Source organism: Streptomyces violaceusniger Tu 4113 (genome assembly GCF_000147815.2).
Lineage (GTDB): Bacteria > Actinomycetota > Actinomycetes > Streptomycetales > Streptomycetaceae > Streptomyces > Streptomyces violaceusniger_A.
The window spans coordinates 7,444,173-7,905,545 of record NC_015957.1 but is presented as its reverse complement, the minus strand read 5'-3'; the positions used below and the strand labels follow the sequence as shown (position 1 = coordinate 7,905,545).

319 protein-coding genes, 2 tRNA genes, 3 rRNA genes and 21 pseudogenes (1 of these 345 cut by a window edge) are annotated in these 461,373 nt (G+C 71.0%); 200 read left to right on the top strand and 145 right to left on the bottom strand.

The window, feature by feature from the left end:
* Positions 1-26: 26 nt before the first annotated feature.
* Positions 27-701, bottom strand: a complete 675-nt coding sequence (locus STRVI_RS32190) for a FadR/GntR family transcriptional regulator (protein WP_014059748.1) — start codon at positions 699-701, stop codon at positions 27-29.
* A 140-nt stretch (positions 702-841) separates the two neighbouring features.
* Between STRVI_RS32190 and STRVI_RS32185 the strand changes: the two genes are divergently transcribed.
* The 4 genes from STRVI_RS32185 to STRVI_RS32175 all read left to right on the top strand — a co-directional run bounded on the left by STRVI_RS32185 (position 842) and on the right by STRVI_RS32175 (position 3,464).
* Complete coding sequence (locus STRVI_RS32185; RefSeq protein WP_043240522.1) at positions 842-2,215, top strand: CynX/NimT family MFS transporter; 1,374 nt, start codon at positions 842-844, stop codon at positions 2,213-2,215.
* 127 nt (positions 2,216-2,342) lie between these two features.
* Positions 2,343-2,459: an SGM_5486 family transporter-associated protein gene (locus STRVI_RS55085; protein WP_014059746.1), complete on the top strand. Its 117-nt coding sequence runs from the start codon at positions 2,343-2,345 to the stop codon at positions 2,457-2,459.
* Between the two features lie 151 nt (positions 2,460-2,610).
* Positions 2,611-2,829: a hypothetical protein gene (locus STRVI_RS32180; RefSeq protein ID WP_014059745.1), complete on the top strand. Its 219-nt coding sequence runs from the start codon at positions 2,611-2,613 to the stop codon at positions 2,827-2,829.
* Positions 2,830-2,945: 116 nt separating this feature from the next.
* Positions 2,946-3,464: a SixA phosphatase family protein gene (locus STRVI_RS32175; protein ID WP_014059744.1), complete on the top strand. Its 519-nt coding sequence runs from the start codon at positions 2,946-2,948 to the stop codon at positions 3,462-3,464.
* A gap of 123 nt (positions 3,465-3,587) precedes the next feature.
* Here STRVI_RS32175 and serB read toward each other — a convergent pair whose 3' ends face one another.
* Together serB and STRVI_RS32165 are read right to left on the bottom strand one after the other, a co-directional pair.
* Positions 3,588-4,823, bottom strand: coding sequence for a phosphoserine phosphatase SerB (serB, locus tag STRVI_RS32170; RefSeq protein WP_014059743.1), 1,236 nt, complete (start codon positions 4,821-4,823; stop codon positions 3,588-3,590).
* Positions 4,824-4,947: 124 nt separating this feature from the next.
* Positions 4,948-6,423, bottom strand: a complete 1,476-nt coding sequence (locus STRVI_RS32165; protein WP_014059742.1) for a streptophobe family protein — start codon at positions 6,421-6,423, stop codon at positions 4,948-4,950.
* 222 nt (positions 6,424-6,645) lie between these two features.
* Between STRVI_RS32165 and STRVI_RS32160 the strand changes: the two genes are divergently transcribed.
* Positions 6,646-9,294 carry an FHA domain-containing protein gene (locus STRVI_RS32160; protein WP_078505483.1) on the top strand — a complete coding sequence of 883 codons (2,649 nt, stop codon included), beginning with the start codon at positions 6,646-6,648 and terminating at the stop codon, positions 9,292-9,294.
* Between the two features lie 133 nt (positions 9,295-9,427).
* Here the strand turns inward: STRVI_RS32160 and STRVI_RS32155 are convergent, their stop codons facing one another.
* Positions 9,428-10,171, bottom strand: coding sequence for a transglycosylase SLT domain-containing protein (locus tag STRVI_RS32155; protein WP_014059740.1), 744 nt, complete (start codon positions 10,169-10,171; stop codon positions 9,428-9,430).
* Positions 10,172-10,612: 441 nt separating this feature from the next.
* On the opposite strand from STRVI_RS32155, the gene STRVI_RS32150 reads away from it, so the two are divergent.
* The 3 genes from STRVI_RS32150 (at position 10,613) to STRVI_RS32140 (ending at position 12,791) form a co-directional block, all read left to right on the top strand.
* Complete coding sequence (locus tag STRVI_RS32150; protein ID WP_014059739.1) at positions 10,613-11,776, top strand: GAF domain-containing sensor histidine kinase; 1,164 nt, start codon at positions 10,613-10,615, stop codon at positions 11,774-11,776.
* Positions 11,769-12,413, top strand: coding sequence for a response regulator (locus STRVI_RS32145; protein WP_014059738.1), 645 nt, complete (start codon positions 11,769-11,771; stop codon positions 12,411-12,413). The genes STRVI_RS32150 and STRVI_RS32145 overlap by 8 nt, the downstream gene beginning before the upstream one ends.
* Positions 12,414-12,551: 138 nt before the next feature.
* Positions 12,552-12,791, top strand: coding sequence for a chaplin (locus STRVI_RS32140; RefSeq protein WP_014059737.1), 240 nt, complete (start codon positions 12,552-12,554; stop codon positions 12,789-12,791).
* Between the two features lie 187 nt (positions 12,792-12,978).
* Here the strand turns inward: STRVI_RS32140 and STRVI_RS32135 are convergent, their stop codons facing one another.
* Positions 12,979-13,782, bottom strand: a complete 804-nt coding sequence (locus STRVI_RS32135; RefSeq protein ID WP_014059736.1) for a hypothetical protein — start codon at positions 13,780-13,782, stop codon at positions 12,979-12,981.
* A 92-nt stretch (positions 13,783-13,874) separates the two neighbouring features.
* Here STRVI_RS32135 and STRVI_RS32130 point away from each other — a divergent pair, with 92 nt between their 5' ends.
* From STRVI_RS32130 to STRVI_RS32120, 3 genes are all read left to right on the top strand, one after another.
* Positions 13,875-14,684: an ABC transporter ATP-binding protein gene (locus STRVI_RS32130; protein ID WP_014059735.1), complete on the top strand. Its 810-nt coding sequence runs from the start codon at positions 13,875-13,877 to the stop codon at positions 14,682-14,684.
* Positions 14,685-14,766: 82 nt separating this feature from the next.
* A complete protein-coding gene (locus STRVI_RS32125) occupies positions 14,767-15,192 on the top strand; it encodes an NfeD family protein (protein ID WP_043240508.1) in 426 nt (141 codons plus the stop codon).
* A gap of 152 nt (positions 15,193-15,344) precedes the next feature.
* A complete protein-coding gene (locus STRVI_RS32120) occupies positions 15,345-16,304 on the top strand; it encodes an SPFH domain-containing protein (RefSeq protein ID WP_014059733.1) in 960 nt (319 codons plus the stop codon).
* An 84-nt stretch (positions 16,305-16,388) separates the two neighbouring features.
* Here the strand turns inward: STRVI_RS32120 and STRVI_RS32115 are convergent, their stop codons facing one another.
* Together STRVI_RS32115 and STRVI_RS32110 are read right to left on the bottom strand one after the other, a co-directional pair.
* Entirely contained in the window at positions 16,389-16,892 is a 504-nt protein-coding gene (locus tag STRVI_RS32115; RefSeq protein ID WP_014059732.1) for an HNH endonuclease, read from the bottom strand.
* A gap of 106 nt (positions 16,893-16,998) precedes the next feature.
* The gene (locus STRVI_RS32110) at positions 16,999-17,538 is read right to left on the bottom strand and encodes a YbhB/YbcL family Raf kinase inhibitor-like protein (protein WP_014059731.1); all 540 of its coding nucleotides are present in this window, start codon (positions 17,536-17,538) and stop codon (positions 16,999-17,001) included.
* A gap of 86 nt (positions 17,539-17,624) precedes the next feature.
* Here STRVI_RS32110 and STRVI_RS32105 point away from each other — a divergent pair, with 86 nt between their 5' ends.
* Positions 17,625-17,951, top strand: coding sequence for a barstar family protein (locus tag STRVI_RS32105; RefSeq protein WP_106685760.1), 327 nt, complete (start codon positions 17,625-17,627; stop codon positions 17,949-17,951).
* A gap of 108 nt (positions 17,952-18,059) precedes the next feature.
* Here the strand turns inward: STRVI_RS32105 and STRVI_RS32100 are convergent, their stop codons facing one another.
* Positions 18,060-18,842 carry a sporulation protein gene (locus tag STRVI_RS32100; RefSeq protein ID WP_014059729.1) on the bottom strand — a complete coding sequence of 261 codons (783 nt, stop codon included), beginning with the start codon at positions 18,840-18,842 and terminating at the stop codon, positions 18,060-18,062.
* A gap of 168 nt (positions 18,843-19,010) precedes the next feature.
* On the opposite strand from STRVI_RS32100, the gene STRVI_RS32095 reads away from it, so the two are divergent.
* From STRVI_RS32095 to STRVI_RS55705, 6 genes and pseudogenes are all read left to right on the top strand, one after another.
* A complete protein-coding gene (locus STRVI_RS32095) occupies positions 19,011-19,673 on the top strand; it encodes a DNA-3-methyladenine glycosylase (protein WP_014059728.1) in 663 nt (220 codons plus the stop codon).
* Positions 19,674-20,201: 528 nt separating this feature from the next.
* Positions 20,202-21,728 (top strand): 16S ribosomal RNA (locus tag STRVI_RS32090).
* 259 nt (positions 21,729-21,987) lie between these two features.
* A 23S ribosomal RNA gene (locus tag STRVI_RS32085) occupies positions 21,988-25,107 on the top strand.
* Between the two features lie 110 nt (positions 25,108-25,217).
* Positions 25,218-25,334: ribosomal RNA gene (gene rrf, locus STRVI_RS32080) — 5S ribosomal RNA — on the top strand.
* Together the 16S, 23S and 5S rRNA genes form the textbook arrangement of a ribosomal RNA operon.
* A gap of 520 nt (positions 25,335-25,854) precedes the next feature.
* A pseudogene (locus STRVI_RS55710) lies at positions 25,855-26,709 on the top strand (hypothetical protein); the annotation flags it as partial.
* Between the two features lie 108 nt (positions 26,710-26,817).
* Entirely contained in the window at positions 26,818-27,792 is a 975-nt protein-coding gene (locus STRVI_RS55705; protein WP_078505482.1) for a tetratricopeptide repeat protein, read from the top strand.
* Positions 27,793-27,870: 78 nt separating this feature from the next.
* Here STRVI_RS55705 and STRVI_RS32065 read toward each other — a convergent pair whose 3' ends face one another.
* Complete coding sequence (locus STRVI_RS32065; RefSeq protein WP_014059726.1) at positions 27,871-29,235, bottom strand: DUF1015 family protein; 1,365 nt, start codon at positions 29,233-29,235, stop codon at positions 27,871-27,873.
* A 76-nt stretch (positions 29,236-29,311) separates the two neighbouring features.
* Here STRVI_RS32065 and STRVI_RS32060 point away from each other — a divergent pair, with 76 nt between their 5' ends.
* From STRVI_RS32060 to STRVI_RS32045, 4 genes are all read left to right on the top strand, one after another.
* Positions 29,312-30,349 (top strand): HAD hydrolase-like protein, encoded by a 1,038-nt coding sequence (locus STRVI_RS32060; RefSeq protein ID WP_014059725.1) that lies wholly within the window; start codon positions 29,312-29,314, stop codon positions 30,347-30,349.
* A 101-nt stretch (positions 30,350-30,450) separates the two neighbouring features.
* A complete protein-coding gene (locus tag STRVI_RS32055) occupies positions 30,451-31,500 on the top strand; it encodes a FecCD family ABC transporter permease (protein ID WP_014059724.1) in 1,050 nt (349 codons plus the stop codon).
* Positions 31,497-32,561 (top strand): FecCD family ABC transporter permease, encoded by a 1,065-nt coding sequence (locus tag STRVI_RS32050; RefSeq protein ID WP_014059723.1) that lies wholly within the window; start codon positions 31,497-31,499, stop codon positions 32,559-32,561. The genes STRVI_RS32055 and STRVI_RS32050 overlap by 4 nt, the downstream gene beginning before the upstream one ends.
* A gap of 189 nt (positions 32,562-32,750) precedes the next feature.
* Positions 32,751-33,578: an ABC transporter ATP-binding protein gene (locus tag STRVI_RS32045; protein ID WP_043240493.1), complete on the top strand. Its 828-nt coding sequence runs from the start codon at positions 32,751-32,753 to the stop codon at positions 33,576-33,578.
* A gap of 108 nt (positions 33,579-33,686) precedes the next feature.
* On the opposite strand, the gene STRVI_RS32040 is transcribed toward STRVI_RS32045, so the two are convergent.
* Entirely contained in the window at positions 33,687-34,034 is a 348-nt protein-coding gene (locus STRVI_RS32040; RefSeq protein WP_014059721.1) for a hypothetical protein, read from the bottom strand.
* A gap of 299 nt (positions 34,035-34,333) precedes the next feature.
* On the opposite strand from STRVI_RS32040, the gene STRVI_RS32035 reads away from it, so the two are divergent.
* The 6 genes from STRVI_RS32035 (at position 34,334) to STRVI_RS32010 (ending at position 41,589) form a co-directional block, all read left to right on the top strand.
* On the top strand, positions 34,334-34,594 hold the full coding sequence (locus STRVI_RS32035) for a hypothetical protein (RefSeq protein ID WP_050994033.1): 261 nt from the start codon (positions 34,334-34,336) through the stop codon (positions 34,592-34,594).
* A 113-nt stretch (positions 34,595-34,707) separates the two neighbouring features.
* Positions 34,708-35,613 carry a TlyA family RNA methyltransferase gene (locus tag STRVI_RS32030; protein ID WP_043236885.1) on the top strand — a complete coding sequence of 302 codons (906 nt, stop codon included), beginning with the start codon at positions 34,708-34,710 and terminating at the stop codon, positions 35,611-35,613.
* Between the two features lie 83 nt (positions 35,614-35,696).
* Positions 35,697-36,635, top strand: coding sequence for an NAD kinase (locus STRVI_RS32025; RefSeq protein WP_050994031.1), 939 nt, complete (start codon positions 35,697-35,699; stop codon positions 36,633-36,635).
* A gap of 615 nt (positions 36,636-37,250) precedes the next feature.
* Positions 37,251-38,996, top strand: coding sequence for a DNA repair protein RecN (recN, locus tag STRVI_RS32020; protein WP_014059717.1), 1,746 nt, complete (start codon positions 37,251-37,253; stop codon positions 38,994-38,996).
* Between the two features lie 149 nt (positions 38,997-39,145).
* On the top strand, positions 39,146-40,306 hold the full coding sequence (locus STRVI_RS32015) for a glycosyltransferase family 4 protein (protein ID WP_014059716.1): 1,161 nt from the start codon (positions 39,146-39,148) through the stop codon (positions 40,304-40,306).
* 110 nt (positions 40,307-40,416) lie between these two features.
* Positions 40,417-41,589, top strand: a complete 1,173-nt coding sequence (locus tag STRVI_RS32010; protein WP_014059715.1) for a glycoside hydrolase family 64 protein — start codon at positions 40,417-40,419, stop codon at positions 41,587-41,589.
* A gap of 347 nt (positions 41,590-41,936) precedes the next feature.
* On the opposite strand, the gene STRVI_RS32005 is transcribed toward STRVI_RS32010, so the two are convergent.
* Positions 41,937-43,676 (bottom strand): PucR family transcriptional regulator, encoded by a 1,740-nt coding sequence (locus STRVI_RS32005; RefSeq protein WP_014059714.1) that lies wholly within the window; start codon positions 43,674-43,676, stop codon positions 41,937-41,939.
* 45 nt (positions 43,677-43,721) lie between these two features.
* A complete protein-coding gene (locus tag STRVI_RS32000; protein ID WP_043236883.1) occupies positions 43,722-45,530 on the bottom strand; it encodes a glycoside hydrolase family 15 protein in 1,809 nt (602 codons plus the stop codon).
* A gap of 420 nt (positions 45,531-45,950) precedes the next feature.
* Here STRVI_RS32000 and STRVI_RS31995 point away from each other — a divergent pair, with 420 nt between their 5' ends.
* From STRVI_RS31995 to der, 14 genes are all read left to right on the top strand, one after another.
* On the top strand, positions 45,951-47,606 hold the full coding sequence (locus STRVI_RS31995; RefSeq protein ID WP_043236881.1) for a CTP synthase: 1,656 nt from the start codon (positions 45,951-45,953) through the stop codon (positions 47,604-47,606).
* Between the two features lie 77 nt (positions 47,607-47,683).
* Positions 47,684-48,310 (top strand): NUDIX domain-containing protein, encoded by a 627-nt coding sequence (locus STRVI_RS31990; RefSeq protein WP_014059711.1) that lies wholly within the window; start codon positions 47,684-47,686, stop codon positions 48,308-48,310.
* A gap of 239 nt (positions 48,311-48,549) precedes the next feature.
* Positions 48,550-50,850 (top strand): tetratricopeptide repeat protein, encoded by a 2,301-nt coding sequence (locus tag STRVI_RS31985; protein ID WP_014059710.1) that lies wholly within the window; start codon positions 48,550-48,552, stop codon positions 50,848-50,850.
* A 198-nt stretch (positions 50,851-51,048) separates the two neighbouring features.
* Positions 51,049-52,164: an alanine dehydrogenase gene (gene ald / locus STRVI_RS31980; protein WP_043240477.1), complete on the top strand. Its 1,116-nt coding sequence runs from the start codon at positions 51,049-51,051 to the stop codon at positions 52,162-52,164.
* 559 nt (positions 52,165-52,723) lie between these two features.
* Positions 52,724-53,740, top strand: a complete 1,017-nt coding sequence (locus tag STRVI_RS31975) for an AAA family ATPase (RefSeq protein ID WP_043236879.1) — start codon at positions 52,724-52,726, stop codon at positions 53,738-53,740.
* Positions 53,725-54,303 carry a hypothetical protein gene (locus STRVI_RS31970; RefSeq protein WP_014059707.1) on the top strand — a complete coding sequence of 193 codons (579 nt, stop codon included), beginning with the start codon at positions 53,725-53,727 and terminating at the stop codon, positions 54,301-54,303. The genes STRVI_RS31975 and STRVI_RS31970 overlap by 16 nt, the downstream gene beginning before the upstream one ends.
* A 68-nt stretch (positions 54,304-54,371) precedes the next feature.
* Positions 54,372-55,916: a segregation and condensation protein A gene (locus STRVI_RS46665; protein WP_014059706.1), complete on the top strand. Its 1,545-nt coding sequence runs from the start codon at positions 54,372-54,374 to the stop codon at positions 55,914-55,916.
* Complete coding sequence (gene scpB, locus STRVI_RS31960) at positions 55,913-56,593, top strand: SMC-Scp complex subunit ScpB (protein WP_014059705.1); 681 nt, start codon at positions 55,913-55,915, stop codon at positions 56,591-56,593. The genes STRVI_RS46665 and scpB overlap by 4 nt, the downstream gene beginning before the upstream one ends.
* On the top strand, positions 56,593-57,693 hold the full coding sequence (locus STRVI_RS31955) for a pseudouridine synthase (protein WP_014059704.1): 1,101 nt from the start codon (positions 56,593-56,595) through the stop codon (positions 57,691-57,693). The genes scpB and STRVI_RS31955 overlap by 1 nt, the downstream gene beginning before the upstream one ends.
* 191 nt (positions 57,694-57,884) lie before the next feature.
* Positions 57,885-58,247 (top strand): chorismate mutase, encoded by a 363-nt coding sequence (aroH, locus tag STRVI_RS31950; RefSeq protein WP_014059703.1) that lies wholly within the window; start codon positions 57,885-57,887, stop codon positions 58,245-58,247.
* Positions 58,244-59,329 carry a prephenate dehydrogenase gene (locus STRVI_RS31945; RefSeq protein WP_014059702.1) on the top strand — a complete coding sequence of 362 codons (1,086 nt, stop codon included), beginning with the start codon at positions 58,244-58,246 and terminating at the stop codon, positions 59,327-59,329. The genes aroH and STRVI_RS31945 overlap by 4 nt, the downstream gene beginning before the upstream one ends.
* 143 nt (positions 59,330-59,472) lie before the next feature.
* Positions 59,473-60,177: a (d)CMP kinase gene (cmk, locus tag STRVI_RS31940; RefSeq protein WP_014059701.1), complete on the top strand. Its 705-nt coding sequence runs from the start codon at positions 59,473-59,475 to the stop codon at positions 60,175-60,177.
* A complete protein-coding gene (locus STRVI_RS31935) occupies positions 60,174-60,851 on the top strand; it encodes a lysophospholipid acyltransferase family protein (protein WP_014059700.1) in 678 nt (225 codons plus the stop codon). Before cmk ends, STRVI_RS31935 begins: the two co-directional genes overlap by 4 nt.
* Before the next feature lie 55 nt (positions 60,852-60,906).
* Positions 60,907-62,370 (top strand): ribosome biogenesis GTPase Der, encoded by a 1,464-nt coding sequence (der, locus tag STRVI_RS31930; RefSeq protein WP_014059699.1) that lies wholly within the window; start codon positions 60,907-60,909, stop codon positions 62,368-62,370.
* 161 nt (positions 62,371-62,531) lie between these two features.
* Here der and STRVI_RS31925 read toward each other — a convergent pair whose 3' ends face one another.
* Positions 62,532-62,831 carry a hypothetical protein gene (locus tag STRVI_RS31925; protein WP_251982782.1) on the bottom strand — a complete coding sequence of 100 codons (300 nt, stop codon included), beginning with the start codon at positions 62,829-62,831 and terminating at the stop codon, positions 62,532-62,534.
* Positions 62,832-62,989: 158 nt separating this feature from the next.
* The gene (locus STRVI_RS31920) at positions 62,990-63,937 is read right to left on the bottom strand and encodes a hypothetical protein (protein ID WP_014059697.1); all 948 of its coding nucleotides are present in this window, start codon (positions 63,935-63,937) and stop codon (positions 62,990-62,992) included.
* A gap of 271 nt (positions 63,938-64,208) precedes the next feature.
* On the opposite strand from STRVI_RS31920, the gene STRVI_RS31915 reads away from it, so the two are divergent.
* The 3 genes from STRVI_RS31915 to STRVI_RS31905 all read left to right on the top strand — a co-directional run bounded on the left by STRVI_RS31915 (position 64,209) and on the right by STRVI_RS31905 (position 67,448).
* Entirely contained in the window at positions 64,209-65,447 is a 1,239-nt protein-coding gene (locus STRVI_RS31915) for a glycosyltransferase family 4 protein (protein ID WP_014059696.1), read from the top strand.
* Between the two features lie 104 nt (positions 65,448-65,551).
* The gene (locus tag STRVI_RS31910; protein WP_014059695.1) at positions 65,552-66,412 is read left to right on the top strand and encodes a hypothetical protein; all 861 of its coding nucleotides are present in this window, start codon (positions 65,552-65,554) and stop codon (positions 66,410-66,412) included.
* A gap of 76 nt (positions 66,413-66,488) precedes the next feature.
* Complete coding sequence (locus STRVI_RS31905; protein ID WP_014059694.1) at positions 66,489-67,448, top strand: helix-turn-helix transcriptional regulator; 960 nt, start codon at positions 66,489-66,491, stop codon at positions 67,446-67,448.
* On the opposite strand, the gene ctaD is transcribed toward STRVI_RS31905, so the two are convergent.
* From ctaD to gvpO, 9 genes are all read right to left on the bottom strand, one after another.
* Positions 67,417-69,120 (bottom strand): aa3-type cytochrome oxidase subunit I, encoded by a 1,704-nt coding sequence (gene ctaD / locus STRVI_RS31900; RefSeq protein WP_014059693.1) that lies wholly within the window; start codon positions 69,118-69,120, stop codon positions 67,417-67,419. The genes STRVI_RS31905 and ctaD overlap by 32 nt on opposite strands.
* An 88-nt stretch (positions 69,121-69,208) precedes the next feature.
* Entirely contained in the window at positions 69,209-69,487 is a 279-nt protein-coding gene (locus tag STRVI_RS31895; protein WP_014059692.1) for a gas vesicle protein K, read from the bottom strand.
* Complete coding sequence (locus STRVI_RS31890; protein WP_014059691.1) at positions 69,484-69,684, bottom strand: gas vesicle protein; 201 nt, start codon at positions 69,682-69,684, stop codon at positions 69,484-69,486. The genes STRVI_RS31895 and STRVI_RS31890 overlap by 4 nt, the downstream gene beginning before the upstream one ends.
* Positions 69,681-70,535 (bottom strand): GvpL/GvpF family gas vesicle protein, encoded by an 855-nt coding sequence (locus tag STRVI_RS31885; RefSeq protein WP_014059690.1) that lies wholly within the window; start codon positions 70,533-70,535, stop codon positions 69,681-69,683. The genes STRVI_RS31890 and STRVI_RS31885 overlap by 4 nt, the downstream gene beginning before the upstream one ends.
* Positions 70,532-70,837, bottom strand: a complete 306-nt coding sequence (locus tag STRVI_RS31880) for a gas vesicle protein (protein WP_050994029.1) — start codon at positions 70,835-70,837, stop codon at positions 70,532-70,534. The genes STRVI_RS31885 and STRVI_RS31880 overlap by 4 nt, the downstream gene beginning before the upstream one ends.
* 80 nt (positions 70,838-70,917) lie before the next feature.
* Positions 70,918-71,106 carry a gas vesicle protein GvpG gene (locus STRVI_RS31875; protein ID WP_353477057.1) on the bottom strand — a complete coding sequence of 63 codons (189 nt, stop codon included), beginning with the start codon at positions 71,104-71,106 and terminating at the stop codon, positions 70,918-70,920.
* A gap of 17 nt (positions 71,107-71,123) precedes the next feature.
* A complete protein-coding gene (locus tag STRVI_RS31870) occupies positions 71,124-71,843 on the bottom strand; it encodes a GvpL/GvpF family gas vesicle protein (protein ID WP_014059687.1) in 720 nt (239 codons plus the stop codon).
* Positions 71,840-72,292 carry a gas vesicle structural protein GvpA gene (locus STRVI_RS31865; RefSeq protein WP_014059686.1) on the bottom strand — a complete coding sequence of 151 codons (453 nt, stop codon included), beginning with the start codon at positions 72,290-72,292 and terminating at the stop codon, positions 71,840-71,842. Before STRVI_RS31865 ends, STRVI_RS31870 begins: the two co-directional genes overlap by 4 nt.
* Positions 72,293-72,337: 45 nt before the next feature.
* Positions 72,338-72,640, bottom strand: coding sequence for a gas vesicle protein GvpO (gvpO, locus tag STRVI_RS31860; protein WP_014059685.1), 303 nt, complete (start codon positions 72,638-72,640; stop codon positions 72,338-72,340).
* A gap of 390 nt (positions 72,641-73,030) precedes the next feature.
* On the opposite strand from gvpO, the gene STRVI_RS31855 reads away from it, so the two are divergent.
* Positions 73,031-73,246: an I78 family peptidase inhibitor gene (locus STRVI_RS31855; RefSeq protein ID WP_014059684.1), complete on the top strand. Its 216-nt coding sequence runs from the start codon at positions 73,031-73,033 to the stop codon at positions 73,244-73,246.
* 155 nt (positions 73,247-73,401) lie between these two features.
* Here the strand turns inward: STRVI_RS31855 and STRVI_RS31850 are convergent, their stop codons facing one another.
* Positions 73,402-74,436, bottom strand: a complete 1,035-nt coding sequence (locus STRVI_RS31850; protein WP_043236871.1) for a phosphatase PAP2 family protein — start codon at positions 74,434-74,436, stop codon at positions 73,402-73,404.
* A gap of 304 nt (positions 74,437-74,740) precedes the next feature.
* Positions 74,741-75,979 (bottom strand): glycosyltransferase family 39 protein, encoded by a 1,239-nt coding sequence (locus tag STRVI_RS31845; protein WP_014059682.1) that lies wholly within the window; start codon positions 75,977-75,979, stop codon positions 74,741-74,743.
* Between the two features lie 354 nt (positions 75,980-76,333).
* Between STRVI_RS31845 and STRVI_RS31840 the strand changes: the two genes are divergently transcribed.
* Both STRVI_RS31840 and STRVI_RS31835 read left to right on the top strand, forming a co-directional pair.
* Positions 76,334-78,001, top strand: a complete 1,668-nt coding sequence (locus tag STRVI_RS31840; RefSeq protein WP_014059681.1) for an MFS transporter — start codon at positions 76,334-76,336, stop codon at positions 77,999-78,001.
* 404 nt (positions 78,002-78,405) lie between these two features.
* Entirely contained in the window at positions 78,406-79,593 is a 1,188-nt protein-coding gene (locus STRVI_RS31835; protein WP_014059680.1) for an acyl-CoA dehydrogenase family protein, read from the top strand.
* Positions 79,594-79,623: 30 nt separating this feature from the next.
* Here the strand turns inward: STRVI_RS31835 and STRVI_RS31830 are convergent, their stop codons facing one another.
* A complete protein-coding gene (locus tag STRVI_RS31830) occupies positions 79,624-80,055 on the bottom strand; it encodes a cell division protein SepF (protein WP_014059679.1) in 432 nt (143 codons plus the stop codon).
* A 233-nt stretch (positions 80,056-80,288) separates the two neighbouring features.
* Here STRVI_RS31830 and STRVI_RS31825 point away from each other — a divergent pair, with 233 nt between their 5' ends.
* The 10 genes from STRVI_RS31825 to STRVI_RS31780 all read left to right on the top strand — a co-directional run bounded on the left by STRVI_RS31825 (position 80,289) and on the right by STRVI_RS31780 (position 93,077).
* Positions 80,289-81,491: a DUF5685 family protein gene (locus STRVI_RS31825; RefSeq protein ID WP_014059678.1), complete on the top strand. Its 1,203-nt coding sequence runs from the start codon at positions 80,289-80,291 to the stop codon at positions 81,489-81,491.
* A 617-nt stretch (positions 81,492-82,108) separates the two neighbouring features.
* Positions 82,109-83,998, top strand: a complete 1,890-nt coding sequence (locus STRVI_RS31820; protein WP_014059677.1) for an FAD/NAD(P)-binding protein — start codon at positions 82,109-82,111, stop codon at positions 83,996-83,998.
* Positions 83,999-84,065: 67 nt separating this feature from the next.
* Positions 84,066-84,959: an amino acid ABC transporter permease gene (locus tag STRVI_RS31815; RefSeq protein ID WP_014059676.1), complete on the top strand. Its 894-nt coding sequence runs from the start codon at positions 84,066-84,068 to the stop codon at positions 84,957-84,959.
* A 5-nt stretch (positions 84,960-84,964) separates the two neighbouring features.
* Positions 84,965-85,717, top strand: a complete 753-nt coding sequence (locus STRVI_RS31810) for an amino acid ABC transporter ATP-binding protein (RefSeq protein ID WP_167543298.1) — start codon at positions 84,965-84,967, stop codon at positions 85,715-85,717.
* 107 nt (positions 85,718-85,824) lie between these two features.
* Positions 85,825-86,787, top strand: coding sequence for an ABC transporter substrate-binding protein (locus tag STRVI_RS31805; protein ID WP_014059674.1), 963 nt, complete (start codon positions 85,825-85,827; stop codon positions 86,785-86,787).
* 36 nt (positions 86,788-86,823) lie between these two features.
* Positions 86,824-87,915 carry an LLM class flavin-dependent oxidoreductase gene (locus STRVI_RS31800; RefSeq protein WP_014059673.1) on the top strand — a complete coding sequence of 364 codons (1,092 nt, stop codon included), beginning with the start codon at positions 86,824-86,826 and terminating at the stop codon, positions 87,913-87,915.
* Complete coding sequence (locus STRVI_RS31795) at positions 87,912-89,261, top strand: NtaA/DmoA family FMN-dependent monooxygenase (RefSeq protein ID WP_014059672.1); 1,350 nt, start codon at positions 87,912-87,914, stop codon at positions 89,259-89,261. The genes STRVI_RS31800 and STRVI_RS31795 overlap by 4 nt, the downstream gene beginning before the upstream one ends.
* Before the next feature lie 320 nt (positions 89,262-89,581).
* Positions 89,582-90,487 (top strand): S1 family peptidase, encoded by a 906-nt coding sequence (locus tag STRVI_RS31790; RefSeq protein ID WP_014059671.1) that lies wholly within the window; start codon positions 89,582-89,584, stop codon positions 90,485-90,487.
* A gap of 229 nt (positions 90,488-90,716) precedes the next feature.
* Positions 90,717-91,649: a slipin family protein gene (locus STRVI_RS31785; RefSeq protein ID WP_014059670.1), complete on the top strand. Its 933-nt coding sequence runs from the start codon at positions 90,717-90,719 to the stop codon at positions 91,647-91,649.
* A 351-nt stretch (positions 91,650-92,000) separates the two neighbouring features.
* A complete protein-coding gene (locus tag STRVI_RS31780; RefSeq protein WP_043236868.1) occupies positions 92,001-93,077 on the top strand; it encodes a S1 family peptidase in 1,077 nt (358 codons plus the stop codon).
* Positions 93,078-93,270: 193 nt separating this feature from the next.
* On the opposite strand, the gene STRVI_RS31775 is transcribed toward STRVI_RS31780, so the two are convergent.
* Together STRVI_RS31775 and STRVI_RS31770 are read right to left on the bottom strand one after the other, a co-directional pair.
* Positions 93,271-93,714, bottom strand: coding sequence for a subtilase-type protease inhibitor (locus tag STRVI_RS31775; protein ID WP_014059668.1), 444 nt, complete (start codon positions 93,712-93,714; stop codon positions 93,271-93,273).
* Positions 93,715-94,100: 386 nt separating this feature from the next.
* Positions 94,101-94,553, bottom strand: a complete 453-nt coding sequence (locus STRVI_RS31770) for a PPOX class F420-dependent oxidoreductase (protein WP_106685981.1) — start codon at positions 94,551-94,553, stop codon at positions 94,101-94,103.
* Between the two features lie 227 nt (positions 94,554-94,780).
* On the opposite strand from STRVI_RS31770, the gene STRVI_RS31765 reads away from it, so the two are divergent.
* Both STRVI_RS31765 and STRVI_RS31760 read left to right on the top strand, forming a co-directional pair.
* Complete coding sequence (locus STRVI_RS31765; protein ID WP_014059666.1) at positions 94,781-98,365, top strand: DNA polymerase III subunit alpha; 3,585 nt, start codon at positions 94,781-94,783, stop codon at positions 98,363-98,365.
* A gap of 710 nt (positions 98,366-99,075) precedes the next feature.
* Complete coding sequence (locus tag STRVI_RS31760; RefSeq protein WP_043240461.1) at positions 99,076-100,122, top strand: DNA polymerase Y family protein; 1,047 nt, start codon at positions 99,076-99,078, stop codon at positions 100,120-100,122.
* A gap of 95 nt (positions 100,123-100,217) precedes the next feature.
* On the opposite strand, the gene STRVI_RS31755 is transcribed toward STRVI_RS31760, so the two are convergent.
* The gene (locus STRVI_RS31755) at positions 100,218-101,336 is read right to left on the bottom strand and encodes an FAD-dependent oxidoreductase (protein ID WP_014059664.1); all 1,119 of its coding nucleotides are present in this window, start codon (positions 101,334-101,336) and stop codon (positions 100,218-100,220) included.
* Between the two features lie 355 nt (positions 101,337-101,691).
* Here STRVI_RS31755 and STRVI_RS31750 point away from each other — a divergent pair, with 355 nt between their 5' ends.
* Entirely contained in the window at positions 101,692-102,594 is a 903-nt protein-coding gene (locus tag STRVI_RS31750) for an esterase/lipase family protein (protein ID WP_014059663.1), read from the top strand.
* Between the two features lie 129 nt (positions 102,595-102,723).
* Here STRVI_RS31750 and STRVI_RS31745 read toward each other — a convergent pair whose 3' ends face one another.
* Positions 102,724-103,140, bottom strand: coding sequence for an organic hydroperoxide resistance protein (locus STRVI_RS31745; protein WP_014059662.1), 417 nt, complete (start codon positions 103,138-103,140; stop codon positions 102,724-102,726).
* Between the two features lie 116 nt (positions 103,141-103,256).
* Here STRVI_RS31745 and STRVI_RS31740 point away from each other — a divergent pair, with 116 nt between their 5' ends.
* Positions 103,257-103,772 (top strand): MarR family winged helix-turn-helix transcriptional regulator, encoded by a 516-nt coding sequence (locus STRVI_RS31740; RefSeq protein WP_014059661.1) that lies wholly within the window; start codon positions 103,257-103,259, stop codon positions 103,770-103,772.
* Positions 103,773-104,024: 252 nt separating this feature from the next.
* Here STRVI_RS31740 and STRVI_RS31735 read toward each other — a convergent pair whose 3' ends face one another.
* Positions 104,025-105,095, bottom strand: a complete 1,071-nt coding sequence (locus STRVI_RS31735; protein WP_014059660.1) for a lytic polysaccharide monooxygenase auxiliary activity family 9 protein — start codon at positions 105,093-105,095, stop codon at positions 104,025-104,027.
* A gap of 359 nt (positions 105,096-105,454) precedes the next feature.
* Between STRVI_RS31735 and STRVI_RS31730 the strand changes: the two genes are divergently transcribed.
* The 6 genes from STRVI_RS31730 (at position 105,455) to STRVI_RS31700 (ending at position 116,220) form a co-directional block, all read left to right on the top strand.
* On the top strand, positions 105,455-107,083 hold the full coding sequence (locus tag STRVI_RS31730; RefSeq protein WP_014059659.1) for an IS200/IS605 family accessory protein TnpB-related protein: 1,629 nt from the start codon (positions 105,455-105,457) through the stop codon (positions 107,081-107,083).
* Positions 107,084-107,097: 14 nt separating this feature from the next.
* Complete coding sequence (locus STRVI_RS55075; RefSeq protein ID WP_014059658.1) at positions 107,098-109,332, top strand: carboxyl transferase domain-containing protein; 2,235 nt, start codon at positions 107,098-107,100, stop codon at positions 109,330-109,332.
* Between the two features lie 209 nt (positions 109,333-109,541).
* Positions 109,542-110,798 carry an ATP-grasp domain-containing protein gene (locus tag STRVI_RS31715; RefSeq protein WP_043240448.1) on the top strand — a complete coding sequence of 419 codons (1,257 nt, stop codon included), beginning with the start codon at positions 109,542-109,544 and terminating at the stop codon, positions 110,796-110,798.
* Entirely contained in the window at positions 110,795-112,936 is a 2,142-nt protein-coding gene (locus STRVI_RS31710) for an IucA/IucC family protein (RefSeq protein WP_014059656.1), read from the top strand. Before STRVI_RS31715 ends, STRVI_RS31710 begins: the two co-directional genes overlap by 4 nt.
* 90 nt (positions 112,937-113,026) lie before the next feature.
* Entirely contained in the window at positions 113,027-114,949 is a 1,923-nt protein-coding gene (locus tag STRVI_RS47140) for an IucA/IucC family protein (RefSeq protein ID WP_014059655.1), read from the top strand.
* Positions 114,946-116,220: a type III PLP-dependent enzyme gene (locus tag STRVI_RS31700; protein ID WP_014059654.1), complete on the top strand. Its 1,275-nt coding sequence runs from the start codon at positions 114,946-114,948 to the stop codon at positions 116,218-116,220. The genes STRVI_RS47140 and STRVI_RS31700 overlap by 4 nt, the downstream gene beginning before the upstream one ends.
* A gap of 13 nt (positions 116,221-116,233) precedes the next feature.
* Here STRVI_RS31700 and STRVI_RS31695 read toward each other — a convergent pair whose 3' ends face one another.
* Both STRVI_RS31695 and STRVI_RS31690 read right to left on the bottom strand, forming a co-directional pair.
* Positions 116,234-116,683 carry a VOC family protein gene (locus tag STRVI_RS31695; protein ID WP_014059653.1) on the bottom strand — a complete coding sequence of 150 codons (450 nt, stop codon included), beginning with the start codon at positions 116,681-116,683 and terminating at the stop codon, positions 116,234-116,236.
* Positions 116,684-116,688: 5 nt separating this feature from the next.
* Positions 116,689-117,561: an AraC family transcriptional regulator gene (locus STRVI_RS31690; RefSeq protein ID WP_014059652.1), complete on the bottom strand. Its 873-nt coding sequence runs from the start codon at positions 117,559-117,561 to the stop codon at positions 116,689-116,691.
* Positions 117,562-117,722: 161 nt separating this feature from the next.
* Between STRVI_RS31690 and STRVI_RS31685 the strand changes: the two genes are divergently transcribed.
* Complete coding sequence (locus tag STRVI_RS31685) at positions 117,723-118,931, top strand: RNA-guided endonuclease InsQ/TnpB family protein (RefSeq protein WP_014059651.1); 1,209 nt, start codon at positions 117,723-117,725, stop codon at positions 118,929-118,931.
* 105 nt (positions 118,932-119,036) lie between these two features.
* On the opposite strand, the gene STRVI_RS31680 is transcribed toward STRVI_RS31685, so the two are convergent.
* Positions 119,037-119,765, bottom strand: a complete 729-nt coding sequence (locus tag STRVI_RS31680; RefSeq protein ID WP_014059650.1) for a TetR/AcrR family transcriptional regulator — start codon at positions 119,763-119,765, stop codon at positions 119,037-119,039.
* Positions 119,766-120,007: 242 nt separating this feature from the next.
* On the opposite strand from STRVI_RS31680, the gene STRVI_RS31675 reads away from it, so the two are divergent.
* The 4 genes from STRVI_RS31675 to STRVI_RS31660 all read left to right on the top strand — a co-directional run bounded on the left by STRVI_RS31675 (position 120,008) and on the right by STRVI_RS31660 (position 123,477).
* The gene (locus STRVI_RS31675) at positions 120,008-120,595 is read left to right on the top strand and encodes a flavodoxin family protein (RefSeq protein WP_014059649.1); all 588 of its coding nucleotides are present in this window, start codon (positions 120,008-120,010) and stop codon (positions 120,593-120,595) included.
* Positions 120,596-120,662: 67 nt separating this feature from the next.
* Positions 120,663-121,652: an aldo/keto reductase gene (locus tag STRVI_RS31670; protein ID WP_014059648.1), complete on the top strand. Its 990-nt coding sequence runs from the start codon at positions 120,663-120,665 to the stop codon at positions 121,650-121,652.
* A 174-nt stretch (positions 121,653-121,826) separates the two neighbouring features.
* Positions 121,827-122,426: a Uma2 family endonuclease gene (locus tag STRVI_RS31665; protein WP_014059647.1), complete on the top strand. Its 600-nt coding sequence runs from the start codon at positions 121,827-121,829 to the stop codon at positions 122,424-122,426.
* A gap of 283 nt (positions 122,427-122,709) precedes the next feature.
* A complete protein-coding gene (locus tag STRVI_RS31660; protein ID WP_014059646.1) occupies positions 122,710-123,477 on the top strand; it encodes a sulfite exporter TauE/SafE family protein in 768 nt (255 codons plus the stop codon).
* On the opposite strand, the gene STRVI_RS49070 is transcribed toward STRVI_RS31660, so the two are convergent.
* The 3 genes from STRVI_RS49070 to STRVI_RS31650 are packed head-to-tail and all read right to left on the bottom strand — an operon-like array spanning position 123,440 to position 124,704.
* Positions 123,440-123,664 carry a DUF397 domain-containing protein gene (locus STRVI_RS49070; RefSeq protein ID WP_014059645.1) on the bottom strand — a complete coding sequence of 75 codons (225 nt, stop codon included), beginning with the start codon at positions 123,662-123,664 and terminating at the stop codon, positions 123,440-123,442. The two genes, STRVI_RS31660 and STRVI_RS49070, sit on opposite strands and share 38 nt — an antisense overlap.
* Before the next feature lie 12 nt (positions 123,665-123,676).
* Positions 123,677-123,877: a DUF397 domain-containing protein gene (locus STRVI_RS31655; RefSeq protein ID WP_014059644.1), complete on the bottom strand. Its 201-nt coding sequence runs from the start codon at positions 123,875-123,877 to the stop codon at positions 123,677-123,679.
* Positions 123,856-124,704, bottom strand: coding sequence for a helix-turn-helix domain-containing protein (locus STRVI_RS31650; RefSeq protein WP_014059643.1), 849 nt, complete (start codon positions 124,702-124,704; stop codon positions 123,856-123,858). The genes STRVI_RS31655 and STRVI_RS31650 overlap by 22 nt, the downstream gene beginning before the upstream one ends.
* Before the next feature lie 154 nt (positions 124,705-124,858).
* On the opposite strand from STRVI_RS31650, the gene STRVI_RS49065 reads away from it, so the two are divergent.
* Positions 124,859-125,017, top strand: a complete 159-nt coding sequence (locus STRVI_RS49065; RefSeq protein ID WP_167543243.1) for a hypothetical protein — start codon at positions 124,859-124,861, stop codon at positions 125,015-125,017.
* A gap of 233 nt (positions 125,018-125,250) precedes the next feature.
* Here STRVI_RS49065 and STRVI_RS31645 read toward each other — a convergent pair whose 3' ends face one another.
* A complete protein-coding gene (locus STRVI_RS31645) occupies positions 125,251-126,237 on the bottom strand; it encodes a helix-turn-helix domain-containing protein (RefSeq protein WP_014059642.1) in 987 nt (328 codons plus the stop codon).
* 368 nt (positions 126,238-126,605) lie between these two features.
* Here STRVI_RS31645 and STRVI_RS31640 point away from each other — a divergent pair, with 368 nt between their 5' ends.
* Positions 126,606-127,025: a hypothetical protein gene (locus STRVI_RS31640; protein WP_150112939.1), complete on the top strand. Its 420-nt coding sequence runs from the start codon at positions 126,606-126,608 to the stop codon at positions 127,023-127,025.
* Here the strand turns inward: STRVI_RS31640 and STRVI_RS55070 are convergent.
* Entirely contained in the window at positions 127,010-127,339 is a 330-nt protein-coding gene (locus STRVI_RS55070) for a substrate-binding domain-containing protein (protein ID WP_251982780.1), read from the bottom strand. The genes STRVI_RS31640 and STRVI_RS55070 overlap by 16 nt on opposite strands.
* Between STRVI_RS55070 and STRVI_RS31635 the strand changes: the two are divergent.
* Positions 127,220-127,522 (top strand): annotated as a pseudogene (locus STRVI_RS31635) (IS1380 family transposase); the annotation flags it as partial. The gene STRVI_RS55070 and the pseudogene STRVI_RS31635 overlap by 120 nt on opposite strands.
* Before the next feature lie 12 nt (positions 127,523-127,534).
* On the opposite strand, the gene STRVI_RS31630 reads toward STRVI_RS31635, so the two are convergent.
* Positions 127,535-128,458, bottom strand: a complete 924-nt coding sequence (locus STRVI_RS31630; protein ID WP_014059640.1) for an SDR family NAD(P)-dependent oxidoreductase — start codon at positions 128,456-128,458, stop codon at positions 127,535-127,537.
* A 99-nt stretch (positions 128,459-128,557) separates the two neighbouring features.
* Here STRVI_RS31630 and STRVI_RS31625 point away from each other — a divergent pair, with 99 nt between their 5' ends.
* The 7 genes from STRVI_RS31625 (at position 128,558) to STRVI_RS31595 (ending at position 133,844) form a co-directional block, all read left to right on the top strand.
* Positions 128,558-129,223, top strand: a complete 666-nt coding sequence (locus tag STRVI_RS31625) for a TetR/AcrR family transcriptional regulator (protein WP_014059639.1) — start codon at positions 128,558-128,560, stop codon at positions 129,221-129,223.
* A gap of 33 nt (positions 129,224-129,256) precedes the next feature.
* Entirely contained in the window at positions 129,257-129,529 is a 273-nt protein-coding gene (locus tag STRVI_RS31620) for a hypothetical protein (protein ID WP_043236864.1), read from the top strand.
* A 221-nt stretch (positions 129,530-129,750) separates the two neighbouring features.
* Positions 129,751-130,614, top strand: a complete 864-nt coding sequence (locus STRVI_RS31615) for a 3-hydroxyacyl-CoA dehydrogenase family protein (RefSeq protein WP_014059638.1) — start codon at positions 129,751-129,753, stop codon at positions 130,612-130,614.
* A gap of 2 nt (positions 130,615-130,616) precedes the next feature.
* Positions 130,617-130,889, top strand: coding sequence for an acyl carrier protein (locus tag STRVI_RS31610; protein ID WP_043236862.1), 273 nt, complete (start codon positions 130,617-130,619; stop codon positions 130,887-130,889).
* Positions 130,882-131,991, top strand: a complete 1,110-nt coding sequence (locus STRVI_RS31605) for an acyl-CoA dehydrogenase family protein (protein WP_014059636.1) — start codon at positions 130,882-130,884, stop codon at positions 131,989-131,991. The genes STRVI_RS31610 and STRVI_RS31605 overlap by 8 nt, the downstream gene beginning before the upstream one ends.
* Before the next feature lie 27 nt (positions 131,992-132,018).
* Positions 132,019-133,095, top strand: a complete 1,077-nt coding sequence (locus tag STRVI_RS31600) for an HAD-IIIC family phosphatase (RefSeq protein WP_014059635.1) — start codon at positions 132,019-132,021, stop codon at positions 133,093-133,095.
* 71 nt (positions 133,096-133,166) lie between these two features.
* Complete coding sequence (locus STRVI_RS31595; protein WP_014059634.1) at positions 133,167-133,844, top strand: O-methyltransferase; 678 nt, start codon at positions 133,167-133,169, stop codon at positions 133,842-133,844.
* 72 nt (positions 133,845-133,916) lie between these two features.
* On the opposite strand, the gene STRVI_RS46655 is transcribed toward STRVI_RS31595, so the two are convergent.
* Complete coding sequence (locus tag STRVI_RS46655) at positions 133,917-135,209, bottom strand: carboxymuconolactone decarboxylase family protein (protein WP_014059633.1); 1,293 nt, start codon at positions 135,207-135,209, stop codon at positions 133,917-133,919.
* A 430-nt stretch (positions 135,210-135,639) separates the two neighbouring features.
* On the opposite strand from STRVI_RS46655, the gene STRVI_RS31585 reads away from it, so the two are divergent.
* The 4 genes from STRVI_RS31585 to STRVI_RS31570 all read left to right on the top strand — a co-directional run bounded on the left by STRVI_RS31585 (position 135,640) and on the right by STRVI_RS31570 (position 153,900).
* Entirely contained in the window at positions 135,640-149,367 is a 13,728-nt protein-coding gene (locus tag STRVI_RS31585; protein ID WP_014059632.1) for a type I polyketide synthase, read from the top strand.
* Between the two features lie 204 nt (positions 149,368-149,571).
* On the top strand, positions 149,572-151,860 hold the full coding sequence (locus STRVI_RS31580; protein WP_014059631.1) for an MMPL family transporter: 2,289 nt from the start codon (positions 149,572-149,574) through the stop codon (positions 151,858-151,860).
* A 7-nt stretch (positions 151,861-151,867) separates the two neighbouring features.
* The gene (locus STRVI_RS31575) at positions 151,868-153,208 is read left to right on the top strand and encodes a sensor histidine kinase (RefSeq protein WP_014059630.1); all 1,341 of its coding nucleotides are present in this window, start codon (positions 151,868-151,870) and stop codon (positions 153,206-153,208) included.
* Positions 153,205-153,900, top strand: a complete 696-nt coding sequence (locus tag STRVI_RS31570; RefSeq protein ID WP_014059629.1) for a response regulator transcription factor — start codon at positions 153,205-153,207, stop codon at positions 153,898-153,900. The genes STRVI_RS31575 and STRVI_RS31570 overlap by 4 nt, the downstream gene beginning before the upstream one ends.
* Positions 153,901-153,907: 7 nt before the next feature.
* On the opposite strand, the gene STRVI_RS31565 is transcribed toward STRVI_RS31570, so the two are convergent.
* Both STRVI_RS31565 and STRVI_RS31560 read right to left on the bottom strand, forming a co-directional pair.
* Entirely contained in the window at positions 153,908-155,131 is a 1,224-nt protein-coding gene (locus STRVI_RS31565; RefSeq protein WP_014059628.1) for an FAD-dependent monooxygenase, read from the bottom strand.
* The gene (locus tag STRVI_RS31560; protein WP_014059627.1) at positions 155,128-156,552 is read right to left on the bottom strand and encodes an MFS transporter; all 1,425 of its coding nucleotides are present in this window, start codon (positions 156,550-156,552) and stop codon (positions 155,128-155,130) included. The genes STRVI_RS31565 and STRVI_RS31560 overlap by 4 nt, the downstream gene beginning before the upstream one ends.
* A 301-nt stretch (positions 156,553-156,853) precedes the next feature.
* Here STRVI_RS31560 and STRVI_RS31555 point away from each other — a divergent pair, with 301 nt between their 5' ends.
* The 5 genes from STRVI_RS31555 to ddaH all read left to right on the top strand — a co-directional run bounded on the left by STRVI_RS31555 (position 156,854) and on the right by ddaH (position 160,719).
* Positions 156,854-157,600 (top strand): SAM-dependent methyltransferase, encoded by a 747-nt coding sequence (locus tag STRVI_RS31555; RefSeq protein ID WP_043236859.1) that lies wholly within the window; start codon positions 156,854-156,856, stop codon positions 157,598-157,600.
* A gap of 66 nt (positions 157,601-157,666) precedes the next feature.
* Complete coding sequence (locus tag STRVI_RS31550; protein WP_014059625.1) at positions 157,667-158,785, top strand: methyltransferase domain-containing protein; 1,119 nt, start codon at positions 157,667-157,669, stop codon at positions 158,783-158,785.
* Positions 158,786-158,847: 62 nt separating this feature from the next.
* Positions 158,848-159,438, top strand: a complete 591-nt coding sequence (locus STRVI_RS31545) for a TetR/AcrR family transcriptional regulator (RefSeq protein WP_014059624.1) — start codon at positions 158,848-158,850, stop codon at positions 159,436-159,438.
* Positions 159,439-159,513: 75 nt separating this feature from the next.
* The gene (locus STRVI_RS31540; RefSeq protein WP_014059623.1) at positions 159,514-159,894 is read left to right on the top strand and encodes a GntR family transcriptional regulator; all 381 of its coding nucleotides are present in this window, start codon (positions 159,514-159,516) and stop codon (positions 159,892-159,894) included.
* A 48-nt stretch (positions 159,895-159,942) separates the two neighbouring features.
* Positions 159,943-160,719 (top strand): dimethylargininase, encoded by a 777-nt coding sequence (gene ddaH, locus STRVI_RS31535; RefSeq protein ID WP_014059622.1) that lies wholly within the window; start codon positions 159,943-159,945, stop codon positions 160,717-160,719.
* A 155-nt stretch (positions 160,720-160,874) separates the two neighbouring features.
* Here ddaH and STRVI_RS31530 read toward each other — a convergent pair whose 3' ends face one another.
* The gene (locus STRVI_RS31530) at positions 160,875-161,987 is read right to left on the bottom strand and encodes a DUF5925 domain-containing protein (RefSeq protein WP_014059621.1); all 1,113 of its coding nucleotides are present in this window, start codon (positions 161,985-161,987) and stop codon (positions 160,875-160,877) included.
* Between the two features lie 247 nt (positions 161,988-162,234).
* Here STRVI_RS31530 and STRVI_RS31525 point away from each other — a divergent pair, with 247 nt between their 5' ends.
* Positions 162,235-163,548 (top strand): xylan 1,4-beta-xylosidase, encoded by a 1,314-nt coding sequence (locus STRVI_RS31525; protein WP_050993802.1) that lies wholly within the window; start codon positions 162,235-162,237, stop codon positions 163,546-163,548.
* Positions 163,549-163,607: 59 nt separating this feature from the next.
* On the opposite strand, the gene STRVI_RS55060 is transcribed toward STRVI_RS31525, so the two are convergent.
* From STRVI_RS55060 to STRVI_RS31495, 6 genes and pseudogenes are all read right to left on the bottom strand, one after another.
* Positions 163,608-168,122: a lipopolysaccharide biosynthesis protein gene (locus tag STRVI_RS55060; RefSeq protein WP_435532597.1), complete on the bottom strand. Its 4,515-nt coding sequence runs from the start codon at positions 168,120-168,122 to the stop codon at positions 163,608-163,610.
* 5 nt (positions 168,123-168,127) lie between these two features.
* On the bottom strand, positions 168,128-168,901 hold the full coding sequence (locus STRVI_RS31515) for a polysaccharide deacetylase family protein (protein WP_251982968.1): 774 nt from the start codon (positions 168,899-168,901) through the stop codon (positions 168,128-168,130).
* Between the two features lie 686 nt (positions 168,902-169,587).
* Positions 169,588-170,677, bottom strand: a pseudogene (locus STRVI_RS31510) (glycosyltransferase family 2 protein); the annotation flags it as partial.
* Positions 170,674-171,486 (bottom strand): glycosyltransferase family 2 protein, encoded by an 813-nt coding sequence (locus tag STRVI_RS31505; RefSeq protein ID WP_014059617.1) that lies wholly within the window; start codon positions 171,484-171,486, stop codon positions 170,674-170,676. The pseudogene STRVI_RS31510 and the gene STRVI_RS31505, both read right to left, overlap by 4 nt.
* Positions 171,487-171,853: 367 nt before the next feature.
* A complete protein-coding gene (locus tag STRVI_RS31500) occupies positions 171,854-172,957 on the bottom strand; it encodes a GNAT family N-acetyltransferase (protein WP_014059616.1) in 1,104 nt (367 codons plus the stop codon).
* Positions 172,958-172,961: 4 nt separating this feature from the next.
* Positions 172,962-173,357 (bottom strand): hypothetical protein, encoded by a 396-nt coding sequence (locus STRVI_RS31495; protein ID WP_014059615.1) that lies wholly within the window; start codon positions 173,355-173,357, stop codon positions 172,962-172,964.
* Positions 173,358-173,762: 405 nt separating this feature from the next.
* Between STRVI_RS31495 and STRVI_RS31490 the strand changes: the two genes are divergently transcribed.
* Positions 173,763-174,569 (top strand): SGNH/GDSL hydrolase family protein, encoded by an 807-nt coding sequence (locus STRVI_RS31490; RefSeq protein ID WP_014059614.1) that lies wholly within the window; start codon positions 173,763-173,765, stop codon positions 174,567-174,569.
* Between the two features lie 93 nt (positions 174,570-174,662).
* Here STRVI_RS31490 and STRVI_RS31485 read toward each other — a convergent pair whose 3' ends face one another.
* The 3 genes from STRVI_RS31485 to STRVI_RS31475 all read right to left on the bottom strand — a co-directional run bounded on the left by STRVI_RS31485 (position 174,663) and on the right by STRVI_RS31475 (position 179,402).
* A complete protein-coding gene (locus STRVI_RS31485) occupies positions 174,663-176,321 on the bottom strand; it encodes a nickel transporter (RefSeq protein ID WP_014059613.1) in 1,659 nt (552 codons plus the stop codon).
* Positions 176,318-177,688: a tetratricopeptide repeat protein gene (locus STRVI_RS31480; RefSeq protein ID WP_050993801.1), complete on the bottom strand. Its 1,371-nt coding sequence runs from the start codon at positions 177,686-177,688 to the stop codon at positions 176,318-176,320. The genes STRVI_RS31485 and STRVI_RS31480 overlap by 4 nt, the downstream gene beginning before the upstream one ends.
* Before the next feature lie 199 nt (positions 177,689-177,887).
* Positions 177,888-179,402 carry a DUF4331 domain-containing protein gene (locus tag STRVI_RS31475; protein WP_014059611.1) on the bottom strand — a complete coding sequence of 505 codons (1,515 nt, stop codon included), beginning with the start codon at positions 179,400-179,402 and terminating at the stop codon, positions 177,888-177,890.
* 222 nt (positions 179,403-179,624) lie between these two features.
* Here STRVI_RS31475 and STRVI_RS31470 point away from each other — a divergent pair, with 222 nt between their 5' ends.
* Entirely contained in the window at positions 179,625-179,888 is a 264-nt protein-coding gene (locus STRVI_RS31470; RefSeq protein ID WP_043236853.1) for a hypothetical protein, read from the top strand.
* Between the two features lie 276 nt (positions 179,889-180,164).
* Here STRVI_RS31470 and STRVI_RS31465 read toward each other — a convergent pair whose 3' ends face one another.
* The 3 genes from STRVI_RS31465 to hmgA form a co-directional block, all read right to left on the bottom strand.
* Entirely contained in the window at positions 180,165-181,373 is a 1,209-nt protein-coding gene (locus STRVI_RS31465) for a type ISP restriction/modification enzyme (RefSeq protein WP_014059609.1), read from the bottom strand.
* A gap of 331 nt (positions 181,374-181,704) precedes the next feature.
* The gene (locus tag STRVI_RS31460; protein ID WP_014059608.1) at positions 181,705-182,454 is read right to left on the bottom strand and encodes a GntR family transcriptional regulator; all 750 of its coding nucleotides are present in this window, start codon (positions 182,452-182,454) and stop codon (positions 181,705-181,707) included.
* 102 nt (positions 182,455-182,556) lie between these two features.
* Positions 182,557-183,906, bottom strand: a complete 1,350-nt coding sequence (gene hmgA, locus STRVI_RS31455; protein ID WP_014059607.1) for a homogentisate 1,2-dioxygenase — start codon at positions 183,904-183,906, stop codon at positions 182,557-182,559.
* 74 nt (positions 183,907-183,980) lie between these two features.
* Here hmgA and STRVI_RS31450 point away from each other — a divergent pair, with 74 nt between their 5' ends.
* The 4 genes from STRVI_RS31450 to STRVI_RS31435 all read left to right on the top strand — a co-directional run bounded on the left by STRVI_RS31450 (position 183,981) and on the right by STRVI_RS31435 (position 189,908).
* Positions 183,981-184,673: a TetR/AcrR family transcriptional regulator gene (locus STRVI_RS31450; RefSeq protein ID WP_043236850.1), complete on the top strand. Its 693-nt coding sequence runs from the start codon at positions 183,981-183,983 to the stop codon at positions 184,671-184,673.
* Positions 184,674-184,824: 151 nt separating this feature from the next.
* Complete coding sequence (locus STRVI_RS31445; protein ID WP_014059605.1) at positions 184,825-187,053, top strand: molybdopterin oxidoreductase family protein; 2,229 nt, start codon at positions 184,825-184,827, stop codon at positions 187,051-187,053.
* Between the two features lie 122 nt (positions 187,054-187,175).
* Positions 187,176-188,621, top strand: a complete 1,446-nt coding sequence (locus tag STRVI_RS31440) for a CitMHS family transporter (protein ID WP_014059604.1) — start codon at positions 187,176-187,178, stop codon at positions 188,619-188,621.
* Between the two features lie 3 nt (positions 188,622-188,624).
* Positions 188,625-189,908, top strand: a complete 1,284-nt coding sequence (locus STRVI_RS31435; RefSeq protein WP_043236848.1) for an MFS transporter — start codon at positions 188,625-188,627, stop codon at positions 189,906-189,908.
* 28 nt (positions 189,909-189,936) lie between these two features.
* On the opposite strand, the gene STRVI_RS31430 is transcribed toward STRVI_RS31435, so the two are convergent.
* Positions 189,937-190,452 carry a DUF402 domain-containing protein gene (locus STRVI_RS31430; RefSeq protein ID WP_014059602.1) on the bottom strand — a complete coding sequence of 172 codons (516 nt, stop codon included), beginning with the start codon at positions 190,450-190,452 and terminating at the stop codon, positions 189,937-189,939.
* A 58-nt stretch (positions 190,453-190,510) separates the two neighbouring features.
* On the opposite strand from STRVI_RS31430, the gene STRVI_RS31425 reads away from it, so the two are divergent.
* Both STRVI_RS31425 and STRVI_RS31420 read left to right on the top strand, forming a co-directional pair.
* Entirely contained in the window at positions 190,511-191,293 is a 783-nt protein-coding gene (locus STRVI_RS31425) for an aminotransferase class IV (protein ID WP_014059601.1), read from the top strand.
* A gap of 134 nt (positions 191,294-191,427) precedes the next feature.
* Positions 191,428-192,072, top strand: a complete 645-nt coding sequence (locus STRVI_RS31420; protein WP_014059600.1) for a TetR/AcrR family transcriptional regulator — start codon at positions 191,428-191,430, stop codon at positions 192,070-192,072.
* Positions 192,073-192,116: 44 nt separating this feature from the next.
* Here the strand turns inward: STRVI_RS31420 and STRVI_RS31415 are convergent, their stop codons facing one another.
* Both STRVI_RS31415 and STRVI_RS31410 read right to left on the bottom strand, forming a co-directional pair.
* A complete protein-coding gene (locus STRVI_RS31415; RefSeq protein ID WP_014059599.1) occupies positions 192,117-192,578 on the bottom strand; it encodes a MaoC family dehydratase in 462 nt (153 codons plus the stop codon).
* 237 nt (positions 192,579-192,815) lie between these two features.
* On the bottom strand, positions 192,816-193,427 hold the full coding sequence (locus STRVI_RS31410; RefSeq protein ID WP_014059598.1) for a hypothetical protein: 612 nt from the start codon (positions 193,425-193,427) through the stop codon (positions 192,816-192,818).
* A gap of 211 nt (positions 193,428-193,638) precedes the next feature.
* Between STRVI_RS31410 and STRVI_RS31405 the strand changes: the two genes are divergently transcribed.
* Positions 193,639-196,479, top strand: coding sequence for a penicillin acylase family protein (locus STRVI_RS31405; protein ID WP_014059597.1), 2,841 nt, complete (start codon positions 193,639-193,641; stop codon positions 196,477-196,479).
* Between the two features lie 45 nt (positions 196,480-196,524).
* On the opposite strand, the gene STRVI_RS31400 is transcribed toward STRVI_RS31405, so the two are convergent.
* Positions 196,525-197,877 (bottom strand): hypothetical protein, encoded by a 1,353-nt coding sequence (locus STRVI_RS31400; RefSeq protein ID WP_014059596.1) that lies wholly within the window; start codon positions 197,875-197,877, stop codon positions 196,525-196,527.
* Between the two features lie 300 nt (positions 197,878-198,177).
* On the opposite strand from STRVI_RS31400, the gene STRVI_RS31395 reads away from it, so the two are divergent.
* From STRVI_RS31395 to STRVI_RS31380, 4 genes are all read left to right on the top strand, one after another.
* On the top strand, positions 198,178-199,218 hold the full coding sequence (locus tag STRVI_RS31395) for a LysR family transcriptional regulator (protein ID WP_043236845.1): 1,041 nt from the start codon (positions 198,178-198,180) through the stop codon (positions 199,216-199,218).
* 113 nt (positions 199,219-199,331) lie between these two features.
* Positions 199,332-200,114, top strand: coding sequence for an SDR family oxidoreductase (locus tag STRVI_RS31390; RefSeq protein ID WP_014059594.1), 783 nt, complete (start codon positions 199,332-199,334; stop codon positions 200,112-200,114).
* 69 nt (positions 200,115-200,183) lie between these two features.
* Entirely contained in the window at positions 200,184-201,827 is a 1,644-nt protein-coding gene (locus STRVI_RS31385) for an AMP-binding protein (protein WP_014059593.1), read from the top strand.
* Positions 201,828-201,857: 30 nt separating this feature from the next.
* Entirely contained in the window at positions 201,858-202,451 is a 594-nt protein-coding gene (locus tag STRVI_RS31380; protein ID WP_014059592.1) for a TetR/AcrR family transcriptional regulator, read from the top strand.
* A gap of 165 nt (positions 202,452-202,616) precedes the next feature.
* On the opposite strand, the gene STRVI_RS31375 is transcribed toward STRVI_RS31380, so the two are convergent.
* The 3 genes from STRVI_RS31375 to STRVI_RS31365 form a co-directional block, all read right to left on the bottom strand.
* Positions 202,617-203,831 (bottom strand): acyl-CoA dehydrogenase family protein, encoded by a 1,215-nt coding sequence (locus tag STRVI_RS31375; protein ID WP_014059591.1) that lies wholly within the window; start codon positions 203,829-203,831, stop codon positions 202,617-202,619.
* A 7-nt stretch (positions 203,832-203,838) separates the two neighbouring features.
* Positions 203,839-204,861, bottom strand: coding sequence for a phosphotransferase family protein (locus STRVI_RS31370; RefSeq protein WP_014059590.1), 1,023 nt, complete (start codon positions 204,859-204,861; stop codon positions 203,839-203,841).
* A gap of 163 nt (positions 204,862-205,024) precedes the next feature.
* Positions 205,025-205,429, bottom strand: coding sequence for a winged helix-turn-helix transcriptional regulator (locus STRVI_RS31365; protein ID WP_014059589.1), 405 nt, complete (start codon positions 205,427-205,429; stop codon positions 205,025-205,027).
* A gap of 118 nt (positions 205,430-205,547) precedes the next feature.
* On the opposite strand from STRVI_RS31365, the gene STRVI_RS31360 reads away from it, so the two are divergent.
* Both STRVI_RS31360 and STRVI_RS31355 read left to right on the top strand, forming a co-directional pair.
* Positions 205,548-206,201, top strand: coding sequence for an NADPH-dependent F420 reductase (locus STRVI_RS31360; protein WP_014059588.1), 654 nt, complete (start codon positions 205,548-205,550; stop codon positions 206,199-206,201).
* Between the two features lie 187 nt (positions 206,202-206,388).
* The gene (locus tag STRVI_RS31355) at positions 206,389-207,315 is read left to right on the top strand and encodes an NADP-dependent oxidoreductase (RefSeq protein WP_014059587.1); all 927 of its coding nucleotides are present in this window, start codon (positions 206,389-206,391) and stop codon (positions 207,313-207,315) included.
* A gap of 509 nt (positions 207,316-207,824) precedes the next feature.
* Here STRVI_RS31355 and STRVI_RS31350 read toward each other — a convergent pair.
* The 4 genes from STRVI_RS31350 to STRVI_RS51190 are packed head-to-tail and all read right to left on the bottom strand — an operon-like array spanning position 207,825 to position 209,955.
* Entirely contained in the window at positions 207,825-208,163 is a 339-nt protein-coding gene (locus tag STRVI_RS31350; RefSeq protein ID WP_014059586.1) for a DUF202 domain-containing protein, read from the bottom strand.
* A gap of 18 nt (positions 208,164-208,181) precedes the next feature.
* Entirely contained in the window at positions 208,182-208,658 is a 477-nt protein-coding gene (locus STRVI_RS31345; RefSeq protein ID WP_014059585.1) for a YidH family protein, read from the bottom strand.
* Positions 208,655-209,191 carry an NUDIX domain-containing protein gene (locus STRVI_RS31340; RefSeq protein ID WP_014059584.1) on the bottom strand — a complete coding sequence of 179 codons (537 nt, stop codon included), beginning with the start codon at positions 209,189-209,191 and terminating at the stop codon, positions 208,655-208,657. Before STRVI_RS31340 ends, STRVI_RS31345 begins: the two co-directional genes overlap by 4 nt.
* A gap of 29 nt (positions 209,192-209,220) precedes the next feature.
* Positions 209,221-209,955: a hypothetical protein gene (locus STRVI_RS51190; protein WP_014059583.1), complete on the bottom strand. Its 735-nt coding sequence runs from the start codon at positions 209,953-209,955 to the stop codon at positions 209,221-209,223.
* 275 nt (positions 209,956-210,230) lie between these two features.
* On the opposite strand from STRVI_RS51190, the gene STRVI_RS31330 reads away from it, so the two are divergent.
* The 4 genes from STRVI_RS31330 (at position 210,231) to STRVI_RS31315 (ending at position 214,765) form a co-directional block, all read left to right on the top strand.
* Positions 210,231-211,886: an FAD-binding dehydrogenase gene (locus STRVI_RS31330; RefSeq protein ID WP_014059582.1), complete on the top strand. Its 1,656-nt coding sequence runs from the start codon at positions 210,231-210,233 to the stop codon at positions 211,884-211,886.
* Positions 211,887-212,027: 141 nt separating this feature from the next.
* Positions 212,028-212,762, top strand: coding sequence for a molybdopterin-dependent oxidoreductase (locus STRVI_RS31325; protein WP_014059581.1), 735 nt, complete (start codon positions 212,028-212,030; stop codon positions 212,760-212,762).
* Positions 212,746-213,504 carry a cytochrome b/b6 domain-containing protein gene (locus STRVI_RS31320; RefSeq protein ID WP_435532596.1) on the top strand — a complete coding sequence of 253 codons (759 nt, stop codon included), beginning with the start codon at positions 212,746-212,748 and terminating at the stop codon, positions 213,502-213,504. Before STRVI_RS31325 ends, STRVI_RS31320 begins: the two co-directional genes overlap by 17 nt.
* Before the next feature lie 238 nt (positions 213,505-213,742).
* The gene (locus STRVI_RS31315) at positions 213,743-214,765 is read left to right on the top strand and encodes a glycoside hydrolase family 6 protein (RefSeq protein WP_014059579.1); all 1,023 of its coding nucleotides are present in this window, start codon (positions 213,743-213,745) and stop codon (positions 214,763-214,765) included.
* Between the two features lie 31 nt (positions 214,766-214,796).
* Here STRVI_RS31315 and STRVI_RS31310 read toward each other — a convergent pair whose 3' ends face one another.
* On the bottom strand, positions 214,797-216,722 hold the full coding sequence (locus tag STRVI_RS31310; protein WP_014059578.1) for a glycosyltransferase family 2 protein: 1,926 nt from the start codon (positions 216,720-216,722) through the stop codon (positions 214,797-214,799).
* A gap of 277 nt (positions 216,723-216,999) precedes the next feature.
* On the opposite strand from STRVI_RS31310, the gene STRVI_RS31305 reads away from it, so the two are divergent.
* Entirely contained in the window at positions 217,000-218,193 is a 1,194-nt protein-coding gene (locus STRVI_RS31305; RefSeq protein ID WP_043236842.1) for a glycosyltransferase, read from the top strand.
* Positions 218,194-218,412: 219 nt separating this feature from the next.
* Complete coding sequence (locus STRVI_RS31300) at positions 218,413-218,682, top strand: hypothetical protein (RefSeq protein WP_043236840.1); 270 nt, start codon at positions 218,413-218,415, stop codon at positions 218,680-218,682.
* A 34-nt stretch (positions 218,683-218,716) separates the two neighbouring features.
* On the opposite strand, the gene STRVI_RS31295 is transcribed toward STRVI_RS31300, so the two are convergent.
* From STRVI_RS31295 to ribA, 7 genes are all read right to left on the bottom strand, one after another.
* Positions 218,717-221,242, bottom strand: a complete 2,526-nt coding sequence (locus tag STRVI_RS31295) for a SpoIIE family protein phosphatase (RefSeq protein ID WP_014059576.1) — start codon at positions 221,240-221,242, stop codon at positions 218,717-218,719.
* 42 nt (positions 221,243-221,284) lie between these two features.
* Positions 221,285-222,370, bottom strand: coding sequence for a hypothetical protein (locus tag STRVI_RS31290; RefSeq protein ID WP_014059575.1), 1,086 nt, complete (start codon positions 222,368-222,370; stop codon positions 221,285-221,287).
* Between the two features lie 44 nt (positions 222,371-222,414).
* A complete protein-coding gene (locus STRVI_RS31285; protein ID WP_014059574.1) occupies positions 222,415-223,329 on the bottom strand; it encodes an NmrA family NAD(P)-binding protein in 915 nt (304 codons plus the stop codon).
* A gap of 2 nt (positions 223,330-223,331) precedes the next feature.
* Positions 223,332-225,464: a xanthine dehydrogenase family protein molybdopterin-binding subunit gene (locus tag STRVI_RS31280; protein ID WP_014059573.1), complete on the bottom strand. Its 2,133-nt coding sequence runs from the start codon at positions 225,462-225,464 to the stop codon at positions 223,332-223,334.
* Positions 225,461-226,450 (bottom strand): FAD binding domain-containing protein, encoded by a 990-nt coding sequence (locus STRVI_RS31275; RefSeq protein ID WP_014059572.1) that lies wholly within the window; start codon positions 226,448-226,450, stop codon positions 225,461-225,463. Before STRVI_RS31275 ends, STRVI_RS31280 begins: the two co-directional genes overlap by 4 nt.
* The gene (locus tag STRVI_RS31270) at positions 226,447-226,953 is read right to left on the bottom strand and encodes a (2Fe-2S)-binding protein (RefSeq protein ID WP_014059571.1); all 507 of its coding nucleotides are present in this window, start codon (positions 226,951-226,953) and stop codon (positions 226,447-226,449) included. The genes STRVI_RS31275 and STRVI_RS31270 overlap by 4 nt, the downstream gene beginning before the upstream one ends.
* Positions 226,954-227,136: 183 nt before the next feature.
* Positions 227,137-227,793: a GTP cyclohydrolase II gene (gene ribA, locus STRVI_RS31265; protein ID WP_014059570.1), complete on the bottom strand. Its 657-nt coding sequence runs from the start codon at positions 227,791-227,793 to the stop codon at positions 227,137-227,139.
* A gap of 97 nt (positions 227,794-227,890) precedes the next feature.
* Between ribA and STRVI_RS31260 the strand changes: the two genes are divergently transcribed.
* Both STRVI_RS31260 and STRVI_RS55050 read left to right on the top strand, forming a co-directional pair.
* The gene (locus STRVI_RS31260; RefSeq protein WP_014059569.1) at positions 227,891-228,640 is read left to right on the top strand and encodes a creatininase family protein; all 750 of its coding nucleotides are present in this window, start codon (positions 227,891-227,893) and stop codon (positions 228,638-228,640) included.
* Positions 228,640-229,278: pseudogene (locus STRVI_RS55050) on the top strand (RibD family protein); the annotation flags it as partial. The gene STRVI_RS31260 and the pseudogene STRVI_RS55050, both read left to right, overlap by 1 nt.
* 273 nt (positions 229,279-229,551) lie before the next feature.
* Here the strand turns inward: STRVI_RS55050 and STRVI_RS55045 are convergent.
* The 5 genes and pseudogenes from STRVI_RS55045 to STRVI_RS31235 form a co-directional block, all read right to left on the bottom strand.
* Positions 229,552-230,307 (bottom strand): annotated as a pseudogene (locus STRVI_RS55045) (lysylphosphatidylglycerol synthase transmembrane domain-containing protein); the annotation flags it as partial.
* Positions 230,308-230,393: 86 nt separating this feature from the next.
* On the bottom strand, positions 230,394-231,230 hold the full coding sequence (locus STRVI_RS31250) for a trans-aconitate methyltransferase (RefSeq protein ID WP_014059567.1): 837 nt from the start codon (positions 231,228-231,230) through the stop codon (positions 230,394-230,396).
* Complete coding sequence (locus STRVI_RS31245) at positions 231,227-232,333, bottom strand: glycosyltransferase family 4 protein (protein WP_014059566.1); 1,107 nt, start codon at positions 232,331-232,333, stop codon at positions 231,227-231,229. Before STRVI_RS31245 ends, STRVI_RS31250 begins: the two co-directional genes overlap by 4 nt.
* Positions 232,330-232,728, bottom strand: coding sequence for a 6-pyruvoyl trahydropterin synthase family protein (locus STRVI_RS31240; RefSeq protein WP_014059565.1), 399 nt, complete (start codon positions 232,726-232,728; stop codon positions 232,330-232,332). The genes STRVI_RS31245 and STRVI_RS31240 overlap by 4 nt, the downstream gene beginning before the upstream one ends.
* Before the next feature lie 78 nt (positions 232,729-232,806).
* Positions 232,807-233,805: a zinc-dependent alcohol dehydrogenase gene (locus tag STRVI_RS31235; protein WP_014059564.1), complete on the bottom strand. Its 999-nt coding sequence runs from the start codon at positions 233,803-233,805 to the stop codon at positions 232,807-232,809.
* 119 nt (positions 233,806-233,924) lie between these two features.
* Between STRVI_RS31235 and STRVI_RS31230 the strand changes: the two genes are divergently transcribed.
* Entirely contained in the window at positions 233,925-234,668 is a 744-nt protein-coding gene (locus STRVI_RS31230; protein WP_014059563.1) for a CDP-alcohol phosphatidyltransferase family protein, read from the top strand.
* 28 nt (positions 234,669-234,696) lie between these two features.
* Here the strand turns inward: STRVI_RS31230 and STRVI_RS31225 are convergent, their stop codons facing one another.
* Positions 234,697-235,404 carry an SDR family NAD(P)-dependent oxidoreductase gene (locus STRVI_RS31225; protein WP_014059562.1) on the bottom strand — a complete coding sequence of 236 codons (708 nt, stop codon included), beginning with the start codon at positions 235,402-235,404 and terminating at the stop codon, positions 234,697-234,699.
* Positions 235,405-235,562: 158 nt separating this feature from the next.
* Between STRVI_RS31225 and STRVI_RS31220 the strand changes: the two genes are divergently transcribed.
* The 5 genes from STRVI_RS31220 to STRVI_RS31205 all read left to right on the top strand — a co-directional run bounded on the left by STRVI_RS31220 (position 235,563) and on the right by STRVI_RS31205 (position 239,454).
* Positions 235,563-236,771, top strand: a complete 1,209-nt coding sequence (locus STRVI_RS31220) for an RNA-guided endonuclease InsQ/TnpB family protein (protein ID WP_014059561.1) — start codon at positions 235,563-235,565, stop codon at positions 236,769-236,771.
* 120 nt (positions 236,772-236,891) lie between these two features.
* A complete protein-coding gene (locus STRVI_RS31215; protein WP_014059560.1) occupies positions 236,892-237,731 on the top strand; it encodes a helix-turn-helix transcriptional regulator in 840 nt (279 codons plus the stop codon).
* Positions 237,732-237,956: 225 nt separating this feature from the next.
* A complete protein-coding gene (locus tag STRVI_RS53030; RefSeq protein WP_014059559.1) occupies positions 237,957-238,115 on the top strand; it encodes a hypothetical protein in 159 nt (52 codons plus the stop codon).
* Positions 238,112-238,660, top strand: a complete 549-nt coding sequence (locus tag STRVI_RS31210) for a sigma-70 family RNA polymerase sigma factor (RefSeq protein WP_014059558.1) — start codon at positions 238,112-238,114, stop codon at positions 238,658-238,660. The genes STRVI_RS53030 and STRVI_RS31210 overlap by 4 nt, the downstream gene beginning before the upstream one ends.
* The gene (locus STRVI_RS31205; RefSeq protein WP_014059557.1) at positions 238,657-239,454 is read left to right on the top strand and encodes a hypothetical protein; all 798 of its coding nucleotides are present in this window, start codon (positions 238,657-238,659) and stop codon (positions 239,452-239,454) included. Before STRVI_RS31210 ends, STRVI_RS31205 begins: the two co-directional genes overlap by 4 nt.
* Positions 239,455-239,485: 31 nt before the next feature.
* Here the strand turns inward: STRVI_RS31205 and STRVI_RS31200 are convergent, their stop codons facing one another.
* From STRVI_RS31200 to STRVI_RS31165, 9 genes are all read right to left on the bottom strand, one after another.
* Positions 239,486-239,935, bottom strand: a complete 450-nt coding sequence (locus STRVI_RS31200; RefSeq protein WP_435532632.1) for a hypothetical protein — start codon at positions 239,933-239,935, stop codon at positions 239,486-239,488.
* Positions 239,936-240,061: 126 nt separating this feature from the next.
* Positions 240,062-240,730, bottom strand: coding sequence for a potassium-transporting ATPase subunit C (locus STRVI_RS31195; RefSeq protein WP_014059556.1), 669 nt, complete (start codon positions 240,728-240,730; stop codon positions 240,062-240,064).
* 5 nt (positions 240,731-240,735) lie between these two features.
* A complete protein-coding gene (gene kdpB, locus STRVI_RS31190) occupies positions 240,736-242,874 on the bottom strand; it encodes a potassium-transporting ATPase subunit KdpB (RefSeq protein WP_014059555.1) in 2,139 nt (712 codons plus the stop codon).
* Positions 242,874-244,535: a potassium-transporting ATPase subunit KdpA gene (kdpA, locus tag STRVI_RS31185; RefSeq protein WP_014059554.1), complete on the bottom strand. Its 1,662-nt coding sequence runs from the start codon at positions 244,533-244,535 to the stop codon at positions 242,874-242,876. The genes kdpB and kdpA overlap by 1 nt, the downstream gene beginning before the upstream one ends.
* Before the next feature lie 32 nt (positions 244,536-244,567).
* Complete coding sequence (gene kdpF, locus STRVI_RS47135) at positions 244,568-244,657, bottom strand: K(+)-transporting ATPase subunit F (protein ID WP_043236837.1); 90 nt, start codon at positions 244,655-244,657, stop codon at positions 244,568-244,570.
* Positions 244,654-244,863, bottom strand: coding sequence for a hypothetical protein (locus STRVI_RS52220; RefSeq protein ID WP_150112938.1), 210 nt, complete (start codon positions 244,861-244,863; stop codon positions 244,654-244,656). Before STRVI_RS52220 ends, kdpF begins: the two co-directional genes overlap by 4 nt.
* A 99-nt stretch (positions 244,864-244,962) precedes the next feature.
* On the bottom strand, positions 244,963-245,556 hold the full coding sequence (locus STRVI_RS31175) for a TetR/AcrR family transcriptional regulator (protein WP_014059553.1): 594 nt from the start codon (positions 245,554-245,556) through the stop codon (positions 244,963-244,965).
* 129 nt (positions 245,557-245,685) lie between these two features.
* Positions 245,686-246,534: an oxidoreductase gene (locus tag STRVI_RS31170; RefSeq protein WP_014059552.1), complete on the bottom strand. Its 849-nt coding sequence runs from the start codon at positions 246,532-246,534 to the stop codon at positions 245,686-245,688.
* Between the two features lie 168 nt (positions 246,535-246,702).
* Positions 246,703-247,551, bottom strand: coding sequence for a helix-turn-helix transcriptional regulator (locus tag STRVI_RS31165; protein ID WP_014059551.1), 849 nt, complete (start codon positions 247,549-247,551; stop codon positions 246,703-246,705).
* Between the two features lie 86 nt (positions 247,552-247,637).
* On the opposite strand from STRVI_RS31165, the gene STRVI_RS31160 reads away from it, so the two are divergent.
* Positions 247,638-248,420 (top strand): SDR family NAD(P)-dependent oxidoreductase, encoded by a 783-nt coding sequence (locus STRVI_RS31160; protein WP_014059550.1) that lies wholly within the window; start codon positions 247,638-247,640, stop codon positions 248,418-248,420.
* 89 nt (positions 248,421-248,509) lie between these two features.
* Here the strand turns inward: STRVI_RS31160 and STRVI_RS31155 are convergent.
* A tRNA-Leu gene (locus STRVI_RS31155) sits at positions 248,510-248,597 on the bottom strand.
* Positions 248,598-248,830: 233 nt separating this feature from the next.
* On the opposite strand from STRVI_RS31155, the gene STRVI_RS31150 reads away from it, so the two are divergent.
* Complete coding sequence (locus STRVI_RS31150; RefSeq protein WP_014059549.1) at positions 248,831-250,168, top strand: M20/M25/M40 family metallo-hydrolase; 1,338 nt, start codon at positions 248,831-248,833, stop codon at positions 250,166-250,168.
* A gap of 327 nt (positions 250,169-250,495) precedes the next feature.
* Positions 250,496-251,473, top strand: coding sequence for a chaplin (locus tag STRVI_RS53790; protein WP_014059548.1), 978 nt, complete (start codon positions 250,496-250,498; stop codon positions 251,471-251,473).
* A gap of 224 nt (positions 251,474-251,697) precedes the next feature.
* Here STRVI_RS53790 and STRVI_RS49045 read toward each other — a convergent pair whose 3' ends face one another.
* A complete protein-coding gene (locus STRVI_RS49045) occupies positions 251,698-251,886 on the bottom strand; it encodes a DUF5703 family protein (protein WP_014059547.1) in 189 nt (62 codons plus the stop codon).
* 47 nt (positions 251,887-251,933) lie between these two features.
* Between STRVI_RS49045 and STRVI_RS31140 the strand changes: the two genes are divergently transcribed.
* Positions 251,934-252,617, top strand: coding sequence for a hypothetical protein (locus STRVI_RS31140; protein ID WP_014059546.1), 684 nt, complete (start codon positions 251,934-251,936; stop codon positions 252,615-252,617).
* Positions 252,618-252,729: 112 nt separating this feature from the next.
* On the opposite strand, the gene STRVI_RS31135 is transcribed toward STRVI_RS31140, so the two are convergent.
* Together STRVI_RS31135 and STRVI_RS31130 are read right to left on the bottom strand one after the other, a co-directional pair.
* Positions 252,730-255,141 carry a helix-hairpin-helix domain-containing protein gene (locus STRVI_RS31135; protein ID WP_014059545.1) on the bottom strand — a complete coding sequence of 804 codons (2,412 nt, stop codon included), beginning with the start codon at positions 255,139-255,141 and terminating at the stop codon, positions 252,730-252,732.
* Positions 255,138-256,118 (bottom strand): aldo/keto reductase, encoded by a 981-nt coding sequence (locus STRVI_RS31130; protein WP_043236834.1) that lies wholly within the window; start codon positions 256,116-256,118, stop codon positions 255,138-255,140. The genes STRVI_RS31135 and STRVI_RS31130 overlap by 4 nt, the downstream gene beginning before the upstream one ends.
* 127 nt (positions 256,119-256,245) lie before the next feature.
* Between STRVI_RS31130 and STRVI_RS31125 the strand changes: the two genes are divergently transcribed.
* The 3 genes from STRVI_RS31125 (at position 256,246) to STRVI_RS31120 (ending at position 258,562) form a co-directional block, all read left to right on the top strand.
* Positions 256,246-257,295: an LLM class F420-dependent oxidoreductase gene (locus tag STRVI_RS31125; protein ID WP_014059543.1), complete on the top strand. Its 1,050-nt coding sequence runs from the start codon at positions 256,246-256,248 to the stop codon at positions 257,293-257,295.
* Between the two features lie 137 nt (positions 257,296-257,432).
* Positions 257,433-257,639, top strand: coding sequence for a hypothetical protein (locus tag STRVI_RS52215; protein WP_150112937.1), 207 nt, complete (start codon positions 257,433-257,435; stop codon positions 257,637-257,639).
* Between the two features lie 116 nt (positions 257,640-257,755).
* On the top strand, positions 257,756-258,562 hold the full coding sequence (locus tag STRVI_RS31120) for a hypothetical protein (RefSeq protein ID WP_014059542.1): 807 nt from the start codon (positions 257,756-257,758) through the stop codon (positions 258,560-258,562).
* A gap of 31 nt (positions 258,563-258,593) precedes the next feature.
* Here the strand turns inward: STRVI_RS31120 and corA are convergent, their stop codons facing one another.
* Positions 258,594-259,586, bottom strand: a complete 993-nt coding sequence (corA, locus tag STRVI_RS31115) for a magnesium/cobalt transporter CorA (protein WP_014059541.1) — start codon at positions 259,584-259,586, stop codon at positions 258,594-258,596.
* Positions 259,587-259,683: 97 nt separating this feature from the next.
* Between corA and STRVI_RS31110 the strand changes: the two genes are divergently transcribed.
* The 4 genes from STRVI_RS31110 to mshC all read left to right on the top strand — a co-directional run bounded on the left by STRVI_RS31110 (position 259,684) and on the right by mshC (position 263,432).
* Positions 259,684-260,379: a histidine phosphatase family protein gene (locus STRVI_RS31110; protein ID WP_043236832.1), complete on the top strand. Its 696-nt coding sequence runs from the start codon at positions 259,684-259,686 to the stop codon at positions 260,377-260,379.
* A gap of 124 nt (positions 260,380-260,503) precedes the next feature.
* Positions 260,504-261,094: a DUF3090 domain-containing protein gene (locus STRVI_RS31105; protein WP_014059539.1), complete on the top strand. Its 591-nt coding sequence runs from the start codon at positions 260,504-260,506 to the stop codon at positions 261,092-261,094.
* Complete coding sequence (locus tag STRVI_RS31100; RefSeq protein ID WP_014059538.1) at positions 261,058-261,957, top strand: SCO1664 family protein; 900 nt, start codon at positions 261,058-261,060, stop codon at positions 261,955-261,957. Before STRVI_RS31105 ends, STRVI_RS31100 begins: the two co-directional genes overlap by 37 nt.
* Before the next feature lie 245 nt (positions 261,958-262,202).
* Positions 262,203-263,432 (top strand): cysteine--1-D-myo-inosityl 2-amino-2-deoxy-alpha-D-glucopyranoside ligase, encoded by a 1,230-nt coding sequence (gene mshC, locus STRVI_RS31095; RefSeq protein ID WP_014059537.1) that lies wholly within the window; start codon positions 262,203-262,205, stop codon positions 263,430-263,432.
* A gap of 197 nt (positions 263,433-263,629) precedes the next feature.
* On the opposite strand, the gene STRVI_RS31090 is transcribed toward mshC, so the two are convergent.
* Positions 263,630-264,781 (bottom strand): PAC2 family protein, encoded by a 1,152-nt coding sequence (locus STRVI_RS31090; protein WP_014059536.1) that lies wholly within the window; start codon positions 264,779-264,781, stop codon positions 263,630-263,632.
* A 218-nt stretch (positions 264,782-264,999) separates the two neighbouring features.
* Between STRVI_RS31090 and STRVI_RS31085 the strand changes: the two genes are divergently transcribed.
* The 7 genes from STRVI_RS31085 (at position 265,000) to STRVI_RS31055 (ending at position 272,932) form a co-directional block, all read left to right on the top strand.
* Complete coding sequence (locus STRVI_RS31085; protein WP_014059535.1) at positions 265,000-266,487, top strand: enolase C-terminal domain-like protein; 1,488 nt, start codon at positions 265,000-265,002, stop codon at positions 266,485-266,487.
* Complete coding sequence (locus tag STRVI_RS31080; RefSeq protein ID WP_014059534.1) at positions 266,484-267,260, top strand: SDR family NAD(P)-dependent oxidoreductase; 777 nt, start codon at positions 266,484-266,486, stop codon at positions 267,258-267,260. The genes STRVI_RS31085 and STRVI_RS31080 overlap by 4 nt, the downstream gene beginning before the upstream one ends.
* Before the next feature lie 117 nt (positions 267,261-267,377).
* Complete coding sequence (locus STRVI_RS31075) at positions 267,378-268,412, top strand: sugar ABC transporter substrate-binding protein (RefSeq protein WP_014059533.1); 1,035 nt, start codon at positions 267,378-267,380, stop codon at positions 268,410-268,412.
* A gap of 2 nt (positions 268,413-268,414) precedes the next feature.
* Positions 268,415-270,001 (top strand): sugar ABC transporter ATP-binding protein, encoded by a 1,587-nt coding sequence (locus STRVI_RS31070; protein ID WP_014059532.1) that lies wholly within the window; start codon positions 268,415-268,417, stop codon positions 269,999-270,001.
* A complete protein-coding gene (locus STRVI_RS31065) occupies positions 269,998-271,035 on the top strand; it encodes an ABC transporter permease (protein WP_014059531.1) in 1,038 nt (345 codons plus the stop codon). The genes STRVI_RS31070 and STRVI_RS31065 overlap by 4 nt, the downstream gene beginning before the upstream one ends.
* Before the next feature lie 20 nt (positions 271,036-271,055).
* Complete coding sequence (locus tag STRVI_RS31060) at positions 271,056-272,078, top strand: aldo/keto reductase (RefSeq protein WP_014059530.1); 1,023 nt, start codon at positions 271,056-271,058, stop codon at positions 272,076-272,078.
* A 2-nt stretch (positions 272,079-272,080) separates the two neighbouring features.
* Positions 272,081-272,932, top strand: a complete 852-nt coding sequence (locus STRVI_RS31055) for an amidohydrolase family protein (protein ID WP_014059529.1) — start codon at positions 272,081-272,083, stop codon at positions 272,930-272,932.
* Between the two features lie 22 nt (positions 272,933-272,954).
* Here the strand turns inward: STRVI_RS31055 and STRVI_RS31050 are convergent, their stop codons facing one another.
* The 6 genes from STRVI_RS31050 to STRVI_RS31025 form a co-directional block, all read right to left on the bottom strand.
* Positions 272,955-273,626: a FadR/GntR family transcriptional regulator gene (locus STRVI_RS31050; protein WP_014059528.1), complete on the bottom strand. Its 672-nt coding sequence runs from the start codon at positions 273,624-273,626 to the stop codon at positions 272,955-272,957.
* Positions 273,627-273,788: 162 nt separating this feature from the next.
* Positions 273,789-274,259: a hypothetical protein gene (locus STRVI_RS31045; RefSeq protein WP_014059527.1), complete on the bottom strand. Its 471-nt coding sequence runs from the start codon at positions 274,257-274,259 to the stop codon at positions 273,789-273,791.
* A gap of 343 nt (positions 274,260-274,602) precedes the next feature.
* Positions 274,603-276,213, bottom strand: coding sequence for a glycerol-3-phosphate dehydrogenase/oxidase (locus STRVI_RS31040; protein WP_014059526.1), 1,611 nt, complete (start codon positions 276,211-276,213; stop codon positions 274,603-274,605).
* A gap of 3 nt (positions 276,214-276,216) precedes the next feature.
* Positions 276,217-277,764 (bottom strand): glycerol kinase GlpK, encoded by a 1,548-nt coding sequence (gene glpK / locus STRVI_RS31035; protein ID WP_014059525.1) that lies wholly within the window; start codon positions 277,762-277,764, stop codon positions 276,217-276,219.
* Between the two features lie 33 nt (positions 277,765-277,797).
* A complete protein-coding gene (locus tag STRVI_RS31030) occupies positions 277,798-278,592 on the bottom strand; it encodes an MIP/aquaporin family protein (protein WP_014059524.1) in 795 nt (264 codons plus the stop codon).
* A gap of 276 nt (positions 278,593-278,868) precedes the next feature.
* Positions 278,869-279,633 carry an IclR family transcriptional regulator gene (locus STRVI_RS31025; protein WP_014059523.1) on the bottom strand — a complete coding sequence of 255 codons (765 nt, stop codon included), beginning with the start codon at positions 279,631-279,633 and terminating at the stop codon, positions 278,869-278,871.
* Between the two features lie 237 nt (positions 279,634-279,870).
* Here STRVI_RS31025 and metH point away from each other — a divergent pair, with 237 nt between their 5' ends.
* The 4 genes from metH to STRVI_RS31005 all read left to right on the top strand — a co-directional run bounded on the left by metH (position 279,871) and on the right by STRVI_RS31005 (position 287,812).
* On the top strand, positions 279,871-283,377 hold the full coding sequence (metH, locus tag STRVI_RS31020; RefSeq protein ID WP_014059522.1) for a methionine synthase: 3,507 nt from the start codon (positions 279,871-279,873) through the stop codon (positions 283,375-283,377).
* 149 nt (positions 283,378-283,526) lie between these two features.
* A complete protein-coding gene (locus STRVI_RS31015; protein ID WP_014059521.1) occupies positions 283,527-284,228 on the top strand; it encodes an HAD family hydrolase in 702 nt (233 codons plus the stop codon).
* 338 nt (positions 284,229-284,566) lie between these two features.
* The gene (locus STRVI_RS31010) at positions 284,567-286,165 is read left to right on the top strand and encodes an ABC transporter substrate-binding protein (protein WP_014059520.1); all 1,599 of its coding nucleotides are present in this window, start codon (positions 284,567-284,569) and stop codon (positions 286,163-286,165) included.
* Positions 286,166-286,216: 51 nt separating this feature from the next.
* On the top strand, positions 286,217-287,812 hold the full coding sequence (locus STRVI_RS31005) for an ABC transporter substrate-binding protein (RefSeq protein ID WP_014059519.1): 1,596 nt from the start codon (positions 286,217-286,219) through the stop codon (positions 287,810-287,812).
* A gap of 111 nt (positions 287,813-287,923) precedes the next feature.
* Here STRVI_RS31005 and STRVI_RS31000 read toward each other — a convergent pair whose 3' ends face one another.
* A complete protein-coding gene (locus STRVI_RS31000) occupies positions 287,924-288,595 on the bottom strand; it encodes a response regulator (protein ID WP_009719179.1) in 672 nt (223 codons plus the stop codon).
* Between the two features lie 13 nt (positions 288,596-288,608).
* Positions 288,609-289,559 (bottom strand): RecB family exonuclease, encoded by a 951-nt coding sequence (locus STRVI_RS30995; protein WP_014059518.1) that lies wholly within the window; start codon positions 289,557-289,559, stop codon positions 288,609-288,611.
* A gap of 83 nt (positions 289,560-289,642) precedes the next feature.
* Between STRVI_RS30995 and STRVI_RS30990 the strand changes: the two genes are divergently transcribed.
* The 3 genes from STRVI_RS30990 (at position 289,643) to STRVI_RS30980 (ending at position 292,634) form a co-directional block, all read left to right on the top strand.
* Positions 289,643-290,893 carry a site-2 protease family protein gene (locus tag STRVI_RS30990; RefSeq protein WP_014059517.1) on the top strand — a complete coding sequence of 417 codons (1,251 nt, stop codon included), beginning with the start codon at positions 289,643-289,645 and terminating at the stop codon, positions 290,891-290,893.
* A 49-nt stretch (positions 290,894-290,942) separates the two neighbouring features.
* On the top strand, positions 290,943-291,908 hold the full coding sequence (locus STRVI_RS30985; protein WP_014059516.1) for a tRNA (adenine-N1)-methyltransferase: 966 nt from the start codon (positions 290,943-290,945) through the stop codon (positions 291,906-291,908).
* Between the two features lie 96 nt (positions 291,909-292,004).
* A complete protein-coding gene (locus tag STRVI_RS30980) occupies positions 292,005-292,634 on the top strand; it encodes a hypothetical protein (protein ID WP_014059515.1) in 630 nt (209 codons plus the stop codon).
* An 18-nt stretch (positions 292,635-292,652) separates the two neighbouring features.
* Here the strand turns inward: STRVI_RS30980 and STRVI_RS30975 are convergent, their stop codons facing one another.
* Positions 292,653-292,976 (bottom strand): ferredoxin, encoded by a 324-nt coding sequence (locus STRVI_RS30975; RefSeq protein ID WP_043236825.1) that lies wholly within the window; start codon positions 292,974-292,976, stop codon positions 292,653-292,655.
* Between the two features lie 224 nt (positions 292,977-293,200).
* Between STRVI_RS30975 and arc the strand changes: the two genes are divergently transcribed.
* The 5 genes from arc (at position 293,201) to prcA (ending at position 298,874) form a co-directional block, all read left to right on the top strand.
* A complete protein-coding gene (arc, locus tag STRVI_RS30970; RefSeq protein ID WP_014059513.1) occupies positions 293,201-294,967 on the top strand; it encodes a proteasome ATPase in 1,767 nt (588 codons plus the stop codon).
* Positions 294,968-295,226: 259 nt separating this feature from the next.
* Positions 295,227-296,738 carry a depupylase/deamidase Dop gene (gene dop / locus STRVI_RS30965; protein ID WP_014059512.1) on the top strand — a complete coding sequence of 504 codons (1,512 nt, stop codon included), beginning with the start codon at positions 295,227-295,229 and terminating at the stop codon, positions 296,736-296,738.
* Positions 296,739-296,873: 135 nt separating this feature from the next.
* Positions 296,874-297,092, top strand: a complete 219-nt coding sequence (locus STRVI_RS30960) for a ubiquitin-like protein Pup (protein ID WP_014059511.1) — start codon at positions 296,874-296,876, stop codon at positions 297,090-297,092.
* Between the two features lie 109 nt (positions 297,093-297,201).
* Positions 297,202-298,047 (top strand): proteasome subunit beta, encoded by an 846-nt coding sequence (gene prcB, locus STRVI_RS30955; RefSeq protein ID WP_014059510.1) that lies wholly within the window; start codon positions 297,202-297,204, stop codon positions 298,045-298,047.
* A 53-nt stretch (positions 298,048-298,100) separates the two neighbouring features.
* Positions 298,101-298,874 carry a proteasome subunit alpha gene (gene prcA, locus STRVI_RS30950; protein WP_014059509.1) on the top strand — a complete coding sequence of 258 codons (774 nt, stop codon included), beginning with the start codon at positions 298,101-298,103 and terminating at the stop codon, positions 298,872-298,874.
* Between the two features lie 158 nt (positions 298,875-299,032).
* Here prcA and STRVI_RS30945 read toward each other — a convergent pair whose 3' ends face one another.
* Complete coding sequence (locus STRVI_RS30945; RefSeq protein ID WP_014059508.1) at positions 299,033-300,013, bottom strand: LacI family DNA-binding transcriptional regulator; 981 nt, start codon at positions 300,011-300,013, stop codon at positions 299,033-299,035.
* A 1,004-nt stretch (positions 300,014-301,017) separates the two neighbouring features.
* Between STRVI_RS30945 and STRVI_RS30940 the strand changes: the two genes are divergently transcribed.
* The 11 genes from STRVI_RS30940 (at position 301,018) to STRVI_RS30890 (ending at position 312,264) form a co-directional block, all read left to right on the top strand.
* A complete protein-coding gene (locus STRVI_RS30940) occupies positions 301,018-302,301 on the top strand; it encodes an MFS transporter (protein WP_014059507.1) in 1,284 nt (427 codons plus the stop codon).
* A gap of 9 nt (positions 302,302-302,310) precedes the next feature.
* The gene (gene pafA / locus STRVI_RS30935; protein WP_014059506.1) at positions 302,311-303,672 is read left to right on the top strand and encodes a Pup--protein ligase; all 1,362 of its coding nucleotides are present in this window, start codon (positions 302,311-302,313) and stop codon (positions 303,670-303,672) included.
* A 113-nt stretch (positions 303,673-303,785) separates the two neighbouring features.
* On the top strand, positions 303,786-304,781 hold the full coding sequence (locus STRVI_RS30930) for an FKBP-type peptidyl-prolyl cis-trans isomerase (protein ID WP_014059505.1): 996 nt from the start codon (positions 303,786-303,788) through the stop codon (positions 304,779-304,781).
* Between the two features lie 39 nt (positions 304,782-304,820).
* A complete protein-coding gene (locus STRVI_RS30925) occupies positions 304,821-305,195 on the top strand; it encodes an FKBP-type peptidyl-prolyl cis-trans isomerase (protein ID WP_014059504.1) in 375 nt (124 codons plus the stop codon).
* Between the two features lie 114 nt (positions 305,196-305,309).
* On the top strand, positions 305,310-306,275 hold the full coding sequence (locus tag STRVI_RS30920; protein WP_014059503.1) for a helix-turn-helix transcriptional regulator: 966 nt from the start codon (positions 305,310-305,312) through the stop codon (positions 306,273-306,275).
* Positions 306,276-306,294: 19 nt separating this feature from the next.
* Entirely contained in the window at positions 306,295-307,254 is a 960-nt protein-coding gene (locus tag STRVI_RS30915; protein ID WP_014059502.1) for a helix-turn-helix transcriptional regulator, read from the top strand.
* Between the two features lie 13 nt (positions 307,255-307,267).
* On the top strand, positions 307,268-307,510 hold the full coding sequence (locus STRVI_RS30910; RefSeq protein ID WP_014059501.1) for a hypothetical protein: 243 nt from the start codon (positions 307,268-307,270) through the stop codon (positions 307,508-307,510).
* A 10-nt stretch (positions 307,511-307,520) separates the two neighbouring features.
* Entirely contained in the window at positions 307,521-307,724 is a 204-nt protein-coding gene (locus STRVI_RS30905; RefSeq protein ID WP_014059500.1) for a hypothetical protein, read from the top strand.
* Between the two features lie 250 nt (positions 307,725-307,974).
* The gene (gene tatA / locus STRVI_RS30900) at positions 307,975-308,265 is read left to right on the top strand and encodes a Sec-independent protein translocase subunit TatA (protein WP_043240378.1); all 291 of its coding nucleotides are present in this window, start codon (positions 307,975-307,977) and stop codon (positions 308,263-308,265) included.
* A gap of 63 nt (positions 308,266-308,328) precedes the next feature.
* A complete protein-coding gene (tatC, locus tag STRVI_RS30895; RefSeq protein ID WP_014059498.1) occupies positions 308,329-309,294 on the top strand; it encodes a twin-arginine translocase subunit TatC in 966 nt (321 codons plus the stop codon).
* Between the two features lie 147 nt (positions 309,295-309,441).
* The gene (locus STRVI_RS30890) at positions 309,442-312,264 is read left to right on the top strand and encodes a DEAD/DEAH box helicase (protein WP_014059497.1); all 2,823 of its coding nucleotides are present in this window, start codon (positions 309,442-309,444) and stop codon (positions 312,262-312,264) included.
* 23 nt (positions 312,265-312,287) lie between these two features.
* On the opposite strand, the gene STRVI_RS30885 is transcribed toward STRVI_RS30890, so the two are convergent.
* From STRVI_RS30885 to STRVI_RS30870, 4 genes are all read right to left on the bottom strand, one after another.
* On the bottom strand, positions 312,288-313,550 hold the full coding sequence (locus STRVI_RS30885) for an IPT/TIG domain-containing protein (RefSeq protein ID WP_014059496.1): 1,263 nt from the start codon (positions 313,548-313,550) through the stop codon (positions 312,288-312,290).
* 157 nt (positions 313,551-313,707) lie between these two features.
* A complete protein-coding gene (locus STRVI_RS30880) occupies positions 313,708-314,490 on the bottom strand; it encodes an IPT/TIG domain-containing protein (RefSeq protein ID WP_043236817.1) in 783 nt (260 codons plus the stop codon).
* A 507-nt stretch (positions 314,491-314,997) separates the two neighbouring features.
* The gene (locus STRVI_RS30875; protein WP_014059495.1) at positions 314,998-315,879 is read right to left on the bottom strand and encodes a siderophore-interacting protein; all 882 of its coding nucleotides are present in this window, start codon (positions 315,877-315,879) and stop codon (positions 314,998-315,000) included.
* Between the two features lie 46 nt (positions 315,880-315,925).
* Complete coding sequence (locus tag STRVI_RS30870) at positions 315,926-316,873, bottom strand: 5'-3' exonuclease (RefSeq protein ID WP_043236814.1); 948 nt, start codon at positions 316,871-316,873, stop codon at positions 315,926-315,928.
* Positions 316,874-317,090: 217 nt separating this feature from the next.
* Here STRVI_RS30870 and STRVI_RS30865 point away from each other — a divergent pair, with 217 nt between their 5' ends.
* The 6 genes and pseudogenes from STRVI_RS30865 to STRVI_RS55035 all read left to right on the top strand — a co-directional run bounded on the left by STRVI_RS30865 (position 317,091) and on the right by STRVI_RS55035 (position 325,834).
* Positions 317,091-318,239 carry a quaternary amine ABC transporter ATP-binding protein gene (locus STRVI_RS30865; RefSeq protein WP_014059493.1) on the top strand — a complete coding sequence of 383 codons (1,149 nt, stop codon included), beginning with the start codon at positions 317,091-317,093 and terminating at the stop codon, positions 318,237-318,239.
* The gene (locus tag STRVI_RS30860) at positions 318,232-320,850 is read left to right on the top strand and encodes an ABC transporter permease/substrate binding protein (RefSeq protein ID WP_014059492.1); all 2,619 of its coding nucleotides are present in this window, start codon (positions 318,232-318,234) and stop codon (positions 320,848-320,850) included. Before STRVI_RS30865 ends, STRVI_RS30860 begins: the two co-directional genes overlap by 8 nt.
* Positions 320,851-321,270: 420 nt before the next feature.
* The gene (locus tag STRVI_RS30855) at positions 321,271-322,947 is read left to right on the top strand and encodes a TROVE domain-containing protein (RefSeq protein ID WP_014059491.1); all 1,677 of its coding nucleotides are present in this window, start codon (positions 321,271-321,273) and stop codon (positions 322,945-322,947) included.
* A 339-nt stretch (positions 322,948-323,286) separates the two neighbouring features.
* On the top strand, positions 323,287-324,024 hold the full coding sequence (locus STRVI_RS30850; RefSeq protein WP_014059490.1) for a helical backbone metal receptor: 738 nt from the start codon (positions 323,287-323,289) through the stop codon (positions 324,022-324,024).
* Between the two features lie 244 nt (positions 324,025-324,268).
* Positions 324,269-324,904: pseudogene (locus STRVI_RS55040) on the top strand (alpha/beta hydrolase); the annotation flags it as partial.
* Positions 324,899-325,834 carry a Vgb family protein gene (locus STRVI_RS55035; RefSeq protein WP_435532631.1) on the top strand — a complete coding sequence of 312 codons (936 nt, stop codon included), beginning with the start codon at positions 324,899-324,901 and terminating at the stop codon, positions 325,832-325,834. The pseudogene STRVI_RS55040 and the gene STRVI_RS55035, both read left to right, overlap by 6 nt.
* Positions 325,835-325,951: 117 nt before the next feature.
* On the opposite strand, the gene STRVI_RS30840 is transcribed toward STRVI_RS55035, so the two are convergent.
* On the bottom strand, positions 325,952-329,251 hold the full coding sequence (locus STRVI_RS30840) for an amidohydrolase family protein (RefSeq protein ID WP_014059488.1): 3,300 nt from the start codon (positions 329,249-329,251) through the stop codon (positions 325,952-325,954).
* Positions 329,252-329,527: 276 nt separating this feature from the next.
* Here STRVI_RS30840 and STRVI_RS30835 point away from each other — a divergent pair, with 276 nt between their 5' ends.
* Positions 329,528-330,478 (top strand): alpha/beta fold hydrolase, encoded by a 951-nt coding sequence (locus STRVI_RS30835; RefSeq protein ID WP_014059487.1) that lies wholly within the window; start codon positions 329,528-329,530, stop codon positions 330,476-330,478.
* Positions 330,479-330,513: 35 nt separating this feature from the next.
* Here the strand turns inward: STRVI_RS30835 and STRVI_RS30830 are convergent, their stop codons facing one another.
* Positions 330,514-331,413, bottom strand: a complete 900-nt coding sequence (locus STRVI_RS30830) for a transketolase family protein (protein ID WP_014059486.1) — start codon at positions 331,411-331,413, stop codon at positions 330,514-330,516.
* 31 nt (positions 331,414-331,444) lie between these two features.
* A pseudogene (locus STRVI_RS30825) lies at positions 331,445-332,145 on the bottom strand (transketolase).
* A 238-nt stretch (positions 332,146-332,383) separates the two neighbouring features.
* Between STRVI_RS30825 and STRVI_RS30820 the strand changes: the two are divergent.
* Positions 332,384-332,460: transfer RNA gene (locus STRVI_RS30820), tRNA-Pro, on the top strand.
* A gap of 575 nt (positions 332,461-333,035) precedes the next feature.
* Here STRVI_RS30820 and STRVI_RS30815 read toward each other — a convergent pair.
* On the bottom strand, positions 333,036-333,311 hold the full coding sequence (locus tag STRVI_RS30815) for a hypothetical protein (RefSeq protein WP_043236812.1): 276 nt from the start codon (positions 333,309-333,311) through the stop codon (positions 333,036-333,038).
* Between the two features lie 49 nt (positions 333,312-333,360).
* Here STRVI_RS30815 and STRVI_RS30810 point away from each other — a divergent pair, with 49 nt between their 5' ends.
* Both STRVI_RS30810 and STRVI_RS30805 read left to right on the top strand, forming a co-directional pair.
* Entirely contained in the window at positions 333,361-334,449 is a 1,089-nt protein-coding gene (locus tag STRVI_RS30810; RefSeq protein ID WP_014059485.1) for an integrase core domain-containing protein, read from the top strand.
* A gap of 203 nt (positions 334,450-334,652) precedes the next feature.
* On the top strand, positions 334,653-335,924 hold the full coding sequence (locus STRVI_RS30805) for an IS256 family transposase (protein ID WP_014054022.1): 1,272 nt from the start codon (positions 334,653-334,655) through the stop codon (positions 335,922-335,924).
* Between the two features lie 161 nt (positions 335,925-336,085).
* Here STRVI_RS30805 and STRVI_RS30800 read toward each other — a convergent pair whose 3' ends face one another.
* Complete coding sequence (locus tag STRVI_RS30800) at positions 336,086-336,958, bottom strand: helix-turn-helix transcriptional regulator (RefSeq protein ID WP_014059484.1); 873 nt, start codon at positions 336,956-336,958, stop codon at positions 336,086-336,088.
* A 190-nt stretch (positions 336,959-337,148) separates the two neighbouring features.
* Between STRVI_RS30800 and STRVI_RS30795 the strand changes: the two genes are divergently transcribed.
* Entirely contained in the window at positions 337,149-337,910 is a 762-nt protein-coding gene (locus STRVI_RS30795) for an SDR family oxidoreductase (protein WP_014059483.1), read from the top strand.
* Positions 337,911-337,959: 49 nt separating this feature from the next.
* Here STRVI_RS30795 and STRVI_RS30790 read toward each other — a convergent pair.
* Positions 337,960-338,935: pseudogene (locus STRVI_RS30790) on the bottom strand (tyrosine-type recombinase/integrase).
* A gap of 1,188 nt (positions 338,936-340,123) precedes the next feature.
* Positions 340,124-341,101, bottom strand: coding sequence for an alpha/beta hydrolase (locus tag STRVI_RS30785; RefSeq protein WP_251982778.1), 978 nt, complete (start codon positions 341,099-341,101; stop codon positions 340,124-340,126).
* 255 nt (positions 341,102-341,356) lie between these two features.
* Between STRVI_RS30785 and STRVI_RS30780 the strand changes: the two genes are divergently transcribed.
* Both STRVI_RS30780 and STRVI_RS30775 read left to right on the top strand, forming a co-directional pair.
* Positions 341,357-342,763: an IS1380 family transposase gene (locus tag STRVI_RS30780; protein WP_014059481.1), complete on the top strand. Its 1,407-nt coding sequence runs from the start codon at positions 341,357-341,359 to the stop codon at positions 342,761-342,763.
* 237 nt (positions 342,764-343,000) lie between these two features.
* Positions 343,001-343,545: pseudogene (locus STRVI_RS30775) on the top strand (DUF5994 family protein).
* A 7-nt stretch (positions 343,546-343,552) separates the two neighbouring features.
* Here STRVI_RS30775 and STRVI_RS30770 read toward each other — a convergent pair.
* Together STRVI_RS30770 and STRVI_RS30765 are read right to left on the bottom strand one after the other, a co-directional pair.
* A complete protein-coding gene (locus STRVI_RS30770) occupies positions 343,553-344,455 on the bottom strand; it encodes an NADP-dependent oxidoreductase (protein ID WP_014059479.1) in 903 nt (300 codons plus the stop codon).
* Between the two features lie 55 nt (positions 344,456-344,510).
* Positions 344,511-345,389, bottom strand: a complete 879-nt coding sequence (locus STRVI_RS30765) for an NmrA/HSCARG family protein (protein WP_014059478.1) — start codon at positions 345,387-345,389, stop codon at positions 344,511-344,513.
* Positions 345,390-345,596: 207 nt separating this feature from the next.
* On the opposite strand from STRVI_RS30765, the gene STRVI_RS30760 reads away from it, so the two are divergent.
* Positions 345,597-346,382 (top strand): AraC family transcriptional regulator, encoded by a 786-nt coding sequence (locus STRVI_RS30760; RefSeq protein ID WP_014059477.1) that lies wholly within the window; start codon positions 345,597-345,599, stop codon positions 346,380-346,382.
* Positions 346,383-346,534: 152 nt separating this feature from the next.
* A complete protein-coding gene (locus tag STRVI_RS55030; protein WP_353477088.1) occupies positions 346,535-346,894 on the top strand; it encodes a LuxR C-terminal-related transcriptional regulator in 360 nt (119 codons plus the stop codon).
* A gap of 84 nt (positions 346,895-346,978) precedes the next feature.
* Here the strand turns inward: STRVI_RS55030 and STRVI_RS49020 are convergent.
* Both STRVI_RS49020 and STRVI_RS30750 read right to left on the bottom strand, forming a co-directional pair.
* Positions 346,979-347,224, bottom strand: a pseudogene (locus STRVI_RS49020) (transposase); the annotation flags it as partial.
* A 688-nt stretch (positions 347,225-347,912) separates the two neighbouring features.
* The gene (locus tag STRVI_RS30750) at positions 347,913-349,151 is read right to left on the bottom strand and encodes a PP2C family protein-serine/threonine phosphatase (RefSeq protein WP_014059475.1); all 1,239 of its coding nucleotides are present in this window, start codon (positions 349,149-349,151) and stop codon (positions 347,913-347,915) included.
* Between the two features lie 1,125 nt (positions 349,152-350,276).
* On the opposite strand from STRVI_RS30750, the pseudogene STRVI_RS55025 reads away from it, so the two are divergent.
* Positions 350,277-351,205: pseudogene (locus STRVI_RS55025) on the top strand (integrase core domain-containing protein); the annotation flags it as partial.
* Between the two features lie 30 nt (positions 351,206-351,235).
* On the opposite strand, the gene STRVI_RS30740 reads toward STRVI_RS55025, so the two are convergent.
* Positions 351,236-352,321, bottom strand: a complete 1,086-nt coding sequence (locus tag STRVI_RS30740; RefSeq protein WP_014059474.1) for an integrase core domain-containing protein — start codon at positions 352,319-352,321, stop codon at positions 351,236-351,238.
* A 151-nt stretch (positions 352,322-352,472) separates the two neighbouring features.
* Between STRVI_RS30740 and STRVI_RS53785 the strand changes: the two genes are divergently transcribed.
* Positions 352,473-352,709 (top strand): hypothetical protein, encoded by a 237-nt coding sequence (locus STRVI_RS53785; RefSeq protein ID WP_208949188.1) that lies wholly within the window; start codon positions 352,473-352,475, stop codon positions 352,707-352,709.
* A 357-nt stretch (positions 352,710-353,066) separates the two neighbouring features.
* Here STRVI_RS53785 and STRVI_RS30735 read toward each other — a convergent pair whose 3' ends face one another.
* The 6 genes from STRVI_RS30735 to STRVI_RS30710 form a co-directional block, all read right to left on the bottom strand.
* On the bottom strand, positions 353,067-353,918 hold the full coding sequence (locus tag STRVI_RS30735) for a class II fructose-bisphosphate aldolase (protein ID WP_014059473.1): 852 nt from the start codon (positions 353,916-353,918) through the stop codon (positions 353,067-353,069).
* A gap of 95 nt (positions 353,919-354,013) precedes the next feature.
* Positions 354,014-354,964, bottom strand: coding sequence for a DMT family transporter (locus STRVI_RS30730; protein ID WP_014059472.1), 951 nt, complete (start codon positions 354,962-354,964; stop codon positions 354,014-354,016).
* Positions 354,961-355,953: a BadF/BadG/BcrA/BcrD ATPase family protein gene (locus STRVI_RS30725; RefSeq protein ID WP_014059471.1), complete on the bottom strand. Its 993-nt coding sequence runs from the start codon at positions 355,951-355,953 to the stop codon at positions 354,961-354,963. Before STRVI_RS30725 ends, STRVI_RS30730 begins: the two co-directional genes overlap by 4 nt.
* A 49-nt stretch (positions 355,954-356,002) precedes the next feature.
* Complete coding sequence (locus STRVI_RS30720; RefSeq protein ID WP_014059470.1) at positions 356,003-357,166, bottom strand: SIS domain-containing protein; 1,164 nt, start codon at positions 357,164-357,166, stop codon at positions 356,003-356,005.
* Positions 357,163-358,458 carry a D-tagatose-bisphosphate aldolase, class II, non-catalytic subunit gene (locus STRVI_RS30715; protein WP_014059469.1) on the bottom strand — a complete coding sequence of 432 codons (1,296 nt, stop codon included), beginning with the start codon at positions 358,456-358,458 and terminating at the stop codon, positions 357,163-357,165. The genes STRVI_RS30720 and STRVI_RS30715 overlap by 4 nt, the downstream gene beginning before the upstream one ends.
* A 199-nt stretch (positions 358,459-358,657) precedes the next feature.
* Positions 358,658-359,446: a GntR family transcriptional regulator gene (locus STRVI_RS30710; protein ID WP_043236804.1), complete on the bottom strand. Its 789-nt coding sequence runs from the start codon at positions 359,444-359,446 to the stop codon at positions 358,658-358,660.
* Positions 359,447-359,876: 430 nt separating this feature from the next.
* Here STRVI_RS30710 and STRVI_RS30705 point away from each other — a divergent pair, with 430 nt between their 5' ends.
* A complete protein-coding gene (locus tag STRVI_RS30705; protein ID WP_014059466.1) occupies positions 359,877-361,952 on the top strand; it encodes a glycoside hydrolase family 36 protein in 2,076 nt (691 codons plus the stop codon).
* Between the two features lie 292 nt (positions 361,953-362,244).
* Here STRVI_RS30705 and STRVI_RS30700 read toward each other — a convergent pair whose 3' ends face one another.
* The 7 genes and pseudogenes from STRVI_RS30700 to STRVI_RS30670 form a co-directional block, all read right to left on the bottom strand.
* Entirely contained in the window at positions 362,245-362,595 is a 351-nt protein-coding gene (locus STRVI_RS30700; protein WP_014059464.1) for a hypothetical protein, read from the bottom strand.
* Between the two features lie 452 nt (positions 362,596-363,047).
* Complete coding sequence (locus STRVI_RS30695) at positions 363,048-363,260, bottom strand: hypothetical protein (protein WP_014059463.1); 213 nt, start codon at positions 363,258-363,260, stop codon at positions 363,048-363,050.
* A gap of 408 nt (positions 363,261-363,668) precedes the next feature.
* The gene (locus STRVI_RS30690; protein ID WP_078505472.1) at positions 363,669-364,241 is read right to left on the bottom strand and encodes an integrase core domain-containing protein; all 573 of its coding nucleotides are present in this window, start codon (positions 364,239-364,241) and stop codon (positions 363,669-363,671) included.
* A 170-nt stretch (positions 364,242-364,411) separates the two neighbouring features.
* Entirely contained in the window at positions 364,412-365,587 is a 1,176-nt protein-coding gene (locus STRVI_RS30685) for a DUF6236 family protein (RefSeq protein WP_014059462.1), read from the bottom strand.
* A gap of 186 nt (positions 365,588-365,773) precedes the next feature.
* Positions 365,774-366,289 (bottom strand): annotated as a pseudogene (locus STRVI_RS56185) (IS3 family transposase); the annotation flags it as partial.
* Positions 366,290-366,356: 67 nt separating this feature from the next.
* Entirely contained in the window at positions 366,357-367,754 is a 1,398-nt protein-coding gene (locus STRVI_RS30675) for a carboxylesterase/lipase family protein (protein ID WP_150112935.1), read from the bottom strand.
* Positions 367,755-367,813: 59 nt separating this feature from the next.
* On the bottom strand, positions 367,814-368,662 hold the full coding sequence (locus STRVI_RS30670; protein ID WP_043236799.1) for an SDR family oxidoreductase: 849 nt from the start codon (positions 368,660-368,662) through the stop codon (positions 367,814-367,816).
* Positions 368,663-368,764: 102 nt separating this feature from the next.
* Between STRVI_RS30670 and STRVI_RS30665 the strand changes: the two genes are divergently transcribed.
* Both STRVI_RS30665 and STRVI_RS30660 read left to right on the top strand, forming a co-directional pair.
* Positions 368,765-369,580, top strand: a complete 816-nt coding sequence (locus STRVI_RS30665; RefSeq protein ID WP_014059459.1) for a helix-turn-helix domain-containing protein — start codon at positions 368,765-368,767, stop codon at positions 369,578-369,580.
* Positions 369,581-369,756: 176 nt separating this feature from the next.
* Positions 369,757-371,460 (top strand): IS1182 family transposase, encoded by a 1,704-nt coding sequence (locus STRVI_RS30660; RefSeq protein ID WP_014059458.1) that lies wholly within the window; start codon positions 369,757-369,759, stop codon positions 371,458-371,460.
* Positions 371,461-371,478: 18 nt separating this feature from the next.
* Here STRVI_RS30660 and STRVI_RS56515 read toward each other — a convergent pair.
* Positions 371,479-371,801, bottom strand: a pseudogene (locus tag STRVI_RS56515) (IS701 family transposase); the annotation flags it as partial.
* A gap of 785 nt (positions 371,802-372,586) precedes the next feature.
* On the opposite strand from STRVI_RS56515, the pseudogene STRVI_RS55700 reads away from it, so the two are divergent.
* The 6 genes and pseudogenes from STRVI_RS55700 to STRVI_RS30630 form a co-directional block, all read left to right on the top strand.
* Positions 372,587-388,099: pseudogene (locus STRVI_RS55700) on the top strand (type I polyketide synthase); the annotation flags it as partial.
* Between the two features lie 28 nt (positions 388,100-388,127).
* On the top strand, positions 388,128-399,173 hold the full coding sequence (locus STRVI_RS30650; protein ID WP_014059456.1) for a type I polyketide synthase: 11,046 nt from the start codon (positions 388,128-388,130) through the stop codon (positions 399,171-399,173).
* The gene (locus STRVI_RS30645) at positions 399,170-400,273 is read left to right on the top strand and encodes an NAD(P)-dependent alcohol dehydrogenase (protein WP_014059455.1); all 1,104 of its coding nucleotides are present in this window, start codon (positions 399,170-399,172) and stop codon (positions 400,271-400,273) included. The genes STRVI_RS30650 and STRVI_RS30645 overlap by 4 nt, the downstream gene beginning before the upstream one ends.
* A 70-nt stretch (positions 400,274-400,343) precedes the next feature.
* A complete protein-coding gene (locus STRVI_RS30640) occupies positions 400,344-401,795 on the top strand; it encodes an aldehyde dehydrogenase (protein WP_014059454.1) in 1,452 nt (483 codons plus the stop codon).
* A 71-nt stretch (positions 401,796-401,866) separates the two neighbouring features.
* Complete coding sequence (locus STRVI_RS30635; RefSeq protein WP_014059453.1) at positions 401,867-402,688, top strand: mycofactocin-coupled SDR family oxidoreductase; 822 nt, start codon at positions 401,867-401,869, stop codon at positions 402,686-402,688.
* A gap of 184 nt (positions 402,689-402,872) precedes the next feature.
* Positions 402,873-404,096 (top strand): annotated as a pseudogene (locus STRVI_RS30630) (IS30 family transposase); the annotation flags it as partial.
* 95 nt (positions 404,097-404,191) lie between these two features.
* On the opposite strand, the gene STRVI_RS30625 reads toward STRVI_RS30630, so the two are convergent.
* On the bottom strand, positions 404,192-405,712 hold the full coding sequence (locus STRVI_RS30625) for a flavin-containing monooxygenase (RefSeq protein WP_014059452.1): 1,521 nt from the start codon (positions 405,710-405,712) through the stop codon (positions 404,192-404,194).
* Between the two features lie 80 nt (positions 405,713-405,792).
* Complete coding sequence (locus STRVI_RS30620) at positions 405,793-406,803, bottom strand: hypothetical protein (RefSeq protein WP_014059451.1); 1,011 nt, start codon at positions 406,801-406,803, stop codon at positions 405,793-405,795.
* Positions 406,804-407,618: 815 nt separating this feature from the next.
* On the opposite strand from STRVI_RS30620, the gene STRVI_RS30615 reads away from it, so the two are divergent.
* The 7 genes and pseudogenes from STRVI_RS30615 to STRVI_RS49000 all read left to right on the top strand — a co-directional run.
* A complete protein-coding gene (locus tag STRVI_RS30615) occupies positions 407,619-408,527 on the top strand; it encodes an alpha/beta hydrolase (RefSeq protein WP_014059450.1) in 909 nt (302 codons plus the stop codon).
* 588 nt (positions 408,528-409,115) lie between these two features.
* Positions 409,116-427,622, top strand: coding sequence for a type I polyketide synthase (locus STRVI_RS55695; RefSeq protein ID WP_014059449.1), 18,507 nt, complete (start codon positions 409,116-409,118; stop codon positions 427,620-427,622).
* A 76-nt stretch (positions 427,623-427,698) separates the two neighbouring features.
* Positions 427,699-427,752, top strand: a pseudogene (locus tag STRVI_RS56510) (polyketide synthase docking domain-containing protein); the annotation flags it as partial.
* Between the two features lie 69 nt (positions 427,753-427,821).
* Positions 427,822-429,096: pseudogene (locus STRVI_RS56180) on the top strand (beta-ketoacyl synthase N-terminal-like domain-containing protein); the annotation flags it as partial.
* A 305-nt stretch (positions 429,097-429,401) separates the two neighbouring features.
* Positions 429,402-448,367 (top strand): type I polyketide synthase, encoded by an 18,966-nt coding sequence (locus STRVI_RS56175; RefSeq protein WP_435532630.1) that lies wholly within the window; start codon positions 429,402-429,404, stop codon positions 448,365-448,367.
* Positions 448,368-449,507: 1,140 nt separating this feature from the next.
* On the top strand, positions 449,508-452,273 hold the full coding sequence (locus STRVI_RS30595) for a helix-turn-helix transcriptional regulator (RefSeq protein ID WP_014059446.1): 2,766 nt from the start codon (positions 449,508-449,510) through the stop codon (positions 452,271-452,273).
* Between the two features lie 292 nt (positions 452,274-452,565).
* Positions 452,566-452,952: pseudogene (locus tag STRVI_RS49000) on the top strand (IS6 family transposase); the annotation flags it as partial.
* Positions 452,953-452,998: 46 nt separating this feature from the next.
* On the opposite strand, the gene STRVI_RS30590 reads toward STRVI_RS49000, so the two are convergent.
* Positions 452,999-453,427, bottom strand: a complete 429-nt coding sequence (locus STRVI_RS30590) for an integrase core domain-containing protein (RefSeq protein ID WP_167543240.1) — start codon at positions 453,425-453,427, stop codon at positions 452,999-453,001.
* 13 nt (positions 453,428-453,440) lie between these two features.
* On the opposite strand from STRVI_RS30590, the pseudogene STRVI_RS30585 reads away from it, so the two are divergent.
* Positions 453,441-454,451: pseudogene (locus STRVI_RS30585) on the top strand (reverse transcriptase domain-containing protein); the annotation flags it as partial.
* Between the two features lie 5 nt (positions 454,452-454,456).
* On the opposite strand, the gene STRVI_RS51145 reads toward STRVI_RS30585, so the two are convergent.
* From STRVI_RS51145 to STRVI_RS30575, 3 genes and pseudogenes are all read right to left on the bottom strand, one after another.
* The gene (locus tag STRVI_RS51145; RefSeq protein ID WP_286012083.1) at positions 454,457-454,741 is read right to left on the bottom strand and encodes an IS3 family transposase; all 285 of its coding nucleotides are present in this window, start codon (positions 454,739-454,741) and stop codon (positions 454,457-454,459) included.
* 353 nt (positions 454,742-455,094) lie between these two features.
* A pseudogene (locus STRVI_RS56170) lies at positions 455,095-455,379 on the bottom strand (IS3 family transposase); the annotation flags it as partial.
* Positions 455,376-455,684 carry a transposase gene (locus STRVI_RS30575; RefSeq protein ID WP_014043695.1) on the bottom strand — a complete coding sequence of 103 codons (309 nt, stop codon included), beginning with the start codon at positions 455,682-455,684 and terminating at the stop codon, positions 455,376-455,378. The pseudogene STRVI_RS56170 and the gene STRVI_RS30575, both read right to left, overlap by 4 nt.
* Positions 455,685-455,763: 79 nt before the next feature.
* Here STRVI_RS30575 and STRVI_RS53920 point away from each other — a divergent pair, with 79 nt between their 5' ends.
* From STRVI_RS53920 to STRVI_RS30560, 3 genes are all read left to right on the top strand, one after another.
* A complete protein-coding gene (locus STRVI_RS53920) occupies positions 455,764-455,913 on the top strand; it encodes an SDR family oxidoreductase (RefSeq protein WP_435532595.1) in 150 nt (49 codons plus the stop codon).
* 161 nt (positions 455,914-456,074) lie between these two features.
* Complete coding sequence (locus tag STRVI_RS30565; RefSeq protein ID WP_014059445.1) at positions 456,075-456,941, top strand: IS630 family transposase; 867 nt, start codon at positions 456,075-456,077, stop codon at positions 456,939-456,941.
* A gap of 523 nt (positions 456,942-457,464) precedes the next feature.
* A complete protein-coding gene (locus STRVI_RS30560) occupies positions 457,465-458,295 on the top strand; it encodes an AfsR/SARP family transcriptional regulator (protein ID WP_014059443.1) in 831 nt (276 codons plus the stop codon).
* A gap of 386 nt (positions 458,296-458,681) precedes the next feature.
* On the opposite strand, the gene STRVI_RS30550 is transcribed toward STRVI_RS30560, so the two are convergent.
* From STRVI_RS30550 to STRVI_RS30540, 3 genes and pseudogenes are all read right to left on the bottom strand, one after another.
* Positions 458,682-459,770, bottom strand: a complete 1,089-nt coding sequence (locus tag STRVI_RS30550) for an integrase core domain-containing protein (RefSeq protein WP_043240320.1) — start codon at positions 459,768-459,770, stop codon at positions 458,682-458,684.
* A 78-nt stretch (positions 459,771-459,848) separates the two neighbouring features.
* Positions 459,849-460,802: pseudogene (locus tag STRVI_RS30545) on the bottom strand (IS701 family transposase); the annotation flags it as partial.
* A 65-nt stretch (positions 460,803-460,867) separates the two neighbouring features.
* Positions 460,868-461,373: the 3' portion of a hypothetical protein gene (locus tag STRVI_RS30540; protein ID WP_251982775.1), read on the bottom strand. It continues 160 nt past the right edge of the window; only the last 506 of its 666 coding nucleotides appear in the window; the start codon falls outside the window, past its right edge — the gene reads right to left on this strand; it ends in the stop codon at positions 460,868-460,870.

The window sequence follows — 461,373 nt, the reverse complement described above, 5'->3', positions numbered from 1 at the left end:
CCGGTCGTTCAGCGCGCGCCGGTCGCTCAGCGCGCGCGGAAACGGCAGCCGAACGGGTGGGTGCTGGCCTCGGTCGCCGCTCGCTCCCCGTCGCCCTCCCGGATCGCCTCCACCAGCCGTCCGTGGTCCACATACGTGTCCGGGCCCATCCCGCTGTCCACGTCCGCGCGCAGGAAGTCCCGTACGACCGCGCCCAGATCCGCGTACAGCTCCGCCAGCACATCGTTGTGCGACGCGGCGACGACCGCCATGTGCAAGGTGGCGTCCGCCTCGACGAACGCGTCCGGGTCGCCCGCCTCCCAGGCCCGCTCGCGCCGGTCGAGCTGTGCGTCCAGTTGCTTGAGGTCCTGTTCGGTGCGGCGCTCCGCGGCGAGCTGGGCGGCCTTGGTCTCCAGGGCGCTGCGCAGCTCGGCCACATGACGGGGGTCGGCGGCGGCGAAGCGGCGGTGCATCACCCCGGCCAGTTCGCTGGTCGCCAGCACATAGGTGCCCGAGCCCTGGCGGATGTCCAGCAGCCCGTTGTGCGCGAGGGCGCGTACGGCCTCCCGCACGGTGTTGCGCGCGACCCCCAGTTGCTCGACCAGCTCGGGCTCGGTGGGGATCCGCGAGCCCACCGGCCATTCGCCCGAGGTGATCTGGGCGCGCAGCTGGGCGATCACCTGGTCGGCGAGGGCGGAACGCCGGGGCGAGGTCAGCGGCATGACTCTCCTGTGCATGAGGCGGATGTGGCCCGAGGCGAGCGAACGGGTCGAACGGGCCCTTCCATGATGCCGTCAGGCCGTTACCGGGCGGTCGCTCACCACTGGACGGGCATTCATCCCATCATTCTATGATGGTCGGCATGCACACGCCCCCGTCTGACGATCTCGCGACGCTCGACACCGCCGACTCCGCGCCCCGCCCGGCGGAACCGGGAGGACCGCGCCGCGCCGCCTCACCCTGGCGAGGCCGCGTCATGGCGGCAGGGCTCATTCTCGCCGCGCTCAATCTCCGCCCCGCCGTCACCAGCCTCGGTCCGCTGCTCGAAGAGGTCCGCGCCGACCTCGGGATGAGCGGCACCGTCGCCGGAGTGCTCACCTCCGTGCCCGCGGCGTGTTTCGCGCTCTTCGGGTTCACCGCACCCCGGCTGGCCCGGCGCTGGGGGCCGGTGGCCATCGTCTGCGCCGGGCTCGCCGCCATCGCCGCCGGTCTGCTGCTGCGCCCCCTGGCCGGCGGGACCGTGGCGTTCCTGGCGGCCAGCGCGCTCGCCCTGGCCGGGATCGCGGTGAGCAACGTCCTGATGCCGGTGATCGTCAAGCGCTGGTTCCCGGACCGGGTCGGTTCGATGACCGGGCTGTACTCGATGGGCCTGTCGCTGGGCACGGCCGCCTCCGCGGCGGTCACCGTGCCGATGACCGCTGCACTGGGCGGCTCCTGGCGGACCGGGCTCGGGGTGTGGGCGCTGCTCGCCGCGGTGGCGCTGGTGGCGTGGCTGTTCCTCGCCCGCGACCGTACGAGCGGTTCGCGGGCGGACGGCGCCGAGGCGACTCGTACCGAGGCGACCGGCAGCGAGGCGGGCCGTACGGACGTGGACGCACCGGCCACGGCCGAGAGCGTCGCCGCGGCCGAGACCGCCGCCCCGGCCGACGGGCCCGCGTTCCGCATCACCCGCAGCCCCCTCGCCTGGGCGATGGCCGTCTTCTTCGGCTTCCAGGCCACCGCCGCGTACATCTCCATGGGCTGGATGCCGCAGATCTTCCGGGACGCGGGGGTCTCCGCCTCCACCTCCGGATTGCTGCTGGCCGTGATGATGGCGATGGGTGTGCCGCTCGCCTTCGTCCTGCCACGGATCGCCGCCCGGCTGCGGCACCAGGGCGTCCTGGTCGTCATCCTCGGCGTCTTCGGCCTCACCGGTTACGCCGGGCTGTGGCTGGCCCCGGCCGGTGGCGCCTGGGCCTGGGCCCTGCTGCTCGGCATCGCCAACTGCGCCTTCCCGCTCGCCCTCACCATGATCGGCATGCGGACGAGGACCCACGCGGGCGTGGTCCGGCTGTCGGCCTTCGCGCAGTCCGTCGGCTATCTGCTGTCCATCCCGGGCCCGCTGCTGGTCGGCGTGCTCTACCAGCACAGCGGCGGCTGGGGACAGCCCATCGCGCTGATGGCCGGGTTCATGGTGCCGCAGATCATCGCGGGCGTGCTGGCCGGACGCGACCGCACTCTTGAGGACGAGGGCTGATCGAGGTCGAGGACGAGGGCTGATCCGTGTCGCGTACGGGGGCTGATCGGGGTCGCGTACGAGGGCTGATCCGTGTCGCGTACGGGGGCTGATCGGGGTCGCGTTCGCCGGATGGGAGACTGGTGCCATGCCAGTGCTCGATGAGAACCCCCCGGACGGCCAGAAGAAGCTCCTCATCATCCTCGGCGTGATGCTGGGCATCACCGTGGTCGTCGGCGTGATCGCCACCCTCGCCTCGCCCTGACCCCGGGCGGGGGACCGGATGGTGGGGCAGGCCCCACCATCCCCTAGGGGGCTGGGCTCAGGGGTAAGTGGGTGGCTCACCGGATGGGAGCCGCCCCGCCCGCTCCGTACCGTCGAACCATCGACACGTTCGGCGACCCGGAGGCGATCCCATGTCCGCCCGCACACGTACCCGGCCCGCACACCCGGTGGACAGCGGCATGGACGTCCGGCTGCCGTGGTGGGCCGTCGTTCTCCCGACCGTGGCCTTCGCGGCGCTGCTGCTCCTGCTCACCGGGCCCACCGACGCCCATGCCGAGAGCGGCGTCTCCGGACCGGTCTCGCAGGTCGTGGAGTTGCTGCACCGGACCTTCGGGGACGCGGCACCGTGACCACCGATAGGCGGTGGTGATCACCCGTGTCCGCCATATCGCGTGTGTGCTCACGTTTGACGAGGTCGTTCCAACACCCTGCGCCTCGTGCACCGATTCATGCGAAGCTGGGACGCATGAGCGTCGATGTGCCCCGCAGGATTGTCCTCCTTCGACACGCCAAGGCCGACTGGCCCCAGGTGGCCGACCATGAGCGCCCGCTCGCGGAGCGTGGCCGCAATGACGCCCCGCTCGCCGGGCGCCGGATCGCGGAGGCCGGTCTCACCCCCGAACTCACCCTCTGCTCCACCGCGCTGCGCACCCGTGAGACCTGGAAGCTAGTGGTCCACGAGCTGCCGCACCGCCCCAAGACCGTCTATGAGGAGCGGCTGTACGACGCCCCGGTCGGTCAGCTCATCGAGGTGATCAATGAGACCGCGGACGACGTCACCGATCTGCTGGTCGTCGGCCACAACCCCGGGATGCACGGCCTCGCCGACGCGCTGGCGGGCGAGGCCGACGAGGGCGCCAGGGAGCGTATGGAGCGTGGTGCCTTCCCCACCTCCGCGTTCGCCGTCGTGACCTTCAGCGGCTCGTGGAAGTCGGTCGAGATCGGCTGCGGGCGCCTCGCCGGCTTCTGGGCGCCCCACGAGTGATGCCCGATTCCCGGGTGATCCCCCGGGCGTGATCTCAGCGCACCGGCCCCCGCTCCGCCGTCGTCGTACGGGGAGTGGGGGCCGGTGCGCGTTCCGGGCCGGGGCCCGTCAGCCCTGGGGCCGTCAGTCCACGTGCGCGTCCGCCGCCTCGACCTCTTCGCGGGTCACGCCCAGCAGATACAGCACCGTGTCGAGGAACGGCACGTTCACGGCGGTGTGCGCGGCCTCCCGGACCACCGGCTTGGCGTTGAAGGCGACGCCCAGCCCGGCCGCGTTCAGCATGTCCAGGTCGTTGGCCCCGTCGCCGATCGCGACGGTCTGCACCAACGGCACCCCCGCCTCCGCCGCGAAGCGCCGCAGCAGCCGGGCCTTGCCCGCCCGGTCCACCACCTCGCCGACCACCCGGCCGGTCAGCTTGCCGTCCACGACCTCCAGGGTGTTGGCGGAGGCGAAGTCCAGCCCCAGCCGCTCCTTGAGATCGTCGGTGACCTGCGTAAAGCCACCGGAGACCACGCCCACCTGATAGCCGAGACGCTTCAGGGTGCGGATCAGCGTACGGGCGCCCGGCGTGAGCCGGACCTCGGCGCGGACCTTCTCCACCACGGACTCGTCGATCCCCGCCAGCAGCGCGACCCGCGCGTGCAGCGACTGCTCGAAGTCCAGCTCACCGCGCATCGCCCGCGCCGTGACCTCGGCGACCTCGTCCTCACAGCCCGCATGCGCGGCGAAGAGCTCGATCACCTCGTCCTGGATCAGAGTGGAGTCCACGTCCATGACCACCAGGCGCTGGGCCCGGCGCTGCAGCCCCGACGCCACCACGGCCACATCGACGCCGATATCGGCGGCCTCGATGGCCAGCGCGGTGCGCAGCGGCTCCGTCTCGGCGCCGGACACCTCGAACTCCACGGCCGTCACCGGATACTTCGCCAGCCGGAAGATCCGGTCGATGTTGCCGCCGGTGCCGGTGATCCGGGAGGCGATGGCGGCGGTCGACTCGGCGGTCAGCGGATTGCCCAGCATGGTGACATGCGACCGGCCGGTGCCACGCGGCCGGTTGTCGCCCCGGCCGGAGATGATCTCGGCCTGGAGCCGCATCGACTCCGCCCAGCTATGCACGGTGGCCCGCAGATCACCTTCAGCGCCGTCGGCCGTCGGAGCCGTGACCAGGACGCACAGCACGATGCGGCCCCGGGTGACGACCTGCTCTATGTCCACTATGTGCACGCCGTAGGCGGCGAGAGTGTCGCAGAGCCCGGCGGTGATACCGGGGCGGTCCTTGCCGAAGATCTTGACAAGGAGGGTGGGGGCATCGTCGTCGTCCGGGACGACGGTGACAGGGGGGATCCGCGATGTGCTCATGGTCTTCCCACCGTATCCGGCCCTTCCCGCAGTGCGCGCGGCAGCCCGCACCGTGGACGGCCGCCTGAGGCGGAACGTTCATGTCCCGGTCGCCGCGGCGTCACCCCTCGCGTGATCGGCGGCTTCATGCGCCACGTCCGCCCTCGTACCCTTCGGGCCTCCCGTCCCCGTCGCCCCCGCCCCCGTCGTCCCGCCGCGTCCCGGCCGCCCCCTCGTCCCGCCGTGCGAGCGCCGCGGCCCGGCGGCCCGCCGCGCCCGTGGCCCATGCCGCGAGCGCCCCGGCGGCCCCCGCCGCCGCGCCCCACCCCGCACCCAGCGCACACGCGAGCGGCGCGTTTCCGTACAGCTCGAGCCCCGCCCCGAAGGTGTCGAAGCCGAGCACGGACAGGCTCGCGCCCGCCGAGACCCGGGTCAGCCACACCAGCAGTGGCAGCGCGAGCGCGGTCACCACGCCCAGCCGCAGCGCACACCACCCCGCGAAGGCGAACGGCCGGGAGCTCCCCACGGGCGTACGGGCCGCGGTGAGCACCCCGGCGGCGAGCATCAGCAGCACACTGGCGACCACCAGCAGCCAGACCCGGCCGTCGAGCTCGGCCAGCCGCCCCACCGTGAGCGGCTCCCCGCCCGGCCCGGCGAGCAGATCGTCCACGGGGTCGGGCAGCACCTCCCTCAGCGCGCCGCTCGCCCTGCCGTACCAGGGAATGAACAGCCCGAGCGGTACGCCGATCCACACCCCGTTGGGCGCGCCGAGCAGCGCCGACCCGAGCACCAGCCCCGGATGGTCATCCCCGACCGCCGCGTAGATCCCGGCCACCAGACCCGCGCCGACCGCGAGCACCAGCACCCCGCACAGCGCGGACACCGCCGGCCGGACGGTGCGGTGCAGCGCCTGCCCGCCGGGCGGCAGCGGGGTACGGCGCGTGGCCGGCAGCGCGATCAGCAGGACGGCGACGACCCACACCGCGCCGCCGAGCACCGAGCGGCCGGCCGCCACGGTGAAGCCGACGGACGCCTTGGCGTCGACGAGCTCGGCCAGCCGGTCCGGCAGCAGCCCGGCGCCGATGTCCGCGATATCGCCGAGCTGCTCGGGGAGCCGGCTCAGCAGATCGTGCTCGGTGCGCTGTCTGCCGAGGCCGGGCAGGACGAGCGTGGCGCCGTCGATCGTGACCGTATCGTTGCCCACCCAGGTCAGCCCGGCGAGCAGCAGCAGGAAGAGCGCGGCCACGAGGCCCGCGCGCACGGCGAGTTCGGCCCGGCCGATCACCGCCCCCGCGGCCCGCAGTGACCGTACGAACAGCCACCCCAGCAGCAGCGCACCGGCCAGGCTCACCCCGAGTGGCGCGATATCGATGGCGGCGTGGGCCTGGGCACCCTCCAGCCCGAAGACGCCCACATCGCCGGACGGGATGACGGAACCGCCGACCGCCAGCACCGTCACCGCGGCGGTCATCGGCCCGAGCGCGCCCGCACGGTCGGCGCCGATCAGATGCAGACCGAGCGCGGCGATCCCCACCATGGCCAGAAACGCCCAGCTCACGGTCGCGATAGCGGCGAGCAGCGCGGCCCCCCAGGGCACTCGTCCGCCACCGCTCGCGCTCATATCGCCGACTCCCGATCGTCGCGAGTTGCCCGGATTAACCATGATCCGCACTATCCGTCAGTGCTTACCACTTTCCGAGGGCCTTTCGGATGAGTCAATGACGCCCGGGTTGTGGTCTTGTCAAAGCCCGACTTCCGGTGAAGGGACTGAGCCTGAAATAGTTCCTCAGGATGTTCGCCATCCCTAGACTCCCTGTCAGGGGGGTAACTCGGGGGACAATTAGTGGGGCATGGAGTGCCGGAACTCGTACTGGAATTGAACGGACAGACCTGGACACTTGATCCGTCCAGGTCGTACAGCCTGGGGCGTGACCCACAGGGCGACATGGTGCTGGACGACGCCAGGGTCTCCTGGCGGCATGCCACGGTGCGCTGGGGTGGGCGCAGTTGGGTCATCGAGGATCAGGGCTCCACCAACGGCACCTATGTGCAGGGCCGGAGAATCCAACAGGTGGAAATCGGCCCTGGTTCGGCCGTCCATCTCGGCAATGCCACCGACGGCCCTCGGCTCAGCGTCTCCGGCGGTGGCGCCTCGATGGGCGCCGCGGGCGCGTACGGCCAGCAGGCGGCGATGGGCATGCCCCAGCAGGGCCAGCAGGCTCCCGCCCAGCAGCCGCAGCAGCAGCCCGGCCCCGGCTGGCCGCAGCAGGGCGGACCGCAGCAGGGCGGACCGCAGCAGGGCGGGCCCCAGCAGGGCGCGCCGCAGCCCCAAGGCTGGCCGCAGCCCCAGCAGCAGCCCCAGGCCCCGCACCAGCAGCAGCCGTTCATCCCGCAGCAGCAGCCCCAGGCCCCGCAGAACAACCTCGCGCAGAACGGCCCCGGCACCGGCTCCTCCGGCCCGGCCGGCGGCGCGCCCGCCCAGGGCGACCGCAGCCCGACCACCTTCCATCAGTTGGCCGCCGGCCGGGTGATGCGCATCGGTCGTGCGCTGGAGAACGAGCTGGTCGTCTCCGACCTGCAGGTCTCGCGCCACCACGCCGAGTTCCGGGCGCTGCCCGACGGCCGTTTCGAGATACGCGACCTCGGCAGCCACAACGGCACCTATGTCAACGGTCAGCCGGTGCGGCAGCAGATCATCGGCCCCACCGACACCGTTGGCGTCGGTCACTCCACCTTCCGGCTGGTCGGCGACCGCCTCGAGGAGTTCGTCGACACCGGTGAGGTCTCCTTCTCGGCCCGCCATCTGACGGTGACGGTCGACGGTGGCAAGCAGATCCTCAAGGACGTTTCCTTCGGCGTCCCGGAGAAGTCCCTGGTCGCGGTCATCGGCCCGTCCGGCTCCGGTAAGTCCACGCTGCTGAAGGCGCTCACCGGCTACCGCCCGGCCAACCAGGGCGATGTCCTCTACGACAACCGGAACCTCTACAAGCACTTCGCCGAGCTGCGCCAGCGCATCGGTCTGGTGCCCCAGGACGACATCCTGCACAAGGAGCTGACCGTCCAGAAGGCCCTGCGCTACGCCGCCAAGCTCCGCTTCCCCGGTGACACCGCCGAGGCCGAGCGCGAGGCCCGGATCGACGAGGTGCTGCGCGAGCTCAAGCTGGACATCCACCGGGAGAAGAAGGTCACCGCCCTCTCCGGCGGTCAGCGCAAGCGGGTCTCCGTAGCGCTGGAGCTGCTCACCAAGCCGTCGCTGATCTTCCTGGACGAGCCGACCTCCGGTCTCGACCCGGGCATGGACCGCGATGTCATGCAGTTGCTGCGCGGTCTCGCCGACGACGGCCGCACCGTGCTGGTGGTCACCCACTCGGTCGCCGAACTGGCGCTGTGCGACAAGCTCCTGGTGATGGCCCCGGGTGGCTCGGTGGCCTACTTCGGCCCGCCGGACGAGGCGCTCAACTTCTTCGGCTACGACAGCTGGGCGGATGTCTTCTCGTCGTTCGAGAACTACCGCGACTACGACTGGGCGGGCCGCTGGCGCGGTTCGCAGCACTACCAGATGTACGCGGCGGACCTCGACTCCGTCGCCCCGCAGTCCGTCCATGTCCAGGCCCCGCCGACCCGGATGCAGAAGCCGCAGAGCTGGGGATCGCAACTGTGGACGCTGATCCGTCGCTATCTGTCGGTGATCGGCTCCGACAAGGGCTTCATGGGGCTGATGGTGATCCTGCCCGCCGTGCTGGGCTCGGTGAGCGTTGTCATCCCGGCGAAGTTCGGCCTTCAGCTTGCCCCGAAGGGCAGTTTCAACCAGGCTGCCGGGACGGTTCTGCTGATCCTCGTAGTCGGCATGTGCTTCACCGGCGCGGCCAACTCCGTACGAGAATTGATCAAGGAACGGGTCATCTACGAACGGGAACGGGCGGTCGGCCTGTCCCGCTCCGCGTATCTGATGTCCAAGGTGATCGTGCTCGGTGTGATCACCGCCTGCCAGGGCGTCATCATCTCCGCCATCGGTCTCTCGACGCGCAAGATGCCCGCGGAGGGCCTGCTGATGCCGCCGGCCGCCGAGCTCTGCCTGGCCGTCATCGCGATCGGCTTCACCTCGATGATGGTCGGCCTGGTCATCTCGTCTCTGGTGAAGACCGCCGAGAAGACCATGCCGCTGCTGGTCATGTTCGCGATCATCCAGGTCGTCTTCACCGGCGTGCTGTTCAAGATCTACGGATCGCTCGGTGTGGAGCAGTTCGCCTGGCTGATGCCGTCCCGCTGGGCGGTCGGCGCGGCCGGTGCCACGCTGGACCTGGGCCCGGGCGTCGGCCACATGATGGCGCCGTGGGACAGCAAGAAGCCCCTGGACACCGACCCGCTGTGGGAGCACACCACGACTCAGTGGGGCATCGACATGATCGCGCTGATCGTCCTCGGCATCGCGTGCGGCTTCGTGGTCGCGCGGCTGCTGCGCCGCCATGAGCCGGAGGTCATGCGCAAGTAGCCGCAGCCCCCGGAGGTCATGCGCAAGCGGCCGTCATCACCGTCACGCACAAGGGCGGCGGCACCCCTCGCACACAGGGGGTGCCGTCGCCCTTCGGCGTCGGAACGCCGGGTTCTGGACGGTCCGTTCAGGCTCAGTACGCGCCGTTCACATTGTCCATCGAGCCGTACCGCGCGGCCGCGTAGTTGCAGGCGGCGGTGATGTTCGCGACCGGGTCGTAGGCGTCCCAGGAGGTGCCGTCGACGTGGTACGTCTTGAAGGTCGGGGCTATCACCTGGAGCAGGCCCTTGGAGGGCACGCCGTTCTGGGCGTTGATGTCGTACAGGTTGATGGCGCGCGGGTTGCCGCCGGACTCCCGGATGATGTTGCGGCGAATGCCCTCGTAGGAGCCGGGGATGCCCTTCTGCTTCATGATGTCGAGGGATTCCCGGATCCAGCCGTCGAGGTTGTCCGGGTAGGTCTTCGTGGTGGCGGCGACCGTCTCGATACGCGTGGCGGAGCGGCTCGCGGCCTGCTTGACGGCGTGCTCCTTGGCGGCCCTGGCCTCGGCGGCCTTCTTCTGGGCGGCCTCTTCCGCCGCCTTCTTCTTCGCGGCCTCCGCCGCGGCCTTCTTCTCGGCGGCCTCTTGCTTGGCCTGCTTGTCGGCGAGCGCGGACTGCTTGACCAGGGCCTCGTGGTGGGCCCGGGCGTCGGCCTTCTGGGACGTGAGGGCGACCGGCTTGTTCGGCAGGTCCTGGGCCGTCGTCTTGGCGTCGGCGTGGCCACCGGGGACGACCGCGAAGGCTATGGCGGCCGCACTGGCGGCAGCGATACCGGCGGCGGAGTACTTGTGCGTCTTGTTGAGACGGGCGTAGCCGGGGATGTTGGGCAGGGGCATGGCGGAGTAGACCTCTTCCAATCGCTTGAGTCGCAGGCCATATCGGCGCTCAGAGCGCCGTTCCTGGATCTACGGCGCCGTGCGACTGGGGGAAATTCTTAGCTGCCGCAAAAAGCTGCCGCAAAGGCGTGACATACGATGCTGCTTAGTGGATAAGTAGGCCGCTCATGCCCACGCGAACGGCTGTCATCCCCGCTCAGTCGCCTATGAAACGTCCACTAAGCACGTTCGTAAGTGATTTAGGTCGTGTGTCCGGGCTCACATCGCGGAGCTTCTCATATTGCGCGCTGTGCCCACGCAAATGCTCAGGGTGTTTGTTTTTTCCACCCCTGCAGCAGCCCCTTTGGGGGTCATGTGTGCGCCGTTCGACCTAGGGCTCAGGTCTTATCAGGTGGCCGCCGACCGGCCGATATACCCGCCGGATGGCGGGTCGGTACGGTAATGGCCATGACGACAGGACGGGGCGGTGGACCCGGGGCCGGGCTGAGCCGGGTGAGTGGTGCGCTGCTCGCCATGAGCCGACATCTGGAAGTCCGTGATGTCCTAAAGACCATCGTTGTGTCCGCCCGTGAGCTGCTCGATGCGGAGTATGCCGCTCTGGGGGTCTCCGATGATCACGGAGGTTTCGCCCAGTTCGTAGTAGATGGGGTGAGTGACGAGCAGTGGAAGGCCATCGGGCCGCTGCCCCGGCAGCACGGCATTCTCGCCGCCATGCTCAAGGACGCCACCCCACAGCGACTCGCCGATGTGCGACGAGATGTCCGTTTTGAGGGATGGCCGTCAGCTCATCCGGAAATGTCGGATTTCTTGGGTCTTCCCATTGCCGATGGCGATGAAGTTCTCGGCGCGGTATTCCTCGCCAACAAACGATGCCCCAAGCCCGAGGGCGGCTGCGGTTTCACCGCCGAGGACGAGGAGCTGCTGTCCATCCTGGCCCAGCACGCCGCCATCGCCCTGACCAACGCCCGGCTCTACGAGCGCAGCCGCGAGCTCACCATCGCCGGGGAGCGGGCCAGGCTCGCCCATGAGCTGCACGACGCCGTCTCCCAGAAGCTCTTCTCGCTGCGGCTGACCGCCCAGGCGGCCACGGCCCTGGTGGACCGCGACCCCGGCCGCGCCAAGGAGGAGCTTCAGCAGATCGCCCTTCTCGCCGCCGAGGCCACCGACGAGCTGCGCTCCGCCGTCGTGGAGCTGCGCCCCGCCGCGCTCGACGAGGACGGCCTCGTGGCGACCCTGAGGACGCAGGTGCAGGTACTCGACCGGGCCCACTCCGCCCAGGTCACCTTCGCCTGCCACGGCGTGCGGGCGCTGCCCGCCGCCCAGGAGGGGGCGGTGCTGCGGGTGGCCCAGGAGGCCCTGCACAACGCGCTGCGCCACGCAGACGCGCGACAGGTCGACGTCACCCTCACCCGGCACGGCCAGGGCGCCCGGCTCCGCGTCGCCGACGACGGCAGGGGATTCGACCCCTCGGCCGTACGGCGCGCCGGGCGTCACCTCGGGCTGGTGTCGATGCGGGACCGGGCCGGCGGCGTCGGCGGCGCTCTGACCGTGGAGTCGGCGCCCGGCAAGGGCGCCGTGATCGAGATGGAGGTGCCCGGTGGCTGACCCCGGACGGATTCGGGTGCTGCTCGTCGACGACCACCAGGTGGTGCGGCGCGGGCTGCGGACCTTTCTCCAGGTCCAGGACGACATCGAGGTGGTCGGCGAGGCGTCGGACGGCGAGGAGGGCGTCGCCCGCGCCGAGGAGCTGCGCCCCGACGTCGTCCTCATGGACGTGAAGATGCCCGGCCTCGACGGCATCGAGGCGCTGCGCACCCTGCGCGGCCTCGACAACCCCGCCCGGGTGCTGATCGTGACCAGCTTCACCGAGAAGCGCACCGTGGTCCCCGCCCTGCGCGCGGGCGCCGCGGGCTATGTCTACAAGGACGTGGACCCCGAGGCGCTCGCCCGCGCCATCCGGTCCGTCCACTCCGGGCATGTACTGCTCCAGCCCGAGGTGGCCCTCGCGCTGCTCTCCCAGGATGAGGGCGGCGGTCAGGGACGCGGCGGCTCACTCACCGAGCGGGAGCGCGAGGTGCTCGCGCTGATCGCGGACGGCCGGTCCAACCGGGAGATCGCCCGTGCGCTGGTGCTGTCCGAAAAGACCGTGAAGACCCATGTGTCCAACATTCTTATGAAATTGGACCTCGCCGACCGCACCCAGGCCGCACTTTGGGCCGTACGGCATGGGATTGGAGCATGAACAGCGTTTCTCCGTGAAATCACACCAACGGGTGGCTATCACTCGAACAGCGCAACTCGCCATCAGTCGGGCCGTTCTTCACGGCGTACCGCGGCGGACCGCCGCGGTGACGCGCTGATGAATGAAGGGTCTTGCCAAGTGAAGAACATCAAGAGGTTCGCTGCCATCACCATCACGGCCGGCGGACTCGCCGTCGCCGGTGCCGGTGTCGCCACCGCCCAGGGCCCCTGGGCCGACGGTGGGGCCACGATGTCCCCGGGTGTCGTCTCCGGCAACAACATTCAGGCGCCCATCCACGTGCCCGTGAACTTCTGTGGCAACACCGTCTCGGTCATCGGGTCCATGAACCCGGCGCTCGGTACCCCCTGCGGCGGCTGACCGCCCTCGCCGGATACACGACGCACCACCGACCGGCCCCGGAGGCACCCGCCTCCGGGGCCGGCCCCATGACATCCCCCGGGAAAGCCAGAGACCGCCAGGGAAGCTCAGGGACCTCCGGGGATGGTCAGACCCCCGGGGTGGTCAAAGTCCCCCGGGAGGAAGGCCGGAGACCCTCCGGGGAAGCTCAGGGGCCGCCCCGCTCCCGCTCCTCCACATACGCGTTGTACGCCGCCACCTGTGCCCGCCGTGAGGTGCGCTCCACCGGCCGCAGCGCCTCGGCCCGCGCTGTGATCTCCGACGCACTCACCGCACCGCCGTGCTCCCGGCCGTCCCCGCCCGCCATATAGGCGATGTCCACCAGCGCACCCACCCGCTGCGCCAGCTCCAGCACCCGGATGGCCCGCGGCGGATAGCCCGGGGCCAGCACCTCGCGCCCCCGCTCGGCCCGCGCCCGATACGCCTCCAGGGCCGCCTCGGCCACCGGGCCCGCTCCGGCCACATTCAGCCGTGAGAGCACCTCCGTGGCCTCCCGCAGCGCCTCGGCAAGCTCCCGCTCGGCCTCGCTCAGCGACGGCACATCGGCCGGCGGCGCCTCCCGCACGCTCTGGCACCGCCACACCACCTCGATGTGCTGATCGCCCTCGGGCCCGGCCGCCGACACCTCGGGCACCAGGCCGAGCGCCGCGCCCGTCGCGATCACCGCCTCACCCGCGTCGAGCGCCTGGGCGTTGAACTCCGGCGGACCGCTCAGCCCCAGGGGATGCCCCGCTATGGGCAGCGCCACTCGCAACCCCTTGGCCCCGAGCGCCCGCAGCCGCCCCAGCGCCAGCGTGAGCCCCACCGGCCCGGACTCCCCCGGAAGCCCGGCCACCCGGTGCGACGCGTCCTCGTCCGCGATGCGATGCGCCGCCTCGTCCGGGGAGACAAGTCCGGCGATAAGGGCATTTCCCCAAGCTGCGAGGCGCCCTGAACGTGGTTCATCGAGCATGGCACCAGCCTAAGGACTGGCACCGACAACGTGTGGCGTAGGTTTTCCTCAGGGGGCTGCGCCCACAGGCGCACGCACGACTCGAGACTGCAATGGGAGACAACGCGCTCATGAGCGAGGTTCTGGAGCTGCTGGACGTATCGGTGGTCCGCGATGGGCGGGCTCTGGTGGACGAGGTCTCCTGGTCGATCAAAGAGGGCGAGCGCTGGGTCATCCTCGGCCCCAACGGTGCCGGCAAGACCACCCTCCTCAACCTCGCCTCGAGCTACCTCTTCCCGAGCGCCGGGAACGCCTGGATCCTCGGCGAGCAACTCGGCCGCGTCGACGTCTTCGACCTGCGCCCGCGCATCGGCGTGGCGGGCATCGCCATGGCCGAGAAGCTGCCGCGCCGCCAGACCGTCCTGCAGACCGTCCTCACCGCCGCGTACGGTATGACGGCGCACTGGCAGGAGGACTACGACGCGGTCGACGAGACCCGCGCCCGCGCCTTCCTCGACCGCCTCGGCATGACCGAGTACCTCGGCCGGAAGTTCGGTACCCTCTCCGAGGGCGAGCGCAAGCGCACGCTCATCGCCCGCGCCATGATGACCGACCCCGAGCTGCTGCTCCTCGACGAGCCCGCGGCCGGACTCGACCTAGGCGGCCGCGAGGACCTCGTCCGCCGCCTCGGACGGCTCGCCCGCGACCCGCTCGCCCCGTCGATGATCATGGTGACACATCATGTAGAGGAAATCCCCCCCGGCTTCACCCATGTTCTGATGATCCGCCAGGGCAAGGTGCTCACCGCGGGCCCGGTCGAGACCGAACTGACCTCCCGTAACCTCTCCCGCTGCTTCGGACTCCCGCTGGTCGTCGACCGCCACGGCGACCGCTGGACCGCCCAGGGCCTTCCGCTGGCCTGATGTCCGCCCCCTGCGCCCACCGTGCCACCGGCAGGTGATCCGCGCACTGTCCCCGGGGACCGGCGACAACTACCATGACCATGTGGATCCATGGGTGTGGTGGCTGATCGCCGCCGTAGGACTGGGTATCCCGCTCGTACTGACCGCGATGCCCGAATTCGGGATGGTCGCCGTCGGTGCCGTGGCCGGTGCCATCACCGACGCGCTCGGCGGCGGCATCGTGCTCCAGGTCGTCGTCTTCTGCGCCGTCTCGGTCGCGCTGGTCGCGGTCGTCCGCCCGATGGCGGTGCGCAGCCGCCGTCAGCAACCCGAGCTGCGCAGCGGCATCGAGGCGCTGAAGGGACGTCAGGCCGTCGTCCTCGCACGCGTCGACGACAGTGGCGACGGCCGCATCAAACTCGCGGGCGAAGTGTGGTCCGCGCGCTCGCTCGACCCCGACCAGGCCTACGAACCCGGGCAGCAGGTCGACGTGGTGGAGATCGACGGTGCGACGGCCGTCGTCATGTAGACGCCGTACCGGGAGTGTCCTACCAAGAGTTGAGGGCGCCCGCGTTGAGCTGCGGAGTCGACCATGGATCTGACAGACTCCACCCTCGGGAACCGACAGACTTGATCATCCCGACCATCCGAATCACCGCATGAAGGGCACGGGGAGCCGCTGTGGAACCGATCATCATCGTCCTGATCATCCTCGTGGTGCTGGTCTTCATCGCACTGATCAAGACGATCCAGGTCATCCCACAGGCCAGCGCCGCCATCGTGGAGCGCTTCGGGCGCTACACCCGCACCCTCAACGCGGGCCTCAACATCGTCGTCCCGTTCATCGACTCGATCCGCAACCGCGTCGACCTCCGTGAACAGGTCGTGCCTTTCCCTCCGCAGCCGGTGATCACCCAGGACAACCTGGTCGTGAACATCGACACCGTCATCTACTACCAGGTGACCGACGCCCGCGCCGCCACCTACGAAGTCGCCAGCTACATCCAGGCGATCGAGCAACTCACCGTCACCACCCTGCGGAACATCATCGGTGGCATGGACCTCGAGCGCACCCTGACCTCCCGCGAGGAGATCAACGCGGCGCTGCGCGGCGTCCTCGACGAGGCCACCGGCAAGTGGGGCATCCGCGTCAACCGCGTCGAGCTCAAGGCCATCGAGCCGCCCACCTCCATCCAGGACTCGATGGAGAAGCAGATGCGCGCCGACCGCGACAAGCGCGCCGCGATCCTCCAGGCCGAAGGTGTCCGGCAGTCCGAGATCCTGCGGGCCGAGGGTGAGAAGCAGTCCGCGATCCTGCGGGCCGAGGGTGAGTCCAAGGCCGCCGCGCTGCGCGCCGAGGGCGAGGCCCAGGCGATCCGTACGGTCTTCGAGTCCATCCACGCCGGAGACCCCGACCAGAAGCTGCTCTCCTACCAGTACCTCCAGATGCTGCCGAAGATCGCCGAGGGCGACGCCAACAAGCTCTGGATCGTGCCCAGCGAGATCGGCGACGCCCTCAAGGGCCTCGGCGGGGCCATGGGCAACTTCGGCCCGCTGAGCGGCGGCGGAAATGGCGGCGGCACCCCCGCCGCCACCGGTAAGGACCCCGCCCCGCGCCGCGAACAGCCCACGATCGACTGAACGGACGGCGGCGGGACGGGCCCTCCAGCGCCTGGGGCGGCCCGCCGGCGCTCCCTGCCGGGCCCCTGCGGGACGAACCCGGGGCTAGGCCGGCACCGCCAGCCACTCCGGCAGAGCGTCCCGCTCCGCCGCCCCCAGGGCCAGCAGCAGCGCATCCGAAGGCGTCGGCTCGAACGGCGCCTTGAGGAGCCGCATCCCCGCCTGCTCCGGAGTCCGGTCCGCCTTACGGTGGTTGTCCTCCGCACAGGAGGCCACCGTATTCAGCCAGGTGTCCCCGCCCCCGCGCGACCGCGGCACCACATGGTCCACGGTCGTCGCCCGGCGGCCGCAGTACCCGCACCGGTGCTGGTCCCGGACCAGCACCCCGCGCCGCGACCACGGGGCACGTCTTCGGAACGGCACCCGCACATAGCGGCACAGCCGGATCACCCGTGGCAGCGGCAGATCGATGTCCGCGGCCCGCACCCGCAGCCCCGGGTGGGCGTGTTCGACGACGGCCTTGTCCTGGAGGACCAGCACCACGGCGCGCCGCAGCGTCACCGTCGCCAGCGGCTCGAAGCTCGCGTTCAGAACCAGCGTCTCGCGCATCCCGACCACCCCCGCGTCCCGGTATCCCGGCCCCGCGCCTGGAATGGGCGGGACCGGGATCAACTCTGGCCGGGAGGCCGGCCGAGAACAACGCAATTTCGCCGCGTCAGCCCGCGGCCGGCACCTCGTACTCCCCGATCAACTGGGCACGCCCCAGCGTGTGGAACCGAAGATTGAAGCCGACCACCGCGGGCGAGGCGTCCGCGTCCGGGCCCAGCTTCTCCGCGTCCACCGCGTAGACGGTGAACACATAGCGGTGCGGACCGTCCCCGGGGGGCGGCGCGGCCCCGCCGAAGTCACGGGTCCCGTAGTCGTTGCGCGCCTGTACGGCACCCGCGGGCAGGCCCGTGAAACCGCCGCTGCCCGCACCCACCGGAAGCTCGGTGACCGTGGCCGGGATGTCGAACAACACCCAGTGCCAGAAACCGCTGCCGGTCGGCGCGTCCGGGTCGAAGCAGGTGACGGCGAAGCTCTTCGTACCCTCCGGGAATCCCTCCCAACGGAGCTGCGGAGAGGTGTTCCCCTCCGCCTGCACCTGGGCGGACTTGAGCGTGCCGCCCGATTGCACATCGTCGCTCACCACCGTGAACGACGGCACCGGCGGATGGAAGTCATGGGGGAGCGGCGGCCGGTTCTGCTCGGACACGTCGAGAACCTCCTGAGGTTGCGGTGGATCATCTGCGCGGCCAGCCTAACGAGACCGCCAGACGGCGGGCTGGCACCATGGCGCCCATGACCGGCCCCACCCTCGCCCTCCACCTGCGCCTCGACGGCGTGACGGACAAGGACGGCTTCCTCGACCGCTGTGCCCGGGACCTGCGCTTTCCCGACTGGTACGGGCGCAACTGGGACGCCCTTGCCGACTCCCTCACGGATCTGTCCTGGTGGGCCGAGGGCCGCGAGCCCAGCGGCTGTCTGCTGGACATCCAGGGCTGGCTCGCCTTCCGCGACGCGGACCCCGACGCCGCCGCGATCGCGGCGGACATCCTGGCCGACGCGGAGGCGTACTGGGCGACGCAGGGACGGCCCCTGGTGGTGCGCTACGACGACGGCCCCTGACGCACGACGCACGACGCACCACACGCCGACACACGACGCGGGGCGTGCACCGACCTGCCGTCGATGCACGCCCCGCGCGGAAAGTCCGGCCCCGGGGAGGGGAGAACCTCAGAACCAGTTGCGCTTGCCGCCGACCTGCGCGAGCCACTGGTTCAGATACGCGGCCCAGTCGGTGTCCTGGAAGGTCGCCAGGTTCATCGTGAACGACCGGTAGGTGTCACTGCCCTCGGTGAACAGCCCCGGCTTCTTGTCCATCTCCAGCACCACGTCCATCTCGCGGTCGTCCGCGACGAAGGACAACTCCACCTGGTTCAGCCCCCGGTACTGCTCCGGGGCGTAGAACTCGATCTCCTGGTAGAAGGGCAGCCGCTGCCGGGTCCCACGGATGTGCCCCTGCTCCAGGTCGGCGCCCTTGAACCGGAAGCCGAGCGAGCCGAAGGCGTCCAGGATCGCCTGCTGGGCGGGGAGCGGATGCACATTGACCGGGTCCAGATCGCCCGAGTCCACCGCGCGCGCGATCGCCAGCTCCGTGGTCACCCCCACGTTCATACCGGTCAGGTGCCGGCCCAGGAACATGGTGATCGGGGTCTCCCACGGGATCTCCAGGCCGAACTGCACCGCGTGCACCGCACCCGGCTGCACCTCAAACGCACCGCCCAGCTGCTGCCGGGTGAACTCCACGTTCTGCTTGTACTCCTGGTCGTCCCGCTCCACCTCGACCCGCGCCTGCAGGCCGACCGAGAGCGCCTCGATCTGCTGCGCGACCGAGCCGCCCTGGATCCGGACCTCGCCCTGCACAATGCCGCCCGGGACGACGTTCTCCTCGGTCAGTACCGTCTCCACCGAAGCGCCACCGGCACCCAGACTCGCGAGCAGCTTCTTGAAGCCCATGTTCTCCCTCTCAAGGACGCGACTGCGTCTTGACTTGATCGCACTCGATCACTGTTGACACCTAGGAACGCGAAACAGCCGTGGACGGTTCCGCAGCTCATACCCTTCCAGCGGACCGGGGCCGCCTCCAACCACCGGTTCATATCTGTTCCACTACGCTCGGGCCGCGTGACAGCAGGACCTGACCGCGAGCCCCTCGACCGCGCCTTCTTCGACCGACCCGTTCTCGAGGTCGCGCCCGACCTCCTGGGCCGCGTCCTGGTGCGGCGCACCCCGGACGGACCGATCGAATTGCGCCTGACCGAGGTCGAGGCGTACGCGGGCCCGGCCGACCCCGGCTCGCATGCCTACCGTGGCCGCACCGAGCGCAACGCCGTGATGTTCGGCCCCCCGGGTCATGCGTATGTCTACTTCACCTACGGCATGTGGCACTGCCTCAACATGGTCTGCGGACCGGAGGGCCACCCCAGCGGCGTGCTGCTGCGCGCGGGCGAGGTACGGCACGGCCATGAGTGGGCCCATCAGCGCAGGCCGAAGGCGCGCAACGACCATGAGCTGGCCAAGGGCCCGGCCCGGCTGGCCACGGCCCTGGGCGTGGACCGCCGGCTGGACGGCAGCGATGTCTGCGCGGGCGCCGATGGCCCGCTCTCCATACTCAGCGGCCACCCCGCCCGGCCCGACCAGATCCTCAGCGGCCCGCGCACCGGTGTGGGCGGCGAGGGCGCAACTCACCCCTGGCGCTTCTGGATCGACGGCGAGCGCTCGGTCAGCCCCTACCGGGCGCACACCCCGCGTCGCCGGAATGCGACGCGCCGTCAGGTCGGAACTTGACTCTGCTGGACGGGACGCCTAACGTAGCCCGAGCCGCTTGAGACGGGCAGCGCTGTCGACACGATCGCAAGGTCGAGTCACAGCAGCCCCGGAGCGACCAACCACTAACGACAACTCCCGAACAGGGTCCTATTTCGCTGCGCGAAATTAAGACCCGGGGCTCCGATTAGGAGCTGAGCGGGAAATTGGCTAAAGTAGCGGACACGCCGGAAGGCGCGAAAGACCCCGCTCCAGCAGGGGGCCGGAAACGGAATTCGAACCGGAAACGGAACGGAAAACGGATCTGGTAAGGTTGGAAACACCGAAGGGAAGCGCCCGGAGAGACCGGTGAAACGGTTTCAAAGGAAGCGTCCGTTCCTTGAGAACTCAACAGCGTGCCAAAAGTCAACGCCAGATATGTTGATACCCCGTCCATCTCGGACGAGGTTCCTTTGGAAAAATACACAGCGAGGACGCTGTGGGCGGACTGGATTATTCCTCCGGTCTGCTCCGCTCTCGTGACTGTGTGACCGGGATATCCCGGAAGCATTCACGGAGAGTTTGATCCTGGCTCAGGACGAACGCTGGCGGCGTGCTTAACACATGCAAGTCGAACGATGAACCGGTTTCGGCCGGGGATTAGTGGCGAACGGGTGAGTAACACGTGGGCAATCTGCCCTGCACTCTGGGACAAGCCCTGGAAACGGGGTCTAATACCGGATATGACACGCTCCCGCATGGGATGCGTGTGGAAAGCTCCGGCGGTGCAGGATGAGCCCGCGGCCTATCAGCTTGTTGGTGGGGTGATGGCCTACCAAGGCGACGACGGGTAGCCGGCCTGAGAGGGCGACCGGCCACACTGGGACTGAGACACGGCCCAGACTCCTACGGGAGGCAGCAGTGGGGAATATTGCACAATGGGCGAAAGCCTGATGCAGCGACGCCGCGTGAGGGATGACGGCCTTCGGGTTGTAAACCTCTTTCAGCAGGGAAGAAGCGAGAGTGACGGTACCTGCAGAAGAAGCGCCGGCTAACTACGTGCCAGCAGCCGCGGTAATACGTAGGGCGCAAGCGTTGTCCGGAATTATTGGGCGTAAAGAGCTCGTAGGCGGCTTGTCACGTCGGATGTGAAAGCCCGGGGCTTAACTCCGGGTCTGCATTCGATACGGGCAGGCTAGAGTTCGGTAGGGGAGATCGGAATTCCTGGTGTAGCGGTGAAATGCGCAGATATCAGGAGGAACACCGGTGGCGAAGGCGGATCTCTGGGCCGATACTGACGCTGAGGAGCGAAAGCGTGGGGAGCGAACAGGATTAGATACCCTGGTAGTCCACGCCGTAAACGTTGGGAACTAGGTGTGGGCGACATTCCACGTCGTCCGCGCCGCAGCTAACGCATTAAGTTCCCCGCCTGGGGAGTACGGCCGCAAGGCTAAAACTCAAAGGAATTGACGGGGGCCCGCACAAGCGGCGGAGCATGTGGCTTAATTCGACGCAACGCGAAGAACCTTACCAAGGCTTGACATACACCGGAAACCTCTGGAGACAGGGGCCCCCTTGTGGTCGGTGTACAGGTGGTGCATGGCTGTCGTCAGCTCGTGTCGTGAGATGTTGGGTTAAGTCCCGCAACGAGCGCAACCCTTGTTCTGTGTTGCCAGCATGCCTTTCGGGGTGATGGGGACTCACAGGAGACTGCCGGGGTCAACTCGGAGGAAGGTGGGGACGACGTCAAGTCATCATGCCCCTTATGTCTTGGGCTGCACACGTGCTACAATGGCCGGTACAATGAGCTGCGAAGCCGTGAGGTGGAGCGAATCTCAAAAAGCCGGTCTCAGTTCGGATTGGGGTCTGCAACTCGACCCCATGAAGTCGGAGTCGCTAGTAATCGCAGATCAGCATTGCTGCGGTGAATACGTTCCCGGGCCTTGTACACACCGCCCGTCACGTCACGAAAGTCGGTAACACCCGAAGCCGGTGGCCCAACCCTTGTGGGGGGAGCCGTCGAAGGTGGGACTGGCGATTGGGACGAAGTCGTAACAAGGTAGCCGTACCGGAAGGTGCGGCTGGATCACCTCCTTTCTAAGGAGCACATAGCCGACTGCGAGCGCATGTCTCGCACGGTTTGCTCATGGGTGGAACGTTGACTATTCGGCACGGTCCTTCATGTGAAGACCGCTAGTACTGCCCTCCGGGGCGTGGAACGCGGATCGGATCAGAGGACGGTGCCGGGCACGCTGTTGGGTGTCTGAGGGAATGAACCCTCGACAGGCCGGAGTCCATGCAGGTAGTGGATGACTGGTCGTTGCTTGAGAACTGCACAGTGGACGCGAGCATCTGTGGCCAAGTTTTTAAGGGCGCACGGTGGATGCCTTGGTACCAGGAACCGATGAAGGACGTGGGAGGCCGCGATAGGCCCCGGGGAGCTGTCAACCGAGCTTTGATCCGGGGGTGTCCGAATGGGGAAACCCGGCAGTCGTCATGGGCTGTCACCCATACCTGAACACATAGGGTATGTGGAGGGAACGCGGGGAAGTGAAACATCTCAGTACCCGCAGGAAGAGAAAACAACCGTGATTCCGGGAGTAGTGGCGAGCGAAACCGGATGAGGCTAAACCGTATGTGTGTGATACCCGGCAGGGGTTGCGCATGCGGGGTTGTGGGAATGAGCTTCAGTCGTCTGCCGGCGACTGGGCGAGTTAGAAACCATTGCGATAGGCGAAGGACATGCGAAAGGTCCGGCTTAGAGGGTAAGACCCCCGTAGCTGAAATTGTGATGGCTTGCTTGCTCATCTCCCAAGTAGCACGGGGCCCGAGAAATCCCGTGTGAATCTGGCGGGACCACCCGCTAAGCCTAAATATTCCCTGGTGACCGATAGCGGATAGTACCGTGAGGGAATGGTGAAAAGTACCGCGGGAGCGGAGTGAAATAGTACCTGAAACCGTGTGCCTACAAGCCGTGGGAGCGTCGCGCAGGGATTCGTCTCTGCGTCGTGACTGCGTGCCTTTTGAAGAATGAGCCTGCGAGTTTGCGGTGTGTTGCGAGGTTAACCCGTGTGGGGAAGCCGTAGCGAAAGCGAGTCCGAATAGGGCGGTATAGTAGCGCGCTCAAGACCCGAAGCGGAGTGATCTAGCCATGGGCAGGTTGAAGCGGAGGTAAGACTTCGTGGAGGACCGAACCCACCAGGGTTGAAAACCTGGGGGATGACCTGTGGTTAGGGGTGAAAGGCCAATCAAACTCCGTGATAGCTGGTTCTCCCCGAAATGCATTTAGGTGCAGCGTCGTGTGTTTCTTGCCGGAGGTAGAGCACTGGATAGGCGATGGGCCCTACCGGGTTACTGACCTTAGCCAAACTCCGAATGCCGGTAGGTGAGAGCGCGGCAGTGAGACTGTGGGGGATAAGCTCCATGGTCGAGAGGGAAACAGCCCAGAGCATCGACTAAGGCCCCTAAGCGTACGCTAAGTGGGAAAGGATGTGGAGTCGCAGAGACAACCAGGAGGTTGGCTTAGAAGCAGCCATCCTTGAAAGAGTGCGTAATAGCTCACTGGTCAAGTGATTCCGCGCCGACAATGTAGCGGGGCTCAAGCGTACCGCCGAAGTCGTGTCATTGCAGCATTACCCCCAACGGGGGCTGTGATGGGTAGGGGAGCGTCGTGTGCCGGGTGAAGCAGCCGTGTAAGCGAGTTGTGGATGGTTCACGAGTGAGAATGCAGGCATGAGTAGCGATACACACGTGGGAAACGTGTGCGCCGATTGACTAAGGGTTCCTGGGTCAAGCTGATCTGCCCAGGGTAAGTCGGGACCTAAGGCGAGGCCGACAGGCGTAGTCGATGGACAACCGGTTGATATTCCGGTACCCGCTTTGAAGCGTCAACGTCGAACCAGGCGATGCTAAGTCCGTGAAGCCGCCCTGGAGCCTTCGGGCAAAGGGGAGTGGTGGAGCCGACGGTCCAGACCTGTACGTAGGTGAGTGATGGGGTGACGCAGGAAGGTAGTCCAGCCCGGGCGGTGGTTGTCCCGGGGTAAGGGTGTAGCCCGAGGGGTAGGTAAATCCGTCCCTCATGTGGGTGAGACCTGATGCCGAGCCGATTGTGGTGAAGTGGATGATCCTATGCTGTCGAGAAAAGCCTCTAGCGAGTTTCATGGCGGCCCGTACCCTAAACCGACTCAGGTGGTCAGGTAGAGAATACCGAGGCGTTCGGGTGAACTATGGTTAAGGAACTCGGCAAAATGCCCCCGTAACTTCGGGAGAAGGGGGGCCATTGTTGGTGATCACCCTTGCGGTGTGAGCCGGTGGTGGCCGCAGAGACCAGCGAGAAGCGACTGTTTACTAAAAACACAGGTCCGTGCGAAGCCGTAAGGCGATGTATACGGACTGACGCCTGCCCGGTGCTGGAACGTTAAGGGGACCGGTTAGTCACATTTCGGTGTGGCGAAGCTGAGAACTTAAGCGCCAGTAAACGGCGGTGGTAACTATAACCATCCTAAGGTAGCGAAATTCCTTGTCGGGTAAGTTCCGACCTGCACGAATGGCGTAACGACTTCTCGACTGTCTCAACCATAGGCCCGGTGAAATTGCACTACGAGTAAAGATGCTCGTTTCGCGCAGCAGGACGGAAAGACCCCGGGACCTTTACTATAGCTTGATATTGGTGTTCGGTTCGGCTTGTGTAGGATAGGTGGGAGACTGTGAACTCTGGACGCCAGTTCAGGGGGAGTCATTGTTGAAATACCACTCTGGTCGTGCTGGATGTCTAACCTGGGTCCGTGATCCGGATCAGGGACAGTGTCTGGTGGGTAGTTTAACTGGGGCGGTTGCCTCCTAAAGGGTAACGGAGGCGCCCAAAGGTTCCCTCAGCCTGGTTGGCAATCAGGTGTTGAGTGTAAGTGCACAAGGGAGCTTGACTGTGAGACCGACGGGTCGAGCAGGGACGAAAGTCGGGACTAGTGATCCGGCGGTGGCTTGTGGAAGCGCCGTCGCTCAACGGATAAAAGGTACCCCGGGGATAACAGGCTGATCTTCCCCAAGAGTCCATATCGACGGGATGGTTTGGCACCTCGATGTCGGCTCGTCGCATCCTGGGGCTGGAGTCGGTCCCAAGGGTTGGGCTGTTCGCCCATTAAAGCGGTACGCGAGCTGGGTTTAGAACGTCGTGAGACAGTTCGGTCCCTATCCGCTGTGCGCGTAGGAGTCTTGAGAAGGGCTGTCCCTAGTACGAGAGGACCGGGACGGACGAACCTCTGGTGTGCCAGTTGTCCTGCCAAGGGCATGGCTGGTTGGCTACGTTCGGGAGGGATAACCGCTGAAAGCATCTAAGCGGGAAGCCTGCTTCGAGATGAGGACTCCCACCCACTTGATGGGTTAAGGCTCCCAGTAGACGACTGGGTTGATAGGCCAGATATGGAAGCCGGGTAACCGGTGGAGTTGACTGGTACTAATAGGCCGAGGGCTTGTCCTCAGATGCTCGCGTCCACTGTGTGGTTCCCGGGTTGCGAACAGTCGCACCGGTGAATCAGTTCCACTTGACTTAATTGAAGAGTGTGCTTGTTCGCTAGAACCCGATAGGGTTTCGGTGGTCATAGCGTTAGGGAAACGCCCGGTTACATTTCGAACCCGGAAGCTAAGCCTTTCAGCGCCGATGGTACTGCAGGGGGGACCCTGTGGGAGAGTAGGACGCCGCCGAACAATCTTTGAAGGACCCTTGGTCCCAGCGTGCATGCTGGGACCAAGGGTCCTTTTTGTTTTTGCTGGGCCCCGCATCGGTGTGACTGATGCGGGAGAATGGCTGCAGTACATGAAGACAGGAGTCACGCCGATGTCCACCAACTCTCCCGACGACCGGTCGGGCCGCGAGCCGCATCGCCGGGACGCCGGCGACCGGCGGGACGCCCGCGGCTCGGGACCGCGCCGCGATGGCGATCGTGGTGGTTTCCGGCGTGATGACCGCCGGGATGAGCGGCCGCGTGGGCCGCGCCGCGATGATGACCGTGGTGGGTTCCGTCGCGATGACCGCCGGGACGATCGCCGGGATGATCGCGGGGACGACCGGCCGCGTGGGCCGCGTCGGGACGATGACCGCGGAGCCCGCCCGGGCGGCTTTGGGCGCCGCGACGACCGGGGCGGGGGCGGCCGTCCCACCGGCCGTTATGAGCGTCGTGACGACCGGCGTGATGACCGCAGGGACGAGCGGCCGGGCGGCCCGCGCAGGGACGACGACCGCGGCGGGTTCCGTCGTGACGATCGGCGTGATGACCGGCCGCGTGGGCCGCGCCGCGATGACGACCGTGGTGGGTCCCGTCAGGGGCAGGGCGGTTTCCGCCGGGACCGTGACGATCGTCCGGGCTTCCGCCGGGACGACGACCGCGGTGGTTTCCGGCGCGATGACCGCCGGGACGACCGTCGCGACGAGCGGCCGGGCGGCCCGCGCCGTGACAACGATCGTGGTGGGTTCCGCCGTGATGACCGCCGGGATGAGCGGCCGGGCGGGCCGCGCCGCGATGACGACCGTGGTGGGTTCCGCCGTGATGACCGGGACCGTGGCGGCCGGGGCGGCGGCCACGAGCGCCGGGACGACCGGCCTTCGTACCGACGTGAGGACGACCGTGGTGGGTTCCGCCGTGACGAGCGTCGGGACGACCGGCCTTCGTACCGTCGGGACGACGACCGTGGTGGGTTCCGCGGTGGAGACCGTCGTGCGGACGATCGTGGTGGGTTCCGCCGTGATGACCGTCGCGATGAGCGGCCGGGCGGGCCGCGCCGCGATGACAATCGTGGTGGGTTCCATCGGGATGAGCGCCGTGACGACCGTAGGGACGAGCGGCCGGGCGGGCCGCGCCGGGACGACGACCGTGGTGGGTTCCGCCGTGACGACCGGCGTGATGAACGGCCGCGTGGGCCGCGCCGCGACGACCGGGACGGGGGCTCCCGGGGTGGTCGGGACGACCGTGGGCCGCGTCGTCCGTACGGTCAGGGCGGGGGTCGCGACGACCGTCGCTCCGGCGGCGGTGGTTTCCATCGCCGTGACGACCGTGCCGGGGGCTACGGACGCCGTGACGACCGTTCGGGAGGCTACGGGCGCCGCGATGAGCGCGGCAGGGACCGCGACCGCGAGCCGATCAAGCGGCTGCCGATCCCCGATGACGTCACCGGCGAGGAGATCGACAAGGGCGTGCGGCAGGAGCTGATGAGCCTGCCGAAGACCCTCGCCGAGGACGTCGCCAAGAACCTCGTCATGGTCGCCAAGCTGCTGGACGACGAGCCCGAGCAGGCGTACCAGTACGCGCGCGTCGCCCTGCGGCTCGCCTCCCGGGTGGCCGCCGTGCGCGAGGCCGCGGGCTTCGCCTCATACGGCGTCGGGAAGTACTCCGAGGCGCTCGCGGAGTTCCGCGCCGCGCGCCGGATGACCGGCAACTCCGACCTGTGGCCGGTGATGGCCGACTGCGAGCGCGGCATGGGCCGTCCCGAGCGGGCGCTGGCCATGGCCGGTGAGCCGGAAGTGCAGAAGCTGGACCGGGCCGGTCAGGTCGAGATGCGGATGGTGGCCGCCGGTGCCCGGCGGGATATGGGACAGGCCGACGCCGCCGTGGTCACCCTGCAGAGCCCGGAGTTGGCCTCGCATTCCATCCAGCCGTGGACCGCCCGGCTGCGTTATGCGTACGCCGACGCGCTGCTGGCGGTCGGCCGTGAGGACGAGGCCCGCGAGTGGTTCGCCAAGGCGCTCGAGGCGGATCAGGGCGGGACCACGGACGCGTCGGATCGGCTCGCCGAGCTGGACGGGGTCGAGTTCGTGGACGCCCTCGACCCCGAGCAGGAGGCGGACGACGCCCTCAAGCCGGTCGCGGAGCCCAAGGCCGATGAGCGCAAGGTCGAGGAGGCCAAGGTCGAGGAGGCCAAGGCCGAAGAGCGCAAGGTCGAAGAGGCCAAGGCCGAAGAGGAGCCCGAGGCCGTCGAGTCCGAGGTCGAGGAGCTCCAGTCCGATGAGGAGCCCGAGGCCGTCGAGACCGTGACCGTCGAGCCCGAGGACGCCGAGGACGAGGGCCAGGACGACGACGCCGAAGACTCGGCCGAGGACGTCGAGCCGACGGCGGAGGCGAGGTCCGAGGGCCAGGCCGGGCGGACGGAGAAGGACGGCGACGAGAGCTGATGCCATGAGTGGGGCGGGATCCCGGTTCGGGGTTCCGCCCCACTCGTATGTCTGCCCGCCCGTCCGCGGTCGAAGGGCTCAGCCCAGCGTCAGGCTCCGCAGCACCAGCCCCGTCGCCGGCTTCGGCCCGAAGGACGTCGACTTGTGCGGCATCGCGATGCCCTGCCGCGCCAGCTCGTGCACGATGTCCTCGCCCACCGCATGCATCAGCACCGCCGTACCGCCCAGCCGCTCCGCCTGTTCGACGGCCGCCGCCGAGTCGTGGATGTAGCCGATGTGCTCGGGCGTGTCCGGGAGGTTCCACAGATGGTCCAGCAGGGCGTGGTGGAGCACCGTCGCGTCCAGCGTCCGCCATGCTTCCGGTCGTCCCTCGGGGACCGTACGGGCCAGCAGTTCCGGATCCGGCCGGTCCAGGAGGTGGAAGCGGCCGCCCCCGGCCAGCAGGAAGGCGTTCGGCGCGCCCGGCTCGGCGCGTGCCGCCTCGGCCGCCTCGTCGAGTGTCTCCAGTGCGCGCGGGAGCGGGCCGTCGATCGTCCGTACCCGGAAGCCACCTCGCGCCGCCGTGAGCGCGTCGGCCGGTGACAGTTGGCGGAGCAGCCGGTGGATGGCCCGGACGCGGAGGGGATAGCGGGCGGTGTCGACGAGCAGGACGAGCCCGAAGTCCCATGGGCCGGGCTCCCGGCGCTCCTCGCGCAGCCGCAGATAGGTGGCCCAGCGGTGGTGGCCGTCGGCGATGAGGGCCTGGTGGTGGCGGAGGTCGGCGGAGACCGCCACGAGGTCGGCGGGGTCCGTGACCCGCCACAGATGGTGGTCGACGCCGTCCTCGGTGGTCGTGGAGAGCAACGGCTCGCGCTGGATGGCGCTTTCGATGACCTCCGCGGCCCCTCCGGTGCCCGGCCCTCCGGTGCCCGGCCCGGCGGCTCCGTTCCCCGAAGTCCCGTTGCCGTCGCCGTTGCCGTTCCCGTTGCCGCGGTAGGCGAGGAGCAGCGGCTCCAGATGGGCGGCGGTGGCGCGCATCAGATCGGCTCGGTCCTCGACGACATGCGGCATGACCTCCTCGTGGGGGAGGACGATGCCCTCCTCACGGGGGCTCAGCCGCAGTGCGCCGATCAGCCCGCGCTGGAGGGTGGGGCCGTCGCGCTGTTCGTAGACGTAGAGCGCGGGTTCGGGGTCCGGGGCGAGTACGCCGTCCGCCTGCCAGCGGCGCAGCGTCTCGGCGGCCTGGCGGTGGCGGGCCTCCGGGGAGTCGGCCTGCGGCAGGATCAGCCGGACGATGTTGTAGGGGTCCGCCGTCTCCAGCTCGCGCAGGCCTTCGGGCCGTACGACCACGTCGTAGGGGGGTGAGGTGACGGCGGCGAGACTGCCGACCCGCTCCGCGACATAGCGCAGCCCCCGGAAAGGGGTGAGCTGCAGACCTTGTCCGCCAGGCCCTGGAATGCTCATCAGTGAATGTTATGCCCCGCGCGGGGATACGCGATGATCGGGGGAGAAGCGCACAGATCAGCGAGGAGTTGCCGCCATGAACCACCCCGTCCGCACCCGGCCCGAGTCCAGCCGGCAGGCGCTGAACGAGGCGTACGACACGGCCCTGCTGGACCTCGACGGGGTGGTGTACGCGGGCGGCGAGGCCATTGACCATGCCGTGGAGTCGCTGGTCACCGCGCGGGACGCCGGGATGCGGCTGGCGTATGTGACCAATAACGCGCTCCGGACGCCGGAGGCGGTGGCCGAGCATCTGACGCGGCTCGGGATGCCCGCCGCCCCCGACGATGTGATCACCTCCGCGCAGGCGGTCGCCCGGCTGATCTCCGAGCAGTTGCCGAAGGGGGCGCGGGTGCTGGTGATCGGCGGGGAGGGGCTGCGGGTGGCGCTGCGCGAGCGCGGGCTGACCCCGGTGGATTCGGCGGACGACGACCCGGCGGCGGTGGCGCAGGGCTACGGGGGGCCGGACATGCCGTGGGCGCGGCTCGCGGAGGCGGGGTACGCGGTGGCGCGCGGGGTGCCGTGGTTCGCCTCCAACCTGGATCTGACGATTCCCAGCGGGCGGGGCATCGCCCCGGGCAACGGCGCGGCGGTGGAGGTCGTGCGCATCGTCACGGGCAAGACCCCGCAGGCCGCGGGGAAGCCGCTGCCGCCGATGCACCGGGAGACGGTTCTGCGGACCGGCGCCGAGCGGCCGCTGGTGGTCGGGGACCGGCTGGACACCGACATCGAGGGCGCGTACGCGGGAGGGGTGGACTCGCTGCTGGTGCTGACCGGGGTGACCACGCCCGCACAGTTGCTGGCCGCCGAGCCCCGGCACCGGCCGGCGTATGTGGACCGCGACCTGCGGGGGCTGCTCACCCCGCAGCCGGAGGTGGCGCACGACGAGGCGTCCGGCGGTTTCCGGTGCGGGGGTTGGACCGCGCGGGTCGCCCAGCGCGAGCTGGTGCTGGAGGGCGAGGCCGAGGAGCCGCTGGACGGTCTGCGGGCGCTGTGCGCGGCGGCGTGGTCCGAGGCGGGGGACGGTGTGAGCGAGGCGGATGCGGGGAAGGCGCTGGCACGGCTGGGGTGGTGAGCCGGACTCGCGCCCCGGGGAACCCGTACGGATGCGACCAGCGGGACTTAGGGTAACCTAACCTGAGTCCTGATCGGCCGTGCTGTGAGGTGGAGTTCCGCGTGACCCTGGTCAGTCCGGCGAAAGCCGGGACCGAGACAGCGAGCGCGCCGCCCCGGCGGCGCACCGCGGGCCGTGCGACAGGCCTGGTCGCCTCCCTGGGCGTGCTGCTGGCGATCGCCGCGGCGTCCATCGCGATCGGCGCCAAGCCGATTCCGCTGGACCAGGTGTGGCACGGGCTGTTCCACTACACCGGCAGCGACACCGATGTGGTGATCCGGGACGTACGGCTGCCGCGCACCATCCTCGGGCTGCTCGTCGGGGTCGGCCTCGGCCTCGCGGGCGCGGTCATCCAGGCCCTCACCCGCAACCCGCTCGCCGACCCCGGGCTGCTGGGGCTGAACGCGGGCGCGTCCGCCGCCGTCGTCTCGGCCATCAGCTTTCTCGGCGTCACCTCCCTGACCGGCTATGTGTGGTTCGCGTTCCTCGGCACCGCCGTCGTCTCCGTGCTGGTGTACGCGCTCGGCGGCAGCCGGAGCGCCACCCCGGTGCGGCTCGCGCTCGCCGGTACGGCGGTGTACGCGGCGCTCTACGGCTACGTCAACGCCGTGCAGCTACTGGACAGCGCGGCGCTCGACAAGATGCGCTTCTGGACGGTCGGTTCGCTCGCCTCCGCCAATATGACCGTGGTCCGGCAGGTGACCCCGTTCCTCCTGATCGGCGCGGTGCTCGCGCTCGCGCTCGGCCGTTCGCTCAATGCCGTGGCGCTCGGCGACGACACGGCGCGCGCGCTCGGCACCAACCTCAACCGCACCCGGGCGCTCTCGATGGCCGCCGTCACCCTGCTGTGCGGGGCCGCGACCGCCGCCTGCGGGCCGATCGCGTTCGTCGGGCTGATCGTGCCGCATCTGGTCCGCGCGATCACCGGGCCCGACATGCGCTGGATCCTGCCGTACGCCGCCGTGCTCTCGCCCGTTCTCCTGCTGGGCTCCGATGTGCTGGGGCGGCTGGTCACCCGGCCCGCGGAACTGCAGGTCGGCATCGTCACCACGTTCATCGGCGGGCCCCTGTTCATCTATCTCGTACGCCGCCGAAGGATGGCCCAACTGTGAACGCCAGCAAGCGCACCAGCAAGCGCGGGACGCGCGGGGTCACACTGCGCACCGCCGGCCTCTCGCTGCGCCTGGACGTGCGTGGCGCGGTCGTGGGGCTGCTGCTGCTCGTCGTGGCGCTGGCGATGAGCGTGGTCCTGATCGGCACCGGCGACTTCCCCCTCGCCCCCGCCGATGTCCTGCGCACCCTGGCCGGAAACGGCACCGTGGCCCAGGACTTCATCGTCAACGAACTGCGGCTGCCGCGGATCCTGGTGGGGCTGCTGGTCGGTGCGGCCCTCGGGGTGGCCGGGGCGATCTTCCAGTCCATCTCCCGCAACCCGCTGGGCAGTCCGGACGTGATCGGCCTCGGCCAGGGGTCTGCGGCCGGGGCGCTCACCGTGATCGTCCTCCTCCAGGGCGATCCGACCGAGGTCGCCATCGGCGCGCTCGGCGGCGGCCTGCTGACCGGGTTCGCGGTCTACACGCTGGCCTGGCGGCGCGGCGTGCACGGATACCGGCTGGTGCTGGTGGGCATCGGCACGTCCGCGATGCTCACCGCCGTCAACGGCTATCTGCTCACCAGGGCCGACATCCTGGACGCGACCCGCGCGGTGGTGTGGATCGCCGGATCGCTCAACGGGCGGGACTGGGCCCAGGTGTGGCCGCTGGCGTGCGGCTGCGCGGTGCTCCTGCCCGTCGTCCTCGGGCAGGCGCGGAACCTGCGGATGCTGGAGATGGGTGACGACAGCGCGTACGCCCTCGGGGTGCGGGTCGAGCGCACCCGGCTGGTGCTCATGTTCACGGCCGTCGTGTTCACCGCCGCCGCCACGGCCGCCGCCGGGCCCGTCGCCTTCGTGGCGCTCGTCGCCCCGCAGCTCGCCCGCAGGCTCACCCGCTCGTCCGGGCCCAACCTGCTCCCCGCGGCCTGGATGGGCGCGGCCCTGCTGGTCACCGCCGACTGGGCGGCCCAGCGGGCCTTCGGTGCCGACCAGCTTCCGGTCGGAGTGCTGACGGGGATGCTGGGCGGGGCCTATCTGCTGTGGCTGCTGGTGACTGAGCGCAGGGAGGGGCGGATATGAGGGCGCTTGGATGGACAGGGCGATGCTGGGGCCCGGTATGACGCTGGGGCGGATATGACGACTGTGGGCACGACCCGGACGGAAGGCGACATGGACAAGGACACCCGGCAGGCCGTGGCCGACGGCGGCAGCGGGAGTGACGGCGGGAGCGACAGCGGGCGCGGCAGCGCTGAGGGGCGGCAGCGGCTCATGGCGGAGGGGCTGACCCTCGCCTACGACCGGCGCACCGTCGCCGAGAAGCTGTCCGTGACCATCCCCGACCACTCCTTCACGGTGATCGTCGGGCCGAACGCCTGCGGCAAGTCGACCCTGCTGCGCGCCCTGTCCCGGATGCTCAAGCCGGTGGCCGGATCGGTGCTGCTGGACGGGCAGGCGATCGGCACGATGCCCGCCAAGAAGGTCGCCCGCACGCTCGGGCTGCTGCCCCAGTCCTCGATCGCCCCGGACGGGATCACCGTCGCCGATCTGGTCGCCCGCGGCCGCTATCCCCACCAGGGGCTGCTGCGGCAGTGGTCGGAGGCGGACGAGCGGATCGTCGACGAATCGATGGCGGCGACCGGGGTGGCGGAGCTCGCGGATCGTTATGTCGACGAATTGTCCGGCGGTCAGCGTCAGCGGGTATGGATCGCGATGGCCATCGCCCAGCAGACCCCGCTGCTGCTCCTCGACGAGCCCACGACCTATCTGGACATCCAGCACCAGATCGATGTGCTGGACCTGTGCGCCCAGCTCCACGAGGAGCAGGGCCGTACCCTCGTCGCCGTTCTGCACGACCTGAACCACGCCGCCCGCTACGCCACCCATCTGATCGCGATGCGGGGCGGCGAGATCGTCGCCGAGGGGGCGCCGGGGGACGTGGTCACGGCGGAGCAGGTGGAGCGGGTCTTCGGGTTGCCGTGCCAGGTGATCGACGACCCGGAGACGGGGACGCCGCTGGTCATCCCGGCCGCCCGCCGGTCCCGTACGGCACGGGTCGAGGCGCCTACGCCGCTGGCGGGTTTCGTGAGCGAGTCCTGAGGGGCTTGCCGGGGGCTCGTGGGGGGGCGCGGTCGGGTGGGCGTCCGCGCCCCTGACCTGGGGCGCGCCGGCTGCGGTGCCCCGCCGGCGGCATAGCCGATGTGGCGGCTAGAGCAGCTTCCGCAGTCGCAGCAGGTCGCGCAGCCCGGCCTCGAGCTTGATCCGTCCGCTGCCCCACGCCCGTGCGAAGTGCAGCTCACCGTCGACCAGGGCCACGAGGTCGTCGCCGGTCATCGCCAGCCGGATCTGCGCACGCTCGGCGGGCGGGCCAGGCTCGGTCGTCACATTCTCGATCCGGCTGTCCGCGAGACGGCCGGCGAAGGTGGTGTCCAGGTCGGTGATCCAGCAGCTCACGGAGCGATCGAGCGCGGCAGCGCTGCGCAGGTCCCCGTTCGCGCTCACGAGGTTCTCCGCCAGTTTGTCGAGTGCGCTGCGGCACTGTTCCAAGGTCGCCATCGCGGATGACGTTACCCCAGGTCTCGTACGTCGGAGAATGAGGGATTCGCGGTAGCGTCGGGGCCATGAGCGAGCCGATGTCGGCCGGATGGCCCGGCCCACAGCCCGATACGGCGGCCGAGCGGGCCGAGGAGGCCGCGCCCGAGCCGCACCCGGGGGCTGGTGTGGCGCCCGGTGCGGACGCGGTCCCGTACACAGTTACGGGCGGGGGCGTGGAGACGGATCCCGGGCCCGGGACGGGGCGGGAAGAGGCGCCGGAGCCGGTGTCGGAGGCCGTATCGGGCGCGGCGCCGGAGGGGGTGCCGGAGGCGGTGCCCGAGCCCGTGCCGGAGCCGCCCGGCCCCGCTGAACCGGCCCCGCTCGGCGTGGACCGTACGCCCACCGGCGTCCCCGAGGTGGATGCCCGGCTCGACCGGCTGGCCGACGCCGACCACCTCGAGACGAGCGGACATCTGGCGGTGTACGAGGATGTCCACGGGGGTCTTCGCGACACGCTGACAGCACTCGACCGGCGGCCCGGACCCCCTGCGCCCGGCCCCCGGCCCCCGTCCGCTGCGTAGACGACTCCGTCGGCTGGGTGAGCGACCCCGTCCGTTACGCAAACGACTTCGTCCGCTACGCAATGACCTCATCCGCTACATGAACGACCTCAGGAGCTGAACCACCCGTGGCAGTGACCCGCCCACGACGCGTACGACTCGACGCGGAGCTGGTGCGCCGCAAGCTGGCGCGTTCGCGTGAGCATGCGAGCCAGTTGATCGCCGCGGGCCGGGTCACCGTCGGCGGGGCGGTGGCGACCAAACCGGCCACGCAGGTGGAGACCAGCGCCGCCGTCGTCGTGATCGAGGACGACAGCGATCCGGACTACGTCTCGCGCGGTGGCCACAAGCTCGCGGGGGCGCTGTACGCGTTCAGCGAGGAGTACCGGGAGGGTGCGGGCGCGGGGCAGGAATCCGGGGTCCGACCGGCGGCGGTGGGGGCGGGGGCGGGAGCCGGCGCTGGTGCCGGAGCCGGGTTGAAGGTCGCCGGGCGGCGGGCGCTGGACGCGGGCGCGTCGACCGGAGGCTTCACGGACGTCCTGCTGCGCGCGGGCGCCGCGCAGGTGCTCGCCGTCGATGTCGGCTACGGCCAGCTCGCCTGGTCGCTGCAGAGCGATGAACGCGTCAGCGTTTACGACCGTACAAACGTACGCGAGCTGACACTTGAGGGGATTGGTGGGGAACCGGTGGACCTGGTGGTCGGTGACCTCTCCTTCATCCCGCTCGGTCTGGTACTGCCCGCCCTCGTGCGGTGCGCGGCGCCCGACGCCGATCTGGTGCTGATGGTCAAACCACAGTTCGAGGTCGGTAAGGAGCGGCTGGGTAGCGGGGGAGTGGTCCGCAGCGCCGACCTGCGCGCCGAGGCGGTGCGTACGGTGGCCGGTCGGGCGGCGGAACTCGGACTGGGCGTCCTGGGCGTGACCGCCAGCCCGCTCCCGGGGCCGTCGGGCAATGTCGAGTATTTTTTGTGGATGCGCGCCGGGGCGCCGGCACTGGACCCGGCGGATGTTGACCGTGCAGTGGCGGAGGGGCCCAGTTGACCACTTCAGAAGCAGCGCAGGAGAAGGAAGCAGCGTCCGTGTCCGAGACGGCCGCGGCCGGGGCGGGCGTGGCCGAGGGGGCTATGCCCGAAACGGCGCACGTGCCGTTCACGCCGACGGCCGAGCCGACGGCGGACCGCACTGTCTTCCTGCTTGCGCACACCGGCCGCCCGGCGGCCATCCGCAGCGCCGAACTGGTCGTTCAGGGGCTGCTGCGCAGCGGTATCGGGGTGCGGGTGCTCGCTGCCGAGGCCGCGGACCTGCCGCTGCCACCCGCTGTCGAACGCGTCGACGCGGGCCGTGACGTGCTGAACGGCTGTGAGCTGCTGATCGTGCTCGGCGGGGACGGGACGCTGCTGCGCGGAGCGGAGTTCGCCCGGGTCTCGGGTGTGCCGATGCTCGGGGTGAACCTCGGGCGGGTGGGCTTCCTGGCCGAGGCCGAGCGGGACGATCTCGACAAGGTCGTGGACCGGGTGGTGACCCGGCAGTACGAGGTCGAGGAGCGGATGACGATCGATGTGCTCGTCCGCAACGACGGGCACATCGTGCACACGGACTGGGCGCTGAACGAGGCGTCGGTCGAGAAGGCGGCGCGTGAGCGGCTGCTCGAGGTCGTCACGGAGGTCGACAACCGGCCGGTCTCGCGCTTCGGCGGCGACGGCGTGGTCTGCGCGACCCCGACCGGCTCGACGGCCTACGCGTTCTCGGCGGGCGGCCCGGTGGTGTGGCCCGAGGTGGAGGCGCTGCTGATGGTGCCGATCAGCGCTCACGCGCTGTTCGCCAAGCCGCTGGTGACGTCGCCGAAGTCGGTGCTCGCGGTGGAGGTGCAGCCGCAGACTCCGCATGGGGTGCTGTGGTGCGACGGCCGCCGCACGGTGGAGCTGCCGGCGGGGGCGCGGGTGGAGGTGCGGCGGGGCGCGGTACCGGTGCGGCTGGCCCGACTCCACCATGCGTCGTTCACGGACCGCTTGGTCGCCAAGTTCGCCTTGCCGGTGGCGGGGTGGCGGGGGGCGCCGCACTAGTTTTGTGGCTGGTGGGGCGTGGTGGCCCTGTGTGGTGGTGGGTACCGGGTGCGCCCTTGGGTGCGCGGTCGGTTGCGTGCCGGGTGCCGGGTGCGGGGCCTCCGAGGCGGGGCCCTGGACCGTATATTTACGGCGCCATTGACCGGGGGCGTCGGGCGGGCCGGAGATCGGCGCCACACATACACGTAAGCGTCCAGGACCCCACCCCTGCGACCCCGCCGCCTCCCGTCTCGTCGGCGACCGCGCCCCGGTGGCACGGTGGCACGGGCCGCCTGTACGTCCCGCGTCCAGCCCGGGGGCCGGGGGCCGGGGGCAGGGTGTTGGGTGGGGGTGGGTGCGGCCCCGCCCCCTTCTCGCGGTCTTGCGGGTGCCCGTCGGTGGCACGGGTGGTGTGCGGTTCCCGATCGTCCGGGGCGGAAAATTCAGCCCCTCCGGCGTTTGAGGAGCGGGGTCCGGGGCGGAGCCCCGGCGGGGTGCGGGGGCGGAGCCGCGTGCTTCGGGAAGGGGCGGGGTGGGGGCTTTCCGCCGGAGGCGCCCGCCGTCCGCACCGGGCATCTGTGCGGGTCGACCCCATAAGTGGCGCCCCTTCGTCGCATCGCACCGGCCAAACCTCGTATGGTCGTGCACGTGCTGGAGGAGATGCGGATACGTGCGCTGGGCGTCATCGACGACGCGGTCGTCGAGCTGTCGCCCGGCTTCACCGCGGTGACCGGTGAGACCGGCGCGGGCAAGACCATGGTCGTCACCAGCCTCGGGCTGCTGCTGGGCGGCCGGGCCGATGCCGCCCTGGTGCGGATCGGGGCCAAGGCGGCGGTCGTCGAGGGGCGCATTACGGTCGACGCCCGTTCGGCGGCGGCCGTAAGGGCCGAGGAAGCGGGGGCCGAGCTCGAGGACGGCGTGCTGCTGATCAGCCGTACGCTCTCCGCCGAGGGGCGGTCGCGCGCGCATGTGGGCGGCCGGTCGGTGCCCGTGGGGCTGCTGGGCGAGTTGGCCGACGATCTGGTGGCCGTGCACGGCCAGACCGATCAGCAGGGGCTGCTGCGGCCCGCCCGGCAGCGGCAGGCGCTGGACCGGTACGCGGGAGACGCGGTGGCCGGGCCCCTGGAGAAGTACGCGGGGGCCTATCGCCGGCTGCGTGCCGTCTCGGCCGAGTGGGAGGAGTTGACCACGCGGGCCCGCGAGCGGGCGCAGGAGGCGGATCTGCTGCGGTTCGGGCTCGAAGAGGTCGCGGACGCCGAGCCCCGGCCCGGTGAGGACGTCGAGCTGGCGGCCGAGGCCGAACGGCTGGGGCACGCCGAGGCCCTGGCGTCCGCCGCCGCGCTCGCGCACGCCGCCCTCGCCGGGATCCCGGAGGACCCGGAGGGCGTGGACGCGGCCACCCTGGTCGCGGGCGCCCATCGCGCCGTTGAGGCCGTGCGTTCCCATGACTCGGCGCTGGCCGGGCTCGCCGACCGGATCGGTGAGATCGGCATCCTGGTGTCCGATGTGGCCGGGGATCTCGCGGGGTACGCCGACAACCTCGACGCCGACCCGATCCGCCTGGGTGTCGTCGAGGAGCGCCGCGCCGCGCTGGCGCAGCTGACCCGTAAGTACGGCGAGACCATCGCGGACGTGCTGGCCTGGGCGGAGCAGGGCGCCGCCCGGCTGGCCGAGCTCGACGGCGACGACGACCGGATCGGCGAGCTGGCCGCCGAGCGCGACGCGCTCCGCGCCGAGCTGGGCGAGCTGGCGCAGACGCTCACCGACGCCCGTACGGAGGCGGCGGGGCGTTTCGCGGAGGCGGTCACGGCCGAGCTGGCCTCGCTGGCGATGCCGCATGCCCGGGTCACGTTCGCGATTCACCAGACCGAGACGGAGGCGGACGGCGTCGAGGTGGGCGGCCGCGCGGTCGTTTTCGGGCCGCATGGCGCCGACGAGGTCGAGCTGCTGCTCGCCCCGCATCCGGGCGCCCCGCCCCGGCCGATCGCCAAGGGCGCCTCCGGAGGTGAGCTGTCGCGGGTGATGCTCGCGGTCGAGGTCGTGTTCGCGGGCTCGGACCCCGTACCGACATATCTCTTCGACGAGGTGGACGCGGGCGTCGGCGGTAAGGCGGCGGTCGAGGTGGGCCGTCGGCTGGCCCGGCTCGCGCGCTCCGCGCAGGTCGTGGTGGTCACCCATCTGCCGCAGGTCGCGGCGTTCGCCGACCGGCATCTGGTGGTCGAGAAGACCAACGACGGGGCGGTGACACGCAGCGGGGTCAAGGCCATGGAGGGCGAGGACCGCGTACGGGAGCTGTCGCGGATGCTCGCGGGCCAGGAGGACTCCGAACTCGCGCGGGCGCATGCGGAAGAGCTCCTGGAGGCGGCACGCGCGGGACGCTGACCTTCACCCGAAAGGGTGGTGTCGCGGACATGCGGGCGAGTTCGGGGTAGACGTCGCCGGGGAGCGTTGCGACGAGGGTTCGGCGAGTGCTGGCATCCTTGGGCGGTCCCTCCGTTTCGCCCCGACACCGTCTCAGGAGCTCCGCCCGCGTGAGCAGTACCGCGAGTAGCACCCCGGTCCCGCCGCCCGGGCAGTCGTCGCTGCACGCCGTTCAGGTGCTGGGCGGCGGGAGTTCGGGCAGCGGGGTGCATGTGCGGTCGCTGTCGGCCGGGCTGGTGGCGCGCGGACTGCGGGTGACCGTCTGCGGGCCCTGGAGCGCCGAGCGGGGCTACGGCTTCACCCGGACGGGAGCGCGGTTCACCGGGCTCGACGCGCTGACGGGCGCCGGAAGCATGGCGTCGCTGCGCAGGGCCACCCTCGGAGCGGCCCTGGTGCACGCCCACGGGCTGCGTTCGGGGCTGCTGGCCGCGGTGGCGCTGCGTGGCCGGAATGTGCCGCTGATCGTCACCTGGCACACCCGTGTGGACGCCGAGGGGGCGCGGGCCCGTCTCGTCGGGCTGATGGAGCGCCGGGTGGCGCGGGCCGCCGCGATCGTGCTGGGGGCCTCCTCGGATCTGGTGGAGCGGGCCCGGGCCCGCGGTGCTCGCGATGCGCGGCTGGCGCCGGTCGCGGTGCCCGCCCCGCGCCCGGCACCGGAGCCCGGTGACGGCCGCCGCCAGAAGGCGCGGGCCGAACTGGGTGTGGTGGAGCGGCCATTGCTGGTCACGGCGGGTCGGCTGGAGGCGGTGGCCGGCCACGGCCCGCTGCTGGACGCGGCGCGGCGCTGGCGGGTGCTGGACCCGCAGCCGCTGCTGGTGGTGGCGGGGGAGGGGCCGGACCGTGCGGTGCTGCAGCGCCGGATCGACCTGGAGGGGCTGCCGGTGCGGCTGCTCGGCCGGCGTGAGGATGTGCCGGGGCTGCTCTCCGCGGCCGATGTGGCGGTGCTTTCCAGCCGCTGGGAGGCACGCTCGCTGCTGGCCCAGGAGGCGCTGCACGCGGGGGTGCCGCTGGTGGCCACGGCGGTGGGCGGGGTGCCGGAGCTGGTCGGGGACGCGGCCGAACTCGTCCCGTACGGCGATCCCAAGGCCCTGGCCGACGCCGTGACCGGGCTGCTCGCCGATCCGGTGCGCCGGGTGGAGCTCGCCGCGGCGGGGCGGGCGCGGACGGCCGGCTGGCCGACAGAGGACGACACCGTCGCCCATGTCCTCAGCGTCTACGATGAGTTGGTGCAGACCTTTCTGCGTGAAGGGGTTGACGGGCCCGGCCGTTGATCGGCAGGGTGCTGGGCAGAGGAACGAGAGAGCGCTCTCAATTCGTGCTTCTCGTTACCCCCCACGCCATTTTCCCGGCAACCCCCACTACGCCGAGGAGCACCATCATCATGATCAGTCGCAGGAAGCTGCTGGGTGGCATAGCCGCCTCCGCCGCTGCCGCAGGAACCGGCCTGGCCTTCGCCGGCGGCCGTGCCAGCGGTGCGCCGAGCGCGAAGGCCGCCGCCTCCCTGCCCCTGACCGTCGTCAACAAGACGGGGCAGTACGACAACGCATCGGTCTGGCTCTACATCGTCGGCAACGAGGGCGACCGGCAGGTCCACGTCACCCCCGACGGCACCATCGCCCCCGTCGCGATGTCCGACAACGGCTCGGACGGCTTCACCGACTACGCGATCCCGCTGGCCGGAGGCGGCGACACCAAGCTGAACCTGCCGCAGATGTCGGGCCGGATCTATGTCGCGCTCGGCTCGAAGCTCAAGCTCAAGGTGGTCGAGGACGGGGCGGGCAAGGCCGCGCTGCAGTACCCGGCCGGCTGGGTGTCCGGCGACCCGAACTTCGACATCATGCACGACTGCGCGGAGTTCACATACAACGACTCCGGGATGTTCTGCAACACCACGATGGTGGACATGTTCAGCGTCCCGCTGTCGATCCACCTCACCGGTGCCCAGGACCAGACGACCGGCACCCTCAAGGACGGCGCCCGCGCCAAGGTCTTCTCCGACCTCGCCGGTGTCGACGCCTACAAGAAGCTGATCGTCGGCGACAATCTGCGGGTGATCGCTCCGGGCCATGGCATGGGCGCGGGGCTGTTCGCGGAGGACTACTTCGCGTCGTACATCGACCAGGTCTGGGACGCCTACGGCTCGAAGGACCTCAAGGTCACCACCAACGCGGGCACCTTCACCGGCCGGGTGAGCGGCGGGAAGTTCGCCTTCACCGGCCCGGCGTCGGTCTCCTTCGACAAGCCCTCCACCAAGGACGTGCTGTTCTGCGACGGCGCCCTGGCCGCCCCCAACGACGGGACGACGGGCCCGGTCGCGGCGATCCTCGGCGCGGGCTTCAACCGCACCACGCTGCACAACACCGACGCCCAGCCGACCACCGACCCGGCCGCCTTCTACGGTGGGGAGGTCACCAACCACTACGCCAAGGCCATGCACGCGGCGACCGTGGACGGCAAGGCGTACGGCTTCGCCTTCGATGACGTGGCCGAGTTCGCGTCCTACATCCAGGACACCGCCCCCAAGGGGATCACGCTCACGCTGACGCCGTTCTAGGGGGTGTCCGGCGGGGTGTGACGCCTGCGGCGTGCTGTTCCCCTCCTCGCCCCTTCCCACAACTGGGGCTCGCCCCAGACCCCGGGGCCCAGGGGCGAAGCCCCTGACGCGCGGCGGAGCCGCATATCGATGCCGCGGGGAGGGAACAGCCCGCCGGGCCGGGCGGGGTCCGGCCGCGGTTCGGCACACAGCGGCCGGGCGGGGAGGTGTCCGCGGCGCACGGCGGGGCGGCGCGGCGGACGGTGAGGGAGCCTCTCCCCGCCCGGCTACACGCGTGGCGACCCGCCCGGCGGCGCGGGGGACGCCGGGCGGGTCGCCCGGGCACGGCGGAGCGGACGCGAGACGCGTCACCGCACATGGCGGCGGGCCTGGAGGGCCACCCCCAGGGCGAGAACGGTCTGCGGGTCCTCCAGATCGCTGCCCAGCAGCCGGGAGATCCGGGCCAGCCGGTCGTACAGCGTCTGGCGGTTGAGGTGCAGCGCACGGGCCGTCTCCGCCTTACGGCCCGCATGGCGCAGATATGTCTCCAGCGTCGGCACCAGTGGCGGGCGGGCGGTGCGGTCATGAGCGAGCAGCGGACCGATCACCCGGTCGACAAAGGCGGCCAGATCGCCGTGCTCCCGCAGTCGCCACAGCAACAGGTCGACATCCAGGCTCCGTACGTCGTACCAGTCCCGGTCGGTCAGCCCGCGTGCCGCGTTCGCCGCCTCCGCCGCATGCCGCAGCTCGGTGCCGGCCGCGTCCCAGCCGACCGCGAGCCCGGCGATCACCACCGGCGGCCGGGCGCCGGCCCGGTCCGGCCAGGCCCGCTCCACTCCGGCCCGCAGCGCCGCCGCGATCCGCTCGGCCACCGCGCCGCGCTCGGTCGCGCCGCGCAGCCCCGCCAGCAGCGGAACCCGGCCCTCCGGAAGTCGTACGCCGAGCAGCACCGGCACGCCCACCGCCGCCAGCTCCTCCTGCAGGGCGTGGGCCAGCGCCGCCCAGCTCTCCCCGCCCCCGGCCAGCGGGCGCGGATCCTCCACCAGCCGCATCACCACCGGCAGCAACGGTCCGTCCGCGCCCGGCCGGAAGCCCAGCACCCGGGCCTGGGCGGGGGCGCCCGACGCCTCGATGCGGCCCTCCGCGAGATCGGTGAGGAAGTCCCCGCGGCCACGCGCCGCCAGCTCCTCCTCCTGACGCGTCCGCAGCAGCACCACCGCCAGCAGATCCGCCGTCCGCTCGGCGGCGATCCGGTGCACCGGCCCCAGCGGCCCGGCCACCGGAAGGACGGTCAGCCGCGCCCGTACGGAGCCGGGTCCCGGCCCGCCGCCCGGGATGTCCGCCATCACGCTGCCCGCCGGCGGTTCGGGCCGCTCGGCCGCGCGCCGCGCCCGCAGCCCCTCCCACACCTGCAGCGGATCGGCCGCGCCCGCCGGGGGCGTACCGCCCGGCCCCGCCGCGTACAGCAACTGCCCGTCGGGGGTCTCCAGGAAGACCGGATTGGCCGCGAAGGCGGCGAAGTGGCACAGGATCTCCGGCACCCCGCCGCCGCGCAGCAGTACCTCGGTGGCCTGCCGGTGCACCACATCGGCCTGCCGCAGCAGGGCGTAGTGCGCATTGACGATCTCGGTGTGGATCTCCTCGGTGACCGTCACGAACGGCACCTCGCGATGGAGTTGCACCAGCGGCAGCCCGCACGAGCGCGCCGTGTCCACGACCGGTCCCGGCAGCGTGCGGAACCGGGCCCCCAGCTCCACCACCAGCGCCGCGATGCCCCGCTCGGCGAGGCGGCGGACGAAGGCGCGCTGCTCGGCGGGGCGCGACCCGACCCCGAGGCCGGTGGTCAGCAGCAGTTCACCGCCCTTGAGCAGCGCGGCGATGTTGGGCACCTCGCCCGCGTGCACCCAGCGCACCGGGCGGTCCAGCAGCTCCTCGCCGGAGACCACATCGGGGAGCCCGCGGCGCAGGGCGGGAAGGCCGAGGGCCCGCGCCACGGTGATCGTCCCATGGGGCTCCCGAGGCACCCGCGGCTCGTGCGGTTCGCCAGGCACCCGCGACTCGTGCGGTTCCCGCGACTCCTGCGGCTTGTGCGGTTCCTGCGGTTCCATGGTCAGGACGTTCCCCGGACGGGGCCCTCTTCGCCGGTCAGCGCGCTAGCCTCCGTACGCGCCGGACGCTGTCAGCCGCAGCGCGGTGTCGATCAGCGGCACATGGCTGAACGCCTGCGGGAAGTTGCCCACCTGGCGCTGGTTCTTCGGGTCCCACTCCTCGGCCAGCAGCCCGAGGTCGTTGCGGAGCCCGAGCAGCTTCTCGAAGAGCTTTCGGGCCTCGTCCACCCGGCCGATCATCGCCAGATCGTCGGCGAGCCAGAACGAGCAGGCCAGGAAGGCCCCTTCGTCGCCCTCGAGACCGTCCACCCCGGCGTCCTCGCCCGCCGTGGGGTAGCGCATGACGAAGCCGTCCTCGGTCGACAGCTCCCGCTGGATCGCCTCGATGGTGCCGATGACCCGCTTGTCGTCCGGCGGCAGAAAGCCCATCTGCGGGATGAGCAGCAGCGAGGCGTCCAGCTCCTTGGAGCCGTAGGACTGCGTGAAGGTGTTGCGCTCGGCGTCGTAACCCCGCTCGCAGACGTCCCGGTGGATCTCGTCGCGCAGCTCCCGCCAGCGCTCCAACGGCCCGTCCACATCGCCGGATTCGATCAGCTTGACGGTGCGGTCGACCGCGACCCAGGCCATCACCTTGGAGTGCACGAAGTGGCGGCGCGGCCCGCGCACCTCCCAGATGCCCTCGTCCGGCTCGTCCCAGTGCTCTTCCAGGTAGCGGATCAGCTTGAGCTGCAGCACGCTCGCGTAGTCATTGCGCGCCAGGCCCGTCATATGGGCCAGGTGCAGCGCCTCGATGACCTCGCCGTAGACGTCGAGCTGGAGCTGGCCGGCCGCGCCGTTGCCGATCCGGACCGGCTGGGAGTTCTCATAGCCGGGCAGCCAGGTCAGCTCGGCCTCGGCCAACTCCCGCTCGCCCGCGATACCGTACATGATCTGCAGGTTCTCCGGGTCGCCCGCGACCGCGCGCAGCAGCCATTCGCGCCAGGCGCGCGCTTCCTCGCGGTAGCCGGTGCGCAGCAGCGAGGAGAGGGTGATCGCCGCGTCCCGCAGCCAGGTGAAGCGGTAGTCCCAGTTCCGGACGCCGCCGATGTCCTCGGGGAGCGAGGTGGTGGGCGCCGCGACGATGCCGCCGGTGGGGGCGTAGGTCAGCGCCTTGAGCGTGATCAGCGAGCGGACCACCGCGTCCCGGTAGGGGCCGTGGTACGTGCAGTGCTCGACCCACTCCCGCCAGAACGCCTCGGTGGCCTCCAGCGCGACCTCCGGCTCGGGCAGCGCGGGCGGCTCGTTGTGCGAGGGCTGCCAACTGATGGTGAAGGCGATCCGGTCGCCGGGGCCCACCGTGAAGTCGGAGTAGGTGGTGAGGTCCTTGCCGTAGGTGTCGGCCTCGGTGTCCAGCCAGACGGAGTCCGGGCCGGCGACGGCGACGGTGCGGGTGTCCACCCGGTGCACCCACGGCACGACCCAGCCGTAGGAGAACCGCATCCGCAGCATGGAGCGCATCGGCACCCGGCCGCTGACTCCCTCGACGATCCGCACCAGTTGCGGGGCGCCGTCACGGGGCGGCATGAAGTCGATCACACGGACCGTGCCGCGCGGAGTGTCCCACTCCGATTCCAGCACCAGGGAGTCGCCGCGGTAGCGGCGGCGGTCGGCGGCGGGCGGCCCGCTCCCCGAGGGGAAGGCGGGCCCGAGGCGCCAGAAACCATGTTCCTCAGTGCCCAGCAGACCGGCGAAGACGGCATGGGAGTCGAACCGCGGCAGGCACAGCCAGTCGACCGTGCCGTCTCTGCAGACGAGGGCGGCGGTCTGCATATCACCAATCAGTGCGTAATCCTCGATACGCCCGGCCACGTGCATTCCCCATTCGAACGGCCGTACCACCCCGGAGGGCGCTTCTTACGGTCTCGGAAATTCTGACGAGCTCTGGTTCCGGGGGCGTGCTGGTGGTGCCGTGCCGGGTGGCTCGCATGCGTGCGTCCGATGAGGATACGACGGACAACGATGATCCGCTTGAGCTCGTCCACATCGTGGCTGGTATCTCGCGGCCGATCGGGTGGCCAGGTCACGCATGGTGTTCGGGCGATTGCGCAGACCGACCGCGGGAACCAGGTCATCAGCGACCGCTCCGGGGCGCTGATACCCTGGTAGCCCGTGGAGCGGCGGGCACAAAACCCCCGAACCATCAGCGACGGCACCCCCCGAATCCGGAGCGGCTGCCGTACGCAACCCTCACGACGCGACCACGGGAGCCCCCTCTTGGCCATTGCCGCTAAGCCCATGACGACCAAGCACCTCTTCGTCACCGGGGGTGTCGCCTCCTCACTCGGCAAGGGTCTTACCGCCTCCAGTCTGGGGGCCCTGCTGAAGGCGCGCGGTCTGCGCGTCACCATGCAGAAGCTCGATCCGTATCTGAACGTCGACCCGGGCACGATGAACCCCTTCCAGCACGGTGAGGTGTTCGTCACCAACGACGGCGCCGAGACCGATCTGGACATCGGCCACTACGAGCGCTTCCTCGACGTCGACCTCGACGGCTCGGCCAATGTGACCACCGGACAGGTCTACTCCACGGTAATCGCCAAGGAGCGGCGCGGTGAGTACCTCGGTGACACCGTGCAGGTCATCCCGCACATCACCAACGAGATCAAGCACCGCATCCGGCGCATGGCCACCGACGACGTGGACGTCGTCATCACCGAGGTCGGCGGCACCGTCGGCGACATCGAGTCGCTGCCCTTCCTGGAGGCCGTCCGCCAGGTCCGGCACGAGGTCGGCCGGGACAACGTCTTCGTGGTGCACATCTCGCTGCTGCCCTACATCGGCCCGTCCGGTGAGCTGAAGACCAAGCCCACCCAGCACTCGGTGGCCGCGCTGCGCAACATCGGTATCCAGCCGGACGCGATCGTGCTGCGAGCCGACCGCGAGGTCCCGACCTCCATCAAGCGCAAGGTCTCGCTGATGTGTGACGTTGATGACGCGGCCGTGGTCGCCGCCATCGACGCCAAGTCGATCTACGACATCCCCAAGGTGCTGCACTCCGAGGGCCTGGACGCCTATGTCGTCCGCAAGCTGGATCTGCCCTTCCGCGACGTGGACTGGACCCAGTGGGACGATCTGCTGCGGCGGGTCCACCAGCCCGACCACGAGGTCACCGTGGCGCTCGTCGGCAAGTACATCGACCTGCCCGACGCCTACCTCTCGGTCACCGAGGCGCTGCGCGCCGGCGGCTTCGCCAACAACGCCCGCGTCAAGATCAAGTGGGTCACCTCCGACGACTGTAAGACGGCCGCCGGCGCCCGGGACCAGCTCGACGGCGTGGACGCGGTCTGCATCCCCGGCGGCTTCGGCGACCGCGGAGTGATCGGTAAGGTCGGCGCGATCACCTACGCCCGGGAGAACAAGCTCCCGGTGCTGGGCCTCTGCCTCGGACTGCAGTGCATCGTCATCGAGGCCGCGCGCAACCTCGCGGGCATCGAGGGCGCCAACTCCACCGAGTTCGAGCCCGCCACCACCGACCCGGTGATCTCCACCATGGCCGAGCAGCTCGACATCGTCGCGGGCGAGGGCGACATGGGCGGCACCATGCGGCTGGGCATGTACCCGGCCAAGCTGGCCGAGGGCTCGATCGTCCGCGAGGTCTACGACAACCAGCCGTACGTCGAGGAGCGCCACCGCCACCGCTACGAGGTCAACAACTCCTACCGCGGTGAGCTGGAGAAGAAGGCCGGGATCGTCTTCTCCGGCACCTCTCCGGACAACAAGCTCGTCGAGTACGTGGAGTACCCGCGCGAGGTCCACCCCTACCTGGTCGGCACCCAGGCGCACCCCGAGCTGCGCTCCCGCCCGACCCGGCCGCACCCGCTTTTCGCGGGCCTGGTGAAGGCGGCGGTCGAGCGACAGACCGCTGGTCAGACGCGTAGCGCCGGGGCCTGACCGATACGGTTGACGGGGCGGGCGGCCGGTGCGGCCCGCCCCCGTCAACCGCACGCGGAAAGGACGCTGAGGCAAGCATGCGTATCCAGGACACCCCCGAGGAATGGCCGGTCACCGCCACCGCCACGCCGTTCACCGGCAACAAGACGAGCGTGCGCACCGACGAGGTCGAGATGCCCGACGGCAGTCGGGTCAACCGCGACTACCAGGTCCACCCCGGCTCCGTCGCCATCCTCGCCCTGGACGAGGACGGCCGCGTGATCGTGCTGCGGCAGTACCGGCACCCGGTCCGCCAGCGACTGTGGGAGATCCCGGCCGGTCTCCTGGACATCCCCGGTGAGAACCCGCTGCACGCCGCCCAGCGGGAGTTGTACGAGGAGGCGCACGTCAAGGCCGAGGACTGGCGTGTCCTCGTCGACGTCTACACCTCGCCCGGCGGCTCCGACGAGGCCGTACGGATCTTCCTGGCCCGGGAGATCTCCGCGGCCGAGGGCGAGCGGTTCGAGGTCTCCGAGGAGGAGGCCGACATGGAGCTGGCCCGGGTGTCCCTGGAGGAGCTGGTGCGCGGCGTGCTCGCGGGCGAGCTGCACAACACCTGCCTCGCGCTCGGAGTGCTGGCGCTGCACGCCGCGCTCTCCGGCGACGGTATCGACGCCCTCCGTCCGGCCGACGCCTCCTGGCCGGCCCGCCCCTTCGCGGCGTAGGCCCGCTGAGGGGCGCGGGCCCAGTGAACGGCGCGGGCCCGTTGACGGCGACGCATACACGCCCACTGATGCGACGCATACGCCCCGCCCGGTCCTGGTGAAGATCCGATGGAGTGATTTTCGGTACGTGCCATGGGCCTGGAGTGCCGGGTACCTGACGCGGAGTGAACTACGCTCATAGTGGCCCCGGCCGCAGCGGCGCGGCGGGGGCGTAAGCGCAGGTGGACGGGAGTGGGCCCGTGGCGGAGCAGGCGGTCGACACCGAGGGGGAGCCGGCGGCCCCAAGGAAGCGGCAACCGCCGTCCGCCACGCCCGCTTCGTCCACTTCCGGCCGTCCGCCGGAGGCCCGTTCTGAATGTTCACCGGAGGACCGCCCCCACCGGTCGCCGGAGGACCCGGCGACCCCGCCCGACACCCCGTCCGACACCCCGCCGCGGCAGCGCTCCGCGGCCGGGCGCGCGGACGCCCAGGACGGCGGGGTGTGGGGCGGGGCGACCCGGGCCGTGCTGTTCGCGGCGGCGGCCACCGTGGGGCGGGGGTTCGCCGGGCGGCGGCGGGAGCTGCTCTCGCTGCGGGCCGATATCGAGCGTGCGGGCCTGGACACCCTCGCCGGCCGTAAGGCCGCCCGCAGCCGGGTGCTGCTGATCGCGGGCCGCCCCGGCTGGGGCCGTACGGCGCTGGCCGAGGAGCTGGCCCGGCGGCTCGCCGACGACTACCCCGACGGAGTGCTGAGCGCCCGGCTGACGACCTCCGCCGGTGACCACGTACCCACCGAGCGCACCGCCCGTGAGCTGCTCGGACGGCTCGGCGTGACCGCCCCGCCGGGCGCGGACGAGGACGACCTGAGCGAGGCGCTGCGCACGGCGCTGGACGGCAAGCGGGTGCTGTTGCTCCTCGACGACGTGGCCGGGGCCGAGCAGGTGGACGCGCTGCTGCCCGACGAGCCCGACTGCCTGGTGGTCGCCGTCTCGCGCGGCCCGCTGACCGGGGTGCCGGACGTGCGGCCGTGCACGGTGGGCGGGCTGGATGTGAGTGCGGCGGTCGGGCTGCTGGCGCAGTACACCGGCCCCACCCGGATCACCTGCGATCCGGTGGCCGCGCAGTCTCTCGTCGAGGAGTGCGCGGGCCAGCCCGCCGCGCTCGTCCTGGTCGGCGGCTGGCTCGCCGCGCGCCCCCAGGCGTCGGTCGACGACGCGCTGGCCCGGCTGCGCGAACTGCCGCCGGACGGGGGTGATCTCGACCACGGCGCCCGCCCGCTGATCCGCGCCTTCCGGCTGGCCTACGCCGCGCTGCCGTCCGCCGCCGCCCGGATGCTGCGGCTGCTGGTGCTGGCGCCCGGCGGATCGGCCGACGCCCAGACCGCCTCCGCGCTGGCCGGATGCTCGGTGGCGGACGGCGAGGCGGCGCTGGAGGGCTTCGCCGCGTACGGGATGCTGCGCCCGCGCGGGCCGGGCGACTACCAGGTGCCCGGCTGTCTCGATCCGCTGCTGCGGGAGCGGCTGGCGGCCGAGGAGCGCCCGGCGGAGGTGGAGCTGGCGCGGGCGCGGATGCTGGAGCGGGCCGTACGGCAGTTGCACGCGTGCCGGCTGGCCGCCGAGCCCGCCGGTTCGCCGGGCCGCAAGAAGCTGGCCGGGATGCCGAAGCCGCTGCGCTTTTCGTCGTCGGCCCAGGCGGCGGAGTGGCTGGAGGCCCGGCTGCCCACGCTGATCGAGGCCGCCCGGCTGGCCGTGGAGACCGGTGAACTCGACACGCTGGCACGGCGGTTGGTGGCGGCGCTCACCCATGCCCTCACCGCTCACCGGGGTGCCGAGGGCGCCGCCGTGGAGCTGTACGGGCTGCATGAGCTGGTGCTGGACGTGGCCCGGCGCCGCGACCTGCCGGTGGAGCGGGCGGCCGCGCTGCTGAACCTCGGCGATCTGGACGGCGGGGCGGGCCGGGTGGACCAGGCCCTCGCGCGGTACAAGAGCGCTCTGGAGGCCGCCCGCGCGTCGGGCGATCCGTATACGACCGGGCGGGCGCTGGAGTCGATCGGCGGCATGTACCAGGAGCTGGAGGACTGGCACCGGGCGGCCGACTGGTACGGACGCGCCCTGGAGCTGCGGCTGAGCCGCCGCGAGCTGGCCGCGGCCGCCCGGATGTACGCACGGCTCGGCACCGTCCACGGCTACGCCGGGCAGTGGGGCGAGGCGCTGCGCGACTGGCGTGCCGCCGCGGCCGCCTGCCGCCGGGCGGGGGACCGGCCGGGGTACGCGCGGGCGCTCAGCGGTGCCGCGGGAGCCCAGGAGCGCACCGGGCGGCCGAGGGAGGCGCTGCGCACCTGGGCGGAGGCCGCCGCGGCCGCCCGGACCTGCGGTGACACCGGGCTGCACGCCGATCTGGCGGGCCATGCGGCGGACGCGATGGACCGGCTCGGCGGGGACCCGGCGGTGGCGCGGTCGCTGCGGCGCACCGCCCGTAAGAGCGCCACGGCGGGGGCGGAGGACACGGGTCCGTCACCGGAGAGTGGCGAAGGAAACCCAGCCGACCTACGAAATCAGTAGTGGTCTTCCAAAAGACTGATGCATTGCAAGGCTAGACAGCGCGACGTCCTTCATTAGACTGGCCGTACCGCGATTGTTGCGGTCGTCTCCGGCATGCGGACGCGTTCCGGTTTGCCTGTCTATGGTCGGTGCTGTAGCGACCCGTGACCGGCTATGGCGATATGTTCCTTTCCCCCCCATTCAAGGACCGTGATCGACGTGAAGGTCGGTATCCCCCGCGAGGTCAAGAACAACGAGTTCCGTGTGGCCATCACCCCCGCCGGTGTGCACGAGCTGGTCCGAGGCGGCCATGAGGTCGTCGTGGAGCAGAGTGCGGGCCTCGGCTCCTCCATCACGGACGAGGAGTACACCGCCGCCGGTGCGCGCATCCTCGGCACCGCCGACGAGGTCTGGGCCACCGCCGACCTGCTGCTGAAGGTCAAGGAGCCCGTCGCGGAGGAATACCACCGGATGCGCAAGGGCCAGACGCTCTTCACCTACCTGCATCTGGCCGCCTCCCGGGCCTGCACCGACGCGCTGCTGGAGTCCGGCACCACCGCCATCGCCTACGAGACCGTCGAGACCGCGAACCGCGCCCTGCCGCTGCTCGCGCCGATGTCCGAGGTCGCGGGCCGGATCGCGCCGCAGGTCGGCGCGTACCACCTGATGCGCTCGGCCGGCGGCCGCGGTGTGCTGCCCGCCGGGGTGCCGGGTGTGGCCGCCGCGCGGGCCGTGGTCATCGGCGGTGGCGTCTCCGGGTGGAACGCCGCCCAGATCGCCATCGGCATGGGCTTCCACGTCACCCTGCTCGACAAGGACATCAACAAGCTGCGCGAGGCCGACCGGATCTTCGGCACCCGGGTGCAGACCATCGCCTCCAACGCCTTTGAGCTGGAGAAGGCCGTCCTCGAGGCCGACCTGGTCATCGGCGCGGTGCTCATCCCGGGCGCCAAGGCGCCCAAGCTGGTCACCAACGAGCTGGTGTCCCGGATGAAGCCGGGAAGTGTCCTTGTCGACATCGCGATCGACCAGGGCGGCTGCTTCGAGGACTCCCGCCCCACCACCCACGCCGAGCCGACCTTCGAGGTCCACGACTCGGTCTTCTACTGCGTCGCGAACATGCCCGGCGCGGTGCCGAACACCTCCACCCACGCGCTCACCAACGCGACGCTCCCGTACATCGTGGAGCTGGCCAACCGCGGCTGGCGGGACGCGCTGCGCCGGGACGCCGCGCTGGCCAAGGGGCTCAACACCCATGAGGGACAGGTCGTCTACGGCCCGGTCGCCGAGGCGCATGACCTGCCCGCGGTCGAACTGAGCTCGCTGATCGGCTGAATGACGCTCGGAGTTCACCGGCCCGGCCGCCGGAGCGGGTGAACTCCGGTTGCCGGACGGTCAACCCGGACCGTCAACCACATGTCAACAATGGGCATCCGGCCGGGTCTTGTCGAAGGATGAGGCCCGGCCGAAGGTGTGTCCGCTGTGCCCCGTATCGGGGGCGGCCCATGGCTCGGCCAACTCGCCCTAAATGCAACTATTCAGACGCTTTATGCGGCGGTGAAATCCCCGCGGCGCCGTTCACACGCCCTTGACATCGGGGTGTTCGATTGCCGACACATCGTGCCGTGTCCGGTGGATTGTGTTGCTGAGGACCGCCGACACGCCATAGAGTCGCCAACCGTCGGCATGGTGTCACGCTGACCTATAGAGAAATTTCCTGGTCACCAAGGAGGTAGGACGACTTGTGAATGAGTCGACATTTTCTCCCGGGGGTGGTCAACCAGGACCGGCTGCGCGGGGCCAGGGCCCCTCGGGGCTCGAGGCTGTCGGCTCCGTCGCTGTCCGTACCTTCGCAACCCGCCAGAGCCCGACGACAGCCCACCAGAGCCACAGCATGGACGGCCATCACGTGAACGCCATGGCCGGCGACCAGGGGGGCACGGATCCCGCCCGCTTCGCCGACTACGACGACCTCCCCGACGGGCACTTCTACGACCCGGACGCGGAGTACGAGCCAGACCCCGAATACGCGGCCACGCTCGCACCCGACGCTGCCCGCCAGCGCCGCGAGCGGATCGGCCCCACCGGGCGCCCGCTGCCGTACTTCCCGATCCCGGGGCCGCTGACCGATCACGGTCCAGCGAAGATCATCGCGATGTGCAACCAGAAGGGCGGGGTCGGTAAGACCACCTCCACCATCAACCTGGGCGCGGCCCTGGCCGAATACGGCCGCCGGGTGCTGCTCGTCGACTTCGACCCGCAGGGCGCCCTGTCGGTCGGCCTCGGGGTCAACCCGATGGAGCTCGACCTCACGGTCTACAACCTGCTCATGGAGCGGGGCATGTCGGCCGACGAGGTGCTGCTGAAGACGGCCGTGCCCAACATGGATCTGCTCCCCAGCAATATCGACTTGTCGGCCGCCGAGGTGCAGCTGGTGAGCGAGGTCGCCCGGGAGTCGACCCTGCAGCGCGCGCTCAAGCCGCTGATGGCCGACTACGACTACATCGTCATCGACTGCCAGCCCTCGCTCGGTCTGCTCACCGTCAACGCGCTGACCGCGGCGCACAAGGTGATCGTGCCGCTGGAGTGCGAGTTCTTCGCGCTGCGCGGTGTGGCGTTGCTCACGGAGACGATCGAGAAGGTCCAGGAGCGGCTCAACCCCGACCTGGAGCTGGACGGCATCCTCGCCACGATGTACGACTCGCGCACCGTGCACAGCCGTGAGGTCCTCGCCCGCGTGGTCGAGGCGTTCGACGATCACGTCTACCACACGGTCATCGGCCGCACGGTCCGCTTCCCCGAGACCACGGTCGCGGGTGAGCCGATCACCACGTACGCGTCCAACTCCGTCGGTGCCGCCGCCTATCGCCAGCTCGCCAGGGAGGTGCTCGCCCGGTGTCCCGCCGAGTGAGTCTGCCGGGAGCCGACGAACTGTTCCGCACCACGGGAGGGATGGGGCTCCAGTCCTCCGCTCCCGCCGCCGGGCGCCGCCAGGCGAACGGCGAGGGCCCCCGGGTGCCCCCGCCCGCCGCCGACCCCGACGCCGAGCGTCGGGAAGGGCAGGAGCAGCGCCCGGACGGTGAGCAGTCCGGCTCGGGCGAACACACGGGACGCGAGACGGCGGCCTCCCAGGACGCGGTGGGCGAGCGGCGCCCCGGGGCCGGGGACCGGCCCAAGGGCCGCCAGCCCCAGGGCGGTTCGGCCGCGGCCGAGCAGAGCGGCCAGGCCCGCCGCCGCGCCCGTGCGGCGAACCGTCGGCCCAGCGGGCGCGAGCGCCACGACGAGAAGATCACGGTCTATGTCTCCGCCGAGGAGCTGATGGACCTCGAGCACGCGCGGCTGGTGCTCCGCGGTGAGCACGGGCTCGCCGTCGACCGCGGCCGGATCGTCCGCGAGGCGGTCGCGGTCGTCCTCGCCGACCTCGAGTCGCGCGGCGACGCGAGCATCCTGGTGCGCCGCCTCCGCGGCCGTTGACCGGGCCGGGCGATAGCCTGCCCGGTCGTACGGGCTGCCCCGCCCGGCCCTGAGCACCCTGGACCGCGATGCCGACGAACGACGACTCCGCCCCGCCGCCCCGCCCCTCTCGCCGCACCCTCGGCCGAGGCCCCGGCGCGGCGCCCACGGACGCGGGCTCGGACCGTCCCACCGCGCCCCCGTCCCCACAGACGGCCTCCCAGCGCCCCGCGGCGCCGCCGCCCGAGCCCACGTCGCCCCTGGTGCCCGGAGAGCCGCAGAAGGGCGCTCAGGCGGCGCACGAGGCCACTGCTGGGCCGTTCGCCGTGTCGGAGGCAGGCGAGGCGGCACCGGGTACCGTTGCGCCGGAGGCCGAGCCTGAGGCAGGAGAGGCGGCCCCGGAGGGACGCGCCGCGGCGGACGCCGAGCCCGAGGCAGACGAGGCGGCACCGGAGCGAAGCACTGCGCCGGACGTCGAGCCCGAGCCGCCGTCGGGGGTCGATGAGCCCACTGCCCCGGTCCCAGCGGCCACTGAGCCCGCCGCCCCGGAGGAGCAGGCCGTGCCGAGGGGCGAGCCGGAGCCGGTGCATGCGCGGGCCGACCTCGATGTGGCGCCCTCCGGGGGCGGGCACGGTGGCGACGCGGCCGGGGCCGGGAGCGACGCGAGTGACGGGACCGAGGCGAGCGGCGGGAGCGGCCGGGGCGAGGCGCGCGGCGGCGAGGTCCAGGCCGACGACGGCGGCAATCGGTTCACCGTGCGGCTGGACAACTTCGAGGGACCCTTCGACCTCCTCCTCCAGTTGATTTCCAAGCACAAGCTGGACGTCACCGAGGTCGCGCTCTCCAAGGTCACCGACGAGTTCATGGTCTACATCCGCGCCATGGGGCCGGACTGGGACCTCGACCAGACCACCGAGTTCCTCGTCGTCGCGGCGACCCTGCTGGACCTCAAGGCGGCCCGGCTGCTGCCCGCCGCCGAGGTCGAGGACGAGGCGGACCTGGCGCTGCTGGAGGCGCGCGACCTGCTCTTCGCGCGGCTGCTCCAGTACCGCGCGTACAAGCAGATCGCGGACATCTTCAACGACCGGCTGATCGCCGAGAGCGCCCGCTACCCCCGTACGGTCGGCCTGGAGCCGCACCACGCCGCGCTGCTCCCCGACGTCGTCATCAGCATCGGCCCCGAGGGCTTCGCCAAGCTGGCCGTCAAGGCGATGCAGGCCAAGCCCAAGCCGCAGGTCTACATCGACCACATCCACGCCCCACTGGTCAGCGTCCGGGAGCAGGCCGAGGTGGTGGTCGCGCGGCTGCGGGAGCTGGGGGAGGCCACCTTCAGCATGCTCACCGAGGACGCTCCCGACGTCCTTACGGTCGTCGCGCGCTTCCTGGCGCTCCTGGAGCTCTACCGCGAACGCGCGGTCCTGCTCGATCAGCCGGAAGCGCTCGGGTCGCTCATGGTCCGCTGGACGGGCGGGGCGGGGCGGGAGCCGCTGGTCACCGACGAGTTCGACCAGGAGGCTCAGGCCAAGCCCCAGCCCAAGCCCCAGGACGAGCCCCAGGCGGAGCCGCAGGACGAGCCCCGTAAGGAGACGGCCACGCCGGAGCCGGAGAAGGAGAAGGAGGAGGTACCGAGTTGAGCGAGCAGCGGACACCCGCCGGGCTCTCCGAGGTCGCCGAGCTGGACCTCAAGCCCGCCCTGGAGGCCGTCCTCATGGTCGTCGACGAGCCCGCCACCGAGGAGCACCTCGCCAAGGTGCTGGCACGGCCGCACCGCGCCGTCGCGGACGCGCTGCGCGAGCTGGCCGACGAGTACGCGACGCAGGGCCGGGGCTTCGAGCTGCGGCTGGTCGCGGGCGGCTGGCGCTACTACACGCGCCCGGCCTACGCCGCCGCCGTCGAGGGCTTCGTCCTGGACGGCCAGCAGGCCCGGCTCACGCAGGCCGCTTTGGAAACTCTCGCGGTGGTCGCGTACCGTCAGCCGGTCAGCCGTTCCCGTGTCTCGGCCGTCCGCGGTGTCAACTGTGACGGCGTGATGCGGACCCTCCTGCAGCGGGGACTGGTCGAGGAGGCGGGCACGGAACCCGAAACAGGTGCGATCCTGTACAGGACGACGAACTACTTTCTGGAGCGGATGGGCCTGCGAGGGCTGGACGAGCTTCCGGAGCTCGCACCGTTCCTCCCCGAGGCGGACGCGGTCGAGGGCGAGTCCCTGGAGGGCGTGCCGTCGTTCGATCCGGACGCCATCGACAGCGATGACGCGCACGACGACGTAGAACACCGAGCCCGTAGCGGCCACTCTCAGACGGAAACTTGATGCGAAGCAGCGGCAGGAACAGCAGGGGCAGCGGCAGCGGTAGCGGCGGCAACAACTACCGGGGCGCGGGGAACCGACGCGACGAGCAGCAGCAGCGCGCCGGCCGCCCCCGCCCCGAGGAGCGCCGCTACGACGTGGGCGGCGGCCCCCAGGCGGGCCCCGGCCCCAAGGCGGGTCCCAAGGGAGGCTCCCAGGGCGGCCCCAAGGGCGGTCCCAAGGGCGGCACGGCCAAGAGCGGTGCCCCCAAGGGCGTCGGCGGCCGCGGCCGCAAGCCGAACGCCCCGGCCCGTCCGCGCGAGTACGAGGCGCAGATGGAGGAGCGCAACCGCGCCCGCCACGACAAGCCGCGGGTCGCGCTGCCCAAGACCTTCGGCGAGGTGGAGGGCGAGCGGCTGCAGAAGGTCCTCGCCCGCGCCGGGATGGGCTCGCGCCGCGCCTGTGAGGAGCTGATCGACCAGGCCCGGGTCGAGGTCAACGGCAAGATCGTGACCGAGCAGGGGCTGCGCGTCGACCCCGAGAAGGACGAGATCAAGGTCGACGGGCTGACCGTGGCCACCCAGTCGTACCTCTTCTTCGCGCTGAACAAGCCCGCCGGTGTCGTCTCCACCATGGAGGACCCCGACGGCCGCCAGTGCCTCGGCGACTATGTGACCAACCGCGAGACCCGGCTCTTCCACGTCGGCCGGCTCGACACCGAGACCGAGGGCATCATCCTGCTCACCAACCACGGTGAGCTGGCCCACCGCCTCACCCACCCCCGCTACGGCGTGAAGAAGACCTATCTCGCCGCCATCCAGGGCCCGCTCCCGCGCGACCTCGGCAAGCGGCTCAAGAGCGGCATCGAGCTGGAGGACGGCTACGCCCGCGCCGACCACTTCCGTGTGGTGCAGAACACCGGCAAGAACTATCTGGTCGAGGTGACCCTGCACGAGGGCCGCAAGCACATCGTGCGGCGGATGCTCGCCGAGGCCGGCTTCCCGGTCGACAAGCTGGTGCGGACGGCCTTCGGGCCGATCGCGCTCGGCGACCAGAAGTCCGGCTGGCTGCGCCGGATGACCAACACCGAGGTCGGCATGCTGATGCGCGAGGTCGAGCTCTGAGAGCCGGGGGACCTCTGAGGCCGGGGGGCCGGGACCGCTGACGGCCCCGGCCGTCGTGGCGGCCCGCCGCGTCTCGCCCAGCGGTCGCCCCGGGACCCTGTCGGACCCGCTCGTTACGCTGATCGGGAGGGCGGCCGGCGACGCGGCCGCGCCCGACGCACGACAGGCACAGCGCGCACAGGGAGCGAGACGTGGCGGTACGAGCGGTCCGCGGGGCAGTCCAGCTTGAGCGGGACGAGCCGGAGCACATGCATGAGCAGGTCTCCGCGCTGCTGACGGCCATCCTGGGGCGCAATGCCCTCGACCCCGACGATCTGATCAGCGTGTGGTTCACCGCCACCCCCGATCTGCACAGCGACTTCCCCGCGGCCGCCGCCCGCAAGCTCGGCATCACCGACGTGCCGCTGATCTGCGCCCAGGAGCTGGACATCGAGGGGGCCATGCCCCGCGTCGTCCGCATCCTGGCGCATGTCGAGACCTCCCTGCCCAAGTCCGAGATCGCCCATGTCTACCTCGGCGCCGCCGCCGCACTCCGCAAGGACATCGCCCAATGAGAACCGCGCTCGTCATCGGCACCGGCCTGATCGGCACGTCCGCCGCGCTGGCCCTGGCCGGCCGCGGGGTCCAGGTGCACCTCGCCGACCATGACGCGGACCAGGCCCGCACCGCCGAGGCGCTCGGCGCCGGGACGCAGGGCGAGCCCGACGGGCCCGTGGACCTGGCGATCGTCGCCGTGCCCCCGGCGTACGTGGCCGGGACGGTGGCCGATGTGCTGCGCCGCGGCCTGGCCCGCGGCGTGCTGGACGTCGCGAGCGTCAAGGGCGGCCCGCGCCGCGAGCTGGAGGCCCTCGGCTGCGATCTGACCCGCTACATCGGCACGCATCCGATGGCGGGCCGGGAGCGCTCCGGGCCGCTGGCCGCCACCGCCGACCTCTTCGAGGGGCGGCCCTGGGTGCTCACACCCACCGGCGGCACCGACACCGAGGTGCTCAACCTCGCGCTCGAGCTCGTCGCGCTGTGCCGGGCCGTGCCCGTGGTGATGGAGGACGAGGCCCACGACCGGGCGGTGGCGCTCGTCTCGCACACCCCGCACCTGCTGTCCAGCATGGTCGCCGCACGGCTCCAGGACGCCGATGAGACGGCGGTGAGGCTGTGCGGGCAGGGCATCCGCGACGTGACCCGGATCGCGGCCTCCGACCCCGCCATGTGGATCGACATCCTCTCGGCCAACCCCGGCCCGGTCGCCGATGTGCTCGCCGCCGTCGCCTCCGACCTCGACGAGACGGTGCGGGCGTTGCGCGCGCTCCAGTCCGCCGACGAGGCCAAGCGCGGCGACGGCACGGCCGGTATCGAGGACGTGCTGCGCCGGGGCAACGCCGGGCGCGAGCGGGTGCCGGGCAAGCACGGCGCCGCCTCGGCCGTCTATGAGACCGTGACGGTGCTCATCGGCGACCAGCCGGGCGAGCTGGCCCGGATCTTCGCCGACGCGGGCCGGGCGGGGGTCAACATCGAGGACGTCCGGATCGAGCACGCCACCGGGCAGCAGTCCGGTCTGATCCAGTTGATGGTCGAGCCCTCGGCGGCCCCGGGGCTCACCAAGGCCCTGCGCGAGCGGGGCTGGTCCATCCGGCAGTAGCGGCGGAGCGGACCGATGGGCGCCCCGGGCGGACCGGGGCCGTCCACAGGGTGCGAAGCCGCCCGTGGGAAGCCAGTAACCTTGTCCGAGGCTCACCTGGCCCGTTCAACTCAGCCCCGTGCACACGAAAGGTGTCTGTCACCGTGGAAACCGCCGCCCGGACCGCCCCGGCAGCAGTGATTGTCGCGATCGACGGCCCCGCAGGCACGGGTAAGTCCAGTACTTCGAAGGCCGTCGCCGCCAAGCTGGGCCTGGGCTACCTGGACACCGGCGCCCAGTACCGGGCGATCACCTGGTGGATGGTGACCAACGGCATCGACGTCGACGACGCCGTGGCCGTGGCCGACGCCGCCGCCAAGCCCCACATCGTCTCCGGTATCGACCCGGCCGCCCCGACGATCAGCGTCGACGGCACCGATGTCTCCGGGCCGATCCGCACCCAGGAGGTCACCTCGCGGGTCAGCGCGGTCAGCGCGGTGCCCGAGGTGCGGGCCGTGATCACCGAGCTGCAGCGGACCATCGCCGCCGAGGCGCCGCGCGGCATCGTGGTCGAGGGCCGGGACATCGGCACCACGGTCCTCCCGGACGCCGACCTCAAGATCTTCCTGACCGCCTCCCCGGAGGTCCGGGCGGCCCGCCGCAGCGGTGAGCTGAAGGGTAAGGAGGCCGCCGACCTGGCCGCCACCCAGGCCGCGCTGGCCAAGCGGGACGCCCTGGACTCCGGCCGTAAGACCTCGCCGCTCGCCAAGGCGGACGACGCGGTCGAGGTGGACACCTCCGAACTCACCCTCGACCAGGTCATCGAGTGCGTCGTCACTCTCGTCGAGGAGAAGCGGACGGTCGCATGAGCGCCACCGACGCGACGCTTCCCAGCGCGGCCGGAGCCGTCGTGGCGCGGCGGATCGGCATCGGCCTGATGTACGGGCTGTGGCGGCCCCGGGTGCTGGGCGCGTGGCGGATCCCGTCCGCCGGGCCCGTCATCCTCGCGGGGAACCACTCCCACAACATCGACGGCCCGATGCTGATCGGCACCTCGCCGCGGCCGGTGCACTTCCTGGTCAAGAAGGAGGCGTTCGTCGGCCCGCTGGACCCGTTCCTGCGCGGTGTCGGGCAGCTCAAGGTGGACCGTGCGAGCGCCGACCGCGCCGCGATCGGCCAGGCACTTGGGGTGCTGGAGCGCGGCGGGGTCCTCGGGATCTTCCCTGAGGGCAGCCGGGGCGAGGGCGACTTCGCGTCGCTGCGCTCGGGCCTCGCGTACTTCGCCGTGCGCTCCGGCGCGCCGATCGTGCCGGTGGCGGTGCTCGGCACCGCCGCCCCGCGCTGCGGCGACGAGCGGGCCAGGGCGCTGCCCCGGCTGCGCAGCAGGGTCGACGTGGTGTTCGGCGACCCTTTCGAGGCGGGAGACGGAAGCGGCAGGCGGACGCGGGCGGCCCTGGACCAGGCCACCGAGCGCATCCAGAAGCGGCTGGGCGCGCATCTGGGCACCGCCAGGCGGCTGACCGGCCGCCCAGACCAGACATGAGATCCGCGAGCCCTCAGGGGCGGCCGCGGTATTGAGGGACGACGAGGAAATCTTCATGAACGACCAGATCCACAGCGGCGGCGACGAGCACGGGGAGCTTGGCGACGCCGAGTACGCGGAGTTCATGGAGCTCGCCGTGCAAGAGGGCTTCGACCTGGAGGAGGTCGAGGGCGACCTCGCCGCGGCGGGACACGGCCCGCTGCCGGTGCTGGCCGTCGTCGGCCGCCCCAACGTCGGCAAGTCCACCCTGGTGAACCGGATCCTCGGCCGCCGCGAGGCGGTCGTCGAGGACCGCCCCGGGGTCACCCGCGACCGGGTGACCTACGAGGCCGAGTGGTCCGGCCGCCGCTTCAAGGTGGTCGACACCGGCGGCTGGGAGCAGGACGTGCTCGGTCTCGACGCGTCCGTGGCGGCCCAGGCCGAGTTCGCGATCGAGGCCGCCGACGCGGTGGTCTTCGTGGTGGACGCGACGGTGGGCGCCACCGACACCGACGAGGCCGTGGTCAAGCTGCTGCGCCGGGCCGGAAAGCCCGTGGTGCTGTGCGCCAACAAGGTCGACGGGCCCAGCGGCGAGGCGGACGCCGCGATGCTGTGGTCGCTCGGCCTCGGCGAGCCGCACCCGGTCTCCGCGCTGCACGGCCGTGGCACCGGCGACATGCTCGACGCGGTCCTGGATGCGCTGCCCGAGGCCCCGGCCCAGACCTTCGGGGCGACGCTCGGCGGACCGCGCCGGATCGCCCTGGTCGGCCGCCCGAACGTGGGCAAGTCCTCGCTGCTCAACAAGGTCGCGAACGAGGAGCGGGTGGTCGTCAACGAGTTGGCGGGCACCACCCGCGACCCGGTCGACGAGATCATCGAACTCGGCGGCACCACCTGGAAGTTCGTCGACACCGCCGGTATCCGCCGCCGGGTCCACCTCCAGGAGGGCGCCGACTACTACGCCTCGCTGCGCACCGCGGCCGCCGTGGAGAAGGCGGAGGTCGCGGTCGTGCTGATCGACGCCAGTGAGTCCATCAGCGTCCAGGACCAGCGGATCATCACGATGGCCGTCGAGGCCGGGCGCGCGCTCGTCATCGCGTACAACAAGTGGGACACCCTCGACGAGGAGCGCCGCTACTACCTCGAGCGCGAGATCGAGACGGAGCTGGGGCAGATCCAGTGGGCGCCGCGGGTCAATGTCTCGGCGCGCACCGGCCGCCATATGGAGAAGCTGGTCCCGGCGATCGAGACGGCGCTGGCCGGCTGGGAGACCCGGGTCCCGACCGGGCGGCTCAACGCCTTCCTCGGCGAGATCGTCGCCTCCCATCCGCATCCGATCCGCGGTGGCAAGCAGCCGCGGATCCTCTTCGGGACGCAGGCCGGCACCCGGCCGCCGCGGTTCGTGCTCTTCGCCTCGGGCTTCCTGGAGGCGGGCTACCGCCGCTTCATCGAGCGGCGGCTGCGCGAGGAGTTCGGCTTCGAGGGGACGCCCCTGCAGATCTCGGTGCGGGTGCGCGAAAAGCGCGGCCGCAAGAGGTAACGGCGGCGGCGTGCGGTTGACGCCATCCCGGCCCCGGACTTCACCGTCCGGCGGCGGGGCGGCCGTCCGGCGGCGGGGCGGCGGCGCCGGACGCGCTCAGCGGCGGGTCGGTTCCGGCCCGCCGGGCGCGCATGACGGCACCACGTCAGTAGGTGCCCACGTCAGTAGGTGTGACCCCGCTCCTCGCCCCGGCCGGGTGGCAGGGCGGGGAGATGGCCGCGGTAGTACAGCTCGTCGGTGTGCCAGGCCCCGCTGTGGCTGTCCGGGTGGCCGTGACCACCGCTGATGAGGCCCCGGGGCTGGCCGATGGCGGCGAACGCCACGAACTCCATGTTCTCCTCGTCCGAGCGGTCGCCGGGCAGCGCCCGGAACAGCCTGCGGTACTCCGCGTACAACGCGTCGTAGATCGGCGTGGCGGAGTGGCGCCAGGGATCGTGCGCTGCCTCCAGAGCGGGGCGCATGGCCGGAATGCAGCCGTATGACGGGGATCGGTAGGAGAGGTCGTATGCGTGCACGTATGTGCCAACGACCCGGCCGCCCGTCGGATGCGGCATCGGTGGCGAATGGGCTGCCCACCATGGGTCGCCGAGGTCCGGTGGGAGGTCCGGGACGGCGGCGGTCATGTGCCCGCGAGCGGCATCGACGCGCCGACCAGCGCCCCGCGCGCCGCGGCCCGGTCCAGCGCCGCGCGTAGCTGGTCCTCGCGCGGCTGGGTGCCGATCGTGCCCGCGGCCGCCGCGTAGATCAGCACCTTCTGGGAACGGCCGACGGCGCTCCGCCAGCCCTCGCTGAGCGGCATCGGGCTGTGCGCCTGCCACCAGGCCACCGGTCGGCCGCCGCCCGGGGACGGCATCAGCACCGCGTGCAGCCGCCCCATGGCCAGCAGTACCGACCAGCCGGGGTTGGGCGCGGGCGGCCGGCCCAGGTCGACCACCGGGGCGAACCCCTGCTCGCTGAGAAGCTGCAGGAACTCGTCGCCGTGCCCGGCCGAACCGGGACGGATGATCGGCGCGGTCGGCTCCACCACCAGCGCCGGACACGCCTCCTGACCCACCAGCACCACCCCGCTGGTCACGCCGAGCACCGCCTGCTGGGCCACCGGTGCCTGACCGGACGGCGCGTGACCGGACGGCGCGTGACCGGACGGCGCGGAGATATGGGAGGCGGTGGCGGGAGACGCGGGCGACGGGGCCGGGGCGGGGTACGCGGGCGGGGCGGCCGGGGCGGGGAAGTGCGGCGCCGAAGCATGCGCCGCGGCCGGTACGGGCGGCGCGTACGACGGCGCGGTGTCCTCACCCGTGATGGACCGCACCGCACCGCGCAACTGGTCCTCGGAGACCGGGACGACCTGGGAGGGGACGCAGGTGGCGTGCGCGAAGGCCAGCACCGCCGTCTCCTGCCCCACGAAGAGCACGGTGCTGGTCCGCTCCTGCTCGGTGTTGCCGGGGGTGCGGCAGGACGTGCAGTCGTAAGCGCCCGGGGCGTTGTCCCCGGCGAGCAGCCGGTCGGCTTCTTCGTCACCGATCTCGGCGCGTACGTCATTGCTGACGTCGAGCATGCGCGGCACGGGTGGCTCCTCGGTCTCGGTGGGTGCGCGGGGCGGGTCCCCGGCTCATACGTAGACAACGGGCCATGCGGGGCGGGGGTCACGCGGCCCGGCCGCTCCGGGGTCTGATGCGCCGTCGGGCCGGAAAGTTCCCCCGGCTTCCTATCGATTGCACATCTGTTGGGGCACAAGAAGGTGATGAAACCCAACCCTGTGCCACTTTTCTCGGTCTTACACCGTGGTAGGCGGACGAGACTCCCGTCCGCGGGAAAGCCATGGGATACGGGGCCGGATGCACATCTCTTTTCTTATTCACAACGCGTACGGGATCGGCGGGACGATCCGGACCACGTACAACCTCGCCCGTTCCCTGGGAGAGCAGCACGATGTGGAGATCGTGTCGGTGTTCCGCCACCGCGACCAGCCGATCTTCGACCCTGGTCCGCGGGTGCGGCTCAGCCATCTCGTGGACATCCGGAAGAACAGCCCGTCCTACGACGGCGCCGACCCGGACCACGGCCGCCCGGCGGAGGTCTTCCCCGCGTCCGAGGGCCGCTACAAGCAGTACAGCGCCCTCACCGACCGCCGTATCGGGGACCATCTCCGCCGCCTGGAGGCCGATATCGTTGTCGGAACCCGGCCCGGGCTCAATGTCCACGTCGCCCGCGAGGCCCGCCGCGGTCCGGTACGGGTCGGCCAGGAGCACCTGACGCTCGGCACCCACTCCACAGGGCTGAAGCGGGCCCTGCGCGCCGTCTATCCCCGGCTGGACGCGGTGACCACCGTGACCGAGGCCGACGCGCGGACCTACCGCGACCAGATGCGGCTGCCCGGCGTACGGGTCGAGGCGGTCCCCAACAGCGTGCCCGAGCCCGGTCTCGAGCCCGCCGACGGCACCGGCAAATGGGTTGTCGCGGCCGGCCGGCTGGCCCCGGTGAAACGCTACGACCTGCTGATACGCGCCTTCGCGAAGGTCAGTGCGGCCCGCCCCGACTGGCGGCTGCGGATCTACGGTGGCGGCGCCCAGCACGCCAAGCTGCGCGCCCTCATCGACCAGCTCGGCCTCTACAACAACGTCTTCCTGATGGGCCCGGCCAATCCGCTCGACCCCGAGTGGGCCAAGGGCTCCATAGCCGCCGTCACCTCCAGCCTGGAGTCGTTCGGCATGACCATCGTGGAGGCGATGCGCTGCGGCCTTCCCGTGGTGTCCACCGACTGCCCGCACGGGCCCGCGGAGATCATCGACGACGGGGTGGACGGCCGTCTCGTGCCCACCGGCGACACCGACGCCATTGCCGCCGCGCTGCTCGACCTCATCAACAACGACGAGCTGCGCCAGCAGATGGGACAGGCGGCGCTGAAGGACTCGGCCCGCTTCGACCCCTCCCGGGTGGCCGGGCGCTACGAGACGCTGTTCTCCGGTCTGGTCGCGCGCAGCGGGCTGCGTGGCTCGCTGCACCGCGCCCGCGGCTCCATACTCAGTGGCGCGTTCGCCACCAAGGACTCCCTGCGGAAGGTGCGTGTCGCATGAGTGCAACGGCACAGGCAGCGCAGCACGTCGAGCAGGCAGCGCAGCACGTCGAGCAGGCAGCGCAGCACGTCGAGCAGGCAGCGCAGCACGTAGAGGAGGACAGGATGAGTGAGGCCCCCGAGGCCGCCCCCGCCCGCGCCGACTGCGTGGCGGACTCCGCCGGAGGGCTCACCTTCCACATCGCCGACCGGGCCCGGCCCGGCCCGGGCGGCCACGACGACTGGAGCGGTGCGCTGGTGCTGGTCCGCCGGGGCGCGGCGGACACCCCCGACGGGGAGGTGCGGCTGCCGCTGGGCCCCACCGCGGACGGCCGGCTGCAGGCCGCCCTGCCCAGCACCGTCGCCCTGCCCGAGGGCCGCTGGGACGTCCATGTGGCCCACCGGGACACCGAGCCGCGGCGGCTCGCCCCGGGCCTGAACGATCTGCGCTCGCTCGTCGACCGCCGGCCGGGGCCGAGCACCAACCCGCTGTCCGTGCGCATCCCCTACGCCACCAAGCACGGCAATCTCTCGCTGCGCAGTTGGCGGCGGGCGCCCCACGCCGAGGCCGGGGAGATACGGCTGGAGGACGGCACGATGGCCGTACGGGGACGGCTCTACCGCGTCGCGTACCCGTCCGAGTGGCTGGCCGAGGCGGTCGTCGAGGCCCGCTGCCGCCGGAGCGCCGCCCCCGTACGGACGGCACCGCTGGTGGTGGACGGCCCGGACTTCTCCTTCACGCTCTCCTACGCCGAGCTCGCGCGGAGCTGGGACGGCGGCGCGCAGGTCTGGGACCTGTGGCTGCGCCCGGCGGACGAGTCCATGGCTCCGGCCCGGCTCGCCCGGATCCTGGACGATGTCGCGGACAAGAAGGAGATCTTCACCTACCCGCCGCGCACGGTGTCAGGTCCGCACGGGGAGGCGCAGGCCCAGCCGTACTACACCCGGGACAACGATCTGGCGGTGCGGATCGAGGCGCCCGCCTGACCCAAGGAGAGCAGCCGGGTGAGCAGGAGAGCCTTGAGGACGGGGGTTGTCCTCAAACGGTGGCAGACTCGGCCGCATGCTGGAGACCTCGGCCCGACTGCTCCGCCTGCTCTCCCTGCTGCAGGCCCACCGCGAATGGTCCGGCGCGGATCTCGCCGACCGGCTCGGCGTCACCCCGCGCACCGTGCGCCGCGATGTGGACCGGCTGCGCGAGCTCGGCTACCCCGTGCACTCCGCGCCGGGCACCGGCGGCGGCTATCAGCTCGGCGCGGGCGCCCAGTTGCCGCCGCTGCTGCTGGACGACGAGGAGGCGGTGGCGGTCGCGGTGCGGCTGCGCCAGGCCGCGGGCGGCGGGGTCGAGGGCATCGAGGAGACCTCGGTACGGGCCCTGGCCAAGCTGGAGCAGGTGCTGCCGGACCGGCTGCGCCGCCGGGTGGGCGCGCTGAGCGCCTTCACCGTGCCGCTGTCCGGCTGGAGCCCCGGCCCCGGGGTGGACCCCGGGGTGCTGACCGAGCTGGCCGCCGCCTGCCGGGACTGCCATCAACTGCGCTTCGAGTACCGCGACCACGGCGGTGCCCTCACCCGCCGCACCGCGGAACCGCACCGGCTGGTCGCCGCGCAGCGCCGCTGGTACCTGGTGGCGTGGGACGTCGACCGCGCCGACTGGCGTACGTACCGGGTCGACCGGATCACCCCGACCCCGCCGCACGGCCCCCGGTTCACCCCGCGCCGTCCGCCCGCCGAGGACATCGCCGCCTATGTGGCCCGGGGCATCACCACCTCGGTCTACTCCCAGCGGGCCACTGTGCTGCTGCGGGTGCCCGCCGAGCGGGCGGCCGAGCGGTTCTCGCCCTTGGTGGGGGTGCTGGAGGCCGTCGACGAGCAGAGCTGTCTGCTGCACACCGGCGCCCACGGCCCCGATGTGCTGGTGCTCCATATCGCGCTGAGCGGCTTCGACTTCGAGGTGCGCGAGCCGGTGGAGCTGAACGACCACATCCGGGAGATCAGGGACCGTCTGGATCGGGCCCTGGGCTGATCGAGCCCCGCGCCTTGAGCCGCCGGTCCTGCTCCAGGCTCGCCACCTCGGGATGGTGCAGATCGAAGGCCGGCGATTCGGAGCGGATCCGGGGCAGCGTGGTGAAGTTGTGCCGGGGCGGGGGACAGGAGGTCACCCACTCCAGGGAGCGGCCGAACCCCCAGGGGTCGTCGACCTCCACCTTTTTTCCGTACTTGGCCGTCCGCCAGACGTTGTAGAGGAACGGCAGGGTCGACAGGCCCAGCAGGAAGGCGCCGATCGTGGAGACGGTGTTGAGCGCGGTGAAGCCGTCCGCCGCCAGATAGTCGGCGTAGCGGCGCGGCATCCCCTCCACCCCCAGCCAGTGCTGCACCAGGAAGGTGGTGTGGAAGCCGGTGAACAGGGTCCAGAAGTGGATCCGGGCCAGCCGCTCGTCCAGCAGCTTGCCGGTGAACTTGGGCCACCAGAAGTAGAACCCCGCGAACATCGCGAAGACGACCGTGCCGAAGACCACGTAGTGGAAGTGGCCCACGACGAAGTAGGTGTCCGTGACATGGAAGTCCATGGGCGGTGAGGCCAGGATGACGCCGGTGAGCCCCCCGAAGAGAAAGCTCACCAGGAACCCGAGCGCCCACAGCATCGGCGCCTCCAGGGACACCGAGCCGCCCAGCATGGTGCCGATCCAGTTGAAGAACTTCACCCCGGTCGGCACCGCGATCAGAAACGACGTCAGGGAGAAGAAAGGCAGCAGCACCGATCCCGTGGCGAACATATGGTGGGCCCAGACGACCATCGACAGTCCGGTGATGGCCATGGTCGCGCCGATCAGCGTCACATAGCCGAAGATCGGCTTGCGCGAGAAGACCGGGATGATCTCGGTGATGATGCCGAAGAACGGCAGCGCGATGATGTAGACCTCGGGATGGCCGAAGAACCAGAAGAGGTGCTGCCACAGCAGCGGCCCGCCGTACTGGGCGTCGAAGACCACCGCCCCGAACCGCCGGTCCGTCTCCAGCGCCAGCAGCGCCGCCGCCAGCACCGGGAACGCCATCAGGATCATGATCGAGGTGAAGAGGGTGTTCCAGGTGAAGATCGGCATCCGGAACATCGTCATGCCCGGCGCGCGCATCGCCATGATGGTGGTCAGGAAGTTCACCGCGCCCAGGATCGTCCCGAAGCCCGACAGCGCCAGCCCCATGATCCACAGATCGGCGCCGACACCGGGGGAGCGGATCGCGCTGTTGAGCGGGGCATAGGCGGTCCAGCCGAAGGCCGCGGCGCCCTGCGGCACCACCAGACCGGTCAGCACCATCAGCCCACCGAACAGATACAGCCAGTACGACAGCATGTTGAGGCGCGGGAAGGCCACATCGGGCGCGCCGATCTGCAGCGGCATGATCTCGTTGGCGAACCCGGCGAAGGCCGGGGTCGCGAACAGCAGCAGCATGATCGTGCCATGCAGGGTGAACGCCTGGTTGAACTGCTCCTGCGAGGCGATCTGCAGGCCCGGGCGGGCCAGCTCGGCGCGCATCACCAGCGCCAGCACGCCGCCTACCAGGAAGAAGCCGAACGACGAGACCAGATACAGATGCCCGATCTTCTTGTGGTCGGTGGTGGTGACCCAGTCCACGAGCACGCTGCCCTGCCGCGTCACCCCTGCCGGACCGGCGGCCCGCGCGGTGTCTGTCGCCATCGGGGCTCCTCTGCGTCCTGGGCGGGTCCCGCCATGATCGCGCGGAGGCTCCCGCGATCCGCGGAGCAGCCCGGAGCTGTCCGGAGCGTCACTCCCTCGGGGACAGCAGCGGACCGAGTGGCCCAAGGTCCAGATTGAGATCGGAGGGCGCGATGCCGTAGCGCTCGCAGAGCGTGCCCATCCGGTCCTCCAGCAGCATCAGCGTGACCCCGATCCGCTCTTCCTGGTCCTCGGTCAGATCGCCCTCGTCCACCCGGCGCAGCGCCTGCCGCTCCATGAGCTGGCGCAGCAGCTCCACGACGGTCAGCACCAGCTTCATCAGGTCGCGTTCGACGGTGTCCTGATCCAGCTCCACCTTGCGGCTCACGGTTCCTCCCAGGGGGACGGGACATTGGCGTTGACCGAGCTGATGAGGGCGCGCAGATCGATGCGGACCAGATCGACGTCGGCGATCCGCAGGGTCAGATCACCGGTGATCACCACGCCGCCGGCGAGCAGCCGGTCCAGCACGTCCACCAGGGCGATCTGCTGATGGGCCAACGGGCCCTCCGGGGCCATCGTCATCCGTCCGCCCCCGCGCTCTCGGCTCCGTCCCGGGCGTCGGTCTCGTCCGGGGCGGTGAAGGAGTACGGCGCCCAGGGGCCGGTCAGCTCCACCCGCAGCGCGGCTGTCCGCCCGGCCAGCTCACCGACCCGTTCGGCGAAGGCGGCGCTGTCCTCGCGCCGCACCAGATACGCGGCGTTCAGTACATTCCGGTCGGACACCCCCGACAGCCGGGGGTCCTGCGGCGGATGCAGCCGGGCCCGCTCGGCCAGCCCGCTGAGGGTGTCGTGCACCAGCCGCGCGCCCTCCTCCGTATCACCCCAGCGCCGCTCGGCCGCCTGCCGCTGTGCCTTGCGGCGGCGCAGATAGTCGCGGCCGGACATGCCGCCCGGGGCGTTCGGGGTCCCGGCGGGCGGCCCCTCGGGCGCGGGCCGCTCCTCGGGCGCGGGCGTCGCGGCGTACGCCTTGACGCCCCATTCGACTCGGCCCTCCAGCCGGTCCAGCGCCGAGGCGAACCGCTCCCGCCCGGTGGCGAGCATCCGCCGCAGCCCCTCCTCGCCCTGGCAGACGGTGGCCAGCCGGACCGGTATGACACAGGATTCGGCGCCGACGGTGTCGACCACCCGCTGATGGGTCCGGGCCACCTGCTCCAGCCACGCCATGTCCTCCAGCCGCTGCCGCAGCGGGCCCTCGTCGAAATCCTCGGCCGGTACGGCGCCCGCCAGCACGGCGAGCCCCAGATGGCGCACGGCCACCACCGGTTCGCCCGCGACACCGGGCACCTCCTCGAGGGCGGTGAGGACGTCCAGGGCGGCCTCCGGCGCGTCGGTGTCGCGCACGACCGCGTAGGCGTACCGCAGTCCTTCGGTCATTCGGCGCTCTCCCGGTTCTCCCCGCTGGTCACCTCGGTCTTCTCCGGGCCGTTCACCTCGGTCTTCTCCGGGCCGTTCACCTCGGCCCGGGCGCGTGACGAGAGCGACGGGTCGTGCTCCCACCAGTCGATGCCCATCTCCTTCGCCTTGTCGACCGAGGCCACGATCAGCCGCAGCTTGATCGTGAGAAGTTCGATATCGAGCAGATTGATGCGGATATCGCCCGCGATCACGACACCCTTGTCGAGCACCCGCTCCAGGATGTCGGCGAGGTTGGCCCCGCCCTCGCCGCGGCCGGCCAGCCCGTACGACCCCGAGGAGCCGAACGACGAGGCCGGTGAGCCATACGCGCCGGCTGTCGGGGCCACACCGCCCCGGGTGGTCACAGAGTCCCGTTCGCCCACTGGCGTGCCTCCTCCAACCGGTCGAGCAGCGCATCCTCCTGCCGCTCGAACTCTTGTCCGTCTATCACGCCCTGGTCGAGCTGGGACTCCAGCTCGGCCAGGGCGCGCTGGATGTTGGCCGGGTCGTAGTACTCCCGCTCCGCGGCGGCGACGACCTGCCTCAGCACCCAGCCGATCATCAGCATCAGGAGTCGACGAAGCTGTACGGCGGCAGCGGACCGTTGATCCGCAGCTTCAGCCAGGGGTGGGCCCGCTCCACGTCGGCGGCGGCCGTCAGCAGCGGATCGGCGCCGTCCTTGGCGAGCAGCAGGGACAGGCTGAGGAACCAGCCGCCGCTCTCCGGGCCGGGGCGCACGTCCTCGGCGGCCGGGGCCAGCGCCTCCTCCACCAGCTTGGCGTCCCGCACCTCGCGGGCCCGCACCGCGCTCGCCATCAGCTCGCCGAAGCGCACCCGTTCCTCGTAGGTGCCGCCGCCGGCCGCCCGGTTGGCCTCCGCCATCACCCGCAACTCCGGCTCCTCGGCGAGCACTTGGTGGAGCACCGCGTCCTCGTCGTGCACGACCTTGACGTTGTACTCCACCCGGTCGGCCAGCCGGCTGAGCTGGTCCTGGTAGCGGTCGGCGTGCTCGGCCAGCACGCTGCGGACGTCGTCGTCGCTGGAGGAGACGCTGCCGAAGCGCATCGGCAGCACCGGGCGGGAGTCGCTCACCTCGGCCAGCACATGCTGATGGGCCAGCAGATCGCGGCGCCGGGGCTTGAGCTCCGGCGGGCAGTCGCTGACGATCGCGGCCAGCTCGCCCTGGTTCAGCGCCCGGACCGGCAGCGGAGGGTCGCCGATGCCCAGCAGCCGATCGCCCAGGTCCCGGACCTCGCCGCGCGCGATGCCGTAGACATACGTGGTCATGCGGACTCCTCGGACTTCCTCGGCGCCGCCTTACGGGCCGGACGCCGACGGCGATGCTCCTCCTCCTCGTCCTCGTCCGACGGCCGGATCGCGTCGGCCACGGACTGGGCGGCCTTGGAGACGGTGTCGCCGGCGCCGGACAGGGCGCCCTTGGTCTTGCTCCGCGCGCCGTTCTCGGTGATGCCCTCGACGACCTCGGGCAGGCCGGGGGACTTGCTCGGGCCCGACTCCAGGTCGAGCCGGTTGCAGGCCTCGGCGAACCGCAGATAGGTGTCGACGCTCGCCACCACGATCCGGATGTCGATCTTGAGTATCTCGATGCCGACGAGGGAGACGCGGATGAACGCGTCGATCACCAGCCCTCGGTCGAGGATGAGCTCCAGGACGTCGTACAGGCCGCTGGTGCCGCCCCCGCCCCTGGATTGCTGTGCCGGGACAACAGTGGTCATGTCGGGTGTTTCCTCTCGTATCGGTGGGCGTCCGGTTCGCCGCCGTCAGCGGCGGTCGCTCCGGCCGCGCTCATAGCGGCGGAGGCGGCGGTATCCGGTGAGCAGGCCGTCCGGGTCGAGGATCACCTCGTACAGGGCCATCAGGCTCATCGTCTCCGGTACCCGCTCCAGCTCCACCACCTCGGCCTCCAGCAGCCACCCCTCGTCGGTCCGCTCCAGACGGGGGAGGGACTCGGGGTACAGGCCCGTCAGCTCGACGAGCTGTTCACGGGCGGCACGCAGGAGTGCCAGCGGGCTCGGACCGCCGGCCGCCGTCTTCTCGGGGGTTTCATCTGATCTGTCAGTCATGTTGGCTCCGGTGGCGGCGGGTACCGCGTCCCGGTGGGCGTAAACCTCGACGTTCGGCCCCGAGGCCCCGGCGATTTGTGGTGGAATTGTGTGCTCCGGAGGGGTCCGGGCAGCGCTTTTCCGGCCGCCGTGTGAATTGCTCGAAAGATCTCGGCGGTGCTCCGCCGCCCATACCGGAGCCGGTCGTTTGACGCGGGATATCGACGAAAACTCGCAATCATCTTCGAGGGGTCAACACAAGCCCCGGAAGAGTGATGAAGTCGCCCACAAACCCGGGCGTGTTTTCTGTGACACAAGTGTGACGAATGGCGGCCGTGAGAGGCATGAGGCAGTAGCAGTCCTTCGCCACTCTGGGTTTGCCCCGCGTAGGGAGCCACCTACGGTGGCGTCATGGGACCTGTACCGAACCTTCCGGCCGAACCCGACGACGACCTCGACAGCTATGTGGGCCTCGATGCCCGGACCGCCGAGGAGAGGGCGCGCGCACGCGGCTGGAGCACCGTACGGACGCTTCCGCCGGGCGCGATCATCACGATGGAGTATCTGCGCGGGCGGATCGACTTCGAGGTGGACGACGGCACCGTGAAGCGCTGCTGGCGCGGCTGACCGGCCCGGATCCGCGCCGGTGGGCCGGTGGGCCGGTGGGCCCGGCCCGGACACGACCACGGCCCCGGACGCTCCGGCGGGAGCGTTCGGGGCCGTGGTGTGACCGGTCGGCGCGGGGAAGGAGGTGCGTACCGCCCCGCGGCCCGGTGGGTGGCTCAGCCTCCGGTGGCGGTCCGGCCGCGGGAGGCGCCGGACGGGCCGAAGGGCGTCGTGGCGCGCGGCACCCGGTCGGCGTGCGGCGGCCGGCGGCTGCCGACCGGGGTGACCGGGGTGCGCTCGGAGCGCACCGTGTGCTGGCGGACCGGGTGGTGGGGCCGCCCGTCGGGGCCACGGCCGGTGGCACCGCCGGACCGGACCACGGCCACGGGCTCGCGGGCGGGCAGCTCGTCGTCGCGGGCGGCGCGCGGGGTGGCCAGCGGGGTCCCGGCGACCGGCCGCCTGGACGGCAGCGGCGCGGGCGCCCAGCCCTCGCGCATCCGGCGCCACAGGGTCAGCAGCAGCACCTCGGCGCGGGCCATGGCGGGCTCCAGCCACGGCAGCGCCAGCAGCACCAGCACCCCGGCGGCCCAGCCCAGCACCACATCGCTCAGCCAGTGGGTGCCGAGGTAGACGGTGGTCATGCCGACCCCGAAGGCGAAGCCCGCGGCGATCAGCGAGGCGACCCGGCGCGCGACGGGGGTGGTCGCCAGATAGGCCAGAATCCCCCAGGTGACCACGGCGTTCGCGGTGTGACCCGAAGGAAATATATCGCCGGTGCCCCACATCTCATTGGAGCCGACGGTGGTCGCGTAGTGCGGACCGAGCCGGCCGAAGCCGATCTTCACGGCGCCCACGGTGGCGTTCAGCAGCAGCAGGGAAGTGCCCAGCGCCAGCAGCGGGCGCAGGGTCCGCTGCCGGTAGCAGCACCACCCCAGCCAGGCGGCGACGGCCACCGCGGTGGGTCCGCGCTGGCCCATGACCACGAAGTAGTCCAGGAAGGTGTGGAACTCGGGCCACTGCTTGTAGGGCCGGAAGAGCATGATCTGCCAGTCGAGCTTCACCAGCCATGAGGTGGTGAGCACGCCGATCACGGTCGCCGCGTAGACCGCCAGCGTGGTCCCGAGCAGCCAGAAGCGTGTTCGGGTCATGCGCGGTCGCGCGAGATCGGGCCTTCGCTCCTCGGACGCGGGGAGCTTGTCTTCGGTACGCACCTAATCGACGTTACATTGCGTGACAGGCGAGTTCGGTCGATCAGGTCGCTTTGTGATGACGATGTGATGTGGAGTGCGTCTCGTCCACGGCTTTTGGCCGTGCCCTTTCCAAGGAATGCAGGAGGCCCGGGAACTTTTCTGCTCCCGTCCTTCCAATGGGCGTGTCTCAGGGACTTTATGGAATTCTTACAGGGCGAGTTTATCGCTTATTGGCCGTACCGTTCCCGGAAGTTTCCCCAGGTGTCGCCGGGCGGCCGGGGGTGATCGTCCGCGGGGCCCGGCCCGGCCGGACGGGGTGGCCGGATCATGGCGGTCCGGAGCCATGCAGCCAGAAGGCGCCGTACACCGCCGAGGCGAGCCCGGCCGACCCCAGGACCAGCGCGGCGCGCACCGGGCGCAGCCGGGCCAGGGCGACCGCGATCGGCAGCAGCAGCGGGAAGGCCGGTATCAGCAGTCGGGGCTTCGAGCCGAAGTAGCCCTTCGCGGCCAGCGCCAGGACCAGCACCGCCCCGCCGTAGGCCAGCAGCGGCAGCGGCTGGCGCTGCCGCACACAGCGGATCGCGAGCCAGATCAGCGCCCCGACACCGAGCAGCAGCCCGAGCCCGCCCACGAAGGGCGGCTTGATCAGCAGCCCCCCGATGAAGCCCGCGAAGGCCAGCCCGCCGTCGAAGCCGTTCCCCCAGCCGTTCTGGATGTCGAAGTAGCCGGTGACGCTGCCGGTCCGGACGGCGACCCACGCCACATAGCCCAGCCACCCCAGCGGCGCGAGCACGACGCCCGCGAGCAGGCGGAGAGGTGGCGGCGCGAAGCGCCTCCCTTGAGGGTGGTGGCGGGCGACGGGCGGGCGTGTCCGCCACGCCTGGCGCCACCGCCCTTCGGGCAGGAGCTCCACCGCGGCCGCCGCCCAGAGCGCCGCGACCACCGCCGCCCCCACCGGCCGGGTCAGCCCCGCCAGCGCCGCGAACAGCCCCGCCCACAGCCACCGCCGGGTGAGCGCCGCATAGACCCCCCAGGCGGCCAGCGCCGTGAAGAGCGACTCCGAGTACGCCATCGACTGGACGATCCCGACCGGCAGCACGCCCCACAGCACGGCCAGCGTGAGGCCCACCCGTCGTCCGTACAGCAGATCGCCGATCGCGAAGATCCCCCAGGCGGCGAACAGGGACGTGACCCAGCTCACCAGCAGACCGGCGTCGGCCGCGTCCAGCGGGGCTATGGCCGATATCACTCGCTCCAGGCCGGGGAGCAGGGGGAAGAACGCCAGGTTGGAGTGGACCGCCCCGCCGGGCAGATGGATCGTGTAGCCGTATCCCTCCTCGGCGATGCGGGTGTACCACAGCGAATCCCAGCGCGCCGAGAGGAGCTGGTGCGGGCTCTTGTCCGCGAAGGCCCCCCAGATCGCGAGAACCACGAGCCCGAGCAGGCGCGTCCCCGCGTAGGCGAGCAATGCTGGGGCGGCCCGGCGCAGCGCGGCCCGAGCGGCGCGGCCCGGTCGGCCGTCGTCGCTGAGCGGCGCGGTGCCGGCCTGGGCGAAATCAGTCACGGCGACGATTATCAAGGATGGCCAGGACCGCCCGCCGGGGGCTGTGGACAACCCCCGGCGGAGCGGCCGCGGGGGCTGTGGACAACGGCGGACGAACGCGAGACGGCCGCCGAGCGGCCACAGGAGGGACGGCGGAGAGACGGGGGACAAAAGGGGAAGTCCGGAACGTACGCCTCCGTAATCCTCCGCGGTGTGCGCCCAACATGACCTGCGGCACACGTCCCGCGCGGGGACTCGCGTACCCTGACCTCTCACTCGCGCCTTCGCCACCGGGGTCACCCGGACGTCCCTACGACGTGACGTACCGCCCCTCCGGCGGCGGACCGCGAGCGCAAGACCCAGGGAGGTGCGTACATGTCCGGGACGACCACGGCCCGCACTCGGCGGACGGCGGGCGTTCCCCGGCAATGGCGCGGCACCGAGGCGGGCGGCGGGGCGCACCGCTGGGTCGTGCTCCTTGTGCTCTGCGTCAGCCTGCTGCTCGTCGCCGTGGACGCGACCGTGCTGCATGTCGCGGTCCCGGCCGTGACCGAGGATCTGCGCCCCGGCGCGATGGAACTGCTGTGGATCGTGGACATCTACCCACTGGTCTGCGCCTCGCTGCTGATCCTCTTCGGCACCCTCGGCGACCGTGTCGGCAGACGGCGCGTCCTGCTGCTCGGCTACGGGCTCTTCGGCGCCGCCTCCGCGCTCGCCGCCTTCGCCCCCAGCCCCCAGATCCTCATCGTGGCCCGTGCCCTGCTGGGTGTCGGCGGCGCGATGATCATGCCCGCGACGCTGTCGATCCTGCGCCAGGTCTTCCCGGACCGCCGGGAGCGGGCGCTGGCCATCGGCGTCTGGAGCGCGGTCGCCGCCGTCGGCGCGGCCGTGGGCCCGCTGCTCGGCGGCTTCCTGGTGGAGAACTTCTGGTGGGGCTCGGTCTTCCTGGTCAACCTGCCCCTGATGATCGTGGCGCTGCCCGTCGGCCGCTGGCTGCTGCCGGAGTCCACCGGCGACCGGAACGGGCCCTGGGACGTGCTGGGCGCGGTCATGGCCGCGTGCGGGCTGTTCTGTGTCGTCTTCGGCGTCAAGCGGATGGGCAGCGGCGCGGACCCGCTGGACGCCGTGACCACCGCCCCGCTGCTGTTCGGGGTGGTGCTGCTGGTGCTCTTCGTGCGCCGCCAGCGCCGCCGTACGCATCCGCTGGTGGACCTCAAGCTGTTCGCCCGGCCCGCGTTCTCGATCTCCGTCGGCTGTATCGTGCTCGCCCTGCTGGCGCTCGTCGGCCTGGAGCTCATAGCCGCCCAGTACCTCCAGCTCGTGCTCGGGCTCACCCCGCTCGAGACGGGTCTGCGGCTGCTGCCGCTCACCTTCGCCGCCATGGCCGCCGGGCTCGTGGGGTCCCGGATGCTCCAGTGGCTCGGCCCGCGACTCATGGTCGTCATCGGCTTCGCGCTCACCGCGCTCGCCGTTCTCTCGCTCACCGCCATGGGCCAGGCCGACCGGCCCGCCGTGCTCGTCGGCGGCTTCATCGTCCTGGGCTTCGGCCTGGAGACCACGCTCTTCAGCGCGTACGAGTCGATGCTCAACGAGGCGTCGGCCGGTTCGGCGGGCGGCGCGGCCGCCATCGGCGAGACCTCGTACCAGCTCGGCGCCGGTATCGGCATAGCCCTCCTGGGCAGCGTGATGAACGCCGCCTACAAGCCCGGCGTCTCCTCGGTGCCCGGCGTCCCCGCCTCGGCCAGCTCCGACGCGAGCCAGTCGCTGGGCGCCGCGTACAAGGTCTCCGACCGGATCGGCGGCCACACCGGAGAGGCCCTGCGCTCGGCCGCCCGCGGCGCCTTCGTCCACGGTCTGCATGTCACGCTCGCGGTCAGCGCCGTTCTGCTGCTGATGGGGGCGCTCGCCGCGCTGCGGCTGCCCAAGGTCATGGAGTGCGCCGCTGACGACGAGGAGCCCGCCCAGGGCCCCGACCAGCGGGCACCGGGCGGTACGGACACCCCGGCCCGGCGCGACCGCGCCGCCGTCGCCGCCGAGTCCTGACCGACCCCGCCCGAGTCCCGCGCGCATCCCCCGCCCCGCGAGGTGTCCGGCGGACCTTGCCGCCCGCGGCGGACTGCTCCCGGCCCCTTTCCCAACCGGGCTCTGCCCCGGACTCCGGGGTCCAGGGGGCGAAGCCCCTGCTCCGCCGCGTAGTCCGCCGGACACCCCATGGCCCTGCCCGCGTCCCGCCCCGGGCTTGCCCGCCTCCCGCCCCGGGCCTGCCCGCCTGCTGCCCGTGTCCTGGTGGCGCGGCGTGAGCGGGTCTGGACGTCAGGGGTTACCCGGCCGTAGCGTCGGATCGACCGGGCTGATCACCTCGGCCGCCGGGCGAGAAGGACGCGCCCCGGCGACCGGTAGGCACCCGCCCGGCGACCCGGACCCGCATCTACCGGAGGCCGCCACCCATGTCCGCTGGCACCCTGCCGTCGTTCGATCCGCGTGACCCGCTGGGGCTCGACGATCTCCTCGACCCCGAGGACCTCGCGGTCCGCGACACCATGCGGCAGTGGGCCGCCGACCGTGTGCTGCCGCATGTCGCCGACTGGTTCGAGCGCGGCGAGGTGCCCGGCATCCGGGAGCTGGCCCGGGAGCTCGGCTCCCTCGGCGCGCTCGGGATGTCCCTCACCGGCTACGGGTGTGCGGGTGCCAGTCCGATCCAGTACGGCCTGGCCTGTCTGGAGCTGGAGGCCGCCGACTCCGGGATCCGCTCCCTGATGTCGGTGCAGGGTTCCCTGTCCATGTACGCCATCCACCGCTTCGGCTCCGAGGAGCAGAAGCAGCAGTGGCTGCCCCGGATGGCCTCCGGCGAGGTCATCGGCTGCTTCGGGCTGACCGAACCGGACCACGGCTCCGACCCGGCGGGCATGCGGACGTACGCCAAGCGGGACGGCTCGGACTGGGTGCTCACCGGCCGCAAGATGTGGATCACCAATGGCTCGGTGGCCGGGGTCGCGGTGGTGTGGGCCCACACCGACGAGGGCATCCGCGGCTTTGTCGTCCCCACCGACGCGCCCGGCTTCTCGGCCCCCGACATCAAGCACAAGTGGTCGCTGCGCGCCTCGGTCACCAGCGAGCTGGTCCTGGACGAGGTGCGGCTGCCGGCCGACGCGGTCCTGCCCGAGGTCACCGGGTTGCGGGGCCCGCTGAGCTGCCTGGGCCACGCCCGCTACGGCATCATCTGGGGCTCGATGGGGGCCGCCCGCTCCGCCTTCGAGTCGGCGCTGGACTACGCGCGCGAGCGCGAGCAGTTCGGCCGGCCGATCGGGGGCTTCCAGCTCACCCAGGCCAAGCTGGCCGATATGGCGCTGGAACTCCACAAGGGGATCCTGCTCGCCCACCATCTGGGGCGGCGCATGGAGGCGGGGCGGCTCCGCCCCGAGCAGGTCAGCTTCGGCAAGCTGAACAATGTGCGCGAGGCGATCGAGATCTGCCGCACGTCCCGGACGATTCTGGGCGCCAACGGGATCTCGCTGGAGTATCCGGTGATGCGGCACGCCACGAATCTGGAGTCCGTGCTCACCTATGAGGGCACCGTCGAAATGCACCAACTGGTGCTGGGCAAGGCGCTCACCGGAATCGACGCATTCCGGTGAGCGGCCCCGGGCGCCAAGCCCTGTCCGGGCCTAGCTCTGGTTGAAAAAGCCCGTGGGGTGACCGGCCGGGCCGCTGACGATCTGGTAGTCCGCGGGGGTGAGGAGGAAGACGCGGTTGGCCACGCGGTCGATCGAGCCGCGCAGCCCGAAGATCAGCCCGGCCATGAAGTCCACCACGCGCTTGGCGTCGGCCGACTCCATCGTCGTGAGATTGACGATGACCGGAACACCCTCCCGGAACATCTCCCCGATGCCGCGGGCATCCCGGAACCCGTCCGGGGTGACCGTGGCGATCCGGGTGCCGTGGTCCCGCGCGGTCTCGTCGGCCACCTGCGCTCGCGGGTCGGTCATCCAGGAGTCGCCGGGCTCGGACCCCTCGGCGTAGTCGTCGTCGTAGTAGCGCTCGTCATCGCTGTCGTCGACGAGGCCAAGCCAGGCACTTGCCTTGCGTACCGATCCCATAGACGCCTCCTCTCCCTGATGGTGTGTACCGTCCGCCCCTCTATGGTCGTCCATGATGCGGATGGTCTGCCACGTGGATTGCGGCCGCACAGGGGATTCGTGACGTTACTGGTGCACAACGGCTGGCGCCATATCAGAGTTCCACCTGCTTATGGGGGCTGACGGAGTGATGGGTAGACTCCGCCGCGGCCGGACGGGTGACGTCGGGGACATATGGGTGAACGGGGTTCGTGGTGTTTGGCATTATCCGGCCTTGTCGGCATCGGCTGTCGGAAAACTTGCGCACCGAGTGGATGGCGCATTTGTGCGGGCTGTGCCTCGCGTTGCGGGGTGACCACGGGCAGTTCGCCCGCGTCGCCACCAATTACGACGGCCTGGTGATATCGGTGCTGGTGGAGGCCCAGGCCGGGCGGTCGGACGGCTGGCGGCGCACCGCCGGGCCCTGTCCGCTGCGCGGGATGCGGACGGCGTCGGTCGCCCAGGGCGAGGGGGCGCGTCTTGCGGCCACCGTCTCGCTGGTGCTGGCCTCGGCGAAGGTACGGGACCATGTCGCGGACGGCGACGGGGCGTTGGCCCGGCGGCCGGTGGCCGCGGCCGCCCGCCGGGTGGCCGGGCGGTGGGGCCGGGCGGGGGAGCGCAGCGGCGCCGCGCTCGGCTTCGACACCGCCCTGCTGCTCGACGCGGTCGGCCGGCAGGCGGAGCTCGAGTCCCACGCGGGCCCCGGCACCTCGCTGCTGACCATCACCGAGCCCACCGAGACCGCGACCTCCGCGGCCTTCGGGCACACCGCCGTCCTGGCCGGACGGCCCGGCAACCGGGCCCCGCTGGAGGAGGCGGGCCGGCTCTTCGGGCGGCTCGCGCATCTGCTGGACGCGGTGGAGGACCTGGCCGAGGACGCCGAGACCGGTGCCTGGAACCCGATCGCGGCCACCGGTGCCGACCTCGCCGAGGTCCGCAGGCTGTGCGACGACGCGGTGCACGGGGTGCGGCTGGCGCTCAAGGACACCGAATTCGCGGGCAAGGGTTCCGGCCGGCTCGCCCATGTGCTGCTGGTCCATGAGCTGGAGCGGGCGGTCGACCGCACCTTCGGCACCACCGGCTGTGCGCACCCCGGCCATGGCTCCGGCACCCCGGAGTCCTCCTTCGGGCCGCCGCAGTCGCCGTGGATCACCCCGGGAGGCCCCGGCGGCGCCCCGCCGGCGCCGCCGGGGCGCCGCCGGGGGCTGCTCGCCGGCTGCCTGGTGTGGACCGGGCTCTGCTGTACCTGTCAGGTGTGCTGCCGGGATCCGTACCACGACCCGTGGACCGGGCAGCCGCGCGAGGGCCTGTGCCATAAGTGCGATGACTGCTGCGAGTGTTGTGACTGCTGTGGCAACTGCGGCGACTGCTGTAGCTGCGACTGCTGTGATGGTTGTGACTGCGGCTGCGACTGCTGAGCGCTCCACTGGAGGTGCCCTGAAATGCCGTCGATTGTCTACGGCGGCGTCGTGGCTGATCGCGCGGTTCCCCGCGCCCCTTCGGGGCACCGGAATATGAGGGACGGGGGAACGGAGCAGGTGGTGCCGGGGCGCCTGAGGGGAGGGGCGCCCGAGGGGGGCCTGAGGGGAGGGTGGAAAACGCGGAAGCGTGTGTGCGTGTGGGAAGGCCGAAGGCGCGTGACGACGCGGATATGCGGCGGCCACACCGGAGAAGGGGACCGGCGGGCGGGCGGAGCCTCGAAGCGCTGGGGGCAGGGAATCCCTTGCGTCCCCCACGGCAGCGGAGGCGGGCGGTCAGCCCGAACAGGACGACGACCACACTCGACCGAAGTCGATGTGGTCGCGCGTGACCAGTCGCTGCCTTGAGTCCATGGGCCAAGTGGAGCAGCCATCCGCTTCCGCGTCAACCGCGGTGAGACGCGCTGTTCACAGTTCGGACAGTCTTGACAGCGCACCGTGGGGACGCCTTAACCTCGGCCCCATGTCGAGCTGAGGGGCTCGCCTGCCGAGCTGAGGGGCTCGGCCGTGTGTGAAGGCCATGCGTGTGTTCACTTCAGAACTCACGGAGCCTTTGCATGTCCGCGAACCCGGACCAGCCTCCCCGATCACCCGCCACGATCGTCATCGTCGGCGCGGGCCCGCGTGCCACCGGTCTGATCGAGCGCCTCGCCGCCAACGCCCCCGAACTCCACGGCGACAGCGCCCCGTTCGAGCTGCACCTGGTCGATCCGCATCCGCCCGGCGGCGGCCGCATCTGGCGCCCGGACCAGTCCCCGCTGCTGTGGATGAACTCCATGGCCGAGGACGTCACCATGTTCACCGACGAGTCGGTGGAGCGCGAAGGACCGATACGCCCCGGCCCCTCCCTCGCCGAATGGGCAGCCAAGGTCCGCGAGGGCGAGCCGCCCGGCGCCCGCGCCCTGCCGCCCGAACTCGCCGCCGAGGCCGCCGCCCTGACCGGGCAGAGCTTCGCCACCCGACGGCTCCAGAGCGCCTATCTGCGCTGGGTGTACGAGCGGTCGGTGGCCGGCCTGCCGCCCGGGACCACCGTCCATGAGCACCGGGACCGGGCCGTACGCGTCACGGGACCGCGCGACGGACGTCAGCAGGTGTGGCTGGAGGGGTGGACCGCCCCGCTCACCGCCGACGCCGTGGTCCTCGCCCTCGGCCACCTCGACGCCGAACCCGACGCCGAGCAGCGGGCGCTCACCGCGTTCGCCGCCGAGCACGGACTCGTCCACCTCCCGCCGGAGTTCACCGCCGACAGCGAGCTGAGCGCGCTGCGCCCCGGCGAGCCGGTGCTCGTGCGCGGCCTCGGTCTCGCCTTCGTCGATCTGACGGTGCTGCTCACCGAGGGGCGCGGCGGACGCTATGAGCGCGGCCCGGAGGGGGAGTTGGCCTACCGGCCGTCGGGCCGCGAGCCCGTGCTGTACGCGGGTTCGCGGCGCGGCGTCCCGTACCACGCCAAGATCGGCTACTCGCTGAGCGGTGAGCGGCCCCCGGTGCCGCGCTTCTTCGGCCCCGCCCAGGTCGACGCGTTGCGCTCGCTTCCCGGGCGTCCGGACTTCCGGCGCGACATCTGGCCGCTGATCGCCAAGGAGCTGGGATTCGCCCACTACCACCGGCTGTTCACCGCCCATCCGGAGCGGACGGCCGGGGAGTGGCCCGCGTTCGAGGAGAAGTACGCCGCCTGCCCGCCCGGCAGCCCCGAACTGGACGCCCTGGTCGCCGCGGCCGTCCCCGACCCGGCCGACCGGCTCGATCCCGACGCCCTCGACCACCCCCTGGCCGGGCTGCGGTTCCCCGACCACGAGGCCCTGCAACAGGGGCTGCGCACCCATATCGAGGCCGACCTCGCCCGCCGTCACAACCCCGCGCACAGCCCTGACCTCGCCGTCTTCCTCGCCCTGCTCTCCGTCTACGGCCAACTGATCCGGCTCGGCGACATCGGCGGCTGGTGGCACGGCTTCTTCAGCTACCTCGCCTCCGGCCCGCCCGGCCCACGGCTCGAGCAGTTGCTCGCGCTCTCCCGCGCCGGAGTGGTCCGCTTCCTCGGCGCCGAGACCACCGTGACCGCCGATCCGCTGCGCGGGGTGTTCCGGGCGAGCTCCGCCAGCGTGCCCGGCCATGCCGTCGAGGCCCGTGCGCTGGTCGAGGCCCGGCTGCCGGAGCCCACCGTGGACCGCTCCCGCGACACCCTGCTGCGCTCCCTGCACCGCGACGGCGCCGCCGCCACCCCGGCCGGACTGCTCGCCGTCAGCCCCGCCGACGGCCGGATCCTGGACCGGGCCGGGAGTCCGCATCCGCGCCGCTTCGCGCTCGGGCCGCATACCGACGCCCGCGCGTCGGGCGCCTTCGCCCGGCCCCGTACCAACGCCCCCGCGTTCCGGCAGAACGACGCCACCGCGCGGGCCCTGCTGCGCTGTCTGCGCGACCTGTCCTGTCGCGCCTCGCTCACCGCCTGAGCATCCCCCCGGAAGACCGTTCCCGGGAAAGCCTCCGCTCTCCTCCGAAGGACCCCAAGGACCCTCCATGTCGCTGACGTCCGATCCACCTGTCGACAAAGCCGCCGAAAGCGGCGGCGCCGAACGCGAGGACTACTCCGCCCTCAAGGTCGTCCCGGTACGCCACCCCTGGCGCTGGGCCGCCGTTGCCGTCACCGCCGTCCTGGTGGCCCAGTTCGCCAACGGCCTGATCACCAACCCCGGCTGGGAGTGGGACGTCTTCGCCGACTTCTTCACCACCCGGACCATCCTCAAGGCGGTCTGGATCACCATCCAGCTCACCTGCTACGGCACCGCGCTCGGCTTCGCCCTCGGGATCGTCCTCGCCTTCATGCGGCTGTCCCGGAGCCCCTTCCTGAAGTCGGTCGCCTTCACCTACATCTGGGCGTTCCGCTCCATCCCGCTCATCGTCCAGCTCCTCTTCTGGTTCAACCTCACCTATCTCTACAAGCGGCTCGACTTCGGCATCCCCTTCGGCCCCGGCTTCTTCTCCTTCGACACCGCGGGACTGGTCGGCGCGATGAGCGCTGCGGTGCTCGGACTCGCCCTCCACCAGGCGGCCTACGCGGCGGAGATCGTGCGCGGCGGAGTCCTCGCGGTCGACGGCGGACAGCTGGAGGCGGCGGCCGCGCTCGGTATCCCCCGGCTGCGGCAGTTGCGCCGGATCGTGCTCCCGCAGGCGATGCGGTCGATCCTGCCGAACGCCGCCAACGAGGTCATCTCGCTCTTCAAGGGCACCTCGATCGTCTCCGTCATGGCGATCGGCGAGCTCTTCTACCAGGTGCAGGTCATCTACGGACGCAACGGCCGGGTCGTGCCGCTGCTGATGGTCGCGACCGTCTGGTACATCATCCTGACCACCGTGCTCTCGATCGCGCAGTACTACGTCGAGCGCCGCTTCTCGCGGGGAGCCACCCGATGACCGCCATGGTCGACATCCGTTCCGTCCACAAGAGCTTCGGGTCGCTGGAGGTGCTGCGCGGCATCGACCTGGAGGTGCGCTCCGGGGAGGTGGCCGTCGTCCTCGGGCCGTCGGGCTCCGGCAAGTCCACGCTGCTGCGCGCCATCAACCACCTGGAGAAGGTGGACAGCGGCTGGATCAGCGTCGGCGGCTCGCTGGTCGGCTACCGCCGCCAGGGCGGCCGCCTCTACGAGCTGCGCGAACGCGAGATCCTCAAGCAGCGCACCCGGATCGGCTTCGTCTTCCAGAACTTCAACCTCTTCCCGCATCTGACGGTGCTGGAGAACATCGTCGAGGCGCCGGTCTCGGCCCTGCGCCGCCCCAGGAAAGAGGCGGTTCACAGCGCCGAGACGCTGCTCGCCCGGGTCGGTCTGGCCGACAAGGCGGCCGCGTACCCCCGGCAGCTCTCCGGCGGACAGCAGCAGCGGGTGGCGATTGCCCGCGCCCTCGCCCTGGAACCCGAGCTGCTGCTCTTCGACGAGCCGACCTCCGCCCTCGACCCCGAACTGGTCGGCGAGGTCCTCGACGTCATCAAGGACCTGGCCCATCAGGGCACCACGATGATCGTCGTCACCCATGAGATCGGCTTCGCGCGGGAGGTCGCCGACACCGTCGTCTTCATGGACGGCGGCCGGATCGTCGAGCAGGGCCCACCGGCCGAGGTGCTGGACGCCCCACGCGAGGAACGCACGAAGGCGTTTCTCTCCAAGGTCCTCTGAGGCCACCGATGTTCACGAGATCACCGAGGCCCGCGAGACGGCCGATGTCCACGAGATCACCGATGTCCACGAGATCACCGATGTCCACCCACGCAAGGAGCACTCCCGTGAAGACCCGCCGCACCCTCGTCACCGCCGTCGCCGCCCTCACCGTCGCCGCCCTGCTCGGCGGCTGCGGCGACGGCGATGTCCGGGAGACTGTGGGCTCCAAGGGCGCGAAGGGCGCCATCAACATCAGCCCCGACCAGCACCGCGTCAGAGGGAAGAAGGTCGACTCGATCGCGGCGAAGGTGCCGGCCGCGATCCGTGCGCGCGGCACCCTGCGCATCGGCGGCAGCGCCGACGCCTCCCCGCCGCTCGGCTTCTACGCGACCGACGACAAGACCCGGATCGGCTCCGAGATCGACCTCGCCACGCTGGTCGCCGACACGCTCGGGCTCAAGACCGACTTCCAGGCGGTCTCCTGGGAGAACCTCTTCGTCGGCCTCGACAGCTCCAAGTTCGACGGCGTCTTCTCCAATGTGACGGTCACCGAGGACCGCAAGGAGAAGTACGACTTCGCCACCTACCGGCTGGACGATCTCGCCTTCGAGGCCAAGAAGGGCACCTCCTGGCGGGTCAAAAGCCCCAAGGACGTGGCGGGCAAAACCGTTTCGGTCGCCTCCGGCACCAACCAGGAGAAGATCCTGGTCGACTGGAGCAAGCAGAACCAGAAGGCCGGCCGCAAGCCCGTGGACATCAAGTACTTCCAGAAGGACACCGACTACTACCTCGCCCTTCAATCGGGCCGTATCGACGCCTACTTCGGCCCCCACCCCACCTCCGCCTACCACGTCGCCTCGGCCGGCCAGACCCAGGTGATCGGCCGCTTCTCGGGCGGTGGCGACCAGGTGCAGGGCAAGATCGCGGCCACCACCAGGAAGGGCAGCGGGCTGGTCGACGCCTATGCCGCGGCCCTGGACCACGTGATCGAGGACGGCTCGTACGCCAAGGTCCTCAAGCGCTGGGGGCTCTCCAGCGAGGCGGTGAAGAAGTCCGAGATCAACCCGCCCGGCCTGCCCACGCCGTGACCGTGCCCCCACTCCCGACCGAGGAAGGCCCTGACCATGGCCGTACCGACCGGCACCCTGCACCTGGCCGCCGCCATCGACGGCGACGGGCAGTACCAGGCGCCGTACTACGTGGAGCTCGCCCGCCTCGCCGAGGACGGCATGCTCGACTTCATCACCCTGGACGACACCTTCGGCCCTCCGGGGCCGGGCCGGGGCAGGCTCGACGCGCTCGCCGTCCTCGCGCGTGTCGCGCCCGCCACCGGGCGGATCGGCCTGGTGCCGACCGTCACCACCACCCACACCGAGCCGTTCCATGTCTCCTCCGCCGTCGCCACCTTGGACTGGGTCAGCCGCGGCCGGGCGGGCTGGCGGGTCGAGGTGTCGGCGACGGAGGCGGAGGCCCGGCTGGTGGGCCGCCGCCCCGCGGCCCCGGCCGGGGAGCTGTGGGCCGAGGCGGGGGAGGTCGCCGATGTGGTGGCCCGGCTGTGGGATAGCTGGGAGGACGACGCCGAGATCCGTGACACCGCCACCGGCCGTTTCATCGACCGCGACAAGCTGCACTACGTGGACTTCGAGGGCGCGCACTTCTCGGTGCGCGGCCCGGCCATCGTGCCCCGGCCGCCGCAGGGCCGCCCGGTGGTGGCCGTCGCCGCCACCGACCCGGTGACCTGGCAGACCGCGGCCCGACACGCCGATGTGGTGTACCTCCGTGCCACCTCTCCGGAGGAGGCGGGCCGTATCCGCGACGAGCTGAAGCGCCGCGCGGTGGCGCACGGCCGGGAGCCCGGCGCGCTCACCGTGCTCGCCGCCGTCGCCGTGGACCTGGCCGACGGGGAGGGCGCGCCCGGGAACGCCCCGCCGGTCGCGCTGGCCGACACGCCCGGCGGACCGCCGCTGTACCGCGGGGGACCGGCCGGGCTCGCCGAGCTGATCACCGGCTGGCACACCGCCGACGCGGTGGACGGCTTCCACATCACCCCCGTCGCCCCACGCCATGACCTGGAACGTTTCGTCAACGGCACCGTGGCGCTGCTCCAGCACCGAGGGCTGTTCCGCACCTTCTATCCCGGTGCGACACTCCGCGACCACCTGGGGCTTTCCCGCCCGGCCAGCCGCTACGCCCTGGAGCGGGAGGCCACCCGATGAGCAGGCAGCACAAGCAGATCCATCTCGCGGCCCACTTCCCCGGGGTCAACAACACCACCGTCTGGACGGTCCCGCCCGCCGGCCCGACCACCACCCCTGGTCGATGCGCTTCGCGCAGCCCCGCTCTCGGAAGCCAGATCGACTTCGACTCCTTCGAACATCTCGCGCGCACCGCCGAGCGCGGGCTGTTCGACTTCTTCTTCCTGGCCGAGGGGTTGCGGCTGCGCGAGCACAACGGCCGGATCCACGACCTCGACGTGGTCGGCAGGCCCGAGTCGATCACCGTGCTGAACGCGCTCGCCGCCGTCACCGAACGGCTGGGGCTGGCCGCCACCGTCAACGCCACGTTCAACGAACCGTACGAACTGGCCCGCCGACTGGCCTCCCTGGACCATCTCAGCGGGGGCCGCGCCGCCTGGAACGTGGTCACCTCCTCCGACGCCTTCACCGGCGAGAACTTCCGGCGCGGCGGCTTCCTGGACCGGGCCGACCGCTACACCCGGGCCGCCGAGTTCGTCGCCACCGCCCGTGAGCTGTGGGACTCCTGGACGCCGGACGGCACGCCCCGCCCGTTCGCCCACACCGGCCGGCACTTCACCATCGACGGCGAGTTCGGCGTGCCACGCTCACCGCAGGGCCATCCGGTGGTGATCCAGGCCGGGGACTCCGACGAGGGCCGGGAGTTCGCCGCCTCCGCCGCCGACATCATCTTCACCCGGCACGGCTCCCTGGAGGCCGGGCGCGCCTTCTACGCCGACGTCAAGCGGCGGCTGGCGCGGTACGGGCGCGCCCCGGAGGAGCTGAAGATCATGCCCGGGGTGACCCTGGTCCTCGGCGACACCGCGGCCGACGCCCAGGAGAAGGCCGCCGAGATCCGGCTCCAGCAGGTCTCACCGCAGACCGCGCTTCTCACCCTGGAACAGATCTGGGGTGTGGACCTGTCCGGCTACGACCCGGACGGGCCCCTTCCGGACATCGACCCCGACCCCGACTCCCAGTTGACCCAGGGCCGGGTGCGGCATGGCGATCCGCTGGCCGTCGCCGCCAAGTGGCGGGCGCTGTCGGAGGAGAAAGGGCTGTCCATCCGGCAGACCGTCATCGAGGCGAACGGGCGTCAGTCGTTCATCGGCACCCCGGAGGCGGTCGCCGCGCAGATGACGGAATTCGTCGCCGCCGACGCCGCCGACGGCTTCATCCTCGTCCCGCATCTGACCCCCGGCGGGCTCGATGACTTCGTGGACCGGGTGGTGCCCCTGCTCCAGGAGCGCGGGGTGTTCCGCACCGCGTACAGCGGTACGACACTCCGTGACCACCTGGGACTTCCCTATCCGGGGGAGCGGGGCTGAGCGGCTTCGCACCGGCCCGGCCGCGGGGATGTGAGCGGCCGGAGCGATAGCGGAACCCGATCGCCCGCGCGTCCGTCTCAGGGGTTACCCAGGGGATGGGAGCACAAGCCCCGGCGGCCTGAACCCGCCGGGGCTATGTGGCGTGTGCCCGACGACCGTTCCGAATTGTCCTCTTGCGCGGTGCGCCCACGGCACGAATACTTCCGGAAGCGCTTGTCAGGGGCACGCTGAATCGGACGTATCGGTCGTCGGCGTGCTCATTGACTGCGCCTCACGGGCCTGCCCACCCAGGCGGACCCCCGATTCCCCCGGAGGAAGAGTTGAGGATCAAGCGCAACGCCCCCCACAACAAGCAGGCGAGACGTATCGCCCTGATCGCCGCGACCTCCGCCCTGGTGGCCGGAGCGGCGCTCGCCGCCCCCGCCGCCTACGCCGGAAGCGACGGCGCCCGCACCTTCAGCGCGGCTGAGGCCAAGTCGGCGAGCGACGCCGTCCTCAAGGCCGATGTCGCGGGCACCGCCTGGTACGTCGACAAGGCGACCAACAAGCTCCACGTCACCGCCGACAGCACGGTGTCCCAGAGCGAGATAGCCAAGATCAAGAACACCGCCGGTGCGAGCGCCCACGCGATCGAGGTCAAGCGGACCTCGGGCAAGATTCAGAAGCTGATCTCGGGCGGCGACGCGATCTACGCGGATAGCTGGCGCTGCTCCCTCGGCTTCAACGTGCGCAACAGCAGCGGGGCCAACTACTTCGTCACCGCCGGTCACTGCACCGACGGTGCCGGCACCTGGTGGTCGAACTCCGGCCACTCCACCACCATCGGCCCGACGGCCGGCTCCAGCTTCCCGACCAACGACTACGGTCTGGTCCGGTACAGCGGCTCGGCCACCCCCCAGGGCACCGTCGGCAGCCAGGACATCACCTCGGCCGCCAACCCGACCGTGGGCCAGACGGTCACCCGGCGCGGCTCCACCACCGGCATCCACAGCGGCCAGGTCACCGCGCTGAACGCCACGGTCAACTACGGCAATGGCGACATCGTCTACGGCATGATCCAGACCACGGTCTGCGCCGAGCCCGGCGACAGCGGCGGCCCGCTCTACGCCGGCTCCACCGCTCTCGGCCTCACCTCCGGCGGCAGCGGTAACTGCACCTCCGGTGGCACCACGTTCTTCCAGCCGGTCGTCGAGGCGCTGAACGCGTACGGCGTGAGCGTCTACTGATCGGCGCCGTCCCTTCGCTGATCGTCTCCGCGCCAGGCTGATCGAGAGCCCCCGTCCGGGCCACCGGACGGGGGCTCTCCGCGCCTCCGGGCAAGGCCCCTGGGCGGGGCCTTTCCGGGCCGCCGGAAGGGGCCGTTCCGCGGCCCTCCCCACTGTCCGACGGGCGGACTATCGTGGATATATACCCCATAAGGGGCATTGTTCACGATACGGACGGTAGGTGGCCGTGATGGTCGGTGCGCTCGTGACATTGATAGTGGTACTGGCTTGCCTCGGCGCCCTTGGCGCACTGGCCGCGGCCCGGGTGGTCAAGCAGTACGAGCGGGGTGTGGTCTTCCGGCTCGGGAGGCTGCGCTCGGATATCCGGGGGCCGGGGTTCACCATGATCACCCCGATGGTCGACCGGCTCCAGAAGGTCAATATGCAGATCGTGACGATGCCCGTGCCCGCCCAGGAGGGCATCACCCGGGACAACGTGACCGTGCGGGTCGACGCCGTCGTCTACTTCAAGGTCGTGGACCCGGCCGAGGCGCTCGTCGCGGTCGAGGATTACCGCTTCGCCGTCTCCCAGATGGCCCAGACCTCGCTGCGGTCGATCATCGGAAAGAGCGATCTGGACGATCTGCTCTCCAACCGGGAGAAGCTCAACCAGGGCCTCGAGCTCATGATCGACAGCCCGGCCATCGGCTGGGGCGTCCATATCGACCGGGTGGAGATCAAGGACGTGTCGCTGCCGGAGACCATGAAGCGGTCGATGGCCCGCCAGGCCGAGGCCGACCGGGAGCGCCGCGCCCGGGTCATCAACGCGGACGCGGAGCTGCAGGCGTCGCGGAAGCTGGCCGAGGCCGCCGCCCAGATGGCCGACACCCCCTCGGCCCTCCAGTTGCGGCTGCTGCAGACGGTGATGGCGGTCGCCGCCGAGAAGAACTCCACACTGGTGCTGCCCATCCCGGTCGAGCTGCTGCGCTTCCTGGAGCGGGGCGCACAGGAGATCCCGGCCGCGGCCCGGACGGAGGGCGATGCGGAGGGCGGCGCCCCGGCCGCCGGTCCGGCCACCGCCCCGGAGTGGGAGGCCGCGCCCGCGCAGCCGGCCCAGCCCGCCCGGCAGGCGATGCCGACGCTCACCGAGCGCGAGCCGGAGCCGCACGCCGTGGACCGATGAGCCGCCGGAGGTGACCTGATCCGCCAAGAGGGCTCTCGCCAGAGGGTCTTCGCCAGAGGATCCCGCGCGGTCGATTCGCCCGGTTTGACGGCTCGTCCGGATATCTGATTCGGTGCCCGTACACCCAGAAGGTGTACGGGCACCGCCATGTCCGGACATGAGGTCGCCGGGTAAATTTCACGGCGATGACGCGAACGCACCCTTGTGCGGGGCCGGTGGTGATGGGAATACTCGGCGGCGCAATTTGGCATGGACGCGCCCCTGAGTGGGGAGAAGCGCCATGTCGCTACGCCCTCCGGGCCCTGGCACCCCACTGCCGTCGGGCCCAACCCCCCACTGGAAGGCAGAGACTTGAAGCACCGCCGCATACCCAAGCGTCGTGTCGCCATAGCCGGAGCCGGCATCGCGGCCCTGGTCGCCACGGGCATCACCCTGCAGAGCGCCAACGCCGCCCCGGGTGAGACCCAGCCCGACACCCTCTCGGTCGGCGCCGCCGGAAAGCTGGCCAGCACCCTCACCTCCTCGCTCAAGAGCGACACGGCGGGTGCGTACTACGACGCCAAGGCCAAGAAGCTCGTCGTCAATGTGGTCAACAAGGGCGTCGTGGACAAGGTCCGGGACGCCGGGGCCGAGGTCAAGGTCGTCAAGCACACCCTGGCCGAGCTGAGCAAGGCGCGTCAGACGCTCAAGGAGAAGGCCACCATCCCCGGCACCTCGTGGTCGGTGGACCCCAGAAGCAACAAGGTCGTCGTCACCGCGGACAGCTCCGTCAAGGGCGCCGGGATGGCCACCCTCGACAAGGTCGCCGGCGCGCTCGGCGACAAGGTCGAGGTGAAGCACTCGGCCGGTAAGTTCTCCACCTTCATCGCCGGTGGCGACGCCATCTGGGGCAACGGCGGGCGCTGCTCGCTGGGCTTCAACGTGGTCAAGGGCGGCCAGCCGTACTTCCTGACCGCCGGTCACTGCACCGAGGCCATCAGCAGTTGGTCGGACTCGCAGGGCGGCGAGGAGATCGGCACCAACGAGGGCAGCGACTTCCCCGGTAACGACTACGGGCTGGTCAAGTACACCAAGGACACCGACCACCCGAGCGCGGTCGACCTCTACAACGGCAGCACCCAGGCCATCTCCAAGGCCGGTGACGCCACGGTCGGCCAGAAGGTGACGCGCAGCGGCTCCACCACCCAGGTGCACGACGGCGAGGTCACCGGCCTCAATGCGACCGTCAACTACCAGGAAGGCTCGGTCGAAGGGCTGATCCAGACCAACGTCTGCGCCGAGCCCGGCGACAGCGGCGGCGCGCTCTTCGCGGGCGACACGGCGCTGGGTCTGACCTCCGGCGGCAGCGGTGACTGCTCCTCGGGCGGCGAGACCTTCTTCCAGCCGGTGCCGGAGGCGCTGCAGGCGTTCGGCGCCCAGATCGGCTGACCTGGGACGCGTTTCGCTCCCGCGGTCCGCTCCCGTGTGAACAAGAGCAGGCCCCCGGACACCCGTGGACGGTGTCCGGGGGCTTTCCCTTTGCCGTGCTCAGCCCGTTGTACTCAGGCTGTTGTGCTCAGCCTGCTGCGCTCATTGCCGTGCTCGGCGGTCGTTCAGCCGGTCAGGGCCCAAGGCAGGACGGTCAGAACTCGAAGACCATCGTCGGCGCCGCGCTCTTGAAGCAGTTGTTCGCGAAGGTGTGCTCGTACGACACCCGGCGGCCGTCCCAGATCCCCTCGGCGGTGACCGTGATGGGGTGCCACTCCTTGGTGCACACCCGGCCGGGCTCCGCGCCGGTGCGTAGCTGGCCGAACGTGCCGCCCACGGAGCGGAGTTCGGCGCATGCCTTGGCGGGGGCCGGGTGGGTGCCGGTGGCGGTGGGGCGACAGCTCAGTGTCACCGCTCGCTGGACCTCGGTCGTGGCCGCGTCGGCCCCCCAGCCGACGGTGAGGACCAGCGCGGAGGGCGGGTACAGGCTCTGCGGCTTGGCGGGCTGGGCGCTTGCCGTGCCGCTCGTGCCGATCCCCAGCACGGCGCTCACGGCCAGAGCCGCTCCGAGCCCGATCGCCCCAGTAGTCTTCCGCATTTCGAACACTCCCTTGCTCGTCGTTGCAGATACCGGACGGAGTCTTACGCGGTGCGCGTCAGGAACGCACGTCGATCGAGCACTTCCGGTCGCTACAAGTAGTCGTTCGGTGGCTTATTGTCGCGTGCGGGGGATGGCCGAGCACGGAACGCCGCGTGGCGACCGGGTGCGTGACAGCGCGCGGATTGCGCCCCTCGGGGCCCCCGGCGCCGTTTCGCGCCCCCGGTGAATGGCGTGCTCAGCGAGGTGCCGAGGCGCTCAAATCGATTCAAGGGTGCTCAGGTGAGCACGGCCGAGTGATGTCCATGATGCCTCTGGGGCGAGGGCTGCCGCGCACCCCGCGAGAGCGAGAACCTGCCAGGGCAAGCTGACCGGTGGTGGCCGCTCTAGCCCAGCTCTCCGCTCAGGGCCCCGGCCTGCCGGCCCCAGCCGTAGCCGCGCCCCACGCGCAACCGCAGCACCAGCCGCCGCTCGGCCACCATCGCGGTGCGGAACTCCTCCCAGTCCGGATGGTCGCCCTGGATCGCGCGGTAGACCTCCACCAGCTCATCGGCGGTGGCGTCATGGGGGTCGGCGGCGACCGGCGTCAGCTCGGCATCGCCCTCGGCCACCAGATAGGAGGAGTGGTCCCCGCTGGTGACGTAGAAGCTCGCGCGCGGATCGCGGCGCAGATTGCGGGTCTTGGCGCGGTCATCGGTGACCGAGATCCGGATGAGGCGCGTCGCGGGGTCATAGGTGAAGGCGACATTGGAGAGCTGCGGCCGTCCATCGCGCTTGAGGGTGACGAGCGCGCCGGTGCGCTGCTCCCGTAGCAGATCGAGCAGGGATCCCTCCGTCATGGTGATCAGCATACGCGCGGGCCGGTGGCCGACCCATGGATGCGACCGACCGGCTTCCGCGCGTCGCGTTCGCAAGGCGACACGCGGGATTAAAGGGGGTTTTGGGTGCTTATGGTGGAGAGGGGGGACGCGATCGAATCGACTCGCACGCTTGTTCGAGAATGGGGTTATGGTGGGGCGTGGGACAAGCAGGGTCGGTCAGGGGGTGTGAGCAGCGGGAGGTGCGGATGCCAGGCTTCACGCATCTGCACACCGCGTCCGGGTTCTCCATGCGGTACGGGGCCGCGCATCCGGAGCGGCTGGCGCAGCGGGCCGCCGAGCGCGGCATGGACGCGATCGCGCTGACCGACCGCGACAGCCTCGCCGGAGCGGTGCGGTTCGCCCGGGCGTGTGAGCGCGCGGGGGTGCGGCCGCTCTTCGGGGTGGACCTCGCCGTACGGAGGGAGGATCCGGAGCCGGGGCGCACCGTTCGGCGCCGTACGCCGGTGCGCGGCGGGGCGTTCATCGACGAGTCCACGCCCCGGGCGGTCTTCCTCGCCCGGGACGGCGCGGCCGGCTGGGCCGCGCTGTGCGGGCTGGTCTCCGCCGCCCACGCGGGGCTCACCCACTCCGGATCCGCCCGGACGAACGGCGACGGGCCGCCCCTGCTGCACTGGCGCGACCTGGTGAGCGACCCCGGCGCGCTCGCCCCGCTGACCGTGCTGCTCGGCCCGGACTCCGACGTCGGCCGGGCCCTGGCCGCCGGGCGCCCCGACCGGGCCGCGCGGCTGATCGCCCCCTGGCATGAACTCTTCGGCGACGCGCTGCGGCTGGAAGCCGTATGGCACGGCCGCACCGGCACCGGGCCGGGCTCGCTGCGGCTCGCCGCCCGTACCCTCGGCTTCGCCGCCGACCAGGGCATCCCGGCCGTGCTGAGCAACGCCGCCCGTTACGCCGACCCGGGGGAGGGGCCGGTCGCCGATGTCCTGGACGCGGCCCGCCGGCTCGTCCCCATCGACCCGCGCACCCCCGGGGCGCTCGACAGCGGCGAGCGCTGGCTCAAGGGGCCCCTGGACATGGCGAAGGCGGCCGAGCGGATCGTGGAGGCGGCCGGGATGCGGCGGGACGCCGCGCACCGCCTGCTGGAGGAGACCCGGCGCACCGCCGCCGCGTGTCTGGTCGACCCCGAGGACCACATCGGCCTGGGCAGCGTCCACTTCCCCGAGCCCCGGCTGGTCGGGGCCGGTCGGCGGAGCGCCGAGCGGGTGCTGCGGTCGCGCTGCGCCGCCGCCATGGTGCTGCGGGGGTACGACCGGGACCGGGTGCGCTGGGAGCGGCTCGAGGACGAGCTGCGCACCATCGAACGGCTCGGCTTCGCCTCGTACTTCCTCACCGTCGCGCAGGTCGTCGACGACACCCGGGAGCTCGGCATCCGGGTGGCCGCCCGTGGTTCCGGCGCCGGATCGTTCGTCAACCATCTGCTCGGCATCGCCCACGCCGACCCGGTGGCCAACGGCCTGCTGATGGAGCGCTTCCTGTCGGTGCGGCGCGCCGCGCTGCCCGATATCGACATCGATGTGGAGTCCGCGCGCCGGCTCGACGTCTATCGCACGATCTTCGAGCGGTTCGGGGCGGAGCGGGTCGCGACCGTCTCGATGCCCGAGACCTACCGGGTGCGCCATGCCGTACGGGACGTGGGCGCGGCGCTCGGCATGGACCCGGCCGAGGTGGACCGGCTCGCCAAGTCCTTCCCGCATATCCGCGCCCGCGATGCCCGCGCGGCGCTCGCGGAACTGCCCGAGCTGCGAGCGGTCGCCGCCGAGCAGGAACGTTTCGGCAAGCTCTGGGACCTGGTCGAGGCGCTCGACGGGCTGCCCCGTGGCATCGCCATGCACCCCTGCGGCGTGCTGCTCTCGGACGCCGGGCTGCTGGCCCGTACGCCCATCGTGCCGACCAGCGGTGAGGGCTTTCCCATGTCGCAGTTCGACAAGGACGACGTGGAGGAGCTCGGACTGCTCAAGCTCGATGTCCTCGGAGTGCGGATGCAGTCCGCGATGGCGCACGCGGTCACGGAGATCCGGCGGACCACCGGGCGGGTCGTGGACATCGACGACCCCGGGCAGGTCCGGCCCGGCGATCCGGCCACCTACGACCTGATCCGCTCCACCGAGACACTCGGCTGCTTCCAGATCGAATCGCCCGGTCAGCGCGATCTCCTCGGCCGACTGCAGCCCACCACCTTCCACGATCTCGTGGTCGACATATCGCTCTTCCGGCCGGGCCCGGTCGCCGCCGACATGGTCCGGCCCTTCATCGACGCCCGGCACGGCCGCAAGCCCGCGCGCTATCCGCATCCGGACCTGGAGGACGCGCTGCGCGAGACCCACGGGGTCGTGGTCTTCCATGAGCAGATCATCAAGATCGTGTCGATCATGACCGGATGTGAACGGGACCTCGCCGACGAGGCGCGGCGCGCGCTGTCCAACCCCGAGCGGCAGGGGCGGGTGCGCGCCTGGTTCCACGCGGAGGCGGAGAAACGGGGCTACGCGCCGGAGGTACGGCTGCGCACCTGGGAGATCGTCGAGGCGTTCGGCTCATACGGCTTCTGCAAGGCGCATGCCGTCGCCTTCGCGGTCCCGACGTATCAGTCCGCCTGGCTCAAGGCGCACCATCCGGCCGCCTTCTACGCCGGGCTGCTCACCCATGACCCCGGGATGTACCCGAAGCGGCTGCTGCTGGCGGACGCGCGGCGGCGCGGGGTGCCGATCCTGCCGCTGGATGTGAACCGGTCGGGGGCCGCTTATCGAATCGAACTGACGTCTGGTGATTCTCGTGGCATCAGTAACAAGGAGGACAGGCGCAGCAAGGGGAACGAAGACAGCATCGGCGTACGGCTGGCGCTGAGCGACGTCCACGGCATCAGCGAGGCCGAGACCGAGCGGATCGCGGCCGGACAGCCCTACTCCTCGCTCCAGGACCTGTGGCTGCGCGCCCATCCCGGGCGGCCGGTCGCCGAACGGCTGGCCCAGGTCGGCGCGTTGGACGCGTTCGGCACCAGCCGCCGCGATCTGCTGCTGCAGATCGCCGAACTGCACCGGCAGCAGCGGGGCGCCGCCCGGCGCGACGCCGAGGGCCAGCTTCCGCTGGCCGAAACCGGCCCCGCCGCCCCCGCCGGGCTCCCCGACCTCGACGCGGACGAACGCCTCGGCGCCGAACTCGGCATCCTCGGCATGGACGTCTCCCGCCATCTGATGGGCGACCACCGGGACTTCCTGGAGGAACTGGGCGCGATCCCCGCGAAGCGGCTGCGCGACGCGCCGCACGGGGAGGTCGTGCTCGTCGCCGGCGCCAAGGCCGCCACCCAGACCCCGCCGATCCGCTCGGGGCGCCGGGTCATCTTCACCACGCTCGACGACGGTACGGGGCTGGTCGACTGCGCCTTCTTCGACGACAGCCACGCGGCGTGCGCACACACCGTCTTCCACTCCTGGCTGCTGCTCGTACGCGGCGTGGTCCAGCGGCGCGGCCCGCGCAGCCTCAGCGTCGTCGGCTCGGCCGTGTGGAACCTCGCGGAGCTGGCCCAGCTCAGGAAGGAGGGCGGCCTCGAAGCGGTCGCCGCCGAACTGGCGGGGGCGGGCCCGGAGACGGCCGAAGCGGACTCCGACTCCGGCCGCGGAGTGGACTCCGACTCCGGCCGCGACTCCGACTCCGGTCGCCGCATCGAGATGCCCACCGGTTACGCCATGCACCCCTGGGCCGACCTCCAGCCCGCGGGCGACCAGGCCGCCACCGGCCGCAAGCTGTGGCATGCGAGCCCGGGGAGCGCGGGGTGAACACCGCACAGCCGCCTGCGCAGGCGGCACCCGCGCGCGGGGCCCCTTCGGCTGTCTCTGCCGAGCGCCTGGTGTACGTCGTTCCGTGCCCGGTTGCGGCGGTGTCGTCCGAGTCGCCCGTGCCGGAGGAGCCGTCCGCCATGCCCCTGGTCGGGGTCGTCCTGCTCGGCACCCGGGCCGCCACGCCCCCACCGGCGTCGGCCGGACCGCCCGCACCCGAGGCGCGGGGCGATACCCGCCCGCTCGCGCCGGGCGAGTCGTCGGCCGCGGCGGGGGAGGGCACCCCCGGTGGCCCGGGTGCGGTCTCCTCGGCCGCTCCCGCCGAGGCCCCGGCCGATGCCGCCGCGTCCGGCGGACCTGCCGGAATGCTTCCGCTCGCGCCCGGTGGTCGGGCCGACGCGCGTTGGGGTGCGGTCGTGGCGGGCGGGGCGGCTGCGGCTCCGGTGCGGGGGGAGGGCGGCCATGGCCGGGAGGCGGGCTCGGCGGCCGGTGAACTCCCCTGTGGCGCTGCGGGGTTGGGCGACGAGGCGGCCGAGGGGCCGTCGGCTGAGGGCCGGGACCGGGCCTCGGGTGGCGTCGGCAGCGGCGGCGAAGTGGCCGAGGGTTCGTCTGCCGGGTCCCGGGCCGGAGACCCGGGCGGCGGGGGTTCGGCTGAAGCGGGTGGGGGCGGCGGGGGCCGGTCCCCGGGCGAGCCGGGCCAAGAGGGCGAGGTGCCGCATGTGTTGTACGTGCGGTTCCATCCCGCGCCCGGGGAGGACGTCTACCAGGGACTGCTCACCCTGCTCGGCGAGCTGACGCCCGTCGTCGAGGCGCTGCCGCCCGATGCCGCGTTCGCGGATGTGCGGGGTGCGCTGCGGTACTTCGGGCGGGACGCGGCGGGGCTGGCCGAGATCGTCCGGGTCCGGGCGCTGGCCCGGTACGGCGTGGACTGCACCGTCGGCGTCGCCGCCAACCCCCTGCTCGCCCGCATGGCCGCCCAGGAAGCCCAGGAGGCCCAGGGGTCCGGCGCCCCCGTCTCCAGAGGAGGTCGGTCCGGAGGCAGGTCCGGCCAAGCGGCCGGGTCCGTCCGTACGGTTCCCGGCGATCCGGACGCCGTCGCCGCGTTCCTGGCGCGTAAGCCGCCCATCGCCCTGCCCGGGGTGGGGCCCGCGACCGCGCGCACCCTGAGCGCGTACGGGCTGGACAGCGCCGCGCGGATCGCCGCCGCGCCGCTGTCCACCCTGCAACGGATCCTCGGCGCGGCGACCGCGCGCCGCGTCCACGCGTGGGCGTGCGGTATCGACCCGGCGCCGGTCACCCCGAACGCCCCCGCCCGTGCGATGGGCGCGGAACACCGCTTCCGCCACGACGAGTTGGACCCCGTCCGCAGGCGCCGCGCGCTGCTCACCCTCGCCGACGGGCTCGGTGTCCGGCTGCGGACGAGCGGGCAGGTCGCGGCCGCGATCAGCCTCACCGTGCGCTACGCCGACCGCTCCACGACCACCCGCTCCCGCACCCTGACCGAGCCGACCGCGCACACCCCGGCGCTGACCGCCGCCGCGTACGCGCTGCATGACGCGCTCGGGCTGCAGCGGGCCCGGGTGCGGTCCGTGGCGCTGCGCTTCGAGGGGCTGATGGACGCCGAACTCGCCTCCCATCAGCTCACGTTCGACCCCGCGGACGAGAAGTCACGGCGCCTGGAGGCCGCCGCCGACCGGGCCCGGGCCCGCTTCGGCATCTCCGCGGTCCGGCCCGCCGGATTCCTCGACGTCGCATAGCCGCGCCGGGTTCCTTGAGGTCGCGTAGCCCCGCCGGATTTCTGACCGAGGCCGGTGGCTGACGGCGGGGTTCCTGCCGGCCCGGGGCGCGGAGGTTAGCTCCCGGCGAACTTGTTGATCAGGTTGTGGGGTGCGTCGTCGCCCAAGACCTCGTGGAGACCGGGGGTGTCGGCCGCGGACGCGGCGCTGCGGGGGAACATGGCCTGCTCGTATGCGGCGAGCGCGGTCTCGATGTCGTCGGGGTGTGCGGCGATGGCCTTGCCGAGTTCGGCTCCGTCGTACATGGCCAGGTTGGCGCCTTCGCCGTTCGGGCCCGTGAGGTGCGCGGCGTCGCCGATCAGGGTCACCCCCGGTGTTCGGTCCCACCGGTGCTCGAAGGGCAGGGTGTGGAGGGTGCGCAGGACCGGCGCGGTCTCACCGTCGGTGATCAGCGCGGTGAGCTCCGGTGCCCAGCCGTCGAACTCCCGCACGATCCGCGCGGTGGCCGCGGCGGGATCGGTGAAATCGACACCGGCGAACCAGTCCTGCGGCCTGGAGAGCATCACCCAACTGTGGAAGTTCCCGTCGCGCTCCCGGTGAGCCATGATCCCCTTTCCCGGCTCAAGCGCCATCGTCGCTCCGGTGCCAAGGGTCTTCGCGCTGGTCGGGTGCTGGGTGTCGCCGTCGAACAGGTAGGTCTCGATGAACGAGATGCCGATGTACTCGGGTGTCGCGTCGGACAGCAGTCGCCGGACCCGCGACCACGCGCCGTCCGCGCCGACCAGCAGGTCCGTGAGGAGGGTGGTGCCGTCGGCGAAGGCCACCTCATGGCGATCCTCGCCGAGGGCACGGACACCGCTGACCTTGTGTCCCCATCGGACAGTGCCGGCCGGGAGCGAGTCGAGCAGCATCTGCCGCAGTTCGCCGCGCAGCACCTCGGGGCTGCCGCCCGTACCGTCGTCCGGCTGGTCGAAGAGGATCTTCCCGTACCGGTCCAGGACCCGCATCGCCTGACGTCCCTCCAGGACGAGGCCGCGGAATTCGTCCATCAGGCCGGCCGTCCGCAATGCCAGTTGACCGTTGTAGTCGCGGATGTCGAGCAGCCCGCCCTGGGTGCGCGCCGTCGGGGAGGACTCCGCCTCGTAGACCGTGGACGGGATTCCATGGATGTGCAGGACGCGGGCGAGCATGAGACCGCCGAGTCCCGCGCCGATGATCGTGACGTGAGTGCTCATGGTGGTTCCTCGGGTGTTCACGCCTGCCGGATGACTTCCGGCAGGATCTCCCTGAAACGTTCCAGGCCCCACCGACAAGGCGCCGACGCCTCAGTGACACCCGTCGCCGACAACCGTCACCCACAACCGACAACGCACCGACAGCACAGTCACCCAACCCACCGGATTCCTGGACGTCGCGTGAAAAGGGTGTAGACGTTCCTTCACCGGCAAATGGCTGGATGCCTTTGCTACTCGCGCGTAATTTCGGTTGAGCGCACCACTTCTTGTGATCCGGATCGCAGGGCGCAGCGCAAGCGCACCGTCAGCGCACCCTCAGCGCGACTCTCTCCCCCACCAGCGAGGAGTTCATGTGATGCTGCCCCGGAGGCGTATCCGGCGATTCCGGAAGACCACGAAGACCAAGCCCCGTACGTTACTGCCCGCCCTGGCCCTCGCGGTCGCGGCGACCGCGGCGACCCCCACCGCCGCGCTCGCCACGGACACCGCGTCGCAGGGGGTGAGCAGCGGCTGGAACGACTACTCCTGTAAGCCCTCGGCCCAACACCCCCGCCCCGTCGTCCTGGTGCACGGCACCCTTGGCAACTCCGTCGACAACTGGCTCGGCTTCGCGCCCTACCTGGTCAAGCGCGGTTACTGCGTCTTCTCCCTCGACTACGGCCAACTGCCCGCCGTGCCGTTCTTCCACGGTCTCGGGGCGGTCGACCAGTCCGCCAAGCAACTGTCCACCCATGTGGACCGGGTGCTCGCCGCCACCGGCGCCGCCAAGGTCGACATGGTCGGGCATTCGCAGGGCGGGATGATGCCCCGCTACTACCTCAAGTTCCTCGGCGGCGCGCCGAAGGTGAACGCCCTGGTCGGCGTCGCCCCCACCAACCACGGCACCACCCTGTCCGGGCTGACGAAGCTGCTGGACTACTTCCCCGGGGCCGGCGATCTCATCGCCAAGGGTGCCCCGGGGCTGATGGACCAGGTGGTCGGCTCGGACTTCCTGCGGCGCCTCAACGAGGGCGGCGACACCGTCCCCGGAGTGCGCTACACCGTCATCGCGACCAAGTACGACGAGGTCGCGACCCCCTACCAGGCGCAGTTCCTCTCCGGTCCGAACGTCAAGAACGTGGTGATCCAGGATCTGTGCGCAACCGACATCTCGGAGCATCTGGCCATCGGCCTGACCGACGGACTGGCCTTCCATGAGGCCGTCAATGCCCTCGATCCGGATCACGCCACCCCGACCACCTGTGCGTCGGACGACTGACGCCTGCCCGTGATGGCGCGCCCTGCCTCGGTCCGTACGAGCAGGGCGCGTCGCCCGTCGGGCTGGTCCGCCTCGCGCCGGGACCAGCCCGCCCTCGACCGCCCCGGCGACGAGCGGCCGTCGTCCGAATTACTCGGCGACGAGCTCGACCTCGAGATTGCCCCTCGTCGCCTTGGAGTACGGGCACACCTGGTGCGCCTGCTCGACCAGCTTGCGGCCGGTCTCGTTCTCCAGGTCGCTCGGCAGCTCGACGCGCAGCGTCACCTTGAGCCCGAAGCCGCCGTCCGCCTCGTCCTTGCCGATGCCGACCTCGGCGGTGACGGAGATGTCCTTGGTGTCGACCTTGGCCTGGCGGCCGACGAGGCCGAGCGCGGACGCGAAACAGGCGGCGTAGCCCGCGGCGAAGAGCTGCTCGGGGTTGGTGCCCTGGCCGTTGCCGCCGAGGGCGGGCGGCATGGCGAGCGGCAGGTCGAGCTGTCCGTCGGAGCTCACGGCCCGGCCGTCGCGTCCGTTGGCAGTGGCCACCGCGGTGTAGATCGCGTCCATGAAGACCATCCCTTTCGTGTCAGGCAGTCGGGAGGTGGGCGCCCGGTGCGCCCTGCCTCCGGATGGAAGTACAGCACACAATTAAGTTGCACACAACTAAAGGGTACGCTGGACACATGTCACACCAGTCCGATCCCACCGCCGACCCCACGACCGGGGGCACCGAACCCGAGCCGCATCCCGCCGATGAACTGCTCCGACTCGATCGGCAGCTCTGCTTCTCCCTGCACGCCGCCTCCCGCGCCTTCGACGGCCTCTACCGCCGGGTGCTGAGCGACACGGGGCTGACCTATCCGCAGTACCTGGCCATGCTGGTGCTCTGGGAGCACGGGGAGATGCCGGTCAAGCGGCTGGGGGAGTTCCTGCGGCTGGACTCGGGTACCCTCTCGCCGCTGCTCAAGCGGATGCAGACGGCCGGACTCGTCCAGCGCGAGCGCAGCGCACACGACGAGCGCTCGGTGACGGTCCGGCTGACGGCGGAGGGCGCGGCGCTGAAGGAGCGCGCCCAGGGCGTACCCCTGAAGGCGATCGAGGCCAGCGGCCTCGGCCTGGCGGAGGCGGTGGACCTGCAGGCGCGGGTGCAGCGGCTGACGGCGGCCCTCGACGCGGCGCTGGCCGACGAGGAAGCGTAGGCGGAGGAGAACGAGGCGGGGGAAAAGGGGAAGAGCCGGTCCCGGGGGTGCCGTCAACCTCCCCGGAACCGGCTCGCTTCGATCGGCCGCGATGACGTTACGGCCTCAGCGGCGATGTACGGCCTCAGCGGCGATGTACGGCCTCAGCGGCGATGTACGGCCTCAGCGGCGATGTACGGCCTCAGCTGTGACGTACGGCCTCGGCGGCGACGTACGGCCTTGGTCGCCGTTGCGGCAGTCGCCGTTACGGCCTCAGCCGCGGCCGCGGCGTACGGCCTTGCGGCGGTTGGCGGCGGCGAACAGCACGGCCGCGCCGGCGGCGAGTACCGCGGCGCCGCCGATGGCCATGGGGGCGGTGGATCCGTCGCCCCCGGTCTCGGCGAGACGCTGCCCGTCGGCGGCGCTGCCGTCCTGCGGTTCGGCGTCCGCGGCCATGACCTTGGCGCTCTTGGCCTCCGGCTGGTTCGCCTCCGTGCTCTTCTCGTCCGCCGCCTTCGGCTGGTGGTTGGCCTCGGCGCCGTCGTCCCCGCCGTGGCCGTGGTGATCGACGGTCGACTTCTCGGCGCCCTCCGCTATCTGTGCGTCATCGGGCGCGGCGGCGGTGGGCGCGGAACTCGCGCTCGTCCCGGCCCCCTTGGCCGCCGCGGCCCCGGCTCCGCCTCCGCCTCCGCCTCCGCCTCCGCCGAACGTCACGTCCGAGCAGGTGTAGAACGCTTCCGGGCTGTCCGAGCGCTGCCAGACGCTGTAGATCAGATGGCGGCCCGACTTGTTGGGGACGTTCCCCGTGAAGACGTAACTCCCGTCCTTCAGCGTGGGATCGGTGACCTTGGCGAACGGCTCCGACTCCAGGTCCGCCCAGGTCAGCGGCTTCGTCGGGTCGTAGCCGTCCTTGGTGACGTACAGCTCGAAGCTGCCCCGGTGGGGCGCGGTGGCCCGGTAGGTGAAGGTGTGCTCACCGGCCGTCATGGCGGTGGCGGGCCAGTCGGCGCGCGGCAGGTCCAGGCCCTTGTACTTGTCGCGGCCCGCGCTGCACAGCTTTCCGTCCGGGATGATCTCCTTGTGGCGCCCGGCGGCGTCCGGGATGTTGACCTCGTTCCAGTCGTAGAGCGCCTGGGTGCCGCCCGCCTGGACGGCCGCCTTGCAGGCCGCCGAGTCCGGGCTCTCCGGCCCCTCCGCGAAACACGCCGACACCCGGCTGACGGGGTCCTGCATCGAACCGTGCGCGGTGGCCGGGTCCGCGTTCAGCGCCGTGAGGGCGAGCGGCACCACGCCGAGCACGGCGAGCCGGGCGGTTCTGCGGTGAGCGGTCGCACGAGCGGTCATCGTCGGGGGCTCCTTCGGTGGGGGACGCGCTGGGAGGCCAGCGGTGGGGGTGTCGAGGTTGGGGGTGATGCGGTTGGGGGGGGGTGACGCGCAGCACGCTAGCCCCGCCCAACGGCCCTGCCGCCGGTCTTATGGCGCCGTTAAGGAGCAGCTCAGGCAGAGCTGAGGATGGGCCCGTCCCGGGGGTTGGGAACTGCTGCCGGTTGACCGCGCTGGGCGCGTTCTGGTGTGCACGACCGCGTGTCGACGACTTGCGACCTCGGAAGGGAACGGGGGTTCTTGCGTCGAATGCGTGACCTGTGCGGGAGGTGCTCGTTAGATGCCGTGACGGGATCTTCGAGCCGTGCAGGGGGCAGGGAATGGGTGGGCTGCGTAGGGTGGCGGCGCCGTTCGTGGCGCCCGGTCCGACCGGGGTGGCCATCCGCGACAGCCTCAAGGGCCTGACCGGGCAGGACGAGGAAGTCCTGCGCCTGGTCGGTGGCCTGCTGGGCTCCCTGGCCTCCCGGGACCTGAGAGCCCGCTGCGCGGCCGGGCTGGATCACGATGCGGACCAGTGGGCGCGGCGCAAGCGGGCTTTGACCGGCCAGTCCTCCTCACGCTGGGCGGGCAGCATCACCAAGGCCACGCATGACCAGTGGGCGCTGGCCCGACGCGGTCAGCTCGCCTGCATCCAGCACCTCCAGGTGAGCATCGACATGATTGCTCGTCGGCTGTCGCTGCCGGTCGGGGCGAAGGGTTCCAAGGGCTCGCCGGGTGGTTACCGTTCCCGGCAGGAGTGGTTCGCCAAGTCCCGGCGCCTGCATCTGCTCCAAGACCGGCTTGAGCGGGAGCGGGCCGACTGTGAAGCAGGACGCGTGCGTGTGGTGCGCGGCGGAAGAAGGCTGCTGTGCAACCGGCACAACCTCCAAGCCACCCGGCTGACCGAGGCCCGGTGGCGTGTGCGGTGGGAGGCTGAGCGCTGGTTCCTCCAAGCAGATGGCGAGTCGGGGAAGCGGTACGGGAACGAGACGATCCGTGTCAGCCCCGACGGTGAGGTGAGCATCAAGCTTCCGGCGCCGCTGGCCAGGCTGGCGAACGCACCGCATGGCCGGTACGTGCTGAGCTGCCGGGTCGGCTTCCGGCACCGGGGCCAGCAGTGGGCCGACCACGTCCAGGCGAACCGTGCCGTGGCGTACCGCATCCACCTCGACGTGGAACGTGGCCGCTGGTACCTGACCGCCTCCTGGCAGATCCCGCCCGTGAGGACTGCGCCATTGGAAGCGGTGCGGTCCGGCGGACTGATCGGTGTGGACACCAACGCCGACCACCTGGCCGCCTGGCGCCTGGATGCCCACGGCAACCCTGTCGGCGAGCCCCGCAGGTTCGACTACCACCTCACCGGCAGCGCACCGCACCGGGACGCGCAGGTGCGCCATGCCCTCATCCGCCTTCTGCACTGGGCCAAACGCCATGGGCTGGCCATCGCGATCGAGGACCTGGACTTCCAGGCGGAGAAGACCCGGGAGAAGCACGGGCGGCGCAAGCGGTTCCGCCGGCTGATCTCCGGCATGCCAACCGCGAAGCTGCGCAGCAGGCTGGTGTCCATGGCGGCCGAGCTCGGTATCACCGTCGTGGCTGTCGATCCCGCCTACACGAGTCGCTGGGGCGCCCAGCACTGGCAGCGGCCCCTGACCACGAAGACCCGCAAGACCACGCGCCACGACGCTGCCGCCGTGGCGATCGGACGGCGCGCCCTGGGACGCCCGATCCGGCGACGGACGCAACCGCCCCCACCGCACCGGAGCGATGCGGTGGGGCATCGGAGCGTCCAGGCCGCATCGGATGTCCCGGGGCGTGAGGAAACCCGCCCCCGCGTTCCCGGACCACGGACACGATCCGTCGGCGCCGGACGCGGAGTGAAAGCGGGGGACCAGCGTGTCCACAACCGTTCGGGGCACACGGCTGAGCACAAGTCCTGGCACCAGGACTCACTCCCGCTCAGTCCCTAGAGACGGTGACAGATATGACCGCAACGAACTCTCCCCGCGGCTCCGGCGACTCCGGCGACGCGGGCGCCTCCCGTGGCGCCCCTCGTGGCGCCGCCCGTGCATCGGCCCGTGAGCTGATCGAGGCCATCGTCGACCCCGGTAGCTGGCACGGCTGGGACGAGCCGGTGGAGATCACCACGGACGACCCCGACTACCGGGCCGACCTGGAGCGGGCACGGGAGCGCACCGGGCTGGACGAGTCGGTCATCACCGGTGAGGGACGTATCGAGGGGCGCAGGGTGGCGCTGGTCGCCTGCGAGTTCCGCTTCCTGGCCGGCTCGATAGGGGTCGCCGCGGGGGAGCGGCTGGTACGGGCCGTGGAGCGGGCCACGGCGGAACGGCTGCCCCTGCTCGCGGCCCCGGCGTCGGGCGGCACCCGGATGCAGGAGGGCACGGTCGCGTTTCTGCAGATGGTGAAGGTGGCCGCGGCGATCACGGACCACAAGGCGGCGGGCCTGCCGTATCTCGTCCACCTCCGCCACCCCACGACCGGCGGCGTCCTCGCCTCCTGGGGCTCCCTCGGCCATGTCACCGCCGCCGAGCCGGGCGCCCTGATCGGCTTCATGGGCCCGCGGGTGCACGAGGCCCTGTACGGGGAGGAGTTTCCGCCGGGCGTGCAGAACGCCGAGAATTTGATGAACCACGGCCTGATCGACGCGGTGCTGCCGATGAGTCGCCTGTCGGGCGTGGCGGCACGGGTGCTGCGGGTTCTCTGCGCGGGCGAGCCCGCCCCGGCCTCCGGCCGCGGGACGGCCCCGGCTTCCGGCGCCGCCCCAGCGGCGGAGGGGCCCGGGCGGCGTGGGGCTGGAGGCGGGGCCTCCACCGAGCCCGAGCCCGAGCCCGAGCCCGAGCCCGAGCCCGCGCCCGCGCCCGGTGCGCCGGGCGCAGCACGGGCGGCGGGCGATGGGGCCGCCCCGCGCGCATCGGTGGCCGCCTGCGGCGCGGCCGAGCCCGCCGCCGAGGCGAAGCCCGGCAAGCCGGGTGACGCGCCCGGCGCCGACGCCGGGGAGTCGAAGGGAACTGCCGCACGCGGCGAGGCGACCGAGGGTGGGGGTGCCGAGGGTCGGCGGGACGCGGAGGCCGGGCCCTCGTCCGCCGTCCATGGGTACGTGGCGCCTGGCGGGCGCAGTGCCGAGCAGGGCGCGGGTGGCGTCGCCACGCCGGAGGCGGCCGGGGGCGTGGGGTCCGCCCACGATCAGGCCGGGGTCGCCGAGCTCGGCGGGGCCCCCGACGGCGCGGGGCCGGGGGCCGTTGTGCCGTCGGCGGAGGTGTCGATTCGGGCTTCGCGGCGGGCTGAGCGGCCCGGGGTGCGGGATCTGTTGCGGGTTGCCGCCGAGGATGTGAGTCCGCTCAGTGGTACGGGGGCCGGGGAGCACGATCCCGGGTTGTTGCTCGCGCTCGCCCGGGTCGGCGGGACGCCCTGCGTCGTCCTCGGCCACAACCGGCGCAGCGCCCGCGAAGGCGATACGGCCGAGGGGCCGGGGGAGGGGCAGGCGCTGGGCCCGGCGGGGTTGCGGACCGCGCGGCGCGGGATGCACATCGCCGCCGAACTCGGGCTGCCGCTGCTCACCGTCATCGACACCGCGGGCGCCGCGCTCAGCCGTGAGGCCGAGGAGGGCGGGCTCGCGGCGGAGATAGCGCGCTGCCTCGCCGATATGGTGACCCTGCCCGCGCCCACCCTCTGCCTGCTGCTCGGCCAGGGCGCCGGCGGCGCCGCGCTCGCGCTGCTGCCCGCCGACCGGGTCGTGGCCGCACGCCACGCCTGGCTGTCGCCGCTGCCGCCGGAGGGCGCGTCCGCGATCCTCCACCGCACGACGGAGCGGGCGTACGAGGTCGCCGCCCGCCAGGGCGTACGCTCCGCCGATCTCCTCGCCCAGGGCATCGTCGACCGTATTGTGGAGGAGGATGCCTCCGACTCCGGGGACGCTTCCCGCGTCGGGGATGCCTACCAGGCTGGGGACGGCTCCTGGGCTGGGGATGCCTCCCAGGCTGGGGACCGCTCCCGGGCCGGGGACGCTTCCCAGGTCGAGGGTGCCTCCGGGGCCCCGGAGACCTCCCGTGCCGGGGACGCCTCCCGCGCCCCCGATGCGTTCCTCAGCCGCCTCGGCCATCTCCTCGGTGCCGAACTCGCCGCCCTGCGCGCCCAGGACCCGGGCGAGCGGCTCGCCGCGCGTCGCGTTCGTCATCGCCGCATTGGGCTGGGCCGTTGACGCCGACCGTTGTGGATCGTTGACGCCGACCGTTGACCGTTGTTGACGGCTAATCAGGGCCAAACGGGCGGACCGGCACGTCGAATTAGCGGTCTTAGGCATGCCTAACCTAATCTCGGGCCGTGAACGAGAATGATCTCGACGCGGCGTCACGGCCGTCCTCTTCCCCTGCCCTCGGGGGCTCCTCGGCCGCCCCGCCGCCGCCTCGGCTGCACCTCCTGGCCCTCAACCCCACCGACTCCGTCACCGAGGGCTTCCTCCCCGCGGCGGCCCGGCTCGGTCTGGCGGTCACCCTGCTCACCGACCAGCCCGAGGCCCATGAACGCGCCTACGGCTACGCACGGCAGGACCACGCGTTCCCCGCGCTCGACATCGTCCCCTGCGATGTACGGGACTTCGCCGAGGTCATCAGCCGGATCGCCGCCGACGGCCGCCCCGACGCCGTCTTCACCAACAGCGACCACCTCCAGACCCAGGCCGCCCTCGCCGCCGAGTACTTCGGCCTCCCGGGCAAGGACTGGCGCGCCGCGCTGCGCACCAAGAACAAGGCCGAGCTGCGCCGCGCCCTCGCCGCCACGGGCCCGCACGCCGCCGACCCCGTCTGGTCCGCCGACCCCGTCTGGCCCGCCGCCCCCGTCTGGTCCGCCGAACTCGCCACCGGACAGGAACCCACCACCCTCGCCGGACTCGACGCGCCCTACCCCTGCGTGGTCAAACCGCGCGAGGGCGTGGCCAGCGAAGACGTCGTTCTCGTCGCCGACGCCGACGAACTCGTCCGGCGCTGCGTCGAGATACGGGCCCGGCGCCCCGGAGCGGCCCTGGTGGTCGAGGAGTTCCTGGACGGTGAGCTGCGCACCCTCGAAACCCTCGGCGACGGCCGCACCCTCCACGTCCTCGGCGGCTTCCGCACCGAGCTCTCGCCGCCCCCGCACTTCATCGAGGAACGGCTGCACCTGCTGCCCGCCCCACCCCCGCAGCCGCACACCGATCAGGTGCTGGCGCAACTGCGCGCGCTGGGCGTCGGCTTCGGTGTGTGCCACACCGAGTACGTCGTCCAGGATGACCGGGCCCGCCTCATCGAGGTCAACTACCGTGCCATAGGCGACCAGTGCGACCTCGTCCTCGCCGAACTCCTCGGCATCCCCCTTTTCGAGTACATCCTCCGTACGCACCTGGGCGAGCCGCTGCCGGACGACCTCGGCGCGCGCACCGACGGCAGGGTTCGCATGGAGTACGTCCTGGCCGACCGCGCCGGGCGGCTCGCCTCCGCCCCTCCGGCGAGCGTGACCGAGCGCGACGGCGTACGACTGGACTACCGGCCGCTGCGCGGGGTCGGCGAGGAACACCCGCTCCACCGCACCAATCGGGACTTCCTCGGCGTGCTCCGGGCCACCGGCACCGATCAGGGGCGGATCGACGCGGCGGTGGCGCAGTTCCTCGCGGCCCACCGATGGGAGATCGTGTGACAGAGGAAGAGGAGCTTCTCGGACGGGTGCTCGATACGTTCCTCCGAGAGGACGCCTACAGGCTGCGCAGCCGCGCCACCCCGGAACGGCGCGCCGACGGCGACTGGCTGCGCATCGCGCTCGAGGGGGGCGAAAGCGTGCTGCTGCCGGTGGAACCCGAGGGCTTCCAGTGCGATATCCGCGCCCGTCGTCGGCCCCTGCTATGCGCTCCCGCGACTGCCGAATGGACCCCGGCTGATCGGGCCGATGCCGAGCCGGCCGACGCCGAACGGACCCGCCCTGAACGGGCCGACGCCGGTCGGGCCCCCGGCGAACGGGCCGACGCCGAACGGACCCCCGGCGATCGGACCCGCCCTGAACGGGTTGACGCCGATCGGGCCGCCGAACGGGCCGACGCCGAACGGACCCACCCTGAACGGGCCGACGCCGGGCCGCCGTCCGCCGAACGGGCCGACGCCGATCCGACGTCCGCGCCCGACCCGGCCGACGGGTCCGGGAACCGCACCCCCGGAGCGCCCAGCACTGCGCAAGAAGCAGACGAGCCCAGGGCCCCAGGCGTCCCGGGCGCCCAAGCTGGTTGTCCACCCCACACCCTGCTCACCGGCCTCGCCCCCGTCCTAGGGCGGCTGCGGGCCGCCGTGCCGGAGGAGGATCGGCCGCTGTACGACGTCTTCGTGACCGAGTGCCGACAGGCGCTCGACGCCATGCGGCTGCATACCCGCATCCGGCCCGGCGTCGTCGCCGAGCTGGCCGCACGCCACGGCGAGGGGCGGCCGTGGACGGGGATGTCCGGAGCGGTCGCGTACGACACGCTCGCCGCGTTCCGGGACCACCCGGTCTACCCGACCAGCCGGGGCCGGGCTGTCTTCACCGAGGACCAATTGCGCGCTCACGCACCCGAGTTCCACCCCACCTTCCCGCTGCGCTGGCTCGTCCTCCCCCGCGAAGCGCTCGGCGGCGACCCGGCGCGGCTGCCCGACTGGTGGCCGACGCCCGCTCAACTCGGCCTCGGAAGCGGGCGGCCCTCCGACGAACGGCGGCGGCTGGCCTTCCCCGTGCATCCGCTCACCGTCGGCCGCCCGCTGGAGGCCGCGCTCCGCGCGGCCGGGCTCGAGGGCGAGGCCCGGCTCGCCGACCGCCCTCTGCTGGACGTACGGCCCACCCTCTCCATGCGGACCGTGGCCGTCGCCGACGACCCCCTCGTCCATCTCAAACTGCCGCTCACCACCTCCACGCTGGGGATGCGCAACCGGCGCTCGGTCAAACCCGGCACGCTGATCGACGGCGAGGTGGCGCAGCGCCTGGTGGAGGCGGTGATCGCGCGGGAGCCGCGATTCGGCGCCACCGTGCTGCTCGCCGACGAGACCACCCACCTCCACGCCGGACACGAGCTGCTGGCCACGCTCGTGCGCCGCTACCCGCCCGGCCTGGAGAACGCCACGATCGTGCCGCTGGCCGGGCTGCTCGCCCCCGCCCCGGACGGCACGCTCGTCATCGACGGGCTCGCCGAGCGCCACTACGGCGGGGATGTCCTCGCCCTGCTCGACGACTACCTCACCCTGCTGTTCGACTTCCACACCACCCTCTTCGCGTACGGCATCGCGCTGGAGTCCCATCAGCAGAACATCTCCCTGGTCTTCGAGAGCGGGGGTGACAACGGTGGTGCCGTGCCCCGGCTGCGGCTGCTCATCAAGGACCACGACGGCCCCCGCGTCCACGCGATACGGCTCGCCGCCATGGTCGGCGGAGGTCCGGCCGCCGACCTGTGCGGATTCGACGACCGCAGAATCCTGACGTCCGGCGACGGGCCGGTGGCCGATGTGTTCACCACCATCACCGTCCATCTCTGCGCCGCCGCCCCCGTCTTCGAGCTCGCCCGCCTCGGCCGGGCCCCGCTCGACACCCTGCTGCGGCGGCTGCGCGACCGGCTCACCGACGCCGTCGACCGGCTCGCCGTCACCCGGCCCGGCGCGGCCGCCGCGCTGCTGCGGCGGCGGGTGCTGGACGCGGATCGGCTGCCGGTCAAGGCGATGGTCACCGCCGGCACCTTGTTCACCAAGGAGCGTTCGGGCGCCGTGGACATCAACAAGCACTACGTCACCGGGCCCAACTATCTGCTGCGGGGAAGCGGCAGATGACCGCCGCGCCCCTCTTGCCGTTACCGCCAAGCCCCTCCTGCCCCTCCTGCCCTCCCGGCCCTCTCTCCTCCGCCCCGCTGGAGCCGCCCCATGCCCATGACCTCCTCGCCCGCCGCGACCGTGGCCTCCGCCGACCACGCCACCGCCCACACCCTGCTCAACTGTCTGCTCCGCGAGGTGTCGGGGCCGGAGCATCAGACCGTCGTGGCCGATGGGTGGCTACGGCTGAGGCTGCCGCGCTGCGGGGTGCTGTTGCGCGTCGGGCTGCGGCGCACCTCCCTCATCGGGGCGCACCGCTTCACCGGGCCGGTCAGCGAGCAGCGCGAGGGCGGCTGGACCGAGGTGTCCTGGCGTGAGCTGGCCGAGCGCATCCGCCGGGAGCTGCAACTGCGCACGGGGGTGCACAACGATGAGTTCCTGGACCAGGTCGCCTCCAGCCACGCGGGCATGACGGCGGCCCTGGCGGCACTGGAGGGCCGGGAAGCTCTGGAGGACCGGGACACACCACCCGTGAGCGGCGGCGTCGAGGATCCCTATCTCGCCTCCGAGCAGTCCCTGCTCTTCGGCCATCGCTTCCACCCCACCCCCAAGGCCCGCACCGGCAGCGCCGACTCCTGGGCGCGGTTCGCCCCCGAGGCCGGGGCGCGCTTCCCGCTGCACCACCTCGCCGTCCGCGAGGAGTACGTCCGCGAGGAGTACGTCCGCGAGGAGTACGTCCGCGAGGAGTACCTCCGCGAGGAGTACCTCCGCGAGGAGTGCGTCCGCGAGGAGTACGCCGGCCAGGAGTACGTCCGTGACGAGTCCGCGCGTCCCGGACCCCTCGCCGCGCTCGACCGGCAAGGCGCCGTCCCCGACGGCTACCGGCTGCTGCCCGCCCACCCCTGGCAGTACGCGATGTTGCGCGAGCACCGTCTCCTGCGGGCGGCCATCGCCCGGGGCGACGTGCTGGACCTCGGGCCCGGCGGCGCGGAGTTCGCGCCGACCGCGTCGGTCCGTACGCTCTACGACGGCCGGGACTTCCTCAAGTTCAGCCTCAACGTGCGGATCACCAACTGCCTGCGCAAGAACGCCGACTACGAGCTGTCCGGCGCCGTCGCCCTGACCCGTCTCCTGGAGCCGGTCGCCGCCGATCTCGCCGCCCGCTTCCCCGGCTGTGAGCTGCTGCGCGAACCCGCCTACCGGACGCTTGACCTCGGCGGCGACCAGCAGCTCATCGAGAGCTTCGGGGTGATCGTCCGCGAGGGGCTGGCCGCCCGGCTGCGGCCGGGGCTGACCGCGCTGCTCGCGGCGGCCGTCGCCGATGAGTACCCCACCAGCGGCGCCCAGATCTCCCGCCTCCTCCCCGAGGTCGGCCCCGACCGGCTCGCCGCGTGGTGGCAGGCGTATCTCAACCTTCTCGTACCGCCCGTGCTGGCCGCCTACTTCGACCACGGCGTGGTCCTGGAACCCCACCTCCAGAACGTCGTCATCGGCGTCGACCCCGCCGACGGCACCCCCCGGCAGGTGCTCTTCCGCGATCTGGAGGGCACCAAGCTGGTGCCCGAGCGCCACGCCGCCGCGCTCGCCGCGCTGCCCGAGGCGGTGGCCCGCCCGCTGACGTACGAGCGCGAGCGCGGCTGGGACCGGGTGGTGTACTGCCTGCTGGTCAACCACATCGCCGAGATGGTGGCCGCCCTCGCCGACCGCTGTCCGCGTCTGGAGCCCGCGCTGTGGTCGGCCGTCCGCCGGGTGCTGTGCGAGCGTTCGGCGGCCCATGACCACCCGCCCGCCCTGCGCGCCCTCGTGGCGGGCGTGCCGCTGCCCGCCAAGGCCAACCTCCTGACCCGCTGGGCTCGTCGGGCCGACCGCCACGCGGGCTATGTCCGTATCGCCAGCCCGCTCGCCTCCGCCCTGCTGTCCGAGGCGGCGCATGTGTCCGAGGCAGCGCACGTGTCCGAGGCGGCGCATGTGTTGGCAGCGGCCCATGTGTCCGAAGAAGCCCACGTCATCCACCAGCCCGGGAGCAGCCGTTGATCACCCCTGCCGTCCGTACCCTCGCCACGGAGCTGACCGGCGACGACCTTCCCGCCTACGTCTACGACCTGACCGCGCTCCGCGCGCACGCGCGGGCTGTGCGGGACGCGCTGCCGCCGGGCCTCGAGCTGTACTACGCCGCGAAGGCCAACCCGGCGCCCGCCGTCCTCCAGGCCCTCGCGTCCCACATCACCGGCTACGAGGTGGCCTCCGGCGGTGAGGTGGAGCACGTCCGGGCGGCCGTGCCCGGGGCGCCGCTGGCCTTCGGCGGGCCGGGCAAGACCGAGGGGGAGCTGCGGCGGGCGCTGACGCTGGGCGTGGAGCGGTTCCATGTGGAGAGCGAGCAGGAACTGCGGCTGCTGGCCGGGGCGGCGGAGGACGCGGGCATCCCGGACGTGGACGTCCTCCTGCGCGTCAATCTCCCGGTGGCCGGTGACGAGCTGGGCGGCGCGGCGCTCGCCATGGGCGGCCGCCCCAGCCCCTTCGGCCTCGACCCCGAGGCCGTGGAGCGTTGCCTTCCGCTGTTCGCCGAAGCGAGCCCGGGCGGCGGCCCGCTCCGGCTGTCGGGCGGCGGCGGCCCCCTCCGGCTGCGTGGCATCCATGCCCATCTCGCCAGCGGCCTCGACGCCCCCGCCCAGGTCGCCGTGGCCGCCGCGATCGCCGACTGGGCGGCGAAGCTGTCCGAACGCCACGGCCTGGGCCTCACCGAGGTGAACGTCGGCGGCGGGATGGGCGTGGACTACGCCCATCCCGACCGCCGCTTCGACTGGGCCGCCTACGGCCAGGGCATGGCGGACCTCGCCCTCCGCCACCCCGGCCTGACCCTGCGGATCGAGCCCGGCCGGGCGCTGACCGTCTACTGCGGCTGGTACGTCACCGAGGTGCTGGACATCAAGCACAGCGGTGGCGAGGCGTTCGCGGTGGTGCGCGGCGGCACCCACCACCTCCGCACCCCCGCCACCAAACAGCACGACCAGCCCTTCCAGGTGCTCCCCATGGACGCCGGGGACGCCGGGGACGCCGGGGACACCGGGGACACCGGGGACACCTGGACCCGGCCCTGGGCGCGCCCGGCCGTACGGGCGGAGCCGGTCACGCTGGTCGGCCAGCTCTGCACCCCCAAGGACGTCCTGGCCAGCCGGGTCCCGGTCGCGGAGGTACGGGTGGGGGACCGCGTGGCCTTCGCGATGGCGGGTGCGTACGCGTGGAACATCTCGCACCACGACTTCCTGATGCACCCCCGTCCGGGCTTCCACTACCTGGAGGAATGAGGGTGGAAAACGATCACTCGGCGGGCCGGGGCTCGCCCCGGTAGGTGCCGAAGGACCACTTGTTGCCCTCCGGGTCGGCGATGGCGAACTCACGGCTGCCGTACGGCTGGTCCTCGATCGGCCGGAGCACCCGCACACCGGCCGCCGTGAGCCGTTCGTACAGCGCGTCGACGTGCTCGGTGACGACGTACGCCCCGAAGGTGCCCGGCTCCAGGCACCAGCTCTTGGTGGCCGGGTCGTACGAGCCGAGCATGATGCCGCCGCCCTCGGGCCAGTCGAGCTGGGCATGGGCGACGCGGTCTTCGTCCTGGTAGACGGCCGTGCGCAGGAAGCCGACCGTGTCGACCAGGAAGTCGATCAGGGCGATGGCGTCATGGGCCTGGAGCGTGGGCCAGACGGCCGGATCACGCGGCTGCTTCGGCTGCTTCTGCTGCTCTTGCTGCTGGTTCGGCGCGGTGTTCATGGCACCTACTCTTCGCCGTAGAGCTGCCCACCGGCTTGGATATTCCGGCACTCTTCGGCCAACCAGGCGGTCGGGCTCACCCCGGTGTACTGACGGAAGTCGCGCACCAGGTGGGAGTGGTCGAAGTAGCCGCACTCGGCGGCCGCCCGGGCCAGATCCGGCGCCCGGCCCACCGCCACGGACCGCACCACCGTGTTTCTGGCGTGCTGGAAGCGCATCAGCCGCGCCGCCTGCTTGGGGCTCAGCCCCGTCTCGGCCCGGAACACGCTGGTCAGCCGGCGCGGGCTGAGCGCCACATGCTCGGCCAGGCCCGTCAGCGTCCCGGCCCCCCGATGCCGGGCCAGCCACGCCCACGCCTCGGCGACCTCGCTGCGCACCGGCGCCCCGTCCTCGCCCGCCGCCGCGCGCTCCCGCAGATACGTGCCCAGCGTGGCGAACCGGTCCTCCCACGACCGCTGCTCGCAGAGCCGCTCCCGCACCTCGGCGGCCCGCTTGCCCAGCACCTCCGCCCCGGAGGTGACCAGCTCGGAGGTGAGCGCCCCGGCCGGGAGCCCCAGCAGCGTGCGCGCCGCCAGCGGATGCACCGCGAGCTGCACTCCGGCCTCGCTTCCGCCCTGGGCGATATACGCGGGCCGCTGGTGCAGACCGCCGACGACGATCTCGGTCCGCGAGGCGCCGGGCCCCCGCGCCTGCTCGGGCGTGACGCCGCCGACGACGGGGCTCTCCAGGGAGAAGATCAGCGTCAGGTAGGGGGAGGGCAGCCCCCGGTGCAGCGTCGGCGGTATCCCCTCGGACCGATAGCCGACGGCGGTCACCACCATCCCCCCGAGCCCATGCCCGAGCCCGGCCCCGGCCCGCACGAACTCGTGGCTGCTCATCGGGGTTCTCTTTCGTGGATACCCCCGGCTTCAGCCGGGGGAGGAAACGAAGCTCCTGCGGAGCAGGGCAGGGAAAGCCGGATCGCCGCCAGGGCGATCCGGCGTTCACCGAATTCCGGCCGACACCTGCCCCTCACACGGGAGCTGATAGAGTGTGAGGCATGGCGCAGCAGGTCAAGCGGGCGTTCAAGTACCGCTTTTACCCGACGGACGAGCAGGCGGCTGAGCTGTCGCGCACGTTCGGCTGTGTCCGCCTCGTGTACAACAAGGCGTTGGAGGAGCGCACGCGGGCCTGGTACGGCGAGCAGCGCCGCATCTCCTACGTGCAGTCCTCCGCCGCGCTGACGGAGTGGAAGAAGACCGGGGAACTGGCCTTCCTGGCGGAGGTGTCCTCGGTCCCGCTCCAGCAGGCTCTGCGCCATCTTCAGACGGCGTTCGGGAACTTCTTCGCCCAGCGGGCCAAGTACCCGCGGTACACGTCGCGGAAGACGTCGCGGGCGTCGGCCGAGTACACCCGCAGTGCCTTCACGTGGCGCGAGGGGCGCCTGACGCTGGCGAAGACGGCCGGGCCGCTGGACATCCGCTGGTCGCGTCCCCTCCCGGAGGGTGCCGAGCCCACGACGGTGACGGTGTCCCGCGACGCCGCCGGGCGCTGGTTCGTCTCCCTGCTCGTCGAGGACACCATCACCCCGGCCCCCGCCACCAGTGCGGCGGTGGGTATCGACGCCGGGGTCACCTCCCTGGTGACCCTGTCCACCGGGGAGAAGATCGCCAACCCCCGGCACGAACGGCGCGACCGTAAGCGGCTCGCGAAGGCGCAGCGGGAGCTGTCCCGCAAGGCGAAGGGCTCGGCGAACCGGGAGAAGGCCCGCCGCCGCGTCGCCAAGGTGCACGCGCGCATCGCTGACCGGCGCCGGGACTTCCTGCACAAGCTGACCACTCGGCTCGTCCGTGAGAACCAAACGGTCGTGATCGAGGACCTCACCGTCCGTAACCTGCTGAAGAACGGCCGCCTCGCGCGCGCCATCTCGGACGCGGCCTGGACGGACCTGCGCATGATGCTGGAGTACAAGTGCGCCTGGTACGGGCGCGAACTCGTCACGGTCGACCGCTGGTTCCCGTCCAGCAAGCTGTGTGGTAACTGTGGCACGGTCCGCGAGAAGCTGCCGCTGAACGTCCGTGAGTGGACGTGCGAGTGCGGCACTGTGCATGACCGCGATGTGAACGCGGCGCGCAATATCCTGGCCGCCGGGCTGGCGGTGTCTGCCTGTGGAGACGGTGTGAGACCTCAACGGGAGTCCTCCCGGACGGGGCGGTCCTCGGTGAAGCAGGAACCCCAGCGGGCAACCGCTGGAATCCCCCGCCTTTAGGCGGGGGAGGAAGTCAAGCGGCCAGTATCACCCTGCGGCTGCGGATGGGCTCGCCCGCATACGCCGGTCATGTCGCCCCGGCCGCCTGCGGAGCAGCCGGCCGGTTCAGCCTGCCAGCATCTGCAGCCATTCGCGCAGCAGAGCCGTCTCCGTGTCTCGCAGAGGTAGCCCGGCGCCCGCAGCCGGGGGCCCGGTGGTGAGCGCGGTTCCAAGTGCGGCATCAAGGGCGAGTGCGCGCGAGGCCAGGTCCGACCCGGATGAGGCGGGCGAGTCCGTGGTGATCGAGGCGATGACGGTGTCCCGCAGCCGTGTCGAAGTCGTCAGGTCCCGCTCCGAGGACTCTTCGCCGATCAGCGCCAGCGTGGCACCCGTTGTCGCCGCGTGGATCACGCGGGTCGCCTGCTCCACCGGAACCCGAAGGCGCCCGGCGTCGGCCGCCCGGCCCAGCAGTCTCACCAGCAGGGCGTGCGCCTCGTCCGCGGCCGGGGGCCGCCGCCCGGGCTGCACAGTGCCGTACATGAGCATGTAGAACGCGGGGTGCTGCACTCCGAAGTCGACGTGCAGGTCCCAGCCGCGGTAGAGGTCTGCCACCGGGTCGTCGGGGGTCAGCGCCAGTGCCTCCCGTTTCTCGGCCAGGTACATCTCGAACCCGTAGGCGGCCAGCTCGGCCAGGAGTCCGTCCTTGTCGTCGAACATCCGGTACAGCGCGGGGGCCGTGATGCCCGCGGCTGCGGCGACAGCGCGTGTGGAGACCGCCTCGCTGCCACCCTCCTCCAAAAGCTTGGCGGCCACCTGCAGCACCTGGCGCCGTGCGGCGCGTCGTCCCTCGTTCATGGAACAACGATATCTCATTTTGCGTACCATCGCTCTATCAGTGCTACGGTCGAAAGCGGAACGGCGGTCCACGCTGATGGTGGCCGGTGCATGCCCGTGACACCCGGGCATGCGCCACACCCCGGCCTGGGCCGCCGGTCCCCTACCCGTGGAGCAGTGCGGCCGACCGCCGCGGCGGGCAGCTCATCGTCCGCCGGCACCACCACCGAACGCGCCGCCATCGCGGCAGGAGAGGAACACCCATGTCCGATATCTCGATCGTCATCGCGTCGCACTCCGGCTACGGCCACACCGCGCAGATCGCCACGGCCGTGGCCGACGGCGCGCGCTCCATCGCCGGGACGCACGTCCACCGTGTGGACGTCGCCTCCCTCAGCGACGCCGATTGGGAACTGATGGACGCCGCGGACGCCATCATCTTCGGCACCCCCACCTACATGGGCACCGCGTCGGGGGCGTTCCACGCCTTCGCCGAGGCCAGCAGCAAGCGGTGGATGACCCGCGCCTGGAGCGACAAGCTCGCGGCGGGATTCACCAACTCCGGCTCCATGAGCGGCGACAAGCTGCACACCCTGCAGTACCTCTCGCTCCTGGCGGCCCAGCACGGAATGCTCTGGGTCAGCCTGAACCTCCTGCCGGGCTGGAACACCACCACATCCAGCCCCCAGGACGACAACCGCCTCGGCTTCTACCTCGGCGCAGGCGCACAAAGCTTCAACGACACCCCCGCGGTCCACGACGCAGACCTGAACACCGCTCGCCACCTTGGCCGACGCGTCGCCGAGCACACCCGCATCCACCGTGCCGGACTGGCCGCCGCAACGCACTGACCCAACGGTCCGTGAAAGCACCCTTCGTGCATAAACCACCTTTTAGTTCTCTTCAAAGGAGTGCGTCATGCAGCACCGGACACTGGGAAGCCAGGGCCTTGAGGTCTCGGCGATCGGCTACGGCGCGATGGGCCTGACGATGGCCTATGGACCCACCGACGAGGAGGCCGGCGTCGCCGCCCTCCGCCGCGCGCACGACCTGGGCGTCACCTTCTTCGACACCGCCGAGATGTACGGCTGGGGCACCGGATCCAACGAGATCCTGGTCGGCAAGGCGGTCAGGGACTTCCGCGACGACGTGGTCCTGGCCACCAAGTTCGGTGTCGACATGTCCGTGCCTCCCGAGCAGATCGGCGGCGCCGTCAACAGCCGGCCCGACAACATCCGCAAGGTCGCCGACAACAGCCTGCACTACCTCGGCGTGGATCACATCGACGTCTTCTACCAGCACCGCGTCGACCCCGAGGTGCCCATCGAGGAGGTCGCGGGCACCGTCAAGGAGCTGATCGAAGCGGGCAAGGTGAAGTACTTCGGCCTCAGCGAGGCCGGACCCGAGACGATCCGCACGGCGCACGCCGTGCAGCCGGTCTCCGTCCTGCAGACCGAGTACTCCCTGTTCGAACGGGACGTCGAGCAGCTTTTCCCCGCCCTGGACGAACTCGGTATCGGCTTCGTCGCCTACTCCCCCCTCGGCCGCGGGTTCATCACCGGCACCGCCAAACCCGCCGGCCAGTACGAAGCCACCGACATGCGCAACGTCGACCCGCGCTGGCAGCCGGGCAACTTCGAGAAGAACGTCGAAGCCGTCGACCGGCTCGCCGAGCTCGCGGCGGCCCAGGGTGCCACCGTCTCCCAGCTAGCCCTGGCCTGGCTCCTGACCCGGGGCGAGCACATCGTGCCGATCCCCGGCACCCGCAGCCCGAAGCGCATCGAGGAAAACGCCGGCGCCGCCGACCTCACCCTCACCAACGCCGACCTCAAGGCCATCGACGAGATCCTGCCTATGGGCGGTTTCGGCGCCCGCTACACCGAGGGGCACGTGCCCACTTGGATCTGATGATCCACCCCGGGACAGATGCCACTCAGGTCGGCTCCGGTGAGATCAGCGCAGGGCGGCGGGGGCGAGGCGGACGGTGTCGTGTGAGCGCGTTCGGATGCGTATGGGCTGAGGTGGTGGCCCCTGCGAACGACTACGCTGAGAGCGCACCGCACCTGAAGGAGGCTCCCGGTCGTGACCGCGACCCACGATCGTCCGCAGATGCTGCCGGAGGAGTTCGAGGTGTGTGCCCGGCTGGCGGCCCGCCTGGCGGAGGGGACGCGGTGGGAGTTCCTCGGCGGGAAGATCCGGGCCACGCCGAGGCCCGATGGCGATCATGGGCGGATCATCCAGTGGCTGGCGCGGATCTGCGTTCAGGCCCATCCCGACCTGTGGCTGCACGACCAGGGCCTCAAGGTCGAGACGTACCGCAACGGCCACGCGCGTCCCGACGGGGCACTCGCCCACAGTGACGCCTTCGTCGGCCAGGGGGAGTGGGCCGACGCCGATCCCGTCCTGATGGTCGTGGAGGTCACCTCCTACGACTCCGACTCCGACTCCGACACCGACACCGACCGCCGGGACCGGGTCGAGAAGCCGCGCGCCTACGCCGAGACGGGCATCCCGGTGTATCTGCTGGTCGACCGAGAGGCCGGTGAGGTCACCGTGTTCAGCGAGCCCGACGGGGTCCGGTACGAGAGCACCAAGACCGTGCCGTTCGGCAAGCCGCTCACGCTGCCCACGCCGATTGGCGTCACGCTCGACACCGAGCCGCTCCAGGGCTGGGTGCGCTGAGGGGGCGTCCGGCGGGTCTTGACGCCTGCGGCGGGCTGTTCCCCGCCCCGCCCCTTCCCTCAACTGGGGCTCCGCCCCAGACCCCGCTCCTCAATCGCCGGAGGGGCTGGAAGGCGGGGCTCCGCCCCAGGCCCTGCTCCTCAATCGCCGGAGGGGCTGGAAGGCGGGACTTCGCCTCAGACCCCAGGGTCCAGGGGCGGAGCCCCTGGTACGGGGAAAGAGCTGGGTGCGCTGAGGTCCCTGCCTGCGGTGGGTGCGCGGTGGCCTGGAATCATCCGGTGGCATGTACACCGTTACCCTCTGGGAGTTCGCCGCGCTCGCGGCGGCATCCATACTCGTCGGCTTCTCGAAGACCGCCGTCAGCGGCGCCAATACCGTCAGCCTCGCGATCTTCGCGGCGGTGCTTCCGGCCCGGGAGTCGACCGGTGTGCTGCTGCCCCTACTGATCGTCGGCGACCTGCTCGCCGTGCGCACCTACCGGCGGCACGCCCACTGGGGGACCCTGGTGCGGCTGTTCCCGGCAGTCGCGGTCGGGGTCGTGGTGGGCACGGTGTTCCTGCTCTGGGCCGGGGACGCGGAGGTGCGCACGTCCATCGGGGCGATTCTGCTGCTGATGGCCGGGGTCACGGTGTGGCGGCGGCGTGCGGCGGCCCGGGCGGAGGCCCCCGCGACGACGCCCGACGCGGACGGGGCGGGCGCCCGGCTCAAGGCCGGTTCGTACGGGGTGCTCGGCGGCTTCACCACGATGGTGGCCAACGCGGGCGGCCCCGTGATGTCGCTCTACCTGCTCTCCGCCGGCTTCCGGAAGCTGGGTTTCCTGGGCACCTCGGCCTGGTTCTTCCTCATCGTGAACGTCGCCAAGGTGCCCTTCAGCGTCGGCCTCGGCCTGATCGACGGCCGCTCCCTGCTCCTGGACGCGCTGCTGGCGCTCTTCGTCCTGCCCGGTGCGTACATCGGTAAGGCGTGCGTGGACCGGATCAATCAGCGGCTCTTCGAGCGGCTGGTGATCGGGGCTACGGTGCTGGGCGGACTTCAGTTGCTGCTGCGGTGAGGCTCGATATGAACGCGCTCCAGCAGTGGGTGGGGAATATGAGGACGGGCCCGTCGGGGTCCTTGGAGTCGCGGACGGGGACGATGCCGGGGAGGTCGTCGGCGATCTCGACGCAACCGCCGCCGTCGTTGTTGCTGTAGCTGCTCTTGCGCCACACGGCAGTGCTCAGGTCCGGGGTGGTCGGCATCACGACCTCCAGTCAGTCCCTCTTGAGAGTGGCTATGAACGCGGCCCATGAGGCGTTGGGGAATATCAGGCTGGGGCCGTCGGGGTCCTTGGAGTCGCGGACGGGGACGATGCCGGGGAGGTCGTCGGCGACCTCGACGCACGCGCCGCCGCCGTTGCTGCTGTAGCTGCTCTTGTGCCACGAAGCGGTTCTCAGATCTGGGGCGGTTCCCATGAGGTCCAGTCCTTCATCACGGCTCGGATCATCGCCTCGGAGTCGAGGGGCGAGAGGGCCATGGCCCTGAGCAGATCGTAGTTCTTCCGGCGTTCCGCAACTCGGTCCCGGTCCTCGATGAAAGTCCCGAAGCGGCTGCCTTCTTCGTAGGCAAGCAACGGCTCGTTCGGCAGCGTGTAGAGCATCAAGGAACCGCCCGCCTCAACGTGCTGGCCCGCCCTGAACGGCAGGACCTGAATGGTTACGTAGGGCCGTGTCCCGCGCTCGATGAGGGATGCCATCTGGCGGCACATCACTTCGGGTCCACCCGCCGCGCGGCGCAATGCGGCCTCGTCCACGATGAACCAACAGTGCGGTGGCCGTGGTTCGGCCAGCCGCGCCTGTCGAGCAATGCGGGCCTTTGCCCACTCCTCGATCTCCGCGTCAGGGGCGAACCGGTTGCCGATGCGCAGCGACGCCTTCGCGAGTTCGGGAGTCTGGAGCAGGCCGGGGATCGTGGCGCAGGCGTACTCCTCAATGGCCACGGCGCGCCGCTCAACTTCCACTACACGGCGCAGCTTCGACGGATACGGCTCATTCTTCGCCAGCGCATAGATGCGCGCGAACATCCCGTCCGTCCCAAAGCACGCGTCCAGCTTCGACGGAAGGTCGTCGTACGGCAGGGACTCCGCCGCCTCGATCCGGGCCAGATGCGATTTGCTGTAGTTCAGCACCTCGGACAGCCGCCGTAACGACATGTCCGCCTTCTCGCGGTGGCGGCGGATCTCCGCGCCGAAGAGGTCGCGTGCGGAGCGGTCGGGAAAGAGTTCGCGTGGCTGGAACGGCATCGTGCATCCCCTCTTGTCCCGCGATCTTGGCTGGGACGTGTCGCCTCTTTCCAGCCTACGCGTCGGACCGCAACGGTGTGTGCACACAACGTAATTGGCCGAACCGGAAAGACAGGTCAACGTGTTCTCACACACCGAATCCACCGCTCCACGGATGACGATGCGCGTCTACCGCGTCTCACCGGACGGCGCGGTCGTGACGCAGGAGCTGGGCAGGGTCGTCGTCGTGGTCAAGGACAAGCTCGAACCCTTGCGGTCCAGCCAGTTCCCGCCCTGCCGCTGTCCGCGCCACCGCGACCGTGCGGACCTGTGACCTCGGTGACGACTCGGCTTGGCAGCCACGGCCAGGTGAAGCTGCCGGGCCCACGCTTGCCGAGCTCGTAGACCGGGCCGAAGCCGAGGCCACCGCGAGGCTGACTACATCGGACGTACTGGCCGCGATCGACGACGCACGGGCGTGCCGTTGATCACCAGCGATGCCAGGATCGGCAAGAGTGGTGCGGCGCGCTGTGAGGTCGAGGCCGGGCCCGCGACCTCGCTGAACAGTCAGCCCTGCGGCCCAGCCTGCTGTGCCGCGGTCCGGTAGTCCCTGGGAGGGACCCCGTACGCGGTGCGGAAGGCACGGGTGAAGTCGGCTGCGCGGGGGAAGCCCCAGCGAGCGGCGATGAGGTAGACGGGGGTGGTGCGCAGGGCCGGATCGGCGAGATCGCGGCGGGCGCGCTCCAGGCGCTGATGGCGAATCCATGCCGCGACCGTGTCGGCTTCCCCCTCGAAGAGGCGGTGGAGATAGCTGGTGGAGATGTGGTGCGCTGCCGCGATCATGGACGGTGTCAGCCGCGTGTCGTGCAGATGCCGCTGAACGAAAGCCTGGATCCGCAGGACCAAGGCGCGTCGGTGACTCTCTTGCGGGAGGGAGCCGTCGATTTCAAGGGCTTGGGTGAACAGCGCGGACAGCAGGTCGACGATCACCGTCCCCAGGCGGGGACCGTCGGAAGGCCGGTAGGAACCGGTGCTGTTGGCCAACTGGGTGAGTAGTTGGGTCAGCAGGGTGCCATACCCTTCCTGAGCCGACAGCCGCAGCCCGGTCACCTTGTCGACTTGGTTCTGGGACAGCGGCAGCAGCGCCTTGGGCACCTCTAAACCGACTCCCTGATGCGGGTGAGAGTCGTCGCCCCCGTGAACGTCGATGGGCCGCGAGGTGTCGACAACGCAGAGGGTGTTGGGGCCGTATACGGCCTTGTCGTCGGTTCGTGCGGCGCGCAGCGGTCCGCTCAGCGGCAGGGAGAGGTGCAGCCCCTCGGGGTCGGACTGCCTGATCAGCTTGGGCGTCCGCCGGAAACACACTGGCTGGAAGGTCGTCGGCCACACCGATACGGCACCGAGGTCCAGTACGCGCTGCGAAGCCTGGAAGTCGGCCCGGTGGTCACTGAGCAGTTCCATGGGGGCGTGGGTCTGAGCGAGGAGCTCACGCCAGCAGTCGAACCTGTCCGCGGCAGGCAGGTCATCGCTTCGGAACACCTTCTCGTTCAGCATCTCGTATTCGCCTCTCGCAGGACCTGGCCACCTTTTGGTCCGGCCGGGGACCGTTCACCGCCCCGCTGCGTGTGGTTCCGCCGGAGTGGACGCATCGCCAATGCCTGTGTAGTGCGTGCTAAGGACATCTCCGCGGAGGTCATACAGCCTAGACGAAGTGCGGTGACCGGCCCTCGGGGGTCGTTGCCGCCGTAGCGGGAACAAACTCTGTAAGGGGATGTATGCAGGTTCGCAATAAGCGCGCACTCACCGCCACGGCGTCCATAGGACTTGCCTTGGGGGCGGTGTTCGCCGGGGGTGGAACGGCCCAGGCCCAGGTGAGGCCGGGGACGACCAGTACCATCGCCATCCAGGACTCTTCTCACTCGGTGCAGAGTGCCACGGTGGGGGTGGACCACAGGGAGACCGAGACGTGCCGCAAGTCCGCCTATCTCCTCGGCAGCATCAAGTGGAATACGGGAAAGGTCACCAAGAAGTCCATCAGGGTCAAGTCGGTCACGATCCTCTACCAAGGCGGGCGTACCGCCGGCCTCGGTGGGCAGTCTCTCCGCAGCGAAGCGACGAATAAGACGTATTGGAGCAACCCTTACCGGCTGGACCCGTACAAGCCCGATGGTCCTCGCTATTACACCTTCAAGATCAACAAGACCATTCCGGCGACATCGAAGAAGCCGCTCCAGTTCCAGACGAATTGGAGCACGGCCGGTAAGAGCGGCGAACTCCCCTGGTGCTGGGGGCAGAGCCACTTCCTCTATCAGCTGGTGCCCGGCCGCTACAGCCACGGCTGATTCCGGGGCGCACTGGGCGGAGCCGGGCCGCTGCTGCGGCGTACCACCAGTTCCGTAGGGATGGTCGAGCGCACCCCCGCCTCGGGGGTGCGTTCCAACTGGTCCAGCATCAGGCTCAGGCAACAGCGCCCGATTTCCGCGAAGTCCGTACGGACCGTGGTCAGCGGCGGGAGCGGATGCGCGGCCTCCGGGATTTTGGGCCGGTGGACTCGGACCCGACGGTGTCCCGGCTGATCGACACGTTGGCAGTCGGCGGGAACCGTGCGCTGACACAGGATGCGGCCGCGACCCGGAAGAAGACCTTCGGCCACCATCCGCTGACGGGGTTCGTCGACCACGGCCGGGGCGGGTCGGGGGAGCCGGTGGCCGGGCTGCTGCGGCCCGGAAACGCGGGCAGCAACACAGCCGCCGACCACATCGAAGCCGCCCGGCTCGCGCTGGCGCAGCTGCCGAAGAAGTACCGGCGCGGACGGCAAACGCTGATCCGCACTTCGAATCCGGTTGCGGCCTCAGGAATCCCTCCGCTGTGGAGTCACCGCTGAGAATGTCACCCCGGTGAGCTCCTCGGAGACGGTCCACAGGCGCCGCTGGGCGGCCTGGTCGTGGGAGTCGGGGCTGGAGGCGACCAGCTTCGGGTAGCCGCGGATCTCCCCCCGGTTGCCGGGGCCGTAGTACTGGCCGCCGGTGACGGCTGGATCGGTGGCGGCGCGCAGGGTGGGCAGGGCGCCCATCTCGGCCTTCTGGGTGAGCAGCGGCGCGAGCCAGGTGACGGGCACGCGAAGCGCGGCGGGCGTGTTGCGGGCGAGCTCGGTGTTGGACACGCCGGGATGGGCGGCCACCGCGACCGTGGTGCCGTGCGGTGCGAGCCGGCGCTGCAGTTCGTACGTGAACATCAGGTTGGCGAGTTTGGCCTGGCCGTAGGCGGCGACGCGGCTGTACGAGCGCTCCCACTGCAGGTCGTCGAAGTGGATGGCGGCCCGGATGCGGTGACCGGTGCTGCTGACCGTGACGACGCGGGAGCCGGGGACGGGCAGGAGCCGGTCCAGCAGCAGGCCGGTCAGGGCGAAGTGGCCGAGGTGGTTGGTGCCGAACTGCAGCTCGAAGCCGTCGGCGGTGGTCTGCCGTGGGGTGTACATCACGCCCGCGTTGTTGATCAGAAGGTCGATGCGCGGGTGGGCCGCGCGCAGGTCGGCCGCCGCGGACCGGACCGAGTCCAGGGAGGCCAGGTCGAGGGCCTGGACGGTGACGTCGCCGGTGATGCGGGCGGCTGCCTGCTTGCCCTTCTCCACGTCGCGGACCGCCAGGACCACCGCCGCCCCGCGCGCCGCGAGCATCCGGGCGGTCTCGAAGCCCAGCCCGGTGTTGGCGCCGGTCACGATCGCCACCCGGCCGTGCTGATCGGGGATGTGCTGCTCTGTCCAGTTGCCGCTCATGACGCACTCCTAAAGAACCATCGGTCTGTTACAAGGAGAACCTAAAAGACCACCGGTCTCCTGTCAAGGGACCGGTGGTCTTTAAGCTAGACTGAGGGCGTGACATTTCAGCGGGCGCGAAGCGAGGAGCAGCGGGAGATCCGCCGTCGGGCGATCCTGGACACGGCGGCGGCGATGCTCGACGAGATGCCCGTGGCCGAGGTGAGCCTCAACGAGCTCAGCCGGCGGGTGGGCCTGGCCAAGTCGAACGTCCTGCGGTATTTCGAGTCACGCGAGGCGGTGCTGCTCGAACTGCTGGACGTCTTTCTGGAGAGCTGGCTCGTCGAGCTGGCGGACGAGCTGGCCGCGGGCATCGAGGCGCATGCGGCGCCGGAAGTGCGGGCGGGTCAGTTGGCCGAGATCCTCAGCCGGTCGCTGGCGGGCCGGGTGGTGCTGTGCGACCTCTTCGGCGCGCAGGGCGGCGTCCTTGAGCACAACGTCTCGGTCGAGGTGGTCAAGCGGCACAAGCGGTCCTCCCTCACGCGGCTCGCGGCCATGACCGAGCTCGTGCGCCGCCACGTGCCTGAACTCGGCGAGAGCGCGCAGCTGTTCTGCCTGATGAGCCTGGTCTCGGCGGGTGCCCTGTCGGCGTACATCCCGCCGCCGCCCAGCCTCCTTGCCGCCTACGCGGACGAGCCTGCCCTCGGCGTGCTCCACATGGAGCTGCGTGACGCTCTGCGGATCTCCTTCACCTCGACGCTCCTGGGCGTGCTGCCGCGCGCCTGAACCCTCCTGTCCCGGCCCGCTGTTCACCGCGGCATGTGCTGTATCGCGAATTGCTTCGGTGAGGAGCCGACCACGCGGCGGAACGCGGCGCTGAACGCGCTCACCGGGTGGTTCGCCGTCGAACTCGACGACACCCCGATCAAGGTCAACTCAGTGTGCCCGGGGTACATCGCCACCGATCTGAACAACAACCTCGGAACAGGGCATCCCTCGCAGGGCGCGAAGGTCGTCGTGCGCGCCGCCACGCTCTCGGCGGATGGCCCCAGCGGCAGCTTCTTCGATGTGAACGGTCCCGTGGACTGGTGACTGCCGTCCCCGACGGCCGGCGGATCGTCCGAATCGCCCTGGACCGAGGTGAAGACGCCGAGGTGGCGGCGGTGGTTGCGCGCCATCGACACCGGCCGCGCTCTCCTAGTACTTTTACCGGAAAGTGCCATAGAGACAGGGGCCTGCCGTTCCTGTTGGCATTCACTTGTTGTGTGCCCTACCGGGGGCGCGCTCATCTGAGTGACGATTGGAGGCAGGGGATGGCGGGTTCCGCATCGGACACGATCGCTGTCGTCGGCGCCGGGGTAATGGGACGCAACATCACCGCACTCGCGCTGGGTCGTGGGGTCGATGTCGTGCTGGTCGATGTCTCGGGTGACGTGCTGGAGAGCGCCCGAGCGGAAATCGCCCAACTGTTGCGGCACGGGCAGTTCATGGGCGCCTTCCCCGCCTCCCAGGCCACCGGGACCCTCACCACCACGCTGTCCAGCGGCGATGTCGCGGACGCGGATGTGGTGATCGAGGCGATCACCGAGGACGCCTCGCTCAAGGCGCGGGTCATGGCGGAACTCTCCGCCACGGTCCCCGCCGGGGTCCCGCTGATCACCAACACCTCGGGTATTCCCATCGCCGAACTGGCGAAGTCGGTGCAGCGGCCCGCGGAACTGGCCGGCGTGCACTTCATGAATCCGTCCTATCTCATCGAGATGGTGGAAGTGGTGCGCGGCCCGCAGACCGGCGAGGACGCCATGGCCGCGATCCTGGCCCTGCTGGGCCGGCTGGGGCGGAAGACGGTCGTCGTGCGTGACGCGCCGGGCTTCGTCACCAGCAGGCTGCTGCACCCCATGATCAATGAAGCGGCGCGCATCGTGGCCGCGGGCACCGCGAGCGTCGAGGACGTGGACCAGCTCATGCACGGCTGCCTCGGTCATCCGACCGGCCCGCTGCGCACCGCCGATCTGATCGGACTCGACAATCTCGCGGACGCTCTTCGGCTGCTTGCCGAGCGGACCGGAAATTCCACCTTCGAACCCTGTGAACTTCTGACGGAGAAGGTACGCGCCGGTGATCTGGGGCGTAAGACAGGGCGCGGGTTCTACAACTATGGAGAGGTGCTTTCGTGAGTATGGACCAGGCAGTCACCGCCGAGGCGACCGAGCAGGCGATCACGGCGTTCGTCTCGGAGCGGGTGAAGGCGGAGGTCCCTGCCGACCAGGACCTCTTCGGGTCCGGGCTGGTGTCGTCGATGTTCGCGATGGAGCTCGTCGTCCATCTGGAACAGGCCTTCTCCGTGCAGATCCTGGGGGACGACCTCAAGCGGGACAACTTCCGCACCATCGCGGCCATGACCGCTCTGGTGGTGCGGTTGCGCGGCGGCGAGAAGCCCGCCGATGACTGAGCCGCTCGCCGGCGCCCGTGACCTCGTCGGCGACCTCGTCGGCGACCGGGCCGCGGAGTGGGACCGGGCCGGTCTGATCCCCGAGGAGGTACTGCGCACGCTGTCCGGTCGCGGTCTGCTGTGCGCCGGGGTGCCGGAGGCGTCCGGCGGACTCGGCGCGAGCAGCGCGGCGAACGGCGAGTTCACCGCGTTCGTGGGCAGCCGGTGCAGCTCCCTGCGGAGCGTGATGACCTCGCAGGGCATGGCGGCGTGGACCATTCAGCGCCTGGGCAGTGCGCAACAGCACGCCGAGTACCTGCCGAAACTGGCCGGGGGTCAGCTCGCCGCCGTCGCGTTCAGCGAGCCGGAGGCGGGCAGCGATCTGTCGGCGATGACCACGACCATCGAGCGGCACGACGACACCGTCATCGTCCGCGGCCAGAAGGTCTGGACGACCGCCGCCCACTACGCCGACATGATCGTGGTCGTCGGCCGCTATGGCTCGGGTGCGGCAGCGGTCGTGGTGCCCGCCTCGGCTCCGGGCGTCACCGTGACCAGAGTGGCGCAGCCGTCCGGCTGCCGGGCCGCGGGCCATGCGAACGTGACGCTGGATGAGGTGCGGCTGCCCGCCACCGCCGTGCTCGGCGGTGGACAGCCCCTGATGCTGCTGGTGACCACCGCGCTGGCGTACGGGCGGATCTCGGTGGCCTGGGGCTGCGTCGGCATCCTCCGGGCCTGTCTCGACGCCGCCCGTGGCCATGCCCGCACCCGGACGCAGTTCGGAAAGCGGCTCGCGGACCACCAGCTTGTCGCCCGCCACCTGGCGAATCTGCTGACCTCCGAGCAGATCGCCACCCGGGTGTGCGAACACGCCAGCCGGTGCTGGGACGAGGGCTCTCCCGAGATGGTCGTCGCCACCGTGCTCGCCAAGCAGGTGAGCGCGGTCCAGGCGGCGCAGGGCGCCGCCACGGCGGTGCAGGTGCTGGGGTCGGCGGCGGCACACGAGGGCCATGTGGTCGAGCGCGCGTACCGCGACGCGAAGCTCATGGAACTCATCGAGGGCAGTACGGAGATCTGTGAGCTGATCCTCGCCGATCACGCCGTGTCGATGCCCGCGACATGAGTGGGCGAACCGAGACAAGGAAGAGCCGTGGCTGAACAGACCTCGATCGTGAAGTGTCTGGTGTGGGACCTCGACAACACCCTGTGGCGGGGCACGTTGCTGGAGGACGGGGCGGTGACGCTCCCCGCCCCGGTCAGAGAACTCATCGCCGAGCTGGACAGCCGCGGCATCCTGCAGTCGGTGGCCAGCAAGAACGACCACGACCTGGCCTGGAAGCAGTTGGAGGCGCTGGGCGTCGCCGAGTACTTCGTGCTGCCGCGCATCGGCTGGGGTCCGAAGTCCGATTCGGTGCGGGAGATCGCCACCGAGCTCAACTTCGCGCTCGGCACGATCGCCTTCGTCGACGACCAACCGACGGAGCGGGCGGAGGTCCAGTTCCATCTGCCCGAGGTCCGCTGCTATGACGCCGGGCAACTGTCCGAGCTCTCCGCCCTGCCGGAGTTCAACCCGGCGACGGTGACGGTGGACTCGCGCCGCCGTCGGCAGATGTACCGGGCCGGGTTCGAGCGGAAGGCGGCCGAGGCGGAGTTCCAGGGGCCGAGCGAAGACTTCCTGCGCTCGCTGGAACTGGTGATGCGCATCGGACGCGCCACCGAGGAGGAGCTCTCCCGGGTGGAGGAGCTCACGCTGCGCACCAGCCAGATGAACGCCACCGGTGTGCACTACTCCATCTCCGATCTGCGGGCGCTGCTGGCCGATCCACGCCATGAGGTGCTGGTGACCACGCTCACCGACCGGTTCGGGCCGCATGGCGCGGTCGGTCTCCAACTGCTGGAGAAGCACGAAGGCGTCTGGCATCTCAAGCTGCTGGCCACCTCGTGCCGGGTGGTGTCGTTCGGCGCCGGTTCGGCGATCCTGCGCTGGCTCGGCGACCAGGCCGCCCAGGCGGGTGTCCATCTGGCCGCCGACTTCCGGCAGACCGAGCGCAACCGGATGATGGAGATCGCCTACCGCTTCGCCGGTTTCACCGACGAGCCGTGCGACTGCCGGGCCCAACTGCCCGCGCCCGCACAGGAGGAGATCCAGCGGCTGCATCTGTCCCCGGCCCCGTCCGACCCGCCGCCCACGATGGAGCTGCACGCCGTCAGCCTCCAGGACGTCTGAGCCCTCACCGGCCGGGAGGCCCGCCTCCCGGCCGGTTCCGATGTGAGAAGACCAGAGAAGATGGATGACGCATGGCGAACCAGGTAGGTCTCCCGGCCGCGCTCTCGGAGTACATCCGGGAGTTCTCCCTGCGGGAGGACGAGGTTCTGCGGCAGCTCCGCGAGACGACGGCGGAGCTTCCCGCGGGCACCGCGATGCAGGTCATGCCCGAGGAGGGCCAGCTGCTGACGCTGCTGGCCGGACTCACCCCGGCGAAAAGGATCCTGGAGATCGGCACGTTCACCGGGTACAGCACCCTGTGCCTGGCCCGTGCGCTCGCGCCCGGCGGACAGCTCGTCACCTGTGACATCACCGACCGCTGGGCGAGCATCGGCGCCGACTACTGGGCCAAGGCGGGTGTCGAGGGGCGGATCGACCTGCGCGTCGGTGACGCGGCCGACACCCTCAAGACGATCCTCGCGGAGGAGGGCCCCGGCACCTTCGACTTCGTGTTCATCGACGCCGACAAGCAGGGCTACCCGCACTACTACGAGATGGCGCTGACGCTCCTCGGCGACCGCGGCCTGATCGTGGTCGACAACACCCTGTTCTTCGGCAAGGTCGTGGACCCCGAGGCGCAGGACGTCGACACCGCCGGGATCCGCGCGTTCAACAAGCTGGTCCATGACGATCCGCGGGTGGAGATGTCGCTGGTCCCCATGGCGGACGGCATCACGCTGATCCGCAAGAAGGCACCCGCGGGTGAGTGAGCAGAGCGACGGCTGAGGCGGGCCGGGGCCGACGCTCCGGCCCGCCTCAGCCGTCCGCGGGGGCTTCCCCGCTCAGGTGACCACCCTCGGTATGTACGCCGCCTGGGACCCGTCGGAGAAGCGGCGCAGTTCGACGCCGTACACCTCGGCGGGGCGGAGCTGCTGGCCGAGGAACGAGATGACCCGGTTGAATTCGGGCGGGAATTGACTGGCCACAATGACCATACGGAGCCTGCCCAGGGCCAGATTCCCCTCGATCGTGCGCAGGAACGAGCCCTGGTCGATCGGATAGCCCATCTCCGCCAGCAAACCCTCCGCGCTGGTGTCCTGCAATTGCGCGGTGTACTCGAGCGAGCGCTGCAGTATGTGGAGCGGCCAGTGCCGGGCCCCGCTGCCCGCGTAGTCGAGAATTTTCGACAGCGCGCTGTGCGCGTTCCAGGTGTCGTGCGGTTCCACCACTTCGGCGAGAATCGGGACACCCGTGGAATCGGCGAACAGATGGGTGGCGCTGAAGGAGTAGCCGTCCGTGTCCGGCATGATGTCCGTGGAGTTCCGGCGGATCAGCAGGAGCGGCGAGCCGGTCTCGCGGGCCTGCGTGGCCGTGGACATCAGGTCCGGATAGCGGACGAGGATCTCATGAAGTGGCGGCTCGGGGTGGGCCGCCGAGGGTGTGAGCTGCGAGAGCCCGGTGTCGTTCTGCAGCACGATGCGTCGGTTCCATGTCTCGGCGTCCGATCCCGGAAGCGACTCGCGCGGGCGGGCATGTCTGCCGGAGGTGAGCTGCCCCGGGTCCACCGGCAGCAGCGCCGGACGCTCCATCCAACTGTCGACCGGGACCAGGCAGGAATTCAGGATGAACGCCAGGGTTTTGTAGGTTCCGGCCAGGGCCAGCAGTTCGAGGATCTGCTCCTCGCTGTAGCGCTCGGCGAGCTGCTTCCAGGTGCTGTCCGAGATCGCCGACTTGGTGTGGAGCTCGTCGACCGCCGTGAGGAGGGCGGCCTCGAGAGGCGTCCAGCCGGTGGCGTCCTCCGAGGCGGCTCGGGCGATCTCCGTCTCGGTCAGCCCGACGAAGAGACCCGCGGCATGGTGATGCGCCCAGACGTACGACGCCTGTGAACGCCACGCCGTCCGCAGGATGATGAGCTCGCGCTCGCGCGGCGGGAGGATATCGCCCGCCACATGGGACATCAGCGGCTGCATCGCGGGCAGCAGCGTCGGGTGGTTGGCGATGGTCCGGTGGACGTTCGGCGGTGGCCGGTCCGCGAGGATCCCGTTCAATGACCGGCTGACCTCCTGGAGGTAGACCTGGCCGGCCGGTGTGACGGCGAAGTCGTCCGCGTCCTGCGGATCGATCCTGGGCCGCATTTCCTCACCCTCGCGCTTGTGTTGTCACGTCGGCGTCTCGACGGACGCGCTGTCGGCTGTCGGGCAGCGGGCAGCTTGGCGTTCGGCAGCTCTTTTCGGCCGACCCCGCCCAACAATAGGCGATCGTACAGACTTTCAAACACCGGAGGTCTAGGTGAATTCTCAGCAACCTTCGCGTGCCTAAGGTGACGGTAATGACACGGAATGCATCCATGGCAGGGGAAACAGGCGACGCATAGCCCCAAAGTGAGAGTGACGCCACTCCGTTGGAGGCTCAGAGATTTCTGCCGACCATAGATGTACTATTTCGCACATTGTTGATCACGACTTGAACGGCAGTCCGGTGGCGCCGGATTCTGGGGGACTCGGCGTGTGACGGCACTTGCCTCTCCTGCCTAGCCCGTGAGGACGACGAGTGGGGAGCGGCACCATGAGCCGACCTGAGTCCATATCCGCTGGCCGAATCCAGCAGCAGGACACCGCCATCGCGGTAGTGGGGGTGTCCTGCCGGCTGCCGTCCGCGCAGGATCCCGCGCGGTTCTGGCAGTTGCTGACCGGCGGGATGAGCGCGGTGTCGCAGGTACCGCCGGGCCGCTGGAGCGACGACGGGGCGGCGGACTCCGGCGAGACCGGGTGGGGCGCCTTCCTGGACGAAGTCGACCGTTTCGACCCCGAGTTCTTCGGGATCTCGCCGCGTGAGGCGCGGGCGATGGACCCACAGCAGCGGCTCGCGCTGGAGCTGGGCTGGGAGGTCCTGGAGGACGCGGGCGTCCTGCCCGCCGAGGTACGGGGCCACGACACCGGCGTGTTCATCGGTGTGACCGCCGACGACTACGGCGTACTGGACCGGCGCAGGGGACCCGCGGCCATCGCGCATCACACCCTCACCGGACTGAACCGCAGCGTGATCGCGAACCGGGTGTCCTACTTCCTGGGCCTGCGGGGGCCGAGCCTGGTGGTGGACACCGGGCAGTCGTCGTCGCTGGTCGCGGTGCATCTGGCCTGCGAGAGCCTGCGACGCGGGGAGTCGGCCACGGCACTGGCCGGCGGTGTGCACCTCAACCTGGTGCGGGACAGCGCGCTGGCGGCGGCCCGGCTCGGCGCGCTGTCCCCGGACGGCCGCTGCTTCACCTTCGACGAGCGCGCCAACGGGTATGTCCGCGGCGAGGGCGCCGGGATGGTGCTGCTCAAGCCACTGGCGAGCGCGCTGGCCGACGGGGACGAGATCTATTGCGTCATCGAGGGCAGCGCGGTCGGCAACGACGGCCCCGGCGCGGCCCTGACCACCCCCGATCCCGAGGGGCAGGGCGCGGTGCTGGCGGCGGCGTGCCGACGTGCGGGGGTCGACCCGGCGGCCGTCCAGTATGTGGAGCTGCACGGGACCGGCACCCGGGTGGGCGATCCGGTGGAGGCGGCGGCACTCGGCGCGGTGTACGGAGCGGACCGTGCCGCGGACAGCCCGCTGCTGGTCGGCTCGGCGAAGACCAACGTGGGGCACCTGGAGGGCGCCGCGGGCATCGTGGGCCTCCTGAAGGTCGTGCTGTCGCTGCGGAACGGCGAGCTGCCGGCCAGCCTGAACTTCCAACAGCCCAATCCGCGCATTCGCTTCGACGAGTGGCACCTGGACGTGGTGTCGGCGACCCGCCCGTGGCCCTACCGCGACGGCCGCGCCCTGGCCGGAGTGTCGTCGTTCGGCATGGGCGGCACCAACTGCCATCTGGTGGTGTCCGCCACCGAGCCGACCTCCGAGGACCCGCCCGCGGACCCTGGCGTGGGCACGGCCGGTGGCGCCGTGCCGTGGCCGCTGTCGGGCCGTACCCGGGACGCGCTGCGCGCCCAGGCCGCCCGCCTCGCCTCCCATCTGACGGAGAACGAGCGGCTCGATCCGGTGGACGTGGGCTTCTCCCTCGCCACCACCCGGACCGCGTTCGACCACCGCGCCGTCGTCCTCGCGCCGGACCGGCCGGAGGCCCTGGGCGCGCTGGCGGCGCTGGCTGAGGGCGAGTCCGCGCCGGGCGTGGTGCGGGGAGAGGCCGACGCCGAGGGCCGGACGGTGTTCGTCTTCCCCGGCCAGGGTTCGCAATGGGCGGGCATGGGCGTCCGGTTGATGGCGGAGTCCCCGGTCTTCGCCGAGCGGCTGGCCGAATGCGCCGCCGCGCTCGCGCCCCATGTGGACTGGTCGCTGCCGGAAGTGCTGCGACAGGCCGAGGGCGCCCCGTCGCTGGAACGGGTGGATGTGGTCCAGCCCGCCTCCTGGGCGGTGATGGTCTCCCTCGCGGCGGTGTGGCGGGCACACGGGGTGGCCCCGGACGCGGTGCTGGGCCATTCGCAGGGCGAGATCGCGGCGGCGTGCGTATCCGGCGCGCTGTCGCTGGAAGACGCGGCCCGCGTGGTGGCGCTGCGCAGCCAGGCCATCGCACGCCGCCTCTCGGGGGCGGGCGGCATGCTGTCGGTGGCGCTGCCGCGCGCCGAGGCAGAGGCGCGGCTGGGCCGCTGGGACGGCCGGGTGTCGATCGCTGCGGTCAACGGGCCCGGCTCGGTGGTGGTCTCCGGTGAACTGGAGGCGCTGGACGAGCTGTTCGAGGAACTCGCGGGCGCGGATGTGCGGGTGCGGCGGATCGCGGTGGACTACGCCTCGCATTCGGCGCAGGTGGAGCGGGTGCGCGAGGAGCTGTCGGCCGCGCTGGAGGGCATCGTCCCGCGCCGGGCCGACGTGCCGTTCTTCTCCACGGTGACCGGCGAGTGGCTGGACACCTCCGGTATGGACGCCGGGTACTGGTACCGCAATCTGCGGCAGACCGTCGCCTTCGAACCGGCCGTCCGGGCGCTGCTCGGACAGGGCCACCGGGCCTTCGTCGAGGTCAGCTCCCACCCGGTGCTGACCCCCGCCGTGCAGGAGGCCATCGACGCGGCCGACGTCCGGGCGCTCGCCGTCGGCACACTGCGGCGCGAACTGGGCGGGATGGAGCGGTTCCTGAGCTGTCTGGCCGAGGTGTACGTCCGCGGGGTGCCGGTCGACTGGGCGCGGCCGTTCGCCGGGACCGACGCCCGGCGGGTGGCCCTGCCGACGTACGGATTCCAGCGGGAGCGGTACTGGCTCCCGGAGCCCGCCGGGGGCGCCGCAGCGGTGCCGGACGCCGCTCCGGCGGCCGTAACAGGACACGCCACCGAGCCGGAACCGGAGCCGGAGCGCGTGGCATCCCAAGCTTCGTGGACCCGCCCCGACCTGGGTCGGCTGGTGCGCACGGAGACGGCCGTGGTGCTGGGGTTCGCCTCGGCGGAGCGGGTGAACCCGGCGCGGTCCTTCAAGGAGCTGGGCTTCGACTCGGCGATGACGGTGGAGCTGGCGACCCGGCTGAAGGCCGCGACCGGGCTGCGGGTGCCCAACACCGTGCTGTTCGACCACCCCACGCCCGACGCGTGCGCGGACCATCTGGCCACGGAGCTCACCGGCCCGCCGACCGGCGGCGCGTCGCCCGCACCCCGCGCCGTCCCGGCGGACGACCCGGTGGTCATCGTGGGCATGGCCTGCCGCTACCCGGGCGGGGTGAACTCGCCCGAGGGTCTGTGGGATCTGGTGTCGGGCGAAGTCGACGCCGTCTCCGGCCTGCCCGCCAACCGCGGATGGGCGCCGGAGCTGACGGCGACCGGCAGGGCGGGCGGATTCCTCTACGACGCGGACCGTTTCGACGCGACGCTGTTCGGGATCTCGCCGCGTGAGGCGGAAGCCATGGATCCGCAGCAGCGGCTGGCACTGGAGATGAGCTGGGAGGCGGTCGAACGGGCCGAGATCGCCCCGTCGTCCCTGCACGGCAGCCGGACCGGCGTGTTCATCGGCGCGATGGCCCAGGACTACGGTCCGCGACTCAAGGACAGCTCCGGCGCCGCGGAGGGATATCTGCTCACCGGCACCTCGCCGAGCGTGCTGTCCGGCCGGATCGCCTACACCCTGGGGCTGCGCGGGCCCGCGCTGACCGTGGACACGGCGTGCTCGTCGTCGCTGGTGGCGATGCACCTGGCGGCGCAGGCGCTGCGAGGTGGCGAGTGCTCCCTGGCGCTGGCCGGCGGTGTCACCGTCATGTCGGAGCCCGGCATCTTCGTGGAGTTCGCCCGGCAGGGCGGCCTGTCGCCCGACGGCCGCTGCAAGGCGTACGCGGAGGCCGCGGACGGCACTGGCTGGTCCGAGGGCGTGGGCATCCTGGTGCTGGAACGGCTCTCCGACGCGACCCGGGCCGGCCACCGGGTGCTGGCCGTCCTGCGCGGCTCCGCGGTCAACTCCGACGGCGCGTCGAACGGCCTGACCGCGCCCAGCGGAATCTCCCAGCGGCAGGTGATCGGCCAGGCCCTGGCCGGTGCCGGACTGGTGCCGTCGGACGTGGACGCGGTGGAGGGGCACGGCACCGGCACCCGGCTGGGCGACCCGATCGAGGCCCAGGCGCTGCTCGCCGCCTATGGGCAGGGCCGGGACCCGGACCGCCCGCTGCTGCTGGGGTCGCTCAAGTCCAACATCGGGCATGCGCAGGCCGCCGCCGGTGTCGCGGGCGTCATCAAGATGATCCTGGCCATGCGGCACGGCGTACTGCCGCGCACGTTGCATGTGGACGCGCCGTCGTCGCAGGTGGACTGGGAGGCCGGGGCGGTGGAGCTGCTCACCGGGCCCGCCCTGTGGCCATCGGCCGAACGGCCCCGCCGCGCGGGCGTGTCGTCGTTCGGGATCAGCGGCACCAACGCGCATGTGATCATCGAGCAGCCCCCGCGGGACCGTACCGATGAGACCGCGGAGCGGCCCTCGGGCGCGCCGCGGGCGCGGAGCGGGCCGGACGTGGTGCCGTGGCCGGTGTCGGCTCGTAGCGAGGCGGCGCTGGAGGCGCAACTGGACCGGCTGGCCGCGTTCGTGGCCGACACCGGCGTGGCGGCGGCCGACATCGGCTACTCGCTGGTGACCACCCGCTCCGAGCTGGAGCATCGAGCGGTCCTCCTGGCCGCGACGGACCGTACGTCGGACGGCGACGCGCGGCCCCTGAAGGTGGCCGAGGGCATGGCGGGCGACCCCGGCCCGCTGGCGCTGCTCTTCGCCGGTCAGGGCGCCCAGCGGCTGGGCATGGGGCGCGAACTGCACGGCCGGTTCCCGGTGTTCGCGGCGGCGTGGGACGAGGTCTGCGCGCTGCTGGACGGCGAGCTGGAACGGCCGCTGCGGGAGGCGGTGTTCGGCGACGACGCGGAGCTGCTGAACCGCACCGAATACGCCCAGCCCGCGCTGTTCGCCCTGGAAGTGGCCCTGTACCGGCTGGTGGAGTCGTGGGGGACGGCGCCGGATCTGCTGCTCGGGCATTCGGTCGGCGAGATCGCGGCGGCCCATGTGGCCGGGGTGCTGTCCCTGCCCGACGCCTGCACACTCGTCGCCGCCCGCGGACGGCTGATGCAGGCGCTGCCCGAAGGCGGCGCCATGGTCGCGCTGCGGGCCACCGAGGACGAGGTGACGGCGCTGCTCACCGGCTCCGCGGACCGCGTGGGACTCGCCGCGGTCAACGGCCCCGAGGCGGTGGTGGTGTCCGGGGCGGCCGACGCGGTCGAGGCCATCGCCGACCGGTTCGCGGCCGACGGCCGCAAGGCCACCCGGCTGCGGGTCAGCCACGCCTTCCACTCCCCGCTGATGACCCCGATGCTGGACGACTTCCGCACGGTCGTCGAGGGCCTGGCCTTCGGCGAGCCGCGCATCCCGATCGTCTCGACCGTCACCGGTGAGCGGATCGACGCGGAGCGGATCCGTACCCCCGACTACTGGGTGCGGCACGTCAGGCTGACGGTGCGGTTCGCCGACGCGGTCGGGGCCGCGGCGCGGGCCGGCGCGCACACCTTCCTCGAACTGGGCCCGGACGCCACGCTGTCGGTGCTGGCGCAGGACGCCCTGCCCGATGTGGCGCGGGTGGAGGCCGTGCCACTGCTGGGCAAGGACCGCGGCGAGGAGTCCACCGCGCTGGCGGCGGCGGCCCGGCTGTATGTGCGGGGCGTACCGGTCCGGTGGGCCGAACTGTTCACCGGGACCGGCGCGCGCCGGGTCGCGCTGCCCACCTACGCGTTCCAGCGGGAGCGGTACTGGACCGCGCCCGTCGGCAACACCTCGGCGGGCACGGTCCCGGCCGGGCTCGGCGGTGTGGAACATCCGCTGCTCGGCGCGGTCGTGGAGCTGCCCGAGACCGGTGGTCTGCTCTGCACCGGCCTGCTGTCGGTGGCGGCGCAGCCGTGGCTGGCCGACCATGTGGTGGCCGGGCACATGACCTTCCCCGGCGCCGGATTCGTCGAGCTTGCGGTACGCGCGGGCGACGAGGTCGGCTGTGGTCTCGTCGAGGAACTCACCCTGGCCGCCCCACTGGTGCTGCCCGGGCCGGACGACGACGGCGTACGGATCCAGGTCGCGCTCGGCGGCCCCGGCGACGGCGGCCGACGCACCCTGGCCATCTACGCGCGGCCCGCCGACACACCGGACGCGCCCTGGACGCGGCACGCCACCGGCGTGGTCGCGCCGGGCACGCCCGGTGTCGGTGCCGACGCCGACGCCGGTGCCGGTGCCAGGTCGGCGTGGCCGCCCGTGGACGCCGTACCCGTCGACCTCGACGACTTCTACGAGCGGCGGCGCGAGGCCGGGCCCGCCTACGGGCCCTCGTTCCGGGCCGTCCGGGCGGTCTGGCGGGCCGGGGACGAGATGCTGGCCGAGGTCGCCCTCCCCGAGCACATCGCCGACGACGCCGATGCCTTCCGCCTCCATCCCGCGCTGCTGGACGCGGCGCTGCACATCGCGTCGTCGGCCGGGCTCGACGGCGGGGCCGACGGCGGGCGGCCGGTGTCGGCTCGCTCCGAGGTGTCGGCCTGGTCCGGGGTGTCCCTGCACGCCGTGGGCGCGTCGGTGCTGCGGGTGCGGCTGCGCGCGACGGGCGAGGACACGGTCACGCTGAGCGCGGTGGACACCGCGGGCCATCCGGTGGTGTCGGCGCGCACGCTGACGCTGCGTACGCCGGACGTCCACAACACGCGGTCCATGGTGGCGCGGCCGCTGCTGCGCCTGGACTGGCTGCCCGCCCCGGTGCCGGAGGCCGGTGGGCACGACCCGGTGAGCGCCGGGGAGGCGGTGCTGGTCCCGGTCGCCGCGCCGGACGGTGTGCCGGTGCCGGAGGCGGTCCGTACGGTCACTGCGTCCGTACTCGACACGCTGCGGCGCCACCTGAACGACGACGACACGGACGAGACCGGCGGGAGCCGGCCCGCCCGGGTGGTGTTCGTGACCCGTGGCGCGGTGGCCACGACCCCCGGCACGGCCCCTGACGTGGTGGCGGCCGCGACGTGGGGGCTGGTGCGGTCGGCCCGGCAGGAGAGCCCCGACCGGTTCGTCCTGCTCGACCTGGACCCCGCCGACACCGGAGATCCGGTGGCGGCCGCCGCCGGGACCCTGCGTGCGGCGCTGGACTGCGACGAGCCCGAACTGGCGGTGCGCGCCGGGCAGTTGCTGATACCTCGGCTGGCTACCGTCGACGCTCCGGACCCGTCCGCGCCGGGCCCCGTATGGGGTGGTGACGGCACCGTGCTGGTCACCGGCGGTCTGGGCGGTCTCGGCGCGCTGGTGGCCCGGCACCTGGTCACCGCGCACGGGGTGCGCCACCTGGTGCTGGCCGGTCGTCGCGGCGCCGGCACCGAGGGCGCCGACGCGCTGGTGGCCGAGCTGACCGGGCAGGGCGCGCGGGTGACCGCCGCCGCCTGCGATGTCTCCGACCGCGCGGCCGTGGCCGCCCTGCTGGCGGCGATCCCGGCCGAGCACCCGCTGACCGGTGTGGTGCACGCCGCCGGTGTGCTCGACGACGGGTTGATCGGGGCGCTGACCCCGGACCGGCTGGACACGGTGTTCCGTCCGAAGCTGAACGGCGCCTGGCATCTGCATGAGCTGACGCGCGACCACGGTCTGACCGCGTTCGTGGTGTTCTCCTCGGTGTTCGGTGTCCTCGGCAACGCGGGGCAGGCCGCCTACACCGCGGCCAACGCGTTCCTGGACGCGCTGGCGCGGCGGCGGAGCGCGGAGGGGCTCGCGGGCCTGTCCATCGGCTGGGGACTCTGGCCGCAGAGCGGCGGCATGTCGGCCGGGCTGAGCGCCGCTCAGCTCCGCAGGATCGCCGCGGCCGGGCTGCCGACGCTCACCGTCGAGGAGGGGCTGGCCTGCTTCGACACCGCGGGCGCGGTGGGCGAGGCGTCCGTCCTCGCCACCCGCGTCGACCGGGCCGCCCTGCGGGCGCGTGGCACCGTGCCCGCCGTCCTCCGCGGCCTGGTCCCGGTCGGCGCCGTCCGCCGGGCCGCCGCCACCGGTGGCGGTTCCGGTCCGACGGCCGGCCTGCTGACCGGGCTGACGGCCGACCGGGCCCGGGACACCCTGCTCCAGCTCGTCCGTGAGCAGGTGGGTTCGGTGCTCGGGCTCGCGGGTCCGGCGGCGGCCGGGGGCGGGCGGACGTTCAAGGACATGGGCTTCGACTCCCTGACCGCCGGCCAGTTGCGCAACAGCCTGCGGAAGCGGACGGGCCTGAGCCTGCCCTCGACCCTGATCTACGATCACCCGACACCGGAGGCGCTGGCCGGTCATCTGTGGACCGAGCTGGGCGGCGAGGCCGACGAGCGGCGGGGGAGCGCCGCACCGGCCGCGATCACGGCGGGCGGTCCCGGGACCGGGGCGGCCGACGCGGAGCCGATCGCGATCATCGGAATGAGCTGCCGTTTTCCCGGCGGGGTGCGCTCGCCCGAGCAACTGTGGGAGTTGCTGACCGAGGGCGTGGACGCCATCTCCCCGCTGCCCGCCGACCGCGGCTGGGACACGGGCGCGTACCACCCCGACCCGGAGCGGACGGGCACGACCTACTCGGCGGCGGGTGGCTTTGTCGACGGCGCGGCCGAGTTCGACGCGGCGTTCTTCGGTATCTCCCCGCGTGAGGCGGTCTCGATGGACCCGCAGCAGCGGATGCTGCTCGAGCTCACCTGGGAGGCGTTCGAACGCGCCGGGATCGACCCCGCGTCCCTGCGGTCCAGCATGACCGGCACGTTCGTCTCGGCGACCGCCCAGCAGTACGGCACGGGGGTGTCGGCGGACTCCGACGGCTACCAGCTCACCGGCACGCTCCCCAGCGTGCTCTCGGGCCGTCTGGCCTATCTCTTCGACCTCCACGGGCCGACCGTGACGGTGGACACCGCCTGCTCGGCGTCCCTGGTCGCGCTGCACATGGCGTGCCAGTCGCTGCGCTCGGGGGAGAGCACCCTGGCCCTGGCGGGCGGTGCCACGGTGCTGACCGGCCCGGACCTGCTGGTCTCGCTGAGCAGGCACCGGGTCATGGCGCCCGACGGACGGAGTAAGGCGTTCGCCGAGTCGGCGGACGGCATGGGCATCGCCGAAGGCGCCGGTCTCCTGGTGCTGGAGCGGCTCTCGGACGCGGTCCGCCACGGCCACCAGGTGCTGGCGGTCGTCCGTGGGTCGGCGGTGAACTCCGACGGCGCCTCCAACGGGCTCACCGCGCCGAGCGGACCGGCCCAGCAGCGGGTCATTCGGCAGGCCCTCGCCAACAGCGGCCTTGCGGCGTCCGACGTGGACGTGGTCGAGGCACACGGAACCGGCACCGCAGTGGGCGATCCGATCGAAGTGCACGCGCTGATGGCCACCTACGGCCAGGACCGGGGCGGCAACCCGCCGCTGCTGGTCGGCTCGGTCAAGTCCAACATCGGGCACACCCAGGTGGCCGCCGGTGTCGCGGGTGTCATCAAGATGGTGATGGCCATGCGGCACGGGGTCCTGCCGAAGACACTGCACGCCGCCGAGCCGTCCTCCCGTATCGCCTGGGACTCGGGCGCGGTCGAGCTGCTGACCGAGGCGGCACCGTGGCCCGACCTCGGCCGTCCGCGGCGGGCCGCGGTCTCCGCGTTCGGCATGAGCGGGACCAACGCCCACGCCGTACTGGAGCAGGCCCCGGCGCCCAGCGCCCCGGTCCCGGATCCGGTGACCGCCCCGGCCTGGGATCCGGAGTGGGACGGGCCGGTGGCATGGCCGCTGGCGGGCAAGTCGGCCGGAGCGCTGCGCGCCCAGGCCGCGAAACTGCTCGCACATCTGGACGCCCATCCGGGGGCGCACCCGCTGGACATCGGGCATTCCCTGGCCACCACCCGTGCCGCGTTCGAGCATCGGGCGGTGCTGGTCGGCGAGGACCCCGTGGCGCTGCGCGGAAGCCTGGCGGCCCTGGCCGAGGGCGCCTCGGATCCCGCAGCGGTGCGCGGCACGGCGCGCGAGCGCGGCCCGGTGGTCTTCGTCTTCCCCGGACAGGACGCGGCATGGGCCGGGATGGCGGCCGAACTGCTCGATGTCTCGCCCGTCTTCGCCGCCCGCGTCGTGGAATGCGAGGCGGCCCTGGCCCCGTACCTCGACTGGTCGCCCACCGAGGTGATCCGCGGTGAGCCCGGCGCGCCGCCGATCGAGCGGCGCCCCGATGTGCTGCAGCCCGTGCTGTGGACGGTCATGGTCTCGCTCGCCGCCCTCTGGCGCTCGCTCGGCGTCGAGCCCGCCGCCGTCGTCGGCCACTCCCAGGGCGAGGTGGCCGCCGCCTGCGTCAGCGGCGGCCTGTCGCTGGACGACGGCGCCCGCGTGGTGGCGCTGCGCAGCCGGCTCATCCACGAGCGCCTGTCCGGACGCGGCGCGATGATGTCGGCGATGGCATCGCCGGAGCGGATACAGGAGTTGCTGGACGAGGTATCCGGCGCGGTGTCCATCGCGGCGGTCAACGGACCGAAGACGGTGACGCTCTCCGGCGATCCGGCCGCTCTCGACCAGGTCGAGCGCGGTCTGTCCGCCGCCAGGATCATGCGCTGGCGGCTGGCCGGGGTGGACTTCGCCGCCCACTCGGCGCATATCGACGAGATCGAGGCCGAGTTGCTGGAGCTGCTGGCTCCGGTGCGGCCCCGCCCCTCGGAGGTGCCGTTCTACTCCACGGTGACCGGGGGCCGTCTCGACACCGAAGAGCTGGACGCCGGGTACTGGTGCCGGAACCTGCGGCAGACCGTGTCCTACGCCGAGACGATGACCGGTCTCCTGCGCGAGGGCTACGGCGTCATGATCGAGGTCGGCCCGCATCCGGTGCTCGCGGTCGGCACCAGCGAACTCATCGAGACCGCGGGCAGCCCGGCGGTCACCCTTAGCACCCTGCGCCGGGACGACGGCGGCTGGGACCGGGTCCTGCGCTCGCTCGGGGAGGCGTACGCCCACGGCGTGCCCGTCGACTGGACCAGCGTGCTCCCCGGCGGCCGTACGGTGGACCTGCCCACCTATGCCTTCCAGCACGAGTCGTACTGGATCGCCCCGCCCGCCCCCTCCACCTCGCCGGCCGGCACCGTCGCAGGGGCCGACGAGCCGCTGTGGACCGCCGTGGACCAGGGAGACAGCGCCGCGGTCGCCACGCTGATCGGCCTCGAACCCGAGAGCAAGGGCGCGCTCGACTCGGTGCTCCCCGCGCTGTCGGCGTGGCGCAGGCGGCAGGACGAGCACACGCTGGCCGGCCGGCGGCGCTACCGGACGGTGTGGACACCCCTGCGCGTCCCCGCCGGCCCCGTGCTGACCGGAACGTGGCTGGTGCTCACCACCGACTCCATCGACGACACGGATGTGGTGGCCGCGCTGACCGCACACGGCGCCCAGGCACGCCGGGTGGTCCTCGACGGGACCCGAACCGGCCCGGAGGCGATGGCCGCACAGCTCGCCGACGTCGGCCTCGACCGGGTGGCCGGAGTGGTGTCGCTGCTCGCGGCGGCCGAGGACGCGGACAGCGGCGAATCCGCGCTGCCCGCCGGTCTGGCCCTCAGCGTGTCGCTGGTCCAGGCGCTGATGGCGGCCGGGGCCGAGGTGCCGCTGTGGACGGTGACCCGCGGCGCGGTGTCCACCGGCCCGGCCGACCCGGTCCGCGATCCGGGGCAGGCGATGGTCCTCGGACTCGCCAGGACCACGGCCCTGGAGGCACCGTCGCTGCGCGGCGGTCCCGCCGACCTTCCGGAGCGCCTCGACCCCGAGGCGGCCGGGCGGTTCGCCGCGCTGCTCTCGGCGGACCTGGGGGAGGACCAGGCGGCGGTGCGCCCCTCGGGCGTCCTCGTCCGGCGACTGGTGCGGGCACCGGCACGAGCCGACTCGCCCGGCACCTGGGCGCCCCGCGGCACAACCCTGGTCACCGGCGGCACCGGGGCCCTGGGCAGCCGGGTCGCCCGATGGCTGGCCCAGCAGGGCGCGGAGCACCTGGTGCTGATGAACCGGCGTGGCCTCGAGGCACCGGGCGCGGCCGAACTGGTGGCGGAGTTGACCGCCCAGGGGACGACCGCCGAGGTGGTGCCCTGCGAGCTGACCGACAGGGATGCCGTGGCCGAACTGCTCGACCGGCTCTCGGCGGACGGCCATCCGGTGCGCGCGGTGGTGCATACGGCGGGGACGAGCCCGCTGGGGCCGCTCTCCACGGCGAGCCCCGAGCACTTCGCCGACGCGCTGCACACAAAGGTGGCGGGCGCCGCGCACCTCGACCAACTGCTCGACGACACCGGCCTGGACGCCTTCGTGCTGTTCTCCTCGATCTCCGGCGTCTGGGGCATCGGCCACCACGCGGCACAGGCGGCGGCCAACGCGTATCCGGAAGCGCTGGCCTCCCAGCGCCGCGCCCGGGGCGCCCGCGCGACGGCGATCGCCTACAGCCCCTGGGAGGAGGCACGCGGGCGGATGAGCGAGCACGACCGCGAGCAACTCCTGCGCAGCGGAATGTCCTTCCTCGATGGTGACCTGGCCCTGGCCGGGCTCGCCCAGGCGCTGCATGAACAGGAGACCGCGCTGACGGTCGCCGACATCGACTGGGACCGCTATCTCCCCGTCATCACCGAGGCCGCACCCCGCCCGTTCTTCAGCGAGCTGCCGGAGGCAGCCAAGCTCACCGAACCCGAACCCGAACCCGAACCCACGAGCGGACACGGCGACTTCACGGCACGGCTGCGGAGCCTGCCGCCCGCGGAAGCGCGGCGACTCCTCCTCGACCTGGTGCGCAGCGAGGCCGCGGTGGCGCTCGGCCACTCATCCGGCGAGGCGATCGAGGAACACTCCGCCTTCCGCGACCACGGCATGGACTCGCTCGCCGCCATCGACCTGCGCAACCGGCTCGCCGCCGCGATGGGCACGACACTGCCCAGCACCGTCGTCCTCACCCACCCCACCCCGGCCGACCTGGCCGGTCATCTCCTCGACCAGCTCGCCACGCAGCCGACGCAGGACCACGGCACCGTCGCGGACCCGACGACCGACCTGGTCGCCCGCCTCCACCGCGACGCCGTGCGGACGGGCCGTAGGAACGAGGCCGAAACCCTGCTTCTCGACCTCGCCGCCCTCCGGCCCAAGAACACCGGGCCCGTGCCGTCCACCCTGGACCAACTCACCACCGGCACCTCGGGCACCCGGCTGATCTGCGTGGCCCCCATCGTGCCCCTGACCGGACCCGACACCTACTTCGCCCTGGCCGGGGCGCTCCCCGACACCTGGGACGTCTCCTGCCTGACGCCCCCCGGCTTCGGCACCGACGAGGCACTGCCCGCCACCCGCGAAGCCCTCGTCGAAGGGCTGGCCCAAGCCGTGGCCGCGAGCACCGGCGGTGACACCACCGACCCGGTGATCCTCCTGGGCACCTCATCCGGCGGCATCCTCGCTCACGAGACCGCCCGCCGTCTCGCGGACCAGGGGGTACCCGTACGGGCCGTCGTCCTCCTGGACACCTACGTCCTTCAATCCCCCGCCGCCCTCGCCCTCCAACCCCACCTGTGGCACGGCCTGTACGAGCGCGAGCACCACACCGAGGGCTTCACCGCCACCGACCTGTCCGCCTACGCCTGGCTGGAACAGCTCATCCACACCTGGACCCCCGCACCCACGCCCTTCCCGACCCTGCTCCTGCGCGCCTCGGACCCGCTCCCCGCAGCACACGGGGCGGACCCGGTGCCGCACGACTGGCAGACGGACCTTCCCCACATCACCACCACCCGCACCACTCCGGGCAACCACTTCACCCTCGTCAACCAGCACGCCCCCGCCGCCGCCGGCCACATCACCGACTGGCTCACCGAGCTGGCGTGAACCGCTTCTCCGGGCGGGGACGGGCGATGGCCCTGCCCCCGCCTGTGGTGCGTACGCACCAGGACGTGTGCGTGGCTGGTCCGGGAGCACCAGGGGAAGACGGCGGCGGGAGACGATGCCCGGCGGGGCGCCGGAAGGAAGGGTGGGAATGCGCGTGAATCCCGCGCATTCCCCTTGCCCGACGGTGTCTGGAGTGATCTACAGGTGGCGACATTTCTTTACCGGATCGGACGGTGGGCCTTCCGGCGGCGCCGGCTCGTGGGCGGTCTGTGGCTGGGCGCCCTGGTGCTGGCCCTGGCCGCCGCCGCGATGGCCCCGGCCGGGGAGGAAGAGGACCTCTCCATGCCCGGCACCGAATCGCAGAAGGCGTTCGACCTGCTGGACGAGCGCTTCCCCGACAGCAACTCCCAGGGCGCCGAGGCCCGTTTGGTGTTCCAGGCCCCGGACGGGCAGCGGGTGACGGCCAGGGAGAACAAGGCGGCCGTCCAGGACACGCTCGGCTCGCTGGACGGGGGCGATCAGGTCGCGTCGACCACCGACCCCTATGAGAGCGGCGCGGTCAGCGAGGACGGCACCATCGCCTACTCCACGATCACCTACAGCGAGGGCGCCGTCGACCTGACCGAGTCGACGAAGAGCGCCCTCGAGGACGCCGCGAACCAGGCCCGGGACGCCGGGCTGACCGTCGAGATCGGCGGCTCGGCCCTGGATTCGGAAGAGGAGCCGGGCGGTACGACGGAGCTCATCGGTGTGGCGGTGGCGGCCGTGGTGCTGGTCCTCGCCCTCGGGTCGCTGGTCGCGGCCGGGCTGTCGCTGCTGACCGCGCTCTTGGGCGTGGCCATCGCCTTCGGCCTGGTCTCCGCGCTGGCCGTGCCGCTGGGCCTGACGTCCACCGTCGCCATCCTGGCGCTGATGCTGGGGCTGGCGGTCGGCATCGACTACGCCCTCTTCATCACCTCCCGCTTCCGCGAGGAGTGCGCCCAGGGCAGCGAGCCGGAGGAGGCCGCAGGCCGGGCGGTCGGCACGGCCGGATCCGCCGTCGTCTTCGCCGGCGCGACCGTCTTCATCGCCCTGGTCGGGCTGGGAGTCGTCGGCATCCCCGAACTCACCAAGATGGGCATGGGCGGCGCGGGCGCCGTGGCCCTCGCCGTACTCGTCGCACTGACCCTGGTCCCCGCGCTGTTCGGCCTCTTCGGCCGTCGGATCCTGCCCCGCGCCCTGCGCAAGGCCGCGGGAGCGCCCCGAAGGGGCGCGGGGAACTGCGCGACCAGCCACGACGAACCCGCAGACGACCGACGACCCATCGCGGCAAAGCCAGAGAAGCGCATAGGCACTCGCTGGGCGCGGTTCGTGCTGCGCCGGCCGGTGGCCGTGCTGATGGTCGCCGGACTCAGCCTCGGCGCCGTCGCCCTGCCGGCGCTGAGCCTCGAACTCGGGCTGCCCGGAGACGAGTCCAAGTCGGTGGAGACCACCCAGCGCCGTGGCTACGACCTGCTGTCGGAAGGCTTCGGCCCCGGCTTCAACGGCCCGTTGACCGTGGTCGTGGACGCCTCGAAGTCCGCGAACACCCGGGCCACCACGAACCAGGTCGTCAAGACCGTACGCGGAGTGGACGGGGTCGCCTCGGTCGGTGATCCGGTGCTCAGCCGGACCAAGGACACGGCCATCCTCACCGCCATCCCCAACACCGCGCCGAACAGCGGCGAGACCAAGGACCTGGTGCACGCGATCCGGGGCGCGGTCTCCGGCGTCGAGGCCGACACGGGCGCCGCCATCCTGGTGACCGGCACCACCGCGATGAACATCGACATCTCCGAAGCCATGTCCGACGCCCTCATCCCCTATCTGACCGTGGTCATCGGCCTGGCGGTGCTCCTGCTGCTGGTGGTCTTCCGCTCGGTCCTGGTCCCGGTCAAGGCCGCGCTCGGCTTCCTGCTGTCGGTGGGTGCCGCCTTCGGTGTCCTCGTCGCCGTCTTCCAGTGGGGCTGGGCGGCGGACCTGCTCGGCATCGAGCAGACCGGACCGGTCATGTCGCTGATGCCGATCCTCATCATCGGCATCGTGTTCGGCCTCGCCATGGACTACGAGGTCTTCCTCCTCACCCGGATGCGGGAGGCCCACGTCCATGGCGCCTCCCCCGGCGAGGCGATCGTGGGCGGTTTCCGGCACAGCGGACGGGTGGTGGCCGCGGCGGCGATCATCATGATCAGCGTATTCGCCGGATTCGTCGGCATGAGCAGCCCGACCATCCAGACGATGGGCGTCGGCCTGGCCGCCGCCGTCCTCTTCGACGCCTTCCTGGTCCGGATGGCGATCGTGCCCGCGGTTCTGGCACTGCTCGGCCACCGGGCCTGGTGGCTGCCCCGTATCCTCGACCGTGTGCTGCCGAATGTGGATATCGAGGGTGAGGCACTGACCAGGCGTATCCCGGCCTCCGCGACCGTGCCGGACACAGCGGTTCCGCCGCTCCCCGTCGGCCGGTACCAGGGCTGAGCCGGCCATGACGAGCACAGGTGGCGGTGGCCCGCGACCACGCGGCATGTGGTGGCGGGAGGGAGCGATCACCGCGACGGCGTTCGCGCTCTGTCTGCTCGGCGGCGCGCTCCAGGAAGACGGCAGCACGCTGTCACTGCCGCCCGCCGCCGCCTACCTCATCGCCGTGGTGTCCTGTGCCGTGCTGCCGGTGCGGCACCGGGCGCCCCTGGCCGCCATGGCGGTCACGACCGCGAGCGGTGTGCTGGTGCCGTTCTCGGGCCTCCTGCTGAGCCCGCTCATCGTGGCCCCCGCCGTGATCACCGCCTACTCGCTCACCGCGCGCACCGAACGGCACGCGACGAGCGCGGTGTCGCTCACCTCCGTGGCGCTGCTGGTCGCCTCCGCCCCCCTGTTCGGGGCCCTCTCGTGGAAGGACGCGAGCAGGGTGGGGGCGGTGGCGGCGTTCCCGCTGGTGGCCGCCGTACTCGGGCACGCGGTGCAGAACCGGCGGGCCTATCTGGCGGCCGTGGAGGAGCGGGCCCAGCGGGCCGAGAAGAGCCGGGAGAGCGAGGCGCGCCGGAGAGTGGCCGAGGAACGGGTGCGCATCGCCCGGGAACTGCACGACCTCGTGGCCCATCAGATCACCCTGGCCAACGCGCAGGCCTCGGTCGCCGCCCACCTCTTCGACGCCCGCCCGGAGCAGACCCGTAAGAGCCTGACGGAGCTTGTCGAGACCACCGGCCACGCACTCGACGAACTGCGGGCCACGGTCGGTCTGTTGCGCCAGTCCGGGGACGCGCCCACGCCCGGCGATCCGGCGCCCGGGCTGTCCCGGCTTCCCACGCTCCTCGAGTCCTTCCGCCGCGCGGGTCTGGAGGTGTCGGTGCACCAGGAGGGCACGGCCAGGCCGCTGTCGCCGGGAGTGGACCTCACCGCCTACCGCATCGTCCAGGAGGCCCTGACCAACGTGACCAAGCACGCCGGTACCGGTAGTGCCCGGGTGCGCCTCGACTGGAACCGCGATCGCGTGACCATCACCGTCGCCGACGACGGAAGGGGCGGCCGTACGGGACCGAGCGCGTCCACGGGACGGAGTGTGCCCACGATGCCGGAGCGTCCGCCCGGTTACGGTCTGATCGGGATGCGGGAACGCGCCACCGCGGTCGGGGGACACCTCTCCGCGGGCAAGCGCCCGGAGGGCGGTTTCCTCGTCTCCACCGAGCTGCCCCTCCCGCCCGCCAAGGACACGACGCGGACGACGGACGGAGCGAACACCGTCGAGGAGCGAATGGCCGACGCGGCGACAGGCGACGTACGGACGGGCGACGGACGGACGGGCGACGGAGAGGCCGGGGATGCGCCGTGACGCTCCGGGTGCTGCTCGCCGACGATCAGGCACTGCTGCGCGGGGCCTTCCGGTTGCTTCTCGACTCCGCCGACGACATCACCGTGGTCGGCGAGGCCGCCGACGGCAGGGAGGCGGTGAGACTCACCCGGCAACTGCGCCCGGACGTGGTGCTCATGGACATCCGCATGCCCGAGGTGGACGGTCTCGCCGCCACAACGGAGATCTGCGCGGACCCCGAACTGCGCGCCAGCCGCATCCTGATCCTCACCACGTACGAGACCGACGAGTACGTCGCGCAGGCGCTGCGCGCGGGGGCCGGCGGCTTCATCGGCAAGGGCATCGGGGCCGAGGACCTGCTGGCCGCCGTGCGGACGATCGCCGACGGCGACACGCTGCTGTCCCCCGCCGCGACCCGCTCCCTGGTCGCCCGTTTCCTGGCCACACCGGCCGACGCCCCGCCGCGCCACGCCGAACGGCTCTCCGTGCTCACCCCGCGCGAACGCGAGATGGTGGCCCTGGTCGCGACCGGCCTCTCCAACCAGGAGATCGCCGAGCAGATGTTCCTCAGCCCCTTCACCGTCCGCGCCCATGTGCAGCGCGCCATGACGAAGCTGGAGGCCCGCGACCGGGCCCAACTCGTCGTCATCGCCTACCGGACGGGCCTGGCCCACGCCGCCCCCGACGGCGGCGGGGCCGACCCCCTGTCGTAGTCCGAGGTCACGGCATCGTGGCGAACGCGGGCAGCGTAAGGGCCGAGTGGGCCGGTCGGGCCGGCGCGGAGGGCAGGGTGACGAGGCCCCGCAGCCTGGTGTTGCGCTGCTCCAGCGCCTGCGCGGTGGTGGGGAAGAGCGTGGCCCCACCGGTGTCGACCAGTGCCTGATTCACGGCGACGAACTCGCGGACGTCGCGTTCGTAGGCGGCGAACGCCGCGGTGTGATCCCGGTGCGTGGCCAGGGCGTTGGCCAGCATGTAGGCACCGACCAGCGCGAGGCTCGAGCCTTGTCCGGTGAGGAAGGAGGGTGCGTACGCGGCGTCGCCGACGAGCGCGACGCGGCCGCTGGACCAGTGGGGCATGCGGATCTGACCGGCCGTGTCGAAGAACAGGTCATCCGCGTCGCGCAGGGCGTTGACCATGCCAGGGACCTCCCACCCCGCCCCCGCGAAGACCGTGGCCACCAGGTCCCGCTGGGCGTCGGGGTTCCGGAGGGCATCGAGCGGCGGTTCCGGCTGGTGAAAGTTCAGGAAGGCGTGCACCTCGTCGTTGTCCCCGACGGCGTAGAGGGCCGCGGCCTTCCCCGGGGTGTTCCACATGACGACCTCGCGGGAGAGCCCGAAGGTGTTCGGCATGGTGAAGATGGCGAAGCAGTAGCCGAGGTAGCGGTGGAACTGTTCCTCGGGGCCGAACAGGGACTCCCGGGTGTGTGAATGCATCCCGTCGGCGCCCACCACCAGGTCGAACGTGCGCCGTTGGCCACTGTGGAACGTGACGTCGACCCCTTGTCCGGACTGGTCGAGGGTGTCGATGGAGTCGCCGAACAGGAATTCCACATCGTCGCGGACCAGCGCGTACAGGCTCGCCGCCAGATCCCCACGACGCACTTCGAGGTCCTGTCCCTCGACACCGCCGGCAACGGCGCTCGGGTTGAGCGACGCCACTTCGCTGCCATCGGCGTCGAGGAAGATGCAGCGGCGCGAGTCGATGTGCGCGTCCCGCAGTCGCGGCAGTATCCCCATCCGCCGGACCACCTCTGTCGCGGTACCGCGGATGTCGATCGGGTAACCACCGGCGCGCAGTGCGCCTGCCTTCTCCACCACGGTGACCGCGCATCCGGACCGGTGCAGCCAGTACGCCAGCGCGGGCCCCGAGATACTGGCTCCGGAGATCAGAACGGTGCGCTTCGCGGTGGTACGCACGTCCATCGACAGACCGGTAGATGTCATGCCTGGGCTCCATTCTTCGTGCTACGGATTTTCGTGCTGCGGATCTTCGTGATGCGGACAATGAGCAGCGACAACGCGGCGACGAGACCGGCGGTGACGAAACCTGTGACGAAGGCCGATTCGGTCGGCAGGCCCGTCTTCGAGTCGGCCCCGGAGTCGAGGATCGCGCCGCCGACCTGAGAGCCCAGGGCGACGCCGATCACGCGGGTCACCACGAGCAGGCTGGTGGCGATGCCGGTGTCCCCGGTGTCGACGGCGGCGGCGGCGCGGGTGAGCAACGCCGTGCCGGCAACGCCCGCCGCGATAGCGGTCAGCGCCTTCGCGAGGACGAGCTGCCAGGCGGCGGTGTGCAGCGACGCCAGGGCGATCGTCGTGGCCGCCGTGACGACGGCACCCCCGACGAGCACGGCACGCAGACCGAAACGCCCCGCCACGACCCCGCCGACCGAATCGCTTACCGCCCCGGCGATGGCGCCCGGCAGCAGGAACAGTCCGATGTCGGTGGTGCTGAGCCCGAAGCCGTACCCGTCGGCCGATATCGCGAACATCTGCGGCAGCAGAAAGGCCACCATCCCGAAGCTGGTGGTGACAACCAAGGTGAGCAGGCACGAATGCCACATCGCGGGCTTGGCCAGCATGCGCAGATCGACCATCGGCGAGGCCGCCCGGCGCTCGACGACGACCCATGCGGTCGCGAGGGCGGCCACGAGAAGGGTGAGGGCAACGACCGCGAGGGGCGGCAGACCGTCGCCCGTCACCCGCACGAGCCCGATCATGAACGCGAGCAACGCGCCGCTCAGCAGAACCACACCCGGCCAGTCGATCCTGTCGTCCGATGCGATCGGCGGATCATGCGGCATCAGCCGCGTCAGGACCAACGTCGTCGCGATGATCGCGATCGTCGGCAGCGCGAACATCCAATGCCAGGACAGCTTTTCCGAGAGCGGCCCGGCGATCAGCGTTCCCACCATGCCGCCGCCCGTGAACAGCGCCATGACCACCCCGATCGCCACCTGTGACGCTCGTGCGGGGAGGTTTTTGCGCACCAGGATGAAGGAGAGGGGCAGCGCGCCCACCATGACGCCCTGCAATATCTGACCGAGCAGCAACACCGGCAGGTTCGGCGCCACGCCGGCCAACAGACCACCGGCCGAGACCACGGCCATCAGCCAGACCAGCACCCGCTTTCCGCCGTAGCGGTCGCCGAGTTTGCCTGCGACGGGTGTGATGACCGCGCCGGTGATGAGCAGGGTGTTGCCGATCAGTGCCCCTTCGGAAGGGCCGACCCCCAGCTCACGTTGCAACTGCGGGAGCGCGGGCTCCACCACTGACTGCAGAGTGCCGAGGGCGAGCGCCAAGATGCCGAGGGCACCGATCGACAGCCTCCCGATACGGACCGGGGAAGCTACAGCTAGGGACATGGACGTCCTTCCAGACACCGTAAGGCAGGGGGGAATGCGCGGGATTCACGCGCATTCCCACCCTTCCTTCCGGCGCCCCGCCGGGCATCGTCCCCCGCCGCCGTCTTCCCCTGGTGCACCCGGACCAGCCACTCACCTGTCCTGGTGCCTACGCACCACAGAGCGACTCGGGTCGTTGCGCTCGGCCGGAGCTCAGGAGGGGCGGGTCGCGCGGATCAACCACCCCGGGGCCGGGGGGCGAACCGAGCCGTTCACCGATAAGGAAGCTGCGGTGGAGGGCGGACCTTGGCACGCTGAGCGGATGGACCGTCAACGCAGATCCCAGCTCGCGCACGCCGACCACCCGATCGCCGCCCCGCTGGCCGACGAGTCGGTGGCCCGACTGCTCGACCGGGCGGTGGCGGACGAGGCCGACCGCGCCCTCGACCTCGGCTGCGGAGGCGGCGCCTGGCTGCGGCGGCTCCTGGTCCGCTATCCGTGGATGCACGCCGAGGGGGTGGACATCCACACCGCGGCCCTGGAACAGGCACGCGAGGGCGCGGAGGAAGCCGGAGTCGCGGACCGGCTGGTCCTCCACGAGATGGACGCCTCGGTCTTCGCCTCGGCGCACCGCTTCCACCTGGTGCTGAGCGTCGGCGCCGCGCACGCCTTCGGCGGGCTGCTGCCCACCCTCGCGGCGGCGCGTGAACTCCTCGCCCCGGGCGGCCATGTCCTCGTGGGCGACGGCTTCTGGGAGCGCGAACCCGACGCCGCCGCCCTCTCGGCCCTGGGCGCCACCTGGGACGACTACGCCGACCTCGCCACCACCGTGGACCGCGTCACCGCCGACGGCTGGACACCCGTCTACGGCCACGTCAGCACGGCGGGGGAGTGGGACGACTACGAGTGGTCCTGGACCGGTTCACTGTCCCGCTGGGCCCTGGACCACCGCGACGAACCCGACGCCCTGGACACGCACAAGGCCGCCGCCGAACACCGCGCAGGCTGGCTGCACGGCTACCGCGGCACCCTCGGCTTCGTCACCCTCGTACTGCGGCAGAGCCCCTGAGCCCCACGGTGACGTTGGCCTAGGCGGCTTCGGGACGTTGTCAGTGGGGGGTGCGACCATCGCGGCATGTGCGCCGATACCTCGACCACCGCTTACTGGGACGCCGCCGCCGCGGACTTCGACGACGAACCGGATCATGGGCTGCGCGATCCGGTCGTGCGGGAGGCGTGGGCCGCGCGGCTGTGGGGGTGGCTGCCGGAGCGGGCCGGGGATGTGCTCGATCTCGGGTGTGGCACGGGGAGTCTCGCGCTGCTCGCGGCCGAGCGGGGGCATCGGGTGACGGGGGTCGACCGCTCGCCGCGGATGGTTGAGCTGGCGCGGGCGAAGCTGGGCGGGACGGGGGCCACCGTGCTCGTCGGGGACGCGGCGGAGCCGCCCTTGGGGGAGGGGAGCTTCGATGTCGTGCTGGTCCGGCATCTGCTGTGGACGCTGCCGGACCGGCAGTCGGTGCTGCGCCGTTGGGTCCGGCTGCTGCGGCCGGGTGGGCGGCTGGTGCTGATCGAGGGGCGGTGGGGCGAGTCCGACCCCGTCGGGCTGCCCGCCGCCGAGCTGTCCGCGCTGGTGGGGCCGCTGACGGAACGGCTGTCGGTCGAGCAGCTCGCGCCGGACGCGGCGCTGTGGGGGCGGGCCGTGCACGACGAGCGGTATGCCCTGGTGGCCGACCTCGCACCGGCCCGGCGCCATACCGAGATCGTGGACGTCCATCTGATCCTGCGCCGCGGGGACGAGGTTCTGCTCGCCCGCCGTGCCAACACCGGCTATGCGGATGGGCTGCTGCACGCCCCGTCCGGGCATGTCGAGGACGGCGAGGACGTCCGCGCCGCGATGCTCCGCGAGACGGCCGAGGAGATCGGCCTCACCCTGGGCCCGGACGAGGTGCGGGCGGTCCTCGTGCTGCAGCACAAGGCGCCCACAGGGGCGGCCCGTACGGGGTGGTTCTTCGAGGCGGAGGTAGGACAGGAGGGCGGGCTCGAGCCCGTCAACGAGCCCGTCAATCGGGAGCCGGAGAAGTGCTCCGAGCTCGGCTGGTTCCCGCTGGACGCGCTGCCGGACGACATGGTGGCGTACTGCCGCGCCGGCCTCGAGGCGTACCGCGCGGGCCACCGCTTCGCCCTCCACCGGCATGAGCCGGACGACCCGATCGCGTATGCCCCGGAGGGCCCCGACCGGCTGACCCCGCTCTGACGATCAGAGGTTACGGGACGCTGTCCCGTTTAGTTAGACTCGGCGGCGAAGGGAAGGGTGCGGTGAACGACAACGATCGAGACGCGGGGCGCGAGGCCCGGCCCAAGCGGGCGGACGCGCGGCGCAACGAGCAGGCCCTGCTCGAAGCGGCCGCCGCGGTCTTCGTCACCTCGGGCGTGGAAGCGCCGATACGCGATATCGCGGCCAAGGCCGGGGTCGGCACGGCCACGATCTACCGCCACTTCCCGACGCGGGCGGATCTCATCGTCGCCGTCTACCGGCACCAGGTCGAGGCACTCGCCGAGGCCGGTCCCACCCTGCAGGCGACCAGCGAGACTCCGCACGCCGCCCTGGGGCGCTGGATCGATCTCTTCGTCGACTTCCTGGTCACCAAGCACGGGCTCGCGGCCGTGCTGCAGTCCGACGACCCGTGCTTCGACCCCCTGCACTCCTACTTCCTCGACCGGCTCCTGCCCGTATGCACCCAGCTCCTCGACGCCGCGGCCGCCGCGGGCGAGATCCGCACCGGGCAGGAGGCCTACGAGCTCATGCGCGGCGTCGGCAGCCTCTGCGCGGGCGCCGGCGCCGACCCCCGCTACAACACACGTCACCTGGTCGAGCTCCTCATCGCGGGACTGCGCCGACCGCACTGACCATCGGCCGGGCGGCGCCCGCCCTGGCACACAATGGGGCCACACACCACCCCACCCACGCCCCAGGAGCCCCACGTGGCCTTGCAGATCACCGTCGACCAGGACGCGGCGACCGCCCCCTTCGAGCAGCTCCGCGCACAGATCGCCGAGCTGGCCCGCTCCGGCGCGCTTCCCGTGGGCTACAAACTGCCCACCGTACGCGGCTTCGCCGAGGAGCTGGGGCTGGCGGCGAACACCGTCGCCAAGGCGTACCGGGCCCTGGAGGCGGACGGTGTGATCGAGACCCGTGGCCGCCACGGCACCTTCATCGCGGCGGCGGGCGATGCGGCCCGGCGCCAGGCTGCCGAGGCCGCCCAGACCTATGTCCAGCGGGCGCGCCGCCTAGGTCTGGACCGTGCGGCCGCGCTCGCCGCCGTCGAGGACGCCCTGCGGGCCGCCTACGGAGACCCCGCCTGAACCTCCACCGCTCACTGCGCCGGTGACTCCGCCTGCCATGCTGTCCCCATGGCCAGCCGTAAAGCCCTCGTCCGACGCCCCAGCCCCCGCCTCGCCGACGGGCTCGTCACCCATATCGACCGCACACCGGTCGACGCCGCGCTGGCGCTGCGGCAGTGGGAGGTCTATGTCGTGGCGCTGCGCGCGCACGGCTGGGAGACGGTGGAGCTGCCGCCGCTGGACGACTGCCCGGACGGGGTGTTCGTCGAGGACACCATGGTCGTCCACCGGAACGTCGCGGTGATCGCCCGCCCCGGAGCCGAGTCCCGCAGGCCCGAGACGGTGACCACGGAGGAGGCCGTGACCGGGCTCGGCTGCTCGCTGAACCGGATCCGCGAGCCGGGCACGCTGGAGGGCGGCGACGTCCTGAAGATCGGCGACACCGTTTACGTGGGACGCGGCGGACGCACCAACGGCGACGGCATCCGCCAGCTTCGCGCCGCGCTGGAGCCGCTGGGCGCGCGGGTGGTGGCCGTCCCGGTCAGCAAGGTGCTCCACCTCAAGTCGGCGGTCACCGCGCTGCCGGACGGCACCGTCATCGGCTATCCGCCGCTGGTCGACGACCCGGACGCGTTTGACCGCTTCCTCCCCGTCCCCGAGGAGTCCGGCGCCCATGTGGTGCTGCTCGGCGGCGGCAAACTGCTGATGGCTCAGAGCGCGCCGCGCAGCGCCGAGCTGGTCGCCGCGCTCGGCTATGAGCCGGTGCCGGTGGACATCAGCGAGTTCGAGAAGATGGAGGGCTGTGTGACCTGCCTGTCGGTCCGGCTGCGGGAGCTGTACGCCTGAGCCGGGCCTCAACGGGGCCCGGGTCCTGGGCTCGCACAGGCCCCGGCGGCCGGTTGGCTCACAGGCGCGGCCGGTTGGCTCACACGCCCCCGGAGGCCCGTTGGCTCACAGGCCCCCGGCGGCCGTCCCAGAGGCGGCGGCCCCCGGGGGCCGGTTCACAGATACAGCCCCGCGTTCGCGTCCCCCGGCTGCGACGGCACGGCGGGCGGCCGGGTGCCGCGCCGCAGCGCGTACAGCTCCGCGAGCGTCGCCCCGTCCCGCCCGATCACACCTTCCCGGTCGTCGACCTCCCCGCCGAGCCAGCCGACCGCCTCCGTCCGCGTCAGCTTGCCGACCTCGATCCGGGCCAGACACCGGCCGGGGCGGACCACCGCCGGATGCAGCCGTTCCAGATCCTCGTTGGTGGTCACCCCGACCAGTACATTGCGCCCCTGGCCGAGCAGGCCGTCCGTCAGGTTCAGCAGCCGGGACAGCGCCTGGCCCGCGGTGTGCTTGGCCTCGCCGCGGATCAGCTCGTCGCAGTCCTCCAGGAGCAGCAGCCGCCACCGCCCCTTGGCCGTGCCGTCGTCCTCGCCGATGGCGATGTCCATCAGATAGCCGACGTCGGTGAAGAGCCGCTCCGGGTCCAGGACGCAGTCCACCTGGCACCACTCCCGCCAGGACCGGGCCAGGGTGCGCAGCGCCGAGGTCTTGCCGGTGCCGGGCGGGCCGTGCAGCAGCAGGAGGCGGCCGGCGATGTCGTCCGGGGTGACCTTCATCAGCCCGTCCATGGCCTCCGCGACCGGCGCCGTGTAGTTGCCGCGGATCTCCTCCCAGGTCCCGGCCGAGATCTGCCGCGAGGTGCGATGCGGTCCGCGGCGCGGCGAGACGTACCAGAAGCCCATCGACACGTTCTCCGGCTGGGGTTCCGGCTCGTCCTCCGCGCCGTCGACGGCCTGGTGGAGCACCTTCTCGGCCAGGGCGTCGTCGACGGCGGTCACGGTCACATCGGCCCCCCGGTTCCACCGGGAGATCAGCAGCGTCCAGCCGTCGCCCTCGGCGAGCGTCGCGCTGCGGTCGTCGTCGCAGGCCGCGCGCAGCACGGTCGCGGACGGCGGCAGCAGCGTCGCGCCCGACCGCACCCGGTCGACGGAGTGACTGCGGGCGTACGGCTGCTCGCCGGTCGCGAAGCGCCCCAGGAAGAGCGCATCGACGACATCGGACGGCGAATCGCTGTCGTCGACGTTGAGCCGGATGGGAAGGGACTCTTCGGCGGGTGTCGTAGGCAGGGTCTGCCTCCTGAGAACGGGGGGCCGGTGCGTCGGTCAGCGCACCCGGCCCCATGATCCAGGACCGGGGGCGAGGGCGCACCAAGGTTTGTGGCCGTTTACCGAGCTGTTCCACGGAACCCCACTGGAATGGGGGCGTTCACGGATACTCTTACCCGTTGTGGGGCGTCAGGGAAGGGAACGGGGCGGGTTGGCCAGGTTATGGCAAAAGAGGCGCGGGCGGACCGGCGCGCTGCTCGGTGTCGGCATGGTCACGCTGGCACTGCTGGCGGCCACCTGCTCCGGCGGGCCCGGCGCGGGCGAGGGGCGGCAGGGATCGGAGCCGACGCGCGGGAAGTCCGGCGCCGGGGGTCTGGGCTGGGGATTCACCCATACCCAGTACAGCGCCGACCAGGGCACGGAAAGCGGCCGTAAAGCCGCGAGCGCCCTGCTGTCCGGCCGGCCGATGCCGCAGAGCCAGCACATCATGGGCTGGGGCGCGGGCAACCCCGAGCCGTCCCCGGGCCACTACGACTTCGCGGATCTCGACCGCCGCATCGCCCTGATGCGCAAGACCGGCACCGCGCCCGTGCTCACCCTGTGCTGTGCGCCCGACTGGATGAAGGGCGGCGAGCCGGGACGTACGGACTGGTCGCAGGAGTCCCTGGAGACCGCGCCCACCCCCGAGCACTACAAGGACTTCGCCGCGCTCGCGGGAAAGATCGCCCGGCGCTATCCGCAGGTGCGCCACTTCATCGTGTGGAACGAGTTCAAGGGCTTCTACGACGACGGCAAGAAGCGCTGGAACTACGAGGGCTACACCCGGCTCTACAACCTCGTCCACCGGGAGCTGAAGAAGCAGAACCCCGACAACCAGGTCGGCGGCCCGTATGTGGTCGCCGACAGCGACGCCCCGGGCGAGGCCGACGGCTCCGCCGCGGTGAGCGGCCCCTGGGGCACCCTCGACCAGCGGTCCGTCGACGCGATCACGTACTGGGACAAGCACAAGGCGGGCGCGGACTTCGTCGTCGTCGACGGCTCCAGCTACACCCGCGAGGGCGACCGGCTCATCCCGGACGCTTTCGGGGCCACCCGGAAGTTCCGGGACGTCACCCGCTGGCTGCGCCGGACCACCGGGCTGCCGGTGTGGTGGGCCGAGTGGTACGTCGAACCGGCCGACGGGCGTGATGACCGCGCGGGCTGGAGCGAGGGCCGCCGCACCGCCGTCCAGGCCACCGCGATGATCCGGCTGGCCGAGGGCGGCACCGCCACGGCCTTCTACTGGAACCCGGAGACCACGGGCAAGCGGTGCCCCGGCTGTCTGTGGCGCCCCACCGAACTGGACGACGGCGGCCGTGCGCTGCCCATGATGAAGCTGCTCGGCCGGTTCGCCCGGGAGTTCCCGCCCGGCACCGCCTTCCGCTCCGTGGACATCGCCGCCGACGACCGGCCCAACGTCCAGGTGCTCGCCGACGACGACGCGGTGCTGGTCGTCAACACCCTCGACCGGCCGATCAAGGCGAAGGTCGACGGCCGGTCGTTCGGGATGGACGGATACGAGGTGCGCTGGCTCAAGCGGTGAGCTGATGCCGGACGAGGGCGTGGCCACGGTGGCCATGCCCTCGTCCGGCATGGTGCTCGCTACGCCATCGTCACAAAGCGCTGCACCAGCGCGGCCACCACCACGACCAGCAGCGGCAACGCGAACCAGAACGAGCCCTGCAGCCAGTGCAGCCGCCGTACGCTCGGCCGCACCGCCACCCGCACCACCTCGCGCGCCGCCAGCAGCAGCATCAGCGCCACCGCCGCCAGCGCCCCCACCACCGACCAGGGCGTCCAGGTGACCGGCGGACCGGACGGCCCCGGCGCGGGCTCCGCGACCGCCCCGCCCGGCTGCCGCCTCAGTTCGTACAGCGCCGCGTCGTCGTTGGCGAACACCCGGCGCAGCTCGGGGCGCTGGTCCAGGGAGCGCCGCAGCCGCTCCTGCCAGTGCTCGTCATAGCCGGAGTCGAGGGTGAGATAGACGGACTGGCCGCGGCCCACCATCAGACAGGAGTGCGGCCCGGCCTCGCGCAGCCCCGTGACCAGGCTGTCGACCAGCACCGGATCGCGCGGGGCCGGTGTGGGCTCGTAGAGGACCCGCTCCATGTCGCGGGCGCCCCATGGCATCGCGGGGGTGACGTTGTTGATGGGGTCGTTGCTCATCCACAGCACCCGTACGGTCGGCTGGTCATGGGCGTAGACGTACTCCATCGCCGCCACCTCGCCCGGCCGCACCCTCTCGAACGTCTCATTGCCCCAGCGCGCCACCAGGAACCCGGCCATCAGGGTCAGCCCGGCCAGCAGCGCGGCCACCGGGCCCAGCCCCGCGCGGTCCGCGCCCACCCGGGGGAAGACCGCCAGCGCGCCGAGCACACAGGCGCCCGGCAGCGCGAACATGAAGACGCGCAGCGCCATCTCACCGCCGTAGCTCTGCATGCCGAAGCCCAGGAACGGCACGAAGGTCAGCACCAGCAGCGACCGCTCGGTGAACCCGGCGGCGCGCCGCCGCAGCACCCCCCAGCAGGCCAGCGCCAGCACCCCGCCCGCCAGCGCCACCCGGACGTAGAGCACCAACTGGTGCACGCTGCTGCCGCCCTCGATCCGGCCCGAGACGGACGAGGACACATTGCCGCCCACCCCGCCGACCCCGCCGAACAGCTCGTCCCAGTGGCCCGACCAGTACGGCTCCGCCAGGAACCCCACCCATACGGCCACCATCACCCCGCACAGCAGAGGCAGCCCGTGCAGATTCGACCGGCGCAGCAGCACCAGCGCGCTGACCACGCCGAGCATCACGAACGGGGTGAGCTGATGGGCCGCCACGGACGCCGCGAAGAGCGCGATCAGGAGGCCCAGCAGCGCCGTGCGCTGAGCGGGCGTGGCCGCCGTCACCTCCGCCTCACCCGGCCGCCGCTTGCCGGGCAGCACCCGGGGCTCGCGGAACCACACCAGAAGGACGGCGACGAAGACGAGGTAGAGGAGATAGGTGAACCCCTGCGGCGAGAAGTAGTCCTGGCCCACCCAGCCGCAGAGCGCGAACAGCCACACCGCCGTCCACTTCGCCCGCCAGCTCGCCCGCAGAGCGCGCAACAGCACCATCAGCGGGGCGAGACAGAGCAACTGGAGGAGCGTGGGCCACCAGCGCAGCACCTCGGAGAGATCGTGCACCCCGGCTGCCTGGGCCAGGAACGCCGCCCCCGCGAAGAAACCGGGCCAGCTCCAGCGCGCGTCGAGATCGGGCACGGCGTGACCGGTCCGGCCGATGTAGTCCAGGAACCCCAGGTGCTGCCACGCGGTCGGGAACCGCGGCTGCGCCTCCAGCACGGCGGGCACGGCGTGCAGCGAGACGACGGTCGCGAGGAGTACGACGGTCAGCAGGGCGCGCCGGGGCCGCGCGAGCCGGAGCGCACCGGCGAAGGCGGCGATGAGCAGCGCGGCACCGAGGAGGGTGGCCCGGGGGAGGACCGAGACGAGCCCGAGCCCGCCCATACGGTCGAGATCGGCGTCCCGCATGCGCAGCAGCGGCACCCAGTAGAGGGCAAGCCCGCCGGCCGCGACCCCCCACAGGGCCGCTGCGCCTTTTCGGCCAGCCCGCGGCCCGGTGGGCCCTGCCGGGCCCGCTTGGGCCGGCTGGTCCGCGAGCCCTGCGGCCCCTTGGCCCTGTTGCTGTTCTGCGGGATCGGCGGCGGCCAGGCCCTGTCGCTGTGCCGATTGGGCGGCGTCGGTGGCGTCGGAGGCGGACGGTGGGGCCGGGTCCGCCCCTGGCCCGGTCGCCATCCGCTCCGAGGCCGGGTCCGCTCCCCGTTCGGTCGGGCTCTGCTTCGAGGCTCGGTTCGTCCCCGGTTCGGTCGCGGTCTGTTCCAAGGGCACGCGCCCCGATCGCAACCCACCCGCCCCACTCCGTGCCTGCGACGTGTTGGCGCCCTGGTCGGTCGGCCCGCCGTGCGGCGGGGCAATGACCGGCCACCGCCGCGCGGCCTCGGAGCGCTCGGCCGGGTCGCGGTCCGCACCGGGCTGCCCGCGCTTCGGAACAGCCGCCCCCAGGGGCCCGGGCTTCAACACCGGCCACCGGTCCTTGGGAGCGGCCGTACCGGCGGCCGTATCAACGGCCGTGCCGGCGGCCCGGATACGCGGCCCGCCGTCCGCCTCCCCTCGGGAAACTCCGGCGGGTCCCGCGTCGTCGTCCGGGCCGTCGGCCGGGGCGAGGGGGCCGGGGGCCGAGCCGTTCCGTGCCACGCGGGGTTCGCCGGTCGGGTGGTCCGTGCCGCCCGCGTCGGGCCGAACGTGCCCGGGACCCGCGCCGTCGGCCGGGGCCGCCGCCGGGAGCCCGCGACCCGGGCCCCCGTCCTGGCCGCCCGGATCCGCGACCGGTCCCGCGCCCGAGGCGCCATCAGCCGGCCCCGGGAGCCCGGCGCTCAGCACCGGCCACCGGCCGTCCCTGCCCGAGTGGGCGTCACCCGGCGCCGGGTGGGTGGTCCCGGCGGAGGCCGTTTCGGTGGCCCCGGCCGGGGGTGGCGTTTCCGGGGCCGATGTTCCGTAGCGCTTGTCCCAGCGGCGTTTCTGGGCGTCGTCGCGTAGCGGATCCGTGGCGGGGAAGTGCATGCGGACACCGAGCGCCAGCGTGTCCGTGTCGAGGGCGGCGCGCAGCGCCCAGCGGGTGCCGTAGTGGCCCGCGTACTCGCGGCGGCGGTCGCCGTAGACCGCGAGGTCCGCGAGATCGCCGTCGGGTGCGGTGCGGTGCTCCGGCAGGGGCAGCGGCGGCGAGGACGGGGAAGCGGACTCCGGCTCCGGGGCGGCAGCCCCACCGTGCCCCTTGAGCACCCGGCGCAGCCGCACCGCCGCGATCCACGCGATCACCGACAGGCTGGAGATCTCCGCGACCCCCGCCCCCGTCAACCCCATCCGTGGCAGCAGCAGCAACGTCAGCCCCAGCACCAGCACACACAACAGCCCCTGCAACACCGCCAGCCCCGAGGTGCGGCTCTGCGCCCGCAGCACCGCGAAGTACACCTCGATGACCACCCGCAGTGCCGCGCCCACCGCGAACCAGCGCAGCAGCGGTGCGGCCGCATCCGCGTAGCCGTCGCCGAAGACCCCGAGGATCTGGGGGGCGAAGACGAAGAGGAAGAGACAGACCGGGATCATGATGCGGGCCATCCGCCGCAGGGCCGACCGGCAGTTCTCGGCGAGCCGGGCCGGATCGTGCGAGCCCTCGACGGTCAGCGAGGAGCCCATGTTGATGGCCAGCAGATTCGTGGTGCCGCCGATGGTGGTCGTGATGTAGAAGTACGCGTTGTCGGCCGCGCTGACCTGCGAGGCGACGATCACCGGCACGGCGTAGACCACCACGAGCGAGAACAGCGACCCGGTGTAGTCCCCGGCGAGGAAGCGGCCCATCTCCCGATAGCCCGCCGGCCGCGGCCTCCCCTCCGTCGCCGTGATGTGCCGGGGCACGAGGCGGCGGAACACCAGCCAGCCCAGCGGCAGTACGGACACCGCGATCGAGGCGACCCAGGACACGAACACCCCGGCGGTCGGGATCGCCGCGGCGAACGCGATGAGCAGCACCAGCTTGGCCGCTGAGAACACCGTATTGCCCACCGGCACCCAGAACGCGCTGCGCAGCCCGGTCAGCACCCCGTCCTGCAGGGTCAGCAGCGACCAGCCCACGACCGCGACGATGAAGCCGAGGCCGTGGAGGGGGCCGTGCAGAAAGCGGTACGACGGCCCCCAGGCGTTGAGCGTGAGCAGGAAGACCACCGCGGCCAGCGCCACGACCACCGAACTGGCCGCGTAGGTGCTGAACACCAGCCGCCCCGTGGCCCGCCCGGCGACCGGGATGAAACGGGCCAGCGCGCCCGTCAGGGTGACCGCGGTGAGCCCCGCGAGGAGCTTCATCGCGGCGATGGCCGCCGAGCCCTGGCCGACCGCGTCCTCCGCGTAGTAGCGGGCGGCGGCCAGCCAGAAGCCGAGGCCGAGGACCGCGGAGATGCCCGTGTTGAGCATCAGCGCGTAGGCGTTGCGGAAGAGCATGCCGCCCTCGCCGCTCCGGCCGTCGGACGGCCGCTCGGCGGCGGCCGTCCGCTCCTTAGCCCGGGTGGTCGTGTCGGACAACGGGCTCACGTCACCTTCCGTAGTACCTGTCGTGAGAGCTGACGGGATCTGCGGACCATGGCGTATCCCTTGGTGAGGGCCCGGTCCCCGGCGAAGCCGCGGCCGATCGCCCGCCCGGACACCAGCCGCTCGAACTCCTCGATCCGGGTGGTGCGCCGCACCGTGACCCGGCGCAGTGCGTACGGGCCCTGGCCGCGCGCCGCCAGTGCGTTGCCCACCGCGAGGGACACCCCGAACCCGGCCGAGCGCACCACCCGGCGCACCCGGCGGCTGGAGTAGCCGTAGGGATAGGCGAACGACACGGGTGGACGGCCGAGTTCGGCGGTGAGCAGATCCCGGCAGTGGGCCACCTCGAACCACAGCCGGGCATCGGAGAGCTGATCCAGTTGGGGGTGGGTGTGGCTGTGCGCGCCGATCTCCACCCCCGCGCCGGCCAACTCGCGCACCTGGCCCCAGTCGAGCATCAGGTCCAGGGCGCCGGCCGCCTGGAGCGGGCCGCGCAGCCAGCCCGTGGCCGCGAAGAGCGTGGCCTCGAAGCCGTGGTGGGCGAGGACGGGGAGGGCGTGACGGTGCACGCCCTCGTAGCCGTCGTCGAAGGTGACCACCACGGGGCTGGGCGGCAGCGCGGTGCCGCCGCGCCAGGCGTCGGCCAGCCGTGCGCAACTGACCGGGGTGAAGCCGCGCTCGCCGAGCAGAGCCATCTGCTCGGCGAACGCGCCCGGCGTGACGGACAGCCCACGGGTGGCCCGCGCGGGGGCGTTGGCCACGGCGTGATACATCAGGATCGGCACGGAGCCGCGGCCGCGGTTTGCGGTCGGCACCGGGCCGCGGTTTGCGGTCGGCACCGGGCCGGGGTGTGCGTTCCGCATCGGGTCGGAGTTGTCGCTCGGCATCGGGTCGGGGTGTGCGTTCGGTACCGGGTCGGGGTTGCCGTTCGGCATCGGGTCGGGGTGTGCGTTCGGTACCGGGTCGGGGTGTGCGTTCGGTACCGGGTCGGGGTGTGCGTTCGGTACCGGGTCGGGGTTGCCGTTCGGCATCGGGCCGGGGTGTGCGTTCGGTATCGGGTCGGGGTTGCCGTTCGGCATCGGGTCGGGGTGTGCGTTCGGTACCGGGTCGGAGTTGTCGCTCGGCATCGGGTCGGGGTGTGCGTTCGGTATCGGGTCGGGGTTTGCGTTCGGCACCGGGCCGGGGTTTGCGTTCGGCACCGGGCCGGAGTTGTCGATCGGCGCCGGGCCTGGGTTCGCGCCGCTCATGCCGCCCCCTCCCGTCCGGCCTCGGGGCCCTGTCCGGCCTCGGGGCCCAGTCCCGCCTCGCGGTCCCGTCCCGTCCCGCCGTCCTGCCCTGCCTCGCGGTCCCGTCGCGCCTCGTGCCCCGCCCCGCGGCCCGGTTCCGCCTCGCGACCCAGCCCCGCCGCGCGGCCGTCGTCCGGCTGCCCGCCCGGCAGGGGCGGGCGTTCCGGGAGGGTGGCGATGCTGAAGCGGGGGCCGCCGCGGCGGGCGCGGGCGGTGCCCACCGCATAGCCGCCTCGCCGCCGCCGCGACGCCCGCCACGATCGCGCCCGCCCGCCCGGCGCCGCCCGCCCGCCCGGCGCCGCCCGCCCGCCCGGCGCCGCCCGCCCGCCCGGCGCCGCCCGCCCGGCCGAGCAGCGCGTCCCGCAGCCCGCGGGCGATGCCCGCGGGCAGTACCCGGGTGGTGTAGCGGCGCTCGGTCGAAAGGCCCGCCTGGGCGCCCACGCTGCGCGTCACCAGGGCCTTGGAGAGGCCCTCGGCGTACGCCCGCGACCGGAAGTAGGCGAACCGCTCCCGGGCGGCGGGCACCTTGTGGTGGATCACCGCGCGGTCGTCGATCAGCAGCAGCGCGTCCGGCCGGGCGCGGGCCAGCCGGATGCACAGCTCGGTCTCCTCACAGCCCAGCGGCCGTTTGTCGCCGTCCCGGCCGATACCGCTCGCGAAGCCCCCGGCGGCGTCGAACGCCTCCCTGCGGAACGAGGCGTTCCCGCCCAGGACGTTGCGCACCCGCACCCGCCCCGGCGGCAGCCCGAGGTAGGTGCAGCCCACCACCCAGTCGAACTCCTCGGGGAACCAGACCGGACGGCGGCGCGACGCCCACACCGGGACGGTGCGCCCGCCGACCGCCATGACCCGCGGATCGGTGTACGCGGCGGCGAAGTGGTGCAGCCAGTCCCGTTCGGCGACCGCGTCGTCGTCGAGGAAGGCGATCACCTCGCCGTGCGAGGCAGCGATCCCGGTGTTACGGCCGGCGGACAGGCCGCGGGGGCCCGCGTTGGCGAGCACCCGCACCCCCTGACCCGTATCCGCCGCCGTTTCGGGATCCGGGCGCGCCCCGCCGTCCCCGTGGTGGTCCGTGTAGTGGTCCGTCAGCCGCCGCAGCAGGCCGGCGTTGTGGTCCACCACCAGGAGCGTCTCGTGGGCGGGCAGCGACTGGGCCCGCACCGAGTCCACCGCGGCGAGGATGTCGCCCCAGCGGTCCTCGGTGTAGACGCAGATCACCACGGAGATCCGCACCGGCGGCCCCGGAGCCGGGCGAACCGTCAAGACGCCTCCCCCCGGACCGCCGCGGGCGCCACCGCGGGGCGGCGCGGGCGCCGGGCGCCGCGCTCGCGCAGGATCACCTTCAGCACCCGCAGCCCGTCGCGGACGGCCCGCAGATTGCTGGCGCCGTGGATGCGCTCGTACTCATGGCTGGGGATCTCCTGGACCCGCAGCCCGGCCTTGACCACCCGGATGTTCATCAGCGTCTCCACCTCGAACCCGGCGCAGTCCAGCGCGATCTCGTCGAGGCAGTGGCGCCAGAAGGCGTTGTAGCCGTAGCAGAGATCGGTGTAGCGGGCGCCGAACTTGCGGTTGACGATCGAGGTGAGCGCGCGATTGCCGAGCCTGCGGATCGTCGTCATGTCGTCCGTGCCGCCGCCGTTGGCGAAGCGCGAACCCTTGGCGAAATCCGCGCCCGAGACCAGCGCCGACACATAGCTGACGATCTCCGATCCATCGGCGGACCCATCAGCGTCGATCATCACCACGATGTCGCCGGTGCAGGCGGCGAATCCGGCGCTGAGCGCATCCCCCTTGCCCTTGCCGGACTGCGATACGACTTTCACCTCGGGCCACAGTTCCCGGGCCACCCGGACCGTGTCGTCGGTGGAATTGCCGTCGACCAGGACCACTTCATGGATCCAGTCGGGAAGCGTTTTGAAAACGTACGGAAGATTCTCGGCCTCGTTCATCGCCGGAATCACGACGCTCACCGGTGGCGCAATCGCGAGATGAGAGGACACCGGGCGGTACGGATGTGTACGGGCCGCCGGATCGATTTCCGGCGCGGCCGGGCGCACAAAGGAGCTCATGAGTCTGTTTTCCCTCTCGTCCGGTGGACCGTCCGCCCCACGGACGGTCCTTTGATGTATCCGGTTCGAAAGGGGGGTTCTCACCCGCGCATGACGGCATGGACTGCCGGCCAAGGCAAGGCAAGCTGGCTGGTGTTACTGGCCTCGCGGCCCGCGTGCACGGCGCATCCCAAAAGGATCAGGACAGCCGGACGCGGCACCCCCCTACCGCGTTTCCCGCCCCGAGAACCATCGCGACGCTATGAAGCCCCTCCCCTGGAGCCGCCTGTGATGATGGTCCCGACACGGGTGAAAGTACGACGGTATTGACGTCGCAAACCGTATGGCAAGCCGGTTGCGGCTACACCCCCCTTGGTAATTTTGTTCGTCAGCCTTGTGGGTTCCTTTTCCGAAGGCTGCCCATACCTTTGAGTACCCGGTCGGCCGGCCCGAAGAACTCCGGCCGGGAAACCACGGTATTGCGCAGTGCGCGCACCGGGGCGCGCCGTGCCCGGTGACCGAGCGCCACCGGATGGCGGCGCGTCACCCACCCCTCCGACACGCTGAGATCGCGTGTTTTCAGGGAGTCCTTGTATTCCTTCTCACCGCGCCCGAGATCGAGATAGTCCACACCCTGCGCGGCGGCCCCTTCCGCCATGCGCAGATGCAGCACAAGTCCGGGCGAGTATTTGGCAAATGCCGGGTCGTAGGCCGGAAACCAGCAGGCGAGCACCCGCTCCGAGCACAGCCCGAAGTGCGCGGCGACCGGCCGGCCGCCCGCGTACAGCACCGACAGCAGCCCCTGGCAGGAGGCGCCGCGGGTGTGGAAGAGCTGCTCCACCAGCCGGATGATCCACGGCCGGGCGAACCGGTCGCTGCGCCCGGTCCTGCGGTACTGCGCGGACTTCCAGCCGATCAGGGTGCGCAGCACGGCCGGATCGCGCTCGTCGTGCACATAGCGCACCTCGCCCACGTCCCGGCCCAGCTTGCGCTCCTTGGCCAGCGTGGTGCGGGTGAACCTCGGCGACCGGTCGCGCAGCCGGGCCAGATACGCCTCATAGCCCCGCTCCACATCGATCACGGGGGAGGGGAAGGAACCACGGGCCCCCACCGCGAACGGCTTCTGCCCCTCCACCAGATGGTCGAACTCCCAGACGGCCAGGGAGCATGCGCGCAGCAGCTCCCGGGCGTCCCACTGGAACCCGGGCCGGTGCACCAGGCCCTGGGCGTCCGAGAGGCCGAGACCGATCGCCCGCCCCACCCCGAGCCGGGTCCGCTGAAAGGGGAAGAAGGCCACCGGTTCCCCCTCCTCGCGGACCACCGCGATCCGCACCCCGCGTCTGCAGTGGCCGACGGCCAGCGTGAACTCGGATGACAGAAAGGGGTTCGCCAGCTCCGGCGCGCCCAGCAGATGCGCCTGTGACTGCATGGCCGTCCACACCGCCCGGTCGGCCGCGGTCAGCTCCCCCGGGCGGTACACACCGATCTCCACGTATCTATTCCTGACTCTGGGTCATACGTTGTCGCCGCGTGAGGCGGGTGAGCAGCGCCGGCACCAGGATCAGCAGACTCAGGACCCCGACCGCCGCCACCCCGCCGCGCGCCGACCACAGCCGCAGCGCGAGCATCGCCTGCGCCACCAGCAGATCCAGCGCGAGTGCGCCCGCCACCGCCAGCACCGGGCGGATCAGCGCGTCCAGCCCGCGCAGTGCGCTGCCGATGGCCAGCGCGGGCGCGGCGAGCAGGAAGAACAGCGTGAACGGCGCCCGCAGCGGTGAGTGGACGTCGGCCAGCGCGAGTGCCGCGCCGATGGCCGCGATGCCGACCGCGGCGCCCGCGATCACCGGCAGTGAATCCCCGTCCGGCGGTCTCTTGTCAGTGATGGTGTGCATTGGCGTCTTTGCCCCCCGAAGCGCCGGATGCCGGGCTTCAATGTCGCGCAGCCGACGGATGCCGTCAAGACGGAGAAAGTGTGCGAACGGTCCATGGCGGGCGCAGGGGTTGAGCGCCCATCAGGGCTGGTCGCGCCCTGTGCGCCGGTCGTACGCCGGGAGAGTTCGGGCGGGGGCGTGGTGACTCATCCGTATTCCGTCCGACCTATGGACGTATCGGCCGCGTATCGAAAGATTTTTGCCAACTACCCGCATAGATCGGCCGTTTCTGCGGGATGACATATCCATGTCACACCGCTGAAATCCATCCCCGGCGGCGTGACTGACGGTTTCGAACGCGATTGCCATTTTTTCGGGCCATCGCGCCTCATATCGGCACAGCAGTGATCCTGCTAGGGAGATCGAATGAAACTGTCCAGACTCACGGCGACGATGGGTGCGTTCGTCGTCGGTGCCGTCCTCGCCCTCACCGGGGCCGGCGCAGCCCATGCCACCGAGAACAGCGCGGGCCCCGCCTATGTGGCGCTGGGCGACTCCTACTCATCCGGCCTCGGCTCGGGCAGCTACGACAGCTCCAGCGGCAGTTGTAAGCGCAGCAGCAAGGCGTACCCCGCGCTCTGGGCCGCCGCGCACGCCCCCTCGAGCTTCAACTTCGCCGCCTGCTCCGGCGCCAAGACCGGCGATGTGCTGAACAACCAGCTCGGCCCGCTGGGCTCCGGCACCGGTCTCGTCTCCATCTCCATCGGCGGCAACGACGCCGGCTTCGCCGACATCATGACCACCTGCGCTCTGCAGTCCGAGTCCACCTGCATCAACGCGGTCAACAGCGCCAAGACGTTCGTCCAGAACACCCTGCCCGGCAAGCTGGACCAGGTCTACAACGCCATCAGCGCCAAGGCCCCCTCCGCGCATGTCGTCGTCCTCGGCTACCCGCGGTTCTACAAGCTGAGCGGCTCCTGCATCGTGGGGCTCAGCGAGACCGAGCGCGCCGCGATCAACAGCGGTGCCGATCTGCTCAACTCCGTCACCGCCAAGCGCGCCGCCGACCACGGCTTCAGCTTCGGCGACGTCACCACGACCTTCACCGGACATGAGATCTGCTCCGGCGACGCCTGGCTGAACAGCGTCACCTTCCCCATCGACGAGTCCTACCACCCCACCCCCGCCGGCCAGTCCGGTGGCTACCTCCCGGTCTTCAGCTCGGCCGCCTGACCGTCGCCCGCCACCACCCGCAGAAGAGGAGGCCCCGGACGTCGGGGCCTCCTCGCACGCTGTGGTCACCGGGCGGCTCGGGCCGGGTCCACCTCAGCCGAGCGTGGTCGCCGCCCCCCTCAGCACCAGTCCACACCCCAGCGCGAGCACCACGGCGGCGGTTCCGACGGGCGAGGCGCGGCGCACCGCCCCCAGCAGCCGGTCGATCCGGCCCCCCGACGCCTTACGGGCCGCCAGCCGCTCCGTGGCCCGCACGCCCAGGCGCACCGCGGCGAACCCGGCCAGCGTGAGCGTCAGCGCCAGCCCGATCCCGTACGCCACCACCAGGACGAAGCCGAACCACGCCTGGCCCAGCGCGGCCGCGCCGACGAGCACGATGACGGCGGAGGGGCTGGGCACCATGCCCCCGGCGAAGCCGAGCAGCAGCGTGCCGCGCAGAGTGGGCCGCACCTCATGGGTGTGGGTGTGACCGTCGCCGTGGTCATGCGCGTGCGTATGCGCGTGACCGTGTGCGTGGTCGTGGTCGTGGTCGTGTGCATCGCCGTGTGCATGGCCGTGCGCGTGGTCATGACCGTGATCGTGGCCGTGGTGCTGGGCGCGCGCCTGCCGGTGGCGGCGCAGCGCCTTGCGCAGCAGCCCCGCCCCGGCCACCGCCACCAGTACGCCGCTCGCGATGCCCAGCCATGAGATCACCGACGGGGCCGCCGCCGAACCCGCCGTGACCAGCAGCCCCAGCGCGAACACCCCCAAGGTGTGCGTGACCGTCACCGACGCGCCCAGCGCCAGCACATCGCGCAGCGCGCTGCGCCCGCCCGCCGCGGCCGCCGCCGCCATCATCGTCTTGCCGTGGCCGGGGGCCAGGGCGTGCATCGCGCCCAGCAGTACGGCGGTGGCGAAGGCCGTAAGGGCGAAGCCGAGGGTGATGTCATGGCGCGCCACCATGGAGGTGAGCGCCTGCGTCCAGCGGTCCGCACCGCGCGGCAGCACCGACGAGCCGATCGCGTCGTCCCGGCCGGACTCCACCGTGGCGGCGAGCGCGGGGCCGCCCGCTGTGACGCGCAGCGCGGCCGACCGCTGATCGGGCGGCGAGGAGAGCTGCCCCGCCGGATAGCGGGTGAGCCGGTGGGAGGCCGAGGTCTTGGGGGCGTCGGCGTCGGTGAGCGTCATACGGTCGCCCTGGGCCGTCACCTCCCGCCAGCCGGGGCCCGTACCGATGTCCTGTGGGCGATACGCGACCTTCGCCCGTTCGGCGTGCCCCAGGGCGGCCGTCAGCCCGCACTCCACCCGCAGCGTCGGCAGCCCGGCCTGGCCGGGGCGCCGGCGCGCCTGGGCGCGCCCGTCGCGTACGGGCACCCGGCGCCCGTCGACGGTCAGCCGCGCCCCCTCCGCCGCGCTCGCGCACCGCCGCGCCGCCCATGCGCCCAACTCCCGCCCGGACAGCGTGTCGTCGCCGTCACGGTCGATCTCCGGCTTCGCCTGCGCGGAGGGGATCTCGGCGAGGTCCTCGACATGGTCGACCCGCAGCGTCCCGGGGGTGACCACCAGCCCGTCGTAACGGTTGACGGTGAAGTTGCCGAGCGGGTGCGCCTCGGCGCTGCCGGTGGGGAGTACCACCAGCGCGACGGCCGCCATCAGCACACCGGCCGCCGTCAGCCGCCAACGGGTGCGCCGCTTCGGGGGCGTGCTCCGGGTTTCGCCGGGGGCCGGGGGCCGGTCCCCGGCTCGGGACGGGGCGGGGTGCGGAAAGGTCATCGGGCACCCCCCAGCGCCTTCAGCGCCGCCTTCGCCGCCCGCGCGCCGGTCGGGGAGAAGCCCGGGTTGAGGTCGAGCGCTGCCTTCAGGTGGCGGCGCGCCGCCTTGTCGTCGCCGAGGGACTTCTCGATGACGCCCCGGTGGTAGAGGAACGCCGCGTTGCGGAAGCCGGGCCCCGCGGCGCGCTCGGCGTACTCCCGGGCCTTCTCGTCCTCGCCGTTGCGGTGCAGGGCCCAGGCCAGCGCGTCGGCGGTGTGCACGGTCCGCCGCCGGTCCCACTCGGCGCGGGCCGCCTCCAGCGCCTCCTTCACCTCGCCGTGGTCGGCCGCCACCAGCGCGCTGTCCAGGTCGGTCGCCACACCGTTGGCCCGTGCGAGCGTGATCCAGGTGCCGACCACCGAGTACTGCCGGCGCGCCAGGGAGCGGTCGCCCCGCGCCTCGTACGCCTCGCCCAGCGCCGCGAGCTCCGCGGGCAGCGGATAGCGCCGTACGACCGCCTCCAGATCGCGGATCCCCGCCTTCTGGCGGCCGTCCGCGACCGAGGTGCGGCCGCGGCCCTCCAGCGCCGGGAGATAGCCGGGCACGGCGCGCAGCGCGGTGGAGTAGGCGCGCCGCGCGGTGTCGTACTCGCCCTGGTTCCAGGCGAGTTGGCCGAGCGCCGCCGAGACGTAGGCGATATCGCTGGGCGAGGTCGCGGAGTCCTGCGCGCGCAGCAGCACCCGGCGCGCCCCGGCCGGGTCGCCGCGCAGCTCGAGGACGTAGCCGAGGCGGGTGAAGACGGGGATGCCGGGGCGCAGCGAGTCGGCCTTCTTGGCGGCCTTGTACGCGTCCTGGTAGCGGCCCAGCTCGACGAGGGCGTCCACCCGGACGGCCAGCGCCCCCTGGCTGTAGGAGTTCACCTTCAGGGCCTGGTCGGCGTCGCGCAGCGCGCCCCGGAAGTCATGGCGGGCGGCGGCGAGCGAGGCGCGCCCGGCGAGCGCCACGTCGTTGTCGCGCGGCTGGAGGGACAGGGACCGGGCGAACGCCTTCTCCGCCTGCGGATAGCGGGTGGGGTCGCCGCTGGTCCTGGCCTGTTCGACATAGGCCGAGCCGAGCCCGGCCCAGCTCTCCGCGTCCTTCGGCTCGCCGCGCAGATGGGTCTGCATGGCGCCGATCTGCCGGGCCAGGCCGTCGCCGCTGAGCTGCTCGTAGCGCGCGGCGGCCGGGCGCACCCCGCGGGCGGCGTCCTGGCCGCCGCCGGACCCGCCCGACCCGCCCGACCCGTCCGAGGCGCCGATCACGACCGAAGTGGCGGTCAGCCCGGCCGCGAGCGCGAACACCACGGCCGCGGTCCGGGCCGTATGGGGAAGGAATGGCCGAAGAGCCATGGTGAGAGCTGCCTTTCGCATGAGCACGAACCCGCGGTGGGACGGGCGGATGGAAGGGACGGGCGAACGGAGGGTGAGGGGCCAACGGAGGCCGAGAGGAAGGGGGCGGGCGTGGGCGCGGCCGCCGCGCGGGTGTCGGCGGGGCCGCGCCCGGTGATACGGGCCCGAGGGCGCCCGTGGTTCAGTGCGCGCCGGTGGTTCAGTGCCGGCGCATGCGGGGAGCCCGCCGGCGCGACCGCATCCAGAGGAATCCGAGGCCCAGCAGCAGCACGGCCCCGCCACCGGCCGCCGCGGACCCGGCCAGCACCATGTTGTCGTCGGAGGAGGAGCCGATGCCCGAACCGCCGTTCAGCAGCGACTGCCCGGCGCTCTTCTGGACGGCCTTGGCGTCCGAACCGGAGCTGGGCAGCGCCAGATACGGGAAGGAGCCGCCGAACTTCTGGTCGTTCTCGTCCACCGCGTCGCCCAGGTCGTTCTTCTTGCCGAGCAGCTCGCCCTCCATGGCCTGCAGCGCGATGTCCAGGACGTCGTCGGAGAGCCTGCGGCCGTTGGGGAAGCCCGCGTTGTCACCGTCCAGGACACCCAGCCGCTTGGGGCTGCCCGTGGGCGGGATGGAGGTGTTGAGCCGGAGCTCCTCGGCCGGGCGGACGTTCGGCGGCTGGTTGAGCTTGGGCACACCGGTGAGGAACGCCTGCACCAGGTCGTCACGCGGGGTGTCCGGCGCCTTGATCTTGTAGATCTGCTCGACCAGCTTGGGGAGTTCGGGTTCCTGGACGAACTTCAGGAACTGCCCGTCGTCCCACGGCGCGGAGGCGTTGAACTTGTCCTTGTCCTTGCGCGGGATGACCACCTCGTTGACCAGCGGGCTGCCGAGCCGGGAGACCTGCGTCCAGTCGCCGTCGGACGTCTGGCGGTGGGTGGTGGCCCATACGCCGATCACCGGCTGGTCCTTGGACTCGGTCAGCGCCGATGTCGGCACCTGAAGGGACATCGACTGGACGTTGTAGCCCTTGAGGGTGTCGTTGCCGACCTCGGACATGTCGCCGCCGTACAGCAGGTCGAAGACGCGCAGATCGGCGAAGAACGGGTCGTCGGACTGACCGGCGAAGGCGGTCGAGCCCCCGCTGTAGCCGATCTTCCGCACCGCCTGGTCGCGGAGCTTCTGGTAGTCGGGCATGGACGCCTTGCCGACGTTCGACGGGGCGACCGGCAGATCGCTGCCGAGCTTGGCGCGGGCGACGGCCTTCTGATGCTTCAGCTTGATGACTTCGAGGTCGTAGGTCTGGGTGAAGTTGAGGGTCGCGTCCTCGAGCGAGTTGACCGGGCCGGTGTTGTAGAGGAACGTGTCGCCGTTCTTGACGTGGTCCTTGAAGGTCCACCGGAACAGCAGATCGCCCTGGCCGTCGCCATTGTTGTCGACATGCAGGTCGTAGCGGGCGTCATGGGCGAACTTGTAGAAGTTGGGCCCGCCCGCCGGGTCCTGGAACGGCAGCGCGTTGACGACCATGGTGGTCGTGTCCGGCTTGTCCGGGCTGACGAACGCGTAGACGTCCGTGGCGTCGTACTCCGGCTGACCGGAGATCAGCGGCGCCTCGCGGTGGCTCGAAGCCTGCGCCGTCCCGGGCTGCAGTACGGCCACACCGGCGGCCGTGAGCCCGCCGGCGGCCAGTGCACAGCTGACCAGCGCGGCCAAGCTCTTGGTGATTGCGGTCATCCTGTTGGTCCTTCGCACGCTTGTCGGAGCAGTCCTTCAAGCGGCTATTCGGGCCTGGCGAACGGATGGATTGGTCGGCCCGGGAATTTGTTTGCGCGTGATAGGTATCGTCAACACCCTTGACTCGGTGGTGAATCCGGAACATGGGATGCGTGGGTGACGGCTCGGGGAGGTAGGGTTACTCTGCCCGGGGCGGGTGCCCTCGTACGGGTGGGGAGTGTCATGGAGCAGATAACGGTACGGAGCAGGCCACGAGTGCCTGCGATCAATTGCGGAAGCGGTGCGTCCAGCGCGCGGCTCGAGCGCCATCTCGCGGTGATGGGCGGCCCTGCCGTCCCCCAGCGGGAAGCGGAGGGTGCGACGGTGCTGATGCAGGAGCTGACCGCACGCGACCGCACGCGCGCGAAGAACAGCCGGGGTGCGCGGGTGTCGCTGTTCGCGCCGCTGCGCCGGTTGCGCCGCACGTTGTTCGGCAACCACGGCTGACCCGGCCGGCCCGTAGGCGTCTTCGTTCGCCATCCCGGGCAGGCACGGGGTCAACCGGTTCGCTCCAGCCGGTGAGTCCGTGCTGTGGTCCACCCCACGCCGCTGTCGCTGTGGGATGCCGACGAGAGGTCCGGCCGGCCGTACGGTCATGGACAGTGGGAGGCGCGTCCGGAGACGGGCGCGCCTTCCGTATGTAGCGGGAGAGGTGGCCCGAGAGCGGGCGGGCCCGGAGAAAGCAGGCCCGGAGCAGCCAGACCCTAGCTCTGGCAGGCGGGCTCAGAGGAGGGCGAACTGCCCCTCCGGGCCCTCCTCATGGTGGTCCAGTACGGACGCCGGGCGCCGGGCCGCTCCGGGCACCGGCAGTACCCCCGCCTCCCGCAGCTCCGCCGCGTCGATCAGCGTGCCGTCCGCCAGCCGGTCGGCGAGGGCCCGCAGCTCCGGGCGCAGCTCGGCGAGCAGCGCCAGCACGGTGATCAGCTCCAGCAGCTCCGAGGTCCACGCGGGCGGCCAGCCCGCCGGGCCGATCGCCTCCAGCGTGCCCGGCTCCCGCGCGGCGGTGCGCTGCTCGAACCACGTCTCCAGTACCCGCACCCCGCCCGCCTGGAACTCCCATGCCGCCCGTGGCACCGGCGAGATACGGCCCTCGCCCAGCAGCAGGGCCTCCTCGTCCGGGTCGTAGTCCAGGGAGTCCGGCAGTCCGCTCGACGGAAGCGCGGCACGAACGTAGGGGCGCTGGCCCCCTGGCATGCGCGGGCGTTCGCCACTGTGCGCCCCGCGCGTATGGAGCCAGAGCGCACGGCGGCCCAGCTCCACGCCCGACTCCCACAGCTCGGGGTCGGCGGTCAGGGGTACGGCGCATGGGGCGCCGCGCGCCGTGGCGGCGGTCCAGCCGAGGAAATCCTCGGCGGCCACCGGGCGGCCGAGCCGCGTGGCGAGGTGGTCCAGCAGCCCCGGCGCGAGATTGGGCTCCTGCCCGCCGGGGCGGCGGTAGAGCGGACGGATACGGCCGGGGCGGCCCGCGGGGGAGTGGCCGTCCGGCAGCAGCGCGGAGAAGCCGAGCACCGGGTCCGGGTCCGGTCCGGCGGCCTCGATGACATGGATCTGCCGGTCGTCCGCCACCCGCCACAGCTCGGGGCGGGCGGCGTCGAGCAGTCGGTGATCAGGTATCAGCCAGAGCTGGTCGAAGGGCCCGTGCGCGATCCGCACCGGCTCGGGACACGGCCCGTCCTCGCGTGCCAGCCGGGCGGTGGAGGTGGGCTGGCCGGGCAACTGCGGTACGGAGCTGTGCAGCGTACGGGCGCGGGTCGGCCGGAACAGCGCGGCCCGCCCGGCCTCGTCCCCGGCCCCCGTCAGCCGCTCCCAGCGCGCCTGGAGCGGGGCGGCGTCCGGCGCCATGACCCAGGCCCGGCCGAGCCGCAGTGGCCGTACGGCCCACGGCATCAGATCCCGCAGCAGCGGCGCCTCACGTTCTCCCACGCTCGGCATGCTATCGATCCTGGCCCGGTGCTTCAGGGGGCCGCCCGCCGCGATGGCGCGTCTGCGCGCGGGCGGGGCGTGCGTGGGCACGGCACGTGGGAGCGTGCGGCCCGGCGGAGGTGTCCGGCGGATTTTTCCCCTCCCCGCCCCTTCCCGCAACCGGGGCCCGGCCCCGGCCCCCGCCGGGGCTCCGCCCCGGACCCCGCTCCTCAAACGCCGGAGGGGCTGGAGTGGGCTGCGCCCCGGACCCCGCTCCTGAAACGCCGGAGGGGCTGGAGTGGGCTCCGCTCCTCAAACGCCGGAGGGGCTGGAAGGCCGGAGGGGCTGGATTCGGAGGCGTCTAGTCCGCCTCGACCGTGACCGAGAAGGAGAAGCGGTCGCCCCGGTAGTGGATGCGGGCCACGTCCACCACGCGGCCGCTCTCGTCGTAGGTCACGCCCGTGTAGTGCAGGATCGGGCTGAGCAGCGGGACCTGCAGCAGGCGGGAGGTCTCGGGGTCGGCGAGGCGGGCCTCCACCGTGTCCGTGATCCGGCTGATCCGCACCCCCACCGCGTCCCGCAGCACCTTCGTCATCGGCCACCGGGCGAGGTCCGCGAGGTCGATGCGGTCGGCCAGCTCGGGGTGGACGAGGTTCTCCGCCCAGTTGGTGGGCTCGCCGCTGTGGCCGTCGCGGCGCAGTCGGCGGTAGGCGGTCGTCTCGTCCAGGCCGGGGAAGTACTCGGCGAGCTCCGCCGGCACCGGCGCCGGGCCGTGCTCCAGCACCGTCGTCCGCTCACCCGACTGCTGGGCCACGATCGCGTCCACCGACCCCAGCAGCCGCACCGGCGCGGCGCGCCGCGCGCTCGGCTCGATGAAGGTGCCGCGGCGGCGGTGGCGGCTGATGAGCCCCTCCGTCTCCAGCTCCTTGAGCGCCTGCCGCATGGTGAGCACGCTGACCCCGTAGTGCTCGGCGAGCCGGTCCTCGGTCGGCAGCCGGAGCGGATCGTGCGGGGCCCGCCCGAGTATCGAGGCCCGCAGCGACTGCGAGACCTGGTACCAGAGCGGCAATTTGCGGTTGAGGGCGAGGGAGTCGGGGGCGAAGGTGGTCACGCGGTCTCCGGTCACGAGTCACGGCAGCGGCCGCACGGTGGCGGTCGACGGCGGCCTGCGACGCCGTTGAACGGCGATGTCCAACCGCGTCAACGGCGGCGGTCAGGGGCGGAAATGGCGTTCCAGACCCTGCCATACGTCGTCATAGCGCCCCTGGAGATGGTCCGCCTCCAGCGCCTGCCGGGTGGCCGTGACCGGCCAGCGGGTCTCGAACATGAAGGCCAGCCCGTCGTCCAGCCGGTGCGGCGCCAGCTCGGCCGCGCTCGCCCGTTCGAAGGTCTCATGGTCCGGGCCGTGCGCGGACATCATGTTGTGCAGCGAGCCACCGCCCGGTACGAAGCCCCCCGCGCCGCCGGTCTTCGCGTCGTACGCGCCCTCGATCAGCCCCATGTACTCGCTCATCACATTGCGGTGGAAGTACGGCGGCCGGAAGGTGTCCTCCCCGACCAGCCAGCGCGGGGCGAAGACCACGAAGTCCACGCCCGCGAGCCCGGGGGTGTCGGAGGGCGAGGTGAGCACCGTGAAGATGGAGGGGTCCGGGTGGTCGTAGCTGATGGTGCCGAGCACATTGAACCGGCGCAGGTCGTACACGTACGGCACATGGTTGCCGTGCCAGGCGACCACGTCCAGCGGCGAGTGGTCGTACGTGGCGGCCCACAGGTTGCCGCAGAACTTGTTGACCACCTCCACCGGGCGCTCCACGTCCTCGTACGCGGCGACCGGGGCGAGGAAGTCGCGGGGGTTCGCCAGCCCGTTGGCGCCGATCGGGCCGAGGTCGGGCAGCGTGAAGGGGCGGCCGTAGTTCTCGCACACATAGCCGCGCACGGACGGCTCCAGCGGCTCCACCCGGAACCGCACCCCGCGCGGGATCAGCGCGACATGCCCCGGCTCGGCGCGCAGCAGGCCGAACTCGGTGCGCAGCAGCAGCCCGCCCCGCTCGGGGACGATCAGCAGCTCGCCGTCCGCGTCGCCGAACACCCGGTCGGTCATGGGCGCGTTGGCGGCGTAGAGGTGGATGGCCATTCCCGCGCGCTGGGTGGCGTCGCCGTTGCCGCCCAGCGTCCACAGCCCGCTGAGGAAGTCGGTGCCCTCCGGCGGCTCCGGCAGCGGATCCCAGCGCAGCCGGTTGGGGTCGGGCACGGCCTCGGTGAAGGGCGCGCCGCGCAGCGCGCCGCCCGCGATCCGGGTGAACGGCGGATGCGCGGCGGACGGCCGGATGCGGTACAGCCAGGAGCGCCGGTTGGTGGCGCGCGGCTCGGTGAACGCGGTGCCGCTGAGCTGCTCCGCGTAGAGCCCGAGAGGGGCGCGCTGGGGGGAGTTGCGGCCGATGGGCAGTGCGCCGGGCACGGCCTCGCTGCTGTGTTCGTTGCCGAAGCCGGAGGCGTACTCCAGCCCTTCGGCCGTCTTCCGCGCCTGCTCGATCCCCTGCTCGATGCCCGTGCCATCGCCCATCGCGCGCTCCCACCGCTCCGCCGCACCGCCTGATTCCTATGTCAGACGATAGGAATCGAAACCCGGGTGCGTCAATGATCGGGCAGGATAGGGGCGTGCCCATATCGCCCCTCCGCCGCCAGCCGGTCCAACGCCGCAGCGCCGAGCGCCTCGGCCGGATTCTCGACGCGTGTGCCGAGCTGCTCGACGAGATCAGCTACGAAGAGCTGAGCACCCGGGCCGTCGCCGAGCGCGCCAATGTCCCCATCGGCTCGGTCTACCGCTTCTTCTCCAACAAGCGGGCGATGGCCGAGGCGCTGGCCCACCGCAATCTGGACGAGTACGCGGCGCGGATCGCCCGGCGGCTGGCCGCGTCGGAGCCCGGGTCGGACGCCGGGCCGGACGGGGGTGGCGGCTGGCGGGAGGCGATGGACGTCGTCGTCGACGAGTATCTGGCGATGAAGCGCGGGGCGCCCGGGTTCGCGCTCGTCGAGTTCGGGAATCCGGTCCCGGCCACCGCGCAGCCGCGGCAGCCCAACCATCTGGTCGCCGACCGGCTGCGGATGCTGCTCACCGACCGGCTCGCGAGCGGCGCCCCCGGCGGGGTCGGTGACAACGGCGGGGACGAGGCGGCCGAGGAGCGGCTGCGGGTGTCCTTCCTGGTCGCGGTCGAGACGGCGGACGCGCTGCTGCGGCTGGCGTTCCGGGTGGACCCGGAGGGCGATCCGGCGATCGTGGCGGAGACGAAGGAGCTGCTGCGCGCCTATCTGGCCCGGGTCCTGGACTGAGCCGGGGCTTCATCGGGACTTCCCGCCCATCGGCATTTCCCGCCCCTCCTCGGTACTTCCCGTCGACACCTCCCCGACATGCCTACCAGTCGGTATGGTGACCGGGTCCGGCGCGTCATCGCGGCCTCGCCGCCGTCCCTGGGAGAGACCGATGAGCACTGCCCTGCGTATCTGCCCGCTCTGCGAGGCCACCTGCGGGCTGACCCTCACCATCGACGAGGGGAGGGTGACCGGGGCGCGCGGTGATCGTGAGGACGTCTTCAGCCGTGGCTTCATCTGCCCCAAGGGCGCCGCGATCGGCGAGCTCGACGCCGACCCCGACCGGCTGCGGCGCCCCCTGGTGCGCCGCGCCGGGCGCCTCGAGGAGGCCAGTTGGGACGAGGCGTTCGCCGCCGTGCGGGAGGGGCTGGCCCCGCTGCTGGGCGAGCACGGACCGCAGGCCGTGGGGGTGGTGCTCGGCAACCCCAATGTGCACACCGTGGCCGGAGGGCTCTATCCGCAGTTGCTGCTCGGCGCGCTGCGCAGCCGTAACGTCTTCAGCGCCAGCACCCTCGACCAGATGCCCAAGCATGTCTCCAGCGGGCTGCTGTACGGCGACGCCAACGCCATTCCGGTGCCCGATCTGGACCGTACGGACCATCTGCTGATGCTCGGCGCCAACCCGCTGGACTCGAACGGCAGTCTGTGCACCGCCCCCGACTTCCCCGGGCGGCTGCGGGCGCTGCGGCGGCGCGGCGGGCGGCTGGTGGTGGTCGACCCCCGGCGCACCCGGACCGCCAAGCTGGCCGACCGCCATGTGGCGATCCGGCCCGGCACCGACGCCCTGCTGCTCTTCGCCATGGTGCAGGTGCTGTTCGCCGAGGACCTGGTGGCACCGGGCCCGCTCGCCGAGCACGTCAGCGGGGTGGCGGAGGTGCGGCGGCTGGCCGCGGACTTCCCGCCGGAGGCGGTGGCCGAGGCGTGCGAGGTGCCCGCCGAGGAGATCCGCACGCTCGCCCGTGAGCTGGCCGCCGCGCCCAGGGGCGTGGTGTACGGGCGGATCGGCTCCACCACCGTCGAGTTCGGCACCCTCACGAGCTGGCTGGTCGATGTGGTCAACGTGCTCATCGGACAGCTCGACCGGCCCGGCGGCATGATGTTCCCGCTCGCCGCCACGGGCCGGCGGGAGCGCCCGGCGCGGCCCGGGAAGGGGTTCGCGCTCGGCCGCTGGCACAGCCGGGTCAGCGGATACCCCGAGGCCAAGGGCGAACTGCCGACCGTCGCGCTCGCCGAGGAGATCGAGACCCCGGGCGAGGGGCGGATACGGGCGGTGCTGGCGCTCGCGGCCAACCCCGTGCTCTCCGCACCGGACGGCGACCGCCTCGACCGGGCGCTGGCCGGGCTCGACTTCATGGTCAGCGTCGATCCGTACCTCAACGAGACCTCGCGCCACGCCCACGTCCTGCTGCCCCCGCCCCCGCCCAGCCGCAGCCCCCACTTCGACTACGCCTTCAACAGCCTGTCCGTGCGCAACCAGGTCCGCTACACCCGCCCGGTGATCCCGCTGGAGGCGGACCGGCTGAGCGAGAGCGCCATCCTGGCGCGGCTGGTGCTGTGCGTGAGCGGGCACGCCGGCGCCGATCCGGCGGCGGTGGACGCGATGGCGATCGAGGGGACGCTCGGCAAGGAGGTCGCCGACCCGGCGTCCCCGGTGTACGGACGCGAGCCCGCCGAGCTGGCCGCGCGGCTGACCGGGGTGGACGGCCCGGAGCGGCGGCTGGACATGATGCTGCGGCTGGGCCCGTACGGCGACGGGTTCGGCGCCGAACCCGACGGGCTGAGCCTGGAGAAGCTGCTCGCCCATCCGCACGGCATCGACCTGGGGCCGCTGCGCCCGCGCGTCCCCGGGCTGCTGAAGACCCGCAGCGGCACGGTGGAGCTGTGCCCGGAGCCGCTGGCCGCCGATGTGGAGCGGCTGCGCCGGTCGTCGGCCGACCGCCCCTCGGGGCTGCTCCTGGTCGGCCGCCGCCATCTGCGTTCCAACAACAGTTGGATGCACAACGTCCCGGCGCTGATGGGCGGCACCAACCGCTGCACGCTCCAGATGCACCCCGAGGACGCCGCCCGGCTGGGCCTGGCCGACGGCGGACTGGCGCGGGTCAAGGGCGACGGCGGGGAGCTGGAGGTGCCGGTCGAGGTGACGGACACGGTACGGGCCGGAGTGGTGAGCCTGCCGCACGGCTGGGGCCACGCCCGTACCGGCGTCCGGCTGTCCGTGGCCGGGGCCAGCCCCGGGGTCAATGTCAACCAGCTCTTCGACGGCTCACGGCTGGATCCGCTCTCGGGTACGGCGGTGCTCAATGGCCACCCGGTGCACGTTTCCCCCTCGCTACAGCACTGACCTGGGGTTTTGCGCTTATTGCTCGCGCGTCAAGACCTTGTTAACGGAAAGTTGCCGCACCTAACGTCACCTCGACCGCCAAAACTGGGGGAGTTCAAAGGCGAACGTGAGGTAGCGAAACTATGCTGACCATCCTCGGCTTCGTCATGATCGCGACATTCCTTGTCCTGATCATGATGAAGAAGATGTCCCCGATGGGCGCCCTGGTGCTCATCCCCGCGCTGTTCTGTGTGCTTGTCGGGAAGGGGGCCCACCTCGGGGACTACGTCCTCAAGGGCGTCGGCGAGCTGGCACCCACGGCCGCCATGCTGATGTTCGCCATCATCTACTTCGGGGTGATGATCGACGTCGGCCTCTTCGACCCGATCGTCCGGATGATCCTGCGGTTCTGCAAGGCGGACCCGATGCGGGTGGTGGTCGGCACCGCGATCCTCGCGGCGATCGTCTCGCTCGACGGCGACGGCTCCACCACCTTCATGATCACCGTGTCGGCGATGGTGCCGCTCTACCGGCGGCTGAAGATGAGCGTGGTGGTGATGACCGGTGTCGCGGCCATGGCCAACGGCGTGATGAACACGCTGCCCTGGGGCGGCCCCACCGCCCGCGCCGCCGCCGCGCTCAAGGTCGACGCCAGCGACATCTTCGTGCCGATGATCCCGGCCCTCGCGGCCGGTCTGCTCTTCGTGATCGCCCTCTCCTACGGCCTCGGTCTGCGGGAGCGCAAGCGCCTCGGCGTGCTGACGCTGGACGAGGTCACCGCGGGCGACCCCGAGCAGGTGCTGGTCGGCGCGGGCTCCGGCGGCAAGGGGGCCAAGGGCGGCAAGGCCGCGCCGACCGGCGGCGGCGCGGGCTCCGGCACCGACGCGCAGGCCCAGTCCCCGAACGGCTCCGGCACCTCGGACGCCTCCGACGCGGACGACGACGAGTTCAAGGGCCTCGACCCGAACCGCGCCACCCTGCGCCCCAAGCTCTACTGGTTCAACGCGGCCCTCACCATCGCGCTGCTCGCCCTGATGGTGACGGAGACCATGCCGATCCCGGTCCTCTTCCTGCTCGCCGCGGCCGTCGCGCTCACCGTCAACTTCCCGCAGATGAACGACCAGAAGGCCCGGGTCGCGGCACACGCCGAGAACGTCGTCAACGTCTCCGGAATGGTCTTCGCCGCGGCCGTCTTCACCGGCGTCCTCACCGGCACCGGCATGGTCGAGCACATGGCCCGCTGGCTGGTCGACGGAGTCCCCGAGGGCATGGGCCCGCAGATGGGCATCGTCACCGGTGTGCTGTCCATCCCGCTCACCTACTTCATGTCCAACGACGGCTTCTACTTCGGCATCGTGCCGATCCTCGCCGAGGCCGGGGCCGCGCACGGGGTCTCCACGCTGGAGATAGCCCGCGCCTCGCTCGTCGGACAGGCCCTGCACATGTCGAGCCCGCTGGTCCCCGCGGTCTACGTGCTCGTCGGCATGGCCAAGGTCGAATTCGGCGACCATACCCGGTTCACCGTGAAATGGGCGGTGCTCACCTCCCTGGTGGTGCTCGCCGCCGGTGTTCTCTTCGGCATCATCTGATCCGTGAAGAGTTCAGAGCCCGGTAGGGGCTGGTTGCTGCGCCTGGTCATCGCCTTCTCGTTCACCCAGGGGGCGGTGAGCATGGCGCGGCCCGCCGTCTCCTACCGGGCCCTCGCGCTCGGTGCCGACGCCCGCGCGGTCGGTGTGATCGCCGGCATCTACGCCCTGCTGCCGCTGTTCGCCGCCGTACCGCTGGGGCGGCGCACCGACCACGGGCGGTGCGCCCCGCTGCTGCCCATCGGGGTCGCCCTCATCGCCACCGGTTGCGCGTTCAGCGGTACGGCCGGATCGCTGCCCGCGATGGCCGCGTGGAGCGGGGTGATGGGGCTCGGCCATCTGTCGTTCGTCATCGGCGCCCAGTCCATCGTGGCCCGCCAGAGCGCCCCCGACGAACAGGACCGCAACTTCGGCCACTTCACCATCGGCGCCTCGCTCGGCCAGCTCATCGGGCCCATCGCGGCCGGTCTGGTGGTCTCCGGACACGACGGGGCGATGGCCCGCACCAGCGCCGTCGCGCTGTTCGTCGCCGCCGCCCTCGCCGCGTTCTCCTTCACCTCGCTGTGGCGCATCGAGCGCCGCCCGGCCGGTACGGCGGCCACGCCCGCCAAGGAGGCCCCCGCCCGGAAGGTGTCCGTACGGTCCATCCTGACCACCCGCGGAGTCGCCTCCGGCATGTTCATCAGCCTCGCCGTGCTCTCCGCCACCGACATCCTCACCGCCTATCTGCCGGTCGTCGGCGAACAGCGCGGTATCTCGCCCGCGGTCGTCGGGCTGCTGCTCAGCCTGCGCGCCGCCGCCACCGTGGCCTGCCGGCTCGCCATGACCCCGATGATCCGCCTGATGGGCCGCACCGTGCTGATGGCCGTGAGCTGTCTGGGCGCCGCGCTGCTGTGCGCGGGCATCGCCCTGCCGGTGCCCGCCTGGGCGCTCGGAGTGCTGCTGGCCGGGCTCGGCTTCTGCCTCGGCGTCGGCCAGCCGCTGTCGATGACGACCGTCGTCCAGGCCGCCCCGGAGGGGGCGCGCAGCACGGCCCTCGCGCTGCGGCTGACCGGCAACCGGCTAGGCCAGGTCGCCGCGCCCGCCTCCGCCGGTGTGCTCGCGGGGCTCGCGGGCACGGCCGCGCCCTTCGTCATGCTGGGCGGGCTGCTGCTGATATCGGCGGGCATAGCCGTCCGGCCGCTGCGCGGGCGCCCGGCCGCGGAGCCCGGTGAGACCCGGCCCGCGCCCGGGGAGCGGCGCACGGAAGGCACTTCGGCCTCGCGGGGCCCGGGGCACCCACCCCGGTGAGACGGCGGCGGGATGTCGGTGAGCCGCCTCAGGGCCGCTCGCCGTCGACCATGCCCAGCCACCGCTCGCAGGCGTCCCCGAACGGCTCGGCGCGCCCGTCGACCGCGTCCATCAGCCACCGCCCCGCCGCCTCGGCCTCCGCGATGACATCCGCCGGATAGCCGTACCGCACCTGGTGCTCGGCGAACTCGTCCTCGTCGTCCAGCAGGGTCCTGCCGTCCCGCTTGCGGATGACATCGAGGTCCAGGTCCACCATCGTGACCTCGTGGGAGGAGACCCACCGCGGCGGCGTGGCGATATCGCAGTAGATCTCGGTGTCCCGGGGCGGGGCGTTGAACGTCGCGGTCCACCACGCCTCGCGCGGCAGGAGGATCACATGCGCGCAGGCGACCGGCACCATCGGGCCGTATCCCTTGCGTGTGACCGTCCCGCCGGGCAGCCCCAGCCAGACGCCGTGGTCGTCCTCGCCCAGCCTGCGCATCCGCAGGTTCCAGTGCAAAGTGCCGTCGTACTTGGTGTAGTTCACGGATACGAGATCGGCCATGAGCCGATCCTAAGCGGTGGCGGGAGGGGCGTGACGGCCCGGCTGAAAGACTGGCCCCATGACTGAGCTGGACGGGCAACCGGCGGGAATCCGCGAGCTGACGGCGCTGGCCATGACCAACTACGGCCACTTCACCACCATGCGGGTGGAGGACGGGCGGGTACGGGGGCTGTCCCTCCATCTGGACCGGCTGGTACGGGACAGCGGGGTGCTCTTCGGCACCGCACCGGACCGGGACCGGATCCGCGAACTGGCGCGGCGGGCCGTCGCGGACACCACCGGGCCGCTCACGGTCCGGGTGACCGTGTACGACCCCGACCTCGGGCTGGAGAGGCCCGGGGCCGAGGCCGAGCCGCGGATCCTGGTCACCACCCGGCCGGCCGCCGCCCCCTCGCTGCCGCCGCTGAGCGTGCGCACCGCACCGCACCGCCGCGACCTGCCGGAAGTCAAACACGTCGGGCTGTTCGGGCTGTTGCGGCTGCGCCGCCTCGCCCAGCTCGACGGCTATGACGATGTGCTGCTGACGGACGAGCGGGGCGCGGTGTCCGAGGGCGCGACCTGGAACGTGGGGTTCTTCGACGGCCGTCGCCTGCTGTGGCCGCAGGCCGTATGCCTGCCCGGCGTCACCCGGGAACTGCTCCGCCGCGGCCACGCCGGACCGCAGCACACCGAGCCGATCGACCGTGACCGGTTCGGCGAGCTGGAGACGGCCTTCGCCCTCAACGCGGGGGTGGGGGTGCGGGCGATCCGGTCGATCGACGGGGTGGAGTTCGACCCCGGCCATCCCGTCCTGGACGTCCTGCGCGCGGAGTACGCGGCGACGGACGCCGAACCGCTGTGAAGCCGCGAGGGCATGAGGCGGGTCCGCTGCCGCGGTCGGGGCCCGGTCGCCGTCGGCAGCCGCCGGCGTCACCGGCGCGAAGATCCGCCGGACGGGCCTAAGCGCTTGCTCACTCTCCGTGTAGGGTGTCCGCCATGGACGCGGAGCCGAAGAACAGCGGGGGCGAGATCGAGCCCTGGGGCGACATCACCCCCGACGCCGCCCGGCGGCTGGTGAGCGCCGCCGTGCACGCCTTCGCGGAGCGCGGCTACCACGCCACCACCACCCGGGACATCGCGAGCCGCGCCGGAATGAGCCCGGCCGCCCTCTACATCCACTACAAGACCAAGGAAGAGCTGCTCTACCAGATCAGCAAGGTCGGCCATGAGCGGGCACTGGAGATTGTGGAGCGGGCGCGGGACAGCGCGGGCACGCCCGCCGAGCGGCTGGCCCGCGCGGTCCGCGCCTTCGTCCGCTGGCACGCCGAGCACCATATGACCGCGCGGGTGGTGCAGTACGAGCTCGGCGCGCTGGCCGAGGAGCACCACGCCGAGGTCATCGCCGTCCGCAAGGCCACGGACGGGGCGGTGCGTTCGATCATCGAGGACGGGGTGAAGGCGGGTGCCTTCGACGTCCCGGACGTCCGCGGCGCCACGGTCGCGGTGCTGTCCCTGTGCATCGACGTCGCCCGCTGGTTCAACGCCCGCGGGCGCAGCACCCCCGACGAGGTCGGCGACCTCTACGCGGGTCTGGTGCTGCGCATGGTGGGGGCCGACGGCGGTCAGGACCGGCGGTCGTGAGGACGACGGGCCGGTCAGGACTGCCGTAGGAGCGACGGCCGCCGTCAGGCGTAGTAGCGGACGACGCACTCCGCCACGCACGCCGGCTTGGTCCCGCCCTCCCGCTCGAGGGTGACCGCGAGCGTCATCTGCAGCCCGTCCTTGACCTCGGTCACCTCCACGATCCGGCCGGTGGCGCGCAGCCGGGAGCCGACCGGGACGGGGGAGGGGAAACGGACCTTGTTCACGCCGTAGTTGATGCCCATCCGCACGCCCTCGACCCGCAGGAGCTGCGGGGTGAACGACGGCAGCAGGGACAGCGTCAGATAGCCGTGCGCGATCGTGGTGCCGAACGGACCGGCGGCGGCCTTCTCCGGGTCCACATGGATCCACTGGTGGTCGCCGGTCGCGTCGGCGAACAGATCGATGCGCTTCTGGTCGATCTCCAGCCAGTCACTGGGGCCGAGTTCCTCGCCGACCGCGGATCGCAGGTCATCGGGCGAGGTGAAGATCCTGGGCTCTGCCATGCGTGCCTCCCGGGCAACCACTCACTAAGCGACTGCTCAGCATGGTTGGCCGACCCGGATCCTGTCAACGCGCGCCGCGCCCCCGCACGCGGGCTCCGCGCCGACGCGGCCACCGGCGGACGTCAGCGTTCGCCGGTCCTCGTCATGGGCTTCCCGCGCGCTCGCCGGCCACCCGGTGCGGGGGCTCCGGCGAGCGCGCTCCCGGCCAGGGGCGGCCGGGTGCCGTACGGTGGCGCGTCATACGGTGGCGTAACGGCCCAGCCGGACCGTGCCCCGGGACGCCGCCAGGGCCTCGGTGGTCAGCAGCGGCAGCGGCACCACGATGCCGCAGTCCGCGCAGACCGGCCCGGCCGATGGATAGCGGTCCAGGTCCTCGCGCCAGACCAGGCCCCGTCGTGCGCATACGGGGCAGGCCGACCCCGGTCCCGACTCCATCGCCGCGATCAGCCGTCGCAGCACGTCCGCGAGGCGGTCGCCGGGATGGGCCGAGGGGCTCTCGCAGGGAATGATGTCGCATCCGCCCCAGGTGTTCAGATGCCAGTCGTCGACGGTGCTCGGCTGCCGGATGCCGAGAAGTTTCTCCTGCCTGCGCCGGGCGGCGAAGTCCGCCTCGTACGCGAGCCACAGCGTGCGGGCCTCCTCGAGCTCTTCCAAAGCGGTGAGCAGTCGTAGGGGGTCCGGCCTGCGGTCCTCCGGGGGGATCCCGGAGCTGGTGCACAGATGGTGCCAGGTCGCCCGGTGCCCGTACGGCGCGAACCGTTCAAGGCATTTGCGCAGCGATGTGCGCCGAGCAGTGATGTGTCTGCGTGGATTGCGAACTTCTCGTGCCAGTGCTCTGAAACCGGCCACTTCATACCACCTCCGCGAGTGCGGACCCGACTCGTTGTCGAATGGACGTAACGCAGTGCGATCCGGATCCATCGAATTCCCCGGACTTTCTCCGGCAGTCCTCATTGGGCCTCATTGGGCCTCTCGCGCCACGAAGTTGACGTCCGCTCATCTTCCGGGCTGGTAATACCGCCGGTAACCTCCGTCGCGACGGCAATCGGGAGGAGCGCACATGCGACGACGAACCCCCAGGCCCACCAGGACCCGCAAGTTCACCCATACCGTGCTCGCCGCGGCCGCCGCGCTGGGCCTCGGCATCGCCCTCGCGGCCCCGGCGCCCCAGCCGGCCAGGGCCGAGCCGGCCGCGGCGGCCACCGACTACTGCCGGGGCCAGTGCTCCGACATCCTCCCGCCGGGCGCGACCGGCAACGCCACCCTCGCCGACATCCTCGCCAACCGGGTGCTGGGCACCCACCCCGAGCACAGCGCCGACCAGCTCGGCCCGTACGGCGACCTGGCGAGCGGCTACCCCACCCTCACCGACGACAAGCTGACGAACTTCTTCAACGACTCCTCCTTCGGAGTCCCCGCCGACCAGGTGGCCTCCGTGACCAAGCCGCGCGCCGACGTCACGATCACCCGCGACAAGAAGACCGGTGTCCCGCACATCCAGGGCACCACCCGCGAGGGCACCGAGTACGGCGCCGGATACGCCGCCGCCCAGGACCGGCTGTGGCTGATGGACCTCTTCCGCCACGTGGGCCGCGGCGAGCTGACCTCCTTCGCCGGCGGCGCCCCCGCCAACCAGGGCCTGGAACAGGACTTCTTCCGCCAGGCGCCGTACACCGAGGCCGACTACCAGGCGCAGGTGGACTACATCCTCGCCCACGGCGGCGAGCGCGGCCGCCAGGCGCTGGCCGACGCCCAGGCGTACATCGACGGCATCAACGCCTACGCCAAGAAGGCCAAGGACGGCCGCTACTTCCCCGGTGAGTACGTGCTCACCGGCCATATCGACGCGATCACCAACGCCGGTGAGATCCAGCCGTTCAAGCTCACCGACCTGATCGCCCTCGCCTCCGTGGTCGGCGCACTCTTCGGCAGCGGCGGGGGCGGCGAGGTGGAGGGCGCGCTCTCGCTGCTCGCCGCCCAGCAGAAGTACGGCCTGACCGAGGGCGCGAAGGTGTGGGAGTCCTTCCGCGAGCGCAACGACCCGGAGGCGGCGCTGACCGTACGCGACGGCAGCTTCCCGTACGCCGGAAAGCCCGCCACGCCCAAGGGCGGCGCGCTGCCCGACGCCGGGTCGGTCACCCCCGAACAGCTCGTCTACGACCGCGAGGGCGGCGCCACCAAGTCCGGTGCCACGGCCCGCACCAAGGTCAAGGCCCCGAAGGCAGCGCTGGAGCCACTGCGCGGCATCTACGACGACGGGGTGCTGCCCCGCGATCTGTTCAGCCGCAAGAAGGGCATGTCCAACGCGCTCGTGGTCTCCGGCAAGTACACCGCGAGCGGCCACCCGGTGGCCGTCTTCGGCCCGCAGACCGGCTACTTCGCCCCGCAGCTCCTGATGCTCCAGGAGATCCAGGGCCCGGGGATCAGCGCCCGCGGCGCCTCCTTCGCGGGGGTCGGGATGTACATCCAGCTCGGCCGGGGCCAGGACTACGCCTGGAGCGCCACCACCTCCGGCCAGGACATCACCGACACCTACGCGGTCGAGCTGTGCTCCCCGGACGGCTCCACCCCGTCCAAGGACTCCACGTACTACCGCTACCACGGCGACTGCGTGCCGATGGACAAGCTGGAGCGGCGCAACGCCTGGAAGCCCACCCTCGCCGACTCCACCGCCGCGGGCTCGTACCGCATGCAGGTCTACCGCACCAAGTACGGGCTGGTGACCCACCGCGCGACCGTCGACGGCAAACCGGTGGCCTACACCATGCTGCGCTCCACCTACCGTCACGAGGCCGACTCCATCGTCGGCTTCCAGATGCTCAACGACCCGGACTATGTGAAGGACGCCAAGTCCTTCCAGAGCGCGGCGCAGAACATCAACTACACCTTCAACTGGTTCTACGCCGACTCCCGGCAGACCGGCTACTACAACAGCGGGCTCAACCCGGTGCGCGCCGCGGACGTCGACCCCTCGCTGCCGGTGAAGGGTGAAGCCGCCTATGAGTGGCGGGACTTCGATCCCAAGGACAACACCGCCGCCGCCACACCGCCCGCCGAACACCCCCAGTCCATCGACCAGGACTACTACATCAGCTGGAACAACAAGCTGGCCAAGGACTACAGCGTGGCCGGTTTCGGCAACGGCTCGGTGCACCGCGGCAACCTCCTCGACGACCGGGTGCGCGCCCTGGTCCGCAAGGGCGGTGTCACCCGCTCCGCGCTCACCCGCGCCATGGCCGAGGCCGCCCTCACCGATCTGCGCGGCGAGGACGTGCTGCCGGAGCTGCTGAAGGTGCTGCGCTCCAAGCCCATCGACGACCCCCAGTTGGCCACGGCCGCACAGCAGTTGGACTCCTGGCAGTCGGCGGGCTCACAGCGCCATGAGACCAGCGCCGGCTCGCACACCTACGGGCACGCCGACGCGGTACGGATCATGGACGCCTGGTGGCCGCTGCTGGTCGAGGCCGAATTCAAATCCGGACTGGGCGACGGCCTCTACGACGCCCTGCGGGCCAATCTCGCGGTCGACGAAGCGCCCTCGGCCGGACACGGCCCCACCGGCTCGCACGCCGGGTCCTCGTTCCAGTACGGCTGGTGGTCCTATGCCGACAAGGATCTGCGCACGGTCCTCGGCGAGGACGTCAAGGGGCCGCTGGCCCGCCCGTACTGCGGCGGCGGCCGGCTCAGCGCCTGCCGTGACGCCCTGCTGACCAGCCTGAAGACGGCCGTGGGCAAGACCGCCGCCCAGGTCTACCCGGGGGACGACAACTGCTCCGCGGGCGACCAGTGGTGCGCCGACGCCATCATCCACCGGGTGGTCGGCGGGCTGACCCACGACAAGATGAGCTGGCAGAACCGGCCGACCTTCCAGCAGGTGGTGGAGTTCCCGGCCCACCGCTGAGGCCACCGGGGCGGGGCCTCGCATCCGGCGAGGCCCCGCGCCCTGCTACACGTCCCCGATGCGGCCCGCGCGCAGCACCACCCGGGCCAGCTCCGCATGGCAGATGTCGCTGTGCGCCCCGACCGGCGGCACACCGTGCCGTACGACCTCCGAGACATCGACGCTCACACAGCCCTCCGCCGGGAACGGGCCCTCCAGCGCCTCGGCCAGGTCCAGGCGCGGGCACCCCTCCACGGCCCGGACGCCGTCGTACCCGATCGCCCCCCAGCGGGTGTCGCCCGGCAGCAGCGAGGCATCGTCCCCGGACACCCGCGACGCCACCGGATACAGCAGCCCGAGCGCGGTGTCATGGTGCGAATGGCAGGACACCACGGGGCCGCGGACCCGGTGGGCGGCGGAGTGCAGGGCGCCGCCGCGGCCGGTGGCGTGCGGCAGCCGCTCGGCGAACGCGTAGTGCGAGAACGCCCCCTGGAGCAGCGTCACCGACGCCACCGTGGCGCCCTCCGGCAGCCCGGTCAGCGCGTACGACACCAGCCGGCCGCCGAAGCTGTGGCCCACCAGATGGAGCCGCGGGGCGGGCCGGACGGCCGCGAGGGCGCCCAGCACCGGTCCGAGGCCCTCGCGCCCGACCGCGCCGGCCCGCCGCTTCATCACGTAGTACGTCCCCTGGCGGAGCAGCTCGTGCGCCCCGTCCCAGAGGCCGCCGAGCCCGCTGTCGGGAAAGGCGCGGTCCTCCGCGTCGGTCTTCCCGCGCGCCTCGGTGAGCGCGGCCGCGAACCGCTCACAGACCTCCGGCACGTCCGCCCCGAACATCGCCGGTACGCCGTCGTCGTCCTCGTCCTCGTCCTCGTCTTCGTCCGCGGCCGCCGGGTCCCCGGCCGTGCCGGACTCCCCGTGGACCCGGACCAGCCCGCGCACCAGCACCCCGAACTCGTCCAGCGCCGCGAGCCGTTCGGGCCGCTCGGCCAGCAGCTCGGCCAGGCGCGCCACGATCTGCCGCCGCCCCGGGAAGACCGTGTCCAGCGCCCGGTGGGTCTCCGCGTCGAGCCCCGGGCGCCGGATGTCCGCGTCGGGGCCCGGTGGCGCGCCGGGCGCCGGCTCCGGGGTCGAGCCCGCGAGCGACTCGTCCGCGAACCGCATCGACGGCCACACCACCCCCACATAGCCGAGCCGCGCCGGGCCCGCCTCGCCGAGCAGCTCCGGAAAGGGCGCGAAGAAGCGGTCGTAGAGCCGCGTGGCCATGGTCCGGGTGTTGTTCCAGCCGTGCGCGAACACCACCAGATCCGTGAGGTCCTGCCGGGCGGCCTGTTCCAGCAGCCGGTCCCGCTGCCGGAGGTCGACGTCCCCGTAGGCGTCGAATCTCAGCTCCCAGTACGGCCGTACGCTCATCCCCGTCATCGCTGCTCCCCCTTGGATGGCCCGATGTGCGTGCATCGTCCCAACTGCCCCGTCCGCTGACCATACGACACGCATACGGTTGCCGTCGGACAATCGGCCAGCCGTTCGACTTACCCGCAATGACGCGACCGGAACCTGGAATGCCGGACTCCGCGGCCATCCGGAGATAGGGAATTCCCGAATATCCATCGGAAGAATATCCCCGCTGTTCTCGGGATCAGTTCACCCGGAAGGCGCTGCACTATGCTGCGAACGGAAACGTCATTGGGGTGCCGAATACTCTTCGAGCGGAAGGCCGGAATGCCCTTAAAGGATCGATGGCAGTACCCGACGGCGCTGCTGGACACCACGATGGACCAGCTCAGAACGTTGCTCGCGGTCCATGAGGCGGGCACCGCACTGGGCGCCGCCCGGCTGCTGGGGCGGGAGCAGTCCAGTGTGCAGAAACAACTGGACACCCTGAACCGGAACTTCGGCGCCCTGTGCGGAGAGCCGCTGGTGGTCAAACGGGGACGCAGTCAGAATGTGCTCTTCACCGCCACCGGGGAGTCCCTCGCCGGACTCGCACGCGGCACCCTGGAGGAGTGGCTGGAGGGGCTGCACGACAGCCGCCGCCGACTCGGCAGCCGGCTCTGTGTCGGCTCCACCCGTTACACCCTCGGCTTTCTGCTGAATGCCGTGGAGTTGGTCACCGGGGAATTCGACCGGCGGGGTGTCGAGCTCAAGGTCGAGCATGTGCGCACCCGGGATCTGCTGGAGCGGCTCGAGGCCAAACAACTCGACCTGGTATGCGGCAGCGTCCTCACCACGGCGGGCCACGACAGCCGGCTCGACGGCTTCGAGGTGATGGAGTGGCGGCGCAGCGGGCTGTCCCTGGTCACCAACCTCGACGCCGAGGAGCTGCCCGGGCCCTCGGTCCCGGTGAGCGAGCTGCCCCGGCTGCCGCTCGCCGTCTCGGCCGACGGGCTCATACCCGGCTTTCTGCGTGGCTGGTTCGGCGCCCGCTACCGCCAGGAGCTGCATATCGCGGCCGAGATCGACACCGTGCAGTACGGGCTGGAGCTGCTCTCCTCGGGGGTGCTGCGCGGCTGTGTGCTCGTCACCGAGGGCATCGGCGACGCGGTGGCCGGCGGACGGATCCGCGCCGGTGCCGGGCTGCGCACCCTGGAGCTGACCGACGGTGCGGGACCGGAGCTGGAAGTGCTGATCGGAGTGTTCGTACGGGCCGGGGAGCGCGCAGCGCAGGACGCCGGCCATCCGCTCAATGTGCTGTGGGACGCGCTCGCCGGGGAGAACGCCCGCTGGCGCGGGGTGATGCGCAGGAAGCGCCCCGGCCGGTAACCCGCCGGCCGTGCGCCGGGAGGCCGGTGTGCCTCTTCCGTTTGTACATACCGACTGGTTAGTCTGCGCTGCGGGCAGGAGCCGATCCGAGTCGATCCGAGGAGCTGCGAATCGTGGGTACCGTGCGTGGGGCGCGTGTTGTGGTCACCGGGGCGGGAGGTGGCATCGGCGCCGCCCTCGCCCGGCGCTTCGCCGCCGAGGGCGCCCGGGTCGTGGTCAACGACCTCGACGCCGCCAAGGCCGCCGCCGTCGCCGAGGAGATCGGCGCGACCGCAGTGCCCGGCGACGCCTCCGGCATCGTGCCCGCGGCCCGTGAAGCGCTCGGCGGCACCATCGACATCTTCTGCGCCAACGCGGGCGTCGGCCACGACGGCGGCCCCGAGGCCGACGAGGAGCTGTGGCAGCAGTCCTGGGACGTCAATGTGATGGCCCATGTGCGGGCCGCCCGGGAGCTGCTGCCCGAGTGGCTGGAGCGCGGCAGCGGCCGCTTCGTCGCCACCGTCTCCGCCGCCGGGATACTCACCATGATCGGCTCGGCGCCGTACGCCGTCTCCAAGCACGCCGCGCTCGCCTTCGCCGAATGGCTCTCGGGCACCTACCGCCACCGCGGCATCGGCGTCCACGCCGTCTGCCCGCAGGGGGTGCGCACCGACATGCTGACCGCCACCGGGGCCGCCGGGGACCTGGTGCTGGCGCCCACCGCGATCGAGCCCGAGCAGGTCGCCGACGCCGTCCTCGCGGGCATCGAGGAGGAGCGCTTCCTGATCCTTCCGCACCCCGAGGTGGCCCGCCACTACGCGGCCCGCGCCGGCGACACCGACCGCTGGCTGGGCGGCATCAACAAGCTGCAGCGCAAGCTCGAGGATCTCGAGGCGGCATCCGGGACCTCGGGCTGACCCCGCGGGTCGCCGCTCCCGTACTCTCCGCACCACCACCCTCACCCCCGTCCAGACAGGGCCGCACCCATGACCACGTACCAGGACCAGCCATGGCTCGCCCAGCTCACCGAGGCACAGCGCCGGACGATCACCCCGCGGCCCAGTCCGCTGCACGCGTTCCGGGACGCCGTGCGCACCGCCCCCGGCCATCCGGCGCTCGCCTACTTCGACGGACGGCTGACCTACCGGGAGGTCGACGAGCTCTCCGACGGCATAGCCGGCCATCTCGCCGAACGTGGCTTCGGGCCCGGCGACCGGATGGCGATCATGCTCCAGAACACCCCGCACTTCGTGATCGCGCTGCTGGCGGCGTGGAAGGCGGGCGGTACGGTCGTCCCGGTCAACCCCATGTACAAGGGCGCCGAGCTCGCGCACATCCTCGGCGACGCCGAGGTGAGCGCCCTGGTCTGCTCCCGCCACGCCTGGGAGGACTACGTACGCGAGACGGCCGCCGCGTCCCCGGTGCGCATCGCGTTCACCGCCGACGCCCGTGAGCTCCAGACCCGCGACGACGCGCGGGTGCTGCGCGAGGAGCCCCTCCCGGTCCCCGAGGACACCGAGGACCTCCTTACGGCCGCCCGCGCCGGAGCCCGCCCGCCGTCCGTCCCCGCACCGCGCGCCGAGGACATCGCGCTGATCAGCTACACCTCCGGGACCAGCGGCACCCCCAAGGGGGCCACCAACACCCACGGCAACATCTCCTACAACGCCGACCGGCAGCACCTCCTCCACGAGCTGCCCGAAGGCTCGACGCTCTTCGCGCTGGCCCCGCTGTTCCACATCACCGGCATGGTCTGCCAGCTCTGCGCGTGCGTGTCCGGAGCGGGCACCCTGGCCCTGGCCTACCGCTTCGAGACCGGCGTCGTCCTCGACGCCTTCGCCGAGCACCGCCCCGCCTACACCGTGGGCCCCTCCACCGCCTTCATGGCGCTGATGGCCCACCCCCAGGCCGGCCGCGACCACTTCTCGTCCTTCCGGATCATCTCCTCCGGCGGCGCCCCGCTGCCGCCCGCGCTGGTCGAGCGGTTCCAATCGGCCCTCGGCCCGTATCTGCACAACGGCTACGGGCTCACCGAGTGCACCGCGCCCTGCGCCAGCGTCCCACCCGGCGTCCGCGCCCCCATCGACCCGGTCTCCGGCACCCTCGCCGTCGGCGTCCCCGGCGCCGACACGGTCGTACGCATCGTGGACGAGGCCGGGCAGGACGTGCCGTTCGGCGAGCAGGGCGAGATCGTCGTCCGCGGCCCGATGGTGGTGCCCGGCTACTGGCGGCGCCCGGAGGCCACCGCGACCACCCTCCCGGACGGGGAACTGCGCACCGGCGACATCGGCTTCATGGACGAGGGCGGCTGGCTGTACGTGGTCGACCGCAAGAAGGACATGATCAACGCCTCGGGGTTCAAGGTGTGGCCGCGCGAGGTCGAGGACGTGCTCTACACTCACCCCGCCGTGCGGGAGGCGGCCGTCGTCGGCAAACCCGACGCGTACCGCGGCGAGACGGTCAAGGCGTATGTGAGCCTCCGACCGGAGGCCGAGGCCACACCGGACGAGCTGTCCGCGTACTGTGCGGAGCGCCTCGCCGCGTACAAGTACCCGCGCGAGGTGGAGATCCTGCCCGAGTTGCCCAAGACGACCAGTGGCAAGATCCTCCGGCGGGAACTGCGAGGATGAAAGAGAAGAGGAAGAGAACGGGTGGCGACCATGGCCAAAACGACGGACGGTGACGGACAGCCGGTGCCACAGCGGCTGCTGGCGGCTGCCACCCGCCTGTTCGCGGAGCGCGGATACGACCGGACGTCCGTACAGGAGATCGTCGAGGCGGCGGGCGTCACCAAGGGTGCGCTCTACCACTACTTCGGCTCCAAGGACGATCTGCTCCATGAGATCTACGGCCGGGTGCTCCGGCTCCAGCAGGAGCGCCTGGACGCCTTCGCGGACGCCGACGCACCGGTGGAGCGGCGGCTGCGGGACGCGGCGGCCGATGTCGTGGTGACCACCATCGAGAACCTCGACGACGCCACGATCTTCTTCCGGTCGATGCACCAACTCAGCCCGGAGAAGCACAAGCAGGTGCGCGCCGAGCGGCGCCGCTACCACGAGCGGTTCCGCGCGCTGATCGAGGAGGGGCAGCGGACCGGGGTCTTCAGCTCCCGGACCCCGGCCGATCTGGTGGTGGACTACCACTTCGGCTCCGTCCACCACCTGGGCACCTGGTACCGGCCCGGCGGCCCGCTGGGCCCCCAGGAGGTCGCCGACCACCTGGCCGACCTGCTGCTGCGCGCGCTGCGGCCATAACCAGCCCGTCCAGGGGGCACCTCCCAGCGGTAGCTGGGGGAGCTTGAGGACCGGGGGCCCGGGGGCGGAGCCCTCCCACGCGGCGGAGCCGCATATCGGATGCGGCACGGGAAGGGGCGCGGGTGGGGACCAAACCCCGCCCGCGCCCCACCCGCACCGCTTCAGCTACACGTACCGCTTCAACTCACGCCGCGCCAGCGACCGCTGATGCACCTCGTCCGGCCCGTCAGCCAACTGCAGCGTGCGGGCTGCCGCCCACAGCTCGGCCAGCGGGAAGTCCTGGCTCACCCCGCCCGCGCCATGCAACTGCACCGCCCGGTCCAAAATCTGAACCACCGTACGGGGGGTCGCGATCTTGATGGCCTGGATCTCGGTATGCGCCTCGCGGTTGCCCACCGTGTCCATCAGCCAGGCCGTCTTCAGCACCAGCAGCCGAAGCTGCTCGACCGCCACCCGCGCGTCCGCGATCCACTCATGGACCTGGCCCTGCTGGGCGAGCGCCTTGCCGAAGGCCGTACGGTCCACCGCCCGCCGGCACATCAGCTCGATACCGCGCTCGGCCATGCCGATCAGCCGCATGCAGTGGTGGATCCGGCCGGGGCCGAGACGGGCCTGGGCGATGGCGAAACCGCCGCCCTCCTCGCCGATGAGGTTGCTCACCGGCACCCGCGCCCGGTCGAAGACCACCTCGGCGTGGCCACCGTGGTAGTGGTCCTCGTAGCCGTACACCCGCATCGCCCGCCGCACCTCGACGCCCGGGGTGTCGCGCGGCACCAGCACCATCGACTGCTGACGGCGCACATCGGCGCCCTCCGGGTCGGTCTTGCCCATCACGATGAAGATCTTGCAGTCGGGGTTCATCGCCCCGGAGATGTACCACTTGCGCCCGGTGATGACGTAGTCGTCGCCGTCGCGCTCGATCCGGGTCTCGATATTGGTCGCGTCGGACGAGGCGACCTCCGGCTCGGTCATCGCGAAGGCCGACCGGATCTCCCCCGCGAGCAGCGGCTCCAGCCACTGCTTGCGCTGCCGCTCGTCGCCGAACTGGGCGAGCACCTCCATGTTGCCGGTGTCGGGGGCGGCGCAGTTCAGGGCCGTGGGGGCAAGCTGGGGGCTGTGGCCGGTGATCTCCGCGAGCGGGGCGTACTGCAGATTGGTCAGCCCCGCGCCGTACTCCTCGTCGGGCAGGAAGAGGTTCCACAGCCCCTGCCGGCGGGCCTCGGCCTTGAGCTCCCCGACGACCGCCGGGGTCAGCCACGGGGAGTCCAGGGCCGCGCGCTGCTCCTCCGCGACCGCCTCCGCCGGACGGACATGCTCGTCCATGAAGGCGAGCAGCTTGGCGCGCAGTTCTTCGGTCCGGGCGTCGAATGCGAAGTCCATGACGGGATCAGCTCTCCTCGAGGGTGGTGAGACCGTGGTCGATGAAGGCGGGGACGATGTCGCCGATGCGGTCGAAGCCCGCGCCGACGGTCTGGCCGAGGGTGTAGCGGTAGTGGATGCCCTCGAGGATCACCGCGAGCTTGAAGTAGGCGAAGGCGGTGTACCAGGACACGCCGCTCACATCACGCCCGGAACCCTCGGCATAGCGCTGGATCAGCTCGTCCGTGGCGGGGTGGCCGGGGGCGCCCTGGGTGGAGGAGATGGGGGAGTCGGCGAGATTCGGATGACCGCTGTACATCACGATCAGCCCGAGGTCGGTCAGCGGATCGCCGAGCGTGGACATCTCCCAGTCGAGGATCGCCGTGATCCGGTCGTCGGCGTCCACCAGGACGTTGTCCAGGCGGTAGTCGCCGTGGACGACCGTGGGCACGGGGGAGGCCGGCAGCGCTTTGGCGAGCCGGGTGTGCAGCTCGTCGATCCCGGAGAGCTCGCGGTTGCGCGAGGCCGCCAGTTGCTTGCCCCAGCGCCGAAGCTGCCGCTCCAGAAACCCCTCCGGGCGCCCGAAGTCGCCGAGCCCGACCTCGGCCGGGTCCACGGAGTGCAGCGCCACGAGCGTGTCGACGAGGGAGAGGACGACCTCCCGGGTGCGCTCCGGGCCGATGCCGGCGAGTTGCTCGGCGGTGCGGTACGGGGTGCCCTCGACGAACTCCATGACGTAGAAGGGCGATCCGACCACCGACTCGTCCTCGCACAGCAGCACCGGCTCCGGCACCGGCACGGCCGTCGGGTGCAGGGCGCTGATCACCCGGTGTTCCCGCGCCATGTCGTGGGCGGTGGCGAGCACATGGCCCAGCGGCGGCCGGCGGACGACAAAGCGGGAGGTGCCGTCGGTGACGGTGTAGGTGAGATTCGAACGGCCGCCTTCGATCAGCTCGGCGCTCAACGGCCCGCGCACCAGTCCCGCGCGTTCGCGGTCGAGGTGGGCGCGGAGCCGATCGAGGTCGAGCCCTGGGGGATTGCCTGCGTTCATCGAACCTCTTCCTGGGTTTCCTCGGTCCTTCTTGGTACTGCTCACAGCCGCTCGGTCGGGGGAGCGGGCGAACTGTTCCGCATTATGATGCCGACCAGTCGGTATGTAGTCCAGTGGGTGTCCGTTGCCGGGCACATCGGGCCGCGGCCCGGAGGGCTTGGAACTACCGATCCCGCCCCCGCTCGGCCCGCTCCTCGGCCCGTTCCTGAGCCTCGACCACCGCGTCCCCGTACTCCACCGACCAGGCACCGAGCGCCTCGACCGGCCCCAGCAGGGTCTCCCCGAGCGGGGTCAGCGCGTACTCGACCCGGGGCGGCGCCGCCGCGTACCGGCGCCGCTCCACCAGCCCGTCGTCCTCCAGGCGGCGCAGAGTGTCGTTGAGCACTTTCGGGCTGATGCCGCCGATCGCCTCGCGCAGTTCGCCGGGGCGGCGCGGCCCCTCCCGCAGCCCGAAGATCACGACGGCGGTCCAGGTGCGGGCCAGCAGATCGAAGCCCAGCCGCGCCCGGCAGTCGGCGATGAATCCCTCCGGGGCGAGGGGCCGCGATGTCGTCGCCGGTTCACTCACTGATGACCTCCTGACCTGCTGACCGCCGTCCTAGCGCATCCGTCGCACACCGCGCGGTGTGCGACGGACTTCCTAGTGTCCTTCCCCATCGGCAGGCGAGAACGAGGAGGAGGCCGCGATGCGGATCGCAGTGCTGGGCACGGGCACGATGGCGGACGCGCTGGGGGCCCAGTGGGCGCGGGCGGGGCATGAGCTGTTCATCGGCGGCCGCTCGCGGCCGAAGGCGGCGGCGCTGGCCACCCGGATCGGCCACGGAGCGCGGGCGGGGAGTCTGCGCGAGGCCGCCGGATTCGGCGATGTGACGCTGCTGGCGGTGGCGTACGACGGCGTCGAGGCGGCCCTGGAGGCGGCGGGCGCGGCCGAGGCCACGCTGAGCGGCCGGGCGCTGATCGACTGCACCAACGCGGTCGTCCCCGGGCGCTTCACCCTCGCCACCGACGGCGGGCCGGGCATGGCCGAGCGGATCGCCGCGCGGGCCGTCGGGGCGCGGGTCGTGAAGGCGTTCTGCCACTGCTCGGACGCGGTGTGGCGGATGACCCCGCCGGTCTTCGCCGACGGGCCGCTGGCGGTTCCGCTGTGCGGGGACGACGAGGAGGCCCTGGAGGCCGTACGCACGCTGGTCCGCGATATGGGCTGCGTACCGCTGGACGCCGGGGGCCTGGAGCGGGCCCGCCTGCTGGAGTCCACCGTCGCGTTTCTGCTCGGCTTCTGGTTCGGCGGGGTGGAGCCACGAGCCGCGCTGCCGCCGCTGGCGGCGCAGAGCCCGGCGTAGCGCCGGGGTGGCGGCCGGGGCGGTTGCGGATTTGCGCCGAGGGTGGGGGAGCAGGAGCGTCGATGGGGAGGAGCGGGGCAAGGAGAACGCGAGAGCCGCGAGAACCACGAGAACGTGAGAACCACGAGAACGAGAACCACGAGAACGTGAGAACCACGAGAACGCGTGAGCCGCGAGGAGCACCACCATGAAGGCCATCACCTACCGCCGCTACGGCGGCCCCGAGATCCTGGAGTACGGGGAGCGGCCGGAGCCGAAGGTCGGCCCCGACTCCGTCCTGATCAGGGTCAGGGCCGCCAGCGTGAACCCCGTCGACTGGAAGGCGCAGGCCGGATACCTCGAACCGATCCTGGACGCGGTCTTTCCGGTCATCCCCGGCTGGGACGTCTCCGGGGTCGTGGAGCGGCCCGGCCCCGCGGTGACGGAGTTCCGGCCCGGTGACGAGGTGATCGGATACGTACGGGAGGACTTCCTCTCCCGGGGCACCTGCGCCGAGTACGTGGCCGCGCCCATCCGCACCCTCGCCCGCAAACCGCGGAACCTCTCCTTCACGCAGGCCGCGGGCATCCCGCTGGCGGGCCTGACGGCCTACCAGTCGCTGGTGCGGGCGCTGCGGGTCGGCGAGGGCGACACCGTCCTGGTCCACGCGGCGGCGGGCGGGGTCGGCTCGATGGCGGTCCAGCTGGCCCGGCACATGGGGGCCCGCGTGATCGGCACCGCGAGCGAGCGCAACCACGAGTATCTGCGCGCGCTCGGCGCGGAGCCGACCACGTACGGCGAGGGCCTCGCCGAGCGGGTCCGCGCCCTCGCCCCGAACGGGGTGGACGCCGTGCTCGACCTGGTCGGCGGCGACGCGCTCACCGTCTCCGCCGAACTCCTCGCCCCCGACGGCCGCCTGGCCTCCATCGCCGACCCCGCCGTCCTCGGCCTCGGTGGCCGCTACGTCTTCGTCCGCCCCGACCCCGACGACCTTCAGGACCTCACCGACCTCGCAGAGCGCGGCGCCCTCGGCGTCGAGGTCTCCGCGGTCTTCCCCCTTCCGAAGACGGCGGACGCCCAGCGTCTCAGCATGGAGGGCCATACCAGGGGCAAGATCGCCATCGCGGTGGACTGACCCTGGCCTGAGCGATCTTCTGGGAGCGCCCCGGTCGGCGGGGGCCTTCGGTCGGGTGCAGACCGGGCGGGCGAAGTTCCCCACCCCGCCCCTTCCCGAAACAAGGAACTGCGCCCCTCGGACCCTGCTGGGCTGCGCCGCTTGGACCGCGCTGGGCTGTGCCTCTCGGACCCTGCTGGGCCCAGTCCCCCGAACCCCGGTTGGGTGCTCGGACGTCGGCGGGGGCACGGCCCGGCCTCCTTTTGGGCTCGGTCCCCGCCCCGGGCGGCACCGTGAGCGCGGGGTGCGGCCTCGCCTGGGGCTACGTGGCGTGCGGGGCGTGGCTCTACGGGGTCAAGGGGCGGAGCCCCGGAGGGGTCAAGGGGCGGAGCCCCTTGCTTCGGGAAGGGGCGGGGTGGGGAACTTCGCCGCCGCAGGCGCCCCGGGCCCGCACTCGGCCCCGCCCCGGCCGGCTGCCGCCTACCCCCGCGGCCGGCGCGGCGATGGCGAGGGCCGACCCTCGGGTGGTCTCAGCGCAGCATCGCCGCTCCCAGGACGGCCAGGGCGAAGGTGCAGGCCACCGCTGCCACGGCCGCCCGCGGGGACAGGGCGGGCGGACGTGGCATGCGCATGGCCCTGATGCGGCGGTGGGCCAGTGCCAGGAAGGCCAGCCAGGCCACCACCACCAGGGCCAGGACCACGAGCGAGGCCGGGTCGATACCGCTGTGCAGGGTCTGCCGGCCCGCGAGCGAGGCGGCCACCGCGCAGGCCAGCGTCGTACGCCGCCAGGCCAGCCGCGTCCGCTCCGGCTGGAGCCCGGGGTCCCGGTCCCGCGTTCGTGATCCGTGCGTCCCTTTCCCGTCCGGCATCGCCTCACACCTCCCGGGTCACCCGCCCCACCCGAAGGCGGCCAGGATCACCATCAGCAGCGCGACCACGCCGACCGCGAGCCCCAGCACCACCGGGAAGCGGGACATCGGCAGGTCCTCGCCCCGCCGCATGGCCCGCTCGCAGCGCACCCAGTGGCTGATGGCCCGCAGGGCGCACAGCGCGCCGCCCGCCAGCAGGATGAGCGCCAGCGCGAGCCGCAGCGGCCGGGCCGTCTCCGGGAGGAACTGGTCGACCGCGAATCCGCCGCCCACCAGCGCCATCGCGGTGCGCAGCCAGGCGAGGAAGGTCCGTTCGTTGGCGAGTGAGAAGCGGTAGTCGGGGGTGCCGCCCTCCTCCCGTAGCCGCTCGGGCGCGAACCACAGCCGTACGTCCGCCGCCGCCGAGGCGAGACCGCCGCCACGCGGCTCGGCGGGCTGCGCGGGCTCCGATGGCTGCGGAGGCTCCGAAGGCCCGGACCCGGAGGATTCGGTCATGCTTCGACCCTCTCACGGCGCCACTCCATCAGCCGCCGGTACGCCTCCCGCCCGTCCGGCACCCACTCCCACTCGGGCAGCCGCCGGGTCAGCTCCTCCTCGGTGAGAAAGGCGTGCCAGGCGACCTCCTCGGCCTGTGGATCGACCGGCAGCTCGCAGCGCACCTCGTAGACCCGGCTCCACCAGGTGTGCTCGGGTGTCTCGTAGAGGAACGAGAAGAGCGGTACGGGCGCGGGCAGCCCCCGCACCCCCAGCTCCTCCTCCGCCTCGCGCAGCGCCGCCTCGTCATAGCCCTCGCCCGCGCCGACGACCCCGCCGACGAACATGTCGTACAGCGAGGGGAAGACCAGCTTCTCGGCGGTGCGGCGATGGACGAAGACGCGGCCCTGGGCGTCCCGGGCCAGGATGAAGACGCAGCGGTGCCGGAGCCGGTGGGCCATGGCGTCACCGCGTCGGGCCTGGCCCATCACGCGGTCCCGCTCGTCCACGATGTCGAGTAGTTCGTTGGCGGAAAGCGGTTCCTGATCAGGCATACCGCCATACAAGCAGATCACGGGCGCGGTCAGCGCCGGTGGCCACCGCCGTATCCGCCGCCGTAGTCGCCCCCATGGCCGCCGCCGTAGCCGTTTCCGCCGCCATAGCCGCCGCCGTTGCCGTATCCGCCCCCATAGCCGTCCCCGTAACCGCCGCCCTGGCCCTGCCCCTGCCCCGGTGTGTACGGCCCGGAGCCGCCGTTCTCGCCGCGCTGCCGCTCCTGCTGCTGCTCGGCCAAGCGGTCGAACGCCTCCACCGCGTCCTGCCAGTCGTCGTACTCTCCCGGCCCGCGGGACGACCAGTCCGGCCAGGACGGCGTGGAGCGGCCCTTGCCGGACGACGGGGTCCGGGGCCTGTCCGGTGTGGGGTCGGCCGCCGGGGCCTGGGCCACGGGCTGGGCGGCGGGCGGCTGGGGTTTGGGCTTCTCGGCGCGCGCACCGCGCAGCGGGGTGTCGCCCACCGCCGCCTCGGCGTACGGGACGGTATGGCTCTCCGGCTCGTCCGGGACGGCCGTCGAGGTGTCGTGTCCGGAGGCGGCCGTCGCCTCACGGGCGTCCTTGCCCATGAACATGAAGAGGGCGGTGGCGGCGCCGGTGGCCGACAGCAGAATCGCTCCGGCGGCGGCCTTACGGCGGTTGTCCACGGGGCGGCGGCGGGCATGCCGGGGCCCGATCACCTCGCCGCGGAGCACCTGTGCCTCGTCCGCGGGTGGTCCGGATTGGAGGGGCTGCGGGCCGGGGGTGACGAGCGTCGGGTTCACCACGCGACGTTCCACCTCGGGCGTCGGCCCTGAATGCTCAACGGAGCGGTCAGCCATGGTCGATGATGATGCACGGTCGGCCTAAACCGTGTCCAATCTCGGTGAACGATTGTGACCTTTTGTTCTACGTCCAGGTTTCGCGGGGGGAGTTGGCGGTCGGGAAGCGGCCGGAAACCGCTCCCATACCCCGGGTTGACGCCGTACTGGGCGGTAGGCAGGATCGCGGTCATGACGCCGTCGGCGGGCGTCGGCGGGCTCACGAGAACGGACACCACACCATGGCGTACGACGCGGACGTGATCGTGGTCGGCGCGGGGCTCGCGGGCCTCGCCGCCACCGCCGAACTGGCCGACGCCGGCCGTAAGGTGATCCTGCTCGACCAGGAGCCCGAGCAGTCGCTCGGCGGCCAGGCCCACTGGTCCTTCGGCGGCCTCTTCCTCGTCGACTCACCCGAGCAGCGCCGCCTGCGCATCCGCGACAGCCATGAACTCGCCTGGCAGGACTGGCTGGGCACGGCCGGGTTCGACCGCGAGGAGGACCACTGGCCGCGCCGCTGGGCCGAGGCGTACGTGGACTTCGCGGCGGGCGAGAAGCGGTCCTGGCTGCACGCCCAGGGGTTGCGGCTGTTCCCGCTCGTCGGCTGGGCCGAGCGCGGCGGCTACGACGCGACCGGGCACGGCAACTCCGTACCCCGCTTCCACATCACCTGGGGCACCGGCCCCGGTGTCGTGGCCCCCTTCGAGCGGCGGGTGCGGGCGGCGGCCGCCCGCGGCCTGGTCGAGCTGCGCTTCCGGCACCGGGTGACGGGGCTGGCCCGCAGCGCGGGCACGGTCGACACCGTCACCGGCGACATCCTGGAGCCCAGCGACGCCGAGCGCGGCTCCCCCAGCGGCCGCGAGGTCGCCGGGGCCTTCGAACTGCGCGCCCAAGCCGTGATCATCACCTCCGGGGGGATCGGCGGCAACCACGATCTGGTGCGCGCCAACTGGCCGGAGCGGCTGGGCTCCCCGCCCGAGCGGATGATCTCCGGGGTCCCGGCCCATGTCGACGGCCATATGCTCGGCATCGCCGAGGCGACTGGCGGCCGCATCATCAACCGCGACCGGATGTGGCACTACACCGAGGGCATCGAGAACTGGAACCCCATCTGGCCCCGGCACGGCATCCGCATCCTGCCCGGCCCGTCCTCTCTGTGGTTCGACGCGCGCGGCAAGCGGTTGCCGGTGCCGCTGTTCCCCGGCTTCGACACCCTCGGCACGCTCGAGCACATCATGCGGACCGGCTACGACTACACCTGGTTCGTCCTCACCCGGAAGATCATCGAGAAGGAGTTCGCGCTCTCCGGCTCCGAGCAGAACCCGGACCTCACCGGCAAGAGCGTCCGCGATGTGATCGGCCGCGGCCGGGCCGGTGCCCCGGGCCCGGTCCAGGCGTTCATGGACCACGGCGCGGACTTCATCGTGGAGCGGTCGTTGACGGCGCTGGTCCGGCGGATGAACGAGCTCACCAAGGAGCCGCTCATCGACGAGGAGGGGCTGCGGCGGGAGATCGTCGCCCGGGACCGCGAGATCGCCAACCCCTACACCAAGGACCTCCAGGTCACCGCCCTGCGCGGCACCCGCAAGTATGTGGCCGACCGGCTGATCCGCACCGCCGCCCCGCACCGCATCCTCGACCCCAAGGCGGGTCCGCTGATCGCCGTGCGCCTGAACATCCTGACCCGTAAGACACTCGGCGGCCTCGAGACGGACCTCTCCTCCCGCGTCCTGACCGAGGGCGGCGAACCGCTGCCCGGCGTCTACGCGGCCGGGGAGGCGGCGGGCTTCGGCGGCGGGGGAGTGCACGGCTACCGCTCCCTGGAGGGCACCTTCCTGGGCGGCTGCCTCTTCTCGGGCCGTACGGCGGGCCGCGCGGCGGCCAAGGCGGTGGGGTAGGCCCGGGGCACACCGGCACGTGCCGTAGACCCGGCGCTTGCCGTAGACCCCGCACGGCCACCGGACCCGGAGTCTTACCGAAGTCTGACGAATCCCGGGCGGATATGGCGCGCCACCCCCGCCCGGTGCTCTTATCGACCCATGGACCCCAACACCGGTGCCGGATCCGACGGCCACGGCGCCCCCGTCGGCCGGCGCCTCGTCCTCGGCATGCTCGGCCTCGGCGCCGGCGCGATGGCCGCGGCCCCCTGGCTGCAGGGCCGCCTGGAGACCGCCCTGGGCGCGGTGGCCGACAAGGACCCGACGGGGGTGACCGGACTCCTCCCCAACGGCGGGGGATTCCGCTACTACTCCGTCACCTCCTCCGTGCCCCACAAGGACGCGGGCAACTACCGCCTCACCGTGGACGGACTCGTCGACAAGCCCGCCGAGTACCGCCTCGCCGATCTGCGCGCGCTCCCGCAGACCCGCCTCGTCCGCGATGTCCAGTGCGTCACCGGCTGGCGGGTGCCCGGGACCCCGTTCGAGGGGGTGCGGCTGTCGACGCTGCTCGACGCCGCCGGGGTGGGTCCGCGGGCCAAGGCCGTCCGCTTCACCTGCTTCGACGGCGCGTACAGCGAGAGCCTGACCCTCGACCAGGCGCGGCGCGCCGACGTCCTGGTCGCGCTGAAGCTGCGGGACAAGCCGCTGGAACACTCCCATGGCGGTCCGGTGCGGCTGTATGTGGCGCCCATGTACTTCTACAAGTCGGCGAAATGGCTCTCCGGTATCACCGTCACCGACGAGGTGCGGCCCGGCTATTGGGAGGACCGGGGCTATGACGTCGACGCCTGGGTCGGTAAATCGAACGGACGCGACGATGACCCCACCGCCTGAGCGGATGACCCCACCCTCCGAGCGGACGATGACCGCGTCTTCGCGAGCCGGGGGCCGGGACCAGGACCACGACCAGGACCGGTCGCGGGTGCGCCGGTTCAGCCTCGCCGAGCGCTGGATCCACCGCACCACCGCCCTCCTGCTGGGCGTGTGCGTGTTCAGCGCGGGCTGCCTCTATCTGCCCCAGCTCGCCGAACTCGTCGGCCGGCGCGCCCTCGTCGTCACCGTCCATGAGTGGAGCGGCATCCTGACGCCCCTCCCGGCCCTGCTCGGGCTCGCCTCCCGCGCCTTCCGCGCCGATCTCACCCGGCTCAACCGCTTCGGCCCGCACGACCGCCGCTGGCTGCGCGCGGCGCTGCGCCGCGACCGCCGGCGACAGGAGCGCCCGGCGGGGAAGTTCAACGCCGGGCAGAAGCTGTACGCGGGGTATATCGCGGGCGCGGTGATGGTGATGGCGGGCACCGGGCTGCTGATGTGGTTCACCGGTCTGGCCCCGCTGGTGTGGCGTACCAGCGCCACCTTCGTCCACGACTGGCTGGCGCTGGCCATCGGCCTCGTCCTGATCGGCCATATCGGCAAGGCGTTCGCCGATCCGGAGGCCCGGCGCGGGATGCGCACGGGCAGGGTCGAGCGGGCGTGGGCGGCCCGTCAGCATCCGCTGTGGCGGCCGGACGAGGACGCCGCGGACGGCCACCGGGACGCGGGGCGCGACATCGGAGACCACGAGCGCCACGTCCGCTGAACCAGTGGCGACGCTCCCACGTCCGCCGCACCAGCGACCACGAGCGCCGCGTCCGCTGAACCAGTGGCCACGAGCGCCGCGTACCGCTGGACCAATAGCCACGCGCCGGATCCGCTGAACCAGCGACCACGAGCGCCGCGTACCGCTGGACCAATAGCCACGCGCCGCATCCGCTGAACCAGTGGCCACGAGCGCCACGTCCGCTGAACCCATGACACCCGGTGTCATGATGCGTCGCATGCGCGAGAAAGGTGCAACAAAGACCGTTATGCGGCTTGCGGCGCATGCCGCCCTATGTGCCGTGGCGATGCTTCCGCTGAGCGGCTGCCGCATGTTCGACGCCCCGCTGCGGCGGGGCGGACTCTGGGTGAACCCGGACAGCCCGGCCGCCCGGCAGGTCCGTGAGCGGCAGGACGAGGGAAAGAACCGCGACGCCGCACTCATCCGGCAGATCGCTCAGCAGCCGGTCGCGGAGTGGCTCGGCCCCGCGCCGCCCCGGGAACGGGTCCGCTTCATCACCGAATCCGCGGCGCGGACCGGGTCCACCCCGGTCCTGGTCGCCTATCACATCCCGTACCGCGACTGCGGGCGGTACTCGGCGGGCGGAGCGCGGAGCGCCCATGCGTACCGGCGTTGGATCGAGCAGATCACCCTGGGCATCGGCGACCGCAAGGCGATCGTCGTCCTGGAACCCGACGCGGTGGCCCAGCTCGTCGACGGCTGCGTACCGGCCAGGCAGCGCACCGCCCGGCTGGCGATGCTCCGCGACGCGGTCGCCATGTTCGCCGCCCTGCCCCATGTGCGGGTGTACGTGGACGCCGGGAACCCGGGCTGGATCAAGAATCCCTACCGGCTGGTGCGGTCGCTGCGCGAGGGTGGCATCGAGCAGGCGGACGGCTTCGCGCTGAACGTCTCCAACTTCCAGCCGACCCGGCGCACCAAGGCGTACGGCCACCGGCTCTCCGCCGCCCTCGACGGCACCCACTTCGTCATCGACACCAGCCGGAACGGCAACGGCCCGCTGCGGCTCCGCGGCGCGGCCCGGCACGGTATCCGGGCCCGGGACTCCTGGTGCAACCCGCCGGGGCGGGCGCTGGGCAAGCGGCCCAGCACCAGCACCGGGGACTCCCTCGTGGACGCCTATCTGTGGATCAAACGGCCCGGAGAGTCGGACGGAACCTGCAACGGCGGCCCTCCGGCGGGCCACTGGTGGACCGAGTACGCGCTCGGCCTGGCCCGCAACGCCCCCCGCCGCCACTAGCCGCCCAGCCGTCCTGCCGTACAGCCGCCGGTCACAGCGCGCAGACCGGCGCCGTTTCCTTGTCCTCGTTCTTGCTCTTGCTCTTGCTCTTCTTGTTCTTCGCCTTCGGGACCGCACAGGGGCTGGCAGCGTCGCGCGCCGTCGGCACCGTTCCGCGCGCCGGGCGCTTCCGGCCGCGGCGCAGCAGCCCCACCGACCAGATCGCCACCGGCGCCAGACACAGCGCGAGGGCGAGCACCGCCCAGGTCCGCATCACCGGATGGGCGTGCCCCAGGAAGAACGAGGAGACCAGAGAGGAGCCGAACACCCCCGCCCACAGCAGATGGATACGGAACGTGGAGAGCCGGTCCGGGCTGGACGAGTCGCCCTTGGGCGTGACCACGAACCGGCTGGTGCGGCGCAGCGCCGCGTCGCACAGCGACTTGGCGTAGATCGGGGCGGACAGCGCCGAGAGCAGCATCCCGGCCAGCCCGCCGGAGCCCTCCGGCTCATGCGGGGAGACGTTGTGCCGCCGGTTCCAGACGTACAGCCCGATCTGCAGCATCGCCGCGTCGCTGTAGAGCATCATCCACATCTCGGCGGGGATGTGGATCCCGGCCGCGCCCAGCACCAGGAACAGCGCACACGACAGCGCGGAGAGGATCCAGTTGAGCGCGGTCATCGGGTAGTACGCGATCATCAGCGAGTAGTTGAGCAGCTTGCCCGGCGACAGGGTGAACGGGCCCTTCCAGAACTGCTTGAGCACGGTCTCGTAGGTGCCGCGGCTCCACCGCATCTGCTGGGTGAAGAAGTCCGTCCAGGTGCTCGGCCCCTCGCCGACCGCGAGCACATCGGGGGTGTAGACCGAGCGCCACTTCTTGCGCGTGGCGGGGTTGCGGTGGCGGTGCAGCTCGAAGCCGGTGGCCATGTCCTCGGTGATCGAGTCGTACAGCCCGCCGATCGAGCGCAGCGCGCTGATCCGCACCGCGTTGTTGGTGCCCACGAACATCGGGCCGCCATAGGCGTTTCCCGCCCGCTGGATCAGTGCGTGGAAAAGGAACTGCTGGCTTTCGGCGGCCTTGGTGACCGGGGTGTCGTAATTCCCGTAGACCTGCGGGCCGACAACAAAGGCGATATCCGGATCCCGGAAGTAACCCAGCATGCGCTCCAGGAAGTTGGGCAGCGGCACATGGTCGGTATCCACACACGCCATGAATTCGTATGCGTCGCCATGGGCGTCCAGCCAGGCGTTGTAATTCCCGTGCTTGGTCCTCGCCCGGAAAGTGCCCTTCGGCTGATTCCACTTCTCGATGCCCTTACGGGAGAAGTGCCGTACGCCCAGCCGTGCGCACAGCGCCTTGACCTCCTCGTCGTCCCCCTCGTCCAGCAGCCATACGTCCAGCGGCCCGGTGTGCCGGATCCGCACCGCCCCCTCCAGCGTGGCCCGGACCATCGCGATCGGCTCCTTGCCGGGCACGAAGCTGGTCAGGAACGCCACCCGCGTCCCCGGCTCGGCCACCACCGGCACCGGATCCCGCGCCACCAGCGTCGCATGGGCGTTGGAGACGACCGTGAACAGGCGAAAGCCCTCGATCAGCGCGATCGAGACCAGCATCGCGAGGTCCGCCGCCCGCTGCCACCACGGGGCGTAGGCGCGATTCAGCCAGTGATCGGGGTGCAGCAGCCACAGCAGCAGCAGCGCCGAGCACACCGGCGCCGCGCAGAGCAGCAGCGCGGCACGGATCCGGTGCGGCTCCTGCGCCAGCAGGCTCCGGCAGCGCACCCGGTAGGGGCGGTCCGTGGGGACGTTGGTCAGCGGGCCCGCCAGCTCGCTGTACCGCTTGTACTCGTACACCGAGGCGGAACGGTGGTGCGGGACGCGGGAATCCGACGCGGTACGCGCGGGCGGCATCCCGGCGGATACGGCGTGTGCGGTGGCTTTCCGGGGGGAATCTCTGACGGGGGTCGGTGCAGACATCTGGGCACTCCCGCGGGGCTGGCTCGAACCGAATGGCGCGCCGCGATGACCCATTCGGGTCATATTATTCAGGTCATCGCGCGAGATGAGAAGGTAACAATCCCATGGGTGCTGGCGGTGCACATCGGATATTCGGCGCGCCCTTGTTGACGGCCCGTAAGGCGGCCACTCCGACGGCCCAGCGGTGCGCGTCTTACGTGATTTACATCCCGCCGTCTGGCAGGGTCGGCACCGATCGAAGCCCATCGGAATACGGAGGATGGGGCGCAGTCGCCCGATGAGAGTCCTGCACATCATCTCCCGCCTCGGGGCCGGAGGAGCCGAACAGCAACTGAGGCTGCTGCTGCGCCATTTGCCGGTGCGCTGTGACGTCATCGCCCTCTCGGGCCCCGGCGCCATCGCGCACGCCATCCGCGCGGACGGCATCCCGGTCACCCATGTGCCCCTGGGCGCCGGGCGCGAGCGGCAGCTCACCACGGTGCCCAGGCTGGTGCGGATCATCCGGTCCGGCGGCTACGACCTGGTGCACACCCATCTGTACCGGGCGTGTGTGCTCGGCCGGATCGCCGCCCGGCTGGCCGGGGTGCGGGCGGTCATCGCCACCGAACACAGCCTGGGCGAGCGGCGGATCGACGGCCGACCGCTCACGGCCGCCCTGCGCGCCCGCTATCTCGCCGCCGAGCGGCTGGGCTCGGCCACCGTCGCCGTCTCGGCCGCCGTCGCCGACCGGCTGCGCGACTGGGGCGTGCCCAACCCCCGGATCCATCTGGTGCCGAACGGGATCGACGCCCGCCACTTCCGCTTCGAACCGGCCGCCCGGGCGGCCGCCCGCGCCCGTCTCGGCCTCCCCGACCGGGCCTTCGTGGTCGGCGGGGTCGGCCGTCTGGTGGCGGACAAGCGGTTCGACGCGGCGGTACGGGCCGTCGCCGAGGTGCCGGACACCCGGCTGCTGCTCGTCGGCGAGGGCCCCGAGCGCCCCGCCCTGGAGGACCTGGCCGCCCGGCTCGGCGTGGCCGACCGGGTGCGGCTGCTGGGGGAGCGCGACGGCGCGGTGGCCCCGCCGGACGACCGGCCCGCGGGGCTGCCCGGACTGCTGGCCGCCATGGACGTCCTGGTCTCGCCGTCCACCGAGGAGGCGTTCGGCCTCGCGGCCCTGGAGGGGCTGGCGGCCGGGCTGCCGGTGCTGCACACCGTCTGCCCGGCCCTCGACGAGCTCCCCGCCGGAGCCGTCCCCGGCGCCCGCCGTATCGCGCCCGGCCCGGCCGCCCTCGCCGACGCCCTGCGCGGACAGGCCGCCGCGGGCCCGCTGCGCTTCCCGGTCCCGGACGCCATCGACCGCTACGACATCGCCCGCGGCGCCCGCCGCCTGATGGACCTCTACGACCGCGCCACCACCTGCGGGCCGGACGGCTGTCTGCGGGTGTCACCCATCAGCCGCCGCATGCCGCGGCGCGGCGCGCCCGCGGGTTGAGAAGGCCTGCGGGCCAGGACGGGCCTCGCGCTGAGACGGCCCTCGTGCCACGCCGACTCCGCGTGCGCCGCCTACCGTTCCGGACGCGGGTCGGTCAGGGGGAATCAGTCGCGTTGCGCGGCATCGCCGCTGTCGTCGGGGCCCAGGGCCCGGCCGCGGAGCAGTTCCAGCACATGCCGCAGGCCGGGGCGGTTACCGTTCGGGTCCGACCGCGCCCGGTTGGCCGAGGCGGCCGCGGAGATCGCCGGGGCGACGGGCCGCGCGGTGCGCTATGCGCCGGTCCCCGCCGAGGAGTACGGGGCCGCGCTGGTGCGCGACCACGGGCTGCCGGACGAGTTGGGGGCGTTTCTCACCGACCTGTTCGCCACCTTGCTGGACGGGCGCAACGCGCGGCTGGGGGACGGCGTGCACCGCGTCCTGGGCCGGGCGCCGCGGGACTTCGCCGACTACGTCCGTGAGACCGCCGGGAGCGGCGCCTGGGCCGACTGAGGCGCGACGGACATCGCCGTCTCCCGCCGGGGGGTCAGGGGAGTGGCTGTGCGGTCCAGATGCATTTGCCGGTGGACGTGTAGCGGGTGCCCCAGCGCCCAGAGAGGGCCGAGACCAGTTGGAGTCCGCGTCCGCCCTCGTCGGTTTCCGCGGCATGGCGGATCCGGGGGGTGGTCAAGGAGCCGTCGGTCACCTCGCAGATCAGCTCCTCGCTGCGCAGCAGCCGCAGTCCGATCGGGCCCCTGCCGTGCCGGATCGCGTTTGCGACCAGCTCGCTGACCAGCAGCTCCGCGATGGGGGTGAGCGGGGCCAGTTCCCAGCGGATGAGCTGGTCCCGGACGTGATCGCGGGCCTCGCCCGCGGCGATCGGCCCTTCGGACAGTGGCCATGCGGCGACATGGTCGGAGGCGAGCGCATGGGTGCGGGCGATGAGCAGCGCCGCGTCATCGGCGGTGAGCTGCTTCTCCGGTAGCAACTCGGCCAGCACCTCGTCGCACAGCCGCTCCAGCGACGCGTGCTCGCCGCGGTCTCCGTCGCCCCGGGCGTCTTGCGGGCCGGGTGCGCGGGCCGCGGCGGACAGTGCGCTTGCCAGGTGCCGCATCCCGCGGTCGATGTCCCGGGCGGCGGATTCCACCAGACCGTCGGTGTACAGCACCAGCAGACTGCCCTCCTCCAGAGTCACCTCGGTGGTCTCGAACGGCGGCCGGGCCGCGCCCAGCGGTGGATCGGGGGCGCCGCCGGCGAAGCGGACCGGGTGGCCGGGGCGTACGACGGCCGGTGGTGGATGTCCGGCGCTGGCGAAGACGCAGGTGGCGTTGGCCGGGTCGTACACGGCGTACAGGCAGGTCGCGTAGAGGTTGTCCCCCAGGTCGCTCACCACGTCGTTGAGGCGGGTGAGCAGCTCGGCGGGCGGAAACTCCAGCTCGGCCAGGGTGCTCACGGCGGTGCGCAGCCGGCCCATGGTGGCCGCCTCGGACAGCCCGTGCCCCATCACATCGCCGATGACCAGGGCCACCCGGGCGCCGGACAGCGGGATCACGTCGTACCAGTCACCGCCCACGTCGATGCCCTCGCTGGCGGGCAGATAGCGGGCGGCGGTGGTGACCGAGGGCAGCGACGGCAGAGCACGGGGCAGCAGCCCGCGCTGGAGCTCCTTGGCCCGGGTGTGCTCCATGTCGTACAGCCGGGCGCGCTCGATGGCCTGCCCCATCAGTGCGCTGAGTGCGGTGAGCAGGGCCCGCTCCTCCGCGTCGAGCCGGCGTGGCTCGGCGAAGGCGACCACGGAGCAACCGATGTTCCGGCCGGAGACGATCAGCGGCAGAAAGGCCCATGCCTGCTTCTGCGCCGCGGCGGGCCGCCCGCGCATGCTGGGATAGCGCGCGGTGTACTCCTCGACCGACTCGACGAAGGCCGGCGCCCCGGTCCGGTACACCTCCGAGACCGGCGACACATCATGGATCGAGGCCCCGTCGATCGTCTCCAGGAAGGGCTGCGGATAGCCGACGGCACCGGCGATCCGGATCACGTCGCCCTCGATGAGCTGCACCACCATCCCCGAGGCGCCGAACGGCGGCAGCACCCGGTCGGCGATGGCGTTCACCACGTCGCGCATCGTCAGGGCCTGCGCGAGGGCGTCGGTCAGCTCGCCGATCCGCGCGCTGCGCTCGGCCGCCGCGTGCTCGGCGGCGGCCCGCTCCGCCTCCCGCGCCCGGCGCGCGGTGATATCGGCGGCGTAGACCGTGAGCCCGTTCGGCACCGGGACCAGTCGCATGGAGTACCAGCGCTGATTGGTGGGCCAGCGCACGTCGAACCCGACGGGGGTGCCGCTCTCGGCGGCCCGCCGGTAGCGGCTCCGCAGGTCCGGCTCGGCGTCGTCGACGCTCAGCCGCGTGAAGGCGTCCCACAGTGTCCGGCCGAGCGTCGTGCGAGCGGCGCCGAGCAGCCGCTCCGCCTCGCCGTTGACGAAGGTGATACGCCAGTCGCCGTCGACCGCGAAGAACGCGTCGCTCATATGCCAGAGCGCCTGGCTCACCTGGTCGTCCGCCAGCAACGTGCCGGTGCCGCCCTGGTCCTGGTCTGGGTTCTCCCGCAGCCGCGGGGCGGCCCACGCGGCCAGCGCCTCGACGGCCGCCCGCCGCTCCGGTGCGGGCCGCTCGGCCGGGGCCGTCAGCACCGACAGCGCGCCGGTGACCTTCTCCGGAGTGACCAGCGGAACCGACAGCAGCCCGCTTCCGGTGGGCAGCGCCGGGCCCGTGCCGCCCCCGGCGCCGAGAGCCGGCGCCCACACCGATACGCCCTGGGCCACCGCGCGGGCCGGGGCGCCGGCGCCGGCCGCCTCGACCTCCGCCCAGTCCCGGGCGACCGTACGGATCAGCCCGTGCACCGCCGCGAGCCGCAGCGACCGGGCGCCGGGGCCGCGCAGATGCACCATGCCGCCGAGACCGCCGGTCTCCGTCACGGCGTGGTCGAGCGCGTATCCGAGCAGATCGGAGCCGGTCAGCCGGTCACCCGCCTCGGTGATCATGCGTATCCGCGCGGCGATGGCCTCGTCCATGCCCATGGAGGGAATTTACCCCCTTAGGGGGACATTCAATGGTATGCGCTAGCTCGCCGGACGCCGGTCGACCGGAGTCGGCGGGGACCAGACGGACAGCGTGGTGCGGCGGGGGCCCGACCAGGGGGCCGGGACCGCGTCGATGTCCTGGGCCAGGCGGTAGGCGAGCGTTTCGTAGTTCACCCGCCAGCCGCGGAAGTGCGGCCACGCCTCCTCCGCGGTGCGCTCCATCGGATAGCCGTAGGTGCGCATCCGTTCCACCCCGCGCAGGAAGTCCTCGTAGCCGAGCCGCACCGGATCCTCCGGGCGCGGGTCGGCGTCGTACGGGATGCCGCGGATGTCGGCGATGTCGCGCAGGCAGACGAAGCCCGCCCGCAGCGCCAGCCGGGTCCGGGCCTGGGGCTGGGACGGGTTGAAGGCCAGCCGCAACGCGGCCGCGTCGAGTACCGCCAGCAGGGCGATCAGCCAGTTGCGGTCGGCCTTGGGGGAGCGGAAGTGGATCAGGACGGGATAGGTGGTGTGGGTCTCGCTCACCACGGCGCACCATCGCTCCCAGCCGCGGAAGAGGTCGCTGATGTCGTCCAGCAGGTCGACCTGGGCGTAGCGGGCGAGGATCTGCGGACCCCACGGCGGGGCGCCCGCCCGGGTCTGCAGCAGGGTGACCTCGGTCTCGCGGCGCTGGTAGGCGTTGTAGAGGGTGGGCAGATAGCCGATCTGCAGACCGACCACGATGGGGCCGGTGGCCGCCGCGCAGAAGTCGATGGCGGTCAGGCCGGCCCGGCGGCTGCTGGCGAAGCCGAGGGTGAAGAGCGAGGACCCGGCCTCGTACAGCGCGTCATGGACGTCCAGCCCGCTCACCGCGGCTTCCAGTAGCCCGTAGCCGAGCATGAAGGAGAGCAGCCAGCCCAGCAGTGTGATCACGATGGACACCGGCGCCACCGGGGCCAGCACCCGGTCCTTGGCCTCGACGCCGTGCAGCCGGTCGGCCATGAACCGGAACGGCCGGCTCACCGAGCGCTGGACGAAGCCGGTGAAACCGGCGGGGGTGGGCCGGGGAATGACCAGGGTGCGCAGCACCGAGGCGAAGATTCCCAGCACGATGACGGCGCCGATGATGCCCAGCAGTACTCGCACCGCGATTCCGTTCCTACATGCGTTCTGTCACGTCCCACCCGCTCTCAGGCCGTGATCATTTCGGGGTGGGTGCCGACGAATTCCCGCACCCCGGTCGCGGGCCTCCCGGTGATCGTCTCGATGTCGTCGGTCCGGCGGTCGTAGCGGTTCTCCGCGTGCAGCCGGGCCATGGTCGCCAGATGCTGGAAGACGTGGTCGGGCAGGCCCAGGGCGCGCAGGTCGTGGTTGACCCAGGCTTCGTAGGAGACGTCCACATAGCTGACCGGCCGGCCGAGCGCGTCAGCGAACTCCGCCGCCATGGTGGTCATGCCGACGGAGGCCGGGCCGGTCAGATGGTAGGTCTTGCCGATGTGCGAGGAGGGGTCCACCAGGATCTCCGTCACCACCGCGGCGACGTCCCGCGCCGCGACCGGGGAGGTGCGCCCGGTGCCGAACGGCAGCCGGATCGTGCCCTCCTGCGCGATGGAGGAGTAGGCGAAGACCGAGAAGAGCGGATTCTCCATGAAGACGGTGGGCCTGAGGTGGGTGACGGGCAACCCGGACCAGTCGAGGGCCTGTTCGCCCAGCCACTGCAGCCGGTGCTGATCGGACTCCGTGGTGCTGGTGAGGTCCATCTGGGAGACCGTCATCTGCGACATATTGACCAGCACCTCCAGCCGCGCGTATTCGCGCGCGACCGCCGCCGTCGTCACCGTGGCCTCCAGATACCGCGACGAGACGCTCATGCCGAAGTACATCCGTCCGCAGCCCTCCATCGCGCGGACCACATCCGGGGCGCGGGCCAGATCGCCCGCCACCACCTCCGCGCCCGTCGCCCGCAGCGCGTCGGCCCGCTCGTCCTCCCGGTGGACCATGGCCCGCACCGGCAGATCGCGCCGGCGCAGCTCCTCCACCACGGTGCGGCCGATGCCTCCGACGCTCCCCGCGGCGCCGGTCACCAGGATCGGTGCCGGGGCCATGGCTAGGACACCAGCTTGTCGAGAGTGATGGGCAGTTCGCGGACCCGGACCCCGGTGGCGTGGTGCACGGCGTTGCCGATGGCCGCGGCGGTGCCCACGATGCCCACCTCACCGAGGCCCTTGGCCCCCATGGGGTTGGTGTACGGATCGGGCTCGTCCAGCCAGTGGGCCTCGATCGCGTGGACATCGGCGTGGGAGGCGATGTGGTACTGGGCGAAGTCGTGGTTGACCACATGGCCGAACCGCGGGTCGAGCACACTGTGTTCGTACAGCGCCATCGACATCCCCTGGGTCATCCCGCCGATGAGCTGGGAGCGGGCCGTCTTGGGGTTGATGACCCGGCCCACGTCGAACATCCCCAGCAGCCGCGTCACCCGCAGCTCACCGGTGTCCTCGTCGACCCGTACCTCGGCGAACTGGGCGCCGAAGCTGTGCATCGCATAGCGCTCGGCCTCCGGATTGCCGCCGGCCATCTCCGCGGTCACTTCCAGCCCCCCCGGTGGCGCGATACCGCCGTGTTCGGCCCGCAGCCGGGCCCGCAGCCGGTCCGCCGCCTCCCAGATCGCGGTGCCCCAACTGTTGATGCCGGCCGAGAACCCGGCGACCGACGCGGCCGGCAGCGCCGTGTCCCCGATCCGCATCTCCACCTGCCCGACCGGGACGCTCAGCGCGTCCGCGGCGATCTGGGTGAGCGCCGTCCAGGTGCCGGTGCCCAGGTCGGCGGCGGCGATCCGCACCGTGTAACGGCCGTCCGGGCCGACCCGGATCGTGGCCGCGTTGCCGGGGAAGCGGGGCGAGGGATACGTCGAGACGGCCACGCCGGTGCCCACCAGCCAGCGCCCCTCGCGCTGCGCCCGGGGGGCCGGATCACGGTGCTCCCATCCGGCCCGGCGGGCGCCCTCGCGCAGACAGTCGGTCAGATGGCGGCTGGAGAACGGCAGCCCGGACTCCGGATGGACCTCCGGCTCATTGCGGAGCCGGAACTCCACCGGGTCAAGACCGCAGGCGATCGCCATCTCGTCCATGGCCGACTCGAGCGCGTACATCCCCTGCGCCTCGCCCGGCGCCCGCATGATCGTCGGCACCGGGACATCCAGCGGGGCCAGCCGGTGGGTGGTGCGCCGGTGCGGCGCCGCGTACATCAGCCGGGAGCAGACGCCCACCTGCTCCGCGTACCCCTTGGCCTTGGCGGTCTGCTCGATCACATCGTGGGCGAGCGCGGTGAGCCTGCCGTCCGGGCCGGCGCCCAGCCGGATCCGCTGGATCGACGCCGGACGGTAGCCGACCAGGGCGAACATCTGCTGCCGGGTGAGGGTGAACTTGACCGGCCGCCGGACGATCCGGGCGGCCATCGCGGCGAGGACGGCGTACGCGTGGGGGTAGACCTTCGAGCCGAACGCGCCCCCGACATGCGGGGAGACCACCCGCACCCGCCCCGGCTCCAGCCCCAGCACCCCGGAGATCAGGGCCTGGCTCATGGAGACGCCCTGGGTGGAACAGCGCACCAGCAGCTCGCCGTTCAGCCAGGTGACCACGGCGGTGTGCGGCTCCATCGGGTTGTTGTGGTACATCGGCGTGGAGTACGTGGTGTCCACCATGGTCGGCGCCGCCGCCAGCGCCGTATCGACGTCCCCCAGCAGACTGTCGGCGGGCGAGCCGTCCTGCAGCTCCCCACCGCCCATACCGAAGGCGGCGGCGTGCACCGGGGAGTAGAGGTCGTCGCGGTCGGCGCGCAGCACCACATCGGGGGGCCGGCTCTCGTAGTCGACGCGGACGAGCCCCGCCGCGCGGCGGGCGGTCTCCAGGGACTCGGCGACCACCGCCCCGATGAACTGGCCGCGCCAGGCGACCTCGTCGGACTGCAGGACCGCGAGTTCCGGATCGTCGGGCCGGGTCAGCGTGGGGGCGTTGAGGTGGCTGAGCACTGCCAGCACCCCCGGCTCCGCCTCCGCGAGCGCGCTGTCCACCCCGGTGACCCGCCCGGAGGCGATCGTGGACTGCAGCGGATACAGATAGACGGGCTGGTCGAGAGGCCATTCATAGGCGTAGATGGCGGTGCCGGTGACCTTCTGCGCGCCGTCGACGCGGTCCATCGGGATGCCGATGGCGTGGGGGCGGGCCGTGACGTGACTCATCGCGCCTCCTCCAGCAGCTCCAGCAGGGTGGCCACCATCGTGTTGCGGGCGAGCGGGACCTTGAAGGCGTTGCCCGGCAGCGGCCGCGCCGCGGCCAGCTCGGCAGCGGCCGCGTCCACGAAGCTCTCCCGGGTCGCGGGCGCGCCGCGCAGCACCGCCTCGGCCGTGGTGGCCCGCCAGGGCTTGTGCGCCACCCCGCCCAGCGCGATGCGCGCGTCCCGTACCGCCCCGTCGGTGACCTCCAGCGCGGCGGCGACGGAGACCAGCGCGAAGGCGTACGAGGCGCGGTCGCGCACCTTGCGGTAGCGCGAGCGGAGGGCGGAGTGCGGGGGCGGCAGCTCCACTCCGGTGATCAGCTCACCGCGCGCCAGGACGGTGTCGCGCTCGGGGGTGGCCTCCGGCAGCCGGTGCAGCTCGGTCAGCCGGATCCGCCGCTCGGAGGCCGGGCCCGCCACCGTCACCACCGCGTCCAGCGCGGCCAGCGCGACGGCCATGTCGGAGGGGTGGGTGGCCACACAGGTGGGGGAGGCGCCCAGGATCGCCATATCGCGCTGATAGCCCTCCATGGCCGAACAGCCCGCGCCCGGTGTGCGCTTGTTGCAGGCGGTGGTGACGTTCTGGAAGTACGGGCAGCGGGTACGCTGCAGCAGATTCCCGCCGGTGGTGGCGAGGTTGCGGAGCTGGCCCGAGGCGCCCGAGAGCAGCGCCTGGGAGAGCACCGGATAGCGCCGCCGGACCCGGGAGTCGGCGGCCAGATCGCTGTTGGGCACGGCCGCGCCGATCCGCAGCCCCCCGTCGGGCAGCTCCTCGATCCGGTCGGAGGTGAGCCGCCGGACGTCGATCAGCAGCTCCGGGGTTGCCACCTCCAGCCGCATCAGATCGACCAGATTGGTCCCCCCGGCCAGATAGGCCGCATCCGGCTCCCGGACCAGGGTGGTGACGGCCGCCGCCACCTCATCGGCGCGCTCGTAGCGAAAGGGCCTCATCGGTGCGCCACCTCCGCGATCGCCGGGACGATGTTCGCGTACGCGGCGCAGCGGCACAGGTTGCCGCTCATCCGCTCGGCGATCTCCTCGTCGTCGAGCACCACATCGGTGGCGCCCAGGTCCTTGCTCGCGGCGCTCGGCCAGCCCTCCCCGGCCTCCTGCAGCATTCCGGCCGCCGAGACGATCTGACCGGGTGTGCAGTAGCCGCACTGGAAGGCGTCATGGGCGATGAACGACTGCTGGAGCGGATGCAGCTCACCGTTGGTGAGGCCGGCTGCCGTGACGATGTCCGCGCCCTGGTGGGCGACGGCCAGCGCGAGGCAGCCGAGGACCCGGCGGCCGTCGAGCAGCAGGGTGCAGGCGCCGCACTGTCCGTGGTCGCAGCCCTTCTTGGGGCTGGTGTTCCCGAGCTGCTCGCGCAGGGCGTCCAGCAGCGTCGTACGGGTGTCGACGGTGAGGCGGTGCTCGGTCCCGTCCACCCGGAGCTCGATCCCCAGGTCCATGGTCCCTACCCTTGATCGTCGTCCGTCGGAACGTCACGCGGCACCCCCATTCTCGGACATATGGGCGCTGATCGCCCGTTCGGCGGTATGGCCACACCGATGGCGGGCCGCGGCTCGCGCCCGGCCGAGGCCGGTGGACGGGGCCGCGGCCCCCGGCCAGGCTCTCCCTCGCCGGGCTCTCCTTCAGGTGCGCTGGATCACGGCTTCCAAATGGGGCAGATAGTGGTCCATGCGATCCCGCTTGGTGAGCAGATACGGGAGGTTCTCCTTGTGCGGAGTCATCAGCAGTGGCACCTGCTCGCTGACCCTGACGCCATGCCGCAGCAGCGCGTCCCGCTTCTGGGGGTTGTTGGACAGCAGCCGCACGGAGCGCACCTCGAGGTCGTGCAGGACATCCGCCGCCACCTTGTAGTCCCGGGCGTCCGCCGGCAGGCCGAGAGCGAGGTTGGCCTCGACCGTGTCCAGCCCCTCCGCCTGGAGCTTCATCGCCTGGAGCTTGGCGAGCAGCCCGATCCCGCGTCCCTCATGACCCCTCAGATAGACGAGAATGCCCCGGCCTTCGGCCACGATCGCCTTCAGCGCCGCGGAGAGCTGGTCGCCGCACTCGCAGTGACGGGAGCCGAACGCGTCTCCGGTGAGGCACTCCGAATGCAGGCGGGTAAGCGCTTCCTCACCGGTGACATCGCCGTATACCAGCGCCATTTGTTCATCACCGCGAACGAGGTCCCGATAGCCGATCGCGAGAAAGTCGCCATGCTTCGTGGACAGCCGGACATTCACCACTCGTTCGACACCCGAGGGGCGGGCGTCGACATCGAACACGCCATCACTTTCTGTCATGTCCCGATCTTATCTGGAAAACCACCGCCCTTGTACAGGAGAATGACAAAGCCGCGGCAACAAGCTGTCCGGCCGACACATGAAAGGTCCACGAGATATGAGCGGTTCGGGAACGCGCCCGCAGGTCGGCATGGTCTTGCCGACACAGACGACGGAGGAAGTACGGGCCGACCGGGCCGATGTCGCCGTGCTTCCCATAGGCAGCTTCGAACAACACGGCGCATTTCTCCCACTGGTGACCGACACGGTCATCGCCGGCACGATCGCAGGCGAGATCGCGGCCGCGTATCCGGTGCTTCACCTGCCCCCGGTGACGATCTCCTGCTCCCATGAACATGCGGCCTGGCCAGGGACGGTCTCCCTGTCCGCGGCCACCCTCTACGCCGTGGTCCGCGATATCGCGGACTCGCTGAGGCGCTCGGGTATACGCGGCCTGATTCTGGTGAACGGACACGGCGGGAATTACGTACTGCGCAACATCGTTCAGGAATCCGCCGGGGGCGACTTCGGTATGGCGCTATTCCCCGGATCGGCGGACTGGGACGCCGCGCGGACCCGCGCCGGAGTACGCACACCGTCGAACAGCGATATGCATGCGGGCGAACTGGAGACATCCATACTCCTGCATGCCCATCCAGAACTCGTCCGGCCCGGTCATGAAACCTCCGACTGGATATCCGACGATCGGAAACATCTGCTCACCCTCGGTATGCCCGCCTATACGGAGTCCGGCGTCATCGGCCGGCCGTCCAGGGCGTCCGCGCATAAGGGAAAGGAACTGCTGGCCGGGCTCGTCGATTCCTTCGCCGAGTATCTTTCCCTGGTCGGTGCCGAGAAGGAGGCGTGATGACCTTCCTCGAAACGGAAGAGGCATGGGAGCGGCTGCGCTCCGTCCGGAGCGAGGCGGACACCGGGCCCGCCGGTCTGGTCCGGGGCCCGGACGGCAGGCGGCGGTGGAGTGAGCCCGCCTCGCCGGAGGCCCGGCTCCTGGTCGACCGCTATCTCCCGCTGTGCCTGGCCGGGCCGCGGCTGACGATCGCTCAGCTCGGCCAGAGCCTGGACGGATTCATCGCCACCCGCACCGGCGACGCCGACTTCGTCACCGGCGAGGAGGACCGCCGCCATCTCCACCGGCTGCGCGCCCTGGCCGACGCGGTGGTCGTCGGGGCCGGCACCGCCGTCGCGGACGACCCCCAGCTCACCGTCCGCGCCTGCGCGGGCACCCACCCGGTGCGGGTCGTCCTCGATCCCCGCGGGCGGGTGCCGCTCGACCGACGCGTGTTCACCGATGGCTCAGCTCCGACCCTGTGGGTGGTGGGCGCCACCGGCGAGCGCCGCCCGGCGCCACCGGACGGGGTGGAGCTGCTGACGCTCACGGAGCCCGACGCCTTTGCCCCCCACCAGTTGGTGCGGGCGCTTCGGCGGCGCGGACTGGGCCGGGTGCTCATCGAGGGCGGCGGCGTCACCGTGTCCCGCTTTCTGCACGCGGGGGCGCTGCACCGGCTCTATGTCACCGTGGCCCCGGTCCTGCTCGGCGACGGCATCCCCGGGCTGCGCTTCGACGGGACGCCGGTCATGCGGGACGCGCTGCGCCCGCCCGTCCGCCGCTCCACCCTCGGCGAGGACACCCTCTTCGAACTCGACCTGTCGGCCCCGCAGCCGGGCGCCCCACTGGACGGCCAGCACCGCGACACCGGGGAGGCTCGCGGCGAAGGTGAGCACCCCGTAGACCACGGCCACGGTCAGCCCCTGGCCGGCGCCCAGGCCCGCGGCGCCGAAGGCCCAGGCGGTGACGCCCTCGCGGGGGCCCCAGCCGCCGACGTTCAGCGGCAGCGCCATGGCGATCAGGGCGAGCACCATCAGGGGCAGCAGCTCGGTCAGCGGAGCGTGTGACCCCGCGGCCCGGGCGGCGAGGACGAACGTCGTCAGATGCCCGGCCAGCACCACGACCGAGGAGACCACCACCCCCGGCCAACTGCCCCGGGCCAGCAGTCCGCGGCGCGCCTCGGCCAGCGCGCCGCGGACCGCGCCCCGCCGCCGCGCGGCCACCGGCGCCGCGCGGTGGCGGCGCCGTACGGCCACGGTGACGAGCAGCGCGACGCACCCCGTGAGCACCGCGGCCCAGGCCATCGGGCCGCCGAGACCGCCGACCAGCCGGCCCAACTGCTCCAGGGCCGGCGAGGGGTGGGCCAGCAGGATCGCCACCCCCACCGCGATCAGCACCACCTGGCCCGCGACCCGCTCCAGCACCACCGCGCGTACGCCCCGGCCGACATCCCCCGCGTCCCGCCCGTGCCGCACCGCGCGATGCACATCGCCGAGGACCCCACCGGGCAGCGCGGCGTTGAGGAACAGCGCACGGTAGTAGTCCGCGACGGCCGGACCCAGCGGCAGCCGGATCCGCAGCCCCCGCGCCACCAGACACCAGCGCCATGCGCTGAAGACCGTGGTGAGCAGGCCGAGACCGAGCGCCGCCAGCAGAGTGAGGCCGTCGATGGTGTGCAGACCGTCCACAAAGGCCCCGGTGCCCAGCCGCCACAGCACCACCCCGAGGATGGCGACGCCCGCGGCCGCCCCGAGCCGGGCCCGCAGCGCGCCGCTCACGCGGCCGCCCCCAACGTGCGGGACGCGGGCAGCGCCAGCAGATCGCGGTGGTGCACCACCACCCGCAGCGCGCCCGTCGCGGCGATCGCCAGTCGGCGGCGCAGATACGCCTCGGCGCGCCCGGCCAGCTCCGGCCGGTGCTCCACGGCCGCGCCCACCCAGCCCCGCAGCCACTCGGCCGTCAGCGCGGCGTGGTCGGCGCCGAGCGTCCAGGGGCTGGCATGGGTCCGTACCGTCGCGCCGTAGCGGGCGAACGTCTCGGAGGCCACCGCCATCGCGTCGGGGCCCACCAGATCGCCGCGCCGCTGATGGGCGTTGAACGCCTCGGCGATCTCCGCGTCCAGCGGATCGGCCGGGGTGATCTCGACCCGCCCCACCACGGACAGCGCCAGCAGTGCCGGGCACTGGGCCGCGGCGCAGGCCGCGGCGATGCCGTCCACCTCCTCGGCGGTGAGCACGTCCAGCAGAGCGGACGCGGTCACCAGCGAGGCGCCGTCCAGCGTGCTCGCGGTCAGCCGCTTGAGGTCGCCACGCGCCGTCGCGATGGCGATGCGGCTGCCGTCGGTGGCCGCCCGGGGCATCCGCAGGGCCGCCCGGTCCAGCAGATCGGGGTCGCGGTCGTGCAGGATCCACAGTTGCGGGCCGCTCAGCCGGGGCGCCAGCCAGCGCCCCATGGAGCCGGTGCCGCAGCCCAGATCGTGGATCACCAGCGGCGGGCCGGAGAGCCGGGGGCGGAGCTCCTCGATGAGTTCGGGGGAGCGGGCCGCCGCGTCGGCGCTCTCCCGCAGCTCCAGCCAGTCGGGGGTGTAACGCGGTACGTCGGTCGTCTTCACGCGGCCCTCCGCGGTTCGTCTCGGAGTTCTTCCAGCGCACCGGCCAGGTTCCGGGTGGTGTTCTCCCACCCGGCCAGCGCGGTGCGCCGCTCGTGCGCGGCGGCGGTCAGCCGACGGCGTATACCGGGGTCGCCCAGCCAGCGGCGCAACGCCGCCGTCAGCGCCCCGGGGTCGTCCGGGTCGATGAGCATGCCCGGCACCCTGCCGTCGGGGGCCTGCCCGATGGCCTCGGGAACCCCGCCGACGGCGGTGGCCAGGACCGGGATTCCCCGGGCGAGCGCCTCGGTCACCGCCATGCCGTAGGTCTCGGCGTACGAGGCGAGCACCATCGCGTCGGCCCCCGCGTAACCGGCGGCCAGCTCGGCGCCGGTCTTCGGGCCGAGCAGCCGCACCCGGTCGCCCACGCCCAGCTTCTCGATCAGCTCCCGGAGCCGGGCGGTGTACTCCGGGTCCTGGTCCAGGGCTCCCGCACAGTCGCAAGCCCAGGGCAGATCCGGGATCTCCGCGAGCGCCTCCACCAGCCGGAGCTGCCCCTTGCGCGGGGTCACCGAGGCCACGCACAGCAGCCGTGAGCCCTCGCCGCCCGAGGAGGCGAGGGGGGCGATATCGGCGCCGGGCGCCGCCACATGGACCCGGTCGGGCACCAGCCCGTGCAGATCCACCAGCCGACCGGCCGCCCATGCGCTGGTGGCCACCACCGCCCGTGCCGAGCGCAGCGTCCGGCCCTCCAGCGCCGTCAGCTCCGCGGCCCGGCCGGGGGCCAGCCCCGTCTCGTCGCCCAGCGGCAGATGCACCAGCACCGCCAGCCGCAGCCGCTGGGCCTGCGGGACGACGATGGCGGGGAGCGCACCGGCGACCAGCCCGTCGAGCAGGACGGCCGTGCCGTCCGCCAGCCCGGCCAGGATCCGGGTCAGCTCGGCGCGGGCGGCGGGGCCGGGCCGGGGCCAGTCACCCTCGACCGCGTGCTCCTCGACCCGCCAGCCGGTGGCGGGCAGATCCCGGCAGATCCGCCGGTCGTAGACGTTGCCGCCGCTCGGCGCGGCCGGGTCGGCCACGGCGCCGGGCATCACGATGTGCACCGTGCGCGGTGCGGCCGGGCTCATAGGCCGCGCTCGTAACTCGCCCAGGCGACATGTGACTCATGCAGGGTGACGGCGATCCCGGACAACCCGCGGGCGCCCTCGCCCAGCGCCCCGGAGTGGACCCGTTCGGCGAGGCGGTCGGCGATCACCTTGGCGAGGAACTCGGTGGAGGTGTTGATCCCCTCGAAATCGGGTTCGTCGTCGAGATTGCGATAGCTGAGCGCGCCGCACACCTCCCCCAGCTCACGGGTGGCCAGGCCGATGTCGACGACGATGTTGTCGTCGTCCAACTCGGCACGGCGGAAGGTGGCGTCCACGAGGAACGTCGCCCCGTGCAACCGCTGCGCGGGTCCGAAGACGTCCCCGCGAAAACTGTGAGCGATCATGATGTGATCGCGGACGGTGATGCTGAACAACGGATGACCCTCCAGATACGGCGCATCGGGCCCTCGGCCGGGGCACGCCTTCTAGTACGGCCGTCACGTTCCCCGTGTTCAGACGGATGACACAGCAGATTCCGCGCCGTAGCGAACCCGGTGGCACAGCCCCGGAATCTCCCCGGAGGCCAGCCCCGGCAGCACCTGAGGAAGCTCCTCGAAACCGCATTCGCCGGTGACAAGGGCGTCGAAGGCCGGATCGGCGAGCAGTTCGAGCGCCAGCGCCATCCGGTCGCCGTAACCGCGGCGGGTGCCCCGCGCCGGTGAGACCGTGCCCACCTGGCTGGCGCGCACCGTCAGCCGGCGGGAGTGGAAGGCTTCCCCGAGCGGCAGGCTGATCCGCCGGTCCCCGTACCAGCTCAGCTCCAGCACGGTGCCCTCCGGGGCGAGGAGCTCCAGCGAGCGCGCGAGCCCCTGTTCGGTGGCGCTGGCGTGGACGACCAGATCGAGGTCGCCCGCCGCCTCCTCGGGGAGCGCGAAGTCCACCCCGAGCGCCCGCGCGACCTCGGCGCGCGCCGGCTCGGCGTCCACCAGTTGCACCCGTACGGCGGGGAACCGCGCCAGCACCGCCGCCACGGAGGCGCCCACCATCCCCGCCCCCACCACGGCGATCCGGTCGCCCAGCAGGGGCGCGGCGTCCCACGCCGCGTTCACCGCGGTCTCCACCGTCCCCGCCAGCACGGCGCGCGGGGCGGGCACACCCTCCGGCACCGGGGTCACCGCGCTCGCCGGGACCACATAGTGGGTCTGATGCGGATACAGACAGAAGACGGTGCGCCCCAGCAGGGACGCGGGCCCCTCCTCGACCAGACCCACATTGAGATAGCCGTACTTGACCGGCCCGGGGAACTCACCGTCCTGGAACGGCGCGCGCATCGCGGTGTGCTGACTCTCCGGTACGCCACCGCGGAAGACCAGGGTCTCCGTACCGCGGCTCACCCCCGAGCACAGCGTGCGCACCACCACGTCCTTGGGCCCGGGGTCGGGCAGGGCCACCTCCCGTATCTCGCCACGGCCGGGGGAGCGGAGCCAGAAGGCGCGGGCGGTGCGCGTCATACGACGTTCTCCAAAGGGGGCTGAACAATCGGGCGGTGGCTCACGTACCGGTGACCATGAAGCCGCGAACACGGTACGCGGCACCCATCCACTCCGCCACACAGCCCGGAGGGTGCACGGTGGCCCTGAACAATCCCTACAACACGACGCTGGTGCGGAACGAGACGGCCGCGGGCGCGGCCGCGCAGTTGCTGCTGCTCGTGCTGCTCGGCACGGCGCTCGATCTGGGACCCGTGGGCTGGCTGACCGGCCTGGCCTTCGCGGTCGCCACCTGGGCGGTGCTCACCCGCGCCCTGTCGCGGCACTGGCTCGCCTCCTTCGGCGCGGCCAACCGCGTCACCCTCGCGCGGGCCACGCTCGTCGGCGGGGTGACCGCGCTGGTCGCGGACTCCTTCGAGAGCCCGCCGCCGGTCACCGTCCTGGTGGCCCTCACCGCGGTCGCGCTGCTCCTGGACGCGGTCGACGGCCAGGTGGCCCGCCGCACCGGCACCTCGTCCTCCCTGGGCGCGCGGTTCGACATGGAGGTCGACGCCGTCCTCATCCTGGTGCTCAGCGTCTACGTGGCCACCTCGCTCGGCCCCTGGGTGCTGCTGATCGGCGCCATGCGCTACGTCTTCGTCGCCGCGGCCCGGGTGCTGCCCTGGCTGAACGGCCGGCTCCCCCCGAGCACGGCCCGCAAGACGGTGGCCGCGCTCCAGGGTGTGCTGCTGCTGGTCGTCGGCGCCGACGTGCTGCCCTACGCGCTGGCCTTCGGCGCCGCCCTGCTCGCCCTGACCCTGCTGAGCTGGTCCTTCGCCCGCGACATCAGGTGGCTGTGGCGCACCCGGGACAGTCGGCCCGAGGTGAGCGTGGGGGCCCGGTGAGGGCGGCACCCCGGACCGGTCCGCTGCTCTACCAGGGGAGAGCGCCCTCGATGTCGAAGTACCCTCCCGTCGGGCCGTCGGGCCCCACCTGGGCCATCCGGACGATGATCTCGGCGCCCTCCTCGACGGTCTGGTGGCCGGTGTGCGCGTTGAGGTCCGTCGCGGTGTAGCCGGGCTCGACGGCGTTGATCCGCATCTGCGGGAACGCCTTCGCGTACTGCACGGTGATCATGTTGACCGTGGCCTTCGACGCCGGATAGCTGACTCCCGGATAGGCGTGCGTCGGGTCGTCCGGGGTGGAGACCCGCTCCAGCGAGGCCAGCCCGCTGCTGACATTGACCACGACCGGGGCGGCGGACCGCCGCAGCAGCGGCAGGAAGGCGTGGGTGACCCGCACCACGCCGAAGACGTTCGTCTCGAACACCGTCCGCATCATGTCGGCGGTGACCTCGGCGGCGCCGATCACCCCGCCGTCCGGCGTCCGCGCCTCGATACCGGCGTTGTTGATCAGCACATCCAGCCCGCCGTCGGCCTCGATGGTCTTGGCCGCGGCGGCCACGGACGCGTCATCGGTGACATCGAGGACGACCAGCCGCGCCCCCAGCCGCTCGGCGGCCCGGCGGCCGCGCTCGGCGTCCCGGCTGCCGAGGTAGACGGTGTGTCCCGCGGCGATCAGTCGGCGGGCGGTCTCGAAGCCGAGACCCTTGTTGGCTCCGGTGATAAGTGTTGTCGTCATCGGGACTCCTTCGTGGATACCCCGGCCTTCAGCCGGGGGAGGAAGCGAAGCTCCTGCGGAGCGGGGCAGGGAATGGCGATTCGCCGCCAAAGCGATTCGGTGTCTGCGGTCTCCGGCCGACACCTGCCCCTCACACGGGAGCTGATAGAGTGTGAGGCATGGCGCAGCAGGTCAAGCGGGCGTTCAAGTACCGCTTTTACCCCACGGACGAGCAGGCGGCTGAGCTGTCGCGCACGTTCGGCTGTGTCCGCCTCGTGTACAACAAGGCGTTGGAGGAGCGCACGCGGGCCTGGTACGGCGAGCAGCGTCGCATCTCCTACGTGCAGTCCTCCGCCGCGCTGACGGAGTGGAAGAAGAACGAGGAACTGGCCTTCCTGGCGGAGGTGTCCTCGGTCCCGCTCCAGCAGGCGCTGCGCCATCTTCAGGCGGCGTTCGGGAACTTCTTCGCCCAGCGTGCGAAGTACCCGCGGTACAAGTCGCGGAAGACGTCGCGGGCGTCGGCCGAGTACACGCGCAGTGCCTTCACGTGGCGCGAGGGGCGCCTGACGCTGGCGAAGACGGCCGGGCCGCTGGACATCCGCTGGTCGCGTCCTCTCCCGGAGGGTGCGGAGCCGACGACGGTGACGGTGTCCCGTGACGCTGCCGGGCGCTGGTTCGTCTCCCTGCTCGTCGAGGACACCATCGTCCCGGCCCCCGTCACGAGTGCGGCGGTCGGCCTGGACGCCGGGGTCACCTCCCTGGTGACCCTGTCCACCGGGGAGAAGATCGCCAACCCCCGGCATGAGCGCCGCGACCGGGCCCGCCTGGCGAAGGCGCAGCGGGAGCTGTCCCGGAAGGCGAAGGGCTCGGCGAACCGGGAGAAGGCCCGCCGCCGCGTCGCCAAGGTGCACGCGCGGATCACCGACCGGCGCCGGGACTTCCTGCACAAGCTGACCACTCGGCTCGTCCGTGAGAACCAAACGGTCGTGATCGAGGACCTCACCGTCCGTAACCTGCTGAAGAACGGCCGCCTCGCGCGCGCCATCTCGGACGCGGCCTGGACGGACCTGCGCATGATGCTGGAGTACAAGTGCGCCTGGTACGGGCGTGAACTCGTCACGGTCGACCGCTGGTTCCCCAGCTCGAAGCTGTGTGGTAACTGTGGCACGGTCCGCGGGAAGCTGCCGCTGAACGTCCGTGAGTGGACGTGTGACTGCGGCACTGTGCATGACCGCGACGTGAACGCGGCACGCAATATCCTGGCCGCCGGGCTGGCGGCGTCTGCCTGTGGAGACGGTGTAAGACCTCAACGGGAGTCCTCCCGGACGGGGCAGTCGTCGGTGAAGCAGGAACCCCAGCGGGCGACCGCTGGAATCCCCCGCCTTTAAGCGGAGGAGGAAGTCAAGTCTCCAGGCTGCGCCCGGGGGCGTGGGGGCAGCCAGCCGCCCCGTCTTCCTGGGACCGCGAGTACCAGGAAGGGTCCCGGCCCGCGGTGCACACTGGTGGTCATGGCGACCACGGAGTTCGGGCAGGCGGTACGGCGCTGGCGGGACCGGGTCCCGCCGGAGGCCGCCGGGCTGACGTCCGGCGGGCAGCGGCGTGCGGCCGGGCTGCGCCGCGAGGAGCTGGCGTTGCTGGCCGGGATCTCCGTCGACTACGTCACCCGCCTCGAACAGGGCCGGGCCGCCCATCCCTCGTCCCAGGTCGTCGAGGCGCTGGCCAGGGCGCTGCGGCTGTCGGGGGACGAGCGCGCCCACCTCTTCCGGCTGGCCGGGCTGGCGCCACCGGGCCCGGAGACGGTGCCGGCGTACATCACCCCGAGCGTCCAGCGGCTGCTGGACCGGCTGACCGGAACACCGGTCGCCGTGAGCGACGCGTCCTGGACGCTGCTCATGGCCAATCCGCCGTACGTGGCACTGAGGGGCGATCCGTCCCGGTGGCGCGGCAACGAGCGCAACGGAGTCTGGCGCCACTTCGTCGGCGAGGACAGCGGATCCCGGCAGACGCATGAGGCCCGCAGCGAGTTCCAGGCCGCGCTGGTCGCCGATCTCCGCACGGCCGCCGCCCGCTACCCGGCCGACCAGCGGCTGCGGCAGCTTGTCGCGGAGCTGCGCGCGAACAGCGAGCGGTTCGCCGAGCTGTGGGACTCCGGCACCGTCGGCCGTCATGAGGCGTCGCGCAAGACCATCGACCATCCGCGGGTGGGCTCGCTGATGCTGGACTGCGATGTGCTCACGGTGGCGGGCAGCGATCTGCGCATCGTGGTGTACACCGCCGAGCCCGGCACCGAGGACGCGGAACGCCTCGCCCTGCTCACCGTGCTCGGCACTCAGTCACTCACCGGCTAGCCCGCCCCTCGTACGGCGGCGCGATCGGGGCCGGATCAACAGACTGGGCCCATATGTTTTTCATATTTGCGTAATTGGATCGATGCGTTCCGTAAGATTTTAAGCTCATCCGATGCACGAACCGGCGTCCGTGAGCGCTATCTGAAACAGAGAGCGCAACACCGCGCACTCGCGGGGCGTGTGGGGGCCACCCCTCGTACAACGAACAGAAGGACAACGAAGTCCGTGAATCTTCAAACCGTGGTGAACGTCGTCACCGCCGTACTCGTCGCGCGGGTATTCGGCAGTGACGCCATCGCCCTCCTGCGCCGCGCGGCCGCGATGGGAGTCCGCGTCGGCGTATCGGAACTGCATCGCAGCGACCGGGAGGGAGGGGAGCGGTGACCAACGAATTCCTGCGCTCGCGCGAAACCACCTCGATGACCACCGGACTCCCCGCGGACTTCCGTGCCTTCCACCAGCTCCACCGGAAGGCGTACATCGACCGGGCCGTGGTCTACCTCGGCAACCACGCGGACGCCGAAGAGGCCGTCGACGCGGCCTTCGAACAACTCCTGCGCTGCTGGCCCAAGGTGCTGAGCACGGAGAACCCGGCAGCCTACGCCTGGAAGGTGATGAAGAACCGGGCCATCGACCTCGCCCGCGCCCGCAACCGCGGACCCGCCCTCCTGGACAACGCGACCTTCGAGACCGCGATGCTCAGGGACGCGGTCGACCCCATCGCCGTACTCGAGGAGAGCCTGAACCTCTACCAGGCCATCAAGAAGCTCCCCGAGCGCCAGCAGGACGTGGTCATCCTGCTCCACTGCCGCGGCTACAGCGTCGCCGAGACCGCCACCCACCTCGGCATCACCGAGGCCGGCGTCCGCTCCACCGCCCGCTACGCCCGCCGCCGCCTGCAACAACTCCTGGCCAAGGAGGACCGATGACCTCAGCCATTGACCGCATCCTCGCGCGGGCCCTGCTCAACCCCACCCCTCCCATCGACTTCGAGGCCGCCGAGGCCCGGCTCGCCATCCGCCACGCCGACCCCGGCGGCGCCCCGCCCCGGGAGCGCCCTCCGCAGCACGCCCAGCGGACATCCGCGGCCGCCGGAGCCGCGGCGCCGGGCGTGGACGAACGGATGGCGCAGGACCTGCACACGCTGTGCGAGGCGATCATCGCCCGCCCCGACGCCCTGACCCAGCTTCGGGACTTCCTCACCCGCCGCATCCTCGAACCGCCCGGCTCCCGCGTCCTGGGCTGCGTCCTGCAACTGGCCGGACATGAGGACCACGCCCAGTTCTGGTGGCAGTTCGCCGCCGGCGCCGGTGACCCCGCCGCCGCGTACTGCCTCTACCTCCACCACATGGCCCTGGGCGAGGACGGCCAGGCGCACGCCTGGCTCGAGTGGTGGCACGAGCAGGCGGGCAACGACATCCCGCCGGTCACCGACACCGTGGAGGACTGGGCCGCCACCGACCATGAGATGGCCGCCGCCCTCCGCATCCTGCACGGCCTGAAAAGGGAGCAGGAGGTGCCGCCCGCCACCACGGCCGTCATCCACTACGTCGCCCGGGCCGTCGACTTCACCGACGACCCCGACATCGATCTCCCCCTGCCCGAACCGGGGTTCGCCGACCGCATCGAAGACCTCACCGCCGCCGAAACCACCACGGCCACCGTGCCCTCGCCCGACCGGGCCGTACTGCCCGAGCGGCCGCGCAGCGGTTCCCCCGCGTAGCCGCTCACCCGCGTAGCCGCTCACTCGCGTATCACCAGGTGAAGGCGAGTCGCCTTCCCGGTCGGCCGGGAGCCGGCACCGGGCCGGTGTGCCGGACGAATCCCTTGCCGGGCGCGCCGACCTCCTCCGCCGGCCAGTTGGCGGCGTCGATGAGCCGGGTCAGGCCGATTCCGGTGCGCACCCCCGCCAGTTCCAAAAGCCGCACCGCGTCCTCGGTGCACACACCGCCGCCGTGGGTGCCGGGCATGGCGGGATGGCCGCCGCTGCCGGCGAGCGAGGTGTCGAGGGTACGGACACCCAGCTCCAGCAGGGGGAGCAGGGCCGCCAAGCCCATCCCGCGCCCGTCGTGGATCTGCACGGTGAGGCGGTCGGCGGGCACATGCGCGAGCGCGGCGGTGACGAGTTCACGGATCTGCGGCGGCGCCGCGTAGCCGACGGAGTCCGCGAGGATCCAGTGGTCCACCCCGATGTCGAGGAGCAGCCGGGCCAGCGGCTCGAGGTCCGCGCCGGAGCGGGCGGGGCCGGTGGGGCCACCCCAGGCGAAGTTGAAGCGGCCGGAGGGAGAGAGAATGTCCCCGGCCCCCGCTTCTCGGGGCGCGTAGCGCCGTCAGCGCTGGGCCACGAGGCCCTTGAGCGCGATGTTGAGTTCGAGGACGTTCACCCGCGGCTCGCCGATGAAGCCGATCGTGCGGCCCTCGGTCTTGTCCTCGACCAGCTTCTCCACCTGGGCGACGGACAGCCCGTTCCGCTCCGCGACCCGGTGGATCTGGATCTCGGCGTAGCGCGGGGAGATGTCCGGGTCCAGGCCGGAGCCGGAGGACGTCACCGCGTCGGCGGGGACCTGGGACGGCCTGACGGTGTAGCCGGGCACCGAGTTGTTCTTCACGACCGCGGCCTTGGCGTCCTTGACCTGCTGGAGCAGGTCCTTGCTGTCGGCGGAGAGGTTGGTGGCCCCGGACAGCAGCAGCGTGTACTGGGTGTTGAAGCTGTTGGTGCCGAGGCCGTTCGCCGGGCGCCCCTGGAACCACTTCAGATCGGGGTCAGGGGTCTCGTGACCCTTCTTCAACGGCAGGTTGTACGGCTGCCCGGTCAGGGAAGAGCCGACGACCTTGCCGTCCGCCGTGATCTCGGAGCCGTTCGCCTTGTCGTGGAACAGCCCCTGGGCGATGCCGGTGACCACCAGCGGGTAGATGACGCCCGTGACCAGGGTCAGCACGAGGAGGGCCCGTAGGCCGGCCCCGAACAGCCGGGCGGTGTTCATGACGGAATGGTTCATGGCGGTCAGCCGATCCCGGGAATGACGGAGATGAGCAGGTCGATGATCTTGATGCCGATGAAGGGCGCTATCAGGCCGCCGAGGGCGTAGATCCCGAGGTTGCGCCGCAGCATCTTGTCGGCGCTCATCGGCCGGTAGCGCACGCCCCGCAGGGCCAGCGGCACCAGCGCGATGATGATCAGCGCATTGAAGATCACTGCGGACAGGATCGCCGAGTCCGGCGACGACAACCGCATGATGTTCAGCTTGTCCAGGCCCGGGTGGACCGCCGCGAACAGCGCCGGGATGATCGCGAAGTACTTCGCGACATCGTTGGCGATGGAGAAGGTGGTCAGCGCGCCACGGGTGATCAGCAACTGCTTGCCGATCTCCACGATCTCGATCAGCTTGGTCGGATTGGAGTCGAGGTCGACCATGTTGCCGGCCTCCTTGGCGGCCGACGTACCGGTGTTCATCGCCACCCCGACGTCCGCCTGGGCCAGCGCCGGGGCGTCGTTGGTGCCGTCGCCGGTCATCGCGACCAGCTTGCCGCCCGCCTGCTCCCGCTTGATCAGGGCCATCTTGTCCTCGGGAGTGGCCTCGGCGAGGAAGTCGTCGACGCCCGCCTCCTCGGCGATGGCCTTGGCCGTCAGCGGGTTGTCACCCGTGATCATGACGGTCTTGATGCCCATGCGGCGCAGCTCGTCGAACCGCTCGCGCATGCCCTCCTTGACCACGTCCTTGAGGTGGATGACGCCCAGCACCCGCGCCCCGTCGGCGTCCTGGACCGCCACCAGCAGCGGGGTGCCGCCGGCCTCGGAGATCCGGTGGGCGATCCGGTCCGCGTCCTCGGCGACCGTGCCGCCCCGCTCCCGGACCCAGGCGATGACCGAACCGGCCGCGCCCTTGCGGATCTTCCGCTCGCCGACGTCTACACCCGACATCCGGGTCTGCGCGGTGAACTCGATCCACTCGGCGCCCACCAGTTCGCCCTGGTGGCGCTCGCGCAGCCCGTACTTCTCCTTCGCCAGGACGACGATGGACCGGCCCTCGGGGGTCTCGTCGGCCAGCGAGGAGAGCTGGGCGGCGTCGGCGACCTCGGCCTCGGTGGTGCCGCGCACCGGCGCGAACTCCGCCGCCTGCCGGTTGCCCAGGGTGATCGTGCCGGTCTTGTCCAGCAGCAGTGTGGAGACGTCACCGGCGGCCTCGACCGCCCGGCCCGACATCGCCAGCACGTTCCGCTGCACCAGCCGGTCCATGCCCGCGATGCCGATCGCCGACAGCAGCGCGCCGATCGTCGTCGGGATCAGGCAGACCAGCAGCGCCACCAGCACCACCATCGTCAGATGCGTGCCCGCGTAATCGGCGAACGGCGGCAGCGTGACGCAGGCGAGCAGGAACACGACCGTCAGCGAGGCGAGCAGGATGTTCAGCGCGATCTCGTTCGGCGTCTTCTGCCGGGCGGCGCCCTCCACCAGGTTGATCATCCGGTCGATGAAGGTCTCGCCCGGTTTGGTGGTGATCCTGATGACGATGCGGTCGGACAGCACCTTGGTGCCGCCGGTCACGGCCGAACGGTCGCCGCCGGACTCGCGGATGACCGGCGCCGACTCGCCGGTGATGGCCGACTCGTCGACCGAGGCGACGCCCTCCACCACATCGCCGTCGCCGGGGATCACATCGCCGGCCTCGCAGACCACCAGGTCACCGATCTTCAGCCCGGTGCCGGGGATCCGCTCCTCGGCCGTGCCGTCCGCCGCCAGCCGCCGGGCCACCGTGTCGGTCTTGGCCTTGCGCAGGGTGTCGGCCTGCGCCTTGCCACGCCCCTCGGCGACCGCCTCCGCCAGATTGGCGAAGATCACGGTCAGCCACAGCCAGGCGCTGATCGCCCAGCCGAACCAGTCGCCCGGATCCTGACACGAGAACACGGTGGTCAGCACGGACCCGACCAGCACGACGAACATCACGGGCGACTTCACCATCACCCGCGGGTCCAGCTTGCGGAAGGCGTCCGGCAGCGACTTCAGGAGCTGTCCGGGGTCGAAGAGGCCCGCGCCGACACGGTCCTCGGCCGGGCTGTGCCCGGTGGGAACGCCGCCTCGCGGCGCCCTGGTCGGAGTGGCAGTGGACATGGAGTCCTCGTGGTTTTCTGTGCGGGTGGTCATCACGCCAGCCCCTCGGCCAGCGGCCCCAGCGCCAGCGCCGGGAAGTACGTCAGGCCGGTGGTGATCAGGATCGCGCCCACCAGCAACCCCGTGAACAGCGGTTTCTCGGTGCGCAGCGTGCCCGCGGTGGCCGGCACCGGCTTCTGCTCGGCGAGCGAGCCCGCGAGCGCCAGGACGAAGACCATGGGCACGAACCGGCCGAGCAGCATCGCGAGACCGGTCATGGTGTTGAACCAGTCGGTGTTCGCGTTCAGGCCCGCGAAGGCGGAGCCGTTGTTGTTCGAGGCGGAGGTGAACGCGTACAGCACCTCGGAGAAGCCGTGCGCACCGGAGTTGAGCATCGAGTTCGGCGGCGTCCGCAGGGCCATGGAGGCGGCGGTGAAGGTCAGGACCAGCGCCGGGGTGACCAGGATGTAGCAGGCCGCCAGCTTCATCTCGCGGGCGCCGATCTTCTTGCCCAGATACTCGGGCGTACGGCCGACCATCAGCCCGGCGATGAACACCGCGATGATCGCCATGATCAGCATGCCGTAGAGGCCGGAGCCCACCCCACCGGGCGCGATCTCGCCCAGCATCATGCCGAGCATGGTGATGCCGCCGCCCAGGCCCGTGAAGGAGGAGTGGAAGGAGTCCACCGCTCCGGTCGAGGTGAGCGTGGTCGACACCCCGAAGAGCGCCGAGGCGCCGACACCGAAGCGGGCCTCCTTGCCCTCCATCGCGCCACCGGCGGCCTCAAGGGCCGGGCCGTGGTGGGCGAACTCGGTCCACATCATCAGGGCGACGAAGCCGACCCAGATGGTGACCATGGTCGCCAGGATCGCGTAACCCTGCTTGACCGAGCCGACCATGATGCCGAAGGTGCGGGTCAGCGCCAGCGGGATGACCAGGATCAGGAAGATCTCGAAGAGGTTGGTGAACGGGGTCGGGTTCTCGAACGGGTGGGCGCTGTTGGCGTTGAAGTAACCGCCGCCGTTGGTGCCCAGCTCCTTGATGGCCTCCTGCGAGGCCACGGCCCCGCCGTTCCACTGCTGCGAGCCGCCCATGAACTGGCCCACCTCGTGGATGCCCGAGAAGTTCTGGAGGGCACCGCAGGCGACCAGCACGACGGCGGCGATCGCCGCGCCCGGCACCAGGACGCGGACCGTGCCGCGCACCAGATCGGCCCAGAAGTTGCCGAGCTCACCGGTGCGCGAGCGCGCGAAGCCGCGCACCAGCGCCACCGCGACGGCGATGCCGACGGCGGCCGAGACGAAGTTCTGCACGGCAAGACCGGCGGTCTGCACGACGTGGCCCATGGCCTGCTCGCCGTAGTACGACTGCCAGTTGGTGTTCGTCACGAAGGACGCGGCCGTGTCGAAGGCCTGCGCGGGCTCGATCGAGGAGAACCCGAGCGAACCGGGCAGGCTGCCCTGCAGCCGCTGCAGCAGATACAGGAAGAGCACACCGGCCGCCGAGAAGGCCAGCACCCCGCGCAGGTACGAGGCCCAGCGCATCTCGGTGTCGGGGTTGGCACCGATGCCCTTGTAGATCCACTTCTCCACGCGCCAGTGCTTCTCGGAGGAGTAGACCTTGGCCATGTAGTTGCCGAGGGGGACGTAGGCGAGCGCCAGCGCCCCTATGAGGGCGAGCAGTTGGAGCACGCCCGCGACTACGGGACCCATGCCTCCCGCCGCGGTAGCGGTCGATGTCACCGTCAGAACCTCTCCGGGAAGATCAGGGCGAGGACGAGATAGCCCAACAGGGCGACGGTGACGACGAGGCCGACGGCGTTTTCGACGGTCACAGCTTCGTCACCCCTTTGGCGACAAAGGCCACCAGCGCGAACACCGCGAGCGTGGTGACGACGAAGGCCACATCGGCCATCGCGAACTCCTGGAAAGAGGTCGGGGGAATCCGCGAGTGGCGGATCGGACGGGTTGTCGGTAGAAGAAAACCCGGCCCGTGGCTGGATCCGAGCGTCGTTGACGGGTCCCATACGCCGATCCGCACCCCCTTGACGCGACCCTTACGGGCGCTGGGGCGAGGGATGAGGGTGTTCGCTGTGCCCGTGCCCAGGTCTCCGGGTGCGCGTCGAGGACCGAGCCATGATCACTTCATGACACGGCGCCAGATCTCGACGGTGGTCACGGTCGCCTGGGCGAGATCTTCCCCGGGCGAGCAGGCGGCGCGGTAGAAGGTGCGTTCCGTCATCCAGCACAGTGCGCGGGCCAGCGCGGCGGCTCCGCCGGGGCCGTCCTCATCCGGGATCCCCGCCCGCCTCAGCACCTGCGTCATGGCCCGGGCGAAGGCGTCGACCGTGTCGTGCCAGGCGGATCCGACCACCGGATGCAGCGCGGAGTAGTCCACAGCCGCCCGCATGACGGTGCCGTGTTCGCGCCAGACCCGCTCCACCCCGTGGACGGCCCGTTCCATGACATCGACGGGCGGGGATGCCGCGTCCTGCGCCGTGCTGTCGGCCGCGGCCCGGATGGTGCGCATGGTGCGCTCGACGAGAGCGGCGAGGACCTCGTGCTTGTTGCCGAAGTAGAAGTAGAGGGAGCCGCGTGAGATCCCGGCGCCTTTGGCGATCGCCTCGACCGTCAGCTCCTCGAGGCTCGTGTGCTCGAGCAGCGCTTCGGCGGCGTCCAGAAGGGCCTGCTCGCGCAGGTCTCCCTTCCTCGGGGCGGCACTGCGCCTTCCCACTGCGGTCTCCCCTGATCGACTCTCCCGAGCACTGTACTTCCGCCGGACACGGGCCCACGGCATGGCCGTTGTCCGGCCGGGGACCACGCGCTCCCCACGGCCTTCAGCGACCGCGTCCCGGCACGGTGATCAGCCCTTGAGCTGGGCTCCGTCGGGGAAGTCGGTGCTCCGCGACAGCTTCTCCCAGGTGCGGATGTCGTCGTCCACCGCCTGCCGGGCCGCCGTGACCAGGCGCAGCGCGTCCGAGCCCAGCACCAGGTGGGCAGGGGGCTCGGGGACGTCGAGGATGTGCAGCACCGCTTCGGCGGCGCTCCGCGGATTGCCGAGCTGGTTGCCACTGGCCTTGACCCGCGCCTCGCGGATCGGTGTGAACAACGCGTCGTAGTCGGCGATGGCACGTTCGGCACGGGTCATCGACCGCCCGGCCCAGTCCGTACGGAACGAACCGGGCTCGATGGCCGTGACGTGGATGCCGAACGCGGCGACCTCCTTGCGGATGCTCTCGAGCATGCCCTCCAGCGCGAACTTGCTCCCGCAGTACGCCGACATGCCGGGCACCGCCATCAGGCCGCCCATGGACGTCACCGCCATCAGGTGGCCCGCGCGCCGCTTGCGCATATGGGGAAGGACGGCCTGCAGAGTCGCCGCGGCACCGAAGACGTTGGTCGCGAACTGCGCCCGGACCGCCGACAGCGGTGTCTCCTCGAAGATCCCCTCCAGGCCGTAACCCGCGTTGGCGATGGCCACATCGAGTGGACCGACAGTCGACTCGACCTCGTCTACCACGGCGCATACGGCCTCGTCATCGGTGACATCCAACTGACGCGCATGGGCCCGTCCCGGCGCCAGGGCCTCGAACGCCGCCATATCGGCCTCCCGGCGAACGGTGCCGACCACCGAGTGCCCCGACGCGAGGGCTCCCTCGGCGAACGCCCGACCCAGCCCGCTGCTCACACCGGTGATCAGGAAGGTCTTCATATCCACTCACATCCCTTGGCCGCGGCAGCCGCGCCGCGGGTACGATCCGGCCTCTCTCACTGAAAATCTACATCGCGTCGATTTTTTTCGCCACAGCGCAGAAAATTCGCCACGGCGCAGAAAAGGCGGTGCGGGCGCGGGCCAAGGCCGAGAACCGGGCCGTGTTCGCTACCGCAGAGACTCACCGGCCTCGGCCAGCACATTCAGCAGGGCCAGCGCCTCGGCGCCAGGGGATCCCGGCGGCGCGCTGTAGAGCACGAGGTGCTGGTCGTGGTCGGTGAGCGCGAGCGAGTCGCAGTCGACGGTGATCTCCCCGACGACCGGGTGGTGGAAGGTCTTCGTGAGCACCGGCGCGGCCTGTACGTCGTGCCGCTCCCAGAGCCGGGCGAAGTCGGGGCTGGCGTCGCGGAGCTCGTCGACGAGGCCGGTCACCGCGGGATCCGTCGGGTAGCGGGCGAGGGTGGCACGGAGCTCCATGACGACGTGGTGCCGGAACTCGGCGGCGTCGGAGATCCCGTACAGCGGAGTGTCAGGTGGCACCGGCCCGAGGAATGCCCGGCGCGCGAGATTGCGGTCCCTTGGGTCGAGCCCGGCGAAGTCCTCCATGAGCGCGGCCGCGAGGTCGTTCCACGCGAGCACCTCGAACGCGGCGGATATCACGAAAGCGGCCGTCTGCGGCAGCCGCTCGAGGAGCGCGAGGATGCTCGGGCGGACGTCGCGCCGGTGCACCCGGGTACGAGTCGGCGCGGTACCCGCGAGGACGTGGAGGTGGTCGGACTCGGCGTCGGTGAGCCGCAGCGCGCCCGCGATCCCGGCGAGGACCTCGCCCGACGGCCGCGGCGCCCTGCCCTGCTCGAGCCGGACGTAGTACTCCGTGGAGATGTGCGCGAGGACCGCTGCCTCCTCGCGGCGCAGACCCGGTGTCCGGCGTCGCGGTCCGGAGGGAAGGCCGACATCCTGCGGCCGCAGCCGCTCGCGCCGACTACGGAGGAACGCCCCGAGCTCCTGCCTGTTCATACCCCAAGTCTGCACGCCGCGCGGCCACGGATCCTGGTACAGCCTGTGCCTGCATCCGGCCCGGAGGCCGGACTGACACTGTCGTCATGACGAACAACACCGACATCGCACCCATCGGCCTGCTCACCGGCAAGGTCGTGTTCATCACCGGCGCCAGCCGCGGCATCGGGGCGGCCGCGGCCCGGCTCTTCGCCGCCGAGGGCGCCGCCGTCGTGCTCGCCGCCCGCAGCACGGACGCGCTCGACCGCATCGTCACCGAGGTCCGCGCCGACGGAGGCGTCGCCGACGCCGTCCCCCTGGACCTCGCCGACCGTGCGAGCGTCCGCGCGGCGGTCGACCGCGTCGAGGAGCTGCACGGACGGCTCGACGGCGCGTTCAACAACGGCGCGGCGATCCAGCAGCCCGGCCCGCTCGAGACCACGAGTGACGAGGACATCGACGAGCAGTTCGCCGTGAATTTCCGCTCGCACTGGACCGCCATGACCGCCGAGGCCGCACTCATGCGCCACAACGGTGGTGGGGCGATCGTCAACACCTCGAGCATCGGCAGCCGCCGCGCGAACCCCGCCCTCCCCGCATACGGCGCCATGAAGCGCGCCCTCAACAGCATCACCGAGACCGCGGCCGTGACCTGGGGCCCTCAGGGCGTCCGAGTGAACGGCATCACCCCCGGCGGCACCGCCACGGAGATGATCGACGCGTGGGAGGCGGTATCCCCGGGCATCATCGAGCGCATTAACGCGGCGACCCCACTCGGCCGCATGGCCGAGCCCAGCGAGGTGGCCGAGGTGGCCGCGTGGCTGCTCAGTGACCGTGCCTCGATGGTGACCGGCGCGATCGTGCCGGTCGACGGGGGCGCCGGCGCCTGAGAAGGGGGGCGCGCCAGGCTGTTGGTCACGTGGTTGGTCACGCCACCGTCCTGGAAAACAGAAAACCCCACGTGGAGTGGGGTCTGAGCTGGTGTCCGAGGGGGGACTTGAACCCCCACGCCCGATAAAGGGCACTAGCACCTCAAGCTAGCGCGTCTGCCATTCCGCCACCCGGACCAGGTGTCTGCCGGTCGGCCCGCGGCCGTTCCGACGTGGAAAACCATAGCAAACATCGGGACGTGCTCGATCACAGCCGGTCGCGCCTCCGCGGCCGCGCTGTGTGACGGGGGCATGACGGCGGTATTGCAGCCTTGGGCTGGGCGGGCGAGCGGAGGAGGATGGGCGGGTGACCCCTGCCGCGGGGGTCCGTACCTGGGCGTCCCGCGGCAGCGCAACGACGAGGAGGCATCGTGAGTGAGTCGCTTTCGGGCGCGACGACGACCGGAACGGTCAGGGGCGAGGACGAGGTGGTCGACCTCTGCCGTGACCTGATCCGGATCGACACCAGTAACTATGGCGACCACTCCGGCCCCGGTGAGCGCGCGGCCGCCGAGTACGTCGCCGAGAAGCTCGCCGAGGTGGGGCTCGAACCGAAGATCTTCGAGTCGCACAAGGGCAGGGCGTCGACCGTGGCGCGGATCGAGGGGGAGGATCCGTCCCGTCCGGCGCTGCTCATCCACGGCCACACCGACGTCGTACCGGCCAACGCCGAGGACTGGACCCACCACCCCTTCTCCGGCGAGATCGTGGACGACTGCGTCTGGGGCCGGGGCGCGGTGGACATGAAGGACATGGACGCGATGACGCTCGCGGTCGTCCGGGACCGGCTGCGCAGCGGCCGCAAGCCCCCGCGCGACATCGTGCTGGCCTTCCTCGCCGATGAGGAGGCGGGCGGGGTCTACGGGGCCAAGCACCTGGTCAACAACCACCCCGACCTCTTCGAGGGCGTGACGGAGGCGATCGGCGAGGTCGGCGGCTTCTCCTTCACCGTCAACGAGGATCTGCGGCTCTATCTGATCGAGACCGCGCAGAAGGGCATGCACTGGATGCGGCTCACGGTGGACGGCACCGCGGGGCACGGCTCCATGACCAACAACGACAACGCCATCACGGAGCTGACGGAGGCGGTCGGGCGGCTCGGGCGGCACAAGTTCCCGGTGCGGGTCACCAAGACCGTACGGTCCTTCCTGGACGAGCTGTCCGATGCGCTCGGCACCCCGCTCGACCCGGAGAACATGGACGAGACGCTGGCCAAGCTGGGCGGCATCGCGAAGATCATCGGGGCCACGCTCCAGAACACCGCCGCCCCGACCATGCTCGACGCCGGCTACAAGGTCAACGTCATTCCGGGGCAGGCCACGGCGCATGTGGACGGGCGCTTCCTGCCGGGGTTCGAGGAGGAGTTCCTGACCGACCTCGACCGCATCCTCGGCCCGCGGGTCAAGCGGGAGGACGTGCACGCGGACAAGGCGCTGGAGACCAACTTCGACGGGGCGCTGGTCGATGCCATGCAGTCGGCGCTGAAGGCCGAGGACCCGATCGCCCGCGCCGTGCCGTACTGCCTCTCGGGCGGTACGGACGCGAAGTCCTTCGACGACCTCGGCATCCGCTGCTTCGGCTTCGCGCCGCTGCGGCTGCCCCCCGAGCTGGACTTCGCCGGGATGTTCCACGGGGTCGACGAACGGGTGCCGGTGGACGGGCTGAAGTTCGGCGTGCGGGTGCTGGACCGGTTCCTGGACGCCTGCTGAAGGCTGCACGAACGGCCTAATCGATCACACATACCGAAGGAACCAAAAAGGGTGAATGGTGTCGTAGCTTGATAGCTTGATTGCTCCTTCCTCGTTACATGGTGTGTGCGGCCCGTAACCGGGCCGCGGTGCCGACAAGGGGTGGTGCTGTACCCCGCCTTCGGCAACTACCGCATCGATCACGTGACATCGGGTCACGGTCCACCGGGGTGTGAGCCCCGGGCGGTTTCGGAGTGTGCGTGCTCCGGGACGCCCGGGGATGGGGGTGCGGGCGAGATCGCCCGCGCGCACTCCGGCCGGGACGGAAGGCTAGGGGAGCAGACAGTTATGCGACAGGTTGCGAAAAAGGGCCTGATCACCGTAGCCGCGGCGAGCGGCGTTCTCGCCGTGACCGGCGGTTACGCCCAGGCGGCGGGTCCGGGGGCCGATGGTGGCGCCGCGTACTCGTCGGGCGTCGTCTCGGGCAACAACATCCAGGTCCCGGTGCATGTGCCGGTGAATCTGTGTGGCAACACGGTGAGCGTCATCGGCGTCTTCAACGGTGCCGGTGGGGGGCGGTGCGGCGGCGGTTCGGACGACTCGTCCGGCGGTGGCGGTACCCAGGCCGGCGGTCCGCAGGCGCAGGGCAGCGCCAGTGACTCGTCGGGGGTCGGCTCCGGCAACAACATCCAGGCCCCGATCGGCGTTCCGGTCAATGTGTGCGGGAACAACATCAGCGCGGTCGGGTTCGGCAACACCAGCGACGGCGGCGACTGCACTGAGACGGTCCCGGCGGTGCCGGAGAACCCTGGCAACCCGGGTAACCCTGGCAACCCGGGTAACCCTGGCAACCCGGGTAACCCTGGCAACCCGGGTAACCCTGGGAATCCGGGTAACCCCGGCAATCCTGGGAATCCGGGTAACCCTGGGAATCCGGGTAACCCTGGGAATCCGGGTGACCCTGGGAATCCGGGTGACCCTGGGAACCCGGGTAACCCTGGGAACCCGGGTAACCCTGGGAACCCCGGCAACCCTGGGAACCCGGGTAACCCTGGCAACCCCGGGCAGCCCGGTGAGCCGGGCAACCCCGGCAATCCTGGCAACCCCAGTAACCCCGGGGGCTCGAACCCCGGTGGCGGTGACTCGGACGACCCCGCTGAGCAGGCGGGAAACCACGGCCTCGACCCGTCCGCGAACCTCGGCGGCAAGGAGCAGCTCGCGCACACCGGTGCCGGCGGCCCCGTCGAGCTGGCGATTCCGGCCGCCGCGGGCCTGCTGCTGGCGGGCACGGTGCTCTACCGACGGGCCCGCGCCGCGCAGCGCTGATCACACATCGCGCTGCCAAGTGCGACGGGTGGGACAGACAGGTGAGACAGGTCGAGATCGTGCCGTGCGGTGGTCGTAACGCCTCACTCGCCGGGCACCGCCTACCGCGCACCGCACCTCGCATGCCACGCATCACACACCGGATCTCCTACGCCGGGTGACCGTGGCGTCACTCACGGCGGGCCCCGCACCGAGCGGGGCCCGCTCCGTCGTGTACCGGCCCGCTACCAGGTGGCCCGGAGCTGGCGGATGATCCGGCGCCGCAATCGCACTCTGCGGCTGCCGTCGGGGTTGAGTCTCAGGCGATCCAACTCCCAGTGTCCGTACTCAGCATGGTCGGTGAGCAGGCGGGTAGTGGCCTTGCGGGAAACCCCGCGCGGCACATACACATCACAGAATTCGTATTCCGGCATCGCATCTATTGTGCGGGAACTGCCCTGCTACGGATAGCGTCTGCACTATGTCTGATGCTGCGCAGCCATCCGCTGCCGAGGTACGCGCCGCTGCCGAAGCGGTGAAAGCCGCACTGGATCGTCACCTCGACGCTGTCGAACGCCGGTCGGGGGAAGGCGATCCGGCCGTCTACGCCGCGTTCAACGAACTGGCCGCGGCAGCCGAGGTCTACGACGAGCTGCTCTATGACGCCTACGACGAGGTGACGCCCTTCGAGATCCCTGGTGACGACCGCCTCCCCGCCTATGCCGGGCCGGAGGAGCCGAGCGCGCTGAGCGTGCTGATCCGCAGGGACTACGTCGTCGTCGAACCGCAGCGGCTGCTCTCGCAGGCGCAGCGGATCGCTGACCTGGATCCGGACATCGACACAGGGAGCGACAGGCAGGGCGGCGGCGCGGCCGCCGGAGAGAGTGTGCACACCGCCTTGGGCGTGGTCTTCGGCGAGTTCGAGGCGGATGAGATCGCCTCTCGCCACAAGGAGTTCGGCCTCGAGGAGGGCGACTCCACGCTCTGGGTGGTGGCGGCCGAGGAGCCCCCGGAGCCGGGGGAGTGGCTCTCGGCCCCCTTCGACCAGGCGGATCCGCATATGGTCGTGTGCCGCTTCGACATGAGCTCGGTCTTCGACGAGGAGCTCGAGGACGAAGAGCTCGAGGACGAGGACGAGCTGGAGGTGCTGGAACCGGGTAGCTGAGCATCACGGCTCCGGACCGATCACCCGGCCCCGGATCGCCCCGCCTCAGGGTGGGACGATCCGGGGCCGTGGTGTTCCCGGGGCCTGTCGCGGGCCGCGGCCGGGCCGCCGGTCAGCCCGCGGACCCGGCCGGGACCTGGGCCTGGAGCAGGGCGCGCAGCCGTGTGGTGCGCTCCTTGAAGGGGATCTCCGCCACTGCCCGGGGCAGCGCCGCGTCCGCGCCGTGGACCACCGACAGATGGCGCTCACCGCGGCTGAAGGCCGTGTAGATCCAGGCGCGGGTCAGCCCCGCCGTGGCGTCGCCCGGCAGCACCACCACGGCCGCGGGCCAGCGCGCTCCGGCCGCCTGGTGCGCGGTGAGGGCCCAGCCGTGCCGCACTAGCTCGCCGACCTCCGTGGGCGGCACCACGACGGGGGTGCCCGCGCAGTCCAGACGCAGCCCCTCGGCGTCCGCCGAGACCACGGTGCCGGGCACCGTACGGCCCGGGGCCGGGGTGTACGCCACGCGGTCGCCCGGGTCGAAGCCGCCGAACCGGCCGGGGCCGGGGTTGAGCCGGGTCTTCAGTGCGGCGTTGAGCGCGCGGGTGCCGGCCGCGCCACCGTGGCCCGGGGTGATCACCTGGGTCTGCTCGGCCGGGATGCCGATCGCACGGGGCACCGAGTCGGCCACGAGCTGCACGGTGCGGTGCACCGCCTCGCCCGCGTCCCGCACGGGCACGATCACGACCTCCTTGCCGGGCGCCTCCACCTGGTTGAGCTCGCCGATCCCGATCCCCGAGACCAGTTCGCCGATCGGGCCCGGGTCGGGGGTGCGGGAGACGACCTGCGGGCAGCGGCGGGCCGCCACCAGATCCGCGAAGACCCGGCCGGGGCCGGCCGACCACAGCACCCCGGGATCCCCGCTCAGCACCAGACGGGCGCCGTCCGGCAGCGACTCGACGAGCATCGCGGCCGTTTCCACATCGAGCTGCGGGGCGTCCAGCACGGCGAGCAGATCGAGCGCGAGCGCGCCCTCCTCGTCGCGTCCGGGGCCCTCGGCGTCGGCCAGCAGCCCGGCGACGGTGACGGCCGCAGAGGCGGCCTCCGGATCCGCGGGGGCGGTCTCCGGGGCGGCACCCTGGGCCTCGCTCAGCAAGGCGGCCAGCCGCCGCCTGCCGTCCTCGCTGTGCGCCGCCGCGTAGGCCCGCAGGCCCAGGGCGCGGGCGGCGGCGACCAGTGCCGCCGGTTCGGCGCGCGCCGCCTCGGCACCGCTGTGGGCGACCAGGCCGTGGGCCGCGACCGTACGGATCAGCTCCGCGGCGGAAGCGGTCGGCGCGGCGGCGGCCGCGCTCTCCCACTCGGGCGCGCCGGGGCCGCCCGTGGGCGGCTCGCCGTCCGCCGCGCCGCCCTGTGACGGGGCGAAGGTGCTCGCCAGCCGGGCGAGAGCGTCGGCCAGGCTCTCCTCCGCCAGGGCATAGCGGTCCAGCCCCAGCAGCACCCGCACCGGCTGCTCGGCGTCCTCGTCGTCGGCCGCCTGGGGACGGGCCCCCGGCGGGGCGTCGATCGCGTCCTGGAACACCAGCACCGCGCCCTCCGCGATCGCGGTGCGCAGTGCCTCGTCCGGGTCCGGGACGGACACCTTGGCGAGCGCGTCGCGCAGCGTGGACGACTCCAGGGCGGTGTGTCCTTCGAGGGCGGCGCGCTCCAGCAGCCAGCCGGTGAGCGCCAGCGCACGGCGCTCGTCGCCGGGCTCGCAGTCCGGGCCGAGGAGGGAGCGGGCGAAGCCGTCCGCCTGTTCGGGGCGCACACCGGGCACGGCCAGCAACTGCCACGGGTCCTCGCGCAGCGCCTCGGCTGCACGCTCCCCGAGCGTTTCGGCGACCGGCTCGGCCAGGGTCTCGGGGGCTCCGCCCGCCGCGAGCACCTGCCGGACGTCCCCGCTGCCGGGGACCTCGCCCCCTGGCCCGGACGCCGGACGGGCCGACGGCGGGCGCACGGGAGCGGGCGCGGGGGCGGGAGCCGCCGCACGGGGCTGCTCGCGCACGGGCGCGGCGGGTGCGGCGGGTGCGGCGGGCGCCGCCGGACGGCGCGCGGGGGCGTCGCTGAAGAACGACGCCGCCGACCGCTCACCGCTCTCCACGGCCCGTACAGCGGCGGCCAACGCCTCAGCCGCCGCCGACCGCCGCCCCTTCCCGCCCGCCCCGTCACTGGGGGCAGCCGGGCCCTGCTCGCGGTCGCCGCTCCCGCCGTGGGTGCCGCCCGTTCCGGCGGCGGGAGCCTCGGTGGCGTCGGCCCCGCCTCGTCCGGCGGGCACTGCGGTCGCAGCCCCCGCGTCGTTCCGGGCCGCCCCCGAGGGGGCGCCCGCGCCGCCGGGCGCGCTGTGGTCGCCCGGGGTGTGGTCCGGGTCCGGCCCGGCGGTGGCGGGGCCTCCGGGGCCGCCCGGGTCCGGGGTCCCGGGCCCGCCCGGCTCCGCCGGCTCGGCGGGATTGGGCTCGGCCTCCTCGGGCGCGGATGCGGCCTCGCCGGCGAGGCGGTCGGTACTCACAGCGTGCTCCAGTCCTGATCGGGATAGCGGTGCACGGGCGCCGACACATCGTCGAGCGCCTGGCAGATCTCGTCCGGAAGACTAAGGCTCTCCGCCGACAACGCCGCTCTCAGCTGCTGTGCGTTGCGCGCGCCGACGATCGGCGCGGTGACACCCGGACGGTCGCGGACCCAGGCGAGTGCCACATTGAGGGCGGTGGTCGCCAGGCCGTCGGCGGCTATGGCGCCCGCCTCGACGATCCGGCTCGCCTCCTCGTCCAGATACGGGGCGACGAAGGCCGCGAGCTCGGAGGCGCCGCGCGAGTCGGCGGGTGTCGTATGGCGGTACTTGCCGGTGAGCACACCGCGACCGAGCGGCGAGGACGGCAGCAGCCCGACGCCGAGGTCGAGGGCGGCGGGCAGCACCTCGCGCTCCACACCGCGCTGGAGCAGCGAATACTCCATCTGCGTGCTGGCCAGCCGGGTGTGCGCGCCGGAGGAGGCAAGCTGCCAGGTGGCGGCTTTCGCGAGCTGCCAGCCGCTGAAGTTGGACACCCCCACATAGCGGGCCCGGCCGCTGCTGACCGCGATGTCGAGCGCCTGCAAGGTCTCCTCGAGCGGGGTGAACGGATCGAAGGCGTGCACCTGCCACAGGTCGACATAGTCCGTGCCCAGCCGCTCCAGGGAGGCGTCCAGCGCGCCCAGCAGATGGCCGCGCGAACCGTCGAAGCGGCGGTCGGGATCGGGCACGCTGCCGGCCTTGGTGGCGATCTGCAGATCGCGCCGCGGCAACAGCCCCTCCAGTAACTGCCCCAGGAGGTATTCGGCGCCGCCGTCCGCGTAGACATCCGCGGTGTCGACCAGTGTCCCGCCCGCCTCCCAGAACGCCTTGAGCTGATCCGCGGCGTCGTGTTCGTCCGTGGCCCGCCCCCATGTGAGCGTGCCGAGCCCGAGCCGGGAGACGCGCAGGCCCGTGCGGCCGAGGTGCCTTAGCTCCATGAACGTCGAGATTACTGTCCGGAAAGCGCCCCGTGGCAGCCTGTGGATAACCCACCCCTGACGTATCCCGGCCATGCGCGCTAGAGTCCCCGGAACAGCGACGTTACTGATCAGTAAGGGGTGCGGTATGAGGCTCGGCATCAACCTCGGCTACTGGGGCGCCGGAATGGACGCGGACAACCTCGAGGTCGCCCGCGAGGCCGACCGGCTCGGCTATGCCGTGTGCTGGGCCGCCGAAGCCTACGGTTCGGACGCGGCCACGGTCCTCGCGTGGGTCGCCGCGCAGACCGAGCACATCGACGTCGGCTCCGCCATCTTCCAGATTCCGGCCCGGACTCCGGCCATGACGGCCATGACCGCCGCCACTCTCGACACTCTCTCCGGTGGCCGCTTCCGCCTCGGGCTCGGCGTCTCGGGGCCGCAGGTGTCCGAGGGCTGGTACGGGACGCGGTTCGACAAGCCGCTCGCCCGCACCCGCGAGTACGTGGAGATCATCCGCAAGGCGATGTCACGCGAGCGGCTGACGCACGAGGGCCAGAACTGGACGCTGCCGCTGCCCGACGGCCCCGGCAAGCCCCTCAAGCTGACCGTGCACCCGGTGCGGGAGTACATCCCGCTGTACATCGCGGCCATCGGCCCGAAGAACCTGGAGCAGACCGGCGAGATCGCCGACGGCGCCCTGGTCCTCTTCTACGCGCCCGAGCACGCCGAGGCGACCACCCTCAGCTCGCTGCGCGCGGGCCGGGAGAAGGCGGGCAAGGACCTCGAGGGCTTCGACGTGGTGCCCACCGTCCCCATGGCCCTCGGCGACGACGTCCGCGCCCTCGCCGACCAGTTCCGCCCGTACACGGCGCTCTACGTGGGCGGCATGGGCAGCGCCAAGCAGAACTTCTACAACAAGCTCGCGCAGCGCATGGGGTACGAGAAGGAGGCCGCCGAGATCCAGGAGAAGTACCTCTCCGGGGACAAGCAGGGCGCCGCCGCGGCCGTCCCCCACGAGCTGATCGACTCCACCTCGCTGCTCGGCCCCGTCGAGCGCATCGCGGACCGCATGCAGGCGTACGCGGAGGCCGGGGTCACCACCCTGTCGCTCACGCCCGCGGGCTTCACGCTGGAGGAGCGCCTCGCCGGGCTGCGGGCGGGCGTGGAGGCCCTGGAGCGGGCCGGAGTCGCATAAGGGCGGCGACGAGTGCCAAGGCCGTCATCGGGCGCTGAGGGGACGACGAGCGCCAGGGGCGGCCCCTGCTCGCTGCAAGGGCCTGGTCGCCGTAAGGGCCTGGTCGCCGTAAGGGCCGCGATGACACACGCGAGGCCGTGGCAAGCCGCACAGCGGCGGTCGAAGGCCCTGGGGGAGCCGGCTCGGCTGAGGAGTCGGCTCAGGGCCGCGCCGGGAAGTTCTGCGGCCGTGGTGGGGGCTCGGGGGTCTTCCCCGCCACGGCCGTCGTCCAGCACAACGCCTGCGCCGCTCAGGAGTTACGGGGACGCGGCGCCCTCGCCGTCCTCCGTTCGGCCGAGCCGTGAGCCTGAGCTGTTGCCGCCGCGCCCACCGGGCCGTTGACTTTTTCTGCGCAGCCCCTGCGTGGATGTCGGCACGGAAGCGCACGGCGGCGCACGACAAGCGCTCGGAGGTGGCGGCGATGCTCTCGGCGAAAAGCGTGTTCCAGGAGATCCTCGACAACGACGAGTCGTTCCGGCTCTTCTGCTCCGTCGCGGCCAGCGGGGAGGCCCAGGGAGGCTGGGAGAACGGCCGGATCGCCGCCCTCGTGCCCGAGAGCCTGCGCGACCTCGCCCCCAAGATCGCCCGCCATGGCGCCGACGAGGACAAACACGGCCGGATCTTCAACGCCCTGCTGGGCAAGCGCGATCTGGAGCCCATGGAGGTGCCGCGCGAGGCCGACTACACGATGCTCCTGGAGGCGCGCGGCATCGGCCTCGCCCATGACAAGCTGCGCCGCGACGAGCCGCTCACCGAGCACGACATCGTGATCTACCTCGCCCACAGCCGGGTCACCGAACAGCGCGCCTCCGCCCAGATGGTGGTGTTGCGCAGGTACTTCGGCGACCACCCCGACCTCGGCCGCGCCGTGCGCATGATCGCCGAGGACGAGGACAACCACCTCGCCTACTGTCATGAGGAGTTGCTGCGCCTGGCCGCCGCCGGATACGGCCGGACCATCCAGCGGGCCCTGCGGGAGACCGCGCTCGTCGAGATGGAGGTCTACCGGGACGTCAGCCTGGCCGTGATGGCCCACATGGGGCGCGTTCTCGGCTGGCCCAAGCCGAAGTCCGCGCTGTTCGCGGCCGGGATCCACGCCCTGCACATGTACGAGCGGCTGGGCGGCTGGCGGCGCATGGTGTCCCTGCGGATGCCCGAGCGGCGCAACGCGCTCGGCGGGCCCGCGCAGAGCGCCTCCGGCGCACCCGAGGCGCCCGAGTTCGTCTGAGCCCGACTACGGCTTCGGCAGCGCCACCGGCTCAGAGCCACCCGCGCCGCTTGAACCAGCGGTACAGCACGGCGATCACACCGGCCATGAGCGCGACCACCCCCGGGTATCCCCAGGGCTGCTTCAGCTCCGGCATGTGCTCGAAATTCATGCCGTAGATCCCGGCGATCATCGTCGGCACCGCGGCCATCGCCGCCCACGCCGAGATCTTCCGCATGTCGTCGTTCTGCCGCACGCCCATCTGCGCGAGATGGGCGGAGAGGATGTCCGACAGCAGCCGGTCCAGCCCCTCCACATGCTCGTTCACCCGGGTCAGATGGTCGCTGACATCGCGGAAGAACGGCCGGGAGCCCTCGTGCACGAACGGCACCCCGGCGCCGGTGAGCCGCTCCATCGGCTCCCCCAACGGCCCGGTCGACCGGCGGAATTCCATCACCTCGCGCTTGAAGGCGTAGATCCGCCCGGCGGTGTTCTGCCCGGCGCCCCCGTTCGGGGCGAACACCTCCGTCTCCAGCCCCTCCAGGTCCCCGTGCAGCGCGTCGGCCACGTCCAGGTAGTGGTCCACGACCGCGTCGGAGACCGCGTACATCACCGCCGTCGGACCGTGCTGCAGCACCTCCGGCCTCTTCTCCAGCCGGTCCCGCACCGCGCCGAGCGGATTCGCTTCGCCGTGCCTTACGGTCACCACGAAGGAGTCACCGACGAAGACCATCAGCTCACCCGCTGTGACGGTGCCGGCCTTGTCGTCGTACTGGATCGGCTTGAGCACCAGGAACAGCGAGTCGTCATAGACCTCCAGCTTCGGCCTCTGGTGGGCGCACAGGGCGTCCTCCACAGCCAGCGGATGAAGCCCGAACTCGCTGGTGACCAGCTCGAACTCCTTCTCGGTCGGCTCATGCAGGCCGATCCACAAGAAGGCGTCCCCGCTCGCGCGCGCCTCGTCGAGGGCGTCGGAGAAGTCGGCGGGTCCCTCGGTGCGGCACCCGTCCCGGTAGATGGCACAATCCACGATCACGCAGCGCATTCTGCCTCGCGTGCTGCCGGTACGCACAAGGGGGCCCTGTGCGGGAGCGGTGCGCACCGCCGCTGAGCGGCGCCGGAGGGGTCGTAGGGTGGCAGGCATGCCCATGCTGATCCTCGTACGGCACGGCCGGTCCCCCGCCAACACCGCGGGCCTCCTCGCGGGCTGGACCCCCGGTGTCGCCCTCGACGAGCGCGGTGCGGCCCAGGCCGCGGCGCTGCCCGGCAGGCTGGCCGGGCTGCCCCTGGCCGCCGCCGTCACCAGCCCCCTGCAGCGCTGCCGGGAGACGCTGGCCCCGCTGCTCGCCGCCCGCCCCGAACTGCCGCTGCACCCCGACGACCGGATCGGTGAGTGCCACTACGGAGACTGGTCGGGCCGTAAGCTCGCCGAGCTCGCCGATGAACCACTGATGAACATCGTCCAGCAGCATCCGTCCGCCGCCGCCTTCCCCGGTGGCGAGTCCATGCGCGCGATGCACACGCGCGCGGTCGAGGCGGTGCGCGACTGGAACGCCCGGATCGAGCAGGAGCACGGCGCCAACGCGGTCTATCTGATGTGCTCCCACGGGGACGTCATCAAGGCACTGGTCGCGGACGCCCTCGGACTGCATCTCGATCTCTTTCAGCGGATCTCGGTCGAGCCCTGCTCGGTCACCGCGATCCGGTACACCCCGACCCGGCCCTTCGTCGTCCGGCTCGGCGACACCGGCGACTTCGCGGGACTGGCGCCGCGCGAGGAGACCACCGGGGACCGGGGCGGGGACGCGGCGGTGGGCGGCGACGCGGGAGCACCGTGATCTCCGTGCGCAGTAGGGTGGTGCCGCGGTGCGAGGGCGCCGTGACAGCCCTGACCGGGCGGTCGTGGCACCCAGCGGTCAGCAGTCAGTCAGCCGAGCAGTCGAACCAAAATGGAGCAGGACGTTGTCCCGTCAGGTGTTCCTCTATGACCCGCCGGACCGTTTCGTCGCCGGTACGGTCGGGCTGCCTGGTCGCCGTACCTTTTTCCTGCAGGCGTCCGCCAGTGGCCGGACCACCAGTGTCGCCTTGGAGAAGACGCAGGTCGCCGCGTTGGCCGAGCGGATAGACGAGCTGCTGGACGAGGTGGTGCGGCGCACCGGCGGAAACGCCCCGGTCCCCGCCGTCGCACCGACCGAACTCACCGACATGGCACCGCTGGAAGCCCCCGTGGAGGAGGAGTTCCGGGTCGGCACCATGGCACTCGCCTGGGACGGCGAGGAACAGCGGATGATCGTCGAGGCACAGGCCCTGGTGGAGCTGGAGGCCGAGTCCGAGGAGGATCTGGCCGAGGCCGAGGAGCGGCTGCTCCAGGACGATGTGAACGGCCCGCCCATGCTGCGGGTGCGGCTCACCGGGACGCAGGCGCGGGCGTTCGCCAAGCGCGCCCTGGAGGTCGTCAACGCCGGCCGGCCGCCCTGCCCGCTGTGCAGTCTGCCGCTCGACCCGGAGGGACACGTATGTCCGCGCCAGAACGGATACCGCCGCGGAGCCTGACGCCGCCGGCCCCGTCCGAGCTGCTGGCTCTGGGTGAGCTGACGGTGCGCGGACAGGTCCGGGAGGCGTCCAACGCGGTGCTGTACTGCACGGTCGAGTACGACGGCCACAGCGCCCCCTGCGTCTACAAGCCGGTGGCCGGGGAGCGGCCGCTGTGGGACTTCCCGGACGGCACGCTCGCCCAGCGCGAGGTCGCCGCGTACGAGATCTCCGAGGCCACCGGCTGGGGCCTGGTGCCGCCCACTGTGCTGCGCGACGGGCCGTACGGGCAGGGGATGTGCCAGCTCTGGATAGAGGTCGAGGTGGCCCCCGACGGGGCGGACGGCGACGGGTCGGCGGACGGCGACGGCGACGGCGAGGGATCCGGGGAGACCGGGGGAGCGGAGCTGCTCGCGCTCGTCGAGGGCGACGAACCGGGCCCCGGCTGGAAGGCGATCGGCTACGCCGAGGTGGACGAGGGCCGCACGGCGCTGCTGGTCCACGCCGACGACGTACGGCTGCGCCGGCTGGCCGTCCTCGACGCGGTGATCAACAACGGCGACCGTAAGGGCGGCCATCTGCTGCCCGCGGCCGGTGGCCGGCTCTATGCGATTGATCACGGAGTGACCTTCAACGCCGATGACAAGCTGCGCACCCTGCTGTGGGGCTGGGCCGGGGAGCCGCTGCCGGACGATGTGCTGGAGGTGCTGCGCCGGTTGGCGGACCAGCTCGCCGACGGCGGCCCGCTTGGCGCCCGGCTGGCGGAGCTGATCACCGGGGCCGAGATCGAGGCTCTGAGGGCCCGTGTGGCCACGCTGCTGCGGACCGGGAAGCACCCCGAGCCCAGCGGCCAGTGGCCCGCCATTCCCTGGCCGCCGGTCTGAGGCGGCGCGGTCCGGTGTCCGCTGGTCCCAGGCGGCCGGGTCCGTTCCGGGTGCCCTGACCGCCGGTCTGAGCGGACCGGTTCGTTCCGCCTCCGGGCGACGCTCCGCCGCGTCCCCGCCCGGCAGCCGTGGAACGCGGCTCAGGGGGCCCATGCAGCTCACGGGCGCATCCACAAGACCGCCCATCCGGCCAACACCGCTGGTCCGGTTCGTATACGGACGCTGCATCCGGTTACGCTCATTGCATGTATGCCTGGCCCGCTTCTGAGACTCCCGCCCTGCCCGGCAGTGGCCGGGACCTGAGCATTCACGACACCGCGACCGGGGGACGGATCACTCTGACCCCCGGTCCCGTCGCGCGCATCTACGTCTGCGGGATCACCCCGTACGACGCGACCCATATGGGTCATGCCGCGACCTACAACGCGTTCGACCTCGTTCAGCGCGTATGGCTCGACACCAAGCGCCAGGTTCACTACGTCCAGAACGTCACGGACGTCGACGATCCCCTGCTGGAGCGGGCCCAGCGGAACGGCGACGACTGGACGGCCCTCGCCGAGCGCGAGACCGCCCTCTTCCGCGAGGACATGACGGCCCTGCGGATGCTGCCCCCGCGCCACTACATCGGCGCCGTCGAGTCGATACCGGGCATCGTGCCGCTCGTGGAGCGGCTGCGCGACCTGGGCGCCGCCTATGAACTCGAAGGCGACATCTACTTCTCCGTGGAGTCCGACCCCTCCTTCGGCTCCGTCAGCCGGCTCGACGCCGAGGCCATGCGGCTGCTGTCCGCCGAGCGCGGCGGCGACCCGGAGCGCCCCGGCAAGAAGAACCCCCTCGACCCGATGCTGTGGATGGCCGCCCGTGAGGGCGAGCCGAGTTGGGACGGCGGATCGCTCGGCTCCGGCCGCCCCGGCTGGCACATCGAGTGCGTGGCCATCGCCCTGGACCACCTCGGCATGGGCTTCGATGTGCAGGGCGGCGGATCCGATCTCGCCTTCCCGCACCATGAGATGGGCGCCTCGCACGCCCAGGTGCTCACCGGTGAGCGGCCGTTCGCCAAAACGTATGTGCACGCCGGAATGGTGGCCCTGGACGGCGAGAAGATGTCCAAGTCCAAGGGCAACCTGGTCTTCGTCTCGGCGCTGCGCCGAGACGGTGTGGACCCGGCGGCCATACGGCTCGCGCTGCTGGCCCACCACTACCGCTCGGACTGGGAGTGGACGGACGGGGTGCTGCGGGAGGCCGAGGAGCGCCTCGGTCGCTGGCGTGCGGCCGTCTCGCGACCGGACGGGCCCTCGGCCGCCGCGCTGGTGGAGGAGATCCGCGAGGCGCTCGCGAACGACCTGGACTCCCCGGCCGCCCTGGCCGCCGTCGACCGCTGGGCGGCCGCGCAGACGGCCACCGGCGGTACGGACGAGGGGGCGCCCGGGCTGGTCTCCCGCGCCGTGGACGCGCTGCTGGGCGTGGCCCTCTGACGCGGCGTCGTATCGCCGCACCGTGACGGTGAACGTGAACGCATGAGCCCGCGCCGGGGTCCTCCCGGCGCGGGCTCGTCGCTGCTTCCCGTGTGCCGTGCCACGCGGCTGACGTGGCGGCGTGTGAGACGCCGTGCGTCGTATGGAGCGTGGCCCGTGGCGTACGCGCGCGGCGGCGCGGCTACGGGGCTACCGGCCTACCGGCCGGAGCCGGACCCCTCGTCCCCGTCGCCGCCCCGCTCCGTGCCGCTCTCGTCGCGGCGGGAGACGTCCTGGCCCTCGCCACCCTGAGCGCCCTGGGCGTCGTCCGGATCCTTGGCGTCCTCCTCGGCGGCGCCGGTGTCCTCCGCGTCGTTGGCCACCTCGTCCTTGGGGGACGGCCTGCGCGGCCGCCCGTGGCCGGTGGCGGGATCCCGCAGATAGGGCGCGCCCGGGCCGCCTGGGCCGCCCTCCCGGCCCTCGGCGAGGCCGCCGCTCTCGGTCGCGTGGCCGCCGGGGCCGGGCTGGCCGTCGCGCCGCCGCAGATAGCGCTCGAATTCGCGGGCGATGGCCTCGCCCGACGCCTCCGGCAGCTCGGCGGTGTCCCGCGCCTCCTCCAGCGACTGGACGTACTCGGCGACCTCGCTGTCCTCGGCGGCCAACTGGTCCACGCCCAGTTGCCAGGCGCGTGAGTCCTCGGTCAGCTCGCCGAGGGGGATGCGCACCGAGATGAGGTCCTCCAGGCGGTTGAGCAGCGCCAGGGTGGCCTTCGGGTTCGGCGGCTGCGAGACGTAGTGCGGCACGGCCGCCCACAGGCTCACCGCCGGGACGCCGGCGTGGGCGCAGGCCTCCTGGAGAACTCCGACGATCCCGGTCGGGCCCTCGTAGCGGGTCTCCTCCAGATCGAGGCTGCGGGCCAGGTCCGAGTCGGAGGTGACCCCGCTGACCGGCACCGGCCGGGTGTGCGGGGTGTCGCCGAGCAGTGCGCCGAGGATGACGACCATCTCCACGCCCAACTCATGGGCGTAGCCGAGGATCTCGTTGCAGAACGACCGCCAGCGCATGCTCGGCTCGATACCGCGCACCAGCACCAGGTCCCGGGACTTCTCCCCGGTTTCCGCCCGGACCACCGAGAGCCGGGTCGTCGGCCAAGTGATCTTGCGCACGCCGCCCTCCAGCGCCACGGTGGGCCGGTTCACCTGGAAGTCGTAGTAGTCCTCGGCGTCGAGCGAGGCGAAGACCTCGCCCTTCCACTCCCGGTCCAGGTGCCCGACCGCGGTCGAGGCGGCGTCTCCGGCGTCGTTCCAGCCCTCGAAGGCACAGATCATGACCGGGTCGATCAGCTCGGGAACCCCCTCAAGCTCGATCACCCAGCGCCTCCTTCCGACCGGGGCGGACGGATCGGTGCCGCCACCGGCTGCAGTTCCCATTGCGTGCCACCCAAGCCTACGGCTTTCCGGTGCTCCGGCCGCAGCCCCCGTCCAGGAGCGCTAAGAGATTCATCCGATCTGTTCTCCGAAAGTTCCGGCGTACCTCTGGACGAAACCCTTGGTGCAGCGCTATACATCGGATCACCGCGAAAGGTCCGATGTTCTCTCTCGCGCATCGTTTCAGGGAGCACCCATTGAGTCTGCGTCCATCCGTCACCGAGCTCGAGGTCCATGACATCCGGTTTCCCACCTCGGAGCAGCTCGACGGCTCGGACGCCATGAACCCGGACCCCGACTACTCCGCCGCCTACGTCGTGCTGCGCACGGACGCGGGGGAGGGGACGGCGTCCGAGGGGCACGGCTTCGTCTTCACCATTGGCCGCGGCAACGATGTCACCGCGGCCGCCATCCGGTCTCTCCGCCCCCATGTGGTGGGCCGCCCCGCGCCGCTGACGGCGGCCGATCTGGCCGTCCTGCACCGTGAGCTGACCCATGACTCGCAGTTGCGCTGGCTCGGGCCGGAGAAGGGCGTCATGCATATGGCGGCGGGCGCGGTGATCAACGCCGCCTGGGACCTCGCCGCCCGGCAGGCAGGCAGGCCGCTGTGGCAGTTCCTCGCCGAGATGTCGCCGGAGGAGCTGGTCGAGCTGGTCGACTTCCGCTACCTCACCGACGCGCTCACCCGTGACGAGGCGCTCGCCATCCTGCGCGCCGCCGAGCCCGGCCGCGCCGAGCGCGCCGCGCTGCTGCGCGAGCGGGGCTACCCCGCCTACACCACCTCGCCCGGCTGGCTCGGCTACTCCGACGAGAAAATGATCAAGCTGGCGCAGGAGGCCGTCGCCGACGGCTTCGGCCAGATCAAGCTCAAGGTCGGCGCCGATCTCGACGAGGACCTCAGGCGGATGCGGCTCGCCCGCGAGGCGGTCGGCCCCGATGTGCGCATCGCCGTGGACGCCAACCAGCGGTGGGACGTGGCGGAGGCGGTGCGCTGGATGAGCGCCCTGGCGCCGTACGACCCGCACTGGATCGAGGAGCCCACCAGCCCGGACGACGTCCTCGCCCACGCCGCCATCCGCGCCGGACAGCCGGTCAAGGTCGCCACCGGTGAGCATGTCGCCAACCGCGTGGTCTTCAAACAACTGCTCCAGGCCGAGGCGGTCGACTTCGTCCAGATCGACGCGGCACGGGTCGCCGGGGTCAACGAGAACCTCACGATCCTGCTGCTCGCCGCCAAGTACGGACTTCCGGTGTGCCCGCACGCGGGCGGCGTCGGGCTGTGCGAACTCGTCCAGCATCTGGCCATGTTCGACTTCGTGGCCGTATCGGGTAGCTGGGACGACCGGGTCATCGAGTATGTCGACCACCTCCACGAGCACTTCGCCGATCCCGTGGTCATCGAGTCGGGCCGCTACCGCACCCCGACCGCGCCGGGCTTCTCCGCCCGTATGTACCCCGAGTCGATCGCCGCCTACCGCTATCCGGACGGACCCGAATGGCGGGCCCGCCTCGCAACGCCCGCACCGGCAACGCCCGCACCGGCAACGCCCGCACCGGCAACGCCCGAACCGGCAACGCCCGAACCGGCAACGCCCGCACCGGCAACGCCCGCACCCGCACAGCCCGTACGACAGGAGGACAACCAGTGACCACCGGCGACTTCGAAGGGCTGGCCGCACTCGTCACCGGCGGCGCCTCCGGTATCGGCGCCGCCATCGCGGCCACGCTGCGCGACCGGGGAGCGCGGGTCGCCGTGCTCGACCGCGATCCGTCGGGCGCCCCGGACGGCACGCTGGCGCTCAAGGCCGACGTCACCTCCGACGAGGCGATCAGGACCGCGGTGGACGCGGCGGTGAGCGAGTTCGGCGCCCTGCACACCCTCGTCGGCAACGCGGGCATCGGCGCGATCGGCAGCGTCGAGGACAACTCCGACGAGGAGTGGCACCGGCTGCTGGACATCAATGTGCTGGGCCTGGTCCGCACCGCGCGGGCCGCGCTGCCCCATCTGCGCGCCGCCGCGGCCGACCGGCCCGGCGCCGTCTCCATCACCCACACCTGCTCGATCGCCGCCACTGCCGGACTGCCGCAGCGCGCCGCCTACAGCGCCAGCAAGGGCGCGGTGCTCTCGCTCACCCTCGCCATGGCGGCGGACCACATCCGCGAAGGGGTCCGCGTCAACTGCGTCAACCCCGGCACCGCGGACACCCCGTGGGTCGGCCGGCTGCTCGACCAGGCCCCCGATCCGGCGGCCGAGCGCGCCGCCCTGGAGGCCCGTCAGCCCACCGGACGGCTGGTCTCCGCCGACGAGGTGGCCGCCGCCGTCGCGTATCTCGCCAGCCCCGCCGCCGCGGCCGTCACCGGCACCGCGCTGGCGGTCGACGGAGGGATGCAGGGGCTGCGGCTGCGCCCCGCCTCCTCCTGAGACACCGTCTCCACCCCGGAGACCGCCTACACCCTGGACAACGGCTTCGCCCGACGCTACGCCCTGGACCAGCACCACCCGCACCACTCGACCCAGAACGACCAAGGACGGGACTCGATGACGAGACTCCGCACCACCGGCACCGCCGCCTGCGCCGTGCTGCTGGCCGTCGCAGCGCTCACCGGCTGCAACCGCGAGAGCAATGGCGCCGGCGGCGGCAAGGTCGGCATCGACATGCCGCGGACGGACACCGACTTCTGGAACTCCTACCAGCAGTACCTGGAGAAGGGTGTGGACAAGGGCACCGTCTCCGCGCTGCCGCTGTCCAACTCGCAGAACGACATCTCCAAGCTGGTCGCCAACGTCCAGGCCTTCACCGACCAGGGCGCCAAGGCGATCGTCATGGCTCCCCAGGACACCGGCGCCATCTCCTCCACCCTGGAACAGCTGGAGGAGAAGAAGATCCCCGTGGTGAGCGTGGACACCCGGCCCGACTCCGGCAAGATCTACATGGTGGTACGGGCCGACAACCGGGCGTACGGCACCAAGGCGTGCGAGTACCTCGGCGAGAAGCTGGGCGGCAAGGGCCGGGTCGCCGAGCTCCAGGGCGACCTCAGCTCCATCAACGGCCGGGACCGCTCGCAGGCGTTCGCCTCCTGCATGAAGAAGAAGTACCCCGGCATCAAGGTGCATGAGCTGCCCACCGACTGGAAGGGCGATGTGGCCTCCGCCAAGCTGCAGAGCCTGCTGGCCCAGCACAAGGACATCAACGGCATCTACATGCAGGCGGGCGGCGTCTTCCTGCAGCCCACGCTCGCGCTGCTGGAGCAGAAGAGGCTGCTGAAGCCCGCCGGTTCGGACAAGCACATCACGATCATCTCCAACGACGGGATACCCGAGGAGCTGGACGCGATCCGCTCCGGGAAGATCGACGCCACGCTCTCCCAGCCCGCCGACCTCTACGCCAAGTGGGCCCTGAACTACGCGAAGGCCGCTCTGGACGGCAAGACGTTCAAACCCGGCCCCACCGATCACGGCTCCAACATCGTCAAGATCGAGAACGGTCTGGAGGACCAGCTCCCGGCACCGCTGGTCACCAAGGAGAACGTCGACGACAAGAAGCTGTGGGCCAACCAGCTCGAGAAGAAGTGACCATGGGCACGGTCGAGCAGCCCGCCGTGGTGCGGGCCCAGGGCATCGTCAAACGGTTCGGGCCCACCGTCGCCCTGGACCACGCCCGGCTGGCCGTCCGGCCCGGGGAGGCCCATGCGCTCGTCGGGCGCAACGGGGCGGGCAAGTCCACGCTGGTGTCCGTCCTGACCGGGATGGAGCGCCCGGACGAGGGCGAGGTGACCTTCGGGGACGAGCCCGCCCCCGGCTACGGCGACACCGCCGCCTGGCAGCGCAGGGTGGCCTGCGTCTACCAGAAGTCGATGGTGGTCCCGGACCTGACGGTCGCCGAGAACCTCTACCTCAACCGCTTCCCGGGGGCGCGCCACATCCGCTGGCGCGCCCTGCGCGAGGACGCCCGTGCGCTGCTGGCCGAGTACGGCGTGGAGGTGGATCCGCAGACGCGGGCGAAGGACCTCAGCGTCGAGCAGCGGCAGTTCGTGGAGATCGCCCGCGCCCTCTCCTTCGGCGCCCGGCTGATCATCCTCGACGAGCCCACCGCCCAGCTCGACGCGGGCGGTATCGACCGGCTCTTCGCCAAGCTGCTCGAACTGCGCCGGCAGGGGGTCGCCTTCCTGTTCATCTCGCACCATCTGCAGGAGGTCTACGAACTCTGCGACACCGTCACCGTCTTCCGCGACGCCCGGCATGTGCTCACCGCCCCGGTCGCCGACCTCCCCAAGGAGGAGCTGGTGGCGGCGATGACCGGGGACGACGGCACGGCGCCCGGGGGCGACTCCCGGGCGGCCGTCCGCGCCCCCGTCGCCCGTAAGGCGGCCGACCCGGGCGGGGAGCCGGTGCTGCGCACCGAAGGGCTCACCCTGGAGGGCGAGTTCGACCCGCTGGACCTGGTGGTGCGCCCCGGCGAGGTACTCGGCCTGGCCGGGGCCACGGCCAGCGGCAACACGGCGGTCGGCGAGACCCTGGTGGGCTTGCGCAAACCGGCCGGCGGGCAGCTTTCGGTGCGCGGCCGCCCGGTGCGGCCCGGCAGCGTGCCGCACGCCATCGACGCGGGCATCGGCTACGTCCCGGAGGACCGGCACGACCAGGGCCTGGTCCTGGGCCGCAGTGTCGCCGAGAACGCCACCTTGACCGTCACCGACCAACTCGGGCCCTACGGCACGGTGCTGCCCTCCCGGACCCGCGCCTTCGCCCAGCGGATGATCACCTCCCTGGACATCAAGACCTCGGGCCCCTCGCAGCCCGTTTCGGGTTTGTCCGGCGGAAATCAGCAGAAGGTCGTCATCGCGCGGGCACTGGCCCGTGAGCCCAGCCTCCTGGTCGCGATCCGCCCGACCGCCGGGGTGGACGTGAAGTCCAAGGACGCCCTGCTCGGGGTCGTACGGGACGTCGCCGCGGCCGGGAGCGGCGCGGTCATCGTCTCCGACGAACTGGACGATCTGCGGGTCTGCGACCGGATCCTGGCGTTCTTCCACGGGCGGGTGGTCGCGGAGTTCGACAGCGGCTGGAACGACCGTCAGCTCGTCGCCGCCATGGAGGGCATGACCGAGCCGGGCACCAACGGCACGGCGGGGGACACAGAAGACCGCACAGAAGGAAGGCAGTCATGACCGATACGGCACGCCAGCAAACCGCGGAGGCGGTGGCTGACGGCCCGGTGGGGCGGGGCCGGCCGCGGATCGACATCGCGCGCTGGCGCGATCTGTCACTGGTCCCCGTGATCTTCGTCCTCGGCGTCATCGGCTTCATCGTCTCGCCCGCCTTCCTCACCGAGGACAACCTGATCGGCGTCGTCCAGCAGTCCACCGAACTGGGGCTGCTGGTGCTGGGCGAGGCGCTGATCCTGATCAGCGGGCGGATGGACCTCTCCCTGGAGTCGACCATCGCCGTGGCACCGGTGATCGCCCTGTGGCTCGTCCTGCCCGATCACGGGGCGCGGTTCGATGGCCTGGGGCTGCTGCCGGTGTGGACCGCCATACCGCTGTGCCTGGCGGTCGGGGCGCTGATCGGCGCGGCCAACGGCTTCCTGATGCTCAAGCTGCGCGTCAACGGCTTCATCGCGACCCTGGGCATGCTCACCATGCTGCGCGGACTGCAGGTCGGCGTCGCCCAGGGCCAGTCCATCGTCAACGTCCCCGAGTCCTTCCGCTACCTCGGCAAGGCCGACTGGCTGGGCGTGCCCGCCGCCGTATGGATCTGCCTGGGGCTGTACGCCCTCGGCGGCCTGGCGCTGGGCTATCTGCGGCACGGGCGCGCGCTGTACGCGATCGGCGGCAACCCCGAGGCCGCGCGGGCGGCGGGCATCCGGGTGGACCGGATCACCTGGATCGTGCTGAGCGTCGGCGGACTCCTCGCCGCCTTCGCGGGCATCCTCTACACCGGCCACTACGGCTCGGTCGCCGCGACCCAGGGCAACGGCTGGATCTTCCAGGTCTTCGCCGCCGCGGTCATCGGCGGAATCAGCCTCAAGGGCGGCCGTGGCACGCTCTTCGGCGCGCTCACGGGCGTGCTGACGCTGCAACTGGTCGTCAATGTGATGACCCTGGGCGGGGTACCGCCCCTGTGGAACCAGTTCATCAACGGCTCGATCATCATTGTCGCGCTGATCATCTCCCGCTACGCCAGCGGCGAGAAGCAGGACTGAGAGCCGGTCGGGAGGAAGCCATGGTGGGCGACGGAGGACGGGCCCCGAGCGGCCCGCGCGAACTGGGGCGCTCGGGGGTGCGCGTACCACCCCTGGGCCTCGGTTGCGCGCCGCTGGGCAATCTCTACGAGGCGGTGCCGGAGGAGCGCGCGCGGGACACCGTAAGGGCGGCGTTCGACACCGGCCTCACGTATATGGACACCGCGCCGCACTACGGCGTCGGTCTCTCCGAGGAGCGGCTGGGGCGGGTGCTGGCCGGGCGCGAGCGCGCCACGTACACCCTCTCCACCAAGGTGGGGCGGCGGCTGCGGCCGCGCGCCCCCGGGGAGCCGGTCCAGGCGGACGGGTTCGCCGACACCCCCGACCGGGTCCGGATGTGGGACTTCACCCGGGACGGCATCCGCGCCACCCTCGAGTCCTCCCTGGAGCGGCTCGGGGTCGACGCCCTGGACATCGTCTACGTGCACGATCCGGAAGACCACATCCGTGAGGTCTATGAGACGGGCTTCGCGGCGCTGGCCGAGCTGAAGCAGGAGAAGCTCGTCCGGGCCATCGGCTTCGGCATGAACCACAGCGACCTCCTCGCCCGGTTCGTCGCCGACTTCGATGTGGACGTCGTGCTGTGCGCCGGGCGCTGGACGCTGCTGGACCGCACCGCCCACGACGATCTGCTGCCGGTGTGCGAGCGGCGCGGCACCTCCGTGGTGGTCGGCGGGGTCTACAATTCCGGGCTGCTCGCCGACCCCGCCCCCGGGGCCCGCTACAACTACCAGCAGGCGCCGCCCGAACTCTTGGCGCGGGCCCGGCGGCTGGCCGAGGTGTGCGCCGAGTACGAGGTGCCGCTGCGGGCCGCCGCGCTGCGCTTCCCCTTCGGTCACCCCGCGGTGGCCGCGGCGGTGGTCGGCTGCGCCACCCCGGCCGAAGTCCGGGACAACGCCGAGCTGTTCACCCACGACATCCCCGATGAGCTGTGGCAGGCTCTGGTGGCGCGCGGGCTGCTCGACGAGGACATCCCGCTGCCGGTCCCGACCCCCGAGGAGTGACCTTGCCTCGCCGTATCGACGCCCACCACCATCTGTGGGACCTGACCCGCCGCGAGCAGCCGTGGATGGACGGCCCGTGGGCGGAGCCCATCCGCCGCACCTTCACCCCGGACGACCTCGCCCCGCATCTGGACGCCCATGGGATCGACGCCACCGTCGTCGTCCAGTCCAGCTCCTCCGTCGAGGAGACCCGGGAACTCCTGGCCCTGGCGGGCGGGTCGGACCGGATCGCGGGCGTCGTCGGCTGGGCCGGCCTCACCGATCCCGGGGTGGGCGAGGTGCTCGCGGAGCTGGCCGCCGGACCCGGCGGCGACCGGCTGGTGGGCCTGCGCCACCAGGTGCAGGACGAGCCGGATCCGCGCTGGCTGGACCGCGCCGACGCCCGCCGGGGGCTCGCCGCCGTGGCCGACGCGGGACTGGTCTACGACCTGCTGGTCACCCCGCGCGAACTCCCCGCGGCCATCGACGCCGTCCGCGAGCTGCCGCAGGTGCGCTTTGTCCTCGACCACGCGGCCAAACCGCCCGTGGCCAGCGGCGAGCGCGACCTCTGGGCCCGGCAGCTCACCTCGCTCGCGGCCCTGCCCAACGTCGACTGCAAGCTGTCCGGTCTGGTCACCGAGGCCGACTGGGACGAGTGGAAGCCGGAGCAGGTGCTGCCGTACGCGCGGCACGTCCTGGATGCCTTCGGGCCCGGCCGGGTGCTGTTCGGCTCCGACTGGCCGGTGTGTGTCCTGGCCGCCACCTACGACGAGGTGGTGGCCCTCGCGGAGCGGTCCACCCTCCCGCTCGGCGAGGACGAGCGCGCCGCCGTCTTCGGCGGCAACGCGGTCCGCGCCTACGGCCTCCAGCCGTAAGGCGCGCGCCGCCTGCCGACGTTCACAGCGTGGAGCGCAGCCACTGCTCCACGCTCGCGATGTGCACCGTCGCCCAGGACCGTGCCGCCTCCGCGTCGCGGTCCCGCAGCGCGGAGAGGATCGCCCGATGCTCATGGAGGGTGCGGCTGACCGCGTCCTCCTGGGTCAGACCGCGCCACACCCGGGCCCGGGTGGTGGGCCCGGAGAGCCCGTCGAGCAGTGAGCAGAGCACCGAGTTGCCCGAGCACTGGACGATGCCGCGGTGGAATTCCAGGTCGCAGGCGACCAGTTCCTCCACCGACGGCGTCTGCCCGAGCGCGTCGAGCTGCGCCTGGAGCCGGTCCAGCTCGGCCTCGCTGATCCGGGTGGAGGCCAGCGCCGTGGCCGCGGGCTCCAGGATCCGCCGTACCGCCAGGAACTCCAGTACGGTGTCATCGCGGTGGAAGTCCACGACGAAGCTCAGCGCCTCCAGCAGCAACTGGGGGTCGAGGCTGGTCACATAGGTGCCGTCGCCCTGCCGTACGTCGAGGATCCGGATCAGCGACAGGGCCCGCACGGCCTCGCGCAGCGAATTGCGGGACAGCCCGAGATCGGCGGCCAGCTCACTCTCCTTGGGGAGCCGGTCACCGGGGCGCAGCGCGCCCGAGACGATCATGCCCTTGATTTTCTCGATCGCCTCGTCGGTGACCGCCATGGTGGACCTCCCCGGAGCAAAACATCCGATGTATCAGAGGTCCATTATGACTTATGCCGTGCGCGAAACCGGCGGCGTCTGCCGGGGACGCCGCCGGTCCGCTGGGACCTGCTGCCGGGAGGGCCCGAAGACGGGCTCAGAGCCGGTTGTTCATCGGATGGCTCAGAAGGTGAACGGCCCCGGGGTCTGGGGCGAGGTGGCGGTGCAGTTCACCGTGATCAGGCCGAAGATGACCAGCTTGAGCGACTTGGCCTCCAGGACGTCGCCCGCGGCCACCGTGCCCTTGAGCGGGCCGGTGGTCACATCGGAGCCGGTCGGGATGGCCGGGTTGGCGTTGCCGGTGAAGGTGGTGGTCCCGGAGCCGTTCTTCGACAGCGTCAGCGTCGAGCTCACCGAGCCCGCCGGAACGTCGATCGGAGCCTTGATCGCTCCCGAGGACAGGGTGATGGTCGCGGCCGTCCCGCTCTGCGTGGCCGTGAGGGTGGCCAGGCCCGACCCGTAGGTCCCGCAATCGGCGGTCAGGGTCGCGGTCGTGGGGTCGACCGCGGAGGCGGTCGGCGCCAGCGCCAGCGCGCCGGCGGCCAGTGCTGCTGTTCCCATTGCCGTGCTGATCCCGAGCTTGAAGCGTCTCATGGGACTGCCTTCCGGAGTGGGGGAGTGCGCTGATGTGTGGGGGGTTCCCGCCCGTCATCCACGGGCGATGTCATTGATGCGCGCACCGCCGAAGAAGGCAAGAGCGATTCAGCAGATTTTTAACGCGCGAGTAAGTCTGCGGCCGCCGCACTGGATCACCGCCAACTGCCCTACAGGCGACGGAGCTTGGGGAAGCCTCAGGTCAGCTCCGCGGCGTGCCGGGCGCCTCCCGGCGCACCACCGGGGCGATCCGGCCGGGGCCCGAACCGAGTCCGGGCGGCCGGGTGAGAAGACGTTTCCTCTCACCCGGCCGCCCGGACCTGGGAAGGCGGCCCCGCGGGGGTCAGGGTCGCTTGGCCAGCAGGTCCTCGACCCGGCTCCGGATGTCCTCGGAGTCCAGGCCGCGGATGGTCAGGGTGGTGCGGCGGCGCAGTACGTCGTCGGCCGTGCGCGCCCACTCGTAGTCCCGGGCGTAGACGACCTGCGCCCAGATCTCCGGGGCGTCCGGGTGGACGCGCTCCGCGAGCGCCGGGTCGCCGCTGGCCAGCCGGGCGATGTCGAAGGAGAGCGAGCCGTAGTGGGTCGCCAGGTGACGGGCGGTGTCGGCCGCCATGCGCGGGCCGGGGGTGCCGCCGTCCACCAGCAGCCGGTGCTCGACGGCGTGCGGATTGGCCAGGCCCGGCAGCGGCATGTGCTTGGGCAGCAGCTTGACCGGCTCCATGTCGTCGGCGAGCGGACGGCCCGGCAGCTCGGCCAGCTTCTGCATCACGGTCCGGCCGATGTGGCGGAAGGTGGTCCACTTGCCGCCGGCTATGGAGAGCATCCCGCCCCTGCCCTCGGTGACCACGGTCTCGCGCTTGGCCTTGGCGGTGTCCCCGGGGCCGCCGGGCAGCACCCGGAGCCCCGCGAAGGAGTAGGTGATCAGGTCTCGGGAGAGCTGCTGGTCGCGGATGGAGAAGGCCGCCTCGTCCAGGATCTGGGCGACGTCCTTGTCGTTGACCGCGACATCGGCCGGGTCGCCCTCGAACTCCTCGTCCGTGGTGCCCAGCAGCAGCATGTCCTCCCAGGGGAGGGCGAAGGTGATGCGGTACTTGTCGATCGGGGTCGCCAGCGCCGCCCGCCAGGGGGAGGTGCGCTTGAGGACCAGATGCGCGCCCTTGGACAGCCGGATCGACGGCGCCGCGTTAGGGTCCTCCATCCGGCGCAGATGGTCCACCCAGGGGCCGGTGGCGTTGAGCACCAGACGGGCGTTCACCCCGAACTCGGTGCCGTCGGTGCGGTCCTTGAGCTCGGCGCCGGTGACCCGGCCGTCGCTCTTGCGCAGGCCGATGACCTCGGCGTGGTTGAGGACGGTGGCGCCCGCCTCCACGGCCGCCCGGACCGTCATCAAAGCCATGCGGCTGTCGTTCATCTGGCCGTCGCCGTAGACCGCGACCGCCTTGAGGTTCTCGGTGCGCAGCTCCGGGACGTCGCGCGCGGCCCGCTCGGCGCCGATCACATGGCCGACGCCGTCCCGGAACGCGGAGAGCGCCGAGTAGGCGAAGACACCCGCGCCCAGCTTGGTCGCGCCGTGCGGGCCGCCCTTGTAGACCGGCAGATAGAAGGTGAGCGGGTTGGCCAGGTGCGGGGCGACGGTACGGGAGACCGCGCGCCGCTCGAAGTGGTTCTCGGCGACCAGCTTGACCGCGCCGGTCTGGAGATAGCGCAGGCCGCCGTGGAGCAGCTTGGAGGAGGCGGAGGAGGTGGCGCCGGCGAAGTCACCGGCATCCACCATCGCCACCCGCAGCCCGGACTGCGCGGCGTGCCAGGCAGTGGTGATGCCCAGAATGCCGCCGCCGATCACCAGGAGGTCGTACGTCGCCTTGGAAAGCTGTTCCCGGGTTTCGGCTCGGCTCGGGTTCGAACCGGCAGCCGGGTGCGTTCCGAGGGACGGAACGCTCTGCAGGGTGGTCATTGATTACTCCTCGTCTTCGATCCAGCCCATGGTCCGCTGCACGGCCTTGAGCCAGCTCTTGTACTCGCGGTCGCGGACGTCCGCGTCCATTCGGGGGGTCCATTCGGCCGCCCGGCGCCAGTTGGCGCGCAGGGCGTCGGTGTCCGGCCAGAAGCCGACGGCCAGACCGGCGGCGTAGGCCGCGCCGAGGCAGGTGGTCTCGGCGACCATCGGGCGCACCACGGGTGCGTCCAGGGCGTCCGAGAGGGTCTGCATCAGAAGGTTGTTGGAGGTCATGCCGCCGTCGACCTTGAGCGCGGTGAGCTCGACCCCGGAGTCCTTGGTCATCGCGTCGACGATCTCGCGGGTCTGCCAGGCGGTGGCCTCGAGCACGGCGCGCGCGATGTGCGCCTTGGTGACATAGCGGGTCAGGCCCGCGATCACACCGCGCGCGTCGTCCCGCCAGTACGGGGCGAACAGGCCGGAGAAGGCGGGCACGAAGTACGCGCCGCCGTTGTCCTCGACGGAGCTGGCGAGGGTCTCGATCTCGGCGGCGCTGTTGATCAGGCCCATCTGGTCCCGCATCCACTGCACCAGCGAACCGGTGACGGCGATGGAGCCCTCCAGGGCGTAGACCGGCTTCTCGTCGCCGATCCGGTAGCCGACGGTGGTCAGCAGCCCGTTGTAGGAGTTGACCGGCTTCTCGCCGGTGTTCATCAGCAGGAAGGTGCCGGTGCCGTAGGTCGACTTGGCCTCGCCCTCGGCGTAGCAGGTCTGGCCGAAGAGGGCCGCCTGCTGGTCGCCGAGCGCCGAGGCGACCGGCACGCCCGCCAGGATGCCCTCGGCCGTGTGGCCGTAGACCTCGGCCGAGGAGCGTATCCGCGGCAGCAGGGCGGCCGGGATGTCAATCGAGGTGAGGATCTTCTCGTCCCAGTCGAGGGTGTGCAGGTTCATCAGGAGGGTGCGCGAGGCGTTGGTGACGTCGGTGACATGCACGCCGCCGTTGACGCCGCCGGTCAGGTTCCAGATGACCCAGGAGTCCATGGTGCCGAAGAGGATGTCGCCCGCCTCGGCCCGCTCGCGCAGCCCCTCGACGTTGTCGAGCAGCCAGCGGATCTTGGGACCGGCGAAGTAGGAGGCCAGCGGGAGGCCGGTCTCCCGGCGGAAGCGGTCCTGGCCGACGTTGCGGCCGAGCTCGCGGCAGAGGGCGTCGGTGCGGGTGTCCTGCCAGACGATGGCGTTGTGCACCGGCTCACCGGTCTTGCGGTCCCACAGCAGGGTGGTCTCGCGCTGGTTGGTGATGCCGATCGCCTTGACGTCGATGGCGGTGATGCCGGCCTTGCTGATAGCGCCGGCGACGACCTCCTTGACGTTCTCCCAGATCTCGGTGGCGTCGTGCTCCACCCAGCCGGGCTTGGGGAAGATCTGCTCGTGTTCCTTCTGGTCCACCGAGACGATGCGGCCGTCGCGGTCGAAGACGATGCAGCGGCTGGAGGTGGTGCCCTGGTCGATGGCCGCGATGAACGGGCCCTGGCCGTGGGACGAGGCGCTCGTGGTGTGGGTGTCGGTCATGATCTGCTGCTCTCCTGCGGGTGGTGGGGTGGGCTAGGCGAAGGCGATCTCGTAGATCCCGCCGGCGATGGCGCCGCCGATGAGCGGGCCGACGACCGGGATCCAGGCATAGCCCCAGTCCGAGCCGCCCTTGTTGGGCAGCGGCAGGAGGGCGTGGGCGATACGGGGACCGAGGTCACGCGCCGGGTTGATGGCGTAACCGGTCGGGCCGCCGAGCGAGAGGCCGATGCCGACCACCACGAAGGCGGTGATCATGATGCCGATGACGCCCAGGCCCTTGCCGTCGCCGTTGAGCCCCTGGGTGAGGATGGCGAGCACCAGCACGGCCGTGGCGATGATCTCGGTGGCCAGGTTCTGTGCGACGTTCCGGATCTCGGGGCCGGTGGAGAAGACGCCCAGCACCGGGCCGGCGTCGGTGGCCTGCTGCTTGTCCGCCGCCACCGTGTCCTGGGCGCCCGGGCCGCCGACGATCTCGCGGTCGGTGAGATGGGCGTGGAAGTGGCCGAGGTAGGCGAGCCACACCAGCGCCGCGCCGATCACCGCGCCGAGCATCTGCCCGAGGAAGTAGATGGGCACATCGCTCCACTCGATGCCGCCCTTGATGGCGAGGCCGAGCGTCACCGCCGGATTGAGATGGGCCCCCGAGAGAGGCGCCGAGATATACGCGCCGGTGAGCACGGCGAAGCCCCACCCGAGGGTGATGGCGACCCACCCGGCCTCGAACGCCTTGGATCGCTTCAAGATCACGCCGGCGACGACACCGCAGCCGAGCAGAATGAGTACGGCGGTACCGATGGTCTCGCCGATGAAGATGTCGGAGCTGGACACCCGCGACTCCTTTGTCCTTCGTCCAGGGGAAGGCGAACCCCCGGGTTCTCACCGGTGGTCCGCGCCCTCGTGGGAGGGCGTTGGTCGGCCCGCGGCGAGTCCACCATAGCGAATATTGTCGTCAGGTGTTCGACAATGCCGACCGATGAACGGCAGTTTTCTTCACGGCGAAGACCCCGTCAAGGGTCGTGTGAAGGAAAAATCGCGCGTATGTGAAACCGTGATGAAGCAGGTCATGCCGGGATATGGGGGCAGATCCGCGCGGGTCGCCACGATTCAGAAACGGAGGGCGCCCAGGTCCCGGGAGACGGCGCGGGCGCAGTCCCGTACGGCGGCCACGAGCTCCGAGCGCAGCTCCCCGTCGTCGCACACCCGCTCGACCGCGCCCGTGATCCCCACCGCGCCCACGGGCAGCCGGCGCCGGTCGTGGATGGGCGCCGCGACCGACGCCACGCCCTCCCAGGTCTCCTCCACATCGGAGGCCCAGCCGCGCGCCCGGATCAGGTCCAGCACGCCCTCGAACTCCCGCTCCCCGGTCACCGTGCGGGGGGTGAACGCCTTACGGTCGGCCTCGGTCACCTCGCTGTGGGCGACCGGGTCGTATGCGGAGAGCACCTTGCCCAGGGCCGTGGAGTGCAGCGGGTGCATCGCGCCGACCTCCAGCACCTGACGGCTGTCGTCCGGCCGGAAGACATGGTGGACGATCAGCACACCCTGCTGGTGCACCACGCCCAGGTACACGCTCTCGCCGCTGGAACGGGCCAGGTCGTCCGTCCACACCAGGGCCCGGGCGCGCAGCTCGTGCACGTCCAGATAGCTGTTGCCCAGGCGCAGCAGCTCCGCGCCGAGCTGATAGCGGCCGGAGGCCTCGTCCTGCTCGACGAAGCCCTCCTGCTGCAGCGTGCGCAATATGCCGTGCGCGGTGCCCTTGGCCAGCCCCAGAGTGGAGGCGATGTCGGACAGTCCCAGACGTCGCTCACCACCGGCGAGCAGGCGTAGCATCGCGGCGGCGCGCTCCAGCGACTGGATGTTCCGGGCCATCGCCAACCTCCTGACTGCGGTTCGACAATGCTGAACACTATCGGTCCATGTCGACCCCGCGGTACCGGAAGGCCATGTGTCGACGATCAAGGGCCCGCCGAGGGCCGGCCGGCCGCGCCCCATCCCGGCTGATGGAACGACCATCGTCAAATGACCACTGGCAGCTACCCTGGCGTGGTGCGCCGTCCCCAGGGAGGGCGCAAAGCCGACAGCCGTCGCACTCCAGGGAGCACATCCATGGCCTCGCATACGCCATCGTCCACATCCGCCGCCCGAGCCGAAGCGCTCCGCGAAGCACTGGCCACCCGCGTGGTGGTCGCCGACGGCGCGATGGGGACGATGCTCCAGGCGCAGGACCCCAGTCTCGACGACTTCCAGCAGCTCGAGGGCTGCAACGAGATCCTCAACGTCACCCGCCCGGATATCGTCCGCTCGGTCCACGCGGAGTACTACGCCGCCGGGGTGGACTGCGTCGAGACCAACACCTTCGGCGCCAACCACGCGGCGCTCGGTGAGTACGACATCCCCGACCGCGTCCACGAGCTCTCCGAGGCCGGCGCCCGGATCGCCCGTGAGGTCGCCGACGAGTTCGCCGCCGACGGACGCCAGCGCTGGGTGCTGGGCTCCATGGGCCCCGGCACCAAGCTGCCCACCCTCGGCCACGCCCCGTATGTCACCCTCCGCGACGCCTACCAGGCCAATGCCGAAGGCATGATCGCCGGTGGCGCCGACGCCCTCCTGGTGGAGACCACCCAGGACCTGCTGCAGACCAAGGCCGCGGTCCTCGGCGCCCGTCGCGCCCTGGACGCCACCGGTGTCAGCCTCCCCCTGATCTGCTCGGTCACCGTCGAGACCACCGGCACCATGCTGCTCGGCTCCGAGATCGGCGCGGCGCTCACCGCCCTCGAACCGCTCGGCATCGACATGATCGGCCTCAACTGCGCCACCGGCCCCGCCGAGATGAGCGAGCATCTGCGCCATCTCGCCCGCCACTCCCGTATCCCGCTGTCCTGCATGCCCAACGCCGGCCTTCCGGTGCTGGGCAAGGACGGCGCCCACTACCCCCTCAGCCCGGGCGAGCTGGCCGACGCCCAGGAGACCTTCGTCCGCGAGTACGGGCTCTCGCTGGTCGGCGGCTGCTGCGGCACCACGCCCGAGCATCTGCGCCAGGTCGTCGAGCGGGTCCGTGAAATGACCCCCACCGAGCGCTCCCCGCGCCCCGAGCCCGGCGCCGCCTCGCTCTACCAGACGGTGCCGTTCCGCCAGGACACCTCGTATCTGGCGATCGGTGAGCGCACCAACGCCAACGGCTCCAAGAAGTTCCGCGACGCCATGCTGGAGGCCCGCTGGGACGACTGTGTGGAGATCGCCCGGGAGCAGATCCGCGAGGGCGCCCATCTGCTCGACCTGTGCGTGGACTACGTCGGCCGGGACGGCGTCGCGGACATGGAGGAGCTGGCCGGGCGGTTCGCCACCGCCTCCACCCTCCCCCTCGTCCTGGACTCCACCGAGGTCGACGTCATCCGGGCCGGGCTGGAGAAGCTCGGCGGACGCGCGGTCATCAACTCCGTCAACTACGAGGACGGGGACGGCCCCGAGTCACGGTTCGCCAAGGTCACCCGCCTCGCCCAGGAGCACGGCGCCGCCCTGATCGCGCTGACCATCGACGAGGAGGGCCAGGCCCGTACGCCGGAGCACAAGGTGGAGATCGCCGAGCGGCTGATCGCCGACCTGACCGGCAACTGGGGCATCCACGAGTCGGACATCCTCATCGACACCCTGACCTTCACCATCTGCACCGGTCAGGAAGAGTCCCGTAAGGACGGCATCGCCACCATCGAGGCGATCCGCGAGCTCAAGCGGCGCCACCCGGACGTCCAGACCACGCTGGGCCTGTCGAACATCTCCTTCGGCCTCAACCCGGCCGCCCGGATCGTGCTCAACTCCGTCTTCCTCGACGAATGCGTCAAGGCGGGCCTGGACTCGGCGATCGTGCACGCCTCCAAGATCCTGCCGATCGCGCGGTTCGAGGAGGAGCAGGTCAAGACCGCCCTGGACCTGATCTACGACCGCCGCGCCGAGGGCTATGACCCGCTGCAGAAGCTGATGGGGCTCTTCGAGGGCGCCACCGCCAAGTCCCTCAAGGCGGGCAAGGCCGAGGAGCTGGCCGCGCTGCCCCTGGACGAGCGTCTCAAGCGGCGCATCATCGACGGTGAGCGCAACGGCCTGGAGGCCGACCTGGACGAGGCGCTCCAGGAGCGCCCCGCCCTGCAGATCGTCAACGAGACGCTGCTGGACGGCATGAAGGTGGTCGGCGAGCTCTTCGGCTCCGGCCAGATGCAGCTTCCGTTCGTGCTCCAGTCCGCCGAGGTCATGAAGACCGCGGTGGCGCATCTGGAGCCACACATGGAGAAGTCGGACGACGAGGGCAAGGGCACCATCGTGCTCGCCACCGTCCGCGGCGACGTCCATGACATTGGTAAGAACCTCGTGGACATCATCCTGTCCAACAACGGCTACAACGTGGTCAACCTGGGCATCAAGCAGCCGGTCTCCGCGATCCTGGAGGCCGCCGAGGAGCACCGCGCCGATGTGATCGGCATGTCCGGGCTGCTGGTGAAGTCCACAGTGATCATGAAGGAGAACCTGGAGGAGCTCAACCAGCGCAAGCTGGCCGCCCAGTTCCCCGTCATCCTCGGCGGCGCCGCCCTCACCCGCGCGTACGTCGAGCAGGATCTGCACGAGATCTACGAGGGCGAGGTGCGCTACGCCCGCGACGCCTTCGAGGGCCTGCGCCTCATGGACGCCCTGATCGCCGTCAAGCGCGGTGTGCCCGGCGCCGCGCTCCCCGAGCTCCGGCAGCGCCGCGTCCCCCAGCGCGCGGCCCAGGTGCGGGAGCCGGAGCCGGACGAGGGCCCGGCGCGCTCGGACGTGTCCACCGACAATCCCCTCCCCACCCCGCCCTTCTGGGGCACCCGCGTGGTCAAGGGCATCCAGCAGGCCGACTACGCCTCCTGGCTGGACGAGGGGGCGCTGTTCAAGGGCCAGTGGGGGCTCAAGCAGGCCCGCACCGGCGACGGGCCCGGCTACGAGGAGCTGGTGGAGAACGAGGGACGGCCCCGGCTGCGCGGCTGGCTGGACCGGCTGCACACCGGGAACCTGCTGGAGGCGGCCGTCGTCTACGGCTACTTCCCGTGCGTCTCCAAGGGCGACGACCTGGTCCTGCTGAACGAGGACGGCAGCGAGCGGACCCGCTTCACCTTCCCGCGCCAGCGCCGCGGCCGCCGGCTGTGTCTGGCCGACTTCTTCCGGCCCGAGGAGTCCGGTGAGACCGATGTCGTCGGGCTGCAGGTGGTGACCGTCGGCTCGAAGATCGGCGAGGCCACCGCCGAGCTGTTCGCCGCCGACTCCTACCGCGACTATCTGGAGCTGCACGGCCTCTCCGTCCAGCTCGCGGAGGCGCTGGCCGAGTACTGGCATGCGCGGGTCCGGGGCGAGCTGGGCTTCGCCGGTGAGGACCCGAGCGAGATGGAGGACATGTTCGCGCTGAAGTACCGCGGCGCGCGCTTCTCGCTGGGTTACGGCGCCTGCCCCGACCTGGAGGACCGCGCCAAGATCGCCGATCTGCTGCAGCCCGAGCGGATCGGGGTGAAGCTCTCGGAGGAGTTCCAGCTCCACCCCGAGCAGTCCACGGACGCCATCGTGATCCACCACCCGGAGGCCAAGTACTTCAACGCGCGGTAGTCCTCCGGCGGCGGTTCGTGACCGCCTTACGGTGCTCACGAGGCGCGTCGGCGCGACGCGACGTAGACTGGTCGATCCGGTAGAGGCCGGTCGCCTTCCCGCCAGTGGAAGGGGGCCGGCCTTCGTGCCCCTTATCCGGAGGTGTTTGGATGACCAGCAGCATCCCCGCCGTCGATACCCGTACGGCCGAAGGCTCGGCACTGCAAGCCGTTCTGCTCGACATGGACGGCACCCTGGTCGACACCGAGGGCATCTGGTGGGACGCGGAGGTCGCCATCTTCGCCGAGCTCGGTCACGCGCTCGCCGAGGAGTACCGCCAGGTCGTCGTCGGCGGCCCGATGTCGCGCAGCGCCCAGTTCCTGATCGAGGCCACCGGCGCCGAGATCGCCCTCGCCGAGCTCACCGGCCTGCTCAACAGCCGCTTCACCGAGCTGATCGACGGCAGTGTGCCGATGCTGCCCGGCGCCCGCCGGCTGCTCACCGAGCTGGCCGCGCAGTCCATCCCCACCGCCCTGGTCTCCGCCTCCCACCGGCGGGTCATGGACCGGGTCCTGCACTCGCTCGGCCCGGAGCACTTCGCCCTGACGGTCGCGGGCGACGAGGTCGAGCGGACCAAGCCGCATCCGGACCCGTATCTGTTCGCCGCGGCCGGACTGGCCGCCGAGCCGGGGCGGTGTGTGGTCATCGAGGACACCGACACGGGCGTACGGGCCGCGGAGGCGGCCGGGTGCCGGGTGGTCGCGGTGCCGTCCGTGGTGCCGATCGAGCCCGCCGCGGGGCGTACGGTCGTCGGTTCGCTCGAAGAAGTCGATCTTTCATTTCTGCGTACTCTGGTCACCGCAATGCACTGAACGCGCACCGAGCGTATTTCTGTAAATTGCAAACTGAATAGCGCGGGCGCACTTTTCACGTTCCGTTGGCGACAAGGGAACGTGATGTTTATCACTGCACATGTGGCGAGCGGATGGGGCGCTTCTCTGTCGCGCGTCCCGTCTGATGCGATTTGGGTGAACCCATGTGTCCGGATTAGTGGCATGCCATACGAATCGTGGCGGCGTCCGGATATCGGTCGATGGCCGCTCGTTATCGGGGCGTGATATCGCCTCAACTTCGTTGTGTCTGAGCATGGTCGGCGTCGCGGACTAATCTCGTCGCGAGTAGTTGATCGATGGCAGGGAGACTCCCGACAATGACGCGCAAGTCGCTGGTGCTGCCGGCTGTGGCCGGCCTCCTGATCTCCACGCTCGCCGCGTGCGGTGGTACCGACGGCTCGGGCTCGGACGGTGAGGCGATCGTCCTGGGCAGCACGGACCGCATAGAGGCGTCGAAAGCGGCGCCCGCTCCGCTGGACCCGGCCCTGGCCTACGACTTCGCCTCCTGGAGCGTGCTGCACAACGCCTTCCAGACGCTGATGAGACTGCCGCGCTCCGGCACCGAGCCGATACCCGACGCCGCCGAGAAGTGCGGCTTCCAGGACCGGCAGAGCGAGCAGTACCGCTGCACGCTGCGCAGCGGGCTGAAGTTCTCCAACGGTCACGACCTGACCTCCGAGGACGTCAAGTTCTCCCTCGAGCGCGTGCTGCGCATCGACGACCCCAACGGCACCAAGTCGCTGCTGTCCAACGTGGACAAGATCGAAACCCCCAGCGACCGCGAGATCGTCATCCACCTCTCGCAGCCGGACGCGACCTTCCCGTCCAAGCTCACCACTCCGGCCGCCGCGATCCTGGACAGCGAGGTCTACAAGCCGGACGCGCTGCGCAAGGGGTTCGAGATGACGGGCTCGGGCCCGTACTCCGCCAAGACCGAGGTGCGCGACAACCGGCTGGTCAAGGTCGTCTTCACCAAGAACTCCCACTACAAGGGCGATGTCCAGCTCAAGGCCGACAAGGCGGAGATGCGTTTCTACGACTCCGCCTCGACCATGGAGAAGGCCCTGGTCAAGGGCGACATCGACGTGGTCCACCGCGGCTTCTCGCCCGACCAGATCGACAAGCTCAACAAGGGCGACGTCAAGGGCGTGCGCCTCTTCGAGTCCTCCGGGCAGGGCATCCGCTATCTGGTCTTCAACACCTCGGACCCGGCGGTCAAAAACAAGGCGGTCCGGCAGGCCATCGCCCATCTCGTGGACCGCCAGGCGCTGGTGCGCGATGTGTACAAGCGGACCGCCGAGCCGCTCTACTCGATGATCCCCACCAGCATCTCCTCGCATATCAACTCGTTTCACAACGAGTACGGCGACCCGGACCCCGCGGTCGCCAAGAGCGTGCTGCGCGACGCCGGTATCAGCACCCCCGTGAAGCTCACGCTGACCTACACCACCGACCACTACGGTCCGGAGACGGCCGGGGAGTTCAAGGAGCTGAAGAAGCAGCTCAACCGCAGCGGCCTCTTCTCCGTCACGATCAAGGGCTACCCGTGGCGGGACTTCCGCCCCGCGCTCATCAAGCGCCAGTTCTCCGCCTCCGGGATGGGCTGGCTGCCCGACTTCCCGGACCCCGACAGCTACACCGCGCCGTTCCTCACCACGGACAACTTCCTCAACTCGCCCTACCGCAACAGCACCATCCAGGACGAGCTGCTCCCCAAGACCCGGCAGGAGGCCCAGCGCAGCCTCGCCGACAAGGACTTCCAGTCGATCCAGAACGCCGTCGCCAGCGACGTGCCCTATCTCCCGCTGTGGCAGGGCAACACCTATGTGGCCGCCCGCGAGAACGTCATCGGCGCCGAGTACGCCTTCGACTCCTCGACCATGCTCCAGCTCTGGGAGCTCGGCAAGGGCGACTGAGAACGACCCACGGGGGTCAGGGACGGAACGACGAAAGTGTGAGGAAGACCGTTGAGGAAACGTGATCAGTGGCTGGCAGCTCCCCTGGGCGCGGGACTGGCCGCCGCCCTGCTCACCGGATGCGGCAGTGAGGACGGCGACGCGGCGGGCGGCGGCGAGCACGTGGTCATGGGGATGTCGGACGAGGTGCTCGCCACCGACCCGGCATCCGGCTACGACCCGGGCTCCTGGCTGCTGTTCAACAACGTCTTCCAGTCCCTGCTGAGCTTCCCGAAGGGCAGCACCACACCGCAGCCGGAGGCGGCGGAGAAGTGCTCCTTCAAGGACAACGCCAGCCGGGTCTACTCCTGCACGCTGCAGAACGACCTGACGTTCTCAGGCGGTCATCCGCTCACGTCCGAGGACGTCAAGTTCTCCTTCGAGCGCACCAAGCGGATCAATGACGCGAACGGTCCGGCGCTGATGCTCACCTCCATCGGGAGCATCGACACCCCGGACAAGCGGACCGTCGTCTTCCATCTGAAGGACTCCGACGCGACCTTCCCGCAGAAGATCGCCTCCGGCGCCGGGTCCATCGTCGACCACCAGGAATACCCCGCCGACAAGCTGCGCACGGACCACAAGGCGGTCGGCTCCGGCGTCTACAAGCTGGACTCCTTCACCAAGGACGAGGCCGACTTCTCCGTCAACGGCGGCTACCGGGGGCCCGCCCGGCCGAAGAACTCCGGGCTGAACCTGAAGTTCTTCCACGGCGGGCAGGCGCGGCTGAAGTCCGCCGTGCAGAAGGGCGACGTGGACCTCGCCTACCGCGGGCTGGCCATGCGCGACCTCGCCGACCTCCAGGCGCAGAGCCTCGGCGGCGGCAAGAGCCTGAACGTGGTCGAGGGCACCGGCGCCGAGGTCCAGCACCTGGTCTTCAACATGAAGGACCCGGTGGCGGGCAAGCTCGGCGTGCGCAAGGCCATGGCGTACCTCATCGACCGCTCCACCCTGGTGCGGGATGTCTACAAGCGCACCGCCGAACCGCTGTACTCGGTGGTCCCGGCCGGGATCACCGGCCACAACACCGCCTTCTACGACAAGTACGGCGACCGCCCGCAGCCCGGGAAGGCCAAGCAGGCGCTGCGGGACGAGGGCATCTCCGGCAAGGTCAAGCTGACGCTGTGGGGCACCCCGATACGCTACGGCCCCGGCACCGTCCCGGGCCTGCGCCAGATCGCCGCGCAGCTCAACGCCAGCGGGCTGTTCGACGTCGATGTGAAGAGCGCGGACGTCGCCGCGTACGAGAAGGGCGTCGCCGGCGGGAAGTACGGCGTCTATGTGAAGGGCTGGGTGCCCGACTACCCGGACCCGGACAACTTCGTCGCCCCGTTCTTCGGCGCCGGCAATGTCCTGGCCAACCACTACACCTCGCCGCGGCTGTCCGCGCAGCTCATCCCCGCCACCGCCGAGCAGCCCAGCCGCGAGGCCACGGTCGGCGACTTCCAGCGGATCCAGGACATCGTCGCCGACGAGGTGCCGATGCTCCCGCTGTGGCAGGGCAAGCAGTACGCGGTGGCCCAGGACGACATCTCCGGGCTGCAGTGGACCCTCGACTCCTCGACGGTCTTCCGCTTCTGGGAGATCGGCAAGTCGTCCGGCGGCTGACGGGGACGGCGTCCTTACGGCGGTACGGCGGTACGGCGGTACGGCGGTACGGCAGGAGGCCCAGGGCGCGCGCCCCGGGCCTCCCGCCGTACCACCACCGTCCCGGTGCCGCTACTGCGCGCCGGGGCGGACCAGGCCGCTCTCGTAGGCGTACACGGCGGCCTGCACCCGGTCGCGCAGCCCCAGCTTGGTCAGCACATGGCCCACATGCGTCTTGACCGTGGTCTCGCTGACGAACAGATCCGCGGCGATCTCCGCGTTGGACAGCCCCCGGGCCACCAGCTTCAGCACCTCGACCTCGCGCTCGGTCAGGGTGTGCAGGGTGTCCGGCACCGGCTCCTCGCCCGAGGGGAGATGCCCGGCGTACTTGTCGAGCAGCCTGCGGGTGATGCTGGGCGCCAGCATCGCCTCGCCCGCCGCCACCACGCGGATGGCCTGCACCAGCTCGGTGGCGGGCGCGTCCTTCAGCAGAAAGCCGCTGGCCCCGGCGCGCAGCGCCTCCACCACGTACTCGTCCAGGTCGAAGGTGGTCAGCACCAGCACCTTGGCCGGGCCGTCCCGCCCCGGACCGGTGATCTGGCGGGTCGCCTCCACGCCGTCCATCCGCGGCATCCGGATGTCCATCAGGACCACATCGGGCTGCAGCGCCCGCACCTGGTCGAGGGCCTGCAGACCGTCCCCTGCCTCGCCGACGACCGCCAGATCCTGCTCCGCCTCGAGGATCATCCGGAAGCCGGTGCGCAGCAGCGGTTGGTCATCGACCAGTAGGACGCGGATCGCCACGGGAACTCCTTCGCTAGACCGCGTCCATTCTGCCGGACTGGCGGTCCACGACCGCCAGCGGATACGGCGGCGGCGTACCCCCGAACTCCGGACAGTGCGCCTGGTGATCGCACCAGCCGCACAACCTGGTCTGGCGGGGTACGAACGCACCGGTCTCCGTGGCCAGCCGGATCGCCTCCCACAGGGCCAGCACCTTGCGCTCCACCGCCCGCAGCTCCCGCTCGTCCGGGTCGTACGTCAGCACATCGCCGCTGCCCAGATAGACCAGCTGCAGCCGCCGCGGGATGACCCCGCGCAGCCGCCACAGCACCAGCGCGTAGAACTTCATCTGGAACAGGGCCTCGCCCGCGTACTGCGGCGCGGGGGCCTTGCCGGTCTTGTAGTCCACGATCCGCACATCACCCGTGGGAGCGATGTCGATCCGGTCGATGATTCCGCGCAGCCGCAGCCCGGATTCGAGCTCCGTCTCCACGAACAGCTCCCGCTCCGCGGGCTCCAGACGCGTCGGGTCCTCCAGCGAGAACCACTGGTCCACCAGCGCCTGAGCCCCCGTCAGCCACTCGGCCAGCCGGTCCGGCGCCGGAGCGCCGTCCTCCTCCTGGAACAGCTCCGCCAGCTCAGGCTTGGCCGCCAGCAGCCGATCCCACTCGCCCGGCACCATCGCCCGGGCCCGCGGCGAGGTGCGCTCGGCGGCCGGGGCGTCGAAGAGCCGCTCCAGCACCGCGTGGACCACCGTGCCGCGGGTGGCCGCCGCGCTGGGCTTCTCCGGCAATTTGTCGATCACTCGGAAGCGGTACAGCAGCGGGCACCGCATGAAATCGGCCGCCCGTGACGGTGACAACGAGGCGGCGCGGCCGGACTTCGGCGGCCCGTCCGACGGTTCGGCCTTCCCGGTGGTGGTTCCCGTGGTGGTTCCCATGGCGAAGACCCTACGACCCGCCACTGACAGCCGGACGCATACCATCGACGTCCGAGCCCCTCGCACTGCATGATCGTGGGGACCGTATCAAAAGAGGGGTGCGACCGAGCATCCGACGAGGGGACACCGTGGACAACAGCGGGCAGCGGCAGTCCGACAACGGGGAATCGGACCGCACGACCGAGCCCGAGGGCGGTAAACAGCCGCGCCCACGCGAGGCGGGCGGCGGCATTCTCATGGGCCGCCCGTTCGGCGTGCCCGTGTACGTCTCGCCCAGCTGGTTCCTGGTCGCCGCCCTCATCACCTGGGTCTTCGGCGGTCAGCTCGACCGGGTGCTGCCCGAGCTCGGGGCCGCCCGCTATCTGGTCTCGCTCTTCTTCGCGGTGGCCTTCTATGCCTCGGTGCTGGTGCACGAGCTCGCCCACACCGTGGCCGCGCTCCGCTTCAAGCTGCCGGTGCGCCGGATCCAGCTCCAGTTCTTCGGCGGTGTCTCGGAGATCGAGAAGGAGACCGAGACCCCCGGCCGGGAGTTCGTGCTCGCCTTCGTCGGCCCGCTGCTCTCCCTGGTCCTCTCGGGCGTGTTCTACCTGGGCATGCTGGTCGTGGAGCCCGGCACGGTGCCCGGGGTGCTGATCGGCGGGCTGATGATCTCCAACCTGATCGTGGCCGCGTTCAATCTGCTGCCGGGGCTGCCGCTGGACGGCGGGCGGATGCTGCGCGCCGTCGTCTGGAAGATCAGCGGCAGGCCGATGACCGGTACCGTCGCCGCCGCCTGGAGCGGCCGCGCGCTCGCCGTCGCGGTGCTCGTCGGCCTGCCGCTGCTGACCCAGGCGGGCGGGCTCGGCGACGAGCCCCAGAGCTTCGGCAGCGTCGATTCGCTCACCGACGCGTTGCTGGCCGCCATAATGGCCGCCATCATCTGGACCGGCGCGGGCAACAGCCTGCGGATGGCCCGGCTGCGGGAGCGGCTGCCGGACCTGCGCGCTCGTACGCTCACCCGGCGCGCCGTCCCCGTGGCGGCCGACACCCCGCTCTCGGAGGCGCTGCGCCGGGCGAACGAGGCCGGGGCCCGCGCCCTGGTCGTGGTGGACGGCCACGGCACCCCGACCGCCGTGGTGCGCGAGGCCGCCATCGTGGGGATCCCCGAGCACCGCCGCCCCTGGGTCGCGGTCAGCGGTCTCGCCCAGGATCTCAAGGACGGTATGCGGGTCTCCGCCGAGCTCACCGGCGAGGAACTGCTGGACACCCTGCGGGCCACCCCCGCCACCGAGTACCTGGTGGTGGAGGAGAGCGGCGAGATCTACGGGGTGCTCTCCACGGCCGACGTCGAGCGCGCCTTCGTGGCGGCCATGGCCAGGACGCCCGCGGGCCCCTCCTGAGGACCCCGGTGTGGTCCGGGCAGGGTGAAGTGCCCGGTAGGCTGTTCACATGTCCGAACCGACCGGTGCCGCCCGCCGTCGCGGGCCCTTCCAGGTCGGGGACCAGGTCCAGCTCACCGACCCCAAGGGACGCCACTACACCTTCACGCTCGAGGCCGGGAAGAACTTCCACACCCACAAGGGATCCTTCCCCCATGACGAGCTGATCGGTGCCCCAGAGGGAACCGTCGTGCGTACCACGGGAAACGTCGCGTATCTCGCGCTGCGCCCCCTGCTCCCCGACTATGTCCTGTCCATGCCACGCGGTGCCGCCGTGGTCTACCCCAAGGACGCGGGGCAGATCCTGGCGATGGCCGACATCTTCCCCGGCGCACGTGTCGTCGAGGCGGGCGTCGGCTCCGGCTCGCTCTCCATGTTTCTGCTGCGGGCCATCGGCGACCAGGGCATGCTGCACTCCTACGAGCGCCGGGCCGACTTCGCCGAGATCGCCGCCCAGAACGTCGAGCGCTACTTCGGCGCCCCGCACCCCGCCTGGCGGCTCACCGTCGGCGACCTCCAGGACAACCTCAGCGACACCGAGGTGGACCGCGTGATCCTGGACATGCTCGCCCCCTGGGAGTGCCTGGAGCCGGTGTCCAAGGCGCTCGTTCCCGGCGGCATCCTGTGCGCGTACGTCGCCACCACCACCCAGCTCGCCCGCACCGTGGAGTGCATCCGCGAGCACGGCACCTTCAACGAGCCGTCGGCCTGGGAGACCATGGTCCGCACCTGGCATGTCGAGGGCCTGGCCGTACGGCCCGACCACCGCATGATCGGCCACACCGGCTTCCTGCTCACCGCCCGCCGGCTCGCGGACGGTGTGGAGCCCCCGATGCGCCGCCGCCGGCCCGCCAAGGGCGCCTACGGCGAGGACTACGTGGGCTGGGGAACCGCGAAGGACACCGGAGCCGCCGACGCCTCGGGAGGCGGCCGGAGTGCTTCCGGCGGCCAGGACACCCCGTCCGGCGACGCCTGACGGCCGCCTGACGGACACCGGCACCACAACGGCTCGGCGCGGCCACCGAATTCCCTGTGCGAGGGCGGTGGCCGCGCCCCTGTGAGATGTGGCACGATGCGGGGCATCTCCCGCCTCAGCCCTTACCTGGAGTCATCCCGCGTGCAGCCTCTGGGCCCGGATCTCGCGCACACCCATCCCCGTCCGGTGCACTGGGTCGCGACCGCGGCCGCCGTGGCCGCCGTCATCGCCGGGGGGTCGTTCTTCCAGCCCTCCGACGCCAAGGCCACCACGTCCACCGCCGCCTCCGCCCCGCGTGCCGGGGGGCTTCCGGCGGCCAAGGCCCCCGATCCCCGCGCCGCGGACTATCCGATGGACTGCGGGCGGGCCAGGCCCGATGTCATCGACCGGGCCTCGGCGGACCTGGACGGCGACGGGCGGCCGGAGACAGCCGTCGTGGTGCGCTGCGCGACGGCGTTCGGCACCCCGCCCAGTGGCGTGTATGTGCTCTCCCAGCCGGCCCGCGCGGGCGCCGCGCCCCGCGTGGTGGCCACGTTTGTGGACCCGAAGGAAGGGATGAGCGTCACCGATTTCGCGGTGCGCGGAAAGACGGTTTCGGCCACCTTGCTCGGATACTCGTCGGCCAAGGTGCCGCGGTGCTGTCCGGATCAGCAGCGCAAGGTCAACTGGCGGTGGCGGGACGGCAGGTTCGTCCTGAAGGCGCTGCCGGTCCCGGGGAGTGTGTGATCGGTTACTCGCGGAGTGTCACTCCGCGTCGGGGCCGTAGACCTCGATCCGGTCCGTGACGCGGCGTACATGGATGCAGTCGCCGGGGCACTCCTTGGCGGAATCCTTGACCTCGGTGAGCAGGGTCAGGGGGACCGGAGTGGTGGCACCCTTCTCCTGTAGCAGCTCATCGTCGGCGCTCTTGACGTACGCTAGACCGTCAATGTCGAGTTCGAAGACCTCGGGAGCGTACTGGGCGCAGATGCCGTCGCCGGTGCACAGGTCCTGGTCAATCCACACTTCAAGATCGCCGAGCTCCTCGTTCCGCACGGTGTGCCCCCTGCTGTTCCTTCGATACGCCATTCAACAGTGTCTAAATATCGCCAGCCCTGACGGGTGTTGACGACCTCGACGATACAACCGGTCGCTTTCCGATGTTGTTGGGTGGGTATTCGGCTGGTGTGAGGGAGTGCGCAAGGGTGAAGATCGGACACACGCCGACCGGGTTTGTGATCTAGGGGTTTCAACCCGCACCGGCCCAGGTAGGGTCAGGAAGCGTCCAGCTCCCCTTGGAGGAGGTGAGGACCGTGGCAGCCCACGACGACGACATCAACCGCGGCATCCGGCCCGGGCGGGGGTCTGACGACCCTGCCGGCCAGGTTGCCTATCTCGAGCAGGAAATCGCCGTCCTGCGCCGCAAGCTCGCCGACTCTCCGCGTCATACGAGGATTCTCGAAGAGCGGATCGTCGAGCTGCAGACCAATCTGGCGGGAGTCTCCGCACAGAATGAGCGGCTCGCGAACACACTCCGTGAGGCCCGCGACCAGATCGTGGCCCTCAAGGAGGAGGTCGACCGGCTTGCCCAGCCGCCGGCCGGTTTCGGAGCCTTTCTGCAGGCGAACGAGGACGGTACGGCCGACATCTTCACCGGGGGCCGTAAACTCCGGGTGAATGTCAGCCCAAGCGTCGAGCTCGACGATCTCAAGCGCGGCCAGGAGGTCATGCTCAACGAGGCGCTCAATGTGGTCGAGGCCATGGAGTTCGAGCGCGCCGGGGACATCGTCACCCTCAAGGAGATCCTTGAGGACGGCGAGCGCGCCCTGGTGATCGGGCACACCGACGAGGAGCGGGTGGTGCGGCTGGCAGAGCCGCTGCTGCACACCACCATCCGCCCCGGTGACGCCCTGCTGCTCGAGTCCCGGTCCGGCTATGTCTACGAGGTCGTTCCGAAGAGCGAGGTCGAGGAGCTCGTCCTCGAAGAGGTTCCGGACATCGACTACACAAAGATCGGCGGTCTGGGAAACCAGATCGAGCTGATCCGCGACGCGGTCGAGCTCCCCTACCTCTACCCCGACCTCTTCAAGGAGCACGAACTGCGGCCGCCCAAGGGTGTGCTGCTGTACGGCCCGCCCGGCTGCGGCAAGACGCTGATCGCCAAGGCCGTGGCCAACTCCCTTGCCAAGAAGGTCGCCGAGGTGACCGGCAAGCCCGCGGGGAAGAGCTTCTTCCTCAACATCAAGGGTCCCGAGCTGCTCAACAAGTACGTCGGTGAGACGGAGCGGCACATCCGGCTGGTCTTCCAGCGGGCTCGGGAGAAGGCCAGCGAGGGCACGCCCGTCATCGTCTTCTTCGATGAGATGGACTCCCTCTTCCGCACCCGTGGCTCCGGGGTCAGCTCGGACGTGGAGAACACCATCGTCCCCCAGCTGCTCTCCGAGATCGACGGTGTGGAGGGCCTGGAGAACGTGATCGTGATCGGTGCCTCCAACCGTGAGGACATGATCGACCCGGCGATCCTGCGCCCCGGCCGCCTCGATGTGAAGATCAAGATCGAGCGTCCGGACGCCGAGGCCGCCAAGGACATCTTCTCGAAGTACCTGACGGAGTCCCTGCCGATCCACACGGACGACCTCACCGAGCACGGCCAGTCGCCCAAGGCCGCGATCGGCGGAATGATCCAGTCGGTGGTCGAGCAGATGTACACCGAGTCCGAGGAGAACCGCTTCCTGGAGGTCACCTACGCCAATGGCGACAAGGAAGTCCTCTACTTCAAGGACTTCAACTCCGGCGCCATGATCCAGAACATTGTGGACCGCGCCAAGAAGATGGCGATCAAGGACTTCCTGGACCACAGCCAGAAGGGCCTTCGCGTCTCCCATCTGCTCGCCGCCTGCGTGGACGAGTTCAAGGAGAACGAGGACCTGCCGAACACCACGAACCCGGACGACTGGGCCCGGATCTCCGGCAAGAAGGGCGAGCGGATCGTCTACATCCGCACCCTGGTCACCGGAAAGCAGGGCGCGGACACGGGACGCTCCATCGACACGGTGGCGAACACTGGTCAGTACCTGTAACACCGCAGTCCGGCTGCGGATGTCCTGGACGGGGCATCCGCAGCCGGATGCGCTTTTCGGACCGCATTCCTCGTATGAGTCCTACGAGCCCGACCGGAGCAATGACTGAAATGATCTCCGCAGCACCGCTTGGCCGTTCTAGGCTCTTCGGTACCGCACGATCGCGGCACGGGGGATCGGGGGCCGCATATGGACCGGGAGCGCAGCGGTACTTGAGCGCCGACCCCAGCCGGGGGCGGCGCCGGGCAAGGAGGGCCGCATGACCGTACGGCGCGTAATGGGTATCGAGACGGAGTACGGGATCTCCGTCCCCGGGCACCCGAACGCCAATGCCATGCTCACCTCGTCCCAGGTCGTCAACGCCTACGCGGCGGCGATGCACCGGGCGCGTCGCGCCCGCTGGGACTTCGAGGAGGAGAACCCGCTGCGGGACGCCCGCGGCTTCGACCTCGCGCGCGATTCCGCAGACTCCAGCCAGCTCACGGACGAGGACATCGGCCTGGCCAATGTGATCCTCACCAACGGCGCACGGCTCTATGTGGACCACGCCCACCCCGAGTACTCGGCCCCCGAGGTCACCAACCCCCGGGACGCGGTGCTCTGGGACAAGGCGGGCGAGCGCATCATGGCCGAGGCCGCGCTGCGCGCCGCCGAGCTGCCCGGCGGCCAGCTCATTCACCTCTACAAGAACAACACCGACAACAAGGGCGCCTCCTACGGCACGCATGAGAACTACCTGATGAAGCGGGAGACCGCCTTCTCGGACATCGTGCGTCACCTGACGCCCTTCTTCGTCTCCCGCCAGGTCGTCACCGGCGCCGGCCGCGTCGGCATCGGCCAGGACGGCCATGAGCACGGCTTCCAGATCAGCCAGCGGGCCGACTACTTCGAGGTCGAGGTCGGCCTGGAGACCACGCTCAAGCGCCCGATCATCAACACCCGCGACGAGCCGCACGCCGACGCCGAGAAGTACCGCCGGCTCCACGTGATCATCGGGGACGCCAACCTCTCCGAGCTCTCGACCTACCTCAAGCTGGGCACCACCGCCCTGGTGCTGTCGATGATCGAGGACGGCTTCATCGCCGTGGACCTCGCGGTGGACCAGCCGGTGCGTACCCTGCACCAGGTCTCGCACGACCCGACGCTGCGCCGTCTGATCACCCTGCGCAGCGGCCGGACGCTGACCGCGGTGCAGCTCCAGATGGAGTACTTCGAGCTCGCCCGCAAATACGTCGAGGACCGCTACGGAGCGGACGCCGACGAGCAGACCCGGGACGTCCTGACCCGCTGGGAGGACGTGCTGAACCGGCTGGAGCGCGATCCCATGAGCCTGTCCGGCGAGCTGGACTGGATCGCCAAGCGGGAGCTGCTGGAGGGCTACCGCCGCCGTGACACCCTGGAATGGGACGCGGCCCGGCTCCACCTGGTGGACCTGCAGTACGCCGACGTGCGCCCCGACAAGGGCCTGTACAACCGGCTGGCGGCGCGCGGCAAGATGAAGCGGCTGCTGGACGACCAGGAGGTCGCCCGCGCCCAGAACAAGCCCCCGGAGGACACCCGCGCCTACTTCCGCGGCCGCTGCCTGGAGCAGTACGCGGACGACGTCGCCGCGGCCTCCTGGGACTCGGTGATCTTCGATCTGCCGGGCCGTGACTCTCTGCAACGGGTCCCCACGCTGGAGCCGCTGCGCGGCACCCGCAACCACGTCAAGGAACTGCTGGACCGCTGCCGCACGGCCGAGGACCTGGTCCGGGTGCTGTCCGGCGGCTGAAATGCCCTTGAGCCGGGAATCATCGAGGTGGCCTCCGTACGTTGTAGCAAGTGGGAGGCCGATGTCGGACCCGGCTTGTAGGGTCTGATCTTGAGACCGATCGAATCAGCGGGCGAACCGAGCGGGGTGAGGGATATGGCGACCAAGGACACCGGCGGCGGTCAGCAGAAGGCGTCGCGCTCGACCGAAGAGGTCGAGGAGCAGGCGGAGGACGCGCAGGCCGCGGACGACCTGAAGGAGCGGCAGGAGAAGCTCTCCGACGACGTCGACTCCGTGCTGGACGAGATCGACGACGTGCTCGAGGAGAACGCGGAGGACTTCGTGAGGTCGTTCGTCCAGAAGGGCGGGCAGTAAAGCGCGTCTCCTCCGTCCTGCGTCCCCGCGAAGGAGGCGCAGGACGGATGACTTCCATGGCCAGGGGTATGGTCCGTGCAGTATTTCAAGATCTGGTGGAAGGAAACGTGTGGAAGCCAACACTCGTAGCACAGGGCGTCTGCCGGCTGCCTTCCTGACGCCCGGCTCCTCATCGTTCATGGACTTCCTGGGCGAGCGCTCGCCCGAGCTGCTTCCGGGGAACCGTCCGCTGCCCCCGGTGCAGGGCGCCATCGAGGCCCCCCACGGCACCACCATCGTGGCGGTGAGCTTCCCCGGCGGTGTGGTGCTCGCCGGTGACCGCCGCGCCACCATGGGCAATGTCATCGCGCAGCGTGACATCGAGAAGGTCTTCCCCGCCGACGAGTATTCGGCCGTCGGGATCGCGGGGACCGCCGGTATCGCCGTGGAGATGGTCAAGCTCTTCCAGCTCGAGCTGGAGCACTTCGAGAAGGTCGAGGGCACCGTTCTCTCACTCGAAGGCAAGGCGAACAGGCTGTCGACCATGATCCGCGGCAACCTCGGCATGGCGATGCAGGGCCTCGCCGTGGTCCCGCTCTTCGCGGGGTGGGACGTCGACCGGGAGAAGGGCCGCATCTTCTCCTACGACGTGACCGGGGGGCGTTCGGAGGAGCGCGGCTTCGCCGCCACCGGCTCGGGCTCGATGTTCGCCCGGGGCGCGCTCAAGAAGCTCTATCGCCAGGATTTGACCGAGGAGCAGGCCGCCACCGCCGTGCTCCAGGCGCTCTATGACGCCGCCGACGAGGATTCGGCCACCGGAGGGCCGGATCTCGCCCGCCGTATTTACCCGATCATCACCTCCATCACCGAGGACGGTTTCAAGAGGTTCGGCGAGGACGAGGTGTCCGAGCTCGCCCGTGCCATCCATGAACGGCGCCTCGAAGAGCCGGACGGCCCCCGCGCCGCCCTTCTCTGAGAGGACGGTCCAGCCGGAATGCATTCGCCATTGACAGAAGGGACGGACAGCCGGTGACGACGCCGTTCTATGTTTCTCCTCAGCAGGCCATGGCCGACCGCGCCGAGTACGCCCGTAAGGGCATCGCACGCGGCCGCAGCGTGGTCGTGCTGCAGTACGCCGACGGCATCGTCTTCGTTGCGGAGAACCCGTCCCGCGCGCTGCACAAGGTCAGCGAGATCTATGACCGGATCGCCTTCGCGGCGGTCGGTAAGTACAACGAATTCGAGAATCTGCGCATCGGCGGTGTCCGTTACGCCGATCTGCGTGGCTATACCTATGACCGTGAGGATGTCACGGCCCGCGGGCTGGCGAATGTCTACGCACAGACCCTGGGCACGATCTTCTCCAGCGCCGCCGAGAAGCCGTACGAGGTCGAGCTGATCGTCGCCGAGGTCGGGGAGGGCCCCGAGGACGACCAGATCTACCGCCTTCCGCACGACGGCTCCATCGTGGACGAGCACGGCTCGGTCGCCGTCGGTGGCAACGCCGACCAGATCAGCAGCTATCTCGACCAGCGTCACCGGGACGGCATGACCCTCGCCGAGGCCCTCAAGCTGGCTGTCGACTCGCTCTCCCGCGACAACAACGGCGGGGAGCGCAGCCTCACCGCCGAGCAGCTCGAGGTGGCGGTCCTGGACCGCCACCGGCCCCAGAAGCGCAAGTTCAAGCGCGTCCTGGGCGGCCAGCTCTCCCGGCTCCTGGAGTCGGGAGAGGGCGCGGCGGACTCGGAGGAGTCGTCCGACTCCGAGGGGGCCGAGGAGTCCACCTCGGAGTCCGAGGACTGACCCGGCCCCTGCCGTTCGTTTCTCCGTATCGCCGCCGCCCCGGGCCCACCCGGGGCGGCGGCGACGTTGCGTAGGGGGCCGCACGGGGCGGGTCGACGAGCCCACACGGCCCCCGCACCCAGGCCGCACGACGGGCGGAGCGGTGGCCCCGAGGGCGGTCAGGACCGTGGGGGAGGGGCCGTGGAGCCCCGGGGGATCAGCTCGACGGGCAGCACGGTGTCCCGGGGCGTCTCGCCGTCCATGAGCGTCATCAGAGCCCGCATACCGGCCGCCCCCACCGCCTCCGCCGGGAGCCGCACCGTGGTCAGCTCCGGTTCCACCGCCGTGGCCAGCGCCAGATCGTCGAAGCCGGTCACCGAGATGTCGTCCGGGATTCGCAGCCCCAGCCGCCGGGCCGCTTTGCAGGCGCCCGCGGCCAGGATGTCGTCGTCGCAGACGAGCGCGGTCGGCCGGGGCCCGGGGCGGGCCAGGACGCGTTCGGCGGCCCGGCGGCCCCCTTCGACGGTCAGCCCCGCCGGTTCGATGCCCAACGAGGTGCCGGGGACCTCGTCCATCGCCTCCGCCAGGGCCCGGGCGCGGACCTGGAAGGTCCAGGAGCCCACCGCCGCCGCGAGATGGGCCACCCGGCGGTGCCCGAGCGCCAGCAGATGCCCCGCCGCCTGCCGCGCCCCGTCCGCGATGTCGAGGTTGACGGTGGCCGCCGCGGCCGCGTCATCCGGATCGCTGTCGAGCATCACCAGCGGCAGCCCGCCGCCGCGCACCACGGCCAGCGCGTCGGCCGCCATGGAGGAGGCGATCACCCCGTCGAGCGAGGCCCGCGCCGAGTCGAACGGGTCCCGGGCCGGGCCCACGCCCTCGGGGGACGGATAGAGCACCACCCCGAAGCCGTGGTCGGCGGCGACCCGCTCGGCGCCGGTGTAGACGCGGGCGAAGAACTCGGTCGTCAGGGCGGGCACCACCATGAGCACGGTCCTGGTGCGGCCCAGACGGAGGCTGCGGGCCGCGAGGTTGGGGCGGTAGCCGAGATCGCGCGCGGCGACCCGTACGGCCTCCACGGTGCGCTCTGAGACCCGTCCGGGCCACTTCTCGCCGAGCACCAGGGACACGGTCGCCTGGGACACGCCCGCCAGCCGCGCCACATCCCGGCTCGTCGCCCGTCCCGCGCCCGGCCGCCCCGCGGCCGCCGCGCCGCCCGGGCCCGCGGCAGCCCCGGCCCCTGGGCCCGCGGTCGCCCCGCTCCCTGGGCCCGCGGTCGCCCCGCTCCCTGGGCCCGCGGTCGCCCCGCTCCCTGGGCCCGCGGTCGCCCCGCTCCCTGGGCCCGCGGTCGCCCCGCTCCCTGGGCCCGCGGTCGTCCCGCTCCCTGGGCCCGCGGTCGTCCCGCTCCCTGGGCTCGCGGTCGTCCCGCTCCCTGGGCTCGCGGTCGTCCCGCTCCCTGGGCTCGCGGTCGTCCCGCTCCCTGGGCTCGCGGTCGTCCCGCTCCCTGGGCTCGCGGTCGTCCCGCTCCCTGGGCTCGCGGTCGTCCCGCTCCCTGGGCTCGCGGTCGTCCCGCTCCCTGGGCTCGCGGTCGCCCCGCTCCCTGGGCTCGCGGTCGCCCCGCTCCCTGGGCTCGCGGTCGCCCCGCTCCCTGGGCCCGCGGTCGCCCCGCTCCCTGGGCCCGCGGTCGCCCCGCTCCCTGGGCCCGCGGTCGCCCCGCTCCCTGGGCCCGCGGTCGCCCCGCTCCCTGGGCCCGCGGTCGCCCCGCTCCCTGGGCTCGCGGTCGCCCCGCTCCCTAGGCCCGCGGCCGCCGTGTCCGCCGGGCGAGCGGCCGTCCCGCCGCCGCCCGGGCTCTCGCGCCGCGCGGACTCACCCGTCCGGCCGGTTCCCCGGGAACCTTTCCCGGCGGCCCCGTCCGCCGCGTGGGCGCGGTCCGCGCTCGCCACCATCGCCTCCGCTCCCTCCGCAGCCGTGCGTCCCGCCGCCGGCTGCTCATTTCGGCCCGCGAGTGGACCCGCGGTGGCGGCCATGGTACGTATGACGCTGGCAGTTATACGTACAACTTCACACACGACCCGCGACGCACTCGCGACGCATTCGCGACAACCCGCAGGAATCCGCAGGACCTGAAGCAGGACCTGAAGCGGACCTGGCAAGGAAGGGGCAGACAATGGCGGCTGGCTACGGGGAACTGCTGCGCACCCCGCACGCGGCACGGCTGCTCATCGGCACACTGCTGGGACGGCTCCCGAACGCCACCGCCGCCCTCGCCGTGCTGCTCTTCTCCCGTGCCGAGGGCGGCAGCTACGCCCTCGCCGGGGGCCTGTCGGCCGTCTACGGCGTGGCCAACGCGGTGGGCCAGCCGCTGCTGGGCCGGGCCGTGGACCGCTTCGGCCAGACCTGGGTGATGCTCCCCGCCGCCGTGGCCTCCGCGCTCGGGATGGTCCTGTTCGCCGTCGTCGGGCTCGACCCGCTGCCCGTGGCGTACGCCGCGATGCTGATCGCCGGGCTGTTCACCCCGCCGCTGGAGGGCGGGCTGCGGGCGCTGTGGCCCGCGGTGCTGCGGCGCGAGGACCAGGTGCACGCGGCGTACGCGCTGGACGCCGTGGCCCAGGAGGTGATGTTCGCCGTCGGCCCGCTGCTGGTCACCCTGAGCGTGGCCGTGTGGTCCGAGGCGGCCGCGCTGCTGGTCATCAACGCCATCGGGGTCGCGGGCGCGCTCTGGGTCGTGGTCTCGCGGCCGTCGCGGCAGTGGCGCTCGGCGCCGCGCGAGGCGCACTGGCTGGGCGCGCTGCGCTCGCCCGGGCTGCTGGTGCTGCTCGGGTCGTTCTTCTTCATCGGGCTCGCCCTCGGCGCGATCGCGGTGGCCGCGGTGGCGTACGCCGACGAGCACGGCGGCGGCGTGGTCTCCAGCGCGCTGCTCTCCGCCCTCGGCGTGGGCGCGCTGGCCGGCGGCATCGTCTACGGCGGCCGCACCTGGCCCGGCGCGCCCGAACGGCGGCTGCGGCTGCTGGTGGCCGCGCTGGCGCTCGGCTATCTGCCGCTCATGCTGGTGCCGGGCGTCGTCATGATGACCGTCCTCGCCGGGGTGGCGGGGGTGTTCCTGGCTCCGGCGCTGGCCTGCGCGTTCGTCGTCGTGGACCGTCACGCGCCCACCGGCACGGTCACCGAGGCGTTCTCCTGGCTGGTGACCACGTTCGTGGTGGGCAACGCGGTCGGCACCGCCGTGGCGGGGCCCACGGTCCAGCTCGGCGGAGTGGCCCCCGGATTCGCGGTGCCCGCGGCCGGTGGAGTGGCCGCGCTGGCGGTGCTGCTGGCCGCCCAGCGGTTCCTCCTGGACGGGCCACGCCCCGTCGTCCGGCCGACCGTTCACCCAACACCGGATGAACCCCGCGCGGAAAATGATCGCAACCGTGCCGTCGAACCCGGTTTCAGAGCACGCCATCAGGCGTAATGTTCAGGCATGGACCGCCGCATTTTCGGGCTGGAGAACGAGTACGGCGTCACGTGCACATTCAGGGGACAGCGCCGGTTGTCTCCTGACGAAGTGGCGCGCTACCTCTTCCGCCGTGTCGTCTCCTGGGGCCGCAGCAGCAATGTCTTCCTGCGCAACGGCGCCCGCCTCTATCTCGACGTGGGCTCGCACCCGGAATACGCAACCCCCGAGTGTGACAACGTGACCGAGCTGGTCACCCACGACAAGGCAGGCGAGCGCATTCTCGAGGGTCTGCTCGTGGACGCGGAGCGTCGCCTGCACGAGGAGGGAATCGCGGGCGACGTCTATCTCTTCAAGAACAACACCGACTCCGCGGGCAACTCCTACGGCTGCCACGAGAACTATCTGGTGGCACGGCACGGCGAGTTCTCCCGGCTCGCCGACATTCTCATCCCGTTCCTGGTGACACGGCAGCTTCTGTGCGGTGCGGGCAAGGTGCTCCAGACCCCGCGTGGCGCCGTCTACTGCGTCAGCCAGCGCGCCGAGCACATCTGGGAGGGCGTCAGCTCCGCGACGACCCGCTCCCGGCCGATCATCAACACCCGCGACGAACCCCACGCCGACGCCGAGCGCTACCGCCGGCTGCATGTCATCGTGGGCGACTCCAACATGTCCGAGACCACCATGCTGCTCAAGGTCGGCGCCACCGATCTGGTGCTCCGCATGATCGAGGCGGGCACCGTGATGCGTGACCTGACCCTGGAGAACCCCATCCGGGCCATCCGCGAGGTCAGCCATGACATCACCGGGCAGCGCAAGGTGCGGCTCGCCAGCGGGCGCGAGGCGTCCGCCCTGGAAGTGCAGCAGGAGTACTACGAGAAGGCCGTCGACTTCTGCGAGCGCCGCGGCATCCGCACCGGCATGGTCGAGCGCGTCCTCGAGCTGTGGGGCCGCACCCTGGACGCGATCCGCACGGAGGAGCTCGACCGGATCGGCACCGAGATCGACTGGGTGATGAAGTACAAGCTCATCGAGCGGTACCGAGCCAAGAACAACATCACCATGTCCCATCCGCGGATCGCCCAGATAGACCTCGCCTACCACGACATCCACCGCCGCCGCGGCCTCTACTACCTGCTGGAGAAGCGGGGTCAGGCGGCCCGGGTCTGCAACGACTTGAAAATCTTCGAGGGCAAGTCGGTGCCACCGCAGACCACCCGCGCCCGGCTGCGCGGCGACTTCATCCGCCGGGCCCAGGAGCAGCGCCGCGACTTCACCGTCGACTGGGTACACCTGAAGCTCAATGACCAGGCACAGCGCACCGTGCTGTGCAAGGACCCGTTCCGTTCGGTCGACGACCGGGTGGAGAAACTCATCGCCGGTATGTGACCGGCGTACGGCTTACCTTGCCCTCGGGCCCCGTGCGTTCTCCGGACGGGGCCCGAGCCACGTCGTAGAGTGGCGCGCATTGGCCATCGCAAGATCTACTTAACGAGGACTCCGTGCGCCGACGCTCCGTACTCCTTGCCGTGCCCGCGGGCCTGCTGACACTCGCGGGCTGTGGTGACGACAAATCAGGGTCCGACAAGACCAAGCCGTCACAGGAGCCGACGAGCCAGAGCCCCTCACCGGCCCCCAGCGGCAAGATCGTTTCCGGACCGGTGCCGCCCATTACCGCCGGTAAGAAGTTCGGTGAGAAGCCGAAGGTCGCCAAGGGTACGGGTAAGCCGCCGCACGATCTCGCGGTCAAGACGATCAGCCAGGGGGACGGCAGGAAGACGGTCAAGGGCGATTGGGTCCAGATCAACTACCTGGCGCAGATCTGGGACACCGGTAAGGTCATCGACAACACCTTCGACAAGAAGAAGACCGCCGCCTTCCCGATCGGCAAGGGCCAGGTCCTCCCGGGCTGGGACCAGGGCCTGCTGGGCCGGAACCTCGGCAGCCGGCTGGAGCTGGCCGTCCCGCCCGCGTACGCCTACGGCAAGCAGGGCCAGCCGCAGGCCGGTATCAAGGGAACCGACACGCTGGTCTTCGTCATCGACCTCGTGAATGCCTTCAACGCCAAGAGCTCGGCCAAGGGCCGCAAGGTGGAGCAGACCAATCCCGACCTGCCCAAGGTGTCCACCAACACCGACGGCAAGGCGCCCACCATCACCATCCCCAAGAAGTCCGCGCCGAAGAAGCTGGTCTCCGAATACGTCATCGAGGGTGACGGCCAGGAGGTCAAGAAGACCGACGCGCTGCTCGTCCAGTACAAGGGCGTGCTGTGGGACGGCGGCAAGGAGTTCGACTCCACCTACAAGCGCGGTGAGCTGGCCCAGTTCTCGCTGCAGCAGGTCGTCAAGGGCTGGTCGCAGGGGCTCACCGGCAAGAAGGTCGGCAGCCGGGTGCTGGTCGTCGTGCCCCCGGACCTGGGCTACGGCAAGGCGGCCCAGAAGGGCATCCCCGCCAACTCCACGCTGGTGTTCTCCGTGGACATCCTGACAGTTCTGTAGCCTGTGCGGGTTGCCCACAACGTCACAAGGAGCAATTTCGTGAGCATCGAGAAGCCCGAGGTCGACTTCCCGGGCGGCGAGCCGCCGGCCGAGCTGGAGATCAAGGAGATCTGGGAGGGCGACGGGCCCGCGGCCAAGGCCGGCGACAACATCGCCGTGCACTATGTGGGCGTCTCCTTCAGCACAGGTGAGGAGTTCGACGCGAGCTACAACCGCGGCACCCCGCTGCGGATCCAGCTCGGCGTCGGCCAGGTCATCTCCGGCTGGGACCAGGGACTCCAGGGGATGAAGGTCGGCGGACGCCGGCAGCTCATCGTCCCGCCGCACCTCGGTTACGGCGACCGGGGCGCCGGCGGCGGCCGGATCAAGCCGGGCGAGACACTGATCTTCGTCTGCGATCTGGTCTCCGTCTGAGACGGCGGTCCATCGCGCCGAGGGCTCCTGCCAATGGGCAGGGGTCCTCGGCTTTTGCCGCGCGTCCCGGTAGCGGTACGGTCACGTGCGTAAGGTCACGAAGAAAGGGCGTCGATGGCGATTGCCAAGGCCGAGCGGCTGATGAATCTGGCCCTGTGCCTGCTGGGAACGCGGCGTCCGCTGACCAAACGGGAGTTGCGGGGCTCCATAGAGGCGTACCTCCAGACCGACGCGGCGAACGATGAAGCGTTCAACCGCATGTTCGAGCGCGACAAGGACGACCTGCGCGAACTCGGCCTGATCATCGAGACGGTGGAGGGCCTCGACGGCGAGATCGGCTATCTCGCCCGCCGGGACAGCAACCGCCTCCCGCCGATCACCCTCGACGCCGAGGAGGCCGCCGCGCTCGGCCTCGCCGCCAAGGTCTGGCAGCAGGCCCGGCTCGCGGGCGCCGCCAGCGGCGCACTGCAGAAGCTGCGCGCCGCCGGGATGCCGGTCGCCGAGGATCCGTACGACACCCCGGGGCACAGCGCGCTGGAGCCGCGCATCCCGGTCCATGAGGCCGCCTTCGAGCCGCTGATGCTCGCCTGCCGCGACCGCCGCCCCGTGCTCTTCGACTACCGCAAGTCGAACGCCGCGCGCCCCGAGCAGCGGCAGGTCGAGCCCTGGACCCTGGAGTCCTGGCGCGGCCACTGGTATCTCGCCGGATGGGACCGCGAGCGCGCCGCCGAGCGGGTCTTCCGGCTCTCCCGGATCACCGGCCGGGTCCGGCTGCGGTCCGACGCGTTCACCGCCGAGGTGCCCGACCACGTCACCGTCCGGGAGACCGTGGAGACCTGGGCGGGCGAGACCGCCACCGGCACCGCCCGGATCAGGCTGCGCTCGGGCCACGGCTATCCGCTGCGGGCGAAGGCGCTGTCCGCCCAGGCGGCCGGCGACGGCTGGGACGAGCTGGAGATTCCCTACGGGCACGGCCTGGACGCCTGGCTCGTGGAGTTCGGCCCGGACGTGGTCGTACTGGGGCCCGACGAACTGCGGGCGGATGTCGTGGACCGGCTGCGCGCGGTAGCCAAGGGTTGAGGGGACGGATCACTTCATCATGGCCGGAAACGCCATTGACCAGACCCGGCGGATGCTCTCCCTGGTGACATATCTGCGCGAGCGCCCCGGCGCCCGCGTCGCCGATGTCGCCCGGGCCTTCGGCATCAGCGAGGACGAGCTGATCGGCGACCTCGATGTGCTGCCGCTGTGCGGCACCAGCTTCCGCGGCGGCGACCTGCTGGACATCGACACCGACGGGGAGCGGATCTGGTGGCACAACCCCGACGATGTCGCCGAGCCGCTGCGGCTGGCGGCCGACGAGGCCACCGCGCTGCTGGTCGCCGCCCGCGCCGTCGCCACCCTCCCCGGGCTGCGCGAGGGCGACCGGGAGGCGCTGCTGCGGGCCACCGCCAAGCTGGAGGCCGCGGCGGGCGAGGTGGCGGGCGCCAGCTCCCGGCTCTCGGTGATCTTCGAGTCGGAGGGCGGCGTCTTCGCCGACGTCGACCGTGCCATCTCCGAGCGCCGCAGGCTGTGGCTGCGCTACTACTCGCCCGCGCGCGACGAGATCACCGAGCGCGAAGTCGACCCGATCCGGCTCTTCGCCGTCGGCCGCACGTACATGGAGGCGTGGTGCCGCCTCTCCGAGGCGCGGCGGACCTTCCGGCTCGACCGGGTCGTCGAGATCAAGCTGCTCGACGAGGCGTCCGATCCGCCGCCCATCGAGCTGCGCGATCTGTCGGACCTGTCCTCCGCGCTGGTGCAGACCGGTGCCGAGGACCCCGAGGTGGTCGTCGAGACCGGCCCCGGCGGGCGCTGGGTCGCCGAGTACTACCCGCACGACAGCGCGGAGGAGCTGCCCGACGGCGGCCTCCGGATCACCCTGCGCGCGCCCGAGCCCGGCTCGCTGCGGCGCCTGGCGCTGCGGCTGGGCAGGGACGGCTGGATCGTCTCGCCGCAGGGCCTCGCGGACAGTGCCCGGGACGCGGCGCGGCAGGCGCTCGCGGCGTACGGTGAGTGAAGGGACGCACACAGTGACCGCACGGGGGAGTGCCGCTTCGGTTGTCTTCAAGGCAGCCTGTCCTGAGTGCCGGGGCCGGTTCGAGCTGGCCGCGGGCGCGTTGCGGCTGGCCATCGGGGCCAGCGACCGCACCACCTTCTACTCCTTCACCTGCCCCGACTGCGGAACCATGGTGCGCAAACCGGCGGGGGAGCGGATCGTGGAGCTGCTCACCGGTGGCGGGGTGCGCACGCTGCGGCTGCACTCCACCGTCTAGGCTCTGCCGCATGCTCTGGCCGATGCTCGCCCTCGCCCTCGCCTTCTGCGGAATCGCCGTACTCGCCGTGCTCTCGGCGCGGGTCTACGCGGAGGTCCGCGGGCTGGCCCGGCAGGTGTCGGACAGCTCGCAGCGGATCACCCGGGCCGCCGAGGACCTGGAGCGGGCCTCGGCTCCGCTGGGGTCAACGGTGGACGCTCTGCGTCGCGAGTGAGAGCTCGCCCCGCTCCAGGAGTGGGGCCCGCAGGTGATGGGCGCTCTGCTGCGCCGCAGCCAAGCGGGGTACGCTGAGATTTCGCGGCCCTGGTAGCGAGGCGGAGGGTCGCAACCCGGAGTCCGCACGGGGATTGCCTCCGGTTTACCCCTGCGCGCTACGATCGCAGACAGCACGGCTGCCGGACACCTGTCCGACCGGTCGGGCAGCCCCACCCCCAGCCGCCTCGGTGAGAAGGAAGACGCTTATGCTGTTCGGAAAGATCGGCGTTCCCGAGATTCTCCTCATCCTTGTCGTCGTGCTGCTGCTGTTCGGTGCCAAGAAGCTTCCGGACATGGCCCGCTCGCTGGGCAAGTCGGCCCGGATCCTCAAGAGCGAGGCGAAGGCCATGAAGGCGGATGGTCAGCAGCAGCAGACCACGCCGGCCGACCCGCCCCAGCCCGGCCAGGACGAGTCCACCCACCGTACGATCCAGGCCGCGCCCGGAGACGTGACCAGCTCGCGTCCGGTGTCGGAGCCGAGCGACACCACCAAGCGCTGACCCAGGGCCACTTGAAGGCGGCATTGGAAGGCCGCCACCGGACGCACGAGATGAGGACGTGGGTTGCTCAAGTCTGCCCGCACGAAGGAGAAGGACCCCGAGGGGCGGATGCCCCTGGCTGAGCACCTGCGTGAGCTGCGCAACCGGTTGCTCAAGTCGGTCCTGGCGATCTGCGTGGTCACGATCGTCGCGATGTTCTTCTACATGGACATCGCCAAATTCCTGATGCAGCCGGTGCTGGACGCCGTCGGCTGTGGCGGGGTCTCGCTGTCCGATCTCTCGGGCCAGGGGAGTAAGGGGCACGACTGCGCCTACTTCACCGTGAACGGTCTGCTGTCGCCGTTCACGATCATGCTGAAGGTCTCCTTCACGACCGGGCTGGTGGTCGCCACCCCGATCTGGCTCTACCAGCTCTGGGCCTTCCTCGCGCCCGGGCTGCACCGCAACGAGAAGAAGTACGGCCTGTTCTTCGTCGGGCTCGGCGTACCGCTCTTCGTCGCCGGCGCGTACTTCGCGTACATGATCCTTCCGACCAGCGCCAAGGTCCTTATCGGCTTCACCCCGGAGGGGGCCAACAACCTCCTTCCGCTGGACGACTTCCTCGATCTGCTGTCCCGGATGGTCCTCGTCTTCGGGCTCGCCTTCGAGCTTCCGCTGCTGCTGATCCTGCTGAACTTCACCGGCATCCTCACCGGACGACGGATGCTCGGCTGGTGGCGCGCCATGATCATGGGCATCACGGTCTTCGGCGCCATCGCCACCCCCAGCACCGACCCGATCGGCATGTTCGCCCTGGCCGGGCCGGTCACCGTGCTCTACTTCGGTGCCGTCGGTGTCGCCCTGGCCAACGACCGGCGCAAGGCGCGCCGCCGGGCCGCCGACCCGGACTTCGGCCTGAGCGACGACGAGGCGTCCGAGCTGGATCTGACCCCCGAGGCCGTCGCCGCGCCCAGCGCCAGGCCGGAGCTCACCGACGGGGACGACTCCGGCGGCACCCCCCGGCGCAACGGCTACGACGACGTCACCTAGCCGTCCGTAGCCGCTCCTGGCACGGGCGGGGCAGCCGTCCACGGCCCCGTCCCGGCCGGGCGCGCCGAACAAAGCCCCGGCCGGCCGAACAAAGCCCGATAAAGATCGCGTGCGCTGTCGGAGGTGGCCGGTAGGCTCGTAGATACGATGACCGACGAGCTATCTCCCGCCGAGCGCTATGCGGCGTCCCGCGCCCGGGCCGCCGAGCAGGCCACCGCGCTGGCCCCCTTCCGCGAGATGTACGACTTCGAGCTGGATCCCTTCCAGATCGAGGCGTGCAAGGCCCTGGAGTCCGGCAAGGGCGTGCTGGTCGCCGCCCCCACCGGCTCGGGCAAGACCATCGTGGGCGAGTTCGCCGTCCACCTGGCGCTGACCCAGGGCCGCAAGTGCTTCTACACCACGCCCATCAAGGCGCTGTCCAATCAGAAGTACGCCGACCTGGTGAAGCGCTACGGCGCCGACAAGGTCGGTCTGCTCACCGGGGACAACAGCGTCAATTCCGACGCCCCGGTGGTCGTGATGACCACCGAGGTGCTGCGGAACATGCTCTATGCCGGCTCCCAGGCGCTGCTCGGCCTCGGCCATGTGGTGATGGACGAGGTCCACTACCTGTCCGACCGGTTCCGCGGCGCCGTCTGGGAGGAGGTCATCATCCACCTCCCCGAGTCGGTGACGCTGGTGTCACTCTCCGCGACGGTTTCCAATGCCGAGGAGTTCGGCGACTGGCTCGACACCGTCCGCGGTGACACCGAGGTCATCGTCTCCGAGCACCGCCCCGTGCCGCTGTGGCAGCACGTCCTGGCCGGGCGCCGGATGTACGACCTGTTCGAGGAGAAGAGCGGCCAGGACGGCGACCAGAGCGGGCGCCGCGAGGTCAACCCGGATCTCGTCCGGCTGGCCCGGATGGAGAGCAGCCGCCCCACCTTCGGCCGCGACAAGCGCCGCGGGCGCAATATGCGCGAGGCCGACCGGGAGCGCGAGCGCCGTCAGCGCAGCCGGATCTGGACCCCGGGCCGGGCCGAGGTGATCGACCGGCTCGACTCCGAGGGGCTGCTCCCCGCCATCACCTTCATCTTCAGCCGGGCCGGCTGCCAGGCCGCCGTCCAGCAGTGCCTCCACGCGGGGCTGCGGCTCAACGACGAGGCGGCGCGTGCCCGGGTGCGGGCCCTCGTCGAGGAGCGCACCGCCGGGATCCCCGACGAAGACCTCCATGTGCTGGGGTACTTCGAATGGCTGGAGGGGCTGGAGCGCGGCATCGCGGCCCACCACGCCGGAATGCTCCCCACCTTCAAGGAAGTTGTCGAGGAGCTCTTCGTCCGCGGCCTGGTCAAGGCCGTCTTCGCCACCGAGACGCTCGCGCTCGGCATCAACATGCCCGCCCGTTCCGTGGTGTTGGAGAAGCTCGTCAAGTGGAACGGCGAGCAGCACGCGGACATCACTCCCGGTGAGTACACCCAGTTGACCGGCCGGGCCGGGCGGCGCGGTATCGATGTCGAGGGCCATGCGGTGGTGCTGTGGCAGCGCACCATGGACCCCGCGGCGCTCGCCGGGCTGGCCGGCACCCGGACGTATCCGCTGCGCTCCTCCTTCAGGCCGTCGTACAACATGGCGGTCAACCTCGTCTCCCAGTTCGGGCGGCACCGCTCGCGCGAGCTGCTGGAGACCTCCTTCGCGCAGTTCCAGGCCGACAAGGCGGTCGTCGGCATCTCCCGTCAGGTGCAGCGCAACGAGGAGGGGCTGGAGGGCTATCGCGCCTCCATGACCTGCCATCTCGGCGACTTCGACGAGTACGCGCGGCTGCGCCGCGAGCTCAAGGACCGCGAGACCGAGCTGGCCAAGGAGGGCGCGGCCCAGCGGCGCGCGGCCGCCGCGGTCGCCCTGGAGAAGCTCCGGCCCGGCGATGTCATCCATGTGCCCACCGGCAAGTTCGCCGGGCTCGCGCTGGTGCTCGACCCGGGGCTGCCCGCCGGGCGGGTGGGCGGCCACCGCGGCATGGAGTACCACGACGGGCCGCGGCCCCTGGTGCTCACCGCCGAGCGGCAGGTCAAGCGGCTGGCGTCGATCGACTTCCCCGTCCCGGTCGAGCCGCTGGACCGGATGCGGATCCCCAAGTCGTTCAATCCGCGCAGCCCGCAGTCCCGCCGCGATCTGGCGTCCGCGCTGCGCACCAAGGCCGGTCACCACGATGTGGGGCGCCGCCGTAAGGAGCGCTCGGCCGCCGCCGACGACACCGAGATCGCCCGGCTGCGCGCGGCCATCCGCGCCCACCCCTGCCACGGCTGCAGCGACCGCGAGGACCACGCCCGCTGGGGGGAGCGCTACCAGCGGTTGCTGCGCGACACCCGGCAGCTCGAGCGGCGCATCGAGGGCCGTACGAACACCATCGCCCGCACCTTCGACCGGATCTGCTCCCTGCTGAGCGAGCTCGGCTATCTGCGCGACGACGAGGTCACGGACGTGGGGAAGCGGCTGGCGCGGCTGTACGGCGAGCTGGACCTGCTGGCCAGCGAATGCCTGCGCGAGGGCGTCTGGGAGGGGCTGCCCCCCGCCGAGCTCGCGGCCTGCGCCTCCGCGCTCGTCTACGAGGCGCGGACGGCCGATGACGCGCTGCCGCCCAAACTGCCCCCGGGCCGGGCCAAGGACGCGCTGGGCGAGATGGTCCGCATATGGGGGCGGCTGGACGCTCTCGAGGAGGAGCACAAGATCAACCAGGCGGAGGGCGTCGGTCAGCGCGAGCCGGACCTGGGCTTCGCCTGGGCCGCCTACCGCTGGGCGTCCGGCCATGGGCTGGATGAGGTGCTGCGGGAAATCGACATGCCGGCCGGTGACTTCGTGCGCTGGACCAAGCAACTGATCGATGTGCTCGGCCAGATCGCCGCGGCGGCCCCGGAGGGCACGGTGGCGCGGAACGCCCGCCGCGCGGTCGACGGGCTGCTGCGCGGGGTCGTGGCGTACTCCTCGGTCGGCTGAGCCTGTGGCTCACTTCGGTGGGCTCAGGCCGGGTCGTAGGTGAAGGGGAGGGTGTTGCTGTTGCCCGCGGGGGTGTGGAGCTGGACATTGACCGTTCCGGCCGCGTGGGCCGGCGTCGTCGCCACGGCCAGGGCGTCCGAGAGCACGCTGAAGGAGGCCGGGGTTCCCCCGAAGGTCACGGAGTCGGTGTACGTGAGGTTGGAGCCGTTGATCGTCACGGAGTCGCCGCCCAACTCCGAGCCCTGGTTCGGGACAAGCGTAGTGATGACCGGAGCGCCGAGGTAGGTGTAGTAGGGGCTCCCGGGGCCCAGAGTGCTGGTGCCGCCCGGTGTGGTCACGGTGACCACGACCGTGCCGGTTCCTGCGGGAGCGGTCACCGTCAGCTGATTGTCGGAGATCACAGTGAGGCCGGTGGCGAGGTTGGGGCCGAAGTGGACAGCACTGGCCAGGGCCAGGTTGCTGCCGGTGATGGTGACGGTGTTACCGCCGGTGTCCGAACCGAACTGTGGGCTCACACCGATGACGACCGGGGCGGCGACATAGACGTACGGCACCGGATTGCTGGTGCCCCCCGCCGTGGTGACGGTCACATTCACCACGGACGGTGGCCCCGCCGGTGCGGTGGCGGTGATCTGGGTGGGGGTGTTGGTGAGGATGGTGGCGGGAGTGGCGCCGAAGAGCACCTGGATGGCCCCTGAGAGACCGGTCCCGGTGATGGTGACGGTGTTGCCGCCGGAGGTGGGTCCTGAGGTGGGGTTGAGGGTGGTGATGGTGGGTGCGGGGGTTGTGGCGTAGGTGTAGGTGAGGGGGTTGCTGGTGCCGGCTGGGGTGGTGACGGTGACGTTGGTGGTGCCGGTGCCTGCGGGGGCGGTGGCGGTGATTTGGGTGGGGGTGTTGGTGAGGATGGTGGCGGGGGTGGCACCGAAGAGGACTTGGGTGGCCCCGGTGAGGTTGGTGCCGGTGATGGTGACGGTGTTGCCGCCGGAGGTGGGCCCCGAGGCCGGACTGAGCGCGGTGAGCACCGGAGCCGCGACCGTCGCGTAGAGGAAGAACACGTTCTGGTTGCTGGTCCCCGTCGGTCCCGTGACCGTCACCTTCACGGTGCCGCTTCCCGCGGGTGTTCTGGCCGTGATCTCCGTATTGCTCACAACGACCACATTGGTGGCCAGGTTGGAGCCGAACCTGACCACGGTGGCGCCGATGAAACCGGAACCGTTGATCGTGACGGGGGTGCCCCCCGATGGATTGCCCTGAGAGGGAGTCACGCTGGTCACTACGGGAGCCATGCTGCTCGTTCTCCTTCTTGTGCCGTGAGGACGACCGCGCCCTGGCCGGCGGCTGTCGGCCAGGGCGCGGGGGATCGGCGCTCAGCGTGTGCCATGCGGCGTTGATCCGTGCGGGGACCGTGCGGGGCGTCGTTCCTGCCCGGCCACGGTCGGTGGATCAGGCGACGGTGAAAGTGGCGGGGCCGGACGTACCACCACATGTGGTGACCGTGAAGGCTCCGGCGCCCGCGGCCGCCGCGGCGGGCACCGCGGTGACGATGGAGGTGGCGTCGATGGGCGTGAAGGGCAGGCCCGCGAAGACGGTGGCCGCCGAGTCGGTGAACGTCACGTCGGTGATGCCGACGAGACAGGTGGCGCCGGAGATGGTGGTCTCGGTCCCCGCCGGGCCCGTGGCGGGGGTCAGTGTGGCGGCGGCCAGACTCGGCGCGTTGTAGTAGTCGATCAGGGTGACGCCCGCGGAGCCGCTGCCGCCGGCCGTGGTGACCGTGACCTGCTGGGTGTCGAAGCAGCCGGCCGGGGTGTGAGCCGGGGCGGTGACGGTGACCTGGGTGTTGTTGCCGCCGGCGGCGAACGCGACTGGGGTGAGGGCGCCCACGTTGACGGTGCCCCCGGACGCGAAGCCGGAGCCGAAGACTGTGAGCGCACCACCGGCGGCCGGCAGACATGTCTCGCCCAGGCCCGTGGTCGTCGGCCTCACGATGACGAAGAACGGCACCGCATTGGTCTTGGTTCCGTTCGACAGGTTGGTGCTGACCGAGACCTGACCCGAGCACGGCGCGGAGGAGGGAACCACGAAGGTGACCAGGGTGTTGGAGACCGATGCCGGGCTGACGACAGCGCCGCCGAAGTTCACCGAGACAGTGGTGCCCAGCGACGTGCCGTTGATGCTGACGGTGGTGCCGATCGTGCCCTGGCTGGGGGTGAGGGAAGTGATGGGCATGAGCGTGCTCCTCTTCGATCGTCTTGCTCTGGTGTGTGGGTGTGCCGGGAGCGGGAGGGATGGGCAACGCGGCCGTTGACCGCACCGGGTTCCGCCGTACAGAGGGGTGGGAGGGAGATGGACCCCACGGGCCCGGGACGCCACGGCCTTCAGCGGAGACGGCATCACCGGTGATGGCGACTTGAGAGTGACTCGTGCCTGGGTGCCGGCCGCAGCAGGGCGAGTCCTGAAGAGAACTGGTCGGCGCCGAGATCTACTGCGGTGCCGGAACTCTCGCTCGATGTGAGTGAACCAAAAGAGTGATAGGTGCGGAAGGTACGAAAAAGGCGTGTGCGGAGCTCATGTGACCATATGTCAAGGCGCCACGGTCATCTTCTGTGAGCCGGAGTGCGCTCTCCGCCGCCGGATAGACGCCGGTACTTCGCCGTGCCCGCTGAGGCCGGAACACGCAACGGCCCCGGCCGGATGCTCCCGGCCGGGGCCTGATGGTCGTACGCGTCGCGTCCGCTACGCCGCGGCCTCCTCGGGCCCCGACTTCTCCTGCTCCGCCTCGACCTGCTGGTTCCACTCCCGCTTCGAGGCCTGCCAGCCGTCCTCGTCATGGCCGCGCCGCCAGTAGCCGGAGATGGACAGCCACTCGCGCGGGATCTGGTGCCCGAGGCGCAGATGGCGGCGGATCTCCTTCACGAAGCCCGCCTCGCCGTGGACGAAGGCGTGCACCTGCCCGGGCGGGAACTCCAGCCCCCGGACGGCCGCCACCAGCGCCTCGCCGACCGGTGCGGCGCCCCGGTGTAGCCAGCTCACCCGGGCCCCCTCGGGCACGGTGAGCTTGAGCTGCTCCGCCTCGTCCGCCACCTCGATGAACGCGTGCACCGGCACCTCGGCCGCGCCGCCCGCCCGGCTGTCGGTGAGCCGCTCCAGCGCGGCGGCGATCGCGGGCAGCGCGCTCTCGTCCCCCACGAGCAGATGCCAGTCGGCCTCGGCGCCCGGGGCGTAGGCGCCGCCCGGCCCCATGAAGTGGATCTCTTCGCCCGGCTGGACCCGGGAGGCCCACGGCCCGGCCAGCCCCTCGTCGCCATGGGTCACGAAGTCCACCGTCAGCTCCCGGGCCGCCGGATCCCAGGCCCGGACCGTGTACGTCCGGGTGACCGGCCACTGCTCGCGCGGGAAGTCGGCGCGGATCCGCTCCAGGTCGAACGGCTCGGGGTAGGTGGCGCCCCCGGTCGGGAAGAGCAGCTTGATGTAGTGATCGGTCCACTCGCCCACGTGGAAGTCGGCGAGGCCGTCGCCGCCCAGGACGACCCGCACCATGTGCGGAGTCAGCCGGTCGGTGCGCACCACCTGTGCGCGATGCGGCGTGCGCGTCTTACGGGCCGGACGGTCCGCCATGGCACCTCCCTGATCAACTAGAGTTAGGTTTACCTAACCTAACAGCTCACCCCTCGAGAGTGGACAGCAATCTGCGCAAAGATCCGCCCAATCCCCACCGTTCCGCCAGCGCCTCCACGGCTCCGGGGTCGCGCGGTGACCGCGGCAGCGCCGGATCGAAGGCCGGCAGCGCCACATCCGAGGCGACCCGCACCACCTTCGGGGCGACCTCTATATACGGCCGCGCCTCATCCAGCCGCTTGCGCTGGGTCGGGGTCAGTTTGGCGGTGGGGTCGTCCACAGCGGCCATGATCCCGGCCAGGTCGCCATGGGCGGCCAGCAGCTTGGCGGCGGTCTTCTCGCCGACGCCGGGCACCCCCGGCAGCCCGTCGCTGGGGTCGCCGCGCAGCAGCGCCAGATCCACGTACCCCCGGCCGTCGACCCCGTACTTCTCGCGTACGTAGGACTCGTCGACCAGTTGCAGCGTGCCCACACCCTTGACGGGGTAGAGGACCCGCACCCCGCGCTCGTCGTCCACCAACTGGAACAGATCCCGGTCGCCGGTGACGATGTCGACCGGGCCGCTCGCCCGGCCCGTGAGCGTGCCGATCACATCGTCGGCCTCGTAGTCCGCGGCGCCCACCCGGGCGATGCCGATCGCGTCGAGCACCTCGTCGATCACCGGGACCTGCGGGGAGAGGGTGTCCGGCACCTCCTCCTGGTCCACCCCGGCGCCCTCCTGGTCCACCCCGGCGCCCTCCGGGGCCTCCTCGGCGACCCGGTGGGCCTTGTACGTGGAGATCAGCGCGACCCGCCAGGCCGGCCGCCAGTCGAAGTCCATGCAGGCCACCAGGTCGTCCGGGCGGTGATCCTGGACGAGTCGGGCGATGAAGTCGAGGAGCCCGCGCACGGCGTTCACCGGGGTGCCGTCGGGGGCCCGGACCGAATCCGGCACCCCGAAATAGGCCCGGAAGTAGAGGGAGGCGGTGTCGAGGAGCATCAGGCGTCGCGTCACCCCCCGATCATGCACTACCCGTCGGACAGAACTCCTGGGATAATGTGAGCTGGATCACTGTTTGGTTTACGCCAACCCGATCAGGGCAGGCGCGCCCCCGGAGCGAACCCGTTCAGTACTTCAACTATTGCGGCGGTCCGCGGTCCGATGCCGTGCCGCTCCACGACCCGCCGGCGGGGGTGGCGGGTCGTTTTTTGGTGCGATCTGAGAGGTACATGTGGCCACATTGCGAGCCGAACGCCTGTACAAGGTGTTCGGCAGACGACCCGATGAGGCGGTGGCGCAGCTCGAGAGCGGCGCGGACCGTGAAGAGCTCCGCGCGAGCGGGACGACAGCAGCGGTCATCGATGCCTCCTTCACCGTCGAGGAGGGTCAGATCTTCGTCGTCATGGGTCTGTCCGGATCCGGTAAGTCCACGCTGCTGCGCATGCTGAACGGGCTGCTGGAGCCGACCGCGGGACGCGTGCTCTTCGACGACGACGACCTGACCGTGCTCAGCCCCAAGGACCTGCGCGAGGTGCGGTCCCGCAAGATCAGCATGGTCTTCCAGCACTTCGCCCTCTTCCCGCACCGCAGCGTGCTGGAGAACGCCGCCTACGGCCTCGAGGTGCAGGGTGTGCCGCGCGAGGAGCGCATCCGGCGGGCCACCGAGGCGCTGGAGATGGTGGGCCTGGCCGGCTGGGAGAAGTCCTGGCCCGATGAGCTCTCCGGCGGTATGCAGCAGCGCGTCGGGCTCGCCCGCGCCCTGGCCACCGACGCCGACATGCTGCTGATGGACGAGTCCTTCAGCGCGCTCGACCCGCTGATCCGGCGCGATATGCAGGACCAGCTCCTCCAGCTGCAGAAGCGGCTCAAGAAGACCATCGTCTTCATCACCCACGACCTGAACGAGGCCATGCGGCTCGGCGACCGTATCGCCGTGATGCGCGACGGCCAGATCGTCCAGATCGGCACCGCCGAGGACATCCTGGTCACCCCGGCCAACGACTACGTCGCCTCCTTCACCCAGGACGTCGACCGCAGCCGGGTGCTCACCGCCGGCGCGATCATGGCCGAACCGAGCGAGGCGCTGGGCAGCAAGACCGACGACGGCACCACGCTCCGCACCGAGCAGGACGTGCTGGCGGCCGCCCCCGCCACCGTCCCCGAGAGCACGCCGATCATCGAGCTGTTCCGGCCCTGCTCGCTGAGCGGGGTCGCGGTCGCCGTCACCGACGACGACGGCGCGCTCGTCGGCGTCGTCACCCGCGCCCGGCTGCTCGCCGTCCTCGGCGAGCCGGACGCCGGACCCGACGGCGCGCGGCCGCCGGCCGGTGACACCCCGGACGCGCCCCAGGCCGTCAAGAAGGTGATCACCGGTGCCTAGGCTTCAGCTCGGCGACTGGATCAACTCCGGCGTCAACTGGCTCCGAGACAATCTGAGCTGGCTCTTCGATTTCATCTCCAGCGTCGTCCAGGGCATGTACGACGGGCTGAACACCGTGCTCAGCGGCCCCGAGCCGCTGCTGTTCGCGGGCATCCTGGCGCTGCTCGCCTGGTGGCTGCGCGGGCTGCTGCCCGCCGTGCTCGCCTTCCTGGGATTCGCCCTCATCGACTCGATCGAGTTGTGGGGCGAGGCGATGAACACCCTCGCACTGGTGCTGGTCGCCGGTGTGATCACCATCGTGTTCGCGGTGCCGCTGGGCATCTGGGCCTCGCGCAACCGCGCGGTGAGCGCCGTGATCCGCCCGGTGCTGGACTTCATGCAGACGATGCCCGCCTTCGTCTACCTGATCCCCGGCATCTTCTTCTTCGGCCTCGGGGTGGTCCCCGGCGTCGTCGCCACCGTCATCTTCTCGATGCCCCCGGGCGTCCGCATGACGGAACTGGGCATCCGGCAGGTGGATGCGGAGCTGGTCGAGGCGGCAGACGCCTTCGGCACCCATCCGCGCCGCACTCTCCTGCGCGTCCAGTTCCCGCTGGCCCTGCCCACCATCATGGCGGGCGTCAACCAGGTGATCATGCTGGCGCTGTCCATGGTCGTCATCGCCGGCATGGTCGGCGCCGAGGGCCTGGGCTCCACCGTCTTCCAGGCGATCAGCTCCGTCGACGTCGCCATGGGCTTCGAGGGCGGTATCGCGGTCGTCATCCTGGCCATGTACCTGGACCGGATGACCAGCGCGCTCAACCAGCGCGTCTCCCCGCTGGCCCGCCGTGCGCTGGCCAAGGAGAAGGCCAAGGCGCTCAGCGGCCTCAAGGTGCTGCACTGGCGCCCCGCGACCTCCGTCGCCATGGTCGGCGTCGTCGTCCTGGCCCTCGTCGCCGGTGGCATGAGCATGTTCGGCGGCGACGACAAGGGACCCGAGGTTTCTGCCAACGTCGGCAAGGGCCAGTCGGTCAACATCGGCTACATCAACTGGGACGAGGGCGTCGCCTCCACCTTCTTGTGGAAGGAGCTCCTGGAGCAGCGCGGCTTCAAGCCCAAGGTCCAGTCGTACGACGTCGGAGCGCTGTACACCGGTATGGCAGCGGGCAACATCGACTTCGAGACGGACTCCTGGCTGCCCACCACCCACGCCTCGTACTGGGCGAAGTACAAGGACAAGCTGGAGAACCTCGGCTCCTGGTACGGCCCCACCTCCCTGGAGGTCGCGGTGCCCTCGTACGTCAAGGGCGTCAAGACCCTGGAGGACCTGGAGAAGAAGTCCGGCACCTTCAAGAAGAAGATCGTCGGCATCGAGCCCGGTGCCGGTGAGATGAAGCTGATGCAGGACAAGGTCATGCCGGGCTACGGCCTGAACAAGAACTTCTCCCTCGTCAAGGGCTCCACCGCGGCCATGCTCTCCCAGCTCGACCGCTCCTACGCCAAGAAGGAGCCGATCGCGGTCACCTTGTGGTCCCCGCACTGGGCGTACAACAAGTACGACCTCATCAAGCTGAAGGACACCAAGGGCGCCTTCGGCAAGGGCGACCGCATCGACTCCCTGGCGCGCAAGGGCTTCTCCAAGGACAACCCGCAGGTCGCCAAGTGGATGAAGGACTTCAAGCTGGACGAGAAGCAGCTCACCAGCCTGGAGGCGGCGATCCAGGACGCCGGTAAGGGCAAGGAGCAGGAGGGCGTGCGCGCCTGGCTCAAGAAGAACCCCAGCCTGGTCAACAAGCTGGCCCCGGTGCCCGGCGGCGAGCAGAAGGGCAAGGACGCCGGAGCCGCGCCGAAGATCGGCTACTTCCCGTGGGACGAGGACATCGCCACCACCTACCTGTGGAAGAACGTCCTCGAGCGGCGTGGCTACAAGCCGTCGATCAAGCAGTACGACGTCGGCTCCATGTTCACCGGAATGAGCACCGGACAGGTCGATGTCGAGTTCGACGGCTGGCTACCGGTCGCCCAGAAACAGTACTGGGACAGATACAAGAAGAACCTGGTCGACGTCGGGTCGTGGTACGACAAGACCTCCCTGGAGATCGCCGTGCCGTCCTACGTCAAGGACGTGAAGTCGCTCGCCGACCTCAAGGGGAAGGCCAGCACCTTCGGCGGCAAGATCATCGGTATCGAGCCCGGGACCGGCGAGATGAAGCTCCTGAAGGGCAATGTGCTCAAGGAGTACGGTCTGGACAAGGAGTACAAGGTCAGTGACGGCTCCTCGCCGGCGATGCTGGCCGAGCTGGAGCGCTCGTACGCCAAGAAGGAGCCGGTGGCCGTCGTTCTGTGGTCCCCGCACTGGGCGTACAGCAAGTACAAGCTCACCAAGCTGGCCGACCCGAAGAAGGCGTTCGGGGCCAGCAACCAGCTCCACACGCTCGCCAACAAGTCCTTCCCGAAGAAGTTCCCCGAGTTCAACGGGTGGCTGAAGAAGTGGCACATGACCGAGAAGGAACTCGGAAGCCTGGAGGCGGCCATCCAGGACGCCGGTAAGGGCAACGAGGAGGAGGGCGCCCAGAAGTGGATGGACGCCCATCCCGGCATCGTCGACAAGATGGCGCCGGTGGCTCCCTGACCTGCCACCAGGTGGTCTGCTGACCCACCGCAGGCACCACGCACACACCGCGGCCCGGAGCACCCGCTCCGGGCCGCGGTGTTGTGGTCTGCGGTCCTCGGGGCGGAGAAAACCGGATGACGGCCGAGGAACCGGCCCCTACTGTCGTATCCGTGAACGCACCTCCCGGTGCGAAGACGACGGTTACTTCGGTCGATTTGGGTTCGATTCCTGAAACACCCCGCTGACGCGGGGTGGGAAACGTACCGTCGTCGACTCTGATCTCGGGAGGCGCGCGCATGGCATCGGAGCGCCTGGTGCGCGGGCCGCGGTTACTTCCTTTCCCAGAACAGTCCGCCGCCCACTTTCGACCTCAGGCGCTGCCGACGCACCGGTGCGCCGCCTCCCTCCTATGCCCACTCGGGGGAGAGGCATGACCGCATGACGAAGTTCAACCGCGCCATCCGGCGCGCCACGGCCACGACGGCCAGCACGGCCACGACGGCCACCACGGCCACGACGACCACCACGACCACCTATGAGGGCGGCGCCGCCGTCACCCGCGACAGCAAGTCCGAGCTGGTGCTGCTGGCCGTGGTGAACATGGTCGGCGAGCAGACCTTCTACGAGTCCTCCGGCGACCGCGACGACCGCTTCCGCACCCTCGTCCGCGCCGTCGCCGTCGAGGACGCCGACTGGACCGCGCGGTTCATCACCTGGCTGCGCGGCGAGGCCCAGATGCGCACCGCGTCGCTGGTCGCCGCCGCCGAGGCCGTCGCGGCACGTCTCGCGGCCGGGCTGCACGGCGGCAACCGCCGCATCGTCGACGCCGCGTGTCTGCGCGCCGACGAGCCCGGTGAGTTCCTCGCCCACTGGACCGCCCAGCACGGCCGCGCCCTGCCCAAGCCGGTCAAGCGCGGCCTCGCCGACGCCGCCCGCCGCCTCTACACCGAGCGCTCGCTGCTCAAGCACGACACCGAAAGCCACGGCTTCCGCTTCGCCGACGTCCTGGAGCTGGTGCACGCCGCCCCTGATCCCGAAAAGCCGTGGCAGAGCGAGCTGTTCCGGCACGCCATCGACCGCCGCCACCACCGGGACGCCGCGCCCCCGGTCTCGCTGCGCGCCCTGCGCGCCCGCGCCCGGCTGACCGCCCTGCCGCAGTGGGAGCGCCGCGCCGTGCTGGAGCGGCCGGACGCCGCCGAAGCGCTCCGCACCGCCGGGATGACCTGGGAGGCGCTCGCGGGCTGGCTGCAGGGGCCGATGGACGCCGTGGCCTGGCAGGCCGTGCTGCCCTCGATGGGCTACATGGCGCTGCTGCGCAATCTGCGCAACCTCGACGAGGCCGGGCTGCCGGACGCGGTCGCCGAGCGGATCGCGGCACGGCTGGCCGACCCGGCGGAGGTGGCCCGCTCCCGTCAGTTCCCGTATCGCTTCCTGTCCGCGTACCGGGCCGCGCCGTCCCTGCGCTGGGGCCACGCCCTGGACCGGGCGCTGACCGCGGCCACGGCGGCCGTCCCGGCGCTGCCGGGCCGCACCCTCGTGCTCGTGGACACCTCCGGCTCCATGCAGGCGCCGGTCTCGGGCCGCTCCCAGGTGCGCCATGTGGACATCGGCGCGCTCTTCGGGGTCGCGCTCGCGCACCGCGGCTGCCAGGTGGACCTGGTCGGCTTCGCCTCCGGGCACTTCGGCCACCGGCTGACCCCGGGTGGTTCGGTGCTCCGCGACATCGAGGGATTCTGCGCGCGGATCGGCGAGGTCGGGCATGGCACCGAGACGGGGGCGGCGCTGCGGGCTGCCTACCGCGGCCACGACCGGGTGGTGATCGTCTCGGATATGCAGGCGTTCGCCCCTGCGCGCGGCGGCCGGTCCGCACCGGTCTCGGAGGCCGTCCCGGCGCGGGTGCCGGTGTTCGGCGTCAACACCACCGGCTACGCGGCCACGTCCATCGACACCGGCCGGCCGAACCGGTACGAGATCGGCGGCTTCAGCGACAAGCTGTTCACGATGGTCGGGCTGCTGTCGGCGGGCGACCGGGGCAGTGGCGGCGACCGGGGTGGCAGCGGCGACCGCGGTGGCCGGGCCGCCTGGCCGTGGGAGGCGCTGGGGGAGGCGGTGTAGGTGCGGACCTTACGGCTCGTGCGGGGGCGGTATGGATGCGGCGTGGACCGTACGGCTCGTGCGGGGGCCGTACGGGTATGTGGCGGGGCCGGTAAGGCTCGTACGCGGGCGCCTTACGGCTCGCATCCGGGCCTTACGGCTCGTACGCGGGCGCCTTACGGCTCGCATCCGGGCCTTACGGCTCGTACGCGGGCGCCTTACGGCTCGCATCCGGGCCTTACGGCTCGTACGCGGGCGCCTTACGGCTCGCATCCGGGCCTTACGGCTCGTACGGGGCCCTTACGGCTCGCATCCGGCGTTGCCGGAATCGCCCGACCGGTCGCGTCGTACGGTGGAGCGATGAGCCCTCGCACCCCCGTACGAAGCGTGGTGTCCCTCGTGCCCTCGCTCACCGAGGCCGTCGCCGCCACCGCGCCGGAGCTGCTGGCCGGGGTGACCGACTGGTGCACCCATCCGCCCGGCCTCGCCGCGGAGCGCATCGGCGGCACCAAGAACCCCGACACCGCCCGGATCGCCGCCCTCGCACCGGACCTCGTGATCGCCAACGAGGAGGAGAACCGCCCCTCCGACCTCGCCGCGCTGCGCGCCGTCGGTCTCGAGGTCCTGGTGACCGAAGTGCGCACCCTGGACCAGGCGTTCACCGAGCTGGAGCGGGTCCTGATGCGCGGCTGCGGACTGGCCCGGCCCGACTGGCTGGATGCGGCCGAGGCCGCCTGGGCGGACGTCACGGCCAGTGACCCGGCGCGGAACGCCGTCGTACCGGTGTGGCGGCGTCCGTGGATGGTGCTGGGCCGGGACACCTTCGCCGGTGACGTCCTGGCCCGGCTGGGCGTACGGCACCTCTACAGCACGCATCCCGAGCGCTATCCCCGCATCCCGATCCAGGAGTTGACGGCGCGGGACGCGGATCTGGTGGTGCTGCCCGACGAGCCGTACCGCTTCACGGCCGACGACGGCCCCGAGGCGTTCCCCGGCCTCCCGGCGGCCCTGGTCAGCGGCCGTCACCTCACCTGGTACGGCCCCTCGCTGGCCGAGGCGCCCGCCGCCCTTACGGCCGCGCTGACGGCGGCGCGCTGACGGCGGCGCGCTCACGTCCCAGGGGGACGGCTGAGAGCGACGGCCGTGGCCTCCTCGCGCTGGTCGCGCATAGTAATTCTCCCTGCGGGAGTTGATCTCGACCCTCGCGAATCCTGACCACCCCCACCACGACGGAGGACCCTTGCTGAACGTCATCGCCGTTCCCGCGGAGCCCGAGGCGGTCCAAGCGGTCCGCGACCGCGCCGACGCCCTGATCGCCGCCCCGCTCCCGGACGACGCCGAGGTGCGCGGCGACTGGGTTTGCGCGTCAGGCGCCCGGGGCGGCGCGGTGATCTATGTGCACGGCGGCGGGTTCGCCCACACCACGCCCGAGGCCGAGCGGGTGATGGCCTATCGGCTGTCGAAGGCCACCGGACGCCCCGCCCTGCGGGTGGACTACCGGCTGGCGCCCGAACACCCCTATCCCGCGGCGCTCGAGGACGTCCTGGCCGCCTGGCGAAGCGTGCTGGACGAGGGCGTCCCCGCCGCCGAGGTCGTACTCGCCGGTGAGTCGGCCGGGGCCACACTGGTGCTGTCCGCCCTGCTGGAGATCGGGCGGACCGGCGGTCCGCGGCCCGGTGCCGCGGTCGCGGTCTCACCCGTCACCGATTTCGCCCTTACCGGTGCGTCGCTTGCCGCCAACGACGGTAAGGACGTCATGAACCGGGCCGCCCTCGGCTCCATACGCGCCCAGTACCTGGCCGGCGCGCCCGCCGACCAGGCCCCGCAGTCGCCGCTGTACGGGGATCCGCGCGGGCTGCCGCCGCTGCTGATCGCCGTCGGCACGGATGAGGTGCTCCTGGACGACGCCCGCCGCTTCGCCGAGGCGGCCGACGCCGCCGGGGTGAGCGTGCGCCTGGAGGAGTACGCGGACATGCCGCACGCCTTCCATCTGTCCGAGCCGGGCGAGGTGCTGCTGGACCGGATCGGCCGGTGGCTCGCCGACCCGGTCCGCGTCTGCACCGTCAGCGAGCCGGACGCGGGGCCCTACGCGCTCACCGGCGGCCCCGACGGCGCCTTGTGGTTCACCCTGGTCCACCAGGGCGCGATCGGCCGCAGGGACGTGGACGGCGGGATCACCGTCCACCCCGTGGGAGCCAAGCCGACGGTGATCGCCCAAGGGCCCGACGGCGCCCTGTGGTTCACCGAGTACGGCACCCACCGCATCGGCCGGATCACCATGGGCGGCACGGCCTCCTCCTACGAACCGCCGACCGCCGACGGCGGCCCGTACGGGATCGCCGCGGGCCCGGACGGGGCCATGTGGTTCACGCTGTCGGGCGCCGACCGCATCGGGCGGATCACCATGGACGGCGAGATCACCGAGTACCCCGCGCCCGGAGCCTTCCCGTCCGCGTTGGCGGCGGGGCCCGACGGCGCGATGTGGTTCACCCTCAACCAGGGCAACGCCATCGGCCGGATCGCCATGGACGGCGTGACGACCGCCCACCCCCTGCCGACCGAGGCCGCCGCGCCGGTGGGCATCGCCCAAGGGCCGGACGGCGCCCTGTGGTTCACCGAGATCGGCGCGGGGCAGATCGGCCGCATCACGGTGGACGGCACCGTCACCGAGTACCCGCTGCCCGACCGCGCGGCGCGGCCGCACGCCATCACCCACGGCCCCGACGGGGCGCTGTGGTTCACCGAATGGGGCCGTGGCGGGGTCGGACGCGTCACCACCGACGGCCGGATCACGGCGTACGACCTGCCCCGAGCCGACTGCGAACCGCACGGCATCGCCCCGTACGGCGGCGCCCTGTGGTGCGCCCTGGAAACGGGCTCCCTGGCCAGGCTCGACGTCCCCCGGTGACCGTCTCGGCCCCCGGCTCCGATCCCCGGCTCCGGCCCCCGGCTCCGCCGCCCAAGTGCTGGAACCTGGCGGGGCGGGCCGGGGACCGGAGCCCCCGCCCCACCCCGCTCAGCATCCTCAGCCCTCCACAGCGCAGCAGGAGTCGCGCCGCAACAGCCGCCCCACCTCCAGCCACTCATCCGCCGACCGCCCGTGCGGTGCCGCCGCGGCACCGGCCCCCGGGAAGGACTCGACCAGCTCGCGCTGCTCGTACGGCACCCCGCCCCGCAGCACCGACACCGTCCGTACCAGCGAGTCGAAGTCCGTGAAGGGATCGCCGTCCACGACCGTCAGATCCGCCAGCTTGCCGACCTCCAGGGTCCCCAGATCGCGCTCGGCACCGAAGGCCCGCGCCGGGAGGATGGTCGCCGTGCGCAGCGCCTCCTGCGGCGACAGCCCGAAGCGGTGCAGGGCGCGCAGGGCCAGATGCAGATGGAGGCCCACCGGCACCAGCGGCTGGTCCGTCCCCAGGGCCACCACCCCGCCCTCGGCCAGAATCCGCCGGTAGACCCCGATCTCGGTGCCCAGCGTGGTCAGTTGGTCCGGCGTCGGGGGCGTCCCGGCGAGCTGCCGTACGAGCGCGGTGTCCCACGGCGGCATCAGCCGGGTGACCCGCTCGTCCTCCGCCAGCGAGGGGTCCGCGCCCACCAGGGGCGAGGCCGTGAACGGCGTGGCGATGAGCCGGAAGTCGGAGGTCGCGGTGTAGATCTCCGCCACGTCCTGCTGGGAGTGCCCGGACGCCGTCGTGGCGTGCCCGTACTCCAGCCGCTGGGTGGCCTGCAGATGCGTCGTCAGGTCCTGTCCGAGCTGTATGCCCGGTGAGCACAGATGGCTGCCGGTGCGCACCCCGAGCCGCTCATGCGCGAACCGGGCCGCCTCCTCCATGATCCAGCCCGGTGCGCGGACATACGTCTTGACGAAGTCCCAGTCGAGGGCGGCAGCGCGATCCAAAGAGCGCCGCAGACCGTCCCGGGTGCGATGCGCCCGGCCCATGCTGTAGGCGACGCGCGGTCCGTCCAGCAGCTCGCCGGTGGCCAGCAGCCGCGGCCCGGCCAGCGCGCCCGCCGCGACGGCCTCCCTGAGGCGCGCCTGCTCATAGGCGAAGCCGCCGAGGGAAACGGCCGTGGTGATGCCGTAGGCGAGCTGCAGGGCGGTCTGACGGCCGCCATAGGTGTACTGCCACGGGTGGGTGTGGGCGTCCCACAGCCCCGGGATGACGGTGCGGTCGGAGGCGTCGACGCGCCGTTTCGCGGGCCGCCCGGCCCGGTGGGCCTCCACGGCCGCGATGCGTCCGCCGCGCACCACGATGTCCACGTCCTCGCGGACCGTGGCGTCCTTACGGCCGTCACCGTCACGACCGGCGCCGCCGCCGTCGCCTCCGGTGCCGTCCCAGAACCGTCCGGCGTGGACGACGGTGTCCGCGGGGCGCGGGCGCCGGTGGTCCAGCGGGACGCGGACCGTCCGGGCGGTGCCGCGCTCGACGTCCAGCAGCCGCAGTCGGCCCGCCGACAGATACAGGACATGACGGGAGTCGCCGGACCAGGAGGGGTGGTCGGCGGCCTCGTCGGTGAGCCGACGCGGCGCGCCGTCGGGGGTGCCGTCCGCCCTTACCGGCAGCAGCCACAGGGCGGACTCGACGATGAGCGCCATATGGCGGCCATCGGGGGACCAGACCGGTCCGGAGTCATAGCGGTCGGAGAGGGAGGTGTGCGGTGCGACGGCATGCTGCCTGGCCGTACCGGTGTCGGTGTCGATCACCCGGATCAGGTTGTAGCCCTCGCGGAACCGCTGGTTCAGCCGGTTGCGATCGCACAGGGCGACATAGCGCCCGTCGGGTGACCAGCTCGGTCGGCCGGGCAGTCCGCCCGCGCCCATCGGCGCGGCGAGCACCCGTTCCGTACCGGCGTCGAGATCGCGCAGAACCAGGTTTCCCGACATGTCGACACAGGCGATCCGCTTGCCGTCGGGGGAGAGCGCCGGATGCACCCTGCCCCCGGAGGCCAGCACGGTCTCCTCGCCCGAGGCGAGGTCCCGGCGGCGCGCGGCCAGCAGCCCGTCGCGGTCGTCGGCGTACACCAGGGCGCGCCCGTCGGGCGTCCAGGTGGGGGCCAGCAGATACCGGGTGGGGGCCGCCCGTACGACCCGGCGCGGGGCGCGGCCGCCGGAGACATCGGCGACCCAGAGGGAGTTGAGGGCGGCGAAGGCCACCTTACGGCCGTCAGGAGAGAGCGCGGGCAGATGCAGCCCGCGCACCGGCCGCACCCCGCCACTATCGAAGTCGTACCGCTTGACGCGATACCGGGGCCGGTCGATGGGGAGGGTGGCGGAGAAGGGGATCTCCTCGTACGCGACGCCCTTACGGTCGGATTTCTCATCGCTTCCGGCCGCGCCGGAGCGTACCGCCGGGGACATCCGGAACACCCGGAACCGCCCATTGACGGTGAGCAGCAGCTCGTCCCGTGACACCCAACGGGGCGGCACGGGCTGCACATCTCCCGTGATCGCCACCGGCTCGCCGGCCACGACCAGCGTGCAGGAGGCGGCGGGAGCGGCCGTGGTCCGCAGATAGGCGAGGTGGCCGTCCGCCGACACGGACGGCGTCATCACCTGGGCGCCGGCGGTGGGGTCGGTGTGCTCGGCCGTGACCGGACCGGTGCCGTCGGCCCGTACGGAGGCCACCGTACGGGCGTTCAGCGTCGTCCCGGCGAGCGCACCGCGCACGAACAGCACCCGCTCGCCGTCCGCGGACCAGGTGGGGTCGAAGTCCTCCCAGGCGCCGTCCTGGAGCGGCCCGTCCTGCCCGTCCGCGCCCGTGAGCCGGGTGAGCTCACCGGTGGCCACCTCCAGCACCCAGATCCGGTACGGGCTGCCCGCCACGGGGTCGCCGCCGCGCTCGGAGGCGAAGGCGATCCGGGTGCCGTCGGGCGACCAGGCCGGACCGCGGTCGTCCCACGGGCCGTCCGTTCGCTGCCGCAAACCGGAGCCGTCGGGGCGCAGCGTCCAGATATGGAATCCGCCGCCCCGGTAGGCGCAGACGGCCAGCAGCTTTCCATCGGGGGAGTAGACCGGCCGGGTGGGCTCCAGATCGGCCGGTGTGAGCGGTACGGCCTCGCCACCCTTACGGGCGACCGACCACAGGACGTTCTGGACCTCGGCGATCATGCGGTCGCCGGACGGGGAGAGGGTCGCGGCGCCGTTGGTGGCGGCGGTGAAGGAGAGAGAGACCGGCCGGGCCGGTGCGGCGGCGGCCGTCTCGAAGGGCAGCGTGGCCGCGGTGGCGGCGGCGGTGCCCGCGGCGGCTGCCTGCAGAAAACGCCGCCGCGACAGGGCCGAGGCGGCTGCCGAGGCGGGGGAGAGCGAAGCGTCATACGTGTCCAACGGTCCTCCTGGAGCAAGGGAGTTGCATGGATCAGGAGTCGATACGCGGTACCAAGCCCTTGATCGTTACACCCGCCACGCCCCGGAGGACAAGAGCGCGTCGATGCCCTTGGCTTGCGGGCCCGGCAAAGGGAGAGTGGGCTTCCGTCCGCACCCGTCCACGCCAGACCGACTCACACGCAGACCGACCAGCACAGGCACACACCGACTTGCACCAGACCGACCAGCACCAAATCGATGTGCACCAGATCGATGAGCACCAGGAGATGAGACGGCATGCCCGACGGCGGTATCACCCACCGCACCGACCATCTGCCCACGCCCGACGGTGTGCGGGTCGCGACCTACACCTGGCTGCCGGAGCACGGCGCCCCGCGCGCGATCGTCCAGATCGCCCATGGCGCCGCCGAACACGCCCGGCGCTACGACCGGTTCGCCCGCTTCCTCGCCGCGCACGGCTATGCGGTGGTCGCCTCGGACCACCGCGGCCACGGAGCCACCGCCGAGTCGACGGGCGGCTTCGGCGTCGTGGGCGAGGAGGGCGACAGTTGGCGGGCGATCGTCTCGGACCTGCGTGCCGTCGGCGACCGCGCCCGGGCCGCGCACCCTCGCGCGCCCCTGGTCCTGCTCGGCCACAGCATGGGTTCGATGCTGGCCCGCGACTGCGCCCAGGAGTACGGCGAGGAGCTGGCCGGGCTGATCCTCTCCGGGACCTTCCGCTCCCTGCCGGGGACCGAGACCGAGGAGGCGCTGGAGGGCATCGCCCAGGAGATCGCGGAACGGGGCCGGACCGCCCCCTCCACCTTCACCCCGACCCTCTTCGCCTCGTTCAACGACCCGTACGACTCCCTTCGGGACCGGACGGGCTTCGAGTGGCTGTCGCGCGATCCGGCGGAGGTGGCCGCGTACGCGGCGGACGAGCGGTGCGGCTTCGCGTTCAGCACCGGGCTGTGCCTGGACTGGGTCCATGGCGTCCGTAAGATCAACGACCCGCGCCACCAGGCCCGTATCCCGGCCGCGCTGCCGGTGCATCTGGCGGTGGGCACCGAGGACCCGTGCAATCAGGGGATGACGCTCGTCTACGAACTCCTGGAGGACTTCCGCTACGGCGGCACGCGGGAGCTGAGCTGGAAGGGATACCAGGGGGCCCGGCACGAGATCCTCAACGAGACCAACCGGGACGAGGTCCAGCAGGACCTGCTGACCTGGCTGGAAAAGCACCTCTGAACCGTGGGCGGCCCGGCCCCGGCGGAGCCACCGCCTCAGCGCAGGAAGCCGGAGATGCGCTCCCGCAACGACGCCGGGTCCAGCCCCTGCCTCGCGAGATGCTCGTCGATCGTGCCGTAGCGGCGCAGCTCGCGCCGGGGGATGCCCAGGCCGAGCACCCGATGCGGGCGATCGGCGAGCGCGTCGTTGACGGCGGCGGTCGAGGTGCCCGCGAGATACGGCTCGACAAGCACGACATCGACTGCCGCCCCGGCCCCCGCGCCCGCACGCAACGCCCGCTCGTCGAAGGGCCGCACCGTCGTGGCGTACAGCACGGTCACATCCAGCCCCTCGACGGCCGTGAGCACGCTGTCGAGCATCGGCCCGACCGCGATCACCACGCCGCCGCGCCCCTCCCGTACGGTCAGGAAGCGGCCGGGGGCGATGTCCCGCGGGGCGGAGTTGGAGTGTGCCGACAGCCGTACGTACACCGAGTCGTCACCGGCCGCGGCCGCGTCCCGCAGCAGCGTCTCGGCCTCCTCCGGATGGCCGGGCACATGGATGGTCCAGCCGTCGAGCGTGTCCAGCAGGGCCACATCGCCGGGAGCCATATGGGTGTAGCCGCCCGCGGGCCAGTCGTACGACCCGGCCGCGCTCACCAGCACCCCGCCCACACCCTGATGCCCGAAGTCCAGCTTGACCTGCTCAAAGGGCCGCTCGACCAGAAAGCTGGCGAAGGTGTGCAGAATCGGCCGCATCCCGGTCAGCGCCAGTCCACCGCCGGCGCCGACCAGCAACTGCTCGCGGATGCCGACATTGATCACCCGGTCGGGATGCGCCCGGGCCGCGTCCGTGAAGCCGTCCTTACCGATCTCCGCCAGCACGACGGCCAGCCGGGGGTCGTCGTCGAGAAGACGGGAGACGGTGGCGGCGAAACGCTCACGCATGGTGTCCATTGCAGACAGTTCCTCTCACCCTGGAAACGAATCAGACCTTGGCCTCGACCCGGGCCACCACGGCATGCGGCCGCCCCGGGTGCGGCGCGGTGTACGCCTCGTACAGCGCCTGGTGATCACGCCCGTCCACGCTCGCCGTGGACCACCCCGCGGCCTCGAAGCGCGCGGCGATGCCCCCGGGCCGGCCATGGGTGGCGGAGGCGTTGTCGACAACGACCGTGTGCAACCGCTCCAGCCCGACGGCCCCCGCATACGCGATCGCCTCGTGATTGCTGCCCTCGTCCAGCTCGGCGTCGCCGACGAGCACCCACACCGCCGGCCCGGAACGGCCCTGCGCCCGCAACCCGAGCGCACTCCCCACGGCCAACGGCAGCCCATGCCCGAGCGAGCCACTGCTGATCTCGGCACCCGGTACGAGCACCCGATCCGGATGGTGCCCCAGCGGCGACTCGTACCCCCCGAACCCCGGCAGCAGCGACTCGGGCAGGAACCCCTTGGCGGCGAGCACGGCGTAGTACGCCATCGGCCCGTGCCCCTTGGACAGCAGAAACCGATCCCGGTCCGGAGCGTCCACCGCCTCCGGCGAGACCCGCAGCACCGGTCGTAGAGCACCCAGACCACGTCAAGCGTCGAGGTCGCGGCCGGTCCGTGCTTCTCGTCCCCGGTCATCAGGCTCATCAGCCGAGGAAGATCGTCGTACCCCTGCGCGGTGTGAACGTCGGTGAAGGTCATGGACCGAGCGTGCAACTTAAACCAAACTTCAGGTCAAGTACCCCCCTCCCCGCCAACGCCGCAGCCCACGCCCCCTCTGGCTAACGCTGAGCAACCATCCGCTCTCACTGAGTGAACACCCCGGCTGGTCCCGCCGGACTCCCGATCTTCACCCTGGGGTGGCAGCAGCCACCCCCTGAGGTGCGGTATTGTTCTTCATGCGCGGTCGGCGAGGGGAAAGCCCAAGCCGAACGAGCACCGGGACGTGGCGCAGCTTGGTAGCGCACTTGACTGGGGGTCAAGGGGTCGCAGGTTCAAATCCTGTCGTCCCGACCAGCGTTTTCGCAGGTCGGAGGCCGTTTCCGCGGGTAGCGGGGGCGGCCTTAACTGTTTCCGGGCTGGGAGCAAGTGGGAGCCCTCTGGGAGCCCTTGTGCTCCCAACTCGCAGACGTGTCAACGCCGCCCGGTTTGTCCGTCACCCGATCCGGTAGACGTGCGGTGCCGTACCGCGCCCCTGTGTGCCGTCGGCAACCGTAGGCCCCTGGGGTCACCCGGTCGATTCGGATGCTCTCTGCATCGAGAGGCATAAGGACCCTTGTCGGCTCTCGACCTCCTTTCAGGGTGGGAGCACGGAGTCGCGCTCCCCATGCGACAGGGATGGGGGGACTGTCGGTGATGTCGCTGAGTCGGTTTTCGCAGGCAGGTCGCACGCGGGCGTCCTGGTCGTTGCGAGCGACCTGCGTCAAGGCGAGGCAAAACCCCTTGGCGTCCGCCGGCAGATAGGTCACTCCCAGGGCGCGAGTGCCGTATCCGGCTCTGGAGCGCTGTGGCGAGACAGTCGGCGGGGGTTTCTCGGCGAAAAATAGTGTGCCAAGCGGACGAGGGCTTGCCGGAAATCCCATCCGTGCAGGTCATGGGGTATGCCGGTATGCGTGGAGGGTGCCGCCGAGGCGGTCGGGTCTTCGTATGTCGGGGCCGGTGTTCTGTTCCGGATCGTTGATCGGCGTGGGCAACGGGTGCGGCGGCCGGGCGTTCGCGATGCCCTGGTGGGCGCGATGAGAGTGATAGAGCTGTTCGAACTCCCGCAGAGCGTAGAGCAGTTGCCTCTGATTCCAGATCAACGTCCGGTCCGGCAGTTCACGCCGGCAGGTTTGCATCCTGTGCCGTTCAGAAATGCGTCGTTGCATGTCGTAGGTGGTCTGGCGGGATCAGCGGGCGCGCTGGGACCATGTCCGGGTGATCGTGTCACTGGTGTATGAGGTCACGAGGAAGCTTCTTTCGGTCCCAGCGGTGTTGCTGCGTCGGCAGACGTCCAGAGACGCTGAGTTGCTCGTGCTCCGGCACGAGAACGCGGTGCTGCGCAGGCAACTTGCGAGGCCGGTGCGGTATCAGTGGGCAGACCGGTTGTGGTTCGCGGCATTGTCCTCGCTGCTACCCCGGCGTCGCTGGGCGCAAGTGTTCCCTGTGACACCAGGGACGTTGCTGGGTTGGCATCGACGTCTCGTTGCACGCACGTGGGACCACAGTGAGTGTCGGAGCAGGTCGGGTCGGCCAGCGACAGCGGAAGTCATGAAGGAGTTGGTGCTGCGGCTGGCACGGGAGAACCCGCGCTGGGGTTGCCGCAGGATCCAGGGGGAGCTCGCCCGGCTGGGCCACAGGATCGGCGCCTCCACGGTCTGGAAGATCTTGACCGCCGCCGGTGTCGACCCGGCTCCCCGCCGCGCCGGGCCGACATGGCGCGAGTTCCTGACATCCCAGGCCGAAGCCATCATTGCCTGCGACTTCCTGCACATCGACCTGGTGGATCTTCGCCGGGTCTACGCGCTGGTCTTCCTCGAGCACGACACACGCCGCCTCCACATCGCTGGCGTAACCGCGCATCCGACCGCACAGTGGACAGCCCAGCAGGCCCGAAACCTCGCTCTTGAGTCGGGCGTGCGCCTGGAGTCGTTGCGCTTCTTGATCCGCGACCGGGACGGCAAATACACCGAGTCCTTCGACGCCGTCTTCGAAGCTGAGGGCATCGAAACCGTCAAGATCGCCCCGCAGTCCCCGCGGATGAACGCACACTGCGAAAGGGTCATCGGGACACTGCGGCGCGAGCCCCTCGACCACCTGTTGCTCTGGAGCGAGCGCCACGCTCTCCGTGTTCTCAGCACCTACGCCGGACACTACAACGGACATCGACCGCATCAGGCCCGGGAGCAACTACCTCCCCTCGCCGACCACGACACGGCGCCGCTGACCGACCTGAAAACCCCACGACGACTGCTCCGGACCCGTGTCCTTGGTGGCCTGATCAATGAGTACAGGTACGTGGCATGACCAGCAGTGACGCGTTTCTGAACGGCACAGGCCCGCCTCTCCCCGTTCGTCCGCCATCACATCAACATGCTGGGCCGCTACTCCTTCCAGCTCCCCGACCTGCCCGGTGGCCTGGAGCGTGTCTGAAAGATCGTGTAAGTCCGTGATGTGGCAGGCTGGCCGTGGCTCTGACCTGGGCCTTTGACCAGCCGGGACGGACGGACATGAACGACAACGAGATCCTGGCCGTCGGACCGGTCGAGGACGAGCTCGTGGATGAGGTCGTCGAGCGGTTGATGGACCGCGCCGACGCCTCGGGTGCTGCCCTGCTGGGTGAAGGCGGGCTGCTGACCGAGGTGACCCGGGCCGTGCTGGAGCGGGCCCTGGACGCGGAGATGACCGACCACCTCGGATACGAGAAACACGATCCCGCGGGCCACGGCTCGGGCAACAGCCGCAACGGCACATCGCGCAAGACGGTGCTGACCGATGCGGGGGCGGTCACACTGGCCGTTCCGAGGGACCGTGACGGGTCGTTCGAACCGCAGTTGGTGCCCAAGCACGCCAGGCGGCTCGCGGGCTTCAACGAGCAGGTCCTGTCGCTGTACGCACGCGGCATGTCGGTGCGCGACATCCGCTCGCACCTGGCCGGCATGTACGGCGTCGAGGTCTCACCGGACTTGATCAGCAAGGTCACCGACGCTGTCACCGATGAGCTCGACGCATGGCGGAACAGACCGCTGGACGCGGTCTGGCCGATCATCTACATCGACGCGCTGTGGGTGAAGATCCGCTCCGGATCCGTGGCCTCCCGGCCGGTCTACCTGGCCGTCGGGGTGGACATGGACGGCTGCAAGGACGTGCTCGGCCTGTGGGCCGGCGACGAGGGCGAAGGCGCCACGACCTGGATGACCGTGCTGTCCGAGCTCCGTAACCGCGGGGTCGAGGACGTGTGCATCGTCGCCTGCGACGGGCTGAAGGGCCTGCCCGACGCGGTCACTGCGACCTGGCCCAAAGCCACCGTTCAGACATGCGTGATCCACTTGATCCGTGCCTCGCTGAGATTCGCCTCCAAACAGCACCACGCAAAGCTGGTCACGGAGTTGAAGGCCATTTACACCGCCCCGACCGAGCAGGCCGCCGAGCAGGCCCTCGCCGACTTCACCGCAGGCGAGCTGGGCCAGCGGTATCCCGCGATCGTGCGGACCTGGCAGGCCGCGTGGAGCGAATTCACCCCCTACCTCGCCTTCCCGCCGGAGATAAGGAAGGTCGTCTACTCGACGAACCTGATCGAGTCGATCAACGCGCGGCTGCGGAAAGCCACCCGCAACCGCGGACACTTCCCCTCCGAGCAGGCCGCGTTGAAGGTGCTCTACCTCGCCATCCGTGAGCAGGTCACCCCCAGAGCGCGCGATGTCAACCACGTCGCGGCACACTGGAAGAAGGCACTGAACCAGTTCTCACTCTTCTTCGAGGACCGGCTCAACCCCAAGTGAAAATCGAGGACTTACACAAAGTTCCGTACACGCCCGTGGCCTGCGGCCCCTGCGCTCCACGGACGCGACCGACGACGAATGACCGGGCGCCGAGGCGGTCCGCGGATGGCGGAAATCGTGGCGCGGCCGTTCTGGCTGTGGCGCCGGACAGCCGGTGTTCGTCAGGGTGTCTTCGGGTGGGGGGTGTCTGCTGGCCTGTTGTGTGCTGTGTCGGTGGGTTCGGTGTGTGAGAGCGCGGCGAGAAGTTGCAGCTTCTCGTCGCTGTCGTTGTCCTTGTCGGGGTAGTAGACAACGAGGATGACGTCGTCGATGGGGAGTTTGTCGCGGTGGAGCCGTAGTTCACCGACGACGGGGTGGTGGACGGTGGTGGTGCCTCCGTCGAGGTTGCGGACGTCGTGTCGGGCCCACAGGGTGCGGAACCGCTGGCTGGACAGTGCGAGCTCTCCGACGAGTTCGACGAACCGGGGGTTGCCGGTGTCGTCCCCGATGGTAGTGCGAAGGGTGGCGATGAAGTCGGCGGTGGCTTTCGTCCAGTCCTGGTGGAAGGCCTGTTCCTCGGGATCGAGGAGGAGGGAAAGGAGCCGGTTCTCGCCGGGTCGCAGACGGGGGGAGAGGGCGACGGCCATGGGGTTGGAGGCCAGGACGTCGAAGGCGCGTCCTTCGACGAACGCGGGGATCTGAAGGTGGGCGAGGAGCTGGTACACCCGTGCCGGTACGTGCTCGGGTCGCTTGCGGCGCGGTGTCCTGGGGCGTGCTGCCGCGAGGCCGAGCAGATACGTCCGCTCGACGTCGTCGAGGTTCAGGACGCGCGCGAGTGATTCGAGCACCTGAGGTGAGGGGTTCTTGTCGCGGCCCCGTTCCAGGCGCAGGTAGTAGTCGGGGCTGATTCCGGCGAGCAGGGCGACTTCCTCACGGCGCAGGCCGGGTACGCGGCGGTTGCCGCCGGGCGGGAGTCCTGCCTGCGCCGGGGAGATCAGCTCACGCCGGGCGCGGAGGTAGCTGCCGAGCTGGTTGTCCGATTCCTCATCCTTCACAACACCACCGTAATGCGGTGCGTGCGTCTCAGCGGGGGCCCTGGCAGGACCAGGGAAGACCGGGGCACTGCCACACTCCGCGGAGCCGGTCAAGACTGGCGGTATCACTGTTTGAGAAGGACAGAGATCATCGCTGAACGGCGCCGCGGGCCCGAACGCCGTGGGTGCTCCAAACTGAAGGGAAGACCTCGTGGATCTCTCCAACCGCACCGTTTTCATCGTCGGCGGAACGTCCGGCATCGGCCGGGAACTGGCCCGGCGGTTCACCGCAGCGGGCAGCGCCGTGGCCGTCGGCGGTCGCAGCGCAGAGGCGCTCTCGGAACTCTCCGACGAAGGCATCGGCACATTCGGCATCGATGTCACCGACGGTGCCTCCGTCGCACGTGCCCGCGACGCCGTACTCGTCCGGTACCCCGAGCTGGACACCGTGGTGATCATGTCGGGCGTCATGCTCTTGGAGGACCTGCGCGACCCGGTGCACTTCGAGGCGGCGCAGACGACGATCGACACCAACCTGGTCGGCACCATCAGGGTCGTCGACGCCTTCACCCCGCACTTGGTCCAACGCGGCGCCGGCACCTTCGTCACCGTCACCTCCGGCATCGCCTTCCTGCCGTTCCCGCCCATGCCCACCTACGCCGCCTCGAAAGCTGCGGTGCACGCCTACTCCGAGGCACTGCGCGCGCAACTGGACGGCACCGGCGTCAGCGTCGTCGAGCTCGTCCCCCCGGCCGTCGCCACGGCAGGACAGGAGAAAGTGAACCCGCAGGCACTGCCGCTTGACGACTTCGCCGCCGAGGTCATGCAGTTGCTCTCGCAGAACCCCACCCCTGACGAGGTCCTGGTCGAGCGGGTTCTCGCGCTCCGCTGGGCCGAGCGCGACGGCACCTACGACGACCTCGTCGCAAAGCGCTCCCAGGCCCTGGCCATGCTCCCCAGCCGCCAAGGCTGACATCTCCCTCACCCCATGGCCGTCGCCTCGGCCGCAGCAGGGCTGGTGCTCAGCGGCGGCTGTCGCCCGGGGCGAGCAGGCTGGTGAGTTCGGAGATCGCTTCCGGGGAGGGCTTGAAGTAGCGGCGGACGTTCTCCGGCTTCTGATGCCGAGACTTCGCCATCAGCATCAGCAGCGAGGCGCCCTGCTCGCCGAGGTGGCTGAGGCCGGAGTGGCGATACTCGTGCAGGCCCCAGCCGGTCCCCGGGCCGCGCAGGGCGGTGTGCTGATCCAGTAGCGCGCGGGCCTGCCCGTACGACAGCCGGGCCAGCCCGGTGTCCGGACACACGTCGCGGGGGCTGACGACTTTGCCGGGTCCGGGACGGCGGTGCGTGACGAACACCGGCCCGCGCGTACGGTCCTTCAGCAGGCGGGGCAGGAGCCGGGCCGTGCCGGCATCCCAGTAGACGGTCTCCAGCATGAAGTCATCGCGGGCCTGGCCGCGACGGCGGGCTTTGGTCCGGGCGCCCTTGGCCTTGACCGGGCAGCGGCGTCCGGCGAAGTCCAGCTCCTCGATGTTCACCCCCAGGATCTCGTCGGAGCGTGCGACGGTCTCGTAGAGCATCCGCCACAGCGTCTTTTCCCGCAGGTGCACCTCGCGCCGGGCGATGAGCCGGTCGATCGCCATCTTCGAGCGAGCCGGGGTCTCGGAGTCGGGCACTGCCAGCCGCTTCGCCCAGGCCTGGGACCGCCGGGCCGTCATAACCGCGCTCGCCGCACCATCCCAGCCAGGACATCACCGCCGCGCGGCGGGCGTTCCAGGTGTTCACCGAGGAGGTGCCCCACAGCAGTTCCAGGGTCTCACCGATCTCGTCGTCTGCGACCGTCGACAGCGGCCGACCCTCACCGAGGCGTTCGACGGTCTTCCCGACCCCGATCCCGTAGTTCCGGACGGTGTTCGGGTTGCCGAGCGAGTCGAGGAACACGTCGGCCGCCGCGCGGACGGTGAGGGCCTTACCGGCCGGCAGTTGTAGGACGGTGGGCACCGCTTCCCCTTTGCCACAGATAACAGGGCCGCTTCACGTAGCGCCCGGAGCGCGTCACCGCAGGTGACGGATCAAACTACCGTAGATATTAGGGTGTTATCTGTGGGAAGACTTCAGCGGATGCCTGGGGCCGATGCTCCGTCAGCCGCCGACCAGGGCCGACGGAGGCTTAGCGCACGATCTGACATGGATGTTCCTCAGACCCCGATGCGGCCCGATCGGGCGTGAGATCCATGCCGGGATTCTCTCAGAAGTGCCTCGCACAACATGCGGGTTTCGAGAGGGCTTTCGCGAACGGCGACCTGCGGAAACGTGATCACTCCGGGGACTCTCGCAGAACTCTCACAGACGAACATTTATGAGAATAACCGTGCGTGACACCCGTGGCCGGGGAACGCCCGGCGGCTGTCCCGTCTCGCGAGACCTTGCATCTGTCTCACCCGACCTTGTCCAGTTCGCGTGTCAGGGACAAGGTCGGGTGAGACAGTCCAGGTCAGCGCGCTGCCGTCTGTCGACCGGCGAGGGTGGAAACGCGCCTCGCCGACAACATCAAGTGAGACGAGGAGACTTCGACGTCTCACTCGACTTTGCATATCCGCAGGTCACAACGCCGTTCGGCGGCAAGATCAAATGAAACGGGACAGCGGCTGGCCGTAGCGCCGATTTTCGTTCCGGTGTTCCCCGCCCACCGTGAGTCAACATCGCGACGACAGGTCAGCACCGCCAGCCGCGTACACCGCTCAAGTTCGGGAGACCCGTCAGAATGCCCTGATATCCGTAACCCCGAAACCGCCCGGCGGGCTGTATCCGGGAGTACCCCGAAATTACCGAGGACATTTCGCATAAGAGTTTCTAACCTGACGCGTTCACCAGGCAAGTCCGGATCTTGATGTCGGAACGCAGAAGTGCTCCCTGAGCTGTGATGATCCGACTTGTCGAAGATCAAAGCATCGCAGCTGGGAGCACTTGCCACGTGAACTCCACAACGTCTCGTTCGAGGCCGTCTAATGCGCTCGGGGTTTGACGGAGCCGGGATGCTGGACACTTGTTGGTCCAGAACCTTGGGAGGGCTCCGTGTCACGCAGCTATCCGCCTGAGTTCCGTCGCAAGGTTCCTCGACCTCGTTGCTATGGGACGCCTGGCCGGCACGTTGTCCATCCCGCGACCGACTACCGCCGGAGGAGACCGTCAGTTGGTGGCGAGAAGGTGCTCCAGCCAGTTGCGGCGTGCCGCGACAGCGGCCTTGCTGATTCGCGCCTCGGGGGCTTTCCTGTCGAAACCGTGGATTCCGCCGGGCCACACGTGCAGCTCGGCTTCGCCGCCAGCCTGCCAGATCCGGTCGGCGTAGGCGAGGATCTCATCGCGCAGGCACTCGGCGGAGCCGACGTCGAGGAATGTGGGCGGCAGGCCGGCCAGGTCGGTGGCGCGGGCGGGCGCAGCGTACTCCGGCACGTCAGCTCCGCCCTGGGCGTCGCCGAGCAGCGAGCTCCAGGCGAACCCGTTGCGGCTGCGGTCGAAGAGTTCGACGTCGTCCATCTGCAGGGCCGAGGCGCTGTCGTTGCGGTCGTCGAGCAGCGGGGCAATCAGCAGCTGGCCGAGCAGGCGGGGACCGCCCTTGTCGCGCACGGTCAAAGCGAGCGCGGCGCTGAGGGCGCCGCCGGCGCTGAAGCCCGTGACGACGATGCGTTCCGAGTCGATGCCGAGCTCGTCCGCGTGGTCGGCGACCCACAGCAGACCGGCGTAAGCGTCGTTGATCTGGGCGGGGTAGGGGTGCTCGGGCGCGAGCCGGTAGCCGACCGAGATCAGCGTGGCCCCGAACCGCTCGGCCGTCTCGAGTATCTGGTCGAGCCCGGTGCGGTGATCGCTACAGTAGAAGCCGCCGCCGTGTATGAAGTAGAGCGCCGGCCGCGATGCGGGCGCGCCGGAGGGTGTGCACACCAGCAGCGGGATCTCGGGGGCGCCGTCCAGGCCGGGCACCGAAGGCTGGAGGACGGTGAAGCGCCCGCCATGGCTGAGGTCCTCGAGCGCCGCCACTGCGGCGTCGACCTCCGCGCGGATCACCGACAGCTTCTCGAGACTCATCGGCGCCAAGTCCGGTTCCTCCGCCAGGTAGGCGTCATAAGCGACCTGAAGTTCGGCATCGAGAGGAACGGGAACGGCGGGCACGGTCTTTCCAGGTTCAAGATCCATACGCGCACGCTAGCGCCCCTGTTCCTTTCGCATCATCCGGATTTCAACACCTTGCCGATCGCGCAGCAGGGCCGGGCGGATCAGCGGCGCGGGTCAGGCGTGGGCCTGCTCGATCTCGACCAGTTTCACCGAGTAAGTCCGGATCTTGATACCGGAACGCAGAAGTGCGCCCTGAGCTGCGATGATCCGAGTTGTCGAGGATCAAAGCGCCGCAGCCGGGGGCAGTTTCACGTGAGCTCTACAACGTCTCGTTCGAGGCTGTCCGTAACGCCCGACGGGCGAGGTGTCGTTTCGCATGCCGGGGCCCGGCTGCTGGCCGATCTGGCGGAGGTGACCGCGCTGACCAGTGCCTTCGGTGACGCGCTGGCCGGAGGACGACAGCGCACCGGCGGCCACGATCCGGGCCAGGTGATCACGGACATGGCGGTGATGCTCGCCGATGGTGGCGAGACCATCTCGGATCTCGCCGTGCTGCGGGACCAGGCCGAGCTGTTCGGGCCGGTGGCCTCCCCGGCCACGGCATGGCGGGTGCTGAACCGAATCGACGAGGCGGCCCTGGGCCGGATGCGGGCGGCCAGAGCTGCGGCCCGCGAGATCGCCTGGGCGCAGCATGCCGACACCCGTGAGAAGTTCCCGCAGGCCAAAGCCGCTGGGCGGGTGATACCGGGGCTGGTGGTGGACATCGACGCCACCATCGTGATCTGTCACTCGGAGAAGGAGCAGGCGACACCGACTTGGAAGAAGACCTTCGGCTATCACCCGATCCTGGCCTTCCTGGACAACACCGGCGACGGGTTGGCCGGGATCCTGCGCCCCGGGCGGGCTGGGTCCAACACCGCCGCCGACCACATCACCGTCCTGGACCACGCGCTTGCCCAGATCCCCGACGACCGGCGGTATGGGGTCCCGATCCTGGTCCGCACCGACACCGCCGGCTGCACCAAAGCGTTCCTGGCACACATCAGGGCACGGCGCGCCGACGGGGTGGACGCCCGGTTCTCCGTCGGCGCCCCCATCGATGCCGAGGTCCGTGACGCCATCAGCGCACTGCCGGCCTCCGCGTGGGCGGCCGCGATTGACGCCGACGACGAACCCCGTGACGGCGCGCAGGTCGCCGAGCTGACCGGTCTGCTCGACGCCGCCGGGTTTCCCGAAGGCACCCGGTTCATCGTGCGGCGAGAACGCCCGCACCCCGGCGCTGCCCTGGATCTGTTCGACACCGTCGAAGGCTTCCGACACCAGCTCATCGCCACCGACAGCCCTCCCAGCACCGGACCTCTGGCCTTCATCGACGCCCGCCACCGCGCCCACGCCCGCGTCGAGGACCGCATCCGGTGCGGCAAGGACACCGGGTTCGGCCGCTTCCCGTCGCGCCAGGCGAACATTAACGCCGCCTGGCTGGAACTCGCCCTGGCCGGCATCGACCTCATCGCCTGGACCCAGATCCTGCTCCTTGACGGCGAACTGGCCAAGGCCGAGCCCAAGCGACTGCGCTACCGACTGTTACACACCGCCGCTCGCATCACCCGCGGCGGCAGACGGACCTGGCTGCGGATCGCCGAACACTGGCCCTGGGCCCGGGACCTCGTCACCGCCTTCGCCCGCCTGGCCGCGCTGCCCCGTCCGGCCATCTGCTGACCAGCCGCTTCGCGATGCCGCCCGACCACGACCCCGAGGACTCCTGGAGCACCCGGCCACCGCGCCGGGCCTGCCGCATGCCCGCATCACACCGTCACGACCCAGCCCACTCAGAACCCAGACTCAACCGCAATGCTCAGAGGCTTGATGAAAGACCGAGGCTAAGCTCCTGTCGTTCTCGGCGATTCACAACACCGGGCCGGTGTACACCGGCCGGCCCGGGGACAAGTCCGCGTCATGACCGCGACCATTCTGTATACGTCGGCGGTCGAGGAGCGGACTTTTTCGCTGCCGCTGCGTCTCGCGCTCGCCTCAACGGACACCCCTGGTGCTCTTCTGGACGGTGCCTGGTGGCCCGCTCCCGCGACCTGGCGGCGGAACTTCCTGCGTTGACAGCGGTGCTGGATCCCCTTTGGGGGCACATCACGCATGTCACGGTGAACCCGACCCTGTGGCCGGTCATCCCACGGAAGGTGCCCGTTGATGGGCACGTGGTGAGCGTCGGCTGGTTCAAGGCCGAGCAAGACCCCCACAAGCTGTTGCTTCTCTCCTACACCGTCGGCCGCTGGGACCTGCTGGTGATTCCGCCGCAGACGGATCCGGCCATCGCCGCCTGGCTGATGACCGCGGCTACCGGTCCGCTGCGCAGCCGCACAGCGAGTGATCTGCTGGAGAGGGCCGAATTCCAACGGATCGTGGCAGAAGCCGACCAGGCCCGAGAAGCGGTCTGGGACGTGTTGCGAAAGCGCCGACGAAGACGTTTCAGGGAAGTGCCTCGATGACAGCCAGCTACGGCCGCAGGACGAGCTTCCCGGCGGCGTGACCGCTCGCGCTCAGCTCCTGCGCCTTCGCGGCGTCCTCCAGCGGAAGGCTCTGCGCGATGCGCACCGTGAGCTTGCCGTCGGCTGCGAGGCGGGCGTACTCGCCGAGGCGGGAACCGAACGGGGCGCCGCCGGGGCCGGAGAAGGTGACGCCCAGCTCGGCGGCCTTCTGATCGGCGATGGTGATGATCCGGTCGGTGCCGCTGAGCAGGTCGATCGACACCTCCAGGTCGCCCGCCCCCGCGGCGTCGTACACGGCGTCGATGCCCTGCGGTGCGGCCTCGCGGACCCGGTCGGCGAGGCCGGCGCCGTAGGCGACCGGGATCGCGCCCAGCGAGCGCAGGTAGTCGTGGTTGCCGGGGGAGGCGGTGCCGATGACCGTGGCGCCGCGGGCGACCGCGAGCTGAACACCGACGGCGCCGGCCACACCCGCGGCTCCGTGCAGCAGGAGCGTGTCGCCTTCCCCGACGCCGAGGGCGCCGAGCACGCGGACCGAGGTCTCGACGGCGACGGGCAGTGCCGCGGCGAGGTCCCAGTCGAGGTCCGCGGGCTTCGGGCCGAAGTCGACGGCCAGCGCGTGCTCGGCGTACGCGCCGGTGACGGTCCAGCCCAGGACCTCGTCACCCACCGCGACGCCGGTCACGCCTTCGCCGACCTCGTCGACGACGCCGGCCGCCTCCACGCCGGGGATCACCGGGAACGGCGGCGCCATCTGCGGCCTCCACCCGTTGCGGATCTTGTAGTCGAGCGGGTTGACCGCTGCCGCCACGACCTTCAGCCGCACCTGTCCGGGTCCGGCGTGCGGCTCGTCGACCTCTGCGAGGCGGAGGACTTCCGGGCCGCCGAACTCGGTGTAGGTGATCGCCTTCATGTCCTGCTCCAGTGCTCGTCGCTCTAGGTGAAAGATCAACGCTCTAGGTGAAAGATCAACCTTGGCCTGGACCGGCGGGCGCGGTCCAGCCGGTGGATCGGATCCACTCGGCCAGGTCCAGGGTGGCCGGCTCGATCGCCCGCACCACCGCAAGATCCGACGGGTGTTCCGCCGCCTTCGCGAACTGGCGGAACATCGCCCTGTCGAGGTCGCTGGGAAGCACGCTCAACGGGAGGGCCTCGTAACGTGCCGGGAGCCCGGCGCGCGCGCCGAACGCCGCGGCGATCTGAGGGCCCGTCAGCTCGTCGCCGACGAGCTCGACGGCTCCGCCGGGTGCCTCCGCGGTGTCGAGCAGGAGCGCGGCGGCGACCCGGCCGACGTCCCTGACCGAGATCATCTTCAGGGCGACGTCCTCCGGCAGCGGCAGCCTCAGCACGACCTCTCCGTGCTCCAGGCTCGGTGCCATCTCCTCCATGAAGGGGGTCGGGCGAACCATCGCGGCCCTGAGGCCGGACTTCCTCAGGTGCTCCTCGATCGAGTGCTTCGAGTCATGGTGCGGCACACCCCGCTCCCGGTCCGCGCCGAAGACCGAGTTGAACACGACGTGCGGGACGCGTGCCGCGACCGCCGCGTCGACGAGCGCGGTGCCGATGCGGATCTCCGTCTCGACCTCTTCGAGGTTGTTCGCCTCCGGGGTCATGAAGTAGAACGCCTCGACCGCCGTCAGCGCGGCGACCAACGACGCCGGGTCGTCGGTCCGGATGGCCGCCAGCTCGACGCCGCGGGCGGCCAGCGCCTGAGCCCGGTCGGATTGCGGGTTGCGGACCAGGGCCCGCACAGGGGCCTTGTGGTCCAGCAGCGCGTCGACCACCGCCCCGCCCTGTTGCCCCGTCGCGCCGAAGACTGCGATCGTGCCGGTCGTCTGTGTGCTCATCGCTGCCACCCTTCACTCAGGGCGTGAGCGAGGTGAGCACGAGTCCGGTGTTGACCTCGGCGGTGGGGGGAGGACGACGCGGGCGCGGCGTCCTCGAGCTTGATCTGTTGTGACATGTCTCCACGATGCGTCTGCGGCGCCAGGCGCACCACCGGTATCCCGCCAGGTTCTTCCGATAACCCGCCAGTGTCGGGTAGCCTCAATCGCGTGTCCGACCCCAGCGGCGAGCCGAGCTTCTGCACCGACGATGGGCCGTTGTCGGCGCCGCTGGCCCATGGCGCCGACGTGGCCGCGCACTTCCACGACTATGGCCAGCTCCGCTACGCCGCGCGTGGGGCCCTGGTCACAGCGACCCAGGTGGGCACCTGGGTGGCGCCGGCCAGTCGGATCATGTGGGTGCCGCCCTTCGCGGTGCACAGCAGCAAGGCGTACGGCGAGACGGACATCCGGGTGCTGTCGCTGCCCGTGACGCTGACCGGACAGCTGCCGGCCGAGCCGTCGGTCTTCGTGGCGAGCGCGTTGCTGCGCGAGGCCTATCTGGCGCTGATGAGCGAGGGCGAGCCGCTGGAGAGCCCCCGTGCGCGGCTGCTGATCGACGTCGTACTCGCCGAGCTCGCCCGCGCCGCACAAGAGCCGCTGCGCCTCCCGGAGCCGAGCGACCGGCGTCTCAAGGCGGTCACCGACCTGCTTCACGTGGACCCAGCAAGCCCGGCGACCCTGGCCGAGCTGGGCCACCGCACCGGCGCCAGCGAACGCACCCTGAGCCGACTGTTCGGCAGCGAGCTGTCGATGAGCTTCCACCAGTGGCGCACCCTGCTGCGCATCCAACGGGCGCTGATCGAGCTCGGCGACGGCGCCTCGGTCACCGACACGGCGATCCGGCTGGGCTGGTCGAACCCCAGCAGCTTCATCGACGCCTTCACCGTGCTGGTCGGTCAGACACCCGGAGGCTATCGCTCGTCGGCTCGGTCCTCCCGCAGCTCCCATGGGTGAGAGGTTGGCGGGGTAGCCGTAGTTCCTGGCGGAACATCGGTGGCAGCCCAATGGTGCGGGAGCCCACGCTGGAAGGGTGACTTCCTCCGCCACCACCCAGAGCTCCTCGCCAGCATCGGCGGCCTCGGCCGGTGCGACGCTGAAGCGACCTCATCGTCCAGTCGCTGACGCGGCACAGCTCGTCGGAGGCGTTCGTCGCGGGCGACCGGCGACTGACCTACGCCCAGGTGAGGGACTTGGTCTCGCAGTACATGGGTGCGCTCAGTCGGCGCGGCGTTGGCCTGGGGGTGGGCGTCACCATGCTCAGCCCGAACACGCCTGAGTCCTGGATCGTGCAGGCTGCGACGTACCTCCTCGGAGGGCGCTTCACGGGACTCCAAGCCGGTGAGCTGCACATCAGCGAGTCCACGGTGAAGTTCCACGTGGCGAAGATCCTGGAGAAGCTGGGCGTCGGGTCGCGTGGCGAGGCGGCGGCGCTGGCGCACGAGTGGGGCGCCACGGCCACGCGTTAGGGCAGTCGCCGCGCGCGTCCCGGATCAGGCGTCCGTTGGTGGCTGGGCATCCCGCCGCACGTACGGAGCCGTACGATATGCATGCAGTTGCTCCAGAATGCGCTTCCAGATGCCGTCGCGCTGCCACCGCCGAAACAGGTCGTAGGCCCGGTGCCACGGCCCGTACCGCTCCGGGACGTCCCGCCACGGCGCACCCGTCCTGGTCCGCCACCGTATTCCGTCGATCAGCAGCCGATGCGTCCAGGTCCGCGGCCGGCCCGGCTTCTTGCCCGTCGGTAGCAATGGCTGCAGCCGGGCCCACTGGCCGTTCGTCAGGTCACCCCGTCCCACAGACGGTGATCATCTACGACCTTGATCCACCTTCGCAACAGGCCCTAGCTCACGCCAGGTCGGGGGTGCCCCCTCTCACTTTCAATACACGCCCTAAGACTCCGAGGGCGGCCACGGTGCCTGTGCGACCGCGCCAGCTCACTCAGCGTGATCCTCGAAACGGCCCCGGTGAAACCGCCGGGGCCGTCCTTTCAGGCGCAACACGTGAGAGTGCGCAACCCAGAATCCACGGTACACCTGCAGGTAGTTTCCGACGTGATTCCGTAGGCTGACGCGAAGCATGAGCACATTCTGCTTGGACCTCAAGCACCGCCGGGCCCAGCAGCCGGCAGTGCCCGGCCGCCGGCAGAGTGCTTGCTATTCCGCATTACCGCGCCACTGCCCCTGGACACGGAACCAGAGTCCGGGAGCGTAGATCGATTCGACGACAGCGGCTTCGCCTTTGGTCACCCTGAGGTTCCGCAATGCGCCGCTCGGAAGCAGGTCGTACTCGTACGTGGCGGGCGACTCACCTTCGGTGACGTCGTCGTAGGAGATATCTGCACAGCTCCGCGTATTCCTTGGGGGGCCGGTTCTCCACCAGCTTGACGAACACGCTCATACCTTGACGATAGATCCCTCGCGGTCTTCTCGCGTGACATGCCAGAGTCACCGCCAGCGGCCGCACCGCCAGTCAGGCGGTATCGGCTCATTCCAGGGTGGCGAGGTGGTCGGCGGCACCCCCGCGCCACTCGATCAGGAAGAGGGTTGCATCGTCGCTGGTGATCCCGCCCCGCTCCCGGATCAGGGTGTGGGAGAGGGAGCGCACCACCGCCCGAACCCCTTCCTCGGCGTACTCGATGCGGTTGACCCAGGCGATGAGTTGCTCCTCGCCGAACTGTTCGCCGCGGACATCGTGCTCCTCGATCAGGCCGTCGGTGAAGCACAGCACCCGGTCGCCGACCTGGAGTGTCTGCTCGCTGAGCTGGGGCTCGTCGCCGCCGAAGCCGACCGGCAAGGTGGTGAGGCTGTGAAGTTGCCGGACGACCTGGTGGTTGCGAATCAGCAGCGGCGCGGGGTGGCCGGCGTTGACCCATTGCAGGTGGCCTGTCGCAACGTTCAGGCGCATCATCTGTGCGGTGACGAAGTGCTCGGGCCCGAACTGCCCGGCGATGGCCCGGTCCATGAACGCGTAGATCTCGGACAGCCCGACGTCGGTGCGGCGGGCGTGCCGGTAGGCGCCGATGGCGACGGTCGCCATGGTGGCGGCATCCAGGCCGTGGCCCATCGCATCGACCGTGGCGACGTGCAGGATGTCGTCGTTGAGGGCGTAGTCGAAGCTGTCGCCGGCGACCTTGTAGGCGGGTTCGAGGATGCCGGCTACCGCGACCTGCGGGGTGGACATCGACAGCGGGGGCAGCAGGGACCACTGGATCTCCGCGGCCACGCTCATCGGCTCGCGCCGTCGGGTCTGGAAGAACTGGTCGGTGTAGCTGTTCTTGGTGACCAGCATGTGGGCGGCCAGGCCGGCCAGTCGGTGCAGCAGTCGCCGGTCGTCGTCGATGGTGTCCAGGGTGAGCGCCAGCACCCCCACCTGGTCGCTGCCGTCCAGCAACGGCAGGTAGATCCGCACGCCGTCTGCCTGCGGCACCTCGACGGGGGTTCCGCTCCGGAAGGCCGTGCCGGCGGGGGAGCCATCAATCGGCGCGCGCTCGCCGACGGTCAGCCGCCTACCCGGCAGCGGCACCAGCATCAGTTGTTCGTAGTCCTGCAGGAGGACCGAGACATCACGGCCCCCGACCCGGCCCACCACTTCCACGATCAGCGGGGCGATCAGATGCGGTGGCATCTCGTGGGCCTGGTCCAGCAGCACCCCCAGCAGCCGCTCACCGAATCCTTCTGACCGGTCCACCGCGCCCTTTTCGGGCTGCGACTCTCCTGCCGTCACAGCCGCACCCGCCCTTGACGGATCCGCTCGAAGACCCAATCACGTGATCGGTACACACGGGCTCCTGATACGACCGTCAATCCGCACAGCCTGCCGCGGCCAACCGGCCCAACGAGCCGATTACGCCAACGGCGGCATGTCACACCCGGTCAGGAGCTGCGGGCTGGCCGGCTGCGACGTCGACGCTCATCGTGTCATCAGGTCACCCTGGTCTCTGATCGCCGGAGCATGCCTGCCCGGTGCTTCTCCCCCGTCCTGAGGCGGTTAAGCCGGGTGGAGCCACGCCGTGCGTCCTCCCGGCGGGGGCCGATTACCTCTCCAGCCGACGAGAAAACCTGTGCTGGCCGGAGTAGACATTGGGCGGTGGTGTGGTTATGGTTTCTCTCGTAGCCCAGAGAGACCGAAGGGCCCGGCAGAGACGAACTGCCGGGCAGCAGTACAGGTAGTCGCAGTACGCAGGACGGTGCGGTGGCGGAGTTCCGAAGCCAGAGCAGTTGCAGGACGGCGACGGGACTGGCGACCGGACCGGGCGGCCCGCAGTCATCAGGGGCCGCCGACAGCAGTTGACACAGTGGCAGTACCCAGCAGTGAAGTGAAGTGAGCAGTACCTCGGTGAAGGTGTCGGCTGCGGGCGCGCGCACCGGGAGGTTCGGCAGTGGGGTTCCAAGCCAGAGCAGACGCAGGACGGGCGACGGGGCTGGCTGCCGAAGAGTGGCGCTCGCACAGGTCACCGGTAGGTCGCATCACCGGCAGTACAAGCAGTTCGCGGTATCAGCAGTACGCAGTCCCCGTTTGGTAAGGCAGTTCACTCAGAGGGAAGAACGGAGGAACCAGGCGCCATCAGGATCGCCCGGACGGATTGTCGAGTCCGGGTACCGCAGGACATCGATAGTGAGGTGGTCTCCGGTCAAGCAACCGCGATCCCTGCATTCCCTGCCCTCTCCCGGGTGGGCGTGCGGACACAGAAGGCCGGCGCGGCACTAGGGCCGGCAGATGGTGTAGCAGTTCCTTCGGGGCCTTGGTGCCAGTACGGCACCAAGGCCCCTCCACGCGTTCCTGTGCCGCTCGAAAAGTCATCGTCGCAGGTGAGCGGGATACGGTCAGTCGGCTGGGATTATGTCCTCCGTGATCGTGTCCTTGCTGTACAAGGTGACCCGGAAGCTGCTCACCGTTCCATCGGTGCTCCTGCGTCGTGAGACGGTGAAGGACGCGGAACTGCTGGTGCTGCGGCACGAGAATGTGGTCCTGCGCCGCCAGTTGGCCGGACCGGTCCGCTACGAGCCTGCCGACCGGTTCTGGTTCGCAGCGCTGTCCGGGCTGATACCCCGGCGCCACTGGCTCAGGGTCTTCCCTGTCACCCCCGGCACCCTGCTTGCCTGGCACCGCAGGTCATCGCCGCGAAGTGGGACTACACCGCGCGCCGACGCACCGGACGCCCGCCCACCCCGGCAGCGGTCAAGAAGCTCGTCCTGCGGTTGGCCAGGGAGAATCCGAGTTGGGGGCACCGGCGGATCCAAGGAGAGTTGGCCCGACTCGGACATCGGATCGCCGCTTCGACGGTCTGGGCGATCCTTAACGCGGCCGGCATCGAACCCGCTCCACGTCGCTCAGGCCCCACGTGGCGCGAGTTCCTGACCGCACAAGCCGAGGGGATCGTCGCGGCAGACTTCTTCCACATCGACACCGTCCTCGGCAGGCGGTTGTACGCGCTGGTGTTCCTCGAGCACGGCACCCGGCGACTGCACATCACCGGGGTCACCGCCCACCCGACACGGGACTGGACGGTGCAGCAGGCGCGGGATCTCACCGCCGACCTGGGCATACGCATCCAGACCCTGCGCTTCCTGCTGCGCGACCGCGATGACAAATACGGCGAGGCCTCCGATGCCGTCTTTCGGGCCGAGGAGATGAAGATCATCAAAAGTGCGCCGCAGGCTCCCCGTATGAACGCGCACTGCGAACGCATCATCGGCAGCATCCGACGCGAAGCCCTCGACCACGTCCTCATCATGAACGAGGCCCACGCCCGCCACGTCCTCGCGAACTACGAGCAGCTGTGCCGTTCGGAAACTCGTCGTTCCTGGTCAGGCGGCGTATCTGTACTCGTTGATCACGCCGCCGAGTATTCGGGTGCGCAGAACCCGGTGAGCGGACGGGGCGACCATGGACGTCGGGTGCTCCTGGAGGAGGGGAGGCAACTGCCCGCGAGCCTGGTGGGGGCGATGACCGTTGTAATGCTGGGCGTAGGTATCGAGGACCTGCCGAGCGTGCGTCTCGTTCCAGATCAAGAGGTGGTCGAGGGCCTCGCGGCGCATGGTGCCGATGACACGTTCGCAGTGCGCGTTCATCCGTGGGGACCGTGGCGCGGTCCTCATGACCTGGGTGTCGTCGGCTTTGAAGACCGCGTCGAAGGACTCGGTGTACTTCGCGTCCCGGTCGCGGAGCAGGAAACGCAGCGAGTCCACCCGAACACCCAACTCGACGGCGAGGTTTCTTGCCTGCTGCACCGTCCAGGGTCCGGTGGGATGGGCGGTCACTCCCGCGATGTGCAGCCGGCGTGTGCCGTGCTCGAGGAACACCAGCGCGTACACCCGGCGCAGATCGACCAAGTCGATGTGGAAGAAGTCGCAGGCGATGATGGCTTGGGCTTGAGCGGTCAGGAAATCGCGCCATGTCGGACGGCTGCGGCGTGGGGCTGGATCGATGCCCGCCGCGGTGAGGATCTCCCAGATCGTCGTCGAGCCGACTGGGTGTCCGAGCCGGACCAGCTCGCCCTGAATTCTTCGACAGCCCCAACGCGGATTCTCCTTGGCGAGCCGCAGCACCAGAGCCTTCACCGCACCCGCCGTCGAAGGTCTCCCGGGCCTGCGTCTGCGCTTGCTGTAGTCCCACTTCCGGGCGATCAGCCTGCGGTGCCACGCCAACAGCGTCGCGGGCTTCACCGGGAACACCTGCGCCCACCGGCGCCGGGGGACCAGCGAGGACAGCGCTGCGAACCACAGCCGGTCCGCATGCTCGTAGCGCACCGGCCTCGTGAGCTGCCTGCGCAGCACTGCGTTCTCGTGCCGCAGCACGAGCAATTCCGCGTTCTTGGCTGTGTCCCGGCGTAGCAGCACCGTCGGGACTGTGAGCAGCTTCCGAGTCACCTGGTATAGGAGCGAAACGATCATCCGGACAGGGTTCCAGCAGACCGTGATGGCGCGCCAGACCACCCCAGCGGCCGGGTCCGGACGCCGCCCGCGAGCAGGAGAGATGAGTTTCTGAACGGCACAGGCTCCGGCCACGACTGCGGCTCCATCGACACGGAACCCCTCCCGCTCCGTGACCGGGAACGAAAAGGACCGGCCACCAGACCAGCCTGCCGCAACGATCAACACCCCGACCAGCACAAACAGTAAATGGGCAACAGGATCGGGCAATGTCACCGTGGTCAGCGAGGGCATGGCCGTGCACAGTGCCGCAGGCGCCACACGGGCACAACTGCACGCCGCCGTGGACATCGCGCTGCAAGCCGTCATCGCCTACGCGCCCCGCGAAACTTCTGGTGCGCCGACGTAGTCGCCCTTCCGGCGCTTCCGCTGACGCTGCCCGACAGCCAACTCCGGGAACGAGGTAGCCCAGGCCAATGGGGCCAGTCCGCGAGACTCAGGCCCGCCAGCGGCGGCGCAACATAGCCGACGATCGCCGGTTAAGGAAACCGGCCTTTGTCGCGATCATTGATGCATCCCCTTCACCACTCGAAGGGGGCATCACGCTGCCTGCACCCCAACTGCGGTAGACCGCACTACGCAGGGTGACAGCCGCACACCCCAGACACCCTCGAATACTCATGATCACAGCACGGGGCGGTGCCCACGACGCACGGAACCCGTCACCGACCAGGCGACATCAGGTGCGGGAAAGCTTCGGGCCCGCTCAGCCACTCACCACACCGAGAAGGACCCGGACCGTCTCCGCCATCGTCTCCCGGCCCTGGGCGACGTAGGGGCGGGGGTCGGTCAGGTCGGGCCGGGCCCCCAGCGCTTCGCGGACCGCGCCGGTGAACGCGACGTTGAGAGCGGTACCGATGTTGATCTTCACGATGCCCGCCTGGACGGCTTGTCGCAGATCGTCGTCGCCGACGCCCGACGAACCGTGCAGCACCAGAGGTACGGGCACGGCCTCCCGCAGGCGTTCGATGAGCGCGTGGTCCAGGGTCGCGGAGCGTTCGGTCATCGCGTGGCTGCTGCCGACGGCGACGGCCAGGGCGTCCACGCCGGTGTCCGCGACATAGCGCGCCGCCTCCTGCGGGTCGGTGCGCACCCCGGCCGCGTGGGCGCTCGCGGGGGCGTCGGGCTTGCCGCCCACATAGCCGAGTTCGGCCTCCAGCCACAGGCCCGTGCCGTGGGCCCACTGGGCCGCGGCGCGGGTGGCGGCGAGGTTCTCGGCGTACGGCTGCGCCCCGGCGTCGAACATCGCGGAGGAGAACCCCGCGTCGGCCGCCGTGCGCAGCAGCCGCATGTCCGTCACGTGGTCCATGTGCAGTGCGACGTCGACGTCACAGGCCTTGCCGACCTCGGCCGCGGCCCGCGCGATCGGCTCGACCCGGCCGCCGTGGAACCGTACGGCGTTCTCGCTGATCTGCAGGATCACCCCCGGGGCGCCCGCGGCGGCTGCGCCGGCGGTGATCGCCTCGGCGTGCTCCAGCGTGATCACGTTGAACGCCGCGACGGCCCGGCCTGCGGCGGCGGCCTTCGAGACGAGTTCGCGCGTGGGAACCAGGGGCATAAAGGTGTCCCCTCGCTTTCATGTCGGTTCGGTGAGTACGGGCCGGTGTCGGCCCGTACTGCTACGTGGTTCGGCCGGTACGGATATGTGGGCGATCAGGACTTCTGCGGGGCCGGACTCACGTCCGCGCCGTCGTCCGCCGCGCCCGGGGCCATGGAGTTCTCGCCGCTCTTCTCGTCGCTGTAGACCATCAGGGTCGAGCCTGCGAGGGCCAGCACGATACCGAGGGCGCCCCATACGTTGGGGAGCGTTTGGTAGACGGCCAGGGACAGCACGATGGTCAGCACCGGTGCCAGTGCGTTGGTGATGGGGGCGACGACCGTGGCCTTGCCCCGGCTGAACGCCATGACCAGGAACAGCGCGCCGACCGCGTTGAGGACCTGCGTCACCGCGGTGAGCGCGGGCGCCTGCCACGGAGCGTCGGACGGGAATTCGCCCATCATCACGAACGCCACCGGAACCAGCAGCAGTCCGCTGATGGTCATCCAGCCGAAGGTCGTCGCGTCGTTGACCCCGACCACCGCGGCCTTGCGCATGCAGAACGCCTGCACGCCCCAGGCGACGCAGATCAGGATGGCCATCAGCAGCCACGGGCCGTGCGAGTTCGAGTCGTCCTTGCCGCTGGGAATGCTGAGCAGCACGATCGCCGCCAGTGCCGCGACGACACCCACTAGGGCGAGCCGGTTGATCCGCTCCCGCAGCAGCGCCATCGCCATGAGGACGGTGACCACCGGGGAGAGCGACACCAGGGGGAAGATGAGGTACGCCGGGCCGTTGGCGAGCGCGTGGAACAGCAGGAGTTGGCCGCCTGCACCGGTCAGTCCCGCGATCAGTCCGTACACGGCGGCGATCGGCCGGCGGTCGAACGTGTTGCCGCGCATCGCGAAGTACGCGGGTATGAGCATCGTGAAGGCCCAGATGATGTAGATCATCTCGTTGGGGTAGCCGTACCTGCTGTTCGGCTCGCTGGAGAAGGCGCCCCACACACCCCAGAACAGGACCAGCAGCGACGCGTACACGATCCAGCTCTTTGTGCCTCTGTTCATCGGTCGTCCTCTCCTGAGGCAGGGGTCCCGGGGGCCATGCGCAGCGCGTCGAGCGCGGGCTGGTCGAGCGGGGTTCCGGCGAGTTTTGCCGCGTACAGGGCGGCGCCTACGACAGGCTCGTAGAGAGGGTGTCGCAGCTCATAGTTGGTAAAACGATTCTTCAGTCCGGAGGCGAACGCCTCCAGAACCGTGTGGGCGCCGAAGGTGCCGCCGGAGTAGGAGACCGGTACGGTCTCGTCCGGGCCGAACTCCAGCCGCTCGCGGGTGACTTCGACGAGCAGGGCGAGTTCCCGGCCGGCGTCGGTGAGGATCTCCGTGGCGGCCTCGTCGCCCAGAGCGGCCGCCTCGGCCACCGAGCGGCTGAGCGCGGCGATCCGGCTCCGGTCGCCCTGCCACTGGTTGTGGACGACGTCGATCACGTCGAGGTCGGACGCGAGATCCAGGTGGCGCCGGAACACCTCGGCCAGGGGGCCCTCGGGGAGCCGTCCGTCGCCCATCCGCGAGAAGGCGTTGAGGCCCCGGACCGCGATCCAGTGCGCCGATCCCTCGTCGCCGAACATCTCGCTCCAGCCACCGACGCGCACGCCCCGGCCCAGCCGCTCGCCGTAGGTCATCGAACCGGTGCCGCTGATGACGTTGATGCCGTCGACCGCGCCCAGTGAACCGGCCCAGCCGCAGACCATGTCGTTGTCGCAGGCGTAGCGGTCGTGCCCGAGCACCGCTCGCGGGGTCGCGTTCAGGACGGGCAGATCGCGGGCCGCCTCCCCGTAACCGGGCAGCCCGAAAAAGGCGTACTCGATGTCGGCAGGGGTCAGCCCGGCCGCCGCGCAGACAGCTTCGACGCCTTCCTTCAGCACACGCTCGACAAGCTCGATGCCGTGGGAGAAGTAGTACGAACTTGCCGCCTGCGCTCGCGCCACGACTTGTCCTGACCGGTCGACCATGCAGAATGCGGTTTTCGTACCGCCACCGTCGACACCTAGGAACATCGTTGTACCTCCGTCCGGCGCCCTCGAACCGCGCCGTCGATGCCTTTGATCAGTTGTGCAAGGAGTGCAAGGTCACGCCCTGCACCACGCGGTTGACCTCACCCGAGGGGAACGGGTTGTCGGGCCGCAGGCACCGGGCCAGAGAGGCACGCAGGGCGATGAGCTGGGCGTACACCACGGCGGACAGCGCCAGGGCGACATCCTCGACGCCATCGAGGCCCGGAAGCGGCCAGGCGTCGGTGCCTGTGCCCTCCGTTCCCGCGCCGGAGTCCGCGGAGACCGTGACGACGCTGCCGGCGGGCAGATTTCCGCGCAGCTCCGCATAGATGTCCTGGTCGTACTTGCGGGTGTACGGGTCGTTTGACATGTACACCACCGCGACCGAACGGTCGTTGAGCACCGCCTTGGGACCGTGCCGGAATCCCAGCGAGGATTCCGCGACGGCCATGAGCGTCCCACCGGTGAGCTCGAGCACCTTCAGCGCCGACTCCTCGGCGAGGCCCTTCAGCGGGCCGCTGCCGAGGAAGACGATCCGCTCGGGCGCGCTCTCCAGGAGGGCGCCGACGGTGCGGTCGACAGCGCTGCTGTCGGTGATCGACTCGGCTGCCCGGGCCAGGCGTTCGGCGACGCCGTCGTAGGCGCTGCCGCCCAGGGCGAGCAGTGCCGCGAGTGTCATGCACGTGAAGCTCGACGTCATGGCGAAGCCGCGGTCGTTGGACCCGGGCGGCATCAACAGCACGTGGGACTTCGGCAGCTCCGCGTGTTCGCGCGCCAGGCGGCCCTGCTCGTTGCAAGTGATCACGAGGTGGTGCACCTCGGAGAGAACCTGGTCGGCCAGCGCGGTGGCGGCCACGGACTCGGGGCTGTCGCCCGACCGTGCGAAGGAGACCAGCAGCGTGGGCACGTCCTCGGCGAGACAGCCGCGGGGGTCGGCGACGAGGTCCGTGGTGGCAACCGCGTCGACGCGCCGCCCCAGGCGCCGGGCCAAGGCGGGCTGGAGCACCTGGCCGGCGAAGGCGGAGGTGCCGGCGCCGGTGAGCACCACGCGCAGGTCGCCGCGGGCGACGAGCGGACGCAGGAAGGGGTCCAGCGAGTCCCGGGAGGCCGAGACGATCCGGTCGACCTCGCGCCACAGGGCGGGCTGCTGGGCGATCTCGCGGACGGTGTGGGCAGCGCCGTCGTCCAAGGACAGCGTGCCGGAGGGCGTGGTCACACGTGCTCCTTCTGGTTCGGGCGGGAGGCGCGGTCGTAGTCGCGCAGAACATCGCGGACGTGGTCCACGGCCAGGTCGCGCGGCCGGGCGGCGAGCTCGCCGTGGCGGACACGGGCGTACTGGAGCGGAAGATGTGCGCTGAGTAGCGGCAGGGGGATGTCCACGGCCGAGAGGTTGTCCAGGAGCCGGGCCTGGGCCTTTTCGATCTCGGGGTCGGGCCAGTAGTAGCGCATCCGGTCGCTGTAGCTGTAGCGGCGTGCGAGGCGCTGCTCGGCAGCGCCGCCCGGGTAGTAGCCCTCCCATGTGGCCGGCTCCGCGAGCATCCGCCGCTCGACGACCTCGGCAAGCCGTGACCGCTCGGCGGCCGGCACCAGCTCGTCCTCGATCGCGGCGAGGGCGAACAGCGCCTCGCGCAGGGCGAAGGTCAGCCCGGGGCCCACCTTGAGGACCGCCCAGTGGTCCTCGACCAGCGCGGTGAGCGCCTCGGCGGTCTGGTAGTCGGTCGAGTGGGCCTCGTAGACCATGGTGGGCTCGTCGTCGAGGACCTTGCGCAGCTCCTCGGTCAGCTCCCGCCGGTAGTCGACGACCTGAAGGTGGTCGAACTCGACGGCCGGCTGGACGACGAGGGCCATGACGCGCTTCCAGACCTCGTCGATGCCCTGCCGGGCGAAGGCCTTGCGGTGCTGCTCCAGAGTGGTGCGCGCCGCCTCGGGCGTGGTCGGGACGAGCGCGCCGAGCGTCTCGTGCGCGCCGCCGGGTGTGGGCACCTCGGTACCGATCACGTACCGGATCCGCTCGGCCCGCTCGGGGCCGGCCGTCTCCTCGGCCACGCGGATCAGCCGCGCGGCGCGTTCGGCGACCACGTCGTCGGTCAGCGGTACGGGGTCACCGGCGCAGGCGAAGCTGCAGTCCAGGTGGATTTTGGTGAAGTCCGCCGCCACGTAGGCGGCGACCAGGGCGTCGGCCCGCTCCATCGCCTCGTCGGGCGTCAGGGACTGCCACCGGTTCGGTCCGAGGTGGTCGCCGCCGAGAATCACGCGCTCCAGTGGCAGACCACTTTCGGCGGCGATGCGGTACACGAGGTCGCGGAAGTCCGCGGGCCGCATGCCCGTGTAACCGCCGTACTGGTCAACCTGGTTCGAGGTCGCCTCCACCAGTACATGACCGCCGCTCTCCCATGCTTGCACCACGGCTGCCTCGATGACCAGTGGATGAGCCGAACACACCGAGGTGATGCCCTGCGGCTGTCCGGCCTTCTGGCGCCGGACCACCTCGCTCAATGGGCTCTGCATTGCCAACCCCTTACTCAACGTGCATTTTGAGCCCTTCCGCCACGTTGGCCCGGAGCCCAGAGGGGACGGTACTGGTCTCATTGATGGCCGTCAATAGTCTTATTTTGGTATGCATCTGGTATTCGATACCGCGCATCACGTCCGCCCCGCAGCTGGTACGTGGTGCAGGAGGAGAGTCTCCGTGACCTGCGGTGATCAATCAGCCCTGATTGGTGATGGAGGCCCGGAACCGGTAGCGGTCCCCCCGGTAGACCTGGACGGTCAGTTCGATCGGGCGTGATTCCTGGTTCGACGTCAGCTGGGTCGCGACGAGCATCGGCATGGTCTCCCCGATCTCGAACAGCTCGATCTCCCGTGGCGTCGGGTGGCGGGCCTCGACCGAGTAGTCGGCGACGCGGGGCAGCTGCGGCGGGTCGGCGGCGCGCAGGGTGGCGTAGAGCGAGGCCGTGTTGAAGTCGGTTTCGGCCAGGGCCGGGCAGGCCGCCAAAGGAAGCCGGTTGTGCTCGAGCACGACCAGCAGACCGTCGAGGAAGCGCAGTCGGTGGAGGTCGAAGAGGTCGGCGCCCGGAGCGATCCGGAGCTGCTCGGCCTCGGACACCGTGGCCGGGCGGACGGTGGCGGAGAGCACCTTGCCGGCCGTCGTCAAGCCGTTGGCCTGGGCATAGTCGGCGAACCCCTGGACCTGCGGGGCCGCCGAGCCGGACGTCATCGTCGCCTCGGGGAGCAGACCGAGCTCGGCGACGAACCACCCGCGCGACGACGACGGCCGCACGATGCCCCGTGACTCCAATTGCGCGAGGGCCGCTCGCAGCGTCACGCGCGACACGGCGTACCGCTCGACCAGAGCCCGCTCGGAGGGCAGCCGGTCACCGGGGCGGGCGGCAGCGGCGCGCAGGTCCTCGAGCAACTGCGTGGCCGTGCGCTCGTACAACGGGAGGGCATCGTCCCCGAACAGACCTCTGGGCATCGGCGTTCTCGCATCCGTCATACCAGAAACATACCAATTCGATCGACGGCGCGAACCCTCGTCCGGGCGGCCCACCCGTTGACATGCCACTCGAATACCACTTACGTTCTCGCAGCAGGCCACCTGGTGATGAAGAAGTCGCCCGTGAGCGACCTTCCGTTTCGCCGTGCCCCAGGCACCCTCCGGTGATCGAGGCAGCGTTGTCGCAGCTCACCGAGGATGGCCGCGCACTGCCGCCGGAGGCGACCTCGCACCGGGGCGCCCGTTCGGACGCCACGCCGTCCCCCGACCCCACCCGACCCACTGCGAAAACCAGTAGCAGACCAGGCATCGACCAGCCTTACGGACGGTCGCCTCGTCGCGAGCACGCGGCTCGACTCTGAACGATCCACCACGACGGACAGAAGGCAGCTGCCCCAGTCGGGCACGCACGACCGAAAGAGAGTTCGACATGACGGACATGAACCGGCGAAGCGTACTGAAGGTCGCGCTGGGGGGTGCCGGCCTGGCCGCCATCCCCGCCGTGGCGATGGGCGCCTCACCCGCGGCCGCCGCACCGAACTCGGATCCTGACCTCGTCGGAGTCGGCGACACCTCCATCACCCTGGAGTTCGACGACCAACTGCGAAGCCGGGTCGCGCTTAAGGGCGTCGACCTCACCCGCTTCGACGCCGGCGAAGCCCTGCTGGTGGGCGACAAGGACATCGAGGCGTTCGCCTACCGCGGACACCGGACCCGCGCCACCCGGCACCCCCGCCACGGCGCGGGCGTCCGGGTGACGATCGAGGGCACGTCCAAGGAAGGCGTGCACAAGACGGTCGAGCTGACCTCCTTCGAGCGTCTTACCGGCATGATCGTGATGAAGGTGACCTACACCAACAGGTCCTCCACCGCACTGAAGGTCACCGGGTGGCGCAACGGAGCCCACGAACTCCTGGAGACCCCCGGCGGCTTCTACACCTTCTCCGGCACCACGTACACGGACCGCCGCGACTGGGTGATGCCGGTGAAGGACGGCTACGTCCAGGAGAACTCGCTGGGGATGGACTCCTCCGACTACGGCGGCGGCACCCCGCTGGCGACCGTCTGGCGCCGGGGCGCGGGCCTTTCCGTCGGACACGTCGAGCCCGTGGCGACGATCCTGCGCATACCGGTCCGCAAGACGGACGCCGGAGCGAGCATCGCCATCCAGGACGACACCGCCCGCACCCTGAAGCCGGGCCGTCGGCTCAGCACCGACACCACGTTCCTGACCGCCCTCCCGGGCGACCACTTCGTGCCGCTCCAGCGGTACCGCGACTACATGAGCGACATCGGCCAGCGCGCTCCCAAGGTCCCCGCCTCGGCCTTCGAGCCCATCTGGTGTGCCTGGGGCTACGAGCGCGACTTCACCGTCGAGCAGGTCACCGGAACGCTGCCGAAGGCGCACGAGGTCGGCCTGCGCTGGGTCGTGCTCGATGACGGCTGGCAGACCAACGAGGGCGACTGGGACATCAACACGACGAAGTTCCCGCGCGGCGAAGCGGACATGCGGGCCTTCACCAAGGAGATACGGGACGCCGGCCTGCGACCGCGCCTGTGGTGGGCCCCGCTGGCGGCGGACCCCGACAGCAACCTGATCCGGGACCGCTCCGACATGCTGTTGCTGGACCGCGACGGCAACAAGCAGGACGTCACCTGGTGGGACGCCTACACGCTCTGCCCGGCCTACCAGCCGACCGTGGACTACTTCGTCGAGCAGGCGAAGAGGTTCATCGGCGACTGGGGCTACGAGGGGCTCAAGATCGACGGCCAGCACCTCAACAGCGTCGCACCCTGCTACAACCCGAAGCACCGGCACGCCCGCCCCGAGGAATCCACCGAGGGCGTGGCGCGGTTCTGGAAGGTGATCCACGAAGCCGCGCACGCGGCGAACCCCGACGCCCTCGTCGAACTCTGCCCCTGCGGCACCGCCTTCGCCTTCCACAACCTGCCCTACGTCGACCAGTACCCCAGCTCGGACCCGGAGTCCTCCTACCAGGTCCGGAGCAAGGGCAAGTCGATGAAGGCGCTGATGGGCGCGGGCAGCAGCTACGCCGGCGACCACGTCGAACTGAGCGACAACGGCGACGACTTCGCGTCCTCCTACGGGGTCGGAGCCGTCCTGTCGACCAAGTTCACCCTCCCCGGCACCGGAGCCCCGGACAAGGCGACCGACCTCACCCCGGAGAAGGAGGTCCTCTGGCGCAAGTGGGTGTCCCTGTACGAGAAGAACATGCTGCCCACCGGCGAGTACCGCGGTGAGCTGTACGACATCGGCTTCGACAAGCCCGAGGCGCATGTCGTGGCCACGAAGCGGACCCTCCACTACGCCTTCTACGCCGACCAGTGGGACGGGACGGTCGAGCTGCGCGGTCTGGGCCGCACGCGGTACCGCCTGACCGACCCGTTCACCGGCAAGTCACTCGGAACTGCCACTGCTCAGCACAACACCGTGAAGCTGTCCTTCGAGCGGTTCCAGCTCATCGTGGCCGAGCCCATCGGCTGATCGGCGGACGGCCGTGGCGACGCTCTTTGATCATGCGAGTGGCGTGCCACAGGCTTGCCGGGCCCCGCTTCCCCCGGCAGGTCAGGTGGCGGCTCGGACCCGGCATGGCCGGTAAGGTCGCGCTGGTCCTGGGCGTCACCGTCGGTCATCTGGCGGACCGGCACGGGGCGCGCGGCGTCTACGAGGTGAGCTGAACCGGATGTGGTCGGCGGAGCACGCGCACACGTCGTACGCCTTCCTGCTGCGGCCGGTGCCGGGGGAGGAAGGCGTACGACGTGGGCGCGGCGGACGGTCAGTTGAGGCAACGCCTCGGGTACGGACTGCCGAGTTGACGGCGCTGTGGCGGCTCTGCGGTGGGGTGAAGCACCAGGAGATCGAAGGCGACGAGCAGGAGGAGGTCGCCTCGGGGGTCTTCCTCCCGGGCAGAGTCGTCCTCACTCCGGGGCAGGCGATGTCCGCGGTGTTTCTCGGCGGCGACCACGGGTGGGGTGCGCCGGTCGTCGTCCGGCTCCGGGGCCCCGGGCAGTTTTGTCCGCTCCTCGGACGAGTCGAGTGCGTGGGCCACATCCCCGAGTTCGCGGACGTAGGGGTCGCTGAGCACCGCACCCTTGAGGCCGCCGTCGTAGCCGTTGGCCCCGAACATGGGAGAGTTCCAGACTGCACATGGTCGCGGAGTATGAGCAGAACGCACGCGCGGCCGGTGGGGTGGCGGGGGTGCGCCCCGCTCTTGGTGCCCCACCGGTACGCCTGCATTCGGGCTCATCGTCGGCCGTGGGTTCGGACGTTGGTTCGACCGTGGGTGTGTGTCTCTCTCAGGGCGCCGTGCAGCTGTGGTGGGCCACGGCTGCGGGTGGTACGCCTTCATGAACGCCTCCAGGGCCTTTCGCCGGTCGGCGGTGTTGTCGGGGCATTCGGCGAAGAGGTCGATCTCGCTGACGAAGACGTGTTCCTCACCCTTCACGGAGCAGCGGGACACGGCCATGGCTCCCTTGTCCGTGACGACCCCCTTATCGCCGAGGCCCGAGACACGGGCCGGCTTGCCTTCCCTGGTGAGTTCTCGCTCCTTGACCTTCAGAGGGTCGGTGTCGGCCGTGGTCAGGGCATCTTGTGTCCGGAAGGTTGCGCCTTGTCGACGAAGACCTTGCAGTACCAGATACTCCGGCCGGTGGGCCGTGTCTCCAGGGTCTTCCCTTCCGGCAGGAAGTCGGACCATCGGCCGGAATCGACCTGAGTCCCGCACAGGTTCGCCGGGAGTGTGTAGTCGCGGCTTCCGCCGCCGCAGCCGGCCGTCAGCAGCAGCGCACCCACGGTGGCCCACTGCTGCCACGGCAGGGCGGAGGCGGAGGCCCCGTACGGACGCCTTGGCCGATGCAGTCGACGGGGTCGGAGCGGAGGCGGGGTCGGTGGGGATCACTGGTCTCCTGACACTCCTCGTGCCCGGTCGTTGCCGTCGAACGCCGCGCCGTTGATGTCTTGGTTCAGGGTGTAGCCGTTCTGGCCGTGGTCGGGGTTGGCCTCTGCCCAGATGTCCGACAGGGCCTCGAGCTGCTTCTCGCGTTTGCTGAAGGTTGCGCCGTTTTACCGTTTGTTGTCGTCGTCGATACGTTCCTATTCGTCCAGCTGCCACTGGTAGGCGAGGGCGTCGACACCGCGCTGGACCGCGTCGCCTGCGACGGGGATGAAGTTCGCCGCCCCTGAAGGGTGTCAATATTCCGATCAGGCTGCTGAGCTGTGCGTTTCCTGTGGGTGATGAGGCGGTCGGGGTGGCGTGGCGTGGTACTCGTTGAGCAGTCCGCCGAGTACCTGCTTGCGCCTGACCGTGGCGGCGGGCAGGGGGATGATGTTCGGGTCGTCGTCTGGAGCACGTAGGTCGAGGCTGCGGTGAGCTCGTCCGGAGTTGTAGTGCTCGGTGTACCTGGTCAGGACCGTACGCAGGTGTCCTTCGCCGATGATGAGGAGGCGGTCGGTGCATTCTGCACGGGCTGTGGGTATCCATCGTTCGGCGAACGCGTTGGACCGTGGGCTCTGCGGCGGTGTCGGGATGACGGCTGTGCCGTTGCCGACGAAGACGGCGTCAAATACGGCGGTGAACTTGCTGTCCCGGTCACGGATGAGGAACCGGAAGCACCCGGCCCTGTCGCCGAGATCCATGAGCAGATTGCGGGCGAGTTGAGTGACCCATGCGCCGGTCGGGTGGGCGGTAACGCCCAGGACGTGAACGCGCCGGGTGGCGATCTCCATGACGAAGAAGACGTGAAGGCATTTGAGGAAGACGGTGTCCACGTGCATGAAATCGCAGGCCAGAAGAGTGTGGGCCTGGGCTCGGAGGAAGGTACGCCAGGTCTGCTGGGACGCGCGCTGCGGCGCGGGCGGTAGACCGGAGCGGCGCAGGACGCGCCGGATCGTGGCGGCGGCAACCCGATGGCCAAGCCGTCGCAGTTCGTTGGGAACCCAGCAGGTCAGGGCAGCCTCGGGTAACGGTTGCGGAGCAGGACCCGGTCCAGGGTGCTGTGCGGGTGCACGTGCCGGTGTAGACCGAGTAGGTAGCCGGCAGCGCCACTGCGTAGTTGCCGGGCTGCCGTATGGGCCTGCACGGCTGACGAGAGGGTCAGTGCGCCCAGGAGTCCGGCCTGCGCCGCGGTGTCAGGGATCGCGAAGGTGGCAGCAGCTGCGGCGGGCAGTACGGGCAACTTGAGTGACTTGATCCCCATCGTTGCCTGGACCGGCTGGAGCCCGACACTGCGCAGCCCGCGTCTGAGCTCCGCCAGTGGCAGCCTCACGTGGCGATCGGCGAGTGCTTCCAGGCGAGTGGCGAGGATCCCGGGGTCATCCGTCTCGGCCAGCCTAGTGAACTCGTCGGTCAGCGAATCCAGATGAGCCCGGAACGCATCGAACTCGGCATGGAGCGTCTTCCGTGCGGCCACGATCTTCTTGACCGGAACGTTCTCCAGAGACGCAGGTACCACGGTCTGGATGGCGAGAACCGCATACATTGCGGCGACCCGGTCGGCCGAGTGCCGCCTCGGCACTCCCCGCACCGGGCGGTCGAGCAGTTCTCCCGCGATCGCCTCGGTGGTCCAGCCCTCCACGTCACCGAGATTGTCCGGCTGGTCCGTGATGAGCTTGGCCTGGTTGGCATCCGCGACACGCTGCGCAAGCGCGGTGAGGAACACCGCCGCGAGGCGCGGATGCATGCCGAGCCATCGCCGGCCATGTTCGTCGTCGGCCGTCACCGCGAGCCCCGCCTCGACGAGTATGTCCTCGGCCACGAACATGCCCTTGTTGTCGAGATCGACCCATTCCACGAGGTGCTGGGCGGGAGTCCCAGGCGCTCGGTGGAACGGAGCGTCACGAACCCTCCGCGTAGGAACAGATGGAAGCCGCTCACGTAGGTCGTGGAGCCGACTCTCTACGAAGTGGAGGAAATCTACCCCGGTCTCGTGGCTGTACCACTCCGGGGAGACGTTGACCATCAGGCCGAGCTCGCCGTTCAGGACCTCGGCCGTGCGGCTCTCCTGAATGGGATAGTCCTGCGGAACGATCCGGCCGATGTTCGGCCAGTACAAGGCTGCCGCCTTCAGCCACGTGTCGTCCTGGACGTGAATGTACGGGTAGTAGATCGCAAGATCGCGCACTCCAGCCTCCCCCATGGCGCCCGCAGGATTACTCCGCATCAGGATAGATGCGACCACGCTTTCCTCGAGACGCGAGAAACTCGTACAACTGGCTCAGAGCGTTTCATTCGAGTGAAGGTCCAAGATCCGCCACTCGGACACGGTAGACGCCACCGTGATCGGGTTCACCCGCACTGCCCGGCTCCCGAAGGCCCTCGCTGTACGGCTGCCCAACTCGGAGGCGCGCTGCGGGGCGGGCGGTAGACCGAGGCGGCGCAGGACGCGCCGGATCGTGGCGGCCGCGGCCCGATGACCGAGCCGCCGTAGCTCGCCTTGGATCCTGACGTAGCCCCAGGTCGGGTTCTCTCTCGCCAAGCGCTGGATGAGCACGACCGTCTCTTCCGCCAGCGGTGGTCGCCCGGGTCCGGTCGGGGGTTGGCGCCATTTCCAGCGCACCAGACGCCGGTGCCAGGTCAGCAGCGTGCCCGGGGTGACCAGCCGATGGCGACGGAAGACCGGGGGAAGGTGCCGCGCGAGAGCGGAGAGCACGGCACGATCAGCCCACGAAAACCGCGGCCGCTCGACCTGCCGGCGAAGCACAGCGACCTCATGACGAAGCACGAGGATCTCAGCATTGTTCGCGGCGGTCGATCGGCCCAGCAAGAGCAAGCAGCCCAGTAGTCGACACAAGATCAGGTAGAGCAGTCGCAGACCCACAATCATTGATCTGCCCATACTCGGGCGATCGTAAAGCCCCAGGTCAACCACCGTAGGGCAATAAAGACACCCTTCAGGGGATGGCTCCCGTGGCAGTGGGATCGCCAGTGCTTGCGAAGGAGACCCAGGAGCTGTGCATGGCTGTGAGCAAGTCGTGGGGTACCTCGTCACCGATCAGAGTCTTGGTGATGGGCAAAGAGAAGTCGTTGAATACGAACGGACCTTCGATGCCGTGGGTTGCCCCCACGCGTCCGTCGAAGGCGGGGCTGCGCCATGCGAACTGGTAGACGTACGTCGTTCCGCCTGATTGGTGATGGGCGTCGGCGATACGCAGTGACGGGGTGCGGAACGCGCGGTCCGTGTCCATCGAGATCCGTGCCGTGATCGAGGATCCCGGTTCCTGGGTGCGTTCGTAGACTTCAAGGACTGCCTGCTGCAGCGTCGGGTCGGCATCCCAGCCCGAGGGGGACATTCCCGTTTCCGCGACGCCCATCTTCTCCATCAGTGCGTACAGGGTGCATTCGTCGCGGTTGGTTCCGATCACCAGGTCGACGTCTGCTGCGACGCCGTCGGCGATGGCTTCGTACGGGGGCCGTGGAAGCAGGTCGCCGCCGGTGAGGGGGACGAAGGGGATCATCCGGCCGCACGCGGGGTGTTCACCGCGCTGCTTCTCGACCATGAACTCGGCCTGTGCCTGCAGGATGCGCGTCGTGTCGACGGTGTGCAGGTCCCGGGCGGGAACACCGAGTTTGTCGAGCATGGCTTCGGCGATCGCTTCGGCATAGGTGACGGGAAAGCCGAACAGTGGTGCTACTGCGGCACTTTGTGAGACGGCCCGCTGGAACAGTCCCTGCGCGGAGGGGCAGCCGAGGAGTGCGTCGACGAACGTGCCGCCTGCTGAAGATCCGAAGATGGTGATGTTGTGCGGGTCACCGCCGAAGGCCGCGATGTTCTCGCGCGTCCATTGCAGCGCGGCGATCTGGTCGGCCACACCGTAGGCCCCTGATGCGGTGCCGTAGGCATCGTCCAGGTGCCCGGCGTGGAGGAACCCGAATACGCCGAGCCGGTAGTTGCAGCTGACGAGCACCACCCCGTCGCGGGCGAAGGTGTTTCCGTCCGAGCCCGGGTCGGCGTTCGACCCCATGAGGAAGCCGCCGCCGTGGATCCAGAACATTACCGGCAGGTCGGTTGCCCCTTCGGGCGCCCATACGTTGACCGACAGGAAGTCCTCGCCAGTACTCAGGCTCGAGAACAGAGAGGAGGACGGCTGCGGGCAGCCCGGTCCGTAGGCGGTGCAGTCGCGTATGCCTGTCCAGGGAGTGCGCGCCACGGGCGGCTTGAACGCATGGGCCCCGAACGGCGGCTCTGCGTAGGGAATGCCCTTGAACGCGGCCACCCCGTGCCGCAGCTCCCCTCTGATCGTTCCCGCTGCGGTCTGGGCGTCGATCGTTAGCATACTGTTCTGCTCCACTCAGTCAGGGGAGGGTCTCGCCGCTGTGCGGCGGGGGCGGAAGGTGGGAGGTTGGCGGCTCAGCCGTGTTGCGTTGCGGTGTCCGCGTCGGTCTCTGCGGCGCTCGCCTGCTGAGGTTCAACCTGAGCGAGCCGGTTGCGCAGCGCGGCAGTGATCCCTTGGTAGGAGTCGCTGCCCAGCACGAGCCTCATCGGAGCGGGCTGGTGCGCCGCGCTGTCGATGACCTTCGCTGCGACCTTCACCGGGTCGCCCGGGACGGGCACCTGAGTGTGCCGGAAGGCGCGCACGGCCGCGGCCGGTGTCCCGTCGTAGGCGGCCAGCGGCTCGCTCAGCTGCAGACTGCTGCCGCTGAAGGAGGTGCGCGCGCCGCCGGGCTCGACCAAGGTCACCTCGATGCCGAACGGGGCGACTTCCTGGGCGAGAGCCTCCATGAACCCTTCGATGCCCCATTTGCTCGTGTGGTATAGGGAGGCGCCGGCGTGCGCAGCAAGCCCGGCGACCGAGGAGATCTGGATCAGTCGACCGCCGCCCTGGGCGCGTAGGTGCGGCAGCGCAGCCCGCGCCGTCTGAATCGAGCCGATGAGGTTGGTGGTGACCTGGTGGACGACCTGGTCGTCGGTGAATTCCTCGGCGGCGCCGAACAGGCCGTAGCCTGCGTTGATCACCACGACGTCGATCCGGCCGAGGTCAGCGAAGGCGGTGTCAACGACCTCGCGGATCCGGGGCAGGTCGGTGACATCGAGGTGGCCGACCCAGAGGCGGTCGCCGTACTTGGCCCGCAGGTCGTCGACCGTGCCCTCCCGCCGGACCGTCCCGGCGACCCGGTCTCCGCGGGAGAGGAGCTGCTCTGTGAGCTCACGCCCGAACCCACTGTTGACCCCGGTGATGAACCATGTCTGCATCGTCATACACATGAGCTTCCGCGACGCGAACCGGACCTGCCAGTTCCGTCTTGTTCCTGGTAGTGACAGGGACACCCAGAACCGGTTGCGGCTGCATAGGCTGGCTTCGTGGACAACACCCTCGGAGATTTCCTGCGCGCACGGCGTGAACGCGTCACCCCCGCCGAGGCGGGAGTGCCACCCGGGCACGGGCTGCGCCGAGTGACGGGGCTGCGCCGGGAGGAGGTGGCCATGCTCGCCGGCATCAGCGCCGAGTACTACCTGCGCCTTGAACAGGGCCGTGACCGCAATCCCTCGGCACAGGTGCTCCAGGCACTCGCCAAAGTGCTCCAGCTGGACAACGAGGGCACGGCCTACCTGATGTCCCTCGCCGCGCCGAAACCTCGTCGAGGCCCGGATCGGCCTGACGAGCTCCTGACCTCGGGGCTCGAGCTGTTGCTGCAAACGCTCAACGTGCCCGCCTTCGTGTTCAACAAGTATGGCGACGTACTGGCCGCCAACCGGCTGGCACAAGCGTTGTCACCGGAAATGGCGCCGGGGACGAACCGGCTGCGCGCGCTGTTCACCGACCACGCGGCACAGGAGTATCACACCGACTGGGAGCAGTACACGGCCACCGCAGTGGCCCACCTGCGCGCCCAGGTGGGTACCGAAACCGACGATGAACGCCTCCAGTCACTGATCGGAGAGCTGTCGCTCAAGAGCGACCGGTTCCGTCAGCTTTGGGCGCGCCATGATGTGCACTCAGCCCATGAGGTCACCTTTCGCATAGAGCATCCTCAAGTCGGCATTCTGGACTTGCTCGTCGAAAAGTTCCAGGTGATCGGTGCCATCGGGCTGGAAATGATGCTCCTGCACGTCGAGCCCGGCACCCGCTCAGCTGATGCCCTCGCCCTGCTCGCCTCCCTCAACGCCCACTCGTAACACGATCGTCGAGGAACCGATCCAGCGCTCAGCCGACTCTGCAGGTGATCAGGGATTGCCCGATCCTGTTGCCCATTTACTGTTTGTGCTGGTCGGGGTGTTGATCGTTGCGGCAGGCTGGTCTGGTGGCCGGTCCTTTTCGTTCCCGGTCACGGAGCGGGAGGGGTTCCGTGTCGATGGAGCCGCAGTCGTGGCCGGAGCCGGCGCCGGAGGTGGCTCGGGCGGTGCGGGCAAAGTACCGGGGACGTCAGGTGCCGCTGCCGGTCGTGGTGCGTGATCGGCTCGGTGAGTTGTTCGCGGATGCCGAGTTCGCGGAAGCGTTCGCGGTGACGGGGCCGCGTGGCTGGTCACCGGGCCGCTTGGCGCTGGTCACGGTGCTGCAGATGGCCGAGAACCTGACCGACCGGCAGGCTGCCGAGGCGGTGCGGGACAAACTCTCGTGGTCCTACGCGCTCGGACTGGGCCTGGAGGATCCCGGCTTCGATTTCAGTGTCCTGTCCCAGTTCCGTACCCGGGTCGCCGCCCATGGCCTGGAAGAGAAGGTGCTGGACTTGTTGGTGGCCAGGCTGGTCGAACAAGGCCTGCTGGCCGCGGGAGGCAAGCAGCGCACGGACTCCACCCACGTGACCGCGGCGGTGCGCGACCTGAACCGGCTGGAGCTGGCCGGGGAAGCGGTTCGCGCCGCACTGGAAGCGCTGACCTGCGCGGAACCGGACTGGGTCGCACAGACAGTGGACGTGACCTCATGGAGCAAGCGGTACGGACCACGGGTGGACAGCTGGCGCCTGCCCACCTCCCGGACCAAGCAGCAGAAACTGGCCGTGGACTTCGCCCGGGACGGCTTCGCCCTGCTGGGCGGGGTCTACCACTCCACCTCCCCGGTCTGGCTGCGCGAGCTCCCCGCGGTGCAGGTCCTGCGGTGTGTACTGCTGCAGAACTACACCCGCACCACCACCCGAGGCGGCCGCGAGGTCGTCAAGCGGCGGGAGAAGACTGACGAGGGCGGTGACGGCCGCCCGCCCGGCCACCTACGGATGTCCTCGCCCTATGACACCGACGCCCGCTGGTCCGCCAAACGCGACATCTTCTGGAACGGCTACAAGCTTCACATCAGCGAAACCTGCACCTCCGCCCCCGAAGCAGCACGCACACGCCCGAACCTGATCACGAACATCGCCACCACCAGCTCCACAGTGCCGGACAGCAAGACTCTCCCCGCAGTCCACCACCGTCTCCAGCAACGCGGACTGCTGCCCGATGAGCACTATCTCGACTCCGGCTACGCCACCGCCGAACTCATCCACGGCTCAGTGAAGACCTACGGCATCGCACTGATCACACCGGTCCTGCTCGACACCTCCCCGCAGGCCAAAGCCCAGACGGGCTTCGCCGCCACCGACTTCACCATCGACTGGGAAACCGAGAAGGCCACCTGCCCCGCCGGGCATACCAGCACCACCTGGAATCCCGTCGTAAGTGAAGGTATCCCCAAGACCGTGGTCAGCTTCGCCGCCCTCGACTGCATCCCCTGCCCCTTCAAACCCCAGTGCACCACCGCCAAGAAGAACCGCCGCCAACTCTCCCTCCACCCCCGGCAGATGACTGAGGCACTCCGGCACGCCCGCACCCAGCAGAAGACCGAGGACTGGAACACCGAATACGCCTTACGCTCCGGCATCGAGGGCACCATCCGGCAAGCCATCACCGTCACCGGCACACGCCGCGCTCGCTACCGAGGCCTGGCGAAGACCCATCTCGAACACATCTACTCCGCCGTCGCACTCAACCTGATCCGCCTGAACGCCTGGTGGAACGACCGCCCCCTGGACCGCACCCGCACCAGCCACCTCACCCGACTCGAGCACACCCTCACCGCATAACACCACAATGGGCAACAGGATCGGGCAGACCCCGCCGTCGTGCGGAGCCGTCGCCAGCTCCTCGCGCAGCAGCTCAAGCCGCCGGTCGTTGACCAGCTCGGCCTCCCAGGGCGACTCGGACAGGAAGAACTGCAGCCGCTGCACCCCCGGCATCCCCGCACCCGCCACCGGCTCCGCCCCTGCCAGGCAAGTGATCGTCTTGTTCCGCTCCCGCGGCGCCAGCAGCCCGGTGAGGTACTCGCGAAACCCCCGCCGCTGGGCCAGGCTGAAGTGAGGTCGGCCCGGGACGCGTACTCCTCCAACGGACCCGGCGCAGGCGGACACGGACGGCGAGCAGTCATCTCCAGCTCCCAGCAAGACAGTTCACTCCTACCACCGGCCTACGACCAACCCGACCTGTCGTCAACCCACGCCACCACCGGATTTAACGAACTACCGGTAAGCGAGCCCGGTCGGCCGACGGGTTTTTCTCCGTCCGGAGCCGGGTCCGCGACGGCCCCGGACGCAGGCTTCTGGCGACGATGACGGCCGATGGCGGCGTGTCCGGCTCGTCGGCCGGGACCCCTAACCGGCTGTCGAGGTTCACCCCTAGTCCGGGATTTACCCCTTACCCCCTCGGTCCCCCTCGGTCGCGCTCCGAGGCAGCTCAGACGGCATCTGCCGACGGTCGTCTGCCGCCTCTGAAGGTAGCTTCGGTCATGTCTGAGGGTAGCTTCGGCCGCCTTCGGGGCCGGCTGCGGTGCCGGTCTTCGTGGCGTGCGCCGGGAGCCGTATTGCCTGTGCGGACATCGCGCGGCGGTGTCCTGGCGCGCCGGGCCGCCGATCCACGGCCCCCGCGTAACCGGCTCCGCCGGTCTCTGTGGGGGTGACGCGGCCAAGTCCGGGGCCCGCGATGGCCGCTACCGATGGCGAACGACCCGAAAACATGTCGGGTTCATCATCTGCGGCTGGAGCTTTAGGGGGCCGATAGGGGGCCCGGGGCGGTTGGGGCGCAGATAGCCTCGCTGGAAATGGGGCGCTGTGTATGCCTGAATTAATCGGTTGCGGTTGCTGGTATCTTCCATTTCTCAGATATGCCGACCCTGTATCGGACGTCCACCAGCTCGGGGCCGTGGGAGCGATAATGAGTGACGACAAGTCCTTCGAGTATCTGAAGAAAGTGACTTCAGAGCTCAAGCGTGCCCGCAACCGGCTCTCGGAGCTCGAATCGAAATCCAGAGAACCGCTCGCCATTGTGGGCATGGCATGCCGTTACCCGGGCGGGGTGGCGGGCCCGGACGATCTGTGGAATCTGGTGGCCTCGGGCACCGATGCGGTGTCGGCTTTCCCGGCGGACCGCGGCTGGGATGTCGACGCGCTGTACGACCCGGCGGGGGACCGGCCCAACACGTCGCTCACGCGCGAGGGCGGCTTCCTGACCGCCGCCGCGGAGTTCGACGCCGGGTTCTTCGGGATATCCCCGCGCGAGGCGCTGGCGATGGATCCGCAGCAGCGGCTGATGCTGGAGGTGTCCTGGGAGGCCCTGGAACATGCCGGCATCGACCCGCGCGCGCTCGCCGGCTCGTCGACCGGGGTGTTCACCGGCCTGATGTACCACGACTATCCGGCCTGCGATCAGCCGGATTCGCCGGAGGCCACCGGGTCGGCCGGTCTCGGCGCCAACGGTGCCGTCGCCTCCGGCCGGGTGTCGTACGTGCTGGGTCTTGAAGGCCCGGCGGTGACGGTGGACACGGCGTGTTCGTCGTCGCTGGTGGCGATGCACTGGGCGGGTCAGGCGCTGCGGTCTGGGGAGTGCTCCCTCGCCCTGGCCGGCGGGGTGACCGTGATGGCGACCCCGAGCAGTTTCGTGGAGTTCAGCCGGCAGGGCGGCCTGGCGCCTGATGGCCGGTGCAAGGCGTTCGCGGAGGGCGCTGACGGGACGGGCTGGTCCGAGGGCGCCGGAGTGGTCGTTCTGGAGCGTCTTTCGGATGCTCGCCGTAACGGGCACCGGGTGCTGGCCGTGGTGCGGTCCAGCGCGGTGAACCAGGACGGTGCCTCCAACGGTCTGACGGCGCCGAACGGTCCGTCGCAGCAGCGGGTGATCCGGCAGGCGCTGGCGGCCGCCGGGCTCTCTCCGGCCGAGGTCGACGTGGTCGAGGCGCACGGCACCGGTACGGCGCTGGGCGACCCGATCGAGGCGCAGGCGTTGTTGTCGGTCTATGGTCAGGGCCGGTCCGGGGATCAGCCGCTGTGGCTGGGGTCGTTGAAGTCGAACATCGGTCACTCGCAGGCGGCGGCGGGTGTCGCGGGTGTGATCAAGATGGTCCAGGCGATGCGGTACGGCACGCTGCCGCGGACCTTGCATGTGGACGAGCCGAGCACCCGCGTGGACTGGGGCCGGGGCCGGGTGCGGCTGCTGACCGAGGAGCAGCCCTGGCCGGAGACCGGGCATCCGCGCCGGGCCGGGGTGTCGTCCTTCGGGGTGTCGGGCACCAATGCGCACCTGATTCTGGAAGCTGCCTCCCTGGCCGAGGACGGCCCCGCCGCGCAGGACGCTTCGGACAGTGGCGCCGGCGTCGTCGGTGGTGTTGTTCCGTGGGTGGTGTCGGGCCGGTCGGCCGCGGCGGTGGCCGGGCAGGCCGGGCGGCTGCTGGAGCGGGTGGAGCGGGAATCCGGGTTGAACGCCGCGGATGTGGCGTGGTCGCTGCTGGGGTCCCGGTCGCTTTTCGATCATCGTGCGGTGGTGGTGGGTGCCGGCCGTGATGAGCTGACCGCCGGGCTGCGCGCTCTGGCTGCCGGAGAGCCGGCCGTCGGCGTGGCCGAGGGTTTCGCCGGGCCCGGTCGTCAAGTGGTGTTCGTCTTTCCGGGGCAGGGTGCGCAGTGGGTCGGGATGGCGGGTGAACTGCGGAAGTCTTATCCGGTGTTCGCTGATGCGCTTGCTGAGTGTGGCGATGCGTTGGGTGAGTTTGTCGACTGGTCGCTGTTGGATGCCCTGGATGACCGGGAGATGCTGGCGCGTGTCGATGTGGTGCAGCCTGCTTTGTGGGCGGTGATGGTGTCATTGGCGCGTGTCTGGCAGTCGCTGGGGGTCCGGCCCGCGGCGGTGGTGGGTCACTCGCAGGGTGAGATCGCCGCGGCTGTGGTGGCGGGTGGGTTGTCGTTGTCCGATGGTGCGCGGGTTGTCGCGTTGCGCAGTCGGGCGATTGCTGAGGTGCTGGTGGGGGACGGCGGTATGGTCGCGGTGTCGTTGCCGGTGGAGCGGGCGCGGGAGTTGATCGGCCGCTGGGGTGATGGGCTGTCGGTGGCGGCGGTCAATGGTCCTGGTTCGGTGGTGGTTTCGGGTGTGTCCCTCGCGCTTGATGAGCTTGTTGCTCATTGCGAGGGTGTTGGGGTGCAGGCTCGGCGGGTGCCGGTGGATTATGCCTCGCATTCGGCGGTGGTCGAGCGGGTCGAGCAGCGGCTGGCGAGGGATGTGGCTGCCGTGACTCCGGTGTCGGGTTCGGTGCCGATGTATTCGACGGTGACGGCTGGGCTGATCGACACCGGTGAGCTGGATGCCGGTTACTGGTATCGCAATCTGCGTCAGACGGTGCTTTTCGAGGATGCCAACCGTGCCCTGGTGGAGGCCGGGTACTCGGTGTTCGTCGAGATCAGCCCCCATCCGGTACTGACCATGCCGCTGCAGGACACCCTCGACACGCATTACCCCGGCCTTGCCGCCGAAGCGGTGGTCACCGGGACGTTGCGCCGTAACGAGGGCGGGCCGGTCCGGATGCTGGCCTCCGCGGCCGAGCTGTTCGTGCACGGCGTGCCCATCGTCTGGGACGGCCTGTTCGCTGGGCGGTCGCCGCGACGGGTCGATCTGCCGACGTATGCGTTCCAGCGGAGCCGGTACTGGCCGGCGGCCGTCCCGGAGCGGGCGCCGGGCCGTGACCCGGTGGACGCCCTGTTCTGGGAGTCGGTCGAGAGCGGGGAGTTGGCCCGGTCGCTGGGTGTCGACGACGAGGTGGTCTCGGATGTCGTCCCGGCCCTTCTGAACTGGCGTGAGCGCCGTCTGCGGGCGGCAGCCGCCGACGACTGGTCGTACCGCCAGTCCTGGATCCCGCTCGACGGCCTGCGGCAGGGCCCGCCGGCGGGCCGCTGGCTGGTGGTCGCGGACTCCGGCGACGATCCGTGGAGCACCGGTGTCGTCGAAGCGCTGGGCCCGGATACGGCCGTCATCGAGCTGGACGACGTGCATGCGGAGCGGCTTGCCGGCGCGGACTGCGCCGGTCTCGTGTGGCTGCCCCCTACCGGCGAGGCCGGGGTGGCGGCGACTCTGCGCATGGTCCAGGCGCTGCGGGAGTCCGGGTCGACCGCGCCCTTGTGGGTGCTCACCCGCGCCGCGGTGTCGACCCGTTGGGGCGAGCAGGTCAGCGGGGTATGGCAGGGCGGGATCTGGGGACTGGGTCGGGTCGCGGCCCTGGAGCTGCCCGGCCTGTGGGGCGGTCTGATCGACCTGCCCGAGAACCCCGACCCGGCGGCTCTCAAGCGGCTCGCGGGTGTGCTGTCGGCGGCCCACGGCGAGGATCAGCTCGCGGTGCGCGCCTCCGGTGTCGTGGCCCGTCGTCTGGTGCGCGCCCCGTCCCGGGGCACCGGTGAGCCCTGGAGGACCAGCGGGACCGCGTTGATCACCGGCGGCACCGGCGGCATCGGCGGGTACGTGGCCCGGTGGCTGGTGGACCGGGGCGCCGAGCATCTGGTGCTGCTGTCGCGCCGCGGCCCGGACGCCCCGGGCGCGGCTGAACTGCGGGCCGAGCTGGAGCAGGCCGGAGCGCGGGTGAGCGTGCACGCCTGCGACGTCGCCGACCGCGAGGCGCTGGCCGCCATAGTCGACGCGATACCGGACGACCTGCCGCTGCGAACTGTGATGCACGCCGCGGGAGTGGGCGGCGTACTGACGCCGGTGGAGTCCTTGACGCCCGGCCAGCTGGCGGGCGAGCTGCGGGTCAAGGCCGGCGGCGCGCTGCTGCTGGACGAGCTGACCGCCGACCTGGAGCTGGACGCGTTCGTGCTGTTCTCCTCGGGCGCGGCCTCGTGGGGCGGTGGCGGCCAGGGCGGGTACGCGGCGGGCAACGCCTGCCTGGACAGCCTGGCCGAATACCGGCGGGCGCGCGGTCGTACCGCCACCTCCATAGCCTGGGGCGGCTGGGCCGCGCCGGGCATGACCGAGCTGGACGCCGCTTTCGGGAATCATCTGCGGCGGATGGGCGTGCTCACCATGCAGCCCGACCTCGCGATTACGGCCATGCAGCGCGTCCTTGAGGACGACGAGACCACGGTCACCGTCTCCGACATGGACTGGGCCAAGTTTGTCCCGGCGTTCACCCTGGCCCGCCCCAGCCGCCTGTTCGCCCTGCTCCCGGAGGCGGTCCCGGCCGCTGTCGAACTCGCCGGCACCGACGGCACCGGCTTCGCCGACCGGGTCGCGGCCATGTCCGTGGCCGAGCTGCGCGAGCACCTCACCGCCCTGGTCCGCGAGCACGCCGCCGCCGTCCTCGGTTATGCCGGCGGTGACGACATCGAGTCCGGGCAGGCGTTCCGGGAGATCGGCTTCGACTCGGTGACCGCGGTCGAGCTGCGGAACCGGCTGAAGACGGCGACCGGGCTGGCGTTGCCGGCCACCCTGGTCTTCGACTATCCGAACGCGGCCCGGCTGGCCGGCTACCTCGCCGAGCAGCTCGGTGACGTTACGGCGCGGCACGACCTGCCGGTGCCGGTGGCGGTGACCGACGACCCGATCGTCGTGGTCGGGATGGCCTGCCGCTATCCGGGCGGGGTGACAGGACCGGACGACCTGTGGGATCTGGTCGCCACCGGGACGGACGCGATGACACCGTTCCCGGCCGACCGGGGCTGGGACATCGAGGCGTTGTACGACCCGGCGGGCTACCGGCCGGGTACCTCGGTCACCGGCGAGGGCGGCTTCGTCGAGTCGGTGGCGGAGTTCGACGCCGGGTTCTTCGGGATATCCCCGCGCGAGGCGCTGGCGATGGATCCGCAGCAGCGGCTGATGCTGGAGGTGTCCTGGGAGGCCCTCGAGCACGCCGGGATCGATCCGGCTTCCCTGACCGGTACGGCCACCGGCGTCTTCGTCGGAGCGGCTTCGTCGGGTTATCTGGAGGCGATCGAGGGCCTGGCCGAGACCGAGAGCCACCGTATGACCAGTGGTCTGCTGAGTGTCATCTCGGGTCGGCTGTCCTACACCCTGGGTCTTGAAGGCCCGGCGGTGACGGTGGACACGGCGTGTTCGTCGTCGCTGGTGGCGATGCACCTGGCGGGTCAGGCGCTGCGGTCCGGGGAGTGCTCCCTCGCTCTGGCCGGCGGCGTGAACGTGCTGGTGAAACCGGCCGGCTTCGTGGAGTTCAGCCGCCAGAACGGCCTGGCGGCTGACGGCCGCGTCAAGGCGTTCGCGGAGGCGGCTGACGGGACGGGCTGGTCCGAGGGCGCCGGAGTGGTCGTTCTGGAGCGTCTTTCGGATGCTCGCCGTAACGGGCACCGGGTGCTGGCCGTGGTGCGGTCCAGCGCGGTGAACCAGGACGGTGCCTCCAACGGTCTGACGGCGCCGAACGGTCCGTCGCAGCAGCGGGTGATCCGGCAGGCGCTGGCGGCCGCCGGGCTCTCTCCGGCCGAGGTCGACGTGGTCGAGGCGCACGGCACCGGTACGGCGCTGGGCGACCCGATCGAGGCGCAGGCGTTGTTGTCGACCTACGGCCAGGGCCGCCCCGAGGACCAGCCGCTGTGGCTGGGCACGGTGAAGTCCAACATCGGCCACTCGCAGGCCGCGGCCGGCGCGGCCGGCGTGATCAAGATGGTGCAGGCCATCCGGCACGGGTCGCTGCCACCCACCTTGAACGTGGACGAGCCGAGCACCCGCGTGGACTGGGGCCGGGGCCGGGTGCGGCTGCTGACCGAGGAGCAGCCCTGGCCCGAAACCGGGCATCCGCGCCGCGCCGGGGTGTCGTCCTTCGGCGTGTCCGGCACCAACGCGCACCTGATCCTGGAAGCCGCGCCCGAGAACGAGACCGCCGACAGCGACGAGCGCCCCACCGGCGAGAACGCCGGGGAGGAGCAGGGCAAGGCGCTCGGCACGGGCACGGTGTGGGTGGTCTCCGGCAGGTCCGCCGACGCCGTGACCGGACAGGCCGGGCGCCTGCTGGAGCGGGTGGAGCGGGATGCGACGCCGGACGTCGCCGGCGTGACGTACTCGCTGCTGCGGTCCCGCTCCCTGTTCGGCCACCGTGCGGTGGTCGTGGGCGCCGACCGCGACGAGCTGACGGCCGGGCTGCGTACTCTGGCCGCCGGGGAACCGGACCCCAACGTGGCGCGAGGTGTGGCCAGGAACGGGCACCGGGTGGCGGTGCTGTTCACCGGTCAGGGTGCGCAGCGGCTGGGCATGGGGCGCCGGTTGTATGGGGAGTCGGGGGTGTTCGCGGCGGCCTTTGACGAGGTGGTGGCGGAGCTTGACCGGCACCTGGAGTCCCCGCTGCGGGATGTGATCTGGGGTGAGGATGCCGAGGTGCTGAACGCGACGGGGTGGGCGCAGCCCGCGCTGTTCGCGGTCGAGGTGGCGCTGTTCCGCCTGCTTCAGTCCTTCGGCGTGGTCCCGGACTATCTGTTGGGGCACTCGATCGGTGAGGTGGCCGCCGCCCATGTGGCAGGGGTCTTCGAGTTGGTGGACGCCTGTCGGCTGGTGGTTGCGCGTGCCCGGCTGATGCAGGCTCTTCCGGCGGGTGGTGCGATGGTGGCCATCGCCGCGTCCGAGGAGGACGTACTTCCGCACCTGACCGAGGGTGTCTCCGTCGCGGCGGTCAACGCGCCGGGGTCGGTGGTGGTTTCCGGTGCCAGGGCCGCTGTCATGGAGGTCGGGGAGCACTTCACGGCGCAGGGTGTGAAGACGACCCGGCTGCGGGTCTCGCACGCCTTCCACTCGGTGCTGATGGAGCCGATGCTGGCGGAGTTTACGTCCGCGATCGCGGACGTGACGTTCTCCCTGCCGCAGATCCCGGTGGTGTCGAACCTGACCGGCGAGCCCGAGGACATGTCGTCGCCGAAGTACTGGGCGCGGCAGGTGCGCTCCGCGGTGCGTTTCGCCGACGGGCTGGCGTGGCTGGCCGGGCAGGGTGTGGACACCTTCGTCGAGGCGGGCCCGGACGCGGTGCTGGCCGCACTGGTGGAGACCAACGGGGCCGACGGCGTCACCACGGTGGCCCTCCAGCGCCGTGACCGCACCGGGAGCCAGGCCGTACTGCACGCTCTGGCTCACCTGTTCGCCAACGGTGTGCCGGTCTCGTGGGAGGCGCTGTTCGCCGGGTCCACGCCCGGCCTGGTGGATCTGCCGACGTATGCGTTCCAGCGGAGCCGGTACTGGCCCGAGGGCGGCATGGCGTCGGCCGACGTGGCGGCCGCGGGTCTGGAGGCGGTGGAGCATCCGCTGCTGGGTGCGGTGCTGTCCTCGCCCGAGGGCGGCGGGGTGGTGTTCACCTCGCGGTTGTCGGCCGGGTCGCAGCCCTGGCTGGCCGACCACGCCGTGCAGGGTGCGGTGGTCTTCCCCGGCACGGGCTTCGTGGAGCTGGTGGTCCAGGCCGCCGACGCGGTCGGGTGCGGCCGGGTCAGTGAGCTGATCGTGGAGGCGCCGCTGGTGCTCCCCGAGCGTGGTGGCGTTCAGGTCCAGGTCGTCGTGGGTGAGTCGGAGGACGGTCGGCGTCCGGTCACGGTGTACGCGCGCCCGGACGGGGGCGGGGATCAGCCCTGGCTGCGGTATGCCGGCGGTGTCGTCGAGGACACGACGGTGGCAGACGTGTCCGGGTTCGAGGAGCTGGCCGGGGTCTGGCCGCCGCCCGGCGCGGAAGCCATGGTCACTGAGGGGATGTACGAGCGGATTGCCGCCGAGGGTTTCGCGTATGGTCCGTCGTTCCAGGGCCTGAGCCGGGCCTGGCACCGCGACGGTCACGTCTTCGCCGAAGTGGAGCTGCCGGAACCGCAGTCGGGCCGGGCCGGTGCCTACGGGTTGCACCCGGCGTTGCTGGACGCGGTGCTGCACGCCATGTCGTTCGTCGACTTGGAGCCCGCGGAGTACGGCCGCCTGCCGTTCAGCTTCGGCGACGTGGTGCTGCACGCCTCCGGGGCCACCCGGGTACGGGCGTGCCTCACCCGGACAGGGCCGGACTCGCTCTCGGTCGCGCTGGCCGACGAGGCCGGCGAAGCGGTGCTGTCGCTGGGCTCACTGGTGATGCGCCCGCTGACGCCGCAGGCGCTGAGCGCCGCGGCCGGTGACCAGGACGAGACCGTACTGGCCGTGCGGTGGGCTCCCCTCGACACCCCGGACCCGGCGCTGGACTACTGGGCGGGCGTGGCCGCCGGAGTCGTGGCGGGTCCCGGCCAGGACGTGACGTGGCTGACGGGCGCGGTGCCGCACGCACACGTCGACCGAGTGACCTCGGAATCGTCCGGGCCGCTGGTGGTCGCCGTGTCCGGCGCGGACAGCCCGATAGAGGGGGCGCATGAATCCACCCGGTGGATGCTGGAGCAGTTGCAGACGTGGCAGGCCGGGGACCGGGACCTGGTCGTGGTGACCTCGGGCGCGGTCGCCGTCGGCCCGGACGAGACCGTCACGGACCTGGGCGCCGCCGCGGTGCGGGGTCTGGTGCGCTCGGCGCAGGCGGAGAACCCGGGCCGGATCACGCTGATCGACACCGACGCCGCGACCGGGATGACCGCCGGCCTGCTGGCCGTCGCGCGTGGCACCGGCGAGCCTCAGCTGGCGGTCCGTGCGGGCAGGCTGTACGCCGCCCGGCTGGCGCGGGCGGACGTGGGTCTGGCGGTGCCGGAGACGGATGCCTGGCACCTGGACTCGCTGGCGAAGGGCACTTTGGAGAATCTGCGTCTTGTGCCGTTCGCGGAGGGGGGTCGGGAGCTCGGCAGCGGGGAGGTCCGGATCCGGGTCCATGCCGCGGGTGTGAACTTCCGTGATGTGCTCAACGCCTTGGGGATGTACCCGGATCCGGATGAGCTGCTGGGCAGTGATGTCGCGGGTGTGGTGGCCGAGGTGGGTCCTGGGGTATCGGATCTGCGGGTCGGTGACCGGGTGATGGGTCTCGTCGATGGTGGGATCGGTTCGTTGGTGGTGTGTGATCGTCGGCTGGTGGTGCCGGTTCCGGCGGGCTGGTCGTTCGTGACGGCTGCTTCGGTGCCGACGGCGTTTTTGACGGCGTATTACGCGCTGGTGGAGCTGGCCGGGTTGCGGGCGGGTGAGCGGGTTCTGGTGCATGCGGGTGCCGGTGGTGTGGGTATGGCCGCGATTCAGCTGGCGAGGCACTTGGGTGCTGAGGTCTTTTCGACCGCCAGTGACGGCAAGCGGGGGTTGCTGAGGGCGCGGGGGCTCGACGAGGGGCATCTGGCGTCGTCGCGGTCGCTGGATTTCGAGGCCGCGTTCTCGCGGGCCACGGGTGGTCGTGGTGTGGATGTCGTGCTGAACTCGCTCACGGGTGATTTCATCGACGCGTCGTTGCGGCTGATGCCGGGCGGTGGCCGGTTCATCGAGATGGGCAAGGCCGACATCCGGTCGCAGGAGGGGCTCAATGCCGACCATCCGGGCGTCGGCTACCGGACATTCGACCTGGTGGAGGCCGGTCCCGACCGGGTCCAGGAGATGCTGCTCGCGCTGGTGGGTCTGTTCGAGGCGGGGGTGCTGGAGCCGCTTCCGACGGTGGAGTGGGATGTGCGGCAGGCGCCGGAGGCGTTCCGGTACATGAGCCAGGCGCGGCATGTGGGCAAGATTGTGCTGAGGGTGCGGCAGCGGCTGATGGGGGAGGGGACGGTGCTGGTCACCGGTGGTACCGGTGGGCTGGGCGGTGAGGTGGCCAGGCATCTGGTGATGGTTCATGGTGTGCGGGATCTGGTGCTGGTGTCGCGGCGTGGGTCGGCGGCGCCGGGGGCCGGGGAGCTGGTGGCGGAGCTGTCCGGGGAGGGGGCGCGGGTCAGGGTCGCCGCGTGCGATGTCAGTGACCGTGAGGCTCTGGCCGGGGTGCTGGCGGAGATACCGGCGGAGTGTCCGCTGACGGGTGTGGTGCACACCGCGGGTGTCGTCGACGACGGGGTGATCTCCTCGTTGACGGCTGACCGGCTTGCTCCGGTGCTGGCGCCGAAGGTGGATGCGGCCTGGCATCTGCACGAGCTGACCCGGGGCCTGGATCTGTCGCTGTTCGCGGTGTTCTCCTCGATGTCGGGTCTGATCGGCAGTCCGGGGCAGGGCAATTACGCGGCGGGGAACGTGTTCCTGGATGCGTTGGTCGCGCGGCGTCGGCACGAGGGGCTGCCCGGTGTGTCGATGGCCTGGGGGCCGTGGACCCCGGAGGTCGGCCTGACCGGCACACTGTCGGAAGCCGACCTGTGCCGGATGCGCAGCTCCGGTATGCCGCCGCTGTCGGTGGCGCAGGGCATGCGGCTGTTCGACCGGGCCGTTCTCGCGGACATCCCCGTGGTGGCGCTGACCCGGATGGACGCCTCAGTGCTGCGCGGCCAGGCTGACCTGCCGGTCATGCTCAGGACGCTGGTGGGTGCCAGGCCGCGGCGGGCGGTGGCCGGTGACCGGCAACAGTCCGGCGGCCTCGCCCGGCAGTTGGCGGGGCTCACCGTTCAGCAGCGCGACCAGCACCTGTTCGCTCTGGTGCGCGACCACGTGGCCGTCGTCCTCGGCCACCAGAGCGGCGAGCAGGTCGATCCGGGCCAGGCGTTCCGGGAGATCGGCTTCGACTCGTTGACCGCGGTCGAGCTGCGCAACCGGCTCCAGACCGCGACCGGGCTGTCGCTGCCGGCCACGCTGGTCTTCGACTATCCGAACGCGACGCGGCTGGTGGGCCACCTGGCCGAGCGGTTCGGCGACGCCACCGAGTCCGCGACCCGGCAGGAACTGCCGGCCCTGGTGTCGGTCACCGACGACCCAGTCGTGGTCGTCGGCATGGCCTGCCGTTACCCGGGCGGCGTGGAGAGCCCGGACGACCTGTGGAACCTGGTCACCACCGGTACCGACGCGATGACGCCGTTCCCGGCGGACCGCGGCTGGGACGTGGACGGCCTGTACGACCCGACGGGCAGCCGTCCGAACACGGCAGTGGCCAGCGAGGGCGGCTTCCTGACCGCCGCCGCGGACTTCGACGCCGGGTTCTTCGGCATCTCCCCGCGGGAAGCCGTGGCCATGGACCCGCAGCAGCGCCTGATCCTCGAAGTGGCCTGGGAAGCCCTCGAACACGCCGGGATCGACCCCACCGTCCTCGGCGGAACCCCGGCCGGGGTGTTCGTCGGCAGCTACCACTCCGGATACGGCGACCTCGTCGCCCAGGCCGGTGGGGACGCGCAGGCCCAGCTGTTGACCGGTGGCCAGCAGAGCGTCCTGTCCGGCCGGGTGTCGTACGTCCTCGGACTGGAGGGCCCGGCCGTCACCGTCGACACCGCGTGCTCGTCGTCGCTGGTCGCCATGCACCTGGCCGGGCAGTCCCTGAGGGCGGGCGAGAGCAGCCTCGCGCTGGCCGGTGGCGTCACTGTGATGGCCACCCCGGGCACGTTCGTCGAGTTCAGCCGCCAGGGCGGCCTCGCGGCCGACGGCCGCTGCAAGGCGTTCGCCGAGTCGGCCGACGGCACGGGCTGGTCCGAGGGCGCCGGCATCATGGTGCTGGAACGTCTCTCGGACGCCCGCCGCAACGGTCACCGCGTACTGGCGGTCATGCGGTCCAGCGCGGTCAACCAGGACGGCGCCTCCAACGGGTTGACGGCGCCGAACGGTCCGTCGCAGCAGCGGGTGATCCGGCAGGCCCTGGCCGCCGCGGGTCTGTCACCCACCGACGTGGACGCCGTAGAGGCGCACGGCACCGGTACCACCCTGGGCGACCCGATCGAGGCGCAGGCGGTGCTGGCCACCTACGGTCAGGACCGTCCGGAGGACCGGCCGCTGTTTCTCGGCGCGATCAAGTCGAACCTGGGCCACACGCAAGCGGCGGCCGGTGTCGCGGGTGTGATCAAGATGGTGCTGGCGATGCGGCACGGTGTGCTGCCGCGGACGCTGCATGTGGACGAGCCGAGCACACATGTCGACTGGAGCCAGGGCCGGGTACGGCTGCTGACCCAGGAGCAGCCCTGGCCGGAGACGGGGCGTCCGCGGCGTGCGGGTGTCTCCTCGTTCGGTATCTCGGGGACGAACGCGCATGTGATTCTGGAGGCCGTGCCTGCCGTCGAGCCCGAGGTTGAAGCCGGGGGCGATGGGGGGTCGGTGTGGGTGGTGTCGGCCCGTTCTGAGCAGGCGCTGCGGGGGCAGGCCGAGCGTCTGGTGTCGGCGGTGGAGTCGCTGGACCCGGTGGGTGTGGGTGCGGCGTTGTTGTCTCGTTCGCTGTTCGACCATCGTGCGGTGGTCGTGGGTGCTGATCGTGACGAGTTGAGGGCTGGTCTGCGGGCGGTGGCTGCTGGGGAGCCGGTGGCGAACGCGGTGGAGGGGGTGGCCCGGCCGGGTGGCCGGGTGGCGGTGCTGTTCGCTGGTCAGGGTGCGCAGCGGCTGGGCATGGGGCGCCGGTTGTATGGGGAGTCGGGGGTGTTCGCGGCGGCCTTTGACGAGGTGGTGGCGGAGCTTGACCGGCACCTGGAGTCCCCGCTGCGGGATGTGATCTGGGGTGAGGATGCCGAGGTGCTGAACGCGACGGGGTGGGCGCAGCCCGCGCTGTTCGCGGTCGAGGTGGCGCTGTTCCGCCTGCTTCAGTCCTTCGGCGTGGTCCCGGACTACCTGTTGGGGCACTCGATCGGTGAGGTGGCCGCCGCCCATGTGGCAGGGGTCTTCGAGCTGGTGGACGCCTGTCGGCTGGTGGTTGCGCGTGCCCGGCTGATGCAGGCTCTTCCGGCGGGTGGTGCGATGGTGGCCATCGCCGCGCCCGAGGAGGAGGTGCTGCCCTACCTGTCCGAGGACGTGTCGATCGCGGCGGTCAACGCGCCGGGGTCGGTGGTGGTTTCCGGTGCCAGGGCCGCTGTCATGGAGGTCGGGGAGCACTTCACGGCGCAGGGTGTGAAGACGACCCGGCTGCGGGTCTCGCACGCGTTCCACTCGGTGCTGATGGAGCCGATGCTGGACGATTTCATGGCGGAGATCGCGGATGTGTCCTTCTCCCTGCCGCAGATCCCGGTGGTGTCGAACCTGACGGGTGAGCCTGCGGACATGTCGTCGCCGGGGTACTGGGCGCGGCAGGTGCGGTCGGCGGTGCGTTTCGCTGATGGGCTGGCGTGGCTGGCCGGGCAGGGTGTGGACACCTTCGTCGATGCGGGCCCGGACGGGGTCGTGGCCGGTCTGGCGCGGACGGATGCCGCCGGCGCGGTGGCCGTGGCGTTGATGCGCAAGGACCGCGACGGCTTGCGGACCGCGCTGGTGGCTGCCGGTGACCTGTTCGTGCGGGGCGTGCCGGTCGTCTGGGACGAGCTGTTCGGCGGACGGAAGCCCGGCCGGGTGGACCTGCCGACCTACGCGTTCCAGCGGCGCCGGTACTGGCCTGCGGCCGTCGCGGAGTCCGAGCAGGTGACGAGCCGTGACCCGCTGGACGCCATGTTCTGGGAGTCCGTCGAGGGCGGGCAACTGGCCCGGTCGCTGGGTGTCGACGACGACGTGGTCTCAGGCGTCGCCCCGGCCCTGCTGGACTGGCGCGAGCGCCGCCGCCGCGAGATGACGGCCGACCACTGGCGCTACCGCCAGCGGTGGGTCCCCGTCGACGGCATTCCGCAGGACGCCACGGCGGGCCGCCGACTGGTGATCGTGCCCACCGGCGACGACCCCTGGGTCTCCGCTGTCGTGGCCGCGCTCGGCACGGACATCACGGTGCTGGAGGCCGACGCGGCGGACACCGACCGGGTGGCCGCCGAGGGCGTCGGCTGCACCGCCGTGGTGTGGCTGCCGCCCGCCGAGGAGGCCGGGATCGCGGCGACGCTGCGCCTGGTCCAGGCGGTGCGCGAGTCCGAGCTGGCCGCACCGCTGTGGGTGCTCACCCGCCGGGCGGTCGCGGCCAGGCCGGGCGATCAGGTCGACGGCGTCTGGCACGGCGGGGTGTGGGGCCTCGGCCGGGTCGCGGCACTGGAGCTGCCCGGCCTGTGGGGCGGCCTCGTCGACCTCCCCGAGGATCTCGACCAGACCGTGACCGCTCACCTGTCCGGTGTGCTGTCCGCGGACCACGGCGAGGACCAGCTCGCGATCCGCTCGTCGGGCGTCCTCGCCCGCCGGCTGGTGCACGCGACCGGCCGGGACGGTGCCGGGGAGCCGTGGCGTACGAGCGGCACGGCGCTCATCACCGGCGGCACCGGCGGCATCGGCGGGTACGTGGCCCGGTGGCTGGTGGACCGGGGCGCCGAGCATGTGGTGCTGCTGTCACGCCGGGGCGCCGAGGCCCCCGGTACGGTGGACCTGCGGGCCGAACTCGAAGACGCGGGGGCACGCGTGACCATGCTCGCCGGCGACGTGGCCGACCGGTCGGTGATGACCGAAGCCCTCGCCGGTGTACCGGCCGACCTGCCGCTGCGGACGGTGGTGCATGCCGCGGGTGTGGGCAACGCGTTCACTCCCGTGGAGTCCATGACCCCCGACCAACTGGCGGGCGAGCTGCGGGTCAAGGCCGGCGGCGCGCTGCTCCTTGACGAGCTGACCGCCGACCTGGAGCTGGACGCGTTCGTGTTGTTCTCCTCGGGCGCGGCGTCGTGGGGAGGCAGCGGCCAGGGCGGATACGCGGCGGGCAACGCCTGCCTGGACAGCCTGGCCGAGTACCGGCGGGCGCTCGGTCGTACCGCCACGTCGGTGGCCTGGGGCACCTGGGCCGAGGCCGGGATGGCCGCGGACAGCTCCGAGGGCCATGGCCTCCAGCGCCTCGGCGTCTCGGCCATGGCGCCCGACCTCGCCGTCACCGCGTTGCAGCGGGTCGTCGAGGACGACGAGACCACCGTCACCGTCACCGACATGGACTGGGGCACGTTCGCCCCGGCGTTCACCCTGGCGCGGCCCAGCAACCTCTTCGCCCTGCTCCCCGAGGCCGCGCCGGCTCCGGAGGCAGCCGGTGAGGACGAGGGCCCGGAGCTTGCCCACCGTATGGCGGCACTGCCCGCCGAGGAGCGGCGCGAACACCTGATGACCCTGGTCCGGGAGCACACCGCGGCCGTCCTGGGCCACGACAGCGCCAAGGACGTCGACCCCGCCCAGGCGTTCCGTGACGCCGGCTTCGACTCGCTCGCCGCGGTCGAACTGCGCAACCGGCTACAGAAGATCACCGGCCTCGCGCTCCCCGCGACGCTCGTCTTCGACTACCCCAGCCCCAACAAGCTCGTCGACCACCTGGCCGAGGAACTGGGCGGCGACGAGGCCGTGGCGGCCGGGCTGCAGGAGCTCAAGGAGCGGTTGCAGGCGTTCGCCGCCGACCCGGCGGTCCGCGACGACCTGGAAGCGATGCTGCGGCAGGTGCTCGCGACCGCCGAGGGAACCAACGGATACGACAGCTCGCCCGCCGCGCAGCGGGACGACATCGACGCCGCCTCCGACGACGAACTGTTCTCCATGGTCGACCAGGAGACCAGTTGGATGTCCGATTCTTCGTCGACTGCCGACCACGAGTGACAACGAATACTGCGAGGACTTTCCTTCAATGGCCACTGAAGACAAGCTGCGTTCCTATCTCAAGACGGCCGTGGCGAACTCGCGCGAGGCGCAGCGGCAGCTGAACGAGATCAAGGCCAAGCGGGACGAGCCGCTCGCGATCGTGGGCATGGCATGCCGTTACCCGGGCGGGGTGGCGGGCCCGGACGACCTGTGGGAGCTCGTCGCCTCGGGCACCGACGCGGTGTCGCTCTTCCCCGCCGACCGCGGCTGGGATGTCGACGCGCTGTACGACCCGGAGGGCGCGCCCGGCACGACGTCCACCCGCGAAGGCGGCTTCGTCGAGTCGGTGGCAGACTTCGACGCCGGGTTCTTCGGGGTATCCCCGCGCGAGGCGCTGGCGATGGATCCGCAGCAGCGGCTGATGCTGGAGGTGTCCTGGGAGGCCCTCGAGCACGCCGGGATCGATCCGGCTTCCCTGACCGGTACGGCCACCGGCGTCTTCGTCGGAGCGGCTTCGTCGGGCTATCTGGAGGCGATCGAGGGCCTGCCCGAGACCGAGAGCCACCGGATAACCAGCGGACTGCTGAGTGTCATCTCGGGCCGGCTGTCCTACACCCTCGGTCTTGAAGGCCCGGCGGTGACGGTGGACACGGCGTGTTCGTCGTCGCTGGTGGCGATGCACTGGGCGGGTCAGGCGCTGCGGTCTGGGGAGTGCTCCCTCGCCCTGGCCGGCGGGGTGACCGTGGCGGTGAGCCCGGCCGGGTTCGTGGAGTTCAGCCGGCAGGGCGGCCTGGCGCCTGATGGCCGGTGCAAGGCGTTCGCGGAGGGCGCTGACGGGACGGGCTGGTCCGAGGGCGCCGGAGTGGTCGTTCTGGAGCGTCTTTCGGATGCTCGCCGTAACGGGCACCGGGTGCTGGCGGTGGTGCGGTCCAGCGCGGTGAACCAGGACGGTGCCTCCAACGGTCTGACGGCGCCGAACGGTCCGTCGCAGCAGCGGGTGATCCGGCAGGCGCTGGCGGCCGCCGGGCTCTCTCCGGCCGAGGTCGACGTGGTCGAGGCGCACGGCACGGGCACGGTCCTGGGCGACCCGATCGAGGCGCAGGCGTTGTTGTCGGTCTATGGTCAGGGCCGGTCCGGGGATCAGCCGCTGTGGCTGGGGTCGTTGAAGTCGAACATCGGTCACTCGCAGGCGGCGGCGGGTGTCGCGGGTGTGATCAAGATGGTCCAGGCGATGCGGTACGGCACGCTGCCGCGGACCTTGCATGTGGACGAGCCGAGCACCCGCGTGGACTGGGGCCGGGGCCGGGTGCGGCTGCTGACCGAGGAGCAGCCCTGGCCGGAGACCGGGCATCCGCGCCGGGCCGGGGTGTCGTCCTTCGGGGTGTCGGGCACCAATGCGCACCTGATTCTGGAAGCTGCCTCCCTGGCCGAGGACGGCCCCGCCGCGCAGGGCGCTTCGGACAGTGGCGCCGGCGTCGTCGGTGGTGTTGTTCCGTGGGTGGTGTCGGGCCGGTCGGCCGCGGCGGTGGCCGGGCAGGCCGGGCGGCTGCTGGAGCGGGTGGAGCGGGAATCCGGGTTGAACGCCGCGGATGTGGCGTGGTCGCTGCTGGGGTCCCGGTCGCTTTTCGATCATCGTGCGGTGGTGGTGGGTGCCGGCCGTGATGAGCTGACCGCCGGGCTGCGCGCTCTGGCTGCCGGAGAGCCGGCCGTCGGCGTGGCCGAGGGTTTCGCCGGGCCCGGTCGTCAAGTGGTGTTCGTCTTTCCGGGGCAGGGTGCGCAGTGGGTCGGGATGGCGGGTGAACTGCGGAAGTCTTATCCGGTGTTCGCTGATGCGCTTGCTGAGTGTGGCGATGCGTTGGGTGAGTTTGTCGACTGGTCGCTGTTGGATGCCCTGGATGACCGGGAGATGCTGGCGCGTGTCGATGTGGTGCAGCCTGCTTTGTGGGCGGTGATGGTGTCATTGGCGCGTGTCTGGCAGTCGCTGGGGGTCCGGCCCGCGGCGGTGGTGGGTCACTCGCAGGGTGAGATCGCCGCGGCTGTGGTGGCGGGTGGGTTGTCGTTGTCCGATGGTGCGCGGGTTGTCGCGTTGCGCAGTCGGGCGATTGCTGAGGTGCTGGTGGGGGACGGCGGTATGGTCGCGGTGTCGTTGCCGGTGGAGCGGGCGCGGGAGTTGATCGGCCGCTGGGGTGATGGGCTGTCGGTGGCGGCGGTCAATGGTCCTGGTTCGGTGGTGGTTTCGGGTGTGTCCCTCGCGCTTGATGAGCTTGTTGCTCATTGCGAGGGTGTTGGGGTGCAGGCTCGGCGGGTGCCGGTGGATTATGCCTCGCATTCGGCGGTGGTCGAGCGGGTCGAGCAGCGGCTGGCGAGGGATGTGGCTGCCGTGACTCCGGTGTCGGGTTCGGTGCCGATGTATTCGACGGTGACGGCTGGGCTGATGGACACCGGTGAGCTGGATGCCGGTTACTGGTATCGCAATCTGCGTCAGACGGTGCTTTTCGAGGATGCCAACCGTGCCCTGGTGGAGGCCGGGTACTCGGTGTTCGTCGAGATCAGCCCCCATCCGGTACTGACCATGCCGCTGCAGGACACCCTCGACACGCATTACCCCGGCCTTGCCGCCGAAGCGGTGGTCACCGGGACGTTGCGCCGTAACGAGGGCGGGCCGGTCCGGATGCTGGCCTCCGCGGCCGAGCTGTTCGTGCACGGCGTGCCCATCGTCTGGGACGGCCTGTTCGCTGGGCGGTCGCCGCGACGGGTCGATCTGCCCACGTACGCGTTCCAGCGGAGCCGGTACTGGCCCGAGGGCGGCATGGCGTCGGCCGACGTGGCGGCCGCGGGTCTGGAGGCGGTGGAGCATCCGCTGCTGGGTGCGGTGCTGTCCTCGCCCGAGGGCGGCGGGGTGGTGTTCACCTCGCGGTTGTCGGCCGGGTCGCAGCCCTGGCTGGCCGACCACGCCGTGCAGGGTGCGGTGGTCTTCCCCGGCACGGGCTTCGTGGAGCTGGTGGTCCAGGCCGCCGACGCGGTCGGGTGCGGCCGGGTCAGTGAGCTGATCGTGGAGGCGCCGCTGGTGCTCCCCGAGCGTGGTGGCGTTCAGGTCCAGGTCGTCGTGGGCGAGTCGGAGGACGGTCGGCGGCCGGTCACCGTGTACGCGCGCCCGGACGGAGGCGGGGAGCAGCCCTGGCTCCGGCATGCCGGCGGTGTCGTCGAGGACACGACGGTGGCAGACGTGTCCGGGTTCGAGGAGCTGGCCGGGGTGTGGCCGCCGGCCGGCGCGGAAGCCATGGTCACCGAGGGGATATACGAGCGGATTGCCGCCGAGGGCGGTTTCGTATACGGGCCGACGTTCCAGGGCCTGACCCGGGCCTGGCGCCAGGACGGCCGGGTCTTCGCCGAGGTGGACCTGCCCGAGCAGCAGTGGGGCCGGGCCGGGGCGTTCGGCATCCACCCGGCGTTGCTGGACTCGGTGCTGCACGCCTCGCTCTTCGCGGACCTGGCGCCGACGGAGTACGGCCGGCTGCCGTTCAGCTTCGGCGACGTGGTGCTGCACGCCTCCGGGGCCGCCCGGGTACGTGCGTGCCTCACGCGGACAGGGCCGGACTCGCTCTCGGTCGCGGTGACGGACCCGTCAGGCGGCGCGGTGCTGTCGCTGGGCTCACTGGTGATGCGCCCGCTGACGCCGCAGGCGCTGACCGCCGCCGAGCGCCGGGACGAGACCGTACTGGCCGTGGAGTGGACCGAGCTGCCCGCCGAGGCCCGGGAGACCGGCGACCTCGACACGGTGCTCGGCCCCGTGGTGGCGGGCCCGGACGCCGAGGTGCCGTGGCTGCCGGGTGTGCCGGTGCACCAGGGTCTGGACGAAGTGCGGCCGGAGTCCGGCCGGCCGGTGGTGCTGGCCGTGTCGGCCCAGGACGGTCCGGTCGTGGAGGCGGCGCACCGGTGCGCCCGGTGGATCCTGGAGCAGGTGCAGTCCTGGCTGGGAGACGAACGGTTCGCCGACTCGACGCTGCTGGTGCTGACCCGCGGTGCGGTCGGCGCCGGCCCTCGGGAGGCGGTGGCCGATCTTGCCGCCGCCACCGCCTGGGGTCTGGTGCGCTCGGCGCAGGCGGAGAACCCGGGCCGGATCACGCTGATCGACACCGACGCCGCGACCGGGATGACCGCCGGCCTGCTGGCCGTCGCGCGTGGCACCGGCGAGCCTCAGCTGGCGGTCCGTGCGGGCAGGCTGTACGCCGCCCGGCTGGCGCGGGCGGACGTGGGTCTGGCGGTGCCGGAGACGGATGCCTGGCACCTGGACTCGCTGGCGAAGGGCACTTTGGAGAATCTGCGTCTTGTGCCGTTCGCGGAGGGGGGTCGGGAGCTCGGCAGCGGGGAGGTCCGGATCCGGGTCCATGCCGCGGGTGTGAACTTCCGTGATGTGCTCAACGCCTTGGGGATGTACCCGGATCCGGATGAGCTGCTGGGCAGTGATGTCGCGGGTGTGGTGGCCGAGGTGGGTCCTGGGGTATCGGATCTGCGGGTCGGTGACCGGGTGATGGGTCTCGTCGATGGTGGGATCGGTTCGTTGGTGGTGTGTGATCGTCGGCTGGTGGTGCCGGTTCCGGCGGGCTGGTCGTTCGTGACGGCTGCTTCGGTGCCGACGGCGTTTTTGACGGCGTATTACGCGCTGGTGGAGCTGGCCGGGTTGCGGGCGGGTGAGCGGGTTCTGGTGCATGCGGGTGCCGGTGGTGTGGGTATGGCCGCGATTCAGCTGGCGAGGCACTTGGGTGCTGAGGTCTTTTCGACCGCCAGTGACGGCAAGCGGGAGTTGCTGAGGGCGCGGGGGCTCGACGAGGGGCATCTGGCGTCGTCGCGGTCGCTGGATTTCGAAGCCGCGTTCTCGCGGGCCACGGGTGGTCGTGGTGTGGATGTCGTGCTGAACTCGCTCACGGGTGATTTCATCGACGCGTCGTTGCGGCTGATGCCGGGCGGTGGCCGGTTCATCGAGATGGGCAAGGCCGAACTCCGGCAGAGCGACGAGGTGGCCGCCCGCTACGACGGCGTCCGCTACCGCTCCTTCGACCTGGTGGAAGCGGGCCCGGAACGGACCCAGCAGATGCTCGCCGAGCTGGTCCGGCTCTTCGAGACCGGGTCCCTGGAACCCCTTCCGGTCACCGAGTGGGATGTGCGGCAGGCGCCGGAGGCGTTCCGGTACATGAGCCAGGCGCGGCATGTCGGCAAGTTGGTGCTGACGGTGCGGCAGCGGCTCGTGGACGCGGGCACGGTGCTGGTCACCGGCGGTACCGGTGGGCTGGGCGGCGAGGTGGCCAGGCACCTGGTCACGGCTCATGGCGTGCGGGATCTGGTGCTGGTGTCGCGGCGTGGGTCGGCGGCGCCGGGGGCCGGGGAACTGGTGGCCGAGCTGTCCGGGCAGGGCGCCCGGGTCACGGTCGCCGCGTGCGATGTCAGCGACCGTGACGCTCTGGCCGCAGTGCTGGCGGAGATACCGGCCGAGCACCGGTTGACGGGTGTGGTGCACACCGCGGGCGTGGTCGACGACGGGCTGATCTCGTCGCTGACCGCCGACCGGTTGGGTCCGGTGCTGGCGCCGAAGGTGGATGCCGCCTGGCATCTGCACGAGCTGACCCGGGATATGGACCTGTCGCTCTTCGCGGTGTTCTCCTCGATGTCCGGCTTGCTGGGCGCTCCGGGGCAGGGCAACTACGCGGCCGGGAACGTGTTCCTCGACGCGCTGATCGCGCAGCGTCGGCACGAGGGTCTGCCCGGTGTGTCGATGGCCTGGGGCCCGTGGACCCCCGAGGTCGGCCTGACCGGCACCCTGTCGGAAGCCGACATGCGCCGGCTGGAGCGTTCGGGCATACCGGCGTTGTCGGTGGCCCAGGGCATGCGGCTGTTCGACCAGGCGACCGCCGCCGACGTGGCGCTGGTGGGTCTCGCCCGGATCGACACCGCGGTCCTGCGGGGCCAGGCCGACCTGCCGGTCATGCTCAGGACGCTGGTCGGCGCCAGGCCGCGGCGGGCGGTGGCCGGTAACCGGCGGCAGTCCGGCGGATTCGCCCAGCAGCTGGCCGGGCTCACCGCCCAGCAGCGCGACCAGCACCTGCTCGCTCTGGTACGCGACCACGTGGCCGTCGTCCTCGGCCACCAGAGCGGCGAGCAGGTCGACCCCGGTCTGGCGTTCCGGGAGGCCGGTTTCGACTCGTTGACCGCCGTCGAGCTGCGCAACCGGCTCCAGACCGCGACCGGGCTGTCGCTGCCGGCCACGCTGGTCTTCGACTATCCGAACGCGATCCGGCTGGCGGGCTACCTGGCCGAGCAGTCCGGCGACGCCACCGAGTCAGCCACCGAGTCCGCGACCCGGCAGGAGCTGCCCGCGCTGGTGTCGGTGGCCGACGACCCGATCGTGGTCGTCGGCATGGCCTGCCGCTACCCGGGCGGCGTGGAGAGCCCGGACGACCTGTGGAACCTGGTCACCACCGGTACCGACGCGATGACGCCGTTCCCGGCGGACCGCGGCTGGGACGTGGACGGCCTGTACGACCCGACGGGCAGCCGTCCGAACACGGCAGTGGCCCGCGAGGGCGGCTTCCTGACCGCCGCCGCGGACTTCGACGCCGGGTTCTTCGGCATCTCCCCGCGGGAAGCCCTGGCCATGGACCCGCAGCAGCGGCTTCTGCTGGAAGTCGTCTGGGAGGCGCTCGAACACGCCGGGATCGACCCGACAGTCCTCGGCGGAACCCCGGCCGGGGTGTTCGTCGGCAGCTACCACTCCAGCTACGGCGACCTCGTCGCCCGGGCGGGCGACGCGCAGGCCCAGGCGATGACCGGTGGCGCGCAGAGCGTGCTCTCCGGCCGGGTGTCGTACGTCCTCGGTCTGGAGGGCCCGGCGGTCACCGTCGACACCGCCTGCTCGTCGTCGCTGGTCGCCATGCACCTGGCCGGGCAGTCCCTGCGCGCGGGCGAGAGCTCCCTGGCGCTGGCGGGCGGTGTCACCGTACTGGCGGACCCCGGCACGTTCGTCGAGTTCAGCCGCCAGGGCGGTCTCGCGGGCGACGGCCGGTGCAAGGCGTTCGCCGAGTCGGCCGACGGTACCGGGTTCGGCGAGGGCATCGGCATCGTGGTGCTGGAGCGTCTCTCGGACGCCCGCCGCAACGGTCACCGCGTACTGGCGGTCATGCGGTCCAGCGCGATCAACCAGGACGGCGCCTCCAACGGCCTGACGGCGCCGAACGGTCCGTCCCAGCAGCGGGTCATCCGGCAGGCCCTGGCCGCGGCCGGGCTCGCCCCCACCGACATCGACGCCGTGGAGGCCCACGGCACCGGCACCACCCTGGGCGACCCGATCGAGGCGCACGCGCTGCTGTCGACCTACGGCCAGGGCCGCCCCGAGGACCAGCCGCTGTGGCTGGGCACGGTGAAGTCCAACATCGGGCACACCCAGGCTGCCGCGGGCGTCGCCGGGGCGATCAAGATGGTGCACGCGATGCGGCACGGTGTGCTGCCCCGCACCCTGTACGCGGACCAGCCGACCTCGCACGTGGACTGGAGCCAGGGCCGGGTGCGGCTGCTGACCGAGGAGCAGCCCTGGCCCGAGACCGGGCACCCGCGCCGCGCGGGCGTCTCCTCCTTCGGCATCTCCGGCACCAACGCGCACGTCATCCTGGAGGCCGCGCCTGACCTCGGCACCGAGCCCGAGCCCGAGACCGGCGCTGCCGCCGGCGGCGACGCCGTCGCCGAGACGGTGTGGGTGGTCTCGGGCCGGTCCGCGCAGGCGCTGGCCGCGCAGGCCGGGCGGCTGCTGGAGCGCGTGCAGGCCGACCCCGGGCTCACCGATGCCGAGGTGGGCCGTGCGCTGCTGAGCACCCGGTCGCTGTTCGAGCACCGGGCGGTCGTCGTCGGCGCGGGCCGCGACGGACTCACCGCCGGTCTGCGAGCGCTCGCCGCCGGGGAACCGGCCGCCGACGTGGTCGACGGTGTGGCCCGTACCCGCCGCGGGACGGCGGTGCTGTTCACCGGTCAGGGCGCGCAGCGGCTCGGCATGGGTCGCCTGCTGCACGAGCAGTCGCCGGTGTTCGCCGCCGCTTTCGACGAGGTGGCCGACGAACTCGACCGGCATCTCGACGGCCGGTTGCGGGACGTGCTGTGGGGCGAGGACCGGGAACTGCTCGACCGGACCGGATGGACGCAACCCGCGCTGTTCGCGATCGAGGTCGCGCTGTTCCGGGTGCTACGGTCCTGGGGCATCGAGCCGGACTACCTGCTCGGGCACTCGATCGGTGAGGTCGCCGCCGCCCACGTGGCCGGGGTGTTCTCGCTGCCGGACGCGTGTCGGCTGGTCGCCGCCAGGGCCCGGCTCATGGAGGCGCTGCCGGCCGGCGGGGCGATGGCCGCCGTCGCCGCGACCGAGGAGGAGGTGACCGCCCGGCTCGCCGACGGTGTGTCGATCGCGGCGGTCAACGCCGCCGAGTCGGTGGTCGTCGCGGGTCCCGAGGACGCCGTGACCGCGGTGGCGGAGCACTTCGCCGCGCTGGGCCGGCGGACCCGGCGGCTGCGGGTGTCGCACGCCTTCCACTCCGCTCTGATGGACCCGATGCTCGACGACTTCGCGGCGGAGCTGGAGCAGCTGACCTTCGCCGAGACGGCGATCCCCGTCGTGTCGAACATGACCGGCGCGCCGGCGGACATGGCGCACCCGAAGTACTGGGTGGAGCAGGTCCGCTCCACGGTCCGGTTCGCCGACGGGCTGCGCTGGCTGGCCGAGCGCGGGGTGGACACCTTCGTGGAGGCCGGCCCGGACGCGGTCCTGTCCCGTCTGGTGGAACTCAACGGCCTGTCCCAGGCCACCGCGGTGGCCCTCCAGCGCGGCGACCGCACCGGCCGGCCGGTCCTGCTGCACGCCCTGGCGCAGCTGTTCGTGCGGGGCGTGCCCGTCGACTGGGACGGGCTGTTCGCCGGGCGCGGGACGCGGCGGGTGGACCTGCCGACGTACGCGTTCCGGCGCCGCCGCTACTGGCCGCAGGCGGCGCCGGAGCGGGCGACCGGCCGCGACCCGGTGGACGCCCTGTTCTGGGAGTCGGTCGAGGGCGGCGCCGGACAGCTGGCCCGCTCGCTCGGTGTCGCGGACGACGCGCTGTCGGACGTGGCCCCGGCCCTGCTGCGCTGGCGTGAGCGACGGCTCCAGGACGCAGTGGCCGACGACTGGTGCTACCGCCAGCAGTGGGTCCCCGTCGACGGCGTCCGGCCGGACCCGGCCGCGCCGCAGCGCTGGCTGGCGATCGTCCCCGAAGGCGACGATCCCTGGGCCACCGCCGTACTGGAGGCGCTGGGCCCGGATGTGACCGTACTCGCCCCCGACGCGGCCGACGCCGAGCAGCTGGCGCCGGCCGGGGCCGACCGCACCGGCGTGGTGTCGCTGGCCGCCGCCGACGAGGCCGGAGTGGAGGCGACGCTGCGGCTGGTGCAGGAGCTGCGGGGCTCGGAGCTGACCGTCCCGCTATGGGTTCTCACCCGCGCGGCGATCACGGCACGCCCCGGTGAGCAGGTCAAGGACGTGTGGCAGGGCGGCGTCTGGGGACTGGGTCGGGTCGCGGCCCTGGAGCTGCCCGGCCTGTGGGGCGGTCTGGTCGACCTGCCCGAGGACCCCGACCCGGCGGCCCTCAAGCGGCTGGCGGGCGTGCTGGTGGGGGGCCACGGCGAGGACCAGCTCGCGGTGCGCGCCTCCGGTGTGCTGGCGCGCCGCCTGGTGCGTGCGCCCGGCCGCGGCACGGGTGAGCCCTGGCGGACCAGCGGTACGGCACTGGTCACCGGCGGCACCGGCGGTCTTGGCGGGTACGTGGCCCGGTGGCTGGTCGAGCGCGGCGCGGAGCACGTGGTGCTGATGTCCCGCCGCGGCCCGGACGCCCCGGGCGCGGCCGGGCTTCAGGCCGAACTGGAATCCTCCGGCGCCAAGGTGAGCGTCCTCGCGGGCGATGTCGCCGACCGGGCGGCGATGACGCAGGTCCTCGCCGGTATCCCCGCCGACCTGCCGTTGCGGACGGTGGTCCACACCGCCGGCGTCCTGCACAGGCCCCTTCCCGTCGAGGCGCTTCCGGTGGCGACGCTGCACGACAGCCTCGGGGCGAAGGTCAAGGGCGCGCTGCTGCTCGACGAGCTGACCGCCGGTATGGAGCTGGACGCGTTCGTGCTGTTCTCCTCGGGTGCGTCGTCGTGGGGCGGCAGCGGCCAGGGTGGCTACGCGGCGGGCAACGCCTGCCTGGACAGCCTGGCGGAGTACCGGCGTGCGCGGGGGCGTACCGCCACCTCTATCGCCTGGGGCACCTGGGCCGAGGCCGGCATGGCCGCGGCCAACACCGGCGAGCACGACTACCTGGTGCGTCTTGGCGTGCTGCCGATGCAGCCGGAACCGGCCATAGCCGCGATGCAGCGCGTCCTGGAGGACGACGCGACCACGGTCACCGTCTCCGACATGGACTGGGCGAAGTTCGCCCCCGCGTTCTCGCTCGCCCGGCCGAGTCGGCTGTTCGCCCTGCTCCAGGAGGCTGGCCCGGCCGTGGTCGAGCCCGAGGCCGACCGCGAGGCCACCGCGTTCGCCGAGCGGGTGGCGGCGATGCCGGCGGACGAGCGGCGCGAACACCTCCTCGCCTTGGTCCAGGAGCACGCCGCCGCCGTGCTGGGCCACAGCAGCGGCGACGAGCTGGACCCCGAGACGGCCTTCCGGGACGCCGGGTTCGATTCGCTGACCGCCGTCGAGCTGCGCAACGGGCTGCAGACGATGACCGGCCTCACCCTGCCCGCGACGCTCGTCTTCGACTATCCCAACCCCGTCAAACTCGCCGACCTGCTGGAGAGCATGGTGGGCGGGCCGTCCGGGGACGCCGACGAGGAGATCCGCCGCAAGCTGCTCTCCGTTCCGCTGATCAAGCTCCGGGACGCCGGCCTGCTCGATGCCGTACTGGCCCTGGCCGACGACGACCTGGGCCCTGCGGCAGCGCCCGAGGACGACGAGACCGGCGACGAGACCGACCTGATGACCGCCGACGCCGACGACCTCGTCCGCATCGCGCTCGAAGCCGCAGGAGGAGCCCCCACGACATGAACATCACCGCAGCAGTGCTCGACCGGGTCGGGTCCCCGTTCGTCCTCAAGGAGGTCGAGATCGTCGACCCGGGCCGGGACGAGGTGCTGGTCGAGCTGCACGGCTCCGGCCTGTGCCACACCGACGTGGCGGTCCAGCACGGGCACACGCCCTTTCCGTTGCCCGGCGTCCTGGGCCACGAGGGGAGCGGCATCGTGCGCTCCGTGGGGGCCGGCGTGTCCGGCCTCGCGGTCGGCGACCACGTATGCCTTTCGTTCGACAGTTGCGGCGAGTGCGGCAACTGCCGTGACGGCGTGCCCTCCTACTGCGACACCTTCATCGCCCGGAACTTCGTCGGCTCGCGCCTCGACGGCAGCGGGACGCTGAGCCTGGACGGCGAGCCGCTCGGCTCGAACTTCCTCGGCCAGTCGAGTTTCGCCTCGCACGCCGTGGCCGGCGCCAGGTCCGTGGTGAAGATCCCCACCGAGGTGCCGCTGGCGCTGGCCGCGCCGCTGGGCTGCGGCATCCAGACCGGGGCCGGGGCGGTGCTGAGGTCGCTCAACGTCCAGCCGGGTGGCTCGGTGCTGATCCTCGGGGCCGGCTCGGTCGGTCTGAGCGCCGTGATGGCCGCCGTGCTCGCCGGTGCGCAGACCATCGTCGTGGCGGAACCGCTGGAGTCGCGGCGGCTGGCCGCGAAGGACCTCGGCGCGACCCATGGCCTCGACCCGGTGGCCGGGAAGCTCCATGAGCAGATCCGCGAGATCGTGCCGCGGGGCGTCCGGTACGCGGTGGACACGACCGCCAAGCCGGCGGTGCTCGGCGAGGTCGTGCAGGCCATGGCCAAGCGCGGCGCCATCGCCCTGCTCGGCGTCCCGTCGGACCCGACCGCCGTACTGCCGCTGAGCCTCGGCCTGAGCCAGATCCTCGGGCTGACGGTGGCCGGGTCCGTCGAGGGCGACAGCGACCCGCACACGTTCATCCCCTGGCTGCTCGACCGGTATCTCCAGGGCCGGTTCCCGATCGACCGCATGGTCACCACGGTGCCGTTCGCCGACATCAACGAGGCGGTCCTGACGCAGACGCGCGGGGACGCGGTCAAGGTGGTGCTCACGCATCAGTGACCCGGCCCTCCCGGCGCGCACACCGGATGGCCCTTCCCAATCGAGGACACGCGAGGACAGGCGAGGCCGCATGGCAATCCACTACAACGACTTCTACATCGGCGGTGAGTGGGTCGCGCCGAAGACGGAGCACCGCATCCAGGTGCACGCCGCGGGCGCGGAAGAGCTCGTCGGAAGCGTGCCGGAGGCGCACCCGGCGGATGTGGACGCGGCCGTCGCCGCGGCCCGCGCCGCCTTCGACGACCCGGCCGGGTGGCGGCACTGGACGCCGAAGGCCCGAGCCGAGGCGCTGGGCCGGTTCGCGGCAGCCCTGCAGGACCACGGCCCCGAGATCGCCCGGCGGGTCAGCCTGCAGAACGGCATGCCAATCAGCCTGTCCGGCGTTCTGGAGAGTTCGGCACCACCGTTGCTGCTGCGTTATTACGCTGCGCTGGCCGCCGGAGCAGAAAGCGATGACCACCGGGCCGGCATGCTCGGCGGCCAGGCGATCGTCGTCGCCGAGCCGGTGGGCGTGGTCGCGGCGGTCGTCCCGTGGAACGTGCCACAGGGGGTCACCTTCATGAAGATCGCCCCGGCCCTGGCGGCGGGGTGCTCGGTGGTGCTGAAGCCGTCCCCGGAGACGGTGCTCGACGCGTTCCACATGGCGGAGGCCGCCGTGGCGGCCTCCCTGCCGGCCGGGCTGATCAACGTGGTCCCCGGCGGACCGGAGACCGGCCGCCATCTGGTCGGCCATCCCGGCGTGGACAAGGTGTCGTTCACCGGCTCGACCGCCGTCGGCCGGACGGTCGCGGAGACCTGCGGCCGGCTGCTGCGGCCCGTCTCGGTGGAGCTGGGCGGGAAGTCCGCCGCGGTCGTGCTGGAGGACGCCGACCTCACCGGCATGATGGACCGGTTCTTCCAGGCCACCTTGGTCAACAACGGCCAGATCTGCTGGCTCGGCACCAGGATCCTGGCACCCCGCGCCCGGTACGCCGACGTGGTCGACGCCGTCACCGAGATGGCGCGCACGCTCGTGGTGGGCGACCCGCTCGAACCGGCGACCCAACTGGGCCCCCTGGTGTCCGCCCGGCAGCGGGACCGGGTCGAGTCCTACATCGCCAAAGGCATCAGCGACGGTGCCCGTCTCACCACCGGCGGCGGCCGCCCTTCGTGGGCGGACCGCGGCTGGTACGTCGACGCGACCGTGTTCGCCGATGTGGACAACAAGTCCGCGATCGCCCAGGAGGAGATCTTCGGACCGGTTCTTTCGATCATTCCGTACGCCGACGAGGACGAAGCGGTGGCGATCGCCAACGACAGCGACTACGGCCTCGGCGGTTCGGTGTGGACCTCCGACGCCGAGCGTGGCCTGGCCCTCGCCCGTCGGGTACGGACCGGCTCGATCGGGGTGAACGGTTATGCCAACGATCCGGTCGCGCCGCTCGGCGGCCGGAAGGCGAGCGGGCTCGGCTACGAGCTGGGCCCGGAAGGACTCGCCGCCTACCAGGTCCTGAAGTCGATCTATGTCGACCAGCCGGCCTGACCGCCGCCGGGGTCCGGGTGGACGGCACCCGGCGGTTACGAGGAACGTATGAGAAATGGAGTGGACAACACATGACCGGACGACTCGAGGGCAAGGTGGCCATGATCACGGGCGCGGCGCGCGGACAGGGCCGTAGCCATGCCCTGCGGCTGGCCGAGGAAGGCGCCGACCTGATCCTGGTGGACATCTGCCAGAACATCGACACCTTGGCCTACTCCCTCGCCTCCGAGGACGACCTCGCCGAGACGGTCGCCCAGGTGGAGAAGCTCGGGCGCCGGGCCGTGGCGGCGCAGGCCGACACGCGCGACGCGGAGGCGCTGCGGGCGGCCGTCGAACGCGGCACCGCGGAGCTGGGCAGCCTGGACATCCTCATCACCAACGCGGGGGTGGGCATGGCGCATCCGTCGACGAGCAACGAGCAGGCGTTCCGGGACCAGCTTGAGATCAACACGATCGGCGCGTGGAACACCGTGCACGCCGCGGCGCCGAAGATGATCGAGTACGGCAAGGGCGGCTCCGTCGTCGTCATCAGCTCGGTGATGGGCCTGAGCGGCAAGATCGGCAGCACGACCGGTGGCGCCGAAGGCTACGTCGCCGCCAAGCACGCGCTGCTCGGCCTGTCCCGGGCGTGGACCCGGTGGCTCGGCCCGCACAACATCCGCGTCAACTCGATCCACACCACCGGCGTCCGCACCCCGCTGCTCGTCAACGACGCGATCAAGGCGGTGCACACCAAGCCGCCGACGACCGGCGCCGAGGTCGGGCACATCCTCGACGTGACGATGCTGGACTCCAGCGACGTCAGCGGCGCGGTCGCCTGGCTGGTCTCGGACGAGGCGCGCTACGTCACGGGTATCGCGCTGCCGATCGACGCCGGCTTCACCACCCCGTAGCGTTTCTCCGGGCGCGAGGCGGGGTTGCCGGTCCCGGCCGGCAACCCCGCATCGCCGTCCGACCAGGTCCCGCTGTTGCGCCCACAGGTGTGCGGCAGGCTCTCTTCGAGCAGGACATCGCGAAGGCCTGCCGAGCACCCTTGCGTTCTAGTGGTCGTCGCAACACCCCAGTTCAGGGGATGCGATGGACTTCAAGATCCGGGAGTTGCGGACCGTAGCTCAGGGACGCCAGAGGCTGCTGCGTGAGCGGGAGGCATACTTCCAGCTCATGCAGCAGGGCCTGAGCAACAGCAAGGCATGTCAGATCGTCGGCATCAACGCGAAGACCGGCCGACGATGGCGCAACGGGCGCAGCGCCGACCGCAAGCAGAAGGCGGCACCTCCGGTCCGGCCGACGGTGCCGCCTTCTGGCGCGTCCCGGTACCTGCGCGACGACGACCGGATCTACATCGCCGACCGGCTGCGGGAGAAGGCCCCGATCCGGGCGATCGCCGCTGAACTCGGCCGCAGCCCATCCACCATCAGCAGGGAGATACGCCGGAACCGGACCATGGGGACCCGCGGCCAGTGGCACTACCGTCCGCACGCTGCCCAGGCCCGGGCCGATGCGCGACGCCCCCGCCCCAAGCCCGCGAAGATCGGCCAGAACCCCGAACTGCGTGCCTTCGTCCAAGACCGTCTGGACCTACGGTGGAGCCCTGAGTAGATCTGCCAGGCCCTGCGCATCCGCTTCCCCGACCGGCCGGAGATGCACGTGGTCCACGAGACCGTCTACCAGGCCCTCTACGTCCAGGGCCGGGGCGAACTACGCCGCGACCTCGCCAAGGCGCTGCGCACCGGCCGTGCCCGGCGCAAGCCCCGGCGGCAGGCTCAGCAACGTCAGCCCCGCTTCCGCGAGCCCATGGTGATGATCAGCGAACGCCCCGCGGAGGCGGAGGACCGGGCGGTGCCCGGCCACTGGGAGGGTGACCTGATCATCGGCAAGGACGGCGCCTCTGCCATCGGCACCCTCGTCGAACGCTCCACCCGCTACGTCCTGCTGCTGCACCTGCCGAACGGCCGGGGCACCGAGTTGGTCCGCGACGCCCTGGTCGGGATGGTCCAGACGCTGCCGGCCCATCTGAAGCGGTCCCTGACCTGGGACCAGGGCAGCGAGATGGGACGGCACGGCGAGTTCACCGTCGCGACCGACATCCCGGTCTACTTCTGTGACCCGGCCAGCCCCTGGCAACGCGGCTCGAACGAGAACACGAACGGACTGCTGCGGCAGTACTTTCCCAAGGGCACTGACCTGTCCGTCCACACGCGTGAAGACCTGGACACCGTCGCCGCCGAACTCAACGGCCGTCCACGCAAAACGCTCGACTGGGAAACCCCAGTCGAGCGCCTGCATAAACTGCTCGCGGCTCGATCAACACGACCACGTGTTGCGACGACCCTTAGAAAGCGCCACCCAGGTGCTCGGCGGGCCTTCGCGATGTGGCGCCGGTGGGCGGGGGACGGTCAGGGACGCTCTTCCGGCACGGCCTCCGCCGACGTCTCGCTGGCACCGGAGGGGGCGGCCGCCGCCGAGGCGAACCTGACGCCGTCGTCGACCGGCCCGCGGCGGAGCAGCCGCACGTCCTGCCGGTAGTTCTGCTCCAGGTTCCACGGCGCGCGAAGCCCCCGCTTGGGCATCGCGTCCGCGCCCCGCAGGACATAGCCGGACTTCAGATCCATGATCGGCAGCACGGGTTCTTCCGCGGGCGGGGACAGCGGCTCGACCACGGTGTGTCCGCGGGCGGCCATGTGGTTCAGAAGCCGGCACACGTACTGGGAGACGAGATCGGTCTTGAGCGTCCACGAGCTGTTGGTGTAACCCAGCGTCCAGGCGAGGTTCGGTACGCCGGACAGCATCATGCCCTTGTAGGCGACCGTCGCGCCGGGATCGACGGGCCGGCCGGCCACGGTGAGGCGGATGCCGCCGAGGGCGAGCATGTTCAGTCCGGTCGCTGTGACGACCACGTCCGCCGGGAGTTCCTCGCCCGACCGCAGCCGGATCCCGCCTGGGGTGAACGACTCGATGTGATCGGTCACCACCGAGGCCCGGCCGGAGCTGATGGCCTGGAACAGGTCCCCGTCGGGGACATAACACACCCGCTGGTCCCAGGGGTTGTAGTCCGGTACGAAGTGGGTCTCGACGTCATAGCCGGCCGGGAGTTGCCTGGCGGCGCCTTTGCGTAGCATCGCCTTGACCTTCTCCGGGCGCTTCCGGCTGAACTGGTAGAAGCCGAGCGCCAGCATCGCGTTCTTCCACCGTACGGCGGCGAGCGCGGTGCGCTCGGGCAACACCCGGCGCAGCGCGCCGGCGATGGCGTCCCGGGTCGGCAGCGACATGACATAGCTGGGTGAGCGCTGCAACATCGTCACGTGCGCGGCCTTCTCGGCCATCGCGGGCACGAGGGTGACAGCCGTGGCGCCGCTGCCGATGACGACGACCCGCCGGCCGGTGAAGTCGAGCTCCTCCGGCCAATGCTGGGGGTGCGCGATCACGCCCTCGAACCGCTCGACATCCGGGAACCGCGGGCGGTGGCCCTCGTCGTAGCGGTAGTAACCGGCGCACACGTGGAGGAAGGAGCATGTCATCGTCACCGCTTCGGCGGCGCCGGCGTCTCCGCCACGCTCCACGTGAACGGTCCAGCGGGCCTGTTCCTCGTCCCAGTCGGCGCTCACCACGCGGTGCCGGAACCGGATCGCTTCCTGCAGACCGTACTCCCGGGCCGTCTCCCGGATATAGGACAGGATGCTCTGGCCGTCGGCGATCGCTTTCGGATCTGTCCACGGGCGCATCCGGTACCCCAGCGTGTGCATGTCCGAGTCGGACCGCACGCCCGGGTAGCGGAACAGATCCCACGTTCCGCCGACCGCGTCCCGGCTCTCCAGGATCGCCAGAGTGCGCTCCGGGCATTCGCGGCGCAGGTGACACGCGGCCCCGATCCCGGACAGGCCGGCCCCGATGACGAGGACATCGACGTGCTCAACCATGGGATTTTCCCTCACCTTGTCCGACCGCGACGCCGACAGGTCCACGACTCCTGTGCCATGGAGAAGTCCTTCCGAGCCGATCAGAGTTCATCGAGGTCGACCACGGACACGGTGTTGGCGCCGTAGTTCGCGATGTAGGCCCAGCGCCCCTCGGGGGAGACGGCCATGCCGGCGGGCGTGCGCTGGACGGGAACCGTGGTGATGACCGACCTTGTCGCGGTGTCGATCACACTCATGGTCCTGCCGGGAGCGCTGTTGCCGCCCATGTTGAGGATGTAGGCCCGGGATCCGTCGGGAGCGATCGCCACCCCGCCGGGGCCGACACCGACCTCGATGACGGACACCACGGACCGCGTACGGGTGTCGATCACCGAAACGGTGTCCCCGGGGTCGCTGAACAAGCCGTGGTCGGCGACGTACGCATAGGCGCCGTCCGGGGTGATGGCGACCGCGCCGGGAGCCTTGCCCACGGTGACGGACGCGGTCACCGTGTTCTTCGCGATGTCGATGACCGAGACGGTGCCGTCGGTCTCGGATTCCTCGCCGTAATTCACGACGTAGGCGTGGCCGCCGTCGTCGTCGATCGCCACCGCACCGGGGCCCCTGCCCACGGTGACGGTTTCGGTTATCGAGTCGGTGGCGGTGTCGATGACCGACACGGTGTTGCCCAGGTTGGCCTCGGAGCCGAGTTCCGACACGTAGACCCGCGAGCCGTCCGGCGTGACCGCCACCCCGTCCGGGGAGTTGCCGACCTCGATGGTGGCGGTGACCTTGTTCGAGGCGGTGTCGATGACCGAAACCGTGTTGCCCGGCTCCTTGCCCGACCCGTAGTTGACGACGTAGACGCGGGAGCCGTCGGGCAGGATCGCCAGACCGGATGGGCCGACGCCCACCACGACGGTGTCGATGACCTCGGCGGTGGCGGTGTCGATGACCGACACCGTGTCACCGGGGGCGTCGGTCGCCCACCTGCCGTAGTTCGCCACGTACGCCCGGCTGCCGTCCGGAGTGAGGGCCACCGCGGAGGGGCCTTCGCCCACGGGGATGGTGGTGTGTATATGCGGTACGTCGATGGGTTCGGTCTCGGTCACGGATACGCTCTCCTTAAGACGACGACTGACTACGGCTTCACCGCGTGACGGGCAGGTGGTCGGAATTCTTTCGCGGAGACGGAACCAACCACCTCGAACGAGTAGGCGGGTCGCGTGCCGCCGTCGCGGCCGTTGCACTTCGCCAGCCTGACGAGTTTTCTTACCCTGAAACCAGTGCCGACGTTCGAAGAATGTTAGCGACAGCTCTTTGGATAAAAGACGTTTCTATCGATCTTAGGGGCTTCATTAGGGGCTTCCGGACGGCTTAGGGGCTCCGTCACCCCGGGCTTCCGGACGGCTTTAGGGGATTACTAGGGGGGGTGTTGCCGTCGGTGCCTTCAGTAGGTTCGTGGCCCGACAAGGCGGTCGCCGAGACGGGGAGTAACGTGAAGATCGCATACCGGGTCGATGGTGATCTGAGCGATGCACCTGGCGTCTGCGCGGACCTCTACGCACAGTACCCGCAGGTCAGAGTGCTCTTCGCCGATCTGCTCGCCGACCGGGCCCACCCAGGGGCGCGTCGGCGTCCCGGTGCCCGTGGATATCGACGATGACGAGTACCTCGGCAAGCTCGTCGACGGTGCCCGTTCGCGTGTGAACCCGGGTTGCCGCGGTGCGCGGCCCGGCTCGGCCGCCACGGCGGGGCCATCGCGCCCTGACGCGCGGACCAGAGCCATCCGCGCGACGTGCGGCTGCCGTGCCATGGACCGGTCGACGGCGCCGTACGTTCCCCCCACACACACCCTCTGCCGGTGCCAGTCGCCCGGCGCTCGCCCTCATCGCCGGCAGAGACGATGCCGGGAACGGAGTTCCTGATGCCACTCGACCCCTCGGTCAAGGCCGTACTCGACATCCTTGACGCCGCCGGCGACAAGCAGCTGTACGAGCTGCCGATACCCGTCGCGCGGGCCGCCTACGACCAACTCGCCGGGTTCGGCGGCGAACCGGCCGCGGTCGGCCGGACGGAGCACACGTCCGCCGACGGCGTCCCGGTCCGGCTGTACTGGCCGGAGAGCCCCGGACCGCACCCGGTCCTGCTCTTCGTCCACGGTGGTGGCTGGATGCTCGGCAGCCTCGACGGCTACGACGGTGTCGCCCGGGATCTCAGCGTGCACGCCGATTGCCTGGTGGTCAGCGTCGGATACCGGATCGCCCCCGGCAACTGCTTCCCCGCGGCGGTCGAAGACGTCGTCACCGCGGCCAAGTGGGTCATGAGGACGGGCGAGTCGTTCGGCGGCGACGTCAGCCGGCTGGCCGTGGCAGGCGACTCGGCGGGCGGCAACCTCAGCGCGGTCCTGGTCAACGAGCTGCCCGGCAGGTTCCGGGCGCAAGCGCTGCTCTATCCGGCGACGGACCAGACCAGGCAGCACCCGTCCGTTCGGGAGAACGGCCAGGGCTACCTGCTGACCGAGGGCACGCTGCGCTGGTTCAGCGAGAACTACCTGGGCGACCAGGACCCGCGCCACCCTTGGGCGTCGCCGCTGTATGCCGCGGACGAGGTGCTGGCGGCCGCCCCGCCGACGCTGGTCGTCACCGGCGAGTTCGATCCGCTGCGGGACGAGGGCGAGGCGTACGCGGCGCGGCTGCGGGCGCTCGGCGTCCGGGTCGAGCACCGGCGCTACGACGGCATGATCCATGCCTTCTTCTCGATGCGGGGGATGGTTCCCGCCGCCGGTGAGGCGCTGCGGCAGGTGACCGACTTCCTCCAGGACGCCTGGGCGTAGGCATCGGCCGGGCCGTACCCCAGGGCACCGTCCGCGCCGATGCCGTCCGCGCCGTGGCGCGCGAGGTGCACCCGGCGGCCGTCCGGCGAGAATCGCGACGGAGCCGGGCGCGTGTCCGGCACCCCTTTACGGCTTTCCGGCGACTCCACCATGTCGCCGGCAATTCCACGGGCCACCGATGATGCGAGCCCCGCGGCGCCCGAGCTCCGCGGGGCTCGGGCGCCATGTCCATACGGGCGACCCCGGCGCTTTAGGGGCACTCGGGGCGTGCCGAGGGGGCACCTCGATGTGTACGGCCACCGCCCATCTCGCACGGGAACGACGCGAAGACCGAGGCCGGGCCCGCAGCGCTGACCCGGTCGCGCACCGCTGTGAACAGGCGCTGAGCCCCGTCCCGTCATAACCCGTCACCCCTGCCTGCGTTAGGGGGTGAAGAGATCTCCAGGGGCCATTTAGGGGGACGAAGTCCTCTTCCAGCGCAATAGCGTTTCGGCCGGATCACCAGTCGCCGGGACAAGAACCAGACGCCGGGATCAGGTACGACCTAGGTAGGGACGAGAAGTGACAGCCGAAGGCCACGCCGAATCGATGAACCATGAAATTTCCGGTTCCGATGTCGCCGTCATCGGAATGGCGTGCCGCCTTCCACAGGCACCGGGTCCCGCCGATTTCTGGCAGTTGCTGCGCACCGGCACGAATGCCATCGGCGACGTCCCCGCGGACCGCTGGCCGGACCGGGCCGGCAACGACGGTCACGACGACGCACTCCGGGCACTGGTCCGCCGGGGCGGGTTCATCGAGGAACCGGACGCCTTCGACGCCGCCTTCTTCGGCGTGTCGCCGCGCGAGAGCGCCGAGATGGACCCGCAGCAGCGCTTGGCACTCGAGCTCAGCTGGGAGGCGCTTGAGGACGCCGGAGTCGTACCGGAGTCGCTGCGAGGCCTGCCGGTGGGGGTCTACGTCGGGGCGATGGCGAGCGATCACGCCAACCTGACCTCCCTGCGCAGCCCGGAAGCCATCAACCACCACACCATGGCCGGCACGCACCGGGCCGTCATCGCCAACCGGATCTCGTACTTCGCGGGTCTACGGGGGCCGAGCATGACGGTCGACACCGGACAGTCCTCGTCGCTCGTGGCCGTGCACATGGCCTGCGAGAGCCTGCGCACCGGGGAGTCACGGCTCGCCCTGGCCGGCGGTGTCAACCTCAACCTGACCGAGCAGTCCGCGCTGCTGGAAGCCAGGCTCGGCGCGCTGTCCCCGGACGGGCAGTGCTTCACCTTCGACGAGCGGGCCAACGGGTACGTCCGCGGCGAGGGCGGCGGTTTCGTCGTGCTCAAGCCCCTCGCGGACGCGCTCGCCGACGGCGACGACGTCTACTGCGTCATCCGGGGCAGCGCCGTCAACAACGACGGTGCCGGGGACAGCCTCCTGGTCCCGACCGTGGCGGGACAGCGCGAGGTGCTGACCCGGGCGTACACCCGGGCCGGGGTCGCCCCCGGCGACGTACAGTACGTCGAGCTGCACGGCACCGGCACCAAGGTCGGCGACCCGGTCGAGGCGGAAGCTCTCGGCCACTCCATCGGCACCGGCCAGGACCGCGACCGCCCGCTGCTCGTCGGCTCCGTGAAGACGAACGTGGGCCACCTCGAAGGTGCCGCCGGGATCACCGGCCTGCTGAAGGTCGCCCTGATGCTCAAGCACCGGGAGATCCCGGCGAGCTTGAACTTCAACCGGCTGAATCCCGGCATCCGCGCCGCCGAATGGAATCTCCAGGTCGTCACCGAGCCGGTGCCGTGGCCGGACCCCGACGGCACTCTGCTCGCCGGTGTCTCGTCCTTCGGCATGGGCGGGACCAACTGCCACGTCGTGCTCAGCTCGCCGGTGCGGAACGCGGTGGAGCCCACCCCCGGCGCGGCGCCCGGCGAACTCGCCCTCGTCCTCTCGGCCAAGTCCGCGACGGCCCTGCGCGGCCAGGCGGAGCGGCTGCTGGAGCAGGTGACCGCCGAGCCCTCGCTGAACACCGCGGACGTCGCCTGGTCGCTGATCGGCTCGCGGTCCGCCTTCGAGCACCGCGCCGTCGTGCTCGGCGGCGGGCGCGACGAGCTGACGGCCGGGCTCGCGGGCCTGGTCTCGGGCGAGCCGGCCGCCGGCCTCGTTCAGGGCCAGGCGCGGGAGGACCGCCGGGTGGCGTTCGTCTTCCCCGGCCAGGGCGCCCAGTGGACGGGCATGGCGAGCGAACTGATGGAGTCCTCGCCGGTCTTCCGCGCGGCGATGGAGGAGTGCGCCGAGGCCCTGCGCCCGTTCGTCGACTGGCCGCTGACCGATGTCCTCGATGACCAGGCCGCCCTCGAACGTGTCGATGTCGTGCAACCGGCGCTGTGGGCCGTGATGGTCTCCCTCGCCCGGCTGTGGCGGTGGATGGGAGTGGAGCCCGCGGCCGTTGTGGGGCACTCCCAGGGCGAGATCGCCGCGGCATGCGTGGCCGGCGGACTGCCGTTGGCCGAGGGCGCCCGGGTGGTGGCGCTGCGCAGCCGGGCCATCGCCGAGGCGCTGACCGGCCGTGGCGGCATGGCCGTCGTATCGCTGCCCGCTCAGGAAGCGGCGGAACTGATCGCTCCCTGGGACGGTCGCCTGTCCATCGCGACGGTCAACGGTCCGGGCTCGGTGGCGGTGTCCGGCGAGACCGAGGCCATCGAGGAACTGGCGGCGCAGTGCGCGGACTCCGGGATCCGGGTGCGCACCGTCTCCGTGGACTACGCGTCGCACTCGGCGGCCGTGGAGGAGATCGAGAGCCGGCTCCTCGCCGACCTGGAACCGCTCCGGCCGCGGTCGGGCACGGTGCCGATGTACTCGTCGGTGACCGGCGCCCCCGTGGACACCGCAGGACTCGACGCGCGGTACTGGTACCGCAACCTCCGGCAGACCGTGCAGTTCGAGACCGCGACCCGCGCGCTCGCCGCCGACGGGATATCGGTGCTGGTGGAGGTCAGCCCGCACCCGGTGCTCACCGTGCCGGTCCAGGACACCCTGGATTCCCTCGACGGCCCGGACGGCAAGGAGGCCGTTGTCACCGGCAGCCTGCGCCGTGACGAGGGCGGTCTCGACCGCTTCCTGACCTCGGTCGCCCAGGTCCATGTGCAGGGTGTACCGGTGTCGTGGACATCGCTCTTCGAGGGCCGGCAGCCGCGCCGGGTCAAGCTGCCCACGTACGCCTTCCAGCGCGACCGGCACTCCGTCCTCGGACTCGGCCAGGGCCCCGCCCGGCTCCTGGAGGCCGAGCCGGTCGCCGCGCTCGCGTCTGCGGACGAGGACGACGCGTTCCTCCGCAAGCTGGCCCCGCTGTCCCCCAAGGAGCGCGACAGCCACCTGCTCTCGGTGGTCCGCGACCACGCCGCCGCGCTGCTCGGCCATCGCGGTGGTGACGATGTCGACCCCACCGTGCCCTTCCGGGCGGCGGGCTTCGACTCGATGACGGCGGTCGACCTGCGCAACCGGCTCCAGACCGTCACCGGTCTTGCCATCCCGAGCAGCATGGTGTTCGACTACCCCACGCCCGCACGCCTGGCGGCCTTCCTCGCCGGCCGGCTCGGCGGCACCGAATCGGCCGACGACACGGTGGTCCCGTCGGCCGCCCCGCTCGACGACGACCCGATGGTCATCGTCGGTATGTCCTGCCGCTTCCCGGGCGGCGTCGCCGACCCCGAGCAGCTGTGGGACCTCGTCATCGGGGAACGCGATGCGATCACCGGCTTTCCGACCGACCGGGACTGGGACCTGGAGCACCTGTACGGCCCCGACACCGCGGGCCGCCTGGCCGGTGGCTTCGTCGATGGCGCGATGGACTTCGACGCGGGCTTCTTCGCGATGTCGCCGCGTGAGGCGCTGGCGATGGACCCGCAGCAGCGGCTGCTGTTGGAGGGTTCGTGGGAGGCGCTGGAGCACGCGGGTATCGATCCCGTGTCGCTGGCGGGTTCGGCGACGGGTGTGTTCGTCGGCAGCTACCAGTCCGGCTACTCCGAGGTCGTGTCGGCGGCGCTGGCGGACGCGGACGCGCAGTTGCTGACCGGTGGCGCGCAGAGCGTTCTCTCCGGCCGGGTGGCGTACTCGCTGGGGCTGGTGGGTCCGGCGGTGACGGTGGACACGGCGTGTTCGTCGTCGTTGGTGGCGCTGCACTTGGCGGGTCAGGCGCTGCGGGGTGGTGAGTGCTCGCTGGCGCTGGTGGCGGGTGTGACGGTGAACGCGTTGCCGCACACGTTCGTCGGGTTCTCGCAGCAGGGTGGTCTGTCGGCCGACGGTCGCTGCAAGGCGTTCGCGGAGGCCGCGGATGGCACGGGCTTCAGTGAGGGTGCCGGTGTCGTGGTGGTCGAGCGTCTTTCGGACGCTCGGCGCAACGGGCACCGGGTGCTTGCGGTGGTGCGGTCCAGTGCGGTGAACCAGGACGGTGCGTCGAACGGGTTGACGGCGCCGAACGGTCCGTCGCAGCAGCGGGTGATCCGGCAGGCGCTGGCCGCCGCCGGACTCGACTCCGGAGATGTGGACGCCGTCGAAGCCCATGGCACGGGTACGTCGCTGGGTGACCCGATCGAGGCGCAGGCGGTGCTGGCGACGTACGGTCAGGACCGGCCGGATGACCGGCCGTTGTGGCTGGGGTCGGTGAAGTCGAACCTGGGTCACTCGCAGGCGGCGGCGGGTGTCGCGGGTGTGATCAAGATGGTGCTGGCGATGCGGCGCGGTGTGCTGCCGCGGACGCTGCATGTGGACGAGCCGAGCACGCATGTCGACTGGAGCCAGGGCCGGGTGCGGCTGCTGACCCAGGAGCAGCCCTGGCCGGAGACGGGGCGTCCGCGGCGTGCGGGTGTCTCCTCGTTCGGTATCTCGGGGACGAACGCGCATGTGATTCTGGAGGCCGCGCCGGGCCTCGGCACCGAGCCCGAGGCGGAGACAGCCGTCGAGGACGGTGCCGAGACTGTGTGGGTGGTGTCGGCCCGTTCTGAGCAGGCGCTGCGGGGGCAGGCGGAGCGTCTGGTGTCGGCGGTGGAGTCGCTGGAGCCGGCGGGTGTGGGTGCGGCGTTGTTGTCTCGTTCGCTGTTCGACCATCGTGCGGTGGTCGTGGGTGCTGATCGTGACGAGTTGAGGGCTGGTCTGCGGGCGGTGGCTGCTGGGGAGCCGGTGGCGAACGCGGTGGAGGGGGTGGCCCGGCCGGGTGGCCGGGTGGCGGTGCTGTTCGCTGGTCAGGGTGCGCAGCGGCTGGGCATGGGGCGCCGGTTGTATGGGGAGTCGGGGGTGTTCGCGGCGGCCTTTGACGAGGTGGTGGCGGAGCTTGACCGGCACCTGGAGTCCCCGCTGCGGGATGTGATCTGGGGTGAGGATGCCGAGGTGCTGAACGCGACGGGGTGGGCGCAGCCCGCGCTGTTCGCGGTCGAGGTGGCGCTGTTCCGCCTGCTTCAGTCCTTCGGCGTGGTCCCGGACTATCTGTTGGGGCACTCGATCGGTGAGGTGGCCGCCGCCCATGTGGCAGGGGTCTTCGAGCTGGCGGACGCCTGTCGGCTGGTGGTTGCGCGTGCCCGGCTGATGCAGGCCCTCCCGGCGGGTGGTGCGATGGTCGCCATCGCCGCGCCCGAGGAGGAGGTGCTGCCCTACCTGTCCGAGGACGTGTCGATCGCGGCGGTCAACGCCCCTGGCTCAGTGGTGATTTCCGGTGCCAGGGCCGCTGTCATGGAGGTCGGGGAGCACTTCACGGCGCAGGGTGTGAAGACGACCCGGCTGCGGGTCTCGCATGCGTTCCACTCGGTGCTGATGGAGCCGATGCTGGACGATTTCATGGCGGAGATCGCGGATGTGTCCTTCTCCGAGCCGCGTATTCCGGTGGTGTCGAACCTGACGGGTGAGCCTGCGGACATGTCGTCGCCGGGGTACTGGGCGCGGCAGGTGCGCTCCGCGGTGCGTTTCGCTGATGGGCTGGCGTGGCTGGCCGGGCAGGGTGTGGACACCTTCGTCGATGCGGGCCCGGACGGGGTCGTGGCCGGTCTGGCGCAGGCGAACGCCGCCGGCGCGGTGGCCGTGGCGTTGATGCGCAAGGACCGCGACGGCTTGCGGACCGCGCTGGTGGCTGCCGGTGACCTGTTCGTGCGGGGTGTGCCGGTCGCGTGGGACACGCTGTTCGCCGGCTCCACGCCGCGCTGGGTGGACCTGCCCACGTATGCGTTCCAGCGTCGCCGCTACTGGCCGCAGGCGTCGATTGCCGGTGGCGATGTGACCGCTGCTGGTCTGGCCTCCGCCGGACACCCGCTGCTGGGCGCGGTGGTGTCGGTGCCGAACTCGGGCACGGTGGTGCTGACCTCGCGGCTGTCGCTGCGTACGCAGCCGTGGTTGGCGGATCACGCGGTGCACGGGACGGTGTTGTTCCCGGGCACGGGCTTTGTGGAACTGGCGATCCGCGGCGCGGACGCCGTGGGCGCCGGTGGGCTGCGGGAGCTGATCGTGGAGGTCCCGCTGGTCATCCCCGAGTCCGACAGCGTCCAGGTCCAGGTGGTCGTCGACGACGGAACCGCGGTGATTTACTCGCGTCCGGCCGACGACGACCCGTGGACCCGGCACGCCACCGCCGTCCTCGGCGACGCCCTCGCCGCCGAACCGGACGGGTGGCAGTGGCCGCCTGCGGACGCCTCGTGGGTGGACCTCTCGGGCTTCTACGAGCTGACCGCCGACAGCGGTCTCGTGTACGGCCCGGCTTTTCAGGGCCTGCGGCAGGTGTGGCAGGCCGACGGCGCGGCCTTCGCCGAGGTCGCGGTGGCCGAGAACGAGGCCGACCGGGCCCGTAAGTTCGGCGTACACCCCGCGCTGCTGGACGCCGCGGTGCAGGCGAGCGCCTACGCGGAGCTGGACCCCGCCCCGGCGGGCCGGGTGCCGATCGGCTTCGCCGATGTGACCCTGCACGCCGAGGGCGCGACCGCGACCCGGGTGCGGGTGGCTCGTACGGGTCCGGACAGTGTCAGCGTTCAGCTGGCCGACGGCAACGGCGACGCGGTGCTGTCCATCGGCTCCGTGACGTTGGGCGCGCCGCCCACCTCCGGACTGTCGGCCGCCTCCCAGAGCGGGACGGCGCTGGCCCTCGACTGGCCCGAGCTGCCCGCGCCGGAGGACCACGCGGACGTCCGGCTCGCCTTCGTCCAGGCGCCCGCGTCCGATGCCTCATGGCTGCCGGAGACGGCGTACACGAACCTCGAAGACGTCCTCGCCGAGGAGAACCCGCCACAGTACGTGACGCTGGCCGTGTCGGTGGGCGAACCGGACGACATGGTGCGGGCCGTCCACGCGACGACGCGGTGGGCCCTCGAACAGCTCCAGTCCTGGCTGGCCGAGGAGCGCTTCGCCGACACCACTCTGGTCGTCCTCACCCGGGGCGCGATCGCCGCCCACCACGACGAGCCGGTGCCTGACCTCGGCGCGGCCGCGGTGTGGGGCCTGCTGCGCACCGCGCAGATGGAACACCCGGGCCGCATCCTGCTTGTGGACGCGGAGCCGCGCCACGACCTCGACGTACGGCAGCTGGCCATGGCGCTGCGCACCGGCGAACCGCAGCTCGCGTTGCGCGGCCAGGAGATCCGGGCGGCACGGCTGGCCCGCGTCACCCCGCGGGACGAGCCGGAACCGCGGGTCGACCCCGAGGGCACGGTGCTGGTCACCGGCGGTACCGGTGGCCTGGGCCGGGAGATGGCCCGGCACCTGGTCGCCGCGCACGGCGTACGGAGCCTGCTGCTGCTCAGCCGCCGCGGCACCGCGGCCGGGGGCGCGCAGGAGCTGATCGACGAACTGAGCGCACAGGGCGCCGAGGTCACCGTCGCCGCCTGCGACGTCGGCGACCGTGCGGCTCTGGCCGCCGTGCTCGCGGGCACCACCCTCACCGGTGTGGTGCACACCGCGGGTGTGGTGGACGACGGGCTCGTCTCGTCGCTGACCGCCGAGCGTCTTGACCGGGTGCTCGTGCCGAAGGTGGACGCGGCCTGGGCGCTGCACGAGCTGACCGCCGGGATGGACCTGTCGTTCTTCGCGGTGTTCTCCTCGCTGTCCGGCATCCTCGGCAACCCGGGACAGGCCAACTACGCGGCGGGCAACGTCTTCCTCGACGCGCTGATGCAGGCCCGGCGCCACGCCGGTCTCCCCGGCGTCTCGATGGCCTGGGGCGCGTGGACGCAGGACGTGGGCCTGACCGCCGCGCTGTCCGAGGCCGACATGCGCCGGCTGGCGCGCTCGGGCATGCGGCCGCTGTCGGTGCCGCAGGGCCTGGCCCTCTTCGACCGTGCCCTGGTGTCCGACCGGGCGCTTCTCGGCCTCGCCAGCCTGGACCTCGCCGCCCTCCGGGCCCGCGACGACCTGCCCGTCTTCCGGTCGTTGGTGGGCGGCCGGGCGCGGCGCCGCGCGGGTGACCAGCGGCAGCCCGCCGGCGGCCTGGCCGAGCGGATGGCCGGGCTGCCCGAGCCGGAGCGCGAGGACTACCTCCTCACCCTCATCCGTGACCACGCCGCCGCCGTCCTCGGCCATGCCTCGGGCCAGCACCTGAACGTCACCACGGCGTTCCGGGAGATGGGCTTCGACTCGCTGATGGGCATCGAGCTCCGCAACCGCATCAAGCGCGGCACCGGCCTGCCGGTGGCGGACTCGATGGTCTACGACTACCCGACGCCGCTGCGGCTCGCCCAGTACCTGGCGAGCCTGGTCGGCGGGGTCGAACTCCGCGTGGGCGGCGCGGCGCAGGCCCGGGTACTCGCCGACGACGACCGACTGGCCATCGTCGGCATGGCCTGCCGGTTCCCCGGCGGGGTCACCAACCCGGACGAGCTGTGGAAGCTCATCGCCGAGGGCGGCGATGCCATCGCGGCGTTCCCCGACGACCGCAACTGGGACATCGAGCAGCTCTACGACGCCGAGGGCGCCAGGAGCGGAAGCTCCGTCACCCGCAGCGGCGGCTTCATCGACGCCGACGGGTTCGACAGCACCTTCTTCGGGATCTCGCCCCGTGAGGCGCTGGCGATGGACCCGCAGCAGCGGCTGCTGCTGGAGAGCTCGTGGGAGGCGCTGGAGGACGCCGGAATCGACCCGCAGTCCCTGGCGGGAAGCTCCACCGCGGTCATGTTCGGCATCAGTCAGTCGGGCTACGGCGAGCTGGTCAGCCCGCTGGAGGAGGCCCAGGGGCACCTGCTGACCGGCGGCGCCTTCAGTGTGGCGTCCGGGCGCGTGGCGTACACGCTGGGCCTCGAAGGCCCGGCGGTGACGGTCGACACGGCCTGCTCGTCCTCGCTCGTGGCGCTGCACCTTGCCGGTCAGGCCCTGCGGGCCGGTGAGTGCTCGCTGGCACTGGCGGGTGGCGTGACGGTGATGGCCACGCCGGGCACGTTTGTGGAGTTCAGCCGACAGGGCGGCCTGTCGTCGGACGGTCGCTGCAAGGCGTTCGCGGACACCGCGGACGGCACGGGCTGGTCCGAGGGTCTCGGTGTCGTGGTCGTCGAGCGTCTCTCGGACGCCGAACGCAACGGTCACCAGATCCTTGCCGTGGTGCGCGCCAGCGCCGTCAACCAGGACGGTGCGTCCAATGGTCTGACCGCCCCGAACGGTCCGTCGCAGCAGCGGGTGATCCGGCAGGCGCTGGCCGCGGCCTCCCTGGCGCCGTCCGACGTGGACGTGGTGGAGGCGCACGGTACGGGTACGACGCTGGGTGACCCGATCGAGGCGCAGGCGGTGCTGGCGACGTACGGGCAGGACCGGCCGGATGACCGGCCGTTGTGGCTGGGGTCGCTGAAGTCGAACATCGGTCACACGCAGGCCGCGGCGGGTGTGGCCGGTGTGATCAAGATGGTGCTGGCGATGCGGCACGGTGTGCTGCCGCAGACCTTGCACGTGGACGAGCCGAGTTCGCGGGTGAACTGGAGTCAGGGCCGGGTGCGGCTGCTGACCGAGTCGGTGGCATGGCCGGAGACGGGCCGCCCTCGCCGCGCGGGTGTGTCCGCCTTCGGCATGTCCGGTACGAACGCGCACGTGATCCTGGAGGCCCCCGCCGAGATCGAGGCCGAGGCCGAGCCGGAGTCCGGTGCCCTTCCTCCTGCGGTGGCGTGGGTGGTCTCGGCTCGGACCGATCAGGCGCTGCGGGGGCAGGCTGAGCGTCTGCTGTCGGCCGTCGTCGAGTCGGCGGAGCCGGTGGATGTGGGTGCGGCGTTGCTGTCGCGTTCGCTGTTCGACCACCGCGCCGTCGTCGTGGGCACCGACCGTGATGAGCTGGCCTCCGGCTTGCAGGCGTTGGCCGGTGGGGAACCGGCTGCGAATGTGGCGAACGGCGTTGCCCGGGCTGGTCAGGGTCGTCGGGTGGTGTTCGTCTTCCCGGGTCAGGGCGCGCAGTGGGTCGGTATGGCCGGAGGTCTGGTGGATTCCTCGGAGGTGTTCCGGGAGTCGATGGCGGAGTGCGCTGAGGCGTTGGCGCCGTTTGTGGACTGGTCGCTGCTGGACGTGTTGGAGGACGAGGCGGCGCTGGCGCGGGTGGATGTGGTGCAGCCCGCCCTGTGGGCGGTGATGGTGTCGCTGGCGCGGGTGTGGCGCTCGTGGGGTGTGGAGCCTGCCGCGGTGGTGGGTCATTCGCAGGGTGAGATTGCCGCTGCTGTCGTGGCGGGTGGTTTGTCGCTGTCCGATGGTGCGCGGGTGGTGGCGTTGCGGAGCCAGGCGATTGCCGGTGTGCTGGCGGGTCAGGGTGGCATGGTGGCGGTGTCGCTGCCGGTGGACGAGGTCCGCGAGCTGCTGCCCGAGGGCGTCTCGGTCGCGGTCGTCAACGGCCCCGGCGCGGTGGTCGTCGCGGGCCCGGTCGAGGCACTGGATGGTGTCATCGCCCGGTGCGAGGAGCGGGAGGTGCGGGCCCGGCGCGTGCCGGTGGACTACGCCTCGCACTCGGCGTCGGTGGAGTTGATCGAGGACCGGCTGGCGGCGGATCTCGCGGGGCTGGCGCCGGTGTCGAGCTCGGTGCTGATGTACTCCTCCGTCTCCGGCACGCCGATCGACACCGCGGGTCTGGACGCGGGGTATTGGTACCGCAATCTGCGGCAGACGGTGGAGTTCGAGCAGGCCACCCGTGCCCTGGCGGCGGACGGGTTCACCGCGTTTGTCGAGGTCAGCCCCCACCCCGTGCTCACCATGGCGTTGCAGGACACGGTGGGTGAGGACGCCGCGGTGACTGGCACGCTGCGCCGTAACGAGGGTGGTCTTGAGCGGTTCCTGCTCTCGGCGGCGGAGCTGTTCGTACGTGGTGTCCCGGTCGCCTGGGACGGGCTGTTCGCTGGTCGTACGTCGGGGCGGGTGGAGTTGCCGACGTATGCGTTCCAGCGTCGTCGGTTCTGGCCGCAGCCGTCGTTGGTGGCGGGGGATGTGGCGGCTGCGGGCTTGGTGTCGGTTGAGCATCCGTTGCTGGGTGCGGTGGTGTCGGTGCCGGGTTCGGGCACGGTGGTGCTGACCTCGCGGCTGTCGCTGCGGGCGCAGCCGTGGCTGGTCGACCACGCGGTGCACGGCACGGTGGTCTTCCCGGGCACGGGCTTCGTGGAGCTGGCGATCCGTGGTGCGGACGCCGCCGGCGCGGGCCGTCTGCGGGAGCTGATCGTGGAGGCTCCGCTGGTCATTCCCGAGCGGGACAGTGTCCAGGTGCAGGTGGTCGTCGACGGTGACGACCACACGGTGGGCATCTACGCCCGTACCGGCGAGGACGAGCCGTGGACCCGGCACGCCACCGGTGTCGTCGACGACGAGACGGCCGCCGTGGACGCCGGGGAGCTGGCCGGAGCGTGGCCGCCGCCCGGCAGCACGCCGGTCGACCTGGACGACTTCTACCAGCGCAGCGCGGACAACGGCTTCGGCTACGGCCCGGTCTTCCAGGGGCTGACCAGGGCGTGGCAGCACAACGGCCAGATCTTCGCCGAGGCCGCCCTGCCCGACGACCAGGGCGCCGCTGCCATAGCGTTCGGCATCCACCCGGCGCTGCTCGACTCGGCACTGCACCCGAACACCTTCGCCGACCTCGACGCCACCGAACTCGGCCGGCTGCCGTTCACCTTCAACGACGTCACCCTGCACGCCACCGGCGCGAAGGCCGTGCGGATACGGATGGCGCGTACGGGCCCGGACTCCGTCACGGCCGTACTGGCCGACGAGACCGGCGCTCCCGTCCTGTCGATCGGCTCCCTGATCATGCGTCCGGTCCCGGAGCAGGTCTTCGGCGCCGCCCGCACCCCGGAGACGATGCTGGCTCTCGCCTGGAATGAGGTGCCGGAGACGGACGGCGTGGCTTCCGCGTCGGACGACGACGTGCTGCTTGAGGTGCCCGCCGCGGCGGACACCACCCCGGAGTCGGTCCACACGGCCGTTGAGTGGGTGCTCACGCAGTTGCAGGGCTTCACCGGCAACCGGCTGGTCGTCCTTACCCACGGCGCGGTCGCCGCCGGGCCTGGCGAGACCGTCGCCGACCTGGCCGCGGCCGCCGTATGGGGGCTCGTCCGGTCGGCGCAGAGCGAGGACCCGGGCCGGATCGTCCTGGTCGACGCCGACGCCGACACGCAGGCCACCCCCGAACTGCTGGCGCGCGCGGCCGGCACCGGCGAGCCGCAGCTGGCGGTCCGCGCGGGCACCCTGCTCGCCCCGCATCTGACTCGCACGAACGCGACCGGCGAACCGGTCACCCTGGACGGCACCGTCCTGATCACCGGCGGTACGGGCGGCCTCGGCAGCGCGGTCGCCCGGCACCTGGTCGCCGCGCACGGCGTACGGAGCCTGCTGCTGCTCAGCCGCAGGGGAGCCGCCGCCCCCGGCGCCGACGCACTGGTCGAGGAACTGACGGCCCAGGGCGCCGAGGTCAAGGTGGTGGCGTGCGACGCCGCCGACAGGTCGGCCCTGGCCGACGTCCTGGCAGGAGTGCCGCTCACGGGTGTGATCCACACCGCCGGCATCCTGGACGACGGAGTGATCTCCACGCTGACCCCGGAGCAGGTCCACCGCGTTCTGACCCCGAAGGTCGACGCGGCCTGGCATCTGCACGACCTGACCCGCGACCAGGACCTCTCGATGTTCGTGGTCTTCTCCTCGCTGGCCGGACTCATCGGCAGCCCGGGGCAGGGCAACTACGCCGCGGGCAACGTGTATCTCGACTCCCTGGTCCAGCAGCGCCGCAGCGCCGGGCTCGCCGGCATCTCGATGGCCTGGGGCCCATGGGACCAGAGCCTGGGCCTCACCGGTGCGCTGTCCGGCACCGACATGCACCGCCTGGGCCGGCTGGGCATGCTTCCGATCTCGGAAGACCAGGGCATGATCCTGTTCGACCGGGCGCTCGCCGCCGGTCAGCCCTTGCTCGGCCTGACCGAGCTGAAGACATCGGCCCTGCGGGCCACGGCGGAGATACCGGCGCTCTTCCGCTCGCTCGCCGGTGGCCCGGCCCGAAGGACCCGGGCCCGTGCGGGAGTCGCAGAACGTACGGGCGGTCTCGCCGGGCAACTGGCCGATCTGACCCCGGAGCAGCGACAGAGCCACCTGCTGGCCTTGGTCCGCGACCAGGTCGCCTCGGTGCTCGGCTACCAGTCGGGTACCGACATCGACGAGAGCAAGCCCTTCCGGGAGGTCGGGTTCGACTCGCTGACGGCGGTCGAGCTGCGCAACCGGCTCCAGACCGTGACGGAGCTGAGTCTGCCGTCGACGCTCGTTTTCGACTACCCGAACGCCGTGCGTCTCGCGGACTTCCTGGGCGAGCGGCTTGGCGGTGTCGCCGCTGTCCCGGTCGACGCGTTGCCGGTGCTGCGGTCGGTCGAGGAGGATCCGCTCGTGATCGTCGGTATGTCCTGCCGCTTCCCGGGCGGCGTCGCCGACCCCGAGCAGCTGTGGGACCTCGTCATCGGGGAACGCGATGCGATCACCGGCTTTCCGACCGACCGGGGCTGGGACCTGGAGCACCTGTACGGCCCCGACACCGCGGGCCGCCTGGCCGGTGGCTTCGTCGATGGCGCGATGGACTTCGACGCGGGTTTCTTCGCGATGTCGCCGCGTGAGGCGCTGGCGATGGACCCGCAGCAGCGGCTGCTGTTGGAGGGTTCGTGGGAGGCGCTGGAGCACGCGGGTATCGATCCCGTGTCGCTGGCGGGTTCGGCGACGGGTGTGTTCGTCGGCAGCTACCAGTCCGGCTACTCCGAGGTCGTGTCGGCGGCGCTGGCGGACGCGGACGCGCAGTTGCTGACCGGTGGCGCGCAGAGCGTTCTCTCCGGCCGGGTGGCGTACTCGCTGGGGCTGGTGGGTCCGGCGGTGACGGTGGACACGGCGTGTTCGTCGTCGTTGGTGGCGCTGCACTTGGCGGGTCAGGCGCTGCGGGGTGGTGAGTGCTCGCTGGCGCTGGTGGCGGGTGTGACGGTGAACGCGTTGCCGCACACGTTCGTCGGGTTCTCGCAGCAGGGTGGTCTGTCGGCCGACGGTCGCTGCAAGGCGTTCGCGGAGGCCGCGGATGGCACGGGCTTCAGTGAGGGTGCCGGTGTCGTGGTGGTCGAGCGTCTTTCGGACGCTCGGCGCAACGGGCACCGGGTGCTTGCGGTGGTGCGGTCCAGTGCGGTGAACCAGGACGGTGCGTCGAACGGGTTGACGGCGCCGAACGGTCCGTCGCAGCAGCGGGTGATCCGGCAGGCGCTGGCCGCCGCGGGTCTGTCACCCACCGACGTGGACGCCGTAGAGGCGCACGGCACCGGTACCACCCTGGGTGACCCGATCGAGGCGCAGGCGGTGCTGGCGACGTACGGTCAGGACCGTCCGGAGGACCGGCCGTTGTGGCTGGGGTCGGTGAAGTCGAACATCGGTCACTCGCAGGCGGCGGCGGGTGTCGCGGGTGTGATCAAGATGGTGCTGGCGATGCGGCGCGGTGTGCTGCCGCGGACGCTGCATGTGGACGAGCCGAGCACGCATGTCGACTGGAGCCAGGGCCGGGTGCGGCTGCTGACCCAGGAGCAGCCCTGGCCGGAGACGGGGCGTCCGCGGCGTGCGGGTGTCTCCTCGTTCGGTATCTCGGGGACGAACGCGCATGTGATTCTGGAGGCCGTGCCTGCCGTCGAGCCCGAGGTTGAAGCCGGGGGCGATGGGGGGTCGGTGTGGGTGGTCTCGGGCCGGACGCAGCAGGCGCTGCGGGGGCAGGCCGAGCGTCTGGTGTCGGCGGTGGAGTCGCTGGAGCCGGCGGGTGTGGGTGCGGCGTTGTTGTCTCGTTCGCTGTTCGACCATCGTGCGGTGGTCGTGGGTGCTGATCGTGACGAGTTGAGGGCTGGTCTGCGGGCGGTGGCTGCTGGGGAGCCGGTGGCGAACGCGGTGGAGGGGGTGGCCCGGCCGGGTGGCCGGGTGGCGGTGCTGTTCGCTGGTCAGGGTGCGCAGCGGCTGGGCATGGGGCGCCGGTTGTATGGGGAGTCGGGGGTGTTCGCGGCGGCCTTTGACGAGGTGGTGGCGGAGCTTGACCGGCACCTGGAGTCCCCGCTGCGGGACGTGATCTGGGGTGAGGACGCCGAGGTGCTGAACGCGACGGGGTGGGCGCAGCCCGCGCTGTTCGCGGTCGAGGTGGCGCTGTTCCGCCTGCTTCAGTCCTTCGGCGTGGTCCCGGACTACCTGTTGGGGCACTCGATCGGTGAGGTGGCCGCCGCCCATGTGGCAGGGGTCTTCGAGCTGGTGGACGCCTGTCGGCTGGTGGTTGCGCGTGCCCGGCTGATGCAGGCCCTCCCGGCGGGTGGTGCGATGGTCGCCATCGCCGCGCCCGAGGAGGAGGTGCTGCCCTACCTGTCCGAGGACGTGTCGATCGCGGCGGTCAACGCCCCTGGCTCAGTGGTGATTTCCGGTGCCAGGGCCGCTGTCATGGAGGTCGGGGAGCACTTCACGGCGCAGGGTGTGAAGACGACCCGGCTGCGGGTCTCGCACGCCTTCCACTCGGTGCTGATGGAGCCGATGCTGGCGGAGTTTACGTCCGCGATCGCGGACGTGACGTTCTCCCTGCCGCAGATCCCGGTGGTGTCGAACCTGACGGGTGAGCCTGCGGACATGTCGTCGCCGGGGTACTGGGCGCGGCAGGTGCGCTCCGCGGTGCGTTTCGCTGATGGGCTGGCGTGGCTGGCCGGGCAGGGTGTGGACACCTTCGTCGATGCGGGCCCGGACGGGGTCGTGGCCGGTCTGGCGCGGACGGATGCCGCCGGCGCGGTGGCCGTGGCGTTGATGCGCAAGGACCGCGACGGCTTGCGGACCGCGCTGGTGGCTGCCGGTGACCTGTTCGTGCGGGGCGTGCCGGTCGTCTGGGACGAGCTGTTCGGCGGACGGAAGCCCGGCCGGGTGGACCTGCCGACCTACGCGTTCCAGCGTCGCCGCTACTGGCCGCAGGCGTCGATTGCCGGTGGCGATGTGACCGCTGCTGGTCTGGCCTCCGCCGGACACCCGCTGCTGGGCGCGGTGGTGTCGGTGCCGAACTCGGGCACGGTGGTGCTGACCTCGCGGCTGTCGCTGCGGGCGCAGCCGTGGTTGGCGGATCACGCGGTGCACGGGACGGTGTTGTTCCCGGGCACGGGCTTTGTGGAGCTGGCGATCCGCGGCGCGGACGCCGTGGGCGCCGGTGGGCTGCGGGAGCTGATCGTGGAGGTCCCGCTGGTCATCCCCGAGTCCGACAGCGTCCAGGTCCAGGTGGTCGTCGACGACGGAACCGCGGTGATTTACTCGCGTCCGGCCGACGACGACCCGTGGACCCGGCACGCCACCGCCGTCATCGACCCGGAGGGCAGCCCGGCGGGGAATGCCGTCGCCTGGCAGTGGCCGCCGATGGACGCCGCACAGGCCGATGTCGCCGACTTCTACCAGTCGCTCGCCGACGACGGATTCGCTTACGGGCCGGTGTTCCAGGGGCTGCGGCAGGTGTGGGTGGGTCCCGAGGAAGTGTTCGCCGAGGTGACGGTGGCGGACGAGGAGGCTGACCGGGCTCGTAAGTTTGGTGTGCATCCGGCACTGCTCGACGCGGCGCTGCAGGCCAGCACCTTCGTGGGTCTTGAGCCTGCTCCGGCCGGCCGGATGCCGTTCAGTTTCACCGATGTGACCCTGCACGCCGGTGGCGCGACCGCGACCCGCGTGCGGGTGGTCCGTACGGGCCCGGACAGTGTCAGCGTCGAACTGGCCGATGGCAGCGGTGAGCCGGTGCTGACGATCGGAACGCTGGTGTTGCAGCCGGTCACGGCGACCGGCCCGGTCGGCGACGCGCAGGCGGGGTCGGTGTTGACGGTCGACTGGTCGTCGACGATCACCCTGGACGACGACCCGGCGCCCGGCGCCGACCTCCAAGTGGTCGGCGCCCCGAACGACATCGTTTTGGACGATATCGATCCGGCCGCTGTCGTGGTGCTGGAGGCATCGGGCTCCGGAGACGTGCCGCAGTCGGCCCACCACCTCACCGGTTGGGTGCTGACCCAGGTGCAGCGGTGGCTGGCCGATGAGCGGTGTGCTGATGGCCGGTTGGTGGTGGTGACCCGTGGTGCTGTGGCAACGGTTCCCGGTGAGCGGGTTGGCGGCCTGGCGGCGTCGGCGGTGTGGGGTCTGGTGCGTTCGGCTCAGGCGGAGAACCCGGGCCGGATCACTTTGCTCGACATCGATGACCAGACCGCACAGCTTGACGCCGGTTTTGTGGCCAGGGCGGCGGTGAGTGCTGAGCCGCAGTTGGTGGTGCGGGACGGTGTCGTGGGTGCTGCCCGGCTGGTGCGGGTGGCTGCCGCACCGGAACAGGAGCCGGTGGGCTTCGGTGAGGGCAGGGTGCTGGTCACGGGTGGTACTGGTGGTCTGGGCCGTGAGGTGGCCCGGCATCTCGTGCGGGCTCATGGTGTGCGGGATCTGCTGTTGGTCAGCCGTGGTGGTGGTGGGGCCGATCTGGTGGCGGAGCTGGAGGAGCTGGGCGCACGGGCGGTCGTCGCCGCCTGTGACGTCAGCGACCGCGAGGCGCTGGCCACGCTGCTGGAGGGGGTGGATCTGTCGGCGGTGGTGCATACCGCGGGTGTGGTCGAGGACTCCGTGGTGACCTCGCTGGATGGTGCCCGGCTGGATCGGGTGCTGGCTCCGAAGGTGGATGCCGGTTGGTATCTGCATGAGTTGACGGCGGACAGGGATCTGTCGGCGTTCGTGGTGTTCTCATCGCTGGCAGGAATGCTGGGCAGTCCCGGGCAGGGCAACTACGCGGCGGGGAATGTCTTCCTGGACACGTTGATGGAGCAGCGCCGTGCGCAAGGTCTGCCGGGGGTGTCGATGGCCTGGGGGCCGTGGGCTCAGGGGGCCGGTCTGACCAGCGGGTTGTCGGAGACGGATATGCGTCGTATCAGTCAGTCCGGTACTCCGCCGTTCACGGTTGAGCAGGGTCTGCGGATGTTCGACGAGGCTTTGGCCGTCCCGCGGGCTGCTGTGGCGGTGACCCGTCTGGATCTGGGTGCTCTGCGGGGTCGGGCGGATCTGCCGCCGCTGTGGCGCGCCCTGACGGGTAAGCGCGCCCGTCCGGCTGCGGCCGATCGTCGGCAGGACGCCGGTACATTGGCCGACCGTTTGGCCGGTCTGGCGATTCCGGAGCGCACGGAGCAACTGCTGGTTCTGGTTCGTGAACACGTGGCGGCGGTGCTTGGATATGCGTCGCGGGAGCATATCGATACGAATCAGGCGTTCCGGGAGCTGGGTTTCGACTCCCTGAGTGCCCTCGAATTGCGCAATCGGCTGCAGGTTGCGACGGGACTCACCATTCCGGCCACTCTCGTATTCGACTACCCGAACTCGCAACGCCTCGCCACTCACCTCGCCGGGCAGTTCGGCACGGCGGAGAGCACCGACACCGGTGCGGCGTCGCTCCTGTCCCAGATGGACACGCTCAGTGGCGCGCTGAAGCGGGCGGAACTCGTCGATGGAGAACGAGAGGCCATCGCGAACCGGCTTCGCTCGATGCTCGACGCCTGGCGCGCCTCCGACGAGGAGGACCCGGATGAGGAATGGGAGACCCCCGACGAGGTCTTCCGCTTCATCGATGACGAACTCGGTATTTCCGAAAGAGAAGTGTGAGCGTGACCGGCGTCGACGATCGCGTCCGTAGCGCTTTGTTTGACTCGATCACGGATTCTGAAACAGCGGAGCCAAAATGACTCAGTCCTCGGATAAGATCGTTGAGGCGCTGCGCGCGTCGCTTCTGGAGAACCAGCGGCTCCGCAAGGAGCATCAGGAACTTGTCGACGCGGTAAACGAGCCCCTGGCGATTGTGGGAATGGCCTGCCGGTTCCCCGGCGGTGTCGGTGACCCCGAGGGCCTGTGGCGGCTGGTGGCGGCCGGGGGCGACGCGGTCGGCGGCTTCCCGAACGACCGTGGCTGGGACGCCGAACTGCTCGACGGCATCCCCAACGGCGGTGGCTTCCTCGACGACGCCAGCGGCTTCGACGCCGAGTTCTTCGGCATCTCGCCCCGTGAGGCGCTGGCGACCGACCCGCAGCAGCGACTGCTGCTGGAGACATCCTGGGCAGCCCTTGAGAACGCGGGCCTCGACCCCCGCAAGGCTGCGGGCACCCCGACCGGCGTCTTCATCGGCGCCGCACCCTACGGCTACACCGAAGTCCTGGGCGGGTCGTCCGAGGACCTGCGGGGGCACGTGCTGACCGGCACCGCTCCGGCCGTCGTCTCGGGCCGCGTGGCGTACACGCTGGGTCTTGAGGGTCCTGCGGTGACGGTGGACACGGCGTGCTCGTCGTCGCTGGTGGCGCTGCATCTCGCAGGCCACGCACTGCGTGCGGGGGAGTGCTCGCTGGCGCTGGTCGGCGGCGTGACGGTGATGGCGACGCCGGGCACGTTTGTGGAGTTCAGCCGTCAGGGTGGGTTGTCGTCGGACGGGCGGTGCAAGGCGTTCGCGGACGCGGCGGACGGCACCGGTTGGTCCGAGGGTGTCGGCGTCGTCGTGGTGGAGCGTCTTTCGGATGCCGAGCGTAATGGGCATCAGGTGCTTGCGGTGGTGCGGTCCAGTGCGGTGAACCAGGACGGTGCGTCGAACGGGTTGACGGCGCCGAACGGTCCGTCGCAGCAGCGGGTGATCCGGCAGGCGCTGGAGGCGGCGGAGCTGGCGCCGTCCGACGTGGACGTGGTGGAGGCGCACGGTACGGGTACGACGCTGGGTGACCCGATCGAGGCGCAGGCGGTGCTGGCGACGTACGGGCAGGACCGGCCGGATGACCGGCCGTTGTGGCTGGGGTCGCTGAAGTCGAACATCGGTCACACGCAGGCCGCGGCGGGTGTGGCCGGTGTGATCAAGATGGTGCTGGCGATGCGGCACGGTGTGCTGCCGCAGACCTTGCACGTGGACGAGCCGAGTTCGCGGGTGAACTGGACTCAGGGCCGGGTGCGGCTGCTGACCGAGTCGGTGGCATGGCCGGAGACGGGCCGCCCTCGCCGCGCGGGTGTGTCCGCCTTCGGCATGTCCGGTACGAACGCGCACGTGATCCTGGAGGCCCCCGCCGAGATCGAGGCCGAGGCCGAGCCGGAGTCCGGTGCCCTTCCTCCTGCGGTGGCGTGGGTGGTCTCGGCTCGGACCGATCAGGCGCTGCGGGGCAGGCTGAGCGTCTGCTGTCGGCCGTCGTCGAGTCGGCGGAGCCGGTGGATGTGGGTGCGGCGTTGCTGTCGCGTTCGCTGTTCGACCACCGCGCCGTCGTCGTGGGCACCGACCGTGATGAGCTGGCCTCCGGCTTGCAGGCGTTGGCCGGTGGGGAACCGGCTGCGAATGTGGCGAACGGCGTTGCCCGGGCTGGTCAGGGTCGTCGGGTGGTGTTCGTCTTCCCGGGTCAGGGCGCGCAGTGGGTCGGTATGGCCGGAGGTCTGGTGGATTCCTCGGAGGTGTTCCGGGAGTCGATGGCGGAGTGCGCTGAGGCGTTGGCGCCGTTTGTGGACTGGTCGCTGCTGGACGTGTTGGAGGACGAGGCGGCGCTGGCGCGGGTGGATGTGGTGCAGCCCGCCCTGTGGGCGGTGATGGTGTCGCTGGCGCGGGTGTGGCGCTCGTGGGGTGTGGAGCCTGCCGCGGTGGTGGGTCATTCGCAGGGTGAGATTGCCGCTGCTGTCGTGGCGGGTGGTTTGTCGCTGTCCGATGGTGCGCGGGTGGTGGCGTTGCGGAGCCAGGCGATTGCCGGTGTGCTGGCGGGTCAGGGTGGCATGGTGGCGGTGTCGCTGCCGGTGGACGAGGTCCGCGAGCTGCTGCCCGAGGGCGTCTCGGTCGCGGTCGTCAACGGCCCCGGCGCGGTGGTCGTCGCGGGCCCGGTCGAGGCACTGGATGGTGTCATCGCCCGGTGCGAGGAGCGGGAGGTGCGGGCCCGGCGCGTGCCGGTGGACTACGCCTCGCACTCGGCGTCGGTGGAGTTGATCGAGGACCGGCTGGCGGCGGATCTCGCGGGGCTGGCGCCGGTGTCGAGCTCGGTGCTGATGTACTCCTCCGTCTCCGGCACGCCGATCGACACCGCGGGTCTGGACGCGGGGTATTGGTACCGCAATCTGCGGCAGACGGTGGAGTTCGAGCAGGCCACCCGTGCCCTGGCGGCGGACGGGTTCACCGCGTTTGTCGAGGTCAGCCCCCACCCCGTGCTCACCATGGCGTTGCAGGACACGGTGGGTGAGGACGCCGCGGTGACTGGCACGCTGCGCCGTAACGAGGGTGGTCTTGAGCGGTTCCTGCTCTCGGCGGCGGAGCTGTTCGTACGTGGTGTCCCGGTCGCCTGGGACGGGCTGTTCGCTGGTCGTACGTCGGGGCGGGTGGAGTTGCCGACGTATGCGTTCCAGCGTCGTCGGTTCTGGCCGCAGCCGTCGTTGGTGGCGGGGGATGTGGCGGCTGCGGGCTTGGTGTCGGTTGAGCATCCGTTGCTGGGTGCGGTGGTGTCGGTGCCGGGTTCGGGCACGGTGGTGCTGACCTCGCGGCTGTCGCTGCGGGCGCAGCCGTGGCTGGTCGACCACGCGGTGCACGGCACGGTGGTCTTCCCGGGCACGGGCTTCGTGGAGCTGGCGATCCGTGGTGCGGACGCCGCCGGCGCGGGCCGTCTGCGGGAGCTGATCGTGGAGGCTCCGCTGGTCATTCCCGAGCGGGACAGTGTCCAGGTGCAGGTGGTCGTCGACGGTGACGACCACACGGTGGGCATCTACGCCCGTACCGGCGAGGACGAGCCGTGGACCCGGCACGCCACCGGGTCCACCGATCCTGAGAGCCTTGCCATCGAGGCCGAGGAACTGGCCGGAGCCTGGCCGCCGCCCCGCAGCACGCCGGTCGACCTGGACGACTTCTACCAGCAAAGTGCCGACAGCGGTTTCGGCTACGGTCCGGTCTTCCAGGGCCTCACCAGGGCCTGGCGGCACGACGGCCACATCCTGGCCGAGATAGTCCTCCCACAGGATGAGCGGACCAGCGCGGGCGCGTTCGGCATCCACCCCGCCCTGCTCGACGCGGCACTGCACCCCTCCACGTTCGCAGACCTCGAACCGACCGAGCTCGGCCGGCTTCCGTTCGCCTTCAACGACGTCACCCTGCACGCCACCGGAGCCACCCGGGTACGGGCCCGGATCACCCCCGCCGGTCCTGACGCGATCGCTCTGGTGCTCGCCGACGAAGCCGGTCAGCCAGTGCTGTCGATCGGCTCCCTCGTGCTACGCCCGCTCACGCCGCAGACCCTGGCCACCGAGGACCGGCTCGGTGCGATGCTGGCCCTCGACTGGATCGACCTGCCAACGGGAGAGTCCAGCGGTCAGGACGTCGAATTCACCACCGTACGAGGTCCGGGCGGTGTCGCCGACGCCGCACCGTCCGACGTCGTGGTGCTGGAGGTCGCCGCGGAAGGCGACCAGGTGGTGCGGTCCGTCCACGAGACGGCGAACTGGGTGCTCGGCCAGTTGCAGAGCTTCACCGGCAAGCGCCTGGTCGTCCTTACCCGGGGCGCGGTCGCGACCGGTCCCGGTGAATACGTCACCGACCTGACCGCCGCCTCGGTGTGGGGCCTCGTACGGACCGCGCAGACCGAGGACCCGGGCCGCTTCGTGCTGCTCGACGTGGAGCCGGACACCGCACTGGACGCTGCCCTGCTGGCCTGCGCGTTCTCGACGGACGAACCGCAACTCGCCCTGCGCGGCACCGGGTTCCGCGGTCCACACTTCACCCGCGTTCCCGGCTCCGGTGAGACCCCGGACCAGGTCACCTTCGACGGCACCGTCCTGATAACCGGCGGTACCGGTGGCCTGGGCCGGGAGGTGGCCCGGCACCTGGTGGCGCGGCACGGGGTACGTGACCTGCTGCTGCTCAGCCGACGGGGCGCCGACGCCGACGGCGCCACCGAACTGGTCGACGAACTGGCCGCCCAGGGGGCCCGGGTCGCCGTCGCCGCGTGCGACGTCAGCGACCGCTCGGCCCTGGCGGAGGCGCTCGCGGGGACGAAGCTGGCCGGAGTGGTGCACACCGCGGGCATCCTGGACGACGGCGTCGTCTCGTCGCTGACGGCGGATCAGATGAACCGGGTCATGCGGCCGAAGGTCGACGCGGCCTGGCATCTGCACGAGCTGACCCGGGACGCCGACCTGAGCGTCTTCGCGGTGTTCTCGTCGTTCTCCGGGCTGATCGGCAGCCCGGGCCAGGCCAACTACGCTGCGGCCAACATGTTCCTGGACGCCCTGATGGAGCGGCGTCGCCAGGAAGGCCTGCCCGGCGTCTCGATGGCCTGGGCCGCCTGGACGCAGGACGTGGGCCTGACCGGCACCCTGTCCGAGGTCGACATGCGCCGTATCGCCCGCTCGGGAGTGCCCCCGCTGACGGTGGAGCAGGGTCTTGCGCTCTTCGACCAGGCGCTGGTGGCCGGACGCCCGGTCCTCGCCCTGGCCCGTCTCGACCTGCCCGCCCTGCGCGCCCAGGGCGAACTCCCGGCGGTCCTGCGCAGCCTGGTCTCCGGGCCGGTGCGCCGCGCGGTGGCCGCGCAGGAGGCGTGCGGCGGCGGCTTCGCGCAGCGCATGACCGCGCTGTCGGCCGATGAGCGGCACACTCGGCTGCTGGCCTTGGTCCGCGACCACGTCGCCTCGGTGCTCGGCTACCAGTCGGGTACCGACATCGACGAGAGCAAGCCCTTCCGGGAGGTCGGGTTCGACTCGCTGACGGCGGTCGAGCTGCGCAACCGGCTCCAGACCGTGACGGAGCTGAGTCTGCCGTCGACGCTCGTTTTCGACTACCCGAACGCCGTGCGTCTCGCGGACTTCCTGGGCGAGCGGCTTGGCGGTGTCGCCGCTGTCCCGGTCGACGCGTTGCCGGTGCTGCGGTCGGTCGAGGAGGATCCGCTCGTGATCGTCGGTATGTCCTGCCGCTTCCCGGGCGGCGTCGCCGACCCCGAGCAGCTGTGGGACCTCGTCATCGGGGAACGCGATGCGATCACCGGCTTTCCGACCGACCGGGGCTGGGACCTGGAGCACCTGTACGGCCCCGACACCGCGGGCCGCCTGGCCGGTGGCTTCGTCGATGGCGCGATGGACTTCGACGCGGGTTTCTTCGCGATGTCGCCGCGTGAGGCGCTGGCGATGGACCCGCAGCAGCGGCTGCTGTTGGAGGGTTCGTGGGAGGCGCTGGAGCACGCGGGTATCGATCCCGTGTCGCTGGCGGGTTCGGCGACGGGTGTGTTCGTCGGCAGCTACCAGTCCGGCTACTCCGAGGTCGTGTCGGCGGCGCTGGCGGACGCGGACGCGCAGTTGCTGACCGGTGGCGCGCAGAGCGTTCTCTCCGGCCGGGTGGCGTACTCGCTGGGGCTGGTGGGTCCGGCGGTGACGGTGGACACGGCGTGTTCGTCGTCGTTGGTGGCGCTGCACTTGGCGGGTCAGGCGCTGCGGGGTGGTGAGTGCTCGCTGGCGCTGGTGGCGGGTGTGACGGTGAACGCGTTGCCGCACACGTTCGTCGGGTTCTCGCAGCAGGGTGGTCTGTCGGCCGACGGTCGCTGCAAGGCGTTCGCGGAGGCCGCGGATGGCACGGGCTTCAGTGAGGGTGCCGGTGTCGTGGTGGTCGAGCGTCTTTCGGACGCTCGGCGCAACGGGCACCGGGTGCTTGCGGTGGTGCGGTCCAGTGCGGTGAACCAGGACGGTGCGTCGAACGGGTTGACGGCGCCGAACGGTCCGTCGCAGCAGCGGGTGATCCGGCAGGCGCTGGCCGCCGCGGGTCTGTCACCCACCGACGTGGACGCCGTAGAGGCGCACGGCACCGGTACCACCCTGGATGACCCGATCGAGGCGCAGGCGGTGCTGGCGACGTACGGTCAGGACCGTCCGGAGGACCGGCCGTTGTGGCTGGGGTCGGTGAAGTCGAACATCGGTCACTCGCAGGCGGCGGCGGGTGTCGCGGGTGTGATCAAGATGGTGCTGGCGATGCGGCGCGGTGTGCTGCCGCGGACGCTGCATGTGGACGAGCCGAGCACGCATGTCGACTGGAGCCAGGGCCGGGTGCGGCTGCTGACCCAGGAGCAGCCCTGGCCGGAGACGGGGCGTCCGCGGCGTGCGGGTGTCTCCTCGTTCGGTATCTCGGGGACGAACGCGCATGTGATTCTGGAGGCCGTGCCTGCCGTCGAGCCCGAGGTTGAAGCCGGGGGCGATGGGGGGTCGGTGTGGGTGGTCTCGGGCCGGACGCAGCAGGCGCTGCGGGGGCAGGCCGAGCGTCTGGTGTCGGCGGTGGAGTCGCTGGAGCCGGCGGGTGTGGGTGCGGCGTTGTTGTCTCGTTCGCTGTTCGACCATCGTGCGGTGGTCGTGGGTGCTGATCGTGACGAGTTGAGGGCTGGTCTGCGGGCGGTGGCTGCTGGGGAGCCGGTGGCGAACGCGGTGGAGGGGGTGGCCCGGCCGGGTGGCCGGGTGGCGGTGCTGTTCGCTGGTCAGGGTGCGCAGCGGCTGGGCATGGGGCGCCGGTTGTATGGGGAGTCGGGGGTGTTCGCGGCGGCCTTTGACGAGGTGGTGGCGGAGCTTGACCGGCACCTGGAGTCCCCGCTGCGGGACGTGATCTGGGGTGAGGACGCCGAGGCGCTGAACGCGACGGGGTGGGCGCAGCCCGCGCTGTTCGCGGTCGAGGTGGCGCTGTTCCGCCTGCTTCAGTCCTTCGGCGTGGTCCCGGACTACCTGTTGGGGCACTCGATCGGTGAGGTGGCCGCCGCCCATGTGGCAGGGGTCTTCGAGCTGGTGGACGCCTGTCGGCTGGTGGTTGCGCGTGCCCGGCTGATGCAGGCTCTTCCGGCGGGTGGTGCGATGGTCGCCATCGCCGCGCCCGAGGAGGACGTGCTGCCCTACCTGTCCGAGGACGTGTCGATCGCGGCGGTCAACGCCCCTGGCTCAGTGGTGATTTCCGGTGCCAAGGCCGCTGTCATGGAGGTCGGGGAGCACTTCACGGCGCAGGGTGTGAAGACGACCCGGCTGCGGGTCTCGCACGCCTTCCACTCGGTGCTGATGGAGCCGATGCTGGACGATTTCATGGCGGAGATCGCGGATGTGTCCTTCTCCGAGCCGCGTATTCCGGTGGTGTCGAACCTGACCGGCGAGCCCGAGGACATGTCGTCGCCGAAGTACTGGGCGCGGCAGGTGCGCTCCGCGGTGCGTTTCGCTGATGGGCTGGCGTGGCTGGCCGGGCAGGGTGTGGACACCTTCGTCGATGCGGGCCCGGACGGGGTCGTGGCCGGTCTGGCGCAGGCGAACGCCGCCGGCGCGGTGGCCGTGGCGTTGATGCGCAAGGACCGCGACGGCTTGCGGACCGCGCTGGTGGCTGCCGGTGACCTGTTCGTGCGGGGCGTGCCGGTCGTCTGGGACGAGCTGTTCGGCGGACGGAAGCCCGGCCGGGTGGACCTGCCGACCTACGCGTTCCAGCGTCGCCGCTACTGGCCGCAGGCGTCGATTGCCGGTGGCGATGTGACCGCTGCTGGTCTGGCCTCCGCCGGACACCCGCTGCTGGGCGCGGTGGTGTCGGTGCCGAACTCGGGCACGGTGGTGCTGACCTCGCGGCTGTCGCTGCGGGCGCAGCCGTGGTTGGCGGATCACGCGGTGCACGGGACGGTGTTGTTCCCGGGCACGGGCTTTGTGGAGCTGGCGATCCGCGGCGCGGACGCCGTGGGCGCCGGTGGGCTGCGGGAGCTGATCGTGGAGGTCCCGCTGGTCATCCCCGAGTCCGACAGCGTCCAGGTCCAGGTGGTCGTCGACGACGGAACCGCGGTGATTTACTCGCGTCCGGCCGACGACGACCCGTGGACCCGGCACGCCACCGCCGTCATCGACCCGGAGGGCAGCCCGGCGGGGAATGCCGTCGCCTGGCAGTGGCCGCCGATGGACGCCGCACAGGCCGATGTCGCCGACTTCTACCAGTCGCTCGCCGACGACGGATTCGCTTACGGGCCGGTGTTCCAGGGGCTGCGGCAGGTGTGGGTGGGTCCCGAGGAAGTGTTCGCCGAGGTGACGGTGGCGGACGAGGAGGCTGACCGGGCTCGTAAGTTTGGTGTGCATCCGGCACTGCTCGACGCGGCGCTGCAGGCCAGCACCTTCGTGGGTCTTGAGCCTGCTCCGGCCGGCCGGATGCCGTTCAGTTTCACCGATGTGACCCTGCACGCCGGTGGCGCGACCGCGACCCGCGTGCGGGTGGTCCGTACGGGCCCGGACAGTGTCAGCGTCGAACTGGCCGATGGCAGCGGTGAGCCGGTGCTGACGATCGGAACGCTGGTGTTGCAGCCGGTCACGGCGACCGGCCCGGTCGGCGACGCGCAGGCGGGGTCGGTGTTGACGGTCGACTGGTCGTCGACGATCACCCTGGACGACGACCCGGCGCCCGGCGCCGACCTCCAAGTGGTCGGCGCCCCGAACGACATCGTTTTGGACGATATCGATCCGGCCGCTGTCGTGGTGCTGGAGGCATCGGGCTCCGGAGACGTGCCGCAGTCGGCCCACCACCTCACCGGTTGGGTGCTGACCCAGGTGCAGCGGTGGCTGGCCGATGAGCGGTGTGCTGATGGCCGGTTGGTGGTGGTGACCCGTGGTGCTGTGGCAACGGTTCCCGGTGAGCGGGTTGGCGGCCTGGCGGCGTCGGCGGTGTGGGGTCTGGTGCGTTCGGCTCAGGCGGAGAACCCGGGCCGGATCACTTTGCTCGACATCGATGACCAGACCGCACAGCTTGACGCCGGTTTTGTGGCCAGGGCGGCGGTGAGTGCTGAGCCGCAGTTGGTGGTGCGGGACGGTGTCGTGGGTGCTGCCCGGCTGGTGCGGGTGGCTGCCGCACCGGAACAGGAGCCGGTGGGCTTCGGTGAGGGCAGGGTGCTGGTCACGGGTGGTACTGGTGGTCTGGGCCGTGAGGTGGCCCGGCATCTCGTGCGGGCTCATGGTGTGCGGGATCTGCTGTTGGTCAGCCGTGGTGGTGGTGGGGCCGATCTGGTGGCGGAGCTGGAGGAGCTGGGCGCACGGGCGGTCGTCGCCGCCTGTGACGTCAGCGACCGCGAGGCGCTGGCCACGCTGCTGGAGGGGGTGGATCTGTCGGCGGTGGTGCATACCGCGGGTGTGGTCGAGGACTCCGTGGTGACCTCGCTGGATGGTGCCCGGCTGGATCGGGTGCTGGCTCCGAAGGTGGATGCCGGTTGGTATCTGCATGAGTTGACGGCGGACAGGGATCTGTCGGCGTTCGTGGTGTTCTCATCGCTGGCAGGAATGCTGGGCAGTCCCGGGCAGGGCAACTACGCGGCGGGGAATGTCTTCCTGGACACGTTGATGGAGCAGCGCCGTGCGCAAGGTCTGCCGGGGGTGTCGATGGCCTGGGGGCCGTGGGCTCAGGGGGCCGGTCTGACCAGCGGGTTGTCGGAGACGGATATGCGTCGTATCAGTCAGTCCGGTACTCCGCCGTTCACGGTTGAGCAGGGTCTGCGGATGTTCGACGAGGCTTTGGCCGTCCCGCGGGCTGCTGTGGCGGTGACCCGTCTGGATCTGGGTGCTCTGCGGGGTCGGGCGGATCTGCCGCCGCTGTGGCGCGCCCTGACCGGTCAGCCGGCCCGCCGGGCCGCCGGCGGCCACCAGAACAGCCCCGACGACCTCGCACACCGCCTGGCGGGCCTCACCCTCGCGGACCGCGAGGAAACGCTGCTGGCCCTGGTCGGCGATCATGTGGCGGCGGTGCTCGGGTACGCCTCCCGCGAGCAGATCGACACCACCCAGGCCTTCCGGGAGCTCGGCTTCGACTCGCTCAGCGCCATCGAACTGCGCAACCGGTTGCAGACCGCGACGGGGCTGACCGTTCCGGCCACCCTCGTCTTCGACTACCCGAATGCGCAGCGCCTCGCCGCCCACCTCGCCGAGCAGTTCGGCGACGCTCCGCGCGACTCGATGGATCTGCTTCCGCCGCTCGTCTCCGTGGACGACGACGCGCTCGTGATCGTCGGCATGGCCTGCCGCTTCCCGGGCGGGGTCCAGGACATCGACGGGTTCTGGCGGCTGATCGCGAACGGGGACGACGGCATGTCGCCCTTCCCCGCCGACCGTGGCTGGGACCTGGAGCAACTGTACGACCCCACGGGCGACCGAGCGGGCACCTCCGTCACCCGTGAGGGCGGCTTCCTGAACGAGGCACTCGACTTCGACGCGGGCTTCTTCGGCATCTCGCCGCGGGAGGCACTCGTCACCGACCCGCAGCAGCGGTTGCTGCTGGAGACGTCGTGGGAGGCGCTGGAGCACGCGGGCATCGCCCCCGAGAAGCTGTCCGGCAGCCGCACCGGAGTTTTCGTCGGCAGCTACCAGTCCGGCTACAGCGAGGTCATCGGCGAAGCCCTCGACGAGGCCGAACCCCAGATGCTGACCGGCAACGCCCAGAGCGTGCTGTCCGGCCGGGTGGCGTACACGCTGGGCCTCGAAGGCCCGGCGGTGACGGTCGACACGGCCTGCTCGTCGTCGCTGGTGGCTCTCCACTGGGCAGGCCAGGCGCTACGCGCGGGGGAGTGCTCCCTCGCCCTCGTCGGCGGCGTGACCATGATGGCCACCCCGAACACCTTCATCGGCTTCTCCCAGCAGGGCGGCGTCGCGACGGACGGGCGGTGCAAGGCGTTCGCGGACTCGGCGGACGGCACGGGCTGGTCCGAGGGCGTCGGCGTCGTGATCGTCGAGCGTCTTTCGGATGCCCGCCGCCATGGTCACCGGGTGCTTGCGGTGGTGCGGTCCAGTGCGGTGAACCAGGACGGTGCGTCGAACGGGTTGACGGCGCCGAACGGTCCGTCGCAGCAGCGGGTGATCCGGCAGGCGCTGGCCGCCGCCGGACTCGACTCCGGAGATGTGGACGCCGTCGAAGCCCATGGCACGGGTACGTCGCTGGGTGACCCGATCGAGGCGCAGGCAGTGCTGGCCACGTACGGCCAGAACCGTCCCAAGGACCAGCCGCTGTGGCTGGGCGCCGTGAAGTCGAACATCGGTCACACGCAGGCCGCGGCTGGTGTGGCCGGTGTGATCAAGATGGTGCTGGCGATGCGGCACGGTGTGCTGCCGCGGACGCTGCACGTGGACCAGCCGAGCACGCACGTGGACTGGACCCAGGGCCAGGTGCGGCTGCTGACCGAGGCGATGGCGTGGCCCGAGACCGGGCGTCCGCGCCGGACGGGTGTCTCCTCGTTCGGCATCTCCGGCACCAACGCGCACGTGATCCTGGAAGCCCCGGAGGCCGAACCCGAGACCGAGCCGGACGCCGACGCCGACACCGGCTCGGAGCCCCCCGTGGCCTTGGTGGTCTCGGGACGCACGGCGGCCGCGGTGCGCGGTCAGGCCGCGCGCCTGCTGCCCGCCGTGGAGTCGCTGGAGCCGGTGGACGTGGGCGCGGCGCTGCTGTCGCGCTCGCTCTTCGAGCACCGCGCGATCGTGGTGGGTACGGACCGTGCGGAGCTGCTGGCGGGTCTGACTGATCTGGCGGCCGGTGAGCCGGCCGGCAACGTGGTGAACGGCACGGCCCGCACCGGCCAGGGCCGTCGGGCGGTGTTCGTCTTCCCGGGCCAGGGTGCCCAGTGGGTGGGCATGGCCTCCGACCTGCTGGATTCCTCGGAGGTGTTCCGGGAGTCGATGGCCGAGTGCGCTGAAGCCCTTGCACCCTTCGTCGACTGGTCGCTGCTGGACGTGCTGGAGGACGAGGCGGCGCTGGCGCGGGTGGATGTGGTGCAGCCCGCCCTGTGGGCGGTGATGGTGTCGCTGGCGAAGGTGTGGCGCTCGTGGGGTGTCGAGCCCGCCGCTGTGCTGGGCCACTCGCAGGGTGAGATTGCCGCGGCTTGCGTTGCCGGTGGTCTGTCGCTGTCCGATGGTGCGCGGGTGGTGGCGCTGCGGAGTCAGACCATTGCTGAGGTGCTGGCGGGTCAGGGTGGCATGGTGGCGGTGGCGCTGCCGGTGGATGAGGTCCGTGAGATGCTGCCCGAGGGTGTCTCGGTCGCGGTCGTCAACGGTCCTGGAGCGGTCGTGGTGGCCGGTCCGGTCGAGGGGCTGGACGCGGTCATCGCTCGCTGTGAGGTGCGGGAGGTGCGGGCGCGGCGGGTGCCGGTGGATTACGCCTCCCACTCTGCCTATGTGGAGCTGATCGAGGATCAGGTGCTGGCGGATCTGGCGCCGCTGGCCCCGGTTTCCGGCTCGGTGCCGATGTATTCGTCCGTCTCGGGTGAGCGGATCGACATTGCGAGCCTGGACGCGGGGTACTGGTACCGCAACCTGCGGCAGACGGTGGAGTTCGAGCAGGCCACCCGTGCCCTGGCCGAGGACGGCTTCACCGCGTTTGTCGAGGTCAGCCCCCACCCCGTGCTCACCATGGCGTTGCAGGACACGCTCGGCGAGGACGTTGCGGTGACCGGCACCCTGCGCCGTAACGAAGGCGGCCTGGAACGGTTCCTGCTCTCCGCCGCCGAGCTCTTCGTACGCGGTGTGCCGGTGGCCTTGGAGGGTCTGTTCGCCGGTCGCAAGACGGAGTGGGTGGACCTGCCGACGTACGCCTTCCAGCGGCGCCGGTACTGGCCGCAGCAGTCGTCGGCGGTCAGCGACGCCGCGCTGCGCGACCCGGTGGACGCGGAGTTCTGGGAGTCGATGCAGAACACCGATGTCGCCGAACTCGCGCGCTCGCTGGGCGTCGACAGCACCGCGCTGTCGGACGTGGTGCCCGCCATGCTGCGGTGGCGCGACCAGCGGCAGTCCGAGTCGCAGGCGGACGGCTGGCGCTACCGGGAGACGTGGGCGCCCGCGTCCGCCACCGGTCAGCTCCTGGACTCGTCCGCCGCACGGTGGGCGGTGATCGTGCCCGAGGGGTACGCGGCCGACTCGTGGATGACGGCGGTGGCCGAGGCCATCGGCGGCGAGCTGACCGAGGACGACGGCTCGGCCCCGGCGCTGAGCCCCGCCTGCCCCGGAGTGGTGTCGCTGCTTGCGGCCCGGGACGACGTCGAGGGCCTGCTGTCCACCGTCCGGCTGGTGCAGCACCTGCGGGTGCCGGTGTGGGCGGTCACCCGCGGCGCCGTCGCCGTCCAGGGCGAGGAGCACACCGGCGGAGTCTGGCCGGGTGCCACCTGGGGCATCGGCCGGGTGGCGGCCCTGGAGCTGTCCGAGCGGTGGGCCGGTCTCGTGGACCTTCCCAGGGTCATCGACGACGCGGTCCGGCAGCGGCTCCGCGCGGTGGTCGCGGGCGGGCACGGCGAGGACCAGCTCGCCGTCCGCTCGTCCGGGCTGTTCGCCCGGCGCCTGGTCCACGCCCCGGCGTCCACGCTGCCCGTCACCTGGCGGACCAGCGGCACGGCGATCGTGACCGGCGGTACGGGCGGAGTCGGCGCACACGTGGCGCGCTGGCTGGTCCAGGTCGGCGCCGAGCATGTCGTGCTGGTCAGCCGCCGCGGCCCGGCCGCCGACGGTGCGCAGGAGCTGCGTGCCGAACTCGAAGCGACAGGCGCCCGCGTGAGCGTCGTCGCGGGCGACGTGGGTGACCGGGACACCATTGCGGAGCTGATCGCCTCGGTCCCGGAGGACCTGCCCCTGCGCACCGTCATGCACGCGGCCGGGGTGGTCGACGAGGCCGGTGCCGTGGAGACCCTCACGACGGAGGCGCTGCAGGCACAGCTGCGGGTCAAGGTCACCGGCGGGCTGCTGCTCGACGAACTCACCCGGGACGTGGAGCTGGACGCGTTCGTCCTGTTCTCCTCGGGTGCGGCGGCCTGGGGCAGCGCGGGTCAGGGCAGCTACGCCGCCGCGAACGCCTGCCTCGACGCGCTGGCGGGACACCGCCGGGCGCAGGGCCTGACGGCGGTGTCCGTGGCCTGGGGCGCCTGGGACTCGCCGGGCATGATGGCCGCGGACGCCGACTACGCCCAGTACCTGGAGCGGCTCGGCGTGCACCCGATGCAGCCGGAGCTGGCGGTCGCCGCTCTGCACCGGGTGCTCAGCGACGGCGACACCAATGTCACGGTCACGAACATGGACTGGTCGCGCTTCGCGCCGGCGTTCGGCATGGGGCGGCCCAGCCGCCTGTTCTCGCTCCTGCCGGAGGCGGCCGGCGCCGCCGAGCCGGAGGAGTCCGAGGAGGGTGGCGACCACCTGCGGTTGATGACCGCGCAGGAGCGCTACGTCTACCTGCTCAGCACGGCCAGGGACCACGCCGCCGCCGTGCTCGGGTACGACGCGGGCGACCAGGTCGACGCCGCCCAGGCGTTCAAGGAGCTGGGCTTCGACTCGGTGACCGCGGTGGAGTTCCGGAACCGGCTCCAGACCGTCACCGGGCTGAGCCTTCCGGCCACGCTCGTCTTCGACTACCCCAACGCCGGGCGTATCGCGGGCTACCTGGCCGAGCGCTTCGGCGACGTGCCGACGGAGGCCGCGGACGCGCTGCCGGCACTGGTGGCCAGCGGTGCCGACGACCCGATGGTGATCGTGGGCATGGCCTGCCGCTTCCCCGGCGGGGTGAACAACCCGTCCGACCTGTGGCGTGTCGTCACCGACGGCGTCGACGTGATGTCCGGCTTCCCGGACGACCGCGGGTGGGACCTCGAAGCGCTCTACGACCCGAACGGCGAGCGTGCGGGCTCCTCGGTCACCCGGGAGGGCGGCTTCCTGGAGGACGCGGGCGGCTTCGACGCGGGCTTCTTCGGCATCTCCCCGCGTGAGGCGATGGCGACGGACCCGCAGCAGCGGCTGGTGCTGGAGGCGTCCTGGGAGGCGCTGGAGCACGCGGGCATCGACCCGGCCGCGCTGGCCGGCACCGCCACCGGTGTCTTCATCGGTGCCGCGTCGTCGGGTTACAGCGAGGTCGTCAGCGCGACGCCGGAGGCCCAGGGCCACCTGCTGACCGGCGGTCTGCTGAGCGTGCTGTCGGGCCGGGTGGCGTACACCCTCGGCCTGCAGGGCCCCGCGGTGAGTGTCGACACGGCGTGCTCGTCGTCGCTGGTCGCGATGCACTGGGCCGGTCAGGCACTGAACTCGGGGGAGTGCTCCCTCGCCCTGGTCGGCGGTGTGGCGGTCATGGCCACCCCCGGCGGTTTCATCGAGTTCAGCCGTCAGGGCGGCCTGGCCGCCAACGGCCGGGTCAAGGCGTTCGCGGAGGCGGCGGACGGCACCGCATGGTCCGAGGGTGCCGGTGTCGTGGTGGTCGAGCGTCTTTCGGACGCTCGGCGCAACGGGCACCGGGTGCTTGCGGTGGTGCGGTCCAGTGCGGTGAACCAGGACGGTGCGTCGAACGGGTTGACGGCGCCGAACGGTCCGTCGCAGCAGCGGGTGATCCGGCAGGCGCTGGCCGCCGCGGGTCTGTCACCCACCGACGTGGACGCCGTAGAGGCGCACGGCACCGGTACCACCCTGGGTGACCCGATCGAGGCGCAGGCGGTGCTGGCGACGTACGGTCAGGACCGGCCGGATGACCGGCCGTTGTGGCTGGGGTCGGTGAAGTCGAACATCGGTCACTCGCAGGCGGCGGCGGGTGTCGCGGGTGTGATCAAGATGGTGCTGGCGATGCGGCGCGGTGTGCTGCCGCGGACGCTGCATGTGGACGAGCCGAGCACGCATGTCGACTGGAGCCAGGGCCGGGTGCGGCTGCTGACCCAGGAGCAGCCCTGGCCGGAGACGGGGCGTCCGCGGCGTGCGGGTGTCTCCTCGTTCGGTATCTCGGGGACGAACGCGCATGTGATTCTGGAGGCCGCGCCGGGCCTCGGCACCGAGCCCGAGGCGGAGACAGCCGTCGAGGACGGTGCCGAGACTGTGTGGGTGGTCTCGGGCCGGACGCAGCAGGCGCTGCGGGGGCAGGCCGAGCGTTTGGTGTCGGCGGTGGAGTCGCTGGAGCCGGTGGGTGTGGGTGCGGCGTTGTTGTCTCGTTCGCTGTTCGACCATCGTGCGGTGGTCGTGGGTGCTGATCGTGACGAGTTGAGGGCTGGTCTGCGGGCGGTGGCTGCTGGGGAGCCGGTGGCGAACGCGGTGGAGGGGGTGGCCCGGCCGGGTCGCCGGGTGGCGGTGCTGTTCGCTGGTCAGGGTGCGCAGCGGCTGGGCATGGGGCGCCGGTTGTATGGGGAGTCGGGGGTGTTCGCGGCGGCCTTTGACGAGGTGGTGGCGGAGCTTGACCGGCACCTGGAGTCCCCGCTGCGGGATGTGATCTGGGGTGAGGACGCCGAGGTGCTGAACGCGACGGGGTGGGCGCAGCCCGCGCTGTTCGCGGTCGAGGTGGCGCTGTTCCGCCTGCTTCAGTCCTTCGGCGTGGTCCCGGACTATCTGTTGGGGCACTCGATCGGTGAGGTGGCCGCCGCCCATGTGGCAGGGGTCTTCGAGTTGGTGGACGCCTGTCGGCTGGTGGTTGCGCGTGCCCGGCTGATGCAGGCTCTTCCGGCGGGTGGTGCGATGGTGGCCGTGGCCGCGTCCGAGGAGGACGTGCTTCCGCACCTGACCGAGGGTGTCTCCGTCGCGGCGGTCAACGCGCCGGGGTCGGTGGTGGTTTCCGGTGCCAGGGCTGCTGTCATGGAGGTGGGGGAGCACTTCACGGCGCAGGGTGTGAAGACGACCCGGCTGCGGGTCTCGCATGCGTTCCACTCGGTGCTGATGGAGCCGATGCTGGACGATTTCATGGCGGAGATCGCGGATGTGTCCTTCTTCGAGCCGCGTATTCCGGTGGTGTCGAACCTGACGGGTGAGCCTGCGGACATGTCGTCGCCGGGGTACTGGGCGCGGCAGGTGCGGTCGGCGGTGCGTTTCGCTGATGGGCTGGCGTGGCTGGCCGGGCAGGGTGTGGACACCTTCGTCGATGCGGGCCCGGACGGGGTCGTGGCCGGTCTGGCGCAGGCGGATGCCGCCGGCGCGGTGGCCGTGGCGTTGATGCGCAAGGACCGCGACGGCTTGCGGACCGCGCTGGTGGCTGCCGGTGACCTGTTCGTGCGGGGTGTGCCGGTCGCGTGGGACACGCTGTTCGCCGGCTCCACGCCGCGCTGGGTGGACCTGCCCACGTATGCGTTCCAGCGTCGCCGCTACTGGCCGCAGGCGTCGATTGCCGGTGGCGATGTGACCGCTGCTGGTCTGGCCTCCGCCGGACACCCGCTGCTGGGCGCGGTGGTGTCGGTGCCGAACTCGGGCACGGTGGTGCTGACCTCGCGGCTGTCGCTGCGTACGCAGCCGTGGTTGGCGGATCACGCGGTGCACGGGACGGTGTTGTTCCCGGGCACGGGCTTTGTGGAGCTGGCGATCCGCGGCGCGGACGCCGTGGGCGCCGGTGGGCTGCGGGAGCTGATCGTGGAGGTCCCGCTGGTCATCCCCGAGTCCGACAGCGTCCAGGTCCAGGTGGTCGTCGACGACGGAACCGCGGTGATTTACTCGCGTCCGGCCGACGACGACCCGTGGACCCGGCACGCCACCGCCGTCATCGGCGACGCCCTCGCCGCCGAACCGGACGGGTGGCAGTGGCCGCCTGCGGACGCCTCGTGGGTGGACCTCTCGGGCTTCTACGAGCGGATGGCTGAGGGCGGGTTCGTCTACGGTCCGGCTTTTCAGGGTCTGCGGCAGGTGTGGCAGGCCGATGGTGTGGTGTTTGCCGAGGTGGCGGTGGCCGAGGACGAGGCTGACCGGGCTCGTAAGTTTGGTGTGCACCCGGCGCTGTTGGACGCGGCGTTGCAGGCGAGTGCGCATGTGGGTCTTGAGCCTGCTCCGGCGGGCCGGTTGCCGTTCAGTTTTGCCGATGTGACCTTGCACGCCGAGGGTGCGGTGGCGGCTCGGGTGCGGGTGGCTCGTACGGGTTCTGACAGTGTCCGTGTGGAGCTGGCCGATGGCGGTGGTGAGCCGGTGTTGACGATCGGGTCGCTGGTGTTGCGGCCGGTCGCCGCGGGTGGGGTGGCCGATGGGGTGCGGTCCGGGGTGATGCTGGCGGTCGATTGGTCGTCGACGGTCACGTTGTCGGGTTCGGTGCCGGATGCCGATGTGGCTGTGTTCCGTGTTTCGGAGGATGTGGCTGCCGCTGGTGTGGTGGTGCTGGAGGCGTTCGGTGCCGGGGGGGATGTGCCGGGGTCGGTGCGTGACCTGACTGGTTGGGTGTTGGCTCAGGTGCAGCGGTGGCTGGCCGATGAGCGGTGTGCTGATGGCCGGTTGGTGGTGGTGACCCGTGGTGCTGTGGCAACGGTTCCCGGTGAGCGGGTTGGCGGCCTGGCGGCGTCGGCGGTGTGGGGTCTGGTGCGTTCGGCTCAGGCGGAGAACCCGGGCCGGATCACTTTGCTCGACATCGATGACCAGACCGCACAGCTTGACGCCGGTTTTGTGGCCAGGGCGGCGGTGAGTGCTGAGCCGCAGTTGGTGGTGCGGGATGGTGTCGTGGGTGCTGCCCGGCTGGTGCGGGTGGCTGCCGCACCGGAACAGGAGCCGGTGGGCTTCGGTGAGGGCAGGGTGCTGGTCACGGGTGGTACTGGTGGTCTGGGCCGTGAGGTGGCCCGGCATCTCGTGCGGGCTCATGGTGTGCGGGATCTGCTGTTGGTCAGCCGTGGTGGTGGTGGGGCCGATCTGGTGGCGGAGCTGGAGGAGCTGGGCGCACGGGCGGTCGTCGCCGCCTGTGACGTCAGCGACCGCGAGGCGCTGGCCACGCTGCTGGAGGGGGTGGATCTGTCGGCGGTGGTGCATACCGCGGGTGTGGTCGAGGACTCCGTGGTGACCTCGCTGGATGGTGCCCGGCTGGATCGGGTGCTGGCTCCGAAGGTGGATGCCGGTTGGTATCTGCATGAGTTGACGGCGGACAGGGATCTGTCGGCGTTCGTGGTGTTCTCATCGCTGGCAGGAATGCTGGGCAGTCCCGGGCAGGGCAACTACGCGGCGGGGAATGTCTTCCTGGACACGTTGATGGAGCAGCGCCGTGCGCAAGGTCTGCCGGGGGTGTCGATGGCCTGGGGGCCGTGGGCTCAGGGGGCCGGTCTGACCAGCGGGTTGTCGGAGACGGATATGCGTCGTATCAGTCAGTCCGGTACTCCGCCGTTCACGGTTGAGCAGGGTCTGCGGATGTTCGACGAGGCTTTGGCCGTCCCGCGGGCTGCTGTGGCGGTGACCCGTCTGGATCTGGGTGCTCTGCGGGGTCGGGCGGATCTGCCGCCGCTGTGGCGCGCCCTGACCGGTCAGCCGGCCCGCCGGGCCGCCGGCGGCCACCAGAACAGCCCCGACGACCTCGCACACCGCCTGGCGGGCCTGTCCGGGGCCGAGGCCCGGGACGAGTACCTGCTGACGCTCGTCACCGATCACGTCGACCTCGTGCTCGGTCACGCGCCGGGGGACCAGATCGGCACCACGAAGGAGTTCCGCGAGCTCGGGTTCGACTCGCTGACCGCCGTCGACCTGCGGAACCGCCTCCAGACGGTCACCGGCATGACCCTCCCGGCGACGCTCGTCTTCGACTACCCGGACGCGGTGAGCCTGGCCGGTTTCCTCAGCGCGAAGTTCGGCGACGCCGGTCCGGCCGCCGCCGAGCCCGTGGTCCCGGCGCCGAAGGATCCGATGCAGGACCTCTACCTCAACGCGCTGGAGCGCGGCCGCGCCGATCTCGGTGACGAGTTCGCGCTCAGCGCCGCGAAGCTGCGCCCCCGGTACGACGATCCGGTGCAGCTGAAGCGTCGGCCGGTGCCGGTGCGGCTGTCCGCCGGGGACGCGGGTTCGCACCTGATCTGCATCTGCCCGCCGCTGGCGTTGAATGGCCCGCAGACCTACACCAGGTTCGCGGCCGAACTGGCCGCCGACTGGAAGGTCTCCGCTCTGGTGGCACCGGGGTTCGCGGCGGATTCGCCGCTGCCGGAGACCAGCGGGGTGCTGATCGCGACGCTGGCCGACGCGGTGCAGGACTACATCGGTGACTCCGGGTTCGCCCTCGCCGGTCTGTCCTCCGGCGGCGTACTCGCCCACGAGATCGCGCGGGAGCTGCACCGGCGGGGCAACGACCCGTCGGGGGTGGTGCTGTTCGACTCGTATCCGATGAACAGCCCGGTGCTGAAGCGGTGGAAGAACGAGATGGCCCGGGTCGGTCTGGAGCGCGCCCGTTCGCTGGACAGGCGCCAGGCTGACGAGGGGTTCCGGACCGAGGAGATCACCGCCTCGGCCTGGATCTGCGGGGAGTTGCTGCTCGACTGGGAGCCGCAGGGACTGACCGTGCCGTCGTGCCTGGTCCGCGCCACCCGGCCCGTGGTGGCCGAGGACGGTGACGGCTGGCAGACCTCGCTCACGGCCTCAGCGGTCATCGACGTGCCGGGCGACCACTTCAGCATCATGGACCGGCAGTTCGCCGCCTCCACCGCGGCAGCCGTGCGTGAATGGCTGGCGGGGGCGACCGGCCAGGCCGACTAACGAACGGCAGGGGCCCCGGACGTCCGGAGCCCCTGCCCATTCCACGAGTCCCTGACGTAATAAGCCAATACGGCCAATACGGCCAATGCGGCCAGTGCGTGTACTACGCGTACTGGCCGCATCGGCTTGCGTTGCGGCGCGGAGGCGCTCCCGCCCGTCGGGGACGGAAACTCTCCTCGCTTGCCGGGGGAGTACTCAAGGAATCCACGCATCGCGTTGGCGTGCCGTGTGTGCAGGCCGTCGCGGTGTTTCGCGGGCTTCCTTCGCTCCGACGTCTCGCACGCCGACCAGAAAGCCTTACCCAGAGCTTTACGTGTGGGTTAACTCTCAGACCCCTTGCGTGGATCTTGACTCGTCCTTGAGTCATGATCGGCACGCTCTGGATCAGGACAAGGAACTCGCATCCATCGAAAGGCGACCGACGTGTCAGTGACGGACCCTGTTCTGGAGGTCGGCCGCGCCGCGCCACCGTGCGGAGCACCCGTGGCCGCGCGCCGGGTGGTCATCACCGGCACATGCGACGTGGCACCCGGCGGTACGGCACCGGAGCGTTCGGGGGCTCCATTACTGTAGGTTTCACCGGCCATGTCGCCTCCCGGGATGTGAGTCGGGACAGCGGACTCGTTCCGGCAGGGATGCGGGCGGCTCGACGAGGTCTGCCGGGCTGAACGGCGACAGTGCGACGCTCCGAGCGGTGCGGTCCTGACCGACATCGAGTGGCAGCTTGCGGAGGCGGAACAGACCGACCGCCCGACTGGCAACCAGTCGGCTGCGTCGGTATCGCGCGCGGTGTCTTGAGCCGACGGCGTCACAGCCCCCAGACCACCGCCGAACGCTCTGGCCCAGCCGGATGAACCGGTCGGCTCGGGACGGTAAACGCGGCGGCGCAAGCGGCGGCAAAGAGAGACGGCACGGAGGGACGGCAAAAGCCCCGCCCGGCCACCTTCGAGGCATCCCTCGCGCGATGAGGGGCACTTCGTCCGCCCCACCCACCTGGACGAGACAGACGCGGGCAGCTATCCGAACTGGCCGCGGCAACGGAACGAGTCGACGCACGCCGCTCATTACGTGACGATCACACGAGGTCACTGACCAGCGTGTGGGGACGCATCAACCATCCTGTTAGGGGCATCTCAGAACATGCTGGAGCGTGATGAACGCCTCGGCCGGCTCACGGAACTGATCGACAGAGGCGATGAGGAGACCGGGACCACCGGCATCATCAGCGGAGCGGTGGGGTTCGGGAAGACCGCGCTGCTGGAGGTTCTCGTCGCCCGGGCCGCGGACCGCGGGTACACGGTGCTCAGTGCTGCCGGCTCCCAGGTCCAGCGCGCGTTTCCGTACGGGGTGATGGAACAGCTCTTCCTGGACGCCGAGGTTGCCGGAGCCGACATGGACCTCCACGCGTCGCTGCAACGTGTCAGAGAGGCCCAAGAGGAGAGGTCTCCGCTCGCGTCGGAGGCGGGTGCGGCCCAGGCCATGCAGGCATACCACGGTCTGCTGGTCGAGCTCAGCGCGCACCGGCCCGTCGTCCTGTGCGTCGACGACATCCAGCACGCCGACCCCGAGTCCCTGGCCTGTCTGCTCTACCTCATCGGGCGCTGCCGGCGGATTCCGGTCACCATCCTCCTCACGCTCGGACCGTCCGGGATCGCCCCCTACGACGGTGTGCTCCCCGAACTCGTCTGCCGGCCGGGTGTGGTGCACGTCAAGCTGGGTGCGTTCGATCCGGGGGACATGGCCCGGCTGATCGCGGACCGGTTCGGGCAGGCCGCGGCAGAGCAGTACACGCCCGGCTTCTACGCGATGAGCGGCGGGAATCCGCTTCTGGTACAGGCTCTCCTGAGCGACCACACTGCCCGGAGGGCACACCCCGAGGAGGGCTACAGCCCTGTTGCCGCCGACCTGTTCCGCGAGGCCTCGGTGGCCTGCACCCGCCGCAGCGGCCCGAACGGGCTCCAAGTGGCCCGCGGCATTTCGATCGCCAGCGGCGCCGGCTCGCCGGCGTTGCTCGCGCAGCTGGTCGGGCTGGAGAAGAGCGAGGTGGAGTCGGCGATGAAGATCCTCACCGAGTCCCGGCTGATCGAAGGTCTCCGGTTCCGCCACCGGGCGATCCGCGCTGCCGTGCTGGACAACATGTCGGCTGCGGACCGGAGGCGGCTGCACCACCGGGCCGCCGGGTTGCTGCACAACGACGGCGCACCTGCCATCGTGGTCGCGCAGCACCTCGTCGCGGGCGGAACGGCGGAGGACGACTGGGCGCCGCAGTTGCTGATGGACGCGGCGGGGCAAGCGCTCCGCGAGGACCGGGTGTCGCTGGCCGGGCAGTGCCTTCAGCTCGCCGACAGCTGCTGCCACGACCGGAGCCTGAGCCATGTCATCAAGGCGAATCTGGCGCGCATCAAGTGGCGGGACCAGCCCGAGGCCGCCGTGCGCATGATGCTGTCCCTCGTCAGCCCGGCCAGGACCGGCGACCTGCCGGGTGCCATCCGCCTCGAGGTGGCCCACTGCCTCTTGATGCAGGGCCGGGTCTCCGTCGCCGTCGAGGTCGTGAGGCCGCTGTTCGCCGATCAGGAGGACTACCTCGCCCCGGAGCTGGACGTGACCCGGCTGTGGCTGGCGGTCACCTACCCCGCGGCGTACAAGCAGCTGGTGGGCGGCGCCTCGTCGGCCCCGCACCTTCAGGCGCCCTCGTACCAGATCGGACGCCCCCGGCTGTCCGCCATCCATACGCTGTGGGCGGTCCTGACGCGCGGTGCCGACGACATGCTCGCGGCCGAGGCGGAGCGTGTACTTCAGCACCTCCCGGCGGAGGACGAGACCATCATCTCCCTGAATTCCGCGATCGCGGCGTTGATCTACGCGGATCAGCTGGAGTCCGCAGCCGCCTGGTGCGGCCAGCTTCAGACGGCCGCGACCGAGCGCCGTGCACCGACCTGGCATGCCCTCTTTACCTCGACGCGGGCGATGATCGCACTGCGCAGGGGGTCGCTGCGCGTCGCTGCGGAGTCGGCGGAGACCGCGCTGCTGAGCATGTCGGTGGAGGCGTGGGGCGTCGAGGTCGGCATGCCGTTCGCCACCGCCATCGAGGCCCGTACCGCGATGGGGGATCACGCTGCCGGCGCCGAACTCGTCAACAGCCCCGTGCCGAATGGGCTCCTCGAAACCCGCTTCGGGCTGCACTACCTCTATGCGCGGGGGCGTCACTACCTGGCCACGGGCTATTACGACGCCGCCATCGCGGACTTCACCCTGTGCGGTGAGAAGGCGCAGGCATGGGGGCTGGACTCGCCAACGCTGGCGCCGTGGCGCATCGGGGCCGCGGAGGTGTGGCTGCACCGTGGCCGGCGGGAGCGCGCGAGCAAGCTGGCCGATGAGCATCTCGCGCTCGTCAAGCGGGACCAGCCCCGCGCCCTGGGAATCGCCCTGCGGGTTCAGGCCGCCGCCCGCCCTCCGTCTCAGCGGATCGAACTGCTGGGTACGGCCATGGACATGTTGCAGTCCGCCGGGGACCGGTACGAGCTGGCCCTCACGCTGGTCGAGCTGTGCCGGACACATCACCGGCAGGGCGAGGCCGCGCAGGCCCGGCTGCTCGTCCGTCAGGCATGGCGGATGGCCGACGAGTGCGGCGCCGAGGGCCTGTCCTCGTCGCTGGTGCTCAAGCCGGTCTCGGTCGTTCAGGTGGAAGAGCCGCAGAGCCGGCCGCCCGCCGACGACGTGGTGACCAACATGCTGTCCGAGGCCGAGATGAGGGTGTGCTCGCTCGCTGCCAGGGGCCATACGAACCGTGAGATATCCGACAAGCTGTTTGTCACGGTGAGCACTGTGGAGCAGCACCTCACCCGGGCCTACCGCAAGCTGAACATCCGCCACCGCCGTGAGCTGCCCGCCAGCCTCGCCTCCTGACCCTGCAGCCGGCTCCCGGCTCCCGGCCATCGGCCACCGCGCCGCCGCCCGCCCGGGCAAGGCCCCGGGCGGGGCAGACGTGGCCGCCGCTGCTGTGAGGTTCGGGAAAGGTGTCTCCGGGGTGCTCGGGTTTTCTCGCCATTGATGCAGGCATGTTTTTGTGCTGATCAGTGGGCGTTTCGGCTGGTTGATCTTGGTGGTGTTGTTCCGGATCGGCGTTGTCAGGTTGGTGTTGGGCCTGTCCGTGAGATGATCGTTTAGGTCGTTCGTGGCGCGCGGGGAGGGACCGGCGGTGGAGGCCGAGGGGACGGTGTCGTACAGGGGGTTCCGGTTCCCGGCGGAGATCATCTCTCACGCGGTGCGGCTATACCATCGCTTCCCGCTGTCCTTCCGGCAGGTCGAGGAGTTGCTGCTGGTGCGCGGGGTCGTCGTGTCCTACGAGACCGTCCGGCAGTGGTGCGACCGGTTCGGGCCCCAGTACGCCTCACAGCTGCGCCGGCGTCGGCTGCAGGCCGGGGACAAATGGCACCTGGACGAGGTCTTCATCAAGATCACCGGAGTGCGGCAGTACCTGTGGCGCGCCGTCGACCAGGACGGCAACGTGCTCGACATCCTGGTCCAGTTCCGCCGCAACGCGAAGGCCGCCAGGCGCTTCCTGGCCAAGCTGATGAAGAAGCAGCGCCGGGTGAGCTGTCCCGAGTTTCGTAGAGTCCGCGGATTTTGTTTCAGGCGGACTGCGGGGTCTGCTCCTGGCTCTGCCAGAAGTCGCGCTCGCACTCGGCAGGTGGCACATAGTCGAGCGCGGAGTGAAGACGCTCTTCGTTGTACCACGTGACCCACTGGAAGATCGCCCGCTCGACCTGGGCAGGGTCCTTCCAGGGGCCCTGCATCTCGATCAGCTCGGCCTTGAAAGTGCCGTTCAGTGCCTCGGCCATGGCATTGTCATACGAGTCCGCGACGGAGCCGACCGACGCGGAGGCGCCGATATCGGCCAATCGGCCGGTGTAGCGAATCGACACATATTGCGAGCCCCTGTCGCTGTGGTGAATGAGGCCGGAGTCCTTCTTGATTCTCCGGCGCCATAGCGCCATCTCCAGTGCATCCAGGGGCAGTTCGGTCCGCATGTGGTCGGCGACCTGCCATCCGACGATCATCCGTGAGTACATTTGCTTCGGCAGCCTTGACCATGATGTCATGCTGTCGATCCTGTCGGAGAAAATCCACGACGGCCGATTCCTCCGGCTGATCGGGCACATGCTCAAGGCTGGATATCTCGAGGACTGGCGCTGGGACGCGACACTCAGCGGTGCTCCGCAGGGTGGCGTGGCCAGCCCGATCCTGTCGAACATCTACCTTGACCGGCTCGACCAGTTCGTTGAACAGTCGCTACTGCCCGAATACAACCGTGGCCGACGCCGTCAGCCAAACCGGGCATACCGACGACTGGAGCACTGGATCCAGGGAGCAAGACGGCGCGGTGATTGGAAATCGGTGAGGGAGCTTGAGCCTCGCCGTCGAGCATTACCGAGCCAAGACCCCAACGATCCGGACTACCGGCGGCTTCGGTATGTCCGCTATGCCGACGACTGGCTGCTGGGATTCGCCGGGCCCAGGCACGAAGCAGAGGAGATCAAGTCCAAGGTCCGGACGTTCCTGCAAGAAGAACTCAAGCTGGAACTGTCCGAGGCTAAGACGCTGATTACACATGCCACCCGCCAGGCGGCGCGTTTCCTCGGCTATGAGATCAAGTCCCAATATTCCAACGACAAGATCACCCGTAACCGGCGGGCAGTCAATGGTTCCATTGGGTTGTTTGTGCCCAGGCAGGCGATCAGGCAGCGGTGTGCGCTCTATATGAAAAAGGGAAAACCGGCGCTGCGAGGCTCGGTGATGCGTGACGATGACTTCACAATCGTTGCGAAGTACCAGTCCGAGTTCCAAGGTGTCGTCCAGTACTACCTCCTGGCCCAGGATGTGTTTCGCCTGGGCAGGCTCCGGTGGGTCATGGAGACTTCGATGCTGAAGACTCTGGCCGGGAAACACCGCAGCACGGTCACGAAGACGGCTCGGAAGTACAAGAGACTGATCGAGACGCCCGACGGGCCGCGCACATGTTTTCAGGTCACGGTTGAACGTGATCGAGGAAGGAAGCTGAGGTTCCCCCGCTGTACGGGGGTGGCTGACTAGCTGGTCAGGGAGGGTTGACGTGGTTTCAGGTTCACTTGTTCGGCCGTTGCCTGGCTGGCGTAATGCTTCTCCTCGTACTCGATCGGGCTGAGGTAGCCGAGCCGTTTCTGGATGCGGCGGGGGTTATAGAAGCCGTCGATGTACTCGAAGAGCGTGAGGTTCGCTTCGGCTCTGGTGGGGAAGACGCGGCCGCGGATGCACTCGGTCTTGATGACCATCCACAGGTTCTCCGCCAGGGCATTGTCGAACGAGTCGCCGACCGAGCCCATGGACGCCTGGATACCGGGCCCTGACCAGGCGTGTCGTGAGCTTCACGGACGTGTACTGACAGCCGTGGTCGGCATGGTGAATGAGCCCACCGGGGGCGACTTCGCGGCTGGCCAGGGCATACTCCAGCGTGGTCAGGACCAGATCGGCGTCTGCGCGGGCGGAGGTTTCCCAGGGCCACCACCCGGCGGGAGAACGCGTCGCGGATCGCGGACAGCCACAGCGGGCCCTCCTCCGTCGCGATCATGGTCAGGTCCGTGACCCACAGCCGGTTCGGCACGTTCGCGGTGAAGTCGCGCTGCACCAGGTCAGGGGCCGGTTCCGCGTCCGGGTCACGTCGGGTGAAGCCCTTGCCCCGCCGGGGACTGATCCCGGCCAGGCCGGCTTGGCGCATGAGCCGTTCAATGCGTTTGCGGCCGACGTGGATGCCTTCACGCCGGAGGACGGCGTGCACGCGGGGTGAGCCGTAGATCCCGCCGGAGTCGGCGTGGACCTGCCGGATCTTCCCGGTGAGCTCGGCGTCCTGGCGGCGTCGCTTGCATGGCTCCTTCTCGGCCTGGCGCCAGCGGTAGTAGGTGGAGGAGGGGATGGAAAGTTCCCGGAGTACGGGCTCGACCCCCAGGTGCGGGTGCGCATCGACGAGCGCGGTCACCTGGGCCGGGTCGGGTCGAGCTGGGCCGCGAAAAAAGCTGAGGCCGTCCGCAGGACCTCGTTCGCCCGCTTGAGCTGGGCATTCTCCTTCCGCAGAGCAGCCAGCTCCTCACGCTCGGCGGTGGTGAGAATGTCGCCTCGCTCACCGGCATCAGCCTCGGCCTGACGGATCCAGTTGCGCAGAGCCTCGTGATGCACCCCGAGTTCCTCTGCCATACGGCGGATGACGGGCTTCGGCTCGGCGGCGCGATACATGCGGACCGCGCGGTCACGCAACTCCAGCGGGTATTTCCTCGGGGCAGGCATCGTCTGGGCTCCTCTCGTGAGACCCATCTGACCCTCTCTGTCACCCCTCCCCGCATCTCGGGGGAACCTCAAGCCACTGGTGGCCCGCTTCGGCGGGATCCCGCTCAAAAGAAAACGCACAGCAGACATCGCCGAAGCCGTGGCCTTCCTCGCCTCGGACGCAGCTGGCTACATCACCGGTGACAACCTCATCGTCTCCGGGGGCATCGGTGTTCACGCCCGCGCCTGACGAGTGAGCTGGCCCTGTCCTGGAAAGTCCACCGGGTCCGATGCTCAGGCTGCGGCCCTGGCGAGCCGACGGGCCGTGCGGCAAGCCGGCCGGCCGCCGGGCACCGGACCGCGACAGGATGCGGCCTGCCGTGATCCACTTCTCGTGATCGGCCCGCCGCCTTGCCCGTTGCCCCTGCCTGCCCGATAGCCCTGACCGCCTACGAGCGCGAGCGGCTGAAGAAGATGGCCTACGGCCACAAGACCGAGCACCGGATCCGCCAGCGCGCCCAGGTCGTCCTGCTCGCCGCCCGGGGCCGTTCCAACGCCCGTATCGCCCGCGAGATGGGGCTGCACCGGGACACCGTGCGCACCTGGCGCGGCCGCTTCGCCGCACACCGGCTGCCCGCCCTGTCCGACCGCAAGCGCTCCGGGCGCCCGCCCCGCTTCACGCCACTGCAGACCGCCCAGGTTAAGGCCCTGGCCTGCCAACTGCCCCCCGAGAGCGGCACACCGCTGGCACGCTGGTCGGCCCCGGAACTGGCCCGCGAAGTCGTCGCCCGCCACATCGCCCCCACGATCTCCGCCTCCACCGTGCGCCGCTGGCTGAAGCAGGACGCGGTCAAGCCCTGGCAGCAGCAGTCCTGGATCTTCATCACCGACCCCGCCTTCCGACCCAAGGCCGAACGCGTGCTGGATCTGTACGCCCGCACCTGGGGGGGCCTGCCGCTCGGCGTGGACGAGTACGTCATCAGCGCGGATGAGAAGACCTCGGTCCAGGCCCGCTGCCGCTGCCATCCCACCCTGGCCCCCGGACAAGCCCGCGCGATGCGGGTCAACCACACCTACGGGCGCGGCGGAGCCCTGGCCTACCTGGCCGCCTATGACGTCCACCGCGCGAAGGTCTTCGGCCGCTGCGAGCCCACCACCGGTATCGACCCGTTCATGAAACTGGTCGCCCAAGTCATGAGCCAGGAGCCCTACGCCAGCGCGAAACGCTTGTTCTGGGTCGTGGACAGGAATTCCGTCCGGCCCGAGGCGAAGCCATAAGGAACCCTTGAGCCGAACTCCGGCCCCCGATGACTTCCCGGCCGCCCGCCAGGCGGCCGGACACCGCGCAACCATGGCGGTCACGCGCCACGAGCCCGGATGGGCGACGCCGTCCAGGACCTCCGGCACCTGCGCATCGCCGAAGCGGCCGCGAGCGCCCTCGGGATGCCACCACACGTGGCCATGACCCGGCCGGGCCCGCATGGGCCCGAATACCGCCGGATATAACTTCTCGCATCCGGGTACAGAACCGCGAAACTCGAATGCCTTCAGGGCACCCGTCAATCACAGCGATAGATACCCCCAGCCCAACCCGAGTCGGCAGAGTATGGAGAGGTTGCCCGGGGCATCGCCAAGAGAAAGTCAAGAACACACCAAACCGGAGGGGCGACCTCGGGTCTGCTTGACAGCCGATAGACCGACTGCCGTATCATTGCAACAACCACTTAAAATGTTCGCTTCCACGCGAACCGATATACTCGAATCCACTCCCATTTGCACGCGATTTCCATGAGGGAAAACAATGGACATCGGGATTCTCGGGCCCCTGGTCGTCGGCGCCAACGACCGGGAAGCGACACCGAGCGCACCCAAGCCCCGGCAACTCCTGGCGCTATTGGCGGCTCACGCCGGCCGGGTCGTCCCCGTCGACCTCATGGTGGACGAACTGTGGGAAAGCACCCCACCGCCCAGCGCGCTCACCACCGTGCAGACCTACATCGTGCTCCTGAGACGGCTGCTGGCTAAAAGCTTGCAGGTCAGCAGCGCGGAAGTGGCCCGAGAAGTACTGACGTACACGGGCTGGGGCTACCAGCTGGCCGCCGGGAAAGGCACCCATGACGCCAGCCTCTTCGCCCGGTACGCGGACCTGGGCCGCCGCGCACTGGCCGCGGGCGACAACAGCCGGGCCTCGGGGGCACTGCGCGAGGCGCTCGCTTTCTGGCGCGGCCCGGCCTTGGCCGACATACGGACAGGCCCGCACCTGCTGGCCCACCGCGTATCCCTTGAGGAACAACGGATGGGCGCCGTCGAGCAACGCATCGAGGCCGACCTGCGACTGGGGCGGCATCATGAACTCATCGGTGAACTCTCCGGACTGACCGTCCAGCACCCGCTGCACGAGAACATGCACTCGCTCCTGATGATCGCACTGTACCGCTCAGGCCGCCCAGGCCAAGCACTCGAAACCTTCCAAAAGCTCCATCAGAACCTGCGAAACGAATTAGGAATGGAACCCTCCCCCAACACACGGACAGTCCAACAGAGAATCCTCCGCCGAGATTCAACCATGGAAGCCGACCAACAATCCAAACTATTCCCCCAAGAAATCATCCCGTCCCGGCCCACGGGGTGAGAGAGTTGTCCACGAGGTAACGGATTGCGTCCAGTATCGCCCGGTGGCAGTACGCCTCCGGCTGTCCGCCCCGGCCGCGCAGCCAGGCCGGCACCGGCAGCAGCGGCCGGACCGCGGACCACTCCGCGTCCGTTATGTCCAAGGGGTACCGCCGAACACGCTCCGGGTGATCGGCTGCGTTTCCGAACCGGTGGGCGACACAATCACACCTCGGTGCAGCCGAGTTGAACTCCACCGGCGCGAGCACGTAGAACTGCGGCAACAGGGTCTCCTGGATCTCGGTTGCCTTCGCAACCCCGAGCTACCGAGAGGCCCTTCCTTCATGCCCGCAGCCCCGCAGGAACACGACCTGCAACGTGTGCCGTTCAGAAACCCGTCGCGGCTAGTCAGGCCGCGTGTCTGTACTCGTTGATCAGGCCGCCGAGGACGCGAGTCTGGAGTAGTCGTCGCGGAGTGCTCGAGTCGGTCAATGGTGCGGTCCGGCTGTCGGTAAGGGGCGGACGTTGCCCTCGGGCCTGATGGGGGCGATGGCCGTTGTAGTGCCGGGCGTAGACGTCGAGGACGTGGCGAGCGTGGGTGTCGTTCCAGATCAGCACGTGATCGAGGAGTTCACGCCGCAGTGTCCCGATGACTCTCTCGCAGTGCGCGTTCATCCGCGGGGGCCGCGGGGCGGTCTTCAGGGTTTCGATGCCCTCAGCTTCGAAGACCGCGTCGAAGGATTCGGTGTACTTGCTGTCCCGGTCGCGGATCACAAAGCGCAGCGACTCGAGGCGCACGCCCACCTCAAGAGCGAGGTTGCGGGCCTGCTGGGCCGTCCACTGCGCAGTCGGATGAGCGGTGACGCCGGCGATGTGGAGGCGGCGCGTGCCGTGCTCGAGGAAGACCAGCGCGTAGACCCGGCGAAGGCTTGCCAGGTCGATGTGCAGGAAGTCGCAGGCAATGATGGCCTCGGACTGGGATGTCAGGAACTCGCGCCATGTCGGCCCGCTGCGGCGGGGAGCCGGGTCGACACCGGCTGCCGTCAAGATCTTCCAGACTGTGGAGGCTCCGATCTTGTGGCCCAGCCGGGCGAGTTCCCCTTGGATCCTGCGGCAGCCCCAGCGCGGGTTCTCGCGTGCCAGCCGTAGCACCAGCTCCTTCACGGCTTCCGCTGTCGCCGGCCGGCCCGGCCTGGTCCGGCACTCGCTGTAGTCCCACCTGCGTGCAACGAGACGCCGATGCCAGCGGAGCAACGTCCCTGGTGTCACAGGGAACGCCTGCGCCCAGCGACGCCGGGGTATCAGCGAGGACAGTGCCGCGAACCACAACCGGTCCGTCCACTGGTACCGCACCGGACTCGCAAGTTGCCTGCGCAGCACCGCGTTCTCGTGCCGGAGCACGAGCAATTCAGCGTCTCTGGCCGTCTGCCGACGCAGCAACACCGCTGGAACCGAGAGCAGCTTCCGTGTGACCTGATACACCAGTGAGACGATCACCTGGACATGGTCCCAGCCCGTCCGCAGACCCCGCCAGACCACCTACGACCTGCAGCGACGCATTCCTGAACGGCACACCTTGCGGATCTCGCGTCCCGCAGGCCGGATCCGCAGCGCCACGAACCGCGAGTACATGCGTTTGAACCCGCTGCGGCCGCTGCCTGGGCGGGAGCCCTCCCGCCATTGCACCGGCCGGGCCTCCCGCTTCCCCGCAGCGATGACCAGCTCCTTCACGCTCCTCGGCGCCTCCGGATAAGCCGGCTGGGGCGGGCGCCCGCGGCCGCTATGGGGCGGGGTGTGCGGTCTCGCGTCGTGCGGGTGGGCCGTCACGGTGGTCGAACTGCCCACCACGTAGTGCAGCCCGCGTGTCTCCAGGCCGAGCCGGAAGGCTGCGGTGTCTCCGTAGCCGCCGTCGGCGACGGCGAGGGGGACGTCGACGCCCCAGGACCGGGTCTCGTCGATCATGTCCAGGGCCAGCTGCCACTTCTCGACATGGCCCACATCCGGCGGAATGCCGCACGGCTCACGGCGGGCCACCTTGGCGGGATCGGCCTGCGGCGAGGCCGGATCCCAGCTCCTGGGCAGGAACAGGCGCCAGTCGACCGCTGCCGAGGCGGTGTCGGAGGCCAGATGCAAGGACACGCCCGCCTGGCAGTTGGTGACCTTGCCGGCGGTGCCGGTGTACTGCCGCGACACACACGCCGAGGCCTCGCCGTCCTTGAGGAAGCCCGTGTCATCAATGATCAGGGCGGTCGGGTTGATCGCTGGAACCATCTTCCACGCGAGGCGGGCCCGCACATGCGCCGGATCCCACGGGCTGGTGGTGATGAAATGGGCCAGGGCCTGCCGGTTGCCGTCCTCACCCAGCCGGGCGGCCATCGGCTCCACCGATTTGCGCTGCCCGTCCAGCAGCAGACCCCGCAGATACACCCCGCCCCACCGACGCTGATCCGCCCGCGCGAAGGGCTCGAACACATCCGCCGCGAAGTCCTCCAGACGGCACCGGACTTCATCCAACTCCTCAGGCGTCATGCCCGGTCAACGACACAGCTCCTCAACCGGACACGCCACCGACGAACGCACCTGACCAAGCCCTACTAGGACTCGTTGTCCTCGATCAGACGACTGATGACCCGGTGCATGATGGTCGCGCGGTTCCGGTCGTTCCGTTGGTCGCGCAGGTCGCGCTCGATTGCCCGGAGCCTGCGCCAGGTGTCCGCGTCCTGGTCCATCACCTCGTCGATGAGCGGCGCGGTGACCAGGTTGAGACACTCGGCCAGCCGGAGCCGGGTGGTGTGAGAGGGCGGCGTGGCCTCAGGGTCCGCGAAACCATCTGTCAGATACCGCGCGGGATCGGTGAGGCTCCAGCCGGCTACCGCGCCTCCCTTGACGAGGAGGCCCACGTCGGGGGCGATGCCGATCAGGGCGTCCGGCTCTCCGTCGAGAACACTGAGGTCCCGGTAGCACCGCAACTCGGCAGCTTCGGGGTCACAGCAGAAGATCGTTGCCTGGGGGAGGGCGAAGTTCTGTGTGGTGTCCGTACGCAGCCCGCCGGGGAGTCTTTGTGGTTCGGGGGGCGCACGGTGGCAGAGGGGGGAGGGAG

Excerpts from the sequence above, each read along its gene's own strand:
- STRVI_RS32190 (WP_014059748.1), bottom strand. The coding sequence starts at position 701 with ATGCCGCTGACCTCGCCCCGGCGTTCCGCCCTCGCCGACCAGGTGATC.
- STRVI_RS32185 (WP_043240522.1), top strand. The coding sequence starts at position 842 with ATGCACACGCCCCCGTCTGACGATCTCGCGACGCTCGACACCGCCGAC.
- STRVI_RS55085 (WP_014059746.1), top strand. The coding sequence starts at position 2,343 with ATGCCAGTGCTCGATGAGAACCCCCCGGACGGCCAGAAGAAGCTCCTC.
- STRVI_RS32180 (WP_014059745.1), top strand. The coding sequence starts at position 2,611 with ATGTCCGCCCGCACACGTACCCGGCCCGCACACCCGGTGGACAGCGGC.
- STRVI_RS32175 (WP_014059744.1), top strand. The coding sequence starts at position 2,946 with ATGAGCGTCGATGTGCCCCGCAGGATTGTCCTCCTTCGACACGCCAAG.
- serB (WP_014059743.1), bottom strand. The coding sequence starts at position 4,823 with ATGAGCACATCGCGGATCCCCCCTGTCACCGTCGTCCCGGACGACGAC.
- STRVI_RS32165 (WP_014059742.1), bottom strand. The coding sequence starts at position 6,423 with ATGAGCGCGAGCGGTGGCGGACGAGTGCCCTGGGGGGCCGCGCTGCTC.
- STRVI_RS32155 (WP_014059740.1), bottom strand. The coding sequence starts at position 10,171 with ATGCCCCTGCCCAACATCCCCGGCTACGCCCGTCTCAACAAGACGCAC.
- STRVI_RS32150 (WP_014059739.1), top strand. The coding sequence starts at position 10,613 with ATGGCCATGACGACAGGACGGGGCGGTGGACCCGGGGCCGGGCTGAGC.
- STRVI_RS32135 (WP_014059736.1), bottom strand. The coding sequence starts at position 13,782 with ATGCTCGATGAACCACGTTCAGGGCGCCTCGCAGCTTGGGGAAATGCC.
- STRVI_RS32130 (WP_014059735.1), top strand. The coding sequence starts at position 13,875 with ATGGGAGACAACGCGCTCATGAGCGAGGTTCTGGAGCTGCTGGACGTA.
- STRVI_RS32115 (WP_014059732.1), bottom strand. The coding sequence starts at position 16,892 with ATGCGCGAGACGCTGGTTCTGAACGCGAGCTTCGAGCCGCTGGCGACG.
- STRVI_RS32105 (WP_106685760.1), top strand. The coding sequence starts at position 17,625 with ATGACCGGCCCCACCCTCGCCCTCCACCTGCGCCTCGACGGCGTGACG.
- STRVI_RS32100 (WP_014059729.1), bottom strand. The coding sequence starts at position 18,842 with ATGGGCTTCAAGAAGCTGCTCGCGAGTCTGGGTGCCGGTGGCGCTTCG.
- STRVI_RS32065 (WP_014059726.1), bottom strand. The coding sequence starts at position 29,235 with ATGAGCATTCCAGGGCCTGGCGGACAAGGTCTGCAGCTCACCCCTTTC.
- STRVI_RS32060 (WP_014059725.1), top strand. The coding sequence starts at position 29,312 with ATGAACCACCCCGTCCGCACCCGGCCCGAGTCCAGCCGGCAGGCGCTG.
- STRVI_RS32045 (WP_043240493.1), top strand. The coding sequence starts at position 32,751 with ATGGCGGAGGGGCTGACCCTCGCCTACGACCGGCGCACCGTCGCCGAG.
- STRVI_RS32040 (WP_014059721.1), bottom strand. The coding sequence starts at position 34,034 with ATGGCGACCTTGGAACAGTGCCGCAGCGCACTCGACAAACTGGCGGAG.
- STRVI_RS32025 (WP_050994031.1), top strand. The coding sequence starts at position 35,697 with ATGCCCGAAACGGCGCACGTGCCGTTCACGCCGACGGCCGAGCCGACG.
- recN (WP_014059717.1), top strand. The coding sequence starts at position 37,251 with ATGGTCGTGCACGTGCTGGAGGAGATGCGGATACGTGCGCTGGGCGTC.
- STRVI_RS32010 (WP_014059715.1), top strand. The coding sequence starts at position 40,417 with ATGATCAGTCGCAGGAAGCTGCTGGGTGGCATAGCCGCCTCCGCCGCT.
- STRVI_RS32005 (WP_014059714.1), bottom strand. The coding sequence starts at position 43,676 with ATGGAACCGCAGGAACCGCACAAGCCGCAGGAGTCGCGGGAACCGCAC.
- STRVI_RS32000 (WP_043236883.1), bottom strand. The coding sequence starts at position 45,530 with ATGCACGTGGCCGGGCGTATCGAGGATTACGCACTGATTGGTGATATG.
- STRVI_RS31995 (WP_043236881.1), top strand. The coding sequence starts at position 45,951 with ATGACGACCAAGCACCTCTTCGTCACCGGGGGTGTCGCCTCCTCACTC.
- STRVI_RS31990 (WP_014059711.1), top strand. The coding sequence starts at position 47,684 with ATGCGTATCCAGGACACCCCCGAGGAATGGCCGGTCACCGCCACCGCC.
- STRVI_RS31975 (WP_043236879.1), top strand. The coding sequence starts at position 52,724 with ATGGACGGCCATCACGTGAACGCCATGGCCGGCGACCAGGGGGGCACG.
- STRVI_RS46665 (WP_014059706.1), top strand. The coding sequence starts at position 54,372 with ATGCCGACGAACGACGACTCCGCCCCGCCGCCCCGCCCCTCTCGCCGC.
- STRVI_RS31955 (WP_014059704.1), top strand. The coding sequence starts at position 56,593 with ATGCGAAGCAGCGGCAGGAACAGCAGGGGCAGCGGCAGCGGTAGCGGC.
- STRVI_RS31945 (WP_014059702.1), top strand. The coding sequence starts at position 58,244 with ATGAGAACCGCGCTCGTCATCGGCACCGGCCTGATCGGCACGTCCGCC.
- STRVI_RS31935 (WP_014059700.1), top strand. The coding sequence starts at position 60,174 with ATGAGCGCCACCGACGCGACGCTTCCCAGCGCGGCCGGAGCCGTCGTG.
- der (WP_014059699.1), top strand. The coding sequence starts at position 60,907 with ATGAACGACCAGATCCACAGCGGCGGCGACGAGCACGGGGAGCTTGGC.
- STRVI_RS31925 (WP_251982782.1), bottom strand. The coding sequence starts at position 62,831 with ATGCGCCCCGCTCTGGAGGCAGCGCACGATCCCTGGCGCCACTCCGCC.
- STRVI_RS31915 (WP_014059696.1), top strand. The coding sequence starts at position 64,209 with ATGCACATCTCTTTTCTTATTCACAACGCGTACGGGATCGGCGGGACG.
- STRVI_RS31910 (WP_014059695.1), top strand. The coding sequence starts at position 65,552 with ATGAGTGAGGCCCCCGAGGCCGCCCCCGCCCGCGCCGACTGCGTGGCG.
- STRVI_RS31905 (WP_014059694.1), top strand. The coding sequence starts at position 66,489 with ATGCTGGAGACCTCGGCCCGACTGCTCCGCCTGCTCTCCCTGCTGCAG.
- ctaD (WP_014059693.1), bottom strand. The coding sequence starts at position 69,120 with ATGGCGACAGACACCGCGCGGGCCGCCGGTCCGGCAGGGGTGACGCGG.
- STRVI_RS31890 (WP_014059691.1), bottom strand. The coding sequence starts at position 69,684 with ATGACGATGGCCCCGGAGGGCCCGTTGGCCCATCAGCAGATCGCCCTG.
- STRVI_RS31885 (WP_014059690.1), bottom strand. The coding sequence starts at position 70,535 with ATGACCGAAGGACTGCGGTACGCCTACGCGGTCGTGCGCGACACCGAC.
- STRVI_RS31870 (WP_014059687.1), bottom strand. The coding sequence starts at position 71,843 with ATGACCACGTATGTCTACGGCATCGCGCGCGGCGAGGTCCGGGACCTG.
- STRVI_RS31865 (WP_014059686.1), bottom strand. The coding sequence starts at position 72,292 with ATGACCACTGTTGTCCCGGCACAGCAATCCAGGGGCGGGGGCGGCACC.
- gvpO (WP_014059685.1), bottom strand. The coding sequence starts at position 72,640 with ATGACTGACAGATCAGATGAAACCCCCGAGAAGACGGCGGCCGGCGGT.
- STRVI_RS31855 (WP_014059684.1), top strand. The coding sequence starts at position 73,031 with ATGGGACCTGTACCGAACCTTCCGGCCGAACCCGACGACGACCTCGAC.
- STRVI_RS31840 (WP_014059681.1), top strand. The coding sequence starts at position 76,334 with ATGTCCGGGACGACCACGGCCCGCACTCGGCGGACGGCGGGCGTTCCC.
- STRVI_RS31835 (WP_014059680.1), top strand. The coding sequence starts at position 78,406 with ATGTCCGCTGGCACCCTGCCGTCGTTCGATCCGCGTGACCCGCTGGGG.
- STRVI_RS31830 (WP_014059679.1), bottom strand. The coding sequence starts at position 80,055 with ATGGGATCGGTACGCAAGGCAAGTGCCTGGCTTGGCCTCGTCGACGAC.
- STRVI_RS31820 (WP_014059677.1), top strand. The coding sequence starts at position 82,109 with ATGTCCGCGAACCCGGACCAGCCTCCCCGATCACCCGCCACGATCGTC.
- STRVI_RS31815 (WP_014059676.1), top strand. The coding sequence starts at position 84,066 with ATGTCGCTGACGTCCGATCCACCTGTCGACAAAGCCGCCGAAAGCGGC.
- STRVI_RS31810 (WP_167543298.1), top strand. The coding sequence starts at position 84,965 with ATGGTCGACATCCGTTCCGTCCACAAGAGCTTCGGGTCGCTGGAGGTG.
- STRVI_RS31800 (WP_014059673.1), top strand. The coding sequence starts at position 86,824 with ATGGCCGTACCGACCGGCACCCTGCACCTGGCCGCCGCCATCGACGGC.
- STRVI_RS31795 (WP_014059672.1), top strand. The coding sequence starts at position 87,912 with ATGAGCAGGCAGCACAAGCAGATCCATCTCGCGGCCCACTTCCCCGGG.
- STRVI_RS31785 (WP_014059670.1), top strand. The coding sequence starts at position 90,717 with ATGGTCGGTGCGCTCGTGACATTGATAGTGGTACTGGCTTGCCTCGGC.
- STRVI_RS31775 (WP_014059668.1), bottom strand. The coding sequence starts at position 93,714 with ATGCGGAAGACTACTGGGGCGATCGGGCTCGGAGCGGCTCTGGCCGTG.
- STRVI_RS31770 (WP_106685981.1), bottom strand. The coding sequence starts at position 94,553 with ATGACGGAGGGATCCCTGCTCGATCTGCTACGGGAGCAGCGCACCGGC.
- STRVI_RS31765 (WP_014059666.1), top strand. The coding sequence starts at position 94,781 with ATGCCAGGCTTCACGCATCTGCACACCGCGTCCGGGTTCTCCATGCGG.
- STRVI_RS31755 (WP_014059664.1), bottom strand. The coding sequence starts at position 101,336 with ATGAGCACTCACGTCACGATCATCGGCGCGGGACTCGGCGGTCTCATG.
- STRVI_RS31750 (WP_014059663.1), top strand. The coding sequence starts at position 101,692 with ATGCTGCCCCGGAGGCGTATCCGGCGATTCCGGAAGACCACGAAGACC.
- STRVI_RS31745 (WP_014059662.1), bottom strand. The coding sequence starts at position 103,140 with ATGGACGCGATCTACACCGCGGTGGCCACTGCCAACGGACGCGACGGC.
- STRVI_RS31740 (WP_014059661.1), top strand. The coding sequence starts at position 103,257 with ATGTCACACCAGTCCGATCCCACCGCCGACCCCACGACCGGGGGCACC.
- STRVI_RS31735 (WP_014059660.1), bottom strand. The coding sequence starts at position 105,095 with ATGACCGCTCGTGCGACCGCTCACCGCAGAACCGCCCGGCTCGCCGTG.
- STRVI_RS31730 (WP_014059659.1), top strand. The coding sequence starts at position 105,455 with ATGGGTGGGCTGCGTAGGGTGGCGGCGCCGTTCGTGGCGCCCGGTCCG.
- STRVI_RS55075 (WP_014059658.1), top strand. The coding sequence starts at position 107,098 with ATGACCGCAACGAACTCTCCCCGCGGCTCCGGCGACTCCGGCGACGCG.
- STRVI_RS47140 (WP_014059655.1), top strand. The coding sequence starts at position 113,027 with ATGCCCATGACCTCCTCGCCCGCCGCGACCGTGGCCTCCGCCGACCAC.
- STRVI_RS31695 (WP_014059653.1), bottom strand. The coding sequence starts at position 116,683 with ATGAACACCGCGCCGAACCAGCAGCAAGAGCAGCAGAAGCAGCCGAAG.
- STRVI_RS31690 (WP_014059652.1), bottom strand. The coding sequence starts at position 117,561 with ATGAGCAGCCACGAGTTCGTGCGGGCCGGGGCCGGGCTCGGGCATGGG.
- STRVI_RS31685 (WP_014059651.1), top strand. The coding sequence starts at position 117,723 with ATGGCGCAGCAGGTCAAGCGGGCGTTCAAGTACCGCTTTTACCCGACG.
- STRVI_RS31680 (WP_014059650.1), bottom strand. The coding sequence starts at position 119,765 with ATGAACGAGGGACGACGCGCCGCACGGCGCCAGGTGCTGCAGGTGGCC.
- STRVI_RS31675 (WP_014059649.1), top strand. The coding sequence starts at position 120,008 with ATGTCCGATATCTCGATCGTCATCGCGTCGCACTCCGGCTACGGCCAC.
- STRVI_RS31670 (WP_014059648.1), top strand. The coding sequence starts at position 120,663 with ATGCAGCACCGGACACTGGGAAGCCAGGGCCTTGAGGTCTCGGCGATC.
- STRVI_RS31660 (WP_014059646.1), top strand. The coding sequence starts at position 122,710 with ATGTACACCGTTACCCTCTGGGAGTTCGCCGCGCTCGCGGCGGCATCC.
- STRVI_RS49070 (WP_014059645.1), bottom strand. The coding sequence starts at position 123,664 with ATGCCGACCACCCCGGACCTGAGCACTGCCGTGTGGCGCAAGAGCAGC.
- STRVI_RS31655 (WP_014059644.1), bottom strand. The coding sequence starts at position 123,877 with ATGGGAACCGCCCCAGATCTGAGAACCGCTTCGTGGCACAAGAGCAGC.
- STRVI_RS31650 (WP_014059643.1), bottom strand. The coding sequence starts at position 124,704 with ATGCCGTTCCAGCCACGCGAACTCTTTCCCGACCGCTCCGCACGCGAC.
- STRVI_RS49065 (WP_167543243.1), top strand. The coding sequence starts at position 124,859 with ATGACGATGCGCGTCTACCGCGTCTCACCGGACGGCGCGGTCGTGACG.
- STRVI_RS31645 (WP_014059642.1), bottom strand. The coding sequence starts at position 126,237 with ATGCTGAACGAGAAGGTGTTCCGAAGCGATGACCTGCCTGCCGCGGAC.
- STRVI_RS55070 (WP_251982780.1), bottom strand. The coding sequence starts at position 127,339 with ATGGTGGCCGAAGGTCTTCTTCCGGGTCGCGGCCGCATCCTGTGTCAG.
- STRVI_RS31630 (WP_014059640.1), bottom strand. The coding sequence starts at position 128,458 with ATGAGCGGCAACTGGACAGAGCAGCACATCCCCGATCAGCACGGCCGG.
- STRVI_RS31620 (WP_043236864.1), top strand. The coding sequence starts at position 129,257 with ATGTGCTGTATCGCGAATTGCTTCGGTGAGGAGCCGACCACGCGGCGG.
- STRVI_RS31615 (WP_014059638.1), top strand. The coding sequence starts at position 129,751 with ATGGCGGGTTCCGCATCGGACACGATCGCTGTCGTCGGCGCCGGGGTA.
- STRVI_RS31610 (WP_043236862.1), top strand. The coding sequence starts at position 130,617 with ATGGACCAGGCAGTCACCGCCGAGGCGACCGAGCAGGCGATCACGGCG.
- STRVI_RS31605 (WP_014059636.1), top strand. The coding sequence starts at position 130,882 with ATGACTGAGCCGCTCGCCGGCGCCCGTGACCTCGTCGGCGACCTCGTC.
- STRVI_RS31595 (WP_014059634.1), top strand. The coding sequence starts at position 133,167 with ATGGCGAACCAGGTAGGTCTCCCGGCCGCGCTCTCGGAGTACATCCGG.
- STRVI_RS46655 (WP_014059633.1), bottom strand. The coding sequence starts at position 135,209 with ATGCGGCCCAGGATCGATCCGCAGGACGCGGACGACTTCGCCGTCACA.
- STRVI_RS31585 (WP_014059632.1), top strand. The coding sequence starts at position 135,640 with ATGAGCCGACCTGAGTCCATATCCGCTGGCCGAATCCAGCAGCAGGAC.
- STRVI_RS31575 (WP_014059630.1), top strand. The coding sequence starts at position 151,868 with ATGACGAGCACAGGTGGCGGTGGCCCGCGACCACGCGGCATGTGGTGG.
- STRVI_RS31565 (WP_014059628.1), bottom strand. The coding sequence starts at position 155,131 with ATGACATCTACCGGTCTGTCGATGGACGTGCGTACCACCGCGAAGCGC.
- STRVI_RS31560 (WP_014059627.1), bottom strand. The coding sequence starts at position 156,552 with ATGTCCCTAGCTGTAGCTTCCCCGGTCCGTATCGGGAGGCTGTCGATC.
- STRVI_RS31555 (WP_043236859.1), top strand. The coding sequence starts at position 156,854 with ATGGACCGTCAACGCAGATCCCAGCTCGCGCACGCCGACCACCCGATC.
- STRVI_RS31550 (WP_014059625.1), top strand. The coding sequence starts at position 157,667 with ATGTGCGCCGATACCTCGACCACCGCTTACTGGGACGCCGCCGCCGCG.
- ddaH (WP_014059622.1), top strand. The coding sequence starts at position 159,943 with ATGGCCAGCCGTAAAGCCCTCGTCCGACGCCCCAGCCCCCGCCTCGCC.
- STRVI_RS31525 (WP_050993802.1), top strand. The coding sequence starts at position 162,235 with ATGGTCACGCTGGCACTGCTGGCGGCCACCTGCTCCGGCGGGCCCGGC.
- STRVI_RS31515 (WP_251982968.1), bottom strand. The coding sequence starts at position 168,901 with ATGTATCACGCCGTGGCCAACGCCCCCGCGCGGGCCACCCGTGGGCTG.
- STRVI_RS31505 (WP_014059617.1), bottom strand. The coding sequence starts at position 171,486 with ATGAGCTCCTTTGTGCGCCCGGCCGCGCCGGAAATCGATCCGGCGGCC.
- STRVI_RS31495 (WP_014059615.1), bottom strand. The coding sequence starts at position 173,357 with ATGCACACCATCACTGACAAGAGACCGCCGGACGGGGATTCACTGCCG.
- STRVI_RS31490 (WP_014059614.1), top strand. The coding sequence starts at position 173,763 with ATGAAACTGTCCAGACTCACGGCGACGATGGGTGCGTTCGTCGTCGGT.
- STRVI_RS31485 (WP_014059613.1), bottom strand. The coding sequence starts at position 176,321 with ATGACCTTTCCGCACCCCGCCCCGTCCCGAGCCGGGGACCGGCCCCCG.
- STRVI_RS31480 (WP_050993801.1), bottom strand. The coding sequence starts at position 177,688 with ATGGCTCTTCGGCCATTCCTTCCCCATACGGCCCGGACCGCGGCCGTG.
- STRVI_RS31475 (WP_014059611.1), bottom strand. The coding sequence starts at position 179,402 with ATGACCGCAATCACCAAGAGCTTGGCCGCGCTGGTCAGCTGTGCACTG.
- STRVI_RS31470 (WP_043236853.1), top strand. The coding sequence starts at position 179,625 with ATGGAGCAGATAACGGTACGGAGCAGGCCACGAGTGCCTGCGATCAAT.
- STRVI_RS31465 (WP_014059609.1), bottom strand. The coding sequence starts at position 181,373 with ATGCCGAGCGTGGGAGAACGTGAGGCGCCGCTGCTGCGGGATCTGATG.
- hmgA (WP_014059607.1), bottom strand. The coding sequence starts at position 183,906 with ATGGGCGATGGCACGGGCATCGAGCAGGGGATCGAGCAGGCGCGGAAG.
- STRVI_RS31450 (WP_043236850.1), top strand. The coding sequence starts at position 183,981 with ATGATCGGGCAGGATAGGGGCGTGCCCATATCGCCCCTCCGCCGCCAG.
- STRVI_RS31445 (WP_014059605.1), top strand. The coding sequence starts at position 184,825 with ATGAGCACTGCCCTGCGTATCTGCCCGCTCTGCGAGGCCACCTGCGGG.
- STRVI_RS31440 (WP_014059604.1), top strand. The coding sequence starts at position 187,176 with ATGCTGACCATCCTCGGCTTCGTCATGATCGCGACATTCCTTGTCCTG.
- STRVI_RS31430 (WP_014059602.1), bottom strand. The coding sequence starts at position 190,452 with ATGGCCGATCTCGTATCCGTGAACTACACCAAGTACGACGGCACTTTG.
- STRVI_RS31425 (WP_014059601.1), top strand. The coding sequence starts at position 190,511 with ATGACTGAGCTGGACGGGCAACCGGCGGGAATCCGCGAGCTGACGGCG.
- STRVI_RS31420 (WP_014059600.1), top strand. The coding sequence starts at position 191,428 with ATGGACGCGGAGCCGAAGAACAGCGGGGGCGAGATCGAGCCCTGGGGC.
- STRVI_RS31415 (WP_014059599.1), bottom strand. The coding sequence starts at position 192,578 with ATGGCAGAGCCCAGGATCTTCACCTCGCCCGATGACCTGCGATCCGCG.
- STRVI_RS31405 (WP_014059597.1), top strand. The coding sequence starts at position 193,639 with ATGCGACGACGAACCCCCAGGCCCACCAGGACCCGCAAGTTCACCCAT.
- STRVI_RS31400 (WP_014059596.1), bottom strand. The coding sequence starts at position 197,877 with ATGACGGGGATGAGCGTACGGCCGTACTGGGAGCTGAGATTCGACGCC.
- STRVI_RS31395 (WP_043236845.1), top strand. The coding sequence starts at position 198,178 with ATGCCCTTAAAGGATCGATGGCAGTACCCGACGGCGCTGCTGGACACC.
- STRVI_RS31385 (WP_014059593.1), top strand. The coding sequence starts at position 200,184 with ATGACCACGTACCAGGACCAGCCATGGCTCGCCCAGCTCACCGAGGCA.
- STRVI_RS31380 (WP_014059592.1), top strand. The coding sequence starts at position 201,858 with ATGGCCAAAACGACGGACGGTGACGGACAGCCGGTGCCACAGCGGCTG.
- STRVI_RS31375 (WP_014059591.1), bottom strand. The coding sequence starts at position 203,831 with ATGGACTTCGCATTCGACGCCCGGACCGAAGAACTGCGCGCCAAGCTG.
- STRVI_RS31370 (WP_014059590.1), bottom strand. The coding sequence starts at position 204,861 with ATGAACGCAGGCAATCCCCCAGGGCTCGACCTCGATCGGCTCCGCGCC.
- STRVI_RS31360 (WP_014059588.1), top strand. The coding sequence starts at position 205,548 with ATGCGGATCGCAGTGCTGGGCACGGGCACGATGGCGGACGCGCTGGGG.
- STRVI_RS31355 (WP_014059587.1), top strand. The coding sequence starts at position 206,389 with ATGAAGGCCATCACCTACCGCCGCTACGGCGGCCCCGAGATCCTGGAG.
- STRVI_RS31350 (WP_014059586.1), bottom strand. The coding sequence starts at position 208,163 with ATGCCGGACGGGAAAGGGACGCACGGATCACGAACGCGGGACCGGGAC.
- STRVI_RS31345 (WP_014059585.1), bottom strand. The coding sequence starts at position 208,658 with ATGACCGAATCCTCCGGGTCCGGGCCTTCGGAGCCTCCGCAGCCATCG.
- STRVI_RS31340 (WP_014059584.1), bottom strand. The coding sequence starts at position 209,191 with ATGCCTGATCAGGAACCGCTTTCCGCCAACGAACTACTCGACATCGTG.
- STRVI_RS31330 (WP_014059582.1), top strand. The coding sequence starts at position 210,231 with ATGGCGTACGACGCGGACGTGATCGTGGTCGGCGCGGGGCTCGCGGGC.
- STRVI_RS31325 (WP_014059581.1), top strand. The coding sequence starts at position 212,028 with ATGGACCCCAACACCGGTGCCGGATCCGACGGCCACGGCGCCCCCGTC.
- STRVI_RS31320 (WP_435532596.1), top strand. The coding sequence starts at position 212,746 with ATGACCCCACCGCCTGAGCGGATGACCCCACCCTCCGAGCGGACGATG.
- STRVI_RS31315 (WP_014059579.1), top strand. The coding sequence starts at position 213,743 with ATGCGCGAGAAAGGTGCAACAAAGACCGTTATGCGGCTTGCGGCGCAT.
- STRVI_RS31310 (WP_014059578.1), bottom strand. The coding sequence starts at position 216,722 with ATGTCTGCACCGACCCCCGTCAGAGATTCCCCCCGGAAAGCCACCGCA.
- STRVI_RS31305 (WP_043236842.1), top strand. The coding sequence starts at position 217,000 with ATGAGAGTCCTGCACATCATCTCCCGCCTCGGGGCCGGAGGAGCCGAA.
- STRVI_RS31295 (WP_014059576.1), bottom strand. The coding sequence starts at position 221,242 with ATGGGCATGGACGAGGCCATCGCCGCGCGGATACGCATGATCACCGAG.
- STRVI_RS31285 (WP_014059574.1), bottom strand. The coding sequence starts at position 223,329 with ATGGCCCCGGCACCGATCCTGGTGACCGGCGCCGCGGGGAGCGTCGGA.
- STRVI_RS31280 (WP_014059573.1), bottom strand. The coding sequence starts at position 225,464 with ATGAGTCACGTCACGGCCCGCCCCCACGCCATCGGCATCCCGATGGAC.
- STRVI_RS31275 (WP_014059572.1), bottom strand. The coding sequence starts at position 226,450 with ATGAGGCCCTTTCGCTACGAGCGCGCCGATGAGGTGGCGGCGGCCGTC.
- STRVI_RS31270 (WP_014059571.1), bottom strand. The coding sequence starts at position 226,953 with ATGGACCTGGGGATCGAGCTCCGGGTGGACGGGACCGAGCACCGCCTC.
- ribA (WP_014059570.1), bottom strand. The coding sequence starts at position 227,793 with ATGACAGAAAGTGATGGCGTGTTCGATGTCGACGCCCGCCCCTCGGGT.
- STRVI_RS31260 (WP_014059569.1), top strand. The coding sequence starts at position 227,891 with ATGAGCGGTTCGGGAACGCGCCCGCAGGTCGGCATGGTCTTGCCGACA.
- STRVI_RS31245 (WP_014059566.1), bottom strand. The coding sequence starts at position 232,333 with ATGAGCCCGGCCGCACCGCGCACGGTGCACATCGTGATGCCCGGCGCC.
- STRVI_RS31235 (WP_014059564.1), bottom strand. The coding sequence starts at position 233,805 with ATGACGCGCACCGCCCGCGCCTTCTGGCTCCGCTCCCCCGGCCGTGGC.
- STRVI_RS31225 (WP_014059562.1), bottom strand. The coding sequence starts at position 235,404 with ATGACGACAACACTTATCACCGGAGCCAACAAGGGTCTCGGCTTCGAG.
- STRVI_RS31220 (WP_014059561.1), top strand. The coding sequence starts at position 235,563 with ATGGCGCAGCAGGTCAAGCGGGCGTTCAAGTACCGCTTTTACCCCACG.
- STRVI_RS31215 (WP_014059560.1), top strand. The coding sequence starts at position 236,892 with ATGGCGACCACGGAGTTCGGGCAGGCGGTACGGCGCTGGCGGGACCGG.
- STRVI_RS31205 (WP_014059557.1), top strand. The coding sequence starts at position 238,657 with ATGACCTCAGCCATTGACCGCATCCTCGCGCGGGCCCTGCTCAACCCC.
- STRVI_RS31195 (WP_014059556.1), bottom strand. The coding sequence starts at position 240,730 with ATGAACCATTCCGTCATGAACACCGCCCGGCTGTTCGGGGCCGGCCTA.
- kdpB (WP_014059555.1), bottom strand. The coding sequence starts at position 242,874 with ATGACCACCCGCACAGAAAACCACGAGGACTCCATGTCCACTGCCACT.
- kdpA (WP_014059554.1), bottom strand. The coding sequence starts at position 244,535 with ATGGGTCCCGTAGTCGCGGGCGTGCTCCAACTGCTCGCCCTCATAGGG.
- STRVI_RS31170 (WP_014059552.1), bottom strand. The coding sequence starts at position 246,534 with ATGAAGACCTTCCTGATCACCGGTGTGAGCAGCGGGCTGGGTCGGGCG.
- STRVI_RS31165 (WP_014059551.1), bottom strand. The coding sequence starts at position 247,551 with ATGAACAGGCAGGAGCTCGGGGCGTTCCTCCGTAGTCGGCGCGAGCGG.
- STRVI_RS31160 (WP_014059550.1), top strand. The coding sequence starts at position 247,638 with ATGACGAACAACACCGACATCGCACCCATCGGCCTGCTCACCGGCAAG.
- STRVI_RS53790 (WP_014059548.1), top strand. The coding sequence starts at position 250,496 with ATGCGACAGGTTGCGAAAAAGGGCCTGATCACCGTAGCCGCGGCGAGC.
- STRVI_RS49045 (WP_014059547.1), bottom strand. The coding sequence starts at position 251,886 with ATGCCGGAATACGAATTCTGTGATGTGTATGTGCCGCGCGGGGTTTCC.
- STRVI_RS31140 (WP_014059546.1), top strand. The coding sequence starts at position 251,934 with ATGTCTGATGCTGCGCAGCCATCCGCTGCCGAGGTACGCGCCGCTGCC.
- STRVI_RS31130 (WP_043236834.1), bottom strand. The coding sequence starts at position 256,118 with ATGGAGCTAAGGCACCTCGGCCGCACGGGCCTGCGCGTCTCCCGGCTC.
- STRVI_RS31125 (WP_014059543.1), top strand. The coding sequence starts at position 256,246 with ATGAGGCTCGGCATCAACCTCGGCTACTGGGGCGCCGGAATGGACGCG.
- STRVI_RS31120 (WP_014059542.1), top strand. The coding sequence starts at position 257,756 with ATGCTCTCGGCGAAAAGCGTGTTCCAGGAGATCCTCGACAACGACGAG.
- corA (WP_014059541.1), bottom strand. The coding sequence starts at position 259,586 with ATGCGCTGCGTGATCGTGGATTGTGCCATCTACCGGGACGGGTGCCGC.
- STRVI_RS31110 (WP_043236832.1), top strand. The coding sequence starts at position 259,684 with ATGCCCATGCTGATCCTCGTACGGCACGGCCGGTCCCCCGCCAACACC.
- STRVI_RS31100 (WP_014059538.1), top strand. The coding sequence starts at position 261,058 with ATGTCCGCGCCAGAACGGATACCGCCGCGGAGCCTGACGCCGCCGGCC.
- mshC (WP_014059537.1), top strand. The coding sequence starts at position 262,203 with ATGTATGCCTGGCCCGCTTCTGAGACTCCCGCCCTGCCCGGCAGTGGC.
- STRVI_RS31085 (WP_014059535.1), top strand. The coding sequence starts at position 265,000 with ATGTTCTCTCTCGCGCATCGTTTCAGGGAGCACCCATTGAGTCTGCGT.
- STRVI_RS31075 (WP_014059533.1), top strand. The coding sequence starts at position 267,378 with ATGACGAGACTCCGCACCACCGGCACCGCCGCCTGCGCCGTGCTGCTG.
- STRVI_RS31070 (WP_014059532.1), top strand. The coding sequence starts at position 268,415 with ATGGGCACGGTCGAGCAGCCCGCCGTGGTGCGGGCCCAGGGCATCGTC.
- STRVI_RS31065 (WP_014059531.1), top strand. The coding sequence starts at position 269,998 with ATGACCGATACGGCACGCCAGCAAACCGCGGAGGCGGTGGCTGACGGC.
- STRVI_RS31060 (WP_014059530.1), top strand. The coding sequence starts at position 271,056 with ATGGTGGGCGACGGAGGACGGGCCCCGAGCGGCCCGCGCGAACTGGGG.
- STRVI_RS31050 (WP_014059528.1), bottom strand. The coding sequence starts at position 273,626 with ATGGCGGTCACCGACGAGGCGATCGAGAAAATCAAGGGCATGATCGTC.
- STRVI_RS31045 (WP_014059527.1), bottom strand. The coding sequence starts at position 274,259 with ATGAGACGCTTCAAGCTCGGGATCAGCACGGCAATGGGAACAGCAGCA.
- STRVI_RS31040 (WP_014059526.1), bottom strand. The coding sequence starts at position 276,213 with ATGACCACCCTGCAGAGCGTTCCGTCCCTCGGAACGCACCCGGCTGCC.
- glpK (WP_014059525.1), bottom strand. The coding sequence starts at position 277,764 with ATGACCGACACCCACACCACGAGCGCCTCGTCCCACGGCCAGGGCCCG.
- STRVI_RS31025 (WP_014059523.1), bottom strand. The coding sequence starts at position 279,633 with ATGGCCCGGAACATCCAGTCGCTGGAGCGCGCCGCCGCGATGCTACGC.
- metH (WP_014059522.1), top strand. The coding sequence starts at position 279,871 with ATGGCCTCGCATACGCCATCGTCCACATCCGCCGCCCGAGCCGAAGCG.
- STRVI_RS31015 (WP_014059521.1), top strand. The coding sequence starts at position 283,527 with ATGACCAGCAGCATCCCCGCCGTCGATACCCGTACGGCCGAAGGCTCG.
- STRVI_RS31010 (WP_014059520.1), top strand. The coding sequence starts at position 284,567 with ATGACGCGCAAGTCGCTGGTGCTGCCGGCTGTGGCCGGCCTCCTGATC.
- STRVI_RS30995 (WP_014059518.1), bottom strand. The coding sequence starts at position 289,559 with ATGGTATGCGTCCGGCTGTCAGTGGCGGGTCGTAGGGTCTTCGCCATG.
- STRVI_RS30985 (WP_014059516.1), top strand. The coding sequence starts at position 290,943 with ATGTCCGAACCGACCGGTGCCGCCCGCCGTCGCGGGCCCTTCCAGGTC.
- STRVI_RS30980 (WP_014059515.1), top strand. The coding sequence starts at position 292,005 with ATGCGGGGCATCTCCCGCCTCAGCCCTTACCTGGAGTCATCCCGCGTG.
- STRVI_RS30975 (WP_043236825.1), bottom strand. The coding sequence starts at position 292,976 with ATGGCGTATCGAAGGAACAGCAGGGGGCACACCGTGCGGAACGAGGAG.
- dop (WP_014059512.1), top strand. The coding sequence starts at position 295,227 with ATGACCGTACGGCGCGTAATGGGTATCGAGACGGAGTACGGGATCTCC.
- STRVI_RS30960 (WP_014059511.1), top strand. The coding sequence starts at position 296,874 with ATGGCGACCAAGGACACCGGCGGCGGTCAGCAGAAGGCGTCGCGCTCG.
- STRVI_RS30940 (WP_014059507.1), top strand. The coding sequence starts at position 301,018 with ATGGCGGCTGGCTACGGGGAACTGCTGCGCACCCCGCACGCGGCACGG.
- pafA (WP_014059506.1), top strand. The coding sequence starts at position 302,311 with ATGGACCGCCGCATTTTCGGGCTGGAGAACGAGTACGGCGTCACGTGC.
- STRVI_RS30920 (WP_014059503.1), top strand. The coding sequence starts at position 305,310 with ATGGCGATTGCCAAGGCCGAGCGGCTGATGAATCTGGCCCTGTGCCTG.
- STRVI_RS30915 (WP_014059502.1), top strand. The coding sequence starts at position 306,295 with ATGGCCGGAAACGCCATTGACCAGACCCGGCGGATGCTCTCCCTGGTG.
- STRVI_RS30905 (WP_014059500.1), top strand. The coding sequence starts at position 307,521 with ATGCTCTGGCCGATGCTCGCCCTCGCCCTCGCCTTCTGCGGAATCGCC.
- STRVI_RS30890 (WP_014059497.1), top strand. The coding sequence starts at position 309,442 with ATGACCGACGAGCTATCTCCCGCCGAGCGCTATGCGGCGTCCCGCGCC.
- STRVI_RS30885 (WP_014059496.1), bottom strand. The coding sequence starts at position 313,550 with ATGGCTCCCGTAGTGACCAGCGTGACTCCCTCTCAGGGCAATCCATCG.
- STRVI_RS30880 (WP_043236817.1), bottom strand. The coding sequence starts at position 314,490 with ATGCCCATCACTTCCCTCACCCCCAGCCAGGGCACGATCGGCACCACC.
- STRVI_RS30875 (WP_014059495.1), bottom strand. The coding sequence starts at position 315,879 with ATGGCGGACCGTCCGGCCCGTAAGACGCGCACGCCGCATCGCGCACAG.
- STRVI_RS30855 (WP_014059491.1), top strand. The coding sequence starts at position 321,271 with ATGACGAAGTTCAACCGCGCCATCCGGCGCGCCACGGCCACGACGGCC.
- STRVI_RS30850 (WP_014059490.1), top strand. The coding sequence starts at position 323,287 with ATGAGCCCTCGCACCCCCGTACGAAGCGTGGTGTCCCTCGTGCCCTCG.
- STRVI_RS55035 (WP_435532631.1), top strand. The coding sequence starts at position 324,899 with ATGCCGCACGCCTTCCATCTGTCCGAGCCGGGCGAGGTGCTGCTGGAC.
- STRVI_RS30835 (WP_014059487.1), top strand. The coding sequence starts at position 329,528 with ATGCCCGACGGCGGTATCACCCACCGCACCGACCATCTGCCCACGCCC.
- STRVI_RS30830 (WP_014059486.1), bottom strand. The coding sequence starts at position 331,413 with ATGGACACCATGCGTGAGCGTTTCGCCGCCACCGTCTCCCGTCTTCTC.
- STRVI_RS30815 (WP_043236812.1), bottom strand. The coding sequence starts at position 333,311 with ATGCAACGACGCATTTCTGAACGGCACAGGATGCAAACCTGCCGGCGT.
- STRVI_RS30805 (WP_014054022.1), top strand. The coding sequence starts at position 334,653 with ATGAACGACAACGAGATCCTGGCCGTCGGACCGGTCGAGGACGAGCTC.
- STRVI_RS30770 (WP_014059479.1), bottom strand. The coding sequence starts at position 344,455 with ATGAAGGCGATCACCTACACCGAGTTCGGCGGCCCGGAAGTCCTCCGC.
- STRVI_RS30765 (WP_014059478.1), bottom strand. The coding sequence starts at position 345,389 with ATGAGCACACAGACGACCGGCACGATCGCAGTCTTCGGCGCGACGGGG.
- STRVI_RS30740 (WP_014059474.1), bottom strand. The coding sequence starts at position 352,321 with ATGATCGTTTCGCTCCTATACCAGGTGACTCGGAAGCTGCTCACAGTC.
- STRVI_RS30735 (WP_014059473.1), bottom strand. The coding sequence starts at position 353,918 with ATGCCCCTGGTTCCCACGCGCGAACTCGTCTCGAAGGCCGCCGCCGCA.
- STRVI_RS30730 (WP_014059472.1), bottom strand. The coding sequence starts at position 354,964 with ATGAACAGAGGCACAAAGAGCTGGATCGTGTACGCGTCGCTGCTGGTC.
- STRVI_RS30725 (WP_014059471.1), bottom strand. The coding sequence starts at position 355,953 with ATGTTCCTAGGTGTCGACGGTGGCGGTACGAAAACCGCATTCTGCATG.
- STRVI_RS30715 (WP_014059469.1), bottom strand. The coding sequence starts at position 358,458 with ATGCAGAGCCCATTGAGCGAGGTGGTCCGGCGCCAGAAGGCCGGACAG.
- STRVI_RS30710 (WP_043236804.1), bottom strand. The coding sequence starts at position 359,446 with ATGACGGATGCGAGAACGCCGATGCCCAGAGGTCTGTTCGGGGACGAT.
- STRVI_RS30705 (WP_014059466.1), top strand. The coding sequence starts at position 359,877 with ATGACGGACATGAACCGGCGAAGCGTACTGAAGGTCGCGCTGGGGGGT.
- STRVI_RS30700 (WP_014059464.1), bottom strand. The coding sequence starts at position 362,595 with ATGTTCGGGGCCAACGGCTACGACGGCGGCCTCAAGGGTGCGGTGCTC.
- STRVI_RS30690 (WP_078505472.1), bottom strand. The coding sequence starts at position 364,241 with ATGCACGTGGACACCGTCTTCCTCAAATGCCTTCACGTCTTCTTCGTC.
- STRVI_RS30670 (WP_043236799.1), bottom strand. The coding sequence starts at position 368,662 with ATGACGATGCAGACATGGTTCATCACCGGGGTCAACAGTGGGTTCGGG.
- STRVI_RS30660 (WP_014059458.1), top strand. The coding sequence starts at position 369,757 with ATGGAGCCGCAGTCGTGGCCGGAGCCGGCGCCGGAGGTGGCTCGGGCG.
- STRVI_RS30650 (WP_014059456.1), top strand. The coding sequence starts at position 388,128 with ATGGCCACTGAAGACAAGCTGCGTTCCTATCTCAAGACGGCCGTGGCG.
- STRVI_RS30645 (WP_014059455.1), top strand. The coding sequence starts at position 399,170 with ATGAACATCACCGCAGCAGTGCTCGACCGGGTCGGGTCCCCGTTCGTC.
- STRVI_RS30640 (WP_014059454.1), top strand. The coding sequence starts at position 400,344 with ATGGCAATCCACTACAACGACTTCTACATCGGCGGTGAGTGGGTCGCG.
- STRVI_RS30635 (WP_014059453.1), top strand. The coding sequence starts at position 401,867 with ATGACCGGACGACTCGAGGGCAAGGTGGCCATGATCACGGGCGCGGCG.
- STRVI_RS30625 (WP_014059452.1), bottom strand. The coding sequence starts at position 405,712 with ATGGTTGAGCACGTCGATGTCCTCGTCATCGGGGCCGGCCTGTCCGGG.
- STRVI_RS30615 (WP_014059450.1), top strand. The coding sequence starts at position 407,619 with ATGCCACTCGACCCCTCGGTCAAGGCCGTACTCGACATCCTTGACGCC.
- STRVI_RS55695 (WP_014059449.1), top strand. The coding sequence starts at position 409,116 with ATGAACCATGAAATTTCCGGTTCCGATGTCGCCGTCATCGGAATGGCG.
- STRVI_RS56175 (WP_435532630.1), top strand. The coding sequence starts at position 429,402 with ATGGCCGGAGGTCTGGTGGATTCCTCGGAGGTGTTCCGGGAGTCGATG.
- STRVI_RS30595 (WP_014059446.1), top strand. The coding sequence starts at position 449,508 with ATGCTGGAGCGTGATGAACGCCTCGGCCGGCTCACGGAACTGATCGAC.
- STRVI_RS30590 (WP_167543240.1), bottom strand. The coding sequence starts at position 453,427 with ATGATCGTCGGATGGCAGGTCGCCGACCACATGCGGACCGAACTGCCC.
- STRVI_RS30575 (WP_014043695.1), bottom strand. The coding sequence starts at position 455,684 with ATGCCTGCCCCGAGGAAATACCCGCTGGAGTTGCGTGACCGCGCGGTC.
- STRVI_RS30560 (WP_014059443.1), top strand. The coding sequence starts at position 457,465 with ATGGACATCGGGATTCTCGGGCCCCTGGTCGTCGGCGCCAACGACCGG.